Origin of the sequence: Kitasatospora atroaurantiaca (assembly GCF_007828955.1) — a bacterium.
Classification (GTDB): domain Bacteria; phylum Actinomycetota; class Actinomycetes; order Streptomycetales; family Streptomycetaceae; genus Kitasatospora; species Kitasatospora atroaurantiaca.
This window is the reverse complement of record NZ_VIVR01000001.1, coordinates 3,982,564-4,440,756: the sequence shown is the minus strand read 5'-3', so window position 1 is coordinate 4,440,756 and position 458,193 is coordinate 3,982,564. Positions and strand designations below refer to the sequence as shown.

Genomic DNA, 458,193 nt, shown 5'->3' with positions numbered 1-458,193 from the left:
TACGTCACGTCAATGGGTTGTCGGAAATTCGGAATGGTTGCGGCGCACTTAGCGGTCGGTGGAGGCGAGGGCGGGCGATCAGTGCGCCCCGTGCGCCCGTACGGCGTCCGAGTGGGACCGCCCTGGGCTCAGCGGGCGTACGCGCCCTCGGCCGGCGCCTGTTCGACCGGGTGGACCACCGCGGGCTCCGCCCCGATCTCGCACCAGACCCGCTTGCCCGAGCCGTCCGGGTACCAACCCCAACGGTCGCAGAGCAGCTCGACCAGCTCCAGACCCCGGCCGTTGGTCGAGTCGCCGCCCGCGTGCCGGGGCGCGGGTGCCGTCCGGCTGGCGTCCGCCACCTCGACGCGCACCAGGCTCAGGACCGCTGACGCCTCGTCGGATCCGGCGGCGGCCACCGGCATCGACAGCCTCAGTACGGCCGGACAGCCGGTGTGCACCACCGCGTTGGTGACCAGCTCCGAGACCACCAGCACCAGCGTCTCCGCGATCGGCGCGTCCGGGTCGAGCCCGTGGCCCTGCAGTCGGGAGCGCACCCACCGGCGCGCACGGCCGACCTCGGCCGGGTCCGCCTGGACCGCCAGCTGCACCTGAAGTACCTGCACCGCTCCACCACCCGCACTCGCAGTTCGGCCACACTCCCTGCCGCCCGACCCGGGCTGCAGGGCCTTGATCACGCCGGTCCGGCCGGCCGGCCGCGCTCAGACCCTCCGGCAGGATCTTTTCCGAGGCCTGGTCGGACTGCCCATGGCTTCGTCACGAATACGCCTCAGGATGATCCGACGGATCGGTCACAGCAAGCGCTTCAGGCATATTCCAGCGATCGAGGGACACCGCAGTGCATACTGTCCCGCTCACCCTGACGAGCATCGCACCGGCGATCGTCCGGCCGCCCGCCCGGCCGGGCCGAACGCCCTGCTGCACGAGCGTAACGAACGTACCGCCACCCGCCCCGGATGCGGCGGCCGCCACGAGCGAACCACCCTTCCTACATGTGTCCATCACCGCTCGAACAGCAGGAGTTCACCCGTCCCACGATCTGACGATCAGACACTTTTCATACTCCTCTTCGCGCGATTCCCGCCCGGGCCCGAAACCGGGCGGGCTACCGTGGGGTAGGACGTGGGAGTAGGACGTCGGGCAGGACACCGAAGACGGCTCGTGACCGAGGGAGGGGCCATGGCAGCAGCCGAGGCCGCCCCGAGCTGGGACGAGCAGATCCACCGGCGGCTGGCCCGTGGCGAGGAGACCGCCCTCGGCGAGCTGTACGACCGGCTCGCGCCGCTGGTGCACGGGATGGCCGGGCTGATCCTGGACGACCAGCCGGCGGCCGAACAGCTCACCCGCGAGGTCTTCGGCCATCTCTGGGAACACCCCGAGGCCTTCGACCCGGCCCAGGACTCGCTGCGCTCCTGGCTCGGCTGCCTCACCCGCCGCCGGGCGCTGGACCGGCTCCGGCTGCAGCGCACCGACGACCACGAGCTGCGGGCGCGCGCCACGGCCGCCCGGGTCCAGTACGTGGTCGAGTCATTGCCGCTCCCGCTGCGCGAGACCATCGCGGTGACGTACTTCGACGGCCACACCTACCGTGAGACGGCCCGTCAGCTGGGCATCAGCGAGCAGGCCGCCAAGCAGCGCATGCGGCTCGGCCTGCAGCTGCTGGCCACCGAGCTGGCGGAGGACGACGGGCCGGAGGCCGTCCGGACGGACGACGGCAGAGCGACCGACGGCAGAGCAGCCGACGGCAGAGCAGCCGACGGCAGAGCGGCCGGTGGCGGCCCGGAACCCGGCGGGCCGGCCACGTGAACATCGACGAGCAGCGGCACGAGGCCCTGCGGTCCCTGCTGGGGGCCTGGGCCCTGGACGCCTGCCCGCGCCGCGAGGCGGCCGAGCTCACCAAGCACCTGGTCGGCTGCCCGGAATGCGCCGAGGAGGCCGCCCGGCTGCGCGACGCGGCGGGCCGGCTCTCCGCGGACGAGCCGCTCGACCCGTCCGGGGCGCTGCGCCAGCAGGTGCTCGACTGGTGCCTGTCCCGGCGGGCCCCCGAACTGCCCGTCCCGCCGTGGGCCGCCCCGTACGCGACCGAGACCGCCAAGCTGGACGCCCTGCTGCGTGACCTCGGCCCCGCCGAGTGGCAGGAGGTCGCCGAGCTCCCGTGGCACGGCGGGGTGCAGCGGTGGCGGCCGGCGGAGGTGCTCTGCCACCTCGCGGCGGTGGACGGGTACGCGGCGCTCGCCCTCGGGCTGCCCGATCCGGTGCCGGGGGCCTCGCCCGAGCCCGTCCCCGCACGGGTACCGCCGCAGCAGGCGGCCACGCGGGTACCGGCGCAGGGCAGACCGGCGGGGGTCCTGGAGCGCACCGACCGGTTGATCGCCGAGCAGGCCGGGGCAGGTCCGGCGGCGGTCCGGGCACTCTGGCGGCGGCAGAACCACGCGCTGGTCCGCACCGCCGTGCTCAGCCCCCACGGCACCGCACCGGTGGACTTCGGCTTCGCCGTCCTCCCGCTGCGCGATGCCTTCGTCGACCGCGCCTTCGAGTGCTGGATCCACGGCGACGACATCGCCCGCGCGGTCGACTACCCGTACGAGGCACCCGCCACGCGCCACCTCCGACTCATGGTCGACCTCGCCGCCCGGATGCTGCCGGCCGCGCTGGCGGCCCTGCGAGAGAAGCAGTCGGCACGGGCCGCCGACGGTACCGCGCAGCGGCGGCTGCTCCGGCTGGTGATCGACGGGCCGGCCGCCGGCGAGTGGCTGATCCCGCTCGACGGCCCGGCCGAAGGGCCCGAAGCACCGGCCGAGCCGGTGGCCTCGATGGTGCTGGACGGCCTGGAGTTCTGCTACCTCGCCGCCGCCCACCGCGACCCCGACCGCCTGCCGGTCGGCGAGTACGGCGACCGCTCCGCCATCCGCGAGGTGCTGCGGGCGGCGCCGCTGCTGTCACGTCCGTAACGGCCGTACCGTCCGCAGCGTCCGTAGTGGGCTGCGGCGGCTCAGGTGAAGACGACGGTGCGGGTGCCGTTGAGCAGTACCCGGCGCTCGCTGTGCCACTTCACCGCGCGGGCCAGCGCCTGGCACTCCACGTCCCGGCCGAGGGCGACCAGTTGGTCCGGCGTCACGTCGTGGGTGACCCGGGCCACCTCCTGTTCGATGATCGGGCCCTCGTCCAGGTCGGCGGTGACGTAGTGGGCGGTCGCACCGATCAGCTTCACGCCCCGGGCGTGCGCCTGGTGGTACGGCTTCGCGCCCTTGAAGCTCGGCAGGAAGGAGTGGTGGATGTTGATGACCCGGCCGGAGAGCGCCTTGCAGAGGTCGTCCGAGAGCACCTGCATGTAGCGGGCCAGCACCACCAGGTCGACCTTCTCCTCGGCCACCAGGTCGAGCAGCCGCTGCTCGGCCTCGGCCTTGGTGTCCTTGGTCACCGGGATGTGGTGGAACGGGATGCCGTACGACTCGGTCAGCTCGCGGAAGTCGGTGTGGTTGGAGACCACGCCCGCGATCTCCACCGGCAGCGCACCGATTCGGGTACGGAACAGCAGGTCGTTCAGGCAGTGCCCGAACTTGCTCACCATCAGCACCACCCGCATCCGCTCGGCGCTCGGGTGGATCTGCCAGTCCATCCGGAAGGTGGCGCCGATCGCCGCGAAGCTGGCCCGCAGCTTCTCGGTGTTGACCGGCTGCTCGGCCGAGAAGTGCACCCGCATGAAGAACAGCCCGCTGTCGCTGTCACCGAACTGCTGGCTGTCGATGATGTTGCAGCCGGTCATGAAGAGGTAGCTGGAGACCGCGTGCACGATCCCCTGCTTGTCCGGGCAGGACAGCGTGAGGACGTACTGGGCGCTGGCCGACTGCTGTTCCACTGTGAGGTCGTCCCGTTCTGAGGTCACTGGTGTCGCGGGGTCGTCCAGGGTGTCACATTCCGGACGCCTCGCGCCGCGCCGACCGTACTGCGGGACGGGCTGCCGGACGGCTCGGCGCTGCTCAGGCCCCGCTGTTCGTCAGGATGCGGAGAACCTCCAGCGAGCGCGGGGCGACGTCCGGGTCCTCGCCGTCGTTGACGGCCAGCCGGACGTGCGCCTCGCGGGCCGCCCGGACGGCCTCGGGCCAGCCGTGGTGGCCGAGGTAGGTCGAGGCGGGGGCGTCCGCGCCGACCTCGTGCAGGATGCGCAGCACCCGCAGCACGGCGACGTCCACCAGGGACGCCTCGGCGGAGTCGCGGAGGATCGTGCCGATGTACTTCTCGGCCGACCAGCGGTCCAGCCAGGTGTCCTCGACCAGGCGGTAGACCGCGTCCGTCACGTCCCCGAAGCCCTCGCGGCCGGAGATCCAGGTCTCCTGCTGGAAGGCGGGGTCGGACAGCATGTGGAGTGCCGAGCGCAGTCGGGCTCGCCAGCGCCACCAGGGCAGGTCATTGAGCGGCATGCCGCCCATGGTGCTTGAGCGGTGCCCGATACGAGAAGAGTTTCGAGCAGACCGATACGAAGAATCTGTACTGGCGGACATGAGGTCCGATCGTACGTTGCCTCGCCCACGCACCTTCTACACGCGTCACCAACCGGTGTTCCTCCCCAGTTTGCCGGGCGTTCGCTTTGCGTCCCTCTGCGCGCACCCGGCCAGGTCAAGGCTGGGTAACGCCGACGTGGCAGCAACCCAGGGGAGGGGCACAGCATCATGAGGCGGATCGGATCATCCGACAACCAGCAGCCGACCGGTACGTGGCGGAAGGACGGCCGATGCCGCCCCCACCGTACGATCGGCGCGCTGGCCGCCGCCGCCGCGCTGCTGCCCGCTCTGCTCGCCACCTCCGCCTGCGGCGGCCCGGCCGACGCCGCCACCGGTGACCACGAGGTGACGGTGATGACCTGGGCCCCGTCCGGCACCGGCTCGGCCGACCGGCCGGGCATGACCGCACTCGCGGAGGCGGTCGGCCGGGAGCTCAACGCCAAGGGCGGGCTGAACGGGCGCAAGGTCCAGGTGCTCACCTGCAACGAGCACAACACCGCCGACGGTGTCTCCGCCTGTGCGCGGCAGGCCGTCGACGCGCACGCGGTCGCGGTGCTCGGCTCGTACAGCCAGTACGGCAGCAGCTTCATCCCGACCCTGGAGTCGGCCGGTATCCCGTACATCGGCGGGTACGGCCTCTCCACTCCGGAGTTCAGCAGCCCGATGTCGTACCCGGTGGCCGGTGGCACGCCCGCACTGATCGCCGGCAGCGGCCGGCAGCTGGTCGAGGCCGGGTGCAAGGTCGTCACGCTGATCCGCCCCGACACCCGGGCCGGGGACACCCTGCTGGGCTACCTCGCCGGCGCGCTCAAGCCCGCCAACGTCAAGCTGGTCGACATCAAGGCGCCCGAGCAATCCAACGACTACACCGCCATCGCGCAGAAGGCCATCGGCGACGACAAGGCCGGCAACTGCGTGACCAGCGCACTCGGCTCCGAGCCGACCTCCAACCTGCTCGACCCCTACCGCCGACTCGGCCCCCGGCACACCGTGCTGGCCTCGGTCATCGGCAGCTTCCAGCAGTCGGTGGTGGACTCCACCGGCGGCGACTCCGGCCCGCTCGGCGGCGCGTACGCGACCGGCTGGTACCCGCCGGAGGGCTCGCACGTCTGGGACGCACTGCGGGGCACCGTCCGCTCGTACGGGAACGGCGACACCGCGATCGACGTCTCGGACCCGGGCGTGCAGACCACCTGGGTCGCGTACGAGGTCATCCGGCAGGCGGCCGCGCGGATCGGCAGCGGCAAGCCGCTCACCTCGAAGGCGCTGCGCAACGTGCTGGACAGCGGCGAGCCGATCGACACCGCGGGCGCCACGCCGCCGCTCAGCTGGGGCATGACCAGCATGCTGCCCAGTGCGGACTCGCCCCGGCTGGTGAACACCTCGGTGACCTTCCAGCAGGTCCAGGGCGGGCGGCTGGTCGAGCAGCACCAGGGCTTCGTCGACGTGCGCTGGGTGCTGGCGGGCGGCAGGCCGCCGGCCTGACCCGCGGCACGACGAGGAAGGGCCGGCGGTCTTCCGCCGGCCCTTCCTCGTCAGAGCGTTGTCACAGCGTCGTCAGAGCTCGGTGGAGCCCTTGCTCGGCAGGCCGGTCTGGGCGGCGATGGCGTTCCAGAGCGTCGAGGCCTGGTTCTTCGCCGTCGTGGCCGCCCCGCTGGCCTCGTCGCCCGCCTTGAGGTGCGGGTTGTCCTTCTTGGTCGGGTCGCAGCCGGCGACCGAGTCGCCCGCCCAGCCCGCGTACTCGCGGTCGGCGGTGGCCGAGGCCTGCCACGCCTTCTGCAACTGCTCGACCAGCTGCGGGCCGCTCGGCAGCTTGTCCACCTTGAGCCCGGCCAGACCGGCCACCAGCTGGTCGCGCTTGGCGGCCGCGTCGGTGAGCGCCTGCTGGGACTCCGGCAGCTTCTCGCACTTGCGGACCGAGCCCACCGCGCCGATCACCGCCTGACGGCTGGAGTTGGCCGTGCCGAGCAGGTCGGAGAGCGCCTTCGCCTGGGCCTGCAGCTCGGGGCTCACCGCCGTGCCGGTGCCCGCCGTGGCGGGCGCGCTGGTGCCGGCCTTGCCCGCGGTCGGCGCCTTGCCGCCTCCGGAGTCGCCGCCGCTCGCCAGCACGGCGATCAGGATGCCGGCCGCCGCGACGCCGGCGATCACCCCGCCGATGATCAGCTTGTTGTTCGGGCGGCCGCCGCCCTCACCGCCGCTCGGGTACCCCTGGTCCACCGGCGCGTAGGCCGGGGGCGCGGGCGGGAAGCCCTGCGCGGGCGCACCGTACGGCTGCTGCGGAGCACCGAACTGCTGCTGGCCACCGAAGCTCTGACCGCCGAAGGTCTGGCCACCGAAGGTCTGCTGGGCGCCGTAACCCGGCTGCTGCGGGGGCTGGGGCGGCTGGCCCGGGAAGGACTGGCCGCCGTAGGAGGGCTGACTTCCCATCGGCTGCTGCTGGGGCACGCCCCCGCCGGCCGCCGGGTCACTCGTCGGGTAGGGCGGCAGGTACTGCGTCTCGGGCGCCGCCTCTGCCTGCGGGGCCTGCGGCTGCGCCTGGTGCTGCTGCGGGGCCTGCTGGGCCGGCGCGCCCAGGTACTCCGGCCCACCCTGGAACTGCTCGGGCGGCGTCGTCTGCTGCTGCGCAGGCGGTTGTGCCCCCGGCTCCGGACGGAACAGATCGTCCAGGTTGAAGTCGTTGGAGTTGGAGTACGAGCGGCGCTGGCTCAACGCGATTCCTCACCTGTGCTCGGCACCGGACGTGCGAGGGCAACCGACAGCCACCGGACGGCCCCAGGCCGTCCGAGCTGTCTCTCCCGTGTCCGCACCCGGGCCTTCCTCGGTTCTTCCGCGCGCTCGTTGACGGCGGACCACTACTGCTCGGCAACCTCGGTAACGCAGTGACGCCGATATATCGCGCCCACGCTACCGGTTCACCGGTACAGGTGACTACGCGGGCCGGAGATCTCTCACGCAGCCTCCACCTCCGCCCGTGCCTGGAACTCCCGCACCACCCGGTGGTCCCGGTACGGCTCCAGCCTGCGGCGGAATTCGTCCAGGTACTCCACGCCCCGGTTGGACCGCAGCCCGCTGAGCAGCCGCACCGCCTGCGCACCGGTCTCACAGGCCCGCTCGACGTCACGCTGCTGCAGCTGGGCCGTCGCCAGCAGTACCAAGTCCACCGCGCGCCGCCGCACCCTCGTCGGCGGGTGCAGCTCGAGTGCCGTACGGGCGTACCGCTCGGCCTGCACCGCCTGCTCCAGATCCCGGTGGCAGTGCGCCAACTCGTCGGCCAGATAGGCCTCGTCGAAGTGGACGATCCAGTCCGGGTCGTCCTCCGGCTTGCGCTGCTCCATCGCCGCCAGCGCCTTGGCCGCGACCGCCTCGCAGGAGCGGGCGTCGCCCAGCAGCGCGTGGCCGCGGGCCTCCGCCGCGTAGAACATCGCCATCGCGGTCGGGGTGGCCACCGCGCGGGCGCCCTCCTGGGCGGCCCTGGCCAGCTGGGCGATCTCCCGCGGGTTGCCCAGCGTCGCCGCCAGGTGGCTCATCGAGGCGGCCAGCACATAACCGCCGTACCCGCGGTCGTCCGCCGCCTGGGCCAGGCGCAGCGCCTGGATGTAGTACCGCTGCGCCAGGCCGGGCTGTCCGGTGTCCACCGCCATGTACCCGGCCAGCTCCGTGAGCCGGGCGACGGCCCCGAAGAGCTGACGACCCGTCTCCTCCCGGTACGCACCGCTGAGCAGCCCGGAGACCACGCTGTTGAGGTAGTGCACCACGACCGGGCGGACGTGCCCGCTGCCGAAGCGGTGGTCCAGCTCGACCAGCATCTGGGTGGTGGCACGGATCGCCGCCACGTCGGCGAGACCGACCTTGGGCCCGCCGGTGCGGGCCACCACCGGGTCGGGCGGGGTGATCAGCCAGTCCCGGCTGGGCTCGACCAGGGCGGAGGCCGCGACGGTGGCACCGGCCAGGAACTCGCGGCGGCCGACGTCGCTGCGCCAGAGCTCGCAGACCTGGTCCAGGGCCCCGCTGAGGGTGGCGGCGAACTGCAGGCCCACGCCGGAGCTGAGGTTCTTGCCGTCGGCCATGCCGATCTCGTCGACCGTCACACCGCGGCCGAGTTTGCGGCCGAGCGCCTCGGCGATCACCGCCGGCGCCTGTCCGCGCGGCTGTTGGCCGCGCAGCCAGCGGGCGACGGAGGTCTTGTCGTAGCGCAGGTCGAGCCCGTGCTCGGCACCGCAGAGGTTCACCCGGCGGGCGAGGCCCGCGTTCGAGCAGCTCGCCTCCTGGATCAGCTGCTGCAAACGCTCGTTGGGCTGTCGTGCGACGAGTGGTCTCGCGGCCATGGGCTTCGCCTCCCCACGCCCCCGGCCCTGACCGGCGGGCGACGATTCTGCTGCTCTGGTGCCGACGTGCCGACCGGTTAAGGCTTCTGACCCAAGGTTAGCGATCAGCAACACCAGCGGGATACCCACGGTGACGACCCGACCCCCCACGCGCCCTGCCAAATGCCCCCGTGCGCCCCCGCCTGCGCCGGTAGCGCCCCCAACAGCAGTACCGAACGCACATGGGCGGCCCCAGAACCGTGTGCAGTCGGGTACCTACAGGGGCGCGGGGCTCTGTTTGATCAACTGCGTGCGCGACCAAGGCACGACGTAGGTGCACGGTTGATCGCGCAGTTCCCCGCGCCCCTGTTGTGGTTGCCCGTGTGCGTTCGGTTTCCCCGCGCGCTGGGGGCACCCGAGTGCGTACGGTTCCCCCGCCGGAGGCCGTAACTCTGTTCACCGACGGTAGTTGAGCAGCACGTGGAAGACACCCCAGGAGCCCCCGAGCAGGGCCTGCCCCCGCTTCTCATCGAAGCCGTCAGTTACGCAGAGGACCGTCACTGGGAAGTCGCCCCCGGCACATGGCTGATCGAGGGCGACGGCCCGACCCGCTGCTCCTGCGGCGATCCGGACTGCCGGATGCCGGGCGCTCACCCCACCAGCGAGGACTGGCGCCGTAGGGCGAGCGCCGGCCCCGGTGTGGTGCGGCGCTGGTGGACGGAGAATCCGGAGGCCTCGATCCTGCTGCCGACCGGCCGTTCCTTCGACGTGCTGGACGTCCCGGAGGTGGCGGGCTGCCTGGCGCTGGCCCGGATGGAGCGGATGGGGCTTCAGCTCGGCCCGGTGGTGGCCGTCCCCGCTGCCGCCGGTCAGGTCGGGCGGCGGCTGCTCTTCCTGGTGCTGCCCGGGGTGTTGACCAAGCTCCCGGAGATGCTGCGCAAGCTCGGCTGGGCGCCCGGCCGGCTCGACCTGGTGGCCCGCGGCGAGGGCGACTGGATCGTCGCGCCGCCGTCCCGGGTCGGCCCGTACAGCTTCGCCCAGTGGGCCCGGCCGCCGTCCGCGCTGAACCGCTGGCTGCCGGACGCCGCGGAGCTGATCAACCCGCTGGCGTACGCCTGCGGCCGCGAGGCACCCTCCGTCCGGACCCCGCAGTCCCAGCCCGCGGCGGTGCGTTGACGGCACCTCAGCAGGCTCCACCGACGGCCGCCCTACGCCTATCGGGTGAGGGTGTGCTCCGCGCGAGACCCCGCGCGCATCTGACGGGCCTTGTCTCCCACCGGAGACGGGGTCCGTCAGACGCATGTACGGATAAGAGATCGGTGTACCCGATCGTCAACGCGGAAAGCCCCTCGTACGAGTGACAACGCTCAAGGATTGCCGCGATCTGCCGAGGGGAGAAATTCCAGCGAGAGGGGCGGTACGGACGAGACGGGAGGAGCGGCGGCAGAGGGGGCGAAAGGACCGGGGGACGGCCGGGAGGGCGCTCGGACGGGGAAGCCGAGTGTGGCCGGCGGGACCGGGGGGGTGTGGGGGGACGCGGGGGGCCGTGGCACCGGCCGCGCTCGGGGTGGCCGGGTGGCACGGAGTGGGGGACCAGGGGGACCGGGGAGGGATCAGGGAGGGACCGGAGGGGAGCGGGGAGGAGTGGCAGGGCCCGGTGCATGGGGATGCACCGGGCCCTCAAGCTGTCCGGACAAGGTCAGGCCTGGGCGACGAAGACGTGCGCCGCGATGTCCTTCTCCAGCTCGGCCGCGTCGTCACCGGTGCCGACCAGGACACCGCCCACCCCGACCGCGACCCGAACCGTCGCACCCGGGCGGACACCGGCCCGGCGCAGCGTACGCATCAGGTGCTCGTCGGTCTGGATCGGCTCGCCGATCCGGCGGACCACCACGCTGGTGCCGCCGTCACCCGGCCGCAGTGCGTCCAGCGTGACCAGGGCGGAGTCGAAGCCCTCGCCCTCGGCCTTGGTGTCGCCCAGCTCGTCCAGGCCCGGGATCGGGTTGCCGTACGGGGACTGGGTCGGGTGGCCGAGCATGGCGAGCACCTTGCGCTCGACCGTCTCGCTCATCACGTGCTCCCACCGACAGGCCTCCTCGTGGACCTGCTCCCACTCCAGGCCGATGACGTCGACCAGCAGGCACTCGGCGATGCGGTGCTTGCGCATCACCCGGACGGCGAGCCGTCGGCCCTCCTCGGTGAGCTCGAGGTGCCGGTCGCCCGCGACCCGGAGCAGGCCGTCGCGCTCCATCCGGCCGACGGTCTGGCTGACCGTGGGACCGCTCTGTTCGAGGCGCTCCGCGATCCGGGCACGCATCGGGGTGATGCCTTCTTCCTCCAGCTCCAGGATGGTGCGAAGGTACATCTCAGTGGTGTCGATCAGCCCAGACATCGCAGCTGGCTCCGTTCCTCGGTGTCCTCACCGCCAATTCTGACCTACCGCACCGACAACCGGAGCCGCACGGGCCTGTCGCTCGGGGCTTTTTGTCCCTGTTGACAGACGCCCACCCCAGGCAGGACGGTGCTGACCGTAGCTTTCTCCATTGCGGTCTGGACCACCAGGCCTCCCAGCGCGGTACGGAGATCTGATGAGCGACCTGGTCGGGCGGTACTTCGACGCCGCAGTGGCCCACCTCCAGCGGATCCGGACGGAGGAGGCCGCGAACATCGAGCGGGCCGCCGAGCTGCTGGCCGAGGCCGTCGCCCGGGGGCGGCGGATCTTCACCTTCGGCGCCGGGCACTCCTCGCTGGCCGCCCAGGACGTGGTCTACCGGGCCGGCGGCCTGGTGGTGATCAATCTGCTGAACGTCCCGGGGATGACCGGCGTCAACGTGATGCCCGCCCCGCTCGGCAGCGCGCTGGAGCGGGTCTCCGGCCTGGCCACCGCCACCCTGGACCTCACCCCGGCGCAGGCCGGTGACCTGCTCTTCGTGATCTCGCTCTCCGGCCGCCAGGTCATGCCGGTCGAGCTGGCCCAGCACGCCAGGGCCCGGGGTCTGCACGTGGTCGGGGTGACCTCGCTCGCCTATCCGGGGGAGGTGACCTCCCAGCACCCCTCCGGCACGTACCTCAAGGACCACTGCGACGTGGTGCTGGACAGCAAGATCGCGGTCGGCGACGGCGAGCTCACGCATCCGGGTGCCGAGACCACCTTCGGCTCGGTCTCCACCATCGTCACCAGCGCAGTGATGCAGGCCGTGGTGGCCTCGGCCGTCGGCCGGCTGGCCGACCAAGGCGTCACTCCCCCGCTGTTCCGTTCGGGCAACGTCGACGGCGGCACCGACTGGAACGCCAAGGCGATGGCCGACAACGCGGAGCGGATCTTCTACACCTTCTGACGAGCTCCCGGTCACGTCCCCTGTCCCGAACGGGAGTTGGCACGCATACTGGCCGGACACCAGGCGTACCCGCCCACCGCTCGGGGCAGTACGTACCTGCTGGGGACACTGAGACGGTGGGGGCCGACATGGCGGCGGGGGCAGGTCGTTCGATGGGCTGGGTACGGGAGGACGAGCTGCTGCCCGAGCTGTTCTGGACAGCCGACTCCTCCTCCCTGCAGGGGCAGCGCCGCTCCATCGCGCTCTCCCGCTGGGAGCTGCTGCTGCTGGTGGCGGCCGCCGCGGCCGGGTCAGCCGACGGCAACGTCTGGGCCTGGGTGGCGGCCTTCGCCTACCTCTGTACGGTCGGCCTCGCGGCGGTGACCAGCCGGCAGAACCCGCAGGGCCTCTGGTACGAGGGCCGGGCGGCGGCCGAGTCGGTCAAGACACTGTCCTGGAAGTACGCCGTCCGGGCCGACGCCTACCAGCCGCCGCCGAAGACCCTGCCGGACGCCGAGCGGCTCTACGACGTCCAACTGGGGGGCATTCTCGGCCAGTTCGGCACCAGCCGGGCGATTCCGCAGCTCAACCGCGTGCAGGACGAACTGCGCTCCTGGCAGGGCCCGTTGGCCGGGCGGCCGGCGCACCACCCGCAGATCACCGAGACCATGCGGCAGTTGCGCGACCAACCCCTCGCGGTGCGCCGCGACGTGTACCTGCGGGAGCGGGTGCGCACCCAGCGCGAGTGGTACCGGAACAAGGCCCGGCACTGCGCCAACGCCAGCCGCTGGGCGAGCCTGCTCGGCATCGCGCTGCCCCTGCTCGGGCTGGCGCTGGCCGTCATGCGCGCACTGGACTACTTCAGCTACGACGCGCTCGGCACCGTCTCCGCCGTCGCGGCCTCGATCTCGGCCTGGGCGCAGCTGCGCCAGTACCGCCCGCAGGCCGCCGCGTACTCGCTGGCCGCCTCCGAACTGGCCGTCATCGACGTCCAGCTGGGGCAGCTGGAGGTGGAGTCCACGGACGCCGAGGAGACCTGGGCCCGGCTGGCACGGGACGCCGAGGACGCCATCTCCCGCGAGCACACCACCTGGCAGGCCCGCCGCGAGGTGCGCAGCCTGGACGTGCCCAGCTAGTCCCCCCATCCCCGAACAAGGAGGTACCGAGTGTCGCATCGACGCGTCGAGGTGGCCGGGGGCCGCACTCTGGCTGTCGACACGCTCGGGGATCCGCACGGCAGACCGGTCTTCCTGCTGCACGGCACCCCGGGCAGCCGGGTCGGCCCCAACCCGCGCAGCTCCGTGCTCTACCGGCTCGGCGTCAGGCTGATCGCCTTCGACCGTCCCGGGTACGGGGACTCCGCCCGGCTGCCCGGCCGCCGGGTCAGCTCGGCGGTCGCCGACGTCGAGGCGATCGCCGACGCGCTGGGGCTGGACGACTTCGCCGTCCTCGGCCGCTCCGGCGGCGGGCCGCACGCCCTGGCCTGTGCGGCCCTGCTGCACGGCCGGGTGAGCCGGGTCGCCGCGCTGGTCAGCCTGGCGCCACGGGACGCCGACGGCCTGGACTGGTACGGCGGAATGACGCCGTCCAACGTCCGTGAGTACAGCGAGGTCGAGCGCGGGCTGCACCACTTCGCCGACAGCTTCCAGTTCCGCTCCCGGCAGATCAAGGACGACCCGGTCAGCCTGATCAAGGACCTGGTGCCCGAACTCCCGCCCACCGACCGGACACTGGTCACCGACTCCGGCCTCCGCCGGATGCTGCTGAGCACCTACCGGGAGGCGTTCCGGTACGGCGCGGACGGCTGGATCGACGACGTGCTGGCCTTCACCACCAACTGGGGCTTCAAGGTCGAGGACATCGCCGTCCCCACCCGGCTCTGGCACGGCGCCGACGACCAGTTCTCCCCCGTCGACCACTCCCGCTGGCTGGCCGACCACATCCCGGGTGCCGAGCTCTACCTGGAGCCCGGAGCCGCCCACTTCGGCGCCTTCAAGGTGATGACCGAGGCTCTCAAGTGGGCTGCCGGGTCCGCTACCTGACCGGGGTGAGCGGTTCCTCCCCGGAGAGCACGGCGAGCACGTTGTCGACGGCCAGGCTGCCCATCGCCTGACGGGTGCGGACGGTGGCGCTGCCCAGGTGCGGGGCCAGGACGGCGCGCTCCTGGGCCAGCAGGGCGGCCGGCACCTGCGGCTCGCGCTCGAAGTTGTCGACGGCGGCGGCGAAGAGGTGGCCGGAGTCGAGGGCGGCGGCCAGCGCCTCCTCGTCCACCACTCCGGCCGTCATGCTCACCACCACGGCCCCGCGCGGGAGCCGGGCCAGCCGGTCGGCGTCGACCAGGTGCCTTGTGGCGGCGGAGAGCGGGCAGGCGACCACCAGGACCTGCGACTGGGCCAGCAGCTCGTCCAGCGGCAGCCAGCGGGCGCCGTCCTCCTCGGCGGCGGGCAGCCGGGAGCGGTTGTGGTAGCCGACGGGCATGTCGAAGGCGGCGGCGCGGCGGGCCACCGCCCGGCCGATCCGGCCCATGCCGAGGATGCCCAGCGGAGTGCCGGCCAGTTCCAGGCCGAGCAGGAAGTTGGGTGCCCAGGCCCAAGGCCGTCCCGAACGGAGCAACCGCTCGCCCTCGCCGAGCCTGCGGGTGGCGGCCAGCAGCAGCGCCCAGGCCATGTCGGCGGTGGCGGCGGTCAGTACGCCGGGAGTGTTGGAGACCAGCACCCCACGCTCGGCGCAGGCCGCCAGGTCCACGTTGTGGGTGCCGACTGCATGGTTGGCGACGATCCGCAGGCCCGGACCGGCCGCGTCCAGGAACTCGCCGTCCACCACGTCGTCCAGGGTGGTGACGGCGGCCGCCTTGCCCTGCACCGCCTTGAGCAGCTCGGGCCGGGGCATCGGCAGGTCGTCGTCGTGCAGGGTGACGGCGCAGGACGGCGCCAGCCGCTCCAGCACGCCCGGGGCGAGCCGACGGGTGACGAGGACGGGGGGCAGCGTGGTGTCGGTCATCAGGCCCGCAGGCTACAACACGGTACAGCTCCCCCGAGGGGCTCCTGGTGCGTCCGCAGTAGGTGGGCCATCGATCAGGTGGGCATCCCAGGGGTGCGGGGAACTGCGCGGGGTCGGAAGGCGCCGGCCTGTGCCCTACCGCTTCGCGCAGTTCCCCGCGCCCCTGTGGTTGGCCCGGTGCCTCATGTGTTGGCGGACGCGTCTACACGGGCTGCGGCTCCAGGTCCCGGTTGATGCGCTTCCAGCCCCGCGCCGACACCGTGTTGGGGTGCTCCTCCCCGAACAGCCGGAGCAGCTCGGACACCGCGTGGTCGCGCAGCTCGGTGGCCTGGGCGAGCCGGCCGGCCTTGCGGAGGGTGACCCCGAGGTTGGCCTCGCAGGCGATGGCGTCCGGGTGGCTGGGGCTGTAGCGGTTGCACAGACCGGCGTACGCGGCCCGCTCCATCTCCTCCGCCTTGGCCAGCTGGCCGTCCTCGCCGTACGCGTTGGCCAGGTTGATCATCGCGTTGAGGGTGAACGGGTGGTCCGGGCCGAGCACCCGCTGCAGCCCGGCGACGGTGTGCCGGCCGCGCCGGATCGCCTCCTCGACGTCCCCGCTGCCGCGCAGGTAGATGCCCAGGTTGTTCTCACAGGCCAGGGTGAAGGGGTGCTCGTCGCCGAAGAGCCGCCGGTGCCCGTCGTAGACGGTGGTGGCGAGGTCGCGGGCGGCCTCCTTGTCGCCGGAGGCGCTGTGGTCGGCGGCCAGGTTGAGCGCGCAGGCCAGCGTGTCCGCCGCCTCGGCGCCGTAGCGGTCGAGGTAGCGCTCGTACGTCTGAGTGGTGATCTGGCGTGCCTCGCGCAGCTGCCCGTCGCGGCGCAGCGAGACCGCGAGGGACTTGGCGTTGCGCAGGTTCTCCGGCAGGTCGGGCTGGAGGACGGCGTCGAGGTCGACGGTGACCTCGCGCAGCAGCTCGATGGAGCCCTTGTAGTCGCCGATCTCCCGCAGGTCGCGGGCCAGGTTGGACTTGCTGGAGAGGGTGTACGGGTGGCTCAGGCCGAGCACCGCCTTCCGGCGGTCCCAGGTCTCCTGGTCGAGGTCGCGCGCGGCCTCGCTGTCGCCGACCAGGCGGTGGTCGATGGCCAGGTTGTTGGCGATGGAAAGCGTGCGGGGGTTGTCGTCGCCGAACAACTCCCGGAACTGGCTGTAGGTTTCGAGGTCCAGGTCGAGGGCGTCCTGGAAGCGGCCGAGTGCTCGCAGGTCGGCGCCGAGCGAGCCGGCGGTCATCAGGGTGTACGGGTTGTGCTCGCCCAGCAGCTCCCGCTGGCCGGCCAGGGTGCTCTCGTCCAGCGCCAGGGCGTCGGCGTAGTTGCCCTGGGAGCGGAGCACGTTGGCGAGCTGGAAGTTGAGGCTGAGGATCTGGCGGCGAAGGTTGCGGCGCTCGGAGTCGTCCCGCTCCCCGACCAGCCGGTCGACCCAGGTGGCGTCGAGCTGCTCGGCGAGCCGCCGGGCGCGGTCCAGGTCGGTGCGCTTCCAGAGGTAGCGGACGCGGTCGATCAGCAGCTCGCGGGTCTCCCGCTCGTCGCAGTCCTGGGCCCTGGACGGGGCGAGGTGCGGCCAGATCTTCTCGAAGCGGGGCCAGTTGGCCGGGTTGTCGGTGTCGCCGAGCACCGGGCGCGCGCCGACCAGGATGCGGTGCACCTCGTGCATCGCGGCCTCCCGGTCGGCGTCGCTCATCTCGGAGCGGACCACGGCCTGCACCAGCCGGTGCACCTGGAAGCTGTTGCTGGCGGCGTCCACCTTGGCCAGCGCGTACCGGCCGACGGCCTGGATCACCTTGCCGAGCATGAAGGTGTCGCTGAGGTCCTCGTCGTACTGGACCAGGGCACGGATCATCTGGTCGCTGTAGAAGAGGTCCATCGAGATCGGCTCGGGCGCGAAGAAGGCGCAGAGCTGCAACAGCCGTACGGCCGCAGGGGACTGTTCGCGCAGCCGGGCGATCGAGACGTTCCAGGTGGCGCCGACGGGCGTCGGGTAGTCGGCCGGGCGGCCGACCGCGAGGGCCTTGGTGGCCTCGGCGTGCAGCTGGGCGACATAAGTGTCGACGGGGGTACGGGTGGTGTCCAGCCAGGCGGCCGCGACCTCGACGGCAAGCGGCAGGTCGCCGACCGCCTCGGCGACCCGGTCGGCGTCGTGCCGGGAGAGCCCGCGGGTGCGTCGGCACAGGTGCTCGACGCTCTCGCCGCGGGTGAAGACGTCCACCCCGAGCACCCCGGCCTGGCCGGACCAGGCCTGGTTGCGCGAGGTCACCAGGATGTGGCCGGACCCGCCGGGGAAGTACCGGCGGATCTCGCCGGGCTCGTCGGCGTTGTCGAAGATCAGCAGCCAGCGGGAGGTCGGGGTGCCCCGGCGCAGTGCCTCGCGCGCCGCCTCGGCGGCCTCGTTGACGCTGTCGCCGACCCGCAGCCCCAGCCTGGTGGCCAGCTCGGCCAGCGCCGAGGGGATCAGCTCGGTCTGTTCGGCGTCGATCCACCAGACCAGGTCGTAGTGCGACATGTACCGGTGCGCGTACTCCAGCGCCAGCTGGGTCTTGCCGACGCCGCCGAGGCCGTACAGGGTCTGCGGCGTGGGCAGCACCACCGTCGGCCCGCCGACCAGCTGGTCCCGCAGGTCGTCGAGCACCTTGGCCCGGCCGGTGAAGGACGGGTTGCGCTGCGGCACGGACCAGTACGAGGGCTTGGTGCCGGGGAAGCGCGGGATCTCCGCGGTCGCCTCGTCGAGCACCGCGTCGGCCCGGCCGAGTGCGCGCAGCAGGGTGACGGCGGCCTGGGTCTCGTCCCGGCCGACCAGGTCGACGGGGTTGCGGCTGTTGAAGGGCGCGGTGAGCCGGACGTCGCTGACCCGGACGGGCACCAGCTGGCGCCGCGTACCCGCCGGGTCGAACCCGGCCATCGAGTCCCAGAGCGCCCGGGCCTGCGGCGAGCGCAGGTACGCGGCGGAGAACACCGCGACGGTCCGGTACGCGGCGTCGATGCCCCGCTCGGTCTCCGAGCGCGAGTCGGCCCCGGCGCCCAGGTCCCGCGGCACCACCCGGAATCCGGCGCCTTCCAGGACGGCGGCGATCCAGTCGGCCCACATGCGGTCCTCGGGCACGTAGCTGAGGTAGAGGTCGGCGGGGACGGTCGGGCGGCGCCGGGTGTAGGCGTCCACCCAGTGCAGCCGGACGTCCTCGTCCACCGGCGGCAGGCCGGCGACCCGGCCCCGGGTGAGCACCGAGGTCAGCCGCTCGCAGGCGGCCAGCATCGAGGTCGGTGTGCCGACCTGGTCGCCGAAGGTGGCCAGGATCTCCTCGTAGGCGTAGAACGGCCGGTACGGGATCTCCACCGAGCCCCAGTACTGGGCGAGGTCCTCGTCCGCCAGCCCCTCGGGCAGGCCGCCGAACCGCAGCCGGGCCAGCGCCCGCCCGGCGTCGGCCTTCTCCTTCTCACCCTCGTCGATCCGCATCGGCACCGGCAGGATCCGGATGCCCCGGTCGCGGTAGCGGTCGTTGATGTGCTGGGCGATCTTCGAGGCGCCCTCGATGCTCTGGTCGCTCAGCGTGAAGCAGACCACCAGGTCGTCGGGCATCTGCACGGTGCAGATCTCGGCGATGTCGGAGAGCCCGGTACGGCTGTCGATCAGGACGTAGTCGTAGCGCCGGCTCATGTCGCGCTTGAGCGCGTCGAAGAACTGGCCGCCGTCGAAGCGCTCGTAGAAGAGGTCCCAGTCGAGCCGGCCCACGGTCTCGGAGTAGTCCCGGTTCGGCTGGCCCGCCGAGAGGAAGTCCAGGCTGCCGCCGGGCGGGAAGAACTGCCAGGAGAGCGAGAGGGCGTGCGGGTGGACGCGGGCGAAGTCCTCGTGCCAGCCGGGGGCGTGGTCGACCTCGCGGAGCGCCTCCTCCCGGTACTCGGTGATCAGGTCCATCATGCCGGTCGTGCCGGCGAGGGCGGCCTGGTCGAGGAAGGGGCGGAAGAACTTCGCCAGACCGGGCGCCTCAAGGTCCCAGTCCACGGTGAGCACCCGGAACCCGTTGGCGGCGAGGATCCAGGCCGTGTTGGCCAGCGCCATGGTCCGGCCGGTGCCGCCCTTGTACGAGTAGAAGGTGACGATCCGGCCGTTCCGGTCCTCGTTGGCGTGCGACTCCGACTCCGCGGTGGCGACGCCCTCGGCGCGCATCCGGAGGTTCCTGGTCGGGTTCTCGGTCATGCCTCTCCTCCCCCGAAAGCGGCCCCCGGGGGAGAGCCGCCTTCCTCATCACTACCCGGCTCGCCGCGGCCCGTCCCGGGCCGCCTCGATCTGGGCTCATTGACCGTTCTGGGCTCGTTGACCGTTCTGGGCTCACCGCCGAAGGCCTCCCGCAGGCTGGGCCTCGGCGCACCCGGCCTGCCCTGAGTGCTCTTGGCCCGGTCCTCGAACGCGTACTTGGCCCGCATGGCCGCCCTCGGCAGGGCGTCCTCGAACTCCTCGAGGGTGGCCAGCCCGGAGGAGTCGCCCTGGAAGCTCGGCTTCGCCTCCCGATGCTTGAACCGCAGTGTCTGGGTGCTGAGTTCACCCAGCTGCCGGTCCTGCGCGACGCAGTCCGGATCCTCCGAGTTCCACGGCTCCAGAACGCTCACCCAGGGCGGGTTGCTCCGGTCGAACTTCCTTACGATCTCCCGGCGTTGTTCATCCCGCAAGGCCCAGCGGTCCAGCAGCAGCACCCCGGGCGCGGCCGGCTCGGCGCTCGCCAGGAGCTCCGGCGCCTCCTGGTCGAACTCATGGACGCTCGGGTGGAACCCCAGCTGCTTCGCCAGCCGCACCGCGTGCTCGGCCAACGGCCGTCCGGCCCGCGGCTGGTACGGGTGCCAGTCCACCCGGTTGGGACCGTAGTAGTCCGGGTTCCGGCCGTCCGGCAGCTCCGACTGCTTGTACGAGAACACCGAGATCCTCAGCCGCTTCGTCGGCGCGGCGGCCTTGAAGGCGCTCGGCTGCGACTGGAAGTCCAGCGGGCGGCCGACCGGGATCACGGTGTCCTCCGCGACATCCACGATCCGCTTGGCCAGCCGGTACACGGCCAGCTCGTACGCGGAGCGGAAGTAGCTGAGCTTCATCAGCGCATACAGGCCCTCGGCCGCGTAGTCCGGGCCGAAACTGCTGTGGTTGAACTGGAGTTGGCTGGCGACCTCCGGCAGCTGGTACTGGCCCATGGCCACCCAGAGCACCGGAACGATTCCGCTGGTCCGCTCCGAGGTCTGCCGTTCCGGGTAGACCGGGCGCTGGGTGAAGGAGTGCCACTCCTGGCCGCAGGCCACGCTGTTGAAGTAGCGCGGCGAGTAGAGCGGGACGAACACCCGGCAGCTCGCCAGCTCCTGGGAGAGCCGCTGCGCCCACAACTGGCCCTGGTGCATCGACTGGTCCATGAAGCCGACCGGCGCGCCCTCCGGCAGGTCGGTGAGCTGCAGAACCGCCTCGCAGAGGTCCTCGTAGAGCTTGCTCACCCAGTGGTTCGGATCGCCCGCTCCCCGGGTGCCGGCGCGCGGTGTGTGCGCGTAGCTGAGAAAGAAGTACGGCCGCGCCGTGTCCTCGTCCCAACCCCCAGGGTCGCCGTACACACGCGCCTCCCCCGAGACCGTCCGGTGTGTTGATGGTGCTCCGCCTCAGACGTAGCTGGTACTGCGCTCAGTTCCCAGTTGCGTCGTTCCCCCACAGAGGGCCTTCAGTGTAGGAAGGTCAGGTTCTCAAATGGAATAGGGCGGCGGAGGCAGATCGCCCCATGCTCTCGTCAAGTTCTGCATTCCCGCAGGAATTTGTCGGCGACGTCCACTCCTTCAGGGATCCGCAGCAGAAAGCATTCAGCATCGCCGAACATGCCTTCGACCAGACTCGGCATCCCCGCCGCGAGCGCCGGGCCCATCGGGACGAAGTGCTCGTCCACGAGATGGACGGCGTCGAAGTGCATCCACCGGCGCAGGCCCAGGCCGTCGGTGACCACGCAGCCGTAGCGCTGGATCGGCGGCTCGGGCTGCCAGTACTCGGCGAGGTGGAAGGCCGTGCAGCACCAGACCGGCACACCGATCAGCAGGGCCCGGGCCTCGCTGTCGTACAGCTTCCGGACGGGCGAGCGGTCGCCGAGGTGGCAGTCCAGCCGGTGCTCCGCCATCAACTCCTCGGCCCGGCGGCCGAGTGCGGTGAAGGAGGTCTGCGGGTGGTTGCTGCGCACGGCGGCCTTCTCCGCCCGGACCACCTCGGAGAAGTGGCCGAGGATCGGCGAGGTCGGCGAGGTGACCGGGTCGAAGGGCGGCATCCGGTCCCGGTGTTCGCGCAGCTCGGCGGGCGACATGCCGATCGTGGGCGCCAGGGCCAGCCGGGAGGTGTCGGAGTTCTCGGGGGTCGCGGTGTAGACGACCAGGGTGCCCTCCTCGCCGAGGACGTGCATCAGCGCCTTGAGCACCGTGCCCGCCCCGCCGTCCACCCTGCCGATCGACCGGAGGGACGACTGGACGAGCAGCGTCTCCCCTCGGGTGATGCCGAGATCTCGCAGATCCTGCTCCAGCTTCCCGGCAGCGAACACGGGTGAAACTCCTCAGCGTCGTCGAGCCCGTCCTAGCGGGCTACGGTGCTCCGGGCCTGCCACTGGGCGAAGTTCTCGGCCGCCGCGCGGCGGGCGGCGTCCTCGGCCGCCGCCCCCACCGGTACCGCCAGCCAGGGTGCCACGCCGGACCGCATCCCCTCGGCGAAGCGCTGCCCGAGGGCGGTCAGCGAGCCCGAACCGGCCAGCGTCTCGACGGCCTCGGCGGTATGGGCCCGCCAGGTCGCCAGCTGCACCCGGGCATGGCCCGCCGCCTCGCTCTCCAGGCCGTCGTACGCCCGCACCCGGGTGCCCCAGAACTCGGTGACGGCGAGGTGCGCGTACGTGCCCTGCAGCAGCCCCTCCAGCGGGCGCGGGTCGGGGCGCCAGGGTGCGTAGTAGTGGCGGTCGTCCGCCGGGTCGTACAGGTCCTGGAAGTCCAGTACCGCGCCCAGTTTGACGTGCTGGAACTCGTGCGCGATCAGCAGCGCCAGGGCGGGCGCGGTGGCCGGCCTGGCGATGCCGACGGCACCGAAGGCCTGCCGGGCCGCTGCGCTGACGTCCCGCCCGGCCGGGCCCGGCCGCAGCGGCGTGATGGTGCCGAGGCCCGCCAGGATCCCGGCGGCGTAGCCGGGCAGGTCCCGGCCGATCAGCTCCCAGGCCTCCCGCAACCAGCCGCTCCAGGCGAGCAGTTCACTCTCCGGCAGGCGGTCCTCGATCGGCCACTGGTGGCTGTCGCGCTGAGGGTCGGTGTCCTCCAGTGCGACCGTCCAGCCGCCGGCCAGGGCGACCCGGCGGACGGGCTGCCACGGACCGCCCTCCGGCGAGTCCCAGCCGACCGTGACGCCTCGCACCGTGAACCCGTCGGCTGTACCGCGCAGTTCGGCCTCACCCCCGCCGCCGACCAGGACCCGGCCGAGCGTCGGCAGGTGCACCGCACCGTCCCTGACCGGTACGGCCAGCTCGAAGTCCAGGCCGGCCCGCAGCGCTGCGGCGGCCGCGATCTCCGCGAAGCCGCCGAGGTCGGCGCCCGGCTCGCTCCGCAGGCAGCGCACGGCCCAGGCGCGCACGTACGGGTGCCCGAGCACGGCGTCGAGGGCGTGCGGGGCCCGGGCGTCCAACTCGGTCAGCAGCGACCACGGCTCGGGGGCGCCGGGCGAGATCGCCGCCAGCAGGCGGCGGGTGAGGCCGAGTTGGGCGTCGGCCAGGGTCGCCACGGTCTCGGTGCTGCCGTGACCCCTGGCCAGCTCGTCCACCTGCTGCTCGGTGAGCAACGGTTCGACGGGCGCGGCCTGGGCCGGAACGCCAGGAAAAACAGCCACACGATCCCGGATGGTCGTGATCAACTTCATGAGGTCCCCGCAGAAGACGGAGGGATTGTCGAACCCGCGGCCGGTGCGGTAGCGGTGCGCATACAGACCACCTCCGCAGGAGCGGACGACCGGGCAGGCCCGGCACTCGGCGCTCAGCCCGGCCAGGCCGGACTGACGCTCCATCATGCCCGGATGACCCGCCACCTCGTCCAGGGTATGCGCGAAGACGTCGAAACCCGTCGCGGGCGCACCGTCGAAGGCGGTCTTCAGACTGTCGGCCTGCTCCAGGGTGCCGTCCGTCTCGATCACGACCAGATCGGCCGGGTCGAGCCCGAGCGACTCGGTCAGGCTCGACTGCCCGCGCAGGGTCCGGTGGACCGAGTCGAAGGTACGGACCGCGACCGGCCTGCCGTGGGCCGTCCAGCGGTCGTAGACGGCCTGCAGCCAGTCGGCGTAGGGCGCCTCTCCGAGGCCGGAGGGACGTTTCGGCGGCTCGTCCCAGGTGGCGTGCGGGAGCAGGAAGTCGATCCTGGGCGGGTCGAGCTCGACCAGTGCGTCGTAGACGGCGACCGGGTCGTTCTCCACGTCGATGGTGCAGAGCAGGCCTGCGTAGAGGTGCCGGTACTCGGGCCGCCTGAGCAGCTCGACGGCGGCCAGCACTTTCGCGTGGCTGCTACGACCATCGGCGTACCGGCGGTGCCGGTCGTTGGCCGCCCGGTCGCCGTCGAGCGACACGCCGACCTTGATGCCCAGCTCGGCGAAGAGATCGCAGAACTCCCGGCCGAGCAGTACCCCGTTGGTGTGGATCCGCAGGTCCAGGGCGCACCCGGACGGCAGCGCACGGCGGAGCTCCTCCGCGGCCCGCCGCAGCAACGCGGGGCCGGCCAGCAGGGGTTCTCCGCCGTGCAGCACGACATGGACGGCCGGCAGCCGGTGGGCGAGGGCATGCTCCGCGATCCGCTCGGCCGTCGCAGTCAGCACCCGCTCGGAGACGGCGCGCGGCTTTCCGCGCCAGCTGGTGTCGGCGTGCTCGTACACATAGCAGTGATCGCAGGCCAGATCACAGCGGCTGTGCACCTTCAGGACGAACTGCGAGAACGGCACCGAGGGACGGGACATGTGCGTCTACCGGCCGCGCGGTGTCTGTCAGATCGAGGAGTTGAAGGCCGCTACGGCCACCTGACCGGACTCGGCGCCGGGCAGCGCCCGATGCAGCTGAGTGGTGAGCTTGTCGGAACCCAGATCGGCGAGGGAGGCGAGCGAGGCCCGTGGGGCGGGCTCCTCGACGGACTCGCGGTCAGCAGGCCGGGTGGCGAGTGCGGCGACCATTGCAGTCTCGTTTCTGCGGTTGAAGCGCGGGGAAACGGGGTAACACAGAGGCCTTGGCTCGGCCCTGGTTCGCCCGATTACCGCTGAGTGTCCCGGATCGGGCTACCTCTCGCGCGCCGAATGGCCAGAAATCCATCACTTCGAGCGGGATTCAAATACTGCAATTGACGTAGTACCCGCGCATGGGCCGCTACGGACAGAGCCGCTCCACCCGCCAGCCGCCGCCCTCCGCGATGTACCGCAGCCGGTCGTGCAGCCGGTTCTCCCGGCCCTGCCAGAACTCCACCTCCTCCGGGACCACCCGGTACCCGCCCCAGAACGGCGGCACCGGGACGCCCTCGCCCTCCGGGTAGCGGCGGCTCAGCTCGGCGTACCGCTGCTCCAGCACCTCGCGCCCGGCCACCGGGCTGGACTGCTCGCTCGCCCACGCGCCCAGCTGCGAGCCGTGCGGCCTGGTCCGGAAGTACGCCGCCGTCTCGTCCCGGCCGACCTTCTCGACCCGGCCGGTGACCAGCACCTGGCGGGCGATCGCGATCCACGGGAAGAGCAGCGCCGCCTGCGGGTTGACGGACAGTTCGGCGCCCTTGCGGGAGCCGTAGTTGGTGAAGAAGACGAAGCCGCGCCGGTCGAAACCCTTGAGCAGCACGGTACGAGAACTGGGCCGGCCGGCCGCGTCGGCGGTGGAGAGCACCATCGCGTTGGGCTCGATCACCCCGGCCTCGTCCGCCTGATGGAACCACTCGGTGAACTGGGTGACCGGGTCGGCGGCGAGCTGCTCCTCGGCCAGGCCCTCGTGCTGGTAATGCTTGCGCATCACGGTCAGGTCCGGACCGGGCCGCTCCTCGGCGGGCGTGGTCAGGGGTGTCGGGTGGCGTTCCGCGGTAGGCACGCCAACATCATCCCGTACGACAAGCGTCGGGTACCGCTACGTCCGGGCAAACCACGGTGGGAGATAAGGTGTCTCGCCACCGCTTGGCCACCCGCCGTATGGGAGATTGTCCGGAATTATCCGGTTCTCTCCGGAAAGTCCGCCGCCGATGTCGGAAGCGGGAGCAGGTCGAGCGGTCCTTTGGGAAACATCACCGTGGTGGTGTATGGCGCAATGCACTCCGTGCCTGAGAGTCTGGCACCGAGTGCCAACCACCAACGGTCACCCGACGGCGCCGCCCCACCACGGCGGCCCGTCGTATCGGATCACTGAAGGAGCCGTCTGATGTCCGACTTCGTACCCGGGCTCGAGGGAATCATCGCTTTCGAGAGCGAGATCGCCGAACCTGACCGTGAAGGCGGCGCACTGCGCTACCGAGGCGTGGACATCGACGACCTGGTCGGCCATGTCTCCTTCGGGCACGTGTGGGGCCTGCTGGTCGACGGCAAGTTCAACCCCGGCCTGCCCGCCGCCGAGCCCTTCCCGATCCCGGTCCACTCCGGCGACATCCGCGTCGACGTGCAGTCCGCGCTCGCCATGCTCGCCCCGGTCTGGGGTCTCAAGCCGCTGCTCGACATCTCCGCCGAGCAGGCCCGCGACGACCTCGCCCGCGCCGCCGTGATGGCCCTCTCGTACGTGGCGCAGAGCGCGCGCGGCCAGGGTCTGCCGATGGTGCCGCAGAGCGAGATCGACAAGGCCGAGACGGTCGTCGAGCGCTTCATGATCCGCTGGCGCGGCGAGCCGGACCCGAAGCACGTCAAGGCGATCGACGCCTACTGGACGTCCGCCGCCGAGCACGGCATGAACGCCTCCACGTTCACCGCCAGAGTGATCGCCTCCACCGGCGCCGACGTGGCCGCCGCCCTCTCCGGCGCCGTCGGCGCGATGTCGGGCCCGCTGCACGGCGGCGCCCCGTCCCGCGTGCTCGGCATGATCGAGGAGATCGAGCGCACCGGTGACGCCAAGGCCTGGGTCAAGCAGGCCCTCGACAAGGGCGAGCGCCTGATGGGCTTCGGCCACCGCGTCTACCGCGCCGAGGACCCGCGCGCCCGCGTGCTGCGCCGCACCGCCAAGGAGCTCGGCGCGCCGCGCTTCGAGATCGCCGAGGCGCTGGAGAAGGCCGCGCTGGAGGAGCTGCACAACCGTCGCCCCGACCGCGTGCTGGCCACCAACGTCGAGTTCTGGGCCGCGATCATGCTGGACTTCGCCGAGGTCCCGGCGCACATGTTCACCTCGATGTTCACCTGTGCCCGCACGGCCGGCTGGTCGGCGCACATCCTGGAGCAGAAGCGCACCGGCCGCCTGGTCCGCCCCGCCGCGCGTTACATCGGCCCCGGCCCGCGCAGCCCGCGCGAGGTCGAGGGCTACGAGTCGATCGCGCACTGACGCAACGTCACTCATTCGGGTAACCACGTAGGGCGCGGGGAACTGCGCGCAGCGGAAGGCTCAGGCCGGTCCTCCTCCGCCTCGCGCGTTCCTCGCACCCCTGCTGAGCTCCACTTGAAAGCGGGCAGGATCACATCTCAGCGGGCGGACTTTCCCCCACACGCGCAATCCCGGGCAGTAGGCTGCGCGTGTGGCTCAGATCCAGATTCCCGCTGACATCAAGCCCGCCGACGGTCGTTTCGGCTGCGGCCCTTCCAAGGTGCGCCCCGAGGCCCTGAGTGCCCTCGCTGCCACCGGTACCTCCCTGCTGGGTACTTCGCACCGCCAGGCCCCGGTCAAGAACGTGGTCAAGCGTGTCCGCGAGGGCGTGAGCAGCCTGTTCTCCCTCCCCGAGGGTTACCAGGTTGTGCTCGGCAACGGCGGTTCCACCGCGTTCTGGGACATCGCCGCCTTCGGGCTGGTGCGCGAGAAGTCCCAGCACCTGAACTTCGGTGAGTTCTCCTCCAAGTTCGCCTCCTCCGTGAAGGCCGCCCCCTGGCTGGGCGAGCCGTCGGTGATCAAGACCGAGCCGGGTACCCACCCGCTCCCGGTCGCCGAGGCGGGCGTGGACGTCTACGCGCTCACCCACAACGAGACCTCGACCGGTGTCGCGATGCCGATCCGCCGCCCCGAGGGCGCGGACTCCGGCTCGCTGGTCCTGGTGGACGCCACCTCGGGCGCCGGCGGCCTGCCGGTCGACATCACCGAGACGGACGTCTACTACTTCGCGCCGCAGAAGTCCTTCGCCTCGGAGGGCGGGCTCTGGCTCGCGACCTTCTCCCCGGCCGCCCTGGAGCGCGCCGCCGAGATCGCCGCCTCCGGCCGGTACATCCCGCCGTTCTTCGACCTGCCGACGGCGATCGACAACTCGTCGAAGGACCAGACCTACAACACCCCGTCGATCTCGACGCTCTTCCTGCTCGCCGAGCAGCTGGAGTGGCTGAACGGCAACGGCGGGCTCGACTGGGCGGTCGCCCGTACGGCCGACTCCTCGTCGCGCCTGTACGGCTGGGCCGAGAAGTCCTCCTACGCGCAGCCGTTCGTCGCCAAGGCGGCCGAGCGCTCCCAGGTGGTCGGCACGATCGACTTCGACGACTCGATCGACGCCGCCGCGATCGCCAAGGCACTGCGTGCCAACGGCATCGTGGACACCGAGCCCTACCGCAAGCTGGGCCGCAACCAGCTGCGCATCGCGATGTTCCCGGCGATCGACCCGGCGGACGTCGAGGCACTCACCGCCTGCATCGACTACGTGGTCGAGCAGCTCTGACGGCAACGCGAGGAAGCCCACCTCCCCTCTTCGGGGCGGTGGGCTTCCGTCATCTCCTGACCAGTGAGCTGATGACCACCACGGCCAGCAGCAACAGCAGGGCGCCGGTCACGATACGCATGCGAGTCTTGGGGTCCACGGTCATCGAGGTTACCCGGTGGCCCGTCGCGCCTCGGTACTCCCCCGCTCCGGCCCGTACAGCTCGGTCAGCTCCTCCGCCAGCTCCTCCCGCCGGACGGCCCTCAGCTGCCCGTCGCCCCGGTACTGCTGGGCCCGGAACGCCGACGGGGCGAGGCCGACCCGCCGGGTGAAGATCCGCGTGAAGTACGCCGGGTCCTCGTACCCCACCCGCCTGGCCACCGCCGCGACCGGCAGCTCGCCGGCCGCCAGCAGCTCCTTGGCCTCGTTGAGCCGGACGCTCAGCAGGTACTCCTTCGGCCCGACCGCCCCGACCGCCCGCACCGCCCGCCGCAGCTCCGCCACGGTCAGCCCGGCCCGCCGGGCGTGCTGGGCGACCGACAGCGGCAGGCAGGCGTCCCGCCGCAGCACCTCCAGCACCGGCTCCCCGGCCAGGTCCAGATCGGCCCGGTGCCGGCGCAGCTCGACCAGCAGCTCGTGCACCCCGGCACCGGCCTCCACCCCGACCAGCGGGCCGCCGCGCCGGCAGGCGCCGGCGATCCTGGCGACCACCCGCTGGGCGGCCTCGGCGCCGGTCAGCGGGGTCAGGTCGGCCTCCGGCAGCAGCCCCAGCTCGGCGTACCCGGCGGTCGCCGAACCCGTGAAGTCGACGAAGGACTCGGCCCAGCCGCCCTCGTCCGGCGCGTAGTGGTGCGGCAGGCCGGGGCGCAGCCAGAGCACGGCAGGGGCGGTCACCGGCTGCCGTACGCCGCTCTGGTCCGTGTACCACCCCCTGCCGCCGGTCACCACCACCGCCACCCAGTGGTCCAGCGTGCGCGGGCCCACGGTGGGCAGCCGGCCTTGCTGCATGCCGACGCCGAGGCAGGCGAGCCCGGTGGCCAGCTGGGCCGGGCCGGGCGTGAGGTAGTGCCACCACCGCTCCACCAGGAGACCTCCCGTTCCACGCCCGACAATCCAACACGCCCCGGGGCTTTGTCCATGGTCCGGGCGGGGGCGTTCCCGCAGGCTAGGAGGCATGCTCACCTACGACTCCACCGGTTTCCAGCTCGACGGCCGAAGCCTGCGGATCCTCTCCGGCGCCATGCACTACTTCCGCACCCGCCCCGAGCAGTGGCCGCAGCGCCTGGCCGCGCTCCGCGCGATGGGGCTCAACACGGTCGAGACGTACATCCCGTGGAATCTCCACGAGCCCGGGCCCGGGCTCTTCGAGCGGCTGGACGAGCTGCCCGCGTTCCTGGACGAGGCCGCGCGCCAGGGCCTGTGGGCAATCGTCCGCCCCGGCCCGTACGCCTGCGGCGAGTGGGACAACGGGGGCCTGCCCAGCTGGCTGACCGCGCAGGTCGGCCGCCGGGCCAGGACCAGCGACCCGGCGTACCTCGCCGCCGTCGACAGCTGGTTCGACGTGGTCCTGCCCGGCGTCGTGGAGCGGCAGCTGGACCGAGGCGGGAACGTGCTGATGGTCCAGGTGGAGAACGAGTACGGCTCCCACGGCAGTGACGCGGCCTACCTGCGCCACCTGGCCGACGGGCTGCTCCGCCGGGGCGTCACCGTGCCGCTCTTCACCTCCGACGGCCCGGAGGACCACATGCTGACCGGGGGTACCGTCCCCGGGCTGCTGGCCACCGTCAACTTCGGGACCGAGCCGGAGGCGGCCTTCGAGACGCTGCGCCGGCACCGGCCCGAGGACCCGCCGTTCTGCATGGAGTTCTGGAACGGCTGGTTCGACCACTGGGGCAAGCCGCACCACACCCGGGACGCGGAGGACGCCGCCGACACGCTGCGCCGCATCCTCGCGGCGGGCGGCTCGGTCAACCTCTACATGGCGCACGGCGGCACCAACTTCGGCACCACCGCAGGGGCCAACCACGCCGACCCGCCGTTCAACTCGACCGAGTGGACCGACTCGCCGTTCCAGCCGGTCACCACCTCGTACGACTACGACGCCCCGCTGGACGAACGCGGCGCGCCCACCGCCAAGTTCGAGCTGTTCCGGGCCGTGCTGGCCGAGTTCGCGGCCGAGCACCCGGAGGAGGCCCGCTACCTCGACGACCGCACGCCCGAATTCCCCGCGCTTCCAGCCGTGTTGGCGAGCCGGACGGTCGAACTCACCGACTCCGCTCCGATCCCCTTCGGCGCGCCGGCGGCCTTCCCCGTCCCGCCGACCTTCGAGGAGCTCGGCCTGGCGCACGGCCTGGTCCGCTACACCTTCGCGGTGCCCGCGCCACGCCCCGGACTTCCGCTCGCCGTCGAGGGCCTGCGGGACCGGGCGACGCTCTGGGTGGACGGCAAGCGCACGGCCGAGCTGGCACGCGGGGTCGGGCACGAGCCGGTCGAGGTGCCCGGCGGCGCACTGGTGGAGCTGCTGGTGGAGTCGCTCGGGCGGGTCAACTACGGCCCGCAGGTGGGCGAGACCAAGGGCATCACGGTCGGCGTCCGGCACGAGCGGCAGTACCTGCACGGCTGCCGCGTCGAGGCACTCGACCTCGACCGGCTGCCCCCGCTCGACTTCTCGGCCGGCGGCCCCGGCTTCACCCGCGGCGTCCTCACCCTGGCGGAGACCGGCGACGCCTACCTCGCCGTCCCGGGCGGCCACCACGGCTACCTCTGGGTGAACGGCTTCCTGCTCGGCCGCTACGACGCGCGCGGCCCGCAGGTCACCCTGTACTGCCCGCAACCGCTGCTCGTACCGGGCGAGAACGAACTCGTCCTGCTCGAACTCGGCGACGCCGCACCGCACTCCGTCGAGCTGCGCGCGGCACCCGAGCTGGGATGACCACAGTCTGATGCCGTCGGGGTGCCCGGCCGTCGCCCTGGTTACCTCGGGCCACCGGAGCCGACGAAGGACAGCAGCTGCTCGTAGAAGGGGGCGACGAGCGGGGCCTGGGCAGCCACCGGCTGCCAGCCCTCGAGCAGCGTGCTGCCCGTCACCCAGCGCAGACAGAGCCGTGTCGCCTGCTCCTCCGCCTCGCCGAGGCTCTCCGCCATCAGGTAGAGGCCGAGCGTCGGGTGGGGGAGCGCATCGGTGTGCACGGAGAGGTGTTCGATCCGGTCCTCCGGCACCGACATCCCCAGCAGATGCGAGCGTAGGCCCGGCGGAAGGGAGGAGCCGGGCGTCGTCGGCCGTAGTCGCACATGAATCAGATACATGGCGCCGACTCTCCCAAATCGGTCATCGGCCGCCTAGAGCGCGAAGGTGGACGCTTCAGGCCCAGGCCTGAAGCGTCCACCGCAGGGTCCCACCCGGTGACGGGTGGCCGCCCGCTACGGCACCGCCACCCCGGCGAAGTCCAGCTCGGCCGCCGAGGCGAAGGCCGCGCCGTTTCGCGAGGCGGTCGCGAGCAGCTTCACGTACCGGCCGCGCGCCGTCACCGGCACCGTCTGCTGGGCGATCCCGCTGGTGGCGAAGTCGCCGGCCGCGACCGCCGGGCCCCAGTTGACGCCATCCGAACTCACGTAGACCTGGTACGACTTGATGATTCCGTTGGTCCCGCCGTCCTGCCGGGGCAGGTAGCCGACGGCGCTGAGGTCGTAGCTCGCACCGAGGTCGACGGTGATCCAGTGCGGGTACGGCGGCGGGGTGCTCACCTGCGACCAGGCGGTGTGCCACTGGGTGGTGGTGTCCCCGTCGATCGCGTTGGCCGCCTGGCCACCGGTCGCGTCGTCCGAACTGTCCACGCCCGTCACGGTCATACCGGTCTTCGGCAGCCAGCTCACGCAGGCCGAGCCGCTCGCCACGCCGAGATCCGTCACGGTGAAGTTGTCGAGCACGAAGTCCGCTCCGGCCGGGGCGCCGCCGACCTTGCGCAGGCCGACCCAGGTGTCACCGCAGCCCGCCGTCAGCTGCTCGCTGAAGTGCGCGGTCTGCCGCTGCTGCCCGATCGCGGTCGAGTGCGTCTCGGCCGCGCCGCCGTTCGCCTTGTCGTAGCCGGTGACCCAGGCGTACGAGGCCGCGTTGGAGCTCTGGTAATCGTACTCCACCCGGTAGTTGTGGCCCGGTTGGAAGTTCACCGTCCACGGAGCCGTCCGGTAGACCAGTCCGTCGTTCTCCTCGTGCGACTTCAGCGACTGCCCGGCACCGCCGAGCACGTCGTCGGTCGGCTTCCCGTTCCAGCCCGCCTGGGTGTACGGCGCGTGCAGCTGGGCGATGTGCGTCCGCGGGTCAGTCGAGCCGCCCGCGTCGCCCTTGATGAACGGGCCCCAGCCCTGGTCGACGGCCTCGAAGTCCTCGTACGCGACCGTGCCGGCCTTGGTGGTGACGTCGTCGCGCACCACCCGGAGGTCGTCCACCCGGACGGTGGCCGAGCCCGCCGCGGCGCGGATGGCGAGAGTGGCCGCGGTCTGGCCGGAGGGCACCGTGAACAGCACCTTGGCGCGCTGGAAGTTGGTCCCGTGCCTCTCGTCCGCGGCGACGTAGTTGGTCAGCGCCGAGCGGTCCACCGCGACGGACTGCCCGCCGGCGGTCAGCGTGGTGTGCCGGGTCTGGCCCGGAGCCACCTCGATCCACGCGGAGGCGCTGTAGCTCCTGCCCGCTTGCAGCCCGGTGAGGGTCTGCTGCAGCACCGCCTCGCCACCCCCGCCGAGCACCGCCGTGTGCCCGCCGAGACCGTCGGTCTGGACGCTCACCGGGCCGCTGGTCTGCCAGGAGGCGGCGAGGTCCCCGTTGAAGCCCGGGTCCCGGACGGGCGTGCCCTGGCCCCACTGGGCGGTCGGCGGGGTGAGCGAGCTGCCGCTCGGGTAGAGGACGTATGCCTTCCCGGCCGTGGCCGTCAGGGTGACCTTCCCCGCGCTCACCGGTACCGTCGCGACCTTGGTCCGGCCGCTGTCGCCGAGCGCGTAGACGTCGAAACCGGTCGCCGAGGCGAAGGCGGGCGGCACCGTCCAGGTGCTGCTGCCGCCGGCCGGGTTCCAGTGGTAGAGCCGGTTCTGCTGCCCGCTGCTCTGGTCCCACCAGGGCAGCAGGTACGCGTTGCCGTCGATCACCTTGGCGGTGCCGTCGTACACCTCGCGCTTGTTGCCGTTCGCCGTGGTGCCGCGGACGCCGCCGGTGAAGGTGATGTCCTTGGCACCCCAGTTGGTGATCCGGTAGTGCTGCAGGTACTTGGCGGGCAGGTTGTGCTGCCAGATGTTGGCGGTGAAGGCGTTCCAGTCCTGGTGGCCGGTCCAGCCCTCGGCCTCGACGATGCGGGCGTTGTCGAGGATCGGGTCGCTGTTCCAGACGTCCTTCTGGTCGTTGCGGATGAACCGGATGATCTTCGAGTTGAGGCCCTTGTTGCTCGCCCCGCCGTAGTTCAGGTCATTGGCCCAGTGCGACCAGAGCGAGCCGCGCTCGAACCTGTCCGCCCACTCGGTGCCCAGCTGCCAGCCCTGCTTCCTGAGCTCGGCCAGCGTGCGGTCGGCGATCCAGCCGTGCGTGTAGTAGACGTCCATGTAGAGGAACTCGAGGTTGCCGTCCGTCTCGTTGCGCAGCTGCTGGAAGCGGGCGGCCAGACCCCCGCCGGTGAGGTCCTTGCGCTGGTCGATGTAGTACGACTGATCCAGCCAGTTCCAGCCCTTCGCGCTCGGATCGACCAGCGTGGAGCTGAAGTTGTTGGCCACCGGGTACGCCTCGGTCGCGTTCACGTGCACGCCGAACGACGCGCCCCACTGCTTCCCGTCCTTCAGCAGCTCGTTGAGGTCGGCCAGGCCGCCGGCGCGGGCGTTGTAGTTGCCGCCGTAGTCCGGGTGCGCCGAGTCGTGCCCCTCGCTCTGGTACCCCTTCAGGATCGCCAACTGGCCCAGGCCGTCGGTGGCGAGCGAGACCCGCTTGACGTCGTCGAGCGTCCGCAGGAACGGATGCGTGGCCTGGCTGGCGAAGTTGAACGGGATGTGGGCGACCACCCGGTCCTTGGTCTCCGACGCGCCGTCCGGCACCACGCCGATGGACCGGAACGCCACCGCGCCGTCCTGCCAGTCGACCACCCCGTCCCCGTTGGCGTCCGGGGTGATCACCACCTTCGCCCAGGGCAGCTCCTCGGTGAACGGGCTGCCCGCGCCCCGATACGTCCACTGCCCGCTCCACACCCCGACCCGGACGGAGCCGTCCGCCTGCTTGCGCGCCTGGTGCCAGAACCGTGCCGCGTCCCGGTCGGTGGCGCCCGAGGGCTTGTCGTACGTCGAGTTGGACTCGATGGCGGCCGCCAGCATCCCGGTGTTGAGCAGCGCGTACGAGGCGCCGACCGGGTTGGCGTCAGCCGCCGTACTTCCGGTGACCGAGGCGAACCGGTCCGCCGTGGTGGTCGAGTCCGGCGAGAGCGTGGTGAAGGCGGTGGCCGCCCCGGCGTCCGTACTGGCCACCGAGATCAGGTCCTGCCCGGGGATGTCGATCGTCCCGACCCGGAAGGCCGTGGTGTCCCGCACGGCGTCCACCCGGAAGGTCACCACCCGCCCCTGCACACTCAGACTCGCGTCCAGCTGCACGCCGCTGAGCGCGGCGAAGCTCAGCGTGTACGAGACGCTGGTGGCCGTCTGCCCGGTCACCGCGACCGTCACGGGGTACGCCGTCCCGTTGAGTGTCACGCTCGTGACCGACGTCGAACGCCCGCCGATGACGGCTCCGCTCGCCAGATCGGTGTAACTCACCACCCGGGGAAAGTCGGTGGCCACCGCCACTCCCAACTGCCCGGAGTTCAACGTCACTTGCCCGGCCACGGCCGCCGCCTGCGCCTGCACCACCCCGGCGGGCGCCCCGCCCGCCGCCAACGCGGCCGCCACAGCCAGCGCCCGCCACCTGCCCCTGCTCCGTCGCATGGCCTCATCTCCTCGTCCGGCGGCGGGAATCCGCATGTCCCGCTCAGCTCCGCCGAACGATCCCGCCTCGGAACGGAGGCCCGCTATGGACTACCGGGCCCGGCACTTGCACTTCCGTGCACAGGGGCGTCCGCCGGCACCTGAGGCAACGGGCCAACCCCAGGGGCGCGTGGGGGCACCTCCCGGCCGAAGGCTGGGGGAGAACTGCGCGAGATCGGAAGGCGACAACCTGTGCCCTCCCGCTTCGCGCAGTTCCCCGCGCCCCTGTGGTTGGCCACCTGCGTCACTCTGCCTCCCAGCGGGCCAGCGGCCAGGAGCGGACCACGGAGTAGTGGGACGGACCGAAGCCGAGGTTGCTCTGCATCAGCCGCAGCTCGGTGGCCTCCCACTCGCTGCCCCGGAAGTCCTCCAGGCCCTCCGCCAGGGTCTGCATCTCCCAGGCCGCCATCCGCTGGACCGCCCGGCGGCGGCCGTGCGTGGAGCCGGACCGGGCCAGCGTGAGATGCGGGTGGAAGCCGTGCTGGTCGGTCTCGACGCCGACCTCCTCCACCCCGGCGCGCACGGCCTCGGCAAGCCGGCGGAGCGCCCAGGTCTCGCCGTCCACCCCGGCCCACAGGACCCTGTCCCCGAAGCGGCCGCCGCCGGCGATCCGCAGCCGGTGCACACCGTTCTCCGAGGCCGCCCGCCCGAGAACCTCCTCGATCAGTGGCACGTCCACGACGGGCACCTCCCCCAGAAAGGCCAGTGTCAGGTGCCACCCGTCGACCCCGGTCCAGCGCAGCCGCTCCGCCCCCGGGCCCTCGCGAAGCGGGGCGACGGCGTCGATGAGTTCCTGCAACGCCGCGGCCGGCGGGTCCACTGCCACGAAGAGCCTCATGGGCCCCATCTTCCTCCGGGGTCCGTCGGGCGATAGAACGTTCGCATGAAGATTCGCACCGGTGGCCCAACGGACGCGGCCGACATCCTCCGCCTGCTCGACGACGCGGTCGCCTGGCTGGCCGCCCTCGGCCGGACCGGCCAGTGGGGCGACCAGCCCTGGACCAGCCGCCCCGCCGCGGTCGACCGCATCCACACGTACGCCCGCGACTTCCTGGTCCGGATCGCCGAGGACGACGACGGCACCACCGTGGGCGCCTGTGTGCTGGCCGAGAAGGGCCCCGCGTCCGCGACGCCGGCCGGCGAGCCCGAGCTGTACATCCGCTACCTGGTCACCGACCGCAGCCGTACGGGCTCCGGCATCGGCGCCGCGCTGATCGCGGACGCCGTGGAGGAGACCCGGCGGCGCGGCGTCGGCCTGCTCCGGGTGGACTGCTACGCGGGCGACGACCAACGGCTGGTGGGCCAGTACCGCAGGCTCGGCTTCACGGCGACGGACACCTTCGAGGTCGAGCAGCCGAACGGCACCTGGCCCGGCCAGATCCTGGAGATCAGGGTCTGAGCCGGGCCGGCCGGGCAGCGTGCGTCAGCAGGCGGTAGCCAGCTCCCGTGCGGGCATCGCCCGGGGCACGAAGGCGACCACCCGGCCGCCGTGCCCCGGATGCAGGTCCACCCGTACCCGGAGGTCCGCCGCCCGGGCCAGCACCAGCCCGACCACCCCGGCCGCCAGTGCGGACACCACGCCGCAGGCGAGCAGGCCCAGGCGCGGCCCGTACACGTCCGTCACCCAGCCCACGACGGGCGCGCCGATCGGCGTGCCGCCGGTGAAGACCAGCACCAGCAGGCCCATCACCCGCCCTCGCATCTCGGGGTCGGTGGCCAGCTGGAGCGCCGAGTTGACGGAGGTGTTGAAGGTGAGCCCGAAGACCCCGATCAGGGTCAGCAGCGCCGCGAAGGACCAGTACCCGGGCGCGAAGGCGGCCAGCACCTCCAGGGCACCGAAGGCGAGCGCCGCGCCGACCAGCCGCCGCAGCCGCGGCGCCCCGCGCCGGGCGGCCAGCAGCGCACCCGTCAGCGACCCGACCGCCATGGCGGTGTTCAGCAGCCCGTACTCCCCGGCGCCGACCCTGAAGGTGTCGTAGGCGAAACCCGACAGCAGGGTCGGGAAGTTGAAGCCGAAGGTGCCGATGAAGCCGGCCAGCACCATCGGCCAGAGCAGCTCCGGACGCTCCCTCACATACCGCAGACCCTCGCGGAGCTGGCCCTTCTCCCGGGCGATCGGAGCGATCGGCCGCAGCTCGCTGGTCCGCATCGCCAGCAGCCCTCCGATCACGGCGGCGAAGGAGAGCGCGTTGACCGCGAAGGCCCACCCGCTGCCCACGGCGGCGATCAGCATCCCGGCCACGGCCGGGCCGACCAGCCGCGCGGTCTGGAAGTTGGCGGCGTTCAGACTGACGGCATTGCTGAGGTCCTTGGGCCCGACCATCTCGCTGACGAACACCTGCCTGGTCGGGTTGTCGACCACCGTCACCAGGCCGAGCAGCAGGGCGAAGACGTAGACGAGGCCCGCCGTCACCGCACCCGTGATGGTCAGCACCGCGAGTCCGGCGGCGAGCAGACCCATCGCCCCCTGGGTCACGATCAGCAGTCGGCGCTTGGGCATCCGGTCGGCGAGCACTCCGCCCCAGAGACCGAGCAGCAGCATCGGGAGGAACTGCATGGCGGTGGTGATACCCACCGCGAGCGGGCTGCCGGTGAGGCTGAGGACCAGCCAGTCCTGGGCGATGCGCTGCATCCAGGTCCCCGTGTTGGAGACCACCTGGCCGGCGAAGAAGTAGCGGTAGTTACGGACGCGGAGGGAGGAGAACATCCCCCCGGGCCGGGTGAATCTCGCCCCTGTGGGGCCCGACGCGGCGGTGGTGGCCGCCGCGGTGCGTTCGCAGGGGTCGTCGTCGCCGGTGCCCGGCAGGCCCACGGGGGCGGGTGCATGGCTCTCGGCGGAGGCGGCGGTGGTCGCTGCCGGATCGCTGGTGGAGTCGTCGGTGTGGATGGCGGCGCTGGCTGCGGCCGGCGGTGTCACTGTGGTCTCCCCTCGAGGCGCGACCGCTCCTACTGCTGCGGTCGCGCGGCTGGTGTCACTGATCGGTCCTGCGGTGATGCGGTACTCCTTCTTTCGGAACCGGAGATGCGGTCAGAGGTGGGCGAGCTTGTAGAGGACCGGCGCGGCCTCCCGCAACACGGCCCACTCCTCCTCGCTCAGCCCGGAGGCCAGCTCGGCCAGCCAGGCGTTCCGGCGTCGACGGCTCTCGGCGAGGATCGTCTCGGCCTGCTCGGTGCTGCTGACGACCACCTGCCGGCGGTCGTCGGGGTGCGGCTCACGCCGTACCAGCCCCTTCTCCTCCAGCATCGCGATGATCCTGGTCATCGACGGCGGCTGGACGTGCTCCCGCCTGGCCAGCTCACCGGGCGTGGCCTTGCCGCAGCGGGCAAGGGTGCCGAGCACCCCCATCTCGGTGGGGCTCAGCGACTCCTCGACGCGCTGGTGTCTCAGGCGGCGGGCAAGGCGCATCGCGGACGACCGCAGCTGGCTGACGGCTGCGAGGTCCTCCTCGGACATCTCGGGCATGTCCTTAGACTACGTCATTACTCTCTCTAAGGAAAATCAATTGATCACCGCGTCGTTACCGGCGTCGGAACGGGGAGCACGGCTGAACGTACCGTCAGGAGTTCGTGCCGACCTCATGATCAAGCCGTGAAGGACCGCTACTGACCTGGTAGTTCACCGAATCTCCCGGCATTGCCCTTGTGGCGGACGGCCGTTACTGTGCCCGTTGTCAGGAACACAGCACGCCGGACACAGTGCACCCCACCCCAGCCAGGGAGTCCTCTTGGGTCACATCAACCATGCTGTCTACGGCTGGGTGACACCGGCAATCTCATACACCGCAGCCTGCCTCGGCGCCCTGCTGGCGCTACGAAGCACCCGCTGGGCCCTGCTCACCGAAGGCCGTACCCGGCGCAACTGGCTCGCCTTCGCGTCCGTGTCACTGGGCGTCGGCATCTGGAGCATGCACTTCATCGCGATGCTCGGCTTCGCCGTCTCCGGCGCCGAAATCCGCTTCAACGTACCGCTGACGGTGCTCAGCCTGATCATCGCCATCGTGGTGGTCGGCGTCGGCATCTTCACCGTCGGGTACAGCGCACACCCGCGCGGCTCCCTGCTGGCGGGCGGCGTGGCCACCGGCCTCGGCGTGGCGGCGATGCACTACCTGGGCATGGCGGCGATGCGGCTGCCCGGCACGATCTCGTACGACCACGTCACCGTGGGCGCGTCCGTCGCCATCGCGATCTTCGCGGCGACGGCGGCACTGTGGGCGGCTCTGAACATCCAGGGCACCGCAGCCGTGCTGGCGGCGGCCCCGGTGATGGGCGTCGCGGTCTGCGCGATGCACTACACCGGCATGGCGGCCGTCTCCGTCCACCTCAACGGCTCCAACGACAGCCCCTCCGGCGTGGTGGCGCTGCAGTTCGTCTTCCCGCTCGCGGTCGGGCTCGGCACGTACGTCTTCTCCAGCGCGCTGGCCTTCGCCGTCGCGCCGAGCAAGGAGGGGCCCCAGCAGTCCGTCTTCCTGGGCCCCGCGGCCCCGCTGAAGCCCCGCTACCCGGCGGCCGCACGGCGGTAGTACCCGACGGCAGAGAGGAGGCCCCCGCCGGTGGCGGGGGCCTCCTCTCCGTCCTTCTCAGCCCTGCAGGTGCTCCGGCGTCCGGGTCGGGCAGACCTTGTGCACGAAGTTCTGCCGCAGCGCGTGGTACGGCTCGTCCGGCGCGAGGAAGTTCCGCCGCATGTGCGTCAGCTCCTCGGCACGGTACGCGGCAAGCGGCTTGGCCGCCTCGTCCTCGGCCCGCTGCCGCTTCTTGGCCAGCAGCCGCGCCGACAGCTCCGGCGAGTCCGCCAGGGCCGCCGCCTCACGGGCCGTCCAGGCCCGGAACTCGGCCGCGTTCCCGGCCTCCGTACGGTCCACCAACCCGAGTTCACGGGCCTCGCGGGCTCCGACCGGCAGGGCGGCCGTGGTCAGCCGCTCGGCCTGCTCCGGGCCGACCCGGCGCGGCAGGGTGTAGGTCCAGTACTCCGAGCCGTAGAGGCCCATCAGGCGGTAGTGCGGGTTCAGCACGGCCGACTCCCGGCACCACACCTCGTCCGCCGCGATCGCCAGCATCACGCCGCCGGCCGCCGCGTTGCCCGCCAGCGCGGAGACGACGAGCTTGTCGGTGGTGGTCAGGATCGCCTCGACCAGGTCGTCCATCGCGTTGATGTTGGCCCAGGACTCCTCGGCCTGGTCCGGCGCCGCCTCGATCACATTGAGGTGGATGCCGTTGGAGAAGAAGTCCCGGCCGGGGCCGAGCACCAGCACCGAGGTCGGCCGGGCGACGGCCTCCCGGTACGCGGCCAGCAGCCGTCGGCACTGCCAGGTGCTCATCGCACCGCTGGGGAAGGCGAATTCGAGGTAGCCGACCGACCCGGCCTCGCGGTAGCTGATCTCCGACCAGGTCTCGCGCCAGGCCGCCACCGCGGGCTGCACCGGCACCTCGGGCACGCCTCCGAGCAGCGGGCCGAGCACCTGGGCGGCCGGCAGCTTGAAGGTGGCCGGGCCGCCGGGGGTGCGACGCGGGCGCAACTGCGGGATCCAGACCGCTCCGTCGACCGTCCCCCGGCAGATCGCGCCGTCCCGGGTGGCGATCACTGTGCCCGGCGCGCCGCGCAGTTCGTCCTCGGGGTGCCCACCGTGCAGGAAGTACTCCTGCCCGTACAGCTCGTCCAGCACGCCGGGCTGGGAGTCCGCCGAGCGCAGCTTGCGCAGCACCGTCGCGGTATCGTCCGCGGACCAGTCGATCCGTCTGAACTCCTGGGTGTGATACGGCCGCAGCCGCCCCTGGACGTCCCAGCGGGTGTAGTCGAGCGGCTCCGGCGCGAACCAGCCGCTCTCGAAGCGCTCGACCGCCAGCAGGGCCGCCTCGACGGCCGCGTCGGCCGCCTCGTTCCGGTACAACTCGCTCTTCCCGCAAGGCTGCACGGTGAAAGGGACGGAGGCCCAGATCGGCCCCGCGTCCATCTCCGCGACGGCCTGCAGCACCGTGACGCCCCACTCCGGCGCTGCCTCGTGAATGGCCCAGTCCAGCGAGGAGGGCCCGCGGTCGCCCTTCGGGCCGGGATGGACGATCAGGACGGTGTGCTGGGTCCAGATGTCCTCGGGTATCGCCCGGGTGAGCATCGGAGCGAGGATCAGATCCGGCCGGAACCGGGCCACACCGGCCCGTACCGTGTCGTCACCCAGCGCCAACTCGACGCCGACCGTGTGCCCACGGTCCCTCAGCTCGGTGTGGACCCGCTGGGTCAGGCTGTTGAACGCGCTGGCGATCAGCAGGATGCGCAAGGTGCCCTCCGACAGTGGTGTCAGCAGTGCTGTGGATCCCCCCGAGAGTCCGACCCTTGGCCGCAGCGGTCTCCAACGACGGTACGCACAACACGACTTGACGTCACGGTCGGCGACGGAACGCGGTAGCCGCCCGACACCGGGCCGCCGGACGGATTGCCGCCCGGCGCGCCCATCCAACCATGGTCATGCACGCGTAAGAAGCGCAGGTCGAGCACCGCAGCCGACTCTCACCAGCCCTACACAGGATCCCGACCAAACACCTACGCCGTGCAGCCCGGGACACGACAACGGCCGAGCCCCTCCCCGGCAACCAGGGAGGGGCTCGGCCGCAGGACCGCCGATCAGGAGTGCCGGCTACGACGGAACCGGAGCATCGCACCGCCGGTCCCGACGAGGGCGGCAGCGCCCAGCATCAACGCGATCTCGTCGGCGCCGGTGTGGGCCAGCTCGCCCTTGTGCGCATGCGGAGCCGCATGGTTGTTGCCGTGGCCCTTGCCGCCGTGCTGGGGCGGCTTCGAGCCCTTCCCCTGCTGCTGCTTGCTCGATGCCTTGGCCACGGACGTCGCGTGGACGTTGTTCACGTTCTGCACGTCCTGCTTGTTCTCCTGAACCACCGTGACGACGACGTTCTGGAGCTGGCCCTGGGCCTGGTTCTGGTTCTGATCCTGGTCCTGGGCCTGGTCCTGGGCCTGGGCCTGACCTTGAGCCTGGCCCTGACCCTGGTTCTGCCCCTGGTTCTGGCCCTGCCCGTGACCGGGACCCGGCTTCTGGCCGTGCTCCCCGTGCTGGGGCGGCTTCTGGCCGTGCTCTCCGTGGCTCGGGGGCTTCTCCTCGTGGCTCGGGGGCTTCTGGCCGTGCTCCCCGTGGCTCGGGGGCTTCTGACCATGCTCTCCGTGGCTCGGAGGCTTCTCCTCGTGGCTCGGGGGCTTCTGGCCGTGCTCACCGTGGCTCGGCGGCTTCTGGCCGTGCTCACCGTGGCTCGGCGGCTTCTGGCCGTGCTCACCATGGCTCGGCGGCTTCTGACCGTGCTCCCCGTGACTCGGCGGCTTCTGACCGTGCTCCCCGTGACTCGGCGGCTTCTGGCCGTGCTCACCATGGCTCGGCGGCTTCTGGCCATGCTCGCCGTGCTCCCCGTGACCCGGAGGCGGGCAGTCCTCGGCGATACCTCCCTTCAGCTGCGCGCTCTCGCCGGCCTCCGGCTCCTCGGCGACGTCGGAATCCTCGGCCTCGGTCGAGTCGGCCTCCTCGGAGTCCGCCGACGCCTCGTCGCCCTCCTCCGCGTCGGACCGCACACCCGCACGGGTGGGGTCGGTGGACAGGGTGGTGTCGGCGGGCTGGGCGCCCTCCATGGCCAGCTGGAGGAGGCTGTCGAGCCACGGCCCGCCCTCGACCTCCACCGCGTCGGAAGCCGCGGATCGGTCGGGGAAGGTTGCGGCCTGTGCGGTACTGGCGGCGCCCCAGACAAGGGCGAATGAGGTCAGTCCTGAGAGGACCAGACTGGCGACGCGGGTTTGCATGACACTCCCAGATGATCGGTAAAACGGATCTTCTGTTTACGGTCGGCCCCGCTCGACGCAGCATGTGCATCGCCAGGGAGTCACCGATTCGAGCGACATGATTACCCTTCGTGGCCGAATCCCCCGTCACCTGCGCCGACAGACGACCCGAGCCCTCCCCGGACGATCCGGAGAGGGCTCGGTTCGCGCGTGCGCGCCAGGCTCAGCTCAGCCCGAGGGCCGGCATCAGGTAGTAGAAGGCGAACACCGCGGCGACGGCGTACATCGCCACCGGCACCGAGCGCCCGCGTCCGGCAGCCGGCCGCAGCACGCAGAACGTGACGAAGCCGAAGCCGATGCCGTTGGTGATCGAAGTCAATACCTACTCAGGCACGAGGTGCGACCACGGCTGCCATGGCACCGCACCGCTTCGGGGGCCGCACCGAGTTGGGCATCGATCCTGCACAGTTGGTCTGGATCCTCTACGCCCGCGAGTCAGAGGACTCCGAAGGCACAGAAGAGCAGGTCACCAACCAGATGGAAGACCTGCGCGAGCACGCTCAGCCGGTCGGCGGCCGCATCGGGCGAGAGGCTCGCCCGCACTCCGCTCGTACGGCGTAGACCAACGCGCGGGGCGGGCAGCCGAGATGGTCGACTGGGGCCAGACATCCCCCAAGTGATCGAGGACAGCGTGGCAATCATCGCGATCTTTGACCTGCCCGGCATGACCCAGGCCCAGTACGAGCAGGGCACCGACAAGCTGACCGGCGGCCGCGGCCTGGTCAAGAAGCCTGCGGACTGGCCCGTGCCCGGTCTGATCTCCCACACCGCGGCGCCCACCCCCAACGGATGGTTCGTCGCCGACGTCTGGGAGTCCGAGGAGGCTTTCCGACAGTTCGGCGACATCATCATGCCGATCCTGCGAGAGGTCGGCGCTCCGGACATGCAGCCGAAGATCTATCCCGTGTTCAACCTGGTGACCTCGTAGGCATCCGGCAGGCAACCCACGACGCGACCGACCGTGATCGACGCCCGGAAAGCGGGCCCCGAACAGTTCGAGCCCTCACCCAGTACGGGGAGGGCTCGATCCGTCTGCGGGTAAAGGATCCCGCCATCGGCTCAGCTGCTACAGGTCAGAGCAGACCCAGGGCAGGCATGAGGTAGTAGAAGGCGAAGACGCCCGCCACCGCGTACATGGCGACCGGGACGCTACGGCCCCGACCGGCAGCCAGCCGCAGCACGCAGAACGTGATGAACCCCATACCCAGGCCGTTGGTGATCGAGTACGTGAACGGCATAAGGATCATGGTCAGGAAGGCCGGGACGGCGATGGTGTAGTCGGCCCAGTCGATCTCCTTGACGGAGTTCGCCAGGATCAGGAAGCCGACGGTGACCAGGGCCGGGGTGGCCGCCTGGGCGGGGACCATGGTGGCCAGCGGGGTGAGGAAGAGCGCCAGCAGGAAGAGGCCGCCGGTGACGATGCTCGCGAAGCCCGTACGCGCTCCCTCGCCGACGCCGGCCGTGGACTCCACGTAGCAGGTATTGGCGGAGCAGGAGGTGGCCCCGCCCGCGGCGGTGGCGATGCCGTCGACCATCAGGATCTTGTTGATGCCGGGCAGGTCGCCCTTCTCGTCCAACAGGTGCGCCTCGTCGGCCACGCCGAGGATGGTGCCCATCGCGTCGAAGAAGCAGGACATCAGCACGGTGAAGACGAACAGCACGCCCGTGAGGATGCCGACCTGGTGGAAGCCGCCGAACAGGCTGACCTGGCCGACCAGGCCGAAGTCGGGGGCGGCCACCGGGTTGCCGGGCCAGGCCGGGACGGTCAGGCCCCAGGAGAGCGCCGGGATGTTCGCCACCTGGTCGATCACCAGGGCGACACCGGTCATCGCGACGATGCTGATCAGGATCGCGCCGGGCACCTTGCGGATCACCAGCACCAGCGTGAGCAGCAGGCCGAGGATGAAGACCAGCACCGGCCAGCCGCCGAGGTGGCCGCCGACGCCGAGCTGCAGCGGGACGGTGGTGTGGGCGGCGTCCGGGATCCGGCTGACGAAGCCGGAGTCGACCAGGCCCACCAGCGCGATGAAGAGGCCGATGCCGATCGCGATGGCCTTGCGCAGGCCCAGCGGTACGGCGTTCATGACCCGCTCGCGCAGTCCGGTGGCGACCAGGATCATGATCGCGATACCGGCCAGCACCACCATGCCCATGGCGTCCGGCCAGGTCATCCTGGGGGCGAGCTGCAGGGCCACGATGGTGTTGACGCCGAGGCCGGCGGCCAGGCCGATCGGTACGTTCCCGATCACGCCCATCAGCAGGGTGGTGAGGCCGGCGGTGAGGGCGGTCGCGGTGACCAGCTGGGCGCTGTTCAGGTGCGCGCCGTTCATGTCCACGGCGCTGGCCAGGATGATCGGGTTCAGCACCAGGATGTACGCCATGGTGAAGAAGGTGGCGACGCCGCCCCGGATCTCCCGGGGCAGCGTGGAGCCGCGCTCGGAGATCTTGAAGAAGCGGTCCAGGACGCCGGCCGGGGGCTGCGGGGCGGTCTGGGTGGGCTCGGGCGACGCGAGGGTCGGCTGGGCCAGCGGAGGCATACGGGCGTCCTCGTCGGGTGGGGGCGGAGGAGGAGGGGATACCCGGAGCGACGGTGGCCGGGTTCGCCGGGAGCGCCCGGGCGGTCAAGGCAACACGCCGGAGCAAACCGGAACCGCAAGTATGAGTTCCCCGATCGTGCACGCGCCATCTTCGCGCGTAGACAGCACCGGTTACGGTCGGAAGCGATCACCTGGCAGACCCCCCACCTCTCCTGGGAGGACCACCCTCCCCCGTACGCTAGGCCCTATGGCCAAGACCCCGCTGCGCCCCTCTCCCCCGCCGCTCGAGGCGAACGACGTCGCGATCGTCGGCGGCGGCACGGTGCTGTGGTTCCTCGGGTTCCTGGTCCTGCTGCCCTTCGACAGCACCCTCTCCGCCAACGGCCACCCCTACTGGCCGTGGATCTGCCTGGCCGGGGCCGGCCTCGGGCTGATCGGCCTCTGGTACTGCCGCGCCCGCCGGGCCGCCATCCAGCGCAGCCGGGCCGCGGCCGAGGAGTCCCCGCAGAACCCCGAGTCCCCCGCCACTCGGTTGGACTGAATCACCGCACAGTAGGGCGCATCGGACAAATCGCCCGCCTAGAGTCGGTCCCATGACGCATCCCGCGGAAGACACGGCCGACCGCGACGCCGCCGCCTCCGGGAGCAGCACCCCCGGTGCCCACGCCTGCGGTCTCGGGCCCGAGCGCCGTAGCGGGCTGACGGCGGCCGAGGTGGCCGAGCGGGTGGCGCGCGGCGAGGTGAACGACGTTCCGGTCCGCTCCAGCCGGTCCGTCCGCGAGATCGTCCGGGCCAATGTCTTCACCCGGTTCAACGCGATCATCGGCGTCATGTTCGGGATCATCCTGGTGGTCGGGCCGATCCAGGACGGGCTGTTCGGCCTGGTCATCGTGGCCAACACCGCGATCGGCATCGTCCAGGAGATGCGCGCCAAGAAGACCCTGGACAGCCTGGCCCTGATCGGCGAGGCGAAGCCGCAGGTCCGCCGGGACGGCACCGCCCAGCAGGTCGCGGTGGCCGCGATCGTCCTCGACGACACCGTGCTGCTCGGCATCGGCGACAAGGTGATCGTGGACGGCCGGGTGACCGAGGCCGACAGCCTGGAGATCGACGAGTCCCTGCTCACCGGCGAGCCGGACCCGGTGCTCAAGCAGCCGGGCGACGAGGTGATGTCCGGCAGCTTCGTGGTCGCCGGGGCCGGCGCCTTCACCGCGATCAAGGTCGGCCGCGAGGCGTACGCGGCGCAGCTGGCCGAGGAGGCGAGCCGGTTCACGCTGGTGAGGTCGGAGCTGCGCAGCGGTATCGACAGCATCCTGAAGTTCATCACCTACCTGCTGATCCCGACCGCGATCGGCCTGATCATCAGCCAGCTGGCCGTCGAGGGGCACGACTGGCGCGAGGCGGTGCGCCGGATGGTGGCCGGCATCGTGCCGATGGTGCCGGAGGGGCTGGTGCTGCTGACCTCGGTGGCTTTCGCGATCGGCGTGGTGCGGCTGGGGCGCCGGCAGTGCCTGGTGCAGGAGCTGCCCGCGATCGAGGGCCTGGCCCGGGTGGACACCGTCTGCCTGGACAAGACCGGCACCCTCACCGAGGGCGGCATGGACGTGGTCGAGTTGCGGCCCCTGGAAGCAGCGAACGGGAGCGCGGGGCCGACGGCGGCGACGGAGCAGGCCGCGACCGACGGGCAGCTCAGGCCGGGAATGCCACTGGCCCAGCACGTCTTCTCCGATCCCGCCGTGCTGCAGCAGGCGCTCGGCGCGATGGGCGGGGCTGACTCCCGGCCGAACCCGAGCATGCAGGCCGTGATCAACGCCTACGGCAGCCCCGACGAGAGCCGGTGGCGGGTGCTGGAGGCGATGCCGTTCTCCTCGGCCCGCAAGTGGAGCGGCGTGCAGCTGCTGGAGCCGCAGGGCACCGAGGCGAGCTGGCTGCTCGGCGCCCCGGACGTGCTGCTCGCGGTCGGGCACCCCGCCCTCGCCGAGGTGGACGAACTGGGCGCCAAGGGCCTCCGGGTGCTGCTGCTCGGCCGTACGACCGTACCGCTGGACGCCCCCGACCCGGCGGCCGGGCTGCAGCCGCTCGCCCTGCTGGTGCTGCAGCAGCGGCTGCGCGAGGACGCCTCCGACACCCTGCGCTACTTCGAGAGCCAGCGCGTGCAGGCGAAGGTGATCTCCGGCGACAGCGCCGTCTCGGTCGGTGCGGTCGCCGCCCATCTGGGCCTGCCCGGCGCGGAGCACCCGGTGGACGCCCGTACGCTGCCGGCCGAGCCCGGGGAGCTGGCCGAGGCCGCCGACCGCACCACCGTCTTCGGGCGGGTGACGCCGCAGCAGAAGCGCGATCTGGTGGGCGCGCTGCAGTCACGCGGACACACGGTCGCCATGACGGGTGACGGCGTCAACGACGTGCTCGCCCTGAAGGACGCCGACATCGGGGTGGCGATGGGCTCGGGCAGCGAGGCGACCCGGGCGGTGGCGCAGATCGTGCTGCTGAACGACAGCTTCGCGACGCTGCCCTCGGTGGTGGCCGAGGGCCGCCGCGTGATCGGCAACATCGAGCGGGTGGCCAACCTCTTCCTGGTGAAGACGGTCTACTCGGTGCTGCTGGCGCTGCTGGTGGTCTTCACCCATGTGCCGTACCCGTTCCTGCCCCGGCACTCGACCGTGCTGAGCTCACTGACCATCGGCATCCCCGCCTTCTTCCTGGCTCTCGCGCCCAACACCGAGCGGGCCCGGACCGGCTTCGTCCGCCGGGTGCTGCGACTGGCCGTCCCCGGCGGGGTGATCGCCGGTACGGCCACCTTCGCGGCGTACATGCTGGCGAGGTCCAATCCCACGACGGATCTCAAGGCCGATACCAGCGTGGCCACGCTGACGCTCTTCCTGGTGGCGATCTGGGTCCTGGCGATCGTGGCCCGGCCGTACACCTGGTGGCGGCTGGCGCTCATCGGCACGATGTGCGGGGCCTTCGCGCTGGTGCTGATGGTGCCGTGGCTGTCGGACTTCTTCCAGCTCTCGCTGGCCGGGGTGCGTGATCCCTGGGTGGGTGTGGGTATCGCAGGGGTGGCAGGTCTGCTGCTGGAGGTGACCTGGCGGGTGATCGTCCGCCGGACGGACGAGTAGGGGGCTCGGAGATGGCACGTCGGGGTGGGGATCTGGAGGCGTTCACCGCCTTCTGTGCCGGGGTGACCAGCGCCTTCCTCGGGTGGCTGGTGGTGCACGGGCTGGCCGCCCTGGGCGCGCTGCCGCAGCGGCTGCACGGACCGCTCCTGCTGCTGGTCGCCGCCGCCGGGGCCGGGTGTGCGGTCGCGGTGTACCGCACGCTCCGGGCCCCGGAGGCGGCTCAGCTGGTCCAGGACCTCGAGTCGCTGAGGGAGCTCAAGGACCGTCAGGACTCGAAGTCGCGGGCGGCCAGCAGCTCGTAGGCGCGGTCCGGCTCGGTGAGCGCGGCCAGGATCTCGAAGCGGCGGTGCCACTGGCCGACCGACCAGGCGAGGCCGGCGGCCAGGCCCTCCGGGGTGGCCGCGTGCAGCAGACCGGGCACCGGCGGCACCTCGAACTCGTCGTCCTCGTCGGCCTCTTCGGCGCTCTCCGGGTCGTACGGGACCTCCGGGGCCGGGGCGCCGGTGTCCCAGCGCCAGCCGACGGCGGCCTCCTCGCCGTCCGGGCCGACCACCAGGAGCTCCTCGTGCTCCTCGTACGCCGCCGGACAGCCGGGCAGCAACTCCCGGACCACGGCCGGGGTCCGGTGCAGGGTGCCCTCCGAGAGCACCCGGCCGCCGGCCACCTCGCTGGCCAGCGAGACGTGCAGTCGCTCGGCGAGCTCGGCGGCGAGCTCCGGGGCGACGGGCAGCAGCGGGTGCGAGTGGAGGAGCTCCACCAGGTCGGGGGCGTCGGCGACGACGGCCTCCGAGGCGTCCACGATCACCGTGTGCGAGGGGCGGCGGCCGGTCTCGCGGTCCAGCGGCGGCAGCGCCCTGACCACGTCGAGCGACTCGATCCGCTCCGCCGGGACGGCGGCCAGCGCCGTGTGGACACCGTGCAGTTGACGGTGCGTCACGATCGAGGCCGGGTCGGCCAGGCGGTCCAGCAGCTCGTCCGGGCCGTGCGTCTCGGCGAGCAGTGCGGCGAGCGTGGTGCGCACGCCGAGGGCGTGCAGGAAGGTCTCGTCCAGCGAGGTGCGGGCCTCGTCGTAGAGGCCGCGCAGCAGCGGGTCGGCGCCGGCCGCGCGCAGCCCGGCGGGCTCGCGGCCGTCCAGCACGGGGTGGTCGCGCAGCCACCAGGCGGTGTACGGCGGCAGGTCGACGTAACTGCCGTCGGGCAGCAGGGTGCGGACCGGGTTGACCACGGCCTCCCGGTACGGCGGGCGGGCCAGCAGGGCCAGGGCCTCCGGCCAGGCCCGGTCGTCGACCAGGTCGAGATCGCGGACGGCCAGTAGCTCGGCGGCGACCGGGGGCACGCCCAGGTCGCCCTCGTCGGCGTTCAGGGCCTCCAGGGCATCCTCGCACCACTCGGCCAGGCCGTCCGGGGCCTCGTCCAGCAGGCCGGTCGGGCGGCCGCCGGCCGCCCGGTCGGCGGGGACGGTCGGGTCGAGCCGCTCCAGGTCGTCCGGGTCCAGCACCACGTCCTCGGCGCGGACCAGCACAAAGCTGTTCAACACCCCTGCCGCCGCCAGCACTTCGGGGCCCCAGCGCTCCAGCAGGTCCTCGTCCACGTACCCGGCGTCGTCCTCGCGGGCCAGTGCGGCCAGCGGGCTGTCGGGGAGGATCAGCTCACCGGCCCGGGACAGCTCGCCCTCGTCGTCCGGAAGCGCCAGCCGGGCCAGCCACGGGTGGTCGCCGGGTGCGGCCTCGGCGGCCTTGACCAGGGCGAGCACGGCATCCGCGAGGTCGACGGCGGCGTCGAAGTCGTCCTCGCCCACCTCCAGCGAGCGGGCGACGGCCGCCCGGACCTCCGGGGTGTCCAACACCCCTGCCGGGGTCGCGGTGTTGGCGCCGAGCTTGGCCAGCAGCGGGTGCGCGGCATCGGGGTGGGCGAGCCGCAGGTCGAGCAGGCTGAGCGCCTCGGCCAGGGCCTCGGGGTAGCCCTCGTACCCGGCCCAGTCGGCGGCGTCGGAGGGAAGCAGGACGCGGCGCGGGCCGGTGACGGTACGGCCGTCGGCGAGCGGCACGGGCAGCGCGCCGAGCGCCTCCGGGTCGGCCCCGGCCAGCGCCGCGTACAGGTTGCGCCACCAGGACGGTTCCCGCTCCAGGCCGCCGAGTTGGTCCACCACCTCGGCGAGCGGCACCCGCCGGACGGCGAGTACGCGGAGCTCCGTACGGCGCTCCAGGCCGGCCGGGAGCAGGCCGGGGAAGATCGGCGCGAGCGCCTCGACCACCGAGCGGTCGGCGCCCTCGAGAAGCGTGGCGTCGCGCGGGCGCAGGGCGGGGGTGCCCTCCTCGACCGGCGCCGGGTGCGGCAGGAACGGCGTGGCCGGGAGGCGCTTGAGGATCGCCCCCCGCAGCGCGTTGTCCAGCGCACCCTGGCCGAGCGGGCCGGGGACCAGGCCGAGCGAGCCCAGGTCACCGCCCCGGGCACGCAGCAGGTCCGCGTAGGCGTCGGCAGCGCGCTCGGTGAGGAAGTCGGTGAGCGCACCGGGGGCGACGTGCCGACGGGTGGAGTCCAAGGGGTACCCGGCGATCAACAGGGCCGGTACGCCCAGGGGTTCGTCGCTCGGGGTCGGCGCGTGCACGACGGGGTTGGTGCGCAGCGGCTGCGGGGTACCCGTCCCGTCGACGGGGACGGCCCAGGTCACCGTCCAGTACGGGCGGGCGCGCTCCTCGGTGGGGCGGTCGGTGAGCAGCTCGGGCGCGGTGGTCCCGGCGAGCGTGACGGTCTGCCAGACGGTCCGCGCGGAGCCGTCGGTGAGGGTGACGGTGGTGATGCCGTCGGGCTGCTGGTCGGCGGCGGAGCGGGTCAGGACCCGGGTGCCGTCGGGGGTCTCGACGGTGATCTCGGCGAGGCCGGGGAGGGTGAGCAGCAGGGCGTCGTCGATCTCCGCGAGCAGCCTGCGGGTGAGGTCCTCGGCGGCGGCGTCCCGCAGCGGGAGGACCACCACGGTGTCGTACCCGGCGGGCGCGGCGCCCTCGGCGGGGAACGGCAGGCGCAGCAGCGGCACATGGCCCTCGCGCCGGCGCAGCTCCTCGACCAGCTGGGGCCGGGCCTCGGTGAGCGCGTACGCCTCACCGAGCGACCAGCGGACACCGCCGTGGCTGCTGAGCACGGCCGGTTCGTCGGTGACGGCGAGGACGGCGGCGAAGCCGACGCCGAAGCGGCCGACGGTGGGGGACTCGTCGGTGCGCTTGGAGGAGGCGCGGAGGGTGGAGAGCGACTCCACGGCGGCCTCGTCCAGCGGGGCACCGGTGTTGGCGGCGGCCAGGACGCCGTCGCGCAGGGTGAGCCGGAGGCGGCCGGGGGCGGTGCCGGCCCGGGCGGCGGCGTCGGCGGCGTTCTGGGCCAGCTCGACGATCAGCCGGTCGCGGTACCCGCCGAGGGCGAGCTCCTCCTCCGCGTTGGCGTCCTCCCGGAAGCGCGCCGGGGCCGCCGTCCAGGCGTCCAGCACCCGGTGGCGCAGCGCGGCCGTGTCGAAGACGTCGGCGGCCTGCTCGTCCGTACCGCTGCCGATGATCCGAGGCTCCACTGGACTGCCACCCTCCGCCGTCTGCCACCCTGCCGTGCGTACGGGGGCATTCTCCCCCGCGGCGGCTCTCCGACCGACCACGGGGCTCGGAGACACCCGCATTCAGCGTCGCGGAGATACCCGTGCGGGCGGGTGCATCAGGAGCGCGGGGAACTGCGCCGCCAACCATGCACCTCGGTCAGTGGCCGGTCGCGCAGTTCCCCGCGCCCCTGTTTGGCCGGCCGCCCGAGCAGGGGCCATCAAGAAACCCGTACGAGCGGGTGCCCCAGGAGCGCGGGGAACTGCGCCGCCAACCATGCACCTCCGTAGAGGGCTGGTCGCGCACGCAGTTGATCGAGCAGAGGCCCGCGCCCCTGAATGGTTGCCCCTGCGAGTGGGGGCGTGGGGTCAGGCGTGGCCGAGTTCCTCGGCGGGGGCGTCGGGCTCGACGGAGCCGCTGGAGCGGTCGGGGTGGAGCTGCAGGGGCTCGACCACCAGCTCGTCCAGGATCAGCTCGGACGGCGTGGGCGGAGCGGGCAGGACCGCGGCCTCGGAGTGCCCGCCGCAGCCGTACGCGAGTGAGACGACCTGGCCGTCGGCAGGACCGAACTCGTTGCCGCAGACCCCGAAGGCCTGCCCGAGCGAGCCGCCGATCGGGATCAGGAAGCCACAGCTGTTGCAGTGCGCGGGGGCGGCCTGCGCCATCGGCGTCTGCGCACCGTACGCGGTCTCCCAGCGATCAGCCGCCAGGTGCAGCCCGAGGCGGGAGAGCACCCGCGGCCGGCCCATGCCGAGCTCCTCGGCGACCGCACCGATCTGCGCACGGGCGGGCGCGGGCTGAACGTGCGGGTCGGTGACGACCAGGTCCTCCTCGGCCTCCAGCACCACCGCGGAGTTCGGCGCCGGCTCGTCCTCGCCGGACCAGCCCGGCTCCAGGCGCAGGTCGTCGGCGTCGGTGGGCAGCAGGTCGCCGGGGCCCATGTCGCCCGGACGCAGGCGCTCGCTCCACGGCACCCACTGCGGGGCGAGGACGGCGTCGGGGCCGGGCAGCAGCACCGTCTCGTCCAGCGTGACGTTCTTGGCGCGCGGCGCGCGCGCCACGGTGACGGCCCAGTGCCAGCCGCGGTACGCCGCGTCGAGGCACTCGAACGTGTGGGTCACGACCCGCTCGCCGTCCGCCTGGGCGCCGAGGTGCGCCCCGACGGTCTCGGGGCCGACGGCGTCGACTGCTGCCTGACGGGCGAGTTCGACAGCCTCGGCACAGAGCCGGTCAGGGGTACGGCTTCGCATCGCAGCACTCACGGCGTCGATTCTCTCCCAGTTCTGTTGCCTGCGGTCCATTGCCTGCGGTCTGTCGCCCGCTCCGTTGCGGCGGCTCCCGGAGAAACCACCCGAAGAGCTTCGACAGACCTTGACACGGGTTCCGGTCCCGCTGGGTACCGTCTATCCCTATTCTGCGCGACTCGGAGCCGGTCCGTGGACCGGCCGCGCCGCCCGCAGGGTCTGCATGCGCGTAGTGCAGGCTACCCGCCGGTCGGCTCCCCGGGACAGCCCGGTGCCCGGCCGTTCCCGATTGTCGGCGGGTCTCCCTCTCCTTCCCTCGTGAACCGGGGCTTTCTCGGGCAGGATGGCTAATGTGGCGGACGAGACCTCGTCGCGGCGCGCACTGCACGATCCGCAGGCCGACGGCTCCCCGGATCCCTCCCCGGAGCCGAGCGCCGTGCCGCGACAGCAGCCCCCGGTCCCCCCTGCGGACGAAGCGGAGCCGCAGCCGGAGGACGGCTCCGCGCCGACCGCTGTCGACCAGGAACCCGACGGGGAGTCCGAGCAGGACACCTCCCCCAGGTCCAGGAACCTCCTGGTGCGCGGCGCCTCCGCGGCCGGCCTGCGGACCGGCCGGATGGTGCACGGCACGGGCCGCCAGATCCGCCGGGCGACGGCCGCCGAAGGCGCGGGCGAGTCGGGCCTGGCCAAGCTGATCGAACTGCACGCGCTGAACTCCTTCGGCGACATGCTGATCACCGTCGCACTGGCCTCCACCATCTTCTTCTCGGTGCCGACCGGCGAGGCCCGTGGCCGGGTCGCCGCCTACCTGCTGATCACGATGGCCCCGTTCGCCCTGCTGGCCCCGGTGATCGGCCCACTGCTGGACCGCCTGCCACACGGCCGCCGCGCCGCCATGGCGATGTCCATGCTGGCCCGGGCGGTGCTGGCCTGGACGATGGCGGGCACGGTGGCCACCGGCGGAATCGCGCTCTACCCGGAGGCCCTCGGGGTGCTGGTCGCCTCGAAGGCGTACGGCGTGGTGCGCAGCGTCGTGGTGCCCCGGCTGCTGCCACCGCAGCTGTCCCTGGTGAAGGCGAACTCCCGGGTCACCCTTGCCGGTCTGATGGCCACCATGGTCGCGGCGGGCGTCGGCGGGGTTCTGCACCTGATCGGGCCCGGCTGGCCGTTGCGCGGGGCGTTCCTGGTCTTCGTGATCGGCACCGTGATGGCCTTCCACCTGCCGCACAAGGTGGACTCCGCCAAGGGCGAGCTGCGGGCCGACCTGCACGCCGACGAGCACCACCCCCACCATCCCCACCACCTTCCCCATCTGTACAAGGAACCGCAGCCGCCGCCCGGCAAGGCGAGCCTGCGTACGGTCGGCCCGTCGGTGATCCTCGCCCTGCGGGCGGTGTCGGCGCTGCGCTGGCTGGTCGGCTTCATGGTGATGTTCCTGGCCTTCCTGTTGCGGGACGACCCGGTCGGCGGCGTGCCGGCGACGGTGAGCCTCGGCATCATCGCCGCCGCGGCGGGCATCGGGAACGCCCTGGGCTCGGTGTTCGGCTCCTGGCTGCGGACCCGTGGCTCGGAGGCGACGGTCACCGCGATGCTGCTGCTGGCCACGGTCGCGGCGAGCGCGGCAGCTCTCTGGTACAGCCTGCTGACGGTGGCCCTGCTGGCGCTGGCGGCCGGGGTCGCGGCCTCGCTGGGCAAGCTGGCGCTGGACGCGCTGATCCAGCGGGACGTCCCGGAGGCGGTGCGGACGTCTGCCTTCGCCCGGTCCGAGACGGTGCTGCAGCTCTCCTGGGTGGTCGGCGGCGCGCTGGGCATCCTGCTGCCGCTGGACGGGGCGCTGGGCCTCTCGGTGGCGGCCGGGGTGGTGGGGCTGGTGCTGCTCTGGACGGTGCGCTCGCTCTTCAAGGTCGGGCTGCGCGGGCCGGCCGCCCGCCCTCGGGTGGCCTAGGACGCTCCCAACCGCGACACGACCTGACCCTGCACGGCCCACCCCGGCGCAGCGTGATCGGCAAAGCCCGGTAGCCTCTTGCCCATGAGCCTCAGCACCCGTGTCATCGCCGCCCTCGGCGCCGTCGTCGTGATCGGCGCCGGCACGGTCGGCCTCTCCGTCGCGCACGCCAACGACAAGGGCGAGCCCGAGAAGCACCTGGCCACCCTGACGGTCGGCCGCTCCTCCATCCACTCCGCGCCGTTCTGCTACAACGACGGCAAGGCGCTGAGCGAGGAGGCGCAGGCCAAGTGCCAGTCGGACGCCAAGAAGGCGGAGGCCGACGGCTCCCTGCCGACCTCCGACGTCGTGGCCAGCGACCAGATCGGCGTCGGCGTGGAGCCGGGCGTGGCGGACAAGGGCTGGTTCGCCTTCACCAACGGCGGCACCCAGGGCCAGGCGACGCTGGCCAGCGCCCGCAAGGGCTCCACCTACTCGGGTTCGGTCGCGGCGACCAGCGTGCTGAACGCCGGCGAGAAGACCACCGTCACCGTGGTCGAGGCCGACCAGAAGACCCAGGACATCATCGGTGTCTGGTACTTCCAGCTGAAGAACAAGGACGCCGTCACGGTCGCCGCCACCAAGTGAGCCGTTACCTCTCCGACGACGAGCAGCCCCCCGGGCTGCTCGTCGTCGTTGCCGTTCAGGCCGAGGCCGAGGCCGTACTGCGAGGGCTGAAGGACGACTCCTGGCCGGTCCCGGTCCCCGGGGGCGAGCTGCGGCGCAGCGAGCACGCGCCCGGGGTGCCCGTGGACGTCCTGGTCGGCGGGGTCGGCCCGGCCGCCGCGGCTGCCGCGACGGCGAGCGTGCTGGCCGCGTACCGGTACTCGCTGGTGGTCTCGGCCGGAATCGCCGGCGGGTTCGCCCCCCACGCGCCGATCGGCTCGCTCGTGGTGGCCCAGGAGATCGTGGCAGCGGACCTGGGCGCCGAGACCCCTGAGGGCTTCCAGGACGTCGCCGAGCTCGGCTTCGGCACCGTGCGCCACACACCTCCGCTCGGCGCCGTCACGCTGGCCTCAGACGCCCTGGACGCCGTCTCCGGCTCCGTCCTCACCGTCTCCACCGTCACCGGCAGCGCCGAGCGCGCCGCCGAGCTGACGTCCCGCCACCCGCAGGCGGTGGCGGAGGCGATGGAGGGCTTCGGAGTGGCCGAGGCCGCGGCCCGGTACGGCATTCCGGCCTTCGAGGTCCGGGCGGTCTCCAACGCCGTCGGCCCGCGCGACCGGGCGGCCTGGCGGATCGGCGAGGCCCTCGCGGCACTGGAGCGGGCCTTCGGCGCGTTGCCCTACCAGGAACTGCTCCAGGAGGTCACCCGTGGCTGAGCGCCTCAGCATCGCGTACTCGCCCTGCCCCAACGACACCTTCGTGTTCCACGCCTGGGCGCACGGACTGGTGCCGGGCGCCGACGCGCCCGAGGTGACGTTCGCGGACATCGACATCACCAACGGGCTGGCCGAGCGCGGCGAGCTGGACGTCCTGAAGATCAGCTACGGGCAGCTGCCCTGGGTCCTGGACGAGTACGCGCTGCTGCCCTGCGGCGGCGCGCTGGGCCGCGGCTGCGGGCCGCTGGTCCTCACCCGCGAACCCGACACGGACCTCACCGGCCGTACGGTCGCGGTGCCGAGCGAGCGCTCGACCGCGTACCTGCTGTTCCGGCTCTGGGCCGCCAAGGCGGTGCCCGGCGGCTTCGGGAAGATCGTCGTGCTGCCGTTCCACGAGATCATGCCGGCCGTCCGGGACGGCCGGGTGGACGCCGGGCTGGTGATCCACGAGGCCCGCTTCACCTACCAGCAGTACGGCCTGCACCGGCTCGCCGACATGGGCGAGGCCTGGGAGCAGGACACCGGGCTGCCGATCCCGCTCGGCGCGATCATCGCCCGGCGCTCGCTGGGCCAGGAGCGGCTGCGCGAGATCGCCGAGGCGATCCGGGCCTCCGTACGGATGGCCTGGGAGGACCCGGCGGCCTCGCGCCCGTACGTGCTGGAGCACGCGCAGGAGATGGACCCGGGCGTCGCCGACCAGCACATCGGCCTGTACGTGAACGAGTTCACCGCCGACCTGGGCGAGGCCGGCTACGCGGCCGTGCGCGGGCTGCTGACCCGGGCCGCCGCCGAGGGGCTGGTGCCGGCGATCGGCCCGGGTGCGCTCAGCTTCTAGGGCTCCGCCTGGGCAACCGAGCAATTAGGGGCATCCAGGGGCGCGGGGAACTGCGCGAAGCGGGAGAGTGCAGGCCGTTGCTTCCGATCTCGCGCAGTTCCCCGCGCCCCTGGAGTTACCCGACGTGCCTAGACGTCGAACTGGTCGGCGACCGCCCGCAGCAGGACGGCCAGCTTCTGGCCGGTCGGCTTGGCCGGGTAGCGACCGCGCTGCAGGCCGGGCAGGACGGCGTCCAGGGTGGTGATCAGGTCCTGCACGATGGGCGCCATGTCGTCCGGGCTCTTGCGCTGGGCGGCGGCCACGGACGGCAGTGCGTCCAGCAGGGTGACGGCCATCGCCTGGTCGCCCCGGTGCCCGGCGACAACGCCGAACTCGACCCGCTGGCCCGGCCGGAGCGAGGTGACCCCGGTCGGCAGCGCCTTGGTGTGGACGAAGACATCGCCGCCGTCGTCGCGCGACAGGAAGCCGAAGCCCTTCGTCTCGTTGAACCACTTGACCTGGCCGGTGGGCATCTCGAAAAGTCCTCAGTGTGGGTGCGGGGGATCCCGGCGCGGGGCCGAGGATCACCGGGTGGATGACGAGCCGACCGCTCTACAGGCAGGTCGGTCTCGATCAGCAATGATCCGTCAGCGGTTCACTCGCGCGCAGCAGGATATTGGTGTGCGGCTCTGTCGGGGGCCGCCGCCCGGGGCCTGGCGCGGCCAGGGCGCGGCATCGCGCTCTCCACTGGCTGACACCCCCGGTCGGGAAGGCGGGGCATCCGGATCAGCCCCGTGCGAAGGCTGCATACCCCGGCCACCCGGAGGTCGAAACTCCCCGTCCCCGAAGAACTCCGCGCAGTGACGGCGGGCTCAGAGGGCCAGGTCAGGCGGGCGCGTTGAGGTGCTCGCCCAGCCAGCCCAGGGAGGCGGGCAGCATCCGGGACCAGGTGTTGAAGTTGTGGCCGCCGGTCTCCAGGGTGATCGACGAGACCTTGGTCGCCCCGCCCTTCGCACCGTCGATGAACTTCCGGGTCGCCGAGTAGTAGTCCCCGTCACCCTCCTTGCTGCCGCCGACCAGCAGCGAGACCTGCGGCTTCGGCAGGTTCGCCAGGCGCCAGTCCAGGTCGGCCGCGTCCCGGCGCTGCTGGCTGCCGCCGAACAGGTCACCGGTGGTCGGGTCCTCGGCGGCCCGGTAGTAGCCGGAGAGCGAGACGGCCGCCGAGAAGACGTCCGGGTGCTTCATGGCCAGCTTGAGCGCGCAGTAGCCGCCGGTGGAGTTGCCGATGACGCCCCAGCTGCCGGCTCCGTCGGCGATCCGGTACGAGCCGCGGATGGCCTGCGGCACGTCCTTGGCGAAGTACGTCTCCGACTGCGGGCCGCCGGGGATGTCCTCGCACTCGGTGTCCCGCGGCATGGCCGGGGACGGGCGCATCATCACCAGGACGGTCGGCTTCGACTTCCCCTCCTTGATCAGCTGCAGCTCGCTGGAGGGGTAGTTCAGCTTGGTGATCAGGTTCTTGGCGTCACCGGGGAAGCCGGTGATCGCGATCACGGCCGGGAACTTCTTGTTCTGGTAGTCCGGCTGGAAGTACTGCGGCGGCAGGTAGACGTACCCCTCGGTGGCGAGGCCGGTGCTCGCGCCGGGGATGCGGATCCGCTCCAGCTTGCCGACCACGGCCGGCTCGCGGCCGACGGTGTTGGTGCCGCGCACGTTCTCGTTGGAGATCTGCTGGACGCCGGGGTGCTTCCCGCCGCCGAGCATCTGGTTCTGGATGGTCACCGGGCCGTCGTTGTTGGTGCCCAGCAGGTCCGCCCAGCTGCTGTAGAAGGCGAAGTAGTTGTTGGCCAGCAGGCCCAGGGTGACCATCACGGCGAGCTGGGTGCCCAGGATGGTGCCCAGCCGCCCGCAGACGGCCACCCAGGAGCGGTTGGCCAGCCGGGGCCAGAGCCAGACCGTACCGACGATCAGCAGCACCGATACCAGCGCGGACAGCGCCAGTACCTTATGACTCGTCAGACCCATTGCGTCGTACGTCCCTGCTCCACCGGACCTGTGTTCCCCAACAAACTCCAGAGTGCCTGAGAGTTTGATGAGAGATCTGAGCGTCTGGGGGGAGTCCACCCCCGCCGATCGGCGGGGGCCGTCCACTCTGCGACACTGGATCGTCGAACTCAGGAGGAGCGCGCGTGACAAGCCAGAACGCCGACCGCGGCGAGCTCTTCGTCCGGGCCGGGGCGATCGTCTTCGGCGTCGGATCGATCGCCACCCTTGTGACGTTCGTCCCACTCTTCTTCGACCTGCCCCGGCTGCCGACCGCGGCCTACTGGCTCTGCATGCTGATGCCGCTGGGCTTCCTGCTCTCGCTCACCGGCCTGCTGCTCTCGGCCCGCGCCCAGCGCCGGCGCACTCAGCCGGCCAAGTAGCCCGCGAGCCAGTCCGGGAACTCCGTCAGGTCGGCCATCACCACGTCCGCGCCCGCCTCGCGCAGCTCCGCCGCGCCGTACGGTCCGGTGGCCACGCCGATGGCCACGGCCTCGGCGGTCCTGGCGCCCGTGATGTCGCCCAGGTGGTCGCCCACGTACACCGCGGCGCCGTGCTCGCGCAGGGCGGCGCCCTTGCTCTCGGCCCAGGTGTCACCCACCAGCACGTCCGCCGCGAGGCCGACGTGGTCCAGCTGCAGGCGCGCGTTCGGCGCGTACTTGCCGGTGATCACGGCCGCCCGGCCGCCGCTCGCCCGCACCGCGTCCAACGACTCCCGGGCTCCCGGCAGCAGCAGCGTGCCGGGGAGCGCGTACTCGCGGTACATCGCCCGGTAGCGGGTGGCCATCTCCTCCACGTGCTCGGCCGGGAACCACTCGGCCAGCTCACGGGCCAGCGGCGGGCCCAGCCGGGTGATCACCAGCTCACTGTCGATCCAGGTGCCGGTGGCGGCGGAGAGCGCATCGAAGGTGGCCCTGATGCCGGGCCGGGTGTCGAGCAGGGTCATGTCGAGGTCGAAGCCGACGGTGAGAGACATGGGGCCCAGCCTACGAGCCGGCTGAACCCACCCGTCGAGACAATTCGGACATAATCGACTCCACGCGCCGATCAGAGGAGTCCCGATGCCACGTCAGCTCCCGCGCCGGACCGTCCTGTCCGGGCTCGGGGCGGCACTCCTCACCGGATGCACCAGCTCGGTCCTCGGCTCGCGGGCGCCCTCCCTCTCGCCGTCGCCCGCCGACACCTCGCCGCCGAGTCCGGTGCCGCTGCCCAGCGTGACGGTCACCACGGCCACCGGCCCGGTCGTGGTGCCCGGCGCCCCGGTCCGCGTGGTGACCCTGGACACCGCCGAGCTGGACTCCGCGATCACCCTGGGGATCACCCCGGTCGGGGCCGCACGAGCCGCCGCCAACAGCGACTTCCCCGACTACTGGCCCGCCTCCTGGCTCGCGGGCACCGCGTACGTCGGCGACATCGGCAGCCCGGACATCGCGAAGATCAGCGCGCTCCGGCCCGAACTGATCCTCAGCAACCAGACCCGCGACGCCGTCCGCTACGACACCCTCCGCGGCCTCGCCCCCACCGTGCTGACCCAGACCACCGGCTACCCCTGGAAGGCCAACTTCCAGCTGCACGCCCAGGCCCTCAGCCGCCAGGAGCAGGCGGTCGCGGTGGTCACCGCGTACGGCAGGCACGTCGCGCAGACGATCCAGGCGATCGGCCCAGGCCGACGGATCAGCATCGTGCGCTTCGTCGAGGGATCGCCGACGGTGCGGCTGTACGGGAGGCAGAGCTTCATCGGCACCCTGCTGACGGATCTTCAGCTCGGACGCCCCGACGCCCAGAACGTCGACCAGTTCGCCGTGGAGGTGGCCCCCGACCAGATCGCCAAGGCCGATGGCGACTTCCTCTTCTACGCGACCTACGGGGACCCGGCGAAGGCCGGGACCACCGGCATCCTGGCGAGCAGCGGCTGGCAGGCCCTCGCGGCGGTACAGGCCCACCGCGCCTTCCCGGTGGACGACCAGCTCTGGTTCCAGGGCATCGGCTACACCGGCGCCAACCTCGTCATCGCCGAACTCCAGCGCTTCCTCGGTGGTTGACCTCGGCCGCAGAGCCCGACGAGCATGACGCCATGTCGGACCGCAAGGCGAACCTCGCCCGCACCTTCTCCCTGGCCGCCCCCGAGTACGACGCCGTCAACGGCCCGTTCTTCAACCCGATCGGCGCCCGCCTGGTCGCCCTGGCCTCACTGAAACCGGGCGAGCGGGTGCTGGACGTCGGCTGCGGACGCGGCGCGGTGCTGTTCGCGGCGGCCACCGCCGTCGGGCCGGGCGGCTCCGCCGTCGGCGTGGACCTCGCCCCCGGCATGGTGACCGCGACCGCCGCCGACGCCACCGCCCTGCCCCAGGTCACCGTCCAGCTCGGCGACGCCGAGGCACTCGACCTTCCCGCCCTGTCCTTCGACGCGGTGCTCTCCTCACTGGCCGTCGTCTTCACGCCGGACCCGGCCGCCGCCCTGGCCTCGATCCACCGGGTCCTGAAGCCCGGAGGCCGCTTCGGCTTCACCGCCTTCGGCGCCGAGGACCCGCGCTGGAAGCAGCCGACCGCCGCACTCAGCGGCTACCTTCCGCAGAGCAGCTGCGCCAAGTTGCACCCACGCGGACAGGGCCCGGGAGTCACCCCTCCACTCCTCGCCGCGGCCGGCTTCACCGGCATCACCACGGTCGAGCACACCGCCGTCTCCCACTACCCCGACGCCGAGGCCTGGTGGCGCTCCCAGTGGGCCGGCGGCTGGCGAGCAGCGCTGGAGACGATCCCGCCCGACCGGCTCCCCGAAGCCCGCGAGGCCGCCATCGCGGCCCTGCAGCCCCTGGCCGAACCCGACGGCACCTACGTACGCCGCACGGCGATCCGGTACACCACAGCCACCGCCCGCTGAGCGGCTCCGCCCGTAGCTGACGCAGCGGGGTGCCACAGGGGCGTGGGGAACTGCGCGAGGCGGAAGGTGCGGCGCCGTCACTTCCGATCTCGCGCAGTTCCCCGCTGCCCGATCCTGATGGGTGCACCCCCTGGCGGCGCGTCTAAGTGACCTCGGGACGCCGTCGCAGGGTTACGGCCAGCAGGAAGAGCGCCGACAGGAGCGCCGCGAGCCGCAGGACACCCGGGGCGGCCGCCCAGGTCTCGTGGCTCAGCTGTGCGCCCGGGGCCAGCGGCGAACCCCAGCGGCCGTGGGCGCGGCCCCAGAACCAGACGGTCGAGCCGGTCATGGTGACCAACGGGATCCCGAGGACGGCGAACTTCCGGGTCAGATCACCCAGCCGCGGCGCGAGGTACGCAAGGCCCCAACCGGCCAGCATCGCGATCAGCTGCCCGGTCAGCGCACCCGCCACCAGCGCCAGCGCGGCCACCAGCACCAGCACCGAGGGCCGCCGCCCCGCCAGGAACGCCACCCGAGGCTGCACCCCCGCAACGGTCTCCGCCTCCGCCTGCGCCGTCTCCTCCTCCACCCGCTGCTCGGGAATCGGAGCGGCCTCGGGGAAGTCGAACACGACGCTGTCCCAGCCCGGAAAGTCCTTGGCGGAGATCCCCGGCACCCCGGCATCGGGCTCCTTCTGCACAGGCGGCGCGACGGGCACCTCGGGCGCGTACACGCTCTCCGCCTCCCCCTCCTCCCGGCCCGATCTCCCGAGGACCCGCCACGGCCCGTCCACCCGCCACCACTCGCCGCCCGCCATCGCCCTGCCACCCCGCATCATGTCGCCGACCCCGCTGCTCGCAGAACGTACCCACTCCCTGATACCCACGCGAGCGGTACGCGCCCCCGCGCCCCACCCGCACCTTGAACGCCCACCAGGCACAACGGAGGGGGTGGCGGACGGGGTGGTCGTTCCGGGGCGTGGTGCGTGATTTTCGTACTGCCAACGGCGAGAAACCACGCCCCCGGCCCCGGCAGTACGAAAATCATGCAGCCCCCGGAACGACCACCCCGGCAGCCGCGCCCGGCCCCGGACCACCCGCCCCCGCAGCGCCCGCGCAAGCGCCCCGCACCCCGACACTGGGCTCCGGTAACCCCGGCCGACTAACCTGGGTCGGATGACCACTCAGCAGAGCGAGCCGCGCCCCACCAGGGCCGCCGCCGCACCCCGTACGCTCGCCGAGGAGCTCCGCGCCCGCAGCGACGAGGCGCTGGCCGAGCTGCTGCGAGCACGCCCCGACCTGCTCAACCCCGTCCCGAGCGACCTCACCCAGCTCGCGAGCCGCCTCTCCAGCCGGGCCTCCGCCCTCCGTGCCCTCGAACGCTTGGACCGCTTCACGCTCCAGGTCGCCGAAGCCCTCGCCGCCGCCCCCGACGGCAGCCCGGACACCACGATCCGCAACCTCCTCGCAGGGCCCGCCCGGGTCAAGCCGCACCCGCTCGCCGACCCCGTCGACCGCGCCGCCGTCACGGCCGCCCTGCCCGCCGCCCTGGCCACCCTCCGCAGCCGGGCGCTGCTCTGGGGCCCGGACTCGGCACTGCGCCTGGTGATCGCCGTCCGCGAGGCCCTCGCCCCCACCGCGGCCAACCCGGGCCGCACCGGCCTCGGCCCGACCCTCGCGGAGGCCACCACCGGCATGTCCCCGGCCCGCCTGCAGCAGCTCCTCGCCGGCTCGGGCCTGGCCCCGACCCCCGACCCGGTCACCGCCGTCGCAGCCCTCACCGCCCTCCTCGGCGACCGCAAGCGCTGCGCCGCACTCCTCTCCCAGGCCCCCGAGCCGGCCCTCGGCCTCCTGAACAAGCTGGTCTGGGGCCCGCCCACCGGCACCGTCCCGGACGCGGCCCGCCCGGTCACCGCCGAGGACGCCCACAGCCCGGTCGAGTGGCTGCTGGCGCGCGGCCTGCTGCTCCCCTCCAGCACCGGCTCGGTGGTCCTCCCCCGCGAGCTGGCTCTGCACCTGCGCGGCGGCCGCAGCCACCTCACGACGGAGCCCACCAGGCCCGAGCCCGTCCCCACCGCCCGGCGTGATCCACAGGCTGTGGACAACGCGGCGGCCGGCCAGGCCTACACCGCCGTCCGCACCATCGAGGAACTGCTCGACACCTGGGGCCTCCAGCCGCCCCCCACCCTCCGCGCGGGCGGCCTCGGCGTCCGCGACCTCAAGCGGGCCGCGCTCACCCTGGAGTGCCCGGAGCCCACCGCCGCCTTCTGGCTGGAACTCGCCTACACCTCCGGCCTGCTGGCCCCGGACGGCGAGGCGGACGAGCGCTGGGCACCGACCCCCGCCTACGACACCTGGCTGCAGCAGCCCGTCGCCGAGCGCTGGGCCCTGCTCGCCCGCAGCTGGCTCACCGCCACCCGGGTGGCCGGCCTGACCGGGACGCCCGACGGCAAGGGCAAGACCCGCGCCGCACTCGGCCCCGAACTCGACCGCACCCTCGCGCCGTCCGTACGACGCGCGGTCCTGACCCTGTTGGCCACCCTCCCGCCCGGCGGCACGGCCACCGCCGAGACCCTGCTCCCCGCCCTGCGCTGGCAACGCCCGCTGCGCGGCGGCCCGATGGGCCAGGACGGCCGCGACCTGCGCGACCACCTCACCGAATGGGCCCTCTCCGAAGCCGAGTTGCTCGGCATCACCGGCCGCGGCGCGCTCGCCTCCCCGGCCCGCACACTCCTCGACCGCGGCGACCCGGCCCCCGTCCTCGCCCCGCTGCTCCCCCAGCCGCTCGACCACGTCATCCTGCAGCCCGACCTCACCGCGATCGCGCCCGGCCCGCTCCTCACCCCCCTCTCCCAGGCCCTGGCCCTCTGCGCGGACATCGAGTCCAAGGGCGGCGCGACCGTCTACCGCTTCACCACCGACTCCGTACGCCGCGCCCTCGACGCCGGACGCACCGCCGCCGACCTGCACGCCTTCCTCGGACAGCACTCCCGGACGCCCGTCCCGCAGCCGCTCAGCTACCTGATCGACGACGTGGCCCGCCGGCACGGCGTGCTCCGGGTCGGCGCGGCCTCCTCGTACCTGCGCTGCGACGACACCGCCCTGCTGGCGGAGGTGCTGGCGGACCGGCGGGCCGTCGAACTGCGCCTGCGCCTGCTCGCACCGACCGTACTGGCCGCCCAGGCCCCGCCCGAGACACTCCTCTCAGTGCTCCGCACCATGGGGTACGCGCCGGCTGCCGAGTCCGCCGAGGGCGACGTGCTGATCACCCGCCCGGACAGCCACCGCACCCCGCCGCGGACCGCCCCGGCACCCGTACCCGACGGCCCGTCGCAGCCGGACGACGTCCTGCTGGGCGCCGCCGTCAAGGCGGTCAGGGCGGGGGACCGGGCGGCCACCGCCGTCCGCCGGGAGACCGTCGCGGGCCCGGCCGCGACCCCGCACCAGAGCGGCCCGGCCCGTACCGACCTGCGGCAGCTCCCGCGCACGGCCGCCGCCGACACCCTGGCCGCCCTGCAGACGGCGGTCCTGCTCGGCGAGCGGATGTGGATCGGCTACATCAACGCCGAGGGCCTGGCCTCCCAGCGCGTGGTGGACCCGGTCAAGGTGGAGGGCGGCTTCGTCACCGCGTACGACCACCTCTCGGACGAGGTCCGCACCTTCGCCCTGCACCGGATCACCGGCGTCGCCGAGGTCGACGAGAAACCGTGAGCCCCGGCCCCTGACCCCGGACGTCAGTGCTGCTGCTGCGCCTGCTCCTGCGCGTGCTGCTGCTTGGCCTTCTCGATGATCGAGTTCGGGTCGGGCGGCGAGACCGGCACGCCGGTCACGAGGTCGGTGAGCGCGAAGGCGACGGCACCGAAGGGGCCGCCGGTCTGGCCGAGGCCGGCCAGGGCGTGGGCGGGGGTCGCGGTGACGGCGAAGGCCGCGCCGGAGAGGGCGACGGCGGCGAGGATGCGGTTCGACTTCTTCATGGCCTGCCCAACGAGCCCGGACCGGCCAGGACACCGCCGCCTTGACGGGTTCCACCCCCGGGCGTAGTCCGGAAGAGGGGATTTCGAGAGGAGACGTCATGCTCGGCGAACTGATCAGCCGATTCCAGGCCCAGGAAACCGGAACCCGGGTCCTTCCCGGCGGTGACGGCCTGCACCCGGTGCTGGAGGTCTCGTTCCAGGGCACCGGGGACCTGCTCGGTACAGAGACCACGGACATCGGCACCTACGAGACGGTCCTGCAGCCCGACGGAACGCTCTTCGGCGAGGGCCAGGGTGTCTCGATGACGGCCGACGGCGCCACCATCAGCTGGCACGGCACCGGCATCGGCCACTTCACCGGCCCGGGCGCCGTGAGCTGGCGCGGCTCGGTCTACTTCGACACCGCGTCCGAGAAGTTCGCCCGGCTCAACAGCCTCGTGGGCGTCTACGAGTTCGAGTCGGACGCGACCGGCAAGAGCACCGCGAAGACCTACGAGTGGAAGTAACCGGCCGGTCCACAGTGGTCCGCCACCACTCGGCCTGATGGAAACCTCGCGGAGTGCGCGACACTGGAGGGTCTGCGCCGAACCGATGGAGGCTTCCCCGCGTGAACGACGGACCGCTGATCGTCCAGAGCGACAAGACCCTGCTGCTGGAGATCGACCACCCCAAGGCAGCCGACTGCCGCCGCGTGATCGCGCCCTTCGCCGAGCTCGAGCGCGCGCCCGAGCACGTCCACACCTACCGCGTGACCCCGCTCGGCCTCTGGAACGCCCGCGCCGCCGGGCACGACGCCGAGCAGGTCGTGGACGCCCTGGTGACGTACTCGCGCTACCCCGTGCCGCACGCGCTGCTGGTGGACATCGCCGACACCATGGCCCGGTACGGGCGGCTGAAGCTCAGCAAGCACCCGGTGCACGGCCTGGTGCTGACCACCACCGACCGGCCGGTCCTCGAAGAGGTCCTGCGGTCCAAGAAGATCGCCCCGCTGGTCGGTACCAGGGTCGACCCGGACACCGTGATCGTGCACCCGTCCGAGCGCGGCCAGATCAAGCAGGTGCTGCTCAAACTCGGCTGGCCCGCCGAGGACCACGCCGGGTACGTGGACGGCGAGGCGCACCCGATCGACCTGGACGAGGACGGCTGGCAACTGCGCCCGTACCAGCAGCAGGCCGTCGAGGGCTTCTGGCACGGCGGCAGCGGCGTCGTGGTGCTGCCCTGCGGCGCGGGGAAGACCCTGGTCGGCGCGGCCGCCATGGCCGAGGCCAAGTCGACCACGCTGATCCTGGTCACCAACACCGTCTCGGCCCGCCAGTGGAAGCACGAGCTGGTCAAGCGCACCTCGCTCACCGAGGACGAGATCGGCGAGTACAGCGGGACGAAGAAGGAGATCCGCCCGGTCACCATCGCCACCTACCAGGTGATGACGACCAAGCGGAAGGGCGTCTACGCCCACCTGGAGCTGTTCGACGCCCGCAACTGGGGCCTGGTCGTCTACGACGAGGTGCACCTGCTGCCCGCGCCGGTCTTCAAGTTCACCGCCGACCTGCAGGCCCGCCGCCGGCTCGGGCTGACGGCGACACTGGTCCGCGAGGACGGGCGCGAGGGCGACGTCTTCTCGCTGATCGGGCCCAAGCGCTTCGACGCGCCGTGGAAGGAGATCGAGGCGCAGGGCTACATCGCGCCCGCCGACTGCTGCGAGGTGCGCGTCACCCTCACCGACTCGGAGCGGCTCTCGTACGCGACCGCCGAGCCGGAGGAGCGCTACCGCTTCTGTGCGACCACCGCGACCAAGCGCCGGGTGGTGGAGGCCCTGGTCAAGAAGCACGAGAAGGACCAGACCCTGATCATCGGCCAGTACATCGACCAGCTGGACGAGTTGGGCGAGGTGCTGAACGCCCCCGTGATCAAGGGCGAGACCAGCAACGCCCAGCGGGAGAAGCTGTTCGAGGCGTTCCGGACCAAGGAGATCAGCGTGCTGGTGGTCTCCAAGGTCGCCAACTTCTCGATCGACCTGCCGGAGGCGACCGTCGCCATCCAGGTCTCCGGGACCTTCGGCTCCCGGCAGGAGGAGGCACAGCGCCTCGGCCGGGTCCTGCGGCCCAAGGCCGACGGGCACTCGGCGCACTTCTACTCGGTGGTCGCCCGCGACACGGTCGACCAGGACTTCGCCGCCCACCGGCAGCGCTTCCTGGCCGAGCAGGGGTACGCGTACCGGATCATCGACGCGGACGACGTGCTGTAGTCACTCGGGGTGGTCAGAGCTTGACGCCGTCGCGCCCGAGGAGGAGCACGCGTGCGGCGGTGTCGAGCATGATCCCGACGTTGCGGACGGCGTGCGAGATCGGGGTGCGGCGGCGGGGGCCCGCGGTTGCGGTGCTGCCGCTCACGACGGGGGGCCTGGATGCCTTCCGGACGGTGGGGTGGATCTGTGCGGTGCTCATGCTTCAACAGTAGGTTTTCGGCCATCCGCGCACATCACCCGAAAGGCCGTAATGGCCGGGACCTCGCTCGTACTTCAGGCGTACGGCACCCCTGAGGCCGGCCCGGGGGAGAACAAGGGGAAAACAATTCGCTCTCGGCGCGCGGTGGGTTTAGGATCGCCGGTCTGCCCCCTCCCGAACCGTGGTGCCGTCGCCGGCAGCCGGGGGAGGTCCCGACCGCTTGGTACCGGCCGGGGTCCTTCACTGTGAGCTACGACGAGACCGCTGCCGCGTACCCGCGGGCAGCCGGGAAGGTTCGCTGTGCACGCCCCCACCACCGACCCCCTCCGTGACCCCCTGCAGCGCGAGCGCGACCATCTGGCCGCCTCCCGGGCTGCGCTGCGTGCGATGCGCGAGGACGTCGAGTCGCTCGACCTGCGCGACGTCACCGGCACCTGGGTCTCCGCCGCGGTCCTGCAGAATCAGATCGATGCCCGGATCGCGGCCCTGGCGGACCTCGCGCACACGCCGCTCTTCTTCGGCCGGCTCGACTACCTGCACGCGATCAGCGAAGCGCTGGCCGAGGGAGGTACGGGCGAGCAGTTCTACATCGGCCGCCGCCACGTCCACGACGCCGACGGCGATCCGATGGTGATCGACTGGCGCGCACCGGTCTCCCAGCCCTTCTACCGGGCCAGCCGCACCGAGCCGATGGACGTCGAGCGGCGCCGCCGATTCGGCTACACCGGCGGCGAGTTGACGGCGTACGAGGATGAGCACCTGACCGACCCGGCCGAGGCCGAGACCACCTCGGCCCTGCTCGCGGCGGAGATCGAGAAGCCCCGCGTCGGCCCGATGCGGGACATCGTGGCCACCATCCAGCCGGAGCAGGACGAGATCGTCCGCGCCGACATCGGCGGCACGGTCTGCGTCCAGGGCGCCCCCGGCACCGGGAAGACCGCCGTCGGCCTGCACCGCGTCGCGTACCTGCTGTACGCGCACCGCGAGCGGCTCGCCCGTACCGGCACCCTGGTCATCGGGCCGAACAGTTCCTTCCTGCACTACATCGAGCAAGTCCTCCCCGCCCTGGGCGAGTTGGACGTCGCCCAGGCGACCGTGCAGCAGCTGGTGGCGCACGTCGAGGTACGGGCCGAGGACCCTGCGGAGTCGGCCCGGCTGAAGGGCGACGCCCGGATGGCCGAGGTGCTGCGGCGCGCCGTGCGGGCCGGCATCGCGCTGCCGACCGAGCCCTGCGTGGTGGTGCGCGGCTCCCGTCGCTGGCGGGTACCGGTGTACGAACTCGTCGAGATCATCGAGGAGTTGAAGAGCCGGGAGATCCGCTACGGCGCGGCCCGGGAGGCCCTGCCGCAGCGGATCGCGCACGCCGTGCTGCTGAAGATGGAGCAGGGCGGCGAGGCTCCGGACGACCGGGTGCAGGACGCGGTGGCCCGCAACCCGCAGATCAAGGCCGTGGTCAAGGAGTGCTGGCCGCCGGTCGACCCGGCCAAGCTGGTGCACCGGCTGCTGACCGACGCGGAGTTCCTCGCCGCGTGCGCGGAGGGCATCTTCGCCCCCGAGGAGCAGGCCGCCATCCGCTGGGCGAAGCCGGGACGGTCGCTCCGAACCGCGCCCTGGACCGCCGCCGACGCCGTCCTGGTCGACGAGGCGACCGACCTGGTGCAGCGGACCGCCTCGCTCGGACACGTCGTCGTGGACGAGGCGCAGGACCTCTCCCCCATGCAGTACCGGGCGGTGGGGCGCCGGTGCAGCACCGGCTCGGCGACCATCCTCGGCGACCTCGCCCAGGGCACCACCCCGTGGGCGACGGCCAGTTGGGCCGATGCACTGCACCACCTCGGCAAGCCCGTCGCGCACATCGAGGAGCTCACCAAGGGCTTCCGCGTCCCCGAGGAGGTCATCGAGTACGCCTCCCGGCTGCTTCCCGCGATCGCCCCGGGCCTCGCCCCGGCGACCTCGATCCGCGACACCCCCGGCTCGCTGGCCGTCAGCCACATCCCCGACGGGCTCGTCGACTCCCTGGTGGAGGCCTGCCGCAAGTCCCTCGCCCACGAGGGCTCCACCGGCCTGATCGCCGCCGACGACCGCATCCCGCTGCTGGCCGAGGCCCTCGCCGAGGCGGGCCTGCCCTTCCTCGACCCGGGCACCGAGACCAGCGCCGAGGTCAGGCTCACCCTAGTCCCCGCCTCCCTCGCCAAGGGCCTGGAGTACGACTACGTGGTCCTCGACGAGCCCGCCGCCGTGGTCGCGGGCGAACCGGACGAGCGCACCGGCCTCCGCCGCCTGTACGTCGCCCTGACCCGCGCGGTGTCCGGCCTCACCGTCCTGCACGCCGAGCCCCTGCCGGAGCAGCTCCGGGCAAGGTAGGCACCGGAGCCGGTTGCACTCTCCAGGGGCGCGTGGGGGCACCTCCCGGCCGAAGGCTGGGGGAGAACTGCGCGAGACCGGAAGGCAACGACCTCTGCCCTACCGCTTCGCGCAGTTCTCGCGCCCCTGTTGTGGTTATCGTCCATCGATGAGGCCGCGCCAGGCGGCGACCTTGGCGGCGTCCACCGGGGACGTCCAGCCGTCCACCCGGACCGGCCCACCGACGTGGAAGCCGTCGAAGCCGGCCGCCCGCAGGCCCGGGACGTGCTCGGCCCGCAGACCGCCGCCGATCAGGATCTGCTGGCGGTACCCGGGGTCACCGGCCTTGGCCAGCTCTCCGGCCAGGACCTCGAGACCCGCGCCGACGCCGGCGGGCGAGCCCGCGGTGAGGATGGTGTCCAGCCCGGGCAGCTCGCCGACGGCCGCACGGACGGCCGCACGGTCCGCGCTGTGGTCGATGGCCCGGTGGAACGTCCAGCGGCAGCCCGCGACGGCCTCCGCGACGGCGGTGGTCGCGGCGAGGTCCACCGCCCCGTCGGCGTCCAGGAAGCCGAGGACGAACTCCTCGGCTCCCTCCGCCCGCAGCGCGGCGGCGCGGGCGCGGAGCTCGTCCAGACCGCCCGGCGTGAAGCCGTCCCGGATGCGGAGCATGACGCGCAGCGGGAGGTCCACGGCGGCGCGGATCCCGGCGAAGTCCTCCACCGAGGGGGTCAGCCCGTCGGCGGCCATGTCCGTGACCAGTTCGAGGCGGTCGGCACCACCGGACTCGGCGGCCTGGGCATCCTGCGCGGTCAGCGCGATGACTTCGAGAATTGGTCTAGACATGTGCGCTACCCTGCCATATCCGGGCCCCTGTGGGCGAGCCCCGGACGGCCACCCGTCACGAACTCGTGACGCCCGCCGGGCCAGAATGGGCGCATGCCCGATACCGACGCCCTGCTCGACCGCTGGACCGCCCTGCTGACGCGCTGCGGCGCAACCGCCGACCCGGAGCCGTACGGGCGCGACCTGTTGAAGCGCTGGGCCGAGCCACAGCGCAGGTACCACACGACCGAGCACCTCGAGGCCGTGCTGGACCACGTCGACGCCCTCGCCGAGCACGCCGACGACCCGGACGCCGTCCGGCTGGCCGCCTGGTTCCACGACGTCGTCTACCGGCCGGACCGCTCGGAGAACGAGGAGCGCAGCGCTCAACTGGCCGTTCGCGCCCTGCGCGAGGCGGGGCTGGCGGAGCCGCTGGTCGAGGAGGTGGCCCGGCTGGTCCGGCTCACCGTGAGCCACCACCCCGAGGCCGGGGACCGCAACGGCGAGGTGCTCAGCGACGCCGACCTGGCCGTTCTCGGGGGCACCCCGCAGCAGTACGAGGCCTACGCGGCCGCCGTGCGCGAGGAGTACGGCTTCGTGCCCGAGGACGTCTTCCGCGCCGGCCGCGCGGCGATCCTGCGCCAGCTCCTGGACCTGCCCGCGCTCTACCGCACCGAGGCCGCCCGCACCCGCTTCGACGCGGCCGCACGGGCCAACCTGGCGGCCGAACTCACGAAGCTGGGCTGACCTTCCGCCGCCGGAGCCCGGCTGCCGTCAGCCGGGCCACCAGCTCCTTGCTGCCGACCGGCTGGGCACCCAGTCGCAGCGCGTCCTCGTACCACTGCGCGGGGATGTCGTAGTGGTCGCGCTCGAAGCCGCGCTCCGGCGCGCCCAGGCGCGCCGCGAAGGCGTGCAGCTCCTCGTACGAGACGTCGCTCACCAGGTGCGACCAGAGCTTCCCGTGGCCGGGCCAGACGGGCGGGTCGATGAGTATCACGACAGCTGCCCGACGGGCGCGACCACGACGCCCTCCTTGCCGCACACCCAGTGCGGCTCGGGCCCCAGCTCGGGCTCGACACTCAGCGCGTGCGGGTCGCCGTCCGCCGCGCACGTCTCGCACAGCGGCCAGCGGCCGTACGCCTCCAGCAGCGCGTCCTGGACGTCCTGCGCCACCAGCCCGAGCACGAAGTCCGTACCGTCGGGCCACTGCTCCAGCCACCACCGCCGGTGCGTCACGGCATCCTCGACCAGCGAGACCATGGCGGCGTCCGCCACGTCCCGTGCGGTCAGGTCGGCAAGGATCAGCGCCCGCGCACTGTGCAGCGCGGCTTCGATGTCAGGAGTGGACGGCATCCACCTATTGTCCCGCAGCACCCACGGTCCGTAGAAAGCCCACCAGATCCTCGATGCCGAGGCCACGCAGGGGTGAAAACGCCTCGAGGGCGGCCTCCCGCGTGGGGAGACCGCCCTCGTGGACGATCAGAACTCGCCGATCCCAGAAGGGGATCAGAAGTCCATGTCACCGCCCGGCATGCCGCCGCCGGCGGGGGCGCCCGCCTTCTCCGGCTTGTCGGCGATGACGGCCTCGGTGGTGAGGAAGAGCGCCGCGATGGAGGCGGCGTTCTGCAGCGCGGAGCGGGTGACCTTGGCCGGGTCGATGATGCCCGCGGCGATGAGGTCGACGTACTCGTTGGTCGCGGCGTTCAGGCCGTGGCCGGCGGGGAGGTTGCGAACCTTCTCCACCACGACGCCGCCCTCGAGGCCGGCGTTGGTCGCGATCTGCTTGATCGGGGCCTCGAGCGCCACACGGACGATGTTGGCGCCGGTGGCCTCGTCGCCGTCCAGCTCGAGCTTGTCGAAGGCCACGGAGGCCTGCAGCAGGGCGACGCCGCCACCGGCGACGATGCCCTCCTCGACGGCCGCCTTCGCGTTGCGAACGGCGTCCTCGATGCGGTGCTTGCGCTCCTTGAGCTCGACCTCGGTCGCCGCGCCGGCCTTGATGACGGCCACGCCGCCGGCCAGCTTGGCGAGGCGCTCCTGGAGCTTCTCGCGGTCGTAGTCCGAGTCGCTGTTCTCGATCTCGGCGCGGATCTGGTTCACGCGGCCCGCGACCTGCTCGCTGTCGCCGCCACCGTCGACGATGGTGGTCTCGTCCTTGGTGATGACGACCTTGCGGGCGGTGCCCAGCAGCTCCAGCCCGGCGTTCTCGAGCTTGAGGCCGACCTCCTCGGAGATGACGGTGCCACCGGTGAGGATGGCGATGTCGCCGAGCATGGCCTTGCGACGGTCACCGAAGCCCGGGGCCTTGACGGCGACGGACTTGAAGGTGCCACGGATCTTGTTGACGACCAGGGTCGACAGGGCCTCGCCCTCGACGTCCTCGGCGATGATGACGAGCGGCTTGCCGCTCTGCATGACCTTCTCGAGGAGCGGGAGCAGGTCCTTGACGGAACCGATCTTGGAGTTGGCAATCAGGATGTACGGGTCCTCGAAGGACGCCTCCATCCGCTCCAGGTCGGTGGCGAAGTAGGCGGAGATGTAGCCCTTGTCGAAGCGCATGCCCTCGGTGAGCTCGAGCTCCAGACCGAAGGTGTTGCTCTCCTCGACGGTGATGACGCCTTCCTTGCCGACCTTGTCCATCGCCTCGGCGATGAGCTCGCCGATCTGGGTGTCGGCGGCGGAGATGGAGGCGGTGGAGGCGATCTGCTCCTTGGTCTCCACGTCCTTGGCCTGAGCGAGCAGCTGGTCGGAGACGGCCGCGACGGCCTTCTCGATGCCGCGCTTCAGGGCCATCGGGTTGGCGCCGGCGGCGACGTTGCGCAGGCCCTCGCGGACGAGAGCCTGGGCGAGCACGGTGGCGGTGGTGGTGCCGTCACCCGCGACGTCGTCGGTCTTCTTGGCGACCTCCTTGACGAGCTCCGCGCCGATCTTCTCGTAGGGGTCCTCGAGCTCGATCTCCTTGGCGATGGAGACACCGTCGTTGGTGATCGTGGGGGCGCCCCACTTCTTCTCAAGGACGACGTTGCGGCCCTTGGGGCCAAGCGTCACCTTGACGGCGTCGGCAAGCTGGTTCATCCCGCGCTCAAGGCCGCGGCGAGCTTCCTCGTCAAACGCGATGATCTTTGCCATGTGAAGTGGTCCTCCGGGACGCGGTCGACTGCACCGGACCGAAGGGTGCCCGCGACGGACGGCCCTGGTGTGCGGGGGTCCTGTCCCCTACCGCTCCCGGGGGCCTCACCGACCCGGTCCGTTGTCACTCTCAAGCTGTGAGTGCTAACGCCAATGATTAGCACTCTCGGGTATCGAGTGCAAGCCCAATCGACCGACACGCACGGACGCCGACGGGCCCGCACGACAGGTGTCGTGCGGGCCCGCTGCTGAAGCAGTTGAGCACCAGCTCGTGACCGAGCCGAGGCTCCGCAGGTCGGAAGGTCAGACCGCCGCGCGGACCATGTCCGCCTGCGGGCCCTTCTGTCCCTGGGAGATCTCGAACTCGACCCGCTGGCCCTCCTCGAGGGTGCGGTAGCCGTCCATCTGGATCGCGCTGTAGTGGACGAACACGTCCGCACCACCGTCGACCGCGATGAAGCCGTAGCCCTTCTCCGCGTTGAACCACTTGACGGTGCCCTGAGCCATTCCGAACTCCCCTTGTGCTGTGCTGGCCCTTCACGGACCCGCAGGATGCGGGCCCAGGTCTGGTAGGCCGGCCCGGGGACCCCCCCTGGGCACAGCCGTGCACGCCGCAGTCCTCCGCCGAGTCCACCGGAAGGTGGCCGGTCAGCGGGTGAATGCGTCGACCGCGGCTGAATGTATCCGGACAGACGCCCTCTGCAACAGGCCCAACTTTCGAGAATTCCCCCGCGCAGTTATCGGATATCACGGGATGAAAGCGGCACATGGCGGCAATTCGCGCTGGGCATAGCGGACGAATGCCACATATCACCGACAGATTTATGACGCCTGCCTGACATCTTTTGCTTCGTACTGTTCAACGGCCGTCTCAGCGGCCGGACGAGCCTTGCGTATGCGATCGGCTGACGGTGCGTGGGGCACCAGCCGGGAGACGACTCAGGCGGAGAAGCGCGGTCGGCGGGGGGAGAAGCGCTGACACCTGCGCACTCTACTCCCTCTCAAGTGCGGAAATATCCGCGCGGCACACCGAGAGCCGCCGCCAGGCCGGAATTGGCATTCCGGGCCTGACGACGGCTCAGGGGTATGGTAGGGCGTTCCCGGCTCAGCAGCCGCCGGCCACGGCCGGGATGATGGAGATGCCCGCGCCGTCCTTGATCTCGGTCTCCAGGCCCTCGGCGAAACGCACGTCGTCGTCATTCACGTACACGTTGACGAATCGGCGGAGCTTGCCGGCGTCGTCCAGAATGCGGGCCGCGATGCCCGGGTGGTTGGCGTCGAGGTCCTGGATGACGGCGGACAGGGTGGCACCCTCCGCCGCCACCTCAGCGGCACCGCCGGTGTAGGTGCGCAGGATGGTCGGGATGCGGACGTTGGCGCTCATGCGGGCTCCTTGCAGGGTGAGGGGGGAGGTCAGGCGGACGCGAGGCCGGCGGCGCGGAAGGAGTCCAGCGTCGGGCGGATGGTGGCGGTCAGGCCCGCATCGGCCACCGCGTCAAGGGTCTTCAGGCCGTCGCCGGTGTTGATCGCGACGGTCTCCTTCGCCGGGTCCAGCTGGCCGGTCTCGACCAGCTTCTTGAGCACGCCGACGGTCACGCCGCCCGCGGTCTCGGCGAAGATGCCCTCGGTACGGGCCAGCAGCTTGATCGCGGCCACCACCTCGGCGTCGGTGACGTCCTCGACGGCGCCGCCGGTGCGGCGGGCGATGTCGAGCACGTACGGGCCGTCCGCCGGGTTGCCGATCGCCAGCGACTTGGCGATGGTGTCCGGCTTGACCGGGCGGATCACGTCGTGGCCGGCCTTGAAGGCGGCGGAGACCGGGGAGCAGCCCTCCGCCTGGGCCCCGAAGATCTTGTACGGCCGGTCCTCGACCAGGCCGAGCTTGATCAGCTCCTGCAGACCCTTGTCGATCTTGGTGAGCTGCGAGCCCGAGGCGATCGGGATGACGATCTGCTCCGGCAGCCGCCAGCCGAGCTGCTCGCAGATCTCGTACGCCAGCGTCTTCGAGCCCTCGCCGTAGTACGGGCGCAGGTTGACGTTGACGAAGCCCCAGCCCTCGCCGGCCGGGTCGCCGATCAGCTCCGAGCAGAAGCGGTTCACGTCGTCGTAGTTGCCCTCGATGCCGACCAGCTCGCCGCCGTAGATCCCGGCCATGACGACCTTGCCCTGCTCCAGGTCGTGCGGGATGAACACGCAGGACTTGAACCCGGCCCGGGCGGCCGCGGCACCGACGGCGCCGGCCAGGTTGCCGGTGGAGGAGCAGGAGAGGGTCGTGAAGTTGAAGGCGCGCGCCGCCTCGATGGCGCAGGCGACCACCCGGTCCTTGAAGGAGTGGGTCGGGTTGCCCGAGTCGTCCTTGATGTGCAGCTGCGCGGTGAAGCCCAGCTCACGGCCCAGGTTGTCGGCCTTGACCAGCGGGGTCCACCCCGGGTTCAGGTTCGGCTTCGAGGCGACGTCGGCCGGGACGGGCAGCAGCGGAGCGTAGCGCCAGATGCTGGCGGGGCCGGACTCGATCTGCTTCCGGAGCTCCTCGGCCTCGGCCGAGCCGAAGTCGTACGCGATCTCCAGCGGGCCGAAGCACTCCAGGCACGCGAAGCTGGGACCGAGCGGGAAGCGGGTGCCGCACTCACGACAGGACAGCGCGGCAGCGGGGCCGAGGTCGACGGTCGGGGCGGAAACTGGAACAGGGGTAGCGGTAGCCATGATGGCGGAGGCCTCTCTCCTCATCTTCCCCGTGACGCGGTCGCGCCACAGGACGGAATTGGCACCTGTCCCGCCGGGGCCTGTGACAGCCGAGCGAGAAGGTTGCCGGGACTTCAACGGGCCGTTCCCTCAGTCCCTCTGGATGAGCTCTATGAAGTTGTGGTCACTCTCTGGGACAGACCCCGATGTGCAAAGGTCCGACCGCAGTACGAAGACTGTAACCGAAGGCGTCAGCCGTGAAGCCGACCGTCCGCCACGCGAGATAGATCTTTCTAGGAGTGTTGTCTTGCCCGACCAGCTGACCCCGGCCCCGCTCCCGGAGGTGGCGTCCTGGCTGCGCCGCCGCTCCTGGACCGCGGCCGACCGTCCGGCGCGCACCCTGCTGGCCGCCAAGAAGGCGGCGGGCCCGGCCGGCACGGTCAGCGTGGTCCTGCCCGCACTGGACGAGGAGCCGACGGTCGGCGAGATCGTCCGGGTGATCCGCCGCGAGCTGATGGAGCGGCTGCCGCTGGTGGACGAGCTGGTGGTGGTCGACTCAGGCTCGGTCGACCGGACGGCGCAGATGGCCGCCGACGCCGGCGCCCGGGTGGTGCACCGGGACGACATACTCCCCCGGCTGCCCGCCGCGCCGGGCAAGGGCGAGGTGCTCTGGCGCTCGCTGCTGGTCACCTCCGGCGAGATCGTCTGCTTCATCGACGCCGACCTGCGGGAGTTCGACCCGGCCTTCGTCTCGGGGATCGTCGGCCCGCTGCTCACCGACCCGGAGATCCAGCTGGTCAAGGCGATGTACGACCGCCCGCTGGAGACCGACGGAGCGGTGGTCCCGGCGGGCGGCGGCCGGGTCACCGAGCTGGTCGCGCGCCCGCTGCTCAACCTGCACTGGCCGCAGCTGGCCGGCTTCGTCCAGCCGCTGGGCGGCGAGTACGCGGCCCGCCGCTCGCTGCTCGAGCAACTGCACTTCCCGACCGGCTACGGAGTCGAGCTCGGGCTGCTGGTGGACGCCCTGGACGCGGTCGGCCTGGACGCGCTGGCCCAGGTGGACGTCGGCGTCCGGCATCACCGGCACCAGGACGGCCAGGCCCTCGGCAGGATGGCCGCGACCATCTACCGGACGGCCCTGGAGCGCCTCGACCGCACCCACCGCCTGAAGGCCTCCGCGGACCTGGTCCACCCCCTGCTCACCCAGTTCACCCGCGACCCCGAAACCCGCGACTTCACCGCCCACACCCACCCGGTCGGCGCCCTGGAACGCCCACCGATGCGGACCGTCCCGGAGTACCGGCGCAAGCGGTGAGCCCCGTCCTCAGAGGTGGCAGACCGACGCAGGCGGTGAACCACCAGGGGCGCGGGGAACTGCGCGAAATCGGAAGACTGCGGCGCCGTACCTTCCGCCTCGCGCAGTTCCCCGCGCCCCTGCCGTTATCCCTCAGCGCGAGCGTCTCCGCGCGGCGAGTGGTTTGCCGCCCGGGGCACCCGGCAAGGTTGGAAGCATGGCCGATCTCGCGACCGAACGTTCGAATCCGACCGGCAGCGCCCCGATCCTGGTGGCCTCCAACCGCGGCCCGGTGTCCTTCACCATCGAGGACGACGGCTCACTGACCCTGCGCAGAGGCGGTGGAGGCCTGGTCTCCGGGCTCTCGGCGATCGACGACCCGTCCGCAGTCTGGGTCTGCGCTGCCCTCGGCGACGCCGACCGCACGGCCGCCCGGCAGTCCCCCGACGGGCGGCTCGACCTCGGCGGCTTCGACGTCGGCGGACAGGCCGTCCGCATGCTGGACATCGACCCCGCCACCTTCACCCGCGCCTACAACGGCGTGGCCAACTCCACCCTCTGGTTCGTCCACCACCTGCTGTACGACACCCCCGTCTCGCCGCTCTTCGACGACCGCTTCCGCCGCGAGTGGGAGTCCTACGGCGCGTACAACGCGGCCTTCGCCGAGGCGCTCGCCGCCGAGGCCGCACCCGGCGCCTCGGTACTGATCCAGGACTACCATCTCTCCCTGGCCCCCGCGCAGCTCCGGTCCCTGCGCCCCGACCTGCGGATCGGGCACTTCTCGCACACCCCCTGGGCACCGCCCGAGTACTACCGCCTGCTCCCCGACGACGTCGCCGCCGCCGTGCTCACCGGCATCCTCGGCGCCGACCGCGCCGCCTTCCTGACCCGTCGCTGGGCGCTCGCCTTCGCGGACTGCTGCGAGGCCGTCCTCGGCGCCACCGTCGACCGCACCGAACTCACCGTCACGTACGAGGGCCGGACCACCCGCCTCGGCGTGCACGGCCTCGGCGCGGACGCCGACTTCCTGCGCGAGCGCGCCCACCAGCCGGACGTGGACGCCCGGCTGGCCTCCCTACGGGAAGCCGTGGGCGATCGACGGACCATCGTCCGGGTCGACCGCACCGAGCTGAGCAAGAACATCGTCCGCGGGCTCCTCGCCTACCGGCACCTGCTGCGCTCGCGGCCCGAGTGGCTGGACCAGGTGGTCCACATCGCCTTCGCCTACCCGTCCCGCCACGACCTGCCCGAGTACCGCGAGTACACGGCGGCCGTGCAGCGGATCGCCCAGGAGATCAACGACGAGTTCGGGACGGCGAGTTGGCAGCCGCTGATCCTGCACGTCAACGACGACTTCCCGCGCTCGCTGGCCGCCTACCGGCTCGCCGACGTCGCCCTGGTCAACCCGATCAGGGACGGGATGAACCTGGTCGCCAAGGAGGTCCCGGTGGTCTCCGACGGCGGGTGCGCCCTGGTGCTCTCCCGCGAGGCGGGCGCGTACGCCGAACTCGCCGACGACGCCATCACGGTGAACCCGTACGACGTCATCGCCACCGCCGAGGCCCTGCACGAGGCACTCACCATGCACCCCGGCGAACGTGCCGACCGCACCAAGCGCCTGGCGGCCGCGGCGACCGCGCTGCCGCCGCAGCAGTGGTTCCTCGACCAGCTCAACGCGCTGAGCTGAGCCGGGCGGCGAGGCCCTCCAGCAACGCGACCACCCCGGCCGGGCCCGGCACCACCAGGTCCGCCCGGTCGGCGAGTTCGCGGACGGGGGCCTCGCCGTCGGCCGTGGCGCTGCAGACCAGCAGGCCGGGCAGGCCGTCCGCGCGGCGCTTCTCCACGGCCGCGTACGCCGCGAGGTCGCCGAGGTCGTCCCCGGCGTAGAGGACCGGACCGGCCGGACGCTCGGCCAGGAAGCCGGCCAGGGCCGCACCCTTGTCGACCCCGGGCGGGCGCAACTCCAGGACGTAGCGGCCCGGTTCGACCATCAGGCCGTGGGCGGCGGCGAGCCGGGCGAGCGGCTCGCGGAGCGCGTCCAGGGCGCCCTCCGGATCGGCGGTACGACGGGTGTGGACGGCGAGGGCACGCCCCTTGTCCTCGACCCAGGTGCCGGGGTGCGCGCCGGCCCGCTCCAGGGCGGCGGGCAGCTCGGCCCGGAGAGCCGCGACGCCGGGCGGCGGCTCGGGCGAGGACAGCTCACCCGTACGGGCCTCCCAGCGCTCGGCGCCGTACTGGCCGAGGACGGTCAGGTGCTCCAGGCCCGGTACGCCCCGGAAGCCGCCGTACTCCACGGCGACCCCCGCCGAGCGGCCCGTCACCACCACCACCGCGCCGACCTGCGGCGCGAGGGCGGACAGCGCGGCGGCCACCCCGGGGTGCGCGCGGGCCTGGTCGGGGTCGGGCACGATCGGGGCGAGCGTCCCGTCGAAGTCGAGGGCGATCACCGCCTCGGCGGGCGCGGCCAGCAGGGCCGCCAGGCCCGCACGGCCGGCCGGGGTGCTCGGTGCTGAAAGCTCAGGCATTCCCATGCCCCCGACCCTACCCAGGGCGGGCCTCCCGCTACCGCTGCGCGCGCTTGGCCTCCCGCACCCGGCGGAGCCGGTTGACCAGCACGGGGTCGTGGGCCAGCGCCTCCTGCCGGTCGAGGAGACCGTTCAGCAGCTGGTAGTAGCGGGTGCTGGAGATGTCGAGCCGCTCCCGGATGGCCTGCTCCTTCGCACCCGCCGTACGCCACTGCTGCGCCTCCAGCGCCAGCACCGCCAGCTCACGTTCGCTCAGCTCAGGCACCCTGTCCACCTCCGCTCGCCCTACGAGGTGTCATTCTGCCCTGCGGGTACGACACACTCTGGCGACTCCGCGTCCGGCCGTCGGCGGCTAGCGTCGGACCATGACCAACAGCTTCGCTCTGCACATCCCCGACGTCGAGCTCACACCGGAGCCGCTGGCACCGGACCAGGTCGTCTCGGGCAGCCCCGAGGTCTCCGGCAAGGTCCTCTGGGAGTCGGAGGACGGCCGGCAGCTGCGCGGCATCTGGCAGATCACCCCGGGGGTGGTGACGGACACCGAGGCGGACGAGCTGTTCGTGGTGATCAGCGGCCGGGCCACCATCGAGGTGGCCGACGGCCCGACCCTGGAGGTGGGCCCGGGCGACCTCGCGGTCCTGCGCGAGGGCGACCGGACGACCTGGACGGTGCACGAGACCCTGCGCAAGGCGTACGCGATCAACTTCTGAAGGCTGCCTGCTACCGCCGGGCCTTCGAGGCCGCTTCGGCCGCCGCGTGCTGCAGGGTGGCCAGGACGTCGTCGCCGCCGTCCCTGACCGCGCCTCCGACGTCCTTCTTGACCATGCCGCTGACCTTGTCCCAGGACGGGTCGCCGAGCGGGTAGAAGCTGGCGCTGGGGAGCGCGGCGAGGAACTGCTTGAGGTCCTCGTGCTTGCCGCCGCTGGTCATCTCGTCGCGGGTGTCCTGGGTGACCGGCAGCAGGTTGTAGAGCTCGTCGAACTTCAGCGTGTTCTCCTTCGTGTAGACGAAGGAGAGGAACTTCTTGATCTCGGCGCGGTGGCCGTTGGCCTTGAAGGCCATCATCCAGTCGGCGACGCCCAGCGTGCCCGCCCTGGCCTGCGCGTCCCTGCGCGGGATGGCCGCCGTCCCGTAGTCGATCTTCGCGTTGAGGGCCTTCTGGATCAGCGAGGGGTGGCCGTTGAGCATCGCGACCTTGCCGGCGGCGAAGTCGCCGAAGGCGGTCTTGCGGTCCACCGTGCCGGGGTCGGGGTACGTCAGCCGGGCGTCCACCAGGTTGGTCCGCAGCCAGCTGAAGGTGGCCCGGTTCTGCTCACTGTCGATGGTGTAGTTCCCCGCGTTGTCGGCGAGGCCGCCACCACCGCTCATGGTCCACATCATCGACTCGGCCTGGGCCTCCTCCGGCCCGAGCGGCAGCCCGTACGGGATGACGCCGGGGACCTTCTGTCTGATCAGCGCGGCGTCCTTCCTCAGCTCCTCCCAGGTGGCCGGCGGCTGGCCGATGCCGGCCTTCGCGAAGACCGCCTTGTTGTAGAAGAAGGCCCGGGACGAGGCCACGAACGGGATGCCGTACTGGCTGCCGAGCACCTGGCCCGCCTTGGAGAAGGCGTCGATCATGTTGACCTGGGTGTCGATCGACAGCACGTCGCTCGCCGGGTAGAGCCGCCCGGCCGCGACCTGGTCCGCGTAGCCGCCGGTCTGCACGACGTCGGGCGAGGAGCCGTTCTTGATCATGGCAGCGACCCGCTGGTCGATGTCGTTCCAGCTGACCACCTGCACGGAGACCTTGATCTTCGGGTTGGCGGCCTCGAACCTCCGCGCCAGCTCGTCCCAGTAGTGGCTGGAACTGGTGGCCTCACTGTCGCCGTAGTCGGCCGCGACCAGCTTGAGGGTGACCGTGCCGTCGGCCGTCAGTCCGGTGCCGCCGCACCCGCCGAGGAGCAGTGTGCCGACGACGGCGATCGGCCAACAGGACTTCCGGGCAAGGAGGTTCAACGCGGTTACCGCCTTCGGGGAGGGGTGGGCGGCGGCCACCCTCTCAGCGCCCGGCGGCAGTGGTCCAGACCTCTGGACGGGTAGTTACCGAAGTGCGGGCCCTCGTTGCACCGGGTGCAACCGGAATCCGGCAATACCGGACAGACCGCCCCGCCCCCTCCGGGCCGTTCAGACCGCGATCACCTGCACGCCCGCCTCCGTGAAGGCGGCGGCCAGTTCCTCGCTCACACCCTCGTCGGTGACCAGGGTGGCGACCCGGTCCAGCCCGCATATCCGGGCGAAGGCCCGATGCCCCAACTTGGAGGAGTCGGCGGCCACCACGACCCTGCGGGCCCGTTCGGCGAGCAGCCGGTTCACGCTCGCCTCGCCCTCGTGATGCGCCGTCGCGCCGTGTTCGGCGTCCAGCGCATCCACGCCCAACACCGTGACGTCCAGGGTGAGTTCGTTCAGCACCAGACCCGCCAGCGGCCCGATCAGCTCGTACGACTGCGGTCGGGCGACCCCGCCGGTGAGGACGATCTTCACCTGGGGGCGGACCGTCAGCTCGTTGGCGATATTGAGGGCGTTGGTGACGATGGTCAGCAGCCGGCCGGGCCCGTTCTCGGGCCGCTCGGCCAGGTCCGGCCGGACGGCCAGCGCGCGGGCCACCTCGGTGGTGGTGGTGCCGCCGTTGAGGCCGACCACCTCGCCCGGCGCGATCAGCCCGGCGACGGCGGCGCCGATCCGCTGCTTGGCGTCGGCGTTGCGGGCGGTCTTGTAGCGCAGCGGCAGGTCGTACGAGACGTTGTGCGCCACCGCACCGCCGCGGGTACGGGTGACCATCTGCTGGCGGGCGAGCTGATCCAGGTCGCGCCGGATGGTGGCGGCGGAGACGTCCAGCGCCTCGGCGGCCTCCTCGACCTCCAACTTGCCTTGCTCGGCGAGCAGTTCCAGCAGTGCGTTCCACCGCTCATACCTGGACACGCTGTGCCGCCCCTCCTGAGCCGTTGCTCCCGTTCGGCCGCGCGGACGCGCGAAGCGTGCACAGCTTTGCACATTCCTGCTCACCGGAGCGTTGTCGGAGCCCCGCCACGCGCGTTCCATTGCGCAATCATGCTCGAAAGAGCTATAAATCAAGCAGCTTCACGCAACACCAGCTTCACGCAGCAATGGACCCGGAGCACCCCGAGGAGCTCGCACCCATGGCCCTGACTTCCCTCACCGGCGAGGAACTCGCCACCCAGCCCGCGAACTGGCGTCACGCCGCCACCCTCGCCGCCGAGGCGGCGCCCGCCCTGCCGCAGCGCGGCGAGCGGGTCGCGGTGGTCGGCTGCGGCACCTCGTGGTTCATGGCGCAGGCGTACGCCGCACTGCGGGAGACCGGCGGGCACGGCGAGACGGACGCCCTGGCCGCGTCCGAGTTCCCGTACGGGCGCCGCTACGACCGGGTGATGGCGATCAGCCGCTCGGGTACGACGACCGAGGTCCTCGACCTGCTCGACCGGGTGAAGGTGCCGAGCACCGCGATCACCGCCACCCCGGGCACCCCCGTCGTGACGGCCGCCGAACAGCTGCTGATGCTGGACTTCGCCGACGAGCGCTCGGTGGTGCAGACCCGCTTCGCCACCACCGCGCTCGCCCTGCTCCGCGCCCACCTGCAGATCGAGGGCGCGCTGCCGCCCGGCACCAAGAGCGTCGCCGAGGCCGCCGCCGACGCGGAGCTCGCCGTCGCGCAGCCCGTACCGGAGGAGCTGCTGGCAGCGGAGCAGGTCACCTTCCTCGGCCGGGGCTGGACGTACGGGCTGGCCCAGGAGGCCGGGCTGAAGATGCGCGAGGCGGCCGGCGCGTGGACGGAGGCGTACCCGGCGATGGAGTACCGGCACGGGCCGATCAGCATCACCGCACCGGGCCGCGCGGTCTGGGCCTTCGGCGAGCTGCCGGACGGCCTGGCGGGCGACATCGCGCGAGCCGGCGGTCTGCTGGTGGCCGGTTCGGGCAGCGGCGGGCTCGACCCGCTCGCCGACCTGATCCGGGCGCAGAAGCTCGCCGTCGCGCTCGCCGAGGCCCGCGGCCTCGACCCTGACCAGCCGCGCAGCCTGACCAGGTCGATCATCCTCGCCTGACCTCCGGTTGCCGCCGAGCAAAGGGGAAAGAAGGTTGCCGAGGGCTTCACAAACCCGGGTATCACACCTCCAAAGGCGACAAACCTCACTCAGCTGGACCAGACCAATCGCGCAACTGGACTAGACCTCTCCGACATGGTCAAGGGAAACTGTCCCCCGTGAAGTACGTCATCGCACTCGATGTAGGCGGCACCGGCATGAAGGCCGCGTTGCTCGCCCAGGACGGCTCCGTGCTGTTCGAAGCACGCCGCCCGACCGGGCGGGAGCACGGCACGGACGCCGTGGTCGCCGCCATCCTCGACTTCGCCGCCGACCTGGCGGACGAGGGCCGCAGCCGATTCGGCTGCGCACCCCTCGCCGCAGGCGTCGCCGTGCCGGGGACGATCGACGAGGGGAACGGGATCGCGGTGTTCTCCGCCAACCTCGGCTGGCGGGACCTCCCGATGCGCAAGCTGCTCGGCGAACGCCTGGGCGGACTGCCGGTCGCACTCGGCCACGACGTCCGCTCCGGCGGCCTGGCCGAGGGCCGGATCGGTGCCGGCCGGGGCGTCGACCGCTTCCTGTTCATCGCGCTGGGCACCGGCATCGCCGGGGCCATCGGCATCGGCGGACGGATCGAGGCGGGCGCCCACGGCTACGGCGGCGAGATCGGCCACGTGGTGGTCCGCCCCGGCGGCCCGGCCTGCGGCTGCGGCGCCCGCGGCTGCCTGGAGACCCTGGCGTCGGCCTCGGCCGTCTCCCGGGCCTGGGCGGCGGCGAGCGGCGACCCGGAGGCGGACGCGGCGGCCTGCGCCCTCGCGGTCGACGCCGGGGACGAGCGCGCGCTGACGGTCTGGCGGAACGCCGTGGATGCTCTCGCCGACGGGATCGTGCTGGCCCAGAGCCTGCTCGACCCGTCGACGGTGATCGTCGGCGGCGGCCTGGCCGAAGCGGGTGACACGCTCTTCACGCCACTGCGCGCGGCGGTGACCGAGCGGCTGACCTTCCAGATGCCCCCGAAGGTCGTTCCGGCCATGCTCAAAGACACCGCCGCTTCCCTGGGCGCGGGCCTGCTCGCCTGGGATCTGCTCTCCAAGGAGGTGACCGCGTGACAACCGCGCGGAATCGATCAGCGGCTCCGCCGCGGGGTACGGCACTCGTCGGCGCCCGACTGGTCCTGCCGGGCGGCGTCGTCGAGAACGGCCGGCTGACCGTCGAGGGGACGACCATCGCGGGGCTCGGCGGCGACCGGCAGCCCGGGGACGTCGACCTCACCGGCTTCACGGTCGTCCCCGGCTTCGTCGACCTGCACGTGCACGGCGGCGGCGGCGCCTCGTACGCGTCCGGGGTGGCGGAGGAGGCTCTCAGGGCCGCCCGTACGCACCTGGAGCACGGCACCACCACGACCATGGCGAGCACCGTCACGGGCGAGATCGACGAGGTCTGCCGGCAGGCCGCGGTGCTCTCCGAGCTGGTCGAGGACGGGGTGCTGGCGGGCATTCACTTCGAGGGTCCGTTCATCTCGCACAACCGCTGCGGCGCCCACCGCCCCGACCTGCTGCGCGACCCGGACCCGACGCTGGTCCGCAAGCTCGTGGACGCCGCCCGCGGCCACGCGCGGATGGTCACCCTGGCACCGGAGCTGCCGGGCGGCCTCGAGTCCGTCCGGATGCTCGCCGACCTCGGCGTCATCGCGGCCGTCGGGCACACCGACTCCGACTACGTGAAGACGCTGGAGGCCATCGAGGCCGGCGCGACCGTCGCGACCCACCTCTTCAACGCGATGCCGGGCATCCAGCACCGCGCCCCGGGCCCGATCGTCGCCCTGCTGGAGGACGAGCGGGTCACCGTCGAGCTGATCAACGACGGCGTCCACCTGCACCCCTCGGTGCTGGACCTGGCGTACGGCACGGCGGGCGCCGAGCGCGTCGCACTGATCACCGACGCGATGGGCGCGGCCGGGATGGGCGACGGGCTCTACCCGCTCGGCCCGCTGCAGGTCAGGGTCGAGAACGGCGTGGCCCGCCTGGTCGAGGGCGGCTCGATCGCCGGCTCCACGCTCACCCTCGACGTCTCCTTCCAACGGTCCGTCACCGTCAACGGCCTGACGCTCAACCAGGCCGTGCAGTCCCTGTCCACCGTCCCGGCCCGGCTGCTCGGCCTCTCGGACTCCATCGGCTCCCTGGAGGCAGGCAAGAACGCCGACCTCGTCGTCCTCGACTCCGACACGTACGACCTCGTCGCGGTGATGCGCCGCGGCGAGTGGATCGTCGGCGCGGACCGCTTCACCAAGGCCCACGCGGCCTGATCCTCCCGCCGGGAGGGGTGAGTAGCGGAACTGCGTCCCGCTACTCACCTCTATCTGGGGGACACCCATGCCCATCGCCCGTACCGCCGACCTGCTCGCCGCCGCCTACGCGACCCGGCGCGGCCTGCCCGCCTTCAACGTGATCACCCTGGAGCACGCCGAGGCGATCACCACCGGTGCCGAACTCGTCGGCGTCCCGGTCGTGCTGCAGATCAGTCAGAACGCCGTCGCGTTCCACGGCGGCCGGCTGCTCCCGCTGGCCCGCGCCTGCACCGAGGTCGCCGCCGCCGCACGGGTGCCGGTCTCGCTCCACCTCGACCACGTCGAGGACATCGACCTGCTGCGCGCCGCGCCCGCCGCCGGCTTCTCCTCCGCGATGTACGACGCCTCCGCGCTCCCGCACGCGATGAACGTCAAGGCCACCGCCGAGGCCACGGCCTGGGCGCACCGGCACGGCCTGTACCTGGAGGCCGAGCTGGGCCGGGTCGGCGGCAAGGACGGCGAACCGCCGCTCTCCCCCCACGCGCCCGGCGCCAGGACCGACCCGGACGAGGCGGCCGCCTACGTGGCCGACACCGGTGTGGACGCGCTGGCCGTGGCGGTCGGCAGCTCGCACGCGATGACCTCGCGGACCGCCGCGCTGGACCACGGGCTGATCCGGCGCCTCGCCGAGGCCGTGCCCGTCCCGCTGGTGCTGCACGGCAGTTCGGGCGTGCCCGACGAGGAGCTCTCGGCCGGCATCGAGGCCGGCCTGGTGAAGGTCAACATCGGCACGGCGCTCAACGCCGCCTTCACGCCGGTGGTCCGGCAGCGCCTGGCCGAGGACGCGCGCGTCACCGACCCGCGCACGTACCTCGCCCCGGCCCGCGCCGCGATGGCCGAGGCGGTCGCCCACCTGGCCCGGGTGGTCACTTCTCCGGGTACTTCTCCACGCTCATCGAGGTGAGCGCGACCTGGTCCAGCAGCACACTGCCGCTGCTCCCGGCCGGGAGGGACACCGTGATGGTGTTGCTCCCGGCCTGCAGCTCCGGCCATATGTTCGTGCTGTACCAGGCCTGGGCGGGGTCGGTGTTGCCCTTGGAGTAGTTCTTGAGGGTGACGCCGCCGTCACGGTCCTTGCCGTTGATGGCGACCGCGGCCTTCAGGTCCTCGCCGCTGTTGTTGAAGTGCAGCCAGAACTTGTACGCACCCCCGGTCGGCGCCTGCACCGTCCAGGTCACGGTGGAGCCCGCCTGCAGGGTCAGGTAGCCGCCGTCCGCCGAGATCGCGCCCTTGACCCCGCTGCCGGGCGCGGCGTTCTGCGCCTGGAGCTTGGAGGCGTCGGCGACCGGGTCGGCGGAGGCCGTCGGGCTCGCCGAGGCGGAGGCGGAGGCCGAGCCGCTGGGGGTGGCGGGAGCGCTGCTGTGTGCGCTCGCCGAGGTGTCCGGCTTGCCCGCGTCGCCGCCGGAGAGGGCGATGCCCGCGCCGACCGCGATCGCCGCGACCACCGCGACCGCACCGATCACCGCGGCCTTGCCACGCCCGCCGCTCGGCCGCTCCTCGCCCGGCTGCGGGCGCGAGCGCTCGGCGTACCGGGTCTGCTGCGTGGGCACCTCGGCCGCCGGCGGCTGCTGCTGGGGGTAGGGGCGGTACGGCTGCGCCGGGGCGGCCGGCTGCTGCCCGTACTGGGCCCGGCCGACCTCCATCGGGCGCGCGTAGGACGTGTTGCGGGGCTGGCTGGGCGCAGCCTCGCCGTCTGCGGGGCGGTAGAGGTATGCGAACGGGTCGTCGTCCGCCGAGTCCTCGGGCGCTCCGTTAGTGCCGGCGGTCGTCACGGTGGTCAACTCCCCATCGCAGCGCGCCGCACGGCAGGCACGCCGTACGGGCAAGTGGTGGACGCTCGTACCGGGGAACCCTACCTTCCGGACGTGGCGGCTGGAAAAGGCGGCTCACGGCCGTCCGCCGGTCGGCGCTGATCAGCGCTCAGCCTGCTCGGCGGTGCGAACGTTCTCCCCGCGCGCCCCTCACCGCCCCTCCACGGGCCCGCTTCTCGTCGTACATGCGTTCGTCGGCGGCGTGCAGCACCTCCTCGATGCTCATGCCGCAGCCCGCCCAGCCGATGCCCAGGCTGACGCCGACCCGGGTGGTCCGGTTGTCGATCCGCATCGGCGGGATGATCGCGTTGCGCAGCCGCCCGGCCAGGTCCTTGGCCTCCTCGCGGCCGATGCCGTCGGCCAGCACCACGAACTCGTCCCCGCCCAGCCGCGCGACGGTGTCACCCTCACGGACCACCTGCTGGAGCCGCCGGGCCACCTCGATCAGTACGGCGTCGCCCGCCTTGTGCCCGAATCTGTCGTTGATCGACTTGAAGCCGTCCAGGTCGCAGAAGAGCACCGCGAGCCCCTTCTCCGCGCCGGCGCCCCCGCGCGCGGACGCGCCCCAGAGCTCGCCGCCCGCCGGGGGGTCGGACGGGACCACCGCATGGACGTGGTCGGCCGGGATGTCGCCGCACTCGAGGACCCGCCCGGCGGCGAAGGCCTCGCGGTCCAGCTCCAGGGCGAACGAGTCGCGACCCTCAGGAGGCCCGTAGCCGTGCGCATGACCAGCGGGGACCACCACCCCGTCGAAGGTGCCGTGCGCGCTGTAGGAGGCCCCCTGCGTGGCGTACGCGGGCTCTCCGTAGGCGGGCTCCTCGTAGCCGGGGCCGCCGTAGTCGCGATCGGCGTACTCTCGCTCGCCGTAGCCGGGCTCGCCGTACTCGGGGTCGCCGTAGCCGGGCTCCCCGTACTCGCGGGGTTCGCCGTACTCACGGGGTTCGCCGTACTCGCGGGGTTCGCCGTACGAGGGCTCCGGGTGAGAGGCGCCGTGGGCGGCCGCCCCGCCGGGGCCCTGGGGCTGGCCGCAGAGCCGCCGGCCCAGCCGGGCCCTCAGCTCGGCGCTGTTCGGCAGGCCGGTCAGCGCGTCGTGGCTGGCCCGGTGGGCGAGCTGGAGCTCGTGCCGCTTGCGGTCCTCGATGTCCTCGACGTGGGTGAGCAGGAAGCTCGGGCCCTCGGCCGCGTCGGCGACCACGGAGTTGCGCAGGCAGACCCACTGGTAGCCCCCGTCGCGCCGGGAGAGCCGCAGCTCGGCGCGGCCGCCCTCGGCGCTGGTCCGCTGCAGCAGTTCCAGGTCGTCGGGGTGCACCAGGTCGGCGAACCTCTGCTGGCGCAGCGTCGCCCGGGGGCGGCCGAGCAGGCGGCAGAGCGCGTCGTTGACCCGGGTGAGCTGGCCCATGCCGGCGCCGTGCAGTTCGGTGATGGCCATGCCGCTGGGCGCGTACTCGAAGGCCTGCCGGAAGCTCTCCTCACTGGCCCGGAGCGCCTGCTGCTCCTTCTCAAGCCGGGCCAGCGCCCGCTGCATCTCCGCGCGTAGGCGGGCGTTGCCGATGGCGATGGACGCCTGCAGGGAGAACATCTCCAGCGCCTCGCGGGTCCACGCTCCGGGGCGCTTGCCACTGCGCGGGCGGTCGACCGACAGCACGCCGAGCAGATCGCCGCCGGCGCTGTACATCGGCGCCAGCAGCACGTCGGCCGGGTGCCAGTCGTTGACGTACACCGGCAGCGGGCCGTCGCCGGTCCAGCTCGGGATGTCGGTGCCGATCGCCCAGCCCCGGTCGTACGGCAGGAAGCGCAGGGTGCCCCAGTGGTCGCTGACGCTCAGCATCCGCTCCCAGGACTCCCGGGAACCGACCTGGCCGAGCAGTACGGAAGGGCCGCCGAAGGCGCTCTCCTCGACCTCCCAGACCGCCGCCACCACCAGATCGCCGTCCGGGCGGACCAGGCTGACGGCGGCAGCGTCGAAGCCGAGCCCGTGCACCGCGCCCTCGACGACGGCCTGCAGGGTGCCGGCCAGGCTGCGGGCAGCGTTGAGGTCCGCCACGACCCGGTGCAAGGTGCGGAGGGTCGCCAGGCGGACGTAGGGCTCCGACTCGGCTTCCATGCGGGGGCTCCCCGGCTGCTTCGGATAGTTCTTGAATGGTTATCGTCCGATTGCCAGAAGAACTGAATCACAGGGAGCACAGCGATAGGCACGCTCGGTCAACAATAGGTCACCACTTGTGACCCAAATCACACAATGGTTATGTGTGCATACGCAGTTCAGCTGCCCGATAACGCGACTTATCCCGACAATCACGACCATTGGGCCTTCGGCCGCGGAGCGCGCGAGCTGAAGCCCGTTGACCGCCGGCAGGCCCTGGCCGGTCACTCCTGAGAGTGAGTCAGCTCACCTCGGGCCCGGTCCTGAGGGCCTGGCCGGTCCTACGACCAGGGCCCGATGCCGTTTCCCCGACGAGCCGACTACCGTGCGGTACGTGTACACGTCCCCGCAGCACGCCGCCGCCCCTGTTGCCACGCCCGACGAGTTCCGGGCTGCGCTCTCCCAGCTCGCCTCCGGCGTCACCCTGGTGACCGCGCACGATCCCGAGGGCGGCGCCGACGGCGAGGACGCGGGGATGACCGCCACCTCGTTCCTGTCCGTCTCGCTGGAGCCGCCGCTGGTGCTGGTGTCGGTGCGCGAGGACTCCCGGATGGACGAGCTGCTCTCCCGGGTCGACACCTGGGCGGTCTCCCTGCTCGGCGAGGAGCACCGCGCACTCGCCTCACGGTTCGCGATGAAGGGGCGCCTCAGCGACCGGCTGCTCTTCGCGGACGCCCCGCACCATCGGGGCGAGTTCGCCGGCGCACCGCTGATCGACGGGGCACTGGCCACCGTGGAGTGCCGTACCGAGCAGCGGATCACGGCGGGCGACCACACGCTGCTGATCGGACGGGTCCTGGCGGCCCGCGTCCCGGGGCCGGCCGGCAAGCCGCTGCTGTACTTCCGGGGCGGCTACCGCCAGCTCGGCTGACCGGCTCGCACCTGACGGAACGTCACTCCAGGCACTCCGGCACGGCCCGGTTCCAGCAGGCCCGCTTCACCCCAGCAGGGCTCAGTGCTCCGCGGGCCGGCTGCGGCCCTGCTTCAGCTCGGAGCGGTGCCGCTTGTTGAAGAGCCGACGCTCGACCATGCCCTTGCTCGGCTTGGTCGCCCGCCGGGCCTTCGGCGGCGGAGCGGTGGCCTCGCCCAGCAGGGACGCCAGCCTGGCCGCCGCGACCTCGCGGTTGCGCCACTGCGAACGGTGCTCGGAGGCCCGGACGACCAGCACCCTGCCGTCCACCAGCCGGCTCGCCAGCCGCTCCAGGGCGCGCTCCTTCCACACCTGCGGAAGGGCCGCCGAGGCCGCCAGGTCGTAGCGCAGCTCGACCTGGGTGTCGGAGGTGTTGACGTGCTGGCCACCGGGGCCGGAGGAACGGGAGAAGCGCCAGACGAGCTCGGCGTCGGGGACGACCACCGACCCCCGTACGCGAATGGGCTCAGGCATGCGCCCATCATCTCGCGCCCGGGAGGCCGGGTCATCCGGTTATCCACACCTGTGTGCGAGGCCTGTGCGCGAGGCCCGTGAACGACGCCCGTGAACGACGCCCGTGAACGACGCCCGTGTACGGTCCCGTCCGCGTGCCGGACAATGGCGTACGTGATCGAGCTCGGCTACTCCCTCTCCAACCGCTTCCCCGACCCCCCGCAGACCGACTACCGCGACGCCTCGGTGCGCTCCCTGCGGCACGACCTGTTCTGCGGCGACGTCTTCCTGGAGGCGGACGGCCTGGACCTGTCCACACGCTGGGGATGGGTGCCGGTGCTCGACTTCGCGTGGGCACTCTGCGACACCGTCGAGGCGCTCGACAGCGACCCGCGCGGCAGCCGCTCCGCCGCCGTGCAGACCTTCGACCTCGACTTCACCCAGAACACCGAGCTGCTGCGGTTCGCGCGCCGCTTCGGTCTGGTGGAGATCAGCGCCACCTGGCTCCCGGACGACCCGCCGGCCGTGGTCCGCCATGCCGAGCTGCGACGCGAGGCCCGGGACTTCCTGCAGGACGTCCTGGCGGACCTCACCGACATGCACGACGGTCTGGGCGAGAATCCGAACATCTGGACTCTGCAGGGACGCTTTCCCCGGGTCTGACCACTCGTCGGGCCCGTTCATGAGAAGAATTGCGGACGCGGCTGGAACCAAGCTCCGCCCCACCCGCGTTCTTCCCGACAAAAGCGACGAAGGGACACCACACATGCCAGTCAGCCTCTCCAAGGGTGGCAACGTCTCGCTGACCAAGGAGGCCCCGGGCCTGACCGCGGTCACCGTGGGCCTCGGCTGGGACGTCCGCACCACCACCGGTGCCGAGTTCGACCTGGACGCCAGCGCGATCGCGCTGAACGGGGACGGCAAGGTGCTCTCCAACGGCCACTTCGTGTTCTTCAACAACACCAGCACCCCGGACCAGACCATCGTGCACACCGGCGACAACCGCACCGGTGAGGGCGAGGGCGACGACGAGCAGATCAAGGTCAACCTCGCCGGGCTGCCCGCCGACGTCAGCCGGATCACCTTCCCGGTCTCGATCTACGACGCGACCTCCCGTGGCCAGAGCTTCGGCCAGGTCCGCAACGCGTACATTCGCGTGCTCAACCAGGCCGGCGGCGCCGAGATCGCCCGCTACGACCTCTCCGAGGACGCCGCCACCGAGACCGCCATGATCTTCGGCGAGCTCTACCGCAACGGCGCCGAGTGGAAGTTCCGCGCCATCGGCCAGGGCTACGCCTCCGGCCTCGCCGGCATCGCGCAGGACTTCGGCGTCAGCCTCTGACGCATCGCCACCTGCACACGACGACGCCCGGGCCTCTGCGGAGAGGCCCGGGCGTCGTCGTATCGGCTCTGCGGTTGTGTCAGCCAGGGCCTAACGGCGGTTGGCGCGGAGCTCGGGGAGCTCCAGGTACTCGGTCTCGTCGTGCGGGGTCAGGTCGACCACCTCGGGGCGGGTGTGGGTCGGCCGGGCCTCCGCCGCCACCGCAGCCTGCACCTCCGGCGCGGGCGCGGCCGGGTCGGCGTACCGCGCACTCTCGGCCAGAGCCTCGTCGCCCACCACGTCCGCCAGGTCGGCGCGCTCGCCGAGCTCCGTCACGCTGCCGACGGCGGGAGCCGGGGCCGCCGCGCGGACGGCCGCACCGGCCGCACCACTGCGGCCGAAGAAGCTGAAGTTCGATCCACGGCCGGCACCGGCCTGCGGGCGCGGGCGCTGCCGCTCGGCCGGGACGATCGCGGTCGCCGGAGCGCCGGCCAGGGGCTCGGCCGTCGCCGCCAGCACTGGCCTCGTGGGCGCGGCGCCGACCGCGTGGCGGGTGGCGACGGACTCCTGCAGCGAGGCCGGCTTCGGCGCGGCGAGCACCGGCTGCGGAGCCGTGGTCACCTGCAGTGCCGTCACCTGTGGGACCGTCACCTGCGGTGCCGCCACCGGCTGCTCGACCCTTGGCCGGACCGCGAGCTCCGTCCTCGCCGGGCTCTCGCGCCGCGCCTCGGCCCGCTCGGCCTCCTGCTCCAGCTGCCGCAGCACGGACGCCGCGCGCACGTACGCGGCCGGGGACGCCGGGAACTTCGGCCGGGCGGCGGCGAGCGCCCGCTGGGTGGCCTCGGCCTCCTTCAGCGCCTGTTCGGCGACCATCACCGCGCGTTCCCGCAGCAGCCGGGCGATCTCCGTCTCGGCCTTCGCCAGCCGCGACTTCTCCGCCGTCAGCCGGCGCCCGAAGCGGGTGGCGCGCTCCTCGGCCACCTCGGCCGCGTACTCCACCTCGGCGAGCTGCTCCTCGAAGCGCTCCTCGGCCCGCAGCCGCCGCGTGGCCGCGAGTTCGGCCGCCACCCGGGCCGCCCGGTCGCGCTGGCGCAGCAGCAGGCCCAGGCCGACGGCCGCGAGCACCGCCGCGACACCGAGGGATCGGACGAGGGCCGGATCGGGACTGACCGTCAGCGCGGCAACGGCGGCCACGACGAGCACACCGGTGGCGATCGGGGGCACAGACCGGCCGAGAAGGGAGGAATGACGGTGGCGTCCGCGTGACATGCCAAAGAAACTAGCGTGCGAATTGGGGCGCTGTCAGCCTCAGCACCCATTCCACTCTTGACAGTCCATCGGAAATACGACGGGTGTTCACCTGCTCACGGGCCGTTACGATAGGTCCCGCATTCGCCACCGCGCAGAGGGAATCCACCGTGCCCGCCTCCCCGTCCACCGGATTCCGGGTCCATCCCGCCGAACTCGCCGATGCGGGCCTGGCCGCCCGCCGAACCGCCGAACGGCTCCAGGCCGGCGCCAACGCCGTACCGGCCGCCGGGGATGCCGCGGTCGCCGCGCTGCCGGGCTGGCGGACGGCCGTCGCGCTGGACGAGTGCACGGAGGCCTGGCACCGCGCCCTGGTCCGGCTCGCGGCCGAACTCGAGGGCATCGGCGCCGACCTGCAGCGCACGGCCTCGGACTACGAGGCCACCGAGGCCGAGATCCGTCGCAGCCTGCGGCCCGGGAGCTGAGAGTGGACGCGACGTCGCCGGGCCTCGCCCCGACCGCGCTCGACCGGCCCCCGCTCGACCGGAACGAGCTGGACGAGAACGCCCTGCAGGCCTCCCGCCCGGAGGACGTAGCCGCGGCCGCCGAGGCGTACGGCGCGCTGGTGGCCACCCTGGAGGAGCTCCACGAGGAGTGGCGGCAGTCCGTCGCGGGCCGGGTGCGGGCCTCGGGCTGGCAGGGCAGGGCCGGTGAGCTGGCCACCCGCACGATCGACACCACCACCGGACGCCTGCAGTCCGCCCAGCGGGAGCTGGCACTGGTCCGCGACACCCTGCGGGAGGCCGCCGAGACCTTCCGGCTGGCCCGGTCCAGGTGTCTCCGGCAGGGCCCGTACGCACTCGCGTCCGCGCCCGGGTCCGCCCTGGAGGAGGCCCACCGGGCGGACCGCGCCACCGCCGAGCGGCTCGCCCGCCTCGCCGCCCGGGCACGTGACGGGCGGGCCCTCGACGCCGCCCCGGCCGACACCGAGCTGCAGCGGGCGTCCATCCCGGCCGACACCCTGGGCGGCCTGCTCGGACGGCCCGTCGTCCCGCCGCAGGGCACCTCGCCGACCCGGGTGGCCGCCTGGTGGCGCGGCCTCGACCCCGACCAGCGCCGGGAACTGACGCAGGCCCACCCCCAGCTGATCGGCAACCTGGACGGCCTTCCCGCCCGCGACCGCGACCGCGCCAACCGGCTGCTGCTCACCCGGCTGCTCGACCGCTACGAGCAGCAGGCCTCCCCCGACCGGCGGCTGCTCCAGGGGCTGCGGGCGATCCAGCGCCGGCTCGCGGCCGAGCACGGTGACGTCCTCCTGCTCGGCCTGGGCGACCAGGGCCAGGGCCGGGGCATTCTCTGCTTCGGCGACCCGGACAGCGCGGACGACGTCGCGGTGTTCGTCCCCGGCTTCGGCACCGAGCTGGCCGCCGTCGGCGGCGGCGACGCCGACCGGGCGCAGCGGGTGGGCTCCGGCGCCTCGGCGTACGGGCAGGGGCGCACCACGGCCTCGATGGTGTGGCTGGGCTACGACCCGCCGCCGAACGAGGGGCTGGACCCGCGCAGTCTCGCGGTGGCCGGGGACCGCCGGGCCCGGGAAGGCGCCGTCGAGTACGGCCGCTTCCTGGCGGGCCTGCGCGCCGCCAGGCCGGGGCCGCCGGCACATGTCACGGCGGTGGGGCACAGCTACGGTTCGCTGCTGGTCGGCCTGGCGGCCCAGCAGCCGGGCGGGCCCGTGGCCGACGAGGTGGTGCTGGTCGGCAGCCCCGGGACGGGCGCGAAGCGGGCCGACCAGCTCGGGGTCGGGGCCGACCACGTGTACGTCGGCGCGGCCGAGTGCGACCCGGTGAGCCGGCTGCCCGGGGGCTCGGCGGTGGCCGGCCGGCTGGAGGCCGGCGGTGTGCTGGGGGCGGTCGTGAGCCAGGCGCTGAAGCCGCCGGACGAGCTGTGGTTCGGCCGGGATCCGGCGGACGCGTCCTTCGGGGCCAGGCGGTTCAAGGTGGCACCGGGCGAGGCCCGGGATGCGTTCGCGAGCCACTCCGCGTACTTCGACGACTCGTCGGAGTCGCTGGCCAACATCGCCCGGGTGGTCGCGGGCCGGGGCGAGGAGATCACCGTCGCGACCGGGCGGTGAGCCGCTCGGCGACACCGGCGGGCCGTCAGCGGGGCGTGGGTGCGGTGCCTGTCGGACGGGTCGGGTCGTCGTGGTCCTCGGGGAGCCGGCAGATGTGCTGCAGCCAGAGCGCGGCGGCGATCACGGCCGCCCCCGCCAGTACGGCGAATCCGGCCGTGATGGCCTGCGACTGCCGGGCGGGGACGTCGAGCAGGGTGAGCAGGTAGACGCCCGTACCGCCGTAGATGCCCGTCACCACGGCCGAGACCAGGGCACTCGCCTGAGCCAGCACCACGGCCCGGGCCGCGCTGAGCGGGTCGACCCCCTTGGCGTCCGGCCGCCGCTCCCGCATGGCCTTGAGCCGGGACCGCAGCGAGATCGCCGTGGCCAGCAGGACCACCGCGACCGCCGCGAGCGCGATGGGGGCGGCCGCGGGCACCCCGGGCAGCTGGCCCAGGGAGTCCCACAGCTTGGCACCGGCCCAGGAGAGCACCCCCGCAACGGCGGTGATACCCAGGAGCAGGCGGAGGCGGAGCGGCTTCACTCGGACGAGGTCCTTCCCGGCGGACGGTGGATCTGACGGACGGTCGCCGACTGGCAGCGCCAGGCCACCGTACCGGGGCCGGACCCTGCCGATCACCTACTCGTACGGCCGAGGACGTGCGGGAAGTTCCCGACCCGCGGCACGGACCGCCGCACCGGCCGACTACTCGGGAAGGCGCAGCTGGATGTCCTCGCGCCGCCACACGGTCTGCCCGGCCTCGGACAGGCCCTTCAGCAGGTCGGCGACGCGGCCCACACCGGGCACCTCGCCGTCCGGGTCGGCGTCCAGCCAGGGGGCGAGGACGAAGGCCCGCTCGTGGGCACGGGGGTGCGGGAGCAGCAGCTCGGGCTCGGAGCTGGTGACGCCCTCGTACGCGAGGATGTCGACGTCCAGGGTGCGCGGGCCCCAGTGGACGGTGCGGACCCGGCCGAAGGCGTCCTCGATCGCGTTGCCCCGCTCCAGCAGGGAGTGCGGCGGGAGCGTGGTGCGCAGGACGACCACGGCGTTGTAGTAGTTCGGCTGCTCGGCCGGGCCGCCGAGGGCCTCGGTCTCGAAGACGGCGGAGACGGCGATGATCCGCACGCCGGGGGTGTCCTCCAGGGCGTCCACGGCGCCCTGCAGGGTCTCCAGGCGGTTGCCCAGGTTGCTGCCGAGCGCGATCACGGCGCGGCGGGGGTTCTGCAGGGTGGAGTCGGCACTGTCGACTCGGCTCTCCAGGTCGAACGTGGTCGGCGAGGCGGTCGGGTCGCTGGTGCTCATCGGTATCCCTCTACGGCTGGGGCTGTGGGACGGGGACGGGGACGGGGCATGCACGTCATGCGCGGCCCCGGTGGATCGTGATGGTGACGTCGTCGAACGGGACGGTGATCGGGGCGTCCGGCTTGTGCACGGTGACCTCGACCTCCTCCACCGCGTCGTGCTTGAGGCACTGGTCGGCGATCCGCTGGGCGAGGGTCTCGATCAGGTCGACGGGCTCGCCGGCGATGATCGCGGTGACCTCCTCCGCGACGATCCCGTAGTGCGCCGTGCGGGTCAGGTCGTCTCCGGACGCGGCCGGGCGGGTGTCCAGGTAGAGCACGAGGTCGACGACGAAGGTCTGGCCCTCGATGCGCTCGCGCTCGAAGACACCGTGATGGCCACGGGCACGCAGGCCCCGCAGGGTGACGCGGTCCAGCAACTCACTTCTCCCACCTGGACAGGCCCTGCACGGGGGCAGGGCGACGACGGGCCTCGTCGCCCGCCGTCGTCGAATCTACCCGCGGGGACCGACAGACCCCGACCGTCCTACCCGGCACAGGCGCGCGCCACGCACGCCGGATCGGCGATTGACGTGAACGTTCGGTGTACGTCCACGAAACATCCCGGCAGACCGGCGCCGACCCGCCCGACTCAGTCCTCGTCCTCGTCATCCCCGCTGGTCAGGACGGGTGAACCGTGGTGCGACCAGAGCCGCCAGCCGTCGGCGGTACGCCGGAAGAGGTTGGTCGAGACGACCTTTCCGCCGACCAGCGGTCCGAGCTCGCCCTCCTCCTCGGCCTCCCCTCCGGAGAGGATGTTCTCGGTACAGGTGACAAGAGCCACATCACCCTGGACCTCGACCTCGACATCGGTCAGGAAGAACTGGATGTACTCCGTGTTCATCATGATCAACATGTACGAGCGGGTGACCTGGGCCCGTCCGCGCAGCACCGGCCAGCCCGGGTGGACGCAGACCACGCCGCCCTTGTCGTCGGCGTCGGCCGCCCCCAGCCAGATGGCCTCGACGGCCTCCAGGTCCCCGTTCTCCAGCGCCTCGTAGAGGGCCTGGTTCGCCGCCAGGACGGCCTCCCGGTCCAGCTCCAGTGCCGCTGCCCGGTCGGGGCCGGCCGCACGGTCACTCCGGCCCATCTTGCCGTCACCCGCCATGGTTCCTCCTGAGCCGTGCCAAGCCGCTACCCCCTCCTCGCCGCCTGCTGCCAGGCCGCGACCACACGTACGGCGTCGGCCGTGCCGGCCACGTCGTGCACCCGGACCGCCCAAGCGCCGGCCTGGGCCGAGAGCACGGAGACGGCCGCGGTGGCGTCGTCGCGCTGCCTGGCCGGGCGCAGCTCCCCGGTTTCCGGGTTGGCGAGCAGCGTACCCAGGAACCGCTTGCGCGAAGCGGCGACGAGGACGGGGCGGCCGAGCGCGGTGAGGGCGTCCAGACGGCCGAGCAGGGCCCAGTTGTGCTCGCTGGTCTTGGCGAAGCCGAGGCCCGGGTCGAGGATCAGCTGCTCCTCCTTCACCCCGGCCGCGAGCAGGGCGGCCATCCGGCCGGCGAGCTCGGCGGTGACGTCGGCGACCACGTCGTCGTAGACGGCGAGGCTGTCCATGTCGGCGGACTGGCCGCGCCAGTGCATCACCACGAAGGGCGCGCCGGTGGCGGCGACGACCTCGGCCATCGCCGGGTCGGCGAGTCCGCCGGAGACGTCGTTGACCAGGCGGGCACCGGCGGCGACGGCCTGCTGGGCGACGCTCGCCCGCATGGTGTCGATGCTGACCACCACGCCGGCGGCGGCCAGCTCGCGGACCACCGGGATCACCCGCCGAAGCTCCTCTGCCTCGGTGACCCGCTGGGCGCCGGGGCGGGTGGACTCGCCGCCGACGTCCACCAGGTCCGCGCCCTGGGCGACCAGGTGCAGGCCGTGCGCGACGGCTGCGGCCGGGTCGAGCCAGAGACCGCCGTCGGAGAACGAGTCGGGGGTCACGTTGACCACGCCCATGACGGCGCAGCGATCGAGGTGCGGGAGGCCGGGAGGGTTGCTCATGTGGCCATTATCGAGCTGCGCGGCGGCCGAAATCGGATGGGGGAGAACGGCGGACGGCTGACAGATTTCAAAATCTGTCAGCCGTCATCCGTCAATCACCGCCGCACATCAGGCAGCTTCCGTCACCGGTCCGACCGTCACCTGCTCCGGCATCAGCCCCTGCCGCTGCCGCTTACGCCCGAACTTCGGCATGCCCAGCGTGATGAACGCCTCCGCCTGCATCGCGGCGAACCCGATCCGCGGCAGGTCCCGGGTCTGCGGGTACACCAGGAAGCGCGGCTCCCACTCGGGCTGGAACTTCGCGTTGAACTTGTACAGCGACTCGATCTGGAACCAGCGCGAGGAGAACACCAGCAGCCCGCGCCAGGCGCGCAGCACCGGCCCCGCCCCGATCCGCTCACCGCGCGCAAGCGCCGAGCGGAACATCGCGAAGTTCAGCGACACCCGCCGGATGCCCATGGCCGGTACCGCCTGCAGCGCCGCCACGATCAGCAGCTCGTTCAGGCCCGGATCGGCCGCCCGGTCACGCCGCATCAGCTCCAGCGAGATGCCGTCCGCACCCCAGGGCACGAAGTGCAGCACGGCCTTGAGGTCGTCGCCGGTCCCGAAGGCGGCCTCGCCCTCCTCCGGCGCCTTGTGCGCGGTGACCACCACGCACTCGTCGTCGCCCACGTCGCCGAACCGGCCCAGCGCCATCGAGAAGCCGCGCTCGGTGTCCGTGCCGCGCCAGCGCGCCGCGGCGTCGGCGATCCGGCGCTTCTCCTCCAGCGTCAGCTCACTCACCCGGCGGACCTTGCAGGAGTACCCGTTGCGCTCGATCCGCTTCACCATCTGCCGGACGTTGCGCATCGCGCGCCCCGCCAGCGAGAAGGTGGTGGCGTCCACGATCGCCTCGTCGCCGAGCTCCAGCGCGTCCAGTCCCGCCTCGCGGGTCCAGACCTCGCCGCCGACCTCGCTGCAGCCCATCACGGCCGGCACCCAGGCGTGCTCGCGGGCCTCCGCCATGAAGACCTTGATCGCGCCGGGCCAGGCCTCGACGTCCCCGACCGGGTCACCGGAGGCCAGCATCACACCGGACACCACCCGGTACGAGATCGCGGCCTTGCCGGTCGGCGAGAACAGCACGCTCTTGTCGCGGCGCAGCGCGAAGTACCCGAGCGAGTCACGGGCCCCGTGCCGCTCCAGCAGCCCGCGCACGCGGACCTCGTCCTCGGGCGTCAGCTCGGGCTCCGGCTTCTCCGGCCGCAGCAGGAGGTACGCCGAGGTGAAGGCGGTCAGCAGGCCGAGCGCGCCGAGCGAGTAGGCGACCAGGTCCGTGATCCGGTCGCTCCGGTAGTCGATCGGCCCGTCGAAGCCGAACAGGCCGTACATGGTCTCCTGGAGCCGCTCCAGCAGGCCCGGGTTCCCGATCTCGGAGCTCGGGTGAACACTCACGATGAGCATGCCGAGCAGCACGCTGAACAGGCCCATGACGGCCAGGTTGGCCACCGCCCGCCAGCGGGTGCGCGGGTCGGCCTTGGCGTAGAACTCACGGCGGTGCACCAGGATCACCGCGAACAGGGTCAGCGAGACCACCGCCGGGCCGATCTGGTGCCAGCGCAGGATGTGCAGCGCCGCACCGACCGGCAGCAGGACGCAGACGGCCCGCCAGGCACGCCGCTTGCGCCGGCGCAGGGCGTGCGCGAGCAGCACCAGCAGCGTGCCGACCATCAGGGTGCCTACCGCCGCCAGGGTGGTGGTGCCGCCCGGCAGCTGACCGGCCCAGCTGTGCATCTTGGTGTGCCGCAGCTTGGGGAAGACGGCGCTGGCGATGTCCAGCAGACCGATCACCAGACAGGCGTAGCCCACCGCTCCGGGCAGCCAGGCCCGTGGGACGGAGGCCGCTTGGGTACGGAGCGTCTGCAGACCCCGGCGGCGAGGCTGCTCGGGCGAGGGCGAGTTCGACGGCTCAACGGACACTGGAACGCTCATGGAAGCTCAGCGTAGAGGCTGTTGCGGCGTGTCCTGTCACTCCGAGGGAGGAGTTGTGATGGACCTTCATGGCTATTCCTTAGTCTGGCAATCCGCTCGTCAAGAAAGCGTCTCCGGAAGGTGAACTCCGGGCACGCACTTCCGAGGGCGGAACCTGGGGGACAGGTGGCCGCCGCACGCGCAGAACGTCCAGCGGGACGGCTGAACGGCTGACACGGCGGCGGGTGGCAGGTGGGTGGCGCAACGTGGGTGGCCCCTCGCCGAAGCGCGGCGCCAGGGGACACTCGCGGACGCGTTACACACGGTGGACGCCGCATTCTAGAGCTTCGGTTGCGCCCTGCGCAGCGTGCGTGCCCGGGTCTGATCCCAAGCCGTGACAGCCGCCCGGCCGGCCTAGCCCCACTGGCCGCACCAGGCACTCCAACGCACGATGAACCCTGGCCCCACAGCTGCCCGAGGGAGGGCTACGGCATGGAACTGACCAGCGGTGCGTTGGTGAACTCACTGATCGCACTGGCTGTCGTCGCCCTGGTCGCCACGCTCTGGCTCTGGCCCCGGCTGGCCCGGCAGCGGCCCCTGCCGATGCTCGGCCGGGTCGCCCTCCTGACGGTCGTTCAAGTCTCGGTGCTCGCCGTGCTGCTCCTGTCCGTGAACAACACCTACGGCTTCTTCACGTCCTGGAACGACCTGCTCAACCCGGGCGGTGCACCACTCACGCTGGCGAGCGCGGAGCACCCCAAGGGCGCCGCGCCCAAGTCGGGGACACTGGTCCAGCCGAGCACCGAGGGCGGCCTGGAGACGGTGAAGGACCTGCCCCAGGGCAAGCCGGAGGAGGTCGGGCGGGTCGACTCGATCCGGGTCACCGGCCCGGAGTCCGGCCTCTCCGACCAGGTGTTCATCTACCTGCCGCCGGAGTACTTCGTCCCCCGGTACGCCCGGGAGCGCTTCCCGGTACTGGTCACCCTGGCCGGCTATCCGGGCCCCTCGCTGCACCTGGTCGAGGGACTGAAGGTGCCGCAGACCGCGTGGGACCTGCAGCGGACCGGCCGGATGGCGCCGACCGTGATCGTGATGGCCCGGCCGAGCGTCGCGCCGCCGCGCGACACCGAGTGCGTGGACGTCGCGGGCGGGCCGCGTACCGAGACGTGGTTTGCCAAGGATTTGCCCAACGCGCTGCGGTCCGGCTACCGGGTCAGCCGGTCGGCGAGCTCCTGGGGTGTGCTCGGATACTCCACCGGCGGCAGCTGCGCGCTGCGGCTGGCCATGCGCAACCCCGGTTCGTACGCCAGCGGAGCCGGCATGCACGCCGACTACCAGGTGCCCAACGACCACTGGACGGACGGCGACCTCTTCGGCGGCGACGAGCACGCCGCGCAGCAGAGCGATCTCGACTGGCGGCTGCGGAACCTGCCCGCGCCCAAGGTGTCGCTGCTCGTGGTGAGCACACGAACCGAGGAGAATTACCAGGCCACCCAACAGTTTCTGGCCATCGCGAAGGAGGTCGGCGACGCCCACCCGGAGTTCCGGGCGGACTCACTCTTCCTGGATGACGGCGGCCACAGCTTCGAGACCTGGCGGCGGGAGCTGCCCGCCGCGCTGGAGTGGATGAGCGATCACCTCAAACCACCGCAGGACCGCGAACCCCGCCCCTAGCCACCCGGGGGATTCCCCTCGCCCGGCCGGGTGGTTCCCGGCCACCGCAGCGCGCGGACCGGCCGGGAGAGGGAACGTCTCCGGACCGATCTGCCGACCGACCAATGAACAGACCGACCGCGAAACCGACCGTCTGTGGAACTCGCTCAGGAGGCCACATGCTCACCACCCGTTCGCTGTTCGACGAGATCTACCGGAACGACGAGGCGTACCAGCTGTTCTGCAGCATCGCGGCCGGCGGCGAGGACCAGGGCGGCTGGGAGAACGAGCGCATCACCGCCCTGACCCAGGACCCGGTGCTCGCACCCAAGGTGGCCCGGCACGGCGCCGACGAGCGCAAGCACGGCCGGATCTTCACCCAGCTGCTCCACAAGCGCGGCCTGGAGAAGGTGGACGTCCCCCCGGACGCCGACTACTGCATGCTGCTGGAGCAGCAGGGCATCGGCCTGGCCCACGACCGGCTGAAGTCCGACGTACCGCTCGCCGACCGGGAGATCATCACCTACCTGGCGCACAGCCGGGTCACCGAGCAGCGCGCCTCGGAGCAGATGCGCCAGCTGGTGAAGGCGTACAGCGACAACCCGGAGATCGGCAGGGCGATGCGGATGATCTCCGCGGACGAGGACAACCACCTCGCGTACTGCCACGAGGAGCTGCTGCGGCTGGTCGCCCAGGGACACGGCCCGTACATCAGGCACACCCTGGAGCACACCGCGAAGGGCGAGATCCGCACCCACCGGGACGTCGGCCTCGCGGTGATGGCCTCGATGGGGCGGATCCTGGGGTGGCCGCGCCGGCAGCGCCTGCTGCTCGCGGCGGGCCTGTACGCGCTCTACGTGTACGACGCGGCCTTCGGCTGGCGGCGGATGGTGAAGCTGCGGATGCCCGAGCGCCGCAACGCCCTGGGCACGCCCGCGCCGCCGCACGCCGAGCACGACATCTGAGCGGCGGCCACGGCAGCGGGCCAACCACAGGGGCGCGTGGGGGCACCTCCCGGCCGAAGGCTGGGGGAGAACTGCGCGAGATCGGAAGGCAACGGCCTGCAGCCTCCCGCTTCGCGCAGTTCCTCGCGCCCCTGGGATGCCCGATCCTGAGCGGTCTAGCGCCCGATGATGAGGCTCATCGCCTCCGCGCGGGTGGCGGGGTCGCGCAGCTGGCCGCGGACGGCCGAGGTGATCGTCTTGGCGCCGGGCTTGCGGATGCCGCGCATCGACATGCACATGTGCTCGCACTCGATCACCACGATGGCGCCGCGCGGCTCCAGGATCCGCATCAGCGAGTCGGCGACCTGGCTGGTCAGCCGCTCCTGGACCTGCGGGCGGCGGGCGTAGACGTCGACCAGGCGAGCCAGCTTGGAGAGCCCGGTGATCTTGCCCTGCACGGACGGGATGTACCCGACGTGGGCGACACCCTGGAACGGCACCAGGTGGTGCTCGCAGGTGGAGAACACCTCGATGTCCTTGACCAGCACCATCTCGTCGTGGCCGAGGTCGAAGGTGGTGGTCAGCACGTCCTCCGGCTCCTGCCAGAGGCCGGCGAATATCTCCTTGTACGCGCGGGCGACGCGGGCCGGCGTCTCCAGCAGACCCTCGCGATCCGGGTCCTCGCCGACGGCGATCAACAGCTCGCGGACAGCGTTCTCGGCACGCTTCTGGTCGAACGTCCCGATGGTGGCGTCCTGCTCGAGAGTCACCGGGTCGATCATGCGTGCCTCGCTTGGGGTTTCGGGGTCAACAGGCTGAACAGCACGAATGCCGCGCCTCCAGGGTACAAACCCTGGAGACGCGGCATGCATTCCGTACGGTGCCTGCCGGTCAGCTCTCGGCCGGGCTGCTGTCACCCGTCACCGGGGGCAGCTTCAGGATGTCCACCGGGGCGGTCTCCGCGGAGGCGGCGACACCGTTGGTGAGCGCCAGCTCCTTGGGCGACTGCACCGGCGGGCGGGTGGACGGCGTACGACGGGACGAGCCCGTCCAGGCCGGCCGGGCCGGACGCTTCACGACGGGGCGGAAGATCTCGGCGATCTGCTCCTTGTTGAGCGTCTCCTTCTCGAGGAGCTCGAGGACCAGGTTGTCGAGCACGTCGCGGTTCTCGACCAGGATCTCCCAGGCCTCGTTGTGCGCGTTCTCGATGAGCTTCTTGACCTCTTCGTCCACCAGCCCGGCGACCTCTTCCGAGTAGTCGCGCTGGTGACCCATCTCACGGCCCAGGAACGGCTCGGAGGCGTCCGAACCGAACTTGATCGCGCCGAGCCGCTCGGTCATGCCGTACTGCGTGACCATCGCACGGGCCGTCGCGGTGGCCTTCTCGATGTCGTTCGAGGCACCGGTGGTCGGGTCGTGGAAGACCAGCTCCTCCGCCGCGCGCCCGCCCAGCATGTACGCCAGCTGGTCGAGCATCTCGTTACGGGTGGTCGAGTACTTGTCCTCGTCCGGCAGCACCATGGTGTAGCCGAGCGCCCGGCCGCGGGACAGGATGGTGATCTTGTGCACCGGGTCCGCGTTCGGGGAAGCCGCCGCGACCAGGGCGTGACCGCCCTCGTGGTACGCGGTGATCTTCTTCTCCTTCTCGGACATGATCCGGGTGCGCTTCTGCGGGCCGGCCACGACGCGGTCGATCGCCTCGTCGAGGATGTTGTTGTCCACCAGCTTCTTGTTGGAGCGGGCGGTCAGCAGCGCGGCCTCGTTCAGGACGTTGGCCAGGTCAGCACCGGTGAAGCCGGGGGTGCGCTTGGCGACGGCCGAGAGGTCGACGTCCGGGGCGACCGGCTTGCCCTTCTGGTGGACCTTGAGGATCTCCAGACGGCCCTGCAGGTCCGGGCGCTCGACGGCGATCTGCCGGTCGAAACGGCCGGGACGCAGCAGCGCAGGGTCCAGGATGTCCGGGCGGTTGGTCGCGGCGATCAGGATCACGCCGCCCTTGACGTCGAAGCCGTCCATCTCGACCAGCAGCTGGTTGAGGGTCTGCTCGCGCTCGTCGTGGCCACCGCCGAGGCCCGCACCACGGTGCCGGCCGACGGCGTCGATCTCGTCGACGAAGACGATCGCCGGGGCGTTCGCCTTGGCCTGCTCGAAGAGGTCACGGACACGCGAGGCGCCGACACCGACAAACATCTCGACGAAGTCGGAACCCGAGATCGAGTAGAACGGCACGCCCGCCTCGCCCGCGACTGCGCGAGCCAGCAGGGTCTTGCCGGTCCCGGGCGGGCCGTAGAGCAGCACACCCTTCGGGATCTTGGCGCCGACGGCCTGGAACTTGGCCGGCTCCTGCAGGAACTCCTTGATCTCGTGGAGCTCCTCGACCGCCTCGTCCGCACCCGCGACATCCGAGAACGTGGTCTTGGGGGTGTCCTTGGTGAGCAGCTTGGCCTTGGACTTGCCGAACTGCATGACCCGGGAGCCGCCGCCCTGCATCTGGTTCATCAGGAACAGGAAGACCAGGACGATGATGACGATCGGCAGCATCGAGAGCAGCAGGCTGACGAACGTGGACTGCTTCTCGGGGCTCACGGTGTAGCCGTCGGGGAGCGTGCCCTTGTTGTACTGGTCCTGCAGGGTGTTGGCGATGTTGGTGGCCTGCTGGTCGCCGGTGTAGGAAGCCTGGAACTTGGTACCGGACGGCACCTTTCCTGAGCTGTTGGCCGGGAGCTTCTGGCCGTCCTTCAGCTGGATCTTGATGAGGCTCGAATCACCGGTGGTGATCTGCGCCGACTGGACCTCGTTCTGGGAGATCGCCTTGACGACCTGTCCACTGTCCACCGTCTTGTAGCCGTTCGAGTCCGAAACGACCTGCATCAGCACAACGACGGCGAGGACGGCCAGCACGATCCACATGATCGGCGCACGGAAGTATCGCTTGACGTCCATCCATGCGGGGCGTTGCCGCCCCGTCCCTCCTGCCACTCAACGGCGCTGCACGGCATGAGGCCGTCGGCGCATCCGGTATGTGCTCATGAGAAGAGCGGTTAATGGGACCGTACCGCAGTCGCTCCCCCTGACGGCGGGAGCGCGACGGCACGACGTGTTTCCTACCCCCGCACAACGGGCGGGAACAGCGCACTGTTCCCGCCTGTCGCCCGGACGGTCCTCAGCCCCCGTAGACGTGCGGGGCAAGAGTGCCGATGAACGGCAGATTGCGGAGCTTCTCCGCGTAGTCCAGGCCGTAGCCGACCACGAACTCGTTGGGGATGTCGAAGCCGACGTACTTGACGTCGATCTCGACCTTGGCCGCGTCCGGCTTGCGCAGCAGGGTGCAGACCTCCAGGGAGGCCGGGCCGCGCGAGCCCAGGTTGCCGAGCAGCCAGGAGAGGGTGAGGCCCGAGTCGATGATGTCCTCGACGATCAGGACGTCCTTGCCCGCGATGTCGGTGTCCAGGTCCTTGAGGATCCGGACCACGCCGGAGGACTTGGTGCCCATCCCGTACGAGGAGACCGCCATCCAGTCCATCGTCACCTGGGAGTGCAGGGCACGGGCGAGGTCGGCCATGACCATCACGGCGCCCTTGAGCACGCCGACGATCAGCAGATCCCGTCCGGCGTAGTCCTGGTCGATCCGCTCGGCCAGCTCCAGGAGCTTGGCGTCGATCTCGTCCTTGCTGATGAGCACCTTCGCCAGATCGGCGCCCATGTCCTTGTCGTCCACCGGGGATACGTCCTCAAACGTTCGGGGTCCTGTGTCGGCGGCGGCCCCGCGACGCGCTTTTACCCGCTAGTCGCTCTGTCGCCGAAAGACCAGCGTGCCACACCTTCGGGTGGCTTCGACTCCCCCGGGTAGGTGCAGCGGCCCCTGACCGCGCCAGCCGGTGACCAGCAGGTCCACCGTCTCCAGGTGCCGGGCGAAGAGATCGCCGGCCGGGCTGCCCGCCCGCAGCGCCGCCCTGCGCAGCACCCGGCGGCGTACGGCGGGGGGCAGTTCGGAGAGCTTGGCGACGTCCAGGGCGCCTTCGGCCGTACGGAGGTCGCGTTCGGCGAGGGCGGCCCACTGGTCGAGGGCGTCGGCGTCGTCGCGGAAGAGCCGGGCGGTGCGGGCGAGGGCCTCGACCACGCCGGCACCCAGGTGCTTCTCCAGGACCGGGAGGACCTCGTGGCGGACCCTGGAGCGGGTGTACGCCGGGTCGCTGTTGTGCGGGTCGTCCCAGACCGGGATGGACTGCGCGGTGCAGGCCTGCCGGGTGGCGGCCCGGTCGAGCTCCAGCAGCGGGCGGCGGTAGCGGCCCTTCTGGGCGGGCATACCGGCCAGTGAGCGGGCGCCGGAGCCGCGGGCCAGGCCGAGCAGGACGGTCTCCGCCTGGTCGTCGCGGGTGTGGCCGAGCAGGACGGCCAGGGCCCGGTGGCGCTCGGCGGCCTCGTCCAGGGCGGCGTAGCGGGCGTCCCGGGCGGCGTTCTCCGGGCCGCCCTGGTGTCCGACCCGGACGGAGATGGCCTCGACCGGGTCCAGGCCGAGCTGGCGCAGCCGGTCGGCCACCTGCTGGGCGCGGGCGGCGGAGCCCTCCTGCAGGCCGTGGTCGATCGTTACGGCACCGACCCGCAGGCCGAGCTTGGGCGCCTCGAAAGCGGTCGCGATGGCCAGCGCCATGGAGTCCGCGCCGCCGCTGACGGCGACCAGGACGAGCGGCGAGCCGGGCGCGGCGGGCGTCCGGGGCAGGCCCGAGGGGTGGCGGCGGGCGTTGCCGATGAGCGTGGTGGCCTCGGCCAGGGCGGTACCGGTCTGCCAGGCGGCCTGCCCGGTGCTCTGCCCGGCGGCGGCCTGGGTGACGGCGACGGCCTGGGTGAGGGCGGCCGGGCGGGTGCGGGGCGCGCGGGTGGGGGCGCTGAGGGTGGTGCCGGCCTCGGCCACGAGGTCGGTGAGCGTGCGGCGTACGGCGAGACGTATCGCCGCGACAGCGGGGTGTGGGCCCACGGGGAAGCACTCCTTGACGGAGGGACGGTGCGGGACGGTGAGGGCCGGCCGGGTGTGACGCCCTGTCAGCTTTCTGTCACCAGGTGCTCACAGATGGTCGCAGAATCCGGGCTTCGGCTATGCCACCCGCGCCACCGGTACGACCACGGTCCCACGTACGGGTGAATGAAGAAACGTTCATGCACCCCCATCTGCACGCCTGACCCACTCCTGCGGACGGGAACACGCGCTCAGCCGGCGGCGCCGGAACCCGCCCCGAGCCGCTCTGGAGGCGAGCGGGCGACGATGCAGCCCCGAGCCGCCTCGGAGGCGAGCGGGCGACGATGCAGCCCCGAGCCGCCTCGGAGGCGAGCGGGCGACGATGCAGCCCGGTCAGCTCACCACGCGGGCGACCCAGGCGGCGGGGTCGTGGATCTCCTCCTTGGTGGGGAGGGTGTTCGGCGACGTCCAGACCCGGTTGAAGCCGGCCATGCCGACCCGGTCCACCACGCCCCGGACGAAGACCGCGCCGTCCTGGTACTGCCGCAGCTTGGCGTCCATCCCGAGCAGCCGGCGCAGCAGCAGGTCGAGCCGCCCCGCGCCCCGGTCGCGGCGCTGCTGGAACTTCTCCCTGATCTCCGCGACGCTCGGCACCACCGCCGGGCCGACGCCGTCCATCACCACGTCCGCGTGCCCCTCGAGCAGCGACATCACCGCCGTGAGCCGGCCCAGGATCTCGCGCTGCACGGGCGACTGGACGGCCTCCAGCAGCGTCGTCGGTCCGGAACCGTCACCCCGGCCGCCGAGGCCGGGGATGCCGCCGCCGATCGCCTCCCGGGCGCGCTCCAGCAGGGCGCCGGGATCGACGTCGGTCTGCGCGAGGAAGGACTGCACCTCGGCCTGGATGTGGTCGCGCAGCCACGGCACGGCCGTGAACTGGGTGCGGTGGGTCTCCTCGTGCAGGCAGACCCAGAGCCGGAAGTCGTGCGGCTGGACGTCCAGCTCCCGCTCGACCTGGACGATGTTGGGCGCGACCAGCAGCAGCCGGCCGGGGCCGGGCGGCTCGGGGCCCCGGCGGGGCTTGTCGAAGAGGCCGGCCGGGCTGTCGGGGGCCTCGGGCAGCGAGCCGAGCGGCGGCTCGGCGGGGGCGAAGGTCTCGTACTGGCCGAGCACCTTGGTGGAGAGGAAGGCCAGCACGGCGCCCACCTCCACGCCGGTGGCCTTCTCGCCGAGCGAGGCGAACACGGCCGCTCCCGGGCCGTCCGACCGGCGTGCCTGCAGCTTGTCGACCAGCGGCTGGACGATGGTGCGGAACCCGGCCACATTGGCCCGCACCCAGCCGGGGCGGTCCACGATCAGGACGGGGGTGGCGGCGGCCGAGGCGAGGCTGGTCGAGCGCAGACCGGTGAACTCGCGGACGTGCTCCTCGGCCTCCAGGGCGTGCCGGCGCAGCTCGGAGACCACCTCACGGGCCTGTCCCCGCGTCACCTCCGGGCCGGGCCTGGCCAACCGGGTCGCCGTCGCGACCGCGAGATTCCAGTCGACCATGTCAGCACCGCCGCTCGCGCTCGTCATGACCTCACCGTACGTGCTCGGGCGCGCCGGGGGGAGACGCCCGGGCAGACGCCTCCCATCGGCCTCGACTCAACTCGCCTCCGGGCGCTCCTGACCCGACGCCGACACTCTCCCCCAGCCTGGCGGCTGGGAGGTGCCCCCACGCTCCGGCGCTCCCTCCTACGTCGGTCTCCCTCCTTGCCCGGCATCGGGCAGGAGGGGCCCACGTCACTCGTCGCTTTCGGCGTCGGCGCGCCCTCCGGCTCGTGGCATTGCCCTACCGGCAGCCGCAGCCCGCGATGTGGGCCACGATCCGGTCGACGGCGGCACGGGCCGCGTCGGGCCCGGCGGTGGTCTTGGTCATCAGCGCGAAGACCAGCACCCGCCCGTCCGCGTCCACCACGGTGCCCGCCAGGGTGTTGATGCCCGCGAGCGTGCCGGTCTTGGCCCGGACGATCCCGGCGGCGTTCTGGGCCCCCGAGTTGGCGCCGAAGCGGTTGACCAGGGTGCCGGTGAACCCGGCGATCGGCAGACCGGTCAGCAGCGGGCGCAGCTCCGGGTGCTGGGGTGACGCGGCGAGGGCGAGCACCTTCGCCAGGACGATCGGCGAGATCAGGTTGCCCTTGTGCAGTCCGCTGCCGTCGTGCAGGACCACCCCGGCCATCGGGACGCCCAGCTTCTCCAGGGTCTGCTTCATCGCCTCCACGGCGCCGTCGAAGCTCGCCGGCTGGTGGGCGGCGATGGCCACCTGGCGGGCCACCGCCTCGGCCAGGGTGTTGTCCGAAGTGGTGAGCAACCGTTCGACCAGCCGGGGCACGGTCGGCGAGTCGACCTTGCCGAGCACCTGCGCGCCGGAGGCCGCGGTGCCCGAGGTGGCCTTGCCCAGGACGGTGATCCCCTGGGCCCTGAGCAGCCCCGCGAAGGCCTCGGCGGCCGAGCCCGCCGGATCGAAGACCCGGGCCGGCGCCTCGTCCGGGGACTTCGGGTCGATCCGGCCCTCGTCCACCATCAGCGGGGTCACCGCGGCGATGTTCATCGCGTCGTGCTCCTTGTGCAGGAGCGGGCCCGTGTAGAGCGAGGTGTCGAAGCTCACCTTCACCGAGGTCGTGCCGGCCGCCTTGAGTGCCGCCGCGGTCTGCCTGGCCAGGTCGGCCAGCGAGGCCGGGGCGGTCTCGGCGTCGACCGGCATGCCCCCGACCAGGACCTGGTCCACCGGCAGGCCGGTCACGGTCGGGTCGCCTCCGCCGACCAGGGTGATCTCGCCCGGGGCGGAGCCCTTGACCACCTTGGTGGTGATCCTGGTGTCGGCCGGGATCAGGGCGAGCGCCGCCAGCGAGGTCAGCAGCTTGGTGGTGGAGGCCGGTGTGGCGGGTGTGTTCTCGCCGGAGCCGTACAGGAGTTCGCCGGTGGTGCCGTCCGCGACGGCGAAGTTCAGGGTGCCGAGGGACTTGTCCTGCAGGGTCGCGCCGAGCTCGCGCTGCAGGCCGTTCGTGGTCGGCAGCCCGTCCGTGCCGCCCGAGCTGGCCGCGAGGACCGGGCCACCGGCCGCCAGCGCCTTGCGGCCGCCCGTCGGCGGGTTCTTGGGCGTCGGCGTCTGGGACTTCCCGTTGCCGTTGCCGTTGCCGTTGCCGTTGCTCTTGCCGTTGCTCTTGTTGCCGTTGGCCTTGTCGTTACCCGCCGACTGGCTGTGGCCAGGGCCCGGCGAAGGCTGGGCCAGTGCCTGATCGACGCCCACAGTCAGCACGCCTGCCGTGAGCGCCACTCCGAGCGCTCCGGCGACCGCGGCTCTGCGTCCGCGTCCCACCCCTGTACTTCCCTGCACCGACCGGCCCCTTTCCTGAGCACACCCTGCTCCTGAGCACACCCTGCCGTAGGAGACACTTGGATTCTGTCAGTCCCTACCTTGGAGGAACCGTTGGAGTTCGACGTCCTGATCGAGATCCCGAAGGGCTCGCGGAACAAGTACGAGGTCGACCATGAGACCGGTCGCCTTCGTCTCGACCGGATGCTCTTCACTTCGACCCGCTACCCGGCCGACTACGGCTACGTCGAGGGCACGCTCGGCGAGGACGGCGACCCGCTGGACGCGCTGGTCATCCTGGACGAGCCGACCTTCCCCGGCTGCCTGATCAAGTGCCGCGCCATCGGCATGTTCCACATGACCGACGAGGCCGGCGGCGACGACAAGCTGCTCTGCGTCCCGGCGACGGACCCGCGCTGGGAGCACCTGCGCGACATCCACCACGTGTCGGAGTTCGACCGCCTGGAGATCCAGCACTTCTTCGAGGTCTACAAGGACCTGGAGCCCGGCAAGTCGGTCGAGGGTGCCAACTGGGTCGGCCGTGTCGAGGCCGAGGCCGAGATCGTCGCCTCGATCAAGCGGCTGGAGGAGTCCGGCCACTGAGCCGGACGCCGACTCCCCCGTGCGGGGTCTCGGGCCTTCGAGTTGCCTTCGAGGTTGCCAAGAGGCCGGGGCGAGCAGTTCTGCTCGCCCCGGCCTCTTGCTGCCCGGTCAGTCCTCGTCCTCCAGCCGGAAGCCGACCTTCAGCCCGACCTGAAAGTGCTCGATCTGCCCGTCCTCCAGGTGGCCGCGAATCTGGACCACCTCGAACCAGTCCAGGTTGCGCAGGGTCTGGGCGGCCCGGTTGACACCGTTGCGGATCGCGGCGTCGACTCCCTCGCGCGAGGAGCCGACGATCTCGGTGACGCGGTAGATGTGGTCGGTCATGACTGTCTCCCTGAGTGGCGGCACGGCCCCCCGGTCCACCGTGCCCCACCCGGTCACGACCCGCACCCGGGACGGGCCGTCGGAAGGCCGCCCCCAGGAACGCCGCCCGTACGGCTCAGAACGCAGCCCGTACGGCGCCCACCACCGCGCCGCCGCCGTGCAGCGGCTCGACGCCGATCCGGGTGAGCACCTCGTCGTCGATGCCCAGCCGCCGCAGGGCCGCCGCCAGCACCGGGCCACGGGCCCGCTCGGCGCCGTCCTCGATCTTGAAGGCGAGCGCGCGCCCGTCCGGCAGCGCGACCACCTGGACGGCCTCGGCGCCCATCTTGGAGAGCGAGCCCGGCACCGCCCGCATCAGCCAGGTGTCGGCGCGGCGGGTGCCGGCGACGTACTCGGGGTGGGCCCGCATCGCGTCGGCGACCCGGCGCTGCGGGGTGCCGGGCTCGGCGAGCAGCAGCGAGCGGTAGGCGCGGGCCAGACCGGTCAGCGTGACGGCCAGCAACGGGGCGCCGCAGCCGTCCGTGCCGACCTCGGTCACACGCTCGCCGGTGCCCTCCTCCAGGGCCTCCCTGGCCAGCTGCTGGATCGGGTGCGCCGGGTCCAGGTAGCTCGCGGTGTCCCAGCCGTTGGCGGCGCAGGCGGCCAGCCAGCCGGCGTGCTTGCCGGAGCAGTCCATCATGATGGGGCTGCGCCGCCCGCCGTTGCTCAGCAGCGCCTCGGCCTCGACCTGGTCGAGCGGCAGGTCGGCCGGGGTCTGCAGGGCCTCCTCGGTCAGGCCGGCGCCGTCCAGGATCTTCCGTACGGCGTCGCGGTGGAACGGTTCTGCGGAGTGACTGGAAGCCGCCAGCGCGAGCAGCTCGCCCTCGATCGCCAGCCCGGCCCGCAGGGTGGCCACGGCCTGGAAGGGCTTGGCGCAGGACCGCGGGAAGACCGGCGCGTCCGGCAGACCGAGCGCGAGGTCCACCGAGCCGTCGGCCGCCAGCAGCACCAGCGAGCCGCGATGACGGCCCTCGGTGAAGCCGGAGCGTATGACCTCGGCGAGAACGGGCAGGGCAGCGGACTGCGACATCGGGACTACTCCAGGGTGAGGGTGGGCCGGGTGGCCGCCCTCCCCGCAGCTAGCCGCCCGCGAGCAGGTCGTCGACCCGCGCTTCCCCTTCACGGTACCTGCGCGTGATCTCGGCACTGCAGTCGTCCGCCGTCCGCTGCAGGATCTGCCGCCGGCCCGAGACCTCGCGCTCGTGGACGGCGAGCCGCTCGACGGCGGCCAACAGGGCGGCGGTGGGGTGCGCGGCGAGGTCGGCGAGCCGGACGTCGCCCATCAGCGCGTCCGCCTCGCGCTGGTATTGCTCGCCGCGCGGCGGGCCCACCGTCAGGTGCCTGGCCGGGCGGCGGACCAGGGACGGCGTGTCGGCGAGGATGGCGGGCAGCCGGTCGAGCAGCGCACCGGACCCCTCGGAACCCTCCAGCGGAGCGAGCTGCACCCGGCGCCGGTCCAGCTCCGCCCGCAGGATGTCCATCCGGCCGTGCAGCAGCCGGCGGAGGTACGAGAGATCGGCCTCCTGCTCCTGCGCGTCCCGGCGGAGCAGCCTCAGCTGCTCCAGGCCGAGTTCGGCGAATCCGTACGAGTGATCGTGGGCCGTGCTGCTCGCGTCCATCAACCAACCACCTGCCGCTGTCCTGGTCACGCTGTCCGATCCCGCCCGCCGGCGCCCGCGCACCGTTCCTGGTCCCGTCGTGCTGCACGCCGTTGCGCCCCCGCGAGGTTCCCCCGGAGCGCCGGTACCACCCGCCTGAGCGACCTCGGTCAGCACAGTCGTTCGATCGTCTCGAACGCGTCGGGCCCGCGCCTTCGTACCGCCCACAGCGTGCCACCCCGGCCCGGCCCGCGCACCGCCCGTGCACCCGAACGGCCGCGTGGCGAAGCGGGGTGGCTGATACGACGTGGGCAATCCGCAGGCAGTACCCGGTCGCCGGGGGCGCACGCGCAGACACCCCGGCGCGCGCCGACCCCCTGCGCGCCTCCGGCACAATGGCGGCATGCGAGCAGTGGTGCAGCGGGTGGCCGAGGCCGCCGTGACGGTGGACGGCGAGGTCGTCGGATCGATCGAGGGTCCGGGCCTGTGCGTCCTGGTCGGCGTGACCCATGAGGACACCCCCGCCAAGGCCGCCCAACTGGCCAGGAAAGTCTGGACCCTGCGGCTCTTCGACGGTGGTGACGACATCGAGCGGTCGTGCTCCGACATCGGGGCGCCGCTGCTGGTGATCAGTCAGTTCACCCTGTACGGCGACGCCCGCAAGGGCCGTCGGCCCACCTGGAACGCCGCCGCGCCCGGCCCCGTCGCCGAGCCGCTGGTGGACGCGGTGGTGGCCGAACTGCGGGCGCTGGGCGCGAAGGTGGAGACCGGCCGGTTCGGCGCGGACATGAAGGTGTCGCTGGTGAACGACGGGCCGTTCACCGTGCTCGTCGAAATCTGACCGCTACTGGGGGACGACCACTTCCTGCGAGGCCGGCACCGTGCCGGCCAGCAGCAGGGCATCCACCGCGACGTTGCGCTTGACGATCGCCAGCGCGATCGGGCCCAGCTCGAAGTGGCGCGCCGAGGAGGTCACGAAGCCCAGCGCCCGGCCGGCCGGGTCCGAGGCGAGGTGGATCTCGGTGCCGTGCGGGGGCAGCGACTCCTCGGTGCCGTCCAGGTGCAGGAAGACCAGCCGGCGCGGCGGCTTCCCCAGGTTGTGCACCCGGGCGACGGTCTCCTGGCCCCGGTAGCAGCCCTTCTGGAGGTGCACGGCGGTGGACAGCCAGTCGACCTCGTGCGGAATGGTGCGGTGGTCCGTCTCGAAGCCCAGCCGCGGCCGGTGCGCCTCGATCCGCAGCGCCTCGTACGCCCAGATCCCGGCGGCCGGGCCGTACTGCGCCGCGAGCTTCTCGAGCTCGCCGCGCGGCAGGAACAGGTCGCGCCCGTACGGGAGTTCACGCAGGGCGGCGGCGCCCTCGGCGGAGGCGGTGGACCCGGCGGGGAGGTGGACCACCGCGTAGTCCGCGGTCGCGTCGGCGATCTCCACCCGGTAGAAGAACTTCATGCTCTCCAGGTACGCGATCAGCGACTGCTGGGTGCCCGGCTCGACGTGCGCCCAGGTGGTGGTGCCGTCGTCGACCAGGTAGAGCGCGTGCTCGACGTGCCCGTGCGGGGAGAGGATCAGCGCCTCGGTGGCCTGCTGCGGCGGCAGGGCGCTGACGTGCTGGGTGAGCAGCAGGTGCAGCCAGGTCAGCCGGTCCGTGCCGGTCACCGTGACCACGCCCCGGTGCGACAGGTCGACGAAGCCGCGCCCGGCGGCCAGCTCGCGCTGCTCGCGGAAGATGTTGCCGTAGTGGGCGGCCACGCCCTCGTCGGCTCCCTCGGCGGGGACGGCACCGGGCAGACCAAGCAGCGGGCTCTTCATACCGGTCAGCTTACGACTGCGACTGTGCGAGCTTCGCGGTGCAGTCGGCGCAGCGGCCGAAGATGGCGAAATGCTTGAGGTCGGTGTCGAATCCGTGCTCGGCGCGCAGGCTGTCGATCAGCGGGGTGGCGATCGCCGTGTCGGTCTCGGTGACCCGCTCGCAGTCCCGGCAGACCAGGTGCAGATGGGTGTGCCGGCCCGCCAGGTGGTACGTCGGGGCGCCGTGGCCGAGGTGGGCGTGCGAGACCAGCCCGAGCTCCTCCAGCAGCTCCAGCGTGCGGTACACGGTGGAGATGTTGACGCCGCTGGCGGTCCGCCGGACCTGGGCCAGGATCTCGTCCGGGGTCGCGTGGTCGAGTACGTCGACGGCCTCCAGCACCAGCTGCCGCTGCGGCGTCAGGCGGTAGCCGCGCTCGCGCAGGTCGGCCTTCCAGTCGGTGGGGGTGTCGGTGTTCGCCACGGTGGTGTCCCTGCCCGGATAGAGGTCGTGAGACAAGTGTAGGGACCGGTCTTACGGCCGGTCCCTACATTGCAAGCTGTGATCAGCGGAAGAACGCGATGCCGTCGTCCGGCAGGTCCGCGATGTCCTGGATCAGCTTCGCCTGGTTGAGCACCTTCTTGAGCTGTGCCGACATGTACGGCCGCAGCGGCACCTCGGGTGCGGCCTTCTCGCCGACCCAGAGCAGCTCCTCGTTGACCATGCCGTACAGCCGCTTGCCGCCGGTGTACGGCGCCGAGCCGTCGATCCGGGCGACGGCGTCGGTGGCCACGTCGATCTGCGGCTTGCCGTCGTGCAGCTTGCCGTACCAGACCTCGACCGTGCCGTCGTCGCGGACGGAGGAGATCTCGATCTCCCGCTCGCCGCTGGTGCCCTGCTGGTTGGTGGTGATCCGCCAGAAGCCGAACTCGTTCTCCAGCGGACGGACCTTCTCGCCCTCGTTGTTCAGCACCCAGGTGCGGGAGCGGAACTCCAGGAACGGACGGCCGTCGTGCCGGAAGATCACCTCCTGGCCGAAGTTGCACTTCTCGGTGCCGGGGAAGTCGTAAACGCCCGCGCCCTCCCAGGTACCCAGGAGGAAGGCCAGCGGGACGACGTCCTTGTGGAGGTCAGAGGGGATCTCGATCATGTTCCTGGTCGCTGTCGTCGGTGTGGGTCTGTTTCAACCGTACGGCAGGTCAGGTCAGCGCTGGCCCTGGTAGAGCTTCATCACCGAGAAGACGGCGAACCAGGTGATCAGCACGGCCATGAGAGCCAGCAGGCTGTCGAAGAAGATTTCGAGACCGGACACGGGGGTGCTCCCATTGACGGCGATAGCGGGCGTAAGACGCCGCTGAGTCTATCCGTCGGCCCTGGGCCGGTCTTGGTGAGCCCCGCCACGTAGCGGCATAAGGTGTCGAGCATGTCGAAGAAGCTGGTCATCAAGGTCACTGCCGGAGCGGACGCGCCCGAGCGCTGCTCGCAGGCGTTCACCGTGGCGGCGGTCGCGGTCGCCAGCGGGGTCGAGGTGTCGCTCTGGCTGACCGGCGAGTCGTCGTGGTTCGCGCTGCCCGGCCGGGCGGCCGAGTTCGAGCTGCCGCACGCCGCGCCGCTGCCGGACCTGCTGGAGTCGATCCTGGCGGCCGGTCGGGTCACCCTGTGCACCCAGTGCGCGGCCCGGCGCGGGATCGAGCAGCAGGACACCGTCGAGGGGGTCAGGATCGCCGGCGCGCAGGTCTTCGTCAGCGAGATCATGGCCGACGGGGTGCAGGCGCTCGTCTACTGACGCGGCTGTCGGTCGGGCCGGTCCCGGTCGTGGCCGGGGTCGTCCCACTCCGGGTCGTCCCAGCGCGGGTCGTTCCACCAGTCGTCGTCCGGGTCCCGCTTGTTGGCGAAGATCGCCGCGGCCGGGGGGATGACCATGGCGAAGAGGCACAGCCCGATCGCGGCGGGCACCGACCAGAAGCGCACGACGCCCCACGCCAGGACGAACGTCCCGAGACAGACGCCCATCATGACGAAGTACCGGACGTGCCGCTGATGTGCCTGCACACGTCCAGGGTATGGCTGTGGCCCTCCGCCGGGGCAGAGGGCCACAGTCATGGAACGTGTCAGACCGCGATCGCGACCTCGGTGAAGGCGCCCTGGGAGGCGACCACCACCCGGTCGACGGTCGCGCCGGGCACCAGCGCGCGCAGCGTCCACTTGCCCGGGCGGGCGAAGAAGCGGAACTGCCCGGTGGCCGAGGTGGGCACCTCGGCGGTGAACTCGCCGCCCTCGTCCAGCAGACGCACGTAGCCGTTGACCGGCTCTCCGTCGCGGGTCACCGAACCCTGGATGATCGTCTCGTTCGCCACGTCAACTCCTGCCAGGTCCGGGCCGCCGGCCTTCGCACCGCACATGTCTTGTCTTCCCTTCTTACGGTTCGAGCCGGTGGCTCAGTTGCCGAGCTCGATCGGCACGCCCACGAGGCTGCCGTACTCGGTCCAGGAGCCGTCGTAGTTCTTGACGTTGGTCTGGCCGAGCAGCTGGTGCAGCACGAACCAGGTGAGCGCGGAGCGCTCGCCGATACGGCAGTAGGCGATGGTGTCCTTCTCCAGGTCCACGCCCTCCTCCTGGTAGAGCGCGCGCAGCTCGTCGTCGCTCTTGAAGGTGCCGTCGTCGTTGGCGTTCTTGGCCCACGGGATGTTGCGGGCGGTCGGGACGTGGCCCGGACGCTGCGACTGCTCCTGCGGGAGGTGGGCCGGGGCGAGCAGCTTGCCGGAGAACTCGTCGGGCGAGCGCACGTCGACCAGGTTCAGGTTGCCGATCGCGGCCAGCACGTCGTCGCGGAAGGCGCGGATCGAGCTGTCGGCGGCCTGCGCCTTGTACTCGGTGGCGGCGCGCTCGGGCACGGCGGCGACGAGCTCGCGGGAGTCCAGCTCCCACTTCTTGCGGCCGCCGTCCAGCAGGCGGACGTCGCCGTGGCCGTACAGCTTGAAGTACCAGTAGGCGTACGAGGCGAACCAGTTGTTGTTGCCGCCGTAGAGCACGACGGTGTCATCGTTGGCGATGCCCTTGGCGCTGAGCAGCGCCTCGAAGCCGGCCTGGTCGATGAAGTCGCGGCGGACCGGGTCCTGGAGGTCCTTCTTCCAGTCGATCCGGACGGCGTTGCGGATGTGGTTCTTCTCGTACGCGGAGGTGTCCTCGTCGACCTCGACGATGACAACCTTCGGGTCGTCCAGGCGGGCCTGGACCCAGTCGGCGTCGACCAGGACGTCGCTGCGGCTCATGTGGTGTTCTCCATCCGGGGGCGGTTGGCGGAAGGGGCTGCTGAGGGGCGCCCGACACCGGCCCGTCCGAACTTCTGTCCGGATACCGAGACAGGGCGGTGTACGGGTCGTGCGGGACTGTTGGTCAGGGGCGCCGGGGTGGCCTTCGGCGTCAGAGTGCCAGGTCAGGCCATCGGCAGAGGTGGGGCGGGCCGGAACTGCCGGTCAGAACCGCCCTGTCAGCGCATTCGACACAGGCAGGCAGCCACGCGGCACAGGTCTACCGCCCGCCGCTTCGTGAGATCCGCCTGTCGCTTCATGCCGATGATGCTAGGGACAACCGCCGCCCGCTGTCACCAGCGTATCGAATAATGAGACCAATTGATTCGAATACTGAGATTTGACCTTCTGCTGCCCTACGGCTGCCCGGCCAAGGGTCGTCATGAGCCCTTCCGGGGGCGGAACGAGACCGCTCCACGAGCCTGCGCTGGACAGCGCGTCTCGCGGAGCGGAACGGGAGGGGCTGGGGGAGGCGGCCGGGTCAGCCGATCAGCTTGAGGTCGCTGCCCTGGAAGCTGAGCTGGAGGCCGTCCGGCTGCGGGGTCGCGCTCGCCAGGCTCAGACCGGCCGGCAGGTTGGTCAGGGTGAAGCTGCGCGGGCCCAGCAGCTCGTTCGCCCGCCCGTTCAACAGCGAGCCGAGGCCGCCGAGTTGAAAGCCGTCGGCAGTGATCGTGTTGCCCTTGCTGTGCACGTTGCCCTGGCCTATCGCCACGCCCGCGACCGAGGCCTTCACCTTGCCCGGCCCGCCGTACGAGAGGTCGATCCGCTCCGCGCCCTGGACCAGCTTGGCCGCGTCCGCGTACGAGATCAGACCGCTGCCGCTGCCGCTCTTCACCGTCGCACTGCGGTAGTTGTCGCTGATCTCGACCCCGGACAGCCGGGCGTTGAAGGAGCGCAGCGCCACCTGCTGCCTGCCGTCGCTCACCGTCACGCCCTCGCCCGACAGGCGGACGGCGTCGAACCGGCCCGCCAGCGCCTGGGTGAGGAACGGGAAGCCCTCGATCGAGACCTCGGGGCGGGCACTGAGGCGGCCGCTGCTCACCAACTGGTCGGCGGCCTCGTCCTGGGCGACGCCGACGGCTATCCGGTCGGCGCCGAAGAGCAGCCCGGCGAGCACCGCCAGACCGATCGCCAGCTTCAGCCACCCGCGCATCCTGTGCCCCCTGTGTGATCCCTGTCGTACGGACGTACGACGTTCCGGGCCGTCCAGCGGTTCCGGATCCCGGTACCGCCCGGCTCAGCCCGTGAACAGCCGGGAGCCGATCCACACCAGCGGAGCGGCCACAGCGAGCGGCAGAGCGACTCCGGCCGTCAGGTGGACGAAGCGCGAGGGGAAGTCGTACCCGGCCACCCGGCGCCCGACCAGTGCGCCGACCGCGGCCGGCACCGCCACCGCCAGGGGCGCGCCCGCGAGCACGCCCGCACCGGCGCCCAGCAGCAGGGCGGCCACCGCCGCCACCGGGCCCGGCAGCGGCAGCACCGCCACCGCCACGGTCGCCGCGACCGCCAGCACCGCGGCCGGTACGTGCGCGGCGAGCAGCAGGGCCGCGCAGAACCCCGACGCCACGGTGGCCGAGCCCAGCACGGTCAGCGCGTAGAAGCGCTCGGACGGATCGGAGGGCCGGAAGGTCTGCAGCACCAGCCCCAGGACGAGCGCACCGCCGAGCGCACCGATCAGGCCGGCCGGCCCGCCGACCACGAGGACCCCCAGGTCGGCCGCGAAGCCCGCGAGCGCGGCCAGCGCGATGCCCTGCCGGGCCGGCCACATCCCGTTCAGCCGGAACCAGCCGGCGGCCGTCAGCACCTGCAGGGCGGCCACCATGAGCACCAGACCGGCCCGGCCGGCGAAGGCCGATCCGGCCACCAGGGCGCACAGGACCGCGGTGAGCAGCGCGGGCTGCAGCCCCGGTTCGACGACCGGCGAGCCGGCCCGGCGGGCGGCGGGCGCCGTGGTCAGAGCGGTCATCTCACCCGCCCGCGAAGGGCGGCAGCACCTCGACCGTGCCGCCCTCGGTCAGCGGCACCACCGCGTGGTCCCGGGCGCCCACCTGGGCGCCGTCGACCAGGTAGGAGCAATGGTCGAGCACCTGCAGCAGGCGCGGGCGGTCCGCGTGGCGGGCGCGCGCCGCGGCGAGTGCTTCGGCCAGCGTCGTGGCCTCGTACGGCTCCTCGGCGATCCCGGCCGCGGCCTTGGCGGCGGCCCAGTAGCGGATGGTGCCCTTCACTCTGACGGTGGAATTCTGCTCCGTACCGGCACTGGTGGCTGCGGCCATGGCAACCCCTCCTCGTCGTCCTCGCCCGGTGCGGCGGCCCCGCTCTGTCTGCCGGGTCACCCACTCGAAAGGTGTACACGTACCGTGCGGCCGGTGCGGCTCCCATGATGGACCGACCGGCCACCTCGGCGGCAACCCTCCAGGTCGGGGGCACACCCTCGGGGCACACGTTCCGGGCACTGGGAGAACGCCCGGACGTGGCAGGAGTCACGCGTCCGGTGCCCGATCCGGCCGAACCGAAGCGGCGCAGCCCTCCCGGAGCGGGGAGTGGTCGGCTATTCTCGTGGCGTAAGGGATCCGGGCAGAGTCGCCCCCGGGTCCTTTTGTGCTTTCAGGACGCCAGTACGGACGTCCTTGCGGCCGGCGCCCCACCCGCGCCGGCCGTGAGGACCGCCCCGCCGAAGCGGCACAACGAGGTGCTTGCGGGTCAGCAGGGCGGCAGTACCGGCGCCGGGTCGCCACCCGGCGCGGGAGCAGACCGGAAGGTTCGCGGATGAGCAGGGTCATAACGGAGCGTCAGGGGTTGCGGGACTCCTGTCGCGCGCCCCGTACGGCCGTGCGCGCCGGCGAGTCTCCCGGATCTCACCCTGTGGACGCGCCTCCCCCACCCATCTCAGTACGTGCGCCTGCCGGCTGTGGCGGCAGCCGTACCGCTGAGACCGCGACGACCCGGAAAGGGGACTACCGGGTATGAGTTCTCTCCTCCTCCTCACCAACGCACTGCAGCCCTCGGCAGAGGTGCTGCCCGCTCTCGGCCTGCTGCTGCACACCGTCAGGGTGGCGCCCGCAGAGGGCTCGGCCCTGGTCGAGACGCCCAGCGCCGACGTGATCCTGGTCGACGGCCGGCGTGACCTGCCGCAGATCCGCAGCCTCTGCCAGCTGCTGCGCTCGACCGGGATCGGCTCCCCGCTGATCCTGGTGGTCACCGAGGGCGGCCTCGCGGCCGTCACCGCCGAGTGGGGCGTCGACGACGTGCTGCTCGACACCGCAGGACCGGCCGAGGTCGAGGCACGGCTGCGCCTGGCGATGGGCCGCCTGCAGGTGGTGGCCGACGACAGCCCGATGGAGATCCGCAACGGCGACCTCTCGGTCGACGAGGCCACCTACTCCGCCAAGCTCAAGGGCCGGGTGCTCGACCTCACCTTCAAGGAGTTCGAGCTGCTGAAGTACCTCGCCCAGCACCCCGGCCGGGTCTTCACCCGGGCGCAGCTGCTGCAGGAGGTCTGGGGCTACGACTACTTCGGCGGCACCCGGACGGTCGACGTGCACGTGCGGCGTCTGCGCGCCAAGCTCGGCGTCGAGCACGAGCAGCTGATCGGCACCGTCCGCAACGTCGGCTACCGCTTCGTCGTCCCGGAGAAGCCGGACAAGGGCGAGCGCCCCGGCCTGGAGCAGCGCTCGACGGCGGCGCAGGAGGTCTGAGCGGGCCGGGCGGCCGTACACACGTACGGCCGCCCGGCTTGTCCGGTTACGCCCCGACCTGTCCAGGGGCAACCGTCCAGTAGTCGGTATCCCCTCTGCCCTGCGGGGGCGACCCGCGTAGACTCCCTCCGTGGCCAAGGTGACGCGAGACGATGTAGCCCGACTGGCTGGGACCTCCACCGCGGTCGTCAGTTACGTCATCAACAACGGGCCGCGCCCGGTCGCGCCCGCGACCAAGGAAAAGGTGCTCGCGGCGATCGAGCAGCTCGGCTACCGGCCGAACAGCGTCGCCCAGGCGATGGCCTCCCGCCGTACCAATCTGATCGGCATGGTGCTGCCGGACGCCCGGCAGCCCTTCTTCGCCGAGATGGCGCACGCGGTCGAACGGGCCGCATCCGACCGCGGCAAACTCGTCCTGATCGGCAACTCCGACTACGTGGACGACCGCGAGGTGCACTACGTCCGCGCCTTCCTCGGGATGCGGGTGGCCGGGCTGATCCTGGTCAGCCAGGGCCCGTCCCAGCGCGCGGCGGAGGAGTTCGCCGCCATGGAGGGCGCGAAGGTCGTCCTGCTGCACCGCCGTCCCGAGGCGATCGACGACGTCGCGGTGGTCACCGACGACGTGGGCGGCGCCGAGCTCGCCGTCCGCCACCTGCTGGAGGTGCACGGGCACCCGTACGTGGTCTGCTTCGGCGGCCCGGTGGAGTCCCCGGCGCCCGGCGACCCGGTCATCGACCACGTGGAGGGCTGGCAGCGCGCGATGGACGCGCACGGCCTCGAGACCGAGCCGCGGCTGATCGACGCACCTTTCAACCGGTACGGCGCCTACCAGGTCGCACTGGACCTGCTGCGCTCTCCCGGGCGGCCGCCGGCCATCTTCTGCTCGACCGACGACCAGGCGATCGGCGTACTGCGGGCCGCCCGCGAGGTGGGGCTGCGGGTGCCGGAGGACCTCGCGGTGGCGGGCTTCGACGACGTGCCCGAGGCCGCGCTGGCCGACCCGCCGCTGACCACCGTGGCCTCGGACCGCGATGCCATGGCCAGGGCGGCCGTGGACCTGGTGCTGGACGACTCGCTGATGGTGCCCGGCTCGGACACCGAGCGGGTGCGGAAGTTCCCGTCCCGGCTGGTGGTACGGCGTTCCTGCGGCTGCGGGAAGCCCGGCGCGGAGTAGTCCGCGGGCTGCACCGGCAGTCCTGGCTGACCAGGCTTTATGAGAAGTCAACGGGCTTCTCGGGCCCTTCTGAGTCGCCTCTCATCAGATCTTCATGATGCGGGCGGACGTTGGACCCATGAGCGATCAGCACCGCAGCAGCGAGGACCGGAATCCGTACGGCTACGCGGGCTGGGCCCCGCCGCAGCCTCAGCCGCCGGCGCAGGCCCCCACGGCACATGTCGTGGAGGGCACGGTGATCGAGCACGGCACGTACCCCCAGGAGCCCGAGCCGCCCGCTCCACCCGCACCGCCCGAGGCCGCCGGCCCGGGCCATGCCCGGCGCAGCTTCCTGAAGGGCCGGCTGGCCCTGGTCGCGGCCGTGGCCACCGTCGCCGCGCTCCTCGGCGGGGTCACCGGCGGCGTGATCGCCGAGTCCCGTGACAGCGGGACCAGCAGCGCGAGCACCATCGTCAGCCCGGTCTCCAGCAAGTCCGACGGCACCGCCGACGTCGCCGCGATCGCGGCCGCCGTCTCGCCCAGCGTCGTCCAGATCACCGTCAAGACCGGCAGCGGCACCGCGACCGGCACCGGTGTGATCATCACCTCCAACGGCCAGATCCTCACCAACTACCACGTGATCTCCGGCGCGGTGAGCGACGGCGGCCGGATCACCGTCACCTTCAAGGACGGCAGGACGGCGAGCGCCACGGTCACCGGCAGCGACAAGTCGCTGGACGCCGCCGTCATCACCGCCTCCGGCGTCAGCGGCCTCACCGCCGCCACCCTGGGCGACTCCAGCACCGTGGCGGTCGGCGACTCGGTGGTGGCCATCGGCAACCCCGAGGGGCTCACCGGCACCGTCACCTCGGGCATCATCAGCGCCAAGGACCGCGAGGTCAGCGTCCAGGTCGACGAAGGCTCCACCAGCAGTAACGGCGGCTTCGGCTTCCCGAACCTGCCGGGCCTGCGGGGCAACACGTCCGCCTCCTCGGGCGACACCGCCACCTACAAGGCGCTGCAGACCGATGCGGCCCTGAACCCCGGCAACTCCGGCGGCCCGCTGATCAACTCCAGCGGCCAGGTGATCGGCATCAACTCGGCGATGTACTCCTCCAGTGGCTCCAGCTCCACCGCCGACTCCAGCAGCGCCGGCAGCATCGGGCTCGGCTTCGCGATCCCGATCAACGACGTCAAGCAGGTGCTGGCCAAGATGCAGGCCGGCCAGAACCTGTAGATCCGTCCGTTCCGTCCCACAGGACGGACAATGGCACCACCCCTCACGACGCCTCCACGGACTCAGAAAGGGCCCTAGCCCATGACTCCCCCCGCCGACGACCGCACCCCTGCCGACGGAGCGGGTACCCCCGCCCGCCTCCTCGTGGTCGACGACGAGCCCGCACTGCGGGACGCCCTCGAGAGCAGCCTCGCCTTCGAGGGGTACGAGGTCACCACCGCCACCGACGGCTACGAGGCCCTGGACGCCGTGGAGCGCGAGCACCCGGACCTCGTCCTGCTCGACATCATGATGCCCCGGATGGACGGCCTCACCGCCGTCCGCCGGATGCGCTCGCGCGGCGACACCGCGCCGGTCCTGATGCTCACCGCCCGCGACGCGGTCGGCGACAGGGTCACCGGCCTGGACGTGGGCGCCGACGACTACCTCGCCAAGCCCTTCGAACTGGACGAACTGCTCGCCCGCGTACGGGCGCTGCTGCGGCGCAACGCCATCGCGGCGGAGGCGGCCGCCCGGGCGGCGGTCTCCGAGGAGGACGACAGCGAGGTGCTCGCCTTCGCCGACCTGCGGATGAACACGGCCACCCGGGAGGTGACGCGGGAGGGCAAGCCGATCGAGCTGACCCGGACGGAGTTCATGCTGCTGGAGATGTTCCTGTCGCACCCGAGGCAGGTGCTGACGCGTGAGCAGATCCTCAAGGCCGTGTGGGGCTTCGACTTCGAGCCGTCCTCCAACTCGCTGGACGTGTACGTGATGTACCTGCGCCGGAAGACCGAGCAGGGTGGCATGCCACGGCTGATCCAGACCGTCCGTGGTGTCGGCTACGCGCTGCGGCCCGCGACCGGCGCGGCGGCGTGAAGCCGCTTCGCCGGCTCACGGGGTGGTTCCGCGGGCGCTCCCTGCGGAGCCGGCTGGCGATGCTGACGGCTGCCGCCGTGGCGGTGGCCATCGCGCTGTCGGCACTGGCGTGCTGGTTCATCGTCGAGGACCGGCTGTACCAGCAGGTGAGGGCGAGCCTCTCGGAGGTGCCACCGCTGCCGATGCAGCAGCAGAACGTCTACTGCGCGACGACCGCAGCGCAGGCACTCGCCCTGAGCCAGGCGGCCACCGACCGCCTGGACGGGGGACATCCCTTCCGCCCCAACAAGTGGGACATCCAGCTGAACACCTCCGACGGACGGGTCTGCTACCCGCTGGGTGCAACGAAGATCATCCAGAGCAGTCCGTCGGACCTCAAGGCCTCCACCGCCGGAAACCACGTCTCCTACCGGGACGGCAGCTACCTGGACGGCACCCCCGCGATGGTGCGCCAGTCGAGCGTGCGGATCGACGGATCGCCCGCCGTGATGCTCGTCGCCACGCCGGTGGCCACCGTCCAGGACTCCTTGCGCAGCCTCGGCCTGATCCTCCTCGGAGTCGCCGGTCTGGGCGTGATCGGTGCGGGTGTCACCGGGCGGCTGGTGGCGCGGTCGGCGTTGAAGCCCGTCGACGACCTCACGGATGTGGTCGAGCACATCGCCCGTACCGAGGAGGTCGGAACGACCATCCCCGTGCACGGGAACGACGAGATCGCGCGACTCTCCTCTTCCTTCAACTCGATGAGCACCGCACTCGCCAATTCCCGCGACCGCCAGACCCGGCTGATCGCCGACGCCGGGCACGAGCTCCGCACGCCGCTCACCTCACTCCGCACCAACGTCGACCTGATGATCCGCAGTGACGAGACCGGCCGCCCGCTCCCCCCGGCGACCCGGACCAAGCTGCTTGGCAACATGAAGGCGCAGATGCAGGAACTCACCGTCCTGATCGGTGACCTGCTCCAGCTGTCCCGCCCGGACTCCCCCAAGCCCGGCCAGAACCTGGCCGTCGTCGCGCTGCACGAGATCGCCGACCGCGCCGTCGAACGCGCCAGACTCCGCGGCCCGGGCCTGGTCTTCGACCTGTCGATCGACCCCTGGTACGTCCATGCCGACGGCGCCGCGCTCGAACGTGCCGTGATCAACCTGCTCGACAACGCCGTGAAGTACAGCCCGCCCGGCGGGACCATCCAGGTCGCGCTGCACAACGGCCGGTTGACCGTCCGCGACCACGGCCCCGGCATCCCGGCCGACGAGCTGCCGTACGTCTTCGACCGCTTCTGGCGCTCGCCGTCCTCCCGCCAACTCCCGGGATCGGGCCTGGGGTTGTCGATCGTCGCGCAGACCGTCCGGGACTCCGGCGGCGAGGTGTCGCTCGGCGCCGCCCTGGACGGTGGCCCGGGCGCCCTGGCCACCGTCCAAATGCCCGGCCTGCCGAACCCACCGCAATAGCGAAGGGCGGGGCGCCCCAAGGCGCCCCGCCCTCTCGGTCAAGGACCGGGTCAGTCCATGTCCTCGCCGACGCCGATGACCTTGATGCGGTCCTGCGCCGGGACGACCAGCGGGGAGCCCGCCTTGCTGTTGGCACCCAGGTAGGCGGCGAAGAGGTCCAGGTCGGACACGCCCACCAGCTTGTCGGTGCCTGCCGCGAAGGCCGGGAAGCCGTCGCCGCCGCCGGCCAGGAACTCGTTGGCCGCGACGCGGTAGGAGGCGGCCGGGTCGATCGCCACGCCGTTCAGCTTGATCGAGTCGACCACGATCCGGGCGGCACCGGTCTTGTTGAGGTCCAGCGTGTAGGTGAAGCCGGCCGAGGACTGCAGGATCTTCGGCGCCGCCTCGTTGCCACCGCTCACCTGCTGCTGCAGCAGCTGGATGAGCTGAGCGCCCGTCAGCGTCTTGACCTGCATCATGTTGGTGAACGGCTGGACGGTGAACGCCTCGCCGTAGGTCACCACGCCGTCGCCCTCGGCGCCCGAGGCCTTGTAGACCAGGTCGGAGCGGATGCCGCCGGGGTTCATGAAGGCGATCTGCGCACCACCCTTCTCCGCCGCCGACAGGCCGGCCAGCTGGGCGTCGGCGATCACGTCACCGAGGGGCTTCTCGAAGGCGGTGGAGCCACGGCCGTTGATGTCCGCGCCGATGTAGCCGAGCGGGCGGTTGGCGATCGGGGCGGCGAGCTTGCTGTAGTACGCGATCAGCTCGCTCATGTCCGGCGCCTTGTCGACCGTACGGCGCACCACGTGGTTGGCGGCCGTGACCGAGGGGCGGACGATCGCGCCGGTGCGCTTGTCGAGCTTGAGGTTGATCTCGGTGTAGAGCCGGCCGAAGGAGGCCGCGCTGGTCACCGACCGCAGGTTGCCCTCCGGGTCGGGGATCGAGCAGGCGTAGGCGTTGTGGGTGTGGCCGGTGACGATGGCGCCGACCGCCGGGTCCAGCTTCTTCGCGATGTCCACGATCGGGCCGGAGATGCCCTCGCCGGCCGGGCCGCAGTCGTAGTTGTACGTGCTGCTGGCCGGGTAACCGCCCTCGTGGATCAGCGCGACGATCGACTTGACGCCCTTGCGCTTCAGCTCAGCGGCGTACTTGTTGATCGTGGTGACCTCGTTGGCGAACTTCAGGCCCTTGACGCCCTCGGCCGTGACGATGTTGGGCGTGCCCTCCAGCGTCGCGCCGATGAAGCCGACCTTGACGCCGTTCACGTTCTTGACCCAGTACGGGTCCAGGATCGGCCGGCCGGTCTTCTCGCTGGTCACGTTGGCGGCCAGGTACTCGAACTCGGCGCCCTTGAACTTCCGGCCCTCGACGTAGCAGCCGTCGACCGGGTGGCAGCCACCGTTCTGCAGACGCAGCAGCTCCTTGGCTCCCTCGTCGAACTCGTGGTTGCCGACGCTGGTGACGTCCAGGTGGAGCTTGTTCATCGCCTCGATGGTCGGCTCGTCGTGGAACAGACCCGAGAGCAGCGGGCTGGCACCGACGATGTCACCGGCCGCGACGGTGACCGTGTTGCGGTGGCCCTCGCGGGCCTGACGCAGTGCGGTCGCCAGGTACTCGACGCCACCCGCGGGGGTGGAGACGACCTGACCCGTCGTCGGGTCGACCTCCTTGATGGTGCCGGAGGACCCCGCCGGGGGCTCCAGGTTCCCGTGGAGGTCGTTGATCGCGAGCAGCTGCAGGTCTTCGATCTTCGGCTTGTGGTGGCCGTGCGCCTCGGCGACGCCCGGCACCAGGACCGTGCCGAGCAGGCCGGCGGTCGCGACTATCGCCAGCGCCGTTCTGCGGACGTAACCGGTCTGACCGGCAATGGACATGAGGGTTCCCCTGCACCGTCTGGGCTCCGCTGGCGGAGCCTGGCGTTCGTATGACCAGTGCAGCCTAGAGTCAACGCGCGTAGCTGTCAGGACCTCAGACGTAACGAGAGGGTTTCCAGAAGCTGTCCGTAGGAAGTGACAGGCGCTCTATATCCGCGGCTCGGCGGCCAGTTGCTGCTCGGCGCGGTGGCGTTCGGCGACGGCGTCCTCGGTCATGGCGCGGTCGGTGTAGACCAGGGGGCGCTCGGCCTCGGTGATGATGTGTTTGACCACCTGGACGTTGCCGTTGACGTCCCAGACGGCGATACCGGGGGAGAGGGTCGGGATGATCTCGACGGCCCAGCGGGGCAGGCCGAGTACCCGGCCGGTGGCGCGGGCCTCTTCGGCCTTCTGCATGTAGATGGTGCGGGTGGAGGCCATCTTGAGGATGGCGGAGGCCTCCTTGGCCGCCGCGCCGTCCACCACGTCGGAGAGGTGGTGGACCACCGCGACGAAGGAAAGGCCCAGCCGGCGGCCGAACTTGAGCAGCCGCTGGAAGAGCTGGGCCACGAACGGGCTGTTGATGATGTGCCAGGCCTCCTCGACCAGGAAGATGCGCTTCTTCCGGTCGGGGCGGATCCAGGTGTGCTCCAGCCAGACGCCGACGATCGCCATCAGGATCGGCATGGCGATCGAGTTGCGGTCGATATGCGAGAGGTCGAAGACGATCAGTGGGGCGTCCAGGTCGATGCCGTCCGTGGTCGGCCCGTCGAACATGCCGCGCAGGTCGCCGTCGACCAGCCGGTCGAGCACCAGCGCCACGTCCAGGCCCCAGGACTGGACGTCGTCCACGGCCACGCCGAGGGACTCCAGGGAGGAGAGCTCGGGGCTGCGCAGGGTGTTGATGATGTCGTCGAGCACGGGCTGACGATCCGTCACCGACGTGACCACATGGGCGTGCGCGGCCTTCAGGGCGAAGCCGGCCCGCTCCTCCAGGCCGCGCCCCATCGCGACCTCGATGATGGTGCGCAGCAGCGAGAGCTGGCCGGTGGCGGTGATCGCCGGGTCGAGCGGGTTGAGCCGGACTCCGCCGTCCCTGGCGGCCGTCGGGTCGAGGCGGATGGACTTTATCCCCAGCGCGTTGGCGATCAGGTTCCACTCGCCGACGCCGTCCTCGCCCTGCGCGTCCAGAACCACGACCTGCCGGTCGCGGAACCGCAACTGCCGCAGCACGTACGTCTTCTCCAGCGCCGACTTGCCGTTGCCGGACTCGCCGAGCACCAGCCAGTGCGGCGCGGGCAGCTGCTGGCCGTACAGCTGGAAGGGGTCGTAGACGTACCCCTTACCGCTGTAGACCTCGCGGCCGATGATCACGCCCGAGTCGCCCAACCCCGGTGCGGCGGTGGGGAGGTAGACGGCCTGGGCCTGGCCCGTGGAGGTCCGGACGGGCAGCCGGGTGGTCTCCACCTTGCCGAACATCAGGCTGGTGAACGCGTCGGTGAGATTGCCGATCGCCATGTCAGGACCTCCAGAACGGGCGGATCAGCGGCGGATGCCGGTGGCGAACGGGAGGGTGTTGACGAAGGCCCGGTGGTGCTCGCGGTCGCACCACTCCAGCTTGAGGTAGCTCTTGCCCGCCGAGGCGCGGATGGTCCGCTTGTCACGGGCCAGCGCCTCGGGGTTGCGGGAGGACACCGTGATGTACCCGACCAGGTTGACGCCGGCCGCGCCCGAGGCGAGGTCGTCGCCGCGCTGGTCGACCCGGCCGGTGTGGGCCAGGTCGCGCGGGTCGACCGTACGGTTCATCTTGGCGGCCCGGCTGGCCTCGGCCTCGTCGTTGGTCTTCTCGGTGAGCATCCGCTCGATCGCGACGTCCGTGGGCTCCAGGTCCATGGTGACGGCGACCGTCCGGATCACGTCCGGGGTGTGGACCAGCAGCGGGGCGAGGAAGTTGACGCCGACCGGGGTCAGCGGCCACTCCTTGACCCAGGCGGTGGCATGGCACCACGGCTCGCGGGTCGCCGACTCACGGGTCTTGGCCTGCAGGAACTGCGGGTGGGTGGCATCGAGTTCGGCCGGCCAGGCGTTGCGCCTCGACATCGCCTGGATGTGGTCGATCGGGTGGTCCGGGTCGTACATCGAGTGCAGCAGCGAGGAGAGCCGCGCCTGGCCGAGCGGCTGCCTGACCCGGATGTCGGCCTCGGCCAGCCGGGCGCAGATGTCGGTGAGTTCGCGGGCCATCACGGCCGCCAGGCCGTCGTCGTCCCTGGCCCGTCCGCCTCCGGCCGTGCGGCCCATCGCGTGGGCCTCGGCTGCGAGTTCGCGGTTGTAGTGCATACAGGCGACCAGGTAGGCGCGGTGCTGCTCGGAGGAGGTGGAGACCATCGACTGCAGCTGGTCGTAGGAGTCCTGGAGCCAGCGCGGCGCGTCGTGGTCGCCGCGCCGCTCGACGTCCTTGGCGTGCGCGTCGGGGTCGGCCGGCAGCGTACGGGCCAGGATCTGCAGCCGGGTCACGAAGCCGTCGCCGTTGGCGACGTGCTTGAGCAGGGTGCCGAAGCGGTCGACCAGCGCCTCCTGGTCCTCGGAGTCGCGCAGGCCCACGCCGGGGCCCTCGATCTCGATCGCGGCGGTGACGGTACGGCGTTCCAGGTGCATCAGCACCCCGACCTCGTCCGGGCCGAACGGCGCGGAGAGCCAGCGCAGCCGGCCGACGCCGGGCGGCGGGCCGATCTCGACCTCGCGCCCGTCCAGCCGGGTGCCCGCGTCGACCACCTCGGACTTCCAGACCGCCCGCCCGCTGCGCACGGTGCGCCGGTAGGTGCGGTTGATCTCGACCCACTTGTAGAAGGTGCGGCGGCGGTACGGCACGTACACGGCCATGATGGCGAGCAGCGGCAGCCCGACCAGGCCGGCGATCCGCAGCGGCAGGACGGGCATCAGCAGGCCCCACATCATGCCGAGGAACGCGCCGAAGATGATCAGCACGATCTCGCCGGATTCCCGGTTGCGGCCGATCGGCGCGTTGGGCCGGGACTTTCCGATCAGATAGGTGCGGCGCTGGTGCACGTACGGCTGGGCGTACTGGGCGCCGTACTGGCCGAGCGGTTCGCTGCTCACTTACCCGTCACCCTCCCTTCGCTGGATTGCTCTCGCGGGTCACTGGCGGCGCCTGGGGCGGCGGCGCGGGGGTGCGTCCGGCGTGCGCGGCGATGCCGGGGGAGACCGAGCCGCCGCCGGGGCCGGAGGCGTTGGCGGTCTGCGGGCCGCCGCGTGAGCCGTGGGCGCTGATGCCCTGCTTCACCAGGTTGGCCGGGCCGTTGATCATCGCCGAGCCCGCCGAGACCGCGCTGGCCCTGGCCGAACGCATCGCCAGCATCTCGTCGCCGAAGCCCGGGACGAAGCGGTAGACGGCGGCGCTGGCGAAGATCGACAGGAAGAGGATGGCGAGCCCGGAGAGCACCCGGGCGAAGTCGTCGTCGGCACCGGCACCGGTGGCCACCGCCCCGGCCAGGCCGAGGATGATCACGATGATCGGCTTGGCCAGGTCGACGGCGACCATCAGGCCGGCCCAGCGGCGGACGTGCTTCCAGAGCTGCTTGTCGACCAGCCCGGCGTACACGGCGGTGCCGAGCAGCGCGCCGACGTAGAGCATCGCGGCGCGGATCAGCAGCTCGATCCAGAGCACGGCGGCGGCCAGGACGGCGACCAGCGAGACGATGATCAGGATCAGCGGGCCGCCGCCCATGGTGCCCTTCTCCAGGGTGTCCGCGAAGCCGCCGAGGTAGGTGCCCGTGTCGGACTTGGTGCCGACCGCGATGGCCTTGGTGAGGCCGTCGGTGGCGCTCACCACGGTGTAGAGGATCAGCGGGGTGAAGGCGGAGGCGACGACGGTGAGCCAGAGGAAGCCGACCGCCTCGGAGATCGCGGTGGTCAGCGGAGCGCCGCGGACCGCCCGCTTGGTGACGGCCAGCAGCCAGAGCAGCAGGGTCACGATGGTCGAGCCGGCGAAGACCACGGCGTACTGCTGGAGGAACGCGGCGTTGGTGAAGTCCACCTGCGTGGTGCCGTCGATCGCGCCGGAGAGCTTGCGGACCACCCAGGCGGCGGCCTGGGCGCAGCCCTTGGCGAGCGAGCCGAGCGGGTCGGTGACCCCGCCGACGGCGCCGGTGCCCGGGATGACGGTGGCGCCCGGCGGCGGGCAGACCTGGTCGCTGCCGGGGACCGGGATGTTGATCTTGGTGCAGCTGGGGCTCGGGGTCGGGTCGGCGAAGACCTGCTGGGCCGTCACCAGCGCGGTCAGCTGGAGGGCGGCGAGCGCCCCGCTGAGCGCCCCCGCCCGTCGCACGAACGAACTGCCGTCAGCGGGCATAGCGGAAGCCTCCGAAGTCCTGGACGGCGCCGGTGATCTCTTCGGCGGTCGCGGCCTGCTGGTCGCCGGGTACGGGGGCCGGGCCCGACTGGCGGCTGAAGTCGGTGAGCTTCCAGTCGCTGCCCGTCCAGCGCATGGTGAGGGTGAGGGTGTACCAGTTCTCGGCGACCGGCTGGGTCGAGCGCTCGCCGGCCAGGCCCACCAGCCCGGTGCACCAGACGTCCACCTTGGTGGCGGTGTCGGCGGAGTTGGTGGTCTTCGTCCCGACCGGGACGGTACGGCTGACGAAGGTGAGGCCCTTGGGGGCCTTGCCCTGGGCGTCCAGGCCGAAGCGGGCGGTGGTGTCGGCGCTGAACGCCTCGTCCAGCCGGGCCTGCAGGGCGGGTGTCACGGTGGGGTCGGCGATGGTGGCGACGACGGTGTGCCGGGTGTCGGTGCGGAACATCTCGGCGGAGCCGAGTGCGACGGCGTAGTTGGCGGCGGCCGACTGGGCACCCTGGTCGGTGTGCGGGTAGCCGTTGGCGATGCCGTTGCTGGTGGTGCTGACGGGCTCCTGGCCGCTGGCGGCGGTGGAGGCCGCCGAGGGCTTGGCCCGGTCGGCCGAGGGGGTGTCGGGGCCGGCCTTGCCCCGGTTGGCGATGGAGATCGCCAGGACCAGCAGGGCCACCACCAGCAGGACCGTCAGCAGGGTCCGAAGCGGCCTGGGCTGACGGCCGCTCGCCTGGTAGACGGACTGTTCGCCGACCGGTAGCCGCGTACGGGTGTGCGGCTGGTCGTCGGACACCGGCACGGCGGCCCTCCTGGTACGGGGGAGCCCGGGCGGGCCCCGAGGTCGACTGCGCAACCGGCGGGATTGCGCGGATCGGGATGTGCGACAGCCCCAGCGGTCACGGCCTGGCCGGTCTCGCTGGGATGACTATCTGATCGTCAGATGGCCATGCCGTACACAATGGTGAACAGAGTGCCCAGCGAACCGATGATGAACACGCCGGTCAAGCCGGCGATGATCAGTCCCTTGCCCTGTTCGGCGCTGAAGGTGTCTCTCATGGCGGTGGCACCGATCCGCTGCTTGGCGGCACCCCAGACGGCGATGGCGAGACAGGCCAGGATGGCGACCGCCATCACCACCTCCACCATCACCCGGGCCGAGGAGCCGAGGGTCGCGAACGGCCCCCAGTCCGGCGCGATGCCGCCGATGATCGTGTTGATGTCGGCCTTCTTGGGTGGGTCCTCGGCCAGGTAGCCGATCAGCTTGCTGTCCACGCTGCTCAGATTCATTTCCATCTCACCGCCCGATCAGGCAAATTCAAGGCCCCGGAGCACGGTTTCGCGAAGGGCCGGGACCTATTCTTGGCCAGATCTGATGTCGACTTGGCTGCTTCTCGCGGATTGGTCGTGAGGCATGGGACACGTACGCCAGGATGTCCACCGTACGAAGGATACCGCTCACTCTGTGTATCTGCGATGATTGCGCTGAGCAACGCCTTCCAACACACTGACAACTGACGCTCCGTCGGGATGGTGCTGATGGTACTCCGGAAGGCAGGCACTGCCGCCGCCGCTGCGGGAGTTGTGGCGGTCGGCTTCGCCGGGCTGGTCGGCCTCGGCACGTTCGCCGCGAGCGGCACCACCCAGTCCTCCGCGAACAACCTGGCGCTCTCCAGCGGCACCGTCCCCGCCGCGTACCAGCCGCTGATCCAGAAATGGGGCACCCTCTGCCCCGAGATCTCCCCCCCGATGCTCGCCGCCCAGCTCTACCAGGAGAGCGGTTTCGACCCGTCAGCCCGCAGCCCCGCCAAGGCCTACGGGATGGCGCAGTTCCTGGAAGGCACCTGGGCCACGTACGGCGTGGACGCCAACGGCGACGGCCGGCGCGACATCTGGGACCCTGCGGACGCCATCGCCTCCGCCGCCACCTACGACTGCGCACTCGCCAAGGACGTCGCCAAGGTCCCCGGCGACCGCCAGGCCAATCTGCTGGCCGCCTACAACGCCGGCCCCTATGCGGTGATAAAGGCGAACGGAATCCCCCCGTACAAGGAGACCCAGGGGTACGTCCGCAGCATCACCTCACTGGCCCGCAGTTTCACCGCGCCCGTCACCGGCGGCACCGTCGCCCTCTCCCAGCAGTCCGCCGGAGCGATCTACTACGCGCAGAAGGTGCTCGGCACGCCGTACCTGTGGGGCGGCGAGGGCCTGCCCTCGCAGGGCGGGCGGTTCGACTGCTCGGGGCTCACCCAGGCCGCGTACGAGAGCGTGGGCATCAAGCTGCCGCGCGTCGCCAACGACCAGTGGTACGCCGGGCCGCACCCAGCCCGCGACCAGCTCCGGCCGGGGGACCTGGTCTTCTTCGCCAACGACCTGACCGACCCGCGCAGCATCCACCACGTCGGCATCTACGTCGGCGGGGGCTACATGATCAACGCACCGCACACCGGTGCGGTGATCCGCTACGACAAGATCGACCAGAAGGACTACATCGGCGCCACCCGCGTCACCCCGGACGGTGCCGCGGCCCTGCCGGTCCGCGGTGCGGACGGGAGCATCACCGCCGCGGGTCAAGGCACAGCAAAAGGCTGACCCTCGTTCCCACGCTGGTGTGCGAGCGGAGTGGACGGTGAGTCAAGTTTCCATAACAGCGCGTTTCCGTGGAACCCTGTGTCTCGCTCATGGCGTTGTGCCCGATGACCGACGTTGATCATCGGAACCATCGAGACCAGGGAGGTGCGGCGTGTCGACGCTGCTTGCCGACACGTCCGGGCCGGACCTCGGCCTGCTCCGCGCTGTCAACGGCCTGGCCAAGTCCTCCCCCGGCTGGCTGGACGGCCTGGTCTCCTGGATCGGCGAGTACGGGATCCTGCTCGGGCTGGCCGCCCTCTGCGCGGTCGGCTGGCTGCAGGCCCGCCGGCGCCCCGACGCCCCCGTGGCCATCGCCGGCCTGCTCTGGGCGCCGATCGCGGTGGCCGTCTGCGAGCTCGCCAACCTCCCGATCTCGGCCATCGTCGACCGGCCGCGCCCCTTCGTCGACCACCCCGACCTCGACGTCCTGGTGGACGGCAAGGCGGGCACGCTCTCCTTCGTCAGCGACCACTCGGCGATGTCCATGGGGATCGCCGTCGCCCTGCTGCTGGTCAACCGCAGGCTCGGGCTGATCGCCGGCGGGCTGGCGCTGCTGCAGGGCTTCTGCCGGATGTTCATGGGCGTCCACTACCCCACCGACGTGATCGGCGGCTACGCGCTCGCCACCGCCGTGGTGCTGCTGCTCGCGCCGCTCGCGATGGCGGTGCTGGTGCCGCTCTGCCACGCGCTGGCCAGGACGGCGCTGGCGCCGCTGCTGGTCGCGCCGACCAGCGGTCGCAGCCGGCGGCGCGGCGCCGAGCAGGGCCGGCGCCGCCGGGGATCGGTCAGGACCGAGGAACCCGCGCACGAGTCCGACCTCGCGGCCTGACTTTGCAACTGGGCACCCCAGGGGCGCGGGGAACTGCGCGACCAGCCCACTACGTCGGTGGGCGGTTGTTCGCGCAGTTCCCCGCGCCCCTGTTGTTTGCCCCCTTTGGAAAGGTCTAGCCGGCGATCTCCCGCTCGGAGAGGTGTTCCGCCGCGTCGCGTCTGGCGCGGTCGCGCGAGCGCCGGCCCGGGGCGAACCAGCCGCAGGTGCAGGAAGCGAAGCAGAAGGAACCGCGCTCGTCGATCGTCACGCGGTGCATGGGTGCGGTGGAGGCGGGTGCTGCGCCGGGGTGGGCCGGCAGCTCGCTGTACACGTGGCTCACCGTAACCCGGTTCGCACCCGGCGCGCGACGGCGTCCGCGCGCCGGGTGCCGCGTAACCCTCACTCCGTCAACTCGTTGCACGGAGAAGAGCTCTGCCCACCCGGGGTGGCGGCTTGCCGGGCAAGAGGGCCCGAGGGGGTTGTCTCGAGAGTGAAGAAGCTGAAGAAGAGTCGTCGGCTGCCACAGCCCGCCCGCACCGCCGCAGCCGCGGCCGTGCTCGCCGCCGCCCTCACCGCCTGCGGAGGCGGTGGGACTCATCCACAGGGCGCGTCCGCGGACCAGCTCTCCGCCGATCCGCTGACGGCCGTACGCAGCGCGGCCGACATCACCGGCCGTACCGGCTCGGCGCACGCGAAGACGGAGCTGGTCACCGAGTCCGCCGAGAAGAAGGCGGTCTTCAACGGCGCCGGCGGATACGACTACGTGAAGCGGATCGGCAAGCTGGAGGTCAACGTGCCACCCGGCGCGGCGACCACCGGCAAGATCGTCGAGGTGGTGCTGCCGGGCACCGTCTACCTGCAGAACAGCGCCGCGAAGATCCCCGAGGGCAAGTGGGTACGGCTGGACGTCCGCCAGCTGCCCGACGGGAACCTGGTGAGCAGCGGCGCCACCGATCCCGCCAGTGCGGCAGGTGCACTGCGCGGCGCGCAGAAGGCCGAGCTGGTCGGCACCGAGACCGTGGACGGCGTGGAGCTCAAGCACTACAAGGGCACCCTCGACCTCGCCAAGGCCGCCGATGCGACCGGTGGCCGGGGCGCGGACGGGCTGCGGATGGCCGCCCAGACCTTCACCGCGAAGGAGGTCCCGTACGAGGCCTGGCTGGACGGTCAGGGGCGGCTGCACAAGGTGGTGGAGACCTTCTCCTTCGCCGGGGTGGCCGGCTCCAAGGAGGCGAAGGACCAGGTCAAGGTGGTCTCCACGGTCTCGCTCGGCGACTTCGGCAAGCCGGTCGAGGCGGCCGAGCCGACTCAGGCCGAGGTCTACTCGATGAAGGCCTCGGCACCCGCCAAGTAGGCCCGGTCAAGGCCGAGCAGGACTGGTCGGGGTGGGCCCCGGAGTGGGCCCGCCCCTGCCGGCCACCGGCCTGAGTAGTTCCCGCGGCGGCAGAGATGACCCGTCCGTGCCATGGGGCCAGGCCCACCGCCTCCCTACGCTGGACCTGTGGGCTGCTGCCCTGATGCCGGACGGTCGGAGGGGGTGGTGCAGGTGGTCGCGTCCTCGGAGGCCCGGAAGGGCGGCCACGACCAGGCGGCGCTCGACGAGATCGAGCTGGCGGGCGAGCTGATGATCGCCGCGACCGCCAGTCCGGGGGAACGGCTGGCCCCCGAGCGGATCGACGAGGTGCTCCTCGACCGCGAGGACGAGCCGCCGGACGACTGATACGTCCTCAGCCTCAGGCCGTGCTCAGGTCCGCAGCAGGCGCGAGATGGCGGCGGTGGCCTCGGCCACCTTGGCGTCCAGTTCGGCCCCGCCCTCCTCGGCGGCTGCCGCGACGCAGTGCCGCAGATGCTCCTCCAGCAGCGACAGCGCGAAGGACTGCAGCGCCTTGGTGCTCGCCGAGACCTGGGTCAGGATGTCGATGCAGTAGACGTCCTCGTCGACCATCCGCTGCAGGCCGCGGACCTGCCCCTCGATCCGGCGGAGCCGCTTGAGGTGCTCGGCCTTCTGGGAGCTGTACCCGTGCGGGCCCGGGTGCGCGGCGGGCTCGTGGGCCTGGCCCTGCGTCTCGGTGCCCGTCTGAATCGTGGTCATCCGGCCCGCCTCAGTCTCTCGGTGCTCAGTCTCGGTACGCGCCCGTGCGTGAGCCTCCAGTGTCCAACACATGGGGAGCACGGCGTGTTCCCCCGTACGGGCGGCAGCCGCGGATCTCCACATGCAGGGCGGGAGCAAACGGACCGAGGTTCCGTCAGACTGAGGGCTCACGTCCACACATCGGTGTGCAGACCCCGTTTGCACAGTTCGGACGGCTTGCGCCTAGCATCGTTCAGTCCCTACCCCGCACATCGGAGATTTCCGTGCGTTTTAGCCTGACCCCGAAGGAGACGAGCTTCTACGACATGTTCGCCGCAGCCGCGGAGAACCTCGTCGTCGGATCGAAGCTCCTGCTGGAACTGCTGGGTTCAGACGTGTCCGGCCGCGCGGAAATCGTCGAGCGCATGCGCGCCGCCGAGCACGCGGGCGACGACACCACTCACGCGGTGTTCCACCAGCTCAACTCCTCCTTCATCACGCCCTTCGACCGTGAGGACATCTACAGCCTCGCCTCGTCGCTGGACGACATCATGGACTTCATGGAGGAGGCCGTCGACCTGGTCGTCCTCTACGACATCCAGACCCTCCCCAAGGGCGTGGAGCAGCAGATCGAGGTGCTGGCCCGGGCTGCCGAGCTGACCGCGGAGGCGATGCCGCACCTGCGCACGATGAAGAACCTCACGGAGTACTGGATCGAGGTCAACCGGCTGGAGAACCAGGCGGACCAGATCCACCGCAAGCTGCTCGCCCACCTCTTCAGCGGCCAGTACGAGGCCATCGAGGTGCTCAAGCTCAAGCAGGTCGTGGACGTTCTCGAAGAGGCTGCCGACGCGTTCGAGCACGTGGCCAACACGGTGGAGACCATCGCCGTCAAGGAGTCCTGACCAGCGTGGATACGGCAGCACTCATCGCCGTCCTCGGGGTGGCGTTCTTCTTCACGTACACCAACGGCTTCCACGACTCGGCGAACGCCATCGCCACCTCGGTCTCCACCCGGGCGCTGACCCCCAGAGCTGCTCTGGCGATGGCCGCCGTGATGAACCTGGCCGGCGCCTTCCTGGGCACCGGGGTCGCCAAGACCGTCTCCGAGGGGCTGATCGAGACTCCGAGCGGCGACCAGGGTCTGGCCATCCTGTTCGCCGCATTGACCGGCGCGATCGCCTGGAACCTCACCACCTGGTACTTCGGCCTGCCGTCCTCCTCCTCGCACGCGCTGTTCGGCGGCCTGGTGGGCGCGGCGCTGGCGGGCGGCACCGAGGTGATCTGGTCCGGTGTGGTGGACAAAATCATCATCCCGATGATCGTCTCTCCGATCGTCGGCCTGTGCTTCGGCTTCCTGGTGATGCTGGCGATCCTGTGGATCTTCCGGCGGACCAACCCGCACCGCGCCAAGCGCAACTTCCGCGTGGCGCAGACCGGCTCGGCCGCCGCCATGGCCCTCGCACACGGTCTGCAGGACGCCCAGAAGACCATGGGCATCGTGGTGATGGCACTCACCATCTCGGGGCACCAGAGCGGCAGCGAGATCCCGATCTGGGTCAAGATCTCGTGTGCGACGGCGCTCTCCCTCGGCACCTACGCGGGTGGCTGGCGGATCATGCGGACGCTCGGCCGCAAGATCATCGAGCTGGACCCGCCGCAGGGCTTCGCGGCCGAGACCACCGCCTCGACGATCATGTACATCACGTCGTTCGTCTTCAAGGCACCGATCTCCACGACCCACGTGATCACCTCGGCGATCATGGGTGTGGGCGCCACCAAGCGGATCCGCGCGGTGCGCTGGGGGGTCGCGAAGAACATCGTGCTCGGCTGGTTCATCACGATGCCGGCGGCCGCCATCGTCGCAGCGGTGATGTACTGGATCATCCATCTGATCTTCAACTAGCACACCGGGCACGACATGACGGAAGGGCCCGCCCCCATACCTCGGGGGCGGGCCCTTCCTCATACTCCGTGGCGGCACCGCCATGCAGCACCACGGAGCAGCTTTATCCCTCGCGAGCCAAAGGGCGCGCCGGTGTCGAAAGTGACGATCGACAAGCGACGAAGGAGCGCCGGAGCGAGGAGCGTCGACGCCGGGTTCAGAGCGCCCGGCGGCGAGCGAGGAGTAACTGCTTAGCCGAAGCGGCCGGAGATGTAGTCCTCGGTCGCCTGCACCGACGGGTTGGAGAAGATCCGCTGGGTGTCGTCCAGCTCGATCAGCTTGCCCGGCTGGCCGACGCCGGCCAGGTTGAAGAAGGCGGTACGGTCGCTGACGCGGGCCGCCTGCTGCATGTTGTGGGTGACGATCACGATGGTGTACTGCGACTTCAGCTCGCCGATCAGGTCCTCGATGGCGAGGGTCGAGATCGGGTCGAGGGCCGAGCAGGGCTCGTCCATCAGCAGCACCTGCGGCTCGACCGCGATGGCGCGGGCGATGCAGAGACGCTGCTGCTGGCCGCCGGAGAGGCCGGCACCGGGCTTGCTCAGCCGGTCCTTGACCTCGTTCCAGAGGTTGGCGCCCTTGAGGGACTTCTCCACCACCGCGTCCAGGACGGACTTCTTCTTCACGCCCGCGAGCTTCAGCCCGGCCGCGACGTTGTCGTAGATCGACATGGTGGGGAAGGGGTTCGGCCGCTGGAAGACCATCCCGACGGTACGGCGGACGGCGACCGGGTCGACCGCGGAGCCGTACAGGTTCTCGTCGTCCAGCAGCACCTTGCCCTCGACGCGCGCACCGGGGATGACCTCGTGCATGCGGTTGAGGGTGCGGAGGAAGGTGGACTTGCCGCAGCCCGAGGGGCCGATGAAGGCCGTCACGGAGCGGGGCTCGACGGTCATCGAGATGTCCTCGATGGCCTTGGTGGTGCCGTAGTACGCGGACAGTCCGCTGACGTCGATGCGCTTGGCCATGATCTTTCGTCTCTTCTCGTTCTCGTACGTCAGTCGGTGTCGTCAGTGCCCGGCCTTGGGCGAGCGCCAGCGTGCGATGCCCCGCGCGATGAGGTTGAGACTCATCACGAAGACGATCAGCACCAGCGCGGCACCCCAGGCGCGGGCGTACCCGAAGTCGTTGTTGACCAAGGCGTACTGCTGCCAGATGTAGAGCGGCAGGGACTGCTGCGGGCCGTTGAACGGGTCGCTGTTGATGAAGTCAGCGCCGAACACCAGCATCATCACCGGCGCGGTCTCGCCCGTGATTCGGGCGACGGCCAGCATCACACCGGTGGTGATACCGCCGATCGCGGTCGGGATGACGATCCGCAGGATGGTCTTCCACTTGGGCACGCCGAGGGCGTACGAGGCCTCCCGCAGCTCGTTCGGGACGAGCTTGAGCATCTCCTCGGTGGAGCGGACGACGACCGGCATCATCAGGATCGCCAGCGCGAGGCTGCCGGAGAAGCCGGAGTAGTCGAAGCCCAGGACGATGTTCCAGAGCGAGAGGATGAACAGGCCGGCGACGATCGACGGGATACCCGTCATCACGTCGACGAAGAAGGTGACGACCTTGGCCAGTCGGCCCCGGCCGTACTCGACCAGGTAGACGGCGGTCATCAGGCCGATCGGGGCGGCCATCGCGGTGGCCAGGGCGACCTGCTCCAGGGTGCCGATCAGCGCGTGGTAGATGCCGCCGCCCGGGCCGGAGGAGATCACGTTCTTCATGGAATGGCTGAGGAAGTAGCCGTCCACGACGCCGATGCCCTGCTGGACCGTGTAGATGGTCAGCGAGGCGAGCGGGACGACCGCCAGGATGAAGGCGACCCAGACCACCGAGGTGGCGAACCGGTCCTTGGCCTGGCGGCGGCCCTCGACCCGGGCCGAGAGGCCGTAGCTGAGGGCGAGGAACAGGCCGGCGGCGATCAGCCCCCACTGGAGGTGGCTGGCCAGGCCCGCGCCGGCGCCGATGGCGCAGCCGAGCGCGATGGCGAGGACGGCCACCCCGGCCGGGGCCCACCTGGGCAGCCGGGCGGTGGTCAGGCTGCGGCGCAGCTGCGGGAGCGACGCGGAAGCGGTAGTGGTCACGGCACTCATGCGTTGGCCCCCGAGTACTCCTTGCGGCGCGCGATGATCAGTCGGGCGGCGCCGTTCACCAGCAAGGTGATCACGAACAGGACGAGGCCGGAGGCCATCAGTGCGTCGCGGCCGAACGGGCCCGCCTCGCCGAACTTCAGGGCGATGTTCTGCGCGAAGGTGCCGCCGCCCGGGTCCAGGATGTGCAGCGAGAGGACGCTGTTGGCGGAGAGCACGGTGGCCACGGCGATGGTCTCGCCGAGTGCGCGGCCGAGGCCGAGCATCGAGGCCGAGATGATGCCGGGGCGGCCGAAGGGCAGGACGGCGGTGCGGATCATCTCCCAGCGGGTGGCGCCGAGGGCGAGTGCCGCCTCCTCGTGCATCCGCGGGACCTGCCGGAAGACCTCACGGCTGACGGCGGTGATGATCGGCAGCACCATGATCGCCAGCAGGATGCCGACGGTGAACAGGTTGCGCGGCGTCACGCCGGTCTGGGTCTGGTCGAAGACGAAGGTCCAGCCGAGGTACTGGTCCATCCACGCGGTGAGGCCGTTCATGTGCGGCACCAGGAAGAGCGCGCCCCAGAGGCCGTACACGATGCTCGGGACCGCGGCCAGCAGGTCCACCAGGTAGGCGAACGGCTGGGCGATCCGGCGCGGCGCGTAGTGCGAGATGAAGAGCGCGATGCCGATGGCCACCGGGACGGCGATCAGCATGGCGATCACCGCGCTGACGATGGTGCCGAAGGCCAGCACCGCGATGCCGAAGACCGGCTTGGGGGCGTCCGGGGACCACTCGAAGGTGGTGAGGAAGCTGCCCTCGTTCTTGCTCAGGGCAAGGCCCGAACGGTACGCGAGGAATCCTGCGATGGCGGCCATGATGACCAGCAGCAGGATGCCCGAGCCCCGGGAGAGGTTGAAGAAGATGCTGTCGCCGAGCCGGCTGTCGGCCCGGCTCCGGCGGGCCCTGCCTCGGTCGGTGGCAGGGGGTGATGAAGTCATGATCGTCTACTCCGGTCTGGCGGCGCTGCCCTGCAGGAGGGCGGCACCATGGCGGCGGTGCCCCGGACTTGTACTTGCGGATCTGGCCCGGCAGAGCGGCCCCGCCCCCCTCATCGAGGGCCGCCCTGCCGGTGGTTCAGAGGATCAGGCCAGGGTCGGGATGACGGCCTGCACCTTGGTGGTCAGCTCCTTCGGCAGCGGGACGTAGCCCTTGGCACCGATGGCCTGCTGGCCGGCGTCGCTGATGGTGTAGGTCAGGAAGGACTTCAGGGTGTCGACGGTGTCGGCCTTGTTGCCCTTGTCGCAGACGATCTCGTACGTGACCAGGACGAGCGGGTAGGCGCCCTCCTCCTTGGTCGCGTAGTCCAGGCTCAGCGCCAGGTCGCTGCCGGTACCGGCGATCTTCGCCTTGGCGAAGGTGGTGGCGGCGTTGGCGGCGGTGGCCTCGACCGGCTTGCTGGCGCCGGTCGCGATGGAGGCGCTCTTCAGGTTGTTGGTCTGGGCGTAGGAGAGCTCGGCGTAGCTGATCGAGTTCTTGACCTGCTTGACCTGGGCCGAGACACCGGCGCTGCCGTTGGCCGACTGGCCGCCCTTGCCCGCCCAGGTCTTGCTGGCGGGGTAGGTCCAGGCGCCGGCGGAGGCCTTGGCCAGGTAGCCGGTCAGGTTGGCGGTGGTACCGGAGTCGTCCGAGCGGTGGATCGCCTGGATGTCGGCGGCCGGCAGGGTCACGCCCGGGTTCAGGGCGGCGATGGCCGGGTCGTTCCACTTGGTGATCTGCGAGTCGAAGATCTTCGCGACGGTGGGGCCGTCCAGGACGAGCTTGTCCACGCCGTCCACGTTGAAGACGATCGAGATCAGGCCGCCGACCATCGGCAGGTTGATGCCCTGGCCGGTCTTGCAGACCGCCTTGGAGGCGTCGACCTCGGCCGGCTTCAGCGCCGAGTCGGAGCCGGCGAAGCTGACCTTGCCCTGGTTGAACTGCTGGACACCCGCGCCCGAGCCGCCACCGCCGTAGGTGATGGTGCTGCCGGAGCAGGCGGCGCCGTAGGCGGCCTTCCAGACGTCGATCGCGTTGGTCTGCGCGGTCGAACCGGCGGCGAGCAGCTGGCCACCCTTGCCACAGGCGATCTGCGCGGCCGAGGAGGAGGCACCGGCGCTGCCGGTGGCCGTCGAGCTGCTGGTGTTGTCATCGGAGCCGCAGGCCGCGAGCGACAGCGAGCTGACGAGCGCCATGGCACCGATGGCGAGGGCCTTGGAGCGGCCGTTCCGCTGGAGCTTCACTAGGGGTGTCCCTTTCTGTGGCACTACCTGCGCTCTGCCGGGCCGACGCGATGATTCGGTACGCGGCTCGGTGGCGCGGGTTTTGCTGTGGTCCGGGGCCCGTTCGGCCCTCCGGTGACACCGAAGTTAAGCCGGGCAGGTGACGCGTCAGCCCGTCGCAAATGAACGGAGAGTGAACCTCGAACGGATGGCAGGAAACAGCGTCCGGTAGTAACGGTTGCGTCACGGGCAGGGCGCGGCGAGATCACCCGACAGCCGTCCCCGGGTCCGGGTTCAGGCGCTGCGGCCCGTACGGCGATCGCTCAGGAGCTCCAGCAGGGCGTCCACCAGGAGCCGGTCGCGTTCGTGCGTCAGCCTGGCCCTGGCCTTCTTCGGTGACAGCCACTCCAGCCGGTCGACCTCACGGTTCGGCGTGAAGGACCCGCCTGTCGGCACCGCCGCCCAGTACCGGACCTCCTTGGGCCGCCCCTGCGCCAGATAGTGCTGCGCGGGCAGCTCGTCCCCCAGCACGCAGCTCAGCCCGGTCTCCTCCCGCACCTCGCGCAGCGCGGCCGTCCGCCAGCCCTCCCCCCGGTCCAGCTTCCCCTTGGGCAGGCTCCAGTCGTCGTACTTCGGCCGGTGGATCAGCGCGATCCGGGGCTTCTTCCGCCCCTTCCCGTTCTTCTTCTCCGGGCCCGGCACCCACAGCACCGCTCCCGCCGCCAGGATCGTCTGGCCGTGCCCGACGGCCTTCCGCAGCTTCGGGTACGGCCGCTTCGACGGCTCCTTCGCGGGTGCCTTGGACGGCTCCTTCGCGGGTGTCGCGGACCAGGGGCGCAGCGTCCGCGCGCCCTTGGTGCCGTTCGTACGGTTCGCGCTCTGCGGTGCGCTCAGGCGGTCGCCCATTCATGCCATCCGTGATGCGGGAGGTTCGGCCACTGGTGGCCGAAGGCGTACCTGGCCGCCTCCACCTCCAGTCGCTGATCAGCATGCACCACACCGAGCACGTACGCGGTCGCCGGGGTGATCCGGGGCGTCCGTGCCGCCGTGGCGACGGTGACGGCGGCGTCGGCCGCCTCCTGATGGCGGTCGAGGGTGCGGTCCAGCGCGTCGAGTTCCCCGATCTCCTCGGCCGGGGAGCCGCAGACCTCCAGGGCGTAGCGGGCCCGCTTGACCAGGATGCGCACCCGGTGCCAGGGGGCGTCGTCCGCCGCCAGCGCCGCATCGGCCTCGACCTCCGCAGCGGGGCCGGCCGCCGCCCGTACCGGCTCCGCCCCGCGCGCCGGGGGGACCGCCGCGAGGCGGTGCAGCCCCTTTCCGCCGTACGGCGTCGCGGCACGGCCCAGCGGGAGCAGCTGAGCACCCGCCGCAAGGGCGGCCAGAGCAGCCGCGGCCTGCGGCAGCAGGGCCGACGACCCACCCGCCAGCAGCGGGACGTCACTGGCCAGCAGCGTCATCCGGTCCGCCAGGGCGTGCAGCCTGGCCGACCGCAGCTCCTGCAGCAGCGCGGTGTGCGCCCGGGTGCGCGCCAGCGTGAGCTGGCGCTCGAGCAGCGCCCGGGCCTTCGGCGCGCCCGAGTGCCCTGCGAGCATGCCGGGGCCGTCCGGGTCGGTCTCGCTCAGCGAGTCCAGCGCGGCCAGCAGCCTGGCCGACCGCCGCAGGTACGCGGGCTCCTGCGCCAGCAGGTTGAGCAGCCAGCGCAGCTCGGTCCTGGTCTCCTCGGCCCAGCCGGGCTCGAAGGCCGCCCCGAAGGTGTGCAGAGCCCCGCCGATCCGCCGGACCGACCGCAGCAGGTCCTCCGTGCCCGCCGCCGCGACGGCCCCGGCCGTACCCGCCGGGAGCGCGCCCGGTCTCGAGCCCGCCTCACCGACCGCCTGGGGCAGGGCGCGCAGAAAGGCGCCCGCCTGGGCGGTCAGAAAGCCGGAGAGAACCTCCCCTGCGGTAGCAGCGGAGGTCGCGGCGTTGGCGGCGTCCTTCGGCCCGGTCCGGGCCGTCATCGGCGCATCGGTCATGGCTGGGTTCCCCGTCCCCCCGAGGGCCCTACCCCGGGGCTGGTGGCCGACTGCTGGTGGCCCTGATGCGGTGCGTGCGCGTGCTCGCTCGTACGTGTCCGTACGTGTCTACGTGCGTGCTGGTACGAGGGACCCGTGCTCAGCGCGCCGCCGAGGAGCTGCGGCGGCGCTGACGCGAGTCGACGAACAGGTTCTGCACATGGCGCAGCCGCCTCCCCTCGGCGTCCTGCGAGTGTCTGGTCCAGGCCCCGTCGGCGCCCAGGTGCCAGGACTCGGTCTCGTCCGACAGCCCGAGGTCGATCAGCCCGGACAGCTCCGCCCGGTGCGCCGGGTCGGTCACCCGGACCAGCGCCTCGATCCTGCGGTCCAGATTGCGGTGCATCATGTCGGCGCTGCCGAACCACACCTCGGGCTCGCCACCGTTGCCGAAGACGAAGATCCGCGAGTGCTCCAGGAAGCGCCCGAGAATGCTGCGCACCCGGATGTTCTCGCTCAGCCCGGCCACGCCGGGGCGGATCGCGCAGATGCCGCGCACCCACACGTCCACCGGCACGCCGGCCTGGGAGGCCCGGTAGAGCACGTCGATCAGGGCCTCGTCCACGATCGAGTTGACCTTGATCTTCACGTACGCGGGCCGCCCGGCCCGGTGGTGCGCGATCTCCCCGTGAATCCTGGCGATCAGCCCGTCCCGCAGCCCGCGGGGCGCGGTCAGCAGGCGCCGGTATGACTCCCGGCGCGAGTACCCGGAGAGCCGGTTGAACAGGTCGGAGAGGTCGGCCCCGACCTGCGGGTCCGCCGTCAGCAGACCCAGGTCCTCGTAGAGCCTGGCCGTCTTCGGGTGGTAGTTCCCCGTCCCCACGTGGGAGTAGCGCCGCAGGGTGTCGCCCTCCTGGCGGACCACCAGCGAGAGCTTGCAGTGCGTCTTCAGCCCGACCAGCCCGTACACGACGTGGCAGCCGGCCTCCTCCAGCTTGCGGGCCCACTTGATGTTGGCCTGCTCGTCGAAGCGCGCCTTGATCTCGACCAGGACCAGCACCTGCTTGCCCGACTCGGCCGCGTCGATCAGCGCGTCCACGATCGGCGAGTCACCCGAGGTCCGGTACAGCGTCTGCTTGATGGCCAGGACGTCCGGATCGGCCGCCGCCTGCTCCAGGAAGGCCTGGACGGAGGTGGAGAAGCTGTCGTACGGGTGGTGGAGCAGGACGTCCCGCTCGCGCATCGCCGCGAAGATGTCCGGCTGCGAGGCCGACTCGACGTCGGTGAGCCCGCGCGCCGTGCCCGCCACGAACTTCGGGTACTTCAGCTCCGGCCGGTCGAGGTCCGCGATCCCGAAGAGCCCGGTCAGGTCGAGCGGGCCGGGCAGCGGGAAGACCTCCGCCTCGGTGATGTTCAGCTCGCGCACCAGGAGATCGAGGATGTACGGGTCGATCGACTCCTCGACCTCGAGACGGACCGGCGGGCCGAACCGGCGCCGCATCAGCTCCTTCTCCAGCGCCTTGAGGATGTTCTCGGTGTCGTCCTCCTCCACCTCCAGGTCCTCGTTGCGAGTGACCCGGAAGGCGTGGTGGGCGAGCACCTCCATCCCTGGGAAGAGCTCCTCGAGGTGTGCCCCCATCACGTCCTCCAGCGGCACGTACCGCTGCGGCGACGCCTCCAGGAAGCGGGAGAGGGACTGCGGCACCTTCACGCGGGCGAAGTGCTTGTGACCGGAGACCGGGTTGCGGACCACGACGGCCAGATTGAGGCTCAGCCCCGATATGTACGGGAACGGGTGCGCCGGGTCGACCGCCAGCGGGGTCAGCACCGGGAAGATCTTCTGCCGGAAGAGCGTGTGCAGCCGCGACTGCTCCTTGTCCGCCAGTTCGCTCCAGCGGACCAGCTCGATGCCCTCCGCCGCGAGGTCCGGCAGCACCTCCTGCTGGAAGGTGGCCGCATGGCGGGCCATCAGCTCACGGGACCTGGTCCAGATCTGGTCCAGCACCTCGCGCGGTTGCAGGCCGGACGCCGACCGCTGCGCCACGCCGGTGGCGATCCGGCGCTTCAGACCGGCGACCCGGACCATGAAGAACTCGTCCAGGTTGCTCGCGAAGATCGCCAGGAACTTGGTGCGCTCCAGCAACGGGATCTGCGGGTCCTCCGCCAGCTCCAGCACCCGCTCGTTGAACGCCAGCCAGCTGCGCTCACGATCCAGGAACCGGCCCTGGGGCAGCTCCTCGATCTCCGGGCCGGCGGCGGCCAGGGCGAGCGCCTCACGGTCGTCCAGCGACAACCCGAGCGCCGAGGTCATCGCCGTCGACGTGGCCGACCGTCGGGCCGGGCTCGGCTGGGGGACAGGGACGGGGCGGGGGATGCTCATGGGTTCCAGCTCCTCCAGCAGGACGATGTCCGTGATGTTCGTGCCGTCCTCGGTGACGGACATGCCGTGGTGACGTCCATGCCGTCAACGTCCTGCGGTGCCGTATCCCCACGCCCGGAAGCAGCCGGGAGCCGGTCGGCCCGCAGGTGCCGGCCGGCCGCGCGGGGGCGAGGCACTACTGACGTCATCCTGTGATCTTCGCGGCGGCAACTTAATCCACGGTAAACACCGCGTGGCCAGGAGGAAAGCTGAGGCGGTCACCCCTGTGGCCGTCGCTCCTCCGCCTCCACCCCGGCTCTCCCGTTCAGGTCTGCGCCGGGCCCTGGACGCGGTACATGAGGTCCACCTCGTGGATGGTGAAACCCAATCGTTCATATACCCGCACAGCGGCGGAATTGTCAGCGTCGACGTAGAGAAGCACGGTCTGCAGCTTGCGGTCCTCCGCGAGGTGGCGCAGGCCGACCGCCGTCAGCGCCCGGCCCAGGCCACTGCCCTGCTCGGCGGGGTCGACGCCGACGACGTACACCTCGCCGAGCCCCTCCGGGTGCACCTTCGTCCAGTGGAAGCCCACCAGGCGGTCACCGCGGGTCGCCAGGAAGAAGCCGGCCGGGTCGAACCACGGCTCGGCGATACGGTCCGCCAGGTCCTGCTCCGTCCAGGACCCCTGCTCGGGGTGATGGGCGAAGGCGAGGGCATTGAGGCGGAGCCACTCCGCGTCGTCCTCGCCCGGGCGGAAGGTACGGACGGTGACGCCCTCGGGCAGCGGCGGCTGCTCGGGCGCATCGGCGGTCCGGCGCATCTGGCGGAGCTCGCGCACCAGCTCGGCACCGTAGGCGTCGGCCAGGTGGCGGGCTGCCGGGTGACCACCGTGGGCCCAGAACTCCACCGGGCCGTCGGCCTCGGCGATCAGGGCGTCGATCAGCTGCCGGCCGAGGCCCCTGCCCCGGTGGTCGGGCGCCACGGTCAGCTCGGCCGTCCCGGCCTTGCCCCGCTGACCGGCCTCACCGGCTGCGGGGAGCTCCAGCTGGGCGTATCCGACTGCCTGGTCCGCCGCACGCTGCAGGAGGTGCACCACCCCCTGCCTGGGCTCGCGAGCCTTCAGCCGGAGACGCCCCTGCTCGGAGACCGCCTGTCGGCCGTCCGAGACGGCCGCTGCACTGATGATCTCCTCGGCGGCACGGGATTCGTCGTCCGAGAGAAGCGCGGAGACGATGACCTGGCTGTGGTCGGTAGCAGTCATGAATACGACCTTACGTCGCGTCAGCTCGCCAAACGCAAAGAACCCCCCTTCCCGAAGGAAGAGGGGTTCTCTGGAATGATTGTTCGGCGGCGTCCTACTCTCCCACAGGGTCCCCCCTGCAGTACCATCGGCGCTACGAGGCTTAGCTTCCGGGTTCGGAATGTAACCGGGCGTTTCCCTCACGCTATGACCACCGAAACACTATGAAACCGTTGACCGCACCACACCTGGCCAGGCATGGGGTCGTTGTTTCAGAACAACACAGTGGACGCGAGCAACTGAGGACAAGCCCTCGGCCTATTAGTACCGGTCAGCTCCACCCCTTACAGGGCTTCCACATCCGGCCTATCAACCCAGTCGTCTACTGGGAGCCTTACCCTCTCAAGGAGGTGGGAGTGCTCATCTCGAAGCAGGCTTCCCGCTTAGATGCTTTCAGCGGTTATCCCTCCCGAACGTAGCCAACCAGCCATGCCCTTGGCAGGACAACTGGCACACCAGAGGTTCGTCCGTCCCGGTCCTCTCGTACTAGGGACAGCCCTTCTCAACACTCCTACGCGCACAGCGGATAGGGACCGAACTGTCTCACGACGTTCTAAACCCAGCTCGCGTACCGCTTTAATGGGCGAACAGCCCAACCCTTGGGACCTACTCCAGCCCCAGGATGCGACGAGCCGACATCGAGGTGCCAAACCATCCCGTCGATATGGACTCTTGGGGAAGATCAGCCTGTTATCCCCGGGGTACCTTTTATCCGTTGAGCGACGGCGCTTCCACAAGCCACCGCCGGATCACTAGTCCCTGCTTTCGCACCTGCTCGACCCGTCGGTCTCACAGTCAAGCTCCCTTGTGCACTTACACTCAACACCTGATTGCCAACCAGGCTGAGGGAACCTTTGGGCGCCTCCGTTACTCTTTAGGAGGCAACCGCCCCAGTTAAACTACCCACCAGACACTGTCCCTGATCCGGATCACGGACCCAGGTTAGACATCCAGCACGACCAGAGTGGTATTTCAACGACGACTCCACCCAAACTGGCGTTTGGGTTTCAAAGTCTCCCACCTATCCTACACAAGCCGAACCGAACACCAATATCAAGCTATAGTAAAGGTCCCGGGGTCTTTCCGTCCTGCTGCGCGAAACGAGCATCTTTACTCGTAATGCAATTTCACCGGGCCTATGGTTGAGACAGTCGAGAAGTCGTTACGCCATTCGTGCAGGTCGGAACTTACCCGACAAGGAATTTCGCTACCTTAGGATGGTTATAGTTACCACCGCCGTTTACTGGCGCTTAAGTTCTCAGCTTCGCCCGACCGAAATCGGACTAACCGGTCCCCTTAACGTTCCAGCACCGGGCAGGCGTCAGTCCGTATACATCGCCTTACGGCTTCGCACGGACCTGTGTTTTTAGTAAACAGTCGCTTCTCGCTGGTCTCTGCGGCCGGCCCCAGCTCAGGAAGCAAGTTCCCTCACCAGATCCGGCCCCCCTTCTCCCGAAGTTACGGGGGCATTTTGCCGAGTTCCTTAACCATAGTTCACCCGAACGCCTCGGTATTCTCTACCTGACCACCTGAGTCGGTTTGGGGTACGGGCCGCCATGAAACTCGCTAGAGGCTTTTCTCGACAGCATAGGATCATCCACTTCACCACAATCGGCTCGGCATCAGGTCTCAGACTATGTGCAAGGCGGATTTGCCTACCTTGCGTCCTACACCCTTACCCCGGGACAACCACCGCCCGGGCTGGACTACCTTCCTGCGTCACCCCATCGCTCACCTACTACCCCGTTGGGTCACCGGCTCCACCACTCCCCTTTGTCCGAAGACTCCGGGACGGCTTCGCGGGCTTAGCATCAAGAGGTTCAGCGTTGGCGCTTCAAAGCGGGTACGGGAATATCAACCCGTTGTCCATCGACTACGCCTGTCGGCCTCGCCTTAGGTCCCGACTTACCCTGGGCAGATCAGCTTGACCCAGGAACCCTTGGTCAATCGGCGCAAGAGTTTCCCACTCTTGTATCGCTACTCATGCCTGCATTCTCACTCGTGTACCGTCCACAACTGGTTTCCACCGCTGCTTCACCCGGCACACGACGCTCCCCTACCCATCACAGCAGGCGTTGGCCCTATTGCTGCAATGACACGACTTCGGTGGTGTGCTTGAGCCCCGCTACATTGTCGGCGCGGAATCACTTGACCAGTGAGCTATTACGCACTCTTTCAAGGGTGGCTGCTTCTAAGCCAACCTCCTGGTTGTCTCTGCGACTCCACATCCTTTCCCACTTAGCACACGCTTAGGGACCTTAGTCGGTGTTCTGGGCTGTTTCCCTCTCGACCATGGAGCTTATCCCCCACAGTCTCACTGCCACGCTCTCACTTACCGGCATTCGGAGTTTGGCTAAGGTCAGTAACCCGGTGAGGCCCATCGCCTATCCAGTGCTCTACCTCCGGCAAGAAACACGTGACGCTGCACCTAAATGCATTTCGGGGAGAACCAGCTATCACGGAGTTTGATTGGCCTTTCACCCCTAACCACAGGTCATCCCCCAGGTTTTCAACCCTGGTGGGTTCGGTCCTCCACACGGTCTTACCCGCGCTTCAACCTGCCCATGGCTAGATCACTCCGCTTCGGGTCTTGGGCATGCAACTCAGACGCCCTATTCGGACTCGCTTTCGCTACGGCTACCCCACACGGGTTAACCTCGCTACACACCGCAAACTCGCAGGCTCATTCTTCAAAAGGCACGCAGTCACGACCCGCCGTCCGAAAACGACGAGCGACGCTCCCACGGCTTGTAGGCACACGGTTTCAGGTACTATTTCACTCCGCTCCCGCGGTACTTTTCACCATTCCCTCACGGTACTATCCGCTATCGGTCACCAGGGAATATTTAGGCTTAGCGGGTGGTCCCGCCAGATTCACACGGGATTTCTCGGGCCCCGTGCTACTTGGGAAATGAGCAAGCAAGCCGCTGATGTTTCGTCTACGGGGGTCTTACCCTCTACGCCGGACCTTTCGCATGTCCTTCGACTACACCAACGGTTTCTGACTCGCCGACCGGCCGGCAGACCGATCAAGCTCACTCCCACGACCCCGAAACGGCAACCCCTGCCGGGTCTCACACCATCTCGGTTTAGCCTCATCCGGTTTCGCTCGCCACTACTCCCGGAATCACGGTTGTTTTCTCTTCCTGCGGGTACTGAGATGTTTCACTTCCCCGCGTTCCCTCCACATACCCTATGTGTTCAGGTATGGGTGACAGCCCATGACGACTGCCGGGTTTCCCCATTCGGAAACCCCCGGATCAAAGCCTGGTTGACGGCTCCCCGGGGACTATCGTGGCCTCCCACGTCCTTCATCGGTTCCTGGTGCCAAGGCATCCACCGTGCGCCCTTAAAAACTTGGCCACAGATGCTCGCGTCCACTGTGCAGTTCTCAAACAACGACCAGTCACCCACCCCCAAGACCCCAAGGGACCTCTTCAGTGGGACCGGCATCTCTGAAGCAACAGCCTTACGGCCGTTCCCTCAGGACCCAACAACGTGCCCGACCCAGTCAAGTGACGATCCGTTTTCCACGCCGAAGCAGTACTAACGAGCCATCCCCAAACTGTGCCGAATAGTCAACGTTCCACCCATGAGCAACCGTGCGAGACATTCGCTCGCAGTCGGCTATTGCTCCTTAGAAAGGAGGTGATCCAGCCGCACCTTCCGGTACGGCTACCTTGTTACGACTTCGTCCCAATCGCTGGTCCCACCTTCGACGGCTCCTCCCCTTACGGGTTAGGCCACCGGCTTCGGGTGTTACCGACTTTCGTGACGTGACGGGCGGTGTGTACAAGGCCCGGGAACGTATTCACCGCAGCATGCTGATCTGCGATTACTAGCAACTCCAACTTCATGGGGTCGAGTTGCAGACCCCAATCCGAACTGAGGCCGGCTTTTTGGGATTCGCTCCGCCTCGCGGCATCGCAGCCCTTTGTACCGACCATTGTAGCACGTGTGCAGCCCAAGACATAAGGGGCATGATGATTTGACGTCGTCCCCACCTTCCTCCGAGTTGACCCCGGCAGTCTCCTGTGAGTCCCCATCACCCCGAAAGGCATGCTGGCAACACAGAACAAGGGTTGCGCTCGTTGCGGGACTTAACCCAACATCTCACGACACGAGCTGACGACAACCATGCACCACCTGTATACCGACCACAAGGGGGCGACTATCTCTAGCCGTTTCCGGTATATGTCAAGCCTTGGTAAGGTTCTTCGCGTTGCGTCGAATTAAGCCACATGCTCCGCTGCTTGTGCGGGCCCCCGTCAATTCCTTTGAGTTTTAGCCTTGCGGCCGTACTCCCCAGGCGGGGAACTTAATGCGTTAGCTGCGGCACCGACGACGTGGAATGTCGCCAACACCTAGTTCCCAACGTTTACGGCGTGGACTACCAGGGTATCTAATCCTGTTCGCTCCCCACGCTTTCGCTCCTCAGCGTCAGTAATGGCCCAGAGATCCGCCTTCGCCACCGGTGTTCCTCCTGATATCTGCGCATTTCACCGCTACACCAGGAATTCCGATCTCCCCTACCACACTCCAGCCTGCCCGTATCGAATGCAGACCCGGGGTTAAGCCCCGGGCTTTCACATCCGACGCGACAGGCCGCCTACGAGCTCTTTACGCCCAATAATTCCGGACAACGCTCGCACCCTACGTATTACCGCGGCTGCTGGCACGTAGTTAGCCGGTGCTTCTTCTGCAGGTACCGTCACTTGCGCTTCTTCCCTGCTGAAAGAGGTTTACAACCCGAAGGCCGTCATCCCTCACGCGGCGTCGCTGCATCAGGCTTTCGCCCATTGTGCAATATTCCCCACTGCTGCCTCCCGTAGGAGTCTGGGCCGTGTCTCAGTCCCAGTGTGGCCGGTCGCCCTCTCAGGCCGGCTACCCGTCGTCGCCTTGGTGGGCCGTTACCCCACCAACAAGCTGATAGGCCGCGGGATCATCCTGCACCGCCGGAGCTTTCCACCCACCCCCATGCAGAGGCAGGTCATATCCGGTATTAGACCTCGTTTCCAAGGCTTGTCCCAGAGTGCAGGGCAGATTTCCCACGTGTTACTCACCCGTTCGCCACTAATCCACTCCGAAGAGCTTCATCGTTCGACTTGCATGTGTTAAGCACGCCGCCAGCGTTCGTCCTGAGCCAGGATCAAACTCTCCGTGAATGTTTACCCGTAATCGGGTGAGACACTCGCGTTGAGCGGCACGGCAACCACCGGAATAGGGTGATCCCGCGCACTGCGTCCTCGCTGTGTTTTTACTTCAAAAGGAATCTCCAACCCGGACCGAACGGTCCAGGCCGGGGATGTCAACATATCTGGCGTTGACTTTTGGCACGCTGTTGAGTTCTCAAGGAACGGACACTTCCTTCAAAACACTCTCGTGTCTCTCCGGGCGCTTCGTTCTTTCGTGTTTCAAGCTTATCAGATCCGAACTCGCGCTCTTCCCTGACTTGCTGTTTCCTTCGGCCTTTCGGCGCTTCCGACTCTATCAGATCTACTCTGACCGTCTTTCGCGCTTCCCGGCTTCAGGAGGCTTTGCCAGAACCGACCTGACGGCCCGTCCGACGCTTCAAACCTTAGCCGATCCCCGCTTCGGAAAGCGAATCCGGCTGCAATCCCCAAAACGTGCGCACAACAATTCGCACTGGAACGCGACAAGGCGCGACCCAGCACGGAAAAGAAGTGGTGTTTCAGAGGAGTGGCTCCCCCGGGACCGTCCGTGCAGATTGCGCGTCCGGTTCTCCCTGTCAGGCAGCTCGAAGAACACTAGACCTCGGCGGACCCCGAGTCAAGAGGCGCCTCGGCGGCCTGCTCGGCCGACAGCTGGAAGGCCAGCACCGCCACGTCGTCGTCGTGCTCCGAGGTGACCCCCATGGCCCGCAACAGGCGGGCGCAGACGACATCGGGCCCGCCGACCGCTCCGCCCAGGGCGCGGGCGAGGAGGTCGAGTCCCTGGTCGATGTCCTCGTCGCGGCGTTCGACCAGGCCGTCCGTATAGAGGACTCCGGTGGTGCCGGGGAGCAGGCGCAGGGTGTGGGAGAGGTGGGTGCCGCCGCCGGTGCCCAGGGGTGGGCCGTTCTGCTCCTCGCCGCGCAGGACGGTGCCGTCGGGGCAGCGGAGCAGCAGGGGGAGGTGGCCGGCCGAGGCATAGAGGAGGGTGCCGGGTTCCGGGTCCCAGACCGCATAGGTGCAGGTGGCGATCTGGTTGGCGTCGATCTCCATGGCCAGGCCGTCGAGGAGGCGCATGACCTCGTGGGGCGGCAGGTCGAGGCGGGCGTACGCGCGGACCGCGGTGCGCAGCTGGCCCATGACGGCTGCCGCACGGAGGCCCCGGCCCATGACGTCGCCGATGACGAGTGCCGTTCTGCCGCCGCCGAGTCCGATGACGTCGTACCAGTCGCCGCCGACCGCGGCCTCGGCGCCACCGGGCTGGTAGGTCGCGGCGACGCGCAGGTCGGCGGGCTGCTCGAGCTTCTGCGGGAGGAGGCTGCGCTGCAGCGTGACGGCGGCCTCTCGCTGGCGGCGCTCGGCCTCGCGCAGGCGGGTGGCGGCCTGGACCTGGTCGGTGACCTCGGAGGCGAAGATCAGGACACCGACCGGCGGTCCCGGTTCCTCTTCGGAGCCGAGCGGAACACAGGCGACGTTGTAGTACCGGCTGCCGCCGAGGCCGAGGATGCAGCGGGCCTTCACGCTGCGCGGACGTCCGCTGCGGATGACCTGGTCCATCAGGGGCAGCACGCCGAGTGCGGTGAGCTCGGGCAGGGCCTCGCCGGCCGGCAGCCCGTTGGTGCGCTCGCCGAAGAGTTCGCGGTACGCGCTGTTGGCGTATCCGAGCTGGTGCAGTGGGCCGTAGGTGACCGCGACCGGTGCGGGGAGGCGGCCGAGCACGTTCCGCAGGTCGTACAGCTCGTGGATGTCACGCAGGTCGAGCAGGCCCGGCGTGGCGCTGGGGTCGCGCGGGCCCGGGACGGTGACCGGCTCGCCGGACGCGGCGGGGGTGGCGGCACGCCACGGGGCTCCGGTGAGCCGGGCGCTCCAGCGCATGAGGTTCAAACGACGGCCGCTTCCTCGGGTCGGGTGACATCGGACGACTACAGACGGAATGACAGCGGATTGCCGAACGGAATGCCAGGCATGACGGCAGACGGCACGGCAGACCGAACGACAGACGGTCTGACGAATCGTCAATCACACTTTGTGTGCGACGCGGCACTCGCCGTGATGATCCGTTGGGCAGATCCTGTCAGGCCGGGGCGCGGTTTCGGAAGTCGTATGACCATCGCGGCGCGTAACGGTCGTGCCTTCACTGCTTCGGGAATCCCGCCTCGAATTCCGAACGCGGGTGCTCGACCGAGCCCAGGGACACCACCTCGCGGCTGAACAGCCCGCCCAGCAGCCACCCGGTGAGCACCCGCACCCGGCGGTCCAGGCTCGGCAGTCTCCGCAGGTGGCGGGCCCGGTGGAGCCACCAGGCACGGCGGCCGGTGAGCTGACCGCGCCGGGTGTGGGCGACGCCCCGGCCGAGCCCGAGCGAGGTCGAACAGCTCTGGCGTTCGGGGCGGTAAGGGGTCTGCGGGCGCGAGGCCAGGGCCGCGGCCAGGTTGTCCGCCAGCAGCCGGGCCTGGGCCAGGGCGTGCTGGGCGTTCGGGGCGCAGAGGCCGGCCTCGGGATCGGGGACGGCGGCGCCGTCGCCCGCCGCCCAGACACCGGGCAGCGGAGCGCCGTCCGGCCCGGCCACCTGCAGGGTGGGCAGACAGCGGACCCGCCCTGCGGCGTCCAGCGGGAGGTCGGTGTCGCGGAGCAGGGGTGCCGGGCGGACGCCGGCCGTCCAGACCAGGGTGCGCGCGGCGAAGCGGCTGCCGTCGGAGAGGACCATCACCTGGTCCAGGGCGGACTCCAGGGTGGTGGAGAGCCGGACGTCCACGCTGCGGTCGCGCAGCTCGGCGAGGGTGTGAGCGGCCAGCTCGGGGGACTCCTCGGGGAGGATCCGGTCGGTGGCCTCGACCAGCACCCAGCGCAGGTCCGCCGCGCTGAGGTTGTGGTAGCCCTTCGCCGCGTAGCGGGCCATGTCCTCGAGCTCGGCGAGGGCGCCGACGCCCGCGTAGCCGGCGCCGACGAAAACGAAGGTGAGCGCCGCCTGCCGGAGCGCCGGGTCCCGGGTGGAGGAGGCCAGGTCGAGCTGTTCCAGCACATGGTTGCGCAGGCTGACGGCCTCGCCGACGGTGGCGAATCCCAGGCCGTGCTCGGCGAGCCCGGGGACGGGCGCGGTACGGGAGACCGAGCCCGGGGCGACCACCAGCAGGTCGTACGCGAGTTCGGTGGGCACGCCGTGCTCGCCGCGCGGGGCCGCGTCCACCCAGGCCCGGCGCCCGGCGTGCTCGATCCGGGTGACCCGGGCGGTGAGCACGCGGCACTCGGGCAGCACCCGGCGCAGCGGGACGACGACGTGCCGTGGGTCGATGGAGCCGGCCGCGACCTCGGCGAGCAGCGGGTGGTACGTCAGGTAGGGCTGCGGCTCGACCACGGTGATCTCGGCCTGGCCGCTGCGCAGTTGAGGACGGAGCACCTGCTGGAGACGGAGTGCGGCGGACATCCCGGCGCAGCCGCCGCCGACGATCAGGATCCTGATGGGGACACCCCCTGCCGATGTGACCTGGTTCACCCGTCCATGACGCCCTGCCGGAGGCCTTCTTGTCCACAGGCCGTACCGGATCCGGTGGGACGGATGTGCCTGATGGGCGCCGGATTTTCCGCAGTGGGCGGATTTCGGTCCACTTCTGCCGCGAACTTCCTTGAACTATGGTCGGATTGTGCGTCGGCTCGAAACGGCCGGCGCCGGGCCCGCTGCGGCACCTGACTGCGCCGGGGCGAACCGGGGAAGGGTGGTCCACGAGGACACGTCCGGACCTGGGCGGCGGTACTGCGCGCCGGGGGGTGCGAAGTGGCAGGCAGGGACGCCCGGAATCGGGCCCCTGCGGGGGAGGTTGTGGGATGACGGATCAGGAACGAGTACTGGGGCTGCCGGTGCCGCCATCGGCGGGCCACGGTGCGACGGCCCAGGGTGTGGTGCCGGAGCAGCGCGGCCCGGTGGCCCGCGAGCTGTACGGGAACACCCGGAGCGCATACGAACCGGGCCGCGCAGAGGGCAGGTACGGCCCTGGCGAGGGCCCTTACGACCTCAGCAGCCCGGAGGAGCCGTCCCGCGGCTCGGGCGCGACCCGCCTGCGGGTGGACGCCCGGCGGAACCTGGAGAGCGTGCTGCGCGCCGCCCGCCAGGTCTTCGGCGAACTCGGGTACGACGCACCGATGGAGGAGGTGGCCCGCCGGGCCGGGGTCGGTGTCGGCACGGTGTACCGGCGCTTCCCGAGCAAGGAGGTGCTGGTCCAGCGGATCGCCGCCGAGGAGGTGGCCTGGCTGACCACGCAGGCCCGCGAGTCGCTGTACGGGAGCGAGGGCCCCTGGGAGGCGCTGGCCGGCTACCTGGCGCGGGCGGTGGGTTCGGGGGCCGGGCGGCTGCTGCCGCCCTCGGCGTTCCGGTACGCGGAGGAGCTCGGGACCACCGCCGAGCTGCACGTTCCCGAGCAGCGCCTGCCCGAGCAGCACGTCCCCGCGCAGCACGTCCCGGCCCAGCGTGGCCCCGGCCTGGACCGGCAGCCGGCCGGTGACGCCGATCCTCGGCTGCTGCTGCACCTGTTGGCGGCCCTGGTCGCCCGGGCCGGCGCCGCGGGCGAGCTCCGGCCGGGGGTGACGGTGTCGGACGTGGTGCTGGTGCTGACGGCCGCGGTCCCGGTGCACGTGGGCCGGCCGCAGACCGGTGGTGACGGTGAGTCGGCGCCGGGTCAACCGCACGACGCACCGGCCGACCGGCTGTTGCAGATTCTGCTCAACGGCCTGCGGGCGCGCTGATCACGGTAATTCCGACCCGAACATATCGGCGAGCGGCTGCCCGGAAGAGTGGGTCGTGACCGATCCGGCTACCGGTGGCCGCTGTGCTATGCCATTCTTTGGCCGTGGTTGGAGCCATTGTCCCGTTGCGCGCCGTTCGCCCGGCCGCTGTTCTCCCGTCCGAGGGCGCGCTCAGGCGTGCGCGGGCGGCGGCCGGGTGGTGCTCCGTGGGCCGTGCCGAGCGCTGGGGGCCGCGTTGAGCGCCGAGGAGCAGAACGACCACAGCTACGGCCTCGACGCCTCCGGCCATGTCCCGGACCAGGCCGGCGCGCCGATCCGGGAGTCGCTCGTCGGCCGGGTGCCCGGGCAGGCGTCGGCCGGGCAGGGGGGAGTGACCCCGGAGGCGTTCGTGGGCGGAGAGGTACCGTCGGCCACCGAGGTCCAGGCCCGTGCCGTGGTGCCGGCCCCCGCCGACCCCGTGGACGGGGAACGTCCGCCGTCCGACGCCGAGTTGACCGCCCAGGTGCGGGCCGGGGACGACCGCGCGTACGAGGAGATCTACCGGCGGCACGCCGACTCGGTACGCCGCTACGCGCGGACGTGCTGCCGGGACAGCTTCACCGCCGAGGACCTGGCCGGCGAGGTCTTCGCCCGGACGCTGCAGGCGCTGAAGGCGGGCAAGGGGCCGGAGTTCGCGGTCCGCGCCTACCTGCTCACGGCCGTCCGCAACGTCGCCGCCGCCTGGGCCCGCACCGAGCGGCGCGAGCAACTGGTGGACGATTTCAGCACCTTCGCGCAGGCCTCGGCCGCCACCACCGACCTCGATCTGGCCGACCCGGGTGCCGACACCTGGGCGATGGCGATGGCCGACCGGCGGATGGTGATGAAGGCCTTCGTCGAACTCCCCGAGGACGACCGGATGGTGCTCTGGCACACCGAGGTCGAGCGGGAGTCGCCGAAAACAGTCGCCGTGATGCTCGGCAAGACCGCCAACGCCACGGCGGTGCAGGCGCACCGGGCGCGCGACCGGCTGGCCGCCGCCTTCCTGCAGGCCCATGTGTCGGGCAGCCAGGCCCGGGCCTGCGCGGCGTACGCCAACCGGCTGGGCGCGTACGCGCGCGGGTCGCTGCGCAAGCGCGCCTCGGCCGACGTGGGCAGACACGTCCAGGACTGCGACCGCTGCACGGCGGCGTACCTGGAGCTGTTGGAGATCAACACCGGTCTGCGCGTGATCCTGCCCGGCGGCGTACTGGTCTGGGTCGGAGCCGGGTACTTCACCGCGGCGGCGGCGGCCGCCCTCGGTGTGGGCGCGGTCGGGGCTACCGCGGTGGTCGGCGGCACGGCGGCGGGCGGCGGCGCGAGCGGCGGGGGCAGCGCCGGTGCCGTGGCCGCCGAGGGCCTGGGTGCGGCGGCCAAGGCGAGCATCGCGGCCGGTGTCGCGATGGCCGCCGCTGCCGTCGCCGCATACGCCTTGACCGGCACACCGGCCCCGAAGCCCGCGGTGGCGGCACCACCGATGTCCTCGCCCGCACTGCCGCCGCCGGCGGTGGCGAAGCCCGTACCGTCGCCGTCCGAGACGCCCTCGCCCACGCCCAGCGAGGTGGCTCCGGCGACCAGGTCGGCACCGTCACCGCGTTCGACCCCGCCCGCTCCGGCACCACCCGTGGTGGCGACGACGCCGGCGCCGGAGCCTTCGGTGGTCCAGCCCCCCTCGCCGTCCGTCCCGGTCCCGCCCGACCCGCCGGAGCCTCCGGTGCCGAGCGTCCCGCCGACGCCCGACCCGCCGGAGGTCACCGACTTCTGGCTGGACGACCTGCCGTTCGGCCAGGGCTCCGGCCGGGCGCCCGCGGCCGGCCCCAGCATCCGCCGGGGCGGCTGGGTGTGGCAGCGCGAGGGCGTGTCGATGAACGGCCGGTACTACCGGCACGCGATGAGCGTCTACGCGCCCTCGTCGGTGACCATCGACCTCAACCGGACCTGCTCGACCTTCCAGGCGGTGGCCGGCCTGGACGACCTCACGTTCCGGGTCGGGAACGTGGTCTTCAGCGTGCAGGGCGGTGACGGCCGGACACTGTGGCGTTCGGGCGCGATCGGCCAGGGCGACGCCCCGGTGCCCGTCCGGGTACCGCTGGCGGGCCAGCACTCGGTCCGACTGGTGGTGACCCCGGCGACGGGCAGCTGGGGGCTGATCAACCTCGCGGACTGGGCGGACGCCCGGCTCAGCTGCACCTGAGCGGCCGCCCGCCCGTACGGCGGTGTCAGACCGCGCAGCTGTCGTCCGTGCAGGCGGCGGCCGCTTCCGTGTCGCCCGCGGTCTCGGCGGTGACCTGCTCCAGGACGCGCAGGAAGGTGTCCGCCTCCTGGCCGCCCTGGACGGCCCACCTGCCCTCGAAGACGAAGGTCGGTACCGCGCTGATCCCGAGCGTCCGGGCCTCGGCGAGCTGGGCCCGGACCTCTTCGGCGCCCTCCTCGCCCGCGAGGTAGCCGGCCACCCGGTCACGGTCCAGCCCGGCGCCGACGGCGATCTCGGCGAGCTGCTCACGGTCGCCGACGTCCGCGCCGTCGCTGAAGTGCGCCTTCAGCAGCGCCTCCTTCAGCTCTCCCTGGACGGCCGCGCCGTACTCGGTCTCGGCGAGGTGCAGCAGGCGGTGGCCGAGGAAGGTGTTGGCGTGGAGCGCGGCGTCGAAGTCGTAGTCGATGCCCTCCGCCCTGCCGAGCTCGGTGACCCGGGCGTCCATCGCGACCGACTGCGGGCCGTAGCGCTCGGCGAGCCAGGCGCGGTGCGGGGTCGCCGCCTCCGGCGCGTCGGGGACCAGCTGGTACGGCCGGTAGACCACCTCGACGTCCTCCTTGCCCGGGAAGCGGTCCAGCGCCTGCTCGAAGCGGCGCTTGCCGATGTAGCACCACGGGCAGGCGATGTCGGAGTAGATCTCGACCTTCATGACGGGCTGGCTCCTGTCGGGGGTTGGGATGGGGGCTGGGGCCAAAAGGGTGAACCGTCAACCACCTGAGTGCATTCCCGAAGGTCAGCGGGCCGGGGGTGCCGGGACGACCAGCACCGGGCAGGCCGCGTGGTGCACGGCCGCCGTGCTCACCGAGCCGAGCAGCAGCCGGGTGAAGCCGCCGTTGCCGCGCGTGCCGATCACCAGGGTGTGCTGCCCCTGCGCGCAGCGCAGCAGGACCTCGATCACGTTGCCCAGCACCACGTGCAGGGCGAGCTCCCCCGCGAAGGGCTGCGAGCGGGCGGCCTGGACGGTGGCCACGGCCCGGCGCAGGCCGTCCGCCATGCTGGCCGCCAGCCGCTCGATGCTCTCCTGCACCAGCTCGGCCATCCCGGGCGGGTAGCCCGTCGGAGAGGGGTTCACCACCGCGAGGACGTACAGCGGCAGGCCGAACAGCTGGGCCTCGCTCATCGCCCGGTCGAGGGCCCAGAGCGAACCGTCCGAGCCGTCGCAGGCCGCCAGGACTCCGGGCGGGGTTGCGGCGGGCGGTTCCCCGAGCACCGGGAGGGGATCGGACACGGCGGCCTCCTCTGGGGCGGACGACTCCATCATGATCGACCGTCAGCCGCGGCGCCCGCCCACAGCGCAGGCTTTACAGGGGCGCGGGGAACTGCGCGAGCAACCGTGCACCTCCGTAGAGGGCTGATCGCGCAGTTTCCCGCGCCCCTGAACATGCCCATACGCGTAAGGCCGGCCGTAGGCCCGTTCATGCCATGCGGGCGAGTGCCCTGCGCTCGGGCAGGGGCAGCCCCGTCCAGCACGAGCCGTGGCGCCGGGCCCGTACCCTTCGCAGCCACAGCTCGGTGGAGATCAGCTCCGCCAGCCCGGCGAGCGTGCCGGGCGGCAGCTCGGCGCCCGGGTCGGTGGCGCCGGCCAGCGCCGTACGCACGGCGGCCAGGTCGATCAGCCCGGCCTCGGCCAGCAGGGGCTCGCGGAACAGCTCGGCCAGCCCGTCGGCGGCCAGCCGCAGGCCCGTACGGGCGGCGCCGGCCCGGTCGGGGCGCGCGCCCCGGCCCCAGTCGGCGGGCAGGTCGGTGCGGCCCGCGCCGGTGAGCACGGCGCGCAGCAGCGCGTGCCGCGCGCCGGGCTGCAGCCGTATCTCGTCGGGCAGCAGCCGGGCCGCGCGGACCACCTGGTTGTCCAGGAAGGGCGCGTGCAGCCGCTGGCCGTGCTGCTCGGCGGACTGCACCAGGGTGCGGTACTCGGCGGCGTGCCGGTGCAGGGCCAGCCTGGCCCTGCGGACGCCGGGCTGCTCGGTCGGGACCGGCCCCCGGGCGGCCAGCCGCAGCCGCAGGGCGACGGCGGAGAGCGCGTCGTCGGAGAGCCAGCGGGCCGCCGGGCCGGGGACGCACCAGGCCAGGTCCGCCGCCGAGCTCTCCCCGATCGTCCGTCCACGGCCGGCGAGCTGGCGGATGGTCAGCCGTACGGCGGCGTCGTCCAGGGCCTCGGCGTACCGGGCCCTGGCCAGCCGGTGGGCGGCGCGCAGCACGGTGACGGGCGTCCGCAGCACGCCGTTGAAGGCGCCCGCCACGGCCCGGTCGGCCCCGGCCAGTGCGGCCACCGGGGAGAGGATTTCGCGCGCCCGGCCCGCCCTGATCAGGTCGGCGAGCCTGGCCGGGTGGCCGTCCAGCACCTGGCGGGCGCCGTAGCCGGTGAGGTGGTCGGCGCCGCCCGCGCTGAACCGGGTGCCGGTCCGGGCCGTCGCCACCAGGGCGGGGCCGGGCTCGTCGGTGAGCGGGCCGGCCGGCAGCTCGGGAAGCGGGTCGGCCAGTTCGGCGTACGGAAGGGTGGGCGGCAGCACGATGTGCCTCAGGCGCGGTGCGTCGACGGCGAGCGCGGTGCCGTCGGCCTCGCCGACCGTCACGGCGGTCAGCACCTCGGGCCCGGTCTGTTCCTCGGCCATCGTCCGCGCCCAGGAGCCCTTCACCGCACCGGTCCTGGGTGCGGTCACAGGTACGGCGGCGGTCTCCGGCGCGGCGGCCGGGGGCCCGATCGGCACGGCGGCCGCGAGCAGCGCGACGGTCGCCGAGGCCGTGCCGTACGAGAGGTCGACGCCGAGACGGGGGCGGTCGGCGGAGCCGGCCGAGGTGCGGACCCGGCAGCGCACCGACTCCAGGAGGGCGCGGGTGAGTTCACGGACCGCCGGGGCCTCCTCGCGCCGGCCCGGGGTGCCCTCGTGCTCGTACGGGGAGATGTGGGGGCGTCCGCCGCGGATACCCAGCGCATGGCCGGGCGGCACGCGTTGGACACCGAGGTACGGCGTGCCCGTGCCGAGCGCCTCGGGTGACTCGGGGCAGGCCAGCCGGGCGGCGAGGTGGCCGGTGTCGAGCGGGGCGCCGATCAGGTCGGCGAGCGGGAGCGCGGCCGTGGCGTACGCGGTGCCGTCGCACCAGGGGGTGTGGAAGACGGGCATCGCGCCGGCCAGGTCGGTGAGCAGCACGGTGCTCCGGGTGCCGGTGCGCAGCACGACGGTGTAGCTGCCGGGCCAGGTGGTGAGGTGCCGGACGGCGCCGCCCCGGGCGGCGGCGAGGCCGGCCGCGAGTTCCGCGTCGGAGGCGCCGCAGCGGCCGAGGACGGCCAGGCGGGTGGTGGCGGGGGTGTCGTGCTCGGTGGGGTCGGGCGCGGCGAGGCCGGTGCTCACGACGGCGTCGGCGCCGGGCCGCAGGGTGACCAGGCGGATCTCGTCGGCGCGCCAGTCCCCCACCGCCCAGAGCGGGTTGGGTCCGGCCCACAGGGTGGTGGCGGCCAGCGGCCGGACGGCGCTCGGCGCCTCGTACCCCGGCGCGTCGGCCCTGGGCGCGCCCCCGCTCCAGCCCGTGAGCCACCGCATCGCGCCTCCACCTGACGAGGAACCAGCGCGCCGTACCGCCGCTCGGCGTCGACGCACCGTCAGGAGACATGGTGCCACTGGATGTGCCTGACGTGACCCGAGTTGCCGCGCTTGCGGTGATTCTCGTGGCGTGGCGTGACGTCCCGCACGGGTCGGGGCGGACCGGGCCTCCCCCTCCGTGGCCCGGGCCGCCCCGCAGGGTCCGCCGCGCCGCCCTGTCATGGACATCCGCAGATGGCCGAAAGGCGTCGCACTGCCCGGGAGGGCATCCGCATGCCCTCCCGGACCCACCGCCGCCCGCGGGGATGGAGGCAGCGGTGTCCCCCGGCCCGCCGGGTCCTCGACGACGGGCCGACCCACAGCCCCCAGCGAATCGCCCACCTGCCGCTCGGGCCAGGGAGCACACCCGGGCGCACATCGGCACAGGACCGGAGCACGACCGTCCGGCACGCGGCGGCGGACGGTCGCGCGCCCGTGCGCCGTACGGGTCGGCGGCGGACGGACCGGGCACGCGATCCCGCCATCCGGAATGCCGCCTCTTAACCCTCGGAACGCAGACGACTACTCTAGGTACAGCAGCCGTTGGGGCTCCGCGCACCGCACCCTCTGCTCATGCCGTCATCCGCGCAGGAGGCCGAGAAGCCGCACGAGCCGCAGGACTCCGCACGGAGCCGGACGGAAGCCGTGGATCACGGCCACCGTCGGATGCCGCACGACGCCGTATCGGCGCCGCAGGACGCACAGAACCGAACGACGCCGCCAGGGGGTGCCGCCGCCACCATGACCGTCAGCTCACGAGGGCCGAACGAACGGCTCGGCACGCTCCTCACCCTCGCCCAGATCAGCAACGCCGGGCTCGCCCGCCGGGTCAACGACCTGGGCGCCCAACGCGGGCTGACGCTTCGTTACGACAAGACCTCGGTCGCCCGGTGGGTCAGCAAGGGCATGATCCCGCAGGGCCCGGTGCCGCACCTGATCGCGACGGCGATCGGCAGCAAGCTGGGCCGGCCGGTGCCGCTGGACGAGATCGGGCTCGGCGACACCGACCCGACGCCCGAACTCGGCCTGGCCTTCCCGCGCGAGGTGCCGGAGGCGGTCCGCTCGGCGACCGACCTGTGGCGGGTCGACCTGGAGCTGCGGCGCGGCCCGGGCGGCGGACGGTGGAGCGACAGCCTGGCCGGGACCTTCTCGGTGTCCGCGTACGCGACGCCGGTCTCGCGCTGGCTGATCACGCCGGCCGACGGCTCGGTGGCCCGGGAGGCCGTCGCCCCCGACCTCAGCGGCTACCGGGTGGGCCACTCGGACGCCGCCAAGCTGCGCGAGGCGGCCCAGGAGGCCCGGCGCTGGGACTCCAAGTACGGCGGCGGCGACTGGCGGTCCTCGATGGTGCCGGAGTGCCTGCGGGTCGAGGCGGCGCCGCTGCTGCTGGCCTCGTACAGCGATGCGGTGGGCCGTGCCCTGTTCGGGGCGACGGCCGAACTGACCAGGCTGGCCGGGTGGATGGCCTTCGACACCGGCCAGCACGAGGCGGCCCAGCGGTACTACATCCAGGCACTGCGACTCGCCCGGGCGGCGGCCGACGTACCGCTCGGCGGCTATGTGCTGGCCTCCATGAGCCTGCAGGCCAGCTACCGGGGCTTCGCGGAGGAGGCGGTGGACCTGGCCCAGGCGGCCCTGGAGCGCAACCGCGGGCTGGCGACGGCGCGGACGATGAGCTTCTTCCATCTGGTGGAAGCACGGGCCCAGGCGAGGAGCGGCAATGCCCCGGCGTGTGCGACGGCGCTCGCCGCCGCGGAGGGCGCACTTGAGCGGGCACGCGCCGGGGACCCTGATCCCGCCTGGATCGACTTCTATGCGTACGACCGGCTCGCGGCCGACGCCGCCGAGTGCTTCCGCGACCTGGGCGTGCCCTCGAAGGTCCGTCAGTTCACCCGCGAGGCGCTGGCCCGGCCGACCGAGGGCTTCGTCCGATCACACGGTCTACGCCTGGTGGTCTCCGCGATGGCCGAGGCGGAGGCGGGCGACCTGGACGCCGCGGTGGCGGCCGGCGAGCGCGCGGTCGAGGTGGCCGGACGGATCTCCTCGCAGCGCAGCCGGGAGTACGTGGTGGAGATGCTGCGTCGGCTGGAGCCGTTCCAGGACGAGCGCCGGGTACGGGAACTGACGGAGCGGGCGCGGCTGGTGCTGGTCGCGCCGGCGTAATTCGGATGCGGGTGCGAGAGCGGACTGGCTATGGTCGGTCACGTCCAGATGCGCAGGCAGAGGTTACTTCCACTCTTAATGGGCAGGTCGCGGGTTCGAGTCCCGCCGCCGACATTCGCGTCGGTGTAGCTCAGTCGGTAGAGCAGCTTTGTCACCTCAGCCGCTTCTGTTCTCTGGACACCCAATTCTTGAATAGATGTACCAATAGATGTACCGCACCTCCCGGTGCGAAGGGTCCGGCTACTTCCTCCAAAGAATCCATGCCGGAATCCGACTCTTGATCTCGGGAGGCACAGCGCCGGGGCGCCCGGTGCGCAGGCGGGGGTTACTTCTGGACCAGGCGGTCCCAGGTTCGAGTCCTGGACGGTCCGTGCGCGAGCACGGCCGGTAGCTCAGCTGGTAGAGTGCCTGACTGTTTACCTCCACCGAGGCCGGCTCACCGAAGCCGGCACCGATCTCGGGCGCCCCTTTCTCCAGCCGTGCCTCCCCTCCTTCTCCATCCCGTAGGGGGGCTTCAGCATGTCGCGCTTCAACATCCGCAAGGCCAAGGCCGGTCCGCTCTCGCCCGTGACGACCACCGGGCAGCGGACCGTCAACCACGCCGGCGGCACCGGACACCTCCGCGACGCGAAGTCCGAACTCTTCCTGCTCGCGGTCGCCAACCTCGTGGGCCAGGACACCTTCTACGAGAAGGGCGGCGACCGCGACGACCGCTTCACCGTGCTGGTCCGCGACCTCGCCGTCAGCGACCCGGAGTGGACGCTCGGCCTGCTCCGCTGGCTGCGCACCGAGGCCTTCATGCGGACCGCCGCCCTGGTCGGCGCCGCCGAGTTCACCCGGGCCCGGCTGGACGCCAAGGCCGCCGGGTTCTCCCGGCAGGCCGTCGACGCCGTGCTCCAGCGCCCGGACGAGCCGGGCGAGTTGCTCGCGTACTGGACCTCCCGGTACGGCCGCAACCTGCCCCAGCCGCTCAAGCGCGGCCTCGCGGACGCTGCCCGGCGCCTCTACAACGGCCGCGCGCTGCTGAAGTACGACACCGCTTCCAAGGGGTACCGCTTCGGCGACGTCCTTGAGCTGACACACCCGGCTCCGCACCCCGAGAAGCCGTGGCAGGGAGCGCTGTTCAAGTACGCGCTGGACCGTCGGCACCACCCGGACGAGGCCACTCCGCCCGCCGCCGACCGGCTGCTGACGGCCAACCGCGAGCTGCTCGCCCTGCCCGTGGAGCAGCGCCGTGCCGTGGTCACCGGCGAGGGCGGCGCGGAGCGGCTGGCCGCGGCCGGGCTGACCTGGGAGGCGCTGGCCGGCTGGCTGCAGGGCCCGCTGGACGCCGCCGTCTGGGAGGCGGTCATCCCGTCCATGGGGCCGATGGCACTGGTACGCAACCTGCGCAACTTCGACCAGGCGGGGGTCTCGGACGAGGTCGCCGCCGAGGTGGCGCGTCGGATCAGCGACCCCGCCGAGGTGGCGCGGTCCAAGCAGTTCCCGTTCCGCTACCTGGCCGCCCACCGCCACGCCCCGTCGCTGCGTTGGGGGCACGCGCTGGAGCGCGCCCTCGGGCACTCGCTGGCCAACGTGCCCTCGCTGCCCGGCCGTACGCTGATCCTGGTCGACCGCTCAGGATCGATGTTCGACCGGCCGAGCGCGCAGACCCAGCTCAACCGGGCCGACTCGGCGGCGATCTTCGGCACCGCGCTGAAGGTCCGGGCGGCCGACGCCGACCTGGTCGAGTTCGGCAACGACAGCCACCTGATCAAGGTCGGGAAGGGCGAGTCCGTCCTCAAGGTGCTGGAGCGCTTCCACGACCTGGGTGGCACCGAGACCGCCAAGGCCGTCCGTACGCACTACCGCCGCCACGACCGGGTGGTCATCGTCACCGACGAGCAGGCCTACCAGGCCTGGGGTGGCGACCCGCTCGCCGAGGTCCCGGCGCACATCCCGGTCTACACCTGGAACCTCGCGGGCTACCGCACCGGCCACGCCCTGTCCGGATCGGCCCACCGCCACACCTTCGGCGGCCTGTCCGACGCGGCCTTCCGGCTGATCCCGCTCCTCGAGGCGGGCCGCAACGCCGCCTGGCCCTGGGAGCGGTAGGCCCTCGACCGGCTCCTCCCGCCGTGACACGATCGGCGACACGATCGCTGCGACGGCGGGAGGAGCTGCGGTGGGTTACGACTTCGACGTACTGGTGGTGGGCGGCGGGATCGTGGGGCTGTCCACGGCCTACGCGCTGACCCTGGCGCGTCCGGGGCTCCGGGTGGCGCTGGTGGAGAAGGAGGAGTCCTTCGCCCAGCACCAGACGGGCCGCAACAGCGGGGTCATCCACAGCGGTGTGTACTACCGCCCGGGCTCGCTGAAGGCCAGGTACGCGACCTCCGGTGCGGCCGAGATGGTGGAGTTCTGCCGCGAGCACGGCATCCCGTACGAGGTGACCGGCAAGCTGATCGTGGCCACGGGCCGCGAGGAGCTGCCGCGCCTGCACGCGCTGGCCCGGCGCGGGCGGGAGAACGGCATCCCCGTCACCGAGCTGGACGCTGGCGGGATCGGCGAGTACGAGCCCGAGGTGACCGGCCTGGCCGGGCTGCACATCGGGACCACCGGCATCTGCGACTTCGCGGCCGTCGCCCTGAAGTACGCCGAACTCGCCGCGCAGGCGGGTGCGGTGCTGCGGACCGGCACCGAGCTGCGCGGCATCGCCCGGCGGGCGGACGGGGTGACCGTGCAGACCGCCGCCGGCGAGCTGCGCTGCGGCGTACTGGTGAACTGCGCCGGGCTGCACAGCGACCGGATCGCCCGGCTGGCCGGGGACGACCCGGGTGTGCGGATCGTCCCCTTCCGCGGCGAGTACTACGAACTCACCAAGGAGCGGCGGGACTTGGTACGCGGCCTGGTCTACCCGGTGCCGGACCCGGCGTTCCCCTTCCTCGGCGTGCACCTCACCCGAGGCGTGCACGGCGACGTCCACGTCGGCCCGAACGCCGTCCCCGCGCTGGCCCGTGAGGGCTACGACTGGCGCACCGTACGGCCGCGCGACCTCGCCGAGACGGTGCGCTTCCCCGGCACCTGGCACATCGCCCGGCGCCACTGGCGCTACGAGGTCGGCGAGTTGCACCGCTCGCTGTCCAAGCGGGCGTTCACGGTGGCGGTCCAGCGGCTGCTGCCGGCCGTCACGGCGGCCGACCTGGTGCCGGCCGCGGCGGGCGTGCGTGCCCAGGCGGTGGCCAGGGACGGCGCGCTGCTGGACGACTTCGCCTTCGCGGGCTTCGACCCCGACGACCCGTCCTCCGCCCGCCGGGTGGTGCACGTGCTGAACGCACCGTCCCCCGCCGCCACCGCCTCACTGCCGATCGGCCGCGAGGTCGCCCGCCGGGCGCTGGCGGCACTCGCGGCGAGCGGATAGGTCGGGCAGCCGGGAGGGGGATGCGTCACGCCCCGATCCGGCCCCGGACGTGCCCCCGTAGACTGGGGCGATTGTGACTGCCACCGCCCCCAGCCCCCAGCCCTCCCCGTCCGCCCGGCTCTCCGCCGCACCGGCCGGGTACCCCGCGCCGATGTACCCGCACCGGGCCACCGAGGCCCAGCACACCGAGCGCCGGATCCGCAGCTTCCAGCCGCGCCGAGGCCGGATGACCAACGCCCAGGCCGGTGCGCTCGACCGGGGCTGGGAGCAGTACGGCATAGCGATCGACGGCAGCCCGCTCGATCTGAAGACCCTCTTCGGCGGCCTCCCGGTCACCCTGGAGATCGGCTTCGGCATGGGCGAGACCACCGCCGCGATGGCGGCCGCCGACCCCGGCATGGGCATCCTGGCCGCCGATGTGCACACCCCCGGCCACGGGAACCTGCTCCAGCTGCTGGAGCGGAACGGCTCGGAGAACGTCCGGACGGCCGCCGGCGACGCGGTGATCCTGCTGCGCGACATGCTCACCGACGCCTCGCTGGCGGGCCTGCGGGTGTACTTCGCCGACCCGTGGCCAAAGCCGAAGCACCACAAGCGGCGGCTGGTCCAGCCGTCCTTCCTGGAGCTGGCGCTGCCCCGGCTCGCGCCCGGCGCCCTGGTGCACTGCGCGACCGACTGGGAGCCGTACGCCGAGCAGATGCTCGAGGTGCTCTCCGCCTCGCCCGAGCTGGAGAACCTGCACCCCGAGGGCGACGGCACCGGCTGGCTGGAGCCCGCCGACCACCCGGCCGGCAGCCTGCCCGGCTACGCGCCCCGGCCCGAGTGGCGCCCGGTCACCAAGTTCGAGCGGGCCGGGATGGCCAAGGGCCACGTGGTGCACGACCTGCTGTTCCGCCGCCGCTGAGGCCCCTGCCCGGGGGCCCGACGGCCCGGATCAGGGCCTGACGGACCGTCACCTGAAGTGATCATTTAGGTACGGATTGTGCCGAGGGCTCCCCCCGGAGCGTGTGGTTCCCCTACGCTGCCCGGGTGAGCAGTCCGTCCAGCGGCAGCCCATACCCCCACGCGCCGGTCCGCACCACGGTCGCCGCCGCTGCCGCCACAGACCCGCCCACGCGCGCCACCGGCACCCGGTCGATCCCGGGGCCCCGAGTGCGCCGGGCGAGCTGGCTGCTGCCCTGGCACCCGTACGTCGGGGTGGACAACCTGCTGCGCCGCGCGGCCGCGCTGCGCTACCCGGCGCTCTCCTCCGCCCTGGCCGCCTTGGCGCTGGCCGGCTGCGGGGTGCTGATCCTGCGGCTGGTGCACCGGCAGACCGGCACCACCGGCCTGCTGGTCGGTCTCGGCCTGGCGCTGTTGCCGCTGCCGTTCGTCCTGGGCGCGCTCGCCTGGCTCAACCAGACGGCCAGGGTCCCGCTGCGGCACACGCTGTTCTGCCTGGCCTGGGGGGCCTGCGCGGCGACCACCGTGGCGATCATGGCCAACGGCTGGGCCAGCGACTTCCTGATCGCCCACCAGGGCAGCGCACGCGGCGAGACGCTCGGGGCCGAGTTCGCGACCCCCCTGATCGAGGAGGCGGCCAAGGGTGCCGCCCTGCTGATGCTCCTGCTGCCGGTCCGCCGCCGGCTCCGATGTCGCGCCGAACGCACCTGCGCCGTCCTGGTCCGGCGCTCCCCGGCCCCGCTGCGCCGCTCCGCGCACCGGCTGCGGCTGACCGCCCGGCTCCGGCCGCGCCTGCGCCCGCTCCCGTACTTCCGCCCGCACCCGCGCGTCCGCACCCGCTCCCGGGCCCGCTCCAGCCCGCGCACCCTGGCCGCCGGGATCGTCCTGGGCGGGGTCACCGCCTGCGGCTTCGCGTTCACCGAGAACGCCCTCTACCTGGGCCGCGCCTTCACCGACGACCAGCAGTCCCGGCTGGACAGCATCGGGCTCGGCCAGCCCCCGAGCCTGCGCGACTTCGACAGCACCGTGCACACCTTCGTCCTGCGCGGCCTGCTCTCCCCGTTCGCGCACCCGCTGTTCACCGCACTCACCGGCCTGGGCATCGCGATCACCCTCACCACCGGCCGCCGCTGGCTGGCCCGGCTGGCCGCCCCCGCCGGGCTGCTGCTCTCGATGGCCCTGCACGGCACCTGGAACGCCGCCGCCGGGCTCGGCACCCACGGGTTCCTGCTGGTTTACGGGGCGCTGATGGTGCCGTGCTTCGCGACGCTGGTCTGCTTCGCCGTCTGGGCCAGGGCCCGGACGGCCCGGCACCCCGTGCGGCACCCGGTCCGCAGCTGACCCGGGATACGGATTTCCTTTCTGCGCAGCTCTCCCGTACTGTTGGGTTCACCGACGCGGGGTGGAGCAGCTCGGTAGCTCGCTGGGCTCATAACCCAGAGGTCGCAGGTTCAAATCCTGTCCCCGCTACTCAGTAGCACAGCAGGCCCGGCAGATTCTCTGCCGGGCCTGCTGCTTTTCCTGAAGTTCCCGCTCTCCCACGTTCTCTCCTGAACATCATCCGAAGCGCTCTCCCGGCCCGCCCGCAGCCCCTAGGCTCCGGGCGTCCTGCCGTCAGAACCCGAGAGACGTGACGATGCTCTACATCTCCCTGCTGCTCCTCGCCCTCGGCATCACGCTGGTCGTCCTCAGACGGCGCGAGGTCGTCGAATTCCGCCTCGCCACCCTCACCGGCATCCTGACCGGCGCCGTCGGGCTCCTCCTCGGGCTCAGCACCTTCACGTACGTGGTCGAGCCGTACGAGGTGGGCGTGCCGACCACCCTCGGCAAGGTGGGCACGACCTGGCAGTCCGGTCTGCACCTGAAGTCCCCGCTGACCGATGTGACCACCTTCTCGACCCGCCCGGCCGACCTCAACCTCACCGGCAACGACACCGTGGAGGTCCGGTCCTCCGAGGGCGGTGTGCTCTACGCCGACCTCACCGTGAAGTGGTCGATAGACCCCGAGCACACCCTGGCGCTCTACAAGCTGGCCGGCAGCGCGGAGGCCGTCCAGCAACGGCTGGTCTACCCGGACAGCCGGGAGATCGTCCGCAACGTCTTCGCCCGCCACACCGGCGTCGAGGGTTACAGCACGCAGCGGGAGGCGATAACCGCCGAGATCGACAAGCTGATCACCGCGCGGCTGGCCCCGCGCGGCATCCTGGTGAACGGCGTCAACCTGCGCAACGTCAAGCCGAGCGACGGCCTGCAGAAGGCGATCGACCAGAAGATCCAGCAGGACCAGGCCACCGCGCAGGCCGAGGCGGCGGTGCGCACCGCGAAGGCCGAGGCCGAGAAGCGGAAGATCGATTCCGAGAGCACGGCGGCGGCGAACACGGCGATCGCCAATTCGCTGACCGACAAGATCCTGATGAGCCAGTGCATCGAGGCCTTCAAGGCCGCCGCGGAGAAGAACCCGGTCTACGCGAGCCCCTGCGGCTCGGCCGGCACACCGGTGATCGTGGACGGCACGAAGAAGTAGCCCGCCCGATTTCCGAGAAAAAAGGCGTTGCCTCTTCGAAGGGTGCGTGCCTATCGTGGCGGCACACTGAAAGGAGGTGATCCTGAGTTGAGTACTTTCAGGATGTGTGAGGTGGCTGCTCGCTAGAGCCGCCCCTGCCTGAGCAGGTGAGGCCGTCCGGTCTCCCGCGGCACAGGCGAATCCACAGCAGTCACCCGGCCCGTGGGCTTACCGGAACATCCCCGGTGCCTCGGCCGCCGAGCCAGTCGACGGGCTCGGTGTGCCGAGGAGCAGCCCACGGGCCGTCTGCGTTCCCGCGCTCCCTGTCCGGCCTGCCGCCGTTCCGCTACAGTCGGCGACGACCGTACGGACCGGAACGACCGGTGTGCCTGTACGGGCCGCTCGGGGGAGGCAGTCGGTGGAACTCGAACGTCACGGCGAGCTCACTCCGCCGGTGAAGATCGGACTCGGCTCGGTACTCGGCGCCGGACTGCTCGGACTGACGCTGTACTCGGCGGCGAGCGAGGACTGGCCGGCCGTCCTCGGCGGCGGGCTGATGGTGGCCGCGACCTTCACGGTGGCCGGCGGCGGACTGGGCTTCCTCTTCGGCATACCGCGACTGCTCACCAGCGGTGCGGCCGCGCATCCCGCCGACCAGAGCGCCACCTCCACGGCGAGCTACGCCCCGAACACCAATCTGGAGCAGGTCTCCGACTGGCTGACGAAGATCCTGCTCGGCGCCGGCCTCACCCAGATCGGCACCCTTCCGCACCGGCTGCGCCAACTCGGCGACGCGCTGGCCCCGGTGGTCGGCGGCGACGAGGGCGCGGCCGGCTTCGCCGCGTCGCTCGCGGTGTACTTCACCGTGCTCGGCTTTCTGGCCGGCTGGCTGCTCACCCGTTTACTGCTGGCGCGCGCCCTGTCCGCCGCCGACCGGCAGACGCTGGCCGACTCGGTGAGCCAGACCGCCATCGCGGCGGGCTCCCTGGAGTTCAGCCCGGCTGAGGTCCGGAAGCTCTTCGACACCGGGGTGGAGGGCCTGCGCGTCCAGGCGCTCGCCCTGCTCCAGGGCCGCCCGGACGCGGAGAACGTCGACCTGATCGTCAAGGCGATCGACCGCCACCTCTCGCCGTTCGAACTGCTGCAGGCCCTGCTGGCCGCACGCGAGGCCGTCGCCCTCCCCGACCTGCCGGAGGCGCAGAAGGCCAGGCTGCGCGAGGCGGTGGCGTACAAGATGCGCAACCCCCGTACCGTGCCGCCCTATTCGCGTCGGCGCGTGGTCGCCGAGGAGGTGCTGCGGCGGGTCCCGCAGAGCACCGTCCCGGCGCAGGCCGCCAAAGCCGACTGACCGTCAGCTCTTCAGTGCTGCCGGCCGTTCCGGCGGCGGTGGTCGGCGGCGCGCAGCACCAGGACGCGGCGGGTCCGGCCGTCGCCCGGTCTGGCCATCCGCCGTACCTCGCTGGAGACTTGACGCCTCCCCAGGGCGGCCCGGAGCTCGTCGAGGTGCCGGCAGCGGCGGCCGGTGCCGTCGTGCAGGGGGTAGATCCGGACCTCGCCCTCGGGGGCGGTGACCCGGGCGAGTTCCAGTAAGCCGGCGAGCTGGCCGGCCGGCGGGAAGAGCGCCGGGTACGCGAAGAGCAGGTACGAGCTGAGGGTGAGCGCGAACGAGCCGTCGGCGAAGGGGAGTCGGGGCAGCGCGGCGGCGACGTAGCGCTCGGGGTGGGCGGAGCTGTCGGCGGCGAAGAGCCGGCGGGCCCGGTCCCAGCTGCGCAGGTACTTGTCGTACGGGAGATGACGGGGCGACAGGTACAGGTGCGGGGTCGCCGTCATCGCGGCGGCCATGGCGTCCCGCCCGGCCCGGGCGAGGGCGGTGAGGGCGGGCAGCGGCGCCGCGTACGCCGGGTCCGTGGCGATCACCCGGACGCCCAGCTCGCCGGCCTCGGCGGCGAGGCCGGCGGCGCCGCCCGGGCAGTCCAGAACGGGGCCCGGCACCGCGCTCAGTTCACTGCGGGTGAGGCCGAAGAGCTGGCAGTACTCGTCGAGCGGGCGGGAGGTGATCAGCATGGCAGGCGTGCTCACGGGGACTCCTGGGGCGGCGGCGTGCCTCCCCATCGGACCATGCTGGTCGCCCACTCGCCTCCGGGCGCTCGTACCCCCTGCCGACACTCTCCCCCAGCCTGGCGGCTGGGAGGTGCCCCCAGGCTCCGGCACTCTCCCCCAGCCCTCGGCCGGGGGGACCCCCATCGCTCGCTTGTCGCTCCTCCTTTTCGGCAGCGGCGCGCCCTTCGGCTCGGGACGGTGGCCCGCCGGGCCCGAATCCGCTGCTCGGGCCGCCGAATCCAATTGATTCGCTTTACCGGGCGGGAACGCATAGTGTGAGGGCAACGACGCGGGGTGGAGCAGCTCGGTAGCTCGCTGGGCTCATAACCCAGAGGTCGCAGGTTCAAATCCTGTCCCCGCTACTCAGTAACACGACAGGCCCGGCAGATTCTCTGCCGGGCCTGTCGTCGTACCGGCGCCTTCCCATCAGCGGGCGCCCTCTCCGTCAGCGGGCTCCGAGCAGGCCTCGGACCGCCAGCCGATGGACGTTGGCGAGCGCCCGGTTCAGCAGAGGCGTCAGGAAGACCAGGGCCAGACCGATCGCCGACACCGTTGCGATCTGCAGCGGCGAGGTGACGTAGTACTCGTAGTGCTTGCCGTCCTTGGTGAAGTCGAAGACCCGGTAGCCGGGCCAGGACGTGTAGCGGGCGAAGACCCAGTGGTAGAGCGGGTACAGCGCGACCACCCAGCCGGTGATCACGAAGGTCAGCGAGACCGAGAAGCTCAGCACCGTCCACGGGAACATCAGCACCTGGTAGAGCGCCGCCCGCCAGCCCGCGGCATCCGCCAGTCGGGCGGTGACACCACCCCAGAAGCCCTCTCGGGTGGGCCGGACGGGCGCGGGGGCGGTCACGTCGGTGGCGAGCAGGGTGCGGGCACGGTTGCGCTCCAGGGCGCCGAAGCCCCGGGCCCCCGAGAGCAGCAGGGCGAGCACGGGGAGGCCGAGCATCGTGACGACCAGGCCGAGGCCCGCCGAGAAGAGGATCACGACGAAGCTGAACCCCGCGACGGCGATGGGCAGGCCGCTGAGCAGGAAGCCCAGCTCACGGTAGGTGGCGGCCGCGAACGGGGCCCGCCGGAACGACGGACCGCGCTCCTCGCCGCTCTGGTGGCCGTGCGGCAGCCGGTACTCGGCGTGGCTCATGGTGCTGGTGGTCATCGCAGGCCCCTCGGTGTCATCCGTGCTCACCACTCCAAGGTGCCGGAGCCGCGCCGCCGCCGGTATGGAGCCCGCTGGCCGGTTCGGGGTGGGGTTCTCCCCACCCCCGTCATCCGGCGGGCCTCCGCCACTCGTCCTCCAGCAGCGAGTACTGCAGCGAGTCGTACCAGGTGTCCCGCAGGAAGAGGTCGTGCCGGATCCGGCCCTCCAGCTGGAAGCCGGCCTTGGTGAGCACCCGGGAGGAGGCGGCGTTCTCCGGGTCGACCCGGGCGGCCAGCCGGTGCAGGCCGAGGGCGCCGAAGCCGAAGTCGCAGAGCAGCCCGGTGATCTCGCTCGCGTAGCCCTGGCCCCAGGTGTCCCGGCGCAGCGCGTACCCGAGGAAGGCGGCGCGATCGCCCTCGATGCCGAGGACGGCGTTGCCGACCGGCACGGCGTACTCGGGCTCGCCGTCGGCGAGGAGGGTGACGGCGAGGCGGTAGACCGTGCGCGGGTCCTTCTCGGCCTCCTCCAGGTACAGCTCGATCTGGTCGGCGCAGTTCTCACGGTCCCGGGGCTCGAACGGCAGGTACCTGGCGGTCTCGGCGTCGCCGAAGATGGCATGCAGGGCGTCCACGTCACTCGGGGTGAGGTGGAACTCGCGGATCGCGAGGCGCGGGCCGGTGAGCCGTACGTGGTTCATGCCGCCCGACCCTACGCCGGTCGCAGCGGATACCGTTTGAGGGTGAACGACGAAGACCTGCAGCTCGCCCCGCGTACCCGTGCCACCGACCTGCTGGCCTGGGCCGCCGACGAGGGCCTGGAGCCGGTGCCCGAGGATGCGCTGCGGGCGGTGCTGACGCTGCTGGAACTCGGGGACGGGCGGATGCACGACGGCTACCCCGAGCTCAGCTCGCCGGTGGTGGAGCAGCTGCTGTACGAGCGCCTGTACATGTACGTGCAGCCCGAGGCCGATCCGGAGGCGTACGGGCGGGCGGTGCGGCTGCTGATCGACCATCAGCGGGCGACGAAGCGGCTGAACGCCAAGCGGCAGGAACGGCTGCACGCCGAGGCGGAGTGGCAGGGGGAGCTGCTCTGCGGGCTGCTGCGCCAGCCGCACCTGGTCACCTGGCCGCGCCTGTACGCGCTGCTGCTGCGGGCGGACGGGGTGGACACGGCCGACCCGGCGGCCGTCCGGGCCTGGCTGGACGCCTTCCGCGAGCTGAGCGAGGAGGAGCGGGTCGCGGCCTTCGACTCCCTGGAGGCACTCGACCGGGTGGAGGACGACGGCGGCTGGGGCCGTACCCGGCTGCTGTCCATCGGGATGGCCACGGACGGCGCGCGGATGCTCCTCGAGAACCGGCTGATGCAGCGCAGCTACCGCAACCTGGCCGGCCTCAACGCACTCGGCCTGCCGATGCCGTCCGAGCTGTCGGGCGACTTCGACGGCTTCGAGGCAGCGGTGGCGGCCGAGGCGCTGCGGCTGTGCGGCGAGTGGACGGTGCCCGGGCTGCCGGCGCTGCTGGTGGAGGAGTACCCGGACCTGGCTCCGGAGCCGGGCACCGAGGAGATCGAGGCGTACCTGTCGGAGCAGGAGGCGTAACGGCCCTCCGGGGGCGACCTTTTGCCAAAGTGTGATCCCATCTGGCCGAATTCGATCACTCCTGGCTGATAGAAAGTGAGATCTGCCGGGCCCTGTGTCCGGCCGGGGGGACTCCAGTGACAGCCGTGGTGCTCTGTGCTGCGCCGACTGCCGCCGCCGAGCCGTGCCCCGGCTCGCCCCCGGCAGCTCATCTCTCGTCACTGGAGCACACGATGGACCGGGCCTACGCCCTCGTACCCGCCTCCCACCGGCTTGGCCGTCTTGCGCTCGCCGGGGTCGCGGCGCTGACCCTGGCTGCCGCTGCCACGCCTGCCACCGCGGCCACCCCCGTGCCCGCCCCGCACGCCGACGCCCCCGTGCCGCCGCCCGCGCAGAGCGGCAAGTTCGTCCAGACCCCGCTCACCCGCATCCTGGACACCCGCAGCGCGATCGGCGTCCCCGGCGACACCCAGGTGCCCAGCGGCACGAGCATCAAGGTCGCCACCAAGCTCCCGGCCGACGCCAAGGCCGTGGTCATGAACGTCACCGTGACCAAGCCGACCAGCAGCGGCTACCTGACGGTCTATCCGGACGGCGCCCAGCGGCCGACCACCTCGAACCTCAACTTCACCGCCGGCCAGACCATCCCCAACTCGGTCACCGTCCCGGTCACCAACGGCTACGTCGACTTCTACAACTTCGGCGGCAGCGCCGACGTCATCGCCGACCTGGCCGGCTACTACACCGACGACGCCGCGACGACGGGATCCTCGTACGTGCCGGTGGCGCCGGGCCGCGTACTCGACACCCGGAAGCCGATCGGCACGCCGACGGTGGCGCCGGTCGGCGGCGGCAAGACGCTGAACCTCAAGCTGGCGGGCACCCAGGGCATCCCCGCGCAGGGCGCGACTGCGGTCGTCCTGAACGTCACCGCCACCGGGGCGACGGCCGGCAGCTACCTCACCGTCTTCCCGCACGGCACCGAGCGGCCGACGACCTCGAACCTCAACTTCGGCCCCAACCAGACCATCCCCAACCTGGTCACCGTCCCGCTCGGCGAGGACGGCAGCGTCGACATCTACAACCTCAGCGGCAACGTCGACGTCGTCGCCGACATCTTCGGCTACTACCAGAGCGCCCCGACCGGCGCGGGCTTCACCCCGACCGGCCCCAAGCGCATGATCGACACCCGCGCGGACGGCAACCACCCCATCGGTCCCGGCGCCACCCTCAACCTGTCGACCGCCCTCGGCGGCCTCGGCACCACCAAGGTCTCCGCCGTCGTCCTCAACGTCACCGCCACCCGCGCCACCGCCGGCGGCTACCTGACGGTCTTCCCCGGCAACGGCACCGGCCGTCCCACCACCTCGAACCTCAACTTCACCGCCGGCCAGACCATCCCCAACCTGGTCGTCGTCCCGGTCGACGACTCCGGGCTGATCAACATCTACAACTTCGCCGGCTCGACGGACGTCATCGTCGACCTCTTCGGCTACTTCACCGACCCGGCGGGCGGCCCGACGGACCTGAAGTTCGGCACCGGCACCAGCCAGTACGGCCAGTGCGGCGCACCCGCTCCCGGGCCCTGGCAGCCCGTCTCGGAGGGCGACTCCGCCACCGTGGGCGCCATGCCGGGACCGTTCCAGGGCTCGGCTCAGCAGCCGTCCGACATCCAGGTCCGGTTCGTGGTGACCGACCCGGCCGGAAACATCAGCAACTACTCGGCGACCTCGGGCTTCGGCGCGAACAAGAGCGTCTGGCTCGCCAAGCCGGTGAGCGGTGCGTACAGCTGGTACGCCTACGCGACCGACGGCAAGACGTCCTCCGCCCCCAGCAAGCCGTGCTTCTTCCAGGTGGACGGCGACTCCCGCATCACCGGAGTGACCGTCACCTCCAACGGCGTCGAGGGGCAGATCTTCCAGGGCATGCCCCTGACCTTCACCTTCACCGCGACCTCCACCGGCTCGACCGACGGCAAGAACATCAGCGGCTTCTGCTACGCCATGAACCAGGCTCCTTCGGTCGGTTGCTCCCAGATCCCCGCAGTGAACGGCAAGGCGACGGTGAACCTGACCACCGGTCAGTGGGGCAGCCAGGCCCTCTACGTCCAGGCCTTCACCGCCTCCGGCTGGACGGGCGCGCCGACCATCTTCACCTACTACGTCCGCTGGCAGTAGCAGCCTCTCACCGGAGTTTCGCATGCGTCCCAGACAACTCGCCGCGGTCACCGCGCTCGTGCTCGCCACCGGCGGGCTCGCCGCGGTGACCGGCCCGGAGGCCGGCGCCTTCGACGCCATCGTGTACGTCAACAACACCTCGCCCGACTGCACGGACGACCCCGTCCACGTCCACAGCGAAGCCGTCCCGTTCTGCACCCTGCAGTCGGCCTCCGAGTCGGCTTTCCCTGGTCAGACCGTGCAGACCTCGGGCGGCAGTTACAACGAGGACCTGGTCATCACCGCCTCGGGCATGAAGGACCACCCGGTCACCTACAAGGGGCTGCGCACCAAGTCCGTGACCGTCAAGGGAGCCCACGATGTGGTGTTCACCCAGGGTGCGTTCAACAGCCGCTACACGACCGGCCTGACGATCACCGACTCCAGCCGGGTGACGGTGGAGCAGAGCGGCTTCCAGGGCAACCGGATCCCTCAGGCCGGGACGAAGGCGCCGGTCACGCTGGCGATCAACGGCCTGAGCAGCGAGATCACCGTCCGTCGGAGTGAGTTCCAGTTCTCCGCAGGCTCGGCCGTGAGCATCGGCGCGGGTGTCACGGGCACCGTCTTCACCACCAACTACGTGCACGGCATGGCCGGTCCGGTGATCGACGTGCAGGACGCCCCTGGCACGGTGATCACCGGCAACACGATCATCTGGCCGTGCGGCTCCGCCATCGTGCTGAACGGAGGCTCCACAGGTTCCTCCGTCCAGAACAACATCAGCGCACGGGACCAGTCCCAGTGGACAAGCGGTATGCCCTGCCTCGGCACGAGCAGTGATCCCGACATCGCAGTGGCGGACTCGTCCGCTCAGCAGACGACGATCGACTACAACCTGCTCAAGCCGACTGCCGACAGCGAGCCGTACTCCTGGGGCGGTGTCGCATACTCGCTGAAGGACTTTCAGGCGAAGAGCGGCCAGGGCACGCACGAGCTCTACGCCGACCCGCAACTCTCCGCACCCGACCCGTGGTTCCCGCACCTGGCCGAGGGCTCGCCGGCCATCGACTCGGCCAACCCGGTCGCGCCCGGTGAGCTGCCGACCGACCTGCAGCTCGCCAGCCGGACCCGGGACGTGCTGGTGAAGCCTCTCAACGGATCCACGCACGACCGTGGGGCGTTCGAGCTCACCAACACCCTCCAGCTCGGGGACGCCGTCGAGGTCGACCACCCGCGTGGGCCGTTTCCGCTGCCGGTGCACGCCATCGTCCCGGTGACCAGCGCCGGTACCGTCCCGGTGCAGTACACCTTCGACTTCGGCGACGGCAGTGCGCCGGTCACGACCGACAAGCCGTACGCGGACCACACGTACGACCATGTCGCATCCGGCCCGTTCTACAGCATCGCCGCCAAGGTCACCTCTCCGTTCGGCCCGGTGACGACGGTCCATTCGCCCGGCATGGTCACGGTCGTCCCGCCGACTCCGCTGCAGGCGGCACTGACCGTCGGCCCGGACACCTACTCCCATGCCGCGATGGGTGTGAACGCCGACAGCTCGGCCTCGGCGCACGACTGGCCCATCGTCAAGCGGGTGTACGACTTCGGCGACGCGACGCAGCCCACGGATTCGACCTACGACAGCAGCGTGCACCTGTACTCGAAGACGGGCACCTACACCGTCACGGTGACGGAGACCGACAGCATCGGCCGGACGTCCTCCGCCACTCAGCAGACCACCGTAGGCGCCGTCTATGCCCCGCTCACGCCCACCCGCGTGCTCGACACCCGGTACGGTACCGGCGCGCCCAAGCAGCGCGTCGGCGCGAGCGGCGAGCTGAGGCTCAAGCTGCGCGGGGTGGCCGGGCTGCCCAACACCGCAGTCGGCATGACCACCGCCGTCCTCAACGTGACCGTGGTCAATCCGTCCTCGGGTGGCTTCGTGACCGCGTACCCGGACAGCATGCCGCGGCCGACGAGCTCCAACCTCAACTTCGAGGCGGGGCAGACGGTGTCCAACCTGGTCGTGGTGCCGGTGGGCTCCGACGGCTCGGTGAAGCTGTACAACTTCTCGGCCGGCACCGATCTGGTCGCCGACCTCCAGGGCTACTACTTCGACGGCCCGAGCGGCGGCCCGGAGAAGCCGAGCAGCCTCAACCGCACCACCCCGACCCGGGTTCTGGACACCCGGTACGGCACCGGCTCGCCGCAGCAGACGCAGGTCGGCAACGGCGCGACCGTCGATCTGCAGGTCACCGGTACCGCCGGGGTCCCCGCCGGTGCCACCGCTGTGATGCTCAACGTGACGGCCGCCGCGCCCGCTTCGGCCGGCTATGTGACGGTCTACCCGACCGGCAGCGCCCGGCCGACCGCCTCGAACCTCAACTTCGGGGCCGGGCGGGACACCGCCAACCTGGTGATCGTCCCGATCGGCAAGGACGGCAAGGTCTCGCTGTACAACTTCTCGGCAGGCGTGGGTCTGGTGGCCGACCTGGTGGGCTACTTCACGCCGCTGGATGCCCAGAACCACCCGTTCGTCTTCACCCTGCCCAGCCGGGTGCTCGACACGCGGACCGGTAACGGAGCGCCCGTGGCCCGGCTCGGCGCCGGCAAGTCCCTGCGGGTGAAGGTGGCGGGCCGCGAGCTGGGCGGCTCGGCCGGGACCGTCCCGGACCACGTCACCGCTGTGCTGGTGAACCTGACCGCCGTGAGCGGTACGGCGAACAGCTACGTGACGGCCTACGCGGGCGGCACCACCCGGCCCGGCACCTCCACGGTGAACTTCCCGGCCTGGAAGGTCGTGCCGAACCTGGCGCTGGTGCCGGTTGGCGCCGACGGCACCATCGAGCTGTACAACTTCGCGGGCGATGTCGACCTGGTCGCCGACCTCGCGGGGTACTACTTCAACTGAGTGAGCGGAGAGGGCGCCCGCCGATGAGCCGGTGGGCGCCCTCTCGGCGTATGCGGTGGGGCCTGAGGACACGAGGGCCCTCCGGGGGCGACCTTTTGCCAAAGTGTGATCGGCCCCGGTGGGGATCCGGTCTTCAGCGCCTGGTACAAGTGTTCTGCCGGGCCCTGTGTCTGGCTGGGGGGACTCCAGTGGCAACCGTGGCGCACTGTGCTGCGCGGGCTGCCGACGCAGAGCCGTACCTCGGCGGCCCGGCACCGTCTCTCGTCCCTGGAGTAGTCGATGGACCGGGCTTCCGCCCACGTAACCTCCCCGCACCGTCTGGGCCGCTTCGCGCTGGCCGGGCTGACCGCGCTGGCGCTGGCCGCCGCTGCGACGCCGGCCTCGGCCGCCCCCGCCGCCACCTTGAACACCGCGCCGAACGTCGCACCGCACGCCGACGCCCCCGTGCCGCCGCCGGCGCAGCCCGGCAAGTTCGTGCAGACCGAGCTCACCCGCATCCTGGACACCCGGCACGCGATCGGTGTCCCCGGGACGACCCCGGTGCCGGGCGGTGCCGCCATCAAGGTGGCCACCCAGCTGCCCGCGGATGCCAAGGCCGTGGTCATGAACGTCACCGTGACCGGGACGACCGCCGCCGGCTACCTGACGGTCTACCCGGACGGCATCGCGCGGCCGACCACCTCGAACCTCAACTTCGTGGCCGGTCAGACCGTCCCCAACCTGGTCACCGTGCCGGTCACCAACGGGTACGTCGACTTCTACAACTTCGGCGGCAGCGCGGACGTCATCGCCGACCTGGCCGGCTACTACTCCGACAGCTCCGCCACGCCGGGCTCCTCGTACGTGCCGGTGGCCCCGAGCCGGGTGCTCGACACCCGAGGTCCGGTCGGTACCGGGACCAAGGCGCCGATCGGCGCAGGCTCGACGCTCAACCTGAAGGTCGCGGGCACCTCCGCCGTCCCGGCCAAGGGCGCCACCGCCGTGGTGCTCAACGTGACCGCGACGAAGGCGACCGCCGCGAGCTACCTGACGGTCTATCCGCACGGCACGACGCAGCCCGCCACCTCGAACCTCAACTTCGTGGCCGACCAGACCGTCCCCAACCTGGTCACCGTCCCGCTCGGCGAGGACGGCAGTGTCGACATCTACAACCTCAGCGGGAGCGTCGACGCCGTCGCCGACGTCTTCGGCTACTACCAGTCGGCCCCGACCGGCGCCGGGTTCACCCCGGTCTCGCCCAAGCGCGTGCTGGACACCCGGTCCGGCCTGGGCTGGCAGACGACTCAGCCGATCGGCCCGGACAGCCACATCTGGCTCACCGTCCCCGGCCGGAACGGCGTGCCGTTGACCGGGACGACGGCGGTCGTGCTCAACGTGACCGCCACCGACGCCACGGCCGACAGCTACCTGACGGTCTCCCCGAGCAACGCACCGCGCCCCACCACGTCGAACCTCAACTTCCGGGCCCGTACGACCACCTCGAACCTGGTGATCGTGCCGGTCGGGAACAACGGGAGCATCGACATCTACAACCGGTTCGGCACCGTGAACGTCGTGGCCGACGTGTTCGGCTACTTCAAGATGCCGCTGAACGGGCCCTCGGACCTGAACTACGGCGTCCGGTACGAGGGCGCTCCGAGCTGCGCCCCGGCCGTCCTGGGGCTGGCGCAGCCCAAGTACGTCACCGCGACGGACCGGGTGTTCGACCTCCACTCGCGGGTGGCGGCGGTCCCCGGTTCGACCGGGCCCATCTGGGGGCAGTTCGTCCTCACCGGCCCCGAGGGCACCGAGAACCACCGCAGTGACCAGGTGGCCGGCGATCCGGCCTTCCAGCAGACCCGGCTCACCAACCTGACGCCCGGGGCCGTCTACACCTGGTACACGTACAGCACCGACGGCACCCACGCCTCGGAGCCGAGCCTCCCGTGCACCTTCAAGGTCGGTACCTTCGGCGTTCCGGACGATCCCCGTGTCGCCACCGACGCCAAGGAGATCCACCAGGGCGACACGGTCAAGCTGACCATCACCGGTACGACCGCGAGCACCGCGCCGGGAGACCAGGTCGACTCGTTCGTCTACTGCGGGCCGAGTGGCTGCGGCACCGTGAAGGCCGTCAACGGCAGCGCGACGGTCTCGGTCGTCGCGACCGACAAGTACGATCTGGCGGTCAGGGCCACCGCGAAGACCGTCGTCGGGCAGCTCGGCCTGGCTTCGAACTACGGCTGGGGCATCACCCCGTCCTCCTGATCCCACGACAGAGCCCCGATGCGTCCACCGGCCGGTGGACGCATCGGGGCTCTCCGTATGTCAGGGGTTGACGCCGTGGGCCCGCAGCCACTCCAGCGGGTCGATCGGCGCGCCGCCGCCGGGGCGGACCTCCAGGTGGAGGTGGGGCTCGGTGACGTTGCCCGTGGCACCGACCTTTCCGAGGACGGCGCCCGGGGCGACCGTGCCGGAGGCGGCGGTGATCGAGGAGAGGTGGCAGTACCAGATCTCGGTGCCGTCGGGCAGGGTCTGGATCACCCGGTACCCGTACGACCCGGACCAGCCCGCCGAGGTGACGGTGCCGGCGCCGACGGCGGTGACCGGGGCGCCGGTGGGGGCGGTGAAGTCGAGACCGGGGTGCAGGTGCGCCCAGTACGAGGCCGACTGGCCGTAGTGCGCGGTCAGGGTGTACCCGGCGGTCGGCAGGGTGAAGGTACCGGGTCCGGCCTGCTCCGGCCCCACCTCGGCCCGGGCCTCGGCCTGCCGGACGGCGGCACGCTTGGCGGCGGCCTCCTCGGCGGCGGCGAGCCGGGCGGACTCCTCGGCGGTGCGCTGCCCGTCGGCCTGCTGCTGGATGCGGGCGGCGAGGGCGAGGCCGGGGTCGGCGGCAAGGGCGCTGCCCGACGCCTCGTCAGGAGCCGAGACGGCCGGCGCCGGGGTGGCGGCCGCAGCCTGGCCGGCGGCCGCGAAACCGGTGGCCCCGAGCGAGGCGGCCATCGCGGTGACGCCGATCAGCGGACCGGCGCTGCGCGGCTGGCGGGGAACCCGGTGCCGGGCGGCGTCGGCGGCCTGCGGCCAGGGGTGTTCGAGCAGCTGGGTGGCTGCCGCGGGGTTCGCGGGGGAGTGCGTCGACGCCACGGAGGCGCGCTCCTTTCCTTCCTTCGCGCCTACCGGGTTAGCTGACGGGTTCGGAGCAGGAAGGTCTCCTACGGCCGGGTTCTGGGGCCCGGCCGATTCACCCCAAGGAACGGTGGTTCCCCGGCTCCCGGGCCTGCCGCTTTCGGGCGGGCCCTGAGGATTAGGCGACGGCGCACGGTGCCGTTCGGGTACGGCGTTGCCGACCGCGCTGCGTTATCAGACGTTAATCCCAGGAGCCCGTGATTCCAAGCGCCTTGAGGGACGGAGTACACCGCCCCCGGGGCAGGATGGGCGATTTGTGACGATTGGCCAGCTCGGTCGTGACAGCGGGTGACCGGCAATTGAGTATCCGTACTCATGTGTTGTGAAGGGGAGTTGGGGACCCTTTCACGCATGAACGCACCGATGCAGTCACGCACGACGGCCGCGTACTTCGTCCAGGCCGTCATCTCCTTCGCCCTCGCGACCTCGGCCCTGGCTCTCGGGATCGCCTACCTCCCGGTCGGCGCCTGGATGCGCGCCTTCCTGGCGGTCGGCCTGCTGTACGAGATCACCTCGGCGTTCACGCTCGCCAAGGTGATCCGGGACCGCCAGGAGGCGGGCGAGATCACCACCCGGGTCGACCAGGCCCGGCTGGAGAAGCTGCTGGCCGAGCACGACCCGTTCAAGGTGGAGGGCATCTAGACCTCCGAGGGGTCTCAGCTTTCCGCGGCCTTGTGGGCCTTCTCGGCGTAGGTCTCGCCGCCCGCCGACCAGTTCTGCGCGGGGATCTCCTCGATCGCCACCCAGATGTTCTCCGGCTTCACCCCGGTGATCCGGGCGTAGGTCGCGGTGAGCTCGCGGGCGATCTCGGCCTTCTGCTCATCGCTTCGGCCGGCCAGCTGCTTGACGTTGATGAACGGCATGACGGCTCCTCGGGGTTCGACTCCGCCGCACCGTACAACATCCACCGCGCGCCCTCTTGACGGCTAAAGCTATTAGCCATAGCTTTATGGCTATCAGCAGACGCCCAAGGAGGCTCGCAATGACCAGCACCCAGTTCCTCGACATCCCCGGCGGCCGGCTCGCCTTCGACGACTCGGCGAAGGACACCGACGCCGCGACCGGCACCCCCGTCGTGCTGCTCCCCGGCATGTGGGACTCCCGCACCGCGTACCGGCACCTGCTCCCGCTGCTCACGGCGGCCGGCCGCCGGGTCATCACCATGGACCTGCGCGGCTTCGGCGAGTCCTCGATCGCCTGGGACGACTACTCCCCCGCCGCGATCGCCGAGGACGTGCTGGCCCTCCTCGACCACCTGGGCATCGAGCGCGCCGTCCTGGTCGGCAACTCCTACACCGGCGCCACCGTGGTCAGGGCGGCCGGCCAGGCCCCCGAGCGGGTGGCCGGCATCGCCCTGATCGACGCCTTCATCGAGAACCTGCCGCAGAACGCCTTCCAGCGCGGCCTGGCCAAGACGCTCGGCGCCGCCACCCTGCGCTTCCCCGCCATCTGGGGCAGGTACCAGAAGCTGGCCTATCCCACCGCCAAGCCCGCCGACTTCGAGGAGTACCGCACGGCGCTGGTAGCCGCGCTGCGAACCCCGGGCCGCAAGGTCGCCACCAAGGGCTACGCCGACGGCGACCCGTCCCCGGTCGGCTGGAGCGAGGCCGTGAGCTGCCCCGCCCTGGTGATCATGGGCAGCAAGGACCCGGACTTCCCGAAGCCGGCCGCGGTCGCCGAGCGCCAAGCCCAGGCCCTGAAGGCCCGTAAGGTGATGATCGACGGTGCCGGGCACTACCCGATGGCGGAGTTCCCGCAGGCCACCGCCGATGCCCTGCTCCCCTTCCTGCACGAGGTCGCCTGATGCCCAGGGTCGGACTCACCCCCGCCGCCGTCGTCGCCCATGCCCTGGAGCTGATCGACGAACAGGGCGCCGAAGCGCTCACCCTGGCCGCCGTTGCCACCCGGGCGGGCGTCGCCACCCCCTCCCTCTATAAGCACGTCACCGGCGGCCTGGCCGAACTCCGCCGTCTGATCGCGGTACGGGTGACCGAGGAACTCGCCGAGCAGCTCGCCACCGCCGTGGTCGGCCGGAGCGGGGACGACGCGGTGCAGGCGCTGCTGCGGGCCTACCTCGGGTACGCGAGCAGGTACCCGCAGCGCTACGCGGCCCTGCCGCAGGCCCCGCAGGAGGACGCCGACCTGACGCAGGCGGCCGCCCGGCTGGTCGGGGTGATCCTGGCGGTGCTGCGCGGGTACGGGCTGGAAGGCGAGGAGGCGATCCATGCGGCCCGGACGGTGCGCTCGACGGCGCACGGCTTCGCCTCGCTGACCACCGGCGGGGCGTTCCGGCTGGCGGCGGACCTGGCGGTCACCGAGGACCGGCTGGTCCGGGTGCTGACGGAGGGGCTGAAGGCCTGGCCCCAGGCCTCCGGCCCCACTGCTTGACGCGGTGGCGGCCCAGGGCGCAGGGTGTCACCCACGCACCGCGCTACCCAGGAGTAACACCCGATGGACACCGTCGTCGACCGCCTGCGCAGCAATCTCCAGGGCCAGCAGCTGCTGACCGTCCTGGGCGTCGAGATCGTCGAACTCGCCCGAGGCCGGGTGGTGCTGGACCTGCCGGTGCGGCCCGAGGTGACCCAGCAGAACGGCTACGTCCACGCCGGTGCGATCAGCACGCTGGCGGACGCGGCCGCCGGCGCGGCGGCGCTCTCCCTGATGCCGGAGGGCAAGGACGTGCTGAGCGTCGAGTTCAAGCTGAACCTGCTCAGCCCGGGGGTCGGCGAACGGCTCCGGGCGACGGGCACGGTGGTCCGGGCGGGGCGTACCGTCACGGTGGTCTCCGCCGAGGTGCGGTCGGTCACCGACGGGGTCCCCGGCAAGGACGTCGCACTGCTGCAGGGGACGATGATCGCCGTCGGCGGATGACGGGACCGGTGCGAGCGAATGACGGGACCGGTACCGATTCGGGTGGCTTTCGAGACCAATCCGTCGCCGATCCCGGGCAAGACTTGCCTCGGCCTGGGTACGGATACCCTCCGGGCGCTCCGGCGCCCCACGCCCCGTCAGCCGCAGGGCGCCACCCGAACGAGAGATGTGGGCAGATGACGCAGACCGCGCAGAGCACCCGGTCCGCCGCCGGCATCCCGGGCCAGCGCACCCCCGCCGAGGCCCCGGTGCCGACCGTCGCGCCGCCCGCCACCGGCCTCGCCGCCACCGTCCGCCGCGCCTTCGCGGTGGTCCGCGGTCTGCGCTCGCTGCGCCCCGTGCCGGCCCGTGCCCAGGAGCCGTACGGCGAGAGCGACGGCCAGTAGGGCGACGGCCGGTGGCGCAGCTCCGGGTGGAGGCGACAGCCGTGCCCGTTCCGGCGTTCGACGTTAGATTGGCCTGACCTAACGGACGGTCAGCGGCCTGGCCCGAGTCTCGGCGGAGGTCGACGTGCCCGCAGTCACCACGGTGGCCCGACGGCTGGGCGGGCGACTGCGGCGCGGACGGGCCGGGCGCTGGGTGAGCAGGCTGCTGGACGGCGATCCGGCCGCCGAGCGGACGGCACTGGGCCTGCTGATCACCCTGACCGTGCTGCTGGACTGCCTCTCGATCGCGTTCCCGACCGCCTGCCCGCCCTCCGCCCTGGCCCTCCCGCTGATCCTGGCCGGCTTCGTCCTGCACACCGGGCTGCAGCTCATCCTGCTGGCCCCGGTCACCCTCGGGCTGGTCGCCGACGCGCTGTACCGAAGGCCGTACGGGCTGACCCCGGGCTCGGCCACCGTGGTGGCCGCGGCGGCCGCCATCGTGCTGCTGACCTCGCGCTACCGGAGCCGGCTCGGGCTGCGCGGCACCCGGGGCGACAGCATGCTGCTGGAGCTCTCGGAGCGCACCCGGGCGCTGGGGCGGCTCCCGGACGGGCTGCTGGACTGGCGCCTCCACCGGGCCGTCGCCCCCGCCGGCGGGACCTTCTTCTCCGGTGACTTCCTGCTCGCCTCGCACCGGCCCGACCGGGACCTGCTGGAGGTCGTGCTGGTCGACGTCTCGGGCAAGGGCAGCCGGGCGGCGGCCCGCTCGATGCACCTGTCCGGGGCCTTCGCGATGCTGCTCGGCTCGGTCCAGCCGGAGTCCTTCCTCCCCAAGGCCAACGAGTACCTCGCGAGGCTCGGCTGGGACGAGGAGTTCGCCACCGCCGTCCATCTGGCACTGCACCCGTCCAGCGGAAGGTTCCGGATCTTCAACGCCGGGCATCCGCCGGCCGCCCACTACCGGCGCGCGGAGGGCGGCGACTGGCAGCTCCGCGAGGAGAGCGGCGCGGCTCTCGGCGTGCTGTCCGGGGCGGCGTACCCGGCGGCTACCGGGCAGCTGGCGCTCGGCGACTCGCTGCTGCTCTACAGCGACGGACTGGTGGAGGTGCCCGGCGAGGACATCGACAAGGGGATCGGCCGGCTGCTCGCCGCGGCCACCCCGCTGCTCCGGTACGGCGGGGCGGCCGACCCGGCGGCGGAGCTGCTCGGGACGGTCGGCCGGAACATCTCGGACGACCGGACGCTGGTGGTGGTCCGGCGCCTCGGTGCGGGGGCCTGACCGCGGGTGCGCCCCGCACCGCAGCTCGTCCACAGGCTGAAACTACCCACCAGTAGGCCGAATTGGGGCGGGCCCGGGGTGGACACAGGTTCTACCTGGAAGTTCTAAGGAAACGTTAAGGTCTGCTACGCGAATTTTGACGGGATCAGGTCACAGAACGTCAGAACCGTTCACACTTACGTAGGATCATCACCCTAGAATTCCGGCGTGACGATGACTCAGTGGTGCGGAACGGCAGTCGGCGTACTCGCCGTCCTCGCATTGGTGGCCGCCGCCCGGTACCGCGCGGTCACCCGCACCCTGCGGTCGAGGCTCGACACACAGCAGCAGGAGCTCGAGGAGCTGAACGGCCGCCTGCAGGCCGAGACCACCCGCCGGAGCACCGAGAGCGCCGCCATCCAGCGCGAGCAGGACCTCAACGCCTCCACCCAGCGCGCCTTCCTGAGCGTCGCCCGCCGCATCCTGGTGATGGCCCACGACCAGCAGGCCGGGCTGGACGAGATGGAGCGCACCCACGACGACCCGGCCCTGCTGGAGGGCCTGCTCAAGGCCGACCACGCCGCCGCCCAACAGGCCCGGCTGGCCCAGACGCTGGCCGTGCTCTGCGGGGCCAGGGCCGGACGCCACTGGCCCGAACCGGTCGCCCTGGAGGACGTGGTGCGGGGTGCCCAGTCGCGCATCCTGCCGTTCCAGCGGGTGGTGGTGCGCAGCCGGATCGAGACCGCCGTGGTCGGTGCGGCCGCCGAGGCGCTGATTCACGCCATCGCCGAGCTCCTCGACAACGCCACCCGCTACTCGCCCCCCAACACGCAGGTCTTCGTCACCGTGATGCCGGTCCACAACGGCGCCGTCATCGAGATCGACGACGGCGGCGTCGGCATGCCCGAGTACGCGGTGGAGAAGGCCGCCGAGGCGCTGGCCGGCGGCTCCACCCTGGAGGTCTCCCGGCTGGGCGAGGTGCCGCAGTTGGGCCTCGCGGCGGTCGGACGGCTGGCCGAGCAGTACGGCTTCCGGGTCACCCTCAGCTCGGCACCCTCGCCGTACGGCGGCGTGCGGGTCGTCATCCTGCTGCCGACCGCGCTGCTCACCGAACCGCTGCCGAACTCCGGTGCCGCGACGCCGGTCGAGCGTCTGGCCCCGGCCGCGGTCCAGCCCGCCAGGACGGCTCCCGCCGTGGAGCAGGCGCCTGCACCCAGGCCGCAGCCGCCGTCGGCCGGGCTGCCGCGGCGTACCAACCGGCGGGGCGCGGCCACCGACGCCCGGCCCGCCGGCGCCGTCGGCACCCCCGGCACCCCTGCCACGGCCGGCACCCCCGTGCCGCCGCGTTCCGCCCGGGAGGCGCAGGCCTTCATGTCGCTGTTCCAGGCCGGCACCGCCAGCGGCCGCTCGGCCGCGAAGCACCACCCGCAGGACCCCGCTTCTCCCCACCTTCCCCAGCGCTCCGGAGACTTCCATGACCCCGAATCCTGACCTCGGCTGGCTGCTCGCCGACATCGTCACCGTCCCCGAGGTCCAGCACGCCGTCGTGGTGTCCAACGACGGCCTGGAGATCGGCCGCAGCGAGCGGATCGCCCGCGAGGACGCCGAGCGCCTGGCGGCCGCCTGCTCCGGGCTGCAGTCGCTGGCCCGGGGAGTGGCACAGGGCTTCGGCGGGCGGCACAGCAGCACCCGTCAGATCATCATCGAGTACGGCGGCGGCTACCTGTTCATCGTGGCCGCGGGCGCCGGGGCGCACCTGGCCGTGGTGACCGGCGAGGCCGTGGACGCCGGGCTGGTGGCGTACCAGATGCAGGTGCTGGTCGAGCGGATCGGGGCCCACCTGACCAGTCCTCCCCGGGTGGAGCAGGTCGCCGGGGAGCTCCGTTGAGCAGCGGCCCGGTACGGCCGTACGTGATCACCGGCGGCCGCAGCCGGCCGAGCCGGAACGTGCTGGCGCTGGAGAGCCTGGTCAGCGCCACCGGGACGGCCGAGCTGGTCGACCACGAGCTCAACCGCGAGCACCAGCGGATTCTGACGCTGTGCCGGGACCTGCTCTCGGTCGCGGAGATCTCCGCCCACCTGAGCCTGCCGCTCGGCGTGGTCAAGGTGCTGATCGGCGACCTCTGGGACCTCGGCGCCGTCCACGTCGTCCCACCCGTCCCGCGGGCCGAGCGCCTGCCCGCCACCCTCCTGGAGGAGGTACTCCTTGGCCTCCGCCAACTCCGCTGAGCCCGACTACCTGCCGTCGACCGTGCAGGGCGCGGTGAAGATCCTGGTGACCGGCCCGTTCGGGGTGGGCAAGACCACCCTGGTCGGCTCGCTCAGCGAGATCGCCCCGCTGCGCACCGAGGAGACCATGACCGCGGCCGGCGCGGGCGTGGACGACCTCACCGGCCGGGTCGGCAAGACCACCACCACGGTGGCGCTCGACTTCGGCCGGATCACCCTCAACCCCAGGCTGGCCCTCTACCTCTTCGGCACGCCGGGTCAGCAGCGGTTCTGGCCGCTCTGGGAGGACCTCTCGCGCGGCGCACTCGGCGCGCTCGTCCTGGTGGACACCCGCCGGATCGAGGAGAGCTTCGACGTGCTGGGGCAGTTGGAGGAGCAGCAGATCCCCTTCGCGGTCGCCGTCAACGTCTTCCCCGACACCCCGAGCCACCCGGACGAGGAACTGCGGGCCGCGCTCGACCTGCTGCCCGAGGTGCCGATCCTGACCTGCGACGCCCGGGACCGCCGGGCCGCGTACGACGTCCTGATCGACTTCGTCGACCACCTGCACTCGACCTCGGTCCTGGAGCTCCAACGATGACAACTCCCAAGCCCGAGGCGGCAACCGTTCCGCCGCCCGGCTGCCCGATGCACCAGGGCGCCGGTGTCACCGCCGGCGTCACCCCGCTGTACGGCGCCTCGGTGTCGGAGGACCCGCACGGGCTGTACGCCAGGATGCGCGAGCATCACGGCGCCGTCGCCCCGATCGAGCTGGAGCCCGGGGTCGAGGCCTGGCTGGTGCTCGGCTACGCCGAGCTGCTCGAACTCACCCGCAACGAACAGCTCTTCTCCAAGGACTCCCGCCGCTGGCGGGTCCCGCAGGAGGGCCGGCTGAAGTCCGACTCGCGCCTGCTGCCGATGACCTCGTGGCGGCCGACGCTGCTCAACCTGGACGGCGCCGAGCACCAGCGCCTGCGCGGCGCGGTCGCCGACACCCTCGCCCGGATCGACCACCGGCAGCTGCGGCAGACCACCGAGACCGCCGCCGACCTCCTGATCGACAGCTGGGGCCCGGACGGCACGGCCGACCTGGTCGCCCAGTACGCGCGCCGGCTGCCGCTGCTGGTCTTCACCCAGCTGCTCGGGCTGCCCGCCGAGGCGGGGCCGCACCTGATCGAGCTGATCAGCCACTTCGTGGACAGCAGCGAGAAGTCCGTGCGGGCCAACGCCGAGTTCCAGGCGATCCTGCTCGACCTGGTCCGGCAGCGCCGCGCCGCGCCCGGCGCCGACCTGACCTCCTGGCTGCTGGCGCACCCCGCCGGGCTGACCGACGAGGAGGCGGTGCACCACCTGGTGGTGATCCTGGTCGCGGGCAACGAGACCACCATCAACTGGACGGGCAACACGCTGCGGCTGCTGCTCACCGACCGCCGCTTCCGGGCCACCCTGACCGGCGGCCGGCTGACCGTCGCCGACGCGCTGGAGGAGGTCCTCTGGCGCGACCCGCCGACCCAGAACTTCCCCGGCCGCTGGGCCACCGGCGACACCGTGCTCGGCGGCCAGTACATCAACGCGGGCGACATGCTGGTCCTCGGCCTGGCCGCCGCCAACGCCGACCCGGCGGTGCAGGGAGCTGACGGCGTCGGCGGCAACCGGGCGCACCTGGCCTGGGGCGCCGGGCGGCACGTCTGCCCGGCCCAGCACCCGGCCCGGCTGATCGTCGAGACGGCCGTGGAGACCCTGCTGCACCGGCTGCCGGACCTCCAACTCGCCGTCCCCGGCCATGAGCTGGCCTGGCGCCCGTCCCCGTGGTCACGGGCGCTGGTCGCCCTGCCGGTGCTCTACAGCGCCTTCACCCCGCCGCGCACCCCCGCACCCGAAAGGCCGTCATGGACACCTCCGGCAGTCTCACCTCCGAGCGGCTCGTCCCCCTCCGGCTCGACCCCTTCGGACGCGACCAGCACACCGAGAACGCCCGCCTCCGGGAAGCCGGCCCGGCGGTCCTGGTGGAACTCCCTGGCGGGGTGGTGGTCTGGGCGATAACCCACCACGACACCCTCCAGCAGCTGCTGAACGACCCCCGGGTGGGCAAGAACGCCCGACTCTGGAACACCTTCAACGAGGGCCGCCTGCCCGAGGGTTGGCCGCTGCTGAACTTCGTCACGGTACCCGGCATGACCACCGCCGACGGCGAGGACCACCGGCGGCTGCGCGGACTGGTCACCCAGGCCTTCACCCCGCGCCGGATCACCGAGCTGCAGCCCCGGGTCGAGGCCCTCACCGCCACGCTGCTCGACCGGGTGGCCGGACTGGAGGGCGAGTTCGACCTCCGGGAGCACTTCGCCTATCCGCTGCCGATGCAGGTGATCGGTGAGCTGCTGGGGCTGGCGCTGTCGCAGCAGGACGAGCTGCACGCGCTCTCCAACACCCTGGTGAGCAGCTCCGCGACGCCCAAGGCGGCGGTCGCCGCCCAGCGCGGCCTCTTCGCGCTGCTGGGCTCGGTGGTCGAGGCCAAGCGGGCGGAGCCGGGCGACGACCTGACCACCGACCTGATCGCGGCCCGCGCGGAGGGCGACCGGCTGAGCGAGCAGGAGCTGGTCGGCACCCTGCTGCTGATGCTGGTGGCCGGGCACGAGACCACGCTCAACCTGATCACCAACGCCGTCCGGGCCCTGCTGGCCCACCCCGAGCAGCTGCAGCAGGTGCTGGACGGCACCTACCCCTGGTCGGCGGTGGTCGAGGAGACGCTCAGGTACGACTCCCCGGTCGGCCAGTTCCCGCTGCGGTACGCGAGCGAGGACATCGAGGTCGGCGGCGTACTGATCCGGCGGGGCGAGGCACTGCTGGCCTCGTACGGCGCCGCCGGGCGGGACGCCGGGCACTACCCGGACGCGGACCGCTTCGACCTCTCCCGGCAGCCCGCCCGGCACCTCTCGCTCGGCCACGGCCCGCACTTCTGCCTGGGCGCCGGGCTGGCCCGGCTGGAGGCCGAGACCGCGCTGCGCGGGCTGTTCGGCCGCTTCCCGAAGCTCGCGCTCGCTGAAGGCCACACCCCGGAGCCGATCGGCTCCTTCGTCAGCAACAGCGTCCGCACCTTGCGCATACGCCTGCACTGAACCGTACGCACCTGGGCACCCCAGGGGCTCGGGGAACTGCGCTGCCAACCATGCACCTCCGTAGAGGGCTGGTCGCGCAGTGCCCCGAGCCCCTGCTGTGGCTGCTCAGTCGTCGAGGGACATGCCCCAGAGGCCTCGGCCGTGGGTGGCCGCGTAGAGGCGGCCGTCGGGGCCGAGCTTGAGCTGGTCGACGGCGACGGCGGGGAGTTCGCCGAGACGCTGCCAGCCGGTGCGGCCGGCCGGCCGGTAGAGCACGCCGAGGTCGGTGGCCAGGGCCAGGCCGCCGCCCGGGGTCACCACCAGGGAGTCGGCCGGGACGTCCGGCAGGTTCGCCGAGACGTCCGTCCAGTGCGCGCCCGAGTCTCGGGTCTCGAAGACATGGCCGATGCCCGCGCCCGGGCCTTCCGTCCAGTGCCGGGAGAAGCCGTTGACCGCCAGGAAGACGTGCGCGGAGTCGGCCGGGTCGATGGTCAGCCCGTTGAGGTAGCGGTTGGGCACGACGCCGTCGGCGGGCAGGGTGAGCTGCTGCCAGCCGGTGCCGTCGGCGTTGCCGACCGCGATGCCGCGGGTGAAGCCCTGGTTGTTGCAGGGGCCGCACCAGGCCGCGTACACCTTGCCGCCGGAGGCCGCGACGGCCGTCGAGACGTGGCCCGCGCCGAGATCGTAGGCGCTGCTCCAGGCGTCGCCGGAGCGGATGGCGTAGCCCTGGGACTGCACCCAGACGTGCCGGCCCCCGGCGATCCAGACCTTGCCGTTCTTGATGTCGGACGCGAGCGGCGCGATGAAGCGGGCGCCCGCGCCGCCGAGCGCGTTGTCCGGCGGGGCGACGCTGAAGGAGGTGGCCTTGGCCGGGTCGGCAAGCCAGCTGCCGTCGTTGACCGCACAGTTCTGGGTGACGTTCACGGCCAGGTAGACGTACTCCTGGGCGATGTTGCAGCCGTTGGCCGGGTCGGTGAGGGTGTCGCCGCCGTCACCGCCGAAGTTGGAGCCCATCACCCGGTCGCGGCTGCGCAGGACGGACTGCCCGTTGTCCTGCAGGCCTCCGTTGACGGCCACGCCGTGGCCGGACGGGTCCTTGCCGATCCCCACGGAGTAGTACTGCAGGGTGTCGATGGTGCCGTCGTTGAGGGACGTCCAGTCGGTGGCGTGCCCGCTCGCGTCGGTCTGCCCGACCAGCGGGCGGCGGTAGACGCCGCCGTCGTTGCCGGCGACCAGGTACGACCTGCCGCGGTAGCTGCCGACCGCGAGGCCGTGCTGATCGGGGTGGGTGGTCTGCGGGCAGTCGCCGCTCTGCTTGGCCGGATCGATGCTCCAGCAACTGAAGTTGAAGTTCCAGTACGGGCCGACGGCCTTCCACCCGGCGCCGCCGTCGGAGGTCTCGAAGATCTCCTCCAGCCCGGCGTAGACGTGGTCCGGGTTGGTGGGGTCGACCTGGAGCGACTGGTCGTACCAGGCCTGGAGGCCCGGCAGGTCGCCCTCCTGCTGGAGGCCCGAGCCGGCGGCGGCGAGCTTCCGGTAGTCGGCTATCCGCGTCCAGGGCCCCAGCGGGGAGCCCGACTTGGAGACGTAGATGCCGGCCAGCGCGCTGTTCGGGTCGGTGGCCTGCTGCTGCGGCGACTGGTCGATCGCGTAGTAGCGCGAGCCGTCCGCCGATCGGGCGAAGGTCACGCTGCCGACGTCCCCGGCACCGGTGGGCAGGTCACCGAGCGAGGCGATCCGCTGCCAACTGCCCTCCACCTCGGTGTAGAAGCCGTTGTAGCTGTCGCCGCTGCGCCAGCCCACCGCGACGACCACCTTGGACGGATCGCGCGGGTCGACGGCGATGTCGCTGGTGATGTTCTTGTACGGGGCGCTGGGGTCGGCGGCCTTCGCACCACCGTGCAGGTAGTCGGGGTTGGGCGCGAACTCCAGCGTCCACGGGCCCGAGAGGTCGGCCAGGGAGTGACTCCACACGCCCTTGCTGGTGGCCGCCCACGCCTTGTCGCCGCCGAAGCGGATGGCGTGGATGCTGGTGCTGTCCAGCTCGGCGCCACCGACCCGGCTGCGCTCGCCGAACTGGCCGTCGGCCGGGTTCGCCAGGACGAAGACCCCGGCACCCAGGTAGCCGTCGGCGTTGGTGGTCGACTCGCCGGTGCCCAGCCAGAGCCGTCCGTGCCCGTCGAGCGCGAGCGCACCGGTGGCCTGGGTGGGCAGTCGATCGCTGATCGGCTGCCAGTGGCCGCCGCCGGTGGAGGAACGCCAGACGCCGCCGCCCGCGCTGCCCGCGTACACATGGCCCTGGTCGTCCGCGGCGACGGCCGCCATCCGGCCGGTGACCTTCCCCATCCCCGCACTGGAGTTGGAGGAGACGTCCCGGTAGCGGGGGTCGTCCGAGTCGTACGGCAGGCCGGTGAGGTGCTTCCACTCCCCGCCCGCCTGCGGCAGGGCCTTCAGCTGCGCCCAGGCCGCCGCGAAGGCGCCGGGTGCGACGATTCCGGGCGAGGTCCGGGCCTCGGCGCGCTGGTCGGCGCCTTCCTGGATCTCGTCGGCCTCCCCCTCGCCCTCGCCTCCCGCCGCCACCGCCGCGCGGAAGCCACCGCCCAGGTGGGCCTTCGCCTTCGCCGCCAACTTCCCTGCTCCGAAGGGCGATGCCGCTCCTGAGCCCGCGGCGGCACCGGCGGGTGCGCCGATCAGGCCCATGGTTGCCGCGATGGCACAGATCGTGAGCCATCGTCTGGTCCGGGTTGGTGCAGACAACAGTTCCTCCCCAGTCGTCATTGACCAATTGCCCCGCTGCCACGGGTTGTTGGCAGCAGGGCCGGGGAGACTCGACCACATATCCGGGCCCGCCGGTACGGCAGCGCCAGAACTTGACCGAAAGTTTGTCGGGGACCTGTCCGGAGGGGTCAGCTCTCGAAGAGACCGTTCAGCTCGAAGTAGTCCAGCCCGCCGGCCAGCGCCTCGTACGTACCGGTCGCGTAGACCTCCTCGGCCGCCCGCTTCACCGCCGCGTACGCGACCTTGGCCGGCCCGGGGCCGAGGCTGACCCGGGCCACGCCGAGCTCGGCCAGCTGGGGGACGGTCGGGGCGCCCGGCCAGGCCAGCACGTTGAGCGGCACGGGCAGCGCCTCGACGAGTGCCGCGACGGTCGGGGCGTCGACCACGCCGGGCACGAAGATGCCGCTCGCCCCGGCCTCGACGAAGGCCCGGGCGCGGGACACCGCCTCGTCGAGGCGTCCGGCGGGCTCGCCGATGCCCAGCAGGAAGACGTCCGTACGGGCGTTGAGGAAGAGCGGCACGCCCGCCCTGTCGGCCGCCGCCCTGGCTGCGGCGATCCGTTCGGCCGCCTCGTCGACAGGCCGCAGCGCGTGCGGACCGCCGTGCAGCCCGTCCTCCAGGTTGACGCCGACGGCACCGGTGGCGAGCAGTTCGGTGATGGTCTCGCCCACCCCGGCCGGGGTGTCCGCGAAGCCGCTCTCCAGGTCCGCCGTGACGGGCAGGTCGACCGAGCGCGCGATCAGGGCGGTCCGGGCCAGTGCCCGATCCCGGTCGAGCCCGCCGCCGTCCTGGGCGCCGAGGCTCCAGGAGACGCTGGCGCTGGCGGTGGCGATCGCCGGGGCACCGGCGGCCGCCACCAGCCGGGCGCTCGCGGCGTCCCAGACGTTGGCCAGCACCAGCGGGGTGCCGGGGGAGTGCAGCTCGTGGAAGAGGCGGGCCTTGTCCTGCTGAGTCGTCATGGTGAGAGCCTGTCAGTCCGGGGCGGGCGGGATCTGGCGGATTTCGGACGGGGACGGTGCGTCAGTTCTGCTTGGGGGCCGGGCTCAGCCGGGAGGTGATGGCGATCCGGTTCCAGGAGTTGATGGAGATGATCACGGCGATCAGCTGGGCCAGCTCCTGGGGGTCGAACTGCTTGGCCGCCTCGTCGTAGACCTCGTCCGGCACATGCCCCTTGGTGATCAGGGTGATCGCCTCGGTGAGGGCCAGCGCCGCCCGCTCACGGGCGGTGAAGTACGGCGTCTCGCGCCAGGCCGGCAGGGCGTAGATCCGGTGCTCCTGCTCCCCGCCCTTGCGGGCGTCGGTGGTGTGCATGTCCAGGCAGTGGGCGCAGCCGTTGATCGCCGAGGCGTGGATCCGGACCAGTTCGCCGATGACCGGGTCGACGGCGGGCCGGGCGGCCCCGTCCAGCCTGATCATGGCGCGGTACCACTCGGGCGCCTGCTCGGGGAGGGAGATGCGCTGCTCGGGGGCGGGGACCAGATCGTTCGCGTTCGTCGTCATGTGCTCAACCGTAGATGCACAATGGCCCGGCCGTATGGTTCATTTGGGAGATGGAATCCTGGGCCACTTTCGGTGGCGACCTGCACCTGGACCTGTCCGCCGGGCGGGCTCGCGGTCTCGGGCTGCGGGCCGCCCTGGAGGACGCGCTGCGCTCGGCGGCCCGCGACGGACGGCTGCCACCGGGCACCCGGCTGCCCTCCTCACGCGCCCTCTCGGGGGACTTGGGCATCGCCAGGAACACCGTCGCGGAGGCGTACGCGCAGCTCACGGCGGAGGGCTGGCTGACGGCCCGCCAGGGCTCCGGCACGGTGGTGGCCGAGCGCGGCACGCCGTCCGCCGTCCCGGCGACGGCCGGCCTGCTGCGGACGCCCGCCGTCCGCTTCGACCTGATGCCGGGCCGGCCGGATGTCTCGCTCTTCCCGCGGTCCGCCTGGCTGGCCGCCTCCCGCCGGGCACTGACCGTGGCGCCGCACGAGGCCTTCGGGTACTCGGACCCGCGCGGCCGGATCGAACTGCGCCGCGCTCTGGCCGAGTACCTCGCCCGGGTGCGCGGGGTGCGGACCGACCCAGGGCGGATCCTGATCTGCGCGGGCTACACCCAGGGCCTCGGCCTGCTCTGCGGCGCTCTGCGCGAGCAGGGCGTGCGGACCGTCGCGGTGGAGGAGTACGGGCTGCCGCCACAGCATCGGGTGATCACGGCCGTCGGCCTGGAGACGGTGGCGCTGCCGCTGGACCAGGACGGAGCACGGACCGAGCTGCTGAGCGGCTCGGGGGTGGGTGCGGTCGTGCTGACCTCGGCCCACCAGTTCCCGACCGGCGTACCGCTGCGGGCTGCGCGCCGGGCGGCCGCGGCGGCCTGGGCCAGGGAGACCGGCGGGGTGATCGTCGAGGACGACTACGACGGGGAGTTCCGCTACGACCGCCAACCGGTCGGCGCCATGCAGGCGCTCGACCCGGAACGCGTGGTGTACGCCGGCACCGCGAGCAAGAGCCTGGCACCGGGGCTACGGCTGGGCTGGCTCGCCCTGCCCGCCGCCCTGGTCGAGCCGGTGGTACGGCAGAAGGAGCTGGCCGACGGGCAGTCGGGCGCGTTCGAGCAGCTGACGCTGGCCGAGCTGATCACCTCGGGCGGCTTCGACCGGCACGTCCGGCGCTGCCGGCTGCACTACCGACGGCGCCGCGACCAGCTGGTCGCGGCCCTGGCCGAGCGTGCCCCGCTGGTCCGGGTGACCGGGATCGCGGCCGGACTGCACGCGGTGCTGCAACTACCGCCCGGCTCGCTCAGCGAGGAGGAGCTGCTCCGCCAGGCGGGGTGGCTGGGGCTGGCCGTGAACACCATGTCCGACTGCCGCGCGGCCTCCGCCGGGCCCGCGCCGGACGCGCCTCCCGCGCTGGTGATCGGGTACGGCACACCGCCGGACCGCGCCTTCGCGGGAGCCCTCGACGCGCTGTGCACACTGGTCAGCCTCTGACAACGGGAATGCCCCGGTCCACCAGGCGCGTCTAGAGCGGAAATGACGGAGCGCCAGGAAGGGCGAGCACCATGAGCATTGCGGTCATCGGTACGGGCAAGGTCGGCGGAAGCCTGGCCGGGGCATTCGCTCGGGCGGGCCTGGACGTGGTCATCGGCTCGCGCAATCCCGACGCGGCGGGCGACGGCGCCCCAGTGGCTGCTGAGCCCGACGCTAGCCTCGCCCGCCGAGGGCGAAGAGCAGCACCACGAAGCCCGCGAAGGCGTGGGTGACCGCGATGTAGATGACCGCCCGGATCCACACGCGGTGCTCCGTGGGCTTTCCGGCGTCAGTGGTGACCTTGGCCATCGAGGGCCTCCTCTCGGTGGGGTGCGCCCAGGCAGAGTTCGCCGCCGGGGCTCTGCAGCAGGGTGTGCAGGAAGAGCAGTTCGACGCCGTCGCCGGAGTCGGCCGCGATGCAGTGCGGGGTGAGCGAGTCGAAGTGGGCGGAGTCGCCTTCGTCCAGCAGGTGGACCTGCTCGCCGAGGGTGAGCCGCAGGCGTCCCCGGGTGACGTACAGCCACTCCTCGCCGGGGTGCACGCGGACCACCGTGTCCTGCAGGCCCGGCGGCACCTGGACGTGCAGCGCCTGCATGGCCCGCCCGGGTGCGCCGGCCCGCCGGTAGCCCCAGCCGCCGGCCCGTCCCGGTTCGATCGCGCCGCCCCGGACGACCGGATCGGGCCGGGACGGCACCTCGCCGAGCAGCCCGGAGACCGTGGTGCCGTACGCCCTGGCCAGCCCCAGCAGCACCGGCAGCGAGGGCTGCCGTCGGCCGGTCTCCAGGCGGGACAGATACGCTGGTGAGAGGCCCACCCGGCCGGCGGCCGTCTCCAGCGTGAGCCGGCTCTCCAGCCGCTGCTCGCGCAGGCGGGCGCCGAGGCCCGTGACCTCCTGGTCGTCAGTCATGGCACCAGTGCACACCCGCCGTGCCCGTCAGGCAAGAAATGTGCCTCAGAGGCAAATTACCTCGGCCTCAGGGCCGCGGGATGTTGCGCAGATTGCTCCGCGCCAGGTCGATCATCCTGCCCACCCCGCCCGACAGGACGGTCTTCCCCGCCGCCAGTGCGAAGCCCTTGAGCTGGGCCGCCGTGATGCGCGGGGGGATGGAGAGCGCATTGGGGTCGGTGACCACGTCCACCAGCACCGGCCCGGGCCGCTCCAGCGCCTCCGCCAGTACCTCGCGCACCTTCGCCGGGTCGGTCACCCGCTTCGCCTGGATGCCCATCGCGCGGGCGATCGCCGCGTAGTCCACGTCCCCGTTGTCGATCTCCGCCTCCGGGTAGCCGCTGACCAGCATCTCCAGCTTGATCATGCCGAGTGCGCCGTTGTTGAAGACCACCGTCTTCACCGGCAGCCGGTACTTGGCGACCGTCAGCAGCTCGCCCAGCAGCATGCCGATCCCGCCGTCCCCGGACATCGAGATCACCTGCCGCCCGGGGAAGCCGAGTTGGGCGCCGATCGCGTGCGGCAGCGCGTTGGCCATCGAGCCGTGCAGGAAGGAGCCGATCACGCGGCGCCTGCCGTTCGGGGTGAGGTAGCGGGCCGCCCAGACGTTGCACATGCCGGTGTCCACCGTGAACACCGCATCGTCGGCCGCGAGTTCGTCCAGCACCGAGGCCAGGTACTCGGGGTGGATCGGCAGGTGCTTCTCGATGTTCCTGGTGTACGCGCCGACCACGTCCTCCAGCGCCCGGCAGTGCTTGTTCAACAGCTCGTCCAGGAAGCTGCGGTCCTGCTTCTGCTCCAGCAGCGGGAGCACCGCCCGCAGGGTGGCCGACACGTCGCCGTGCACGGCGAGTTCGAGCGGTGTGCGGCGGCCGAGCCGGGTCGCGTCGTGGTCGACCTGGATCGTACGGGCCTGCGGCAGGAAGGAGTCGTACGGGAAATCGGTGCCGAGCAGCACCACCAACTCGGCCTGGTGCAGTGCCTCGTGGCAGGCACCGTAGCCGAGCAGGCCGCTCATGCCGACGTCGTACGGGTTGTCGTACTGGATCCACTCCTTGCCGCGCAGCGAGTGCCCGACCGGAGCCAGCACCCGCCCCGCCAGCTCCATCACCTCGGCATGGGCGCCGCGCACCCCGGCGCCGCAGAACAGGGCCACGCTGGAGGCCGCGTTGAGTGCCGCGCCCATCGCCTGCACCTGTGACCAGGGCGGTGCGGCATGGGCCTGTTCGGTCAGGAAGTGGCTCGTCCCGGTCGGTCCTGCGGCCGGGAGGGCGGCGACGTCGCCGGGGAAGACCAGCACCGAGACGCCGCCCGCGCCGAGCGCGTGCTGCACCGCGACCCTCAACAGGCGCGGGAGCTGGGCGGGGGTGTTGACCATCTCGCAGAAGCTGCTGCAGTCGGTGAAGACCCGCTCGGGGTGGGTCTCCTGGAAGAAGCCGGTACCGATCTGCCCGGACGGGATGTGTGAAGCCAGGGCCAGCACCGGCACCCCGCTGCGCTGGGCGTCGTAGAGCCCCTGGATCAGGTGGGTGTTGCCCGGACCGCAGGAGCCGGCGCAGACCGCGAGGCTCCCGGTCAGTTCGGCGTCGGCGGCGGCCGCGAAGGCGCCGGCCTCCTCGTTGCGGACGTGCACCCAGGAGATGCCGTCGGTGCGGCGGATGGCGTCCACCACCGGGTTCAGGCTGTCGCCCACGACCCCGTAGACCCGCTCCACCCCGGCCTGCCGGAGGACCTCCACCATCTGCTCGGCCACACTGCCCACGGGCCACCTCGTCTCACCGGCTGGTCACAGATCGTCACCAGCCTGCGTGGACCTCCGGGGCAGGGCACCCGGTATGCGGCGAAAGGGTGAGGGCCCGCCCCCAGACGGACGGGCCCTCAGCATCGGATCAGCCGGCGAAGGCGGCGGTTCCGTTCGGGGTGCCGAGACCGGTCGGGCCGTCGTAGCCGGTACCGGCCGTGCAGAGGTAGGACGGCGAGCAGGTGCCGTTCGAGCCCGTGGTCACGTCGTTCAGCGAGCCGGTGTGGGCGTACGGGAAGGACGCCGGGGTGCTGCCGGCAGAAGGGGTGCCGGCCAGCGCGTACACGCCCGCGATGATCGGCGCGGAGGCGCTGGTGCCGCCGTAGACCGCCCAGCCGCTGCCGCCGTAGGTCTGGTAGACCGCGACGCCGGTGGCCGGGTCGGCCACCGCCGAGACGTCGGCGACGGTGCGCTTGGCGCAGCCGGTGTCCTTCTGCCAGGTGGGCTTGGCGTCGTACGCGGAGCAGCCGGAGCCGGCGCCCTCGGTGCTGTTGGTGTACCAGACCGACTCGCTCCAGCCGCGGCTGCTGGAGTCGCGCTTGAGGGCGGTGCCGCCGACCGCGGTGACGTACTTGGACGCCGCCGGGTACTCCACGCCGTACGCCCCGTCACCGGAGCTGACCGTGATGGCGACGCCCGGGTGGTTGAAGTACGAGGTGTCGTAGCTGGTGTCCGAGGAGGACTCGCCGCCGCCGTAGCTGTTGGAGACGAACTTGGCGCCGAGGCTGACGGCGGTGTTCACCGAGGTGCCGAGGTTGGTCATGGACGCGCTGCTCGCCTCGACCAGGATGATCTTCGCGTTCGGGGCGATCGCCGAGACCATGTCCAGGTCGAGCGATATCTCGCCCGCCCAGCCGCTGTTGGCGCGCGGCAGCTTGGTCCCGCCGGTCTGGTTGACCTTCTTGAAGCAGCCGTTGGCGGTGGTGCAGGCCGGCAGGCCGTACTGGGCGCGGTAGACCGCCATGTCCGACTCGGCGCTGGGGTCGTCGTACGCGTCGACGATCGCGATGGTCTGCCCCGCACCGCCGTTGGCGGCCAGGTTGTACGCGCTGAGCAGGTCGCTCGGGCCGAAGCCGGACGGCGTGGCGTTGGGGGTGACGCCGAGCGCGTTGACCTTCTGGGCGGTGCTGGTGACCTTGAGGGCCTTGCACGACATCGTGTCGCCCTTGGCCAGGGTGTCGCAGGCCTTCACCCAGGACGTGCCGCCCTTGGAGTAGACGGTGGGGGTGGCGCTGGCGCCTGCGGGGGCGGCGGCGGCGAAGCTGGAGAGGGCGAGGGCGGCGGTGCCCGCGAGCGCCAGAACGGTCCGGCGGGTGGACGCGGGCATGGTGGGGGTACGCAACGAACTGCCTCCTGTGGCCGGTGAACCGAGGGGCTGTGCTTGTGGGGAGGACAGCCGCACAGGCGCTGGTGAGCGTCGGCAGCCGGGCAGGCCGAGGCAGCGGGCGATCAGGCCGCCGCAATCGACTGGGATCCGGCGCTGACGCTAGGGCAGGCGTGAGCAGGTCAACAATGGGCAGGTCGAAGATTCGACTATCCCTTTACCTGCACATCAGGAGAATCGATCATCATTCATCCGGCCGGTACGCTGCGGAAACACGGCTAGCCCAACAGGCGCTCACCATCGGCCTGTTCACGCGCGTAGACCTGGGCCAGCAGCGGGATCTCGTACAGCGCGACATGCGCCGACACCTCGCCGATCGGGCAGCTCAGCACGCACACCTCGATCAGGCTCTCCACCACCCGCAGGGCCACCTGCTCGCCGCAGCCCAGCGCGGCCATCGCCTCCGCCAGGGTGAACAGCGGCCCCGGCAGCCGGCCCAGGCAGCGCAGCACCGCCCGTACCACCTCGGGGAGCTCACGCCACCAGCCCGCCAGGCGGGAGCGCACCGCGAGGTCACCTGCCGCCAGCTCGTCCAGCAGCGAAGGGCTCCGCTCCAGCCGGTCGGCGTACTCGGCCGGTGTCAGCCGGCGCAGCACCGCGAGCTTGGTCCCGCTCACCCGGACGGCCAGTGGCAGCAGGCCGATCGCCGTGACGATCCGCTCGGCGGAGGAGCGGTCCGCCGGCACCCGGCCGTCGCCGGCGATCCGGGCGAGCAGCTCGACCGCCTCGTCCAGCGCGTACGGCCCGAGCTCCAGGCGGTGCAGGGGCCCGAGCCCGGCCAGTCTGCTCCGGCTGGTGACCAGCACCGAGCCCGCGCCCGCGCCGGGCAGCAGGTGGCGGATGCTGGCCTCGTCCGGTGCGTCGTCGAGCACGACCAGCACCCGGCGGCCGGTCAGCCAGGAGCGCCAGACCGCGGCGGCCTCCTCCTCGTCCTCCGGCACGGCGCCCAGCAGGCCGGTGACCCGGCAGAGCTCGGCCAGTACGGAACTCGGGTGCCGGGGCGAGCCGTCCTCCCGGCGCAGCCGTACGGTCAGCCGGCCGTCCGGGTACTGCTGGCGCAGCCGGTGGGCGACATGGACGGCCAGGGTGGTCTTGCCGACGCCGACCGGGCCGCTCAGCACGACCAGCCGGCCCTCCCCGGAGAGCGCCTCCTGCAGCTCCCGTACCTGCTCCGCGCGGCCGGTGAAGTCGGGCAGATCGGTGGGCAGGACGGTGCAGGGGCGCTCCTGGCGGGCCGGCTGGGCGGGCGGCCCGGCCTCGTCACGGCCGTCACGCCCGTCGCGGCCGTCCAGCATCGAGCGGTACAGGGCCTCCAGCGCCGGGCTGACCCGCAGGCCGAGCTGGCGGGCCAGCAGCTGCCGCAGGTCGTCGTAGGCGGCCAGGGCCTCGGACTGCCGCCCGGAGCGGTAGAGCGCGGTCATCTGGGCGGCGCACAGCCGCTCGCGCATCGGGTGCTCGCGGAGCACCTCGGCCAGCGACTCGGCGACGGCCGGCGCATGGCCCAGCTCCAACTCCACCTCGGCCCAGTCCTCGTGGACGGCCAGCCGACGGGTCGCGTACCGGTCCGCCTCCTGCCGGATCACCTCGCTGTGCGCCAGATCCGCCAGCAGCGGGCCGCTCCACAGGTCCAGCGCCTCGCGGAGCAGCCGGGCCGCGTGCGCGCCGGCGCCGAGGCGGACGGCCTGCCGGCCCGCCCGGGCCAGCTCCTCGAAGCGCAGCAGGTCGAGCTCGGCCGGGCCCACCCGCAGGACGTAGCCCGCCGACTGGTGCACCAGGCGTTCCTGGCCGCCGGCCCGGCCCAGCAGCTTGCGCAGTGCGGAGACGTAGGCCTGCAGGTTCTTGCGGGCCGACCTGGGCGGTTCGTCGCCCCAGACCGCCTCGGTCAGCAGGTCGGTGGAGACGGTGGTGTTGGGGCGGCAGAGCAGCGCGGCAAGCACCAGCCGCTGCTTGACCGGGCCGAGCGGCAGAGGCCCGCCGTCGATCTCCACCGCCAGCTCGCCGAGGATCCGGAACCGGACGGCGGTGCCGGGGCGGGCGCCCGGCAGCGGCGGTACCCGCAGGGTCTGTACATCGTCCAGCATCTCGGCTGCCCCTTCGGATCAGGGAACCGGACCGGCCGCGAGGCCGCTCCGCGCGGGGCTTCTCGCCGGCACGTCCGGATCGGCTACGGCCAGGGCTGGTACGGGAGCCGGGCCGGCTCCGCCAGCACCTCGCGGGCCCGGCGCAGATGGATGCGGCGTCGCCCGTCCCGCAGCAGCGTCACGGCCAGCGCCAGGGCCAGCCCGCTGACCAGGCCGCACAGGAGGCCGCCGAGCACGGCCGGCCCCGGGTCCTTCGATCGGTGCATGATGGCCGTCAGTGGCCCCAGGCGGTGTCCAGCGCGGGCAGCACGGGCTTCCCGAGGCGGAACGCACCGGCCTCGACGCCCGCTTCGGCACGGGCCTTGGCGTGGGCCTCGGGAGCTGCACCACCGGAGGCGGCGTGAGCGGCCGCGAGGGGCAGTGCGCCGAAGGCGAAGGTGCCGGCGATCACCACGGTCAGAGCACGGGCTCGCTTCATTTGCTCCCCTTGGGTCGGATCCGGTGGAATCGACCGGGTTTGCCCCGGGATTCCCCTGACACCTGAAGACTGCCGCTCAAGCGGCACGCGAGCCAAGGGCAGGCCCGGTGCAGCATGCTGCATGCAGCAACACACCCGGAGTCGCAAACCGGACAAGCGATCGGATTTCCCGACGATCCGTCAGTTCGGCATCCCCAGCCGGTCGAAGAGAAACGCCAACAGCTCGGCGAAGAGCCCCGCCGTGGCCTCGACACCGCGCACCCCGTGCCCCACGCCCGACTCCCGCCGCAGCAGGACGGGGCCCTCGCCGGCGGAGGCGTCCTGAAGCGCCGCGCACATCTTGCGGGCGTGCAGCGGATCGACCCGGGTGTCCCCGTCCGCCACGCCGAACAGCACCGCCGGGTACCGGACGCCGGGGCGCACCGCGTGGTACGGCGAGTACCCGAGCAGCGTCGCCAACTCGCCCGGCTCCTCGGCACTTCCGTACTCGTCCCGCCAGCTCGGCCCCATCCCGGAGAGCTCGTAGCGCACCATGTCGAGCAGCGGAGCGACGCAGGCCACGGCCGCGTACTTCTCCGGGTGCTGGGTGAGGGCGGCGGCCACCGTCAGCCCGCCGTTGGAGCTGCCGACCAGCCCGAGCCGCTCCCGGTCCGCCCAGCCCTCGGCCACCAGGTGGTCGGCCGCCGCGTCGAGATCGTCGAAGGTGTTCTGCTTGCGCTCGCGCCGACCGGCCCGGTGCCACTCCTCGCCCTCCTCCCCGCCGCCGCGCAGGCAGGCGAAGGCGTACACGCCGCCGGCCTCGGCCCAGGCCAGCGCCTGCGCCGCGTACCCCGGGACGATCGAGGCGCCGAAGCCGCCGTAGCCGCTGAGCACGGTGGGGCGCGGCCGGTCCGGCCGGCCGGTCGGGGAGATCACGAACATCCGCACCGGGGTGCCGTCGTGGGAGCGGTAGACCAGCTGACAGGTCTTCACCCCGGACGCCGGCGTCCTGGCCGGGGACGCCCAGGGCTCGGTGCGGCCGGTCCGGCCGTCGAAGTGCAGCACCCGGGACGGCGTGACGTGGTCGCTGTACCCGAACCAGGCCTCGTGGCCGGGCTCGGACCGGACGCGCAGCCGCCCGACCGTGCCGCTGCCGGGCAACCGGACCTCGCCGAGCCGCTCACCGGTGGCCAGGTCGTGGACGGTGATCTCGCTGAGCGCGTGCCTGGTCCGGGTGACCAGGGCGAGCGGGCGGGGCAGCTCGGGGCCGTCCAGGACGGCGAAGTCCTCCAGCACCGCCTCCGGGTCCTCCGGGACGAGTACGCGTCGCCTCGCGCCGTCGACCAGCTCGACCCGGCCGCGCGGTGCCTCGCGCTGGGTGCGCAGGTAGAGCGCACCGCCGCGCGGGTACGCGGCGGTCCGGGCGTCCACGCCCTCCTGGACAGGGCGCAGCAGCGGGCGTTCCGGGCTGCCCCCGGTGTGGTCGGCGAGGTCGGCGACCCAGATGTCGGTGCGCGGCGAGGCTCCGGCCGTGGCGGTGACCGTGAGCAGCCGGCCGTCCGTGGCCACGGCGTAGAACTGGCTGGCGGCGCGGCCCTCGCCGAAGATCTGCACGTCTTCGGCCGGGTCGGTGCCGATCCGGTGCAGCCAGACCCGGCGGTGGTAACGCTCCTCGCCGGGGTTCAGCTCGGGCGGCAGGCGCCGGACGTAGGAGAAGGCCTCCCCGCCCGCCAGCCAGGCCACCGAGGAGCGCCGCAGCCGGTCGATCGGGCCGTCCAGGACGGTGCCGGTGGCCACGTCCAGGACGTGCAGCACCGAGTCCTCCGTCCCGCCGACCGAGGTCTGGACCGCCACCCGTTCACCCTCGAGGGACACGGACCACTCGTCGAGTACCGTCCGGCCCGTCGGGTCGATGACCTGCGGGTCGAGCAGCGTACGGGCCCGGCCGTCCTCGACCACCACCAGCACCGGCTGGTCCTGGCCGGGCTCCTGGCGGGTGTGGAAGCTCCGGGCGCCGTGCACCAGCGGAGCCGAGACGGAGCCGGTGTCGAGCAACTCCCCGACCCGCTCGCGGAGTCGGCCGAGATCGGGCCAGCCCGCCCGCACCTGTCGGTAGAGCTCGTCCTGAGCGGCCGACCAGGCTTCGGTACGCGGGTCGGCGGGGTCCTCCAGGGCGCGGTACGGGTCGGCGACCCGGTGGCCGTGCAGGTCCTCGACCAGCTCGGCGCGCGGGGCGGGCGGGTACTCGACGGGTCCGGTCATGGCTCCTCGTACGTCCGATGTCGCGCAGTTCGCCGCAATTGGGCATCCCGGGGGCGCGTGGGGGCACCTCCCGGCCGAAGGCTGGGGGAGAACTGCGCGAAGCGGGAGGCTGCAGGCCGCTGCCTTCCGATCTCGCGCAGTTCCTCGCGCCCCTGGTCGTGCAACTGGCTCAGCTGCCTCGCCTACTGGCGGAGCCACTAGGCGGCGGCCGGCTCCGACGACCGTTCCTGCTCCTGCCGCTCGGGTGCCAGGCCGGTGTCCCGGAGCATCGGCAGCGCGGCGACCAGCGTGGCGGCGGCGATCAGGCCGGCCAGCACCAGCCAGGTCGGCGAAATCCCGAGACCCTCCAGCGCGGCGCCGGTCACCACCGGGCCGAGCGCGGCCAGTCCGGCGATCAGCAGGTTGGCGGCCGTGCTCACCCGGCCGAGCAGCTCGCGCGGGGACTGGCTGAGCAGGGCCTGGCCGACAACGATCCCGGCCGGAGGGGTGAGCAGGATGAGCAGCACCAGCAGCGGCCCGAGCACCCAGGGCTGCTGGGTGACCGCGAACGCCGCCAGGCCCCCGGACCAGACCGCGCCGATGGTCAGGAACAGCTGCCCGGGCTTGAGCAGCTTCATCACCTGGGGTGCGGCCAGCGAGCCGAGTACCGCACCGACACCGGCGCAGGCCATCACCAGACCGATCGAGGTGCCCCCGGTGCCGCTGCCGCGCAGGGTGACCACCATGGCGACCTCGGCCGAGGAGCCCACCAGGTTGAGCAGTGCGCCGAAGGCCAGCGCGCGCAGCAGCGCCGGTTGCCTGGCGAGCCACCGCAGGCCTGCCGTCGGGCTGTTGTCGGCCTTCTCACCCTCGGCGGGCTGCGGGGGCTTGGTGACCATCCGCAGCAGCAGGACGGCCGAGACGGCGTACGAGGCGGCGTCCGCGGTGAACGGCAGGATCCGGTCGACGGTGAACAGCCAGCCGCCGAGGAAGGGACCGATCAGCGAGGCCGCGGCCAGCGCGGCCTGGTCCTTGGCGAGCGCGTCCGACAGCTGCTCCTCGGGCACCACGTCCCGGACGGCGATGGTGCTCGCCGGGCTGAAGACGGCCGTGGCGATCCCCTCGATCACCGCAACGACCAGTAGGTGCGGGTACCCCAGGTGTCCGAGGCCGGCCGCCAGCGGGATGCTGCCGACCGTGACCAGGCGGACCAGGTCGGCGCCGAGCATCAGCCTGCGCCGGTCCATCCGGTCCGCCAACTGCCCTGCGGGCAGCCGGAACAGCATCCTGGTGACCAGGGAGCAGGAGGCCACCAGACCGGCCTGCGCGGCGCCGCCGCCGAGCGACAGCACCAGGAGCGGGAAGGCGATCAGCGACATCTGGGAGCCCAGCGTCGACAGCGCCGAGCCGACCCAGAACCTTCGGAAGTCCCGGTTGGTGCGCAGCACTCCGGACTCAGCCATGGTCCACCTCCGAGAGAGGCCGGGCGTCAGAGGCGTCCGGCCGCGTTCAACCGGTCGAGCAGGGATGCGTCGACCTGGTCCTGAAAGGCGGCCAGCGCCGCCGCGTGCTCCCCGTGCTGGTACTGGTCGTCGCAGGCGATCCAGCGCCCCTCGGTCTCCTCGGCGGAGAGGTAGCCGTCGGCGAGTGTGCCGACCTCCCAGCCGGGCCGGCCGGCCGTCTCCCAGCAGCTCGACAGCACCCCGTCGGCGTTGACCACGGCGCCGTACCGGCCGTCCTTGAACGAGCAGGCCTGGCACCCGGTGTTGGGCTTGGGCCGGGACACGGCGAAGCCCAGCTCCAGCGCGCGGCCGTGCCAGCGGGTGAAGTCCCCGGCGAGCGAGCTGCCGTACGCCAGGTCGTTGCCGTAGCCGACGCCCACATCGCCGATCAGGGCGAACTGCAGGCTGCAGCGGGCCGGGTCGAGCGTGGCGGCGAGGCGTTCCACCAGGTCGTCCATGCCGTGCCGGTTGAGGTGCGAGACGTTTATCCGCAGGTGCCAGCGGAGCGAGGTGGCCGCCATCGCCTTGGCGACGTTGCTCACGATCACGTCGAAGGTGCCGCCGCCGGAGCGCCTGATCCGGATCGCGTCGTGCTCCTCCCGGTCGCCGTCGAAGGTGATCTGGACGGAGCCGAGGCCGGCCGCGTTGAGCTCCTTGGCGACCAGCGGGGTGAGCAGTGTGCCGTTGGACACCATGCTCGCGTTCAGCTCGCCCAGGTCGGCGGCGCGGCGCAGGAGTTCCCGGGCTCCGCGCGGGTTGAGCAGCGGCTCGCCGCCGAACAGCATCAGCGAGAGCCGGTCCAGGCCGGCCGCCGTCATCCGCTCCCGGGTGAAGTCGAGGACCTCGCCGATCATCTCCGAGGTGAGGCGGGCGTGCTTGATCCGCGGCGGCCGGTTGCCGCCCTTCGGGTCCTGCCCGGTGTTCTGGAAGCAGTAGCCGCAGCCCAGGTTGCAGTCGGTGCTGGTCAGCACGGTCAGCGAGTACGAGCGGAACGGCTTGGCGTCGTACAGGCCGCTCTCGCGCAGGTAGCGCTCGGCGCCGGGCAGCAGCGTGCCGTCCGGGCCGACCTGGGCCGCCCGCAGCCGGGCGAAGCCGCCGTCGCCGAGGAACCACCAACCGCCGCCCTCCGCCTTGATCAGGCGGCTCCGGTGGGCTTCGGGTGCGGACTGCGTTGCGGGCACTGATGCCTCCAGAGGGGTGCGGCGGCGGGCAGGGAGGGGACGGGGCCCGCCGCCGGGCGGCAGGCCCCGTGAGCTGTCCTGATCAGTTGCTGGTGCCGGTGTTGATGATGCACCAGGGGGTGTCCTCGTCAGCGGTGTGCGCGACGACCTCGGGGGTCTCCTCATCCGCCTTGGTGGTACCGGTGTTGATGACGCACCACGGGGTGTCCTCGTCGCTGTGGGCCACGACCTCGGGCTCGTCGGCCTTGGTGGTACCGGTGTTGATCACGCACCACGGGGTGTCCTCGTCGCTGTGCGCCACAACGTCGGCCTCGTCGCGGGTGGGCTCGGTGTTCTCAGCCATGGTGATCTCCAATCACAGGTCACATACCGGGGTCGGGCCGGCGGTCGTCCCGCCGACGCCGAGAAAGCTAGGAAGGGCCGCCACGGGAACGGTTCGGTTCCGGTACAGGGACGGTGTACGCCCAGCTCAGCGCCGCTCGGCAGGCCGGTTCCCGGCCGCCCCACGGCCCGTACGGCACCCGCGATCACCCCGCTGAGCTGCGGATGTACCGAATCCGGGGCGGCTCTGAACCCGTACCGAACCCTTCGCCGCGATGGTGCTGGGCAGAAGGGGAGGTGATCCGATGGACCTGGCCGAGCTGGTCGGGCTGCGCCCGGTGCCGTGCGCCGGGCTGCTGGTCACCCTCACCCCGCGCTGCCCACTGAGCTGCGCGCACTGCTCGACCTCCTCCACGATGCGCGGTACCGATCCCGACGGGGAGCAACTGCTGCGCTTCGTAGGCTCCTTCACTCCCGAGGACCGGCCCGAGCTGGTGCTGCTCACCGGCGGCGAGCCGCTGCTGCGCCCCGCGCTCGCGGCCGAGCTGGCCACCGCCGCCCGCGCCTCCGGGGCCCGGACGGCGCTGCTGAGCGGCATGTTCTTCGCCCGCCAGGAGCGGATCCCGGCCCGGATCCGGGCGACGATCAGGACCCTCGACCACTTCTCGGCGAGCATCGACGCCTTCCACGAGCGCGAGATCCCCAGGGCCGAGGTGTTCCGGGCGCTGCGCGCCGTCCTGGACGACGGCGTCCCGGTGAGCCTGCACATCACGGGCACCGGGCCGGAGGACCCGTACCTCGCCGAGCTGACCGCGGACGTCCGGCGGACCTTCGGCGGGCAGGTACCGATGCTGGTCAACGAGCTCCGCGCGGTCGGCCGGGCCGCCGCCTGGGCCGCCGGGGCGAACACGCCGGGGCCCGACGGCAGGCCGCTGCCCTGCGCGATGGCCGCCTGGCCGGTGGTGGCCCAGGACGGCGCCGTACTGGCCTGCTGCAACCAGGACACCGTCGACCGCCGGCCTGTGCCCCCGCACCTGCTGCTCGGCCACGTCTCCCGGGACGGCTGGGGCGCGATCCGTCGGCGGTCGCTCGCCTCGCCTGCCCTGCGCATGCTCCGCGCGGTCGGCCCGGCCCATCTGTACGCCCGCTACGGCGAGTTGTCCGACTGCTCCGGATACTGCAGCGGCTGCCGGGCCCTCGCCGAGCGCCCCGGCGTGCTGGCCGCCGCCGAACGCGACGGCTCCGGCCCGGTCGGGGAGCTGTTGGACCTCCAGTCGGCCCGCACCCAGCGCGCCGCCGGCCCGGCCGCCCTGGTCCGCCGCTTCGGCAGCCCGCGCTACGCCGAGCTGGTCACCCTCGGCGCCGAGGCGCCCGGAGGTGCCCCACAGTGATCACCCGAAGCAGCGCGCTGCACCTCAAACTCGCCCTGGCCGCACCGCCGTTGAACGCGGCGATGGCCGAACTCTGGCGCCCCGACGGGCTCACCGAGCGGTACGGCCGCTACCTGCGCACCATGCACGAGGTGATCAGGGCCTCCGTCCCGCTGATGGAGCTCGCCGTCCGGCGCTGTACGGCACTCGGGCCGGCCGACCCGGTGGCCGGGCCGCTCGCCGACTACCTGGCGCGGCACATCGAGGAGGAACGCGGCCACGACGACTGGCTGCTGGCCGACCTGGCCGCCGCCGGGCTCGATCCGCACGGCCCGCTCCGGCAGCAGCCACCACCGGTGGTCGCCCGGCTGGTCGGCCCCCAGTACTACTGGGTCGAGCACTTCCACCCCGTCTCCCTGCTCGGCTACATCACCGTGCTGGAGAACAACGCCCCCGCACCGTGGCTGGCCGAACGGCTGGCCGCCGACACCGGGCTGCCCGGCGCGGCCTTCCAGACCGTCAGCCACCACGCGGTGCTGGACACCGGCCACAGCGCGGAACTCGGCCGGATCCTCGACGAACTCCCGCTGGACCAGGCGCAGGAGACCGCCGTGGCGGTCAGCGCCCTGCACACCGTGGACGCGGCCACCGAACTGTTCACCCGGCTGGCGCGCCAGGACTCCCGAACCGAGAGGACGCCCGACCCATGACCGCTCCCGACCCCCGGACGATCGCCGTACTGGCCGCCGCCGGTTTCCCCGTGGACGTGCTGACCGACGAGCAGCTGCAGGTCTTCGGCTCGCTCAGCGAGGAGGAGCTGGCGCTGCTGCTCGACATCAAGGCCCGGCTGGACGAGGTCGAGCCCGAGGTCCAGGCGCACGGGACCGTGGCCGGCGGCGCGCTCTTCTGACTCTGTGAACCAACCGTGACTCTGTGAACCGACCGACCCCGAGCGACAGGAGGCCAGGCCGTGAACTGCCCCTCGTGCGCGGGCGAGCTGCCCGACAGCGCGCGGTTCTGCCTGCACTGCGGCACACCGTGCGCCCCTTCGCCGCGCCCGTCCGCTCCGGCGCCCCGCGCGGACGAGCGCAAGGTGGTCAGCGTGGTCTTCTGCGACCTGGTCGGTTCCACCGCCCTCTCCGGGCGGCTGGATCCGGAGGCCCTGCGCTCGGTGACGCTGCGCTACTTCGAGCTGATGACCTCACGCATCGAGGCCCACGGCGGCACCGTCGAGAAGTTCATCGGCGACGCGGTGATGGCGGTCTTCGGCATCCCGGTGATGCACGAGGACGACGCCCGCCGGGCGCTGGCCGCCACCCTGGACATGCTGGCAGCGCTGGCCGAGCTCAACTCGGAGCTGACGGCCGCCCTCGGCATCCGGCTCGACGTCCGGATCGGCGTCAACACCGGTGAGGCGGTCGCCAATGCGGACGCCTCCGCCCGGCAGGCCCTGGTCTCGGGCGAGGTGGTGAACGTGGCCGCCCGGCTGGAGCAGAACGCCGGGGCCGGGCAGATCCTGATCGGCCCGGACACCCTCCGCGCGGTGGGCGCGGCCGCCGTGGTCGAGGACGCCGGGCTGCTCTCGCTCAAGGGCAAGTCCGAGCCCGTCCGCGCTCACCGGCTGCTCGGCCTGCAGGGCGACGACCCCGAACTGCTGCGCCGCTTCGACACCCCATTCGTCGGCCGGGAGCCCGAACTCGCCGAGCTCGACACCGCGTTGGCCGAGCCCGACACGAGGCTGGTCACGGTCTACGGCGAGGCGGGCCTCGGCAAGACCCGGCTGATCCGGGAGTGGCTCGGCCGCTCCACCGTGCGCTGGGGCGCAGGGCGCTGCCGCCCGTACGGCGACAGCGGCAGCCTCACCCCGCTCGCGGACGCGCTGGGCCGGCTGCTGGACGGCTCGCCGGGCGATCCCGTCCCGGCGGTGCTGCGGCACGGTCTGCTGCGGGACGGCACGCCCAACCCCTCCGTCGAGGACACCTGTGCCGCGCTGGTCCCGCTGCTCGCCGAGCTCGCCCGGCACCGCCCGGTGGTCCTGGTGCTGGACGACTTCCACTGGGCCGGGCCCGTGCTGCGCGAGGTGCTGGAGCGGATCACCGACAGGCTCACGGACGGGCGGGTGCTGATCGTCTGCGCGGCCCGGCTGGAGCTGCTGGAGCACTGCCCCGAGTGGGGTGCGGACGGGCGGTCCGTCCTGCTGCCGGGGCTGTCCGGCGCCGAGAGTGCCCGGCTGGCCGCCGGTCTCGCCGAGGTCTCCGGGCACGGGACCGGCCCCGGCGAGGCCGTCCCCGCCCAGGCGCTGGAGCGTGCCGAGGGCAACCCGCTGCACCTGGAGCAACTGCTTGCCATGGTCGCCGAGGACCGGCACCCGGACGAACTGCCGCCGACCGTCCATGCCCTGCTCGGCGCCCGGATCGACGCCCTGGAGTCCGCCGAGCGGACGGCGCTCTCACTGGCCGCCGTGGTCGGCCGCGACTTCGGCCGGGACGAGCTGACGGGCCTGGCCCTGAGCGGTCCCGAGGGCCGTCCCGGCGGCGAACTGCAGCCGGCCGCGGCCGGCCTGGACGCCGTCCGCCCCGCCCTGCACCGGCTGACCCGCCGCCGGCTGGTCGAGCCGGCCGGCCGGGAGACGCGCTACCGCTTCAGCAGCGGCCTGGTGCAGGAGGTCTCGTACCAGAGCATGGCCAAGCGGGTGCGCGCCGACCGGCACGAGCGGGCCGCCGGCCTGCTCGCCGAGCGGGGAGCGGCGGAAGGCACGGTCGGGGGTCACCTGGCGAAGGCCCACCGCTACCGCAGTGAGCTCGGCCTGATCGACCCGCACACCGACGTCCTGCGGCTGCGCGCCGCCGCTCTGCTGGCCGCCGCCGGCGCGCAGGCACTGGCCCGCGCGGACCTCGGCTGGGCCGGGGAACTGCTGGAGCGGGCGGTCGAGCTGGCCAGGCCCGGCGAGCCGGCCTGGCTGACCGCGGCCTGGCCGCTGGCCGAGGTGCGGCTGGCCACCGGGCGTACGGAGGAGGGCCGGCGGCTGCTCCAGGAGGTCGCCACGACCGACGACCCGGTGGTCGCGGCCCACGCCCGGCTGGGTCTGGCGGTGCTGGACCCGGGCCAGGACCTCGGGCACGCCGCCCGGACGGCCCGCGAGGCGCTGCCGGTCTTCGAGGCCGCCCGCGACCACCTCGGGACGGCCCGCGCCTGCCTGCGGCTCGCCCAGCAGCAGCAGTTGCTGGGCCGTCACGGCACTGCCGAGGCCCTGCTCGACCGGGCGCTGGAGCACGCCGTACGGGCCGACGCCGAGCCGGAGCGGGCGGCGGCGCTCGGGGCGATGGGCGTCTCGCTGTGGCTGGGGCCCGCCCCCGTGCCCGCGGCCGTGGCGAGGTGCCGCGCGCTGCTGGCCGAGCACGGCTCCGACCGGCGGGCCGTCCGGGTCACCCTCAACTGCCCGCTGGCGGTGCTGCTGGCGCTGCAGGAGGACTGGTCCGGCGCCCGGGAGTGCCTGGCGGAGGCCGACCGGCTCGGCCGCGAGCTGGGCTTCGCGGAGGCCGGGGTCTTCCTGCCGATCTTCCGGGCGGCGGTGGAGGCGCTGGCGGACAACCCCACCCGGGCCGCGCAGCTGCTCCGGCAGGCCGACCGGGCCTGCCGCGAGCTGGGCGCCACCGGCCTGCTCGGCGCGATCGCCCGCGACCTGGCCCGAGTGCTGGCCGCCGGTGGCGACCGTGCGAGCGCACTCCCCCTGCTCGCAGAGATGCTCTCCGGGGAGGCCGACGCGCTTCCGCTGGCCGACGCCGCCGACCTGCACGGCACGCTGGCGCTGCTGCGCGCACCGGAGCATGACGATGCCTCGGCCCTGGCGGCGCAGGCGATGGCCGAGGCGGAGCGCACGGACTCGCCGGTGGTGCAGGCGACGGCGGCGCTGGACCAGGCCCGTACCGAGCTGGCCCTCGGCCGCCCCGACCGGGCTGCGGCCGCCGCCGCCCTGGCGCTGCGGCGGTTCGCCGCGAAGGGCCACCTGGTCGGCATCCGCCGGGCCGCCGAGCTGGCCGCCGAAGCCCACGCCGCCGCCGGTGCGACAGCCCCGGCCACGACCGCAGCCACGACCGCAGAGGAGCGACCTTCCCGATGACCACTCCCACCGCGCCCGCGCTCACCTGGAGCCTGCGCGGCCGCAGCCCGGACGAGATCCCGGTCGCGGCCGACGGCCGCCGGATCACCCCGGAGTGGGCCTGGGGAGGCTCCACCGGGCGGGGCGTCCGGGTCTGCGTCGTGGACAGCGGCGTCGAGCGGGACCACCCCCTGGTGGGCCGGGTCGACGGCTCGTACGTGGTGCTCAAGGACGAGGACGGCATCCGGGTCGAGCCGACCGGGACCGGTGACACCTGCGGCCACGGCACCGCCTGCGCCGGGATCATCCGCCGGACCGCCCCCGACTGCGAGCTGTACAGCGTCCGGGTCCTCGGCGAGCGCTTCTCGGGGACCGGGGACGTGCTGCTCGCCGGGCTGCGCTGGGCGGTCGAGCAGCGCTTCGACGTGATCAACCTGAGCCTGTCCACCACCCGGGCGCGGTTCACCGACGCCCTGCACACGCTCTCCGACGAGGCGTACTTCGGCCGCACCGCGATCGTGGCCTCCGCTCACAACACCCCGGTGGAGAGCTTCCCCTGGCGGTTCTCCTCGGTCATCTCGGTGGGCAGCCACCAGGAGGACGACCCGGACCTATTCCTCTACAACCCGCAGCCGCCGGTGGAGTTCTTCGCGCCCGGCCAGAACGTCACCGTGCCCTGGCTCGGCGGCGCCACCATCCGCACCACGGGCAACAGCTTCGCGACCCCGTACATCGCCGGGCTGTGCGCCCGGGTGCTGGCCAAGCACCCGAACCTGACCACCTTCCAGCTCAAGTCCGCGCTCTACCTGGCCGCTTCCAACGTCACTGTCAGCAGCAGAGGTGCCGAATGACCGAGACCAGCAGCAACCCGACCGAGGTCGACCCAGTGGCGAGGGAGCTGCTGCAGTCGGTGGTCGACACCGCCCGCGCCATCTTCGGCGCCGAGGCCAGCTCGATCTTCCTGCTCGACGAGGAGGCGGACGAGCTGGTGTTCCAGGCCGTCTCCGGCCAGGGCGAGGACTTCCTGGTCGGTATGCGCTTCCCCGCCGGGCGCGGCATCGCCGGCTGGGTGGCGAGCACCGGAGAGCCGATGGTGGTGGACGACCTCTCCCGGAACGGCAGCTTCGCCCGGGATCTGGCCGAGTCCACCAAGTACGTCCCCGACTCGCTGATGGCCGCGCCGCTGATGCACGCCTCCGGAGTGCTCGGCGTCCTGGAGGTGCTCGACCCGGCTCCTCAGGCCCGCTCCAGCCTCGGCGAACTCGACCTCCTGGCCCTCTTCGCCCGCCAGGCCGCCACCGCGCTGCGCGCCGTCCTGGACCGCCGCGCCGCACTTGACCGCGCCGCCGCCGCAGGGAGCGCCGAGGCCTCGGCCGCCGCGCGGGCCTTGGCGGAGCTGGACGAGGCGGGCCGGGCGGCCGGGCTCCGGGTCGTCGACGCCGTACGCGAGCTGCTGCTCGCCCGCTGAGCCGGAGGCCCCCGTTGACCACGAGCTCTCCGCTCGGCGCAGACTTCCTCGCCAGGCCGGACGCCGTCCTGTCGGAGCTCCGGGAGCGCTGCCCGGTGGCCCGCGTCACCTCACCCGCGGGCCGGCCGGTCTGGCTGGTCACCCGCGAGGCGGACGTCCGGGCCGCCTTCCTGGACCCCCGGCTCTCCCTTGCGGGCGCGCCGCCGCAGCCGGGCCGCCCGCACCGGGCGATGGACATGACGCTGGTCAACTACGACCCGCCGGACCACACCCGGATCCGCCGCCTGGCGGCTCCGGCCTTCGCGCCGAGCCGGATCGCGGCGTACCGAGGCCGCGCCGAGGCACTCGCTGCCGCCCGCCTGGACGCCCTGGGCAGGCCGGAAGCCCTGGACCTGATGGCCGAGTTCGCCGAACCGTTCGCCTTCGGGATGCTCTGCGAGGTCTTCGGCATCCCGGACGCGACCGCCCCCGGGCTGCACCGCTCGGTGACCGGCCTGATCGGGCACCGCGACACCGAGCGGGCCATCGGCGAGCTCGACGCGATCATCCGTGTGCAGATCGCCGACCGTCTCACGGCCCCCCGCGAGGACGTCTTCTCGGTCGTCGTCCGGGCCTGGCAGGCGAGCGGGGACGTCAGCGAGGCCGAACTGGTCGACCTGCTGGCCATGCTGGTGCTGGCCGGCTTCGACAGCACGGTACAGATGATCGGCCTGTCCGTGCTCGCGCTGCTCACCCACCCCGGGCTGCCGGCCCGCCTGCGCGCCGAACCCGGCCTGATGCCGTGCGCCGTCGAGGAGTTGCTGCGCTGGGACACCCCCGGCCCGTTCAGCACCCGCCGGGTGGCTCTGGCCGACGTAACGATCGGCGAGGCGGTGATCCCGGCCGGCAGCGGCGTCCTGCTCTCGGTCGCGGCGGCCAACCGCGACCCGCGCCGCCACCCCGACCCGGACCGGCTCAGCCTGGACCGCCCGGCCGCCTCCCGCCACCTGACCTTCGGTCTCGGCCCGCACTACTGCCTCGGCGCAGCCCTGGCCAAACTGGAGCTGACGGCGGCGCTGACCGCCCTGCTCCGGCACTGGCCATCGGCCGAACTCGGCTGCACGGTCGAAGAGTTGCGCTGGAGCGGAGGCCACCAGCACCGCCGCCTGGATGCCCTCCCGGTGCGGCCCTGCGGCCGCCCTCAGAGCCGTTCCGACAGCGCGAAGCGCGCCCGGGCCAGGTAACCGGCCTGGAAGCGGCTGCTCGCACCCAGCGTCTCCATGCTCTCCGCGATGTGCTTGCGGCAGGTCCGCAGCGACATCCCCAGCCGGCGCGCGATCATCTCGTCCTTCATCCCCTCGGCGAGGAGCCGGATGATGGCCTGTTTGATCTCGTCCAGGGAGGAGTCGCCCTGGGCCTGGGTCGCGGGGGTGTAGGAGTCGGCCAGCGTCCAGGAGTGGTCGAAGACGGCGCAGAGATACGCCACGGCGGACGGGTCCCGGACCACCACCGCGCCGTCGTAGGCGTCGTGGTGCGGGATGATCACGGTCTCCCGGTCGAAGGCGATCATGCGCCCGAACAGGGCCGTCAGCGTCCGCACTTCGGCTCCGGCGGCGGTGATCCGCTGGACGTACTCCTGGGTCGGCGGGTGGCGCCGCGAGGTGTGCTGGTACAGCGTGCGCATCCGCACCCCGCGCCGGATCATCGCCACGTCCCGGGCGAAGGCCTGCTCCAGCAGGTGCGGCGCCCTCGGGCCACCGGGCTGGCAGGTCAGCACCTCCGCCCGACATCGTGCGGTCAGGGTACTGATCAGGTCGATGACGGTGTCCAACTCCAGGATCTCGTCGAGTGGTTCGACCGCCCGCCGGGAGCCGCTCTGCGCGTACAGCGGCGCCAGTCTGGCCAGCTCCGCCCGTACCCGCTCGGCGTCCGCCAGCCGTCGGCGTAACTCCGCCTCGGCCGGGGCCAGCAGGCTCGCGGCGGCCAACTCCGGTGCGACCGCGGCCAGTCCCGGTTCACCGTCCGGCCCGCCGGGCAGCGGCCGCAGCAGGTGCAGCTCCTGCAGCACGGCCGCCGATCGCTCCAGTTCCTCTGCGGTCAGGCCGAGTTCGCCGGCGGCCCCGGGCGCCAGCCGCCCGTGCGCGGCGGCCCACTGGAAGACCCGGACGTCGTTGTCGGCCAGTGCGGGGAAGAGCGTCTCGGGCTCGGCCATCTGTCACTCCCCAAACTCTGACCGGTGCTGATCATGTGAAGAGAGATAGTAGGACTTTAATGTCGCCTTTGGGTGAACTTCACATCCGGATGGGGCCGATCCGGCCAGCGCCCGGCCCCTTCACGGCTCACTCCGCGGGCAGGTGCTCCACCCCGCTGCCGACCTGGACCCCGGGCTGCGGGTGGCGCCGGGCCGGCTCACGGCCGGGAGGCTGGACGCACCGCTCCGGCGTCTCCGGCATCTTGACCGGCAGCTTGAGCGGGTGGCCCGGCTCGACCTTCAGCTGCTCCCCTTCGTGCATCAGCACCAGCGGTCCGCCCCGGTTCAGCGTGTAGGTGGTCGTGGCGTGGGTGATCTCCACGTGCAGCAGACTCTCCCGCACCAGCATCGAGAAGGAGAGCCGCTCCAGCCCGGACGGCAGCCGGGGGCGGAAGGAGAGGTGCCCGGTGTGGTCCCGCAGCCCGCCGAAGCCCGCCACCAGCGCGATGCAGGCACCGGCCAGCGAGGCCATGTGCAGGCCGTCCCGGGTGTTTCCGCCCAGGTCGTGCAGGTCCATCATGGCGGCTTCGGCGGTGTAGTCGTACGCCAGGTCCAGCTGGCCCACCTCGGCCGCGATCACCGCCTGGGTGCAGGCGGACAGCGAGGAGTCCCGGACGGTGAGCCGCTCGTAGTAGGCGAAGTTCCGCGCCTTCTGCTCGTCCGTGAAGGCGTCCCCGCGCACCTGCATCGCCAGCACCAGGTCGGCCTGCTTGACCACCTGCTTCCGGTACAGGTCGAAGTACGGGTAGTGCAGCAGCAGCGGGTAGTTCTCCGGCGGCGTGTTGTCGAAGTCCCAGGCCTGGTGGTCGGTGAAGCCGTCGGCCTGCGGGTGCACGCCGAGCTTCTCGTCGTACGGGATGTACATCGCGGCCGCGGCGTCCCGCCAGGCCGCGGTCTCCTCGGTGTCCACGCCCAGCGCGGCCGCCTCCAGGCGGTGCCGGCCGGCGGCCTCGGCGGCGGCCCGCAGGTTGGTCTGCGCCATCAGATTGGTGAAGACGTTGTTGTCCGCGACGGCGCTGTACTCGTCGGGCCCGGTGACGCCCTCGATCCGGAACCGGCCGGCCGCATCGTGGTGGCCGAGCGAGCGCCACATCCGGGCCGTCTCCACCAACAGCTCCAGCCCGTACTCCTTCTCGAACTCCACGTCCGCGGTGGCCCGGACGTACCGGGCGGCGGCCACCGCGATGTCGGCACCGATGTGGAAGGCCGCGGCACCGGCCGGCCAGTACCCCGAGCACTCCTCGCCCCGGATCGTCCGCCAGGGGAACACCGCACCCGACAGCCCGAGTTGGACGGCCCGGTCCCGGGCCAGCGGGAGGGTGGTGTGCCGCCAGCGCAGCGCCTGCTTGACCGCGCCCGGCAGGCAGTAGGTGAGCACCGGCAGGACGAAGGCCTCGGTGTCCCAGAAGCTGTGCCCGTCGTACCCGGGACCGGTCAACCCCTTGGCCGGGATGGCCCGTTCCTCACTCCGCGCGCCCGCCTGCAGCACGTGGAACATCGCGAAGCGCACGGCCTGCTGCAGCTCGACGTCGCCGTCGATCTGGATGTCGCTGGTGGCCCAGAACTCCTTGAGGTAGGCCCGCTGTTCGTCCACCAGGCCGTCCCAGCCGGTGTACCGGGCGGCCGTCAGCGCGGCCTCCACCTGGTCGCGGACGGCGGGCAGCGAGCGGGTCGCCGACCAGCCGTACGCCATGAACTTGACCAGCCGCAGCTGCTCGCCGGGCCGCAGCACCGTGGTGACGCTGATCCGGCCCTGGTCGTCGCTGCTCTCGGCGACAGCGTCGAACCCGACCGGCCCCTCGACCAGGTGCTCCATCCCGGCCGCCACCCGCAGCCCGCTGAACCTGGTCCGGTGCACCAGCACCGCCTTGGTCCCGCTCACCGCATGGGCCTCGGAGAGCAGCGGGGCCTCCAGCACGGAGGCCGCCCGGGGGTCGGTCTCGCCCCCCGGCAGCTGCTCGTTGGCGACCAGCTCGGACTGGAGGACGATCCGGACCGGCCCGTCCACCGCCGTCACCCGGTAGTCGATCGCCGCGACCGCCCGCTGGGTGAGAGACACCAGCCGCATAGAGGACACCTTGACCGTACGGCCGGCCGGCGAGGTCCACTCGGCCTCCCGCCGCAGCAGCCCGTCGCGGAAGTCCAAGCTCCGCTGGTGATTGCGGAGTTCGCCGTACCTAAGATCGAAGGGCTCGTCGTCGACCAGCAGGCGGATGATCTTGCCGTTGGTGACGTTGATGACGCTCTGCCCGGACTCCGGGTACCCGTAACCGCCCTCGGCGTACGGCAGCGGGCGCAGCTCGAAGACACCGTTGAGGTAGGTACCGGGCAGGCCGTGCGGCTCGCCCTCGTCCAGATTGGCGCGCAGGCCGATATGGCCGTTGGAGAGGGCGAAGACGGACTCGGCACGGGCCTGGGCGGCCAGGTCGAGGCCGTGCTCACCGACACCCCAGGGGTCGATGGTGAAGGCGTTGGCGCTCATGCGCTCTCCCGGTCGATCAGGTCTGCCAGGTCGGGGACGACGAGGTCCGCGCCGTGCTCACGCAGCGCCTCGGCCTGCCCCGTACGGTCGACGCCGACCACGAAGCCGAAGCCGCCCTGCCGGCCGGCGGCGACCCCGGCGAGTGCGTCCTCGAAGACGGCCGCGTGCTCGGGCGGGGTCTTCAGGGCCCGGGCGGCGGCCAGAAAGGTGTCCGGGGCCGGCTTGCCGACCAGGTTGTCGCGCTTCGCCACCACGCCGTCCACCACCACGTCGAACAGCCCCTCGATGCCGGCCGCCCGCAGCACGTCCCTGGCATTGGCGCTGGAGGAGACCACGGCGCGCGGCAGGCCCAGCACCCTCAGCCGGTGCACGTACTCCACCGAGCCGGCGTACGGCTGGACGCCCTGCTCCTTGATCATGCGCAGGACGGTGGCGTTCTTGGCGCTGCTCAGCCCCTGGACGCTGCGGGTGCCCGGCGGGTCGGCCGGGCTGCCCTCGGGCAGGTCGATGCCCCGGGAGGCCAGGAAGGCCCTGGTGCCGTCCAGCCGGGGGCGGCCGTCCACGTAGGTGTCGTAGTCGGCCACCGGGTCGAACGGGACGAAGTCCTCGTCGGTGCGTTCGGCCTCGGCTCTCAGGAAGGTGTCGAACATGTCCTTCCAGGCGGCCGCGTGCACCTTGGCGGTCTGCGTCAGCACACCGTCGAGATCGAACAGGAACGCATGGATGTGGTCCGGGAGCCCCAGCATGAGTGCCAGTCTCGCTCGAACGCAGCGCGGAGCCGCCCATTTGCGGCGCGCCTGGCGCGTCGCAGCGGGGCGGCTCCTGCGCGGTCGGGAGAGTCACGTCTGCTCGGGTTCCGGATGCACGGTGCTCTACATGGGTTCGCCCCTGATGAGGGCGAACACCGCTCCCTGGGGGTCCTGTACCACGGCGATCCGGCCGGGCAGGCTGTCGAACGGGGGCTTCAGCACGCTGCCACCGGCCTTGACCAGCACGTCCACCACGCTGTCGACGTCGTCGGCGGCGAAGTACGTCAGCCAGTTCGACGGCGTCCCGGGCGGGACGTCCTCGAGGGTCGTCAGCCCGCCGACCACGCGGCCACCCACCTGGAGCGTGTAGTAGCCCGGCGCGGCCTCCATCGGCTCCACATCGATGCCCATGGCGGCCCGGTAGAAGGCGGAGGCCGCGTCGACGTCGGTGGTACGGAGCTCGTTCCAGTTCAGCGCGCCCGGCTCGTTGACGACCTGGGCACCGCTGAACTCCACCGGCTGCCAGACCCCGAACACCGCACCGGTCGGATCGGCCGCCACCAGCATCCGGCCGGTGGTGCCGACGTCCATGACCGGCATCATCACGGTGCCGCCGGCCGCGGTGACGGCCCGCAGGGTGGCGTCCGCATCGTCGGAGGCCAGGTAGGTGGTCCAGGCGACCGGCGGCAGCGGCATGCCCTCCGGCGCCATGGTCTGGGCGATCCCCGCGACCGCCCTGCCGTTCAGGTGACAGACCGAGTAGCCGCCGAACTCGGGCGGGCCGACCTCACCCTGCCAGCCGAACAGGTCACGGTAGAGGTCCAGCGCGGCCTGCTGGTCCGTGGTCATCAGATCGACCCAGCAGGGGGTGCCGGGTTGGAACGGAGCGGTGACTTCAGGCATCTTTCTCTCCCTGGTGACTCCCCGGTGGCCGCCCGTCATGGTGGCCCCCGTCGCCCACCATGACCGCGCGGCGGCACACCCGCCACCGGAGGGGCTCCGGGTCACTGCTTGACGAAGTACGGCTGCGCCTTCCCGCTCTGCACGTAGTCCTTGAGCCGTACCAGCAGCTCGGCCCACGTCCCGGCGACCATCGGCACGCCCTCCTCCGTGCCCGGCTGCCAGCCGCCGTGCCGGAACAGCAGCACCGTCCGGTGCGGGTCCTCCGGGCTCTCGGCGAGATCCCAGGTCACCGTGGTCCCTGCCCAGTGCGGCGGGAACGGCCCGACGTTCGTCCAGACCACGCGGTCCTCGTCCGCCCGGTCCCGCCGCAGCTGGAAGGGCTCGGGCACACCGGGGAAGTCGAACAGCAGAACCTCGCCGCTTCGGTCGACCGCGGTGGTCCACCAGCTGACCAGGCCGTCGTGGGTGTCCAGCGCGGCCAGCACCTTCGCTCGGGGTGCGGCGACATCGATCTGCATGGCGATCTCGGCCATCGGCCTCATTCCTCTCTTCGAGCCTCCGCCGCCCGCGTCAGGCCCGGCCGGCTGGCTCGAAGCCGGCGAGCATCTGTTCGAGCGCCTGCTGGTCGGGCCCGACGAACGGGTCCGCGCCGGGTGCCTCGGTGAGCATGTCGATCAGTCGCGGAGTCAGACCGACGGCAGGCGGGAGGTGGGTACTGAGGATGACCTCGGCGTCCATCGCCCGGAGCGGCTGGACATTGGCGAGGTACTTGTCGACGTCGACGGTGTGGACCCAGGGGCTGTCCACGGTGGCCCACACCAGCTGGGCCGCGCGCAGATCGTCGGGGGCGACCGCCCCGACGTCCCCGCCGGCAGCGAGCTCCGCGGTCGGCATGGGCGCGCCGAAGCAGTCGGAGCTGAAGCACACCTTCGATCGCTCGTCGTAGAAGCCGACGGTCGCGGGGTTGTCGAACAGCGGCGGCCGGAAGGCCCTCAGACTCCGGTCACCGACGTCCAGGCTCTGGCCGGGATTGAGCAGGAAGACCCGGTCGATCGGCACTGGCCGCTCGGTGGACATGATGCCGACCGCCAGGAAGGTGGTGACGAGCCGGGCACGGGGAGCAGCGCTCAGCAGGTCGAAAAGTCCGCCGGTGTGGTCACGGTCGGGGTGGGTAAGCCAGATCCACCGCACATCGGCGGGATCGAGGACCGAGCCGAGGGCCTCGAGGAAGTTCCGGTCGGGAAGCCCGAGCCCCGTGTCGACGACCACGGGCTCGGCGCTTCGCAGAACGAAGGCGTTGGCCGGGATGAAGCCGATCCCCGGTACCTCGAGACAGTCACTGAGGACGGTGATGTCACGTCCGATGTCGTGGATCTCCATGGTTCGTCTCCACCACGTTCCGACCGTTGTATCCCAGCCTAGGTGTCACGGTCCCGGCTCGCTCAGCACGGGACAGGACAGGGACCCCACGTCAGCAACGGTTGCCGCAGGGTCCCGGTACGTCACTCTCTGCGGCGCCACCGCCTGGATCTCCGCGAACTCGCCGTCAGCTCCGAGGTCGTCCCGATCACCCGCCCGGCCGGTTCGGAAGGCGGTCCGGCAGCGTGCCGTCCACCCGCGTTGTACGGAATTGATTGACCGACACCGCAAAGAGATGCCGGACAACGCCGGCCAGGGTTGGATCGGTACCGACGGCCGGCAGCCACGGGGGTGCCGCCGACTGTCATCCGTTGTCTTCAGCTCCACAGGGAGCGGGACAGCTGGATCCTGGGCCACTGCAGATCCGAGCAGTGTGTTCTGCCGGCGACGCTGCTGCTTCGCCGGAGCAGGTGGTTGCCGGCCGGTTGCTGGTGGCATGGTGTGGAACGCGCACCCGCCACGCAGCGCCGGCACCACCCTGCGCAACCAGGGCCTTCTTCCGGATCACAGCCCATGCTGTCGCCGCGTGCTCTTCGGCCACAGCTCAGGCAACCGGTCATCGGCGGTGGGGGACTGTCTCTCCTGCAGCCGGAAGAGGCAGGCCCGCAGGTCAGTTGCCGACCCACCGCTGATGGCGGACTCGAAGTCACGGACTGCGGCGGTGAAGAGATCAAGCAGCGGTACCTCAGGCGGCCTGAGAATGCGCCAGCACCGCGACCGGAGGAGGTGGTCGAGGTGCTGCGCTGTTGTTCAGAGCGAGTTCCCCGCTCTGTTCCAGGTGGGCCGCCAGGGGCTCGAACCCTGAACCTACGGATTAAAAGTCCGCAGCTCTGCCAATTGAGCTAGCGGCCCGCCGGCGTGCGCTCCACCGTGGGGGTACGGCGCCTGCCAGGGCGATCCTACCCGGTGATCCCCGGCGGTTGGCCAGCGGATTGCCGGGCCACGCCGGGGCTGCTCGGCCGACTGCTACGCGGCCGCCGCGAAGTGCGCCGCGCGGACCCGACGCAGCCACGCCTCGGCCGGAGCCTCGTCCGGGGCCGACGGCAGCACACCCGGGCGGTCGAAGCGCGACTCGGCGTCCGCGAGGACGGTCGCCGCGAGTTCGGGCCGGTCTGCGTACCGCTCGCCGAGCTCACGTACCTGCTCCGGGTCGGCGAGCCGGACGACGATCTCACCGGTTTCGTGCAGCGTGACGCCCTGCCGGACCAGTCGCACCAGGTGCCGCGCGTGCTTGGCCGCCCTCGTCCGGCTCTGCCGGTCAGCGCTGTCGCGGGTGGACAGCTTCCTGAACTGCTGGGTGGCGTACCCGAGGTAGGAGTTGCGCACGGCCCGCGCGCTGAGGAACGAGCGCCGGAGGCCGATCAGCTCCTCGCCGAGCGGGGTCCGGACCTCGTACAGCTCGCCGGGCAGCCAGACCAGCTCGGAGGCGGTCGGGTTGCAGCTCAGCGCGAGCCGGCACCACTTCGCGGCCTCGTGCAGGGTGCGGTCGGGCGCGGTGGTGACGTGCGATTCGGCGGGGCGGTGGAGGCCGTGGAGCTCCTCGGTGGGTGCCGCGAAGAGGCCGAGCCGATCGAGGTCCGAACCGGCGTGGGCCAGGCCGTACGCGGTGGAGCCGACGATGCCGGAGAGCAGGACGTGCATGGGTGCGTCGCCTCCTCGGCGGCCGGGTGCGAAGTGACCCGAAGTCTCTCCCGTGGGGCCCGGCGTGCGCGACCGAATTGTCGGTACGTCGCTCCGCGCGCCTGACGGCCCGCCCGCCGATACTGGGCGCATGGCGAACAGTGGGATCCCGGCGGCGAAACTCCGCGCCTGGTGGGCGCACCGGCAGTGGCTCGACGGTGCCCACCACGGCGCGACACCCGCCGAGGTGCTGGCCGCCACCGGTTGGGCCCGCTCCGTCGGCGGTGCGGCGCCTTATCTTGGCCTGTTCGCCCGGGCGGGGCTCGACCGCTCGGCGGTGGACGAGGCCGTGGCGGCGCTGGACGTGCACGAGCTCCCGTCCGCCCGGGGCTGCACCTATGTACTCCCGGCCTCCGACTTCGCGCTGGGCCTGGCGGTCGGCGCGGCCGCACCCGAGGGGGACATCGCCGCCGCCGAGAAGCACCTGGGCGTGACCCGGGACGAGATCGAGAAGCTCTGCCTGACGATCTCCCAAGTTCTCTCCTCCACCGCGCCTTTGGATCCGACCGCGATCCGCGAGGCGGCCGGTGGGGCGGTGCGGAGCCTCGGTGAGGCGGGCAGGAAGCGCGGCCAGTCCACCACCCTCCCACTGGCGCTCGGCCTGCTGCAGGCCCGCGGCCTGATCCGCCGGGTGCCGGTCAACGGACGTCTGGACCAGCAGCGTTACGGATACGTCAGCTGGGACCAGCCGGTGAAGGGCTCCGCCGCCGAGCTCGCCGAACGCTACTTCTCCTGGGCCGCACCGGCCTCACTCAAGCACTTCCGGTGGTTCTCCGGCTTCACAGCTGCCACCGCCAAGGCAGCGATCGCCCCGCTCGAATTGACCACACTGCCCGGTACCGACCTGTTCATCCCTCCCCAACTCGCGGACGAGTTCGCAGACTTCACCGCCCCCACCGCCCCCACGTACACCCTCCTGGCCGGCATCGACGGCCTGCACCTGCTCCATCGCGACCTTTCCCGCCTGATCGACCCGGCCGACGCCGACCGTCCGGTGCCCACCGCCAAGGCCGCTCGCAGCTTCGGCACCGAGGCCGACCCGCAGACGCACGTCGTGACCGACCGGGGCCGGATCGTCGGCTTCTGGGAGTACGACACCGACCAGCAGGAGATCGTGCACCAGCTGTTCGTACCGGCCGATGCCGCACTTCGCGAGGCCATCGCGCGCACCGAGGCCTTCGTACGGGACCAGCTGGGCGACGCCCGCGGCTTCAGCCTCGACTCCCCGAAGAGCCGCGCGCCGAAGATCGCGGCCCTCCGCGCGGCGTCCGCTCAGAGCTCGGACGGCAGGTAGCCGTACCCCTCCGTGCCCACCTTCGCCTCTGCCAGGCCCGCCAGCAGCACCGGCGGCGTCGCCGGGTACACCGTCGGGTAGTGGTACTGGTCCTTGTCCGGGTCGTTCGCCCAGGCGAGCCGCTCCTCGGCCGGTACGGTTGCGAACCGGCCGTCCGCCCCGTGATTGTTGCCGCGCGCGTCGAGCCGCACCCACTGCCCGGTCTCGGGCCAGTAGACGGCGTTGAGCCCGTGCAGCACCTCCAGCTTCTGGTAGCAGAGGCCGGCCGGGATCCCCTGCGCGCGCAGCAGCGCGGCGAGCAGGTGGGACTTGCCGTGGCAGATCGCGTTGCGGTGCGCGAGCACGTCCGAGGCCCGGTACGCGCAGCTCCACTCTCCGGCGTCGAAGGAGTGGGAGATCTCGTCCCGGACGTACTCGAAGGTGGCGCGCGCCGTCTCCTCCGCGGTGTCACGCCGGAGTTCGGCGGCGAGCGCCCGGATCGCGGGGTGCCCGTGGTCGATCACGTCATCGGCGGCCAGATAGTCGGCCGGATCGGCGGAGGCGGGCGCCAGCGGCCCGTGCGGCGAAGTGTCCATACCGGCCATGATCAGTAGTCGCACGCCCGCCCCGCACCGAATTCCAGCATGTGGGCTACGGTCTTATGGCATGAGCGATGATGTGGTCCTGATCACCGGTGGCGGCCGTGGCATCGGCGCCGCCACCGCCCGGCTCGCGGCGGCCCGTGGCTACCGGGTGTGCGTCAACTTCCGTACGGACGAGGCCTCTGCGGCCGGCGTGGTGGACGAGATCCGGGCTGCCGGCGGCACCGCGATCGCCGTCCGCGCGGATGTCAGCCGCAGCACCGAGGTCGACCGGCTGTTCCAGGCCGTGGACCAGCAGCTCGGCACACTCACCGCCCTGGTCAACAACGCGGGCACGCTCGAAAAGCAGTGCCGTCTGGACGAGTTGGACGAGGAGCGGCTCACCCGGATCTGGGCCGCCAACATCACCGGCCCCTTCCTCTGCGCAGCCGCCGCAGTACGCCGGATGTCCACCCGCTACGGCGGCTCGGGCGGTGCGATCGTCAACGTCTCCTCCGCCGCCTCGCGGATCGGCTCGCCCAACGAGTACGTCGACTACGCCGCCTCCAAGGGCGCGCTGGACAGCATGACCCGCGGTCTGGCGCTGGAGGTGGCGGCCGAGGGCATCCGCGTCAACGCCGTACGCCCCGGCCTGATCCACACGGACATCCACGCGCAGGGCGGCGAGCCCGGACGGGTCGACCGGGTCGGCCCGCAGCTCCCGATGGGGCGCGGAGGCCGGCCCGAGGAGATCGCCGAGGGGATCCTCTGGCTGCTCTCCCCTGCCGCCTCGTACGCCACCGGCGCGTTCATCGACCTCGCCGGCGGGCGCTGACGGCCGTCCCTCCCCGACCCCTGGTACCCACCCCTCGGCTCTTGGCCGAATCGGCCGTGGCACCGCAGCGCCTCACGCTACGGTGACGAGCATGACCGACCGCGAGTTCGACGCAGCGTCCACCCGCCTCGACGTGCCCGACGTGCAGAACTTCCGCGACGCCGGCGTCGCGGGCCTGCGCGCCGGCCTGCTCTACCGCTCGGGCTCCCTCAACCAGCTGACCGAGGAGGGGGCCCAGCGTCTCAAGGCCCTGGGCGTACGGACCATCGTCGACCTCCGCAGCCGCACCGAGCTGGAGGTCTGGCCGGACCAACGGCACGGCCTGGACCTCGACCAGCTCCACCTGCCGCTCCTCCCGGACCACTCCGAGACCGAGCAGCCCTGGCCCACGGACCAGCTGAGCCTGTACCTCTTCATGGCCGAGGTCGGCGGCCCGGCCATCGCGGGCACCGTCCGCCGCCTGGTCGCCGACGGCGGCACCCCGCTGCTGGTCCACTGCGCCGTCGGCAAGGACCGCACCGGCCTCACCATCGCCGTCATCCAGTCCCTGGCGGGCGTCCCGGAGGCCGACATCATCGTCGACTTCCTCCGCTCCAACCCCAACCTCGGCCTCGACGCCGGCCCCGTCCCCTACATCGACGAGCACGGCGAGGAGCACCTCTCCCGCCCCGTCCTCGCCGACCACCTCCGGGCCTCCCTGGACCGCATCCGCGAACTCCACGGCTCCCTGGCGGACTTCCTGCGGGCGCACGGGGTGACGGACGAGGAACTGGCCAGCCTTCGGGAGCTGCTGGCGCCGTGACGATCCTTACGCGGCCGTCCTCACCGTGAGGCGCGCCGAACTCCTCGATGCCCTGGCCGGCTTGCGCCAGGCCACCGTGCGCGGCCGGCGGGCACCGCACAAACCGCTGCTCCTGCTCTGGCTGCTCGGCCGATACGCCGATCGGGGCACCACCACCGTCAGCTACGCCGAGGCCGAGGAACCGGTCAGCCGTCTCATCAACGACTTCGGCCCACCGGTCGCCCGTCCACAGGCGGGTGCCCAGCGTGCCGCCATGCCTTTCGTACACCTGGAGCGTTCCCTCTGGGAGCTCCAGGCCGGAGACGGCACACCACTCGGGCCGAGCACCCGTGCCGACGGCCGGACCCTGCACGCCCTCAGCGCCGTCGGCCGGCTCCGGCCGGAGGTCGAGGCGCTGCTCGGTGACCCGTCCGTGTTCTCGGCCGCCGTGTTCCTGCTGCTGGACCGGCACTTCACCAGCACACTCGAGACGGCGATCTGCGAGCAGATCGGCCTGGATCTGCCGGCCGTCGGGGATTCCGCCCTGGAAGTCCGGGCAGCCAACGCGCAATACCGACTGACCAGGCGTCGCGTCCGGGCGTCCGGATTCTCCGAGGCCGTGCTGCGCGCCTACCGCAACGCCTGTGCCATCTGCGGCTTCGACGGCGCGCTGGGCCTCAGCCCGGTCGGCGTCGAGGCCGCCCACGTCCGCTGGCACAGCCAAGGCGGACCCGACCGCATCGACAACGCCGTCGCGCTCTGCTCGCTCCACCACGCCCTCTTCGACTACGGCGCCCTCGGCATCACCGCAGACCGGACCGTCCGGGTCTCGCCGCGCTACACAGCCGGCACGACCGCGGGCCGGGCCGTCTTCGCTCTGCACGACGCCCGGGTGGCCCTCCCGCGTGCGACGCACCATGCGGTCTCGTATGACTTCCTGCACTGGCACGACCAGGAAGTCTTCAAACACTGACCTGCCACCACATCGCTGCGGCGGCCCCGCCCTGTCAGACGCCGCTGCTAAGAAGATGAAGATTCCAACCAATGACCTGGACGACAGGAGAGCTCAGTGGTGGATCCCAACGGCCGTGCCCTACAGGCGGTCCCCGGGCTGTACGAGCGAGTCGTCACCGACGCACTCGCCCACCAGCTTGAGCAGCTCGGCACCTCAGGCTGGCGAGTGGTGGATCGCGAGGTCGGCCCGGAGTCGGCACCCTTCGTTCTCGCGCGCCATGTCGGCGCGACAGTCCAGCAGACGCTGCTGTCCTTGGACCCTTCGGAGCGTGTCGCAGTCGCCAACCGCGTCCTCGCCGTGCTTGCAGAGCACGACAAGTCTGCTGAGCCCGCGGACCAGTTGGTCGCCGGGCCGCGGGAGCTCATTGCACTCGCCGAGCAAGAGGCGCCGGGCGTCTACAAGGTCCGGCCGCTCACGCCGCTCTCCGAGAGCGCGCTGCTGACGAATGCGCCCGAGGAGCAGAGCCTCGGCCACGAGCTGCGCGCCGAGCTGGCCACCGCCGATCGGGTCGACCTCCTGTGTGCTTTCGTCAAGTGGCATGGCCTGCGGGTGATCGAGGAGCAGCTTCGCGATCTCAAGCAGCGCGGCGTTCCCCTCCGTGTCATCACCACCACCTACATCGGCGCGACCGAGCGGCAGGCTCTCGACCGGCTGGTTCGCGAGTTCGGCGCCGAGGTGAAGGTCAACTACGAGCTGCGTACGACGCGTCTGCACGCCAAGGCCTGGCTGTTCCGCCGAGCGACCGGCTACGACACCGCGTACGTCGGCAGTTCGAACCTCTCCAAGGCTGCGCTGCTGGACGGCCTGGAGTGGAACGTACGGCTCTCCGGCATCGCCACGCCGGCCGTCCTGCGCAAGTTCGAAGCGACCTTCGACTCGTACTGGAACAACCCCTCCTTCAAGAGTTACGACCCCGACCGCGACGCGGACGAGCTGGACCGGGCTCTGCGGGATGCCGGCGGCAGTTGGAGCACCGACGGCCGGAAGATCTCGCTCTCCGGCCTGGAGGTACGCCCGCACCCGCATCAGCGGGACATGCTGGAGCGCCTGAACGTCGAGCGCGAAGTGCACGATCGCCACCGGAATCTGCTCGTCGCGGCCACCGGTACGGGGAAGACCATCACTGCAGCCCTTGATTACAAGGCGCTGAGGCACCGGCTCGGCGGCGACCCCACACTGCTCTTCGTCGCCCACCGTGAAGAGATCCTCCGCCAGTCGCAGCGCGCCTACCGCGAGGTCCTCGCCGACGGGACGTTCGGAGAACTCCTGGTTCGCGGCGACCGCCCCGAGCGCTGGCGGCAGGTCTTCGCCAGCGTCCAGTCACTCCATGCAAGGGGGCTCGACTCCTTCGCGCCTGACCGGTTCGACGTCATCGTCATCGACGAGTTCCACCACGCTGAGGCGGCGACCTACCGGAAGATCATCGATCACTTCAAGCCGATCGAGCTGCTCGGACTGACGGCCACACCCGAGCGCGCTGACGGCAAGCGTGTGCAGGACGAGTTCTTCGACGGCCGGATCGCCGCCGAGATGCGGCTATGGCAGGCCCTCCAGGACGATCTGCTCTGCCCGTTCCACTACTTCGGCGTGCACGACAACACCGACCTCAGTACCGTCGGCTGGAGGCAAGGTGCCTACGACGCGAACGAGTTGACCAATGTGCTGACGGCGGGAGACGCCCAGGCGCGGCAAGTCGTCAAGGCCGTCCGCGACAAGATCTCCAACCCGCTCGCCATGCGGGCCTTGGGCTTCTGCGTCTCGGTACGGCACGCGCAGCACATGGCAGACGCCTTCGCCCGCGCCGGGCTGTCGGCCCGCGCGCTGTCCGGTGCCACGCCGGCGAAGGAGCGCAAGGAGGCACTCGACGGCCTGCGGAGCGGCGAGATCCAGGTGCTCTTCACGGTCGACCTCTTCAACGAGGGCCTGGATATCCCGGACGTCGACACGCTGCTCCTCCTTCGCCCGACCTCGAGCGCCACGATCTTCCTTCAGCAGCTCGGTCGAGGGCTTCGCCGATCCCCCAACAAGGCCGTGCTCACCGTGTTGGACTTCATCGGGTACCAGCGCAAGGAGTTCCGGTTCGAGGAGCAGTTCCGAGCGCTGACCGGTCAGACTCGCAGCGGTCTGGAGAAGTCCCTTGAGCAGGATTTCCCGCTTCTTCCCTCCGGCTGTCAGATCGTCCTCGACCGCGTCTCCAAGGACATCGTTCTCGGCAACATCAAGGAACAGCTCAGGACCAACATCAACAAGCTGGCCCAGGAGGTTCGTTCCTACGGTGAGCCCAGCCTCGCGACCTTCCTCGCCGAGAGTCGCCGGGACATCAATGAGCTCTATCGCAGCAACAACTCCTGGACGGGTATTCTCCGGCGCGCCGGGCTCACCTCAGCCCCCGAGGCGGATGGCGAGCCCGCCTTGCTCAAGCGGGTCGCCGCCCTGCTGCACGTTGACGATCCGGAACGGGTACGCGCCTACTCCGACCTGCTCGCCGACGGCACTCCCGAACCCTCGACGTTCGACGAGCGCATGCGGACGTACGCCGAAATGCTGTTCTTCTCGCTCTGGCCGGACGGCGGAACCTTCAAGTCCATCGGTCAAGGCTTGGAGACGCTGCGGGCGCATCCAGCCGTGCGCAGCGAACTCCGGCAGGTCTTCGCCTACGGGCTTGAGCAGGCGACTCACTCGCCCAAGCCCCTCAGCCCCGAGCTCGCCGATGGCCACGGCCACGATCTCGGTCCGTTGGCGGGCCGGCCGCTGGCCATCCATGCGCATTACAACGCCCCGGAACTCCTGGCGGCTCTCCGGTGGGCGTCCTTGGGACGCAATCTCCCGTCACGATTCCGTGAGGGGGTTGCCTGGTGCCCGGAGACGCAGACCGATGCCCTGCTGGTGACGATCCGCAAGGACGAGAAGGACTTCTCCGAGAACGTCCGGTATCACGACTACGCCCTGAGCGAGGATCTCTTCCACTGGGAGTCGCAGAACCGCACCACCTCGGTCTCGCCGACCGGCCAGCGGTATCAGCGCCACCAGGAGCGGGGAAGCAATGTGCTGCTCTTCGTCCGGCAGGTCAAGGAGAACGAGATTCGCCGACCCGCCCCCTACATCCTGCTCGGACCGGCTCGCTATGTCTCACACGTCGGCGACCGGCCGATGGCCGTGACATGGGAACTGGCCGTGCCCCTGCCATCCGACGTACAGCACTTCACCGCCGTGACGTCCGGCTGACTCTCGCCACGCCTGGTGCGCGAGTTAGGGTCGGTGGCGAGTAGCGACGGCCCTGAGGAGTGCACGATGGCGAAGATCCCCACCACCGCGGTCGCGGCGGCCGGCCTGCTGGGCGGCTACGGCGCGGCGCGCTGGAGCGGCCGGCGGGAGCTCGGTGGCGTCGTGCTGGCGGCTGCGGGTGCCACCGCGGCCGTCCAGTGGCAGCGCCAGGCGGGGACGGGCACGGCTGCGGCGCTGACCGGGCTGTACGTGGCGGCGTTCGGCGGATCGCACCCGCTCGCGAAGAAGATCGGCGCCTGGCCGTCCGTGTTCGCCGTCACGGGTGTGGTCGCTGCCGCCTCCGCCATCGCCACCCGGCGCTGACCTCAGCCGCCGAACCGAGCCTCGGGCGCCCGCTCAGCCGCCGAACCGAGCCTCGAACGCCGCGCGGTTCGCCGACACCGGCGATCGGTCCCACACCGCGAAGACCACCCGCTCGAAGTCCGCGCCGTACTCCTGCAGTGCCCGCTCGAACGCCTCCGCCACCTCCGCAGGGTCGTTGCGGAAGACGCCGCACCCCCACGCCCCGAGCACCAACTCCCGTACGCCGTGCCGCGCGGCCACCGCCAGCACCCGTCCGGCCCGCTCGACCAGCACCTCGCGGACGTCCACCGCCCCGCCCGAACGGAGCGCCAGCTGGCCCGCGTTGGGCGCCGGCGAGGTGAGGAACGAGACCGGGTACGGCTGCGCCAGGAGAGCACCACGGTCGTCGCGGATCACCGGAACGTGCGGCGAGAAGATCACCCGGTGGCTGTACCGCAGGTCGCTGGAGGCCCGGTGCGCCTCGTAGTAGTCCGGTGCGGCGAGCAGGCAGTGGTAGAGCAGCGCGCTGCGGCAGAGGTCCTCCTCCTGCGCCCGGGCTCCACGCAGATACCCGCCCCCCGGGTTCCGCGCGGACGCGAAGTTGAGCACCCCCACGTGTTCGCCGCCGCCCTCGTACAGCCGCCGGGCGGCCTGCATGCTCCCCTCGGCCGTGACCTCCGGGACCCCCTTCAACGGGCCGCGCTCGCCGCCCGTCACCTCGTCGCCGGGCGCGTACGAGACCGTCCCGGCCCGCGCCGCCGCCAGCAGCTCGCCGATCTCGACCAGTTGCCCCGCCTCGGCCCGGTAGCTCCCCCGCTCGGCGATCTCCTCGTTCACGACCGCCACTTGATGCAATCTGCTGCTCATACGGCGACCGTACGCGAGCCCTCATCGGCTCACCACGGGTTTCCCGGCTCCCCGCACATGCAGAACGGGCCCGCCCCACCGAAGTGGAGCGGGCCCGTCAGGTGCTACTGAGCGTCAGTTCTTCCAGCGGGGCTTGCGGTCGCCACCGTTGAAGCTGCCGCCGCGGTTGTCACGGTCGCCGCCACCGAAGGAACGGCCACCGCGGTCATCGCGGTTGAAGCCACCGCTCTGCGGACGGCCCCCGGAGCGGTGGTCGTCACGGCGGGCGAACGGACGGCTGCTGCCGGCGCTGCGGTCGCGGTCGCCGAAGGCCGGACGGTCACCGAAGGAACGGGCCGGGCGGTCGCCGAACGAGCGGCTGCCACGGTCGTCGCGGTCACGGTTGAAGCTGCCGCCGCCGCGGTTGTCACGGTCGCCGCCACCGAAGGGACGGCCACCGCGGTCATCACGGTTGAAGCCACCCGACGGCCGGTCGTCACGGCGGAAGCCGCCACCACGGTTGTCACGGTCGCCACCGCCGAAGGAACGGCCACCGCGGTCATCACGGTTGAAGCCACCCGACGGCCGGTCGTCACGGCGGAAGCCGCCGCCGCGGTTGTCACGGTCGCCACCGCCGAAGGAACGGCCGCCACGGTCATCACGGTTGAAGCCACCCGACGGCCGGTCGTCACGGCGGAAGCCGCCACCACGGTTGTCACGGTCGCCACCACCGAAGGAACGGCCGCCACGGTCATCACGGTCACGCCCGAAGGACGGCCGGTCACGGTCACGGTCGCGGTTGAAGCCGCCACCACGCGAGTCACGGTCGCGGTCGCCGTACGAGGGACGCTCGGTGCGCGCCTCGCGGTAGGACGGAGCGCGCTCCGCGTCGACCGCAGCCGGTGCAGCAGCCTCGGCCGCGTCGTCAGCCGAAGCCGTGGTCGAGGCGGGAGCCGACGCGTCGTCAGCGGAAGCCTCGGCCGGCTCCTCGTCCTCGATGCCCAGCTCGGCCCGCTCGCGGGCGGCACGCGCCGCCAGGCGGTCGGCCTCCTCGCGGAGCTCGTTGGCGCGACGCTGCGCGCGCTCCAGCTGGCGGGTCATCTCGGCGACCTCGCGCTCGGCGGCGCCGGCGATGCCGGACGCGCTCTCGGCCTGGACCTCGATCAGCGAGCGGGCGCCGGTGATCTTGGCGACCTCGGGGTCGAAGGCGTGGTCGAGGATGTGGCGCGAGGCGTCCACGCCCGCGTCCTCCATCAGGCGGAAGACGCCGCGGCGCTGGTGCGGCAGCACCAGGGTGACGACGGCACCGGAGCGGCCGGCGCGAGCCGTACGACCGGAGCGGTGCAGGTAGTCCTTGTGGTCACCGGCCGGGTCGACGTTCAGGACCAGGTCGATGCCGTCCACGTGGATGCCACGCGCGGCGACGTCGGTCGCGACGACGACGTTGACGTAGCCGTCCTTGAAGTCGCCGAGCACCCGGGTACGGGCGCCCTGGGTCATACCGCCGTGCAGCGCGTCGGCCTTCACGCCGGCCTCGATGAGCTGCTCGGCCACTCGGTCGGCGCCCATCTGGGTGCGGACGAAGATGATCGTGCGGCCCTTGCGGGCGGCGATCGCGTTGGTGATCGGCGCCTTGTCCTTGGGCTTCACCACGAGGATGTGGTGGGTCATGGTGGTGACCGCACCCGCCGACGGGTCGACCTCGTGGGTGACCGGGTTCTTCAGGTAGCGCTTGACCAGGCTGTCGATCTCGTTCTCCAGGGTGGCGGAGAACAGCAGGCGCTGGCCGCCGACCGGCACCTGGTCGAGGATCTCGGTGACCTCGGGCAGGAAGCCCATGTCGGCCATCTGGTCGGCCTCGTCGAGCACCACGGTCTGGACCTCGGCGAGCTTGGCGCTGCCACGGTTGATCAGGTCACGCAGACGGCCGGGGGTGGCAACGAGGATGTCGACACCGCGCTCCAGCGCGTAGATCTGGTTGGACATCGAGGTGCCACCGCAGACGACCTTGAGCTTGAGGCCGAGCACCGAGCCGAAGGGCTCCAGGGCGTCGGCGACCTGCATGGCCAGCTCGCGGGTCGGGACCAGGATCAGACCGCGGGGGTGCTTGGGCTTGGTGCGCTCGCCGCCCGCCAGGCGGGTCAGCAGCGGGAGGCCGAAGCTCAGGGTCTTGCCGGAGCCGGTACGGCCGCGGCCCAGCACGTCCTTGCCGGCCAGGGCGTCCGGGATGGTCGCGGCCTGGATCGGGAACGGGGTGGTGACGCCGCGCTTGGCGAGGGCACGCACGACGTCGTCGTGCAGGCCCAGGTCACCGAACGTGACGGTGGGCTCGGCGGCCTCGACCTCGGCGGCCTCGACCTCGGGGGAGTCGACCTCAGTCGTCTCGACCTCGACGGTCTCGACGGCATCGGTCAGCTGGACATCGGCGTCCGAACCGCTCGCGGGCATGGCAAAGCGGTCGTCGTCAACGAGAGACATTCAAAACCTTCCGGAAGTGGCACGCGCCTAAGTCCGGGGTTCTGTTACAACCGCCTCTATGCGGTCAGCCACGGATCGCCGGAACGCGCCAAGGGCGCCAAGGGGATGAGGGCGCCAATCAAATGGATCAAACGAACGATCTCCCACCATAGAGCAACCTCAGGATCAAAGGCAAATGCGCTGGCCAGGCCACTAATGTCCGGTCGAGCCTTCGGTAGGGGCTGCTGATCCGGAGCTGCTGGGCGAGGGGTCCGGGGCCGGCGAGGCCGACGGGGGCGGTGTGGTGGGCGTCGCACTGGGGGAGGTTTCGGCGGAGGCCGAGGGGCTGGCGGCCGGCCCGCCGGAGGTGCCGCCCTGCGACCCGGACGGGTGTGCGGCCGGGCTGCCGCTCGGCGAACCGGCGGACCCGCCGGGGCCCGCGCCGGTCAGACCGCCGGTCGCGGGCGGGGTCGTGCCGGGGCTCGCGGCTCCGGGGGCGGCCGAGGCGGCGCCGACCGAGGCCTGACCCGTCGCGCCCCCCGTGTGCTCCCCGCGCTGCCCGCCCCCGGGGCGCGCGGATCCCTGTCCGCTGCCGCCGGTCTTGCCGATCACACCGCTCTGGCCGACCGGTTGGGCGCCGCCCTGCTGGTCCGAGGAGGCAGCCCCGACCGACATGCACCCCGCCATCCCCATCCCGGCCAGGGCCATCACGACCCCGCCGGCCACCCGCACGCTCATCCGTGCCGAAGGACCCGTACGCACTGCCATCACCCGCGCAACCTCTCCTGCCCGCCCCGCACCGGCCGACCACCGCGGCCACCGGCACGCCACGCTGACCGCGCTCACCGCACGCGCGGCCTTCGCGGCGTACGGCTGCTTTCGGTGCCCAACGCGCACCGGGCTCCCCGGACACGGGCGGTACGCCAATCAGCCCTCGCCGGGCCGGACGCCGGGCCGCCCCCTCACCCCCACAGGGCCTGCGCCAGCGCCGTCCCCGCCCAGACGGCGCCGAGGCCGGCCAGCACGCTCCCCAGCACGTTCGCGGCGGCCAGGAAGCGGGCACCGCCCTCGGCCAGCCGCAGCGTCTCGTACGAGAAGGTCGAGTACGTGGTCAGCGCCCCGCAGAGACCGGTGCCGAGCAGCAGCTGGACCTGCGAGGAGGCCGCCCCGGCCGTCACCGCTCCGGTCACCAGACCGAGCACCAGACAGCCGGCCGCATTCACCGTGAAGGTGCCCCACGGGAAGACCGTGTCGTGCCGGGCCTGCACCGCACGGTCCGTCAGATACCGCAGCGGGGCGCCGACTGCGGCCCCGGCCATGACAAGCAGCCAGTTCACCGGGTCACCGGTCCCGGTCCGCGCGGGGACCGCCGTCGGCCGGGGGCCGGGGGCCGGGGGCCGGGGGCCGGGGGAGGACGACCTCGCACTCGTCGAGGATCGCCAGCCCCTCGCCGCCCTTGCCGCCCTCGCCGTCCGCTCCCAGCAGCTCGTCCAGCTGCGGCAGGAAGGCCCGGACACGCTCGGCGGTGTCCACGATCACCACGGCCACCGGCAGGTCCTCGCTGAGCGAGAGCAGCCGCGCGGTGTGGACCAGCGAGGAGCCGCCGAAGCCCTCGATCCCCCGGAAGACGCTGGCCCCGGCCAGGCCCGCGGCGTGGGCGCGGTGCACGATCTCGCTGTAGAGCGGCCGGTGGTGCCAGGTGTCGTTCTCCCCGACGAAGACCGTCAGCCGCAGCGCGCTGCCCGTCGGCCTGGTCATGCCGTCCTCCGATCGCCGTGCCCGGTGCGCCGGACGTGCCGGGCTCGTAGGGCCAGCAGTACGCGCCGGGTCAGCGCCGCCGCCGCCCAGACCGCCGTCAGCGCGGCCAGCAGGGTCGCGGCCAGGTACCCCAGGCCGCGCGCGGCGTAGCCGTGGTCGACCAGCCGCCGCACGTCCACCGCGTACGTGGAGAAGGTGGTGAACCCGCCCAGTACGCCCGTGCCGAAGAACGGCCGCAGCAGCGGGTGCGGCGCAACGGCCTCGGTGATCACCACCAGGAAGACGCCGATCACCGCGCAGCCCACCACGTTCACCACCAGCGTGGTCCACGGGAAGGCGGTCGGCCCGGTGGGCCAGAGCAGCCCCGCTCCGTACCGGGCCGAGGCCCCGAGCACACCGCCGAGCGCGACCACGGCCACCGCCGGGCCCTGACCGCGTCCGATGCTCGCCCGCCCCGGCGCTGCCGCCCGCCCGGCCTGCTCTGTCCGTTCCGATCGCACACTCCAGTGAATCACCAGCGTCGATCACCTGGCACAGCGTCACCCCGCACCCGACAATGAGTCGGTGGACATGACCCGGGACGAGTTCGAGACGCTGGTCGCCGATGCCCTCGACCAGATCCCCCCGCAGCTCGCGGCCATGATGGACAACGTCGCGATCTTCGTCGAGGACGAGCCGGACCCGTCCGACCCGGAGCTGCTGGGCCTGTACGAGGGCACACCGCTCACCGAGCGCGGCGAGTGGTACGCCGGCGTGCTGCCCGACCGGATCATCATCTACATGGGGCCGACCCTGCGGCTGTGCGACAGCCAGGAGCAGATCGTCGAGGAGGTCCGGACCACGGTGATCCACGAGGTGGCCCACCACTTCGGCTTCGACGACCACGAGCTGCACGAGCTCGGCTGGTCCTGAGACCCGCCCGGGCGGCGGGGCCGTCCTGCCGGGCCGGGAACGGGCCGGGCATGGGGCCCGCATACGGCCCGCCTCGCATGGATGAAACCGTTTTGGCGTTCCCGTCCGGCATCCCATATGCTTCTCACGTCCCCGACCGCTGAAAGCCAGCCGGGCGGGCCGCAAGCCCTCATCGTCTAGTGGCCCAGGACGTCGCCCTTTCAAGGCGGTAGCACGGGTTCGAATCCCGTTGGGGGCACGGCAGTACCGTAGTAAAGTCAGCGTCGCAAGACACTGAGGCGGATGAGATCCGCATGAGGTCCTGTGGAGCAGTTGGTTAGCTCGCCACCCTGTCAAGGTGGAGGTCGCGGGTTCAAGTCCCGTCAGGATCGCTCGTCTCGCAAGAGACGGTGCAGTACGGCCAGGTAGCTCAGTTGGTACGAGCGTCCGCCTGAAAAGCGGAAGGTCGCCGGTTCGACCCCGGCCCTGGCCACAGCTGCTGAACAGCAAAAAGCCCCCGGCGAGATCACTCGCCGGGGGCTTTTGCGTGCCCGGTATGCCAACCGGTACACCAACGGCTCAGGCCGCCGGCCCCGCCGTCATCGGGCCGGTACCGCCGGAGCGATATCGCCGGATCTGGAGAAGACTGGTGACCGTGCAGCAGGACCATGACCAGCAGCCGTCCTCCGGCCATCGCAGCGTTCCGCACACCGCCGATCTGACGATCGAGGCGTGGGCTCCGACCCGTGAGGAGTGCGTCGCCGAGGCGGTACGCGGCATGGTCGGCAGCTTCGCCGAATTCGCGCCGAGTCCCGAGGAGCCCGTCACCACCACCCGGGAGTGCGCTCTGACGGCCGAGACCGGGGAGCAGCTGCTCGTCGCGGTGCTGGAGGAGGTCGTCTACCGCATGGAGGCGATGGGTGAACTCCCGATCGAGGTCGTGGTGACACCCACCGTCGGCGGCGCGCTCGTGCGATTCACGATGGTCGAGAGCACGACCGCCGAGCAGGTCGGTGCGGTGCCCAAGGCGGTGTCGCTGCACGGACTCCGGCTGGTTCCCGGACCGCACGGATGGGTCTGCGGAGTGACGCTTGACGTATGACACCCGCCGATGGAGGCCCAGACGCGCGAAGCGCTGACGCCGGAAGGAGGTCCGCACCATGGACGTCCGGCTGATCGAGGAGAGCCCGTGGCGGTTCCGCATCGAGCGGACCGGAGACATGCGGGTACCCGGAACCGTGTTCGCCCCACGCGAGCTGCTGCCGCTCGACGCCGGGGACAAGTCGTTGGAGCAGGTGGCCAATGTGGCCACCCTGCCCGGAATCGTCCGCGCCTCGTTCGCCATGCCGGACATCCACTGGGGGTACGGGTTCCCGATCGGCGGTGTCGCGGCCACCGATGTCGATGCCGGCGGGGTGGTCTCCCCGGGAGGCGTCGGTTTCGACATCTCCTGCGGCGTGCGACTGCTCGGCGCCACGGTGGACCGCCGCTCCCTGATGCCCCACCTGCCGGAGCTGATGGACCGGCTGGACCACCTGATCCCACGGGGCCTGGGCCGGGGTGCGCTCTGGCGCCCCGGAGGCCGACGGGAGTTGCACGAGGTGCTGCGGCACGGCGCGCGCTATGCCGTGGAACGCGGCCATGGCGTCCCCCGTGATCTGCAGCGGTGCGAGGACTACGGGGCGGTGGACGACGCCGACCCCACGCAGGTCAGTGAACGCGCCCTCGAGCGCGGCGGGGCACAGGTGGGCAGCGTCGGGTCGGCCAACCACTTCCTGGAGATCCAGGTGGTGGAGAAGGTGTACGACGAGTCCTGCGCGCAGGCATTCGGCCTCCACGCCGGCCAGGTGTGCGTGATGATCCACTGCGGCTCGCGCGGCCTGGGCCACCAGATCTGCAGCGACCACGTCCGGGCCATGGGCGAGGTGATGCACCGGTACGGGATCTCGCTCCCCGACAAGCAGCTCGCATGTGTGCCGGTCCACTCACACGAGGGCCGGGCATACCTCGGGGCGATGGCCGCGGCGGCCAACTACGCCAGGGCCAACCGGCAGCTGCTGGGAGACGAGGCCCGCCGGGTCTTCGGCGAGCTGGCAGGCGCCGGTCTGGATCTGGTCTACGACGTCTCCCACAACGTCGCCAAGCTGGAGACCCGGGAGGTGGACGGAGCACGCAAGGTCCTGTGCGTGCACCGCAAGGGAGCCACCCGGGCGCTGCCCCCGGGCCATCCCGATCTCCCACCCGACCTCGTCGCGGTCGGCCAGCCGGTATTCGTCCCGGGCACCATGGGCACCGCCTCCTATGTCCTCACCGGGGTCACCGGCAACGAGGCCTTCGACTCCAGCTGCCACGGCGCCGGCCGGGTGTGGAGCCGCCACCGGGCCCTTCGCGAGGTCACCACCGGGGGCCTGCGGACAGAACTCGCGCTCGCGGGGGTCGCAGTACGGCCGACCTCCTGGCGCAGTGTGAAGGAGGAAGCCCCCGAGGCGTACAAGGACGTGGACGCCGTCGTCACGGCCACCGCGCACAACAACCTGGGGCGGCTCGTCGTGCGGCTCGTCCCCATCGGAGTCCTCAAGGGCTGACCTGTGCTCGCCGGTGTGTCGGCGTGGCCGTGCCACTCGCTTACTGGGCGCCGAGCGCCTTATGCCGCTCGGCGGGGGCGCAGACGGGGTCGGCGCCGGTAGAGGCGGTGAAGGTGCTGCAGGGCGACGAACGCGTTCATCCGGTTCGCCAGCGTCAGGTGGTACTTGAGTCGCAGTTGGGCGCGCAGCCGGCCGATCTGCTCGGGGCCGATGGCGCGGAGCAGTCGGCTGACGTGCTGCTGGTAGGCCTCGCGGAACGCCTGGTCGCCGTCCGGCACCGACCAGAAGAACATCGGGATCTCCTCGACGAGGCTGTTCTCGTCGTACGAGCGCAGGTACTCGCGGAATTCCGGCTCGGGGCGGGCGAGCAGCCACTCGCGGACCAGTTCCATCGAGCGGACGCGGTCGATCAGGCCCCTGGGGTCGGTCTTCCGCTGCGTGATCGACACCTCGCCGTCCTCGCGCACGCGCCAGTGGTAGATCGGCTCGGAGAGGACGTCCACGCTGGCGGCAAGGTAGTGGTGCGGCACGCTGACCGGGGCGTCCTCGTAGAGGATGCCCTCGGGGTAGAGGATGCCGGCCCGGTCGAAGAAGCTGCGGCGGTAGACCTTGTTCCAGGCGGTGCGGTCGGTGACCAGCGACGGGATCTCGGTCACATGGGTCTTGAGCTTGGTCTCCTTGAACGGCTTGCTGTGGGCGTGGGACTGGTAGTACCCGGTCGCGCGGAAGCGCAGCGCGTTGCCGGCGGCGAAGTCCGAGCCGGTCTCGTCCAGGGTTCCGATCATCAGCTCGTACGCGTTCGGCGGCAGGGTGTCGTCGCTGTCCACGAAGGCCAGGTACTCGGTGTCCTCGTCGAAGTGCCGTCGGCCGGTGTTGCGGGCGGCGCCGAGGCCCTTGTTCTCCTGCTGGACCAGCCGGAACCGGGAGTCCTTGGCGGCGTACTCCTTGGCGATGACCGCGCTGGTGTCGGTCGAGCCGTCGTCGACCATGACGCACTCGAAGTCACCGAAGGTCTGGGCGGCGATCGAGTCGAGGCACTCCTCGAGATAGCGCTCGACGTTGTAGATCGGGACGACGACGGAGAGGCGGGGGGCCATCGGCTGCGCAGCCTTTCGCTCAGGGGCGTACGACCGGCCTGGGATGGTCGCCGGGAGTGACCGGGCACAAGTGTGCAGGCCGGATCCGGCCGTCGGGGAAACACCGGGTGTCGCTGAAGTTCCGGCTCGGAACTGCTCGGGTGCCCGGTCCGTACGCCGTGCGGTCAGGGCGCGGTCACTCCGCTGCCGTCACCACGGGCAGGTCGGACGGGAGCCCCCACTCGCTCCACGACCCGTCGTACACCGCGAGGTCCCGGTACCCGGCCAGCTCGGCCCCCAGCGCCAGGACGCACGCCGTGACCCCCGAGCCGCAGCTGAACACCAGCCGCTCCCGCTCTCCGGCCACGCCGGAGATCAGGGCCCGCAGCTCGTCCGCAGAACGCATGCGGCCGCCCACCTGCAGATCGGTGAACGGCAGGTTCACCGCCCCCGGCATGTGCCCGCCCCGGAGCCCCGGCCGGGGCTCCGCCACCTGCCCCGCGAACCGCTCACGCGAGCGGGCGTCGAGCACCGCCGAGGCCCCGTCCGACAGCGCCGTCGCCACGACGGCGCTGTCCACGATCAGCCCGTCGCGCGGCCTCGACACGAAGTCGCCGACCGGCAGGACCGCCGCCCCGGCAGGCTCCCGGGGCAGCCCGGCGGCAACCCAGGCCGGCATCCCTCCGTCCAGCACCCCCACCCGGTCGAAACCCATCGCCCGCAACATCCACCACGCGCGAGCACTGGAGTAGATCCCCGCACCGTCGTAGACCACGACGACACTCCCCTCACCCACCCCGAGCGCACGCATCTCCTCGGCGAACCGCTCCGCGCCGGGCATCGTGTGCGGCACCGCACTCGACTGATCCGACATCACTCCGTCGATGTCGAACGGCCGCGCCCCCGGGATCCGCACCTCCGCACCCCGATACGCACCCACCCCGGCATCGAGCACCACCAGATCAGGATGACCCAGCCACTCCGCCAGCCACTCGACCGTCACCAGGGAGCCCGGAAAGGGCAGTGAACTCATCGCGCATCGTCTCCGTCTGAACGATCACATCTCGAGGCCCCTCCGCGACCTGCGCTCCGACGGGCGTTCGACGAACGGTAAGGCAGTCAACTTCACCGCCGGACAGACGATCTCCAACCGTCGGCCACGACCTGGTTGCAGCAACTGCCGTGCCGTCCGGACCTCCGGACGGCACGGCAGTTCCATGGCGGGGCTCCGCACCGGATCAATGACCCGCCGGACGAGCCCCGCCGTGCCGAGGTGCTACTCCACGCCGTTCCTGCGGTACGGGTGGTACGGGCCGGAGCCCGGGTAGTAGGGGTACGGGATGACGTGCGAGACGCAGCCCTGGGAGCCGCTGTCCTCGATCGCGATGTACCGGGTGTGTGCGGCATCGGCCCAGCCGCCGAAGATGACCGTGTGCTCGCCGGAGATCATCGCGTCGCCCGGCTTGAGGTCGCTCTTGCCGATCTGGTGCGAGACGCTGGGCTCCATCAGGCCCCAGGTGTTCAGGCCCGGGCCCTTGAGCCCCCACGCGGCCGAGACCAGGCCCGAGCAGTCGACGCGGTAGCCGTTGGTGACGGAGGACTGGCTGTAGCCGAGCTTGTGTTCGGCCCGGTCCAGCGCGCGGTCGAGGATGCCCTTGCGCTCGGCCGAGAGGCCGTCCATGTTGGGCCGGGCCTCGACGCCCTTGCCCTCGCCGTTCCTCGGGTGCCGCTTCCCGCTGGTGGACCAGCCGTCCCAGCCGCGGCTGTCGGTGTGGGTCTTCCAGTCGCCGGTGCTGTGGTCCTTGAGGTCGCCGCCGCCGTCGTGCTCGCCCGGGGACTTGGGCTGCTCGTGGTGCCCGCCGCCCTTCGAGCCGCCCTTGGCGCCGCCGTCGATCCGGGTGCTGCCGTTGCCGCCGGGCGACTTGGGCTTCTCGTGCTTCTTGTCGTGCTTCTTCAGCTCTTGCTCGATCTTGTGCTCGATCGCCTCGTACTCGCTCATCACCGCCTTGATCTTCTGGGCGTCCTGAGCGATCTCCTTGGTGAGCTTCTCCTTGGTCGCGGCCAGATGGCTCGCCCGCGCGGCAATGTCCTTGGCGTCCTTGAGGACCTCGAAGGCGATCCCGAAACCGGGAATGCCGGCCAGCTGGCTCGACGCCAGGTCGACCGCGACCGCCTTCGCGATGGTCTCCTCGATCTGGCCGAGCTTCTTGCTCATCTCGTTCATGCGTTCGCTGACGGAGTGCCAGTCCTTCTGGATCTTGGCGAGCTCCTGCATCTGGACGCCGAACTTGTCGCTGCCCATACGGCTCGATACCCCCTTGCTGTCCGAGTGCGAATGAATTCCTTGTGGCGGCGTCCGGATCAGTAGACGTTGGCGAGCCGCTCGACCGACTTGCCGAGTCCTCCGAGCTCGTCGGCCACACCGGAGAGCTCGCGCACGCGCCCGTGGGCGTGGTTGATGAAGGCGTCGGCGGCCGGCCCGTGCCAGGTCAGGTGGCCGAGCGCGGAGTTGATCTCCTTGCTCAGTTCGTCCATCTGCTTGCCCAGCGCCTCGAGCTCGGCGGCAATCTTGTGGAGTTCTTCCTCACCGCCGCCGAACATCTCGGCGAGGGCCCAGTGGGCGATCTCGGCCGGGGCCATGATGATGTCCTTGCCGACCTTCGCGACCGCGCCCGCCGCACCCTTGACGTCGTCCCATGCCTCGCCAAAGAAGTTCATGTCCGCTCCCCCGTGACTCCGAAAATGACAGACTGATAATCCGTCAAAAGGCTAGCCGACCTGCTACCCACTGGGGAGTCCTACCCCCGTCCCAGGACTGCTACAGCCGACTACGGCTCGGTGCGCGCCAGGGCCAGCACGGCCGTCGCCGGTACCGCGAGCCTGCCGTCCTCCGCCAACTCTCCTGCCGCCAGCCGGTCGTAGTGCTGCTTGATCACGGCCGCCGCTCCGGCGGTCTGGCCGGCGACCACCAGCCCGACGTTGGCCACGCCACCGGCCGGGCCGGCCCACCAGTCCTCCGGGTGCGCCCGGTGCGTCCAGCTCAGCTCCCGCCCCACCGCACCCGACCAGCCGGCCCGGGCCAGCAAGCCCGCGAAGCCGTCCGGGCTGCGGTCGAAGGCAACGGGTACGGCCGGGAAGACGGGACGCTCGACACCCGCCGCGTCGATGGCCCGGTTGAAGAGCTCCATCGCGCCGTTGGAGGCGCTCGACCAGATCGACGCGGCGATCCGCCCGCCGGGCCTGGTCACCCGGCGCAGCTCGGCGAGCGCGGCGACCGGATCCTCGACGTGGTTGACCACGAAGTTGGCCACCACCGCGTCGAAGGACGCATCGGCGAACGGCAGCTCGGGCAGCACCGCGAGCCGTACATCGGCCTTCGGCGCACGGGCCGCCGCTCGTGCGCGTCGAACTCGCCCGTCATCCTGATCCCCTCCGTCGGTCTGCGGTAGGAGCAGCCTAGGCCGGGGCCGGTGCCGAGAGAGTCGCCCGGATGGCCGGGACGAGGGTGGTGGCGATCTCGTCCGGGGTGAGGGCGGTGACGGCGGGCAGGCGCAGCAGGTACCGGGTCAGGGCGAGGCCGAGGAGCTGGGCGGCGACCAGGCCGGCGCAGCGGGCGGCGGTGCCGTGGCCGAGGGCGGCGGCCAGAGCCGGGGCGACCTGGGCGGCGAAGATCTCGTGCATGCGCTGGGCGGCCCGCTCGTTGGTGACGGCGGAGCGGAGCAGGACGAGCAGGGCGTCGTCGGCCGGGGCGCTCTCCCAGCGGTCGAGGAAGTGGCGCACCAGGGCGCCCGGCAGGTCCTCGGAACGGACGGCCGTCAGATCCGGCATCCGCAGGTCGATGGCGAGGGCGGCGTCGAAGAGCTGCTCCTTGCTCCCGAAGTAGCGCATGACCATCGACGGGTCGATGCCCGCGTCCCCGGCGACGGCCCGGATGGTGGTGCGCTCGTACCCCTGGGTGGCGAAGCGGTCGCGGGCGGCCCTGAGGATGGCCGCGCGGGTGAGGTCGGATCGCTTGGCGGAGGCGCTCTCAGTCATGCCAACAACTGTAGGCCAACACCTGTTGACTTTCCACTCCAGCCCGGCGCACCATGTCAACAGGCGTTGGCCAACAACCGTTGGCACGGCAGAAGGAGGCTCCCCCATGAGCAGCACCGCGTTTCCCACCGACACCAGGGTCGCCATCATCGGCGCGGGCCCCACCGGCCTCACCCTCGCGATCACCCTGGCCGAGGCCGGCATCGACTTCGTCCTGCTGGACCGCCTCGCCGAGGGGGCCAACACCTCCCGCGCCGCAGTGGTGCACGCCCGCACGCTGGAGGTGCTCGCCGAGCTCGGGGCGGCGCAGGACCTGATCGGGCGCGGGCTGAAGCTCACCCGGTTCAGCGTCCGCGACGGCAACCGGCGCCTGCTCACCCTCCCGTTCGACGGCCTGCCGACCGCGTACCCCTACACCCTGCTGGTCCCCCAGTACGAGACCGAGGCCGTGCTGCTCGCCCGCCTGCGGGCGCTCGGCGGCGACGTGACCCGCCCGTACGAGGTCGCCGGCGTCGAGCAGGACGAGGACGGGGTCGTCCTCACCATGCACACCGGCGACCAGCTGCGCGCGGCGTACGCGGTCGGGGCCGACGGCATGCACAGCGTCGTCCGCGAGGCCGCCGGGATCGGCTTCACCGGCAGCTCGTACGGCCAGTCCTTCGTGCTCGCCGACGTCACCATGGACTGGGCACCGGGCCCGCAGGAGGTCTCCCTCACCTTCGCCGCCGCCGGGCTCACCGTCGTCGCGCCGCTGCCCGGCGGCCGCTACCGGATCGTCGCCACCGTGGACGAGGCCCCGGCCGAGCCCGACCTCGCCTTCGTCCAGCGCCTGCTGGACGAGCGGGCCCCCGGCCAGGCCCGGGTCGGCGGGCTGGTCTGGTCCTCCCGCTTCCGGGTCCACCACCGCGTCGCCGACCGCTACCGGGCCGGCCGGCTGCTGCTCGCCGGGGACGCCGCCCATGTGCACAGCCCGGCGGGCGGCCAGGGGATGAACACCGGCATCCAGGACGCGTACGCGCTCGGCCAGGCGCTGATCAGCGGCCGGCTGGACGGGTACGAGGCCCGCCGCAGGCCGGTCGCCCGGCGGGTGGTCGCCTTCACCGACCGGATGACCCGGATCGCCACCGCGAGCAGCGGCCCCGCCCGGGCACTGCGCAACGCCGTGCTCCCCGTCCTCGGCCGCGTCCCGGCCTTCCGCCGCAAGCTGGCCACCGAGCTCGCCGAGCTGGACTACCGCTGAGCGGCTCGCCACCAGGTGGGCACCCGATCAGGATGGGGCATCCCAGGGGCGCGGTGAACTGCGCGAAGCGGGAGGGCACAGGCCGGTGCCTTCCGTTTCGCGCAGTTCCCCGCGCCCCTGCTGTGGCTGATCGGCTGCCTGAGCTACTGGCTCGAGCCGCCGAGCCGCGGTCTGTGACACTGGAGGAGCTCGAAAACCGAGGTGCGCCAGCCCGTGCCTCCTTGCGAACCTAGAGGGATGTCCGCAGTGAGTTCTCCCGTAGCCCAGTCCGCCGATGCGCCCGCCATCGGGGGCTTGGCCGCCCGCCTGCCCGAGCTCACGCTGCGCGACCAGCAGCGGATCGGCCGACGGCTGGACGGTGCGCGACGGGTACGGGCGCCCGAGGCCCGGCAGAAGATCGCCGAGGAGCTGGCCGCGGAGATCGAGAAGGCCGAGCTGCGGGTCGAACAGCGCCGCAAAGCCGTCCCGGAGATCCGGTACCCGGAAGAGCTGCCGGTCAGCCAGAAGAAGGACGACATCCTCGCCGCGATCCGGGACCACCAGGTGGTCATCGTCGCCGGTGAGACGGGCTCCGGGAAGACCACCCAGATCCCGAAGATCTGCCTGGAGCTGGGGCGCGGGGTCAAGGGCCTGATCGGCCACACCCAGCCGCGCCGGATCGCCGCCCGCACGGTGGCCGACCGGGTGGCCGAGGAGCTGCGGACCCCGCTCGGCGAGGCGGTCGGCTGGAAGGTCCGCTTCACCGACCAGGTCGGCCAGGACACCCTGGTGAAGCTGATGACGGACGGCATCCTGCTGGCCGAGATCCAGACCGACCGCGAGCTGCGCCAGTACGACACCCTGATCATCGACGAGGCGCACGAGCGCAGCCTCAACATCGACTTCATCCTCGGCTACGTCAAGCAGCTGCTTCCGCGTCGTCCCGACCTCAAGGTCGTGATCACCTCCGCGACGATCGACCCGGAGCGCTTCGCCGAGCACTTCGGCGACGCCCCGATCATCGAGGTCTCCGGCCGTACCTATCCGGTCGAGGTCCGCTACCGCCCGATCATCGACGAGGGCGACGAGGAGGACACCGACCTCGACCGGGACCGCGACCAGGTCCAGGCGATCTGCGACGCCGCCCAGGAGCTGCAGGCCGAGGGCCCCGGCGACATCCTGGTCTTCCTCTCAGGCGAGCGCGAGATCCGCGACACCGCCGATGCCCTCAACAAGCTCAACCTGAAGTTCACCGAGGTCCTCCCGCTGTACGCCCGGCTGAGCTCCGCCGAGCAGCACCGGGTCTTCCAGCGTTCCAACAGCCGCCGGATCGTGCTGGCCACCAACGTCGCGGAGACTTCGCTCACCGTCCCCGGCATCAAGTACGTGATCGACCCGGGCACGGCGCGCATCTCCCGCTACAGCCACCGCACCAAGGTGCAGCGTCTGCCGATCGAGGCGATCAGCCAGGCCAGCGCCAACCAGCGCAAGGGCCGCTGCGGCCGTACGTCCGACGGCATCTGCATCCGGCTCTACTCGGAGGAGGACTTCCTCTCCCGTCCCGAGTTCACCGACGCGGAGATCCTGCGCACCAACCTGGCCTCGGTCATCCTCCAGATGACGGCGGCCGGCCTCGGCGACATCGCCGCCTTCCCCTTCCTCGACCCGCCGGACTCCCGCAACATCAAGGACGGCGTCAGCCTGCTCCACGAGCTGGGCGCCCTCGACCCGGCCGAGAAGGACCACCGCAAGCGCCTGACCCCGCTCGGCCGCAAGCTGGCCCAGCTCCCGGTCGACCCCCGGATGGCCCGGATGGTCCTGGAGGCGGACAAGAACGGCTGCGTCCGGGACGTGATGGTGATCGCCGCCGCGCTCTCCATCCAGGACCCGCGCGAGCGCCCCGCCGAGAAGCGCCAGGCCGCCGACGAGCGGCACCGCCGCTTCAACTCCGAGACCTCCGACTTCCTCGCCTACCTGGCCATGTGGCGGTACGTCAGGGAGCAGCAGAAGGAGCTCTCCTCCTCCGCCTTCCGCCGGATGTGCAAGACCGAGTTCCTGAACTACCTGCGGATACGCGAGTGGCAGGACATCTACACCCAGCTGCGCACCGTCGCCAAGCAGCTCGGCGTGACCATCGAGGAACCCCATCCCGACGCGGAGCCCGACGCCGACCGGATCCACCAGTCGCTGCTGGCCGGCCTGCTCTCGCACATCGGCCTGTACGACGTGGAGAAGCGCGAGTACGGCGGCGCGCGCGGCGCCCGCTTCGCGGTCTTCCCGGGCAGCGGGCTGTTCAAGAAGCCCCCGCGCTGGGTGATGTCGGCCGAGCTGGTGGAGACCTCCCGGCTCTGGGCCCGGATCAACGCCAAGATCGAGCCCGAGTGGGTCGAGCCGCTGGCCGGCCACCTGATCAAGAAGACGTACAGCGAGCCGCACTGGGAGAAGAAGGCCGGCGCGGTGCTGGCGTACGAGAAGGTGACCCTCTACGGGATGCCGGTCGTCGCCCAGCGCAAGATCAACTACGGCCGGATCGACCCCGAGCTGTGCCGCGAGCTGTTCATCCGCAACGCCCTGGTCGAGGGCGACTGGGAGACCCACCACAAGTTCTTCGCGGAGAACCGCAAGCTGCTCAGCGAGGTCGAGGAGCTGGAGAACCGGGCCCGCCGCCGCGACATCCTGGTGGACGACCAGACGCTCTTCGACTTCTACGACGGCCGCCTGCCGGAGGAGATCGTCTCCACCCGGCACTTCGACTCCTGGTGGAAGAAGGCCCGGCACGAGCAGCCGGATCTGCTGAGCTTCGAGAAGTCGATGCTGATCAACGAGTCGGCGGACGGCGTCACCGAGGCGGACTACCCGGACTACTGGCAGCAGGGCAAGCTGCGCTTCAAGCTCACCTACCAGTTCGAGCCCGGCAGCGACGCGGACGGCGTGACCGTCCACATCCCGCTCCCCGTGCTCAACCAGGTCACCTCGGAGGGCTTCGACTGGCAGATCCCCGGCCTGCGGGCCGAGCTGGTCACCGCGTACATCCGGGCGCTGCCCAAGGCGATCCGCCGCAACTTCGTCCCGGCACCGGACTTCGCCAAGGCGGCGCTGCGTCAGGTGAAGGACCGTCAGGAGCATCTGCTCCCGACGCTGGAGCACATCCTCAAGCGGATGACGGCCGTCACCATCCCGCCGGAGGCCTGGGACGACGAGCGCGTCCCCGACCACCTGAAGGTGACCTTCCGGGTGGTGGACGGCAAGCGCAAGCTGGCCGAGTCCAAGGACCTGGAGGACCTCCGGCTCAAGCTGAAGCCCAAGCTCAAGGAGACCCTCTCCTCCGCCGCCTCCGGGCAGGGCATCGAGCGGACCGGCCTGACCTCCTGGCCGGCCGATCTGCCCGTCCTGCAGCGCACCTTCGAGCAGCGCTCGCGCGGGCACTCCCTACGGGCCTACCCGGCGCTGGTGGACGAGACGGACTCGGTGGCCATCCGGCTCTTCGACACCCCCGAGGCCCAGGAGCAGGCCATGTGGGCGGGCACCCGCCGCCTGCTGATGCTGGCCGTCAACTCGCCCGCCAAGTCCATCCAGGACCGCCTGGGCAACCAGGCCAAGCTCGCCCTCTCGCACAACCCGCACGGCTCCGTCCCGGCGTTGTTCGAGGACATCGTCGCCGCCGCCACCGACCGGCTGATGACCCTGGCCGGCGGCCCGGCCTGGGACGAGGCCGCCTTCACCAAGCTGTACGACAAGGTGCGGGCCGACCTGTACGAGCTGTCCGCGGACACCACGCTGAAGACGGCCACGGCGCTGATCGCCTTCCAGAAGGCGTCCAGCCGGCTCAGGACGGTCAGCAGCCCGGTGCTGCTGACCGCCGTGAACGACATCCGCCTCCACCTGGCGTCCCTGGTCCACCCGGGCTTCGTGACCGACACCGGCTGGCAGCGGCTGCCCGACCTGAAGCGCTATCTGCTCGCGGTGGACCGCCGCCTGGAGGCACTGCCCAACCACCCCCAGCGCGACCTCCAGCAGCTGCAGAAGATCCAGCAGGTGCAGGACGCGTACGGCGAGCTGCTGGCCAAGGTGCCGGCCGGGCGGGAGCCCTCGGCGGCGGTACGTCAGATCCGCTGGATGATCGAGGAGCTCCGGGTGAGCTTCTTCGCCCAGGGGCTGGGCACCCCGACGCCCGTCTCGGAGAAGCGCATCCTGAAGGCGATGGAGGCCGCGGCGGCCACGCTGTGACCCGCCCGGCCCACGGTGGTGCGAGCCAGTTCGACCTGGGGCCGGGCATGCAGTACGATCTGTCTTGTTCGCAACGCGGACAGGAAGATCAGAAGTAAAACTCTGGTCCCGTGGAGCAGTTGGTTAGCTCGCCACCCTGTCAAGGTGGAGGTCGCGGGTTCAAGTCCCGTCGGGATCGCAGTAGGTGAGAGGCCCGGAGCCGTCAGGTTCCGGGCCTCTTTCGTCTGCCTTCGCATCACTGAGTGGGCGTCAGCTTCTACCCCACCCTAGGTCTAGACCACAAGATAACGATCCTGTGATGGTCGTCACTTATCTTTTCTTGAGACCGGACACTCCGGACGCCCCATCAGAGGGCCATAATTTAATATATAAAATTGTACATGCATTTCTCACTAATTCCCCCCACCCACACCAGCCCCAATAGGAATCATTGATTCCGGGCACGCCGAAGGGGCCGCACTCCCGACCCGGCGGAGTCAGGGATACGGCCCCTTCTGGAAAAGCTTCAGCGAGGCCCTCAGGCCTCGGTACGCTGCGCCGGAATGCCGGCCAGCAGAGCGCGCACCTCCGCCTCGCGGTACCGGCGGTGGCCGCCGAGAGTGCGGATGGACGTGAGCTTGCCCGCCTTGGCCCAGCGAGTGACCGTCTTCGGGTCCACGCGGAACATGGTGGCGACCTCTGCCGGCGTCAGCAGGGGCTCAGCGTCAGGGGTACGAGCGGTCATGAGCGGCCTCCTCGGGAGAACCGAACCAGGGCGGTTCTATCCTTCAAATTCTGCACCTTGGCCCGCGATGCCCGAAATGGCATAGGCGGACCGAGTCGGTTATAGGACGAACGGCTTGTCCTGGTGTCTACAACTACACCATTCGTCCAGCCCCATCGGCCAAACCGCCAAAATTGACCCCTGACGGGTTCAAGCGCGACGGATGGCCATGGACCGCCCCATAGCGGACAGTCATCAAACGGTGACAATCGGTTATGGGGGGACCAGACCCTTTGTTTCCCCGCAAAGTACGCACCACCGTCAGATCCACCCAAAAGTGGACACACCTGAGTGAACTTGGGCTGGTTGTCCCATTTTTGCACATAGGGGTAAGTTCGCGTCAACGGTGAGTAGTGTCACGTTCGAGGGGTATTGACCCGAACCGGGACCTTGGTCCCCGGCTCTGGCCCGAAGTACCCGATCATCCTTACGCATCCCACTGACACCGGCCCCCACCTGCACTGATCGCCCGTCAGCTGGCGTTCCGCAGGGCGAACACCTTCCGCCAGCGCGCGGTCACCGCCTCGTACGCCGGGGCCGCACCCACCCCGTCCCCGGAGCGGAGCGCTCCGATCCCGGCCTCGATCTCCTCGACCGAGTCCTCCGCTGCCAGCCGCTCGGGGCCGAGCAGGTGCACCAGACCCCCGTAGTCGAGCTCCACCAGCGACCTCGGGTGGAACTCCTCCAGCCAGCGGCCCACCTCTTCCACGCCCTGCACCAGCGTCCCGGTCGGCGCGCTCCCGCGCAGCACCCGGAAGCCGCGCGCCACCCGCCGCCGGGCCTGCGCCATCGGCGTCAGGTAGAAGAGCGCGGCCGGCACCCGGCTGCCCTCGGGACCGGCCGGGACGAAGCAGCGGTCCTCCGCCCCGAAGGGCAGGAACCAGCGCACCGGCACCTCCCACCGGCTGGTCAGGATCCACGGCCGGGCATCGGGGTGCACCGCCTGCCAGCGCTCCTGGTCGGCCAGCGCCGCCGCCCGTACGGCCGGCGGCAGCACCGTGTCCAGCAGCGCCACCGGCAGCGACACACGCAGCTCGTCCAGCGCCTGCCAGCTGCGCAGCCGGGTCGCCCACGGGCAGACGTACGTCACGCCGTCGACCACCCGGACGAAGGCCCGCTCGCTCTCCCGCTCGGGCAGCGTCCGCGGCGTCCGGCCGAGCAGCTCCGCCAGCGCCTCCCGCTGCTCCTCCAGCGCCGCCGGAGCGACGGTCTGCTCCGGGGCGCTGGCGTCCGGGCCGTGCGCGGCGGCGTACGCCTGCCAGCGGGCCCGCTCGGGCTCGGGGTAGGCGGCCAGTGGCTCGTAGACCCGCAGGTGGGCGGCATAGGGCGGGAGCACCGAAGTGCGCACGGCGGTCACGCTCTGCATCGTCGCACGACGCACCGGCCCACCGGGAGAGGGCGGCAAGCCTCCGGCGGTCAGGGGCCGTCGGGCCAACCCCCGGGGGGTGCTGGGAACTGCGCGAGGCGGGAGGCTGCGGGCGGTTTCCCGCCGATCTCGCGCAGTTCCCCGCGCCCCCGGGATGCCCGAGCCTGATCGGTGGCCCACCTGCCGACGGAGCCCCGAAGCCGACGTTCGATCGTTGCCCGGAGGGGCAGATCGGGGGCCTGCCCCGGGGCTAGGCTTCCATCAGGCGCCCACACCACAGCAGTGGGCCAGAGTTACTGGAGTCACCACAGTGACCGACGTACAGACCGCGTCCGCGACGCACCCCGCACCCGGCGTGCTGAGCAGGATCTTCCGCACCGAGCAGGACGGCGTCCCCGGCGACGGGCACGAGCAGGTGGTGCTCTGCCACGACCGGAGCTCCGGCCTGAAGGCGATCATCGCCATCCACTCCACCGCGCTGGGCCCCGCCCTCGGCGGTACCCGCTTCTTCCAGTACGCCACCGAGGAGGAGGCCCTGGAGGACGCGCTGCGCCTGTCGCGCGGCATGAGCTACAAGAACGCCCTCGCCGGGCTCGACCTCGGCGGCGGCAAGGCCGTCATCATCGGCGACCCGAACAAGGACAAGAACGAGGCGATGCTCCGCGCCTACGGCCGCTTCGTCGAGTCGCTGCGCGGCCGCTACATCACCGCCTGCGACGTGGGCACCTACGTCCAGGACATGGACGTCATCGCACGCGAGACCGAGTTCGTGACCGGCCGCTCGCCCGAGAACGGCGGCGCCGGCGACTCCTCGATCCTGACCGCCTTCGGCGTGTTCCAGGGCATGCGCGCCTCCGCCCAGGCCCGCTGGGGCCAGCCCACGCTGCGCGGCAAGCGGGTCGGCGTCGCGGGCGTCGGCAAGGTCGGCCACTACCTGGTGAGCCACCTGGTCGCCGACGGCGCCACGGTCGTCATCACGGACGTCTCCGAGGCGGCCGTGAACCGCGTGCGGGCCGCCCACCCCGAGGTCGAGGTGGTGGCCGACACCGCCGCGCTGCTGCAGGCCTCGCTGGACGTCTACGCCCCCTGCGCCCTGGGCGGCGCGCTGGACGACCACACGGTGGGTGCGCTCGGCGCGGCCGGCACCTCGGTGGTCTGCGGCGCGGCCAACAACCAGCTGGCCCACCCGGGCGTCGAGAAGGACCTGGCCGACCGCGGCATCCTGTACGCGCCCGACTACCTGGTGAACTCCGGCGGCGTGATCCAGGTCGCGGACGAGATCGAGGGCTTCAACTTCGAGCGCGCCAAGAACAAGGCCACCAAGATCTTCGACACCACCCTGGAGATCTTCACCCGGGCCACCGCCGACGGCGTTCCCCCGGCCGTCGCGGCCGACCGCCTCGCCGAGAAGCGGATGCGGGAGATCAGCGCTCTGCGCACGATCCTGCTCCCGGGCGCCCGCCGGGGCTGAGCCTGCCCAAGCCGAAGGGCGCGCCCGGAGGCGAGTGATGCGAGGGGGGCGAGCGCCCTGCGGCGCTCGCCCCCCTCGCATCACAATGTGGAACCGGATTCTCACTTGGTAGCCCGATCGGGCGATCCTGAGCCCCCCGCCGGGGGATAATCGGTGCCGGAACGACGGACCAGGGCAGGCTACGGACAGCCTGCGAAAGCCCGAAAATCCTCTCGTGACCTGGAAAGACCTGGTTTCGGGGGGCGACAGTGCGCGCCACGTCACACCGGCGACGTACCGTTCGGCGGCGGAAACAGGTACCGTTAATGCTCCAAGGGACGGTTCTCCCACTACGGGCAGGCCGCTCCTGAACATGAACACGTGTCAGACTCGGGGCCGTGAGCCCCATCGTTGAGGGGGTCGACCCATGGGGCGCGGCCGGGCCAAGGCCAAGCAGACGAAGGTCGCCCGCGAGCTGAAGTACAACAGCGGCGGCTTCGACGCTAACCGTCTGTCCAGCGAGCTGGGCGTATCGCCCTCTACCGCTTCGATCAAGCCTGAGCCGATCGAAGAAGAGGACGACGATCCTTACGCGGCGTATGCCGACTACTACGCCGACGAGGACGACGACGCGGAGGCGGACGCGGGCACCAGCCAGTCCCGCCGTCGCGCGTAAGAGCCTGACCTGACCGGCTTGGCGCTCCACGGAGCGCCAAGCCGGTTTTCGGCGTTCCCGCGTAACCACCTGCGAAATTTCGTAGGTGGTCAATGAAGAAGGGGCCCACGAGGGGCCCCTTCATCCGTGCCGGGAGCGTCAGAGCTCGAAGCCCTCGTACGCGTTGTAGAGCGCCGCGCCGCCGTCGTGCTCGTCCGTGCGGTCCACGATGTCACCGAGCAGCCAGGCCTCGACGCCGCGGTCCTCCAGGACCGACAGCACCACGTCGACCGACTCCGGCGGCACCACGGCCACCATGCCGACGCCCATGTTCAGGGTCTTCTCGATCTCCAGGGTGGCCATCTTGCCGACCTGGGCGACGGTCTGGAAGACCGGCAGCGGCGTCCAGGTGCCGCGGTCCAGGCGGGCGTGCAGCCCGGCCGGGATGACCCGGGCCAGGTTGGCCGCCAGGCCGCCGCCCGTGACGTGCGAGAAGGCGTGGATCTCGGTGGCGCGGGTGAGCGCCAGGCAGTCCAGCGAGTAGATCCTGGTGGGCTCGAGCAGCTCCTCGCCCAGCGTCCGGCCGAACTCCTCGACCTGGCGGTCCAGCGACCAGCCGGCCTGGTTCAGCAGCACGTGGCGGACCAGCGAGTAGCCGTTGGAGTGCAGACCCGAGGCGGCCATGGCGATGACGACGTCACCGGCCCGGACCCGCTCGGCGCCCAGCAGCGCGTCGGCCTCGACCACGCCGGTACCGGCGCCCGCGACGTCGTACTCGTCCGCGCCCAGCAGACCCGGGTGCTCGGCGGTCTCGCCACCGACCAGGGCGCAGCCGGCCAGCGTGCAGCCCTCGGCGATGCCCTTGACGATCGCGGCGACCCGCTCGGGGACGACCTTGCCGACGCAGATGTAGTCGGTCATGAAGAGCGGTTCTGCGCCGCAGACCACCAGGTCGTCGACGACCATGCCGACCAGGTCGTGGCCGATGGTGTCGTGCTTGTCCATGGCCTGGGCGATGGCGACCTTCGTCCCGACCCCGTCGGTGGCGGAGGCCAGCAGCGGACGCTCGTAACGCTTGAAGGCGGAGGCGTCGAAGAGCCCGGCGAAGCCGCCCAGGCCGCCGACCACCTCGGGCCGGTTCGTCTTGCGCACCCACTGCTTCATGAGCTCGACGGCGCGGTCGCCGGCCTCGATGTCGACACCTGCGGCGGCGTAGGTGGCGCCGCTGCTCTCGTTGCTGGTCACTTGCTGCGGCCCTCTCGGGTCAGTGGGGGTGGGAAAACTTGTGCACTCACAGGAACCACAGCAGGGGCGCGGGGAACTGCGCGACCAGGGCACGACGTGCGTGCACGGTTGATCGCGCAGTTGCCCGCGCCCCTGCTGTGGTTGCCCATGTGCCTACGGGCGCCTGAGCGCGTCGGCCGCGCCGTGTCCGCCGAGCAGGGACTGGACGCCGTCCAGGTCGGAGGTCGGCTTGCCGCGTACGGCCGGCTTCTGCTGGCCGCCCGCGATCTCGGCCTCCAGGAGCAGCTTCCCGAGCAGTGCCGGGTCCGGCAGCTCCATCGGGTAGACGCCGTCGAAGCAGGCCCGGCAGAGGTTGTCCTTGGGCTGCGCGGTGGCCTCGATCATGCCTTCGAGCGAGATGTACGCCAGCGAGTCCGCGCCGAGCGTGCGGCCGATCTCCTCGACGGTCATGCCGTTGGCGATCAGCTCCGCGCGGGTGGCGAAGTCGATGCCGAAGAAGCACGGCCACTTGACCGGCGGCGAGGAGATACGGATGTGCACCTCGGCGGCGCCCGCCTCGCGGAGCATCCTGACCAGTGCCCGCTGGGTGTTGCCGCGGACGATCGAGTCGTCCACGACCACCAGGCGCTTGCCCGCGATGACTTCCTTGAGCGGGTTGAGCTTGAGCCGGATGCCGAGCTGGCGGATGGTCTGGCTGGGCTGGATGAAGGTGCGCCCGACGTAGGCGTTCTTCACCAGGCCGGAGCCGTACGGGATGCCGCTGGCCTCGGCGTAGCCGATCGCGGCGGGGGTGCCGGACTCCGGGGTCGCTATCACCAGGTCGGCCTCGACGGGGGCCTCCTTCGCCAGGCGGCGGCCCATCTCCACGCGGGAGAGGTGCACGTTGCGGCCGGCGATGGAGGTGTCGGGGCGGGCCAGGTAGACGTACTCGAAGACGCAGCCCTTGGGCTTGGACTCGGCGAAGCGGGAACTCCGCATGCCGTTCTCGTCGATGGCGATCAGCTCGCCCGGCTCCACCTCGCGGATGAAGCTGGCGCCGCAGATGTCGAGCGCAGCCGTCTCGGAGGCGACCACCCAGCCGCGCTCCAGCCGGCCGAGCACCAGCGGGCGGATGCCCTGCGGGTCGCGGGCGGCGTAGAGGGTGTGCTCGTCCATGAAGACCAGCGAGAACGCGCCCTTGACCTTGGGCAGGATCTCCTTGGCCGTCTCCTCGATGGAGAGGTCCGGGTAGCCCGCGAGCAGGGCGGTCACCAGGTCGGTGTCGTTGGTGGCAGCCGTGCGGCCGGAGCGCGAGACGTGCTCCTCGCCGGGCAGCTTGGCGACCATCTCCGCCAGTTCGGCGGTGTTCACCAGGTTTCCGTTGTGGCCGAGGGCCAGGGAACCGTGAACGGTCGCCCGGAAGGTCGGCTGGGCGTTCTCCCAGACCGACGAACCGGTGGTCGAGTAGCGGGCATGTCCGACGGCGATATGCCCGTGCAAGGACCCCAGGGAGGCCTCGTCGAAGACCTGGGAGACAAGCCCCATGTCCTTGAAGACGAGAATCTGGGAGCCGTTGCTCACTGCGATGCCCGCGGATTCCTGTCCGCGGTGCTGCAGGGCATAGAGGCCGAAGTACGTGAGCTTTGCGACCTCCTCGCCGGGAGCCCAGACACCGAAGACGCCGCAAGCGTCCTGGGGGCCTTTCTCGCCGGGAAGAAGATCGTGGTTAAGTCTTCCGTCTCCACGTGGCACGTCTTCGAGTCTAGGGCAGTTCCGTACGGCTTCCCGAACAGGGGAGCCCGGGGCAATTGGCCGATCCGATAGCAACGCGCGTAGACAAAACCCCTTACCGAGGGCGCATTTCCGGCGCAACAATTCGTTGAAGCGGCGTACGGCCTTGTCTTACGCGCCCTGGCGGATATCCGAGGCCTGACGGGCCGTCGAAACACCCCCCGCCGACGTGATGCTGCTCACCCGGCGGGCAGCATCAGCTCCCAGGCGCCCGCGTGCACCGTCCAGGTCCTGGCCCGGACCGGGCCGACCGGGCAGCCGTCCGCTTCGTACCCGAAGCCCCGGCCGGCCACGGTGAGACTGCCGGCCCGCACCCGGAGCGGCGCGCCGTCCGTGCGGAGCACCAGCTCCATGACGCCCTGGCCGGAGTGCACGGTGATCTGGAGCAGCCGGACCGGGTGGTGGACGTCCACCAGCAGTTGGCCGTCCGCCTCGATCCGGAGCTGCTGGGGTTCCTCGGAGACGTACGCCCTCCCCTGGTCGGCCGCAGCCAGTTTCGCCCATAGCGAACGCCAACCACCCGTACGGCCGACTCGGTGGCCCCGGATCCGCACCCCGCCGAGAACCACCCCGCCACCGTCGTCGACCAGCAGGTCGAGCTTGCGCGAGGTGCCGTGGATGACCGCCCGCGCGGCGGCGACGGGCTCGCCCGGCACCCCGAGGGCGCGGGCCGTGGCCACGGTCGCCGGCCGGCCCACCGGGACCACGCCCACCGGGTCCGCGCCCAGCTCACGGTGCCGGTGCAGGGCCTGCAGCACCCTTTGGAGGGCGAGATCGGAACCGATCACGACCGGGCGGCGGCGGCCGCGGTGCGCAAGCACCCGGTCCAGTTCGGACGGGCTCTCGGGCAGCGCCACCTTGACGTCAGCGCCCCCGCAGAGGACGTCCTTGGCGATCCGGACCGACTCACCGTCGGCCTGCCGGGCCGCCGGGTCGAGAAGAACGAGGAGCGGGTCGGGCCCACCTGGATCAACGGCACGGGATTCGGGCGTGGACAGGGACGACACGACCGGTCCTTCCTCAGGTAATCTCTCGGTGCAAGAGCCCCTTGCGCTATTGCGCCAGGGGCTTCGTCTATCTCGGGGCAGACTGCGGCCTACGCAGGATGCCCCAACCGGAAGGGGTGTACGCCTGTGCCGGCACTCGTGCTCGTTGGCGCTCAGTGGGGGGACGAGGGCAAGGGGAAGGCGACCGACCTCCTCGGTGGCTCCGTCGACTACGTCGTCCGCTACCAGGGCGGCAACAACGCCGGTCACACGGTGGTCATCGGCGACCAGAAGTATGCCCTGCATCTGCTGCCTTCCGGCATCCTCAGCCCGAATGTGACACCGGTCATCGGCAACGGTGTCGTGATCGACCCGGGCGTCCTGCTCTCCGAGCTGAACGGCCTGAACGAGCGCGGCATCGACACCTCGAAGCTGCTGATCTCGGGCAACGCCCACCTGATCACGCCGTACCACCGGACCCTGGACAAGGTCACCGAGCGCTTCCTCGGAAAGCGCCGGATCGGCACCACCGGCCGCGGTATCGGCCCGACCTACGCGGACAAGATCAACCGTGTCGGCATCCGGGTGCAGGACCTCTTCGACGAATCGATCCTGCAGCAGAAGGTCGAAGCGGCCCTCCACGACAAGAACCAGCTGCTGGTCAAGCTCTACAACCGCCGGGCCATCCCCAGCGACCTGGTCGTCCAGGAGTACCTCGGCTACGCGGAGAAGATCCGCCCCTTCCTCGCCGACACCACTCTCGTCCTCGACGAGGCGCTGAAGGCCAACAAGGTCGTGCTGCTCGAGGGCGGCCAGGGCACCCTGCTGGACGTCGACCACGGCACGTACCCCTTCGTGACCTCGTCCAACCCGACGGCCGGCGGCGCCTGCACCGGTGCGGGCATCGGCCCGACCAAGATCGACCGGGTCATCGGCATCCTGAAGGCGTACACCACCCGCGTCGGCTCGGGCCCGTTCCCGACCGAGCTGCTGGACGCCGACGGCGACGCGCTGCGCCGGATCGGCGGCGAGCGCGGTGTCACCACCGGCCGTGACCGCCGCTGCGGCTGGTTCGACGCGGTGATCGCGCGCTACGCGACCCGGGTCAACGGCCTGACCGACTTCTTCCTCACCAAGCTGGACGTGCTGACCGGCTGGGAGCAGATCCCGGTCTGCGTCGCGTACGAGATCGACGGCCGCCGGGTCGACGAGCTCCCGTACAACCAGTCCGACTTCCACCACGCCAAGCCGATCTACGAGACGCTGCCGGGCTGGAACGAGGACATCAGCAAGGCCCAGACCTTCGCCGACCTGCCGAAGAACGCGCAGGCCTACGTGAAGGCGCTGGAGGAGATGTCGGGCGCCCCGATCTCCGCGATCGGCGTCGGCCCGGGCCGGACCGAGACGATCCAGATCAACCCGTTCATCTGAGTTCCGCCGAAGTGGAAGGCCTCGCACCCTCGGTGCGGGGCCTTCCACGTTCGTGGCGTGCCGCCGTGTCGCGGCACAGCGCCGGCCGGACTGCGGACGGGGTCAGGCCCGGATGGCGAGGAGGACCAGCTCGCGGACTTCCTGCCAGCGCTCCAGCAGATCGGCGCGCTGGTGCAGGGTCGCGGAGACGTGCTGCATGCCGAAGAAGGCCGACACGATGGTGCGCGCGGCGGCCGCCGGGTCCACCCCGGCGCGCAGCTCGCCCTGGTCCGCCGCCTCGGTCAGCAGTGCGGTGAGCAGGTCGATCCAGCCGACGTACGGCGTCGGCAGCGGCAGGCCGATCAGATTGCTCTCGATCTGCAGCCGGGCGCCGGCCTGGACCACGGCGTCATGGGCGAAGGCCTCGGCCGCGCCGTCCACCATGGTGAGCACGGTGTCGAACGGCCCCAGCTTCCGGGCCCGGGCAGCCTCCAGCAGCGCGGGCCAGCGGGTGTAGTGCTCCTCGACGACGGCGAGGGCCAGCACGTCCTTGCTGGGGAAGTGGAAGTAGACCGCCCCCTTGGTCATCCCGGCGGCGGTGGCCACGTCCTGGACGGATGTGCCGTGGAAGCCCCTCGTCGCGAAGAGCTCGGCGGCGCTGTGCAGGACGAGTTCCCGGGTGCGGTGCGCGCGGTCCTGTCGGAGGTCCGGGCTTCGACGTGCGCTGGGGGGCTTGCTGGCCCAACCAGCGAGCTTCGGCTGTTCTTCCACGCTGATGCGCCTCTCGGGTGGTGCTGTGCGGTGCTGTTGGGGGCACTGCGAGGGTCTCGCACGTTGGCCGTTGCAATATACATCCCGGTAGGTATATTTTTGCTGAGCGCTGACGGTGATCCACAAAGTCACCGGGATGCGACGGAGAGTCGTCGGCCGGGGAACCGTCTCAGAAGCCGGATGACCGACGACTCCGTAGGGACGGCCGCTGATTCCGCAGGCCGATCACCGCTTCCGCGCCACGGGCGATCCGCCCGCGCGGCACATCGCCGGCCACTCCGCGCCCCAGGCTCGGGTGCGCACACCGGCGCGCGTTCAGCATTCTGCTCGGAATATTCTGCCCGGCGCCCGATCCATGTGCGGCAAGAGCCGCCGCCACCGGGGCCGGTCTCGACACTCGATGGATTCCCGGGGGAGGGACTCGTCATGTCCATAGCCATGCCTGCTGCCACGCCTCTTGCCACGTCCACCACCGCTCCTGCGGCCCTGGCCACGCCCGTCGCAGCGCCGCCGCGGCCATCTGACCATTCGTCACAGCACCGCGCACTCCGGTTCGACACCAGAGTGCCCCGCGCCGGCGTCCACAAATCGGCTGCGGGCGAAGTCCTGCTGACCGACGCCCTGAGACTGGGCGCCGACCGCTTCGCGATCGCGGCCATTTGGCCCCGCAACCACCTGCTGAGCCACCGGCCCGAGGCCCGGACGAGCGATCCGCTGCTGCTGGTCGAGACGGCACGTCAGGCGGCCATCTACCTTTCCCACAGCTTTTTTGATGTTCCGCCAGGCTTTCCGTTCGTCATGCAGGACCTCGACTTCGCGATCGACACACCGGAGTTGCCCGGCGGCGGGCGAGCGCCACTGCCCGTCATGCTGGACGCCACGTGCGTCCGCACCATCACCGGGCAGCGCTGCCGGTTCGCATTGGAGGCGGTGCTGATCGTCGACGGCCGCCGGTGCGGCCGGATCGGGGTCCGCTGGGAGGTCCTGACACCCACGCGGTACGACGCGCTCCGGCGCCGGGCGGCCGCGTCGGCCGGGGCGGGCGGAGGCGTACCTGCGACAGGCATGCCCGGCGAGCCGCTCGCACCGTCGCGCTTCGGCCATCGGAAGGAGCGGGACGTCCTGCTTGCCGCGGACCCCGCCCTCCCGGTGGGCAGTTGGCGGCTTCGGCTGGACCAGAGCCACCCCGTGATCTTCGACCATGCCTCGGACCACATCCCCGGGACGGCGCTGTTGGAAGCCTTCCGTCAGGCGGGCGTGCTGAGCGCTCCGGGGTGGACCCTCGCCGGGGCCCGGGTGGCCTTCCACTCCTTCGGCGAACTGACCCCGGCAGTGACCGTCACGGCCCGGTCCGATGGACGCTTCGTCGAGGTCGGCGCGGTGCAGGGCGGCCGAACGCTGGCCTCGGCCGTTCTCCTCGGGGGCAACCGGTGCTGACGGACACTCGGCCGCTGGTGGAGCTGGCAGCGCGGTCCGCCGAGCAGGTGAACAGACAGCACCGGCTCACGCCCGAACTCGCCACCGCACTGACCGCGGCCGGATTCGCCCGCCATTTCGTCCCCGCGAGGTGGGGCGGCACGGCAGGGACCTTCGGAGCACTGGCCGAGACGACGGCCGAGGTGGGCGAGGCCTGCGCCTCCACCGCGTGGTGCGCCGCGCTGTACGCGGCTCACGGCCGCCTCGCCGCATACCTGCCCGAGCAGGCGCAGTACGAACTGTGGGGCGCCACACCGAACGTACGCATCGCAGCCGCCGTACTACCGGCCGCCGGCCAGGCGGACGCAGCCCCCGGCGGCTGGCGGATCGGCGGGCGCTGGTCCTGCGCGAGCGGGGTCGACCATGCGGACTGGGTCCTGCTGGCCGCCCGGACCCAAGGCAAGGCAGGCACGGCAGGCACGGCGGAGCAACGGATCTTCGCCGTGCCGAGAGCCGAAGTCGCCGTCCTCGACACCTGGCGCAACCTGGGCCTGCAGGGAACCGGCAGCAACAGCGTGGTACTCGACGGCACCTTCGTCCCCGCGCACCGCTCGTTCACCCTGGCGGACCTCGCCACGGTCGAGCCGGGCGCGGCCCGCTGCCACGCGGTGCCGTACCAGCTGGTGGCAGCACTGCAGTTCGCGGCGCCGATGCTGGGCGCGGCCCGTGGCGCGCTCCGGGCCTGGACGGCGGCGACGGCCGTGAAGCGACGGGTCGACGGCCGGCCGGCCCGGGAGGCCGGCTCGGTACAGGTGGTGCTCGGCCGCGCGTCGGCCGAGATCCACGCGGCCGGGCTGCTGCTCTCGCACTCCGCCCGGCGAGCGGACGAGGCACAGGCCACCCCGCTGGTCGTGGCCGAGAACCAGCGCGACCTCGCGGCTGCCGCCGACCTCTGCGCCGACGCGGTGACCCGGCTGGTCCGCGCGGGCGGAGCCCGGGGGCAGGGCGAGCAGGACCCCGTACAGCGCCGGTGGCGGGACGTCACCGCCGCAGCCGGGCATCCCGCACTGGACTTCGAAGCCGCAGCGGCCGCCCATGCCCGGGAGGGCTTCGCGCTCGCAGACGGGTGGGCGGCGTGACGACGCGCGGCACCAAGGCGAGCGCGGAGGCCGGGGCGGGGCAGGTCGGCGCGGGTGGTCTGCGGCCCGGCGGGACGGCGGCGTTCTTCGACGTCGACGAGACGCTCCTCACCACCAAGAGCATGGCGGCCTTCTGGGACCACTGGGCGCCCACCCGGCGAGGGGAGTTGGAAGCGCTACTGGCCGGGGGGCTGCCCCGCACCGAACGCAACCGCGCGTACTACCGGCTGTTCGCCGGAGTCCGGCCGCAGCAGCTGCAGCGGGCGGGTGCCGAGTGGTACGACGCGTACCGGCGCGGGCCACGGGCGTTCGTACCGGCCACCGTCGACGCGCTCCGGCGCCACCAGCGGGCGGGCCACGGGATCGTGCTGGTCTCGGGCTCCTGCCATGCGCTGCTCGACCCGCTCGGCGAGGAGCTGGGGGCCGACCTGGTCCTCTGCACCGAGCAGGAGATCGCTGCCGACGGGCTGTTCACGGGAGAGGTGGCGGAACCGATGATCGGGCAGGCGAAGGCCGAGGCGGTGCTCCGCACGATCGCGGCACGCGAGCTGGTCGCGGCGGACTGCCACGCGTACGGGGACGACGTCAGCGATCTGCCCATGCTCCGTGTCGTCGGGCAGGCGGTGGCGGTGGGCGGCCGACGGGAACTGGCCGAGGAGGCACACCGGCTGGGCTGGCGGATGCTGCCGGCGGCCTGATGATTCCGACGGGTCCGGGATGGCCGCCGACACCTTCCGCAGGACCGTTCCTCACTGGCGCGGTAGCCGTGTTGACGAAACATGACAGAACATACCTTCCCGGGGGTATCTTACTGACGGGGCGTCGGATGCCTCGGAGAGGGAGCTGGGTGATCAGTCATGCAGGACAGGGCGAGGCGGACTCGAGAGCACGTACTCCAGGCAGCCATGGAGGAGTTCTCGGCCCACGGCTACGTCAACACGACGATGAACGCGGTGGCGGCCCGGATCGGGATGACCAAAGGAGCCCTGTACGGGCACTTCGCCTCGAAGGAGGAGCTGACGGCCGCGATCATCCGCCAGGGGGACACCACCTGGCAGCGCATCCAGGCCGAGTGCAGCCCCTCGGGCACGCCCCCGCTGCCGGCCCTTCAGGCCGTCGTGACCGCGCTGGCCAGGGCGCTGCGCGAGGACATCCGGATCAAGGCGGCGTACCGCCTGATGGCGGACGGCGCACCTGGCGGGGGTTCCGCGCAGGGGTTCTTCCCCGACGTCCAGCGGCACGTGGCCGGGCTGGTCCGACGGGCGCAGGACGCGGGCACGATCTCCTCGGACAACCCGCCCGGCGAGACGGCCCGACTGCTGCTCGCCGTCGTGCTCGGCACCCATTCGGCGGCCCTGCTGCCGCCGGGCATCGGCTTCGCCCTCGGCATCGAGAGCGCCTGGGGGATGCTGTCGGACGCACTCACGGCATCGAAGTCGACCTGAGCGCGATCCGGTGACGGACAGAGAACTGTCCGCAGAAAAAACCTTCCCAACGGTATATTTACTCCCGACTGAGCAGAACGACGGACCTGGCAGTGACCGACAGAGCAGCGAGACGGAGGCGGCGATGAGACACGGCGAGCGGACAGGGGTGTACCGGTGATCGACCTCAGCTGCCTCGGCATCGACGCCCAGAGCTCGCAGGTGTACCGCTACCTCCTGGAGAACTCGGGGCGGGCCCACCCGGCCGCCGCGCCCGGGCTGCCCGCCGAGACGCTCGCCGCCGCGCTCGCCGCGCTGGCCGAGAGCGGGCTGGTGCGCCGCGCGGACGGGACCGACGGGACCGAAACGGCCGGCCGGGGAACCGGGGGCTGGACGGTGATCGATCCCGCCACCGCCGTGGAGCGGCTGATCGACCGGCGGTTCACCGAACTCAACGACGATCTGCGCCGGGTGACGGCCGTCCGGGCGGCCATCCCCGAGCTCTGCGCCACCTTCCGCAGCGGCCGGGCGCAGCCCGAGCCGATGGACATCGAGCGACTCGAAGGGCTCGCGGAGATCCGGGCCCGACTCGACGACCTGGCCTTCTTCGCCCGCCAGGAAGTGCTGGCTCTGCAGCCGTCCTTCTCCCCCGCCCTCATCGCGTGCTGCCGCCCGCTCGACCTGCGCTGCCTGCGCCGGGGCCTCTCGCTTCGCACGGTGGTCACCCGGGACGCCGTGGAGAACCCCGTCACCCTCTCCTATCTGAAGGAGATCATCGGCCTCGGAGCCCAGGTACGTGTCACCGACCGTGCCGTGGAGCGGTTGCTCTCCTATGACGGGAAGGTGACCGTGGTGCCCGTCGACCCGCAGGACACCGCACGCGGTGCGCTGGTGATCCGCCAGGCGGGCCTGGTCACCAGCATGGTCCGGCTCTTCGAGGAGATCTGGTCCTCCGCGCAGGACATCGCCGTCTCCACCGACGCGACCCCGCTCTCGCCGGCCGAGCGGCAGGTGCTGAGGATTCTCTGCGAGGTGGACAAGGACGAGGTGGGGGCCCGTCAGATGGGGGTCTCGCTCCGGACCTTCCGGCGGTACGTCGCCGATCTGATGCAGCGTCTCAATGCCGCGAACCGATTCCATGCGGCCATGCTCGCCAAGGAGGCGGGCTGGATCTGAGGCTCCACCGGTAGGCAGCCCGGCAACCACGACAGGGGCGCGAGGAACTGCGCGAAGCGGTAGGGCACAGGTCGGTGCCTGCCGATCTCGCGCAGTTCCTCGCGCCCCTGGGAGTACCCCGCAGCCCGGTTACCTGCCGGTGCTACTCCCAGCCGTTGCCGGGCATCGCCGCCATGTCTGCCTCCCTCCGCCCTCGGGCACTGACCAATCTGCCAGCCCGAGCGGACCGTACCGGCCGGTCGCGGCACCACCATGCTGCAGCGGGGCTGCAACATGCTGTCAGAGACCCGTGGAGCACAGCCGCCAGGCCCGGAGCGCCGGATCGGCCAGCGCCCGTTCGACCGCCTCGCGCAGCGCCGCCTCGTCCGGCGCGAGGCCGTACAGCTCCACCCGCCCGCCGCCGGCGGCCCGGAAGTCGGTGCGCCAGCAGGGCGGCAGCTGCGCGAGCAGCCGGGCCACACCGATCGGCTCCACCGCACCGGCGCGGGCGTCGTCGGTGCGGACGGTGACGGAGTGCGGGGCAGTGGGAGGCATCAACGCCCGGCCTTTCCGTGAGAGTTCGTTGGTACACCACCCTGCCCGCGCGCCGGGCCCGGCGGTCGGGATCCGGACGGCACCAAGCTGCCGACGGGTTGCAGCTTGCTGACATCGGAACGGGCCAGCTGATCGGCGACCACCGGGATCAGGTCGTCGACGCCGCCCCGGTAGAAGTGCCCTCCGCCCAGCACGAGTTCCCGGAAGCCCCGGTCGGTCAGCTCGGACCAGCCACCGACCAGCGAAGCGTCCACCAGCGGGTCCTCGGCGCCGCGCACCGCGACGACCGGACAGCCGACCGGCGCCGGCCCCGCCGGTCGGTACCGTGCCGCCGCCGTGATGTCGGCCTGGAGCACCCGTCCGAACAGCCGCCTGGCCACCGGGTTCTCCCGGATGACGGCGGGCAGCCCGCCCAAGGCGTCGACCCTCCCCCACAACTCCTCGTCCGGACCGGCCAGGTCGGCCGCTGTGGAGTGCAGCCACGGCGGAACCGAGGCGCTGACCACGAGGAACTGTGGCCCTCGTCCGTCTGCAGCCGCCCGGGCGGCCCAGGCAGCGCCCAACAGGGCGCCCATGCTGTGTCCGACCACGGCCCAGGGGACTCCCCGCTCGGGGGTGTGCTCCAGGAACAGCTCGTCCACGAGGGCCGGCAGCGAAGTGGCGAGCGGCTCTGCGAGTCGGCCGCCCCGGCCGGGGAGTTCGACCGCCACCATGTCGACCGGCAGCCCGGTGCGGGTGCGCAGCGCCTCGGGCCAGGCCCGGAAGACACCGGCGGACGCTCCGGCCGGGGGGAGCAGGAACAGCTTCACGCAGGGACTCCGACACCGGTCGCCGGGGCGATGGTCGCGAGCTCCGCCGCCACCACCCGGCCCAGTGCGCCGAGCAGCGCGGTGTCCTTGACCTCGTTGCCGAGCTGCGCGGTACGGCAGAGCATCTTGAACATGCGCCAGGCCTTGATCGCGTCGTTCAGCGACTCGATGAGCCGCTCGCCGCGGTCGGGCAGGACCGCCCACGGCTCCGTCGTCCGCGCGTGCGCCTCGACCAGGGCCAGGTAGGCCCGCTCGATCATCAGCGCCGTGGTGTAGGAGTTGGCGAGCTGGGCGTACCGCCGGGTGCCGGGCTCGTCCAGATCACGGGTGAACGCCTCCCGGTAGGCGTCGATCTGCGTCGCCAGCCGCGCCCGGTCCGCCAGGAAGTCGGCCACGGTCCGCTGCTCGCGCTCGAGCACGGCTCCGTCCGCGAGCCGCCGCTCGGCCTCCGCGCCGACGTGCAGCCGGTAGAGCGTGTCGTGCTTCTCGTACACGTGGAAGAGGTTCGAGCGCACGGACTCGACGAACAGCCGGCGGTCGAAGGTCAGCGCCAGGGTGCGCACGCCGACGTTGTCGATGCCGGTGTAGGTGTCCTGGTCGAAGTCGATGACCGTCACCTTGTGCCCGTTGGTGCGGTGCTCCTGCAGGTAGTACTCCTGGAAGTGCTCGTGGTAGTAGCTGTCCACCCGGGCGATGCAGTGGCCGTGCTCGCGCACCGAGGCCCTGATGGTGGCCTCGATGTCCCCGTCCACCGGCAGGTTGTGCTTCTCCACGCCGAACTCCCGGAGGAGGACGACGTCCCGTGCGGCCTCGCTGTCCAGCAGGTTCCGGCAGGTCAGCCCGCCCCAGTCGGCCTGGATCCGGGGCGCACCGGCGACCAGCAGGAAGGCGGCGAAGAGCCGGCTGGGCAGCAGCTGCGCCAGGCTCACCACATGGCAGTCGTAGTAGACGCTCTCCACGGCCTCCCACCGCAGACCGGTGGTCGCGGACTCGTGGCTGATCTGGCCGGCGTTCATGCGGGGCTCCCGTACTGGAGGACGAGCGTGGCGGGGGAACGAAAGCTGAACCCCTCGATGGGGTCGGGGTCGGGCTGCGCGAATCGCAGCCCCGGGCAGCGCTCCAGCAGGATCCGGAGTGCCGTGGTCACCTCGGCGAGCGCCATTCGGCGGCCCATGCACTGATGGCGGCCGGCGCCGAACGACAGGTGCCGCGCCGCGCCGGGGCGCAGCGGGTCGAAGACGTCGGGATCGGCGAAGACCCCGGGATCGCGGTTGGCGGAGCCGAGCAGGACGGTGAGCAGCGAGCCCCGGGGGACTTCGGTGCCCAGCAGTTCCCCGCCGGCCCAGATCCGCACGGTGCTGTGGATCGGCGGCTCGAACCTCAGGGTCTCCTCGACGATTCCGTCGAGGAGGTCGGGGTCCGCATAGGCCTGGTGGAGCAACTCGGGTCGGCTGCACAGGATATGGAGGACATTGGCGAGCAGCCGGTTGCTGGTGTCGATCGCGGCCGGGATCAGCAGCCCGATCTGGCGCACGATCTCGTCGTCGTCGACCTCCGCGCCCTCCGCGGCGGCGGCGAGGAGCTGCCCGATCACACTCCCGTCGGGTGCCGGGCGCAGCTCCTCGACCCGCCGGTGCAGCAGGCCGCGCATGCCCGCCCAGGCCGAGACGGCGGCTCTGCGGCTCTGCGCGGTCGCGGAGTCGAAGTAGGCGATCACCGCATCCGTGCAGGACTGGAACTCCGCGACGTCCTCGGTACGCACTCCGATGATCTGCGACATCACCCTGATCGGGACTTCGTTGGCGAAGTCGGCGACGAAGTCCGCACGCCCCCGGCCGGCCAGCCCGTCGATCACCTGGTGCACTGCCCCGGGGACGAGTTCCTCCAGGTAGCCGGGCACCGCCGGCGCCGCGAAGCTGCGTCCGGTGAGCGAGCGCAGTCTGGCGTGCTCGCTGCCCTCCACGTCCATCACGGTCCGGCCGAACAGCACCCGAGAGGCCCGGAACGGGCTCTCGACCGAGGCGTTCTTGTCCCGCAGGACGGCCCCGACCGCCTGATGGGTGGTCACGTAGTAGGTGCGGTCCGGCTCCGACCAGAGCAGCGGCCCCTCGGCGCGCAGCCGGGCATACGCCGGGTACGGGTCCAGGCGGAAGTCGCCCGAGTCGAGCCCGGGCATCGCCGTCATGACGCTCATCGGCCGGACTCCTCGACGACCGCGACGAACCGGAGCCGCCAGTAGTCGGCGTACCACCGGCCGTCGCGCAGCAGCTCGGGCGCGGCCAGTTCCCCGGCGCGCCGCAGCACCTCCGGGCGGTCGGCCTCGGGGACGTGCTCGATGAGCGCCCCGCCGAACATCCGGAGCCAGTCCACGACGCCCTCGGGGCAGTCGTCGAGGTCGGTCAGGCGGGGGAAGTGCTCCACGAGGCTGACCCGGAAGCCGTTGGCCTCCAGCAGGGCGCCGTACTCGGCGGGCTCGGGGAAGTACCACGGCACCCGCATGCCCTCGGCCAGTCCGCGTTCGGCCAGCGCGCGCCGGAGCGCGCCGATGACGGCGGCCACATTGTTGGCACCGCCCATTTCGGCGACGAAGCGGCCGCCCGGCTTCAGCGCCGCCCGCACCGACCGGACGACCTCGGCCGGCCGGGTCATCCAGTGCAGGGCCGCGTTGGAGAAGACCGCGTCGACCGGCTCGTCGACCTTGAAGTCGTGACCGTCGGCCAGGACGGCCGACTGCTGGAGCCTCCTGCTGGCCGCGACGACCATCTCGGGGTCGCTGTCCACCAGGACGACCTCGGCGCCACGGGCCCGGATCTCCTCCGCCAGCTCTCCGGTGCCGCAGCCCAGATCCAGGACGGTCTCCCCGGGTTGCGGGTCCAGCAGCTCGATCACGCCGCCCGCCAGGCGGGACACGTAGCCGAACTGGGCGTCGTAGCGGCCCGCGTCCCACTTCGACTGCTTGAGTTTCTGACTCATGGTCATCCTCTTCCGATCTGCATCAGCATGAGTTCGTCGGTGCCGCCGGCGAGCGCGAGGCCGAGGCCGTCACGCAGCGCCCGCTCGGCCCGGTGGCCGGTCCGGTATCCGTCGGCGCCGGCGAGTTGCAGCGCCTCGTCGGCCACCCGGCGCAGCAGCACCGAGGCGCGGTACTTGCACATCGCCGCGTACGCGGCGGAGCACGTTCCCTCGACCAGCAGCCGTACGCCCTGGAGGGCGGCGGAGCGCACCTCCGCGATCTCGGCGGACAGCTCGGCCAGGACGAAGCGCACGTGCTGGTTGGTCAGCAGCGGGGAGCCGAAGGTCTGGCGCTCCCGGGCTCCGGACACCGCGTCGTCCAGGACACCTGCGGCGAGCTCGGTCATCCGCAGCGAGAGCATCACCCGCTCGTGGATCCAGTGCCGCATCAGCATGAGCAGCCCGTGCCCGGCGGGCGCCAGCACCTCCAGCACCGGTGCCTGGTCCAGGACGATCGCTCCGGTGAGCCCGGTGTGGCCCGAGCCGGCGAGCGCCTCGATCTTGACGCCGCCGCCCCCCGCGGCGACCAGGAGCAGCGCGGGGCCGTTGCGTGCGCCGGTCGCGTGCTCGGGGTCGTCGGCGAGCACCAGGAGGAGGTCGGCGAAGGGCGCGTTGCTGATGAACCACTTCTCGCCGGTGACTGTGAGCTGCCCGCCCTCCCGCCGCACCACGGTGGACAGGGTGGACAGGTCGCTGCCGCCGTCGGGTTCGGTGGCCGCGAGCGAGATCGTGCTGGTGCCGTCCAGCAGACCGGCGAGGTGGGCCGGGTGGTGGGCGAGCAGGCGGGTGCCCACCTCCAGGTGGGTCAGCACGGCCGCTCCCGGTGCCCCGTTGCCGACCCGGGCGAAGGCCGAGTGCAGCTGGATGGCCCGGCCGAGCGCGAGGCAGAGCGCGCTGCGGCCCTTCTTCTCCGCCGCGGCCGGGTTCGGCCAGGCGTCGCGGAGCAGCCCGGCCGACCCGAGGGCCGCGATCAGTTCCCGTACCGGCGGGGTCGCCGGGTCCTCCCAGCGGTCGGCGGCGAGCAGTCCGGGGTGCGCCGCGATGAAGGCGGCGACGCGATCGGCGTAGTCCTGGTCGGGTGAGGAGGCCGGCTCCCGTCGCAGGGCCGGTGTCTCAGTCATCCCAGCCCGCCAGGCGCGCCAGTGTGGTCATCATCATTTCGTCCGATCCGGTGGAGATGGAGAAGAGCCGGGCGTCACGGAAGGCCCGGTTGGCCGGGTTGCTCGCGAGCTGACCGACGGAGCCGTGCAGGTGGAGGCACTCGCGGGCCACCGTCCGGGCCAGCCGGCTGGAGCGGAGCTTCACCGCGGCCGACGCGGACCGGTGCTCACCGCCGTTCTGCCAGCGGTCGATCGCCGTGTAGGCGAGCTGTCGGGCGCTCTCCACCTCCGCGCGCAGCCGGGACAGCCGGAACGCGACGTCCTGCCGGGTGCCGATCGGTGCCCCGAAGCTGGTGCGTTCGGCCAGCCGCTCCTGTGTCCGGTCGAGCAGCCGGGAGCTGATCGCCAGCGCACGGCAGGCCGAGATGATCCGCTCCTGCTCGAACTGCCGGAGCTGGACCACCAGACCGAGCCCGTGTCCGCCCAGGCGGTGCGCCTCGGGGACGAAGACCCGGTCGAACTCGACCGTCCCGGCGACTCCGGCGGCGCGCAGGCCGAGGGTCGGGGCGCCGGGAAGTGCCCGGACGCCCTCGACGTCGCCGGGCACCATCAGCAGGACGTGGCCGAACGGTCCCCTGGCCTCGGGCAGGCGGGCGAGCACCGCGAACGCGTCCGCGTAGAGTCCGCCGACCACCCAGCGCTTGGTCCCGCTGAGCAGATAGCCGCCGTCGACCGGGGTCGCGGTGGCCGCCACCGCGGCGACGTCCGAGCCGGCGCCCGCCTCCGAGACGGCATGGGCGAGTACGCTACGGCCGGTCAGCGCGGGGCGCAGGAACCGTTCGACGGCGTCCTCCCGCCCGCTGTCGGCGATCATCGGTGCCACCATGTCGTTGTGCACGGTGATCGCCATGCCGACGCTGTCGGAGGACAGGCCGCCGAGGCTCTCGGCGAAGACCGCGTGGTCCCAGGCACTGCCGCCCCGGCCGCCGACTGCCTCCGGGAAACGCATCCCCAGCCAGCCGCGGTCGGCCAGACCGGTCAGTACCTCGCGCAGCGGGAAGCGGCCTGCCGCCTCCCAGTCGGCGATCCGCGGTTCGACCTCGGTTGCCAGGTGGTCGGCCAGTTCGCGGCGCAGTTCCTCCTGCGCCGGGGTGAACCAGCCGGTCCGGGTACCTTGCAGAGTCATCGGGCACCCACCAGCTCGCGCAGCCGCACGGTGTCCGGCTTGCCGGAGGACAGCGCGGGGAATTCGGGGACGAAGACGAAGTCGCGGGGCACCATGTAGCGGGGCAGCATGCCCGCGACGTGCGCGACGAGGTCGGCGTCGGTGGCGCCGCCCTCGGTGCGGAGCCGGACCGCGCAGACCAGCGCCAGCCCGTCGCGCTCGTCAGGGGACGCGGCGGCGAAGGCCTGGGCGACCGCCGGGTGCGACTCGACCGCGCCCCGCACCTCGTTGAGGTTGATCCGGTAGCCGCGGACCTTGACCTCGTCGTCGGCCCGGCCGGCGAAGGCGATGACCCCGTCGGGACGCAGGTGCCCGAGATCCCCGGTCCGGTAGTACCGAGTGCCCTCGACCTCCTGGAAGGCGGCCCGCTCCTCCTCCGGCCGGTTCAGGTAGCCCGTCATCACCTGCGCGCCGGAGACGAGGATCTCGCCCGGCCCGTCCGCGGTCACCGTCCCGTCCGGTGCACGGAAGGCGATCCGCACTCCGGGCAGCGGCCGCCCGATCGGATAGGGCTCGGTGCGGCCGGGCTCCCGGCGGGCGATCGGCTCCGCAACCACCAGGCAGGTGGCCTCGGTCGGTCCGTACCCGTTGACGACCTCGACGTTCTCCGCTGCCGCCAGCCACGCCTGCACGGTGGCCGGGTTGAGGACCTCCGCGCCGGTCATGATCCGTCGCAGGCTGCCCAACTCCCTGCCGGTCAGGCCGTTCCCATGCTGTGCGAGCAGGGTCAGCGTCGAACCGACCGCCGCCATGTGGGTGACCCGCTCACGCTCGATCAGGTCCAGCAGCACGCCGGGCAGCGGCACGGCGGGGCCCAGATGCACCGTCGCGCCGTGGACGAGCGGGAGGAGCAGGTCGACGACGGAGACATCGAAGTGCAGTGCCGAGGTGTTCAGGCAGACCGCCTCGGGGCCGAGGTCGAGCAGCCCGCTCACCGCGCCGAAGAAGGCATCGAGCGCCCGGTGCGGGATGCAGACACCCTTGGGCCGGCCGGTGCTGCCCGAGGTGTAGAGCACATAGGCGAGGTCGTCCGGACCGACCGTGACGTCCCGCCAGCCGTCGAGCGAGGTCTGGTCCTCGACGGCCAGGACCGGCACCGGGGCGCGTACCGAGCCGAGCTCCGCCGCCAGTTGGTCCGCCTTCGGCCGGGCCGTCAGCACCGCGGCCGCCCCGGCGTCCTCGACCAGCGAGCGCCTGCGAGCGGGCGGCGCCGCCGGGTCCAGGGGGACGTACGCCGCCCCGGACAGCAGCACCCCGAGGATGGCAGTCACCGAGGCGATCGACTTCTCCCCGTGCACCGCGACCCGGTCGCCGGACCCGATCCCCCGCCGCTGGAGCCCGGCGGCGACGCCGCGGGCCTCGTCGAAGAGCTGTCCGTAGCCGACGCGGCGCCCCGGTACCGCCAGGGCGCACCGGTCGGGGGCGCTGTGCGCGTGGTCGGCAAGGGCCTTGAGGAGCGTGCCGGTCATCGGGCACTCCGCCGCGTGACGAGATCGATCAGCGCGGTCAGGCTCTCCAGCGCGTCGAGATCGTCCGCCTCGGCACCGAACTCCACTCCGAAGTCGCTGCTCAGACGGACGGTCAGTTCCACCGCGTCCAGCGAGTCCATGTTCAGGGCGCGCATGAAGTTGTCGTCGTCGGCCAGCTCCGGGCCGACCTCGCGCTTCTTGATGACACCGAGAGTCCGGATCAGGTTCTCTCGGACCGTGTCGGCCAGGACGGTGCTCATGTGTTCGCCTTCGCTCTCATGTGATGGGTGGTCTGTCGGTTCGTTCTCGATCGGGTTGCCGTGCGCGGCCGTCGCGCACCCGGCTGGGAAAGCACCGTCCACGCGACGGCGGCGGTGATCAGCGCGGTGCCGATCAGCGCACCGGGTGCCAGGCGCTCGCCCAGGAGGAGCCACCCCAGCAGGACGGCGACCGCCGGGTTGACGTACGCATAGGTGCTCGCCAGCCGCTGGTCCACCCGGGTCACCAGCCAGGTGTAGGCCCAGAAGCCGACCAGCGATCCCAGGAACACGAGGTGCGCCCCGGCGAGCCAGAAGGTCGGGGTGAACGACTCCGGCCGCAGGCGTGCCCACTCCCCGGTGACCGCGGACACGGCCAGCAGTGCCAGGCCGCCGGCGATCATCTGCACCGCGGCGCTCAGCGCAGGGCCCGGAGGGGGCCCGGCGGCACGGTCGGGCCGGCCCGCCAGGTGCCCGGCCACGGCCCAGACGGCGGCCGCCGCCAGCACCTGGAGGGAGGGGAGGAGCGGCCCGCGCTGGACCCCCAGCAGCAGGGCCACGCCGGCCAGGCCGCCGACGGCCACGGCCAGGTCGGTGACGGCCGGGCGTTGACCGGTCAGCGACCGCACCACCAGCATCCACAGCGGTACCGTCGCGAAGCACACGCCCGCGGCCGCCGACGCCAGGTGCTGTTCGGCGACACTGACCAGGCCGTTGGCGGCCAGGAAGTGCAGCACGCCGAGCAGTGCCAGCCTGCCTGTCCGGCCGCGCAACCGCTGCCTGACACCGGTGCGGTGACGCGAGCTCCACGCCACCGCCGCCAGCAGGATCGCGCCGGCGGCGGTGAATCTGACGCCGGCCGCGAAGAGCGCGGGGGCGGCCTGCACCATCACCCGGATGCCGAGGAAGGTGGAGCCCCACAGCACCCACACCGCCAGCAGCGCAGCGGTGACCTGGAGCCTCCGGCTCGCCGATGTCACCGGGCCTGGGCCAGGCTGTGGTCCAGGTAGCGGGCCGAGGAGTTCAGCCGCCACAGCGCACCCCTGGTCATCCCGCGCCTGGCCGCCGGGTCCGCGGCCGCAGGCTTGACCACGTTGGCGAACCAGCCGCTGGCGTGGTGTGCGTCGACCCCGATGTGGAGCTCGTGGTAGACGATCGCCGGATCCGGCAGCTCCAGGCGACGCCAGGCGTGCAGCACCTGCGAGAAGCGGTCCGGGACGAGCCACTCCGTCATCGCGAGAAAGCCGACCGCCTCGGGGAACAGGTACCGGTACCGGCAGCACAGGACGGCCAGGTTCCCGCTGAGCAGGGCTTCGGCCGAGAGACCGCCCGCCAGCTCGGCCTCGGTGATCCCGAACGAGTCGATGATGCGGCTGAACAGGAGCGTGTGCACCTGGGCGGGATCGCCGTTGCCCATCTCGTCCCAGAAGTTGGCCGCGATCTCCATCTTCTCGGCACCGCTGGTACCCAGCTGCATGAGCGCCAGGAGGTCGTCGAAGCGGGAGTCCACCGCCGACTCCTGCACCACGTAGGTGCGCAGGTCGGCCGGGGTCGCCTCGTTCCGGACGAACTCGTGGTAGTACGGGTGCTTGAAGGCCCGGTGCGCCCTGGTGAGGTCCTTGAGCCAGGGGACGTAATCCTCCATGTCCTCCGGGCCGCCGGACAGCGCCGACTCGTCCAGCCAGGCGTCCTCCGCCGCCATCGTGTCCAGCTCCAGGCGGCGGGTGACGGCGTGCAGCACGACCGACCCCTCCGCGGTGTCGCCGGTGGGCAGCTGCAGGTGCAGGGCGTAGATCCGGGAGAGCAGGTACTGCTGGGCGAAGAACGCGTCGCCGTCGCCGGCCGCGCGCAGGACGGCGAGCGACCCGACGGCGTCCAGCAGGTCGGCCTGTATCGAGGGCGAACCGAATGTGCGGTCCAGGTCCTCGGCACTGCGGACGAGCCACGGTGTGAACCAGCCGACGAATTCGCGCGGCGAATGGTCGCTGAACCGGGGTATCCCGGCGGTCAGCTCTTCGGTGACGACGGTGGCGGTGGCGGTTGCGGACATGATTCTCCTGCGTAGGTAATGAGAGGGAAGTCAGGCCGAGGACTTCTTGGCCGCCCTGCGGAGGAACAGGGCAATGAGCGCGACGCCCGCCACGGTGATGGCGACATCCACCGCCACACCTAGGCGGATACCGCCGAGAAGGGCGAGCGCCGGTGCGGTCGAGGAGCCGTACGAACCGGCTCCGGCCGCCACGATCGAGCTGAGAAGGGGGATACCGAGGGTGAAGCCGATCTGCTGGGTCAGCGTGGTCAGGCCGGTCGCCAGACCCTGCTCCTCGTCGGGGAGACCCGAGGTTGCCGTCACGTTGAAGGCCACGATGGCGGTGACGTTGCCGTAGAAACCGATGCCCAGGACGAGCAGCACCACGACGAACCAGTACTTGTCGCCGCTCAGGAACAGCAGGCCCACATTGGCCGCGGCCTGCACGACGAGTCCGCCGACCAGGGTGGCCTGGCTGCCGAAACGACCGATGATCTTCGATGCGCCCAGACCCGCGATCACCGCGGCCACTCCGGGCACCGCGAAGGCCAGCCCGGTCGCCAGTGCCGAGTAGTGCAGAACGTCCTGCAGGTAGAGGGTCATCAGGAAGACGACGGCGGTCTCCATGCCGAAGGCCAGGAACCGCCGAGGTTGCCCCACTTCACGGACGGTCGGTTGAGAATCCGGACCGGCGCCAGCGGGGCCTGCGCCTTCCGCTCGATCAGATAGAACGCGGTGAGCAGGACGGCCGCGCCGGCCAGCGACGCGAGGGCGATCGGGTCGGCCCAGCCGTTCGTGCCCGCGACGGTGAAACCGTAGGCGAGGGCGAGCAGCCCGGCCGTCACCGTGACCGCGCCCGGCACATCCAGCCGGACCTTGTCCGGAGTACGGCTCTCACCGATCACGGCCGGAGCGACCAGCAGCACCACGATCGCGATCGGGAGGTTGAGCAGGAAGGCCCAGCGCCAGGTCAGCACGTCCGTCAGCACGCCGCCGAAGAGGGCGCCGGCGGTGAAGCCACCGGACAGCAGGGCGCCGCCCAGCCCCAGCGCCCGATCACGCAGCGGGCCTTCCGGGAACGAGGTGGTGAGCAGGGACAGCGCGGCCGGGGTGGCCAGCGCCGTGGCCAGGCCCTGGAGGACCCGGGCGACGATGATCACCTCCTGGCTGTGCGCCAGGCCTCCGAGCAGCGAGGCCACCGCCAGCAGGGCCATACCCGCCAGGAAGACCTTGCGCCGCCCGAGCAGGTCGCCGAAACGGCCGAAGAGCAGGGTGAAACCGGCCGCGGGCAGCGCGAACGCGGTCGCGACCCACTGCAGGTTCTCCTTCGCGAAGCCGAGGTCCGTCCCCAGCGCCGGCAGCGCCACGTTGAGGATCGAGAAGTCGACCGTGAGCATGAACTGCGTGCCGAGCAGCAGCGCCAGGATCAGCTTGTGCCGGCGGGTCATCCGGTCGACCGGCGGGTCGACGGCCACGGGGGATTCAGCCAGGAGTGTCATTCGGGCGCTCGCTTTCTTGGTAGGGAATCAATCGGAATTCACCCGGGCGCCGAAGCTTTGACATGGACCGTCAACTCGGGTCATCAGAGCGACAGTTGTCGATTCGGGTCATCAATCCAGCGGCCCATTTCCGATACCGAGAACAATGCCCGCACCGTCGGGCGCTTTCCGGGGGTTGCGGGTGCAGCAAGATGCAGAGCGCGCTGCAGCAACATGTGAGGGGAGACTATGTACTAGTACATAAATTGGTTGCATCTAGTTCAATGCTGGGATAAGTTCCCGGCATGACCGCGAAGCTGCCTGCCCCGATAACCCTGACCGGCCGTCATGTCCGCCTGGAGCCGCTCGGCCACGCCCATGTGCCCGACCTCTTCGAGGCAGCCGGGCGGGACGAGGAGGTGTGGCGCTGGGTGCCGGTGCCCACCCCGAGGACCGAGCAGGAGCTCGCCGAGGTCGTCGACAGCCGGCTGCAGGACCCCGCCTGCGTCCCGTTCGCCGTCATCCGGCGGGACACCGGCCGCGCGGTCGGAGTGACCTGCTACTTCGACTTCAGCGCGACGGACGAGCTGCTGGAGATCGGCGGCACCTGGTACGGGCGCGCGGTCTGGCGCAGCGCCGTCAACACCGAGTCCAAGCTGCTGCTGCTCACCCACGCCTTCGAGGAGCTCGGCATGGGGCGGGTGATGTGGAAGACGGACCACCTGAACGAGCGCTCTCAGAACGCCATCCGCCGCCTCGGCGCCACGTACGAGGGGACGCTGCGGCGCCACCGGCGGCGGCCGGACGGCAGCTGGCGGGACAGCGTCGTCTTCTCGATGCTGCGCGACGAGTGGCCGGCCGCGAGGACGCGGCTGACGGAGCGGCTGGCCGCGGGCTGACGTGGCGGTCAGGCGGCCTGGCTCTGGTGGCCTGTGCTCAGGCGGCCTGCGCCTGGTGGCCCGTGCTCAGGCGGCCTGGCTCTGGTGGCCTGTGCTCAGGCGATGGCGGCGGCGACGATGGCCGCGACCGACACGTTGCAGGCGGCCGTGACCCAGACGGCCGGGTGCGGCTCGGGGTCGACCAGGACGGCACCGAGCTTGCCCGGCGTCAGCACGTCCAGCACCCAGAACGCCGCCGCCATCAGCAGCAGCCCGAGCACCCCGAAGCAGGCCGTGGCGGCCAGGCCCTTGGCGAAGTCGTCGTAGGTGTACATGATCGCCGTGAAGACGATCCCGCCGATACCGAGGAGGGCCGAGCTCAGCACCACGGCGGCGTTGCGGTTCCGCTCCACCCAGATCTGGTGACCGAGACGGCCGGGCGTCAGCGCGTCGACCAGGCCGACCCCGGCCAGCAGCAGTACCAGGCCGACCGCGCCGAAGGCGGCGGCCGTACCAAGGCCGTTGACGATGTCGTGCACGGTGGCCCCCGGGGTGTGCGTCGGACAGCGGGTCAAGGACCGGCAAAAGATATCCCATCGGATCGTCGTCCGAGTCACCCGCCAGCATCAACCGCCATGACGCAGTCCCCCGCTGAACCCGCCGAGCTGCGCCGCTCGGGCTTTGTGGCCCTCGGTATGGTCGGCACCCTCGCCCTGGCCCTGACCAGCTGCTCGTCCCAGCAGCTCCATCCGCTGCCGGACTTCGACGGCAACCGCACGGCGCTCGGCACCTGGGTGGTCGACGGTGAGGCGGCAGGACTGGGCATCCGGGAGACCGACGACAGCCCGATCACCCTCCCCCAGCCTTCGGCCGGGGGGACCCCCATGGGCGCCCGCTTCCTGCCGCACATCATCGCCTGACGGCCGGTCAGTGCTCCTCGTCGACCAGGTGGTCGACGCAGACCGCGACGGCGAGCAGCAGACCGGCGTCCGCGCCGTCCGAGATCTTCACGCCGTACGTGTCGCGGAGGCGGAACCACTTGCGGGAGATCTCGGCGATCCTGTCGCCGTCCGCCTCGATCTTGTACTCCTTGTCGATCAGGTCACCGTGGATCTCCAGCTCACCGCCGTCGGCGAGCTCGACGTGGTACTTGTCGCGGAACGGCGTGAACAGCTTCTTCCGTACGGTGGCGACCACGTCCCCCGAAGCGTTCTCGATCTTCATGGCGTCGCGGACGGTGAGCATCTTCTCCTTGATCACTGCGACCACCCGGCCCTCGGCGTCCTTCAGCTCGAAGGTGTCGCGCAGCCGCAGCACCTTGCCGTCCACCAGGTACGCCTTGTCGCCGTCCTCGTTCTCGATCCAGTAGTCGTCGCCGATCGCGAAGAGCCGTTCCTTCACCACGTACTTCATGCTGCGCTCGCCTTCGTCGTGTGCCGGTCGGTCGGTCTCGGACCATCCTGCTGGACGGAGGTCGGCTCCGGGTATCTGCGGCACGCCCCGGTTCTGCGACGGTTTCGACCCCGGCGGCGGTCCCGAGCTCAGGTCGCCCGGTGGCCGACCCGCCCTCACTCCCCGGTGGTGCCGTCGATGCGCTCGCGGAGGAGGTCGGCATGGCCGTTGTGCCGCGCGTACTCCTCGATCATGTGGGTGAGGACATAGCGGAGCGAGAACCCCTCGTCGCCGAAGTGGCCGACCACGTCGAGGGACTCGGCGGCGTCCACGATGTCCCGGGATCGCGCGCAGGCCTCACGCCAGACGTCGAAGGCCTCGCCCGGGTCGGCCTCGTCGACGTCGAACTCGGCGAGCTCGCCGTCCGGCCTGCGCCCCCAGTAGTTCCGGATGCCCTCCCCGTTCATCACGTTCCGGAACCAGGACCGCTCGACATCCGCCAGGTGGCGGACCAACCCGAGCAGGGACATGGCGGACGGCGGAACGGCCTTCTCCCTGAGCTGTTCAGTGGTCAGCCCGGCACACTTCATGGCCAGGGTCTGGCGCTGGTACTCGAGGAAGCCGCTCAGCGACACGCGCTCGTCGGCCACCCGCGAAGGCTCGGTTCTCTGCTGCTCGCTCATCGGGTGATCATGCCAAGCACAGCCCGAGTCCGGAACCGGATTTATGCGCTGCGGACAGGCGGCAAGCAGCAGAGCAGACCGCGCCCCAGGGGCTGAACCCCGCATCCGGAATGCGGACAGGGCCGGTGCGGTTTGATAGGGGCATGGCTTCTCGTGCACGCGTTCGCGCCCCTGAACTGGTCGGCAAGGGCGGATGGCTCAACACCGGTGGCAAGGATCTGACCCTTGCCGATCTTCGAGGCAAAGTGGTCGTCCTGGACTTCTGGACGTTCTGCTGCATCAACTGCCTCCACGTCCTCGACGAACTCCGGGAGTTGGAGGAGAAGCACCGCGACACCGTGGTGATCGTCGGCGTCCACTCGCCCAAGTTCGTGCACGAGGCCGACCACCGGGCCGTGGTCGACGCCGTGGCCCGCTACGAGGTGCACCACCCGGTGCTGGACGACCCGGAGCTGGTGACCTGGAAGCAGTACGCCGTCCGCGCCTGGCCGACGCTGGTGGTGATCGACCCCGAGGGGTACGTGGTCGCGCAGCACGCCGGTGAGGGCCATGCGCACGCGATCGCCAAGCTGGTCGAGGAGCTGGAGGCCGAGCACGGCGCCAAGGGCACGCTGCGCCGCGGCGACGGCCCCTATGTCGCGCCCGAGCCGGAGGCGGGCGACCTGCGCTTCCCCGGCAAGGCGGTCCGCCTGCCCGACGGCCACTACCTGGTCGCGGACTCCGGGCACCACTCGCTGGTCGAGCTGGCCGAGGACGGCGAGACGCTGCTCCGCCGGATCGGGGACGGCGAGCGCGGTTTCACCGACGGCCTCAACCCCCGCTTCAGCGAGCCGCAGGGCCTGACCCTGGTCCCGGCCGGGCAGGACCTCGGCTACGACGTGGTGGTGGCCGACACCGTCAACCACGCCCTGCGCGGCGTACGGCTGTCGGACGGCTCGGTCAGCACTCTGGCGGGCACCGGGCGGCAGTGGTGGCAGGGTTCCGCCACCCAGGGCCCCGCCCGCGAGGTCGACCTCTCCTCTCCCTGGGACGTCGCCTTCTTCGACGGCCGGGTCTGGATCGCGATGGCCGGGGTGCACCAGCTGTGGGCGTACGAGCCGGACGCCGAGACGATCTCCGTCGCGGCCGGGACGACCAACGAGGGCCTGGTCGACGGGCCGGTGGCCGAGGCCTGGTTCGCCCAGCCGTCCGGGCTGGCGGTCTCGGCGGACGGCGAGCGGCTCTGGGTCGCCGACTCGGAGACCTCGGCCGTCCGGTGGGTTTCACGTGAAACAAAGACCGTGCACACCGCCGTCGGCACCGGCCTCTTCGACTTCGGCCACCGCGACGGCGCGGCCGACCAGGCGCTGCTGCAGCACCCGCTCGGCGTGACCGTCCTCCCCGACGGCTCGGTGGCCATCGCCGACACCTACAACCACGCCCTGCGCCGCTTCGACCCAGCCACCGGCGAGGTCACCACCCTGGCCACCGACCTGCGCGAGCCCTCCGGCGCCGTCCTGGTCGGCGAGGACATCGTGGTGATCGAGTCCGCCCGGCACCGGCTGACGCGGCTGCGGCTCCCCGAGGAAGCCGTCCAAGTCGAGTCGGTGGCGCACCGCACCCAGCGTGCGGCGACCGAGGTCGTTCCCGGCACGCTCCGGCTGGACGTGGTGTTCTCGGCCCCCGCCGGGCAGAAGCTGGACGAGCGCTACGGCCCGTCGACCCGGCTGCTCGTCAGCTCGACCCCGCCCGAGCTGCTGGTCTCCGGCGGCGGCGCGGACACGGCGCTCTCCCGCGAGCTGGTCCTCTCCGACCAGCTGACGGAGGGCGTGCTGCACGTCTCGGCGATGGCGGCGTCCTGCGACGACGACCCGGAGATCGAGTACCCGGCCTGCCACGTCCACCAGCAGGACTGGGGCGTGCCGGTGAAGCTGACCGCCGAGGGGGCCACCCGCCTCCCGCTCGTCCTCGCGGGCATGGAGTAACCACAGCCAGGGGCGCGGGGAACTGCGCGCAGCGGAAGGGCACACGCCGTCCTCTTCCGACTTCGCGCAGTTCCTCGCGCCCCTGATCCCCCAGGTCAGCCCTCCAGGAAGGCCTTGATCGCGCTCGCCAGCAGGTACGGGTCGTCCGCTCCGCACAGCTCGCGCGCCGAGTGCATGGAGAGCGCGGCGATGCCGCAGTCCACCGTGGTGATGCCGAGCCGGGCGGCGGTGATCGGGCCGATCGTCGTGCCGCAGGGCATGGCGTTGTTGGAGACGAAGGTCTGCCACGGCACGCCGGCCTTCTCGCACGCAGCCGCGAAGACCGCGCGGCCGACGGCGTCGGTCGCGTAGCGGTTGTTGACGTTGACCTTGAGGATCGGGCCGCCGTTGGGCATCGGGTGGTGGCCCGGCTCGTGGCGCTCGCTGTAGTTGGGGTGGACGGCGTGGCCCATGTCGGAGGAGAGACAGACGGTGCCCGCCAGCGCCCGCGCCCTGTCCTCCGGCGTCCCGCCGCGCGCGTACACGCTGCGGTCCAGCACGTTGCCGAGCAGCGGGCCCTGTGCGCCGGTGTCGGACTCGCTGCCGGTCTCCTCGTGGTCGAAGGCGGCCAGCACCGGGATGTACGGCAGCTCGGCGCCCGCGACGGCGGCCAGGGCGGCGGTGGCCGCGTGCACCGAGAGCAGGTTGTCCAGACGCGGCCCGGCCAGCAGCTCGCGGTCCTTGCCCAGGTAGGAGGGCGGCTGGACGTCATGGGTCATCAGATCCCAGCCGACGATGTCCGCCGCCGCGACCCCGGCCTTCTCGGCGACGTACTCGATGAGTGAGCCCTCGGTCACCTCGCCGATCCCCCAGATCGGCGTCAGGTGGCGCTGCTTGTCCAGCTTCAGGCCCTCGTTGACCTGGCGGTCCAGGTGGATCGCCAGCTGCGGGACGCGCAGCAGCGGCTCGTCGATCTGCACCAGCACGGCGCGGCCGTCGCGCAGCGCGAGCCGGCCGGAGATGCCGAGGTCCCGGTCGAGCCAGGTGTTGAGCGGCACCCCGCCGTAGATCTCCACGGCGACCTGGCGCCAGCCGGCCGTGCCGGTGTCCGGGATCGGCTTGACCCGCAGGTTCGGCGAGTCGGTGTGGGTGCCGACCACCCGGAACGGCGTCTCGGGGCCCACGCCCTCGGGGACGTACCAGGCGATCAGCGCGCCGCCCCGGATGACGTACCGGCCGCCGGCCGCCGCGTCCCACGCGTCGGTCTCGGCGACCCGCCGGAAGCCCGCCTTCTCCAGCCGCTCGGCGGCGCTCGCCACGGCGTGGAACGGCGACGGCGAGGCGCTGAGGTAGGCGATCAGGTCGTCGGTGTGCGTTCGGTCGAAGGAGGCCGGGCGGGCGGCGGTCGACATGCTGCTCCTGGGTTGAGGGAGGACCGAAACCGGTTGGGGGGTTGGCTTCGCCCCACGAGCATATGCCCGTACACGGACATGACGCCGTGAACTCAAAAACGGTGACACAACGGTGAAAGGACGTTGCCGAACGCACAAAGGGGGCCTACGCGCTGTGCATAGGCCCCCTCTGTGCTGAGGGTGTGTCAGGCGGTCAGGCTGGGAGGCTTAGAACGCCTCCTCCGCGAGCTCCATGATCTCGTTGTCGACGCCCTCGGCGATCAGACGCTGCGGGGTGACGGTCGGCAGGATGTTGCGGGCGAAGAAGCGGGCCGCGGCGACCTTGCCCTGGTAGAAGGGGACGTCCTTCTCCGAGGCGCCCGCCTCCAGCTTCGCCAGCGCGACGGCGGCCTGACGGAGCAGCAGCCAGCCGACCACGACGTCGCCGGAGACCATCAGCAGGCGGGTGGTGTTGAGGCCCACCTTGTACATGTTCTTGACGTCCTGCTCGACCGAGGAGAGGTCCGCCAGCAGCTTGCCGACGATCGCCTCCAGGTCACCGGCCGCCTTGGCGAGCAGCTCGCGCTCGGCCGCCAGGGCGTCGCCGCCCTCGCCGGCGCCGAGGAACTTCTGGATCTGCTCGGAGACCGCGGTGAGGGCCTGGCCGCCGTCACGGACGATCTTGCGGAAGAAGAAGTCCAGGCCCTGGATCGCGGTGGTGCCCTCGTAGAGGGTGTCGATCTTGGCGTCCCGGATGTACTGCTCGATCGGGTACTCCTGCAGGTAGCCGGAGCCACCGAAGGTCTGCAGGGACTGGGCGAGCTGCTCGTAGGACTTCTCGGAGCCGTAGCCCTTGACGATCGGCAGCAGCAGGTCGTTCAGGCTCTCGGCGGCCTTGTCCTCCTCGCCGCGCAGGCGGGCGGCGAGCAGGTCGTCCTGGACGGAGGCGGTGTAGAGGACGAGGGCGCGCATGCCCTCGGCGTACGCCTTCTGCGTCATCAGCGAACGGCGGACGTCCGGGTGGTTGGTGATGGTGACGCGCGGGGCGGTCTTGTCCAGGAACTGCGAGATGTCCGCGCCCTGCACGCGCTCCTTGGCGTACTCGAGAGCGTTGAGGTAGCCGGTGGAGAGGGTGGCGATGGCCTTCGTGCCGACCATCATCCGGGCGAACTCGATGATCTTGAACATCTGGCGGATGCCGTCGACGGTCTCGCCGAGCAGCCAGCCCTTGGCCGGGTGCTTGGCGCCGAAGGTCATCTCGCAGGTGTTGGAGGCCTTGAGGCCCATCTTGTGCTCGACGTTGGTGGCGTAGACGCCGTTGCGCTCGCCGAGCTCGCCGGTCTCCCAGTCGAAGTCGAACTTCGGCACGATGTAGAGGCCGAGACCCTTGGTGCCCGGCTTACCGCCCTCGGGGCGGGCCAGCACCATGTGGATGATGTTCTCGGACATGTCGTGCTCACCCGAGGTGATGAAGCGCTTCACACCCTCGATGTGCCAGGAGCCGTCCTCCTGCTTGATCGCCTTGGTGCGGCCGGCGCCGACGTCGGAGCCCGCGTCGGGCTCGGTCAGCACCATGGTGGAGCCCCACTGCTTGTCGACCATGAGCTGGGCGACCTTGTGCTGCCCCTCGGTGCCCTCGTCGTGGACGACGCCGGCGAAGGCCGGGCCGGAGGAGTACATCCAGATGGCCGGGTTCGAGCCGAGGATCTGCTCCGCGTACGCCCAGATCAGGGAGGACGGGGTGACCTGGCCGCCGATCTCCTCCGGGATGCCCAGGCGCCACCACTCGGCGTCCATGTAGGTCTGGTAGCTCTTCTTGAACGCGGCCGGGATCGGCGCGGTGTTGGTCTCCGGGTCGAAGACCGGCGGGGTGCGGTCGGTCTCGATGAACGACGCCGCGAGGTCGTTCTCGGCGAGACGCGAGATCTCGCTGAGGATGTTCTTCGCGGTCTCGACATCCATGTCGGCGAACGGACCGGTGCCGTACACCTGGTCGCGGCCGAACACCTCGAAGAGGTTGAACTCCACGTCCCGCAGGTTGGACTTGTAGTGACCCATGGCCGTTATCTCCGGTTCGTCGCTTCCGGGGGTCCGCCGCTTCGAGCGCCCCACTTACCCACCAGTAGGCACCATGATGCTACCCGTTGGTAACTTGTTCAAGCCCTTCGAGGCGAAAGGGCTATGAACGTGGTCACGTCCCACAACCCGACCCGGTCCGGAATTGTCCGGAGGGCCCGCCCCGCAGCAGCCGTGCTCCCGATAGCCTGTGCACGTGTACGGCTACGAGCAGACCGCCTACCAGAGTGACCCCTACCAGCAGCAGGCGCAGCAGCAGGCAGGGATGAACGGCATGCCAGGACCCGGCCCGTACGGCGAGCCGCAGCCGCAGGCCGCACCCCAGCAGTCCCTGTACCCCGAACCCTCGCCGCCATCCCTCGCGGATGCCGTCCGGGCCTTCACCACGGGCTCGATGCCGGTCGAGGACTTCCAGGCCATCTTCATCACCTCCAAGGTGCACTGCCCGCGCGGCGACCGCCCCGGCTTCCTGGCGTTGCACAACACGCCCACGCCGGTGATCCCGATGTTCAGCTCGCTGAAGGAGCTGCGCCGGTACGCCGGCAAGGACTCCAAGCACTTCAGCGTGACCGGCGCCGAGATCCTGGACCTGCTGCCGACCGGGTACGGCTTCGCGCTGGACATGGAGGGCGAGCACCGGATGGTCTTCGACGCCAAGGCGGTCGAGCAGATGGTCGACTTCACCATGCGCCGGATGTACGGCTGACCCTGCCCCTGCTTCCCGTGCCGGGCACGGCCCCACCCATATGGTTCAACTTTCAACTTGCTATTGGTTGAGGATTGAACTAACCTGATCGATGTAGGCCACAGACCCCTGAAGGAGGCCGACATGCCCGCCGTGACCGTCGACAACCCGCTGACCCTCCCGCGCGTCGCCACCCCCGACCCCGCCGTCACGACGTCCCGGCCGGTCCTCACCGTGGTCACCGCCCCCGAGGGCTTCGAGGGCGAGGGCTTCCCCGTCCGCCGCGCCTTCGCCAAGATCAACACCAAGTACCTCGACCCGTTCATCATGATGGACCAGATGGGTGAGGTGGACTACGGAGCCGGCGAGCCCAAGGGCACCCCGTGGCACCCGCACCGCGGCTTCGAGACGGTCACCTACCTGATCGACGGCGAGTTCATCCACAAGGACTCGCACGGCGGCGGCGGGCACCTCGGCGGCGGCGACACCCAGTGGATGACGGCCGGCTCGGGCATCCTGCACATCGAGACCCCGCCGGAGTCCCTGGTGATGACCGGCGGCCTCTTCCACGGCATCCAGCTCTGGGTCAACCTGCCGGCGGCCGACAAGATGGTCGCGCCGCGCTACCAGGACATCCACGGCGGGCACGTGAAGCTGCTCTCCACCCCGGACGGCGGCGGCATCCTCCGCCTGATCGCCGGTGAGATGGGCGGCCACCAGGGCCCGGGCATGACCCACACCCCGATCACCCTGCTGCACGCCACCGTCACCCCGGGCGCCAAGATCACCATCCCGTGGCGCCAGGACTTCAACGCGCTGGCGTACGTGCTCAACGGCGACGGCACGGTGGGCAGCGAGGGCCGCCCGATCCGGACCGGGCAGGCGGCGGTGTTCGGCGAGGGCGACACGCTCACCATCGCGGCGGACGCCAAGCAGGACTCGCGGCACCCCAACCTGGACGTGATCATCCTGGGCGGGCAGCCGATCCGCGAGCCGGTCGCCTGGTACGGGCCGTTCGTGATGAACAGCCACCGTGAACTGGAGCAGGCCATGCGGGACTTCCAGTCCGGGGCCTTCGGGCACCCGATCGACTGAGGCCTGACGGCCTGACGCAACGGGTCAACCCATAGGGGCGCGGGGAACTGCGCGACATCGGAAGGTAAAGACCGTTGCCTTCCGCCTCGCGCAGCTCCCCGCGCCCCTTCTCGGGTTGGCCCGTTGCCTCAGTTCGCCGGGTCGGTGATCGAGTCGGTGCCGTTCTCGATGTGGCCGGCCAGGCGCCGCAGGAAGCCGTCGGAGGTGTTGGCGGTGACCGTCAGGTCGTACCAGCCCCGGTTGGTGGCGAAGGAGGCGCTCGCGCTTCCCCCGGCGGGCAGGCCGTACGTCCAGGGCCCGCCGGTCCCGTACGCGTTGTCGGTGACGGTGACCGTCGCCGCCGCACCGCCGGTGTTGCGGAAGGTCAGGTTGAGTTTGCCGTTGGCGGTGTCGTAGCTCGACGCCACCTCCAGCAGGGCCGCCCCGCCGGCGCAGGAGGTCGAGCGGTTGCCCTTGAAGCGGCGGTGGAAGCCGTTCGGGCCGTAGAGCGAGAGGTCGTACGCGCCGGTGGGCGTGCCCGCCGACCAGTAGTCGGAGACGGTGGCGCCCGCTCCGACGGTGTAGAGCCACGGCCCGTCGGTCCGGTACGCGTTCGGGTAGACGTAGTAAGTCACGCCCGCCGTACCGGTGTTGGTCATGTCGATCCAGAACTTGCCGCCCGAGCAGTCGGTCCGCCCGTTGGCGTTGGGCTGCCAGGGCAGTGCGCGGGCGGGCTTGGTGCCGCTCTCCTGGACCGGCACCGACTGGACGGCCGGGACGGTGGGCGCCGGGAGGGTGGAGCACTGGGTGTCGGCGTCGCCGACGTACCTGCTGGTGTCGGGCAGGGCCGGCCAGGCGGTGTTCTGGCTGCCGAAGCCGAACGCCGAGGTCAGGTCGCCGGCCACGGTACGGCGCCAGGCGCTGATGTTGGGCTCCTGCACCCCGAAGCGCTTCTCCAGGAAGCGGATGACCGATGTGTGGTCGAACACCTGGGAGTTGACGTACCCACCGCGCGACCACGGGGAGACGACGATCAGCGGGACGCGCGGACCGAAGCCGATCGCCTTGCCGTTGGAGATCTCGCCGGAGGTGCTCACCGAGCTGAGGCCCTGGCTGGTCGAGGCGGGCGGGATCGGCGGCGGGACGTGGTCGAAGAAGCCGCCGTTCTCGTCGTAGTTGAGGATGAAGGCGGTCTGCGACCAGACCGACTGGTTGGCCGCCAGCACGGCGAGCAGCCGGGCGCTGAGATCCTCACCGGCCGCCGGCTTGTAGTTGGCGTGCTCGGAGAGCGCGGCCGGGGCGATGATCCAGGAGACCTGCGGCAGCGTGCCGTTGTCGATGTCGTTCCTGAAGGCGGTCACCAGGTCGGGGACGGTGGCCATGCCCTTGTCGTAGAGCGCCGAACCCGGCTTGGCCTTCTTGAAGTTGGCGAACCAGGCGAGCGCGTTGTCGTCGAAGTTGTCGCTCTGCTGGTAGATCTTCCAGCTGATCCCCGCCGCCTCCAGCCGCTCGGCGTAGGTGGTCCAGGTGAACCCGGCGGTCGGCTCGGTGTTGTCCAGGACGGCCGACTGGCCGACCGAGAGGCCGTTGGAGCCGGTGAACAGGTGCAGCCGGTTGGGGTTGGTCTGGGTCAGCGTGGAACAGAAGTAGTGGTCGCAGATGGTGAAGTTCTCGGCCAGTGCGTAGTAGAAGGGCAGGTCGGCGCGGTTGAAGTAGCCCATGCCGAGGCCCGGGGTGCGGGCGGTGTTCCACGCGTTGTACTTGCCGTTGTTCCAGATCGCGGTGTCCACCGGATAGCTCATCGCGGGCGCGTTGGCGCAGATGGCGCTGGTGGTGGCGGTGTCCATGTGGAACGGCAGGATGTAGCCGTCCGCGTTCGAGTACGGCTGGTAGAGCGCCGGCTTTCCGGTCGGGAGCTTGATGGCGTTGCGGTCGGCGAAGCCCCGGACGCCCTTCATCGTGCCGTAGTAGTGGTCGAAGGCGCGGTTCTCCTGCATGAAGATCACCACGTGCTGGACGTCGTTGATCGTGCCGGAGACGGCGGGCGCGGCAAGGGCCTGCTGCAGCGACTCGGGGAGTACGGAGAGCGCGGTACCTGCGGCCGCGGCGGCACCGGCCAAGCTGATGAACTTGCGTCGCGAAAGGGGATCCACCTGAACTCCTTGGGGCGGCGAAGTTGTGCGGACAAGTTCCTGCGACTTGTCTGGCCAAGTTTTTCCGCCGTGGGCATGGCGAAGCCACCCCCGTGCAGTGAACTGCTCCGGTCCGCGCGATGAAGTACGCGTTGCCCGTTCGGAGCGGTGCCCGTCGGGGTCAGATCAGCGCGTACAGGGCCGAGGCGTCGTCGTGCGGCTTGCCGCGCGGCCAGCGCTCGCACCGGACGTCGGACCGCTCCACCGCCCGCACCTGGGCGATCAGCTCGGCCGGGCCGGACTCGGCGAGCAGGCGCAGCGCGTCCGACCAACTGCCCAGCTCGAAGCGGTCGGTGTAGCGCGAGGCACCGTCGGTCACCGCGGCGACCGCGTGCAGCTCGGAGAGCAGCACGAAGCCGGTCTCCGCGTGGCCGGCCGCCTTGGGGGAGGCGGCGGCGATCCACGGCCCGTGACCGGTGTTGCGGGCCGCCCGGACGGCCAGCGCGTAGCGCATGTGCAGCGCCTCGCGCTCGGCCGAGCCCGGCACGGTCGCCCAGACCTGGCGGCGGAGCTCCTCGCCGCCGGGGAAGCGCTGGTTGTCCCCGATCACCCTGGGCGGACCGTCCTTCAGGTGGAGGACGAGCAGCGAGTCGCCCAGCACCAGGTACTCCAGCGAGCTGCCGTGCAGCCGGGCGGCGGCCACCATGGCCGCGGGGGTGTTGGGGTGCGCCAGGTCGCAGCGGCCGCCGTGCAGTGCGGCGGTCTCGGCGATGGCGTCGGACAGGCACTCGGCGATGGACCGGTCCGAGCGGTCGGTGAGCCGGGCGAGCAGGTGCACCCCGAGCCGGCGGACGTACCAGGCGGTGCCGTGCCGGCAGCCGGACTCCAGTCCGACCGGCGAGCTCGAACCGTCGAGCAGCACCAGCGCCTCCGGCGATGCGGCCGCGAAGTCCTCGCTCTCCCGGCCCGGTCTCTGCGGTTCCCCCGCGAGCTGTACGTGCATTCCGCCAGTGTGGCGGGCCCTCGGAGCGGGCGACAGGCTTCGGTCGGTGATCCCTCTGGCGGGTGAGAGCGGTGGCGGGAGGACAATTATGGACATACCGTCAGATTTGTCCACCACCCGCCGCCGGTCTGGAGCCCCGTCATGGTCTGGCAGTTCTTCGTCGTCGTGATCGCCTCGATCGTATTCCCCACCGCCGCACTGCTGTTCATGATCGGCGGGCCGACCTACCGCGACCGGCGCGACTGAAGGAGCGCGCCGGACCGGCCGGGACATGGCAAGGTGTGCCTTGCACACCAGTCTCGTCCAGGAGGTCACCATGAGCAGCGACGCACCCGAATCCGTCGAGCCGCAGGCGCCGGAGGCCGCAGCGGATGCCCAGGCCGCGCCGGACGACGTCAAGGCCAAGTTCCTGGCCGCCCTCCAGCGCAAGCACGGCGCCCGTACGGACGCCTCGGGCGGCGGCCCCGGCGGCGAGTCGAAGATCCACGGCACCCACTCGGCGGCGGGCGGCAAGCGCAACTTCCGCCGCAAGAGCGGCGGCTGAGCCACCCGGCAACGGGGCGGTCTCCCCTTGGGAGGCCGCCCCGCTCTCATGCGGGCGCCCGGCGGGAACTGTCGGACAGGGCCTACAGCCGCCCGAGGGCCTCGGCGGGGCGCTCCCGCAGTGCCAGCCGCCCCGGGAGGGCGGTCGCGGCCAGGGCCAGGGCGCCGGCCAGGGCGAGTACCGCGCCGTAGGCCGTCCACCCCCAGCTCGGGGCCGCCGTGCCGGTCATACCGAGGCTGAAGGCGGTCAGCACCACGAGCGCTATGCCCGAGCCCAGCACCACTCCGGTGGCCACCACGCCGAGTGCCTCGAGGCGGAGCATCCGCAGGACCTGCCGACGGGTGGTGCCGGTCAGCCGCAGCAGTGCGAACTCGCGAGCCCGGCCGGCGGTCGACATCGCGAGCGTGTTGACCACCGAGATCGCGGTGAAGGCCAGGACCAGGCCCATGGCCAGGTGGTTCACCTCCACGTTGGACTGCTGCACCTCGGCCGCGAGCCGCCCGGCCCCGGCCCGGTCGAGGACCACCACACCGGGGAACCGTGCGACCGCCGCGTCGAGCCGGTCCTTGGTGACACCCGTCCCCGCCGCCACCGCGACGGCCGGGGAGAGCGGGTCGTCCACGTGCCCGGACACCAGCGCGTGCGACATCGTCAGGTCGCCGAATCCCAGCCCCCTGGAGTACACCGCCCTGACGGAGAGCGCGGCCGGCGTGCCGTCGCCGAGGGTGAGCCGGAGGGTGTCTCCCGGATGCGACCCGAGTGCCTTCGCCGCCCGCTCGCTCAGCGCGATGTCCCCGTCGCCGAAGCCCGCGAGCGAACCGGAGGTCACCCCCGGGTCCCAACTCTCCGTCAGGTCACGGGTGGTGACGCCCTGGGCGGTGTACTTCTCCAGGCCGATCCGGACGGTGGTGCGGACGGTCTCGGTCACCGCGGTCACCCCGGGCAGCGCCCGGACCGCCGCCGCTGCCTCGGCCGGGACTCCCGGAGCCGTCGCGACCAGCGTCCAGCGGGCGCGGCTGCCGTCCGCGGCCTGACGGGTGGCGGCCGAGCCGAGGGTGCTCCCGGCGAACAGCACCGTGCAGACCATCGCAATGAGCAGGGTCAGCGGCACCGCGGCGGCGGCCAGCCGACGGGGGTCGGTCCGCAGGTTGGCGGCGGCCAGATGGCCGCTGACCCGGGAGCCGCGCAGCACCGTACCGATCACGGCGGCCGCGATCCGGCCGAGCAGCGGGCCGAGCAGCGAGACCACCACCGCCAGCACGATCACGGTCAGGAAGGTCACGGGGGTCGCCCCCGCCTCGGTGTCCAGGCCGGTCAGGACGGCGGCCAGGGTGACCCCGCCCGCCAGCACCAGCAGGCCCGCGAGCATACGCGCCCCGCCGACACCGCGGTCTGTCACGGCGGCCTCGGCCAGCGCCTCCACCGGACGGATCCTGGCTGCCCGCCGGGCCGACAGCCGGGCGGCGGACCATCCGCCGAGAACCGCCGCGAGGACCGCCGCCGCCATCGGGAAGAAGCCGACGGAGACCTGCAGCGTGGCCGGGACGGCCCCGAGCTCGACGAACCGGCCGTGCAGCCAGTACGCCACCGGCAGGCCCGCCACCGAACCGAGGAGCCCGCCCGCCAAACCGATCAGCAGCGCCTCCCGTCCGATCATCCGGCGCAGCTGGCGAGGCGTGACGGCCACCGCGCGGAGCAGGGCGATCTCCCGGGCCCGCTGCTGGATGCCCAGAGCGAAGGTGCCCGTGACCACCAGGACGGCCACCAGCAACGCGGTGCCCCCGATCGCGCCGCCCATGCTGACCAGCCTGATCCGCGCGTTGGCCGCGTCCAGGAACTCCACCGGGCCCCGGTCCGCGCCGAGATGAACGGTGGCGCCGGTGCCGGCCAGCGCCGGGGCGAGGTCCTTGGCGAGCTTCTTGGGGTCGACGCCCGGCCGGGGCAGGACACCGATCACGCTCACCTGCCCGGGGTGGGCGGCGAGCCGGACGGTCTCCGCCTCACTGAAGAACAGAGCGCCCTGCTCGGCCAGTCGGGCGTTCGCCAGGCCGCTGATCCGGTACTCGGCCGGCGCCTGGGTGGAGCGTACGGTCACCCGGTCCCCGACGCGCAGGCCTCGGCGGGCCGCCAGGCCCCGGTCGAGCACCACCTCGTCGGCGGCCTGCGGGGCCCGGCCCTCGGCGAGCGTGGCCGGGGTCAGTGCCGCCGAGGCCCAGGAGTGCCCGTACGTGGGCCGGTCGTCGGTCTTCAACAGCTGAGCGGGAAACGTCAGTTCGGGGATGACCGCGCCGACGCCCGGGACTGCGGCAAGCCGGTCGGTCGACGATGCCGGCAGCCAGACCCGCTCGGCGAGCGGCTTGGCCTTGTGCTTGACCTTGGTCTTGCCCTTCTTCTCCTTGACGGTGTCCTGGTGGACGTTCTGGTCGCCCGCCACCACGATCGGGGCGGCTGCGAAGCGTTCGGTGCGGATCTCACCGCGCAGGCCGGTCTCCAGCAGCGCGCCGCAGGCGGTGATCAGCACGGCGGCGCAGAACAGCGCGAGGAACGCGCCGGCGAAGGAGCCCTTCCGGGCGCGCAGGGTCCGCAGGGCGAAGGAGAGCGGCATCAGGACCACGCCCCGAGGTGCGTCATCCGCTCGGCCACCAGCTCGGCGGTGGGCGCGTCGGTGCGGCCGGCCAGCCTGCCGTCGGCCAGGTAGAGCACGGTGTCGGCGTAGGAGGCGGCGAGCGGGTCGTGGGTGACCATCACCACGGTCTGGCCGGTCTCGTCCACGCAGCTGCGCAGCAGGCCGAGGATCTGCCGGGCGGTGACGGTGTCCAGTGCGCCGGTCGGCTCGTCGCCGAACAGGACGTCGGGGCCGGCGATCAGGGCGCGGGCGATCGCCACCCGTTGCTGCTGGCCGCCGGAGAGCTGCGCCGGACGGTGGCGTTCGCGCCCCTCCAGCCCCACCCGGCCGAGCATGGCCTCCAGTTGGCCGCGGCCCGGGCGGCGTCCGGCCAACCTGAGGGGCAGCTCGATGTTCTGACGGACCGTCAGTGCACCGACCAGGTTGAACGCCTGGAAGACGAACCCGATCCGGGCCCGGCGCAGTTCGGTCAGCCTCGTCTCGTTCATCCCGGTCAGGTCGGTGCCGCCGAGCTCGACGCGGCCGGAGGTGGGCGAGTCCAGGCCGGCGGCACAGTGCAGGAAGGTCGACTTGCCGGAGCCCGAGGGCCCCATCACGGCGGTGAAGGAGCCGCGCGGGATGGTCAGCGACACATCGTCAAGGGCCCGGACGGGGTTGGTTCCCCGGCCGTACGTCCGGGTGACGGAGGTCAGCCGGACGGCGGGGGCTGAGTCGGCGTGGGCGCGTTCGCCGGTGGTGCTGGGGTGCTCGTACGCTGCGGCCCTGAGCTGGTTCGACATGCCTCAAGGCTCGCCCTCCGGGGGGTGCCGGCACAGTGCGGCGGGCCAGCCGATCCGGCCTCGGGTTATCCCCACCGGGTCACGGTGGTCAGCCAGGGCCCAGCACCCGCTCGACGGCTGCCGCCCAGCTCAGCAGCTGCTCGTCCGCGCTCTCCGCACCGACGAGCTGCAGGCCGAGCGGCAGGCCCTCGGGGGTGTTTCCGGCGGGCACGGTCACGGCCGGCAGGCCCGCGTGGCTCCAGGGCAGCGACATGATCGCGTCGCCGGTGCTGTCCAGCCCGAGCGGCGCCGGGCCGGTGGCCGCCGGGGTGATCCACAGGTCGACGCCCTCGCCCGTCATCACCTCGGCCAGCCGCCGCCGGAAGCCGCTCCTGGCGTGGAGCGCCGCCGCGTAGGCCGTCCCGGAGATCTCGTGCCCGCGCCGGATGGCGGCCGCCGTCTCGGGCCGGTAGAGACCCCCGAAGCGGGGGAACAGCTCGGCGTGGACGCGGGCCAGCTCGTAGCGGTTGACCGCCTGGAGGGTCCGGACCACGTCGTCGAGATCGTCCAGCAGCTCGACCCGGCGAATGGTCATGCCGCGATCGCGCAGGCCGTCCAGCTGCCGGGCGAAGGCGGAACGGGCGGCCGGCTCGGCCTGGTCCAGGTACGGCCCCACCGGCACACCGAGCACCGGGGAGCGGGTCTCGGCGGCCGGGCTCCAGCCGTCGCACAGGACGGCGGCCGCGAGCGCCGCGCCCGCCACGTCGGCGGTGAACACCCCCACGGTGTCCAGGCTCGGTGCGTTGGCGATCACGCCGTCCGCCGGGATCCGCCCGTACGTCGGCCGGAAGCCCACCACCCCGCAGTACGCCGCCGGGCGGATCACCGAGCCGATCGTCTGGGTGCCGACGGCCAGCGGGACCAGCCCGGCCGCGACGGCCGCCGCCGAGCCGCTGCTGGAACCCCCCGGGGTGTGCGCGAGATCGTGCGGGTTCCTGGTCGGTCCCGGCGCGTTGACCGCGAACTCCGCCGTGACGGTCTTGCCCGCCACCAGCGCACCCGCCTCCCGCAGCCGTCCCACCAGCGAGGCCTGCGGCCCGGCGAGCACCCCGGGCGGCAGCGTGGACCCGGCATGGGTGGGGAGCCCGTCCACCTGGATCACGTCCTTGATCCCCACCGGGACGCCGTAGAGCACCGGCCGGCCGGCCGGGTCCTGCCACCGGTCCGTGACGGCGCGGGCCTCGGCGGCGAGCCGCTCGTACCGTCCCGGCTCGGGCGTGAAGGCCCGGACCAGCGGGTCGACCCGGTCGATCCGGGTGCACAGCCGCTCGACGTGCAGCTGCAGCTCCGGCCGGCCGGCGCGCAGCGCGGCTGCCTCACCGACCAGCGGGATCAGCGGCTCCGTGGGCTCCATGGACTCCACGCTACGGCCGGAGGGTCGTCACTGAGACTGCTCGCGGTACTCGTGCTCGGTGGGCAGGTACGGGGCCTCGCGCAGGAAGAGCGCCCCGCAGGTGTGGCAGGAGAGGTTGGGCTGCTCGGCCCAGTGCGTCGGATCGCGGGTCTCCGCGTCGGCGTCCAGCTCGCGGCCGCACATCGCCGTGGTGTCCTCCCCGGCCACGATGTGCCAGGTCTTCACGCCGTCGGCCGGACCGCCGGGGCCGTACTGGGCTCGCATCTGATGCATCATGATCACCATGGTGCGAAGGCCCCGGCCGGCGGGCAATTTCTACTACGCCTTCGGAGGCACCGCATCAGCAGTCGGCGTCAGGCTGCCGTGGAGCCGCAGCCGGGCGATGCCGCCGTCCGGGAAGACGTCGAGCCGGACGGTGGTCGCCGGACGGGGCTCGCCGACCAGCAGACGATGGACCGCATCCGGCTGCAGGCGGGTGCGCGGCGTCAGCTCGAACCAGTCGCCCTCGCCGTCCCGGCCGTACAGTGTGGCCCAACCGGCCGCGTTCCCGACGTAGTTGGCGGTGTCGATCTCGACCGCACGGATCTCGCCCCGGCCCGCCAGCCGCAGCCGTACCCAGTCGTGGCCCTGGTCGCGGCGCCGCCGGTTCTCCCAGCCGTCGCCCATGACCTGCGACTTTCCGGGCATGATGAGGTTCGCGGGCGGGGAGTAGAAGCGGTCGGAAGCATCCTCGATCGAGCCGCCGTTCTCCAGCGCCGCCAGGTCGAAGGTGCCGAGCGCAGCGAGCCAGGCGAGGTCCGGGCGGGCCTCGCCGTACACGCGCAGGCGGGCGATGCCGCCGTCCGGGTACTGCTTCAGCCGCAGGTGGGTGACGCGGGAGCGGTCGGCCGTCGCAAAGCCGTTGGCAGCGTGGCCGCGCACCGGTGAACGCGGCACGAGCGGCCGCCAGTCGGCCTCGGCGAGCTCCGCAGGGCCCGGGGTGCCGGGCAGTTCGACGGCCTCGATGCCGATCTCCGGCGGGTAGTTGCCGCGGAAGTGCGCGGTGTCGACGATCACGCCGTGCACAACTCCGGGGACTCCCAGGCGGATCAGCGCCCAGTCGTGGTCGTCGGCGGTCGGGTACGGGCTCCCGTCCTCGCCGCCGCGCCGCCGACGGGTCTCCCAACCGTCCATCACCTGGCCCTTGTTGCCGAAGGTGTGCGGGCGGAACTCGGCCGGGCCCGGCAGCAGCAGGTTCTCCCGCTCGGCGAACAGCTCGTCGTTGGCGGCGATCACCGCGCCGCCGAGGCGGCGGTCGGCGAGGTCGGTCAGTTCGGTGAAGGCGAAGTCGGCGTGCTGGTAGTCGGCGTACGGGTCTGCGGTGGACACAGCGGCACCTCTCGGAGGAATCGGGGCTGGTGGATCCACCTTGGCCTCGACGCATCTGTTAGGTCCATCGCAAAGTTCTGAGCAAATCGTTCAGCCAGCCTTCACGGATGCCTTGAGCTCGGCCAGCACGCGTTGCAGCGGGGGTGCGCCCTCCGTCCCGGTGCGGACCGCCGCCACCACCTGACGGGTCGGCAGGTCGGCCGGCAGCGCCCTGACCACCGCTCCGGCCCGGCGGTCCGCCGAGGCCAGCCGCGGCACGAGCGCGACCCCGAGGCCGCCGGCCACCATGGCCAGGATGGCCGCCCAGTCGGCGGCGGTGTGGGCCCGCTCGGGCACGAAACCGGCGTCCGCGCAGGCGGCCAGGGTGATGTCCCGCCAGGGGCCGGTGCTGCCGTAGATCCACGGCTCGTGCGCAAGGTCCGCCAGTCGCAGACCGGAGGCCTCTGCGAGCGGGTGCCCGGCGGGCAGGGCCACGTCCAAGGGGTCGCTGAGCAGCGCGGACTGGACGAACCTCGGGTCGCGTACCGAGGGCAGCTGCACGGCCAGCGAGACCGCCAGGTCCACCTCGCCGCCGGCCAGCAGGCGATACGCGTCGGCGGCCTCGGCCTCCAGCACCCGGACGGTCAGCTGCGGCGCGGACTCCCGGAGCCGGCCGATCGCCGGTACGACCAGTCCGCCTATCGCGGTGGCGAAAGCGCCGATCCGCACCTCGCCCGCCACCCCGTGCAGGTAGCCGGCCAGCTCGGCCTCGGCCTGCTCCAACTGCCCGAACACCCGCTCGGCATGGCCCAGCACCAGCCGGGCGGCGGCGGTCAGCCGCACCCGGCGGCCGTACGGCTCCAGCATCGGCGCACCCAACTGCCGGGCCAGCGTGGCGAGCTGCTGGGACACCGCGGACGGCGTCATCCGCAGGCGCTCGGCGGCGGCGGTCACCGTGCCGCACTCGTCCAGCGCCTGCAGCACCCGCAACTTCCTCAGATCCCAGTCGGTCACCCGGCCAGGCTAGGGCTCACGCAGTGCCCCGGGGGCGCGAGGCGACGCAGTCGGTGCACCACCAGGGGCGCGTGGGGGCACCTCCCGGCCGAAGGCTGGGGGAGAACTGCGCGAAACCGGAAGGCACAGTGCGGCAGACGGCTACGGCCGACAGTGCAACGGGCTCTTCCGTGAACAGCGCGGCCTCGGGACCTTCCGTCCCGCGCAGTTCCCCGCGCCCCCACCGGCCGGCCCGCCACGCAGCGGAACCGGTGCACCCGCGCCTCTGGAGGCGGGAGTCAGGAGGCCGCGCGGAGGAGGGAGTCGTCCTGCCACTTGAGGACCTTGTCGAAGCTCACGATGGCACCGCGTAGCGGGTGGTTGCGGAGCTGGACGTGGTCGGTGAGGGCGTGGATCAGGAAGAGGCCGCGGCCGCTCTCGCCGTCGAGGTCCGGCATGGTGTCGAGGTCCGGCGGGCGGGTGGCCGTGAGGGTGGGGCGGCCGGCCGGGAGGACGTGGGTGTCGTACGGGGCCGGCCGGTCCGCGTTGCGGGGGCGGTGCGCACTCAGCAGGGAGGGCAGGGTGGCGCGGCCCCGGCGGGGACGACATCGGCCGGCAGGACGGGCCGGCGGGGCGGCGGACTGGCGGCGCAGCCGGGGCAGCGGCGGCGGGGCGACGGCCGCTGCGATCGGCGGCAGGCCGGGGCCCGAGTCGACCACCTCGATGCGCAGCCGGTCGCCCGCGATCGAGGCGGTGACCTGGAAGCCCTCGTCGGGCCGGCCGCTGACGGCGTGCTCGACCGCGTTGGCACACGCCTCGGTGAGCGCGATGCCGAGGTCGAAGGAGATCTGCGGGTCGACCCCTGCGGTGTCCATCGCGCCGAGCAGGATGCGGCGGGCCAGCGGCACGCTGGCCGGGTCGCGCTTGAGGTGCAGAGTCCACCAGATGTCCACGGGAGGTCCCTCCTGGCTGCGGCTCCACATACAACTAGGTATCTCCGGCCCATCCGGCGGTGAACCGTGCGGAAGGTCGGGTACCGCCCGTTCGGCGGATGGACTGGCGCAGCAGGGTGTGCCGAGCGGCGCACACGAGCGCGTGCGCGCCGGGGCCGAATGGGTCAATCTGATGTATTTCCGCACCCTCCCCGAGGCCGGAATGTAGGCGGTGAGATGATGACCCGGCCATGAACGACCACGACGCCGCCCCGCGCACAGGCGCCGCCGACCCGCGCTCCTGGGTAGCTGGAGCTCCGGTGTCGGCCGCTGCCTGGGATCTGCGGTTGGCGCGTGCGGTGCCGTTCGCTCTGGTCTGCACCCTGATCGCCGCCGCCGGGCACTGCCTGGCGGGTGGCGGCAATGTCGCCGTACCCGCGCTGGCCGTCGGCTTCGCCGCGGTCTGCGCCCTCGCGGTGCTCCTCGGCGGGCGGGAACGCTCGCTGTTCACCATCGCCGGAGCGCTCGGGGCGGGGCAGCTCGGCCTGCACACCCTCTTCCACACCTTCGGAGCGCAGGCCTCCTCGATGGCCGGCATGCACCACGGCGGTGCGCTGACGCTCCCCGAGGTGGCCGGGCGGCTGCTGTGCGACGACCGCGTCGGCGGCGGGCTCGCCGTCGTACCGCCGGCCACCACGCCCGAACAGGTGGTCAGCGCAGCCGGGCTCGACCCGCAGGCGTACGCCGCCGCTCCGCAGGCCGGTCTGCTCGGGCTGACGCCCGCGATGCTGCTCGGCCACCTCGCCGCCGCCCTGCTGGCCGGCTGGTGGCTGCGGCGCGGCGAGGCCGCGCTCTGGCGGCTGGTGCGGTTGACCGCCACCGCCGCGCAGGAGTACGCCGCCCCGCTGCGTACGGCCTTCGCGCTGCTCGCCGCCCTGCTGCTCGGGACGGCCACCGCCGGCGGGGCCACTCGCGGGACCGCGGTCCGGGCCGAGGACTGGCGGCTGCCCATGGCGGCGGCACTCCGGCACAGCGTGATCCGGCGGGGCCCGCCGGTGGCGGCGTTCGCGCCCTGACCGAAGCTCCTCCGGGGGCCTGGGCGCGCAGAAGCGCAGCCGTACCCGTCGACGCGGTACGGCCGTCACCCACAGCCCGTGCGTACGCGCGCCGCCGTTGCGGCCTGCGCGCGTGCCCGTCTCCCGTTGGAGAACACCCCTATGCGTACCTCTCCTGCCCGTCGTCTCGCCGGTGCCGCCGCCCTTGCCGCCTCGACCGTGATCGCGCTGGCCGCCCCCGCGTTCGCGCACGTCACCGTGCAGCCGGGCAACGCCCAGCAGGGCGGCTACAGCGCCGTCGCCTTCCGGGTGCCGAACGAGAGTGACACCGCCTCCACCATCAAGCTGGAGGTCAGCCTGCCGATGGACCACCCGCTGGCCTCGGTGCGCACCCAGCCGATGCCGGGCTGGACCGCCACGCTGGAGAAGTCCAAGCTCGACAAGCCGCTGAAGTCGCACGGCCAGGACATCAACGAGGCGGTCTCCAAGATCACCTGGACCGCCGACGCCGGGACGAAGATCGCCCCCGGGCAGTTCCAGGAGTTCCGGGTCTCGCTCGGCGCGCTGCCGACCGACACCGAGAAGCTCACCTTCAAGGCGCTGCAGACCTACGACAACGGTGACGTGGTCCGCTGGATCGACGAGGCCAAGGACGGCCAGCCCGAGCCCGCCAAGCCCGCCCCCGTGCTGACCCTCACCAAGGCGGACGCCGCCGCCACCTCCGGTGACCACCACATGAGCGCCTCGCAGGACGACAAGTCCGGCGACCAGGCCTCCGCCAAGTCGGACGACTCCACCGCACGTACCCTCGGCGTGGTCGGCATCGTCGTCGGCGTGATCGGTGCCGCGCTGGGTGTCGCCGGCCTGCGCCGCAAGAGCACCTCCTGAGACCGGGCCGGCGGGGGCCGCGTCTCCCCCACGCGGCCCCCGCCGGCAGCCAGCGCCCCACGATCGGACCCCTCTCCATGCCACTCGCCATGCCCCACAAGAAGCTCCGCCTGCTGGGCGCCGCCGCGCTCGCGCTGACCGCCGCCCTCTCGCTCTCCGCGTGCGGATCGGGCGGCGGCAGCACCGACGGCACCGTCAAGGTCGCCAAGGAGGGCAGCAACTCGCCGTACCGGGCGACGCTGCTGACCAAGCACTTCGAGAAGCCCGACCTGGTGCTGAGCGACACGTCCGGACAGCCGTACGACCTGCGCAAGCAGACCGCGGGCCGGCCCACGCTGCTCTTCTTCGGCTACACCAGCTGCCCGGACGTCTGCCCGACCACCATGGGCGACATCGGCGTCGCGATGTCCAAGCTCTCCCCGGAGGACCAGAAGAAGATCGACGTGGTCTTCGTCTCCACCGACCCCGTGCGCGACACCCCGAAGGTGCTGCGCACCTGGCTGGACTCGATGGGCAAGAGCTTCGTCGGGCTCACCGGCGACCTGGAGAAGGTCAAGGCAGCCGCCAAGCCGCTCGGCATCATGGTCGAGGACCCGATCGTGAACAAGGACGGCAGCGTCACCTCGACGCACGGCGCGCAGGTGCTGGCCTTCCTCCCCTCCGACGACAAGGCGCACCTGCTCTACCTGAGCAACAGCTCGGTGGACGTCTACGCGCACGACCTGGCGCTGCTGGCCAAGGGTGTGGCGGCGTGAGCAGCCAGTTCCGGCGCGGCGCGCTGATCGGCGCGGGCCTGGCCGCCGTGCTGGCGGCCGGGACGATACTGGTCGCCTGCGGCGGCCGGGACTCGAGCGGGGAGTCCGACCGGGCCGCGGCCAGGCTCAGCGTCATCGACTCCTACATCCCGGCGCCGGCCACCCCGGGCGGCTCGGCCGCCGGGTATCTGACGGTTCGTAACGACGGCGCCGGCACCGACCAGCTGGTCAAGGTCAGCAGCCCGGCGGCGAAGTCGGTGACCATGCACCGCTCGACCGAGAGCTCCATGGAGGAGGTGACCAGCCTCCAGGTGCCCGCGCACGGCGCGTTGCAGCTCTCCCGGGGTGGAACCCACCTCATGATCGGGGACTGGGCCAAGGCCCCCGCCGTCGGCGACCAGCTCGAACTGGACCTCACCTTCGCCAAGGGCGAGACCATTGCCGTCCAGGTGCCCGTCAAGCCCCTCACCTACCGACCCGGGAGCTAGCCGCACATGTTGAAGAGGCTTGGTGCCCTGCTGGCGGTCGTCGGCACGGCCGTCGCGCTGCTGCTGGGCGGGGCCGGGACGGCCGCCGCGCACGCCACGCTGGTCTCCACCGACCCGGCGCAGAACGCGGTGGTCCCCACCGCGCCCTCCGCCGTGACGCTGACCTTCAGCGAGGGCGTCTCGCTCTCCTCGGACTCCGTCCGCGTGCTCGGCCCGGCCGGCAAGGCCGTCGACAACGGCGACCCCGGCCACGCCGACGGCAAGGCCAACACCGCCCGGGTCTCGCTCAGCAGCGGCCTGGCCAACGGCACCTACACCGTGGCCTGGCGCGCCGTCTCGGAGGACTCGCACCCGATCGGCGGCGCCTTCACCTTCTCCATCGGCGCACCCTCCGCCACCGTGGTCTCCACCTCCTCCCTCCGGAGCGCCGAACCGGACGCCCTGGTCGCCGCCGCGTACGGCACCGGACGGGTGATCGCGTACGCCGCCTTCGCGCTGCTGGTCGGCACCGCCGCGTTCGTGCTGATCTGCTGGCCGCGGGGGGCGGCGGTGCGGCAGGTGCAGCGGCTGCTGATGACGGGCTGGGTCGCCCTGCTGGTCTCCACCGTGGCCGTGCTGCTGCTGCGCGGGCCGTACGAGCGCGGCAGCGGCATCGGTGTGGCGCTGGACCTCTCGCTGGTGCGCAGCACGCTGGACGAGCGGATCGGCACGGCGCTCTCGGCGCGGCTGCTGCTGCTCGCGGCGGCCGGGGTGTTCCTCTCCCTGCTGGTCGGACAGCTCGGGCATCCCCGGGCGGCGGCCGTCGAGGCCGACTCCGACGAGGCCTCGGGAAAGCTGTCCGAGGAGGACGAGCTGCGCCGGCTGGAGCGCCGCGCCGCCGAACGTCCGCTGCGCGACGCCCGGATCGGCCTCGGCGTGGCAGGGCTGGTCCTCGCCGTCGCGCTCTCGGCCACCTGGGTGGCCGCCGACCATGCCTCTGTCGGCATCCAGGTCTGGCTCGCCCTGCCCGCCGGGATGCTGCACCTGCTGGCGATGGCGTTCTGGCTGGGCGGGCTCGCCACGCTGCTGGTCGGGCTGCGGCACGGCCTGGAGGCCCGCGCCGTCGAGCTCTTCTCGAAGCTGGCTCTCGGCGCCGTCTCGGTGCTCGCCGTCACCGGCCTCTACCAGGCGTGGCGCGGCGTCGGCTCGTGGGGCGCGCTCGTCGACACCGCGTACGGGCGGCTGCTGTTGATCAAGATCGGCTTCGTGGTGGCGATGGTCGGCGTGGCGTGGATGTCCCGCTCCTGGGTCGCCCGGCTGCGGACCGCCCCCGACACCTCCGCGGTGGCAGCCTCCGGACCCGCCGTGACCGCCGCCGCCGACTCCGAGGATCCGGTACGGAAGGCGCAGCTGGCCCGCCAGCAGGCGGCCCGGGACACCGCGACCGTCCGCCGGAGCCAGGACGGCACACCGGCGCGGGCCGGGCTGCGCCGCTCGGTGCTGGTCGAGACCGCCATCGCGGCGGCGGTGCTGGTGGTCACCACCATGCTGACCAACTCGCCGCCCGGCCGGGTCGCCCAGGCCGTCGCCGCCTCTCCGCAGACCCCCGTGCCGGGTGGCGCGATTCCCGGGACGACCGTGCCGGGGAAGACCGTCGAGCTCAAGATCCCGTACGACACCGGTGGGAAGACCCCGAACGCCAAGGGCACGGCCACCGTGGGCATCAACCCGGCCGGGGTCGGTGGCAACACCGTCCGGCTCACCCTCACCGACGCGGCCGGGAAGCCGGTCGAGGTGCCCGAGCTGACGCTGGCGTTCACGCTGCCGGACCGCGACCTCGGGCCGCTGCCCGTGAAGCTGGACGCGGACGGCACCGGGCAGTGGTCCGGGAGCGCGCAGCTGCCGCTGGCGGGCAACTGGGTGGTGTCGGTGACCGTACGGTCCTCGGACATCGACCAGGCGACCGCGGTTCAGCCGCTGAAGATCGGATGAGCCGGCATGGGTGAGGGCTTCTCCCGGCGGACGCTGCTCGGCAGCGGGGCCGCCGGGCTGGCGGTCGGCGTGGCCGGCGGTGTACTGGGCAGCGAGGCCGTCGCGGCCGGCCCGGAACCGCTCGGCAGGGTGACCGTCCCGTTCCACGGGGCGCAGCAGGCCGGGATCCTGCAGGGCCAGCAGGCACGGGTGCAGCTGGCAGCGTTCGACCTGGCGGCCGGCACCGGGCGGGACGGGCTGCGGCAGCTGATGAAGCGCTGGTCAGGGACCGCCGCCCGGCTGGCGCGCGGTGAGTCCGCGGGCGAGCACGAGAACCAGATCGCGCTCGACGCCGGGCCCTGCGCGCTGACCGTCACCTTCGGGTTCGGCGCCTCGCTGTTCGCCGAGGCCGGGATCACCGGGCAGCTCCCGCCCGCCCTGGCAGCGCCGCTGCCGGACTTCCCCGGGGACGCGCTGGACCGCGCCCGCAGCGACGGCGACCTGTGGGTGCAGATCGGGGCGGACGACGCGCTGGTGGCCTTCCACGCACTGCGGGTGCTCCAGCAGCAGGCGGCCGGCCTGGCCGCCCTGCGCTGGCAGATGGCCGGCTTCAGCCGCACGCCGGGCGCCACCGACCGCCCCATGACGGGCCGGAACCTGATGGGCCAGGTCGACGGCACCAACAACCCCAGGCCGGGCCAGGACGGCTTCGCCGCCAAGGTCTTCGCGGACGGGCCCGGCTGGCTGGCCGGCGGCTCGTACGTGGTGTTCCGACGGATCCGGATGCTGCTGGACAACTGGGAGAACCTGCCGACGGACCGTCAGGAGCGGGTGATCGGCCGCCGCAAGTCGGACGGTGCACCGCTGTCCGGCGGCGGCGAGACCACCCCGGCCGACCTGGCCGGGCAGAACGCCGACGGCACCCTGGCGATCCCGGCCGACGCACACATCCGGGTCGCGGCACCGGCCTCCAACGGCGGTGCGACGATGCTGCGCCGGGGCTTCTCCTACCAGGACGGGCTGCTGCCGGACGGCTCGCTCGACGCCGGGCTGCTGTTCATCGCCTTCCAGGCAGACCCGGCCCGCGGGTTCGTCCCGGTCCAGCGCAAGCTGGCGCGCGCCGACAGCCTGTCGCGGTTCCTGCGGCACGAGGCGAGCGGGCTGTACGCCGTCCCGCCGGGCGCGCCGGAGGGCGGGTACGTGGGGCAGGCACTGCTGGAGGGATGACCACGGCCTCTCCCGGTGAGTGCGGGTGCCCACGAAGCGGAATGCTTCGATGCCCGTCGCCCGGACTGGCTAAGGTTGCAAGTCGAGCACCCCTGCGCATCACCCCTTTCGTACGGAGGCGGCATGTCGGCCACCCGCTACACCTATCTCGGGCCCGCGGGCACCTTCACGGAGGCCGCGCTGCGCACCCTGCCCGAGGCGGCGACCCGGGAGCTGGTGCCGCTCGCCTCGGTGCCGGCGGCGCTGGACGCGGTCCGGGCGGGCGAGGCCTCCGGCGCGTTCGTCCCGGTGGAGAACTCGGTGGAGGGCGCGGTCACCGCGACCAGCGACGAGCTGGCCGCCGGCAAGCCGCTGATGATCTACCGCGAGGTGCTGCTGCCGATCGCCTTCGCGCTGCTGGTGCGGCCGGGCACCACACTGGACGACATCAAGACCGTCACCAGCCACCCCGTCGCCCAGCCGCAGGTCCGCCGGTGGATCGCCGCCAACCTGCCGGACGCGCGCTGGGAGTCGGCCGCCTCCAACGCCGACGGCGCCCGGCTGGTGCAGGAGGGCCGCTTCGACGGGGCCTTCGCGGGCGAGTTCGCCGCGCCGCTGTACGGGCTCGAGCCGCTGGTCAGTGACATCCACGACGCGGAGAACGCGACCACCCGTTTCGTTCTGGTCGGCCGGCCCGGGCGGGTCTCCTCGCCGACCGGTGCGGACAAGACCTCGATGGTGGTCTGGCTGCGCGACGACCACCCGGGCGCGCTGCTGGAGCTGCTGCAGGAGTTCGCGGTGCGCGGGGTCAACCTGATGCGGATCGAGTCCCGGCCGACCGGCGAGGGCATCGGGAACTACTGCTTCCTGATCGACTGCGAGGGGCACCTGAGCGAGCGCAGGGTGAGCGATGCCCTGATGGGGCTCAAGCGGATCTGCCCCCAGGTGCGTTTCCTCGGTTCGTACCCGAGGGCCGATGAGGGGAAGCCGACCCCGCGGCGGCCGGGCACCTCGGACGAGGATTTCAGCGCCGCGGCGGACTGGCTCTCGCGCTGCCTGGACGGCCGCGGCGAACTCTGATCGATTTCGGTCACGATCGACCACGAGTGCGACAATTCTCGACGCGCCGGGAGCTTCACCCGTACGGTCGAGTAACCGCTCCGCCGTGGTACGCCCGGGCACGGGGCAGGTCGGCGGGCGTCATCCACAGGCCTGACGGCCGTCCACAGGCGGCCGGTCCGTAAGTTATCCACAGTTATCCACAGGCCTGGGGATGAGTCGACAAACCGGCATATCCACTGGAGAGCCCGGTCAGATCATCAGCTAGCTGCGCAGAGCCGACTAATCGGACCAGAGTCACCCTTGATCCATCAAATCACCCGCCCGAGTGCATGAATTCCCTCACCTGAGAGGGTGTATTGAGGTTTGAAACCTCAATTCCTCTGCAGATCGGGAGTCGGTCCTTCACAAGGCAGCAATCCACAGGCGCGGCTCCCGGCCTGTGGACAAAGCCCTCGGCGCCAGTTGCCCACAGTAGTTATCCACAGGCTGAGCCAAGTTATCCCCAGGCTCCGTCCACCACCCCCGGGACCCTGACCTGCGGCTGAGCGGCAGGGGCGGGACACGATCGCAGATACTCGGACAGAAAGCGACATATCCGGCGCCGTACTGTCGGCGACAAACCGGTTCCGGTACGGGGCCCCGGCCCCGGTAGGCTGGGCCCCGTGATTGACCTTCGCCTGCTTCGTGAGGACCCAGACCGAGTGCGCGCCTCGCAGCGCGTCCGTGGTGAGGACGTCGACCTCGTCGACGCCCTCCTCTCCGCCGACGAACGGCGCCGGTCCTCGGGCAGTCGCTTCGACGAGCTGCGCAACGAGCAGAAGCTGCTCGGCAAGCAGATCCCCAAGGCCCAGGGCGACGAGAAGGCCGCGCTGCTCCAGCGTGCCTCCACGCTGGCCGCCGAGGTCAAGGCCGCCGACGCCGAGCAGGCCGAGGCGAAGGAGGAGGCCGACCGCCTGGTCCGCCAGCTCGCCAACCTGATCGACCCGGCCGCGCCGGTCGGCGGCGAGGAGGACTTCCTCACGCTGGAGGAGATCGGCACCCCGCGCGACTTCGCGGCCGAGGGCTTCGAGCCCAAGGACCACGTCGAGCTGGGCCGGATCCTCGGCGCGATCGACACCGAGCGCGGCGCCAAGGTGGCCGGCTCGCGTTCCTACTACCTGACCGGTGTCGGCGCGCTGCTGGAGCTCGCCCTGGTCAACATGGCGATCGCGCAGGCCACCGCGGCCGGCTTCATCCCGATGATCACCCCGGCCCTGGTCCGCCCGGCGGCCATGGACGGCACCGGCTTCCTCGGGCAGGCGGCGGAGAACGTCTACTTCCTGGAGGAAGAGGACCGCTACCTGGTCGGCACCAGCGAGGTCCCGCTCGCCGCGTACCACATGGACGAGATCATCGACGTCGAGAAGCTGCCGCTGCGGTACGCCGGCTACTCGTCCTGCTTCCGCCGTGAGGCCGGGACGTACGGCAAGGACACCCGCGGCATCATCCGGGTGCACCAGTTCGAGAAGGTCGAGATGTTCGTCTACACCACGCCGGAGGAGGCGGAGGCCGAGCACCGCCGCCTGCTCCAGTGGGAGAAGGACTTCCTCAACGCCCTGGAGCTGCCGTACCGGGTGATCGACGTCGCCTCGGGCGACCTCGGCGCCTCGGCCGCGCGCAAGTTCGACATCGAGGCGTGGATCCCGACCCAGGGCAAGTACCGCGAGGTCACCTCCACCTCGAACACCACCGAGTACCAGTCCCGCCGGCTGTCGATCCGGATGCGCGAGGAGGGCAACAAGGTCCGCCCGCTCGCGACGCTGAACGGCACCCTGGTCGCCGTCCCGCGCACCATCGTGGCGATCCTGGAGAACCACCAGCAGGCCGACGGCTCGGTCGTCGTCCCGGAGGCGCTCCGGCCGTTCCTCGGCGGTCGCGCCGTCCTGGAGCCCGTCAAGTAGGACCGGTCGGTCCAAGCCGAGCAACACCCTGGAGACGCACGGCAGATGAGCATCACAAGCCACCGACCCGACGTCTCCTCCGGTGGCGGCCTGCCCTTCCGGCTGGTCGCCACCGACCTCGACGGCACGCTGCTGAACTCGGCGGAGACCGTCTCGGACCGCACCCGTGCCGCCCTGGCCGCCACCGTGGCCGCCGGGGCGCTGCACATCATCGTCACCGGCCGCTCGGCCACCTGGGCCCGCCCGGTCTTCGACGAGATCGGCTACACCGGCCTGGCGGTCTGCGGGCAGGGAGCCCAGGTGTACGACGCGGGCGTGCACCGGCTGCTCACCTCCGTCACCCTGGACCGCCGGCTCGCCGCGCTGGCCCTCGGCAAGATCGAGGCCGAGACCGGCCCGCTGGCGGTCGCCGCCAACCAGGACGGCCTGGACGGCTCCGTGCTGGCCGGCCCCGGGTACGAACTGCAGATCGGCTCCGACCTGCCGATCGTCCAGGTGGACAGCTCCGAACTCCTCACCACCCCGCTCAGCAAGCTCTACATCCAGCACCCCCGGCTGACCGACGACGACCTGGCGCACGTCGCCCGGCAGGTGGCGGGCGATCTGGTCGGCGTCACGATGGCCGGCCCGGGCATCGTCGAACTGCTCCCGCTCGGCCTGAGCAAGGCCACCGGCCTCGCCGTCGCCGCCCACCGCCTGGGCGTCAAGGCCGCCGGGACCATCGCCTTCGGCGACATGCCGAACGACGTCCCGATGTTCGCCTGGGCCGCCCACGGCGTGGCCATGGCCAACGCCCACGAGCAACTGCTCGCCGTCGCGGCCGAGGTCACCGCGGGCAACGACGAGGACGGCGTGGCCGTCGTGCTCGAGCGGCTCTTCCCGGCGGCCTGAGGCGACTCAGGGGCTCCGCCGGTAGGTGCACCCATCAGAATTGGGCATCCCAGGGGTGCGGGGAACTGCGCGAAGCGGGAGGCTGCGGGCCGTTGCCTGCCGGTTTCGCGCAGTTCCCCGCGCCCCTGTTGTGGCTGATCAGTTGCCTACCGTCAGCCGTACGAGACGTTGGCGCACGGGTCGTCGTCGGCCGAGCGGGCTCCGCTGCTGATGCTGCTGGGGAGCGGCCCGGGGGCGGCGGAGGCGCCGCCCGAGGCTGCGCCGTTCGCGGCGGCGAAGTCCTTGCCGAGCACCAGGCTGACGCCGGCCCGCGAGCTCGCCTCCAGGGTGGCTCCGGGGAAGAGCGACGCGACGGTCTGCGCCGCCGCCTTCTCGCCCGGGCCGTACTGGACGACCGTGGTGGCATGGTTCTGCGCGGAGGCGTTGGCCACCGTGGTCACGGTGAACTTCGACGCCTTGAGCGCGGTCACGGCCTTGGCGGTGAGGCCCGCGGTCGTGGTGCCGTTGTAGACGCCGACCCGGATGCCCGAGCCCTTCACCGTGGCCGGCGCGACCGAACTCGGCGCCTCGGACGGCGTCGGGGCGGCGTCGGACGGCGCGGCGCTCGCGCCGGCCCCGCTGGCGTCCTGGCCGTCCAGCGTCCGGTCGGCCTTCAGTGCGGCCCAGAGCTGGTCGGCCTCGGGCAGCAGGGCGACCCGGGGGCCGTCGTAGCGCCACGGCGTGGTGATGAACTTGATGTCGTGCAGGTCGATGTCCTTCAGCGACAGGGCGAAGGACATCAGCTTGGCCGCCGAGCCCAGGCCCTCGTCGACGATCAGCGACTTGGTCGCGGCGTCCGCCAGCGGGAGCAGGGTGGTCGGGTTCATGCCCTTGCCCTTGACGTCCTTGATCAGCGCGGACAGGAAGGCCTGCTGGCGCTTCATCCGGCCGATGTCCGAGCCGTCGCCGACACCGTGCCGCAGCCGCACGTAGTCGAGCGCAGCCTGGCCGGACACCTTCTGCTCGCCCTTGGGGAAGACCTGCTTGCCCTTGCGGCCGAGGTTGGGGTTGAGGTCGCCCTCGTAGATGGCGTTCGGCAGACAGACGTCCACGCCGCCTATCGCGCTGGTCATCGAGGCGAAGCCCTGGAAGTTGACCACGATGGTGTGGTCGACGCGCAGGTTGGTGAGCTTCTCGACGGTGTTCTGGGTACAGGCCGGGTTGCCCGCGTCGGTGTCGCCGACCGAGAAGGCGGAGTTGAACATGACGCTCGCCTCGGCCTTGGTCCACTTGCCGTTGGGCAGCTTGCAGGCCGGGCGCGGGACCAGCGCGTCGCGGGGGAAGGAGACGCCCACCGCGTGCTTGTGGTCGGCATAGATGTGCAACAGGATCGTGGTGTCGGAGCGCGCACCGGCGTCCTCGCCGCCGCCCAGGTCGGCGTTGTTGCCGCCGCGCGAGTCGGAGCCGATCAGCAGCACGTTGACCGGGGTGTGGCCGTTGGCGTCGGGCGAGGAGGCCGCGGGGCGGTCCTTGCTGAGGCCGTCGTCGCCGAAGGTGCTGATGTTGCCGTTGAGCTTCCAGTAGACGGCGCCGCCGGCTGCGGCGATCAGGGCCAGGGTGGAGGCCGTCACCCAGGCGACGACCTTCTTCTTGCTGCGCTTCTTCTTGCCCCGCCCGGCCGCCCTGGCCGCCGCCCGGCCACCCTCGACCGGCGCACCGCGACCTGCGGCGCGCCCCTGGGCCCGTCTGGCCTCGGCGCGGCCGCCGGGCCTCGGCGTGTCCTCCTCCGGGCGTCGGCGTGGCGGCACCCTCGGCTCGTACGAGTCCTGGTAGGAATTCCCGTGCGAGGCGTCGTCACGGTAAGGGGCGTCGTCGCGCCACCATCCGGCGTCGTGGTCGGACGACCCCGCCCTCTGGCCTGACATACGTACACCCTCCACCAGCCGGCAGGAACAACAGCCTTCAGCGCTCGCTCCAGGCCGGCTGTCTCAGGCACAGACGCGTAGAGCTTCTGCGGAGCATATAAAGGCAACATTTCAGAGTCACGACCTGGGCTCCTACTTGCACGATCGCCCAAGAACCGACACGACTCAGTCGTCGAAGACGTCCTCGAAGGCGTCCTCGAAGACCTCCTCCACTACCTCGTCCATGAACTCCTCGACGACCATGCCGCCGACGAAGCCCACCGCGGCACCGGCCACGCCCGCTGCGACGGCCCCGCCGAAGCCGCCGCGCCCGCCTCCGTGCGAGACGCCGTGCCCGCTCGCGTGCTTGGAGGACCGGTGGGCGATCGCCTCCTGGAGCCAGCCGTCGACCACGGCGGTGAGGTCCTGCTCGGCCGCCGCGTGGTCCAGGACGTGCGTGTTGACCGTGTCGCCTCCGTGGCGGTCCAGCTCCAGGACCACCTCGACCCGGCTCGCGGAGGCCAGGAAGGTCAGCTCCACGGAGCCCAGCTGGTGCGCGTACTGCGGTGCCGCGGCGAACTCGATCTCCTGGTAGAACGGCAGGCTCTGCCCGGTGCCCCGGATGTGCCCGGCCTCCAGGTCGGCGCTGCGGAACCGGAAGCCGAGCGCTGCGAAGGCCTCCAGGACCCGCCGCTGCACCGGGAGCGGCTCGACCCCGAGCGGATCGGCATCCCCCTTGTCGCGGGCACCGCTGATCTCCACCTCGGTCCGCACCCCGAGCGCCATCCCCGACAGGTTCCGGCCCGCGACGGCGGTCACCGGCGTCTCGTACGGCGCCGGGACGGAGAACGGGATCGAGCGCTGCTCGCCGGGGGCCAGCCGCAGCGGCGCCGTCACGGCGTAGCGGGCGAAGGCCGACAGCCCGTCGCTCTCGCCCTCCTCGTGCTCGATCTCGACCCGGGCCACCAGCGTCAGGGTGATACCCGAGATGTCCGCCTCCTGGCTGCCGCCGGTCAGATTGACCTGGCCCTGGATCAGACCGCCCGGCTGGACGACGGGCGTGGACAGGACGGTGTCGACGGCGGGGCCGCCGACACCGAGGGCACCCAGCAGCTTCTTGAACACCATGCGGCGGTACTCCAGTGGCAGAGAAAGGAGAGGAAGACGGCGAACGGAGAAACGCGAGCTACGGCAGAGCGGTTCCCGGCACCGGTGACGGTTCTTACGCGGGCACAGCCGGAGGGGCAGTTGTAGGATGACCGGGCAAGCAGTTGTAGGATGACCGACATCGATCGCGAACCGATCGCCATGGATCCGGAGGGAGCACCCGTGAGCAGCACGCACGAAGGCCTGCAGGCTGCCGGTCGGCGCTCCCTGGTGGATGTGACGATCGAGCAGCTGCGCGAGCAGCTCGGGGCCGGCGCCTGGCCGGTCGGCGGGCGGATTCCCACCGAGCACGAGCTGGCCGAGCGGCTGCAGGTCGGCCGGAACACCGTGCGTGAGGCGATCCGGGTGCTGGTGCACGCGGGGATGCTGGTGTCACGGCAGGGCGAGGGGACGTTCGTCCGGAGCACCAGCGACCCGGCCTCGGTGCTGCGCGGCGTGCAGCGCTCCGGCGTACGGGACGTGCTGGAGGTCCGGGCGGCCCTGGAGGCCGAGGCGGCCCGGCTGGCCGCCGTGCGGCACACGCCCGAGGACATCGCCCGGATGCGGGCCGCACTGGCCCGTGAGGCCGAGATCATCGCGGCGCACCCCGAGCGGACCGGCCGGGAGGCCACCGTCGAGCACGACCTGGAGTTCCACACCGCCGTGGTCGAGGCCGCGCACAACCCGGCCCTCACCGAGGTCTACCGCTACTTCGGCGCGTCGGTGCGCGAGTCGATGCGGACGGCCTTCGGCGACCACGAGATGCCCGAGGTGGTCGTGGCCACCCATGAGGCGCTGGTGGACGCGATCGAGAGCGGCGACCCGGAGCGGGCCGAGGCCGCGTGTCGCCGGCTGCTCGCGGAGCCGACGGCCGCCGTGGAGCAGCTGCTCGCCACCATCGCGGCGCGGAAGTAACGCGGCACGGACATCGTCCGGCTCGCCGCCCCCGCCCGCCCCTTCGTCGAAGTCCTGCCCGGAGAGAACCACGCCATGACGGTCACCCGTGCCCAGCAGCCGGTCGTCACCCCAGTCGTCCGTATCCGCTCCAAGCTCGCCCACCCCGCACTGCTGCTGACCGGCATCCTGCTGGTCGCGCTGAACATGCGGGCCTGCCTGGCCGCCATCTCGCCGATGGTCGGCGAGATCCAGCGGACCTTCGGGCTCTCGTCCACCGCCAGCGGCCTGATCACCACCGTCCCGGTGCTGTTCCAGGGCCTCGGCGCTCCGCTCACTCCGCGGCTCACCCGGCGCTTCGGCGCCGAGCGGGTGGTGCTCGGCGCGGTGCTGGTCCTGGGTGCGGGTGTGCTGCTGCGGGTGCTGCCCTCGGTCGGCACGCTGTACGCGGGGTGCGTGGTGATCGGCGTCGCGATCGCCGTACTGAACGTCTCGATGCCCGGCCTGGTGAAGCGCGAGTTCCCGGACCGCGCCGCGACCATGACCGGTGTCTACTCGACCACCATGCTGGTCGGCGCGACGCTGGCGGCGGGTGTGTCGGTGCCGCTGGAGAAGGCACTCGGCGGTGGCTGGGAGGCCTCGCTCGGCGCCTGGTCGCTGCTGGCCCTGGTGGCAGCCGTGGCCTGGCTCCCCCAGGTGCTGACCGCCCGTCAGGAGAAGGGCGCCCGTCAGGAGAAGGGCGCCCGTCAGGAGAATTCCGCGGTGGCCGCCGCTCCGGTGGGCAGGCCCGTCGAGGGGATCTGGCGCTCGGCGCTGGCCTGGCAGATCAGCCTGTTCATGGGCATCTCCTCGCTGCTCGTCTACACCCTGGTGGCCTGGATGCCGACGATCCTGGCCGACCACGGCATGGACCGCAGCGAGGCGGGCCTGGTCTTCGCGTTCAGCAACCTGGTCCAGGTGGCCGGCGCCTTCCTGGTGCCGCTCGCGGCGGGCCGGATGACCCGTCAGCGCGGACTGGCGGTCTCGATGGCCGTGCTGAACGCCGCCGGGATCACCGGCCTGCTGCTCGCCCCCGTCTCCGGCGCCTGGGTCTCGGCCGCCGTGCTCGGCATCGCCCAGGGCGGCTCGCTGGGCCTCGCGCTGGCGTTCATCGTGCTGCGCACCGGCAGCGCGGCGGGCGCGGCCCAGCTCGGCGGGATGACCCAGGCCATCGGCTACCTGGTGGCCGCGGCCGGCCCGGTCGGCGCGGGCGCGTTGCACGAGCTGACGGGTGCCTGGAACCTGCCGCTGGCACTGCTGCTCGCACTCGCCGGGGTGGCCGCCGTGGCGGGCTGGGGCGCGGGACGCGACCGTACGCTCTGACTGCCTGCCCTGTCCGGCTACTCCTCGGACGCCAGGGTGAGCCCCGCCAGCTTCACGGAGGCGAAGGCGGTGGCGGCGATGGTGACCAGGATCAGCAGCGGGACGGCCGCACGGAGCGCGACCGAGGCGGAGATGGCGCCGTCCGCCGCGACCGACTCGGCCACCGAGAGGCCCCACTGCTGCACGCTGAGGGTCTTGGCACCCTTCACGAAGTTGCCGATCAGGCTCTCCCAGACCAGCGCGTACGCCAGCCCGGCCACCACCGCGTGCCGGGTGACCACGCCGAGCAGCAGGAACAGTGCGCTGTACGCGGCCCCCGCGACCAGCGTGCCCAGGGTGTAGGCGACCGCGAGGTTGTCCTGCGTCCCGTAGATGATCAGGCCGGCCAGCAGGGTCGGGACGGCGGCGAAGGCCCAGGTGGTGACGACGGCCACCGCCAGCTTGGTGGTGATGATCTTCCAGCGCGGCAGCGGCTTGGCCAGCAGGTAGACGATCGAGCCGTCGTCGATCTCGGTGGCGATCACGCCCGTCCCGACCACCAGGCCGAGGATCGGCACCAGGGTGCCGAGCGAGAGCTGGCCGAGGATGCTGACGGCCAGGTCGTGCTTGTCGGCGGCGGAGCTCCGCGCGATGACGGAGATCAGCAGCAGCAGCGCGGGGACGACCAGCAGCAGGATGCCGCGGCGGCGCCCCAGCAGGCCGCGTACGGTCAGCCTGGCGACGGTCACCGACACTAGAGGTCGCAGCACGGTTGGAGCCCTTTCAGGAGGCGACTAGGTAGGAGAAGACGCTCTCCAGCGACTCGTCGGCCGGGGAGACGGTGTAGAGGCGGATGCCGGCCTCCTTGGCGACCTTCGGCAGCAGGGTGGTGAAGCCCTGGAAGTTGATCGCCTGGATGCGCAGGGCCTTCTCCTGCCAGTCCAGCTCGATGCCTGCCGTCGAGCCGTCGGCGATCAGCGCGGCGGCCAGCCGCCGGTCGTCGCTGGAGCGGACCAGGTAGCGGTGCGGACGGTCGGTCATCAGCCGGCGGATCTTGCGGAAGTCGCCGGAGGCGGCGTGCCGGCCGGCCACGATGACCTCGATGTGCCGGGCCAGCTGCTCGACCTCCTCCAGGATGTGCGAGGAGAAGAGCACCGTGCGCCCGTCGGCCCCGAAGCGCCGCAGCAGCTCCATCAGATGCAGGCGCTGGCGCGGGTCCATCCCGTTGAACGGCTCGTCCAGCAGCAGCACGGACGGCTCGTGCACGAGCGCCGAGGCCATCTTGACCCGCTGCTTCATGCCCTTGGAGTACGTGCCGGTCTTCCGCTCCTGCGCGTACTCCATCTCGACCAGCGCGAGGGCCCGCTTGGCGGCGGCGCCCGGGTCGGCGAGGCCGTGCAGCTCGGCGTTGGCCAGCACGAACTCCCGGCCCGTCAGGTAGTCGTACATCGACTCCCGCTCGGGGACGAGCCCGATCTGCCGGTACACCTCCTGGTTGCGCCAGATCGGCGCGCCGTCCAGGGTGACCGAGCCGGCGGACGGGGCGAGGAAGCCGCTCATCATGTGGATGAGGGTGGACTTTCCCGCGCCGTTCGGCCCGAGCAGGCCGGTGATGCCGGGGCCGATCGTCATCGAGATGTCGTTGACGGCGACCACGTTGCCGAACCAGCGGGAGACCTTGTCGATGGTGATGACAGCCATGACGACCTCTCAGATCTTCCGGTAGCGGCGGTCGATGAACCAGTACGAGGCCGCGGTGATGACGACGATCTCGGCCGCGAAGACCACGGCGGCGAGAGCGCTCGGCGCGTGGATCACGTTCGGGTCGGTGACCAGTCCGCAGACCTTGTTGACGAAGCCGTCGACCAGCATCGAGGGGGAGATGACCGCGGCCCAGTTGGCCGACTCGGACAGCTCCTGGTGCATACCGCCGTTGAGGCCGTAGATGATCCCGGCCAGGATGTTGCTGATCACCAGCACACCCATGATCGCGGCGACCCCGAAGCCCCGGCGCGGGGTGCTCGCGGCGATCAGCAGGCCGATCGCGGAGTACAGCACCGCGTAGAGCAGGGCGGCGAACAGCCCGTAGAGGAAGTGCCCGGTGTTGTGCCCCAGGCCCTGCCCGGCAAGGATCGAGCCGACGTAGAGCACCAGCAGCGGCACCACCATGATGATCAGCATCGCGCTGACCATCGCGGCGAACTTGGCCCGGACGTAGTCGCCCCGGGTGATGGGGCGGGAGAAGTACAGCGGCACGGTGTTGTGGCGCAGGTCGCGGGAGAGCAGCACCGGCGCCTGGGCGGCCAGGAAGATCTGCATCAGCAGGCCGACGGTGTTGAGGAACTGCGGGTAGTCCACGGCCAGCGTGTCGGCCTGGTTGATGATGGCGATGACCACAACCATCACGGCCACCAGCACCGGCAGCGTCAGCATCAGCATCGGCAGCACCTTGGACTTGCCGGAGCGGCCGAGGCCGTACGCGGCCCGCAGGCTCTGCACGAAGAGCGAGCGGGTGGCGTACGAGCGGCCGAGGCGCGGGCCGTCGTAGCCCCGGTAGCCGATGTTGTGGATGACCCCGCTGTCGGCGGCCGTCCTGGTCTCGGCCGTCCTGGTCTCAGGAGGCAAGGACATCTGCGGTACCCCCCGTCCGGTCGGTGTCGTTGATGGCATCGGTGTCGTCGGTGAAGATCTCGGCGACGCGGTGCCGGCGCTGCTCCAGCCGCACCAGGCCCAGCCCCAGGTCGGCGACGGTGTCGCGGACCGTGTCGTACGTGTCCTCGTCCCGTATCTCGACGAGGAGAACGCGGGAACCGTCCGGCTGGACGGTCAGCCCGGCGGCGGTGAGCCGCTCGCGGACGGCCGCGTCGGCGTCGAGCGAGAGATCCTCGGGGTGGTCGGTGACCTCGACGGCGAGCAGCTGGGTGACCTCGGTGAACGAGGCGGTCGAGGAGGAGCGCAGCAGACGGCCGCCGTCGATGACGACCAGGTGGTCGCAGGTGCGCTCCAGCTCACCCAGGAGGTGGGTGGTGACCAGCACGGAGATGCCGAAGTCGGTGTACACCCGGCGGATCAGCGCGAGCATGTCGTCCCGGCCGACCGGGTCGAGGCCGTTGGTCGGCTCGTCCAGCAGCACCAACTGCGGGTCGTGGACGAGCGCCTGGGCGAGCTTGACCCGCTGCTTCATGCCGGTGGAGTACCCGCCCATCGGGCGGTAGCGCTCCTCGTACAGGCCGACGTGGCGCAGGGTGTCGGCGGTCCGCTCACGGGCGGCGGCGGCCGGAAGACCGGCCATCCGGGCCATGTGCACCACGAACTCGGTGGCGGAGACGTCCGGTGGGAGGCAGTCGTGCTCGGGCATGTAGCCGACGCGCTCGCGGATGGCCGGGCCCTCGGTGGCGATGTCCAGGCCGAGGACCCGGCCGGTGCCGGAGGTGGCGGGTGCGAGCCCGAGCAGGATCTTGATGAGAGTGGACTTGCCCGCCCCGTTCGCCCCCACCAGGCCGACCACCCCCGGCTGCACCTCTACGGTGAGCTGGTCGAGGGCGGTGACCCGGGGGAACCTCTTGGTGAGGCCGTCCGTCTTGATGACAGTGGACACGTTCATCAACCTAGTGCCCACCGGCCCTGGCGGGTATGAGCTGGGATGAGGAAGCCCGCCTGCGTCTTTGGGATGACGCGGACGGGCCGATCCCCTAGGGGACAGGGGATCGGCCCGCGTGCCGCACGGCGTCAGTGCAGCATGTTGTTCTGAAGGATCGTCACCTGGCGGAACGCCTGCACGGGCACGCCCTGCGGGTTGGTCATGACGACCGCCGCAGCGATGTCACTGGCCTGCACGTACGCCACCCTGCCGACCGGCTCGTTCTTGCTGCCTGCGGTCGTCTTGGTGAAGGCGGTGCTCGATGTGCTGTCGACCGACGGAGCGATGCTGAGGTAGGCGTACTCCAGGCCGGGGACATCCTTGAGATCGCCCTGGTTCATCTTCAGGTAGAACGCGCCGGCCTCGACCGCGGAGCCGAAACGCAGCAGCCAGATCTCGGTGCGGGTACCGTCCGGGGTCGTCCAGACCCGCTTGGTGGCCGCGCGGCATGCGTTCTCGGCCAGCAGCGCGTTGAACTTCGCCGGATCCTTGTCACGGGCGGCGTAGCCGGTGCAGGGCACCCAGTCGGCCGCGTCAGCGGCGGCGGCCGTCGCGGTCGGGGCCGCGGTCGCGCTCGCGCTCGCCGAGCTGGACGGTGCCGGGGAGGCTGCCGCGCTCGCGGCGGAGACCGTCGCCCCCTTGGGCGGGGTCAGCAGAAGCTGCCGCAGATCCGCGTAGTGCCGTCCGTCGGTGCCGCTCGCATGCGGGGCGGGCTTGCCCGAGGGCAACGGAGGGAGCGTCAGCTGCGGGAAGGCGTAGCGTCCGTCGTTCGGTGTCTCCAGGCCGGGGATCTTCGTCCGCTCGGGGGCGGTCACGGCCACGGCTGCGGCGGTGCCCGAGAGCAGCAGGATCAGCGCGGCGGCACCCCAGCGCAGCAGGGCCGCGCGACGGGGCTTCCGGGCCTCCTCGGAGCTGAGCACCTCGGCGGACACGGCCCAGGCGTCGCCGACCGGCGGTGCGGCGGCCGTGGTCGGCAGCGCCCACGGATCTGCGGGTGCCGTCGGCTCGATCGACCCGATCGGCTCGGTCGGTTCGGTCGGTTCGGTGGTCTCGGTGGTGTCGGTCATGCGGACGCTCCTGGGCGGGCCAGCCGGTCGAGCTGCTGGTTGAAGATGGTCACGGCCTTGTCCTTGGGCAGCGGAGCGATGCCCTCCACCTGCATCTCCACCCGGATGTCGCCCTCGGCCGCCGAGCAGATCAGGCTGTCGACCTTCTGGCCCGGCTGGGCGTGCGGCAGGTAGCAGTGCGCCTCGTCGTGGCCCGGGATCTGCGGGCCCAGCCGGAACAGTCCGGAGTCCGAACCCAGCGCGCCCACCCAGGCGTTGTCGGCCTTGACCGCGTCCTGGTGGTACTGCAGCAGCCAGATCGTCACCACGAAGCCACGGTCGTCGGTGACGACACTGCGGACCCCGCCGCCCTTCAGCCGCCACTCCTGCCAGTCCTTGCGCAGCGCGTCCTGCAGCTTCGGCGGCAGACCACGGATCGAGTCCTCGATCCAGGCCTTGCGCTGCTCCTCCGTCAGCTCGGTGTCGTTGCCGTACGCGCCGGCGTCGGGCCCGAGCTTGTAGCCGGTCGGCACCGGGATCAGCAGATCGCGCATCGATCCGAAGTGGGTGCCGTTGGACTTCGCACCGAACGCCGGGCTCGCGGAGGCGGTGGCGGTGGGTGCGGGAGCGGCGGCCGGGGCCGGGTCGTCGTACTCGGTCTTGATGATGCCGACGCCGATGACCACGCCGAGGAGGGCCGCCGCGACCACTGCGGCACCTGCGCGCACGGCAAGCCCGGGCGTCCTGCGGGGCTCGCCGACCGGCGCTGGCACGGCCTCGGTCGCGGGCGCGGGGATCGTCTCGGCGGTCGCCTGGGCCGGGACCACTACCTCGGGCGCGGGCACGGCCACGGTCGCGGGCACGGCCTTCGTCGTGTCCACGGCGTCGGTCGGGTTCACTGCGGTCTCACTCATACCAGCCGCTCCCACTGACGCTTGGCGATGTCCTTGAGTTCATCGGCATTGACCTGGCTCGGGGAGTAGACGCTGATCCGCATCACGACATCGCCTCGCCGTGCCATGGCAAGGCCGTAGTAGTACTTCTCGGTGGTCTCGTCGTACGTCCACTGCTGGGACGGTGTGCTGTAGAAACCGCTGGCCGTACCGTCCAGGGGCTTCGGGTCCCCGGTGGAGTTCACGGACGCGGACACCGCCGACGAGGCGTGGTCGGAGTCGTACTGGATGAGCTCGACCCGGTAGTGGGTCTCGCCCTTGCTCCACGAGACGATCGCGTCGCGGCGGAAGCCCGCGGAGAGGAAGTTCTTGAACATCTTGTCGGAGCCGCCGTACGACAGCGCCTTCTCGCCGATGCTGAGCCAGCCGGAGCCGTCGCCGCGGCCGTAGTTGTCCCAGTCGGTGGCATCGCCGGGCTTGCTGATCAGCAGCTTGCGCAGGTCACCGTCGATGTTGAGCGGCTTGGGCGCGGCGTCGGCCACGACCTTCGGGTCCAGCACCGTGGCGGGGTACTTCGGCGGGTCCACCTTGAGCGAGGGAAGCGCCGTCGGGGGTCGCCCGGCCTGGATGGCGTAGCCGGTGGCAGCTCCGACCAGCGGGCCCAGCAGCAGCGCACCGACCAGCAGCAGCGCGGTGCGGGGGCGGCGGCGGGCGGCCGGCTCGTTCGACAGTTCGTCGGACTCCTCCGACGGCTCGGCCGCGGCGGTCTCGGCGGTCTCTACAGGCTCTGTGGGCTGTGTGGGCTCTGCGGGCTCGGGTTGCTGAGGCTCGGGAGCCGGTGGCTCCGCGGTCTCGGTGGTCAAGGTGTGCTCCAGTGCAGGTGCAGGTGCAGGTGCAGGTGCGGACTCGGACTCTGCGGGGGACGGGACCGGCTCGGTGGCCGGCTGAGGCTCAGCCACCGGAGCCCAGCCGATCGCGCTGACGCTTCATCGCGTCGATCAGTGCGGCCTTGTCCGGCGTGCCCTTCACGTACACCGTGACCTGGTACTCGATGTCGCCGACGAAGGAGACGCCGATCATCTTCCCGGTCCAGGCCTCCTGCTCGGGCTTCAGCATGATGCCCTTGGCGCCGTCGTCACCGTCGATGTCGAAGGTGTCGCCCTTCTTGAACGACATGCCGGAGGCGAACTCCTTCGCCATCTGACGGGACTTGAAGCGCAGCAGCCGGACCAGCACCTCCTGCCGGCCGTCCGCCGTGCGGTAGCGCCGCTCGGCCGCGTCGTCCCGGTAGCCGTACGAGTCGAGGATGCTCTCCATCTCGTCGGCGTTGCTGAAGTCGGCCGCCACCTCCTTCATGCTCAGCGAGACACCGTCCGCGGAGCCGTAGGACTCGGCGCCGGCCGGCATCGGGAGCAGGAAGTAGCGGATGTCGCCGCCGTGCGTGCTGCCGTCGACGGTGCCGTGCACGGTGCTGCTCGGCGTCGGGACCGGCGTGGGCTTCGGTGCGGCACTGGGGCTCGCGGAGGCACTGGGCGAGGCGGACGGGCTCGCGCTCGCGGACGGTGCGGGCGCGGCCGCGACGGTACGCGGCTTCGCGTCCGGCTTGCCGACCGCGACGGTCACGGCGGCGCTGGTCGCGGTCACCGCGAGCAGCCCGGCGGCGGCCAGCGCGACGGCCAGGGCACGCGGCAGCTTGCGCGGGGCGGCAGGCGTCTCCGCTGTCACCGCCACGGTCTCGGGTGCCACAGTCTCAGCTGCCGCTGCGTCAGGCGTCACGTCGTCGCCGACGACGACGGCGTCGGACACGGCGGTGTCAGCGGCGACATCAGCGACGGCAGCAGCAGCAGCGTCGGGCGCCTTCGCCGGAACCGGCTCAGCCGCCGGCGGCGCCGCCGCCTCGGGAACGTCGGACGGCGCGTTTTCGGGCGCGGACAAGGGACTCCCCCCAGAACGAATGGATTGTGCCGCGCGCAGCCCCCGTACCGGGCCGCCCCCATTCGCCCCCGCCAAAGCCGACCGTCACGCGTGTCAGCTGGCATTATGAGAGTCCTCAGGTCCCACTAACAACACACTTATCTGCGACAGTCCGCACAATGATCGACCAATCGGACACGTCGTGATCGAACCGCAACTGGACGGGCCCACGCCGGGGCCGCCCAGTCGGGACCGGCCGGGACCAGCGCTTACGCGCCGATCGCCGCCAGCACCTCCGCCGCCGCTCGCGCACCCTCCGAGGCGCCGCCCTCCATGTATCCCTGGAAGTCGTACGAGGTGTGCTCGCCCGCGAAGTGCAGGTTGCCCTGCGCGGTGCCCTCGTAGCCCGCGTAGCTGGTGAGGTAGCCGACCGGCCAGCAGGAGTACGCCCCGTACGAGTACGGGTTGAGGTGCCAGGCGGACAGCGTGGCGCGGCCGTTCCAGGCGGCGCCGGTGCCGGGCCAGAGCCGGTCGATCTGGCTCAGGTACGTGGCGACCAGGTTGCGGGTGTAGCTGGTCGACGCGTCCGTGAAGGCGCTGGGCGGGGTGAGGCCGCGCGCCGGGCTGCCTCCGCCGTACTGGACCAGGATGCCGTTGCCGCCCGGTTGTCCCTTGGTCACGTCCCAGGCCTGCTGGAACGGCAGGTCGGAGAAGCACTCACCGCTGGACACCCCCGGCCAGGGGCCGGTGCCGGTCCAGGGGCGGCTGGTGAACTGCATGTTGAGCTTGGTGCAGTAGCCCATGGTCATGTGGCTCAGCACCCCGCGCATCATCGGGTCGAGGCCGGCCCGCGAGAAGTCGATCCGCTGCTGCAGGATCGGCAGCGGCACGGCGAGGATGGTGTGGTCGGCCGTGACGGTGCGGATGCCGCCGCCGTCCAGGTCGAAGGTGAGCGTCTGCGTACCGTCGGCGTTGCGGGTCACCGCCTTCAGGGTGTGCCCCTGCTGGACGGTGCCCGCCGGGAGGGCGGCCGCGACGGCGTGCGGGAGCTGGTCGTTGCCGCCGGTGATGTGGTACCTCTCGTCGCTCCCGCCCCAGATGTTGAAGCTGCCCGGGTTGGCCTGCCAGCTGAGCATCAGCAGCAGCGCGTACGAGGACTGGGCCGTCGTGTCGGCGCCGTACTCGACCGCGTAGGCGACGTCCAGCAGGGCGCCGAGCTTGCTCGAAACACCGCCGGGCACCCGGGAGTTGATCCAGCCCCGGACGGACAGGTTGTCGAGGGCGACGGCGGCGTCGTTGTGGCTGTTCCAGGTCGGGCCCGAGCCGCCCGCCTGGATGTCGTTCTTGATCAGCTGCCAGATCGCCTTGAAGTCGGCGTCGGCTGTGGCGCGCGGGTAGTAGCCGCCCTGGAAGTGCAGGATCTGCTCGGCGTCGGAGCCGGTGGAATGCCGCACCGAGGTGGTGCCGAGCCCGAAGCGCTGACAGAGCTGGAGGATCGTGTGGTGGCCGGTGTCCACCAACTCGCCGCCGTACTCGGAGACTTGCCCCTGTTCCCAGAGCCCGGGGGTGGACGGGCTGCCGCCGGAGTACATCCGGCCGCCGATCCGGGAGGGGTTCGCCTCGTAGACCGTGGCGGCAACTCCCTTGTCCGCCAGAGTGAGTGCTGCGTTGAGGCCGGAGATTCCGGCGCCGATGACGGCGATTCTCGGCATCGGGCCGGTGTACCTCTGTTCCACGGCCGTGGCGGCCCGGGCCTTCGGGACGGCGCCGAGTCCGGCCACGCCCAGTCCGAGCGCGGCCGCGCGGGCGAGCAGCGCACGGCGGGACGGTCCGTCCGGCTCGGCGCGGGCCTCGTCGCGGAGTCCTCGGTACTCGTCGGCGGGCAGCCGCAGCCGGTCGGCGGCGGCCTGGTCGGCGAAGAACTTCTTGATCTGCCAGGCGTGTTGCGAGCGGGCCATGTGGGGGGATCCCTTCGCGAGTGGGGGTCGGGTCGCTCGGTCAGACGGTGACGGGAGCTGCTTCGTCGGTACGCTCCTGGGCGTCCTCGACGATCAGGCGCCCCATCACCTCGTACTTCTGCGGGTGTCTGGCACGCATGTACAGGGCCAGGGCGATCCCGCCGGCGAAAACCGCGCCGACGATCCACGGGATCAGCTTGAAGAAGAAGATCTCCGAGGCTGCTCCGGCCGCCGTGTCCAGGTTGACCACCAGCAGCACGATCGCCGCCAGCATCCCGAGCCCGCCGAGCAGCGGCGCCGTGAACGTCCGGAACCAGTGCCGGGATTCGGGGTGGTGGCGGCGGAAGTACACGATCACCGAGAAGGAGCAGAGGGTCTGCACCACCAGCAGCGCCAGCGTGCCGAGGATGGCGGTGAGCGTGTAGAGGCTGACGTACGGGTCCTGCCCGGCCGCCCAGAAGCCGCCGACGATGGCCAGCGCAACGGCGGTCTGGGTGAACGAGGCGATGTGCGGGGAGCCGTGCCGGGGGTGGGTGCGGCCGAGCGCCGGGTGCAGGAAGCCCTCGCGGCCGATCGCGTAGAGGTAGCGGGAGGCGCACTGGTGGAAGGCCATGCCGCAGGCGAACGCGCTGGTGCACATCAGCCACTGGAAGGCGGTGACGGCCCAGTGGCCGAGGTAGGTCTGGGCCGGGGCGAGGAAGAGATCGAGCGGGCTGCTGCCGGTGGCGATGCCGAGCGAGTCGGCCGGGCCGTTGCCCGACAGCACCATCCAGCTGACGAAGGTGTACAGGACCCCGAGGGCGAGCACCGCGAGCAGCGTCGCACGCGGGATGATCCGCTTGGGGTTGCGGGACTCCTCGCCGTACATCGCCGTGGACTCGAAGCCGATCCACGACCAGAAGCAGAAGAACAGGCCGACACCGGCGTTGACGCCCGCGAACGCACCGGTGGGATTGAGCGTGCCGACGTGCAGCCCGCCCGGACCGCCGCCGTGGACCAGCACCGAGCCCGCGAGCAGCACCAGCATCACCACCTCGCCGGCCAGGAAGACGCCCAGCACCTTCGACGCGACCTCCAGGTCGAAGTAGGAGAGCACGGCGGTCACCGCAAGCATCGCCAGCGCGTAGACCTGCCACGACCAGTGGATGCCGAACTGGGCGGCGAAGGTCTGCTCCGCGAAGTACGCGAAGATGCCGACGATGGAGGCTTCGAACACCACGTACGCCAGCACGGCCAGCAGGCCGGAGGCCATGCCGACCACCCGGCCGAGGCCGTGCGAGACGAAGCCGTAGAACGCACCGGCGGTGGTGATGTGCCTGGCCATCGCGACGTACCCGATGGTGAAGACGGTCAGCACCACGGTGACGAAGAGGAAGCCGGCCGGGGCATGGACGCCGTTGCCGCCGCCGACGATCACCGGCAGGTTTCCGGTCATCGCGGTGATCGGCGCGGCCGTCGCCAGAGCCATGAAGATCACCCCGGCCAGTCCGACCGAATTCGCCTTCAGGCGTTGCACGTTGGGTGGATCCTGGGTGGCGGTGGTGTCCTCGACAGCTGACATGGGCTACTCCCTCGGAGGCGCGCGCACGGACTTCGGCAGCTCCGCCATCGCGGAGTCGGGCCCAGTGTGTGGGGGGTGAGCCGTCGACGGGCATGAGCATCGTGTAGCCGTGACTGTTAAAGGATTGACGTCATGTCACGCTGCGTCGGCCGGTGCGAATGGCTATACGCGCCAGCGGTCTTTGACGCCGATTGGTCTAGGCCTCACTGTGAACGCGCCCGGGGGCCCACCCACTGTCCGGAGGCGTAGATGCGTGTTCTGCTCGACAGGCTCAGATCGTTCAGCTGTACGGCCGCCCTGCTGGCCGCCGCCCTCATCCCGTCCGTACCGCCCGCCGCCGCCGCGGCGCCGGCCCCGCTCCAGGTGTACGGCGCCTGGCAGTGCAGCGACGACGCCTGCACCTGGGGAACCGTCCGCGACATGGCCGACTTCGACCACAACAACCACTGGCTGATCGACCGGGGCAAGGCCGCCCCTCCGTCAACCTGGTGGTGCTCAGCTTCGTCCAGCCGCTCAAGCTGCTGAACGCCACCACCGACAGCCGGACCACGAACGGCGTGCCGATCGGCATGAACTCCGCCGTGGTCGACTACTTCACCAGCCACGGCGTCCGGGTGATGCTCTCGATCGGCGGCATCACGTGCACCGACGCCTGGAACACCGCGCTCGCCCAGAACGCGACCCTGCTCGGGCAGCGGGCCGGTGCCCTCGCCTCACAGCTGGGCGTCGGCATCAAGATCAACTACGAGCAGAGCGCCGGTCCCAACCTCACCGGCCTGCAGGCGTTCATCGACGCCTACCGTGCCGCCCACCCGTACGACGTCTCGGGCACCGACCCGACGGCCCGGCTCACCATCGACGTCGCGGCCGGCGACCGCTGGCTGATCGCCCTCGACCAGTACGCCACCGCCCACTGGCTCACCACCGGCGCGCCCGTGGGCCGTGTGTTGAACGGCGCTCAGGATGTCGCTGTCACCGCCGGGATCGACTACTGGGTCACGTTCGCCCCCGCGGCGAAGGCCGACGGCGCCGTGGACTTCTCCCGCTGGGGGGCGTGGGAGGAATCGGTTGCCTGCCTGGAAGCGCGGGGCTTGACCGACCGCGAGGACTTCGCGCTCGACCTCATCGGCGCCGGCAGGCCGATTCCGGCGCAAGGCCTGATGTTCCTTGGGTGGTTCACCGAGAAGGCCATGACGGAGGTCGACGACATCCTCGTGAGAGTCCGCGTGACCGACCGGGTCGGCGACACACACGAGCGCGTGATCGCCCTGATGAAGGGCGCGATTCGCTCCCCACAGCACCCGGACCCCCCGCCCTTCTGATGCTCGCGCTGCGCATGCCCACCCGGGAGACGGCTGTGGTGCCGGCCCCCGGAGGGTCCGGCACCACAGTGCGTCGGAGTAGCGCGCGGGTCAGCCCGCGGTGACCGTGAGGACCAGCGGGCCGCCCGGGACGGCGGGCTTGCCGGGCATGCCGTAGTAGCTGACGAGACCTGCGGCGTTGCTGAGGGAGAACCCGACGGTGTAGCTGCCGACGGCGAGGCCGTAGGGAACGTAGAGGGAGACGTTGACCTTGCCGTCGGGAGTCTGGGAGGTCCCACCGCTGCTCTGGCCCACGACGACACCGGAGCTGTTGTAGAGGTAGGAGCTGTCGCCGTTGACCGGCGCCACCCCCGGCTCCACCTGGACGGTGGCGAGGAACGAACGGTTGCCGATCTGGCTCTGCGCGATGGTGGTGACGTTGAGCTCTGCCGACTTCACGACCGGCGCGGTGGTGACGGGAATGCTGGCCACCGACAGGGCGGGGTCGGGCGCGTTGAAGTCCGTACCGTAGAGGGCCAGATCACCGGCCCCGTCCCGCACGACGACGCCGGTGACCTTGCACTTGGACGCGCCGTTGGAGGCCCGGTAGAGGGTCGCGGACACCGAGTAGCTGCCGTCCGCCTCCTGGACGGGTGTGGCCGAGGTCTGGCGGCAGTATCCGCCCATGGTGCTGAAGAGCACCTCGACCGAGCTGACGCCGCCCCGGGCACCGGACACCCGCATCCCGACCTTGAACGGGGCGTCCTGCCCCCAGTTGTTGAGCTGGGTGGAGGACACGCTGAACCGGTCGGCGCTGACGACACCGTTCGAGGTCAGGGTGATCGGCTTCTCGTTCAGACCGGTGAAGGTCTTGGTCAGCCCGGCGTTGTTGGTCAGCGCGACCTTCGAGACGCTCCACGTCCCGGCCGGGGCATCACCGGGAAAGTTCACGTAGGTGTCGCAGGTCGCGTAGTTGATGTCGTGCTGGCACGGCCACCACTGCTGGGCCTGGAAGTTCTGCTCCTCGAAGGAGGCACGCAGCGTCCGACCGCCCGGCCCGGTGACTTCGATCGAGCCTCGCCAGATACCGGACTGCGCGTCATGCATGTTGAGCCGGTAGTTCAGTGAGGCGGCGACGCCGTTGTACAAGTACGGCTTGTCGCTGACCGGGGTGAAAACGTCCATGCTGTCGTAGCTGGGCGTCGCGTTCGCGACCTGCTCGGTGGCGGTCAGCACGTTGCCGTCCGAGGTGAGCGCGGAGCCGGCCAGCAGGAGCTGCTCCTGGGAGCCGATGTCGACGGCGGACACCTGGGAGACCACCCACTTGGCGCTCGCCGCGCCCGCGTACTGCGGCACGACGAACTGGTACGAGTAGCTGGAGCTCGCCGCGTCGCCACCGAGATAGGCGGCTCCGTTGTAGAGGCTCTGGCCTTGCAGGAACTCGACCACGCGGCTCTGGCCGACGTAGCTGTCCGGGGAGTCGCCCTGCTGGCGGATCACGATCGAGCCGGCGATCTGCCGCGCGGCCGGGTCCGAGTCGGTGACCGTCCACTTGACGTCGACGGTGGCACCGCCGGCCGAGGCGTCCACGGTCTTGGCGTCGAAGCTCAACGCCGACAGGCCCAGGTGCTCGCCCGAGATGTAGTAGCCGAAGACGTCGGCGACGACGTCGGTGTCGCCGAGGAAGTTGAAGAAGTCGACCTTGCCGTCGGCACCGACCGGCACGGTGACCAGGTTCGGGACGGTCTGCCCTGCCGTGAAGTTCAGGTTCGAGGCAGTCGGACGGGACTGACCGTGCGGAAACACCGTCAGGAACCCACCGGCCGTCGGCCTCGTCGCCGTGACGTTCAGCGTCACCGCGCGAGCCCCCGCCGGAATCCCCGAGACACCACCGACGGTGAGGCTGATGGTCCTGCCCTGACCGACAGGCGCCTTGACCCCACCCGTCCCAACGCCCTCACGGGTGTCCAGCAGCCGGGTCGGTGCGTCCAGCTTCCGGAAGACGCCACCGGTCTGCGGGGCATCCGCCAGGTAGTACCCGGCGAGGTCGGCGATGACGTCGGTGTCGCCGAGGAAGTTGAAGAAGTCGACCTTGCCGTCGGTGCCGACCGGCACGGTGACCAGGTTCGGGACGGTCTGCCCTGCCGTGAAGTTCAGGTTCGAGGCAGTCGGACGGGACTGGCCGTGCGGAAACACCGTCAGGAACCCACCGGCCGTCGGCTTCGTCGCCGTGACGTTCAGCGTCACCGCGCGAGCCCCCGCCGGAATCCCCGAGACACCACCGACGGTGAGGCTGATGGTCCTGCCCTGACCGACAGGCGCCTTGACCCCACCCGTCCCAACGCCCTCACGGGTGTCCAGCAGCCGGGTCGGGCCGTTGGCCACGTACGTGGTCGCGGCCTTGTCGACGGTGTAGTACCCGGCAAGGTCGGCGATGACGTCGGCGGTACCGAACGCGTTGAACAGCGCCACCTTGCCGTCGGTACCGACGGGCACGGTGACCAGGTTCGGGATGGTCTGCCCCGCCGTGAAGTTCAGGTTCGAGGTGGCGGGACGGCCTCCGCCCCACGGATACACCGAGAGGTAGCCGCCCGCGCTGGGCTTGGTCACCGTCACGTTGAGGACGACGGCCGTGGGCTTGACGGAGGGGTTGCCCGAGACCCCGGAGACGTCCAACACCAGCGGGACCTGCCCGATCGGCGCAACGACCCCGTCCGTCCCGATGCCGTAGCGGGTGTCCAGCAGCCGGGTCGGCCCGGACGGGACGAACCCACCGGCCAGGTTCGGCTGGCCGGGCAGCGCCGACCGCGGCTGTACGCCGGCCGTCGGGCCCGGCTTTGCTGCGGAAGCGGGCTTCGCCGCGGGAGCGGTCTTCACCGCCGGCTCCGTCTTCGCCACCGCAGCCGTGGCCCCGGAGGCCACCAGCGCCGTCACCAGGGTGGTGACCGTCACCCAGCGCCGCGCGCCCCCTCCAGGAGCCGTTCTTCCTGCAAACACGCTTCTCCCCCCTCATTCCCCAAGGCTGACTCCCCGTGGAGCGGTGCCGCCCCATTGATCAGCCGGGACATTGAAGCAGAACCAGGTTGCCGGGCCGGTGGAATTTCTCCTGCACCGGCCACCGGGCAGGCGAGGGTAGGCGCGGGCAGGACCCAACCGGCGCTCGGGCTGTCGCCCGGGGCGACGTCGGACTGGTCCTCACCGCTCGGCGCGGGTCGTCTGCCTCTCCCGTAGGACGGCTGCGATCCGCAGGCACCAGTCCCGGTGCTCCCGCTCGAAGGACAGGCCTCGAAGGCAGGTCAGGTACGGCCCGATCCGCTCGCCTCGGCGTAGGAACTCCTCCTCGTCCGCATCGCCGCGCAGCTGCCGCAGCAGCTTGCCGAGAAGCTCGACCTTCGCCTCGGCTGCGGACGCCCGCTCCTCGAGCTGTTCGATCACCGGCTCGGTGCCGATGCGGTCGGCGGCCTGGACCTTGACGAGCAGATCGTCGCGGATGAACGAGGGCTTCGACGCGGCTGCGGCGAACTTCTCCAGCTCGGCGCGGCCGGCGTCGGTGACATGGAACAGACGCTTGTTCGGCCGGGTCTCCTGGACCACCTGCCGGCCCGCCACCAGCCCTTCCTTCTCCAGCTTGGCCAGCTCGGCGTACAGCTGCTGGGGCAGGGCGTGCCAGAAGTTCGCGACGCCGACGTCGAATGCCTTCGCCAGCTGGTAGCCGCTGTACTCGCCGTCCAGGAGCGCCGCCAGCACGGCATGTCGCAAGGCCATCGAAGCAGCCCCTTCCCTTTCCTCGTCCGCCACTGCATCATACTCAAGAAAATGACTAGTCATATCCTTGAGTATCAGGAGGGGTCATGGAGACTGCCGAACGCTTCCGCGCCGCCGTGGAGAAGAGCGATCTCGCCGCACTGGACGACCTGTTCACCGAGGACATCCGCCTCTACAGCCCGGTGAAGTTCACCCCCTTCGAGGGCAAGCCCATGGTGCTGGGACTCTTCGGCGTCCTGCTGCGCACCTTCGAGGACTTCCGCTACATCGGTCACTTCGAGGGCGCGGCCGAGACCAGTACCGACGGCGAAGAAGCTCCGTCGGTGATCCTGCTCTTCCGGGCCGCCGTGCAGGGCAAGCAGATCCATGGGATCGACCTGCTCCAGTTCGACGAGGTGGGCCGGATCAAGGAGTTCACCGTGATGGTTCGCCCCCAGTCCGCCGTACACGCCCTGGGTCAGGCGGTACTCGCCGGCCTGGTCGCCGACGGCCTCGCCCCCGAGCCCGGCGACCGCTAGAGGGCCCCACGCCGGGAACAGCCGGCCCCGCACCCCGGCGCGCACCGGCAACGGAAGAAGGCCGGTGCCCTCCGGGGGCACCGGCCTTCCTGCCGAGGTCAGACGGCGAGTTCGGGCTCCCCCGCCGGGACGGCGGCGGGCTCGGGCTTGGTGTCGCGCATGACCAGGGTGGCCAGCAGCGCGGCGGCGAGAACACCGATCGCGCTGATGGTGAAGGTGGTCGACATCGAGGTGGTGAAGGCCTCGCGGGCGGCGCGGATCAGGCCGGTGTCGCCGTGGGCGAGGGCCAGCGCGCCGGCGATCGAGTGCTTCGCCTGCTCGGGTGCGTCGGCGGGCATCTCGGCGGCGAAGCCGCTGGTCAGGAGCGAGCCGAGGATCGCGATGCCGAGTGCGGTGCCGGCCTGCTGGATGGTGTCGTTCAGAGCGGACCCGACGCCCGCCTTCTCCGCCGGGATGGTGCCCATCAGCGCGCCGACCGCGGCCGGCATCGCGAGGCCCGCTCCGAGACCGAGCAGGCCGAGCGCGACCGCCGGCACCGCGAAGCCGGTGGAGGAGGAGACGGTGGCCAGCAGCGCGAAGGAGCAGGCCATGACCAGCATCCCGGCCAGCACCAGGAAGCGGTTGCCGATCCTCGCGGCGAGCCCGGCGCCGGCGGTGTTGCCGACCAGCGCGGCGACGGCCAGCGGCACGAACGCGAGGCCCGCCTTGACCGGCGAGTAGCCGAGCACGAACTGCAGGTACTGGGTGAGCACCAGCAGCAGGCCGCCGGTGCCGATCTGCACGAGGGCCAGCGACACCGAGCCACCGCTGAAGTTGCGGTGCTTGAACAGGACCAGCGGCACCATCGGCTCGGGGGTGACGTTCTCCCAGACCACGAACCCGCCGAGGGCGATGACTGCGACGGCCAGGGTGATCGCCGAGTGGCCGCCGAAGGCGCCGTGCTGCGGGAGCTCGATGATCCACCAGACCAGGGCGGTCATGCCGGCCGCGGACAGCACCGCGCCGAGCGGGTCGGGCTTCTGCCACGGGCCCTTCGACTCCGGCATCAGGACGAGGGCCGCCAGGACGGCCAGCGCTACGACCGGGACGTTGATGAAGAAGATCGAGTGCCAGGAGAAGTGGTCGATCAGCACACCGCCGAGCACCGGGCTGCCGACCAGGCCGAGCATCGACACCGAGCCCCACGCGGCCATCGCCTTGCCGCGCTCCTCCTCGTCGAAGACGGTGATGAGGATCGACAGTGTCGAGGGCATGATCAGGGCCCCGCCGACGCCCATCGCGACCCGTGCGGCGATCACCTCCCCGGGGTTGGTGCAGAAGGTCGCGGCCAACGACGCCGCCCCGAAGAGCAGCAGGCCGATGATCATGATCTTCCGGCGGCCGAACCGGTCACCCAGACTGCCGGAGGTGAGCAGGAGCCCCGCGAAGACCAGGATGTAGGAGTCGAGGATCCACTGGGCGTCCTGGGCGCTCGCGCCGATGTCCTCCGTCATCGACGGCACCGCGACGGTCAGCGCCATGCTGTCGATCACCAGGACCAGCGAGCTGAGGCACAGCACGATGAGGATCCACCAGCGGCGTGGATTGCGGGTTTCCATGGGGCTTTTCCTTCCGGCCTGCGCACAACGTTCCTTCGATGCGAACACTGTACGCATGAGAGAACAGCGTACGCAAGCCTCATTCCTGTACGCTGAATGCGAACGGTGTACCCACGAAGGAGCGCCATGGCCGCCAAGACCAACCCGATCCCGTCCGTGTGGGCCCGGCAGCAGCGCGAGCCCGACCAGCCCGCACTCAGCCGGGCCGCGATCGTCCGCGAGGCGGTCGTCATGCTGGACGGCGAGGGCGTCGAGGCGCTCAGCATGCGCAAGCTCGGCGCCCGCCTGAACGCCGGCGCGACCTCCCTCTACCGGCACGTCGCGACCAAGGACGAGCTGATGGAGCTCGCGGTGGACGAGGTCTTCGCCGAGATCGCCGTCCCGCCCGCCGACAGCCCCGACTGGCGCGCCGCCGCCACCGAGGCCGCCCGGTCCTTCCGGACGACGGCCCTGCACCACCCATGGCTGGCCTCGGTCCTCGGCCAGGCGGGCCTCGCCTACCTCGGCCCCAACCTGATGTCCTACTCCGAGCGACTGGCCGCCCTGTTCACCGCCGCCGGCTTCCCCGAGCCGAGCCGCGCGATCGACACCGTCCTGTCCTACGTCATCGGCATGAGCACCACCGAGGCGGCCTGGCTCACCACCGTCGCCCGCTCCGGCGAGACCGAGGCCGCCTTCATCGCCCGCCTCATGCCCGCCGCCCAACAGGCCGCCGCGGGCCACGACCACCTCGCCGACCCCTACGCCGTAGCCGCGGACCTCGATCCCGTCGAGATCCGAGACAGCAAGTTCGCCTACGGCCTGGAGGTCGTCCTCGACGGCCTGGCGCTGCGGCTCCCGCGCTAGCCGGTGCGGCGGAGGGCCGGAACCGCGACCGCACCTCCCGAGCCGGCGAGCGCAGCCCGCAGTGCACCCGAACCGTGGGAGATCACGATCGTGCCCTGATCGTCTGATCGTCGTCTGACGATCCGCGGACGATGAGCGCCGGGGCAGGCCACTCCGCCCACCCCGGCGCTCGCGCGTTCGGCGATCCGATCAGGGCTTCGCGAGCGTGCCCCGGTCCTGCGAGATCCAGGCGGCCAGCCCTTGGGAGTCCAGCACGACGGTCTCAAGGCGGTTTTTCACGCAGCGCTCGCCGGGCCCTCAGGCTCGACCGAGCCGAAGATCCTGGCCTGTGCGGCAGCCAGCTCCTCGTCGGTGAACGCGCCGTGCTCGTCCTCGTAGCGGCGCAACTCCTCACCCAACAGCTGGTGCCGGATCTGGCGGGCGACCGCCTCGGCGACGTAGCCGGAGACGTTGTCCGTGAGCTTCTTCAGCTCGGCCACCTGCTCCGTCGGCAAGGTGACCGTGATGCGTGTAGTACCCGACATGAGGCAAACATATGGCGATATGCGCCTCCCTGCCGGCCGTCGGCGGCCGGGCACCGGGCGGTCACTCGCCCGCGGCCCGAGGTCAGGACAGGACCGCTCGTGAGGCCCGGACGCCTGTCACAGTTGCCCGTGGTCCTTCAGCACCCTTCGAGCTTGGGCGAAGAGCATGCCCACGTTCACCGACTTGCGGCACACGACCACGGCGACGACCTCGTCGGCGCTGTCGACCCGCAGGAAGAGGTGGGCGAGGTTGTCGCTGTTCACGAGGATCTCCTGGAAGTAATGCCGGTCGGACACCACTCCTCGGCGTTCCTTGAAGATGCCCTCGATCATCACCACATTCCGGCCCTGGAACAGGTCGAGGGTGGCCGCCGCCAGCATGTCGAGCACCTCCGGCGGGTGCGAATCGACGGTCTCCACCGCGAGCAGCATTCCGGTCGACATGTCGATGACCCCGGACGCAACGCACTCCGGAACCTCCGCACGGAGGCTCTTGACCATGCTCAACACCCGGTCGGACATACTCCGGGGTCCCTGCGTTCCCGACGTGCTCATCGTGCTCCTCCTGCTGGATTCGTGTGAGGGCAGGACCCGGATCCGGTCCGTGCCCGGGACTGCCCTGCTGTTCTTTGCGACCCGGTCCCGAATTCATCGGGCTCAGCTGTGCGGAGCGGCCGCGTTCTCTGCGGTGAGCAGGAAACCGATCCGCTCGGTGCTGGCCTGCGACTCGGCATGGAGTCGATTCACATCCATGCCGGAGTCGCCGAGCACCGCCATCAACGCCATGTCACCGACCGCTCGCGCCACCAGATAGCCGTCACTGAACCGCGCCACCGTGTGCTGGAGTTGTCCCTTGCCCGTGTTCTCCCCCGTTCGGCGGGCGATGCTGAGCGCGGCGGCGGTGAGAGCGGCCAGGCATTCACCGTCGACGGCGGCGTCCGTCTCTGCCGTGATCAGCAAGCCGTCGGCCGAGGCCACGACCACGTCCGTGATGCCTACGACCCGGTCCCGGAGCTCCCGCATCTCGGCGACCAGCTCGTCACTTCTGAGAACCACAACTCTCCTGTTCCTTTGCCGCCGGGGCCGGTCCCGACCGACGTGCTCGATCTGACTGTTCTGGAGTCACATGTGACAGCTGATCGCCCGGCCCGACGGCGGGAGTCCGTCACCGGCGATCGACCGCCGGCCGCAGGGGAAGAGCGTCGTTGATCCCGCTGGTACCGCGCCGGCGCAGTGGCAGCTCGCTGGCGGCCCGGTGCGTAACCTCGACCAGCCCTTCGCCCAGCAGCCGCGAGAGTTCCACCGTGACGGCGTAGAGGCTCCGCCCTAGCAGGAAGGCAATGTCGCGCGAACTGCGGCGGCCGTTGACGCGCAGAAGGATCTCCCGTCGCTCGCCGGTCTTCGAACCGTTCAGCTGAGCGGCACCGGCGGGCGTCAGAGTCACCCTGTCCCGATAGGGAGAGATCGCGAACGGGAGGGCGCCGAAAGCCCTGATCCGACGCACGGTCTCCTGGAGGAGCCAATCCGGCTCGATGCCCTGCGGTGCCGCCAGGTGACAGGCGGCAGGGCCTTCGAGCGTGCACCGGTCGATCCGGCCCATGCCCATGGCGAAAGCCCCGTCCACCGCCGCCATTCGGCACATCAACTGCAGCTCCGCAGCGCCGACCAGCATCCGGGCGATCAGCTCGGCTCCGGTCCGGTTGTCGACCGCCCCCGCCTGCTGCGCAGCGGCCCAGTCGGCCTCACCGAGTCGTCCCGAGCGCAGGAGCAGGGCTTCCGTGCCGGGGGAACCCGGCGATTCGACCGCGATCACGTCACCGTTCGAGAGGTGGAAGGACCCTCCGGGATTCCCCGTCACCAGCAGGGTCCCGGAGAGCTGTTCACCGGGAGCACGGATCAGCACCCGGGCCAGTTCCAAGGTCGCCTTGTCCGGCTTGACGGCTGCCAGCAGTGGGAGAGGCGCAAGCGCCGCGGTGGAGCCGGTCTCTGTCACGCCGGGACTCCCGAGTACGGAACGGCAGGACCGAGGGAGGCCGGATGCGCTCCCGCCGCAGCGGAAAGCATGGACATCCGACGCTCCGGCACGGTGATCTCGAGCACGCCTTCCCCTCCCAGCGGGCTGACTCCGGACCTGGCGCTTCCACGCGGCGCCGGTGGAACATCAACCTCGGCATCGCACAGTAGTCACCTGGGCCGAATCTGTGACCGATAGTGCCTGAAGTGTTCGAGTTCGGCTGTTGAGGGGTGACGGGGAAGCGATCCGCGACGCGTTGCCTTCGATTTCGATCTCTTGCGCGCGAGTATTCGGTCACCTCCGGTCCCCACGCCGCGGCCATGCGGGTTTCGCGCCGAGCCGTGATCCGGGGCTGCCCCGACGCCGACCGCTGCCGCGAGGGGTGACCGAGCGGATCAGGCTGGGGATGCCGGTCGAGTCCGTCAGGCTTCGTTCATCCATCACGGCCTGAGCTGCGACAAGACGGGCTGGGAAGCCGGAACGACTCGGAGTGCGTCAGATCTGTTCGACCGCGATGCGCGGGTGGCACAGCCGGCGCAAATCACCGGTATCGCTGGTCACGACGGTCACGTCCCCGTGTTCCAGGTGGGCCGTAGCGGCGAGCATCGCGTCGATGGCGTACTTGTGGCCATGAAGCCCCTCCGCTGCGAGCAGCTTGCTCGCAGCGCGTGCGGTCTCCTCCGTGATGGGGCGCACCTTGGCCAGGGATACGGCATGGTCGAACGTTGCCTGTGGCACTTTGGGGTCGCGTGCCTCCACCAGCGTTGCTGCGCTCGTCACAACCAGGAGGTCAAGCGTGCGGGCGACGTCCAGCCACACGGTCATGTCTCGGTGCCGCCGGGAGAGCTTGGAGAGCGCCTCGCTGTCGAGAACGAGGGTGCCGCTCACGCGGCGTCCGCCCCAGCGGCGTCTCCGCGCTGGGCGGCGTGGTGGGCGCGGATGCGGTCAGCTCTGGCTGCCACCTCCGCCGGATCGACAGGCCCATGTTCGGCCTCGGAGGCGGCGATGTACTCATCGATGGCCTCACGCTGGAGCTGTCGCTGCACGGCCTCCTCGATGTACGAGGAGACACCCTGCTTTCCAGCACGTGCGCGAATCGCTTCCAGCGTCTCCGCACGCAGGGAGACGCTGGTGACGCGGGTCTTGCCAGGGCGGGGCGTGTCCATAGCAGAAGTGTAATACATCATGTGTGAGCTGCGGGCGAGCCTTCAGGCTCCCATCAGTACCGGGCGCTCCGAGTCAGTGAGAGCTCGGCTGCCCTGACGAGTCGTCTCCGTCGTTGATTGTGCGGACGCTGTCACGGACCTGGAACTGCCGTTCCCTCGAAGGGTGCCCTGGGCTACGGTCGATCCGCATGCCGTTTCGGGGGAGGTAGAGCATGGCGATCGAGCTGCCCGGTGAGGTGGTGTCGTTCCTGTCGTTCATCGGCATCAACTGGCCGACGGTGAACGAGGACAAGGTGCGTGAGTTCGCCTCTCACGTGCGGGAGTTCGCGGAGAACGTGGAGTCCGCGCACCAGGATTCGACGGCGACGATCCAGCGGCTCGGCGAGGCCTATGAGGGTGCCTCGTACGAGGCGCTGCTCGCCAAGTGGGCCGCCCTGTCGGACAGTCACCTGAACGAGCTGGTGCAGGCCTGCCATGTGGTGGCCACCGCGCTCGACGTGGCAGCCGACGTGATCGTGGCGATGAAGGTCGAGACCATCGCCGAACTCGTCGCCCTGGCAGCCGCGTTCATCGCCGACCAGGCGGCGGCGGTGGCGACGCTCGGTGCTGCGGAGGCAGCGGTGATCCTGATCGAGGAGACCGCGAAGCGGCTGATCAACTACCTCGAGCAGCAGCTGGAGCAGTACATCATCGGCCAGGTGATCGAGGCGGCGATCGAGCCGCTGATCGAGACCGTCGCCGGGGCCGTCAGCGGGCTGGTGTTCGAGGCCGCCGAGTCCGCGCTCGGGGTGTCGGGCGGCAGCGCGGGCGGCACCGGTTTCCGGATCGACCCGGACGCGCTGGAGGCGCACGCGCGGACCATGCACGACCACGCCGAGACCGTCGCCGGCCACGCCCAGGCCTTCCAGTCCAAGATCGCGGGGGTGAGCTTCGAATGAGCAACCAGATCGTCAAAGCCCTGGAACACGGCGCCCAGAAGCTCGGCAAGACCCTCGCCGACGACGCCGGCAAGGCACTCAAGAACTTCTACCGCAAGGCCGGCGACAACCTGAAGAAGGTCGCCCACAACACCCGTGAGGCCGACGCCAAACACGCAAAGGACCTCGAAAAGATCCTCCACGGCGGCGGCAAGGGCCTGCCCCACCCCCGCAGCGGAGGCGGCCCCGGCCGGCACGGCAACTCCCACCCCAAGGGCCGGGGCCGCGACCACGTCAAGAACCCCCGTGAGTCCGGCCGCCCGCTGGACACCCGCTGCGGCGGCGGCGAGCCCGTCGACATGGCCACCGGCCGGATGTACATCGACCAGGTCGACGTCTCCCTCCCCGGTTCCCTCCCGTTGGAGTTCACCCGCAACTTCGAGTCCGGCTACACCGCAGGCCGCTGGATGGGCGAGCGCTGGGTCTGCACCTTCGACGAACGCCTCGAGATCGATACCGAGGGCGTCGTCCACCTGCGCGCCGACCGCATCACCCAGGCCTACCCGCACCCCGAACCCGGCGACCCCGTGTACGCCAGCGCCGGTGGCCGCTTCGAGCTCGACGTCCACCCCGACACCGGCGACTACACCATCACCGATGGATCGACCGGCCGGATACGGGAGTTCACCCTGCAGCCGGACGGCGAGACCGCCCTCCTCTCCCGTGTCCGCGACCGCCACGGCCGCCACTACGACCTCGCCTACGACGAGAACGGGATCCCGCTCTCGATCACCCACTCCGGCGGCTACAGACTCCTCGTCACCGTCGACAACGACCGCATCACCGCCCTGCGCCTCGCGGGCGCCGGCGACGACGGGCACGACGCCCTCCTGACGCGCTACGGCTACACCGACGGCCACCTGACGTCGGTGTACAACTCCTCCGGCAAGCCGATGCGCTTCGCCAACGACACCACCGGCCGCATCCTGTCCTGGACCGACCGCAACAACAGCCAATACCTCTACACCTACGACCAGTTCGACCGCGTCGTCGACGAAGGCGGCGCCGACGGCACCCTCCGCTTCCACTTCACCTACGGCGACCCCGACCCCTCCACGGGCCTGAAGGTCCACACCGAGACCAACGCCCTCGGCCACACCACCCGCTACCACGTCAACGAGCACGCCCAGATCACCGCCCAGATCGACCCGCTCGGGAACACCACCCACTTCGAACGCGACGAGTACGACCGTCTCCTCACCCAGACCGACCCCCTCGGCCGCACCACCCGCTTCGAGTACGACGGCGGCGGCGACCTCACCACCATCACCCGGCCCGACGGCCAACAGACCACCGCCACATACACCGACCGCCTCAGCCTCCCCACCACCATCACCACACCGGGTGGGGCCGCCTGGCACCAGACCTACGACCAGAACGGTCGCCGTCTCACCCTCACCGACCCTCTCGGCGCGGTCACCGCCTATGCCTACAACGAGCTCGGGCACCCGACTTCGATCACCGATGCCTTCGGGAGCACCACCCGTATCCGCTGCAACCGGGCCGGCCTCCCGATCGAGGTGACCAGCCCCACCGGCGCCACCGGTCGATACGAGTACGACGCCTTCGGCCGCACCACCAGCATCACCGACCCCATCGGTGCCGTCACCCGGATGACCTGGACCACCGAGGGCCGGCTGGCCTCGCGTACGACGGCCGACGGAACCACCGAGAGCTGGACGTACGACGGGGAGGGCAACTTCCTCTCCCACACCGACCAGCTCGGCCGGACCACCACCTTCGAGTACACCCACTTCGAGACCCTCGCCGCCCGTACGACCCCTGACGGCGCCCGCTACACCTTCACCCACGACGCCAACATGCAGCTCGTTGCCGTCACCGACCCGCTCGGCAGGCAGTGGGCCTATGTCCACGACGAGGCCGGGCGCGTCATCGGTGAGACCGACTTCAGCGGGCGCTCCGTGGGCTACCGATTCGACGACGGAGGTCGACTGGCGAGCGTGCATGCTCCGAACGGCGAACAGACCCACTACGCCTACGACCTGCTCGACCGGCTCGTCAGCAAGGCAGCCGACGGGCGCGTCACCACCTACAGCTACGACCTGGCCGGTCGTCTGGTCGGTGCTGTCAATCCGGATGCCGAGATCGTCCGGACCGTCGACGCGCTGGGCAATCTGTTGGCCGAGAGCGTCAACGGACGCACCGTCAGCTATCGGCGTGACGTCCTGGGCCGACGGATCGGCCGCACCACCCCCACCGGCCACACCAGTACCTGGACCTACGACTCGGCCGGACGCCCGGCAGCGCTCACCACCTCCGGCGGGACACTCGACTTCGCGTACGACGAGGGCGGCCGTGAGAACGTCCGCACGATCAACGGAACGATGACGCTCACCAGCGTCTGGGACAACCGTCACCAGCTCACCGGTCAGATCCTCCGGAGTCCGTCCGCCATCCTGCAGCAGCGCGGCTACCGCTACCGGGCGGACGGAAACCTCATCGGCATCACGACGGAGGCCGGCGACGGGCGCGAGTTCGACCTGGACGGAGTCGGCAGGGTCACCGCCGTGCGAGCCGCCTCATGGAGCGAGAGCTACGCCTACGACCCCACGGGCAACCTGGTCGATGCGCAGTGGCCCGCCACCGAATCGGCCGGTGCCGCACGAGGCACGCGCACGTACGAGGACGCCCGGCTCGTCACCGCCGGCCGCGTCCGTTACGAGCACGACGCCTCCGGCCGCACCGTACTCCGGCAGAAGAGCCGGCTGTCCAAGAAGCCCGACACCTGGCGCTACACCTGGAACGCCGAGGATCGCCTCACCGGCGTCGTCACCCCGGACGGCACCTGCTGGCGCTACCGCTACGACCCGCTCGGGCGCCGGATCTCCAAGGAACGGCTTGCGGCCGACGGCACCACGGTCGCGGAACGCACGGACTTCACCTGGGACGGTTCCAGCCTCGCCGAGCAGACCACGCACGCTCCCTACCTGCCCGGCCCGTACACGCTCAGCTGGGATCACAAGGGGCGGCGACCGCTAACCCAGACTGAGACGATCACCACCACCGACTCGTCGCAGGAACGGATCGACCGCCGCTTCTTCGCCATCGTCACCGACCTCATCGGCACACCCACCGAGCTGGTCGACCCGGCCACGGAGAGCGTGTCGTGGCAGGCCACCACGACCCTCTGGGGCCAGACCACGTGGGCCGGCGCCAGCGCCGCGTACACGCCGCTCCGCTACCCGGGTCAGTACTTCGACCCTGAGACCCGGCTCCACTACAACCTGCACCGGTACTACGACCCCGAGACCGCCCGGTACACCAGCCCCGATCCGCTCGGCCTCGCCCCCGCCCCCAACCCGGACACCTATGTCCACAACCCCCACACCTGGAGCGATCCTCTCGGCCTCTCGCCCCACCCGGAGGAGGAGAAGCCGAAGCCCAAGCCGAAGGCTTGGGACCCGATGAAGATCGACGAAAAGTACGACAAGCATGTCCTCGGACAGGGCAAGCGCCCCGGCGAGAAGGCGGACATGCCGGAGTACGAGCACGAGGTCGACGGGGTGGACGGCTTCGACCGGTACGAGCGGGATGCCGTTAGTCTCATGAACGATCCACTGACCTCCGAGGTCCGGGAGGTCACCCGCGCCCATGACGGCGCGATTCTCAGGCTGCACACACCGACCGGGCGACTCGGGATCATGCAGGACGACAAGATCACGAACTTCTTCCGGCCGGACAATCCGTCCAAGTACATGGACAACGAGAGTGGGAGATAGGGTGCGCGGGTTCGAGGCGGAGTTCTCGCAGGCCTTCGCCGACAGAGGGTGGGTCGGCGAGATCACCCCTCGGCTGGCCACTGATCGATGGCAGCGCTTCGCGGCGGATTGCACGGCCGGATATCCCTGGGATCTCGAGGACTACCTCAACGACCTCACCATGCGAACGGTGCTCTCCGAGGTCCTGGAGGAGTTGGCGGGACCGGAGGCGGAGGAGCTGCGCGATTCGATCGATCGGATCGACCCGGACGTACGGCGCGTACTGGCCCAGGAGTCCTTCCCGTTGCACCCGAGGGAGCAATGGTGGCTGCGGAACAGCCCGTCGTACGCCGCGAAGACCTTCTCCGAGGAGTTCGAGTCCGCATACGGCGTGAGGATCCGTCCGCAGTCCCGGTTCGACGACGACGTCACCGAACTCTCCAGGATGCTCGCCGACGGCCTCACCCCGGCAGAGGCCTGTCTCCGGTTCCGGGACTCGGGGCGCTACGCGGCTGCGACGGAGGGACTCTTCCTGCGCGCAGCCCGGGGCGCCCTCGGTCTCGACCGGAAGGAATCACGAATTCTGTGGTCCTGGCTCACCGGAAAGACCACCGACGCAGAGCTCCGGAGTTCACTGGCGCGCACCGGGCGATGAGCACAGCACGGCAGTTCTGTGATCCTCCCCATCCACCGGTGGGGCGAGGGTCAGAAGATCTGGCGGCGGGCCGAAGAACTCGGGTTCCATGCCGCGTACACCTATGACCACCTGTCGTGGCGGTCGTTCCGGGACGAGCCGTGGTTCGGGGCGATCCCCACGCTGACGGCCGCCGCGACGGCGACCGAGCGGATCCGGCTGGGGACGCTCGTCACCTCGGTCAAGCCTCGTTCACCCATCACGGTCCGACCCGCGCGAACGGCCCGTCGCGTCGAACCCCGACCCCGTCAGCCCCGATGCCGGGCGTCAGCCTCCCGCCGGACACGTCGCCCAGCGTGATCCGCCGAGCCAGGGTGGTGTCGCCGCGCTGTCAGTAGCAGGTGTGGAAGGCGTTGGAGACGGTGTGCCGGAGGCCGATGCGAGAGAGGTGCCCAGCTTCCAGGCCGGAAGCAAGGCACCTCTCCGCGTCATCCCCTGTCCGCGTCAGTCACTGACCGGAATTCGGACTGAGTTGACGTCAGTCGTTCTGGTAGTAGCCGAAGATGTCGACGATCAGGTCGATGTCGCCGTCGCTCTGGTTGAAGAAGTCGATGACGCCCCGGCCCGGCGTGACCTGCACCAGGTTCGGCACGGTGGTGCCGCGCCGCCAGTTCAGCGACGAGGTGTTCGGCGCGTACACCGGATACGGGTACCCGCTCTTGTAGTCGGCGACGGTGTTCGGGTCGGAGGCCGCGGACAAGTAGCCATCGGCGCCTGTGTTGGTGACAGTGGCGTTGAAGACGAACGCCGGGATGTCGGTGCGCGTGGTCATCGGCAGGTAGGCGTAGTAACGGCCCTTCAGCGGGCCGCCGCCCCAGGTCGCCGGGTCGCGGGTGTCGAGCAGCCGCTTCGGGTCGACCGGCATGAACGCGCCCGTCTCGTAGGCGCTGTAGTAGCCGACCACGTCGATGACCACGTCGGCTCCGGCCCAGGCGCCGTTGAACAGCCGGATCTTGCCGTCCGCGCCCACCGGGACGACGACCGAGTTGGCGATGGTCTGCCCGACGGTGAAGTTCAAGTTGGACGCGGTGGGCATGGTCTGCCCGCTCGGGTAGACGGTCAGGTAGCCGTCCCCGCGCGGGTTGGTGACGGTGACGTTCAGCGCGACCGCGGAGATGCTGCCGCCCGGCAGGCCGGGGGCGGCGCCGGCGATCTGTGCCGGGATGGAGCCGCGCCCGGGAACCTGGCCACGCGGGGCACCGGTGCCGTTCCGGGTGTCGACCAGCCGGCTCGGGCCGACGGGGGCGAAGCCGGCCGCGGCCGTCGGGGTGAAGTAGCCGGTGATGTCGGCGACCAGGTCGGTGGTGTCCCGGCTGCCGTTGTACAGGTCGACGTAGCCGTTGTCGCCGATCGGCACCATCACCAGGTTCGGCACGGTCTGCTTGGCCCGGTAGTTGACGTTCGAGGTGGTCGGCCGCGGGCCACCGTCCGGGTAAGCCGTGATGTAGCCGTCGGCGGCCGGGCCGGTCACGGTCAGGTTCAGCACCGCGGCGGTCGCGTTCGCCGGGATGCCGCCCGCACCGCCGACCTTGAGCTTGACCGTCCCGTACGCCGGGACCCTGCCGACGGCCGCGAGACCCGTGCCGTCCCGGCTGTCCAGCAGCCGCTTCGGGCCGTACGCGGTGTACTGCGAGCCGAGGGTGGAGACCTTCACCGTGTTGCGGATGGTGTTGCCGGTCTTCTCGTAGTCGGTGACGGTGATCGTGTAGTCGCCGAGCTTCTTGTAGATGTGGCCCGCCGTCGTCTTCACCGGCTTGTCGCCGTAGAAGTTGAGGACGTCGACGGTGCCGTCGCCCCACTGGAGGTAGATGTCCTGGGCGACCGGCAGGGTGGTCACGTCCAGGGCCAGTGAGACGCCGAACGCGCTGGTGTTCTTCGCGGTCAGCGCCATCGCGAAGCCGGGGTTGTTGCTCTGGAACTTGACCGCGCCCCGGTCGGCCATCGGGCCGTGTCCGAAGTAGTCGGTGGTCAGGGCGCCGGGCGCGGACTGGTTGGCGGTGCCGATCGCGGCGGAGCCGGTCTGCAGGGCATAGGCGACGCCCCAGTCCGAACCGCTGTTGACCTGCTGCGGCGCGACCGTCTCGACGGTGTCGTGCGCGCCCTGGGTCTGCGCGGCCTGGAAGGCGGCAACGGTCGGGTACGCGGTGCCGGCCCAGCGGTAGGGCCCGGCGCCGGTGGCGGACTCGGCGTAGAAGTCGTTGTAGTCGGTGGTGGTCCCGAGGGCGGACTCGGCCGAGACCGTCACAGCGGGCTGGCCGGAGTCGCAGCCGGCCACGGCGGCCGTCTCGACCAGCAGGTTGTTCTGGATCGACACGGCGGTCGAGGTGCCGTCCACGGCGATGCCGGGGAGGCAGCCGCGCTGAACGGTGTTGCCGGTGACGTTCAGGCCCTGCACTCCGGTGGCGGCGATGCCGCCGGTCGCCTGGTACGTCGTCTGGGAGTTGTCCGTGGTGGCGCCCTTGACCAGGTTGCCGGCCAGGGTGATGTCCTTCGCCCCGGCGGCCACCGAGATCGTCGCGCTGCCGGCGACCGGGTAGAACATCGAGGCGTGCGACCTGGTCACGGTGATCGCGTTGGACGTGCCGTCGATGGTCAGGGCGTTGCCGCCGGACCCGTCGAGGCGGTCGGAGTCGAGGGTGATCCGGCTGGAGCCCTTGACGAGCAGGCCCGGTGCGTTGCCCCCGCCGAAGGTGAGGTGACTGATCGTCACATCGCTGACCCCGTCCAGGGTCAGGGCGGGCTTTCCGGCCGCGTTGTTGAACGAAATGATCTGCGGGGTGTTGGTCCCGCCGGTGAGGGTCAGGCCGGAGGTGTGGACGACCACGGCCTCCATGTCGCTGGGCGGGCTGACCCCCTCGTCCTTCCCGTCGACCCGGACGGTGTCGCCGGGGACGGCCGCGTCCACGCCGCGCTGCAGGCTGCAGAACGGCGCCGCCTGGGTGCCCGTCCCGGTGTCCGTGGTGCAGGTGGAGCGGGTGAGGACGTAGACGGTCCGGCCGGTGGACGGCACGGCGGCGGACCGGGCGGCAACCGCGGCCTGGCCCTGCACCCGGTACGAGTTGCTCGCCGGGCTGGTGAACGTCTTGGCGCCGGGCAGTTCCCACCCGCTCTGGGCGGGAGCCGGCACGGCGTTCGGTACGGCGTTCGGTACGGCGTTCGGGGCCGGGTCGGCGGCGTGCGCCTGGCCCGGCAGGAAGGCGAACCCGGCGGCGAGAGCCACAGCGGTCGCAACGAGACGGCGGTGGTACACCGGTCCCCCAGATCTTAAAAGTCTGACAATCGCCCCTATGGCGGCATCAGGCTACAAGAAGCCGTGCGAGCACCGACAACCGGTTTCCCCCGTGCCTCGACCTCGTGCCCAACGGTTCGGAACCCGCCGCTCGACGGCTGGTACCCGGTCGACTTCTCCGGGCACCGTAGGGTCTCAGGTATGCGTCTGAGTACCGTGATCCTCCCCATCCACCGGTGGGGCGAGGGTCAGAAGATCTGGCGGCGGGCCGAAGAACTCGGGTTCCATGCCGCGTACACCTATGACCACCTGTCGTGGCGGTCGTTCCGGGACGAGCCGTGGTTCGGGGCGATCCCCACGCTGACGGCCGCCGCGACGGCGACCGAGCGGATCCGGCTGGGGACGCTCGTCACCTCGCCCAACTTCAGGCACCCGGTCACGCTGGCCAAGGAGCTGGTCTCGGTCGACGAGATCTCGGGCGGGCGGCTGACGGTCGGGATCGGGGCCGGCGGGGTCGGGTTCGACGCGACGGCGATGGGGCAGGAGGCGTGGTCGCCGAAGGAGCGGGCGGACCGCTTCGGCGAGTTCCTGCCGCTGCTGGACAAGCTGCTGACCCAGGACGCCACCACCGAGGAGGGCCGCTACTACTCGGCCGTCGAGGCGCGGAACATCCCCGGGTGCGTGCAGAGGCCGCGGGTGCCCTTCTACGTCGCCGCCACCGGCCCGCGCGGGCTGAGGCTGGCCGCCGAGTACGGGCAGGGCTGGGTCACGTACGGCGATCCGCGCGGCCCGGCCGACGTGCCGGTGGAGCAGGCTCCCGCCGTGATCGAGGCGCAGCTGGCCAAGCTCAGGACCGCGTGCGAGGCGCAGGGCCGGGACGTGGCCGAGCTGGAGAAGGTGCTCCTGCAGGGCTCGACCGCAGAGAAGCCGCTGGCCTCGCTGGACGCCTTCGTCGACTGGGCGGGGACGTACCGGGAGCTCGGCATCACGGAGCTCGTCATCCACTGGCCCGTTCCGGACTCGATCTTCGAGAACGACTTCGCGGTCTTCGAGCGCATCGCCACCGAGGGCCTGGCCCAGCTGGGTTGACCGGTGCTGCTGAACGCACGGACGGGGCCCGCCGAGGATGTTCGGCGGGCCCCGCGCACAGGGTGTCGGCGATTGTCGATAGCCTGTCCGATCGTCAGTCAGCAATGATCGGTCACGTATCAGTAGGGGGAACCACCGCGATGTCATCTCGCAGTCTGCTCACCGCCGTTGTCATCTCGGCGGCCATGTTCGGTCTCGCCGCCTGCGAGCCTGACGGCTCGTCGGACGCCGCGCCCACGAACACGACTGCCGCGGCCCGGCCGTCCGTCACCGACTCCGGCAAGGCCGAGGCCACGGACCCGGCGCCGGACGGGTCCTCGGCCGAGCCGACGGCGAGCGACGGCGCGGACCCGTCCTGCGACGCTCCGAAGCTGCCCGCCGGGCACAAGATCATCTCTCCGGTCAAGCAGCCGAGCGGTGACACCCTGTCCGCCAAGGACACCAAGCCCAGGTGCGGCGTGAACGACGTCGAGTACGAGGCCACCGGCGCCGCAAAGGCGTACCACTTCGCGTCCACCGTCAAGGCGCAGCTGTCCCCCGCCTCGGGCAGCGCGAAGACGGTCTCGCTCACCGAGCTCTCGCAGCACATCGGCGACTGCCTGAACCACGCGCAGAAGGCCAACCTCGTCTGCTCCTCGTACGGCAACTACGACGTCACCGTGGACGCCTCCGGCAAGATCACCGCGATCAAGGAGATCTACCACTCCTGACGCGGAGCCTCCAACGAGGAGCGGCCCGGGAGCACGGCTTCCGGGCCGCTCCTCGTGCGTGTCCCCGCCCTGGAAATACGGGTAGGGGGTATGGTCGGGGGCGACAGCCGGACGGACAGGGGCAGGCGTACATGAGGATGGGCGGTGGGGCAGCGGCCCGGCTGGTCGTGCTGTGCGCCGTGCTGGCCGGACTGTTCCTGATGCACGGCAGCCCGTCGGCGGCTGCCGGGTGCCACGAGGCGATGGCCGGAATGGTGCGGGCTGCCGGAACGGCTGAGCACCCGATGGCCGAGCACTCCGTGGCCGAGGAGCAGGCACCCGCGGAGCACGCCGCAGCGGCGGCCCACCACCCCGCCCAGGGCTCGGTGACCTGCGTGTCCACCCAGGCCCGTGGCGGCGTGCCGCTCGCCGGGCCGGGCGTACTGGCCGCTCTCGAGCCGCCGCTCCCGACCCCGGCAGCCGTCAGGTCTCCGGCCGGTACGGCCGACGGCTCCCGCGCGCCGCCCGCCGGGCGTGCGCTGCTGCTCCAGGTGTGCGTGTCGCGGACGTGACAGGGCCCGCCCCGGGCTCCCCCACAGGAGTCCGGGTGCCGCGGCCCCGCTCACCCACGCGCCGCCACCACGGCGGCCGCACCCACCTGGAGAGATCTCCGTGCACTCGTCAACCCGCCGTACCCTGACCGCCGTTGCCGCCGCTGCCGCACTCACGCTGACGCTGGCCGCCTGCGGCTCCTCGACCGACCACAGCAGCATGCCCGGCATGTCCCACGGATCGGCCGCTTCCTCACCGAGCACCGGCACGTCGGCCGGCGCCGGCGGCCACGACATGGCCGCCATGAAGGCCGCGACCGACGGCCTCGCCGCCGAGCTGGGCGGCTACCGCCTGGACGCGGCAGCGACCACCCTCCCGGCGGGCGCGGCGGCCGAGTACCGGTTCAGTGTCACCGGGCCGGACGGCAGGCCGGTGACCGCCTTCGCCGTCGACCAGACCAAGCAGATGCACTTCTACGCCGTCCGCTCGGACCTGACCGGCTTCCAGCACCTGCACCCGACGATGGCCGCCGACGGCACCTGGACGGCCCCGCTCGACGCGCTGCAGCCGGGCAGCTGGCGGCTGTACGCGTCCTTCACGCCGGACAGCGGGCCCGGCCGGGGCACCGGACTGGTCCTGAGCCGTACCGTCACCGTCCCCGGCGCCGCCACGGACGCTCCCCTCCCGGCCGCCGCCGGCAGCACCACGGCCGACGGCTACACCGTCACGGTCGAGGGCAGCCCGGTGGCGGGGAAGGCGGGCGAGCTGAAGGTCGGCATCGCCAAGGACGGCAAGCCGGTCACCGACCTGCAGCCGTACCTGGAGACGTACGCCCACCTGACCGCCTTCCACGCGGGCGACCTGTCCTTCGCGCACCTGCACCCCGAGACCGCGGCCACCGGCGACGGGGGCGGCCCGACCCTGCCGTTCCACGCCGAACTGCCCAAGTCCGGTGACTGGCGGCTCTTCCTGCAGTTCCGCACCGGCGGCACCCTGCACACCGCCGCCCTGACCCTGCGCGTCTCCTGACCCACCGTCCGGGAGGGGAGGCGCAGGCCACCCCTCCCGGGCGTCCCCCGTCGCGCGGTCGGTAGCGTGCCTGATCGGTACCGACCGAAGGGCAACAGGGGGACGGGATGCACGATCCGAACACGACCGGCTGCGGGGACGAACGGCTGGAGGCCGAGGGCGAGGTGGCCGTCGCCCGGCTGGCCGCCGACAGCGGGGACCTCCGGCACGCCGCGACCCACCTGGCCTTCGCGATGGCGACCGATCCCCAACTGCCCGAGGTCCACGAGGCGCTGGCCGAACTCGCCGTTCGCGCGGGTGGGACCGAAGCCGCCCTGGAGCTCTTCCCGTTGGAGCGCCCGTTCATCGGCGAGGTCGTCTGCCGGGCGCACCTGCAGGCCGCCGCCGGGCAGTGGGAGGAGGCCGTAGGGCTGATCGCGGCCGCGATCAGGGCGGAACCCGACCGCCCGTGGGCGCACGCGGCCTGGCTCACCCGGGGCGACCTGCCCGAGCTGGTCTCCCCGCGGGCCGCCGCCGAGGCCGTCGCCCGCGCGGCCGGCGGCCTGCCCGAGCCGCTGCCGCAAGCGCTGCGCGAGGCGCTGCTGCCCTTCGACGCCTTCATCCGGGCCATGGTCACCCGGCACCCGGAACAGCCGCTGCTGCTGGCCATGGCCTCCGGGCTCGCCCGGCGGCTCGGCGACACCGGCCGGGCCGTCCGGCTGGCCCGGGAGGCGTACGGGATCACGCCCGGGCACATCGCCGCCGTGATGCTCGGCAACGCCCTGCGTGCCGCCGGGCGCAGCGACGAGGCCCTGGCCGTGTGGCAGGACGAGCTGGAACGCGACCCGTCCGACGCCTATCTGCACGTCGACGTCGCCGAGTTGTACGCGGCCACCGGCCGCCCCGCCGAGGGGCTGCCCTGGCTGGAGCGGGTCCTGGCCACCGAGCCGGACCATCCGAAGGCCGCGCCCGCGCTGCTGGGGCTCCGCCACCAGATCGACGGCGGAACGGCCCAGCTGCTCGCCCTGGCGGACCACCTGCGCGAGCACCCCGAGCACGAGTACGCCGCCCAGCTGCTGGCCAGGTTCAGCGACGGCCGGCCCTGGCTCGACCAGGTCCACGCCGCGCAGGAGGCGTCGGTGCACGCGCTGCACCAGATGCTGGCGAGCCCGAAGTCCGGCCGGGACCACGAGATCCACTTCGCCGCCTCGACGCTGGAACCGCCGAGCTCGCTGCTCGCCCTCCGCCACGGCTTCCCCAACTCCGAGATCGTCTACCACAGCCCCGCCGAGCCGGACCCGCGCGTGCCGCTGCGCGAGGTCGGCACCCGGATCTGGCGTTACGAGGGCTTCCACCCCCACCCGGCCGTGTCGGCGCCCTCGCTGGCGGCTGCGGAGCTCATCCGGGAGACGGCCGAGGTGGTCTGGCCGTGCATCCCGGCCGCGTACGACCGTGCCGTCCGGCTGGCGGGTCTGGGCCTCGACGACCTGGTGGGAGTACTGGCCCACCCGCCGCTGCCGCGCGAGGACGAACAGGGGCGATGGCTGCTGGAGCGGCGACCCGAGCTGTGGGTCCGGAGCGTCCAGGCCTTCGCCTGCCTCGGCATCCTGCACCACCGCACCGACCAGCCGTGGGCCGGCTCCGCGCGGCGCGAGGTGCTGGTCGACCTGCTGTTCGGCTCCGAGGACTGGGTCTCCGAGGCGGCCGGGTTCGCGCTGGTCACGGCGGCCTGGGTCGATCCGGCGGTCCGCGAGGACGTCGGGCACCTGGTGGGCGAGCGGCTGCTGGCGGGCGCGCAGGCGTACCGGTCCCGCGAGGTCACCATCCTGAGCTCGCTCTGCTCGCTGATGCTGGCCTGCCCGTGGACGGACGAGGCGGCTCTCGGACTGGCCTCGGAGCTGCTCGCGGCGATCGACCGGGACCACGCCGAGCCCGACGAGGAGGGCGAGCGGATCAGCACGGAGATGGTCGGGCGGGCGCGGGCCGCCGGCGAGGCTTCGCGGGCGGGGAAGCGCTCCTCGCTGCTGGGGCGGATCTTCGGCCTGCGGGGTCGGCGGGGTGAGAGAGGCCGGGAGGGCTGAGGGCAGAGGAGAGGGCAGAGGGCGGGGGGCGGGGGGCGGGGGCTGAGGGCTGCAGGCAGGGGCCCGGCGGGCGGGCGGAGGTGAAAGGGACGGCCGGGGCGGAGGCAGAGAAGGTGCGGTGAGCGAAGATGGACCGGTGACCACCACCACCCGACGCCGCCCCCGCCTGATCGCCACCGACCTCGACGGCACCCTGCTGTGCACCGGCGGCACCGTCTCCGAGCGGACGGCCGCCGCGCTGGCCGCCGCCGAGGCGGCCGGAATCCAGGTGGTGTTCGTGACCGGCCGCCCACCCCGCTGGATGCAGCAGGTCAGCCCGCACATCGGCGGTCACGGGGTGGCGATCTGCTCCAACGGCGGCGCCATCGTCGACGTACGGCGAGGCGAGCTCCTGGAGACCTTCCCGCTGGCCGTCGCGGACACGCTCACCGTGATCACCACGCTGCGCGCCGAGCTGCCGGGCACCGCCTTCGCCTTCGAGCACCCGCGCGGGTGGGCCCGTGAGCCCGGGTACGAGCTGCGGATGTGGGGCGACGACGAGGAGCACGCGGTCGCACCGGCCGAGGAGCTGCTGGCCGACGGTCGGGTGGACGGTCTGTTCAAGCTGCTCGCCAAGCACCCCGACCTCGACCCGGACGAGTTCCTCGCCCGCGCCCGGCGGGTGGCCGGCCATCTCGCCGAGATCACCCGGTCCGCGCCCGTACCGCTGCTGGAGATCAGCTCGCTGGGCGTCACCAAGGCCAGCACGCTGGCCAGTTGGTGTCGGGAGCAGGGCATCGACCGCTCGGAGGTCCTGGCCTTCGGCGACATGCCGAACGACCTGGAGATGCTCGCCTGGGCCGGCTCCTCGTACGCCGTCGCGAACGCCCACCCCGAGGTGCTGGCGGCCGTCGCGCAGCACACCGTCAGCAATGAGCAGGACGGGGTGGCGGCTGTGGTGGAGGAGTTGCTGCTAAGCACCCCGCAGGGCTCGAACAGCTAGGAGTGGGGCTGGGGTTGGCGTTAGGGCTAGAGGCGGGCGGACCAGCGGACTCGGGTGCCCTTGCCGTGGGGGCCCGGCTCGTGCCAGGCGTCGCCGCCGAGGGTCTCGGCACGGCGGGTGAGGTTGCGCAGGCCGCTGCGGCGGCCGCCGTCCGGGATGCCCACGCCGTCGTCGGTGACCGTGAGCAGGACGCCGGGCCGGCCGGCCCGGTCGAGCGACTCCGGGTCGCCGGAGACCGGGTGGCCGTCGGCGTCGAGGTGAACGGTGGCGTCGACCTCCACGCCGACCCGGGAGGCCCGGGCGTGGCGGGCCGTGTTGGAGAGCATCTCGCGTAGTGCCGCCAGGAGTTGGCGGCCCGTCTTCTCGCCAACCAGGCTCTCGACCGGGCCCATGAAGGTGACGGACGGCTTGAAGCCGAGTGCGGCCGCGGCCTGGCTGCCCTCGCGCAGCACGCGGGTGCGGAGGTTGTCCGGCTCGTCGCCGTGGTCGTCGTGCTGGAGGGCGTAGATGGTGGTGCGGACCTCCTGGATGGTGGCGTCCAGTTCGTCGACGGCCTTGCCGATCCCGGCCTGCACCTCGGGGACGACCGAGCGGCGGGCTGCGCTCTCCAGCATCATCCCGGTGGCGAAGAGCCGCTGGATGACGAGGTCGTGGAGGTCGCGGGCGATCCGGTCACGGTCCTGGAAGACGGCCAGGCGCTGTTGGTCGCGCTGCCCTTCGGCGAGGCGCAGGGCGAGGGCGGACTGCGAGGCGAAGGTCTCGGCGAGCAGCTTCTCGGCGTCCGTGAACGGCGGCGCGCCCCGGCGCCGCCAGACGCAGAGCCCGCCGAGCACCCGCCCGGTGGCGATCATCGGGACGGCCATCGAGGCCCCGAAGCTGCGGGCCAGTCGGAGCCCCACGGTGGGGTCGGTGGACATGTCCTCGATGTAGACGCTCTCGCCCGCGATCAGCCGGGACGCGAAGCTGGTGACGGGCAGCAGCTCGCCGGTCACGAACTCGGCGGCCTCGCCGGAGGCGTGGGCGACCCGCATCTGCCCGTCGCCGGTCGGCAGCAGGATCATGCCGAGGGCGGCGTCCGCGAGCTCCTGGACCTGCTCGGCGGCGACGGTGAGGGCGGACTGCGCCTCGTCCGTGGAGAGCAGGGCGGTCGTGACGGCGGCCGCGCCCGCGATCCAGCGCTCGCGGCGGCGGCCCTCCTCGTACAGCCGGGAGTTCTCGATGGCGACGCCGGCGGCGGCCGCGAGGGCGTGCACCACCTGGGCGTCCTCCGGGGTGAAGGCGTTGCCGTTCAGTTTCTCGGTCAGATAGAGGTTGCCGAAGACCTCGTCGCGTACCCGGATCGGCTCGCCGAGGAAGGACTTCATCGGCGGATGGTGCGGGGGGAAGCCGGAGGAGCGGGGGTCACCCGCGAGGTCGGCCAGGCGGAGCGGCTCCGGTCGGTCGATCAGCACGCCGAGGATGCCGCGTCCGGTGGGCAGTTCACCGATCGCGGCGGCGGTGGCGTCGTCCACGCCGACGTGGATGAAGTCGGAGAGGCCGTGCCCTTGCGGGGAGATCACGCCGAGGGCCGCGTACTTGGCGTCGACCAGTTCGGCGGCGGCGGTGGCGATGCGCTGGAGGGTGGCGTGCAGGTCGAGCCCGGCGCCGACGGACACGACGGCTTCGAGGAGCCGCTGCATCCGGTCGGTGACGGCGGCGGCGGACTGCAGGCGCTCGGAGACCTCGGTGACCAGGGTGTCGAGGCCGAGTGAGGCGATCTCGGGGACTCGGTGGGGGGCCTGGTCCGGTGAGCTCCCGGCGCGCTCGGCGCGCTCGGCGGGGGAGCTCTCGGCGGGTGGGGTCTCCATGAGGCGAGCGTAGTTTGCCCCGGTTTGGGAGGGTAGTCAGGCGGTGGGGAGCAGCGTGTCGGTCTGTTGCTCGCGGTGCCACATGGTCGCGAGGTGGCTGTCGGGGCGGTTGATCAGCTCGGACCAGGTGCCGCGTTCGGCGACCCTGCCGTGGTCGAGGACGAGCACCTCGTCGACGGATTCGTCGGAGAGGCCGGCCAGGCGGTGGGTGATGAGGAGGGTGGTGCGGCCTGCGGTGGCGGCGAGCAGGTCGGCGGTGAGGGCGTCGGCCGTGGGCAGGTCGAGGTGCTCGGCGGGCTCGTCCAGGATCAGGACGGGGAAGTCGGCGAGGAGTGCGCGGGCGAGCGCGAGGCGCTGGCGCTGGCCGCCGGAGAGGCGGGCGCCGTGCTCGCCGACCATGGTGTCCAGGCCGTCGGGGAGGGTGTCGACCCAGGTCAGGAGGCGGGCGCGGTCGAGGGCTGCGCGGAGTTGGGCGGGCGTCGCGTCCGGGCGGGCGAGGCGGAGGTTCTCGCGCAGGGAGCTGTCGAAGACGTGGGCGTCCTGGGCGCAGAGGCCGACTGTGCGGCGGACCTCGTCGGAGGCGAGTGTGCGGGTGTCCACAGGCTGTGGACTGTCGGCGGAGAGGCTGACGGTGCCCGAGGTCTGGTCCAGGAATCGGAGGAGCACCTGGGCGAGGGTCGTCTTGCCGGAGCCGGAGGGGCCGACCACGGCGATCCGGCGTCCTGCGGTGAGGTCGAGGTCGAGGTCGTGGAGGGCGTGGGTGTCGGTGGGCTGGCCGGGCCAGCGGGCGGTGAGGCCTCGGACGGCGATGGGGAGGGGGTCGGAGGGGGGTGGGGTGGGGACCGTCGGTTCTGAGATCGGGGCCGGTGTTTCGAGGAGGTCGGTGAGGCGGATTCGGGCGGCTCGGCTGCGTTCGCGGAACTGGACGGCGGTGGGCATGGTGGTGACCGCTTCGAAGGCCGCGAGGGGGGTCAGGACGATGACCGCCAGGCAGACGCCCGGCAGTGCGTTGGTGCTGACGCCGTGTACGCCGACGGCGGCGGTCGCGGTGACCGTGAGGCCGGTGACGAGGGCGATGAGCCCCGCGGAGAGGGCGGCGGTGGCGGCGGAGCGGGCCGCGAGGATGGTGAGACGGCCGTCGGCGGCGCGGGCGGTGGCGAGGCGACCGGGGAGGGCGCCTGCGACGGTCAGTTCGGCGGTGCCGGTGAGGGTGTCGACGACCGATGCCGCCAGTTCGCCTCGGGCGGGGGCCTGTTGGCGTTCCGCTCGGCCGGAGAGGCGGGTGGCCAGGGTCGGGACCGCGGCGCCGGCGAGGGCGAGGCCGAGGGCGAGCACCGCTCCGGCGAGGGGGAGGAAGGCGGCGATCGCGACGGCCGAGCCGAGGGAGACCAGCAGCGCGATGGTGGCGGGGAGCCTCCAGCGGAGGTAGTGGTCCTGGACGGCGTCGACGTCGGAGACCAGGCGGGAGAGCAGGTCACCGCGGCGGAAGGCGGGCAGGGCGGCCGGGGCGAGCTGCTCCAGGCGGCGGTAGACGGAGGTTCGCACGCTGCCGAGGGCTCGGAGGACGGCGTTGTGGGAGCTGAGGCGTTCGGCGTAGCGGAAGACGCTGCGGCCGATGCCGAAGGCTCGGACGGAGGTGACGGCCATCATCAGGTAGAGCACGGGGGGCATCTCGGAGGCGTACGAGATGAGCCAGCCGGAGGTGGCCATGAGGGCTGTGGCGCAGGCGAGGGCGAGGGTGCCGAGGATGGTGGCGGGGGTGAGGCGGGGGGTCTGGGGTGGGGTGGGGCTCTCGGGTGAGGTGGGGCTCTCGGGTGGGGTGGGGCGGGGGCGGCTACCGGGGTGGTCGTTCCGGGGGGCTGCATGATTTTCGTACTGCCGGGAGGTGGGGGTGGGTTCTCGCCGTTGGGCAGTACGAAAATCACGCACCACGCCCCCCTCCACGACCACCCCGTCCGCCGCCCCCTTGCGCAGCGCGACCCTCTCGCTGGGGTTGGGGTGGGTGGGGGTGGGGGTGTGGGTGGGGGTGGGGGGAGTGGGGAGGTGGTGGCGGTGGGCGGCGAGGGTGAGGAGGGCGGGGCGGTGGGCGATGAGGAGGATGGTTCGGCCCTTGAGGGCGCGGATGGCCTCGACGATGGCCTGCTCGCTTGCGCCGTCGAGGTTGGCGGTGGGCTCGTCGAGGAGGACGAGGGGGCGGTCGGTGAGGAGGGCGCGGGCGAGGGCGAGGCGCTGGCGTTGGCCTGCGGAGAGGCCGGTGCCGCCTTCGCCGAGGACGGTGTCGAGGTCGGCGAAGTCGGTGGCGTGGGCGGAGGCCAGGGCGGTGCGGACTTCGGCGTCGGTGGCGTCCGGGCGGCTGAGGCGGACGTTGTCGGCGACGGTCCCCGCGAAGAGGTGCGGGTGCTGGGGGACCCAGGCGATCTGGCGGCGCCAGGTGGTGGGGTCGAGGTCGGCGAGGTCGTAGGTGCGGTCGGCATGGATGCGGATGGTGCCGGCGTCCGGGGTGGTGAAGCCGAGGAGGGTGGAGAGGAGGGTGGTCTTGCCCGCGCCGCTGGGGCCGGTGAGGGCGGTGGTGGTGTTGGGGCGGAGGGTGAGGGAGACGTCGTGGAGGGCCGGGGTGGGGCGGTTGGGGTGGGTGACGGTGAGGCCGGTGATGGTGATGGTGGCGGTGGCGAGGGGCGGGGCCGGGGTGCTGCCGGGGGTGGGGAGGGGGGTTTCGAGGACCTCGAAGATCTGGTCGGCGGCGGTGAGGCCTTCGACGCTGGAGTGGTAGAGCGCGCCGACCTGGCGGATCGGGAAGTAGACCTCGGGGGCCAGGATCAGGATGAGGAGGCCGGTTTCGAGGGTGAGGGTGCCGTCCACCAGGCGGAAGCCGATGGAGACGGCGACCAGGGCGACGGAGAGGGTGGCGAGGAGCTCCAGGGCGAAGGAGGAGATGAAGGCGATGCGGAGGGTGCGGAGGGTGGCGCGGCGATAGTCGTCGGTGATGCGGGAGATGGTCTGCGCCTGGGCTTTGGCGCGGTTGAAGATCTTGAGGGTGGGGAGGCCGGCCACGACGTCGAGGAAGTGGTGGCTGAGGCGGGCCAGGGTGTTCCACTGGCGGTCCATCTGGCTCTGGGTGGCCAGGCCGATGAGGACCATGAAGAGGGGGATGAGCGGGAGGGTGCCGGCGATGATCGCGGCTGAGGTCCAGTCGGCGCCGACGATGCGGATGAGGACGACGGTGGGGACGACCACGGAGAGTGCCAGCTGGGGAAGGTAGCGGGCGAAGTAGTCGTCGAGGGCGTCGATGCCCCGGGTGGCGAGGGTGGTGAGTTCGCCGGTGCGGCGGCTGGAGAGGTAGGCCGGGCCGAGGGCGGTGGCGTGGTCGAGCAGGCGGCGGCGCAGGGTCGACTTCACCCGGGCGACGGAGCGGTGGGCGGTCAGTTCGGTCAGCCAGGCGACCAGGGCCCGCCCGAGGGCGGTCGCGGCGAGGGCGAGCAGCGGGCCGGTGAGGTTGTAGGTGTGCTGCTGGAAGGCCCGGACGATGATCTCGGCGATCAGTCCTGCCTGCGCGACCACCAGGGCCGCGCCGACCCCGCCGAGGATCACTGATCCGGCGAGGAAGGCGCGGGTGGCGCGGGCGTGGGCCAGGAGGCGCGGGTCGATCGGCTTCATCAGTGGGTGGGGGTCGGGATGTGCTGGACGCCGATGCGCTTGCGGAACACCCAGTACGTCCAGCCCTGGTAGAGCAGCACGATCGGGGTGAAGACCGCCGCCACGATGGTCATCAGCTTGAGGGTGTAGGGGGAGGAGGCCGCGTTGCTGACGGTGAGCGACCAGGCGTCGTTCAGGGTGGACGGCATCACGTTCGGGAAGAGGGCGAGGAAGAGCATCGCCACGGCGGCGACGATGGTCAGGCCGGAGAGGATGAACGCCCATCCCTCGCGGGTCAGTTGGTTGGCGATGAGGGCGCCGAGGAGGGCGAGTACGGCGGTGATCATCGCGGCCAGGCTCCAGGCGGTGCCCTGGTGGGCCTGGGTCCAGGTGAGGAAGACCAGGGCCAGGACGGCGGTGACCAGACCGATTTGGAGGGCGGCCGTGCGGGCGCGGGTGCGGATGTCGCCGACGGTCTTGAGGGCGGCGAAGACCGCGCCGTGGAAGGTGAAGAGGGTGAGGGTGACCAGACCGCCGAGGAGGGCGTAGGGGGTCAGAAGGTCCCGGAGGCTGCCGACGTAGTTCTTGTGGGAGTCGATCGCGACCCCGTGGACGATGTTGGCGAACGCCACGCCCCAGAGGAAGGCGGGGATGAGGGACGTCCAGAAGATGGCGTGTTCCCAGTTGCGCTGCCAGCGTTCCTCGGTGCGCTTGGCGCGGTACTCGAAGGCGACGCCACGGATGATGAGGCAGACCAGGATGAGGAGGAGGGGGATGTAGAAGCCGCTGAAGAGGGTGGCGTACCAGTCGGGGAAGGCCGCGAAGGTCGCCCCGCCGGCGGTGAGCAGCCAGACCTCGTTGCCGTCCCAGACCGGGCCGATGGTGTTGATCAGGACGCGGCGTTCAGCGGTGTCCCGGGCGAGGAGCTTGGTGAGGACGCCGATGCCGAAGTCGAAGCCCTCGAGGAAGAAGTAGCCGATCCAGAGGACGGCGATCAGGATGAACCAGACGTCGTGGAGTTGCATCGAGGGTCCTCAGTAGGCGAAGGCGAGAGGCTTGTCGGCGTCGTCGGAGGAACTGCCGCGGAGGGTCGGATCCTGGGCCGGGGGCTGCTCGGAGGTGACCGGGCCCGCCTTGGCGTACTTGACGAGGAGCTTGACCTCGATGACGGCGAGCACGGCGTAGAGCAGGGTGAAGGTGCTGAGGGCGATGACCTGGGTGGTGACGCCGACGTTGGGGGAGACGGCGTTCGCGGTGGTCATCAGCCCGAAGACGGCCCAGGGCTGACGGCCCATCTCGGTGAAGATCCAGCCGAAGCTGTTGGCGATCAGCGGGAAGCCCATGGTGAGGATGCCGATCCGCCAGCTCCACTTGGTGAGGAAGGGCCCGAGCTCGTGGTGCTTGGTGAGCATGAGCTTGGGGACTTCGGAGGAGGTGGTGCGGTGTTCCGGGGCGAGGAACAGCTTCCGGCGGGTGGTCCAGAGGCCGACCAGGCCGGCCAGGAAGGACGTCATCCCGAAGCCGATCATGAGGCGGAAGCCCCAGTACGTGACGAAGATGTTCGGGATGTAGTCGGTGGGCTGCCCGCCGTACTTGGCCGCTTCGGCGGCCGCGGTGTCGTTGATGCCGGGGACGGGCGAGCTGAAGTTGCTGTTGGCCAGGAAGGACAGTATCCCCGGGACCTCCAGCTCGACGGAGTTGTGGCCGTCGTTGACGTTACCGACCGCGAAGATCGAGAAGGGGGCGGGCGTCTGGGTGTCCCAGAGTGCCTCGGCGGCGGCCATCTTCATCGGCTGCTGCTTGAACATGACCTTGGCCAGGCTGTCGCCGCTGAGTGCCGTTCCGAGGCCGGCGATGACGGCGATGACGAGGGCGATGCGGAGGGAGGTGCGCATCGCGGCGGTCTTCTTGGGGTCCGCGGTGGAGGTGCGCTTGGCCTTCCAGAGGTGGTACGAGGAGATGCCGACCATGAAGGCGGCGCCGGTGAGGAAGGCGGCGGTGAGGGTGTGGAAGACCACCACGAGGGTGGTGTCCTGGAAGAGCACCCGGGCGATGTCGGTGAGCTGGGCCTTGCCGGTGGCCGGGTCGATCGCGTAGCCGACGGGGTGCTGCATCCAGGAGTTGGCCGCCAGGATGAAGTAGGCGGACAGGACGGTGCCGATGGCCACCATCCAGATGCAGGCGCAGTGGATCTTCTTGGGGAGCCTGTCCCAGCCGAAGATCCAGAGGCCGATGAAGGTGGACTCGAAGAAGAAGGCGATCAGCGCCTCCATCGCGAGCGGTGCGCCGAAGACGTCGCCGACGAAGCGGGAGTAGTCGGACCAGTTCATGCCGAACTGGAACTCCTGCACGATGCCGGTAACCACGCCCATCGCGATGTTGATCAGGAAGAGCTTGCCCCAGAACTTGGTGGCGTGGAAGTACTTCTCCTTGCCCGTGCGCACCCAGGCCGTCTCGAGGCCGGCCACGATGGCGGCGAGGCTGATCGTCAGCGGGACGAAGAGGAAGTGGTAGACGGTGGTGATCCCGAACTGCCACCGCGCGATGGTCTCGTGAGCAACTGCTAGATCCACTGCGTCCTCTCTCTGCTCATTCCGTGACAAACCCAGCAAGCGGGAGCTTTGGCATGAGACCGGTGTCAAACGGCCCAAGCTTGTCCGCTTGTGAAAGTGAACACGTTCACAAGGTGTATTGAACACCATGCGGTTGCGCGCCCGAACACGGGGGTGGGTTTTGAACGACCAAGTGGTCAATCGGATGATCCGATGAAGCGGGGGCCCGTTACAAGGGCCGCCCGTCATGGGCTCTTCGACGATCAGGCGCTTGACAAAAGGGGCGGCGGGCCGCACGAAGAGGGGCGGAGTTCAGCCCTGGTGGGGGATCTCCACCCGGAAGGTCGCGCCGCGGCCGGGGGCCGTGTCGAGGGTGAGGGTGCCGCCGTGGGAGTGGGTGAGGGCGGTGGCGATGGCCAGGCCGAGGCCGGCCCCTCCGCCGTCGCGGCGGCTGCGGGAGGCGTCCACCCGGTAGAAGCGCTCGAAGACCTGGACGGCCTGATCCTCCGTCAGGCCTGGGCCTGAGTCGGCGACTTCCAGAAGACAGCGGCCGTCGGCCGTGCCGACGCCGATCCGTACGGCGGTGCCCGGCGGGGTGTGCTTGACGGCGTTGCCGACCAGGTTGGTGACCACCTGGCGGAGTCGGGCCTCGTCGCCGAGGACGGGGGCGGGTTGGGGGGAGCCGGTGCCGCTCGGACCGGTGAGGGAGACCGGGCGGCCGGGGTCGAGTGCGGTGAGGTCGTGCAGGGCGTCGGCGGCGAGGGTACGCAGGTCCATCGGGGCCAGGTCGAGGGGGCGTTCCTCGTCGATGCGGGCGAGGGTGAGCAGGTCCTCGACCAGGCCGCCCATCCGGACGGCCTCGCTCTCGATCCGGTCCATCGCGCGGTCGACGTCGGGCAGCGCGCCCATCCGGTACAGCTCGGCGAAGCCGCGGATGCCTGCGAGGGGGGTGCGGAGCTCGTGCGAGGCGTCCGCGACGAAGCGGCGCATCCGGGCCTCGGACTCGGCGCGGGCCGCGAAGGCCGCCTCGATCTGGGTGAGCATGACGTTGAGGGCTGCGGACAGGCGCCCGACTTCGGTGCGCGGGGCGAGGCTCGGCATCCGGTGGGAGAGGCGGCCGGCCGCGATGAGTTCGGCGTCCTGCTCGATCCGCGCGAGCGGGCGCAGTCCGGCGCGTACCGCGAAGGCGCCGAGGGCGGTGATCAGGACGAGGACGGCGGCGCCGATGGCGAGGAAGGAGGTGCGGAGTCTGGAGACGGTCGCGTCGACGTCCTCCAGGGAGACGGCGACGAGGACGTAGCTGGGGGCGGAGAAGGCGTTGGCGTTGGCGTGGGCGAGCGGGAGGACGATGACCCGCCAGCTGCCCTGGCCGTGCTCGTCCGGGACGTCGAAGCCGGTGCCCAGCTTGGCGGCGAGGACGGCCGGCGTCAGGTGGTCCAGTTCGGGCGCCGGGTCGGAGTCGGCGATCGGCTGGCGGAGCACCTGCTGGACGGTGCCGTCGGCGGCGCGGTACTGCACGACGTACTGGCTGGGCAGGAACTGGCCGACGCGCTTGAGAGCGGGGGTCTGGTTCTGCTGGCGGCCGTTGGGTGTCCGGTGCGAGAGGGGCTCGGCGAAGCGCTGGAGCTGCTGGTCGGCCCGCTGCACCAGCTGCATGCGGACGGTGCCGAGCACGACGAAGTCGCTCACCACCAGCCCGGTGGTCACCAGGAGGAGCGCGAGGATCAGCAGCCGGGCGCGGAGGGAGAGGCGGGACATCACTGGGGTGGGCGGCGCAGCGCGTACCCGATGCCGCGGACGGTGTGGATCAGCTTGGGGCCGTGGGCCGGGCCGGAGTCCAGCTTGCGGCGGAGGTAGGAGATGTACGACTCGACGATGGAGAGGTCGCCGCCGAAGTCGTACGCCCAGACGTGATCGAGGATCTGCGCCTTGGAGACCACCCGGCCGACGTTGGCCATCAGGTAGTGGAGGAGCTTGAACTCGGTCGGCGAGAGGGCGATCGGGCGGTCGCCGCGGGTCACCTCGTGGGCGATGGGATCGAGGGTGAGGTCGGCGACCATCAGCCTGCCGTCCTCGGCCGGGCCGCCCGCCCTGCGGAGGATGGCGCGGATCCGGGCGATCAGCTCCTCGAGGCTGAAGGGCTTGGTGACGTAGTCGTCCGCACCGGCCGCCAGACCCTGGACCTTGTCGGTCGTCCCGTCCCTGGCGGTGAGGAAGAGCACCGGCACATGCTCGCCCGACTGCGGCCACTGGGCCTGCTCGCGCAGCCGCTCGACCACGGTGAACCCGTCCAGGTCGGGCAGCATCACGTCGAGTACGACGAGGTCGGGACGCTCGGCGGCCACCGCGGCGAGGGCTTCCTCGCCGGTCGCGGCGGAGGCGACCCGGAAGCCGGAGAACCGCAGCGAGGCGGAGAGCAGCTCCCGGATGTTCGGCTCGTCGTCGACGACCAGCAGGAAGGCCTCGCCGCCCACGGCACCCGGCACTGCAGCGGTCCCTGCGGTCGACACTGTTCCTTGCACGACTGATCCGCCTCCCGGTCGGACGATGACATCCTTGTTGGACGATAGCCCGGGGAGGCTACGTGTGGTTGATGAGGACCTGATTAAACCGTTGCGGGTTCGGCGGTGGGCGCTGCTGCGGCGGCCGCGGCGGCCGCACCGCGGGCGCGGGATCGCTTGGCGTAGGTGATGGTCCAGGCGATCAGGGCGGCGGTGACGCCATAGCTGAGCACGGAGTTCAGGGTGACCATCTCGCCGGTGGTCAGGGTGTAGGAGAGCCCGATCCGCAGCGCCGCCTCGGCGAGGTACGCCAGGCCCCAGCCCAGGGTCAGGTTGCGCTGGACGCGGCGGAAGCCGGGGAGGTCCCAGAGGCCGTTCCAGCGCTCGACCGCCTCGGCGGAGCCGTCGGTGGCGAACTTCCGGCCGAAGTAGAACATCAGCGGGCGGGGGGCGGCCAGGGTCACCAGGCAGAGCAGACCGAAGAGCCCGGTGACGGCGGAGTCCTTCACCAGGAGGAGCCGGGCGGAGTGCGGCCCGATCAGGGTGACGGCGATGGTCAGGCCGAGGAACACCAGGCTGATCACGGCGAACTCGTCGATCCGGCGGCGCCAGGCGAGGTGGATCACGATGTCCACCAGCGGCCAGACGGCCGAGAGCAGCAGGGCGGTGAACTCGCCGTAGCCGTGGTCGGTGAGCTGGTTGTACGTGACGATCGGCGCGACGATGTTGCAGCCGATGGTGAGTGCCCAGCTGATGGCGGACATGCCGCCGCTACGGGCCGGAGCTTGATCCGACACGGTCTCCCCCGATGATCTCTGTCGTTGTCGGACCGGACAGTAGCTGATCATCCGTCATCTGCGCTACAGGGAAGGCCGGCCCGGCCGAGGGGGGATCGGCCGGGCCGGGGTTCGTCCAAGGTTTCGGGGTTTAACCGTTGGACGAGCTTCGGGCTCCCGGGAAGCCGCCGGTGGCGGCGCCCTCGGTGAGCTGGGTGGCGGCGTAGCCTCCGGAGGAGTCCGGGGTGCCGACCACCGTGACGGTCTGGCCAGGCTGGAGGTCGGAGACCTTGCCCTCCTTGTTCAGCTGGACCTTGGTGGTGTCGGCGGTGGTCACCTTGACGGTGTTGCCGTTGGCGTCGGTGAGGTAGACGGTGCTGCCGTCGACGGCCTTGACCGTGCCCCGGGTGAAGCCCGCGCCGCCCTGGCCGTTCTGCCCGGTGCCGGCCCCGTTGCGGCGGGTGCCGCCCTGGCCGCCGTACCCCCCGCCGTACCCGCCGAAGCCGCCCTGGCCCTGGGCGCGCGGGGTGCTGGTGGTGGCCTTGCCGTTGCCCTGTTCGTACCAGACGCCGCCGGCGAAGGAGAGGGTGGCGATCACGCCGCCGGCCAGCACCAGGGTGAGCCAGGGGAGCTTGCGGCGCGGGGGCGCGGCGAGTTCGGTGGTGACGTCGCGGGCGTCCGGCGGGGTGGCCAGCAGCTCCACCTGCGGGTCGTTGTCACTGGACATGGTGCTCCTACTCGTGCCGGAGGGCGTCGATGGGGCGCAGCGAGGCGGCCCGGTTGGCGGGGTAGCTGCCGAAGAACAGGCCGATGGCGACCGCGATGGCGAAGGCGCCGAGGACGGACTCCGGGATCACCACGGGCTTGATGCCGACGATGCTGAAGTGCGAGCCGATGATCCCGGCCGCGGCCCCGAGCCCTGCTCCGATGACGGAGAGGAGGGTCGACTCGGTGAGGAACTGGCCCAGGATGACGCCCTTGGGCGCACCGAGCGCCTTGCGGATGCCGATCTCCCTGGTCCGCTCGGTGACGGTGACCAGCATGATGTTGGTGATCCCGATCCCGCCGACCAGGAGCGAAATCGCGGCGACCGCTCCGAGCAGCACGGTGAAGGTCTTGGTGGTGCTCTCACGGGCCGTCAGGAGGGAGGTCTGGTTGCTGATCCGGAAGTCGACCTTGCTGGAGTCGGTGATGGCGTGGGTGCCCATCAGGATCCGGGTGATGTCGCTCTGGGCGGCCGTGGTCGACTCGGCCGAGGTGGCCTGCACCAGGATCTGGTTGACCGAGCCGAAGCCGGTGAAGGCGTTCTGCACGGTGGGCAGGGGTGCGATCACCACGTCGTCCGGGTCGTTGAAGCCGGTGCTGCCCTTGGTCTGCAGCACGCCGACGACGGTGAACGGCGTGCCGCCGATGACGATCCGCTTTCCGACCGGGTCCTCGGTGTCGAAGAGCTGCTTGGCGGTGGTGGAGCCGATCACGGCGACCTTGCGGGAGTTGAGCACGTCGTCGTTGCTGAAGTAGTCGCCCCGGGCGACCTTCTGGTTGGCGGTCTCGAAGTACGCGGGGTAGGTACCGATGACCGAGCCGGGCGAGTACGAGATGTTCCCGTACAGCGCGGTGCCGGTGGTGGTGACGACCGGGGCGACGGTCTTGATCGCGGGTGCGTCGGTGGCCGTGGCCAGGGCCTTGGCGTCCTCCACCGTGAGCTTCCTGGCGGCGGTGGCGGAGCCTCGGAGGTTGCTGGAGGAGACGGTGAGCGAGTTGGTGCCGAGGGACGTGATGGAGTTCTTGACCGCGACGGAGGAGCCGTTGCCGACGGCCAGGAGGAGGATCACCGAGGCGACACCGATCAGTACGCCGAGCATGGTGAGTGCCGAGCGGACCTTGTTGGCGACCAGGCCGCCGAAGGCGAAGCGGAGCATCTGCCAGAAGATCACGGGCGGGCTCCCGCGAGGTCGAGCGCCGGCGGCGGACCGTCGACCTTGGCCTGGCGTACGTCCGAGATGATCGCGCCGTCCACCAGGCGGATCACCCGCTTGGCGTGGCGGGCGACTTCGTCCTCGTGCGTGATCAGGACGACGGTCCGGCCGGTCGCGTTGAGCCCGTCGATGATGGCCAGCACCTCCTCGGTGGAGCGGCTGTCGAGGTTGCCGGTGGGCTCGTCGGCGAGCAGCATCGCGGGCGCGGTGACCAGCGCGCGGGCCACTGCGACGCGCTGCTGCTGGCCGCCGGAGAGCTCGTTCGGCTTGTGCCCGGCCCGGTCGGCGAGGCCGACCAGCGAGAGTGCGGCGAGTGCGCGGCGCCGGCGCTCGGCAGCGCGTACGCCCGCGTAGGCGAGCGGGAGTTCCACCTGGGCGAGCGCGGTGGTGCGCGGGACCAGGTTGAAGGACTGGAAGATGAAGCCGATCTTCCGGTTGCGGACGAGGGAGAGCTGCTGCTCGTCGAGGTGGCCCACGTCGATGCCGTCCAGGAGGTACCGGCCGGAGGTGGGGACGTCCAGGCAGCCGAGGATGTTCATCAGGGTCGACTTGCCGGAGCCCGAACTGCCCATCACCGCAACAAAGTCGCCCTGCTCGATGTCCAGGCTCACGCCCTGCGGCCGGTCGCCGCCGGGCCCGCGCAGGGCGTGCACGGTGGCGTCGCCGTGCCCGTACGACTTGGTGACGTGGCGGATCTGGATGACGGGCGGCTGCTGACTCTCCATCAGCGGTTGCCCCCGCCGCCGTTGCCGGTCCGGCCGGTGCCGCCACCGTTGCCGCCGCCCAGGCCACCGCCGGTGAGCCCGCCCGAGACGCCCGGGAAGTTGCCGCTCGGGAACCCGTTGCCGGTACCGGCGGTGGTCGTGGTGAGCTGGACCTTGTCGCCCTCCTTGAGGCCGGACACCACCTGCACGGTGGAGTCGCCCTCCACGCCCACGGTCACGCTGACCCGCTCGGTGCTGCCGTCGTCGTGGACCAGGGTGGCGGTCCGGCTGCTGCCGGTCCCCGCGAGGGCGGCGGTCGGTACGGAGAGCGCGTTGTCGGCCTCCCCCGTGATGACGGAGATGGTGGCGCTCAGCCCGGTGCGCAGCTTGCCGGTGTCCCCGGTGATCTGCAGCGTCGCGCCGTACTGGACGGCGCCGGACGTGCCGCCGCTCGACGTCGGCAACGAACTCACCGACAGCACGGTCGCGTTGAGCTTGGTGTCGGACTGTGCGTTGAGCGTGACCGTGGCCGCCTCGCCCTTCTTCAGCTTGAGGGAGTCGAGCTCCGAGAAGGACGCGCTGACCTGCATCCCGGTGGGGTTGGTCAGCACGACGAAGCCGCTGAGCGTGCTGCTGCTCGTCGAGGTGGAGCTGCTGCCGCTGCCGGTGCTCTTGCTCCCGGTGGAGGTGGAGGACGAGGAGGTGCCACCGGACACCGTGTCGCCGACCTTGCCGGAGACGGACGCGACCGTGCCGTCCACGGAGGCGGTGAGCGTCGTGCCGACGAGTGCGGCCTCGGCGTTGGTCAGGTTGGTCCGCGCGGTGTCGACCTGCTGCTGGGCCTGGGCCACCTGGGCGTCGTCCACCTTGGTGGTGGTCGTGGTCTGCGGGGTGGGCGTGGCACCGGACCGGCCGGTGCCGCTGCCGCTACCCGTGCCGGTGGAGCTGGTCGTGACGGTCTCGCCCGCCTCGGCCTTGGCCAGGTTCGCCTTGGCGGTGGCGAGCGCCGATTCGGCGGCGTCCACCTGCTGCTGGGCCGCGGTGGTGTCGACGGTGGCGAGCACCTGGCCCTTCTTCACCGTGTCGCCGACCGCGACCTTGACGGCGGTCAGCTTGCCGCCGGTGACGAAGTCCTGGCCGGCGTCGGAGGGTGAGGAGAGTGTGCCGGAACCGGACACCGTGGCCAGGACGGTTCCCTTGGTCACCGAGGCGGTACGGGTCTGCGTCTTGCCGGCGGCCGAACTGGTGCCGCTGTCAAGGGTGGTGTACGCGAGGGCGGCCCCGGACAGCAGGGCCACGGCAAGCGCGGAGTTGACGAGGACGGCACCACGCCGTCGCGGGAGCACCTTCATGGCGGACAGCCTGACGCGGCGCTCTTGCCAAGTCCTGTGTCCCGGCTGGGAGCGGGCTGACCCCAGCAATCCGGACAATACGGACGATACCGGGGCCCGCCGGGGCTGCACGCTACCTACGGCAGGGAAACCGTTGATCCAACTCCCAGGAACTTCCCAGCGCTTCCCGGCCGGACTCTGAACCTCCGGCACCGGGAAAGCCGGGGCGGCGCCCCAGCGCGGTCGGCGGGGGCGCCGACGGCGTCAGCGGCTGAGATGAACCTCGAGCGTGGCCCCGGCCTCGGTGACGTTGGAGCCGTGGAGGTGACCACGGGCCTTGCTGAAGGCCCCGGTGCCGCCGGTGATCGCGATGTCGAACTCGCCCGGCGCATCGGCCAGGATGTTGGTGACCAGCCCCTGGGTGGTGATCTGACCCTCCTCCAGCGAGAGGGTGACGAGGCACTGCGCCACACCACCGTTGTCGGTGCGGAGGATGGTGCAGACACCGCCGTCGGTGCCGACCTTCTTACCGTCCCGGAACACGTCCTCCGTGAAGATGTCCTCGTCGCCAGGGCTGGGGAGGCCGTCCTTGTCCGCGTCGAGGTGCGTGTCCTGGGTCGTCCTCGTGGTGAGCTCGAAGACCTTCTCCCCGCCGCCATGGCCGTGGCCGCCGTGGGCCGGCGCGGCGACAGCGACCGGCGCGCCGGCGAGGACGGCGGCCAGCGCAGTGGCCGCGGCGAGGCTTACTACCTTGAAGGGGCGCATCATGCGTCTCCTGAGGGTTGTTGAACTATTGAATGACGATCCGTCACCCAATGTCCGTTCTACCCTCCGCGCCTTCGGAGCCCGCCCGGCACACCGACGGGCCCGGCCCGATCCGACCGATCGGACCAGGCCGGGCCCGTTGACGACCACGGCTGACGACTACAGCTCCTTGCGGAAGGCCTCCGCCGTCGCCAGGAAGATGTCGTTGGCGGCCACCTCGCCGATGGTCACCCGGACGCCCTCACCCGGGAACGGGCGGACGATGACGCCCGCCCGGGCGCAGGCCTCGGCGAAGTCCATGGTCCGGTCGCCCAGGCGGAGCCAGACGAAGTTGGCCTGCGAGTCGGCCAGGGCCCAGCCCTGCTCGGCCAGCGCGGCGGCGACCCGGGTGCGCTCCTCGACCAGCGCCTCGACCCGGACCAGCAGCGCGTCCTCGGCCCGCAGCGAGGCGACCGCCGCGTCCTGGGCGAGCTGGCTGACCCCGAAGGGGATGGCCGTCTTGCGCAGCGCGGTGGCCACCGGCTCGTGCGCGATGGCGAAGCCCACCCGCAGGCCCGCCAGGCCGTACGCCTTGGAGAAGGTGCGCAGCACGCAGACGTTCGGCCGGTCGCGGTAGATCCCGATGCCGTCCGGTACGGCGGCGTCGCGGATGAACTCGCGGTACGCCTCGTCCAGCACCACCAGGATGTCGCTGGGCACGGCGTCCAGGAAGCGCTCCAGCTCGCCGCGGTGGATCGCCACGCCGGTGGGGTTGTTCGGGTTGCAGACGAAGATCAGCCTGGTCCGGTCGGTGATCGCCGCGAGCATCGTCTCGAGGTCGTGGGCCTCGCCGGCGGTCAGCGGGACCGGCACGGGGGTGGCTCCGGCGACCTGGGTGATGATCGGGTACGCCTCGAAGGAGCGCCAGGCGAAGATCACCTCGTCGCCTGGGCCGGCGGTGGAGAGGACCAGCGACTGCGCCACGCTGACCGAGCCGGTGCCGGTCGCCACGTGCTCGGCCGGAACCCCGAAGCGGGCGGCCAGCTCGGCGGTGAGCTCGGTCGTGGCCATGTCGGGGTAGCGGTTGAAGGACCCGGCCGCGGCGAGGGCCGCCTCGAGGACGCCGGGCAGCGGCTCGTACGGGTTCTCGTTGGACGAAAGCTTGTACGAGTCGGCGCTGGCCGGCTTGCCGGGCTTGTAGGTCGGGATGCCGTCCAGGGTCGGCCTCAGCCGGGGGCCCTGTGCTTCCGTACCGCTCACGGTGCACTCCTTCTGCTCATGCGTGTGGTGCTCTGCCCGTCCGGGGTCGCCGTGCGTGCGGAGCCCTCGGTACGCACCCGTACCACCCCGGTCGGGTGCCCTGAACGATACCGATCGCCCTCACCCGTAGGGGTGAGATGCTCGTCCGGGTTACGGGTGCAGATCAGCCATTCTGCCGGGTTCCTATGGCACATGTCAGAGGTAAGAGAGCCGGATCAGCGCAGGTATCGAAGGGGGACCCGGCGCCTGGTTCATGGAGAAACGCTTCTTCCGAGCCTCCGCACGCCCCTGTCACAGACACCCCTCGTGCGCCATACGATCGGTCCGCCATGACAGCAGCAGCCAATCAGAGCGGTCGGCGACCCACCACCTCGCGGCGACTGGAGCGGGCCGGCATCCGGGATGTGGCAGCAGCCGCCGGAGTGTCGATCACCACGGTCTCGGACGCCCTGAACGGTAAGGGGCGCCTGCCCGACGAGACCAGAAGCCGAGTACGCGAGGTCGCGGAGCGACTCGGCTACCGCCCGTCCGCCGCCGCCCGGACCCTGCGCACCGGCCGGTCAGGCTTGATCGGACTGACCGTCACCACCTACGGCGAGGAGCCGTTCACCTTCACCGAGTTCGCCTACTTCGCCGAGATGGCGCGCGCGGCCACCAGCGCGGCGCTCAGCCGCGGCTACGCGCTGGTGGTCCTGCCCGCCTCCTCCCGGCACGACGTCTGGGGCAACATCGCCCTCGACGGCACCGTCGTCATCGACCCGCCCGACCAGGACCCGCTGGTCAGCGAGCTCTACCGGTCCGGAGTGCCGGTGGTCAGTGACGGCAAGCCCGGGAACTGCCCGGTCACCGCCTGGGTGGACAACGACCACGAGGCCGCCGTCCTCGGCATCCTCGACCACCTCTCCGAGGCCGGCGCCCGCCGGATCGGCCTGCTCACCGGGACCAGCACCGACACCTACACCCGGCTCTCCACCGAGGCCTACCTCGGCTGGTGCCGGCGGGTCGGCCAGGAGCCCGTCTACGAGACCTACCCCGCCCACGACCCGGCCGCCGGCGCCGTCGCCGCCGACCGGCTGCTCGCCCGCCCCGACCGCCCCGACGCCGTGTACGGCCTCTTCGACCCCAACGGCACCGACCTGCTCGCCGCCGCCCGCCGCTACGGGCTGCGCGTGCCCGACGACCTGCTGCTGGTGTGCTGCAGCGAGAGCGACGTGTACGCCGGCACCGAACCGCCGATCACCACCCTCTCGCTCAAGCCGCGCCGGATCGGCACCACCGTGGTCAACCTGCTCATCGACGCCATCGAGGGAGTCGACTCGGGGACGGGGGTGGACGTCGCCCGGCTCTTCCCGCCGCGGTTCCGCACCGCCGGCACCGGCCCGCCGCCGGGCACCCTGATGCCCACCGAGCTGATCGTGCGGGCCTCCTCACAGCGCCGCAGCCCCCGGACCACCGTCAGCCCGCCCCGCCCACCGGGCGAGGTTTAGGGGGTGTCGTACGGATCAGGGCGGGCCCGCTGATCCGCCCTGATCCGTACGACACCCCCAGACCGATGTTGGAGGAGATCGCAGGACTCTCCGGACGATTGGATACCGACCAGGTGAGGACGCCGGGAGAGTGGTCTTCCTATGATGGGCGAATGACACCCGAGGACCGCTTCCCCGGGCCTGAACTGCCCGACTCAGGCCCCCGCCACCCCCAGGACCTCGACGTGCTCCCGTACGGCTCCTACTACGAGCCCCCCGAGCCGGCCTCCGGCTACGGATACGACACCACCTACAGCGGCTACGGCGGCGCCCGCTTCCTGGAGCAGCACTGGCCGACGGCCAGTCACACCGCGCCGGCCTTCCAGGAACCCCAGGCCGGCCAGGCACCGGCCGCGCACCAGCAGGACGACCCGCCCACCATCGAGCTCGGCCCTCCGATCACCGAGGCGCCCCCCGAGGACGTCTTCTACCCGTACCCGCAGCCCGAGCCCGGCGAGGCGCCCGGCCCGCTGTACGTGGTCGGCGACGTGCACGGCTACCTCGACGAGCTGCTCGCCGCCCTCCACCAGCAGGGCCTGATCGACGCCGACGGGCACTGGGCCGCCGGGCGCTCGCGGATCTGGTTCCTCGGCGACTTCACCGACCGCGGCCCCGACGGCATCGGCGTGATCGACCTGGTGATGCAGCTGGCCGCCGAGGCCGCCGCCGCCGGCGGGTACTGCCGCGCCCTGATGGGCAATCACGAACTGCTCTTCCTCGGCGCCGCCAAGTACGGCGACGAGCCCGTCCAGTCCACCGCCGGCACCGCCTCCTTCCTGGCCGCCTGGCGGCTCAACGGCGGCCAGCAGCACGACCTGGACCGCCTGGAGGCACACCACGTCAGCTGGCTCTCCCGGCTGCCGGCGATGGCCCTGGAGGACGACCACCTGCTGCTGCACTCCGACACCACCGCCTACCTCGAGTACGGCGAGACCATCGCCGAGGTCAACGACGCGGTCCACGACCTGCTCGCGGAGGACGGCGCCGACGAGTGGTGGGACTGCTTCCGCCGCTTCACCAAGCGCTTCGCCTTCCGCGGCGACTCCGGGCCGATGGCCGTCCACGAGCTGCTCACGGCCTACGGCGGCCGGCGGGTGGTGCACGGACACAGCCCGATTCCGTACCTCACCGGCACGGCGCACGCCGAGGACGGCGCGCCCCCGCACATCCCCGGCCCGTACATCTATGCGGACGAGCTGGCGATCGCGATGGACGGCGGGGTCACCATGGAGGGGCGGCTGCTGATCGCCCGGCTGCCGCTCAACTGACGGACCGTCCACCGGAGCCGGACCTCCCACTGAACAACTGTCCGGCTCTGCAGTTCTGCTGACGGTACTGAAAATCCGGAAACCGACTGTCAGCCTCTTGGTGCTCACCCCTACCATCGAGGCAACCACACCGGGCCCGGCCCACCCGCCTGACGGCCCCACGTGGACCAGTCCACCTCCGTGACTGAGCTGAACGGGGTACCCATGACCAACACCCCGCACCTGCTCGCCGAGGACCGCCCGGAATTCGAGCGCATCCTCGACGAAGCACTGCGCGACGGTTCGATCGTCGAGTCACTGCGCGCGCCCGGCCCCCATCTCAACTCCGAACAGCTGCGCACCAAGACCCTGCTCGCGGCGGACACCGTCGCGGCGGCTGCGGCTTCCGAGTACGAGCACTACACCGGGCTGCGCGCCAACCTCCGGCAGTCTGACGACTCGTCAGTGTCGGCCGGCGGGCTCTCGACCCGCCTCCACTCCGAGGACGGCGCCGGCTTCTTCCCGGTGCTCACCGTGCTCACCCCGATCCTGGCCTGGGCCGCCGCGGCCGTCCTGCTGCTGATCGGGTACTCGCTGCGCGCCACCGACCCCGAACTCGCCCTGGGAAAGGCGGTGGTGACCGCCGGTTGGATATCCATCGCGGTGGGGATCGCCGCCCTGTCGGTCGGCATCATCGGGCTGCTGCTCACCGCACTGCGGGACGGCTCCGCCATGCCGTACGGCCAGGACCGGCAGCTGAGCGACGACGTCGCCGAGGCCCGCCTGGCCTGGCACACCGCCCTGCGCGACCGCGCGATCCTCCCGTACCTGCACGGCAATCTGGACTCCGAGCCCGCCCTCTCGCCCCAACCGGCCACCCGGCCGACCCCGCCCGATCTGCTCAGCCCCGGCTACAGCACCGCGAGTTACAGCAGCCCCGGCTTCACCAGCCCGGGCGTCGAGGGCCTGACCGACCAGGAAGGGCGCCAACCGCGCGCCGCCGAGTTCAGCAGTCCCGGCTACAGCCCACCGGGCTTCACCAATCCGGACGAGGGCTGACCCGCAGAATCCTGCGGGGGTCTGACTCACAGTCAGCCCACTATGCTGCCGCCATGGACATCGTGATCCCGCTCTTCGACCGCTTCGAGCCCCTGGACGCGATCGGCCCGTACGAGATCCTCGCCCATGTGCCCGGTGCCACGGTGCGGTTCGTCACGCCCGAGCCGGGCCAGGTCAGCGACGTGCTCGGCGCGATGACCGTGGCCGTCGGGACGCGGTACGACGAGGTGGAGTCCTGCGACGTCCTGCTGGTGCCGGGCGGGGCGGGGACCAGGCCGCTGCTCAAGGACGAGGACTTCCTCGCCTGGGTGCGGCGGATCCATGACGGGAGCACCTTCACCACCTCCGTCTGCACCGGGTCCCTCGTGCTCGGCGCGGCCGGACTGCTGCGGGGCCTGACGGCGACCACGCACTGGGGAGCCACGGCCGAGCTCGAGTCGTTCGGCGCCCGCTACAGCGCGGAACGCGTGATCAGGCACGACCGGATCGTCACCTCGGCCGGGGTCTCGTCCGGCATCGACATGGCCGTCCGGCTCGCCGCCTGGCTCACCGACGACCTCACCGCCCAGGCGATCCAGCTCTACACCGAGTACGACCCGCAGCCGCCCTTCGACTCCGGCTCCGTCGCCAAGGCGCCCGCCGCCGTGCTGGACCGCGCCCGCACCCTGGGCTGAGGGCCCGCCGAGATGACCGTGATCGCGGTGACCGGGCACCTGTATCTCACCGAACAGACCGTCCCCCTGGTCCGCCGAGCGCTGGGCGCACTGCTCGACGGCGTACCCGCGGGCCGGCTCACCGGCGTCTCCTGCATCGCCGAGGGCACCGACGCACTGTTCGCCGAGGCGGTCCTCGCCCGCGGCGGGCGGCTGGTCGTCGTGCTGCCCTCCGCCGACTACCGGGACACCCGGGTCACGCCCGAGTACGCCGAGGAGTTCGACCGCCTCGTGCGGGCCGCCGACGAGGTCGTGGTCATGCCCTGTCCCGAGGCCGACCAGGATGCTTACGCGGCCGCCAACGCCGAACTGCTGCGCCGCGCGGACCGGCTCGTCGCCGTCTGGGACGGCCTCCCGGGCAACGGGCGGGGAGGCACGGCGGACATGGTCGCCACGGCCCGCGCCGCCGGGCTTCCGGTGGAGGTGGTCTGGCCCGACGGCGCCGCGCGGCGGGGCTGACCACGCCCGGCCGTGCCCGGCTGTCAGTGGGGCAGCGGCGGGAGGGGCGGCAGCGGTTGCGGCGAGGGCGGCATCGGCGGCGGCCACGGCGGCGGCCAGCTGGGGGCGGAGTCCTCGTCACTCTGCTCGTGGAGCTCGGTGAGGAGCCGGATCGCCGACGTACTGTTCCCGGGCCGGGTGGCCGAACTCATGGCGGCCTTCGCGACGGCGGTGCGGGTACGCGGTGGCACCACCATCAGCAGGAAGTGGTCCTGGTGACCGCCGCCCACGCTCATGGTGTGGCTGCTGGACGAGAAGCAGTTGATCCGTACGACACGTCCGTCGACCGTGACACGGCTCGGAATGTCGTCCCACGCCGACCGCTCGACCGCGACGTGCAGGACGGGCCCCACCACGTCGCGCAGCGCGACGACGAGGGCGGGCAGCTCGCGGTCCAGCCGACGGGAGCGCGGCCACCACGCGCCGTCGAACATACCGGTGTGCGAGAGCGTCGGCTCAAGGCTGAGCCGTGGCTGCCTGCGGTCCACCGCGGCAAGAAGGCCAGGGGTACGGAAAGGAGGGAGTGAGGAGCTGCGGTCGGTGATCATGACGCGCCCGTCTCCGGTTCTCGACGAACCGATTTACTACCGAAGGGCGACGCCGACTCGGCTGCCGACATACCGGATGTCCTCAGTACCTCCAACCCTACGCCGGAGCCGGTGAGTACGGGGCGTATCCGGGCGAGTCAGTCTGCGTCGCTCTGTGGCGCCCACTCGTAGTCCCGGGTCGCCGGTACGTGGGTGCAGAGGAGCAGATAGCCCTCCGGGCTGAACCTCACCGTGAACTGCTGCCTCGCCTCGCACCGGCTGAACGCCGTCGGGCCTTGCGGGTCCGGTAGGCCGGTGTCGGCATCGCTCGGCACGACGCGGGTCGGCGTGCTCCGGGGCGCCGGCGTGTCACCACGGGGATCCTGACGGTCCGGCGCTCCGCCGGCCCCGAGCGCCACGGCTGCCGCCGCGAGAGCCGCGAGTGCCGCGGTGGTTACCAGGACGGTCCGCCGGGGTCCGGCTGCCGTACGGGGTGTCTCCGGCTCAGGGGCCGGGCCGGCCGGCAGCTGGTCGAGGACGGCGAAGGCCTCGCCCTCCCACTCCACCGGCCACTGCTCCGGGCCGAGCGCGGCCCGAGCGCGGGCGATCTCGTCGCGGGCAGCCGCCGCCGAGGGCCGCAGTTCGGGGCGGTCGGCGGTCATCGCCGCCACCAGGGCCGGCAGAGCACCCAGACCTGTGAGCACCAGCCCGGCCGCGTAGACGTCCTGGGCGGGCGAACTGCCCTCCCCGGCGCGGACCTCGGGTGCGAGGTAGTCGGGCGTCCCCACCACGAGCGCGTGCGAGGTGAGCTGGAGGTGGGGCAGGACCCTGGCCACCCCGAAGTCGGCCAGGAAGACGTGCGGACGCCCGGTCCCGGTCGCCGCCAGCAGCAGGTTCGACGGCTTCACATCCCGGTGCACCAGACCGGCGGCATGCACGGCGGCGAGCGCGTCCAGCAGCTGCTCGGCGATCAACAGACCGACCGGCGCCGGAAGTTGCCCGTAGTCGGCGAGCAGCCCGGCCAGCGTGCCGCCGCGTACCAGCGGGAGCACCAGCCAGGCCTCGTCCTCCCGTACGAACCAGTCCACCGGGACCAGCACGTGCGGATGCCCGATCCTGACCGACTGCTCGCAGACCAGCCGGAGCAGCGCCTCGACGTCGGCCGTACCGGACACCTTGACCGCCACGTCCGTGCCGCGGACCCGGTCGACGGCGCGCCACACCGTCCCCTGGGCACCACGGGCCACCGGCCGGACGAGCACGTACCGGTCGGCGAGTATCCCCCCTGCCTCCATGCGGACGAGCGTACCGCCGGGATCGGCGTGGGGTTCAGCGCAGCACGTTGAGTCGCTGCACCAGGGCGACGGCATCGTCCGTGCGGCCCGCGCCACAGGTACGGAGGATCTCGGCGATCCCGGGGTGGCGCGGCTCGATGGCCGCGGCCGCGTCCAGGATGTCGGCCGCGTCGGCCGAGGAGGTGAGCAGGTCGCGCAGCGAGCGGACGAACCAGCGCTCGGTGTCCGCCGAGGAGCCGCCGGGCGGGGGTGACGGCGTGAGCGGTGCGCCGAGCGAGTCCTGGCCCGGCGTGGTCCGGGCCCGGATCTCCGCGAGCCGGGCGGCCACCGCCTCCGGCGGTACGGCGCCGCTCCTGGCGTCCTGCGCGAGCTGAATCACCGTCGACAGCCTGGCGGCGGCGTCAGGATTGGCGATCCGGGCCCGCTGGGCGCGCATCACCAGGCTGAGCATGGCGGGCGAGATGCCGAGAACATCCGCGAGCGCCGACTGGGTGATCCCGAAGCTCACACAGAGATCGCGGCAGAGGTCTCCCATCGGTGCTCCGTACCACTGCCGCTGGAGCTCCAGGTTGCGCGCGATCGCGGTCTCGTCCATGGCCCAACGCTAGGGAGCAAGTTTTCACTTGTCAAAGAGAGTTTTCATATGTCAATCTCGTTGCGGCAGTAAACCACTCCTGAGAGGTCGTCACCATGCCCGTCACCATGCGCACTTCGGCCCTGCTCGCCGCCGTGATCCTCGCCGGCTTCGGGCTCACCGCCTGCCAGAAGAACGAGCCGGCCGCCGGCGCCCCGGCCCCCGCCACCACGGTCACCGCGAACCCGACGACCGCCCCGAAGAGCACCGTGACCAAGCCCGCCGACCTCCCGGCCGGTCTGCCCCTCCCCTCCGGCGACCTGACCTCCGTCACCGGCGGCGCCGGCGCCTACGTCCTCGCCTACCGCACCGCCGACCCCGCCGCCGACCTCGCCTCCTACGAGGCCGCCCTCAAGGGCGACGGCTACGACGTGGTGGCCGCGGCAGGCACCGTCACCGCACTCAAGGGCGCCGTCTCCCTGGTCATCACCACCACCCCCACCACCGTCACGGTCGCGGTCTCCGGCTCCTGACCGACCCGACGCCCTACAGCGACGCGAGGTTGTCGGCGAGGTCGTCGAGGCCGAAGGAGCCCTGGGACAGCGCCTTCATGTGCCAGGCCTTCAGGTCGAACGCGGCGCCCTGCCGACGCCGGGCGGCCTCGCGCCCTTGCCGCCAGGCTCGTTCGCCGAGCTTGTAGCCGATGGCCTGGCCGGGCCAGCCGAGGTAGCGGTCGATCTCGCTGCTGCGCATCTCGGCCGGGCTGCCGTTGTACGTGGCCATGAACTCGGCGGCCAGGGCCGGGGTCCACCGCTCCCCCGGGTGGAAGCCGGAGTCCGCCGGGACGGCGAGGCCGAGGTGCATGCCGGTATCGATGATCACCCGGATGGTGCGCAGCATCTGCTCGTCCAGAAAGCCCAGGCGGCGGGCGGGTTCGGCGAAGAAACCGAGGTCGTCCATGAGGCGCTCGGCGTACAGGGCCCAGCCCTCGACGTTGGCACTGACCTTGCCCAGCGTCACCTGGTAGCGGCTGAGCCGGTCGGCGACCGCGACCCACTGGGCGAGCTGCAGGTGGTGGCCGGGCACGCCCTCGTGGTACCAGGTACTGACGAGCTGCCAGGTCGGGAAGGTGTCCCGCCCGAGGGTGGGCAGGTAGGTCCGTCCGGGGCGGCTGAAGTCCAGGCTGGGGCCCGAGTAGTAGGCCGCCGCAGAGCTCCCGGCGGGCGCGATCAGGGACTCCACCTTGCGGACCGGGCCCGAGATGTCGAAGTGCGGGCCGTCGAGGGCTTCGATCGCCTCGTCCATGATCTGCTGCAGCCAGTCGCGGATCCCCTCCGCGCCCTTGACCGCGTGGCCGTGCTCCTCCAGGTGGCGCATGGCTTCGACGGGCGTGGCGCCGGGCAGCACGCGGTGGGCCTCGACCCGCATCTCGCCATCCAGCCGGTGGAACTCGCTCCATGCCCAGGCGTAGGCCTCGTCCAGGTCGAGGTCGGCACCGGTGCAGAGGCGGGCGGCACGCAGGTAGCGCTCACGGCCGACGGCGTCCGGGACGTCCGCTGCGGCGGGGGCGTAGGTGTCGCGCAGCCAGTCGCGGAACTCGGCGACGGCGGCCGTGGCGCGGAGAGCTGCCCCGTCCAGTTCGGGACGGAGCCGCTCGGGGCCGTCCGCCACGAAGTCGGCGAACCAGCCGGCGCCGGCGTCCTGCCCGGCTGCCTCGCCGGTCCAGGCGGTCAGCTGGCCGACGACCGCGGCGGCCTGGCGGGGAGCGGAGAGCAGACCGCGGGAGATCCCCTCACGGAGGGTGGCTCGGTAACCGTCCAGCGCCCCGGGAAGGTTGCGCAGCCGCCCGGCCACTGCCGCCCAGTCCTCCTCGGTGGCGGTCGGCATGACGGTGAAGATCTCCCGCACCCGGTGGACGTGCGTGCCCACATTGCGCAGCTGCCGGAAGTTGTCACCCGCGCCCTGCACGGCGAGCTCGGCGGTGAGCCGCTCCCGCAGCAACCGCGCGCATGCCTCCTCGGTCGGCCCCTCGACCACAGACCCGTCGAGCTCGACCAGTGCTCCCCGGGCGAGCTCCGCCAGCCCCTCGAACCCCTCCGGCGAGAGATCCGGCTGCCGGTCGTCCCCCGGGTTGAGCCCCAGCCACGCCGAGACCATCGGGTCGTACGCGGCCACCTGCTCGACGTACCCGTCGGCGATCCGGCGCGGCGTGCTCGATTCGTCTGCCATGCCACCATCCTGACCCACCATCGACGGACGTGTCAGGCTTCCACCCACTTCGGGATGCTGCTCCTGGCCGGGCTCACCGGCGCCCACCGGAAGCGGCGCTCCTGCCGGCGATGTCAGGGTCCGCACAGAGCGCCGCCCCCGGATTCTGCATCCGGGGGGCGGCGCTGCGGTGCTCTGCGGTCAGTCGGCCAGCGGGAGGTAGACCCGGTTGCCGGAGGCGGCGAACTCCTCGGACTTGGCGGCCATACCGGCCACCGCATCCGCGTCGAACTCGGTCGCCACGGCCGTGGAGCCGTCGCCGTGCTCGTCGCGGATCTTCTGGGAGATCTTCATCGAACAGAACTTCGGCCCGCACATCGAGCAGAAGTGGGCCGTCTTGGCGGGCTCGGCCGGCAGCGTCTCGTCGTGGAACTCGCGGGCGGTCTCCGGGTCGAGGGCCAGGTTGAACTGGTCCTCCCAGCGGAACTCGAAGCGGGCGTCGGAGAGGGCGTCGTCCCAGGCCTGGGCACCGGGGTGGCCCTTGGCGAGGTCGGCCGCGTGGGCGGCGATCTTGTAGGTGATGACGCCGGTCTTCACGTCGTCCCGGTTGGGGAGGCCCAGGTGCTCCTTGGGGGTGACGTAGCAGAGCATCGCGGTGCCCCACCAGGCGATCATCGCCGCGCCGATGCCCGAGGTGATGTGGTCGTAGCCGGGGGCGACGTCCGTGGTCAGCGGGCCGAGGGTGTAGAACGGCGCCTCGTCACAGATCTCCTTCTGGAGATCCATGTTCTCCTTGATCTTGTTCATCGGGACGTGTCCCGGGCCCTCGATCATCACCTGGACGTTGCGCTCACGCGCGATCCGCCCGAGCTCGCCCAGCGTCTGCAGCTCGGCGAACTGCGCCTCGTCGTTGGCGTCCGCGATCGAGCCCGGACGCAGGCCGTCACCCAGCGAGAAGGTGACGTCGTACGCCGCGAGGATGTCGCAGAGCTCCTCGAAGTTGGTGTAGAGGAAGTTCTCCTTGTGGTGCGCCAGGCACCAGGCCGCCATGATCGAGCCGCCGCGCGAGACGATGCCGGTCTTGCGACGGGCCGTCATCGGGACGTACCGCAGCAGCACGCCCGCGTGGACGGTCATGTAGTCGACGCCCTGCTCGCACTGCTCGATGATGGTGTCGCGGTAGACCTCCCAGCTCAGCTCCTCGGCCTTGCCGTCGACCTTCTCGAGGGCCTGGTAGAGCGGCACGGTGCCGATCGGCACGGGGGAGTTGCGCAGGATCCACTCGCGGGTGGTGTGGATGTTGCGGCCGGTGGAGAGGTCCATGACCGTGTCGGCGCCCCAGCGGGTCGCCCAGGTCATCTTCTCGACCTCCTCCTCGATGGACGAAGTCACCGCCGAGTTACCGATGTTGGCGTTGATCTTCACCAGGAAGTTGGTGCCGATGATGGCCGGCTCGACCTCGGGGTGGTTTACGTTCAGCGGGATGACGGCCCGCCCGATCGCGACCTCGTCCCGGACGAACTCCGCCGAGAGCCCCTCGCGCAGCGCGATGAACTCCATCTCCGGCGTGATGATCCCGCGCTTCGCGTACGCGAGCTGGGTCACCGCAGCGCCGTCACGCCCCCGCAGCGGGCGGCGCGGGCGGCCGGGGAACACCGCGTCCAGGTTGCGGAGGTTCCCGCCGCGCGGCGAGGTGTGCTTGATCCCGTCGTCCTCGGGGCGCGCCTCGCGGCCGTCGTACTCCTCGACGTCCCCGCGCTGGCGGATCCACGGGTCGCGCAGGGCGGGCAGGCCGCGCCGCACGTCGGGCTCGTACGCCGGGTCGGTGTACGGACCCGAGGTGTCGTACAGCGGGACGGTCTTCCCGTTGGTGAGGACGACCTCGCGGAACGGCACGCGGAGGTCCGGACGCGAACCGTCGCGGTAGGCCTTGCGCCAGGCGGGGGTCGGGTAGCCGGTGCCCGCGCTGCTGACCGAGCTCTGGGCAGACTTCTGCTGTGCATCAAAGGTGGTCATCAGACCCTCTACTCCCTACGCCGGCATTACCCGGTCCAGGTTCCTGCGGTCGGCGCAGCGGTTGGTACGTGCGGCCACGTACCGTTCAGCGCCCTCTCAGCCCGGTGCTCCGAGCTCCCGTGTCCTGCGAGCGCAGGACGTCCAACACCGTAGCGGGCGAATCCGGGCAGGTCCAGACGGCTTCCGGTCAATGGACAGAGCCGGCCGGCCGGCACGGTGACACACTGGCGGGATGGTGGGGACGACGGGACGCGTGACCGGGAGGGTGGGCCCCGGGCTGGTGGGCGAGGTGCTGCTGCACGTCCGCGAGCGGCAGGGGACGGAGGCCTTCCTCGCATACCCGTCCGTGCCCGGCGAGACCCTGCCGGTCGGCACGCCGGTGGTCGTGGTGGAGTACCAGCCGCCGCGCACGGTGTACGTCGCGCACGCGCTGGGCTGACTTCCCGTTTCCTTGACGCAGTCTTGACGATCCTGATGCGAAGTCAGGACGAAATGGCCTTCCCAACTGATCCGGTACAGGCGCAGAATCTCGTGCTGCCACCGCGTTCCGCGCCATCCTGCACAACAGAGCGCAGCCACGGAACGCCGGTGTGCCCTGAAGGGGGAACAGCCGATGCTGATCGGCATCGCGGGGGCCGTTGTGGCCACCATCGTCATTCTGATCGTGCTCTTCAAGCTCATGTGGCGGGTCGCCGAACCCAATGAGGCACTGATCATCTCCGGTTCCAAGCACCGCGCCGAGGGGGTCGCGGAGGGGCTCGGCTTCCGGATCGTCACCGGCCGGGGGACGCTCGTCACGCCCGGCGTCCAGGTGGTGCGCAAGCTGTCGCTGGACCTCAACGAGGCGGACCTGGACGTCGAGTGCGTGACGTCCCAGGGCATCCCGGTGCACGTCAAGGGCGTTGTGATCTTCAAGGTCGGCGACGACCCGGTGTCCATCGCCAACGCCGCCCGCCGTTTCCTGGACCAGCAGCAGATGATGGGCCACCGGGTGCACAACGTGTTCGCGGGCCATCTGCGCTCGATCGTCGGCGGGTTGACCGTCGAGGACATGATCCGCGACCGCGAGCGGCTGACCGGGGAGACCCGGGCGGCCTCCGGCTCGGAGATGGAGAAGCTGGGTCTGATCATCGACTCGCTGCAGATCCAGGAGATCCTCGACCCGACCGGCTACATCCAGAACCTGGCCGCCCCGCACGCGGCCGCCGTCATGCGGGATGCCCGCATCGCGCAGGCCGAGGCGGACCGGCGGGCCACCGAGGCGGAGCAGGAGGCCTTCGCCCGCAAGGCCGAGGCGACGCGTAACTCCGGCATCCAGCAGGCCGGTTACCAGGCCGAGCTGGAGACCGCCACCGCCCGTGCGATGCAGGCGGGCCCGCTGGCGCAGGCCGCCGCGCGCCAGGAGGTCGTGGTCCAGGAGACCAAGGTCGCCGAGCTGGAGGCGCACCGCAAGGAGCAGCAGCTGCAGGCGGACGTCCGCAAGCCGGCCGACGCCCGCGCGTACGAGACCCGCACCAAGGCCGAGGCCGACCGTGACGCCCGGATCTCAGCGGCGCAGGCGCAGGCCAAGGAGACCGAGCTCAAGGCCGGCGCCGAGGCGAACCGGGTGAAGATCGCGGCACTCGCCGAGGCGGAGGCGACCAAGGCACGCGGTCTGGCCGCCGCCGAGGCGACCAGGGCGACCGGTCAGGCGGAGGCCGCGGCGGCCGAGGCCAAGGGTCTGGCGGCGGCCGAGGCGGCGCGTGCGCAGGGTCTGGCCGAGGCCGAGGCGATCAAGGCCCGCGCGGCCGCGCTCGCCGAGAACCAGGAGGCCGTGGTCGCGCAGCAGCTCGCGGAGAACTGGCCTGAGATCGTCCGCGCCGGGGCCGAGGCCTTCGGGAACGTCGAGCACATGGTGCTGCTGAACGGCGCCGAGGGCATGGGCGAGATGTTCGCCAAGGCGCTGACCATGGGCGGTACCGGCCTGGGGCTGGCCCGCCAGCTGCTGGGTGCCATGAACCCCGCTCCGGCCGGCGAAGCCGAGGCGGCACCGGCGAGGCCGGTCAGCCAGGCGATTCCGGTGCAGGACAAGGCCTGAGCAAGCACTACCGCGCCCGCTCACCGTAAAGGTGGACGGGCGCGTTCGCGTCTCGGGCCGAGGCATTACGCGGCGGCCGGGGCGCCGGTCTCGGCGATGACCTGCTCGGCCAGGCGCTCGGCGAAGATGTTGCCGATCAGGATGCCCATCACGATCGCGCCGACCAGGAAGACGGTGCCCAGCCAGACCATGGTCTCCAGCGGCACGGTGTAGGCGCCGATCACCCTGGCGGCGCACTCGGTGACCAGGACGGAGCCCCAGGCCAGCGAGAAGTTCCGCTCCTGGCGGCGGAACGCCGCCGAGGTCGCGGCCAGCCCGTCCCAGGCGGCCGAGCGGGCCGCCTGGCCCTTGACGATGAAGGGCCGCAGACCGGCGGTCATCATCGGCCGCCCCGCGAAGGCCGAGACCAGGATCGAGACACCGATCACGCTGCTCACCGCCCCGTCCTTGGCGAGCATCAGCCGCGGGTCGCCGGCCAGCATGGAGAGCCCGATGCCCGCCACGTTGACGACCAGCATCAGGACCGCCAGCGCGTTCAGCGAGCGCTCCCGGAGGAGTTGGTGGACGGTGCGCACCGCCGGGACGACGCTGCTCAGGGTGAGCGAGGCGACCAGGCTCAGACCGAACACCGAGTGCGCCGCGTAGTAGGTGATCAGCGGCACCGCGATGTCGACGGCCAGCGGCCGCAGGTTCGCGAGCTTCTGCTCCGTGCCGCTCTCGTCCGCCGCGTTCCGGGTGATGACTGCCATGATCCGCTCCTCCGTGTCCGGTCTCCCGCTGTGACTCCAGAATCCCGTCCGGCCCGGGTCCGGCAGCAGTGTCTGCTGTCCGGGAAGCGGTATGACGGATGTCATGGTTGGGCTGATCGTCCGTCACTCCTGAGTACGCGTACTCAGGACCGGTGGCACCGGCGGGCGGAAGCATGGAGGCCATGGACCTCCAGATACCGAGAGTCGGCATCACCGGCGTCGGCGCATGCCTGCCCGAACAGGTGCTGACCTCTCAGCAGCTCCAGGACCAGGTGGCGGGCGGCAGCGGCCTCCGGCTCCCGGACCGGATGTTCGAGAAGGCCACCGGGATCGTCACCCGGCGCTTCGCGGCGGACGACGAGTACGCCTCGACCCTTGCCCTCGGCGCCGGCCGGCAGGCGCTGGCCGACGCCGGGTACCACCCGCTGGACATCGACCTGTTGCTCTACGCCTCCGCCACCCGGGACGTCTGCGAGCCCGCCACCGCCCACCTCGTCCAGGCCGAACTCGGCTCCCGTGCCCATGCCTTGGACGTCTCCAACGCCTGCAACAGCTTCGTCAACGGCATCGACCTGGCCCGCGCGATGATCCTGGCCGGCCGCGCCCGCCGGGTCCTGGTGGTGACCGGCGAGACGCCCAGCCGGGCGATGCGGCGCGACCCGAGCGGTCTGGCCGACTTCCGGGACGGCTTCGCGGGTTACACCTTCGGGGACGCGGGCGCGGCCGTCGTGGTGGAGCCGGTCGAGCGTGGCGGGATCGTCGACATCGAGACCGAGACGGCCTCCGAGCACTGGGCGGTCGGCGGCATCCCCGGTGGCGGCTCGCGGCACCCGCGCGGCGACGAGTACAGCTACTTCCGGGGCGGCGGCAAGGAGTTGCGCGGCGTCTTCGAGAAGATCGGCGGCGACATCCTGACCCGCGTGGCCGCCCGGACCGGGCTCGGCTGGGACGCGTACGCCCGGGTCCTGGTGCACCAGGTGACGGTGCCGTACCTGGAGCGCTTCGTGGAGCTGACCGGTGTGCCGGCCGAGAAGCTGGTGCTGACCGTGCCGGAGCTCGGCAATGTCGCCAGCGCCACGCTGGGTGTCCAACTGGCCAGGATCAAGCACGAGTTGTCGCCGGGCGACCGGGTTCTGCTGGTCGGCCTGGGCGGTGGGGTCAGTCTGATGACCATGGTCTGGGAGGTCTCGTGAGCACGCTCTGGGTGGTCATCCCCGCCTACCAGGAGGAGGCCAGGATCTCGGGCGCGCTGGGCGCGCTCGCGGCGCAACACGACCTGGACTTCAGGCTGTTGGTGGTCGACAACGCCTCCTCCGACCGCACGGTCGAGCTGGTACGGGACTTCGCCGCCCGGGCTCCCTTCCCGGTCGAGGTGCTGGTCGAGCCGGAGAAGGGCGTCGGCTGCGCCGTGGACACCGGCTTCCGGCACGCGATCGCCGCCGGCGCCGAGCTGCTCGCCCGTACCGACGCCGACTGCCTCCCGCAGCCCGGTTGGACGGCGGCGGCCCGCGCCGCGATGCTCCGCTCACGCGGGCTGGTCTGCGGCCGCATCGACGCCCGGCACGACGAGCACGGCCCGGTCGGCCGCGCGGTGTTCCGGACGCTGGTCGCGCTCGGCGCCGCCTTCGGGCGGATCCGGCCCGCCCACCACCGCAGGCACGGCTACCTGGTCCCGTACCGGATGCACGCCGGCAACAACATGGCGATCACCGCCGACCTCTACCTGGCGGTCGGCGGCATGCCCCGACGGCCCTCACCGACCGACCGGACCTTCATCAACCGCGTCCGCCGCCACACCACCGCCATCGTCCACTGCCGGGACATGGTGGTGCAGAACTCCACCCGCCGGATCCGGGCGTACGGAGTGCTCGGCACGGCCCGCTGGTACCTGGACCGCGGCAGCGGCGGGCGCGGCGTCGACCCACGCTGACCCTTCCCGCTCACTGACCCCGCGCTGACCTGGGAGTCCTCCCCATGCTGGACCAACTCGCGCACACCCTGCGCCAGGGCGCCGACCGCCCCGCCCTGCTCGGCTGCACCCGCAGCGGCGCCGAGCGGGTCCTGGTGCGCTGCGGCGAACTCGCCGACCTCGCCGACGGGTACGCCGCCGCACTGCACCAGCGGTACGGGCTCCGCACCGGGGACACGCTGGGCGTGGCCGTCCGGCCGGGCCCGCGTGCGCTCGCGGTGCTGCTGGCGGCGCACCGGCTCGGCGTCCGGGCCGCCGTGCTCGACCCGGCCGCCGGGCCCGAGGTACTGCTCGCCCGGCTGGCCCTCGCCCGGCCCGCGCTGGTCCTCGCCGACGCCACCGCGCAGGCGGTGGCCGGGTGGGCCCGGCCGCTCGCCCGGCGGGCCCGGCTCTCGCTGCCCGCACTGGCCGAGCTGGGCCCGGTGGCGACGGTCGGCCCGCGCTGGCCGGGCTGTGCCCCCGCGCTGAAGCCCGCCTCGGGGGCTGCCCCGGCCCGGTACGACGGGGACGGGGACGCGGTGATCGTCTTCACCTCGGGCACGACCTCCCGGCCCCGCGCGGTGGTCCACACCCGCAGCGGTCTGGCCGCCGGGATGCGCACCGTCGCCGGACTGGTCCGGCCGGGCGCCGGGGACGCGGTGCTGGGCGGGACCTTCTTCGTCCTGGTGCCGTCGCTGGCGGCGGGTGCGACGGTCGCCCTGCCGTCCCGGTCCCCGAGGACGCTCGACCGCCAGATCCGGCGGCTGCAGCCCCGTGAGACCTATCTGACCCCACCTCAGCTACGCGGCGTCAGCCGCTTCACCGGACGGGTCTGGACCGGCTCGGCGCCCGCGAGCGCCGAACTCCTCGGCCGGGTCAAGCGGGCCGGGGCCACAGAGGCCTGGGGCGTCTACGCGCTGACCGAGCTGTTCCCTGCCGCCGCCGTCGAGGAGGCCGACAAGGCCGCCTTCACCGGCGACGGCGACCTGCTGGGCCGCCCGCTCCCGGGCGTCGAGACCAGGCTCTCGGCCGACGGCGAGCTGCTGCTCACCGGCCCCGCCGCCCGCGACCGCTACCTCGGTGAGCAGCCGGACCCCTGGATCCGTACCGGCGACCGGGCCCGGCTGACCACGGACGGCCGGATCGTGCTGGCCGGCCGCTGCAAGGACATGGTGCTGCGCCGGGCGGAGAACATCTACCCGGGCCTCTACGAGCCGGCTCTGCACCTGCCGGACGTCGAACTCGCCGTCCTGGTCGGCGTTCCGGCGGGTGACGGCGACGAGCGGCTGGTCGCCCTCGTCCAGCCGCTGCCCGGCGCCGACCGACGGCGGCTCCGTACGGCCCTGGAGATCCCGCTGGCCCGGATGGGCAGCGCCCGCCCGGACGCGGTGCTCTTCGCCGACATCCCACTGGCCGGTCGCTCGCGCAAGCCGGACCGGGCGGCGGCATCCCGCCTCTGTGCACGGGAGTTGGCCCGGTGAACCTCGCCCGCAGCCGCGACCGCCAGGTCTACCTGCGCAGCCACCCCGTCCTGTTCGCCCTGCTGGCAGCCACCCGCCGCCGTCCGGTGGTCCGGCTCGGCCGGACGGTGCTGGTGCACGGGCCGGACGCGTACCGCGAGGTGCTCACCCGCGTTCCGCTGGACCGGACGGCGGCCGGGACCACGGGCGGCGCCGCGGCCGAACTCACCGACGGCGGGCTGCTGTTCGACCAGGAGGGCGCCGAGCACCGGGCCGCCCGCCGGGACCTCGCCACCGCGCTCGGCTCGGAGGGCGTGGCGCGGCTGCGGCCGGTCTGGCAGTCGGTGCTCCGGGAGCGGCTCTTTCCTGGGAAGGTGGTCGATCTCGTCCCGGTGGTGCGGGAACTGGCCGGAGCCACCGCCGCCGCACTGACCGGCAGCAGCGCCGAGCCGCTCGCGCTGGCCCTCGCGGCGTTCGACGCCGCCTCGGCCGCCGCCCGCGACCACCTGCCGGGCCTGCTGCCCCACCGCCGCGATCCCCGGGCCGCCGACCGGCTCAACGCCATGCTTCCGGACAGCCTGGACGCCATGCTGACCGTCGCGGCCGTGAACACCACGGTGGCCGCCCTTCCGCGCGCCGCCGCCTGGTGCGCCCGGGCCGGGCTCTGGCCCGAGGTCTCTGCCGAACTCGCCGCCGAGCTCCTGCGGTTGACCGCTCCCTCGCCGATCCTGCCGCGCGTCGCCGCCGCCGACGCCACGGTCGCGGGCTGCCCGATCCGGGGCGGCGACCGGCTGGTCCTGGTCGCCCGGCACGCCGCTGAGGGCCACCGTGCAGTGCCCGCCGACCCGGCATTCGCGCAACAGGCGGTCTTCGGCGCCGGGCCGCACGCCTGCCCGGGGGCCCAGCTCGCCCGCGTCCAACTCACCGACTTCCTGGCCGCGTTGGCGCCGTACCGCCCGGTGGTGGTACGCGCCGAGGTCGACCGCCGGTCCGCTCTGCCGGGCTACGCCTCCCTGCTCGTCCGAAAGGGCTGAACCCATGCGCATCGCCGTGACCGGCGCCAGTGGCTTCTGCGGCTCGCACGTGGCACGCGCCGCCGCCGCTCTCGGTGCCGAGGTGATCTGCCTCGGCCGCCGCCCGGGCCCGGTGGGCCGCCATGTCGTCTGGGACGCCGCGACCTCCGTGCCCGAGCTCGCAGGCGCCGACCTGGTCGTCCACTGCGCGGCGGCGGTCGGCGACCCCGCACCCGGTTCGCCCGCCGAGGCGGAGCAGTACGCCGTCAATGTGGCCGGCAGCGCCCGCCTGCTGGAGGCCGCCGCCGGCCGCCCGGTCGTCTCGGTGAGCAGCGCCAGCGTGTACGACCCGCGCCTCAGCCGCGCCCTGGTCCGCGAGGACCACCCGACCGCCCACGGCCACCTCAACGCCTACGGCCGCACCAAGGCCGCCGGTGAACGCCTCGCGCTGGCTGCCGGCGCCGTCGTGCTGCGCCCGCGCGCGGTGTACGGGCCGGGCGACCCGCACCTCGTCCCCCGACTGCTCGCGCGGGTCCGCCGAGGCGTGCTGCTGCTCCCCGGCCCCGACGTCCCGCTGAGCCTGACCGCCGTCCAGAACCTCGCCGATGCCTGCCTGGCCGCCCCCGGCTGGCCCGCCGGTGCGTACAACATCGCCGACCCGGCCCCGTACCGCCGCGAAGCGGCCGTCCGCCAGGTCCTGGACGCCCACGGAGTCCGCGCCCGCCTGGTCCATCTCCCGCGCCGCCCCGCCGAGTTCGCCGCCCGCCTCAGCCGCTCACCCGAGCTCACCCCGTACGCGGTCGACCAACTCGCCCGCCCGGTCGTCCTGGACACCGCCAAGGCCCAGCGCCAGGGCTGGGCACCACGCTGGGACCTCACCTCGGTGCTCGCCGGGCAAGCAGAAAGCGCCCGCACACCGCTGTAGCGGTGCACGGGCGCTCCCTGCCGCCCCCCGGCGTCAACTCCTGGCGGCCTTCTTCACCAGGATCACCACACCGGCCGCGAGGCCGACCACCACGAGGGCCTTGATCAGCAGGCCGATCAGCGAGCTCACCACGCCGACCACGAACCACACCAGGTTCCACGCGAGCACCAGCACGATGATCGGGACGACGATGTTGCGCACCCACGAGGGCAGCGACTTCCAGAGCTCAGCCATGTCCGTTCCTTCTCTCCCCTCGGGCCGGCGCCGGCTGCTCCGTCGCGTCCCGTTGCTTTCGATACTTCGATCGTACGGGCCTCGTACCTCGTAACCGAGGGCCGAGACCCCGGAGAGAACCCGGAGATCACCCCTAGACCCGCCCCAGGGGATCCCCCACCCGGGATGAGAACCGCGTGGCTATTCTCTGATCACCGCCCGCCCGACCACGTCCAACCTCAACTTCACCGCCGGCCGGACCGTCCCCAACCACGTCATCACGCCGCTGGGGAGCAACGGGAAGGCCGACATCTACAACTTCGCCGGCAACACCCACGTGTTCGCCGACCTCTTCGGCTACTTCACCAACGGCTGACGAGACACCGGTGCCCCCGTCCCCTGCCCCGGGGACGGGGGCACCGGCATGTGCGGCCTCAGACCGGCCAGGCCTCGCCGCGCCAGGCGGCGTCCCAGAACATCCACTCGTAGCGCGTGGTGGTGGTGAAGTGCTCGACCATCCGGCGTCGTTCCGCCGGGGAGATCTCCTCCCCGAGGCGGTCGGTCAGGGCGAGCACCCGGCGGACGACGGACTGGAACGCCTCGTCGCCGTACGTGGAGATCCACTTCGCGTAGAGCGGCTCGGGGGAGGACTTGGCGAGCAACTGCTCGCCGACCCGGGCGTAGATCCAGTAGCACGGCAGCACCGCCGCGACGGCCTCCGCGAAGGAGCCGCCGTAGACCGTGGCCAGCAGGTAGCTGGTGTAGGCGCGGGTGGTGGGCAGCACCGGCTCGGCCGCGGCCTCCTCGGCGGTCTCGCCGAACGCGGTCAGGAACTCGGCGTGCATGCCCTGCTCCGCCGCCAGCGCACCGATCGCGTCGTCGGCGAAGGCTCGAACGTCCTGCTCGCCGGGTGCCTTGGCGGCGCAGAGGGCGAGCGCTCGGGCGTAGTCGCGCAGGTAGTGGGAGTCCTGGATGACGAAGTGCCGGAAGGCCTCGCGCGGCAGGGTGCCGTCGGTGAGTCCGCCGATGAAGGGGTGGTCGAGGATCTCCGCATAGATCGGCTCGATGGCCGACCAGAGCTCGTCGGTGAGTGACACGGTGCCTCCAAAATGGTCCTCACGACCCTACCGACCGCAGCGGACCTGTCCCCGACCTGTTCAGTCCTCGGGCGGGGAGAAGACGACCAGCACCCGCAGTTCCTCGGTGATGTGGTGAAAGCGGTGCGGCACACCTGCGGGCACGTAGACCACGCTGCCCCGGCCGACGGTGGTGGTCTCGTCGCCGACGGTCAACTCGGCGCGACCGCTGATGATCTGGTAGATCTCGTCCTGGGCGTGCGGCGACTGGGTGTCCGTGTCGCCGGGCGACAGCGCGTACAGGCCGGCCGACATGTTCCGTTCCTTCAGGAAACGAAGGTACGCGCCCTGGTTGGCGGCCCGCTCCGCATCCAGCTGGTCCAGCCGGAAGACCTTCATGTACGCCGTCCCTCCTCATCCGGATGGGCACATTGAACAACATCCGGACGGGAACCTTCCCCCGGCCCCGCTGGCCTGCCACGATCCCGGTATGAAGAGTTTCGTGATCAAAACGCTCATCAACGCGGCAGCCATCTGGGTGGCCGCCTGGATCGTCAACGGCATCACCCTCACGGGGGGAGACTGGCAGCACAAGACGATCACGGTGCTCGCGGTGGCCCTGATCTTCGGAGTGGTGAACTGGCTGATCAAGCCGGTGGTGAAGCTGTTCTCCCTGCCCCTGTTCATTCTCACGCTCGGCTTGATCACTTTTGTGATCAACGCCCTGATGCTGTGGCTGACCTCGTGGGCCTCCGACAAGCTCAGCCTGGACTTCCACGTCGAGGGCTTCTGGTCGGCGCTGCTCGGCGCGCTGATCATCAGCGTGGTGTCCTGGGGCCTCAACCTGGCCTTCGGGGACGACGACTGATCCACCTGTGCGGGTGACCGATCCCTCGCGCGCACTCGATGGGCCCCCGCCCACAGCGGTGGGCCCATCCGCGCGTCCGGGCCCGGGCCCGGCGCGGAAGGCCGACCAATGTCAACCGGCGTCAACCCGCGTCAACAGACGTCAACCGGCGTTCTCGCAGCCCCGGCTGAGGATGTCGGCCAGCTGGGCGTCCAGCTCGCCCTCGGTGATCTCCTGGCCCATCGGCACCAGCCGGTCCGTCCGCGCGAGGAAGGCGATCAGCGGCGGCGACGAGGCGCGCATCACCGCGTCCCCGTCGGGGGAGTGCAGCACGATGCAGACGTCGGAGAGCTCCTCCCCGACGGGGTGGATGTGCACATCACCCTCGCCGGTCGGCCGGCTGATCCCGTCGAGCAGCAGCTCGCGCGCGAAGACCCAGGCCACCGGCTCGTCGCCGGGCAGGTGGAAGGTGAAGCGGACCGCAAACGGGTCGGCGGGGTCGTACTCGAGGTCGACCACGATGCGGAAGGAGAGCTCGTTCGACACCACGAGGTTCATGACCACGTGGCCCTGGACTGTGCTGTGCATGCGCCAGTACCTCTCGTCCTGCCCGGCCCGTGCGTGCTGAAGGTCCACCATCGGCCGGACGTGCAGTTCGCTGTAGTGGAACGGCGCCCTGGGAGGGCGTCCCTCCCGCCGTGCGGTGGCCGGCGGGAGTGCAGCTGAGTCTCTAGTTCTGTCCCCGATTCCCCGTTCAAAACCATCGTCCGAGAACGGGGGACGAAGGGGACAAGGTGCGCTTTTCACATAGTGAACGGATGCCTCTACGCGCCTATGGCCATGCCCAGCCCCCAGCCCGAGTCATTGCAAACAGGAGGGCACTCGGAGTACTTTGCTCCGCTGTGCCCGACTGGCGCTCATTGCAGCACAGGGCAGACACGCCTGCAATCATTCCGACGCGCACTATCTGCGAAAAACATTCGAATCGAAGGAGGATGTGTCCACGAGCTTGGAAGCCTCACGGACATACTGGCAGTCAACCTGACTATCGAAGATCTAGCGTCGCCATACCCATGCCTGCCGGACGACACCCCCGGGCACGCCGATTCAGCCGTTCGGCGGAACGAGATGCTCCTCTTCGTGCGTCCGTACGAGTTTCGGGGTAGGCGTGGCGCGGGAGAATCCCGCACAACGCTCGCGCCCCGGAGGTGGCCATGGCCGGCCCCGTTCGCCCCGTCGTCAAGCGCACCGCCAGGGCGATCCTGCTGGAGCTGGACCAGAACGACCCGCACGCCCCCGCCACCATCGTGCTGATCAAGCGCACCCGGCCCGGCTCGCACCCGTACTGGATCACCCCGGGCGGAGGGGTGGAGCGCGAGGACCGCACCGTGGTGGAGGCCCTGCACCGCGAGGTGGACGAGGAGCTCGGCGGCAAGGTCCAGGACGTGGTGCCCGTCTTCGTCGACACCGTGGCCCACTCGCACCACGAGGACGGCACCCTCGCCCACCCGCACGGGGTCAAGGTGCAGCACTTCTTCGTCTGCCGGCTCGCCTCGATGGACCTCGCGCGACGGCACGGGCCGGAGGTGGACGAGCCGAACGGCGAGTACGAGGTCGTCCGGCTGCCCTTCACCCGCGAGGGCGTGACCTCCGTCAACGTCGTGCCGCCGAGTCTGCGCGCCTATCTGGCCGCCAACATCGAGGGCGTCCGTGCCATGCTGGCGCCCGACCTCGCCTGAGCACTGAGCGTCGGGCACCGGCATCGGCACGTCCTCACCCTGCCGCCAGGTCACCGACCAGGTCGTGGTGGATCCGGGAGTGCGCCACCCCGGCGCCGAGCAGCGCCCGCGTCGCCCGCCGCACCATGGCCGCCGGGCCGCTCAGATAGGCCTCGCGGCCGTCCCACGGCCCGCAGGCCGCGGCCACCTCGGGCAGGTCACCCGTGAGCGTCTCCCCGCGCACGGCCCGTTCCTCCGAGACCACCGGGCGGACCGAGAGCCACGGGTGCCTGCGGGTGAGCCCTCGCAGCGCCTCCCACTCGTACAACTCCTCACGGCGGCGGGCACCGTAGAACACGTCCACCGACCGGCCGGCCGACCCGCACTCGGCCACCTCCTCCACCAGCGCGCTGATCGGTGCGATCCCGGTGCCGCCGCCCAGGCAGACCAGGTCGGCACCACTTCCGTGGTCCAGCACCATGCCGCCGGCGGCCGGTCCGAGCCGGAGCACGTCGCCGGGGGCGGCCCGGTGGACGAGCGCGTTGCTCACCCACCCCGCCTGCACGGCCTTGACGTGGAAGGTCAGCAGCCCGTCGGGGCGGGGCGCGGTGGCGAAGGAGAAGTGCCGCCAGACCCGCGGCCACCAGGGCGTCTCCACGGTGGCGTACTGCCCGGCGCGGTACGGGTACAGCTGGTCGGGTCGGACGGTCACCACGGCGATGTCCGAGGTGCGCCGCCGGTGCGAGACGACCTCCGCCTGCCACCAGGGCGGCGAGGACTTGGCGGCGGCCTCGGCCGCATTGATCATGATCTTCGCGACCAGTCCGTACACCCGGCGCCAGGCCAGCTCGGTCGCGGCGTCCCAGCGGCTGCCGCAGTACCGTTCCAACGCGGCGACCAGGCACTCCCCCACCGGGCCGTAATGACCGGTCAGCGTCCCGTACTTGCGGTGCCCCTGGCCGAGCCGGGTGAGGTACTCCGTCAGCCCGGCCGGGTCGTCGGCGCTGCGGGCCGCCATCAGCAGGGAGCGGAAGAGTCGGTCGCGCTGGACGTCCATCGCCGCCGGGAAGAGCGCCCGCACCTCGGGGTGGTGGACGAAGATCAGTGCGTAGAAGTGGGCGGTGGCCCGGTCGGCCACGGGCTCCACGACGGCCAGACTGGCCCGGATCAGTTCGATGTCACGCGCGGTGGGGGGCTGCTCGGCGGCCGCCCGGAGATCGGTGGCCGGCGGGAGCGCCTGCGTCTGCGGGGTGTTCTGCCCGAGGGTGTCCAGGGCCCAGGCCCGGCTCCAATGGTCGCCCGGCCCGGCCCAGTTCAGGCCGGGAGCATGGGTGAACATCGGCTCGATCGGAGGCGCGGGCAGGGCGGCCGGCGGGACGGCCGCCGGGATGGCCGGCGGACTGGTCGGCCGGGCGGGGATCGCCGGCTCCGAGGCCGCAGGACCCGGGACGGGGTCGAGCTCCGGTACGCGCGTCGGCACGCGCTCATACGCAGGAGTCGGCGCGGGGGACTCCGTCTGCGGCATCCCCGGCACGGCGGCCACCGCGACCGACCCATGCCCCGCCCGGACCCTCAACGAGGTTGACTTCACCGCGACTTGACGAGTGCCCAAGAGAATCGTTTCGCTTCCGGTCGTCCCTGCAACCACACCTGGCTTGTCTCTGCTGACGCCTTCGGTAGCGTGGCACGCCCAAACAGCTCATCCGACAAATCGCGCGAAGCCCGGACACCTGGGCCACCCGCGCGCTACGCTCGCCCGACCTATGGTCGCCTTGCGCAGTGGGCACACCACGCAAAGCGACCATCAGGCCGAGGCCCTACAGCTGCCGCAGCAGCATCCCGGGCTGCTCGACACAGTCCGCGACGAAGCGCAGGAACCCGCCCGCGGTGCCCCCGTCGCAGACCCGGTGGTCGAAGGTGAACGACAGCTGGGTCACCTGCCGTACCGCCAACTGGCCCTCGTACACCCACGGTTTGGCGATGATTCGGCCGACGCCGAGCATCGCGGCCTCGGGGTGATTGAGGATCGGGGTCGAGCCGTCGACGCCGAACACCCCGTAGTTGTTGAGCGTGAAGGTCCCACCGGTCAGCTCGGCCGGGGTGAGCGATCCGGCGCGGGCCGACTCGGTCAACCTGGCCAGCTCTGCACCGAGTTGCTCCGTCCCGAGCAGGTGCGCGTCGCGGACCACGGGGACGACCAGGCCGCGCTCGCTCTGCGCCGCGAAACCCAGGTGTACTGCGGAGTGCCGCCTGATGCCCGAACCATCGCTCTCCACACTGGAGTTCAGCTCGGGGAAGCGGGCCAGCGCGGCCGTGCAGATCCGCGCCAGCAGCGCCAGGACGCTCACCTTCGGCCCGGCCGAACGGTTCAACTGTGCGCGCAGCGCCATGAGTTCGGTCGCATCGGCGTCCACCCAGCAGGTCGCGGCAGGGATCTCCTGGTGGCTGCGGGTGAGCTTCTCGGCGACCGCCCGCCGCAGGCCGCGCATCGGCACCACCTCGGCGGCGGCGACAGGCGGAGCCACCGAAGCGGCAGGTGCGGCCACCGGACCGGCAGCCGCCACGGCCCGGTCCACATCCGCCCGCATGATCAGCCCGTCCGGCCCGCTGCCGGTGAGCCTCGCAAGGTCGATCCCGTGCTCACGCGCCACCCGCCGCACCAGCGGCGAGATCACCGGCACCACGGCCGGCGTGACCACCGCAGTACTTGCGGCAGCGCCCACCCGGCCCCGGCGCGCGCCCTTGGGCGTGTCCGCGACCCCGTACCCGACCAGCGGGCGTTCGACCGGGGCATCGGCGTCGGCGGCCGGTCCCCCGCTCGGCGAGACGGCGACCGTCACCAGCGGCGCCCCGACCGGGACCTCCTCGCCGGGCTCGCCGTACCTCGCGGTGACCACGCCGCCGTACGGGCACGGCACCTCGACGACCGCCTTCGCGGTCTCCACCTCGACCACCGGCTGGTCGACGGCGATCACCTCGCCGACCTCGACCATCCAGCGCACCACCTCGGCCCCGGTGAGTCCCTCACCGAGGTCGGGCAGGGTGAACTCTCGCACCACTGGCATCATCGTCAGTCCTCCCACTGCAGCCGGGCGACCGCGTCCAGGATCCGGTCCACCCCGGGCAGGTGGTGGTGCTCGAGCATCGGCGGCGGGTACGGGATGTCGAAGCCGGTGACCCGCAGGACGGGCGCGGCCAGGTGGTGGAAGCAGCGCTCGGTGATCCGGGCGGCGATCTCCGCGCCCGTCCCGCCGAAGCCGCCGGACTCGTGGACGACGACCGCCCGCCCGAGCGAGCGGACCACCTCGCAGACCGTCTCGTCGTCGAAGGGCACCAGCGAGCGCAGGTCCAGCACCGCGAGGTCCCAGCCCTCGGCCTTCGCCGCCTCCGCCGCCTCCAGGCAGACGGGCAGCGAGGGCCCGTAGGTGACGAGCACGGCCGAGCGGCCCGTCCGGCGCAGCACGGCCTTGCCGATCGGGTCCACACTCAGCGAGGGGTCCCACTCCGCCTTGCCCCAGTAGAGCCGCTTGGGCTCCAGGAAGACGACCGGGTCGTCCGAGGCTATGGACGCCCGCAGCAGCCCGTACGCGTCGGCAACGGTGGCGGGGGTGACGACGTGCAGGCCCGGCGTGTTGGCGTAGTACGCCTCGGAGGAGTCGCTGTGGTGCTCGACGCCGCCGATGCCGCCGCCGTAGGGGATGCGGATGGTGATCGGCAGCGGCATCCGGCCGGCCGTGCGGTTGCGCATCTTCGCGACGTGCGAGACGAGTTGCTCCATGGCCGGGTAGGCGAAGGCGTCGAACTGCATCTCGACCACGGGCCGAAGCCCGTACATCGCCATGCCGATCGCCGTGCCCAGGATGCCGGCCTCGGCGAGCGGGGTGTCCAGGCAGCGGTCCGGGCCGAACTCGGCGGTCAGGCCGTCGGTGATCCGGAAGACGCCGCCGAGCGCACCGACGTCCTCGCCGAGCACGTGCACCGTCGGGTCGGCCTGCATGGCGTCCCGCAGTGCGGAGTTGAGGGCCTGCGCCATGGTGCTGGTACGCAGGGACGTTGCTGTGCTCATCGGTTGTGCACCTCGGCCTCGGCGGCCAACTCGGCGGCGAGCTGCGCGGCTTGCTCGCGCAGCTGCGGGGTGGGCTCGGCGTAGACGTGGGCGAAGAGGGACATCGGGTCGAGCTCCGGATCGGCGTGGAACTCGGCGCGCATCCGGGCGGCGAGCGCCTCGGCCTCGTCGGCGGCCTCCTGGATCAGCTGGTCGTCCAGTACGCCGGCGGCCCGCAGGTGCCGCTCCATCAGCAGGATCGGGTCGTGCTCGCGCCAGGCGGCGACCTCAGCGTCCTCGCGGTAGCGGGTGGCGTCGTCGGCGTTGGTGTGGGCCTCGATCCGGTAGGTGAGGGCCTCGATCAGGGTCGGTCCGCCGCCGGTGCGGGCGTTCTCGACCGCTTCGGTGAGCACGGCGTGCACGGCGGGCGCGTCGTTGCCGTCGACCAGCCGGCCGGGGATGCCGTAGCCGACGGCCTTGTGGGCCAGGCTGGGCGCGGCGGACTGCTGGGTGAGCGGGACGGAGATCGCGTACCCGTTGTTCTGCACCAGGAACACCACCGGGGCGTGCAGCACGGCGGCGAAGTTGAGCGCCTCGTGGAAGTCGCCCTCGCTGGTGCCGCCGTCGCCGAGCATGGCCAGTGCGACCACCGGCTCACCACGCAGCCGGGCCGCGTGGGCCAGGCCGACGGCGTGCGGGGCCTGGGTGGCCAGCGGGGTGCAGAGCGGCGCGGTACGGGCGGCGCGCGGGTCGTACCCGGTGTGGGCGTTGCCGCGCAGCAGGGTCAGCGCCTCCAGCGGGTCGACGCCGCGGGAGACCACCGCGAGGGTGTCGCGGTAGCTGGGGAAGAGCCAATCGTCCACGCCGAGGGCCGTCGCGGCGGCGACCTGGCAGGCCTCCTGGCCGGTCGAGGCCGGATAGACGGCGAGCCGGCCCTGCTTGGTCAGGGTGGTGGCCTGCTGGTTGTAGCGGCGGCCGACCACCAGGCGGCGGTAGAGCTCGCGGAGCAGCTTCGGGTCGGCCTTGTCCAGCGCCGGGGTGCCGAGCACCCGGACGGGGGAGGCGTCCGGCAGCAGCGGGGCGGGGTCGGAGCGGGGGCCGGTCGCGCCGGGCAGCCATCCGGGGACGGCGGCCAGGTGTCTGTGATCGAGAACGGTCATCTCGGGCACCTCCAGAGGTGGGGGAGGGTGCAGCAGGGGCAGGGGTGATGCCGTGGTGCGCGAGGGGTGCCGGTGCTCGTCGCGAGGCCGATCCTCCCTACCGATTGTTCGGTTGTCTGTTCATTCTGGCCACAGCTCCGGCAAGGTGGTGGACAATCGGCCCGATCAGCGGTCGACTGGAGGCAGCATGTCCATTTCGGAGGGGTGGGGGGCCGTGTCGGCTGAACAGATGTCCAGGCTCGACCGCGTCGACCGGTCGATCCTGAGACTGCTCCAGCAGGACGGCCGGGCGTCGATACGCTCGGTCGCCGAGCGGGTGCATGTCTCCCGGGCCAATGCATATGCCCGGATATCCAGGATGGTCGACGACGGCGTGATCCGCGGCTTCACTGCACGCGTGGACCACGAGAAGGCGGGGCAGGGCGCGTCCGCGTACATCACCCTGAAGATCGTCCAGAACTCCTGGCGGACGGTGCGGGAGCAGCTGCTCGGGCTGCCCGGGGTGGCGCACATCGCGCTGGTGGGCGGCGAGTTCGACGTCCTGCTGCTGGTCCACACCGCGGACAACCACGCGCTGCGGGAGCTGGTGCTGGGGCGGATCCAGAGCATCCCGGAGGTACTGGGCACCCAGACCCTCCTGGTCTTCGAGGAGACCGACCAGGTCCCCCCTGTCTGACTGACCGCGACCGCCGGGCAAGCCCCAAGGGGCGCGGGGAACTGCGCGGGGCGGGAGGGCTCCGGCGTTCAGTCGCGGCAGGTCGTGCAGGTTGCTCCTCGAGTGCGGCTGGAGCTCTGGGTCTTCCGGCTTCGCGCAGGTCCCCGCGCCCCTTGAGGTTGCCCCTTGCCCCTCGGGTTGCCCTCGACCCCCGGGGTTGCCCCGCTCAGTGCGCCGCGCGCAGCCCGTCGAAGGCGAGGTGGACGACCGCCTCGGCGACGCCGTCGGCGGCCCTGACACCCGGCCGGTACCACTCCACGATGGAGTTGATCATGCCGAAGAGCAGCCGGGTGGCGAGCCGGGGCTCGACGTCCGAGCGCAGCTCGCCCGCGGCGACGGCCGCCCGGAGCAGCTCGGCCACCCGGTGGTCGAACTCCCGCCGGCGCTCCAGCGCCCACAGCTCGGTCGCGGTGTTGCCGCGCACCCGGAGCAGCAGCGTGACGTACGGCAGCTCGGCGAGCAGCACCTCGGCCGTCCGTCTGACCACGTGCTCCAGCCGGTCCACGGGGCGTCCGGTGCCGGCGGCGGGCTCGTCCAGGATGCCGAAGAGCGCGTCCAGCGCCCGGCCGACGGCGAGGTGGAGCAGCTCCTCCTTGCCGCGCACGTGGTGGTAGATCGAGGACTTGGAGATGCCGGCCGCCCGCGACAGGTCCTCCATGGAGGTGCCGTCGTACCCGCGCTCGTTGAAGACCTCGACCGTCACGGCGAGCAGTGACTCGACGGTGTACGCGGTGCGGGTGGTGTTCTCGGCCATACGAACGAGTATCCCCGGCGCCCTGGTGGAACGTCAGCCCGGGGCCACCGCCCTGCCACCACCCTGCCGCCGCCCGGACTCCGCACGGACCGTGCGCACACACTCACGCCACGGGAGCGGCATTGCCCGATGACGTAGGCTCGCGGGACAGTGTGAGGGCCAATGACGACAGGCGAAGCGACCGCGGGCGGGGACCATCCAATGAGCGCGATATCCCACACATCGGTGGATGAACGTTCGCAGGACGAGCAGCCCGAGAAGCCCGATCCCGAAGCCCCCGGCCGCACCCGGTGGACGAATGCCACGGCACGGCGGTTCGCCCCCGCCCTCGCGGCGTACGGCGTGGTGAAGCTGGTCGGCTTCCTCGTCTTCATGCGCCTGCTGGACGCCTCCGGGGACTTCCGCGCCAAGAACCCGCGGTTCGGCGGGGGTGCCCACTCCTGGGACGTCCTGCAGAGCTGGGACGGCTGGTGGTACGAGCAGGTCGCCGCCAACGGCTACCACCCGCAGCTCGTTCCGCTCACCGGCCAGTGGCTGACCCACGACCAGAACTCCGCCGCCTTCTTCCCGCTCTACCCCGGCCTGATGCGGCTGGTGTCCGACTGCACCGGCCTCGGCCTGTACGGCGCGGGCATGCTGATCTCGGTGCTCGCCTCGTTCGCCGCCGCCGCGGGCATCTTCGCGATCACCGCGAAGCTCACCGACCGGCGGACCGGGGTCATCGCCGCCGCGCTCTGGGGCGTCTTCCCGGGCTCGGGTGCCGAGTGGGCGGTCTACTCCGACTCGCTCTTCGTCGCGCTGGCCGCCTGGGCCTGCTACGCCGTGCTCACGCACCGCTGGCTCGCCGCGGGGGTGATCACCTTCGTCGCCGGGCTCAACCGGCCCACCGCCACCGCCCTGATCGCCGCCCTGGGCGTCGCCGCCATGGTCGCCCTGTACCGCGGCCGGGACGGCGTCACCGGCCCGCTCGCCGCCATGGTCATCGCCCCGCTCGGCCTAGCCGGGTACATCGTCTGGGTGGGCTGGCGGATGGGCGACCTGACCGGCTACTTCACCCTCCAGCGCGGTGCCTGGCTGCACTACTTCGACTACGGGAACCACACGCTGAACGTGCTGCGCGGGGTCCTCTACGGGCACACCGACTACCTGTTCTCGTTCCCGACCGAGGACCTGATCGGCGCGCTGCTGGTCTTCGCGGTGCCGGTGCTGACCGTGCTGCTGATCCGGCTGCGACCGCCGGTGTTCCTGGTCGTCTACACCCTGGTCACGGTCGTCCTGGTGCTGGGCAGCCAGCAGATCTTCGGCAACACCTCCCGCTATCTGCTGCCCGCCTTCCCGCTCCTCCTGCCGGTCGCGGTGGCGCTCCGCCGCCTGAGCCTGCCGTCGCTGGCGACCGTGCTGGGCTCGACCGCGATCGCGTCCGGCTGGTTCGCGGGTTACGTCCTCTTCGAGCTCGGCGTGCCGTAGGCCGCTGCGAATCCGTGGGCAGAAGCATCGGGATGGGGGCTTGTCCCGACCGATCGTTCGGTTACGCTGAGAGGTGTCCCGTCCGCCCCTTAGAGGAGCGCACCATGACCGCAGCGGCCGCTCACCCCTTCGTCGCCGAACTGATCGACCGTCACCAGGAGACGCTCTCCGGCGCCCTCGCCGCCTCCGCGTCACGCGACTACTGGTCGCCCTATCCCGAGTTCCCCAAGGCGTACGGCGAGACCGGGACGGAGGACGGCCGGGCCGCCTTCGAGGCCGTGCTCGGCAGCGTCTTCGCGATCGACGGCCAGCCGACCGATGGTGAGCTGGTCGGCGGCGAGTCCTCGCCGTACGGCATCGAGCTGGGCGTCAGCTACCCGCACGCCGAGGCCGAGGCGCTGATCGACGCGCTGCAGACGGCGCGGCCCGCCTGGGCGGCGGCCGGTCCGGCCGCGCGCGCGGCGGTCTGTCTGGAGATCCTGGCCCGGATCAACGCCCGCTCGCACGAGTTCGCGCACGCGGTGATGCACACCACCGGCCAGGCGTACGGGATGGCCTTCCAGGCCGGTGGCCCGCACGCCCAGGACCGCGGACTGGAGGCGGTCGCGTACGCCTACGCCGAGCAGACCCGCCTGCCGCAGAGCGCGAGCTGGACGAAGCCGCAGGGCAAGCGCGACCCGCTCAGCATGGTCAAGGAGTTCACCGTGGTGCCGCGCGGCCTCGCGCTGCTGATCGGCTGCAACACCTTCCCGACCTGGAACGGCTACCCCGGCCTGTTCGCCTCGCTGGCCACCGGCAACCCGGTGCTGGTCAAGCCGCACCCGCGCGCCACCCTGCCGCTCGCGCTCACCGTACGGGTCGCCCGTGAGGTGCTGACCGAGGCCGGCTTCGACCCCAACCTGGTCTGCCTGGCGGCGGAGCACGAGGGCTCGACCATCGCCCAGGTGCTGGCGGTGCGGCCCGAGGTGAAGATCATCGACTACACCGGCTCGACGTCCTTCGGCGACTGGCTGGAGAGCAACGCCAAGCAGGCCCAGGTCTACACCGAGAAGGCCGGCGTCAACACGGTGGTGATCGACTCCACCGACAACTACCGCGGCATGCTGGCCAACCTGGCCTTCTCGCTCTCGCTCTACAGCGGCCAGATGTGCACCACCCCGCAGAACCTGCTGATCCCGCGCACCGGCATCACCACCGAGGAGGGCGGCAAGTCCTACGACGAGGTGGTGACCGACCTCGCCGCCGCCATCGAGGGCCTGCTCGCCGACGACGCGCGGGCCGCCGCGATCCTGGGCGCCGTGGTCAACCCGGGCGTGCTGCAGCGCACCGTGCAGGCGGCGGGCGGCGAGTACGGCGAACTCGCCCTGACGCCGCGGGTGGTGACCTCCCCCGAGTTCCCGGCGGCCACGGTCCGGACGCCCGCGCTGATCAAGGTGGACGCCGACAAGCCGGACGACCGGGCGACCTTCCTGAGCGAGTGCTTCGGCCCGGTGTCCTTCGCGGTGGCCGTCGAGTCGGCGGAGGCGGCGGTCGAGCTGATGCGGCGCACCGTGCGCGAGCAGGGCGCCATGACGGCCGCCGGGTACACCGTGTCGCCCGAGGTCGAGGCGGCGCTGGTGGAGGCCTCCCTGGACGCCGGGGTCTCGCTCTCGCTCAACCTGACCGGCGGGGTGTACGCCAACCAGACGGCGGCCTTCTCCGACCTGCACGGCACCGGCGCCAACCCGGCCGCCAACTCGGCCTACTGCGACGGGGCGTTCGTCGCCAACCGGTTCCGCGTGGTCGAGGTCCGGCGGCACAGCTGAAAGACCGGTGGCCCGCTCCCCGGGGGAAGGGAACGGGCCACCGGAGTCTCAGCCGCAGCGGTAGAGCTGCTCGGACGAGCTCTGCTGCGTGGTTGTGGTTGTGGTTGAGGCGGTGCTGCCGTACTCGCTCGCACTGACGAGGGTGCAGCTGGAGGTCACGTACGACTCCAGGCCGGAGCTGCTCCGGCCGCCACCGCCGCCGCCCATGCCGCCACCACCCATACCGCCGCCCAGCAGGATGTAGTGCAACTTCCCCTGCTGCACCAGCAGTTTGAACCTGTCGAGCGTCATCGCCGGGTCCGAGCCGCTGAAGCCGCCGGTCGCGATGGCCGGCTTGCCCGTCTGCAGGATGATCTGCGCGGCGGAGGTGGCCCGCGAGGTCGCGACCAGCCAGGTGGCGCCGTCCTGGTGCTGTTCCAGGTACGAGATCATCTTGGAGTCGGCACCGCCCATACCGCCGCCGCCCATACCGCCGCGGCCGGCCATGCCGCTGCCACCGGCCATGCCTCCGGTCGGTGCACCGCTCTCACCCGTGGGCGTGCCCTCAGACCTGGTCCCGCCCGGGAAGCCTCCCTCGCCGTCACCGGGAGCCCGCATGCCTTCGGGAGCGGCTCCGCCACCCGGGAAACCACCCCGGCCGCCGCCACCGCCCATACCGCCGGGGCCGCCGCCCATACCGCCCATGCCGCCGCTCGACGGTCCGGCCGTCGGGTTGACGCCCTGCACTCCGCCGTCGCTCATCGGCGCCGCCGCGTACGCCGCGGGCCCGGCCAGCAGCGCGATCAGCGCCGCGCCCGCACCCGCCCCGTACAGCCGGCCCCGCAGCCGCGAGGCCCCGGCCGCCTTCTGGGCCCTGGCCGCGAACAGCGCCGCCACCGCGCCCACCGCGCCGACCAGCACCAGCAGCCACAGCCCGCCGTGGAAGGAGCTGTTGCGCCGCAGCAGCACCACCGCCCACACCGCCGAGGCACCTATGGCCAGCGGCAGTACGGCCGGCGCCCACTTCGGCCGCCGGGCCCGGAAGGCCCGCAGCAGCATCGCGCCGCCCGCACCCGCCGTCCCGGCGATGCCGGGCCCGAGCGCGGTCGTGTAGTACGGGTGGAACCCGCCGCTGCCGAAGCTGAAGACCACCAGGTGGATCACCATCCACCCGCCCCAGACCAGCAGCCCCGCACGCGGGGTGTCCGTCAGCGGCCGCCGGCCGCGCAGCACCAGCCCGGCCGCCAGGACCACCAGGGCGAACGGGATCAGCCAGGAGATCTGCGTCCCCAGGATCGAGTTGGCCATCCGCAGCAGCCCCGGCTCACCGCCGAAGTTGGCGCCGCCCATGCCGGTCGGCGAGTCGGCGCCGAGCACCCGGCCGAGGCCGTTGTAGCCGATCACCAGGTCCCAGACGGTGTTGTCCGAGCTGCTCCCGATGTACGGCCGGTCGGCCGTCGGCACCAGCGCGACGATGCCCATCCACCACCCGCTGGACACCACCAGCGCCGCACCCGCGACCAGCAGGTTGCGTACCCGCCGCCCCACGGACGGCCGAGCGCAGAGCGCGTACGCCAGCACCAGCGCCGGCAGCGCGACGTACCCCTGCAGCATCTTGGTGTTGAACGCGAAGCCGGTGGCTACCGCCGACCACACCAGCGGCATCAGCCGGCCGCTGCGGATGGCCTCCAGGCAGAACCACGCGCTGATCACCATGAACAGCACCAGCACCGGGTCCGGGTTGTTGTCCCGGTTGATCGCCGCACTGATCGGCGTGAGTGCCAGCACCAGGGCCGCGGCCAGCGCGGCCCGGTGGCCGAAGCTGCGGCGTACGGCACTGTAGAGCACGCCGACCGAGGCGACGCCGCTCAGCGCGATCGGCAGCAGCATCGGCAGCGTGCCGAAGCCGAAGACCCGGCAGGACACGACCATCAGCCAGAGCGCCACCGGCGGCTTGTCCACGGTGATGAAGTTACCGGCGTCCAGCGAGCCGTAGAACATCGCCGACCAGCTCTTCGTCCCGCTCAGCACGGCCGCCGAGTAGTACGAGTTGGCCTCGCCGCTGCTGCTGAGGTTCCAGCAGTACAGCACGGTGGCCAGCGCGAGGACGGCCCACATCGAAGGCCGCGCCCAGCGCGGTTCGTTGGGGTGGCCGAGGACCACCCGCAGGTACCAGGGTCGGTTCACCGGGCGGACCGCCGCTTCGACCGCTTCGGGTTGAAGACCCAGACCCGCAGCAGCAGGAAGCGCACCAGCGTGGCCAGCGCATTGGCCGCCACCAGCACGATCAGCTCACCGGAGTGCGCGGCGGACGGTCGCAGCAGGTGCAGCAGCCCGATCGCGCCGCTGCTCAGCGCCAGCCCGATGACGAAGGCGATCCCGCCCTCCACCTGGTGCTTCAGCGCGTCCTGACTGCCGGTCACCCCGAAGGTGAAGCGCCGGTTGGCGGCGGTGTTGGCGACGGCCGTGATGCCCAGCGCCAGTGCGTTGGCGAGCAGCGCCGGCATCAGCTGACGCATCCCCAGGTAGAGCAGCACGTACGCCAGGGTGCTGAGCGTGCCGACCACCGCGAAGCTCGCCAACTGCCAGCCCAGGCCTGGCGGGAGCTGTGCCTGCTGCACCCGCGAGGGCAGATCCGGCCGGGAGCCGGAGAGCGAGCGGCGGGCGACCCGCGCCATGCCCTTGAGGTCGTCGATCACCGTACGGACGATGTCCACCCGGCTGTCCGGGTCGTCCACCCAGTCCACCGGCACCTCGTGGATCCGCAGCCCGGAGCGCTCGGCCAGCAGCAGCAATTCGGTGTCGAAGAACCAGGCGTTGTCCTCGACCTCGCCGAGCAGCTGCTTGACCACGTCGGTCCGGGCGGCCTTGAAACCGCACTGGGCGTCGGAGAACTTGGCGGCCATGGTGGCGCGCAGCAGCACGTTGTAGGTGCGCGAGATGAACTCGCGCTTCGGTCCGCGCACCACCGCCGAGCCGCGGTGCAGCCGGCTGCCGATCGCCAGGTCGCTGTGGCCGGAGAGCAGCGGCGCGACCAGCGGGAGGAAGGCCTCGAGACCGGTGGAGAGGTCGACGTCCATGTACGCGACCACGTCGGCGTCGCTGTCGCCCCAGACCTGGCGCAGCGCCCGGCCGCGGCCCTTGAGGTCCAGGTGCACGGCCTCGACCTGCGGGATCTCGGCGGCCAGCGCGGCGGCCACGGCCCAGGTGCCGTCGATGCTCGCGTTGTCCGCGATGGTGATGCGGTACGGGTAGGGGAAGGTCTCGGAGAGGTACGCGTGCAGTCGGCGCACGCATCGCTCGACCGTGTGTTCCTCGTTGTAGACGGGGACGACCACCTCGACCAGCTTGGTCCGGACTTTCCCGTCTTCGGCAGGGAGGGGGCCGACCATCGTCGTGCCCCGCGTTGCGGGCTGTGTCATGCCAGCGAGATTCACAGTCCTCGATGGGGCCGCGATGATGGAAGCCTGAGAGCGGGCTGAGAACCGGCCCGCTCGCGAATGCTGTTCCGACCACCGGGAGATGGCAGATGTCCGACAAGCAGCTGACCTCCGATGTCGTGATCGTCGGCGCAGGGCCCACCGGGCTCCTGCTGGCCGGCGATCTGGCGACCGCGGGGCTGCGCGTGACGGTGCTCGAGAAGCGCGGCGCCGAGTCCAATCTGACCCGGGCGTTCGCGGTGCACGCTCGTACGCTGGAGCAGCTGGACGCCCGCGGCCTGGCCGACGACCTGATCGCCACCGGTACGGCACTCGGCTCGCTGCGGCTCTTCGGGCAGCTCCAGGTGGAGCTCGGCCGGCTGCCGACCCGGTTCCCCTTCGTGCTGATCACCCCGCAGTCCAACACCGAACGACTGCTCCAGGAGCGCGCGTTGAAGGCCGGGGCGACGATCCTGCGGGGCTCCGAGGTGGTCGCGCTGCGGCAGGACGGCCAGGGCGTCAGCCTGGACGTCCGGGCGGACGGCGCCACCACGACCCACCGGGCGACGTACGCGGTCGGTGCGGACGGCGTACGCAGTGCGGTGCGCGACCTGCTGGGCATCCCGTTCCCGGGGGAGTCGGTGATCAGTTCGGTGCTGCTCGCCGACGTACGGCTGGAGCGCGAGCCGGACGAGGTGCTGACGGTCGCCGCGAACGACGCGGGCTTCGCCTTCATGGTGCCGTTCGGCGACGGCTGGTACCGGGTGATCGCCTGGGACCGCGCGCGTCAGCTCCCGGACAGCGCGCCGGCGAGCCTGGCCGAGATCGTCGACGTCACCCGCACCGTGTTCGGCGAGGACTACGGTCTGCACGACCCGCGGTGGATGTCGCGCTTCCACAGCGACGAGCGGCAGGTGCCGAACTACCGCTCCGGCCGGGTCTTCCTGGCCGGGGACGCGGCGCACTGCCACTCCCCGGCGGGCGGCCAGGGCATGAACACCGGCCTGCAGGACGCCGCCAACCTGGGGTGGAAGCTCGCCGCCGCCGTCCAGGGCTGGGCTCCTGACGCCCTGTTGGACACCTACCAGACGGAGCGTCACCCGGTCGGCAAGGCGGTGCTGCGCAGCTCCGGCGCACTCGTTCGGCTGGCGCTGGCGGGCTCCGCCCCGGCCCGGGCGCTGCGCAGCGCGCTGACCTCGGTGGCCGGCCACCTGGGCCCGGTCACCGAGCACGGCACCCGTATGGTCTCCGGGATCGGCATCGCGTACCCGGCGCCGAAGGACTCGCACCACCTGGTCGGCCGCCGCATTCCCGACCTCCGCCTCGCGGTGGACGTGCCCGGCGGCCCGTCCCGGCTCCACGAGGCGCTGCGCGGCGGGAAGGCCGTGCTGATCAGCAACGACGAGCTGTCGGTGGCCGAGCCGTGGGCGGACCGGCTGGTGACGGCCGCGCCGGCCGACCCGCACGGCAAGCTCCGGGACACCGTGCTGCTGGTCCGCCCGGACGGCTACGCGGCCTGGGCCGCCGTGGACCCGAGCCGCGGCGAGCTGCGCTCGGCGCTGACCCAATGGCTCGGAACCCAGTGACTCGCCCTTCGGCTCAGGGCGCTAGCGAGTCGTGACCTTGTCGTAGTGCCGGGCCGCCTTGGCCCGGTTCCCGCAGACGGCCATCGAGCACCAGCGGCGGCGGCCGTTCTGCGATGTGTCGAAGAAGTGCAGGATGCAGGTCGGGTGGGCGCACGCCTTGATGCGGTGCGCCCCCTGCCGCAGCAGGCCGAGGTAGTCGTCGGCGGCGAGCCAGGCGGCCAGCCACTCGGGGCTGTCCACCTCCACCGTCTCGACCGGACCGGCCTCGGTGAGCTCCCGCCGCAGTCGGCCGTGCCGCAGCACCTCGTTGAGCGCGGCGAGTTCGGCCGGGCGCTGCTCCTCGGCGGCGCGGACCAGCTCACCGATGGCGGAACGCGTGGTGCGTACGGCCTCCAGGCCCGCCGCGTCCGCCGGGCAGCGCTCGGTGAGGCCTGCGGAGGCCAGCCAGATCTCGTATCCTGCGACGTCGGTGAGCAGGTCGTTGACGGGCGTGCCGCGCCAGCGGGTGTTGAGCAGATCGAGCGAGAGCGGTTCGCCGATCAGCGGGCGCGGGTCACGGGGGTCTGGCATGCGATCGAGTCTAACTCCGTTCCACCGGGACCATATTCACTGTATGGAGATTCCCGCATTCTGTTGATGAATCGAAATTCCACACTTGACTGTTTTTTAGCAACCAATTGCTTGGGCATGGCCCTATTCCTGAAAGTTTTCTGGGAAGTTCTGACAAGCGTTTTCGAACCCGGAACGCCCCACACTTTCCGGAGGAGCCCGTGCGACCCCGCTCGCTCGCCCTTGCCTCGGCACTTGCCGTTCTGCCACTGACCGTGGTGTCCCTGGGTGTCACCACCGCACAAGCCGCACCGATCCCCAACGCCTCCGCTTCCCGGGTGGCCCTGCCCAACACCGTGACCCCTGCGGTGGCCCGCTCGCAGAAGGTGGGTGACGTCGCCGCCGCCCAGGACATATCGGTGTCCGTCAGCCTCAAGCTGCGCAACACCGCCGATCTCGACCGCTTCCTCACCGCGGTGAGCAAGCCCGGCTCCCCCGAGTTCGGCCAGTACCTGACCCCGGAGCAGTTCAACGCCCGCTACGGCCCGACCCAGGCCTCGGTGGACCAGGTCCGCTCGTACCTGACCGCCCAGGGCCTGAGCGTCTCGTCCGTCAGCGCCAACCGCCAGGTGGTGAACGCGCACGGCTCCGCCGAGCAGATCGCCAAGGCCTTCGGCACGCACGAGAGCTCGTACGTCGACCCGCAGCAGAACCGCACCTTCTTCTCCAACGACGCCGCCGCCTCGGTGCCGGCCTCGCTGGCCGATGTGGTCCAGGGCGTCTCCGGCCTGAACAACCACACCGTGCGCACCAGCCGGATCGCCAAGCCGAACGCGTCGACCCCCCACGCGACGCCGAGCGGCTTCGGCCCGGCCCAGTACAACGGCGCCTACAACCTCAACAAGGTCGGCACCGACGGCACCGGCGTCACGGTCGCGCTCTGGGAGTTCGACGGCTACAAGTCGGCGAACCTGCAGACCTACGACACCCAGTTCGGCCTCTCGGGCCCGGCCGTCACCACCGTCTCGGTGGACGGCGCCAACTACGACAGCAAGCCGGGCGGCGGCCAGGGCGAGGTCGAGCTGGACAGCGAGATCGTCCGCGGCGTCGCGCCCAAGGCCACCCAGCTGGTCTACGAGGCCCCCAACAGCGACCAGGGCGAGATCGACATGGCCGCCAAGATCGTGGCGGATAACCGGGTCTCGGTCATCTCCATCTCCTGGGGCTCCTGCGAGCCGGACACCACGCCCTCCTCGATGACGGCCGTGGACAACTCCTTCAAGCAGGCCGCCGCCCAGGGCATCAGCATCTTCTCGGCGTCCGGCGACGACGGCTCCCGCGACTGCACCCGCTCGACCAGCGGCTCGTCCGTCAAGGCGGTCGACTTCCCGGCGTCCAGCCCGCACCAGACCGGTGTCGGCGGCACCAACCTCAAGGTCACCACCGGCAACGCCTACTCGTCCGAGAGCGCGTGGAGTACCGCAGGGGGCGGCGTCTCCACCCAGTTCTCCAAGCCGAGCTGGCAGACCGGTACCGGTGTCACCGGCACCATGCGCACCGTCCCGGACGTGTCCTCCAACGCGGACCCGGCCAGCGGCTTCGCGATCTACACCCAGGGCAGCAGCTCGGCCGGCTGGCAGGTCTACGGCGGCACCTCCGCCGCGGCCCCGCTGTGGTCCGGCTACGCCGCCCTCTTCAACCAGAAGGCGAAGGCGGCCGGCAAGGCCGTCCTCGGCGAGGCCAACCCGAAGCTGTACGCGCTGGCCAACGGCACCAGCTACGGCACCACGTTCCACGACGTGACCTCGGGCGCCAACCAGGACTTCTCCACCAAGACCGGCTACGACCAGGTCACCGGCTGGGGCACCCCGGTCGCCGACGCCCTGACCACCGCCCTGCTCGGTGACACCACGCCGCCGCCGTCGGGCGGCTGCACCGCCACCCAGCTGCTGGGCAACGCCGGCTTCGAGACCGGCACCGCCGCTCCGTGGACGGCGTCCTCCGGCGTGATCGACAACGGCACCGGCCAGGCCGCCCACTCGGGCTCCTGGAAGGCCTGGCTGGACGGCTACGGCAGCGCGCACACCGACACCCTGTCCCAGACGGTGAGCATCCCGGCCGGCTGCAAGGCGACCTTCAGCTTCTGGGTGCACATCGACACCGCCGAGACCGGCAGCACCGCGTACGACAAGCTCACCGTCCAGGCGGGCTCGACCACGCTGGCCACGTACTCCAACGTGAACGCCGCCACCGGCTACGTGCAGAAGTCCTTCGACCTGTCGGCCTTCGCCGGCCAGACGGTGACCATCAAGTTCACCGGCGTCGAGGACTCCTCGCTGAAGACCAGCTTCGTGATCGACGACACGGCGCTCAGCATTTCCTGACACACATTCAGTACCGGTGCCGGTACGGGGCGTGCCCCCCGTACCGGCACCTCTGTTTCCACAATGTTTCAATATGCGCCGACCTGCGGAATCTTTGTCGTGACCACTGTCATATGTCCAGCTTGATGACGTAGCCTCTCGACCGTGCGTAGGGTTCCCACTGCTCGGTGACCAGATCCCGGCGCACATGCGCTGGGCTGCTCCCACCGAACTCGCCTGGTGGGGAAGGTATCCGCATGGGCTCACAGCAACCGCAGCACGCCGGTCGGCTCAGGCTCGTCGGCCAGCGCCGTGAAGGCCTGGACGTCGGCTCCGCGCGCGTCCCGGCCCGCGACGACACCGCCCCCGTGGCCGTGCCCGTCCCCGTACCCGCCTCGGCGGGGAGCTTCGCCGAGGCCCTGCACGCCGCGATCGAGGCCAGCGGCCTCAGCCTGGACCGGATCAGAGCCGCCCTGGCGCAACAGGGCGTCAGAGTGAGCATCACCACGCTGAGTTACTGGCGCCGGGGGCGCAGCCAGCCGGAGCGCGCCACCTCCCTGCGCGCCGTCCACCTGCTGGAAGAGCTGCTCGGGCTCCCGCACGCCGCCCTCTCCTCCCTGCTCGGCCCGCCCCGCCCGCGTGGACGCTGGGTGACCCCGGCCGTCTCCGACAGCCTCCGGGTGCAGGACGTCTGGCCCGGCGAGCGCGAGATGTACGACGTCTTCGCCGAGCTGGACGCGCCGCCGAGCGGCGAGCTGGAGCGGCTCAGCATCCACGACGCGTACTTCGTGGACGCCCAGCAGCGCGGCTACATGCTGCGGATGCGCCAGGTCGTCCGGGCCACCGTGAGCGGGGTGGCCCGCTGCCTGGTGGTGCACAAGGCGGACGACGAGGCGACCGGCTGCCCGGAGATCACCTCCGTCCGGCAGGCCCGGCTGGGCAGGGTCCGCCGCCGCCCCGAGATCGGGCTGCTGGTGGCCGAGCTGCTGCTGGACCGGCCGCTGGGGCTGGGTGACAGCACGGTCTTCGAGTACGAGGTGGAGATCCCGCCCGGCGATCCGACCACCAACTACGCGCGGTTCTTCGCGGTGCCGGTGCGCGAGTACGTGCTCCAGGTGCACTTCGACCCGTCCGCCGTGCCGGCGCACTGCGAGCGCTTCGACCGGGAGCCCGGCGAGGAGACCGACAAGCGCCGCCAGCAGCTGTGGATCGGCGCCTCGGCCAGTGCCCATGTGCTCGCGCCGGACCAGGCCCCGGGCCAGGTCGGTATCCGCTGGGAGTGGGAGTAGCTCCGTTCTAACCAGTAAGACATCCCGTAATGGTTGACGCCTCGTTCCTCTAACCCCTACTGTCTTCAGTACCGGTTAGTCGATACCTCACGGGAGCGTCCAGGCATGTCCAGCACCGTCACGGCTCCACTCCAGACCCTGCAGACCGGCCACATCGGTCTCAACGTCACCGATCTCGACCGCTCCACCGCCTTCTACCAGCAGGTCCTCGGCCTCGAGCCGGCCGGCGAGGGCACCGACCCCGAGCGCCGGTACGCCTTCCTGGCCCGCGAGGGCAAGCTGGTGCTGACCCTCTGGCAGCAGAGCACCGGCAGCTTCGCCACCGCGGGGCCCGGGCTCCACCACCTCTCCTTCCAGGTCGAGTCGCTCGCCGAGGTGCAGGCCGCCGAGCGGACCCTGCGCGAGCTGGGCGCCGAGTTCGCCTACGAGGGCGTCGTCCCGCACGGCGAGGGCTCGGCCTCGGGCGGCATCTTCTTCACCGACCCGGACGGCATCCGGCTGGAGATCTACACCCCGAAGGGCGTCGACGAGACCGCCGTCGCGCCCACCGCCGCCGCGCCGACCTGCGGTTTCTTCTAGGCCATGACCACCTACCACCGCGGCGAACGCGCCGTGCAACTGCGCGCGGGCGTACTCGACCGGGCGGACCACGCCGGGCGGTCCATCGGCAGCACCATCCCCGCCGTGGCCGCCCGGTTCCTGGCGGAGCGCCGGACGCTCGTGGTCGGCGCCGCCGACCCGGGCGGCCGGCTCTGGGCCACCCTGCTGAGCGGCGAGCCGGGATTCGTCCGGGCCGCCGACGAGCGCACCCTCGAGGTGGCCGCCCGCCCGGCACCCGGCGACCCGCTCGCGGCCGTACTGAGCGGCCCCGCCGAAGTGGGCACCATCGCGCTCGACCCGGCCGGCCGGCGCCGGATGCGGCTCAACGGCCGCGCCGTGCCGGACGGCCGGGGCGGTCTGGTGATCACCGCCGAGCAGGTGTACGCCAACTGCCCCAAGTACATCCAGCGGCGAAGCCCGCTCGATGCCCCGTCCCCCTCTCCCGAGGTGCGCTCGGAGGGCTCCCGGCTCTCGACCGCCCAGCAGCTGGCCGTCTCGACCGCCGACACCTTCTTCGTCGCTACGGCCGGCCCGGACGGCCGGGTCGACGCCTCGCACCGGGGCGGGAACCCGGGCTTCCTCGCCGTGCTCGGCCCCGACCGGCTGCGCTGGCCCGAGTACGCGGGCAACAGCATGTTCATGACCCTGGGCAATCTGGAACTCAACCCGGCGGCCGGCCTGCTGCTGCCCGACTGGGAGACCGGCTCGGCCCTGCTGCTCTCCGGCCGCGCCCGGGTCGACTGGAGCCTCCCGGAGGGCGGACGCGCGGTGGACTTCACCGTCGAGCGGGTCGTGGAGCTCGCCCATGCGACTCCGCTGACCTGGACCGAGCCCGAGTTCTCCCCCGCCAACCCGCCCGTCCCCGGAGCCGCCCGATGACCCCGCCGCCGAGGCCACCGAGCCTCACCACCGTCCGTTCCACCGCCTTCGCCGTCGCCGCCCTGCTGCTCCTGGTCGCGGTCGGCACGGTGCTGGACGAGCCGCTGCTCATCCCGCCGCTGGCCGCCAGCGCCGCCCTGGTGCACGGCGCACCGGGGCTGCCGCTGGCACAGCCGCGCAGTGTGATCGGCGGTCAGCTGCTCTCGGCGCTCACCGGCTTCGCCGTCCTGACGGCCGTCGGCAGCTCCCCCTGGGCGGCCGCCCTGGCCGGCGGACTGGCGCTGGGCGCGATGACGGCGGCCCGTACGCCGCACTCCCCGGCCGCGGCCACCGCCGTGATCGTGGTGCTGCAGTCACCCGCGGCCGCCCGCTTCCTGCCGCTGCTCGCGCTGGCCACCGCCCTGCTGGTGGCGGTCGGAATCCTGGCCGGCCGGGCCGGGCGTACGGCGGTGCGGTACCCGCAATACTGGTGAGTCGTCGTCAACAACCAGGGGGTAAGCACATGGACCAGGTCATCCTGCAGCCGGTCGGGCAGGTCGTCGGGGGACGGACCGAGCCCGAGGACGACGAGTGGGGTGAGGTCGCCGCCGTCATCCGGCTGGACGAGTCGCAGTTCACCACGGACGCGATCTCCGGACTGGAGGGCTACTCCCACCTGGAGGTGGTCTTCCACTTCCACCGGGTCGCCGTGGAGAAGATCGAGACCGGCAACCGGCACCCGCGCAACAACGAGCAGCTGCCGCTGACCGGCATCTTCGCCCAGCGCGGAAAGAACCGGCCCAACCGGATCGGAGTATCCCGCTGCCGTCTGGTGAAGACCGACGGACTGGACGTCCACGTGCTCGGGCTGGACGCGATCGACGGCACTCCGGTGCTCGACATCAAGCCCTACCTGGTGGAGTTCGGTCCGCGCGGAGAGGTCCGACAGCCGGGCTGGGCCACCGATCTGATGCAGCGCTACTACTAAGTCATATTTTGTTACGAACTTTCTGATATTTCGCCAGGCCACGGTGGAACAGATCCCCTCTGCTGAAGGACCCGAGGAGAGGCAGGGATGGACCGTGCTGATGGAGTTCACCGAGATAGAGCCGGACGACGACTGCATCTGCGGCGGTTGCACGGCCCGCCGCAGAGCCCGGCTGCACGCGGCGCGGCAGGAGGACGGCGGCCACCCGGCGGCACGGGGCGCCCGGCGCGCCGCCGTCCTGGTCGCGGCCGTCGGCACGGTGCTCGGCGGGGCGGCGGGCGCGACCGCCGCCCCGACACCGAAGCCCGGGGGCACCAACGCCGCGAGCGACACCCCACAGGGGGAGGTCAGCAGCCTGTACGGAGACGGCTCGGCCGCCCCGGTCCAGCGCTCGGCCGCCGCCACCACCCGCGCCGAGATCATGGCCCGCGCCCAGAGCTGGGTGGACCAGCACGTGCCGTACAGCATGAGCAGCCACTGGTCGGACGGCTACCGCCAGGACTGCTCGGGCTTCGTCTCGATGGCCTGGGGGCTGGGCAGCAGCCAGACCACCTGGACCCTGCCCGCCTTCGCCGACCGAATAGTCCGAAGCGAGCTCGAGCCCGGCGACATCCTGGTCTTCAACAACCCGGACAACCCGGAGGGCGGCTCCCACGCCGTGCTCTTCGGCGGCTGGACGGACTCCTCGCAGACCCGCTATGTCGCGTTCGAGCAGACCAGGCCCGCCACCATGAAGCGGATCACCCCGTACGCGTACTGGAACCACTCGGACTCGTACGTGGCGTACCGCTACCGGGGGCTGTCGAGCGCCGACGCGTTCTTCCCCGGTGCCGACAAGTTCGGGCCGGGGGCGCGCAACGAGTTCGTCAGGCAGCTCGGCGAGCTGCTGGTCCGGCGTGGCGGCGGCCGGTTCTACTCCGAAGGGCCAGACCCGAGTTGGGGCGACGCGGACCGACGGGCGACGGAGGCGTTCCAGCTCGCACAGGGCTGGCGCGGCAGCGAAGCCGACGGCCTCCCGGGGAAGGACACCTGGGACTTCCTGGTCAACGGCAAGGGCAAGGACATCCCGGCGCCCACCGCCAAGCCCGCGCCGCCGGCCGGCCCACCGGCGTTCCCCGGCGCCGACAGCTTCGGCTCCGGGCGGTCCAACGACGCCATCAGGCAGCTCGGCGAACAGCTGGTCAGGAAGGGCTACGGCCGCCACTACTCCGAGGGCCCCAACCCGACCTGGAGCGAGAGCGACCGCCGCAACGTCGAGGACTTCCAGCTCGCCCAGGGCTGGCGCGGCAGCGAGGCCGACGGCTACCCGGGCCCCCACACCTGGAGGCTCCTCTTCGGCTGAGGCCGAGCTTTCCCCGAAGCGCAACCATGCAGTGCCTCAGGGGCGCGGGGAACTGCGCGAGAAACCCTGCACCTCCGTAGAGGGCTGGTCGCGCAGTTCTCCCCCAGCCTTCGGCCGGGAGGTGCCCCCACGCGCCCCTGGGATGCCCAATTCCTATCGGTGCACCATCTGATCAGCCGTGCGCGCGGATCCACGCGTGCATGGCGATGGCGGCCGCCGCCCCCGCGTTGATCGAGCGGGTGGAGCCGAACTGGGCGATCGAGCAGACGGCGGTGGAGTGCCCCCAGGCCTCCTCCGTGAGCCCGGGACCCTCCTGCCCGAAGAGCAGGACGCACCGCTCGGGCAGCTCGAAGGTCTCGATCGGGACCGCGCCCGGCAGGTTGTCTATCCCGATGATCGGCAGGCCGCGCTCGGCCGCGAACGCGGCCAGGGTGGCCACGCTCTCGTGGTGCCGCACGTGCTGGTACCGGTCGGTGACCATCGCGCCGCGCCGGTTCCAGCGGCGGCGGCCGACGATGTGCACCTCCCCGGCCAGGAAGGCGTTGGCGGTGCGCACCACGGAGCCGATGTTGAAGTCGTGCTGCCAGTTCTCCACCGCGACGTGGAAGCCGTGCCGCCGGGTGTCCAGGTCGGCGACGATCGCCTCGCGGGTCCAGTAGCGGTACCGGTCGGTGACGTTGCGGCGGTCGCCCTGCGCGAGCAGCTCGGGGTCGTACTGAGGCCCGGCCGGCCAGGGCTCGGGGTGCGGGCCGACGCCGACCTCCCGGTCGTCCGGCACGAAGGCGTCGTCGTACTGCTCGCCCTCATGGGCCCGACCGATGTCACGTCCGCTGCTGCTCACGCTCCCGAGGGTACGGGGCGGCGCGGGCGGACCGCCTTCTCGAGGTCGCCGATCGCCGCCATCAGCAGCCGGGCACCGGCCCGGGCCACCTCGACGCGGTCGTCCCGCGGCAGCCCGGCGAGCCGGACCTCCCAGCGCTGGTGCGCCTCCCGCAGCCCGGAGAAGTCCACCGGCTGCCCGATCAGCAGGGCCGCCGCGGCGATGGCGGTGGCGTACCGCAGCTCCTCGGCGAACTCCACCGCGCCCGGCACCGGAGGGGAGTCCTCGGCCGGCAGATGAGCCTCCATCAGGACGGCGCTGCGTCCGAGCAGGCCGATCGCGGCACGGGCCCGGTCGATGTGTTTGCGGGACAGCTCGGGCAGCTGCGCCGAGTGCCGGACGGGCTCCTGGTCGGCCCGCTCCATCGCCTGCAGCAGCTCGGAGCGGGCCTCCCGGGAGTCGAGCAGCGCGGTGCGGACCTCGCGGGCCCCCTGCCCGGAAGGGTCCCCGAAGACCGTCAGCACGGCGGCCGCGTAACGCCCGGCGGCGGCCAGCCACTCGGCGAGCCGCTCGGCCAGCCGGGCGGTCTGCCAGGTGGGGAAGAGCGCATACGCGAGCAGCGCGACGGTCCCGCCCAGCAGGGTCAGCCCGACGCGCTCCACGGCGGTCTGCACCGGATCGCCCGACTGCAGGCCGAGCAGGAAGACCACGTACGAGGAGACGCAGGCCGTCATCACCGCGTACCCGGTGCGCAGCGTCAGGTAGGCGCCGCCGATGAAGACCACGGCCAGGGCGGCGGAGAGCCACTGGCCGGGGTCGAACAGCTGGACCACGGCGGTGCTGACCGCGACGCCGACCACCGTCCCGGCGAGGCGGGCGACACCGCGGCTGTAGGTCTGGGCGAAGTCCGGCCGCATCACCATCGCGGCGGTCAGCGGTGCCCAGTAGCCGTGGTGCAGCCCGGCCAGCCGGGCGACGAGATAGGAGACGGTGACGACGCCGGACAGCCGTACGGCGTGCTGGAAGACCGCCGAGTGGGGCTGGAGCTGTTGCCGGACTGCCTGCCAGGCGACCGGGACCACGCGGAACAGCGGGGGCCGGGCCAGGCCCTGGCCGACGACCGGACTGCTGACGGTGTCCTGGTCGCTCTTCTCGAGGGTGTCGGTGGCCCGGCGGAGCAGGGTGGTGAGCCGCCGGGCCGAGCGTCGGGCCGCGCCGGTGAGCGCCGGGCCGTCCTCCCTCGGCACCAGCGTGAGGGCCGGGGTGGACCTCGGCGCCCTGAGCGGATCGCCGGTCCGGACGGCACGGGCCACGGCGTCCATCGCCTCGGCGGCGGCGCCGAGAATCTCCCGGGCCCGGTCGCGTTCGGGGCCCTCGGCGGCGGCGCCGACCTTGGGATCGGCGAGGGCGGCCAGGGTCGGGCGGATCCGCTCGGCGATGCCGCGCAGGCCGCGCAGCTCGGGCGGGCGGCGCCTGGCCTGCCAGGGCGTCAGGGCGGCCGCGTGCCGGGCGACGATGAACGGCGCCGGGTCGACGTGCGCGGTCGGATCCTGGCGCAGCCGGCGGGCGTAGTGGGCGAGTTCGGCATAGGTGTCGGCGAGTGCGTCGCGCTGCGCCCGCCAGCTCTCGATCGGCCAGAGGGTGACGACCAGGGCCTGGACGGCGCCGCCGAGCGCGCAGATCAGACCGTGGCCGAGCGCGGTCGGCACGCTGACCGGCAGTTGGACGACGACCAGCATCACCGCGACCGTGGTGGCCGCCACCACCCCGCCGGTCGGCCCGATCGACCAGAGCATCCCGGCGCCGAAGGCCCAGACGGCGAGCAGGACGGGGAAGGCCCCCGGCACCCCGACGGCCAGGTAGCCGAGGAAGGTGCTGACGCCCAGTCCGATCCCGGCCGCGAGGGCCAGTGAGACGCGGGGGCGGAAGCTGCGCTGGAAGGTGGCGGTGCCGGCGATGAAGGCGCCCATCGCGGCCGAGGTGGCGAGCGAGGGTCCGGCGAGCGCGAGCGTGGGGAAGACCACCAGCGCCGCGGCGACCGCGCCGCGCAGGGCCCGCTTCGGGCTGCTGAGGGTCCGGTCGAGGGTCAGTCCGGTCCGTGCGGTGTCGCGCAGAGCCGCAGACCAGGACATACGTCGCAGTCTAGGGCGCCTGGCGGCCGATGAGGGCCGGCCACAGGGGCGTGCGGACCTGCGCGAGATCGGAAGGCAACGACCTGTGCCCTACCGCTTCGCGCAGTTCCCCGCGCCCCTGTCGTCGGCCCGCCGCCCCACGAGATCACTGACCCTGCGTCCCAGCCACAGCAGCGCGCCCGTCGGCAGGAACACCGCGTCCGCCGCGATCATCGCGAGCGAGAAGAACGGCAGCCCGAGCAGGACGGCGATGCTCAGGTGCTCGGCCACCAGCAGCGCCAGCAGCACGTTCTTCAGCCGGCGGTTGACCAGGGTGAAGGGGAACGCGACCTGCAGTATCACCGTGCCGTACGAGAGCAGGAAGACCAGCAGCAAGCTGGAGCCGATCAGCCCGGAGAGCCAGGGCCAGGGCGTGAAGTAGTCCAGGTGCAGCGGGTAGTGCAGCGCCGTGCCGTCCTGCCAGCGCGAGCCCTGCACCTTGTACCAGCCGGCCGTGGAGTAGATCAGCACCACCTGGGCGGCGATCACCAGCATCGCGCAGTTGTGCAGCATGTTCGCCAGCGCGTCCAGCACGGCCCGCAGCTCACCGTCCGGGCGCCACCGGTTGACGGCGTACCAGGCCGCGGCGGTCAGCCAGACCAGCCAGAGCAGGCCGGGCGGGCCGGCCGCCAGGGCGACCCCGAGCAGGACCCAAAGCCAGACGGTCCCCTCCCGGCCGCGGCGGGCGTCCAGCGACCAGACCCGGGCGCAGCGGGTGAGGACGAGGTAGATCGCCATCAGGTGGACGACATTGTCGCCGCCGTCGCCGACGAAGACGTTGCGGTTCTGCAGCGACAGCACCGTGACCATGAAGAGCGCACCGCTGGCCCTGGTCCGCCAGCCGAGCATCAGCAGCACCGCCGACACGATGGCCAGGTGGTACACCAGCTCGAACCAGAGCCGCCCGTGGTGCCAGGAGAGCACCGTGAAGGCGTGGTTCTCCGCGAGCAGCCGGGCCGCCAGCTGGTCGGACCACGGCGAGCGGTCGCCGTAGAGCACCCGCCGGTTGGGCCACTCGCGCAGCAGGAAGGCGGCCCAGGCCAGGCCGAAGCCGATCCGCACCACCGCTGCCTGGTAGGGGCCGAAGGCCCGTCCGGTGAAGGCGTCGAAGGCCCGCTGGAGACGGTTCGGCGTCCACTCGGCCTGCTCGGGTGCGGGGCCCGCCGGCTGGCGAGGGATGGCCGGGAGCAGCCGGCGACCGGTCTCCTGAGGCGTGCTCACCCGAGCCCCTCGTGGTCCGAGTCGTCCACCGGCCACCAGGGCAGCTCCCGGTACTGCACCTCGGTCGAGACCTGCTCCTGGCTCCAGCGCGGCGGAGCGACCTCGGCCGTCCCCGCCCGGAGCTGGATCTGCAGGATCCGCTCGCCGTCGGCCGTCCGCCCGAAGCGCTGCAGCGCGACCCGCTTGAGGTACTCCTCGGCGAGCTTGCCGCGCATGCCGGACGTGACGGTGCCGTCCTGGGCGGAGTGCGTGGAGTCGTAGAAGTCCCAGGCGCGGCGCAGCAGGTTCTGGTCCACGTGGCTGGGTGCCGGGTTCCCCCGGATCGCGGCGATGTCCTGCGCGGTCAGCCCGAGCCAGTCACGGGTGTGCACCTGGCCGTCGGGGGAGATGGTCTGCACCCGGGCGTCCACGGTGATGTTCTGCTGCAGCGGGTTGGGCGCGAACAGCTTCCAGTTCTGCTCGAACTCCGGGTAGACCACCTGGTCGACTTCCGACCGGTACCGCTGGGAGACCGCGTTGGACGGCGCGACGTGCAGGAAGAGCGCCGCCAGGAAGAGCCCGGTGCCGCCCAGCAGCAGCGCCCCGGCCGAGCCGAGCACGGTCAGCGCGGGAGTGGACCAGGTACGCACGGCGGTCTCCTCCCTCGGCGTGGCGGTGTGCCCGGTCATCCTGCCGTACCGGGCACACCCGCGAGGGGGAATCAGAGAACGAAGGCGTCCCGGCCGTCGCTGCTCACCATCGGCCGGCCGGCCGCCTCCCAGGCGAACATGCCGCCGTCCACGTTGACCGCCTCGCGGCCCTGCGCCACCAGGTACTGGACGACCTGCGCCGAGCGGCCGCCGACCCGGCAGAGCACGTACAGCTTCTCGTCCGGGAGCTCACCCATCCGGGCGATCACCTCGCCGATCGGGATGTGCAGCGCGCCGTCCACGTGCCCGGCGTCCCACTCGTCCTGCTCGCGGACGTCGAGCAGCGGGGCGTCGGCCGGGATCGAGGCGGCGTCGGTGGTGGGCAGCTGGGCGAACATCGTCTGGGTCTCCTGGGATTCGGGGCGGTCCCCACCATTGTCGTCGGTCAGCAGCCGTTCCAGCTCGCGCTGCCGCTCGGCGGCCTTGCCGAGCAGCTGCTCGGCCAGCTCCTCCAGCAGCCGGTCCGGCTCCTGCGGGGCGAGCCGCAGGAGCTCACCCATCGCGGTGTTCTCCAGCCGGACCTGTTCGGTGGCCAGCTGCCCGATCTTGCCGGTCAGCCACTCCAGGCGCTGGCGCAGCCAGGCGTGCCGGTCCGGGGCGTCCGGCGCGGGGGCGGCCTCGGGCGCGGTGGACCACTCCTCGGCCAGCTCCTCCAGGCTCTTGGTGTCGCCGTGCGCGTACGCCTCGTTGACCCGGGCGATGAACACCGAGCGGCGCTGCTGCTCGGCCGGGTCGGTGCTCAGGTCGGGGTGCGCGCGGCGGGCCAGGTCGCGGTAGATCCGCTGTGCCTCCTTGCCGGGGCGGACCCGGCGCGGGGGCTCGGGCTCCGAGGACTCCGACGGCATGCTGTCGAAGAGCGCGTCCAGGTCGGGCATGTCGTCCACCCGGCGGCGCGCCTCGGCGGCGGTGCGGATGTCCTCCGGGTGCCCGGTGCGGGCCGCGAGGGCCTCCGCGACGAGGGCGTCCAGCTCGTCCAGCCGGGCGTAGAGCGGGCCGAGCAGCTGGTGGTGGATCAGCGCGAAGTTGTCGATCTCGACCCGCAGGGTCTCGACATCGACCTCCAGCGTCAGCCAGGCGAGCTCGGCCGCGGCCACCTGCTCCTCCAGCCACAGCCGCTCGGGGTCGGTCCACGGGGTGGGGCTCTCTGCGCTCACCTGCTCGCCTTCATCCGGTACGGCTGTACGGCCTGCCACCCTACCCGGGTGCCGAGGGGTGAAACTGCTCGTCCGAACGGATGAACCAGGGGTACCGTCGAGCGCACGCAGAGTGACACGCAACTGATACTTACGAATCTCATCGATTCGCTATCAGTCCCGGCCCTCACCGTGCTTCGCTGGAAGACGCACAGCAGACCGCACCGCACACATGCCTGAGTACCGCACAGGTGCGGGGCGACGGACAGATAGGACACCCAGGAGCGGCCGGACACAAGGGAGCCACGGCGGCCAGGCGGGAGCAGACCGAATCCATGGTGGACCAGCCCAACTCCACAGCGAACAACTCGCCGGACGACCACCCCTCAGGAGTGGTCGCCCTGTTGCGCCTCGCCGCCGTCCTGATCGACCCGGACGGCCGGATCGCCCAGTGGAACCGGGCGGCCGAGGAGCTCTTCGGCCACCGCGCCGAGGTGGCCTGCGGCCGTACGGCCTCCGGGCTTCTCCCCGCCATCGAACCGCGCCCGGAGACGGCCGGCCCACGCCCGGCCGGCGGCGGCCGCCGCTGCGACGCCCTCGACACCCTGGACGACCTCACCCAGCTCGACCGGACCCCGTGGGCCGGCTCGATGGCCGTCACCGACCGCGAGGACCGGCTGCGCGACATGCTGTGGTGGGCCTACCCGCTCACCGAGCCCGTCGGGCGCAGCCTGCTCGTGCTGGCCGCCGACGCCCGGCCGCTGCGCTCCGCGGGCCCCCGGATCGCGCTGGGCGAGCGGCTGCTCCCGTACGCGGCGGCGCCCGCCTCGCAGGGCGGCTTCCACCGGGTGGCCGCCGCCTTCACCCCGGCCGGCCCGGCCGGGGCCGCCGCCCTCGCCCCGCTGCTGCCCAAAGGCTCGGACGAGCGCCAGCAGCGCCTGCTCGGGCAGCTCGCCGAGGCGGGGCTGCCCGCACTGTGGGTGGACGCAGCCACCAGGCTGCCGGTGCTGCCGTACGAGCAGACAGGGTCCGGGGTGGCCCGGATCGCGGCCGGTCTCGGCCGCCGCTACCCGACCGCGCAGCAGCGGGCGGTGCAGCCCAGAGCCGTCCGGCGGCCGCCCGAGGCGAGCCGGCCGGGGTCCGGGCCGAGCGCGATCGGGCTCCAGGTCCTGCCCGCCGCCGACGGCGTGGACGGCCCGAAGGCACCCGGCGCCGTCCCGGGCCCGCGCGAGGCCGCCTCCTCCCGGGGCGGCAACCCGCCCGCAACTCCGACCGGAAGCACCCGCCCGACCCCGGGAGGCCCCACCATCGAGTCCGCTGCCAACGGTCACGTCCCCGTCCGCGCCGCCGAGGTCCCCGCCCAGCCCGCCTCGCCCTCCCCCGCCGTCGAGGTGCTGACCAGCAGTCAGGCCGGCGAGCAGCTGGCCCTGCTGAGCGACGTCGGCAGCAGCGTCGGCACCACCCTCGACCTGGACACCACCGCGCGCGAGCTGTGCCAGGTGCTCGTCCCCCGGGTCGCCGACTTCGCCTGCGTGGACCTGCTGGACGGGCTGATCTCCGACTCCGAGCTGCCGGTGGGCCGCCCGCACGACGCGACCATGCTCCGCCGGGTGGCCCGTTCGTTCAACGCCTCCTCGGGCAGCTGGGACCACGTCCTGGAGGAGGGATCGCTGCTGGCGATGCCCCGCTCCACCCCGCCCGGGCTGGCGCTGCAGGAGAACCAGCCGGTGCTCGTGCCCGTGATCAGCCCGGACGTCGCGGTGGACTACGCGGCCTCACTGGGCGGCCCGAACCTCGTCCCGGTGGTGGTCGGCCGCTCGATGCTGGTGCTGCCGCTGTCGGCCCGGGGCACCGTCCTCGGCATCCTCAAGCTGCTGCGGCTTCCCGACCGGGCACCCTTCGACAAGAGCGACGCCGCCACCCTGCGCGAGCTGGCCGCCCGCGCGGCGCTGTCGCTGGACAACGCCAGGCTGCACCGGGCCGAGTCCAAGGTCGCCACGACCCTGCAGCGCTCCATGATCCCGACCCGCCCGCCGAAGATCCCCGGCGTGCAGATCGCCCACCGGTACATGCCGGGCGACCGCCGCGCCGAGGTCGGCGGCGACTGGTTCGACGCCATCCAGCTCCCCGGCAGCCGGGTCGCCCTGGTGGTCGGCGACGTGATGGGCCACGGCCTGCACTCGGCCGCCGCGATGGGCCGCTTCCGTACCGCGATGCAGACCCTCGCCGCCCTGGACCTGCCCCCTGGCCAGCTGCTGCGCCACCTGGACAACCTGGCCCACAAGCTCGGCGACGACCACCTGGCGACCTGCCTCTACGCGGTCTACGACCCGATCAACCGCACCTGCGAGCTGGCCAGCGCCGGCCATGTGCCGCCGGTGCTGGTGCATCCGGACGGCACGGGCGAACTGCTGGAGATCCCGGCCGGCGCGCCGATCGGGGTCGGCGGCGTCCCGTTCGTCGCCAAGAAGATCGACGTCTCCGACGGCTCCATGCTGGTGCTCTGCACCGACGGTCTGGTCGAGGTCCGGGGCGGGGACATAGGAGCAGGCCTGGCCGCGCTGTGCGGCAACCTGATCGACCCCAAGCAGACCCCGGAGGAGGCCTGCGACGTCGTGCTCGACCGGCTCCACTCGGACGACCGGCAGGACGACATCGCCCTGCTGGTGGCCCGCTTCGACGGCGTCGCGCCGACCGAGGTGGCCACCTGGGAGCTGGCGGTCGCCACCGCCGAGGTCCGGCGGGCCCGCGCGCTGGTGCGCGAGCAGCTCGCGGCCTGGCAGCTGACGGCGCTCACGGACACCGTCGAGCTGCTGGTCAGCGAGCTGGTGACGAACGCCGTCCGGGTCGCCAGGGACCACGTCCAGCTACAGCTGATCCGGGTGGACAAGCTGCTGGTCGAGGTCAGCGACGACAACCACAACCTGCCCTCGCTGGAGCCCTCCGAGGAGCTGGACGAGGACGGGCGCGGTCTCAATCTCGTGAGCAAGCTCGCCGAGCGCTGGGGCACCGCCCGCAAGGCCGTCGGCAAGGTGGTCTGGTTCGAGATGGGCCTGCCCCGGAGCTGACTTCGGGACCTGAGCCAGTTGCACTGTCAGGGGCGCGGGGAACTGCGCGAGATCGGAAGGTGACGGCCTGCTGCCTCCGGCTTCGCGCAGCTCCTCGCGCCCCTGTTGTGGTTGCTCGGTTGCGAAAGCTACCGGCGCTACGGCGTGACCGCGCCGGCCGTCCGGCGGCGGGCCTCGGTCGCGACCGAGGTCGCTGCGCCGACCCCGGCCAGCACCCGTGGCCAGAGGTCGCCGAAGACCTCCACCGAGACGGCGATCAGCACCGCGAACAGCAGCGCGACCACATGCTCCAGGCCCGCCAGGTTCGGCAGCACGACCGCCTCGACGACCATCACCACCGCCACCGTTCCCCCCGTCCACCACGCCCGGCAGCGGAAGGCGATGCAGACCGCCAGCGCCACCACGGCGGCCGACGGCCCGGTGTCCCGGACGTACCCGACCCAGCTCGGGAAGCCGAAGAGGTGGTCGGGACCGATCGCGACACCGATCCGGGCGAACAGCGTCCCGGCCAGGGTGCAGACGTACGCGACCACCAGCGTCAGCCGCTTGCCGAGCACGATCTCGGCGACCCCGAAAACCACGAAGACCTGGGCCAGCGCGCCCCAGACCGGCAGGTCGAGAGCCGGCACGTAGAGCGAGAGCGGCGTCCGCAGCAGCGAGACGTCGAGCGGGAGCGAGGCCCTGACCACCCCGATGTGGGTGACGAAGCGCTCTCCGCCGGGGAGGTGCTGGACGATGCTGAACAGCAGGATCAGGAGCGTCGCCGTCGTCGCCAGTGGAACGGCCGCGAAGCGCTTGCGCGCGACGTGCTCCCGGACGGTTGCGAACAATGCCCCCCACTCGGCGACAGCGGCCCTCCTGGCGTAGGCCAGCGTCCCCTCTCGCGCGCCCCCCGCGTGGGTCATCTGCTTCACGACTGACGCTCCCCGTTCGCTCCCTCTTGGAAACTACGCCCGTGCGCTCATGATTCCGCGAGGCACTACATCCACAGTAGGCATCGGCTAAACACAATGCCTCAGCTTCAATGCCGAATCGCGGATCATCCTGAAGGGGGAGAGAGAACCCCGGATACCCCCCGCTCGTCCGAAGACACTCCTCCGTACGAGTCGGGCGATTTGTCACCCAAATGGGTATTCGGGCAGGTCAACCGGGTTATTCCGAAACCCGGTCGGCTGCCCTCCGCCCCCCGGCGGAGGGACTACCCCTTCCCACTGCGTTCCGCCACCGGCAGCCTGGACGCGTCCGCCGAAGCGGTGGCCCGAACGTGTCGGCGACGGAACAGAGCGGGGAGACTCGGCGCGGTGATGAATCCCTCGGCACGCGCGCTCGCGATGCCGATCCGGGGAATCTCACTGCTCTTCTCGAACAGCAGATAACGCGGCTCCCAGATCGGGCGATACTTCGCATTGGCCCGATAGAGGGATTCGATCTGCCACCAGCGGGAGAAGAAACCGAGCACGGAACGCCACAGGCGAAGGACGGGGCCCGCCCCGAGCTTCGAACCGCGCTCGAAAACCGAGCGGAACATCGCGAAGTTCAGCGAGACCCGTTCCAGCTCGACCTCCTTCGCGCGCTGCAGCAGCTCGATCACCATGAATTCCATCAGGCCGTTCTCGGTGTCCCGGGCCCGGCGCATCAGGTCGAGCGAAAGGCCGGTGGCACCCCACGGCACGAAACTCAGCAGCGCCTTGAGCTCACCGTCCCCGTCGTGGCACTCGAGCATCACGCAGCGGCCGTCGTCCGGATCGCCCAGCCGGCCCAGCGCCATCGAGAAGCCGCGTTCCGTCGCGCCGTCCCGCCAGTGGTCCGCCTTGGTGACCAGCTCGCCCATCTCGCACTCGGGGATGTCCTCGTGCCGGCGGATCCGCACCGTGTACCCGGCCCGCTTCACCCGGTTGTACGCCTGGCGGACCACCCGCATGGCCCGGCCCTCCAGCGAGAACTCGTCCAGCTCGACGATCGCCTCGTCACCCAGCTCCAGGGCGTCCAGGCCGTGCCGGGCGTAGATCACCCCTGCCTCCTCCGAGGCGCCCATCACGGCCGGCACCCAGGCGTGCTCCCTGGCCTCCGCCAGCCAGCAGTCGATCGCACCCGGCCAGGCCTCCGGGTCCCCGATCGGGTCTCCCGAGGCCAGCGACACCCCGCCGAGCACCCGGTACGCCACCGCCGCCTTGCCGCTCGGCGAGAAGATGACGGCCTTGTCCCGGCGCAGCGCGAAGTACCCGAGTGAATCCCGCCGGCCCTGGCGGTCCAGCAGCTCCCGGAGCCTGGTCTCGTCCGCCGGCGTCAGCAGCTCCTGCCCGCGCGGACTGCGGAAGGCCACGTACAGCACCAGCAGGAAGAGCACCGCACCCATGGCGTTGATGACCGCGTTGACCCAGGTCGGGACGGCGATCACGTCGATGACGTGCTCGCTCGGCTGGACGGTGACCATACGGGCGATGGCGTAGAGGAAGCGGTCGCCGAAGTTCGCGCCCCCGATGGTGTTGGTCGCGCCGACCAGCGTCGCGCCGATCCCGCCGCCGACGGCCAGGCCGATGAGACCGGCGGCCACCGCCGTCTTCGGGTTGGAGGGGTCGCCCTTGGAGGTGAACTCCCGGCGGCCGACCAGCAGTGCCAGCAGGAACAGACCGGTCAGGATGACCGAGAACAAGTTGAAGCCGTGCCGGACGAAGTTGTCGCCCTTCAGGACCACGTAGCCCACGAACGTCAGCCCGCTCAGCCCCAGGTTGAAGATCCACGCTGCCCGCTTGCGCCGCCGCATCGCCACCGCCAGGACCAGCGAGAGCAACGCCGAGGTCAGACCGGCGGTCAGCAGATAGGGGGTGAAGTACTCGCCCTCGTTGTGGGTCTGCACCTGGTCGCGGAACGGCACCGCCAGTACCGCCACCAGGTTGAGCAGCGCGAGCAGCCGGAGGTACCAGACGGTCGCCGAAGCGGCCCGCGGCCGCCAGCGCGCGAGCGCACTCGCAGCGGCACCGGGGCGCTCGGCGGGAACGGCAGAGGGCTCCGGCTTCTCAGTGGAGGACACAGCTCAATTCCAAACGATCAGATGTGGGGGCGCATCCGCACGGCGCCCGGGGCGCCTGGCCGGGCCGCAGCAGCCGGGAATCCGATCTGCCCGTGCCGTAGGGGGCGCCGCTTTCCATGGTTGCTCACCGAAGATGAGAATTACGTGAACCAGGTAGCCGATTCCGACCCCCGCCGATCGGCGGGGGTGGCCTCCCTCGGGCCGCTGCCGCCCGGCTTCCCACCTGGGCCTAGGCTCGACCCCAGCCCACCCCGCATCCACGAGGAGAGACCATGACGCCGATCCGCGTACTGATCGTGGACGACGAGATCCTGGTCCGCTCCGGCCTCGGACTCATCGTCGGCTCGTCGCCCGATCTGGAGGTCGTCGGCGACTGCTCCGGCGGCCAGGCCGAGGAGAAGGTGGCCGAGCTGCGTCCCCACGTGGTGCTGCTGGACATCCGGATGCCCGACCTGGACGGCATCTCCGTGCTGCGCCGGCTTCGCGCCCTGCCGCACCCGCCGGCCGTGGCCATGCTCACCACCTTCGACACCGACGAGTACATCGGCACCGCGCTGCGGATCGGGGCGGCCGGCTTCCTGCTCAAGGACACCGCACCCGACCAGCTGGTGCACGCCGTCCGGGTGCTCGCGGCCGGCGGCAGCATGCTCTCCCCCACCGTCACCCGCACCGTGATCAGCGGCTACGTCGAGGGCGGCGGCCCCGACGCGGAGGCCGCCTCGCTCACCCGCGGCCTGACCGGCCGGGAACTGGACGTCCTCGCCCTGCTCGGCGAGGGCCTGTCGAACGCCGAGATCGCCGACCGGCTCTTCCTCGGCACCGGCACCGTGAAGGACCACATCAGCGCGATCCTCGGCAAGCTCGGCGCCGCCAACCGCGTCCAGGCCGCCGTGGTCGCCAACCGCGCCGGTCTGGTCCGCAGCACCGAGCAGCCCGACGCATGACCGAGGCCCGAAGCACGCCCGAGACCCGAGGCACGAGCGAGACCCGAGGCGTGACCGAGACCCCGGGCACGACCGAGGTCCGCCCGTCCAGAAGACTGCCGTCCTGGCTCACCGCGCCCTGGCTGATGCTGCTGCTGCCCGTCCTGCTGGCCGCCCTCGATGCCGCACTGGTCGCCAGGGACGCCGCCTGGTGGGAGCTGGCCCTCTCCGGCCTGGCCACCGTGGTGCTGCTGCTGCGCAAGCGCTACCCCGTCCTGGTCCTGCTGCTGACCCTGCCCGGCAGCTTCTTCAACTTCATCTGGATCGCGCCGATCACGGCCGTCTACTCGGTGGCCGCGCACTACGCCCGACTGCGCGTCACCGCGCTCTGTGCCACCGCCTTCGCGCTGGTCGAGTTCTTCCACTGGCCGCTCTCGGACCACCCGCTCGCCTTCGACCGGGACAACGCCCTCTACGCCATCCAGTGCGTGATGCTCGCCGCCGGGCCCGCCGCGCTCGGCCTGCTCGCCCGCACCAGACACGAGCTCGCCGTCCGGTTGGACGAGCTGACCAAGGGCCAGCAGCGCGAGAGCCGGCTGCTGGCCGAGCGCGTCCTCGCCACCGAACGGGCCAGGCTGGCCCGCGAGATGCACGACGTGGTCTCCCACCAGGTCAGCCTGATCAGCATCCAGGCCGGCGCACTCCAGGTCAGCACGGGCGAGCCGGCCGCCAAGGAGACCGCGAGGACCATCCGCGAGCTCTCCGTCCGCACCCTGGAGGAGCTTCGGCAGATGGTCGGCGTGCTCCGCGCGGCCGGCATGCGGCAGGACGCGCCGCTCGCCCCGCAGCCCCGCCTTGCGGACCTCTGCAAGCTGATCGAGGGCAGCGGGCTGACCGTCACCACCGCGCTGAACCCGGGCGACCGCCCCTGGCCGGAGGCGGTCGAGCGGGCCGCGTACCGCACCGTCCAGGAAGCCCTCACCAACATCACCAAGCACGCCCCCGGCGCCGCCGTGGAGGTGCGGCTCTGCACCCGCGGCACCCGCCTGCTGGTCGAGGTCCGCAACGGGCCGCCCCCACTACGGCCCGGCCCGGCCGACACCCTCCCCGGCGGCGGCCACGGCCTGGTCGGCCTGCGCGAACGCGCCCAGCTGCTCGGCGGCTCCCTGACCGCCGCGACCACGCCGGAGGGCGGCTTCGTGGTCCGCGCCGAGCTTCCGGCCGCGGGGGAGTGACCGGAACGCGGGACGGCGCCCTCCCCACCGGGGGAGGACGCCGTCGGCCGGTCGCGGTTCATCTGCTGTAGTAGCCGAAGAGGTCCACGACCACGTGCGCGGTGCCCGGGCTCGAGACTGCGAGGTCCACCGCACCGTTCCTGACCGGGACGGTCACCAGGTTGGCGATGGTCTGGCCGCCCGACCAGTTGAGGTTCGAGGACCCCGGACGGGTGGTGTAGCCGGGCCAGGCGTTCAGGTAGCCCGGTGCGGTCGTACCGGTCACCGTGACGTTGAGGACCACCGAGGTCGCACCGGCCAGCACCCCGCGGTCCAGCGCCAGGTGGACGACCTGCCCGTTGGCCAGCGCGGCGGGAGCGGGAGCCCCCAGACCGCTACGGGTGTCCATCAGCCGCTTCGGACCGGCGTTGTGGAACCTGCCGCCCGAGGCGCTCTTGGTGAAGTACCCGAAGACGTCCGCGACGATGTCGACCGGCGCCGGGCTGCCGTTGAAGAACCTCACCCGTCCGTCGGCGCTCACCGGCACGATCACCAGGTTGGGCACGGTCTGGTTGGCCACCCAGTTGAGGTTCGACGAAGCCGGCTGCGGCTTGTCCGACGGCCAGGCCGTCAGATAGCCGCCGCTGCGGCCACCGGTCACCGTGGTGTTGAGGACGACCGCGGTGATGCCGGAGGCGGGCAGGCCGGACACGCCGGCGATCCTGAGATCCAGGGTCTGCCTGCTGCCCACCTGGGCCTTGGCCGCCCCGGTGCCGTCGCGGGTGTCGAGGAGCCGGGCCGGGCCGGCCGGGGTCAGCGTCGAGCCCGTGGTGTCGGCCTTGTAGTAGCCGAAGACGTCCACCACCAGGTCGGTCGGCGCGGCACTGCCGTTGAAGAGGTTCACCTTGCCGTCGCCGCCGACGGGGACGGTGACCAGGTTGGGGACGTCGCTCCCGGCGACCCAGTTGAGGTTCGAGGAGGTCGGCTGCGCCTTCCCCGACGGCCAGGCCGTCAGGAAGCCGGCCCCCTCGGTACGGGTCACCGTGACGTTCAGCACCACCGCGGTCACGCCCGAGGCGGGCACACCGCCACGGCCTGCGACCGGCAGCGACTTGGTGGCACGGCCCGCGACCTTGGCACCGGTGCTGCCGACCCCGCCGGGCCGGGTGTCCAGGAGGCGGTCCGGCTGGACCGGGTTGTAGGTGCCGGCGGGCTGCTCCGGCAGGCCCTGGCAGAGCGCGTCGATGACGCCGCGGCCCTTGGGGGCGCCGAGCCCGGTGGCCAGGTCGTAGCCCGCGGCGGCCTGGTACTTGCCGCCGGTGTTGCCCGAGATGGTCAGGTTGTTGTCGCCGACGGTCACGTCGGTGAACACCGAGGTGTTGCCGGCCAGCCGGTGGAGCGCCGGGTTGAGGTAGCCGACCGGCCCGTTGGCGGCGCAGCCGAGGGAGGTGTTCGCGTCGGCGATCAGCGCCGCCCAGAGCGGGGCCGCGGCGCTGGTACCGCCGATGACCGCACCGTGCGTCACGTTCTCCTCGTCGACGTGCGTGAAGACCAGGTACCCGTGGTACGGGTCGGACAGCGCGGATACGTCGGGTACCTGACGGCAGGTCTGCCCGGCGGCGGCGCCGCAGGCGTTGCTGTAGCCGGGGGCGTGGGTGGCGTTCCACGGGAAGAGCGTGTCGCTGAGCTTCCAGCCGGTGGAGACGCCACCGCCACCCGCGCCGTAACCGTCGTTCCAGACCTCGACCGGGCCGGGGAACTTCCCGAGGCCGCTGTGCGAGGTGCCGCCGATCCCCGTCGCGTACGGCTGGGACGCCGGGTCGTCCACGCTCAGCAGCGCGTCGTGCCCTGCCACGTCGGACGGGTAGCAGCCGGTGGAACCGGAGTCGCCCGAGGCCACCACCACGGACTGGCCCTGGGCCGCGGCCTGCTGGAGGGTGAGGTTGAGCGCCTGCAGGCGGCTGTCCGTCCGCTCGGCCTCGCAGCGGCCCCAGCTGACCGAGAGCACCTGGGCCCGGTTGTCGTCGACGATCCGCTGGTAGGTGCCGAGCACCCCGGTGCCGCTGTTCTCCCCCTGGTAGACCAGGATCGAGGCGCCCGGAGCGAGACCGGCGACCGTCTCGACGTCGAGTGCGGTCTCGCCGCCCTCACCGTTGTCCACGTCCGGCGGGCCGTCGGTACCGCTGACCCGGATGTTGGCCACGGAGGTCCTGGTGCCGTTGCAGGACTGGTAGTTGGCCACGGCCCTGGAGTCGTAGTTCTCCAGCGAGAGGATGGCCACCGTACTGCCGGACGCGCCGTCGGCGAGCCCGTTCAGGTCGTACGCCGTGGCCAGGGCGCCCGAGCTGTAGTAGTCGGTGCCGTCGGTGTAGCCCGCATCCACCATCGTGGAGACCCAGCCCGGGCAGAGCTTCGGGCTCGCGCCGATGTTCTGCGGCCGGTCGCCGTTGCGCGCCATGGAGTTGAGCAGCGGGACGGTCTTCTTCCGCACGCTCCTCGGCTGCAGCCGGACGGTGGTGTCCAGACCCACCACGGCGGCGACCGCCTTGGCGAGGTCCCCGCGTACGGCGGGCGCCTCGGTGTTGCTGAAGCCGGTCGAGCCGTCCGGCAGCCGGTAGCCGACGAGGTGGGTGTCGAAGGCCTTCTCCGCCTCGGCGACGGTGGCGCTGACCGGGATCGTCAGGCCGTTGGCCCCGATCTCTCCCGGCCTCAGGCCCTTGTCCCTGAGCGCCTTCCGGACGCTCTCCGCGGTGGCCGGGTCGGCGCCGAAGCGGCTGCCGAACTGGCCGGTTCCGAGGTAGTGGCGGTACTGCGGCGAGCCCGGGTCCGAGACTGCGGCGATGAAGCTCTGCAACTCGCCCGGGTCACGCGGCTGCAGGGTGACGGTGAGGTCCAGCCTGGTGTCGCCGCTCGGAGCGGCGGTTCTGACCGCCCCGGCGGGTGCGGTCGGCGCCGGGCCGATGCGCTGCGGCGCCAGGGTCTCGGCCTGTGCGGTGACGGCGGTCGGCAGGCCTGCGCCCGCGACCACGGCGGCGGTGACAGCGACCAGAGCGGCCGCGCGTCCGAGTAACTGCATCCGTGTCCTCCTCGGGATGACTGAATGCGCAAGGAAGAAATTCCGGATGACTCAACCCCCGGCGGACGGACCCGAGTTGACCCCCCATCTCGGCCCGATTCGGACACTCGCCCACCACGTCGATCCGAATTTCCGATAAAAGTTCTACCAGTAACCCGACACCCCTGTAGGCGAGTTGGCGATAAACGAGGAGCGGCGCCCTCCCCCGAAGGGGAGAGCGCCGCTCCAGAAACTGATGAGCGATCAGTTGCTGTAGTAGCCGAACAGGTCGGCGACCACCTGGGTGGTCCCGTTGCCGAAGGCAGCGAGGCTCACCTTGCCGTCCACGACCGGGACGGTCACCAGGTTGGCGATGGTGGTGCCCGCGGTCCAGTTCAGGTTGGACGCGGTCGGACGGGTCTGGCCGTACGGCCACACCGTGAGGTAACCGGAACCGGTGGTGTCCGTGACGGTGACGTTGAGGACCACCGAGGTGGCCTCCTTCGGCACGCGCCAGTTGTTCTCGGTCATCTCCAGGTTGAGCACCTGGCCGTTGGCCAGCGGGGCCTTCAGGTCGGTACGGGTGTCCACCTGGCGCATCGGGCCCGCGGTGTGGAACTTGCCGCCGGTGACCGAGTCCGAGAAGTACCCGGCGATGTCCACGACGACGTTGGAGCCCCACGGGCTGCCGTTGTAGAGGTTGACCTTGCCGTCCGCCCCGACCGGCACGATCACGGCGTTCGGGATGGTCTGGCCGGCGCTCCAGTTGAGGTTGGAGGCGAGCGGACGCGTGGTGCCCGAGGGGTACGCGGTGAGGTAGCCGGGACCGACGGTGTCGGTGATGGTGACGTTCAGGACCGCGGCGCTCACGCCGGAGGCCGGAACGCCGGCCTGGCCGCCGACCTGCAGCGCGACCTCACCCTTGCCGGCCAGGTTGGCCTGCTTGGACGAGTCGCGGGTGTCCAGGAGGCGGGTCGGGTTGATCGGCTTGAGCTGCGAGCCGGCCTCGGTGGTGGAGTAGTAACCCTGGACGTCCGCCACGAAGTTCACGTTGCCCGGGCCGCCGTTGAACAGGCTGACCTTGCCGTCCGCGCCGAGCGGCACGGTGACCAGGTTCGGGATGGTCTGCTTCGCGGTCCAGTTGATGTTCGAGGACAGCGGGCGCGCGGCACCGTGCGGGTACGCGGTGAGGTAGCCCCACGCGGTGGTGTCCGTGACGGTGACGTTCAGGACCACGGCGCTCACGCCGGAGGCCGGAACGCCGGCCTGGCCGCTGACCTGCAGCGCGACCTCGCCCTTGGGGCCGACGATCGCGCCACTGCGGGTGTCCAGGATGCGGCTCGGCGCGAGCGGCTTGAAGGTCGCGGACGGGAGGCAGACCTTGTCGATGACCTGGGCGGCCTTCGGGGTGCCCAGGCCGGTCGCCATGTCGTAACCGGCCGCAGCGGCGTACAGACCGCCGTGGTAGCCGATGTCGTTGTTGCCCGAGGTGATGTCACGCAGCGGGCTCTGCCCGGCGCGCGCCGCCTGGTACAGCGGGTGGTTCAGCAGACCGACTCGGCCGGAGCACTTGCCCGACGAGTTGGCGTGCGCGGCGACGGCCGCCCACAGCGGGGCCGCGCCACTGGTGCCGCCCATGATCGTCCAGTAGTTGTCACCGGTCGCGATGACGTACCCGGTGGCCGGGTCGGCGACCGCGGCAACGTCCGGGCTCTGCCGGCAGGTCCGCCCGCTCGGCGCGGAGCAGAAGCTGTTGGTGAAGCCGGGGCCGGTGAAGCCCGCCTGGAAGTTGTAGCTGTCGCTCAGCTGCCAGCGGGTGATGCCGCCGCCGCTCGCGCCGCCGCCGTGGTTCCAGACCTTCTCGGACGGGTTGGCCACGCCGGTCAGCGTGGTGCCGCCGACGCCGGTGACGTACGGCTGGCCGGACGGGTCGTCCGCGCTCAGCCGGTTGGGGTTCTCGATGCCCAGGTTGTGGCAGGAGCTCGAACCGTAGTCGCCGGAGGCGGCGACGACGCTCTGGCCCTGCAGCGCGGCCTGGAGGAAGATGTCGTGCTCCGCCGACAGGTCACTGCCCGCGACGACCTGGTCGCAGACACCCCAGCTGGAGGAGATGACCTGGGCGACGTTGTCGTTGACGATCTTCTGGTAGGTCGCCTGCACCTGCTGGTCGGTCGCGGTGGTGTAGTCCGGGCCCTGGTAGACCAGAACGTCCGACTTCGGCGCCAGACCCACGATGGTGTCGATGTCGAGAGCCGACTCGACGCCCACGTCGTTGTTGTTCGGCGTGGCCTGCGTACCGGCGTCGACCTTGACCCGCTTCACGGACGCGCTGGTGCCGTAGCAGCTCTGGAAGGTGTTGACGGCCGCGTCCGAGTAGTCCTCGAGCGCGAAGATCGCGACCGTGGTGCCGGCACCGCCGTCGCTCAGGTTGTTCAGACCGTAGACCGAGGCGAGCGAGGAGGCACTGAAGTAGTCCGTGCCCTCGGTCACGCCCCAGCGCGTGTTGAGCTGGTCCTTGGTCGACTGGCAGAGCTGCGGGTAGGCCGCCTCGGCCCGGGAGCCGACGGCACCCTTGGCCTGCGGGGTCACCTGGACGCCCTTGCCCTTGATGTGGTTGCTGTGCGCCCGGGCCAGGCCGTTGAGGCCGACCACGCTGACGACAGAGCCGGCCACGTCGCCGCGGAGCGCCGGGGCGGTGGTGTTGAGGTAGCCGGTCGAGCCGTCGGCCAGCTTGTAACCCGCGAAGCTGGTGTCGAAGGCCTTCTTGGCAGCCGCCACGGTGGTGTGCACCGGGATGGTCAGACCGTCCGCGCCGAGCGCGCCCGGCGTCAGGCCCTGGTCCTTCAGCGCCTGGGTGACCTTGGCCACCGTCGCCGCGTCGGCGCCGAAGCGCTGGGCGAACTCGCCGGTCCGCAGGTACTGGCGGTACTGCGGCGAGGTGCTGTCCGAGACCGCGTCGGCCAGCTGCTTGGCGCCCTCGAGGTCGCGCGAGCGCAGGTGGATGCTGAGGTCCAGCGGGGTGTCACCCGCCGGGTCGGCAACCTTCACGGCGCTGCCGGGCACGTTCGGCACACCGCCGACGCGCTGCGGGGAGAGCGTCGCGGCCTGGGCCGTCATGACGGTCGGCAGGCCGGCGCCCGCTACGAGGGCCGCGGTGGCGACGACAAGGGTGGTCGCACGTCCGAGTGACCCTCTTATTCGTGGTGTCCGGGTGGGACCCAACGGGTCGAGCATCCGCGTTCTCCTTGGGATGACTGCATGCGGAAAGAGCAGGAATTCCGGACAGATAGCCGCAATCACGGCCATAAGACAAAGGCGTGACGCACCGCTGCCAGCGATGCGCCAGAAGCTCAACCCCCCACGGACAACCCCCTGTGGAGAGACCCGAGTTGCCGTCATCGCGACTAAATCGGACATATCTCCGGACTGTCGAACAGAATTCCTGAGAGACGTTTTATCAGCCCGCACCGACACGGATCGTTCGGGGGCGCCCACCGTTGCCAACCGGTGACCTGGGTGAACGGCAGGAGACTCGGGGTCAGACAAAAAAGCCCCGCAGATCCGAAGATCTGCGGGGCTTCGCTGTGCGCGAGGGGGGAGTTGAACCCCCACGCCCTTTCGGGCACTGGAACCTGAATCCAGCGCGTCTGCCTATTCCGCCACCCGCGCATGGGTGTTGTCGTAGATGCTAGCCGATGTTCCGACCCGCTCCCAAGTCGTTTCCGACTGCTTGCTGGTCTTCCGTCCGGCTCCCTCTCGGGCGCCCCTTCCGACATGGAAAACAGTAGCACGACCTCCCGGTCACCTACGAATCCCTTCCTCCGACCCCCTCGGACGGGCCGGAGCGATCGGGTGACCGAAGGGTGAGCATGCCCTTCACCGGGTAGCCCTGGCTTGCCACCATCGATCCGCAGGTACGGCCCTGTGCCCAGGCTCACCCCTTGGCACCACACGCTCCGGGAACCGTACGGATGGCCCGGGCGTGGATACGATCAGTACGGAAGTACCGCAATCAGGCCCCGGAAGCAGGGCCGGACCGAAGCCCTTGGAAGGGGGTGCCCCGTGGGAGTCCTGAAGAAGTTCGAACAGCGGCTCGAGGGTCTCGTGAACGGCACCTTCGCCAAGGTGTTCAAGTCCGAGGTCCAGCCCGTGGAGATCGCCGGAGCGCTGCAGCGCGAGTGCGACAACAACGCCACCATCTGGAACCGCGACCGCACCGTGGTGCCCAACGACTTCATCGTCGAGCTCAGCCCGCACGACTACGAGCGCCTCAGCCCGTACTCCGGCCAGCTGGGCACCGAGCTCGCCGGCATGGTGCGCGAGTACGCCGAGGCCCAGCGGTACAGCTTCATGGGCCCGCTCCAGGTCAATCTGGAGCAGGCCGACGACCTCGACACCGGCCTCTACCGGGTGCGCAGCCGCACGCTGGCCGCCGAGGAGCCCCAGCGCCCGGCCGCCCCGCCGCCGGCCCAGGCCGGCTACGGCCGGCCGCCCACCTCGCCCGCTCCCGGCGCGCCGTGGCAGCAGCAGGGCGCGGGCCCGTACGGTGCGCCGCCCCCGCCCCCGGCGCCGCCCGCGGTGCCCCCCACGCCCCCGGCCGCCGGCGGCAACGTCCGCCCGTTCCCCGGCGCGGGCCACTCCGGCGCGGCCACCAGGCGCTGGATCGAGGTCAACGGGACCCGCCACCAGATCACCGGCAACGCCTGCGTCCTGGGCCGCTCCACCGAGGCCGACGTGCGCATCGACGACCCCGGGGTCTCCCGCAAGCACGCCGAGATCCGGCCCGGTACGCCCGCCATGGTGCTCGACCTCGGCTCGACCAACGGCATCGTGGTGGACGGACAGCACACCCAGCGCGCTACGCTCCGCGACGGCTCCAGGATCGTCCTGGGGAGCACCACCATCGTCTACCGACAGGTCGAAGGGTAGAGCGGGCCACCTATGTCAGAACTGACCCTGACGGTCATGCGGCTGGGATTCCTCGCCGTGCTGTGGCTGTTCGTCATCGTCGCGGTGCAGGTGATCCGCAGCGACCTGTTCGGCACCAAGGTGAACCCGCGCTCCGCGCGGCGCACCGCCGCGGCCCCCGCCACCGGGCCCGGCCGGCCGGCCCAGCAGGCACCCCAGACCGCCGCGCAGCCCCGGCAGCGCCGCGGCGCCCCGACCCAGCTGGTGGTCGTGCAGGGCTCGCTGGCCGGCACCACCGTCGCCCTGCAGGGGCAGACCATCACGCTCGGCCGCGCGCACGACTCCACGATCGTGCTCGACGACGACTACGCATCCTCCCGGCATGCCAGGATCTACCCGGATCAGACTGGGCAGTGGACGGTCGAGGATCTAGGCTCCACCAACGGCACCTATCTGGACCGGCAGCGGCTCACCGCGCCGACACCGCTCCAGCCGGGAATGCCGATCCGTATCGGCAGGACCGTCATCGAACTGCGGAAGTAGTAGGCGCATGAGGGACAGCACCCCGTCCAAGACCAGCCGGGAGCGAGGCTGCGACGCTGCCGCTCCCGTGCGCGCCCGTTCCCAGAGGGGGGCCAGGTCCGCATGACTCTCGTGCTTCGCTTCGCCGCCGGTTCCCACAAGGGCCTGATCCGGGAGGGCAACGAGGACTCCGGCTACGCCGGGCCGCGGCTGCTGGCCGTGGCCGACGGCATGGGCGGCGCGGCGGCCGGCGAGGTCGCCTCCTCCGAGGTCCTCGGCTCGATCGTCCGGCTGGACGAGGACGTCCCGGGCGCCGACCTGCTCACCCTGCTGAACGACGCGGTGCAGGGCGCCAACGAGCGCCTGCGCCAGATGGTCGAGGAGGATCCGCAGCTCGAGGGCATGGGCTGCACCCTCACCGCGATGCTCTGGACCGGCCAGCGGATGGGCCTGGTCCACGTCGGCGACTCCCGCGCGTACCTGCTGCGCGACGGCTCCCTCAGCCAGATCACCCAGGACCACACCTGGGTGCAGCGCCTGGTCGACGAGGGCCGGATCACCCCGGAGGAGGCCGAGACCCACCCGCAGCGCTCCCTGCTGATGCGCGCGCTGGACGGCCGCGGCCAGGTCGAGCCCGACCTGTCGATCCGCGAGGTCCGGGCCGGCGACCGCTATCTGATCTGCTCGGACGGCCTGTCGGGCCCGGTCAGCCACCAGACCCTGGAGGAGACGCTCGGGAGCTTCTACTCCCCGGAGCAGACCGTCCAGGAGCTGATCCAGCTCGCCCTGCGCGGCGGCGGCCCGGACAACATCACCTGCATCGTCGCCGACGTGATCGACGTCGGCGCCACCGACACCCTGAGCGGCCGGCTGGCCGACATCCCGGTCGTCGTCGGCGCCGTCGCGGACACCCCCCCGCCGACCGCCACCGACCACAGCATCCTGAACACCCCGGCCGGCCGCGCCGCCGGCCTCGGCCGCGCCCCGCAGGGCCCCCAGGGAGCCTTCGGCCCGCCCAGCGGCTACGACGGCGCCACGGCGGGCTTCGGCCCGGCGGAGGGCTACGGGGAGCCGCAGGGAGCCTTCGGCGAGCCGTACGGCACCTTCGGCGGCGCCGAGCAGGCGTACGAGGACTACGACGGCGAGGACGCACCGCGCCGCAAGGGCCGCTGGCTCAAGATCTCGCTCGCCGTCACCGTCACGCTGGGGCTGCTCGGCGGCGCCGGGTACTTCGGCTGGCGCTGGACCCAGGGCCAGTACTACGTCGGCGCAGACGGCGACGTGGTCGCCGTCTACCGCGGCATCAACCAGAACCTGGCCGGCCTGAACCTGTCCTCGGTCTACCAGCAGTACGGCGACGTCGAGCTCAAGTACCTCCCGGCCTACCAGCGCACCCAGGTCACCAAGACCATCCAGGCCAAGAGCCTGGACGACGCCCGCGAGCAGGTGAAGAACCTCGGCGCCCAGGCGGCGGTCTGCAAGAAGGTCTCCGAGGGCGCCAAGGCCCCGCAGGCCCCGGCCGCGACCCCCACCCCGGGCGCGACCGGCAGCACCGTGACCAACGCCGGCTACCGCACCGCCGGCTCGCCCAGCCCGGCCACCACCATCCCGGGCCAGGCCACCGGCAGCCCGACCACCACCAGCCCCACCACGGGCACTCCTGCCACCGGCAACCCCGGCACCACACCGACCCTCACCGAGCAGGAGCAGTCCATGGCTGCCAACTGCCCGGCCCAGTAACACCGACCCGTAGCGGGTCCTCAGCCGTCGGGGAGCGGCCTACACGTGAGCACCTTTGACCTGAGCAGCAGCAGTCCGAACAACGGCGGTCCGAACAGCGGCGGTGCCGCGCGCCCCAGGCGCCGGGAGAACACCACGATCACCCCGCAGGGCGCGCCCAACCGCCGCAACACCGAGCTCGCCCTGCTGGCCTTCGCGGTGGTGCTGCCGATGTTCGCGTACGCCAACGTCGGGCTCGCGCTGGACAAGCAGCTCCCCACCGGGATGCTGAAGTTCGGCCTCGGCATGGGGGCGCTCGCCCTGGTCGCACACCTGGTGATGCGCCGGTTCGCGCCGTACGCCGACCCGCTGCTGCTGCCGCTGGCCACCCTGCTCAACGGGCTCGGCCTGGTCATGATCTGGCGGCTCGACAAGGCCGGGAAGCTGCTCGCCAACAACGCCGACGCCGCGCCGAACCAGCTGATGTGGTCCGGCCTGGGCGTGGCCCTCTTCGTCGGCGTCATCATCCTGCTCAAGGACCACCGGATCCTGCAGCGCTACACCTACATCTCGATGGCCGTCGCCCTGGTGCTGCTCGCCGCACCCGCATTCTTCCCGGCCCGGAAGCAGGACTTCGGCGCCAAGATCTGGATCCACCTCGGCAGCTTCTCGATCCAGCCCGGCGAGTTCGCGAAGATCATCCTGACCGTCTTCTTCGCCGGCTACCTGATGGTCAAGCGGGACGCCCTGGCCCTGGCCAGCCGCCGCTTCATGGGCCTCTACCTGCCGCGCGGCCGCGACCTCGGGCCGATCATCGTGGTCTGGCTGATCTCCATCCTGATCCTCGTCTTCGAGACCGACCTGGGCTCCTCCTTCCTCTTCTTCGGCCTCTTCGTGGTGATGCTCTACGTCGCCACCGAGCGCACCAGCTGGATCGTCTTCGGCCTGCTGATGTCGATCGGCGGCGCCGCCGTGGTCGCCTCCTCCGAGTCCCACGTCAAGACGCGCATCGACGCCTGGCTCGACCCGATGGCCGCCTTCGCACCCAAGCCGCCGCAGGGCTCCACCGAGCAGATCGGCCAGACCCTGATGGCCTTCGGCTCCGGCGGCGTCACCGGCTCCGGCCTCGGCCAGGGCCGCTCGTGGCTGATCCAGTTCGCCGCCAAGAGCGACTTCATCCTCGGCTCCTTCGGCGAGGAGCTCGGCCTCACCGGCATGATGGCGCTCTTCGTGCTGTACGGCCTGGTCGTGCAGCGCGGCCTGCGGACGGCCGTCGCCGCCCGCGACCCCTTCGGCAAGCTGCTCGCCGTCGGGCTCTCCTCCGCCTTCGCCCTGCAGGTCTTCGTGGTGGCGGGCGGCGTCACCGGCCTGATCCCGCTGACCGGTATGACCATGCCCTTCCTGGCCCAGGGCGGTTCCTCGGTGGTCGCCAACTGGGCGCTGATCGCCGTGCTGCTCAAGATCAGCGACAGCGCCCGCCGCCCCGCCGCCGACCCCGCTCCTGCTCCCGGTCCTGCGGCGGAACCGAACCGGGCTGCTCAGGCGTGAAGAATCGTACGGTTCAATCCGACCAACTGACAGGAAAGAGGAGGGGACCCGACCAGTGAACAAGCCCATCCGCCGGGTCTCGATCTTCTGCCTGGTGCTCATCCTGGCCCTGATGATCCGGACCAACTGGGTCCAGGGCGTCCAGGCCGACGCCTGGGCGAGCAACAGCCACAACGACCGCAACAAGTACGACCGCTACGCCTACCCGCGAGGCAACATCATCGTCGGCGGCCAGCCGGTCACGAAGTCCGACTTCGTCAACGGCTACCGCTACAAGTACAAGCGCGCCTGGGTCGACGGCCCGATGTACGCCCCGATCACCGGCTACTCCTCGCAGGCCTTCGGGACCAGCCAGCTGGAGTCGCTGGAGGACGGCATCCTCTCCGGCACCGACTCCCGGCTGTTCTTCCGCAACACCCTCGACATGCTCACGGGCAAGCAGAAGCAGGGCGGCGACGTGGTCACCACGATCAACGCCAAGGCCCAGAAGGCCGCCTTCGAGGGGCTGGGCGACAAGAAGGGCGCGGTCGTCGCCATCGACCCGCAGACCGGCGCCATCAGGGCCCTGGTCTCCACGCCCTCGTACGACCCGGGGCGTTTCGCCGGCACCGGTGCCGAGGACAGCAAGGCCTGGACGGACCTCAACGCCGACGCGAACAAGCCGATGCTCAACCGCGCGCTGCGCGAGACGTACCCGCCCGGCTCGACCTTCAAGCTGGTCACGGCGGCGGCGGCGTTCGAGAACGGCAGGTTCCAGAGCGTCGAGGACACCACCGACACCCCCGAGACCTACCTCCTGCCGGGCACCAACACCCCGCTGAAGAACGCCAGCGCCACCGAGCCCTGCGCCGGGGCCACCGTGAAGACCGGCATGGACTTCTCCTGCAACACCGTCTTCGGCAAGATCGGCGCCGATCTCGGCCGGGACAAGCTGCGCGCGCAGGCCGAGAAGTTCGGCTTCAACAACGCGCAGATCGACGTCCCGATCCGGGCCGTGCCCAGCTACTACCCCAAGGGCTCGTCCCCCGACGGCACCGCGATGGACGCCATCGGCCAGCACGACACCCGGGCCACCCCGCTGCAGATGGCGATGGTCGCCGCGGCGATCGCCAACAACGGCAGCCTGATGCAGCCGTACCTGGTCGAGGAGGAGCGCGCTGCCAACCTCACCACCATCTCCAAGCACTCCGAGCACCAGCTGAGCCAGGCCGTCAGCCCCGCCACCGCCCAGAAGCTGCAGCAGCTGATGGAGAGCGTGGTCAAGAACGGCACCGGCACGAAGGCCCAGATCGACGGCGTCACGGTCGGCGGCAAGACCGGCACCGCGCAGCACGGCCAGGACAACAGCGGCCTGCCGTTCGCCTGGTTCATGTCCTATGCCAAGGGCGCCGACGGCCAGCAGATCGCGGTCGCGGTGGTGGTCGAGGACGGCGCGGCGGAGAGCAGCGAGATCAGCGGCGGCGGAATCGCGGCCCCGATCGCCAAGCAGGTGATGGAGGCGGTGCTCGGCAAGTAGCCCCCGGTTACGGGCGCTCTCTTGTCACAATGGGACCTTCACGGTCGATACCGGTCTGGTCTCAGCTGGCGGCCTGTTCCGGCTGTCTCAGGTTGGACCGGTAGCGTATCCGCAAGCAGCGGGTGTGCCCGCCGCTCACCCATGGCCCCGGCCGTGGGGCCGACGTCACAGAACCAACCGTGGCTGCGGCAGCGTCCAACAGAGCGTGCGGGGACACCTACGTCACATCCTCACCAGCCGGTGAGGGAGAGGGTCGGAACTATGGAAGAGCCTCGTCGCCTCGGCGGCAGGTACGAGCTCGGCGGCGTCCTCGGGCGCGGCGGCATGGCCGAGGTGTACCTCGCCCATGACACCCGGCTCGGCCGTTCCGTCGCAGTGAAGACGCTCCGGGCCGACATGGCCCGGGATCCGTCGTTCCAGGCCCGCTTCCGCCGCGAGGCGCAGTCCGCGGCGTCCTTGAACCACCCCGCGATCGTCGCCGTGTACGACACCGGCGAGGACTACATCGACGGCATCTCCATCCCGTACATCGTGATGGAGTACGTCGAGGGCTCCACGCTGCGTGAGCTTCTTCACTCCGGGCGGCGGCTGCTGCCCGAGCGCGCGCTCGAGATGACCATCGGCATCCTGCAGGCGCTGGAGTACTCGCACCGGGCCGGCATCGTGCACCGCGACATCAAGCCCGCGAACGTGATGCTCACCCGGCAGGGCAACGTCAAGGTCATGGACTTCGGTATCGCCCGCGCGATGGGTGACGCCGGCATGACGATGACCCAGACCTCGGCCGTCATCGGCACCGCCCAGTACCTCTCCCCCGAGCAGGCCAAGGGCGAGACGGTCGACGCGCGGTCCGACATCTACTCCACCGGCTGCCTGCTCTACGAGCTGCTCGCCGTGCGCCCGCCGTTCGTCGGCGACTCGCCGGTCGCGGTCGCGTACCAGCACGTCCGCGAGGAGGCCCAGCCGCCGTCCGCGTACGACCCCGAGCTGCGCCCCGAGATCGACGCGATCGTCCTGAAGTCCCTCACCAAGGACCGCGACTACCGCTACCAGACGGCCGACGAGATGCGCGACGACATCGAGCGCTTCCTCGACGGCCTCCCGGTCGCCGCAGCCCAGCAGGCCGCCGCCTTCGGCATGGGCGCCGCCGGCTACGGCTACGACCAGCAGGGCTACGCCGCCCAGCACGACCCGTACGGCCAGACCAACCTGCTCCCGCAGCAGGGCGCGGCCGGCCCGACCACCATGCTGCCGCCCGTCGGCTCCCAGCAGCCCGGCTACGGCTACCAGGAGGACGGCTACGGCGGTTCGGGCGGCTCCGGCGGCGGGTACGACGACGGCTACGACCGGGGCGGACGGCGGCAGGAACCGAAGAAGAACAACACCTCCTGGATCATCCTCGCCGTCGCGGCGGTGCTGGTCCTGGTCGGCGCGTACTTCGTGGTGGACGCCATGACCCAGCCGGGCGGCGCCGGCGGCTCCACGGTCAGCGCCCCGAACCTGG

At 71.6% G+C, this 458,193-nt stretch carries 397 protein-coding genes, 9 tRNA genes, 3 rRNA genes, 4 pseudogenes and 2 riboswitches (1 of these 415 only partly in view); of the genes and pseudogenes, 183 read left to right on the top strand and 230 right to left on the bottom strand.

From position 1 onward, the window contains the following. Nucleotides 1–128: 128 nt before the first annotated feature. Nucleotides 129–605 carry an ATP-binding protein gene (locus FB465_RS20415; RefSeq protein ID WP_145792603.1) on the bottom strand — a complete coding sequence of 159 codons (477 nt, stop codon included), beginning with the start codon at nt 603–605 and terminating at the stop codon, nt 129–131. A gap of 574 nt (nt 606–1,179) precedes the next feature. On the opposite strand from FB465_RS20415, the gene FB465_RS20410 reads away from it, so the two are divergent. Continuing rightward, on the top strand, nt 1,180–1,806 hold the full coding sequence (locus FB465_RS20410; protein ID WP_145792601.1) for an RNA polymerase sigma factor: 627 nt from the start codon (nt 1,180–1,182) through the stop codon (nt 1,804–1,806). Then, nucleotides 1,803–2,951, top strand: a complete 1,149-nt coding sequence (locus FB465_RS20405; RefSeq protein ID WP_145792600.1) for a zf-HC2 domain-containing protein — start codon at nt 1,803–1,805, stop codon at nt 2,949–2,951. The genes FB465_RS20410 and FB465_RS20405 overlap by 4 nt, the downstream gene beginning before the upstream one ends. A gap of 41 nt (nt 2,952–2,992) precedes the next feature. Here FB465_RS20405 and purU read toward each other — a convergent pair whose 3' ends face one another. Both purU and FB465_RS20395 read right to left on the bottom strand, forming a co-directional pair. After that, nucleotides 2,993–3,859 (bottom strand): formyltetrahydrofolate deformylase, encoded by an 867-nt coding sequence (purU, locus tag FB465_RS20400; protein ID WP_145792598.1) that lies wholly within the window; start codon nt 3,857–3,859, stop codon nt 2,993–2,995. Between the two features lie 121 nt (nt 3,860–3,980). Next, nucleotides 3,981–4,430: an SCO4402 family protein gene (locus FB465_RS20395; protein ID WP_425461194.1), complete on the bottom strand. Its 450-nt coding sequence runs from the start codon at nt 4,428–4,430 to the stop codon at nt 3,981–3,983. 240 nt (nt 4,431–4,670) lie between these two features. On the opposite strand from FB465_RS20395, the gene FB465_RS20390 reads away from it, so the two are divergent. Beyond that, nucleotides 4,671–5,987 carry an ABC transporter substrate-binding protein gene (locus FB465_RS20390; RefSeq protein WP_145792594.1) on the top strand — a complete coding sequence of 439 codons (1,317 nt, stop codon included), beginning with the start codon at nt 4,671–4,673 and terminating at the stop codon, nt 5,985–5,987. A gap of 72 nt (nt 5,988–6,059) precedes the next feature. Here FB465_RS20390 and FB465_RS20385 read toward each other — a convergent pair whose 3' ends face one another. Then, nucleotides 6,060–7,211, bottom strand: a complete 1,152-nt coding sequence (locus tag FB465_RS20385; protein WP_145792593.1) for a hypothetical protein — start codon at nt 7,209–7,211, stop codon at nt 6,060–6,062. 239 nt (nt 7,212–7,450) lie between these two features. Next, nucleotides 7,451–8,827, bottom strand: a complete 1,377-nt coding sequence (locus FB465_RS20380) for an NsdA family TPR-like regulatory protein (RefSeq protein ID WP_145792591.1) — start codon at nt 8,825–8,827, stop codon at nt 7,451–7,453. A 459-nt stretch (nt 8,828–9,286) separates the two neighbouring features. Between FB465_RS20380 and FB465_RS20375 the strand changes: the two genes are divergently transcribed. Next, the gene (locus FB465_RS20375) at nt 9,287–9,982 is read left to right on the top strand and encodes a bifunctional DNA primase/polymerase (protein ID WP_145792589.1); all 696 of its coding nucleotides are present in this window, start codon (nt 9,287–9,289) and stop codon (nt 9,980–9,982) included. Nucleotides 9,983–10,505: 523 nt separating this feature from the next. On the opposite strand, the gene FB465_RS20370 is transcribed toward FB465_RS20375, so the two are convergent. Continuing rightward, nucleotides 10,506–11,198 (bottom strand): iron-dependent transcriptional repressor DtxR, encoded by a 693-nt coding sequence (locus FB465_RS20370; protein WP_145792588.1) that lies wholly within the window; start codon nt 11,196–11,198, stop codon nt 10,506–10,508. Nucleotides 11,199–11,394: 196 nt separating this feature from the next. Here FB465_RS20370 and FB465_RS20365 point away from each other — a divergent pair, with 196 nt between their 5' ends. The 3 genes from FB465_RS20365 to FB465_RS20355 all read left to right on the top strand — a co-directional run bounded on the left by FB465_RS20365 (nt 11,395) and on the right by FB465_RS20355 (nt 14,165). Next, the gene (locus tag FB465_RS20365; protein WP_145792586.1) at nt 11,395–12,144 is read left to right on the top strand and encodes a sugar isomerase domain-containing protein; all 750 of its coding nucleotides are present in this window, start codon (nt 11,395–11,397) and stop codon (nt 12,142–12,144) included. Nucleotides 12,145–12,260: 116 nt separating this feature from the next. After that, nucleotides 12,261–13,259, top strand: a complete 999-nt coding sequence (locus FB465_RS20360; RefSeq protein WP_145792584.1) for a DUF4231 domain-containing protein — start codon at nt 12,261–12,263, stop codon at nt 13,257–13,259. Between the two features lie 30 nt (nt 13,260–13,289). After that, nucleotides 13,290–14,165, top strand: coding sequence for an alpha/beta fold hydrolase (locus tag FB465_RS20355; protein WP_246192749.1), 876 nt, complete (start codon nt 13,290–13,292; stop codon nt 14,163–14,165). On the opposite strand, the gene FB465_RS20350 is transcribed toward FB465_RS20355, so the two are convergent. The 7 genes from FB465_RS20350 to pdxH form a co-directional block, all read right to left on the bottom strand. After that, entirely contained in the window at nt 14,158–15,123 is a 966-nt protein-coding gene (locus FB465_RS20350; protein WP_145792582.1) for a 2-hydroxyacid dehydrogenase, read from the bottom strand. The genes FB465_RS20355 and FB465_RS20350 overlap by 8 nt on opposite strands. Before the next feature lie 202 nt (nt 15,124–15,325). Further along, on the bottom strand, nt 15,326–19,315 hold the full coding sequence (gene fxsT, locus FB465_RS20345) for an FxSxx-COOH system tetratricopeptide repeat protein (protein WP_246193256.1): 3,990 nt from the start codon (nt 19,313–19,315) through the stop codon (nt 15,326–15,328). Between the two features lie 26 nt (nt 19,316–19,341). Continuing rightward, the gene (locus tag FB465_RS20340; RefSeq protein ID WP_145792579.1) at nt 19,342–20,730 is read right to left on the bottom strand and encodes a TIR-like protein FxsC; all 1,389 of its coding nucleotides are present in this window, start codon (nt 20,728–20,730) and stop codon (nt 19,342–19,344) included. A 170-nt stretch (nt 20,731–20,900) separates the two neighbouring features. Next, a complete protein-coding gene (locus FB465_RS20335; RefSeq protein ID WP_145792577.1) occupies nt 20,901–21,689 on the bottom strand; it encodes an AAC(3) family N-acetyltransferase in 789 nt (262 codons plus the stop codon). Between the two features lie 32 nt (nt 21,690–21,721). Continuing rightward, nucleotides 21,722–24,118, bottom strand: coding sequence for an FxsB family cyclophane-forming radical SAM/SPASM peptide maturase (locus FB465_RS20330; RefSeq protein WP_145792576.1), 2,397 nt, complete (start codon nt 24,116–24,118; stop codon nt 21,722–21,724). Nucleotides 24,119–24,145: 27 nt separating this feature from the next. Further along, on the bottom strand, nt 24,146–24,328 hold the full coding sequence (fxsA, locus tag FB465_RS20325) for an FxSxx-COOH cyclophane-containing RiPP peptide (RefSeq protein WP_145792574.1): 183 nt from the start codon (nt 24,326–24,328) through the stop codon (nt 24,146–24,148). A 190-nt stretch (nt 24,329–24,518) separates the two neighbouring features. After that, nucleotides 24,519–25,217 (bottom strand): pyridoxamine 5'-phosphate oxidase, encoded by a 699-nt coding sequence (gene pdxH / locus FB465_RS20320; protein ID WP_425461193.1) that lies wholly within the window; start codon nt 25,215–25,217, stop codon nt 24,519–24,521. A gap of 324 nt (nt 25,218–25,541) precedes the next feature. Between pdxH and FB465_RS20315 the strand changes: the two genes are divergently transcribed. Continuing rightward, nucleotides 25,542–26,642, top strand: coding sequence for a citrate synthase 2 (locus tag FB465_RS20315; RefSeq protein ID WP_145792572.1), 1,101 nt, complete (start codon nt 25,542–25,544; stop codon nt 26,640–26,642). Between the two features lie 190 nt (nt 26,643–26,832). Continuing rightward, nucleotides 26,833–27,951, top strand: a complete 1,119-nt coding sequence (gene serC, locus FB465_RS20310; protein ID WP_145792570.1) for a phosphoserine transaminase — start codon at nt 26,833–26,835, stop codon at nt 27,949–27,951. A gap of 150 nt (nt 27,952–28,101) precedes the next feature. On the opposite strand, the gene FB465_RS20305 is transcribed toward serC, so the two are convergent. Next, nucleotides 28,102–29,016 (bottom strand): AraC family transcriptional regulator, encoded by a 915-nt coding sequence (locus tag FB465_RS20305; protein WP_425461255.1) that lies wholly within the window; start codon nt 29,014–29,016, stop codon nt 28,102–28,104. 88 nt (nt 29,017–29,104) lie between these two features. Between FB465_RS20305 and FB465_RS20300 the strand changes: the two genes are divergently transcribed. Further along, nucleotides 29,105–30,862 carry a glycoside hydrolase family 35 protein gene (locus tag FB465_RS20300; RefSeq protein WP_145792568.1) on the top strand — a complete coding sequence of 586 codons (1,758 nt, stop codon included), beginning with the start codon at nt 29,105–29,107 and terminating at the stop codon, nt 30,860–30,862. A gap of 41 nt (nt 30,863–30,903) precedes the next feature. Here FB465_RS20300 and FB465_RS20295 read toward each other — a convergent pair whose 3' ends face one another. The 3 genes from FB465_RS20295 to thpR all read right to left on the bottom strand — a co-directional run bounded on the left by FB465_RS20295 (nt 30,904) and on the right by thpR (nt 35,752). Then, nucleotides 30,904–31,236 carry a hypothetical protein gene (locus FB465_RS20295; protein ID WP_145792567.1) on the bottom strand — a complete coding sequence of 111 codons (333 nt, stop codon included), beginning with the start codon at nt 31,234–31,236 and terminating at the stop codon, nt 30,904–30,906. Nucleotides 31,237–31,350: 114 nt separating this feature from the next. Next, nucleotides 31,351–34,875, bottom strand: a complete 3,525-nt coding sequence (locus FB465_RS20290; RefSeq protein WP_145792565.1) for an endo-alpha-N-acetylgalactosaminidase family protein — start codon at nt 34,873–34,875, stop codon at nt 31,351–31,353. Between the two features lie 283 nt (nt 34,876–35,158). Continuing rightward, nucleotides 35,159–35,752, bottom strand: a complete 594-nt coding sequence (thpR, locus tag FB465_RS20285) for an RNA 2',3'-cyclic phosphodiesterase (protein WP_145792564.1) — start codon at nt 35,750–35,752, stop codon at nt 35,159–35,161. A gap of 45 nt (nt 35,753–35,797) precedes the next feature. Between thpR and FB465_RS20280 the strand changes: the two genes are divergently transcribed. Then, entirely contained in the window at nt 35,798–36,313 is a 516-nt protein-coding gene (locus tag FB465_RS20280) for a GNAT family N-acetyltransferase (protein ID WP_145792562.1), read from the top strand. A 24-nt stretch (nt 36,314–36,337) separates the two neighbouring features. Here FB465_RS20280 and FB465_RS20275 read toward each other — a convergent pair whose 3' ends face one another. Beyond that, nucleotides 36,338–37,831: an MFS transporter gene (locus FB465_RS20275; protein WP_246192747.1), complete on the bottom strand. Its 1,494-nt coding sequence runs from the start codon at nt 37,829–37,831 to the stop codon at nt 36,338–36,340. A gap of 111 nt (nt 37,832–37,942) precedes the next feature. Then, a complete protein-coding gene (locus tag FB465_RS20270; protein WP_145792561.1) occupies nt 37,943–38,377 on the bottom strand; it encodes a MarR family winged helix-turn-helix transcriptional regulator in 435 nt (144 codons plus the stop codon). A 262-nt stretch (nt 38,378–38,639) separates the two neighbouring features. Here FB465_RS20270 and FB465_RS20265 point away from each other — a divergent pair, with 262 nt between their 5' ends. Beyond that, on the top strand, nt 38,640–39,434 hold the full coding sequence (locus tag FB465_RS20265) for an MHYT domain-containing protein (RefSeq protein ID WP_145792559.1): 795 nt from the start codon (nt 38,640–38,642) through the stop codon (nt 39,432–39,434). Nucleotides 39,435–39,491: 57 nt separating this feature from the next. On the opposite strand, the gene FB465_RS20260 is transcribed toward FB465_RS20265, so the two are convergent. From FB465_RS20260 to FB465_RS20250, 3 genes and pseudogenes are all read right to left on the bottom strand, one after another. Then, nucleotides 39,492–41,183 carry a hydrogenase maturation protein gene (locus tag FB465_RS20260; RefSeq protein WP_145792558.1) on the bottom strand — a complete coding sequence of 564 codons (1,692 nt, stop codon included), beginning with the start codon at nt 41,181–41,183 and terminating at the stop codon, nt 39,492–39,494. A gap of 344 nt (nt 41,184–41,527) precedes the next feature. Continuing rightward, nucleotides 41,528–42,703 (bottom strand): hypothetical protein, encoded by a 1,176-nt coding sequence (locus FB465_RS20255; protein WP_145792556.1) that lies wholly within the window; start codon nt 42,701–42,703, stop codon nt 41,528–41,530. A gap of 202 nt (nt 42,704–42,905) precedes the next feature. Next, nucleotides 42,906–43,055, bottom strand: a pseudogene (locus tag FB465_RS20250) (NCS2 family permease); the annotation flags it as partial. Nucleotides 43,056–43,096: 41 nt separating this feature from the next. Here FB465_RS20250 and FB465_RS20245 point away from each other — a divergent pair. Both FB465_RS20245 and FB465_RS20240 read left to right on the top strand, forming a co-directional pair. Next, the gene (locus FB465_RS20245) at nt 43,097–43,303 is read left to right on the top strand and encodes a hypothetical protein (RefSeq protein ID WP_145792554.1); all 207 of its coding nucleotides are present in this window, start codon (nt 43,097–43,099) and stop codon (nt 43,301–43,303) included. Between the two features lie 70 nt (nt 43,304–43,373). Continuing rightward, on the top strand, nt 43,374–43,670 hold the full coding sequence (locus FB465_RS20240) for a hypothetical protein (RefSeq protein WP_145792553.1): 297 nt from the start codon (nt 43,374–43,376) through the stop codon (nt 43,668–43,670). 145 nt (nt 43,671–43,815) lie between these two features. Here the strand turns inward: FB465_RS20240 and FB465_RS20235 are convergent, their stop codons facing one another. Then, nucleotides 43,816–45,279, bottom strand: coding sequence for an NCS2 family permease (locus tag FB465_RS20235; RefSeq protein ID WP_145792551.1), 1,464 nt, complete (start codon nt 45,277–45,279; stop codon nt 43,816–43,818). A 247-nt stretch (nt 45,280–45,526) separates the two neighbouring features. On the opposite strand from FB465_RS20235, the gene FB465_RS20230 reads away from it, so the two are divergent. The 3 genes from FB465_RS20230 to FB465_RS20220 are packed head-to-tail and all read left to right on the top strand — an operon-like array spanning nt 45,527 to nt 48,700. Further along, nucleotides 45,527–45,820 carry a DUF2530 domain-containing protein gene (locus tag FB465_RS20230; protein WP_145792549.1) on the top strand — a complete coding sequence of 98 codons (294 nt, stop codon included), beginning with the start codon at nt 45,527–45,529 and terminating at the stop codon, nt 45,818–45,820. A 52-nt stretch (nt 45,821–45,872) separates the two neighbouring features. Further along, nucleotides 45,873–48,398, top strand: coding sequence for an HAD-IC family P-type ATPase (locus FB465_RS20225; protein ID WP_145792547.1), 2,526 nt, complete (start codon nt 45,873–45,875; stop codon nt 48,396–48,398). An 11-nt stretch (nt 48,399–48,409) separates the two neighbouring features. Continuing rightward, a complete protein-coding gene (locus FB465_RS20220) occupies nt 48,410–48,700 on the top strand; it encodes a hypothetical protein (protein ID WP_145792545.1) in 291 nt (96 codons plus the stop codon). Here the strand turns inward: FB465_RS20220 and FB465_RS20215 are convergent. Next, nucleotides 48,664–51,954: a sacsin N-terminal ATP-binding-like domain-containing protein gene (locus FB465_RS20215; protein ID WP_246192746.1), complete on the bottom strand. Its 3,291-nt coding sequence runs from the start codon at nt 51,952–51,954 to the stop codon at nt 48,664–48,666. The genes FB465_RS20220 and FB465_RS20215 overlap by 37 nt on opposite strands. 387 nt (nt 51,955–52,341) lie before the next feature. Then, complete coding sequence (locus FB465_RS20210) at nt 52,342–53,223, bottom strand: DUF3027 domain-containing protein (protein WP_145797467.1); 882 nt, start codon at nt 53,221–53,223, stop codon at nt 52,342–52,344. 610 nt (nt 53,224–53,833) lie between these two features. Between FB465_RS20210 and FB465_RS20205 the strand changes: the two genes are divergently transcribed. The 4 genes from FB465_RS20205 (at nt 53,834) to FB465_RS20190 (ending at nt 57,358) form a co-directional block, all read left to right on the top strand. Beyond that, entirely contained in the window at nt 53,834–55,162 is a 1,329-nt protein-coding gene (locus tag FB465_RS20205) for an MFS transporter (RefSeq protein WP_145797466.1), read from the top strand. 84 nt (nt 55,163–55,246) lie between these two features. Next, a complete protein-coding gene (locus tag FB465_RS20200; protein ID WP_145792544.1) occupies nt 55,247–55,789 on the top strand; it encodes a hypothetical protein in 543 nt (180 codons plus the stop codon). Then, on the top strand, nt 55,786–56,523 hold the full coding sequence (locus tag FB465_RS20195; protein ID WP_246192745.1) for a futalosine hydrolase: 738 nt from the start codon (nt 55,786–55,788) through the stop codon (nt 56,521–56,523). Before FB465_RS20200 ends, FB465_RS20195 begins: the two co-directional genes overlap by 4 nt. Then, a complete protein-coding gene (locus tag FB465_RS20190) occupies nt 56,516–57,358 on the top strand; it encodes a 1,4-dihydroxy-6-naphtoate synthase (RefSeq protein WP_246192744.1) in 843 nt (280 codons plus the stop codon). The genes FB465_RS20195 and FB465_RS20190 overlap by 8 nt, the downstream gene beginning before the upstream one ends. A 128-nt stretch (nt 57,359–57,486) precedes the next feature. On the opposite strand, the gene FB465_RS37545 is transcribed toward FB465_RS20190, so the two are convergent. Beyond that, nucleotides 57,487–57,870, bottom strand: coding sequence for a cold-shock protein (locus tag FB465_RS37545; RefSeq protein ID WP_145792542.1), 384 nt, complete (start codon nt 57,868–57,870; stop codon nt 57,487–57,489). A gap of 352 nt (nt 57,871–58,222) precedes the next feature. Then, nucleotides 58,223–59,362: an alpha/beta hydrolase gene (locus tag FB465_RS20180; protein WP_145792540.1), complete on the bottom strand. Its 1,140-nt coding sequence runs from the start codon at nt 59,360–59,362 to the stop codon at nt 58,223–58,225. 164 nt (nt 59,363–59,526) lie between these two features. On the opposite strand from FB465_RS20180, the gene FB465_RS20175 reads away from it, so the two are divergent. Continuing rightward, on the top strand, nt 59,527–59,763 hold the full coding sequence (locus tag FB465_RS20175) for a hypothetical protein (RefSeq protein ID WP_145792538.1): 237 nt from the start codon (nt 59,527–59,529) through the stop codon (nt 59,761–59,763). Here FB465_RS20175 and FB465_RS20170 read toward each other — a convergent pair. Further along, nucleotides 59,748–60,356 (bottom strand): HAD family hydrolase, encoded by a 609-nt coding sequence (locus FB465_RS20170; protein ID WP_145792537.1) that lies wholly within the window; start codon nt 60,354–60,356, stop codon nt 59,748–59,750. The genes FB465_RS20175 and FB465_RS20170 overlap by 16 nt on opposite strands. An 85-nt stretch (nt 60,357–60,441) precedes the next feature. On the opposite strand from FB465_RS20170, the gene FB465_RS20165 reads away from it, so the two are divergent. Together FB465_RS20165 and FB465_RS20160 are read left to right on the top strand one after the other, a co-directional pair. Further along, entirely contained in the window at nt 60,442–61,422 is a 981-nt protein-coding gene (locus FB465_RS20165) for an ABC transporter substrate-binding protein (RefSeq protein ID WP_145792536.1), read from the top strand. Between the two features lie 32 nt (nt 61,423–61,454). Then, nucleotides 61,455–62,261 (top strand): class I SAM-dependent methyltransferase, encoded by an 807-nt coding sequence (locus tag FB465_RS20160; RefSeq protein WP_145792535.1) that lies wholly within the window; start codon nt 61,455–61,457, stop codon nt 62,259–62,261. Nucleotides 62,262–62,403: 142 nt separating this feature from the next. On the opposite strand, the gene FB465_RS20155 is transcribed toward FB465_RS20160, so the two are convergent. Then, nucleotides 62,404–63,057 carry a hypothetical protein gene (locus tag FB465_RS20155; RefSeq protein WP_145792534.1) on the bottom strand — a complete coding sequence of 218 codons (654 nt, stop codon included), beginning with the start codon at nt 63,055–63,057 and terminating at the stop codon, nt 62,404–62,406. 358 nt (nt 63,058–63,415) lie between these two features. Here FB465_RS20155 and FB465_RS20150 point away from each other — a divergent pair, with 358 nt between their 5' ends. Continuing rightward, nucleotides 63,416–65,950 carry a helicase C-terminal domain-containing protein gene (locus tag FB465_RS20150; protein ID WP_145792533.1) on the top strand — a complete coding sequence of 845 codons (2,535 nt, stop codon included), beginning with the start codon at nt 63,416–63,418 and terminating at the stop codon, nt 65,948–65,950. A gap of 23 nt (nt 65,951–65,973) precedes the next feature. Here the strand turns inward: FB465_RS20150 and FB465_RS20145 are convergent, their stop codons facing one another. After that, on the bottom strand, nt 65,974–66,213 hold the full coding sequence (locus tag FB465_RS20145) for a hypothetical protein (RefSeq protein ID WP_145792532.1): 240 nt from the start codon (nt 66,211–66,213) through the stop codon (nt 65,974–65,976). A 98-nt stretch (nt 66,214–66,311) separates the two neighbouring features. Between FB465_RS20145 and FB465_RS20140 the strand changes: the two genes are divergently transcribed. Together FB465_RS20140 and FB465_RS20135 are read left to right on the top strand one after the other, a co-directional pair. After that, the gene (locus tag FB465_RS20140; RefSeq protein ID WP_145792531.1) at nt 66,312–66,719 is read left to right on the top strand and encodes a DUF2961 domain-containing protein; all 408 of its coding nucleotides are present in this window, start codon (nt 66,312–66,314) and stop codon (nt 66,717–66,719) included. Nucleotides 66,720–66,820: 101 nt separating this feature from the next. Further along, the gene (locus tag FB465_RS20135; RefSeq protein ID WP_145792530.1) at nt 66,821–68,458 is read left to right on the top strand and encodes a DNA repair helicase XPB; all 1,638 of its coding nucleotides are present in this window, start codon (nt 66,821–66,823) and stop codon (nt 68,456–68,458) included. A gap of 13 nt (nt 68,459–68,471) precedes the next feature. Here the strand turns inward: FB465_RS20135 and FB465_RS20130 are convergent, their stop codons facing one another. After that, on the bottom strand, nt 68,472–68,657 hold the full coding sequence (locus FB465_RS20130; RefSeq protein ID WP_145792528.1) for a hypothetical protein: 186 nt from the start codon (nt 68,655–68,657) through the stop codon (nt 68,472–68,474). Between the two features lie 300 nt (nt 68,658–68,957). Between FB465_RS20130 and FB465_RS20125 the strand changes: the two genes are divergently transcribed. After that, entirely contained in the window at nt 68,958–71,021 is a 2,064-nt protein-coding gene (locus FB465_RS20125; protein WP_246192743.1) for a HelD family protein, read from the top strand. A gap of 135 nt (nt 71,022–71,156) precedes the next feature. On the opposite strand, the gene FB465_RS20120 is transcribed toward FB465_RS20125, so the two are convergent. Then, nucleotides 71,157–71,846, bottom strand: coding sequence for a copper homeostasis protein CutC (locus FB465_RS20120; protein ID WP_145792526.1), 690 nt, complete (start codon nt 71,844–71,846; stop codon nt 71,157–71,159). Nucleotides 71,847–71,939: 93 nt separating this feature from the next. Between FB465_RS20120 and FB465_RS20115 the strand changes: the two genes are divergently transcribed. Next, nucleotides 71,940–72,572: an HD domain-containing protein gene (locus FB465_RS20115; protein WP_145792524.1), complete on the top strand. Its 633-nt coding sequence runs from the start codon at nt 71,940–71,942 to the stop codon at nt 72,570–72,572. On the opposite strand, the gene FB465_RS20110 is transcribed toward FB465_RS20115, so the two are convergent. The 6 genes from FB465_RS20110 to thrC all read right to left on the bottom strand — a co-directional run bounded on the left by FB465_RS20110 (nt 72,556) and on the right by thrC (nt 77,657). Next, nucleotides 72,556–72,822, bottom strand: coding sequence for a DUF4031 domain-containing protein (locus tag FB465_RS20110; protein ID WP_246192742.1), 267 nt, complete (start codon nt 72,820–72,822; stop codon nt 72,556–72,558). The genes FB465_RS20115 and FB465_RS20110 overlap by 17 nt on opposite strands. Next, a complete protein-coding gene (locus tag FB465_RS20105; RefSeq protein ID WP_145792521.1) occupies nt 72,819–73,178 on the bottom strand; it encodes a hypothetical protein in 360 nt (119 codons plus the stop codon). The genes FB465_RS20110 and FB465_RS20105 overlap by 4 nt, the downstream gene beginning before the upstream one ends. A 153-nt stretch (nt 73,179–73,331) precedes the next feature. Continuing rightward, on the bottom strand, nt 73,332–74,954 hold the full coding sequence (gene groL / locus FB465_RS20100; protein WP_145792519.1) for a chaperonin GroEL: 1,623 nt from the start codon (nt 74,952–74,954) through the stop codon (nt 73,332–73,334). Between the two features lie 303 nt (nt 74,955–75,257). Then, nucleotides 75,258–75,461: a cold-shock protein gene (locus tag FB465_RS20095; protein ID WP_030289665.1), complete on the bottom strand. Its 204-nt coding sequence runs from the start codon at nt 75,459–75,461 to the stop codon at nt 75,258–75,260. Nucleotides 75,462–76,059: 598 nt separating this feature from the next. Continuing rightward, nucleotides 76,060–76,338 (bottom strand): ubiquitin-like small modifier protein 1, encoded by a 279-nt coding sequence (locus tag FB465_RS20090; protein WP_145792517.1) that lies wholly within the window; start codon nt 76,336–76,338, stop codon nt 76,060–76,062. A 29-nt stretch (nt 76,339–76,367) separates the two neighbouring features. Next, nucleotides 76,368–77,657, bottom strand: coding sequence for a threonine synthase (gene thrC, locus FB465_RS20085; protein ID WP_145792515.1), 1,290 nt, complete (start codon nt 77,655–77,657; stop codon nt 76,368–76,370). 17 nt (nt 77,658–77,674) lie between these two features. Continuing rightward, nucleotides 77,675–77,806, bottom strand: a riboswitch (SAM riboswitch). Between the two features lie 137 nt (nt 77,807–77,943). On the opposite strand from thrC, the gene FB465_RS20080 reads away from it, so the two are divergent. Both FB465_RS20080 and FB465_RS20075 read left to right on the top strand, forming a co-directional pair. Beyond that, a complete protein-coding gene (locus FB465_RS20080; RefSeq protein ID WP_246192741.1) occupies nt 77,944–78,951 on the top strand; it encodes a glucosyl-3-phosphoglycerate synthase in 1,008 nt (335 codons plus the stop codon). 196 nt (nt 78,952–79,147) lie between these two features. Next, nucleotides 79,148–80,617 (top strand): alpha,alpha-trehalose-phosphate synthase (UDP-forming), encoded by a 1,470-nt coding sequence (locus tag FB465_RS20075; RefSeq protein ID WP_145792513.1) that lies wholly within the window; start codon nt 79,148–79,150, stop codon nt 80,615–80,617. Here FB465_RS20075 and otsB read toward each other — a convergent pair. Together otsB and FB465_RS20065 are read right to left on the bottom strand one after the other, a co-directional pair. Further along, nucleotides 80,601–81,461, bottom strand: coding sequence for a trehalose-phosphatase (otsB, locus tag FB465_RS20070; protein WP_145792512.1), 861 nt, complete (start codon nt 81,459–81,461; stop codon nt 80,601–80,603). The genes FB465_RS20075 and otsB overlap by 17 nt on opposite strands. A 31-nt stretch (nt 81,462–81,492) precedes the next feature. Then, nucleotides 81,493–81,720 carry a DUF3263 domain-containing protein gene (locus tag FB465_RS20065; protein ID WP_145792511.1) on the bottom strand — a complete coding sequence of 76 codons (228 nt, stop codon included), beginning with the start codon at nt 81,718–81,720 and terminating at the stop codon, nt 81,493–81,495. A 100-nt stretch (nt 81,721–81,820) separates the two neighbouring features. Between FB465_RS20065 and FB465_RS20060 the strand changes: the two genes are divergently transcribed. After that, nucleotides 81,821–82,165 (top strand): cupin domain-containing protein, encoded by a 345-nt coding sequence (locus FB465_RS20060; RefSeq protein WP_145792510.1) that lies wholly within the window; start codon nt 81,821–81,823, stop codon nt 82,163–82,165. A 10-nt stretch (nt 82,166–82,175) separates the two neighbouring features. On the opposite strand, the gene FB465_RS20055 is transcribed toward FB465_RS20060, so the two are convergent. Then, a complete protein-coding gene (locus FB465_RS20055) occupies nt 82,176–83,450 on the bottom strand; it encodes an extracellular solute-binding protein (RefSeq protein WP_246192740.1) in 1,275 nt (424 codons plus the stop codon). Between the two features lie 168 nt (nt 83,451–83,618). After that, nucleotides 83,619–84,413: a DeoR/GlpR family DNA-binding transcription regulator gene (locus tag FB465_RS20050; protein WP_145792509.1), complete on the bottom strand. Its 795-nt coding sequence runs from the start codon at nt 84,411–84,413 to the stop codon at nt 83,619–83,621. A gap of 218 nt (nt 84,414–84,631) precedes the next feature. Between FB465_RS20050 and FB465_RS20045 the strand changes: the two genes are divergently transcribed. The 4 genes from FB465_RS20045 (at nt 84,632) to FB465_RS20030 (ending at nt 88,785) form a co-directional block, all read left to right on the top strand. Then, complete coding sequence (locus FB465_RS20045) at nt 84,632–85,552, top strand: SIS domain-containing protein (protein ID WP_145792508.1); 921 nt, start codon at nt 84,632–84,634, stop codon at nt 85,550–85,552. A gap of 158 nt (nt 85,553–85,710) precedes the next feature. Next, nucleotides 85,711–86,643, top strand: coding sequence for an ROK family protein (locus FB465_RS20040; RefSeq protein WP_145792507.1), 933 nt, complete (start codon nt 85,711–85,713; stop codon nt 86,641–86,643). Beyond that, on the top strand, nt 86,640–87,839 hold the full coding sequence (gene nagA, locus FB465_RS20035; RefSeq protein ID WP_145792506.1) for an N-acetylglucosamine-6-phosphate deacetylase: 1,200 nt from the start codon (nt 86,640–86,642) through the stop codon (nt 87,837–87,839). The genes FB465_RS20040 and nagA overlap by 4 nt, the downstream gene beginning before the upstream one ends. A gap of 67 nt (nt 87,840–87,906) precedes the next feature. After that, nucleotides 87,907–88,785 (top strand): class II fructose-bisphosphate aldolase, encoded by an 879-nt coding sequence (locus tag FB465_RS20030; protein WP_145792505.1) that lies wholly within the window; start codon nt 87,907–87,909, stop codon nt 88,783–88,785. Here the strand turns inward: FB465_RS20030 and FB465_RS20025 are convergent. Together FB465_RS20025 and FB465_RS20020 are read right to left on the bottom strand one after the other, a co-directional pair. Further along, the gene (locus tag FB465_RS20025) at nt 88,748–89,662 is read right to left on the bottom strand and encodes a carbohydrate-binding protein (protein ID WP_145792504.1); all 915 of its coding nucleotides are present in this window, start codon (nt 89,660–89,662) and stop codon (nt 88,748–88,750) included. The genes FB465_RS20030 and FB465_RS20025 overlap by 38 nt on opposite strands. Before the next feature lie 139 nt (nt 89,663–89,801). Beyond that, nucleotides 89,802–91,796 carry a diguanylate cyclase domain-containing protein gene (locus FB465_RS20020; protein ID WP_145792503.1) on the bottom strand — a complete coding sequence of 665 codons (1,995 nt, stop codon included), beginning with the start codon at nt 91,794–91,796 and terminating at the stop codon, nt 89,802–89,804. A 373-nt stretch (nt 91,797–92,169) separates the two neighbouring features. On the opposite strand from FB465_RS20020, the gene FB465_RS20015 reads away from it, so the two are divergent. Continuing rightward, nucleotides 92,170–92,706 (top strand): flavin reductase family protein, encoded by a 537-nt coding sequence (locus FB465_RS20015; protein WP_246192739.1) that lies wholly within the window; start codon nt 92,170–92,172, stop codon nt 92,704–92,706. 81 nt (nt 92,707–92,787) lie between these two features. Here the strand turns inward: FB465_RS20015 and arfB are convergent, their stop codons facing one another. After that, nucleotides 92,788–93,219, bottom strand: coding sequence for an alternative ribosome rescue aminoacyl-tRNA hydrolase ArfB (gene arfB, locus FB465_RS20010; RefSeq protein WP_145792500.1), 432 nt, complete (start codon nt 93,217–93,219; stop codon nt 92,788–92,790). 144 nt (nt 93,220–93,363) lie between these two features. Here arfB and FB465_RS20005 point away from each other — a divergent pair, with 144 nt between their 5' ends. Next, on the top strand, nt 93,364–93,861 hold the full coding sequence (locus FB465_RS20005; RefSeq protein WP_425461192.1) for a hypothetical protein: 498 nt from the start codon (nt 93,364–93,366) through the stop codon (nt 93,859–93,861). Between the two features lie 103 nt (nt 93,862–93,964). Further along, nucleotides 93,965–94,540 (top strand): TerD family protein, encoded by a 576-nt coding sequence (locus FB465_RS20000; RefSeq protein ID WP_145792495.1) that lies wholly within the window; start codon nt 93,965–93,967, stop codon nt 94,538–94,540. A 90-nt stretch (nt 94,541–94,630) separates the two neighbouring features. Here the strand turns inward: FB465_RS20000 and FB465_RS19995 are convergent, their stop codons facing one another. Continuing rightward, complete coding sequence (locus tag FB465_RS19995; RefSeq protein ID WP_145792494.1) at nt 94,631–95,788, bottom strand: hypothetical protein; 1,158 nt, start codon at nt 95,786–95,788, stop codon at nt 94,631–94,633. Nucleotides 95,789–95,937: 149 nt separating this feature from the next. Here FB465_RS19995 and FB465_RS19990 point away from each other — a divergent pair, with 149 nt between their 5' ends. After that, nucleotides 95,938–96,252: a WXG100 family type VII secretion target gene (locus tag FB465_RS19990; protein WP_170290646.1), complete on the top strand. Its 315-nt coding sequence runs from the start codon at nt 95,938–95,940 to the stop codon at nt 96,250–96,252. A 2-nt stretch (nt 96,253–96,254) separates the two neighbouring features. Next, the gene (locus tag FB465_RS19985) at nt 96,255–97,898 is read left to right on the top strand and encodes an alpha/beta hydrolase (protein ID WP_170290645.1); all 1,644 of its coding nucleotides are present in this window, start codon (nt 96,255–96,257) and stop codon (nt 97,896–97,898) included. 25 nt (nt 97,899–97,923) lie between these two features. On the opposite strand, the gene FB465_RS19980 is transcribed toward FB465_RS19985, so the two are convergent. The 6 genes from FB465_RS19980 to FB465_RS19955 form a co-directional block, all read right to left on the bottom strand. Continuing rightward, nucleotides 97,924–98,421 (bottom strand): DUF3180 domain-containing protein, encoded by a 498-nt coding sequence (locus tag FB465_RS19980; RefSeq protein WP_145792489.1) that lies wholly within the window; start codon nt 98,419–98,421, stop codon nt 97,924–97,926. A gap of 162 nt (nt 98,422–98,583) precedes the next feature. Next, on the bottom strand, nt 98,584–99,180 hold the full coding sequence (folK, locus tag FB465_RS19975) for a 2-amino-4-hydroxy-6-hydroxymethyldihydropteridine diphosphokinase (RefSeq protein ID WP_145792487.1): 597 nt from the start codon (nt 99,178–99,180) through the stop codon (nt 98,584–98,586). A gap of 55 nt (nt 99,181–99,235) precedes the next feature. Continuing rightward, nucleotides 99,236–99,595, bottom strand: a complete 360-nt coding sequence (folB, locus tag FB465_RS19970) for a dihydroneopterin aldolase (RefSeq protein WP_145797461.1) — start codon at nt 99,593–99,595, stop codon at nt 99,236–99,238. A 215-nt stretch (nt 99,596–99,810) separates the two neighbouring features. After that, nucleotides 99,811–100,308, bottom strand: a complete 498-nt coding sequence (locus tag FB465_RS19965; RefSeq protein WP_145797460.1) for a nuclear transport factor 2 family protein — start codon at nt 100,306–100,308, stop codon at nt 99,811–99,813. A 44-nt stretch (nt 100,309–100,352) separates the two neighbouring features. Next, complete coding sequence (folP, locus tag FB465_RS19960; RefSeq protein WP_145792485.1) at nt 100,353–101,207, bottom strand: dihydropteroate synthase; 855 nt, start codon at nt 101,205–101,207, stop codon at nt 100,353–100,355. Nucleotides 101,208–101,315: 108 nt separating this feature from the next. Then, nucleotides 101,316–103,178 carry a phosphatidylglycerol lysyltransferase domain-containing protein gene (locus FB465_RS19955; protein ID WP_145792483.1) on the bottom strand — a complete coding sequence of 621 codons (1,863 nt, stop codon included), beginning with the start codon at nt 103,176–103,178 and terminating at the stop codon, nt 101,316–101,318. A 471-nt stretch (nt 103,179–103,649) separates the two neighbouring features. On the opposite strand from FB465_RS19955, the gene FB465_RS19950 reads away from it, so the two are divergent. Further along, nucleotides 103,650–104,831: an alpha/beta hydrolase gene (locus FB465_RS19950; protein WP_145792481.1), complete on the top strand. Its 1,182-nt coding sequence runs from the start codon at nt 103,650–103,652 to the stop codon at nt 104,829–104,831. 158 nt (nt 104,832–104,989) lie between these two features. Beyond that, the gene (locus tag FB465_RS19945) at nt 104,990–105,775 is read left to right on the top strand and encodes a ferritin-like domain-containing protein (RefSeq protein WP_145792479.1); all 786 of its coding nucleotides are present in this window, start codon (nt 104,990–104,992) and stop codon (nt 105,773–105,775) included. 155 nt (nt 105,776–105,930) lie between these two features. On the opposite strand, the gene folE is transcribed toward FB465_RS19945, so the two are convergent. From folE to dacB, 6 genes are all read right to left on the bottom strand, one after another. Further along, complete coding sequence (gene folE / locus FB465_RS19940; protein WP_145792477.1) at nt 105,931–106,536, bottom strand: GTP cyclohydrolase I FolE; 606 nt, start codon at nt 106,534–106,536, stop codon at nt 105,931–105,933. Between the two features lie 109 nt (nt 106,537–106,645). Further along, complete coding sequence (gene ftsH, locus FB465_RS19935; RefSeq protein ID WP_145792475.1) at nt 106,646–108,697, bottom strand: ATP-dependent zinc metalloprotease FtsH; 2,052 nt, start codon at nt 108,695–108,697, stop codon at nt 106,646–106,648. A 220-nt stretch (nt 108,698–108,917) separates the two neighbouring features. After that, the gene (hpt, locus tag FB465_RS19930) at nt 108,918–109,472 is read right to left on the bottom strand and encodes a hypoxanthine phosphoribosyltransferase (RefSeq protein WP_145792473.1); all 555 of its coding nucleotides are present in this window, start codon (nt 109,470–109,472) and stop codon (nt 108,918–108,920) included. 66 nt (nt 109,473–109,538) lie between these two features. After that, nucleotides 109,539–110,729 (bottom strand): tRNA lysidine(34) synthetase TilS, encoded by a 1,191-nt coding sequence (gene tilS, locus FB465_RS19925; RefSeq protein WP_145792471.1) that lies wholly within the window; start codon nt 110,727–110,729, stop codon nt 109,539–109,541. Between the two features lie 372 nt (nt 110,730–111,101). Beyond that, nucleotides 111,102–112,283: a zinc-dependent metalloprotease gene (locus FB465_RS19920; RefSeq protein ID WP_145792469.1), complete on the bottom strand. Its 1,182-nt coding sequence runs from the start codon at nt 112,281–112,283 to the stop codon at nt 111,102–111,104. A 256-nt stretch (nt 112,284–112,539) separates the two neighbouring features. After that, complete coding sequence (dacB, locus tag FB465_RS19915; RefSeq protein WP_145792467.1) at nt 112,540–114,024, bottom strand: D-alanyl-D-alanine carboxypeptidase/D-alanyl-D-alanine endopeptidase; 1,485 nt, start codon at nt 114,022–114,024, stop codon at nt 112,540–112,542. 153 nt (nt 114,025–114,177) lie between these two features. On the opposite strand from dacB, the gene FB465_RS19910 reads away from it, so the two are divergent. Beyond that, entirely contained in the window at nt 114,178–114,666 is a 489-nt protein-coding gene (locus FB465_RS19910) for an inorganic diphosphatase (protein WP_145792465.1), read from the top strand. Nucleotides 114,667–114,774: 108 nt separating this feature from the next. On the opposite strand, the gene FB465_RS19905 is transcribed toward FB465_RS19910, so the two are convergent. From FB465_RS19905 to FB465_RS19895, 3 genes are all read right to left on the bottom strand, one after another. Continuing rightward, entirely contained in the window at nt 114,775–114,990 is a 216-nt protein-coding gene (locus tag FB465_RS19905) for a dodecin (protein ID WP_145792463.1), read from the bottom strand. Nucleotides 114,991–115,105: 115 nt separating this feature from the next. Next, nucleotides 115,106–116,059: an asparaginase gene (locus tag FB465_RS19900; RefSeq protein WP_145792461.1), complete on the bottom strand. Its 954-nt coding sequence runs from the start codon at nt 116,057–116,059 to the stop codon at nt 115,106–115,108. 49 nt (nt 116,060–116,108) lie between these two features. Further along, nucleotides 116,109–116,648, bottom strand: a complete 540-nt coding sequence (locus tag FB465_RS19895) for an RsiG family protein (protein WP_211785823.1) — start codon at nt 116,646–116,648, stop codon at nt 116,109–116,111. A gap of 382 nt (nt 116,649–117,030) precedes the next feature. Between FB465_RS19895 and dtd the strand changes: the two genes are divergently transcribed. Next, nucleotides 117,031–117,468 carry a D-aminoacyl-tRNA deacylase gene (gene dtd / locus FB465_RS19890; RefSeq protein WP_145792459.1) on the top strand — a complete coding sequence of 146 codons (438 nt, stop codon included), beginning with the start codon at nt 117,031–117,033 and terminating at the stop codon, nt 117,466–117,468. 3 nt (nt 117,469–117,471) lie between these two features. Here the strand turns inward: dtd and ygfZ are convergent, their stop codons facing one another. From ygfZ to FB465_RS19875, 3 genes are all read right to left on the bottom strand, one after another. After that, the gene (ygfZ, locus tag FB465_RS19885) at nt 117,472–118,434 is read right to left on the bottom strand and encodes a CAF17-like 4Fe-4S cluster assembly/insertion protein YgfZ (RefSeq protein ID WP_145792457.1); all 963 of its coding nucleotides are present in this window, start codon (nt 118,432–118,434) and stop codon (nt 117,472–117,474) included. A 10-nt stretch (nt 118,435–118,444) separates the two neighbouring features. Next, nucleotides 118,445–118,894 carry a Fur family transcriptional regulator gene (locus FB465_RS19880; protein ID WP_145792455.1) on the bottom strand — a complete coding sequence of 150 codons (450 nt, stop codon included), beginning with the start codon at nt 118,892–118,894 and terminating at the stop codon, nt 118,445–118,447. 82 nt (nt 118,895–118,976) lie between these two features. Beyond that, nucleotides 118,977–119,561, bottom strand: coding sequence for a heme-binding beta-barrel domain-containing protein (locus tag FB465_RS19875; RefSeq protein ID WP_145792453.1), 585 nt, complete (start codon nt 119,559–119,561; stop codon nt 118,977–118,979). 273 nt (nt 119,562–119,834) lie between these two features. Here FB465_RS19875 and FB465_RS19870 point away from each other — a divergent pair, with 273 nt between their 5' ends. Then, entirely contained in the window at nt 119,835–120,197 is a 363-nt protein-coding gene (locus FB465_RS19870; RefSeq protein ID WP_145792451.1) for a DsrE family protein, read from the top strand. Here FB465_RS19870 and FB465_RS19865 read toward each other — a convergent pair. The 7 genes from FB465_RS19865 to FB465_RS19840 form a co-directional block, all read right to left on the bottom strand. Then, complete coding sequence (locus tag FB465_RS19865; RefSeq protein WP_145792449.1) at nt 120,191–120,463, bottom strand: DUF3099 domain-containing protein; 273 nt, start codon at nt 120,461–120,463, stop codon at nt 120,191–120,193. The two genes, FB465_RS19870 and FB465_RS19865, sit on opposite strands and share 7 nt — an antisense overlap. Before the next feature lie 59 nt (nt 120,464–120,522). Next, the gene (locus tag FB465_RS19860; RefSeq protein WP_073926623.1) at nt 120,523–120,813 is read right to left on the bottom strand and encodes a DUF1416 domain-containing protein; all 291 of its coding nucleotides are present in this window, start codon (nt 120,811–120,813) and stop codon (nt 120,523–120,525) included. Nucleotides 120,814–120,849: 36 nt separating this feature from the next. Then, entirely contained in the window at nt 120,850–121,683 is an 834-nt protein-coding gene (locus FB465_RS19855; protein WP_145792447.1) for a sulfurtransferase, read from the bottom strand. 218 nt (nt 121,684–121,901) lie between these two features. Then, a complete protein-coding gene (locus FB465_RS37965) occupies nt 121,902–121,982 on the bottom strand; it encodes an Ms5788A family Cys-rich leader peptide (protein WP_369405619.1) in 81 nt (26 codons plus the stop codon). Between the two features lie 221 nt (nt 121,983–122,203). Next, nucleotides 122,204–122,875 carry an LmeA family phospholipid-binding protein gene (locus tag FB465_RS19850; protein ID WP_145792445.1) on the bottom strand — a complete coding sequence of 224 codons (672 nt, stop codon included), beginning with the start codon at nt 122,873–122,875 and terminating at the stop codon, nt 122,204–122,206. An 84-nt stretch (nt 122,876–122,959) separates the two neighbouring features. Beyond that, nucleotides 122,960–123,688 carry a hypothetical protein gene (locus FB465_RS19845; RefSeq protein ID WP_145792443.1) on the bottom strand — a complete coding sequence of 243 codons (729 nt, stop codon included), beginning with the start codon at nt 123,686–123,688 and terminating at the stop codon, nt 122,960–122,962. A 1-nt stretch (nt 123,689) separates the two neighbouring features. Beyond that, entirely contained in the window at nt 123,690–123,995 is a 306-nt protein-coding gene (locus FB465_RS19840; RefSeq protein ID WP_211785822.1) for a MoaD/ThiS family protein, read from the bottom strand. A 690-nt stretch (nt 123,996–124,685) separates the two neighbouring features. Between FB465_RS19840 and FB465_RS19835 the strand changes: the two genes are divergently transcribed. From FB465_RS19835 to FB465_RS19815, 5 genes are all read left to right on the top strand, one after another. After that, nucleotides 124,686–125,417, top strand: a complete 732-nt coding sequence (locus FB465_RS19835) for a response regulator transcription factor (protein ID WP_145792441.1) — start codon at nt 124,686–124,688, stop codon at nt 125,415–125,417. Between the two features lie 130 nt (nt 125,418–125,547). Next, on the top strand, nt 125,548–126,591 hold the full coding sequence (locus FB465_RS19830; protein ID WP_145792440.1) for a LacI family DNA-binding transcriptional regulator: 1,044 nt from the start codon (nt 125,548–125,550) through the stop codon (nt 126,589–126,591). Nucleotides 126,592–126,709: 118 nt separating this feature from the next. Further along, nucleotides 126,710–127,807: a S1C family serine protease gene (locus tag FB465_RS19825; protein WP_145792438.1), complete on the top strand. Its 1,098-nt coding sequence runs from the start codon at nt 126,710–126,712 to the stop codon at nt 127,805–127,807. Between the two features lie 81 nt (nt 127,808–127,888). Continuing rightward, the gene (locus FB465_RS19820) at nt 127,889–128,665 is read left to right on the top strand and encodes a response regulator transcription factor (protein ID WP_145792436.1); all 777 of its coding nucleotides are present in this window, start codon (nt 127,889–127,891) and stop codon (nt 128,663–128,665) included. A 59-nt stretch (nt 128,666–128,724) separates the two neighbouring features. Beyond that, nucleotides 128,725–130,116 (top strand): sensor histidine kinase, encoded by a 1,392-nt coding sequence (locus FB465_RS19815; RefSeq protein ID WP_145792434.1) that lies wholly within the window; start codon nt 128,725–128,727, stop codon nt 130,114–130,116. Between the two features lie 50 nt (nt 130,117–130,166). Here FB465_RS19815 and FB465_RS19810 read toward each other — a convergent pair whose 3' ends face one another. From FB465_RS19810 to FB465_RS19785, 6 genes are all read right to left on the bottom strand, one after another. After that, the gene (locus tag FB465_RS19810) at nt 130,167–131,972 is read right to left on the bottom strand and encodes a bifunctional metallophosphatase/5'-nucleotidase (protein WP_145792432.1); all 1,806 of its coding nucleotides are present in this window, start codon (nt 131,970–131,972) and stop codon (nt 130,167–130,169) included. Between the two features lie 147 nt (nt 131,973–132,119). Next, the gene (locus tag FB465_RS19805) at nt 132,120–133,469 is read right to left on the bottom strand and encodes an ATP-binding protein (protein ID WP_145792431.1); all 1,350 of its coding nucleotides are present in this window, start codon (nt 133,467–133,469) and stop codon (nt 132,120–132,122) included. A 24-nt stretch (nt 133,470–133,493) separates the two neighbouring features. Continuing rightward, entirely contained in the window at nt 133,494–135,068 is a 1,575-nt protein-coding gene (locus FB465_RS19800) for an SCO6880 family protein (RefSeq protein WP_246192738.1), read from the bottom strand. 7 nt (nt 135,069–135,075) lie between these two features. Continuing rightward, on the bottom strand, nt 135,076–136,320 hold the full coding sequence (locus FB465_RS19795) for a hypothetical protein (protein ID WP_246192737.1): 1,245 nt from the start codon (nt 136,318–136,320) through the stop codon (nt 135,076–135,078). Further along, nucleotides 136,310–137,110: a hypothetical protein gene (locus FB465_RS19790; RefSeq protein WP_246192736.1), complete on the bottom strand. Its 801-nt coding sequence runs from the start codon at nt 137,108–137,110 to the stop codon at nt 136,310–136,312. Before FB465_RS19790 ends, FB465_RS19795 begins: the two co-directional genes overlap by 11 nt. 137 nt (nt 137,111–137,247) lie before the next feature. After that, nucleotides 137,248–137,598 (bottom strand): hypothetical protein, encoded by a 351-nt coding sequence (locus FB465_RS19785; protein WP_145792429.1) that lies wholly within the window; start codon nt 137,596–137,598, stop codon nt 137,248–137,250. 249 nt (nt 137,599–137,847) lie between these two features. Between FB465_RS19785 and FB465_RS19780 the strand changes: the two genes are divergently transcribed. Together FB465_RS19780 and FB465_RS19775 are read left to right on the top strand one after the other, a co-directional pair. Further along, entirely contained in the window at nt 137,848–138,900 is a 1,053-nt protein-coding gene (locus tag FB465_RS19780; RefSeq protein ID WP_145792427.1) for a C40 family peptidase, read from the top strand. 151 nt (nt 138,901–139,051) lie between these two features. Beyond that, entirely contained in the window at nt 139,052–139,768 is a 717-nt protein-coding gene (locus FB465_RS19775) for a phosphatase PAP2 family protein (RefSeq protein WP_145792425.1), read from the top strand. Nucleotides 139,769–139,883: 115 nt separating this feature from the next. Here the strand turns inward: FB465_RS19775 and FB465_RS19770 are convergent, their stop codons facing one another. Continuing rightward, nucleotides 139,884–140,081: a hypothetical protein gene (locus FB465_RS19770; protein ID WP_211786043.1), complete on the bottom strand. Its 198-nt coding sequence runs from the start codon at nt 140,079–140,081 to the stop codon at nt 139,884–139,886. Nucleotides 140,082–140,240: 159 nt separating this feature from the next. On the opposite strand from FB465_RS19770, the gene FB465_RS19765 reads away from it, so the two are divergent. Then, nucleotides 140,241–141,104, top strand: coding sequence for an SCO4651 family lipoprotein (locus FB465_RS19765; protein ID WP_145792421.1), 864 nt, complete (start codon nt 140,241–140,243; stop codon nt 141,102–141,104). A gap of 192 nt (nt 141,105–141,296) precedes the next feature. Next, complete coding sequence (locus FB465_RS35915; protein WP_170290644.1) at nt 141,297–141,470, top strand: hypothetical protein; 174 nt, start codon at nt 141,297–141,299, stop codon at nt 141,468–141,470. Between the two features lie 24 nt (nt 141,471–141,494). Here FB465_RS35915 and FB465_RS19760 read toward each other — a convergent pair whose 3' ends face one another. Next, nucleotides 141,495–141,842: a metal-sensitive transcriptional regulator gene (locus FB465_RS19760; protein WP_145792419.1), complete on the bottom strand. Its 348-nt coding sequence runs from the start codon at nt 141,840–141,842 to the stop codon at nt 141,495–141,497. Between the two features lie 263 nt (nt 141,843–142,105). Between FB465_RS19760 and FB465_RS19755 the strand changes: the two genes are divergently transcribed. Both FB465_RS19755 and FB465_RS19750 read left to right on the top strand, forming a co-directional pair. Beyond that, nucleotides 142,106–142,726: a DUF47 domain-containing protein gene (locus tag FB465_RS19755; protein WP_145792418.1), complete on the top strand. Its 621-nt coding sequence runs from the start codon at nt 142,106–142,108 to the stop codon at nt 142,724–142,726. A gap of 5 nt (nt 142,727–142,731) precedes the next feature. After that, the gene (locus FB465_RS19750; protein ID WP_145792416.1) at nt 142,732–143,727 is read left to right on the top strand and encodes an inorganic phosphate transporter; all 996 of its coding nucleotides are present in this window, start codon (nt 142,732–142,734) and stop codon (nt 143,725–143,727) included. Nucleotides 143,728–143,957: 230 nt separating this feature from the next. Here the strand turns inward: FB465_RS19750 and pstB are convergent, their stop codons facing one another. The 13 genes and pseudogenes from pstB to FB465_RS19680 form a co-directional block, all read right to left on the bottom strand. After that, entirely contained in the window at nt 143,958–144,734 is a 777-nt protein-coding gene (pstB, locus tag FB465_RS19745) for a phosphate ABC transporter ATP-binding protein PstB (RefSeq protein WP_145792414.1), read from the bottom strand. Between the two features lie 42 nt (nt 144,735–144,776). Continuing rightward, nucleotides 144,777–145,853: a phosphate ABC transporter permease PstA gene (pstA, locus tag FB465_RS19740; protein ID WP_145792412.1), complete on the bottom strand. Its 1,077-nt coding sequence runs from the start codon at nt 145,851–145,853 to the stop codon at nt 144,777–144,779. Continuing rightward, entirely contained in the window at nt 145,850–146,833 is a 984-nt protein-coding gene (gene pstC / locus FB465_RS19735; RefSeq protein WP_145792410.1) for a phosphate ABC transporter permease subunit PstC, read from the bottom strand. The genes pstA and pstC overlap by 4 nt, the downstream gene beginning before the upstream one ends. Before the next feature lie 144 nt (nt 146,834–146,977). Next, nucleotides 146,978–148,114, bottom strand: a complete 1,137-nt coding sequence (pstS, locus tag FB465_RS19730; RefSeq protein ID WP_145792408.1) for a phosphate ABC transporter substrate-binding protein PstS — start codon at nt 148,112–148,114, stop codon at nt 146,978–146,980. 273 nt (nt 148,115–148,387) lie between these two features. Beyond that, entirely contained in the window at nt 148,388–148,852 is a 465-nt protein-coding gene (locus FB465_RS19725; protein ID WP_425461254.1) for an NUDIX hydrolase, read from the bottom strand. A gap of 131 nt (nt 148,853–148,983) precedes the next feature. Continuing rightward, nucleotides 148,984–150,105: a CHAD domain-containing protein gene (locus FB465_RS19720; RefSeq protein ID WP_246192735.1), complete on the bottom strand. Its 1,122-nt coding sequence runs from the start codon at nt 150,103–150,105 to the stop codon at nt 148,984–148,986. 139 nt (nt 150,106–150,244) lie between these two features. Further along, the gene (locus tag FB465_RS19715) at nt 150,245–152,461 is read right to left on the bottom strand and encodes an RNA degradosome polyphosphate kinase (RefSeq protein WP_425461253.1); all 2,217 of its coding nucleotides are present in this window, start codon (nt 152,459–152,461) and stop codon (nt 150,245–150,247) included. Nucleotides 152,462–152,765: 304 nt separating this feature from the next. Beyond that, nucleotides 152,766–153,701 (bottom strand): mycothiol synthase, encoded by a 936-nt coding sequence (mshD, locus tag FB465_RS19710; protein ID WP_145792406.1) that lies wholly within the window; start codon nt 153,699–153,701, stop codon nt 152,766–152,768. An 81-nt stretch (nt 153,702–153,782) separates the two neighbouring features. Then, a 5S ribosomal RNA gene (rrf, locus tag FB465_RS19705) occupies nt 153,783–153,899 on the bottom strand. An 82-nt stretch (nt 153,900–153,981) separates the two neighbouring features. Continuing rightward, nucleotides 153,982–157,103: ribosomal RNA gene (locus tag FB465_RS19700) — 23S ribosomal RNA — on the bottom strand. Between the two features lie 278 nt (nt 157,104–157,381). Then, nucleotides 157,382–158,905, bottom strand: a 16S ribosomal RNA gene (locus tag FB465_RS19695). The 16S, 23S and 5S rRNA genes sit together here, the layout of an rRNA operon. Nucleotides 158,906–159,517: 612 nt before the next feature. Further along, nucleotides 159,518–160,795, bottom strand: a pseudogene (locus FB465_RS19685) (PP2C family protein-serine/threonine phosphatase); the annotation flags it as partial. A 250-nt stretch (nt 160,796–161,045) separates the two neighbouring features. Beyond that, nucleotides 161,046–162,404, bottom strand: coding sequence for an NAD(P)/FAD-dependent oxidoreductase (locus FB465_RS19680; RefSeq protein WP_281292351.1), 1,359 nt, complete (start codon nt 162,402–162,404; stop codon nt 161,046–161,048). A 329-nt stretch (nt 162,405–162,733) separates the two neighbouring features. On the opposite strand from FB465_RS19680, the gene FB465_RS19675 reads away from it, so the two are divergent. Beyond that, the gene (locus FB465_RS19675) at nt 162,734–163,648 is read left to right on the top strand and encodes a TetR/AcrR family transcriptional regulator (protein WP_145792401.1); all 915 of its coding nucleotides are present in this window, start codon (nt 162,734–162,736) and stop codon (nt 163,646–163,648) included. Between the two features lie 235 nt (nt 163,649–163,883). Then, a complete protein-coding gene (locus FB465_RS19670; protein WP_145792399.1) occupies nt 163,884–165,860 on the top strand; it encodes a sigma-70 family RNA polymerase sigma factor in 1,977 nt (658 codons plus the stop codon). 25 nt (nt 165,861–165,885) lie between these two features. Here FB465_RS19670 and FB465_RS19665 read toward each other — a convergent pair whose 3' ends face one another. The 3 genes from FB465_RS19665 to FB465_RS19655 form a co-directional block, all read right to left on the bottom strand. Beyond that, a complete protein-coding gene (locus tag FB465_RS19665; RefSeq protein ID WP_145792397.1) occupies nt 165,886–166,569 on the bottom strand; it encodes a DsbA family oxidoreductase in 684 nt (227 codons plus the stop codon). An 84-nt stretch (nt 166,570–166,653) separates the two neighbouring features. Beyond that, nucleotides 166,654–167,148 carry a universal stress protein gene (locus FB465_RS19660; protein WP_170290643.1) on the bottom strand — a complete coding sequence of 165 codons (495 nt, stop codon included), beginning with the start codon at nt 167,146–167,148 and terminating at the stop codon, nt 166,654–166,656. Between the two features lie 187 nt (nt 167,149–167,335). After that, nucleotides 167,336–169,459 carry an asparagine synthase-related protein gene (locus FB465_RS19655; protein WP_145792392.1) on the bottom strand — a complete coding sequence of 708 codons (2,124 nt, stop codon included), beginning with the start codon at nt 169,457–169,459 and terminating at the stop codon, nt 167,336–167,338. Between the two features lie 780 nt (nt 169,460–170,239). On the opposite strand from FB465_RS19655, the gene FB465_RS19650 reads away from it, so the two are divergent. From FB465_RS19650 to FB465_RS19615, 9 genes are all read left to right on the top strand, one after another. Continuing rightward, the gene (locus FB465_RS19650; protein WP_145797451.1) at nt 170,240–171,661 is read left to right on the top strand and encodes an NsdA family TPR-like regulatory protein; all 1,422 of its coding nucleotides are present in this window, start codon (nt 170,240–170,242) and stop codon (nt 171,659–171,661) included. Beyond that, a tRNA-Lys gene (locus FB465_RS35910) sits at nt 171,652–171,775 on the top strand. The genes FB465_RS19650 and FB465_RS35910 overlap by 10 nt, the downstream gene beginning before the upstream one ends. Before the next feature lie 405 nt (nt 171,776–172,180). Beyond that, nucleotides 172,181–173,755 carry a TROVE domain-containing protein gene (locus FB465_RS19645; RefSeq protein WP_145792390.1) on the top strand — a complete coding sequence of 525 codons (1,575 nt, stop codon included), beginning with the start codon at nt 172,181–172,183 and terminating at the stop codon, nt 173,753–173,755. A gap of 70 nt (nt 173,756–173,825) precedes the next feature. After that, nucleotides 173,826–175,061: an L-2-hydroxyglutarate oxidase gene (gene lhgO / locus FB465_RS19640; protein WP_145792388.1), complete on the top strand. Its 1,236-nt coding sequence runs from the start codon at nt 173,826–173,828 to the stop codon at nt 175,059–175,061. A 73-nt stretch (nt 175,062–175,134) separates the two neighbouring features. Beyond that, nucleotides 175,135–175,965 (top strand): tRNA (guanosine(46)-N7)-methyltransferase TrmB, encoded by an 831-nt coding sequence (gene trmB, locus FB465_RS19635; protein WP_211785821.1) that lies wholly within the window; start codon nt 175,135–175,137, stop codon nt 175,963–175,965. A 125-nt stretch (nt 175,966–176,090) separates the two neighbouring features. Then, complete coding sequence (locus FB465_RS19630) at nt 176,091–177,344, top strand: PrsW family intramembrane metalloprotease (RefSeq protein WP_145792386.1); 1,254 nt, start codon at nt 176,091–176,093, stop codon at nt 177,342–177,344. 55 nt (nt 177,345–177,399) lie between these two features. Continuing rightward, nucleotides 177,400–177,473 (top strand) — tRNA-Met (locus FB465_RS19625). A gap of 166 nt (nt 177,474–177,639) precedes the next feature. Next, nucleotides 177,640–178,527, top strand: coding sequence for a prohibitin family protein (locus FB465_RS19620; protein WP_145797449.1), 888 nt, complete (start codon nt 177,640–177,642; stop codon nt 178,525–178,527). Between the two features lie 397 nt (nt 178,528–178,924). Continuing rightward, entirely contained in the window at nt 178,925–179,854 is a 930-nt protein-coding gene (locus FB465_RS19615; RefSeq protein WP_145792384.1) for a hypothetical protein, read from the top strand. Nucleotides 179,855–179,865: 11 nt separating this feature from the next. On the opposite strand, the gene FB465_RS19610 is transcribed toward FB465_RS19615, so the two are convergent. After that, nucleotides 179,866–180,585 (bottom strand): class I SAM-dependent methyltransferase, encoded by a 720-nt coding sequence (locus tag FB465_RS19610; RefSeq protein ID WP_145792382.1) that lies wholly within the window; start codon nt 180,583–180,585, stop codon nt 179,866–179,868. A gap of 309 nt (nt 180,586–180,894) precedes the next feature. Here FB465_RS19610 and FB465_RS19605 point away from each other — a divergent pair. Further along, nucleotides 180,895–180,968 (top strand) — tRNA-Met (locus FB465_RS19605). An 83-nt stretch (nt 180,969–181,051) separates the two neighbouring features. On the opposite strand, the gene FB465_RS19600 is transcribed toward FB465_RS19605, so the two are convergent. Further along, nucleotides 181,052–181,765 (bottom strand): sensor domain-containing protein, encoded by a 714-nt coding sequence (locus FB465_RS19600; protein WP_145792381.1) that lies wholly within the window; start codon nt 181,763–181,765, stop codon nt 181,052–181,054. Between the two features lie 109 nt (nt 181,766–181,874). Beyond that, complete coding sequence (locus tag FB465_RS35905) at nt 181,875–182,444, bottom strand: GNAT family N-acetyltransferase (RefSeq protein ID WP_170290642.1); 570 nt, start codon at nt 182,442–182,444, stop codon at nt 181,875–181,877. 42 nt (nt 182,445–182,486) lie between these two features. Here FB465_RS35905 and FB465_RS19590 point away from each other — a divergent pair, with 42 nt between their 5' ends. The 4 genes from FB465_RS19590 to FB465_RS19575 all read left to right on the top strand — a co-directional run bounded on the left by FB465_RS19590 (nt 182,487) and on the right by FB465_RS19575 (nt 190,634). Beyond that, on the top strand, nt 182,487–183,344 hold the full coding sequence (locus tag FB465_RS19590) for a hypothetical protein (RefSeq protein ID WP_170290641.1): 858 nt from the start codon (nt 182,487–182,489) through the stop codon (nt 183,342–183,344). Between the two features lie 212 nt (nt 183,345–183,556). Further along, nucleotides 183,557–185,500: a hypothetical protein gene (locus tag FB465_RS19585; protein WP_145792376.1), complete on the top strand. Its 1,944-nt coding sequence runs from the start codon at nt 183,557–183,559 to the stop codon at nt 185,498–185,500. Between the two features lie 22 nt (nt 185,501–185,522). After that, nucleotides 185,523–188,387 carry a right-handed parallel beta-helix repeat-containing protein gene (locus tag FB465_RS19580; RefSeq protein WP_145792374.1) on the top strand — a complete coding sequence of 955 codons (2,865 nt, stop codon included), beginning with the start codon at nt 185,523–185,525 and terminating at the stop codon, nt 188,385–188,387. Between the two features lie 279 nt (nt 188,388–188,666). Then, nucleotides 188,667–190,634, top strand: coding sequence for a hypothetical protein (locus FB465_RS19575; protein ID WP_145792372.1), 1,968 nt, complete (start codon nt 188,667–188,669; stop codon nt 190,632–190,634). 60 nt (nt 190,635–190,694) lie between these two features. Here FB465_RS19575 and FB465_RS19570 read toward each other — a convergent pair whose 3' ends face one another. Continuing rightward, entirely contained in the window at nt 190,695–191,510 is an 816-nt protein-coding gene (locus tag FB465_RS19570; RefSeq protein WP_145792370.1) for a M23 family metallopeptidase, read from the bottom strand. Between the two features lie 12 nt (nt 191,511–191,522). Next, a riboswitch (cyclic di-AMP (ydaO/yuaA leader) is annotated at nt 191,523–191,687 on the bottom strand. Between the two features lie 216 nt (nt 191,688–191,903). Here FB465_RS19570 and FB465_RS19565 point away from each other — a divergent pair. Further along, entirely contained in the window at nt 191,904–192,194 is a 291-nt protein-coding gene (locus FB465_RS19565; RefSeq protein WP_145792369.1) for a YiaA/YiaB family inner membrane protein, read from the top strand. 14 nt (nt 192,195–192,208) lie between these two features. Here FB465_RS19565 and FB465_RS19560 read toward each other — a convergent pair whose 3' ends face one another. Beyond that, nucleotides 192,209–192,415, bottom strand: coding sequence for a tautomerase family protein (locus tag FB465_RS19560; protein ID WP_145792367.1), 207 nt, complete (start codon nt 192,413–192,415; stop codon nt 192,209–192,211). Between the two features lie 119 nt (nt 192,416–192,534). Here FB465_RS19560 and FB465_RS19555 point away from each other — a divergent pair, with 119 nt between their 5' ends. The 11 genes from FB465_RS19555 to FB465_RS19505 all read left to right on the top strand — a co-directional run bounded on the left by FB465_RS19555 (nt 192,535) and on the right by FB465_RS19505 (nt 201,370). Further along, a complete protein-coding gene (locus tag FB465_RS19555) occupies nt 192,535–193,356 on the top strand; it encodes an alpha/beta fold hydrolase (protein ID WP_170290640.1) in 822 nt (273 codons plus the stop codon). Further along, a complete protein-coding gene (locus tag FB465_RS19550; protein ID WP_145792363.1) occupies nt 193,356–193,940 on the top strand; it encodes a TetR/AcrR family transcriptional regulator in 585 nt (194 codons plus the stop codon). Before FB465_RS19555 ends, FB465_RS19550 begins: the two co-directional genes overlap by 1 nt. 63 nt (nt 193,941–194,003) lie before the next feature. Then, on the top strand, nt 194,004–194,423 hold the full coding sequence (locus tag FB465_RS19545; RefSeq protein ID WP_145792361.1) for a PaaI family thioesterase: 420 nt from the start codon (nt 194,004–194,006) through the stop codon (nt 194,421–194,423). Between the two features lie 176 nt (nt 194,424–194,599). Further along, nucleotides 194,600–194,809: a hypothetical protein gene (locus FB465_RS19540; protein ID WP_145792360.1), complete on the top strand. Its 210-nt coding sequence runs from the start codon at nt 194,600–194,602 to the stop codon at nt 194,807–194,809. A gap of 124 nt (nt 194,810–194,933) precedes the next feature. Next, nucleotides 194,934–196,067 carry a PP2C family protein-serine/threonine phosphatase gene (locus tag FB465_RS19535; RefSeq protein WP_145792358.1) on the top strand — a complete coding sequence of 378 codons (1,134 nt, stop codon included), beginning with the start codon at nt 194,934–194,936 and terminating at the stop codon, nt 196,065–196,067. A gap of 213 nt (nt 196,068–196,280) precedes the next feature. Continuing rightward, nucleotides 196,281–197,537 carry an ATP-binding protein gene (locus tag FB465_RS19530; protein WP_246193254.1) on the top strand — a complete coding sequence of 419 codons (1,257 nt, stop codon included), beginning with the start codon at nt 196,281–196,283 and terminating at the stop codon, nt 197,535–197,537. Continuing rightward, entirely contained in the window at nt 197,521–197,934 is a 414-nt protein-coding gene (locus tag FB465_RS19525; RefSeq protein ID WP_145792355.1) for a roadblock/LC7 domain-containing protein, read from the top strand. The genes FB465_RS19530 and FB465_RS19525 overlap by 17 nt, the downstream gene beginning before the upstream one ends. Continuing rightward, the gene (locus tag FB465_RS19520) at nt 197,931–198,275 is read left to right on the top strand and encodes a DUF742 domain-containing protein (protein WP_145792353.1); all 345 of its coding nucleotides are present in this window, start codon (nt 197,931–197,933) and stop codon (nt 198,273–198,275) included. The genes FB465_RS19525 and FB465_RS19520 overlap by 4 nt, the downstream gene beginning before the upstream one ends. Further along, on the top strand, nt 198,253–198,855 hold the full coding sequence (locus FB465_RS19515; protein ID WP_145792351.1) for a GTP-binding protein: 603 nt from the start codon (nt 198,253–198,255) through the stop codon (nt 198,853–198,855). Before FB465_RS19520 ends, FB465_RS19515 begins: the two co-directional genes overlap by 23 nt. Next, the gene (locus tag FB465_RS37040) at nt 198,852–200,297 is read left to right on the top strand and encodes a cytochrome P450 (RefSeq protein WP_246192733.1); all 1,446 of its coding nucleotides are present in this window, start codon (nt 198,852–198,854) and stop codon (nt 200,295–200,297) included. The genes FB465_RS19515 and FB465_RS37040 overlap by 4 nt, the downstream gene beginning before the upstream one ends. Next, nucleotides 200,261–201,370 carry a cytochrome P450 family protein gene (locus FB465_RS19505; protein ID WP_246192732.1) on the top strand — a complete coding sequence of 370 codons (1,110 nt, stop codon included), beginning with the start codon at nt 200,261–200,263 and terminating at the stop codon, nt 201,368–201,370. Before FB465_RS37040 ends, FB465_RS19505 begins: the two co-directional genes overlap by 37 nt. Nucleotides 201,371–201,475: 105 nt before the next feature. Here the strand turns inward: FB465_RS19505 and FB465_RS19500 are convergent, their stop codons facing one another. From FB465_RS19500 to FB465_RS19490, 3 genes are all read right to left on the bottom strand, one after another. Then, entirely contained in the window at nt 201,476–204,106 is a 2,631-nt protein-coding gene (locus tag FB465_RS19500) for a beta propeller repeat protein (protein ID WP_145792348.1), read from the bottom strand. A gap of 149 nt (nt 204,107–204,255) precedes the next feature. Beyond that, nucleotides 204,256–205,086, bottom strand: coding sequence for an isocitrate lyase/PEP mutase family protein (locus FB465_RS19495; protein WP_145792346.1), 831 nt, complete (start codon nt 205,084–205,086; stop codon nt 204,256–204,258). Nucleotides 205,087–205,147: 61 nt separating this feature from the next. Then, entirely contained in the window at nt 205,148–205,627 is a 480-nt protein-coding gene (locus FB465_RS19490; RefSeq protein ID WP_145792344.1) for a carboxymuconolactone decarboxylase family protein, read from the bottom strand. 50 nt (nt 205,628–205,677) lie between these two features. On the opposite strand from FB465_RS19490, the gene pdxR reads away from it, so the two are divergent. Then, entirely contained in the window at nt 205,678–207,099 is a 1,422-nt protein-coding gene (gene pdxR, locus FB465_RS19485) for a MocR-like pyridoxine biosynthesis transcription factor PdxR (RefSeq protein ID WP_145792343.1), read from the top strand. A gap of 71 nt (nt 207,100–207,170) precedes the next feature. Further along, entirely contained in the window at nt 207,171–207,371 is a 201-nt protein-coding gene (locus tag FB465_RS19480; RefSeq protein WP_145792341.1) for an NAD(P)-binding domain-containing protein, read from the top strand. Here FB465_RS19480 and FB465_RS35900 read toward each other — a convergent pair. From FB465_RS35900 to FB465_RS19430, 11 genes are all read right to left on the bottom strand, one after another. Next, nucleotides 207,313–207,447, bottom strand: coding sequence for a DUF6126 family protein (locus FB465_RS35900; protein ID WP_170290437.1), 135 nt, complete (start codon nt 207,445–207,447; stop codon nt 207,313–207,315). The two genes, FB465_RS19480 and FB465_RS35900, sit on opposite strands and share 59 nt — an antisense overlap. Further along, a complete protein-coding gene (locus FB465_RS19475) occupies nt 207,428–208,045 on the bottom strand; it encodes a helix-turn-helix domain-containing protein (RefSeq protein WP_145792339.1) in 618 nt (205 codons plus the stop codon). The genes FB465_RS35900 and FB465_RS19475 overlap by 20 nt, the downstream gene beginning before the upstream one ends. Before the next feature lie 67 nt (nt 208,046–208,112). After that, complete coding sequence (locus FB465_RS19470) at nt 208,113–209,825, bottom strand: pyruvate dehydrogenase (protein WP_145797448.1); 1,713 nt, start codon at nt 209,823–209,825, stop codon at nt 208,113–208,115. 148 nt (nt 209,826–209,973) lie between these two features. Beyond that, entirely contained in the window at nt 209,974–211,212 is a 1,239-nt protein-coding gene (locus tag FB465_RS19465) for a S53 family peptidase (protein WP_145797447.1), read from the bottom strand. 275 nt (nt 211,213–211,487) lie between these two features. Continuing rightward, the gene (locus tag FB465_RS19460; protein WP_145792338.1) at nt 211,488–213,350 is read right to left on the bottom strand and encodes an AfsR/SARP family transcriptional regulator; all 1,863 of its coding nucleotides are present in this window, start codon (nt 213,348–213,350) and stop codon (nt 211,488–211,490) included. An 83-nt stretch (nt 213,351–213,433) separates the two neighbouring features. Further along, complete coding sequence (locus FB465_RS19455; RefSeq protein WP_145792336.1) at nt 213,434–213,616, bottom strand: hypothetical protein; 183 nt, start codon at nt 213,614–213,616, stop codon at nt 213,434–213,436. An 8-nt stretch (nt 213,617–213,624) separates the two neighbouring features. Further along, nucleotides 213,625–213,828: a hypothetical protein gene (locus tag FB465_RS19450; RefSeq protein ID WP_145792335.1), complete on the bottom strand. Its 204-nt coding sequence runs from the start codon at nt 213,826–213,828 to the stop codon at nt 213,625–213,627. A 180-nt stretch (nt 213,829–214,008) separates the two neighbouring features. After that, entirely contained in the window at nt 214,009–216,069 is a 2,061-nt protein-coding gene (locus FB465_RS19445; protein ID WP_145792333.1) for a prolyl oligopeptidase family serine peptidase, read from the bottom strand. Between the two features lie 197 nt (nt 216,070–216,266). Continuing rightward, a complete protein-coding gene (locus FB465_RS19440) occupies nt 216,267–217,511 on the bottom strand; it encodes an MFS transporter (RefSeq protein ID WP_145792331.1) in 1,245 nt (414 codons plus the stop codon). A 26-nt stretch (nt 217,512–217,537) separates the two neighbouring features. Further along, a complete protein-coding gene (locus tag FB465_RS19435; RefSeq protein WP_246192731.1) occupies nt 217,538–218,731 on the bottom strand; it encodes a radical SAM protein in 1,194 nt (397 codons plus the stop codon). Between the two features lie 82 nt (nt 218,732–218,813). Then, a complete protein-coding gene (locus FB465_RS19430; RefSeq protein WP_145792327.1) occupies nt 218,814–219,074 on the bottom strand; it encodes a hypothetical protein in 261 nt (86 codons plus the stop codon). 283 nt (nt 219,075–219,357) lie between these two features. On the opposite strand from FB465_RS19430, the gene FB465_RS19425 reads away from it, so the two are divergent. From FB465_RS19425 to FB465_RS19395, 7 genes are read left to right on the top strand one after another with little or no spacing between them, the layout of a single operon-like run. Next, nucleotides 219,358–220,443: a radical SAM family protein gene (locus FB465_RS19425; RefSeq protein WP_145792326.1), complete on the top strand. Its 1,086-nt coding sequence runs from the start codon at nt 219,358–219,360 to the stop codon at nt 220,441–220,443. After that, complete coding sequence (locus tag FB465_RS19420; protein WP_425461191.1) at nt 220,440–221,132, top strand: iron-containing redox enzyme family protein; 693 nt, start codon at nt 220,440–220,442, stop codon at nt 221,130–221,132. The genes FB465_RS19425 and FB465_RS19420 overlap by 4 nt, the downstream gene beginning before the upstream one ends. Continuing rightward, nucleotides 221,129–221,332, top strand: a complete 204-nt coding sequence (locus FB465_RS19415) for an aroma-sacti cluster domain-containing protein (RefSeq protein WP_145792324.1) — start codon at nt 221,129–221,131, stop codon at nt 221,330–221,332. The genes FB465_RS19420 and FB465_RS19415 overlap by 4 nt, the downstream gene beginning before the upstream one ends. A 60-nt stretch (nt 221,333–221,392) precedes the next feature. Continuing rightward, entirely contained in the window at nt 221,393–224,542 is a 3,150-nt protein-coding gene (locus FB465_RS19410) for an adenylate/guanylate cyclase domain-containing protein (protein ID WP_145792322.1), read from the top strand. After that, nucleotides 224,539–225,372: a S8 family peptidase gene (locus FB465_RS19405; protein ID WP_145792321.1), complete on the top strand. Its 834-nt coding sequence runs from the start codon at nt 224,539–224,541 to the stop codon at nt 225,370–225,372. The genes FB465_RS19410 and FB465_RS19405 overlap by 4 nt, the downstream gene beginning before the upstream one ends. After that, nucleotides 225,369–225,989 (top strand): GAF domain-containing protein, encoded by a 621-nt coding sequence (locus FB465_RS19400; protein ID WP_145792319.1) that lies wholly within the window; start codon nt 225,369–225,371, stop codon nt 225,987–225,989. The genes FB465_RS19405 and FB465_RS19400 overlap by 4 nt, the downstream gene beginning before the upstream one ends. A gap of 14 nt (nt 225,990–226,003) precedes the next feature. Next, complete coding sequence (locus FB465_RS19395; protein WP_145792317.1) at nt 226,004–227,212, top strand: cytochrome P450; 1,209 nt, start codon at nt 226,004–226,006, stop codon at nt 227,210–227,212. Here the strand turns inward: FB465_RS19395 and FB465_RS19390 are convergent. The 8 genes from FB465_RS19390 to FB465_RS19355 all read right to left on the bottom strand — a co-directional run bounded on the left by FB465_RS19390 (nt 227,170) and on the right by FB465_RS19355 (nt 235,413). Next, nucleotides 227,170–228,180, bottom strand: a complete 1,011-nt coding sequence (locus FB465_RS19390; protein ID WP_145792315.1) for a helix-turn-helix transcriptional regulator — start codon at nt 228,178–228,180, stop codon at nt 227,170–227,172. The two genes, FB465_RS19395 and FB465_RS19390, sit on opposite strands and share 43 nt — an antisense overlap. A gap of 127 nt (nt 228,181–228,307) precedes the next feature. After that, nucleotides 228,308–230,701, bottom strand: coding sequence for a glycoside hydrolase family 65 protein (locus FB465_RS19385; RefSeq protein WP_145792313.1), 2,394 nt, complete (start codon nt 230,699–230,701; stop codon nt 228,308–228,310). Further along, complete coding sequence (locus FB465_RS19380) at nt 230,698–231,447, bottom strand: HAD family hydrolase (protein WP_145792311.1); 750 nt, start codon at nt 231,445–231,447, stop codon at nt 230,698–230,700. Before FB465_RS19380 ends, FB465_RS19385 begins: the two co-directional genes overlap by 4 nt. Nucleotides 231,448–231,573: 126 nt before the next feature. Next, nucleotides 231,574–232,353, bottom strand: coding sequence for a VOC family protein (locus FB465_RS19375; protein WP_145792310.1), 780 nt, complete (start codon nt 232,351–232,353; stop codon nt 231,574–231,576). Nucleotides 232,354–232,454: 101 nt separating this feature from the next. After that, nucleotides 232,455–232,886, bottom strand: a complete 432-nt coding sequence (locus FB465_RS19370; RefSeq protein WP_145792308.1) for an SRPBCC family protein — start codon at nt 232,884–232,886, stop codon at nt 232,455–232,457. Between the two features lie 37 nt (nt 232,887–232,923). Beyond that, nucleotides 232,924–233,733 carry an MBL fold metallo-hydrolase gene (locus FB465_RS19365; RefSeq protein ID WP_145792306.1) on the bottom strand — a complete coding sequence of 270 codons (810 nt, stop codon included), beginning with the start codon at nt 233,731–233,733 and terminating at the stop codon, nt 232,924–232,926. 818 nt (nt 233,734–234,551) lie between these two features. Then, nucleotides 234,552–234,624: transfer RNA gene (locus FB465_RS19360), tRNA-Lys, on the bottom strand. 114 nt (nt 234,625–234,738) lie between these two features. Beyond that, complete coding sequence (locus FB465_RS19355; RefSeq protein ID WP_145792304.1) at nt 234,739–235,413, bottom strand: nucleotidyltransferase domain-containing protein; 675 nt, start codon at nt 235,411–235,413, stop codon at nt 234,739–234,741. A 130-nt stretch (nt 235,414–235,543) separates the two neighbouring features. On the opposite strand from FB465_RS19355, the gene FB465_RS19350 reads away from it, so the two are divergent. Then, nucleotides 235,544–236,746: a DNA glycosylase AlkZ-like family protein gene (locus FB465_RS19350; RefSeq protein WP_145792303.1), complete on the top strand. Its 1,203-nt coding sequence runs from the start codon at nt 235,544–235,546 to the stop codon at nt 236,744–236,746. Here FB465_RS19350 and FB465_RS19345 read toward each other — a convergent pair. Then, nucleotides 236,725–237,321 carry a transglutaminase-like domain-containing protein gene (locus FB465_RS19345; RefSeq protein ID WP_145792301.1) on the bottom strand — a complete coding sequence of 199 codons (597 nt, stop codon included), beginning with the start codon at nt 237,319–237,321 and terminating at the stop codon, nt 236,725–236,727. The genes FB465_RS19350 and FB465_RS19345 overlap by 22 nt on opposite strands. A gap of 70 nt (nt 237,322–237,391) precedes the next feature. Between FB465_RS19345 and FB465_RS19340 the strand changes: the two genes are divergently transcribed. From FB465_RS19340 to FB465_RS19320, 5 genes are all read left to right on the top strand, one after another. Then, the gene (locus FB465_RS19340; RefSeq protein WP_145792299.1) at nt 237,392–238,141 is read left to right on the top strand and encodes an SDR family oxidoreductase; all 750 of its coding nucleotides are present in this window, start codon (nt 237,392–237,394) and stop codon (nt 238,139–238,141) included. Between the two features lie 91 nt (nt 238,142–238,232). Further along, nucleotides 238,233–238,943 (top strand): tyrosine-protein phosphatase, encoded by a 711-nt coding sequence (locus FB465_RS19335; RefSeq protein WP_145792297.1) that lies wholly within the window; start codon nt 238,233–238,235, stop codon nt 238,941–238,943. A 25-nt stretch (nt 238,944–238,968) separates the two neighbouring features. Then, on the top strand, nt 238,969–239,895 hold the full coding sequence (locus FB465_RS19330; protein WP_145792296.1) for a phosphorothioated DNA-binding restriction endonuclease: 927 nt from the start codon (nt 238,969–238,971) through the stop codon (nt 239,893–239,895). A gap of 96 nt (nt 239,896–239,991) precedes the next feature. Beyond that, nucleotides 239,992–243,162 (top strand): DEAD/DEAH box helicase, encoded by a 3,171-nt coding sequence (locus FB465_RS19325; RefSeq protein ID WP_145792294.1) that lies wholly within the window; start codon nt 239,992–239,994, stop codon nt 243,160–243,162. A 66-nt stretch (nt 243,163–243,228) separates the two neighbouring features. Beyond that, nucleotides 243,229–243,525, top strand: coding sequence for a hypothetical protein (locus tag FB465_RS19320; protein WP_145792292.1), 297 nt, complete (start codon nt 243,229–243,231; stop codon nt 243,523–243,525). A gap of 33 nt (nt 243,526–243,558) precedes the next feature. Here FB465_RS19320 and FB465_RS19315 read toward each other — a convergent pair whose 3' ends face one another. From FB465_RS19315 to crcB (FB465_RS19290), 6 genes are all read right to left on the bottom strand, one after another. After that, on the bottom strand, nt 243,559–244,371 hold the full coding sequence (locus FB465_RS19315) for a TIGR02452 family protein (protein ID WP_145792291.1): 813 nt from the start codon (nt 244,369–244,371) through the stop codon (nt 243,559–243,561). Nucleotides 244,372–244,485: 114 nt separating this feature from the next. Beyond that, on the bottom strand, nt 244,486–246,828 hold the full coding sequence (locus FB465_RS19310; protein ID WP_145792289.1) for a DEAD/DEAH box helicase: 2,343 nt from the start codon (nt 246,826–246,828) through the stop codon (nt 244,486–244,488). A gap of 192 nt (nt 246,829–247,020) precedes the next feature. After that, entirely contained in the window at nt 247,021–247,575 is a 555-nt protein-coding gene (locus FB465_RS19305) for a hypothetical protein (protein ID WP_145792287.1), read from the bottom strand. 194 nt (nt 247,576–247,769) lie between these two features. Then, nucleotides 247,770–248,144, bottom strand: a complete 375-nt coding sequence (gene crcB / locus FB465_RS19300; RefSeq protein ID WP_145792285.1) for a fluoride efflux transporter CrcB — start codon at nt 248,142–248,144, stop codon at nt 247,770–247,772. 4 nt (nt 248,145–248,148) lie between these two features. After that, nucleotides 248,149–248,565, bottom strand: coding sequence for a DUF190 domain-containing protein (locus tag FB465_RS19295; RefSeq protein WP_145792284.1), 417 nt, complete (start codon nt 248,563–248,565; stop codon nt 248,149–248,151). After that, nucleotides 248,562–249,065 carry a fluoride efflux transporter CrcB gene (gene crcB, locus FB465_RS19290; RefSeq protein WP_145792282.1) on the bottom strand — a complete coding sequence of 168 codons (504 nt, stop codon included), beginning with the start codon at nt 249,063–249,065 and terminating at the stop codon, nt 248,562–248,564. Before crcB (FB465_RS19290) ends, FB465_RS19295 begins: the two co-directional genes overlap by 4 nt. A 70-nt stretch (nt 249,066–249,135) precedes the next feature. Between crcB (FB465_RS19290) and FB465_RS19285 the strand changes: the two genes are divergently transcribed. The 6 genes from FB465_RS19285 (at nt 249,136) to FB465_RS19260 (ending at nt 252,041) form a co-directional block, all read left to right on the top strand. Next, nucleotides 249,136–249,477 carry a metallopeptidase family protein gene (locus FB465_RS19285; protein ID WP_145797445.1) on the top strand — a complete coding sequence of 114 codons (342 nt, stop codon included), beginning with the start codon at nt 249,136–249,138 and terminating at the stop codon, nt 249,475–249,477. A gap of 165 nt (nt 249,478–249,642) precedes the next feature. Further along, a tRNA-Glu gene (locus FB465_RS19280) sits at nt 249,643–249,715 on the top strand. Between the two features lie 59 nt (nt 249,716–249,774). Then, nucleotides 249,775–249,848: transfer RNA gene (locus FB465_RS19275), tRNA-Asp, on the top strand. 27 nt (nt 249,849–249,875) lie between these two features. Beyond that, nucleotides 249,876–249,949, top strand: a tRNA-Phe gene (locus FB465_RS19270). Between the two features lie 156 nt (nt 249,950–250,105). After that, on the top strand, nt 250,106–250,558 hold the full coding sequence (locus tag FB465_RS19265) for an archease (RefSeq protein ID WP_246192730.1): 453 nt from the start codon (nt 250,106–250,108) through the stop codon (nt 250,556–250,558). 58 nt (nt 250,559–250,616) lie between these two features. Beyond that, nucleotides 250,617–252,041 (top strand): RtcB family protein, encoded by a 1,425-nt coding sequence (locus FB465_RS19260; RefSeq protein WP_145792278.1) that lies wholly within the window; start codon nt 250,617–250,619, stop codon nt 252,039–252,041. A 59-nt stretch (nt 252,042–252,100) separates the two neighbouring features. Here the strand turns inward: FB465_RS19260 and FB465_RS19255 are convergent, their stop codons facing one another. The 6 genes from FB465_RS19255 to FB465_RS19230 form a co-directional block, all read right to left on the bottom strand. Then, a complete protein-coding gene (locus FB465_RS19255; RefSeq protein ID WP_145792276.1) occupies nt 252,101–253,138 on the bottom strand; it encodes a glycosyltransferase family 2 protein in 1,038 nt (345 codons plus the stop codon). Nucleotides 253,139–253,313: 175 nt separating this feature from the next. Further along, nucleotides 253,314–254,150, bottom strand: coding sequence for a sulfurtransferase (locus tag FB465_RS19250; RefSeq protein WP_145792274.1), 837 nt, complete (start codon nt 254,148–254,150; stop codon nt 253,314–253,316). A 243-nt stretch (nt 254,151–254,393) separates the two neighbouring features. After that, complete coding sequence (locus FB465_RS19245; protein WP_145792272.1) at nt 254,394–255,419, bottom strand: hypothetical protein; 1,026 nt, start codon at nt 255,417–255,419, stop codon at nt 254,394–254,396. A 59-nt stretch (nt 255,420–255,478) separates the two neighbouring features. After that, on the bottom strand, nt 255,479–255,835 hold the full coding sequence (locus FB465_RS19240) for a WXG100 family type VII secretion target (RefSeq protein WP_145792270.1): 357 nt from the start codon (nt 255,833–255,835) through the stop codon (nt 255,479–255,481). A gap of 110 nt (nt 255,836–255,945) precedes the next feature. Next, entirely contained in the window at nt 255,946–256,572 is a 627-nt protein-coding gene (locus tag FB465_RS37035) for a class I SAM-dependent methyltransferase (RefSeq protein WP_145792269.1), read from the bottom strand. A 1-nt stretch (nt 256,573) separates the two neighbouring features. Further along, complete coding sequence (locus FB465_RS19230) at nt 256,574–257,152, bottom strand: TetR/AcrR family transcriptional regulator (RefSeq protein WP_145792267.1); 579 nt, start codon at nt 257,150–257,152, stop codon at nt 256,574–256,576. A gap of 106 nt (nt 257,153–257,258) precedes the next feature. Between FB465_RS19230 and FB465_RS19225 the strand changes: the two genes are divergently transcribed. From FB465_RS19225 to FB465_RS19215, 3 genes are all read left to right on the top strand, one after another. Further along, complete coding sequence (locus FB465_RS19225; protein WP_145792266.1) at nt 257,259–258,392, top strand: FAD-dependent oxidoreductase; 1,134 nt, start codon at nt 257,259–257,261, stop codon at nt 258,390–258,392. 237 nt (nt 258,393–258,629) lie between these two features. Further along, the gene (gene hrpA / locus FB465_RS19220; protein ID WP_145792264.1) at nt 258,630–262,598 is read left to right on the top strand and encodes an ATP-dependent RNA helicase HrpA; all 3,969 of its coding nucleotides are present in this window, start codon (nt 258,630–258,632) and stop codon (nt 262,596–262,598) included. Nucleotides 262,599–262,702: 104 nt separating this feature from the next. Next, nucleotides 262,703–262,776, top strand: a tRNA-Asp gene (locus FB465_RS19215). A gap of 339 nt (nt 262,777–263,115) precedes the next feature. Here the strand turns inward: FB465_RS19215 and bldC are convergent. Both bldC and FB465_RS19205 read right to left on the bottom strand, forming a co-directional pair. Beyond that, nucleotides 263,116–263,322: a developmental transcriptional regulator BldC gene (bldC, locus tag FB465_RS19210; RefSeq protein WP_014137253.1), complete on the bottom strand. Its 207-nt coding sequence runs from the start codon at nt 263,320–263,322 to the stop codon at nt 263,116–263,118. Nucleotides 263,323–263,833: 511 nt separating this feature from the next. After that, nucleotides 263,834–264,718, bottom strand: a complete 885-nt coding sequence (locus FB465_RS19205) for a DUF8083 family protein (protein ID WP_484140825.1) — start codon at nt 264,716–264,718, stop codon at nt 263,834–263,836. Between the two features lie 319 nt (nt 264,719–265,037). On the opposite strand from FB465_RS19205, the gene FB465_RS19200 reads away from it, so the two are divergent. Then, nucleotides 265,038–266,198 (top strand): Glu/Leu/Phe/Val dehydrogenase dimerization domain-containing protein, encoded by a 1,161-nt coding sequence (locus tag FB465_RS19200; RefSeq protein WP_145792260.1) that lies wholly within the window; start codon nt 265,038–265,040, stop codon nt 266,196–266,198. Nucleotides 266,199–266,604: 406 nt separating this feature from the next. Further along, nucleotides 266,605–266,853, top strand: coding sequence for a DUF3073 domain-containing protein (locus tag FB465_RS19195; RefSeq protein ID WP_145792258.1), 249 nt, complete (start codon nt 266,605–266,607; stop codon nt 266,851–266,853). 138 nt (nt 266,854–266,991) lie between these two features. Here the strand turns inward: FB465_RS19195 and purM are convergent, their stop codons facing one another. From purM to FB465_RS19180, 3 genes are all read right to left on the bottom strand, one after another. Next, entirely contained in the window at nt 266,992–268,077 is a 1,086-nt protein-coding gene (purM, locus tag FB465_RS19190) for a phosphoribosylformylglycinamidine cyclo-ligase (RefSeq protein WP_145792256.1), read from the bottom strand. Nucleotides 268,078–268,230: 153 nt separating this feature from the next. Further along, on the bottom strand, nt 268,231–269,808 hold the full coding sequence (gene purF / locus FB465_RS19185; RefSeq protein ID WP_145792254.1) for an amidophosphoribosyltransferase: 1,578 nt from the start codon (nt 269,806–269,808) through the stop codon (nt 268,231–268,233). 218 nt (nt 269,809–270,026) lie between these two features. Further along, complete coding sequence (locus tag FB465_RS19180) at nt 270,027–270,854, bottom strand: acylglycerol kinase family protein (protein ID WP_246192728.1); 828 nt, start codon at nt 270,852–270,854, stop codon at nt 270,027–270,029. Nucleotides 270,855–270,980: 126 nt separating this feature from the next. On the opposite strand from FB465_RS19180, the gene FB465_RS19175 reads away from it, so the two are divergent. Next, on the top strand, nt 270,981–272,264 hold the full coding sequence (locus tag FB465_RS19175; protein WP_145792253.1) for an adenylosuccinate synthase: 1,284 nt from the start codon (nt 270,981–270,983) through the stop codon (nt 272,262–272,264). A gap of 102 nt (nt 272,265–272,366) precedes the next feature. On the opposite strand, the gene FB465_RS19170 is transcribed toward FB465_RS19175, so the two are convergent. Beyond that, nucleotides 272,367–273,014, bottom strand: coding sequence for a ScbR family autoregulator-binding transcription factor (locus FB465_RS19170; protein WP_246192727.1), 648 nt, complete (start codon nt 273,012–273,014; stop codon nt 272,367–272,369). Between the two features lie 426 nt (nt 273,015–273,440). Here FB465_RS19170 and FB465_RS19165 point away from each other — a divergent pair, with 426 nt between their 5' ends. The 5 genes from FB465_RS19165 (at nt 273,441) to FB465_RS19145 (ending at nt 278,169) form a co-directional block, all read left to right on the top strand. Further along, nucleotides 273,441–274,451 carry a ScbA/BarX family gamma-butyrolactone biosynthesis protein gene (locus FB465_RS19165; protein ID WP_170290639.1) on the top strand — a complete coding sequence of 337 codons (1,011 nt, stop codon included), beginning with the start codon at nt 273,441–273,443 and terminating at the stop codon, nt 274,449–274,451. Then, complete coding sequence (locus FB465_RS19160; RefSeq protein ID WP_145792250.1) at nt 274,445–275,569, top strand: acyl-CoA dehydrogenase family protein; 1,125 nt, start codon at nt 274,445–274,447, stop codon at nt 275,567–275,569. Before FB465_RS19165 ends, FB465_RS19160 begins: the two co-directional genes overlap by 7 nt. Then, nucleotides 275,566–276,267 (top strand): HAD family hydrolase, encoded by a 702-nt coding sequence (locus FB465_RS19155; protein WP_246192726.1) that lies wholly within the window; start codon nt 275,566–275,568, stop codon nt 276,265–276,267. Before FB465_RS19160 ends, FB465_RS19155 begins: the two co-directional genes overlap by 4 nt. A gap of 207 nt (nt 276,268–276,474) precedes the next feature. Beyond that, complete coding sequence (locus tag FB465_RS19150; RefSeq protein WP_170290638.1) at nt 276,475–277,014, top strand: TetR/AcrR family transcriptional regulator; 540 nt, start codon at nt 276,475–276,477, stop codon at nt 277,012–277,014. A gap of 156 nt (nt 277,015–277,170) precedes the next feature. Beyond that, the gene (locus FB465_RS19145) at nt 277,171–278,169 is read left to right on the top strand and encodes a helix-turn-helix domain-containing protein (RefSeq protein WP_145792246.1); all 999 of its coding nucleotides are present in this window, start codon (nt 277,171–277,173) and stop codon (nt 278,167–278,169) included. Between the two features lie 279 nt (nt 278,170–278,448). On the opposite strand, the gene FB465_RS19140 is transcribed toward FB465_RS19145, so the two are convergent. The 12 genes and pseudogenes from FB465_RS19140 to FB465_RS19090 form a co-directional block, all read right to left on the bottom strand. Then, nucleotides 278,449–278,703 carry a hypothetical protein gene (locus FB465_RS19140; RefSeq protein WP_145792245.1) on the bottom strand — a complete coding sequence of 85 codons (255 nt, stop codon included), beginning with the start codon at nt 278,701–278,703 and terminating at the stop codon, nt 278,449–278,451. Further along, the gene (locus FB465_RS19135) at nt 278,703–279,512 is read right to left on the bottom strand and encodes a thioesterase II family protein (protein WP_170290637.1); all 810 of its coding nucleotides are present in this window, start codon (nt 279,510–279,512) and stop codon (nt 278,703–278,705) included. Before FB465_RS19135 ends, FB465_RS19140 begins: the two co-directional genes overlap by 1 nt. Further along, nucleotides 279,509–280,528, bottom strand: coding sequence for a hypothetical protein (locus FB465_RS35895; RefSeq protein ID WP_170290636.1), 1,020 nt, complete (start codon nt 280,526–280,528; stop codon nt 279,509–279,511). The genes FB465_RS19135 and FB465_RS35895 overlap by 4 nt, the downstream gene beginning before the upstream one ends. After that, complete coding sequence (locus FB465_RS19130) at nt 280,525–281,706, bottom strand: cytochrome P450 (RefSeq protein ID WP_145792241.1); 1,182 nt, start codon at nt 281,704–281,706, stop codon at nt 280,525–280,527. Before FB465_RS19130 ends, FB465_RS35895 begins: the two co-directional genes overlap by 4 nt. Then, the gene (locus tag FB465_RS19125; RefSeq protein ID WP_145792240.1) at nt 281,703–282,485 is read right to left on the bottom strand and encodes a class I SAM-dependent methyltransferase; all 783 of its coding nucleotides are present in this window, start codon (nt 282,483–282,485) and stop codon (nt 281,703–281,705) included. Before FB465_RS19125 ends, FB465_RS19130 begins: the two co-directional genes overlap by 4 nt. Nucleotides 282,486–282,487: 2 nt before the next feature. Next, nucleotides 282,488–283,645, bottom strand: a complete 1,158-nt coding sequence (locus FB465_RS19120) for an acyl-CoA dehydrogenase family protein (RefSeq protein ID WP_145792238.1) — start codon at nt 283,643–283,645, stop codon at nt 282,488–282,490. Then, nucleotides 283,638–284,810, bottom strand: a complete 1,173-nt coding sequence (locus FB465_RS19115; protein WP_145792236.1) for an acyl-CoA dehydrogenase family protein — start codon at nt 284,808–284,810, stop codon at nt 283,638–283,640. Before FB465_RS19115 ends, FB465_RS19120 begins: the two co-directional genes overlap by 8 nt. Then, the gene (locus FB465_RS19110; protein ID WP_145792235.1) at nt 284,807–286,318 is read right to left on the bottom strand and encodes an amino acid adenylation domain-containing protein; all 1,512 of its coding nucleotides are present in this window, start codon (nt 286,316–286,318) and stop codon (nt 284,807–284,809) included. The genes FB465_RS19115 and FB465_RS19110 overlap by 4 nt, the downstream gene beginning before the upstream one ends. After that, nucleotides 286,315–286,578, bottom strand: coding sequence for an acyl carrier protein (locus tag FB465_RS19105; RefSeq protein ID WP_145792233.1), 264 nt, complete (start codon nt 286,576–286,578; stop codon nt 286,315–286,317). The genes FB465_RS19110 and FB465_RS19105 overlap by 4 nt, the downstream gene beginning before the upstream one ends. Then, complete coding sequence (locus FB465_RS19100) at nt 286,575–287,555, bottom strand: EamA family transporter (protein WP_170290635.1); 981 nt, start codon at nt 287,553–287,555, stop codon at nt 286,575–286,577. Before FB465_RS19100 ends, FB465_RS19105 begins: the two co-directional genes overlap by 4 nt. After that, the gene (locus tag FB465_RS19095; protein WP_145792230.1) at nt 287,552–288,625 is read right to left on the bottom strand and encodes an iron-containing redox enzyme family protein; all 1,074 of its coding nucleotides are present in this window, start codon (nt 288,623–288,625) and stop codon (nt 287,552–287,554) included. The genes FB465_RS19100 and FB465_RS19095 overlap by 4 nt, the downstream gene beginning before the upstream one ends. Nucleotides 288,626–288,655: 30 nt before the next feature. Further along, nucleotides 288,656–290,103 (bottom strand): annotated as a pseudogene (locus FB465_RS19090) (MFS transporter). 284 nt (nt 290,104–290,387) lie between these two features. Between FB465_RS19090 and FB465_RS19085 the strand changes: the two are divergent. Next, nucleotides 290,388–290,981, top strand: coding sequence for a GNAT family N-acetyltransferase (locus FB465_RS19085; protein ID WP_145792229.1), 594 nt, complete (start codon nt 290,388–290,390; stop codon nt 290,979–290,981). A 95-nt stretch (nt 290,982–291,076) separates the two neighbouring features. Here FB465_RS19085 and FB465_RS19080 read toward each other — a convergent pair whose 3' ends face one another. Then, nucleotides 291,077–291,499 (bottom strand): DUF350 domain-containing protein, encoded by a 423-nt coding sequence (locus tag FB465_RS19080; protein WP_145797441.1) that lies wholly within the window; start codon nt 291,497–291,499, stop codon nt 291,077–291,079. A gap of 96 nt (nt 291,500–291,595) precedes the next feature. Here FB465_RS19080 and FB465_RS37960 point away from each other — a divergent pair, with 96 nt between their 5' ends. Next, nucleotides 291,596–291,880, top strand: coding sequence for a glutathionylspermidine synthase family protein (locus tag FB465_RS37960; protein ID WP_425461190.1), 285 nt, complete (start codon nt 291,596–291,598; stop codon nt 291,878–291,880). Between the two features lie 7 nt (nt 291,881–291,887). Here the strand turns inward: FB465_RS37960 and FB465_RS19070 are convergent, their stop codons facing one another. Then, the gene (locus tag FB465_RS19070; RefSeq protein WP_145792227.1) at nt 291,888–292,373 is read right to left on the bottom strand and encodes an LURP-one-related/scramblase family protein; all 486 of its coding nucleotides are present in this window, start codon (nt 292,371–292,373) and stop codon (nt 291,888–291,890) included. Nucleotides 292,374–292,528: 155 nt separating this feature from the next. Then, nucleotides 292,529–293,035 carry a DinB family protein gene (locus FB465_RS19065; RefSeq protein WP_145792225.1) on the bottom strand — a complete coding sequence of 169 codons (507 nt, stop codon included), beginning with the start codon at nt 293,033–293,035 and terminating at the stop codon, nt 292,529–292,531. 143 nt (nt 293,036–293,178) lie between these two features. On the opposite strand from FB465_RS19065, the gene FB465_RS19060 reads away from it, so the two are divergent. Then, a complete protein-coding gene (locus tag FB465_RS19060; protein WP_145792224.1) occupies nt 293,179–294,999 on the top strand; it encodes an NHL domain-containing thioredoxin family protein in 1,821 nt (606 codons plus the stop codon). A 95-nt stretch (nt 295,000–295,094) separates the two neighbouring features. On the opposite strand, the gene FB465_RS19055 is transcribed toward FB465_RS19060, so the two are convergent. Continuing rightward, nucleotides 295,095–296,390 carry a M18 family aminopeptidase gene (locus tag FB465_RS19055; protein ID WP_145792222.1) on the bottom strand — a complete coding sequence of 432 codons (1,296 nt, stop codon included), beginning with the start codon at nt 296,388–296,390 and terminating at the stop codon, nt 295,095–295,097. 207 nt (nt 296,391–296,597) lie between these two features. Continuing rightward, the gene (locus FB465_RS19050) at nt 296,598–298,427 is read right to left on the bottom strand and encodes an acyl-CoA dehydrogenase (RefSeq protein ID WP_145792220.1); all 1,830 of its coding nucleotides are present in this window, start codon (nt 298,425–298,427) and stop codon (nt 296,598–296,600) included. A gap of 214 nt (nt 298,428–298,641) precedes the next feature. On the opposite strand from FB465_RS19050, the gene FB465_RS19045 reads away from it, so the two are divergent. Both FB465_RS19045 and FB465_RS19040 read left to right on the top strand, forming a co-directional pair. After that, nucleotides 298,642–299,151 (top strand): SseB family protein, encoded by a 510-nt coding sequence (locus tag FB465_RS19045; protein WP_145792219.1) that lies wholly within the window; start codon nt 298,642–298,644, stop codon nt 299,149–299,151. Nucleotides 299,152–299,274: 123 nt separating this feature from the next. Next, on the top strand, nt 299,275–300,225 hold the full coding sequence (locus FB465_RS19040) for a pirin family protein (protein WP_145792217.1): 951 nt from the start codon (nt 299,275–299,277) through the stop codon (nt 300,223–300,225). Nucleotides 300,226–300,353: 128 nt separating this feature from the next. Here FB465_RS19040 and FB465_RS19035 read toward each other — a convergent pair whose 3' ends face one another. Both FB465_RS19035 and FB465_RS19030 read right to left on the bottom strand, forming a co-directional pair. After that, nucleotides 300,354–302,357, bottom strand: coding sequence for a phosphocholine-specific phospholipase C (locus FB465_RS19035; protein ID WP_145792215.1), 2,004 nt, complete (start codon nt 302,355–302,357; stop codon nt 300,354–300,356). A 160-nt stretch (nt 302,358–302,517) separates the two neighbouring features. Further along, nucleotides 302,518–303,339 (bottom strand): protein phosphatase 2C domain-containing protein, encoded by an 822-nt coding sequence (locus tag FB465_RS19030; RefSeq protein ID WP_145792214.1) that lies wholly within the window; start codon nt 303,337–303,339, stop codon nt 302,518–302,520. A 316-nt stretch (nt 303,340–303,655) separates the two neighbouring features. Between FB465_RS19030 and FB465_RS19025 the strand changes: the two genes are divergently transcribed. Beyond that, on the top strand, nt 303,656–303,883 hold the full coding sequence (locus FB465_RS19025; protein WP_145792212.1) for a DUF5302 domain-containing protein: 228 nt from the start codon (nt 303,656–303,658) through the stop codon (nt 303,881–303,883). Between the two features lie 82 nt (nt 303,884–303,965). On the opposite strand, the gene FB465_RS19020 is transcribed toward FB465_RS19025, so the two are convergent. The 7 genes from FB465_RS19020 to FB465_RS18990 form a co-directional block, all read right to left on the bottom strand. Then, the gene (locus tag FB465_RS19020) at nt 303,966–306,488 is read right to left on the bottom strand and encodes an FtsX-like permease family protein (RefSeq protein WP_145797440.1); all 2,523 of its coding nucleotides are present in this window, start codon (nt 306,486–306,488) and stop codon (nt 303,966–303,968) included. Next, a complete protein-coding gene (locus FB465_RS19015; protein WP_145792210.1) occupies nt 306,488–307,288 on the bottom strand; it encodes an ABC transporter ATP-binding protein in 801 nt (266 codons plus the stop codon). The genes FB465_RS19020 and FB465_RS19015 overlap by 1 nt, the downstream gene beginning before the upstream one ends. A gap of 88 nt (nt 307,289–307,376) precedes the next feature. Next, nucleotides 307,377–308,681, bottom strand: coding sequence for an amidase (locus FB465_RS19010; protein WP_145792209.1), 1,305 nt, complete (start codon nt 308,679–308,681; stop codon nt 307,377–307,379). Nucleotides 308,682–308,708: 27 nt separating this feature from the next. Then, entirely contained in the window at nt 308,709–308,954 is a 246-nt protein-coding gene (locus FB465_RS19005) for a hypothetical protein (protein ID WP_246192725.1), read from the bottom strand. Nucleotides 308,955–308,999: 45 nt separating this feature from the next. Beyond that, nucleotides 309,000–310,049, bottom strand: a complete 1,050-nt coding sequence (gene alc / locus FB465_RS19000) for an allantoicase (protein WP_246192724.1) — start codon at nt 310,047–310,049, stop codon at nt 309,000–309,002. Nucleotides 310,050–310,139: 90 nt separating this feature from the next. Continuing rightward, on the bottom strand, nt 310,140–311,042 hold the full coding sequence (locus FB465_RS18995; RefSeq protein WP_145792203.1) for a LysR family transcriptional regulator: 903 nt from the start codon (nt 311,040–311,042) through the stop codon (nt 310,140–310,142). Nucleotides 311,043–311,320: 278 nt separating this feature from the next. Further along, the gene (locus FB465_RS18990) at nt 311,321–311,974 is read right to left on the bottom strand and encodes an ATP-binding protein (RefSeq protein ID WP_211785820.1); all 654 of its coding nucleotides are present in this window, start codon (nt 311,972–311,974) and stop codon (nt 311,321–311,323) included. A gap of 230 nt (nt 311,975–312,204) precedes the next feature. On the opposite strand from FB465_RS18990, the gene FB465_RS18985 reads away from it, so the two are divergent. From FB465_RS18985 to FB465_RS18945, 9 genes are all read left to right on the top strand, one after another. Continuing rightward, complete coding sequence (locus tag FB465_RS18985; protein ID WP_246192723.1) at nt 312,205–313,029, top strand: hypothetical protein; 825 nt, start codon at nt 312,205–312,207, stop codon at nt 313,027–313,029. 141 nt (nt 313,030–313,170) lie between these two features. Beyond that, nucleotides 313,171–313,896 (top strand): YcnI family copper-binding membrane protein, encoded by a 726-nt coding sequence (locus FB465_RS18980; protein WP_145792200.1) that lies wholly within the window; start codon nt 313,171–313,173, stop codon nt 313,894–313,896. A 77-nt stretch (nt 313,897–313,973) separates the two neighbouring features. Then, on the top strand, nt 313,974–314,651 hold the full coding sequence (locus FB465_RS18975; protein WP_246192722.1) for an SCO family protein: 678 nt from the start codon (nt 313,974–313,976) through the stop codon (nt 314,649–314,651). After that, nucleotides 314,648–315,139 carry a copper chaperone PCu(A)C gene (locus FB465_RS18970; RefSeq protein WP_145792198.1) on the top strand — a complete coding sequence of 164 codons (492 nt, stop codon included), beginning with the start codon at nt 314,648–314,650 and terminating at the stop codon, nt 315,137–315,139. Before FB465_RS18975 ends, FB465_RS18970 begins: the two co-directional genes overlap by 4 nt. A gap of 6 nt (nt 315,140–315,145) precedes the next feature. After that, complete coding sequence (locus FB465_RS18965) at nt 315,146–317,110, top strand: copper resistance CopC/CopD family protein (RefSeq protein WP_145792196.1); 1,965 nt, start codon at nt 315,146–315,148, stop codon at nt 317,108–317,110. Between the two features lie 6 nt (nt 317,111–317,116). Then, complete coding sequence (efeB, locus tag FB465_RS18960) at nt 317,117–318,316, top strand: iron uptake transporter deferrochelatase/peroxidase subunit (RefSeq protein ID WP_145792194.1); 1,200 nt, start codon at nt 317,117–317,119, stop codon at nt 318,314–318,316. A gap of 123 nt (nt 318,317–318,439) precedes the next feature. Beyond that, on the top strand, nt 318,440–319,375 hold the full coding sequence (gene pheA, locus FB465_RS18955) for a prephenate dehydratase (RefSeq protein ID WP_145792193.1): 936 nt from the start codon (nt 318,440–318,442) through the stop codon (nt 319,373–319,375). Nucleotides 319,376–320,019: 644 nt separating this feature from the next. After that, nucleotides 320,020–321,297 (top strand): serine--tRNA ligase, encoded by a 1,278-nt coding sequence (gene serS / locus FB465_RS18950; RefSeq protein WP_145792191.1) that lies wholly within the window; start codon nt 320,020–320,022, stop codon nt 321,295–321,297. Between the two features lie 45 nt (nt 321,298–321,342). Beyond that, a complete protein-coding gene (locus FB465_RS18945; protein WP_145792190.1) occupies nt 321,343–322,188 on the top strand; it encodes an HAD family hydrolase in 846 nt (281 codons plus the stop codon). Nucleotides 322,189–322,340: 152 nt separating this feature from the next. On the opposite strand, the gene FB465_RS18940 is transcribed toward FB465_RS18945, so the two are convergent. Both FB465_RS18940 and FB465_RS18935 read right to left on the bottom strand, forming a co-directional pair. Beyond that, nucleotides 322,341–324,092, bottom strand: a complete 1,752-nt coding sequence (locus tag FB465_RS18940; protein WP_145792187.1) for an LCP family protein — start codon at nt 324,090–324,092, stop codon at nt 322,341–322,343. Between the two features lie 165 nt (nt 324,093–324,257). Next, complete coding sequence (locus tag FB465_RS18935) at nt 324,258–325,199, bottom strand: sporulation protein (RefSeq protein WP_145792186.1); 942 nt, start codon at nt 325,197–325,199, stop codon at nt 324,258–324,260. 201 nt (nt 325,200–325,400) lie between these two features. On the opposite strand from FB465_RS18935, the gene FB465_RS18930 reads away from it, so the two are divergent. Both FB465_RS18930 and FB465_RS18925 read left to right on the top strand, forming a co-directional pair. Then, nucleotides 325,401–326,132 (top strand): FadR/GntR family transcriptional regulator, encoded by a 732-nt coding sequence (locus FB465_RS18930; RefSeq protein ID WP_246192721.1) that lies wholly within the window; start codon nt 325,401–325,403, stop codon nt 326,130–326,132. Nucleotides 326,133–326,207: 75 nt separating this feature from the next. Then, entirely contained in the window at nt 326,208–327,473 is a 1,266-nt protein-coding gene (locus tag FB465_RS18925) for a CynX/NimT family MFS transporter (protein WP_145792184.1), read from the top strand. Between the two features lie 17 nt (nt 327,474–327,490). On the opposite strand, the gene FB465_RS18920 is transcribed toward FB465_RS18925, so the two are convergent. The 10 genes from FB465_RS18920 to FB465_RS18875 form a co-directional block, all read right to left on the bottom strand. Further along, nucleotides 327,491–328,219 carry an ABC transporter permease gene (locus FB465_RS18920; RefSeq protein ID WP_425461252.1) on the bottom strand — a complete coding sequence of 243 codons (729 nt, stop codon included), beginning with the start codon at nt 328,217–328,219 and terminating at the stop codon, nt 327,491–327,493. A 16-nt stretch (nt 328,220–328,235) separates the two neighbouring features. Beyond that, entirely contained in the window at nt 328,236–329,153 is a 918-nt protein-coding gene (locus tag FB465_RS18915; RefSeq protein WP_145792182.1) for an ABC transporter ATP-binding protein, read from the bottom strand. Nucleotides 329,154–329,162: 9 nt separating this feature from the next. Continuing rightward, nucleotides 329,163–330,083 carry an ABC transporter permease gene (locus FB465_RS18910; RefSeq protein ID WP_145792180.1) on the bottom strand — a complete coding sequence of 307 codons (921 nt, stop codon included), beginning with the start codon at nt 330,081–330,083 and terminating at the stop codon, nt 329,163–329,165. Continuing rightward, nucleotides 330,067–331,056 (bottom strand): ABC transporter ATP-binding protein, encoded by a 990-nt coding sequence (locus FB465_RS18905; RefSeq protein WP_145792179.1) that lies wholly within the window; start codon nt 331,054–331,056, stop codon nt 330,067–330,069. Before FB465_RS18905 ends, FB465_RS18910 begins: the two co-directional genes overlap by 17 nt. A gap of 125 nt (nt 331,057–331,181) precedes the next feature. Beyond that, nucleotides 331,182–332,159, bottom strand: a complete 978-nt coding sequence (locus FB465_RS18900; RefSeq protein WP_170290634.1) for a hypothetical protein — start codon at nt 332,157–332,159, stop codon at nt 331,182–331,184. Then, complete coding sequence (locus FB465_RS18895; RefSeq protein ID WP_145792175.1) at nt 332,156–333,052, bottom strand: hypothetical protein; 897 nt, start codon at nt 333,050–333,052, stop codon at nt 332,156–332,158. Before FB465_RS18895 ends, FB465_RS18900 begins: the two co-directional genes overlap by 4 nt. After that, nucleotides 333,049–333,894: a hypothetical protein gene (locus FB465_RS18890; RefSeq protein ID WP_145792173.1), complete on the bottom strand. Its 846-nt coding sequence runs from the start codon at nt 333,892–333,894 to the stop codon at nt 333,049–333,051. Before FB465_RS18890 ends, FB465_RS18895 begins: the two co-directional genes overlap by 4 nt. Nucleotides 333,895–333,982: 88 nt before the next feature. Then, complete coding sequence (locus FB465_RS18885) at nt 333,983–334,966, bottom strand: hypothetical protein (protein WP_145792171.1); 984 nt, start codon at nt 334,964–334,966, stop codon at nt 333,983–333,985. Nucleotides 334,967–335,214: 248 nt separating this feature from the next. After that, entirely contained in the window at nt 335,215–336,903 is a 1,689-nt protein-coding gene (locus FB465_RS18880; protein ID WP_145792169.1) for a flavin monoamine oxidase family protein, read from the bottom strand. Nucleotides 336,904–336,943: 40 nt separating this feature from the next. Then, nucleotides 336,944–338,464: an APC family permease gene (locus tag FB465_RS18875; RefSeq protein ID WP_145792168.1), complete on the bottom strand. Its 1,521-nt coding sequence runs from the start codon at nt 338,462–338,464 to the stop codon at nt 336,944–336,946. Between the two features lie 249 nt (nt 338,465–338,713). On the opposite strand from FB465_RS18875, the gene FB465_RS36335 reads away from it, so the two are divergent. After that, nucleotides 338,714–338,989, top strand: coding sequence for a hypothetical protein (locus FB465_RS36335; protein ID WP_211785819.1), 276 nt, complete (start codon nt 338,714–338,716; stop codon nt 338,987–338,989). Then, a complete protein-coding gene (locus FB465_RS36330; RefSeq protein WP_211785818.1) occupies nt 338,953–339,786 on the top strand; it encodes a hypothetical protein in 834 nt (277 codons plus the stop codon). The genes FB465_RS36335 and FB465_RS36330 overlap by 37 nt, the downstream gene beginning before the upstream one ends. 90 nt (nt 339,787–339,876) lie before the next feature. Here the strand turns inward: FB465_RS36330 and FB465_RS18865 are convergent, their stop codons facing one another. Beyond that, nucleotides 339,877–342,717 (bottom strand): hypothetical protein, encoded by a 2,841-nt coding sequence (locus FB465_RS18865; protein ID WP_145792167.1) that lies wholly within the window; start codon nt 342,715–342,717, stop codon nt 339,877–339,879. 243 nt (nt 342,718–342,960) lie between these two features. Continuing rightward, nucleotides 342,961–343,530 carry a PadR family transcriptional regulator gene (locus FB465_RS18860; RefSeq protein ID WP_145792166.1) on the bottom strand — a complete coding sequence of 190 codons (570 nt, stop codon included), beginning with the start codon at nt 343,528–343,530 and terminating at the stop codon, nt 342,961–342,963. A gap of 86 nt (nt 343,531–343,616) precedes the next feature. Between FB465_RS18860 and FB465_RS18855 the strand changes: the two genes are divergently transcribed. Then, complete coding sequence (locus tag FB465_RS18855; protein WP_145792164.1) at nt 343,617–344,048, top strand: nuclear transport factor 2 family protein; 432 nt, start codon at nt 343,617–343,619, stop codon at nt 344,046–344,048. A 98-nt stretch (nt 344,049–344,146) separates the two neighbouring features. Here the strand turns inward: FB465_RS18855 and FB465_RS18850 are convergent, their stop codons facing one another. Next, the gene (locus FB465_RS18850; RefSeq protein WP_145792162.1) at nt 344,147–345,646 is read right to left on the bottom strand and encodes an MFS transporter; all 1,500 of its coding nucleotides are present in this window, start codon (nt 345,644–345,646) and stop codon (nt 344,147–344,149) included. A gap of 126 nt (nt 345,647–345,772) precedes the next feature. Between FB465_RS18850 and FB465_RS18845 the strand changes: the two genes are divergently transcribed. Further along, entirely contained in the window at nt 345,773–346,492 is a 720-nt protein-coding gene (locus tag FB465_RS18845; RefSeq protein WP_145792161.1) for a TetR/AcrR family transcriptional regulator, read from the top strand. Between the two features lie 275 nt (nt 346,493–346,767). On the opposite strand, the gene FB465_RS18840 is transcribed toward FB465_RS18845, so the two are convergent. From FB465_RS18840 to FB465_RS18815, 6 genes are all read right to left on the bottom strand, one after another. Next, nucleotides 346,768–347,016 (bottom strand): type II toxin-antitoxin system CcdA family antitoxin, encoded by a 249-nt coding sequence (locus tag FB465_RS18840; RefSeq protein WP_145792159.1) that lies wholly within the window; start codon nt 347,014–347,016, stop codon nt 346,768–346,770. Nucleotides 347,017–347,133: 117 nt separating this feature from the next. Further along, entirely contained in the window at nt 347,134–347,571 is a 438-nt protein-coding gene (locus FB465_RS18835; RefSeq protein ID WP_211785817.1) for a hypothetical protein, read from the bottom strand. 102 nt (nt 347,572–347,673) lie between these two features. Further along, the gene (locus FB465_RS18830; RefSeq protein ID WP_342791815.1) at nt 347,674–348,072 is read right to left on the bottom strand and encodes a roadblock/LC7 domain-containing protein; all 399 of its coding nucleotides are present in this window, start codon (nt 348,070–348,072) and stop codon (nt 347,674–347,676) included. A gap of 109 nt (nt 348,073–348,181) precedes the next feature. Beyond that, nucleotides 348,182–349,009: a MarR family transcriptional regulator gene (locus FB465_RS18825; protein ID WP_145792155.1), complete on the bottom strand. Its 828-nt coding sequence runs from the start codon at nt 349,007–349,009 to the stop codon at nt 348,182–348,184. A 516-nt stretch (nt 349,010–349,525) separates the two neighbouring features. Further along, nucleotides 349,526–349,918, bottom strand: a complete 393-nt coding sequence (locus FB465_RS18820) for a type II toxin-antitoxin system VapC family toxin (RefSeq protein ID WP_145792153.1) — start codon at nt 349,916–349,918, stop codon at nt 349,526–349,528. Then, nucleotides 349,915–350,196, bottom strand: coding sequence for a hypothetical protein (locus FB465_RS18815; RefSeq protein WP_246192719.1), 282 nt, complete (start codon nt 350,194–350,196; stop codon nt 349,915–349,917). The genes FB465_RS18820 and FB465_RS18815 overlap by 4 nt, the downstream gene beginning before the upstream one ends. 212 nt (nt 350,197–350,408) lie before the next feature. On the opposite strand from FB465_RS18815, the gene FB465_RS18810 reads away from it, so the two are divergent. From FB465_RS18810 to FB465_RS18795, 4 genes and pseudogenes are all read left to right on the top strand, one after another. Then, on the top strand, nt 350,409–351,134 hold the full coding sequence (locus FB465_RS18810; RefSeq protein ID WP_145792151.1) for a WXG100-like domain-containing protein: 726 nt from the start codon (nt 350,409–350,411) through the stop codon (nt 351,132–351,134). Beyond that, the gene (locus tag FB465_RS18805) at nt 351,131–354,913 is read left to right on the top strand and encodes a DUF6531 domain-containing protein (protein ID WP_145792149.1); all 3,783 of its coding nucleotides are present in this window, start codon (nt 351,131–351,133) and stop codon (nt 354,911–354,913) included. The genes FB465_RS18810 and FB465_RS18805 overlap by 4 nt, the downstream gene beginning before the upstream one ends. Nucleotide 354,914: 1 nt before the next feature. Then, on the top strand, nt 354,915–355,547 hold the full coding sequence (locus FB465_RS18800) for a hypothetical protein (protein ID WP_145792147.1): 633 nt from the start codon (nt 354,915–354,917) through the stop codon (nt 355,545–355,547). An 18-nt stretch (nt 355,548–355,565) separates the two neighbouring features. After that, nucleotides 355,566–355,793: pseudogene (locus FB465_RS18795) on the top strand (LLM class flavin-dependent oxidoreductase); the annotation flags it as partial. A 271-nt stretch (nt 355,794–356,064) separates the two neighbouring features. On the opposite strand, the gene FB465_RS18790 reads toward FB465_RS18795, so the two are convergent. Then, nucleotides 356,065–358,806, bottom strand: coding sequence for a right-handed parallel beta-helix repeat-containing protein (locus FB465_RS18790; RefSeq protein WP_145792146.1), 2,742 nt, complete (start codon nt 358,804–358,806; stop codon nt 356,065–356,067). Nucleotides 358,807–359,016: 210 nt separating this feature from the next. Here FB465_RS18790 and FB465_RS18785 point away from each other — a divergent pair, with 210 nt between their 5' ends. From FB465_RS18785 to FB465_RS18760, 6 genes are all read left to right on the top strand, one after another. Continuing rightward, nucleotides 359,017–359,904 carry an LLM class flavin-dependent oxidoreductase gene (locus FB465_RS18785; protein WP_145792144.1) on the top strand — a complete coding sequence of 296 codons (888 nt, stop codon included), beginning with the start codon at nt 359,017–359,019 and terminating at the stop codon, nt 359,902–359,904. Nucleotides 359,905–360,044: 140 nt separating this feature from the next. Then, a complete protein-coding gene (locus FB465_RS18780) occupies nt 360,045–360,614 on the top strand; it encodes a hypothetical protein (RefSeq protein WP_145792142.1) in 570 nt (189 codons plus the stop codon). Nucleotides 360,615–360,745: 131 nt separating this feature from the next. Beyond that, entirely contained in the window at nt 360,746–361,165 is a 420-nt protein-coding gene (locus FB465_RS18775) for a DUF6153 family protein (protein WP_145792140.1), read from the top strand. Between the two features lie 100 nt (nt 361,166–361,265). Continuing rightward, nucleotides 361,266–362,174 (top strand): hypothetical protein, encoded by a 909-nt coding sequence (locus FB465_RS18770; protein ID WP_246192718.1) that lies wholly within the window; start codon nt 361,266–361,268, stop codon nt 362,172–362,174. 107 nt (nt 362,175–362,281) lie between these two features. Further along, nucleotides 362,282–364,234, top strand: a complete 1,953-nt coding sequence (locus FB465_RS18765) for a tetratricopeptide repeat protein (protein ID WP_145792138.1) — start codon at nt 362,282–362,284, stop codon at nt 364,232–364,234. A 136-nt stretch (nt 364,235–364,370) separates the two neighbouring features. After that, the gene (locus tag FB465_RS18760) at nt 364,371–365,216 is read left to right on the top strand and encodes an HAD family hydrolase (RefSeq protein ID WP_145792136.1); all 846 of its coding nucleotides are present in this window, start codon (nt 364,371–364,373) and stop codon (nt 365,214–365,216) included. 26 nt (nt 365,217–365,242) lie between these two features. Here the strand turns inward: FB465_RS18760 and FB465_RS37540 are convergent, their stop codons facing one another. The 13 genes from FB465_RS37540 to hisC form a co-directional block, all read right to left on the bottom strand. Beyond that, on the bottom strand, nt 365,243–367,063 hold the full coding sequence (locus FB465_RS37540; RefSeq protein ID WP_145792134.1) for a GAF domain-containing sensor histidine kinase: 1,821 nt from the start codon (nt 367,061–367,063) through the stop codon (nt 365,243–365,245). A gap of 36 nt (nt 367,064–367,099) precedes the next feature. Further along, on the bottom strand, nt 367,100–370,717 hold the full coding sequence (gene cydD / locus FB465_RS18750) for a thiol reductant ABC exporter subunit CydD (RefSeq protein ID WP_145792132.1): 3,618 nt from the start codon (nt 370,715–370,717) through the stop codon (nt 367,100–367,102). Next, nucleotides 370,717–371,721 carry a cytochrome d ubiquinol oxidase subunit II gene (gene cydB / locus FB465_RS18745; RefSeq protein WP_145792130.1) on the bottom strand — a complete coding sequence of 335 codons (1,005 nt, stop codon included), beginning with the start codon at nt 371,719–371,721 and terminating at the stop codon, nt 370,717–370,719. The genes cydD and cydB overlap by 1 nt, the downstream gene beginning before the upstream one ends. 9 nt (nt 371,722–371,730) lie before the next feature. After that, complete coding sequence (locus tag FB465_RS18740; protein ID WP_145792128.1) at nt 371,731–373,269, bottom strand: cytochrome ubiquinol oxidase subunit I; 1,539 nt, start codon at nt 373,267–373,269, stop codon at nt 371,731–371,733. 291 nt (nt 373,270–373,560) lie between these two features. Further along, the gene (locus tag FB465_RS18735; RefSeq protein WP_145792126.1) at nt 373,561–375,006 is read right to left on the bottom strand and encodes a sensor histidine kinase; all 1,446 of its coding nucleotides are present in this window, start codon (nt 375,004–375,006) and stop codon (nt 373,561–373,563) included. Continuing rightward, nucleotides 375,006–375,734 carry a response regulator transcription factor gene (locus tag FB465_RS18730; protein WP_145792125.1) on the bottom strand — a complete coding sequence of 243 codons (729 nt, stop codon included), beginning with the start codon at nt 375,732–375,734 and terminating at the stop codon, nt 375,006–375,008. The genes FB465_RS18735 and FB465_RS18730 overlap by 1 nt, the downstream gene beginning before the upstream one ends. 119 nt (nt 375,735–375,853) lie before the next feature. Continuing rightward, nucleotides 375,854–376,546, bottom strand: a complete 693-nt coding sequence (locus FB465_RS18725; RefSeq protein WP_145792123.1) for a VC0807 family protein — start codon at nt 376,544–376,546, stop codon at nt 375,854–375,856. Nucleotides 376,547–376,676: 130 nt separating this feature from the next. Continuing rightward, nucleotides 376,677–377,252 carry a DUF5666 domain-containing protein gene (locus tag FB465_RS18720; RefSeq protein WP_145792121.1) on the bottom strand — a complete coding sequence of 192 codons (576 nt, stop codon included), beginning with the start codon at nt 377,250–377,252 and terminating at the stop codon, nt 376,677–376,679. Nucleotides 377,253–377,259: 7 nt separating this feature from the next. Next, nucleotides 377,260–378,462, bottom strand: coding sequence for an ABC transporter permease (locus FB465_RS18715; protein ID WP_145792119.1), 1,203 nt, complete (start codon nt 378,460–378,462; stop codon nt 377,260–377,262). Then, nucleotides 378,459–379,229 (bottom strand): ABC transporter ATP-binding protein, encoded by a 771-nt coding sequence (locus tag FB465_RS18710; RefSeq protein ID WP_145792118.1) that lies wholly within the window; start codon nt 379,227–379,229, stop codon nt 378,459–378,461. Before FB465_RS18710 ends, FB465_RS18715 begins: the two co-directional genes overlap by 4 nt. Continuing rightward, on the bottom strand, nt 379,229–380,560 hold the full coding sequence (locus tag FB465_RS18705; protein ID WP_145792116.1) for an efflux RND transporter periplasmic adaptor subunit: 1,332 nt from the start codon (nt 380,558–380,560) through the stop codon (nt 379,229–379,231). The genes FB465_RS18710 and FB465_RS18705 overlap by 1 nt, the downstream gene beginning before the upstream one ends. A gap of 243 nt (nt 380,561–380,803) precedes the next feature. Then, complete coding sequence (locus FB465_RS18700; RefSeq protein ID WP_145792114.1) at nt 380,804–381,304, bottom strand: allene oxide cyclase barrel-like domain-containing protein; 501 nt, start codon at nt 381,302–381,304, stop codon at nt 380,804–380,806. Between the two features lie 159 nt (nt 381,305–381,463). Continuing rightward, nucleotides 381,464–382,543, bottom strand: coding sequence for a histidinol-phosphate transaminase (gene hisC / locus FB465_RS18695; protein ID WP_145792112.1), 1,080 nt, complete (start codon nt 382,541–382,543; stop codon nt 381,464–381,466). 329 nt (nt 382,544–382,872) lie between these two features. Here hisC and FB465_RS18690 point away from each other — a divergent pair, with 329 nt between their 5' ends. The 5 genes from FB465_RS18690 (at nt 382,873) to FB465_RS18670 (ending at nt 387,547) form a co-directional block, all read left to right on the top strand. Further along, nucleotides 382,873–384,030, top strand: a complete 1,158-nt coding sequence (locus tag FB465_RS18690; protein WP_145792111.1) for a LacI family DNA-binding transcriptional regulator — start codon at nt 382,873–382,875, stop codon at nt 384,028–384,030. A 152-nt stretch (nt 384,031–384,182) separates the two neighbouring features. Further along, the gene (locus FB465_RS18685) at nt 384,183–385,337 is read left to right on the top strand and encodes a metallophosphoesterase (protein WP_145792109.1); all 1,155 of its coding nucleotides are present in this window, start codon (nt 384,183–384,185) and stop codon (nt 385,335–385,337) included. A gap of 204 nt (nt 385,338–385,541) precedes the next feature. Further along, a complete protein-coding gene (locus FB465_RS18680) occupies nt 385,542–386,375 on the top strand; it encodes a hypothetical protein (RefSeq protein ID WP_145792107.1) in 834 nt (277 codons plus the stop codon). A gap of 53 nt (nt 386,376–386,428) precedes the next feature. Continuing rightward, nucleotides 386,429–387,049 carry a DJ-1/PfpI family protein gene (locus tag FB465_RS18675; RefSeq protein WP_145792105.1) on the top strand — a complete coding sequence of 207 codons (621 nt, stop codon included), beginning with the start codon at nt 386,429–386,431 and terminating at the stop codon, nt 387,047–387,049. 12 nt (nt 387,050–387,061) lie between these two features. Continuing rightward, nucleotides 387,062–387,547 (top strand): hypothetical protein, encoded by a 486-nt coding sequence (locus FB465_RS18670; RefSeq protein WP_145792103.1) that lies wholly within the window; start codon nt 387,062–387,064, stop codon nt 387,545–387,547. A 23-nt stretch (nt 387,548–387,570) separates the two neighbouring features. Here FB465_RS18670 and FB465_RS18665 read toward each other — a convergent pair whose 3' ends face one another. From FB465_RS18665 to FB465_RS18655, 3 genes are all read right to left on the bottom strand, one after another. Beyond that, nucleotides 387,571–388,074 carry a DUF5994 family protein gene (locus FB465_RS18665; RefSeq protein WP_145792101.1) on the bottom strand — a complete coding sequence of 168 codons (504 nt, stop codon included), beginning with the start codon at nt 388,072–388,074 and terminating at the stop codon, nt 387,571–387,573. A 197-nt stretch (nt 388,075–388,271) separates the two neighbouring features. After that, on the bottom strand, nt 388,272–389,408 hold the full coding sequence (locus FB465_RS18660) for a serine/threonine-protein kinase (RefSeq protein ID WP_170290632.1): 1,137 nt from the start codon (nt 389,406–389,408) through the stop codon (nt 388,272–388,274). Between the two features lie 34 nt (nt 389,409–389,442). Continuing rightward, nucleotides 389,443–390,003, bottom strand: a complete 561-nt coding sequence (locus tag FB465_RS18655) for a helix-turn-helix domain-containing protein (RefSeq protein ID WP_145792098.1) — start codon at nt 390,001–390,003, stop codon at nt 389,443–389,445. A 95-nt stretch (nt 390,004–390,098) separates the two neighbouring features. Here FB465_RS18655 and FB465_RS18650 point away from each other — a divergent pair, with 95 nt between their 5' ends. After that, entirely contained in the window at nt 390,099–390,515 is a 417-nt protein-coding gene (locus FB465_RS18650; RefSeq protein ID WP_145792096.1) for a hypothetical protein, read from the top strand. A gap of 13 nt (nt 390,516–390,528) precedes the next feature. On the opposite strand, the gene FB465_RS18645 is transcribed toward FB465_RS18650, so the two are convergent. Both FB465_RS18645 and thiC read right to left on the bottom strand, forming a co-directional pair. Next, entirely contained in the window at nt 390,529–392,211 is a 1,683-nt protein-coding gene (locus FB465_RS18645) for a DUF885 domain-containing protein (RefSeq protein ID WP_145792094.1), read from the bottom strand. A 180-nt stretch (nt 392,212–392,391) separates the two neighbouring features. Continuing rightward, complete coding sequence (thiC, locus tag FB465_RS18640; RefSeq protein WP_145792092.1) at nt 392,392–394,206, bottom strand: phosphomethylpyrimidine synthase ThiC; 1,815 nt, start codon at nt 394,204–394,206, stop codon at nt 392,392–392,394. 232 nt (nt 394,207–394,438) lie between these two features. Here thiC and FB465_RS18635 point away from each other — a divergent pair, with 232 nt between their 5' ends. Next, on the top strand, nt 394,439–394,645 hold the full coding sequence (locus FB465_RS18635) for a hypothetical protein (RefSeq protein WP_145792090.1): 207 nt from the start codon (nt 394,439–394,441) through the stop codon (nt 394,643–394,645). 174 nt (nt 394,646–394,819) lie between these two features. Beyond that, nucleotides 394,820–396,283 carry an SPFH domain-containing protein gene (locus tag FB465_RS18630; RefSeq protein WP_145792088.1) on the top strand — a complete coding sequence of 488 codons (1,464 nt, stop codon included), beginning with the start codon at nt 394,820–394,822 and terminating at the stop codon, nt 396,281–396,283. Between the two features lie 65 nt (nt 396,284–396,348). On the opposite strand, the gene FB465_RS18625 is transcribed toward FB465_RS18630, so the two are convergent. Beyond that, nucleotides 396,349–397,032: a VC0807 family protein gene (locus tag FB465_RS18625; protein ID WP_145792086.1), complete on the bottom strand. Its 684-nt coding sequence runs from the start codon at nt 397,030–397,032 to the stop codon at nt 396,349–396,351. Nucleotides 397,033–397,214: 182 nt separating this feature from the next. Here FB465_RS18625 and FB465_RS37015 point away from each other — a divergent pair, with 182 nt between their 5' ends. Genes FB465_RS37015 through FB465_RS18605 form a run of 5 tightly spaced genes read left to right on the top strand, consistent with a single transcriptional unit; the run spans nt 397,215 to nt 402,378 of the window. Next, nucleotides 397,215–398,225 carry a 3-oxoacyl-ACP synthase III family protein gene (locus tag FB465_RS37015; protein ID WP_246192717.1) on the top strand — a complete coding sequence of 337 codons (1,011 nt, stop codon included), beginning with the start codon at nt 397,215–397,217 and terminating at the stop codon, nt 398,223–398,225. Next, nucleotides 398,222–398,962 (top strand): glycosyltransferase family A protein, encoded by a 741-nt coding sequence (locus FB465_RS37010; RefSeq protein ID WP_246192716.1) that lies wholly within the window; start codon nt 398,222–398,224, stop codon nt 398,960–398,962. The genes FB465_RS37015 and FB465_RS37010 overlap by 4 nt, the downstream gene beginning before the upstream one ends. Before the next feature lie 44 nt (nt 398,963–399,006). Next, the gene (locus tag FB465_RS18615) at nt 399,007–400,461 is read left to right on the top strand and encodes a class I adenylate-forming enzyme family protein (RefSeq protein WP_145792084.1); all 1,455 of its coding nucleotides are present in this window, start codon (nt 399,007–399,009) and stop codon (nt 400,459–400,461) included. Then, nucleotides 400,458–401,474, top strand: a complete 1,017-nt coding sequence (locus tag FB465_RS18610) for a cytochrome P450 family protein (protein ID WP_145792082.1) — start codon at nt 400,458–400,460, stop codon at nt 401,472–401,474. Before FB465_RS18615 ends, FB465_RS18610 begins: the two co-directional genes overlap by 4 nt. A gap of 4 nt (nt 401,475–401,478) precedes the next feature. Beyond that, the gene (locus FB465_RS18605; RefSeq protein ID WP_145792080.1) at nt 401,479–402,378 is read left to right on the top strand and encodes an NAD-dependent epimerase/dehydratase family protein; all 900 of its coding nucleotides are present in this window, start codon (nt 401,479–401,481) and stop codon (nt 402,376–402,378) included. 33 nt (nt 402,379–402,411) lie between these two features. On the opposite strand, the gene FB465_RS18600 is transcribed toward FB465_RS18605, so the two are convergent. The 3 genes from FB465_RS18600 to FB465_RS18590 form a co-directional block, all read right to left on the bottom strand. Continuing rightward, a complete protein-coding gene (locus tag FB465_RS18600) occupies nt 402,412–402,612 on the bottom strand; it encodes a DUF5326 family protein (protein ID WP_145792078.1) in 201 nt (66 codons plus the stop codon). A gap of 413 nt (nt 402,613–403,025) precedes the next feature. Beyond that, nucleotides 403,026–403,688 carry a thiaminase II gene (tenA, locus tag FB465_RS18595; RefSeq protein WP_145792076.1) on the bottom strand — a complete coding sequence of 221 codons (663 nt, stop codon included), beginning with the start codon at nt 403,686–403,688 and terminating at the stop codon, nt 403,026–403,028. A 60-nt stretch (nt 403,689–403,748) separates the two neighbouring features. Next, complete coding sequence (locus tag FB465_RS18590; protein ID WP_145792074.1) at nt 403,749–404,066, bottom strand: cupin domain-containing protein; 318 nt, start codon at nt 404,064–404,066, stop codon at nt 403,749–403,751. 91 nt (nt 404,067–404,157) lie between these two features. Between FB465_RS18590 and FB465_RS18585 the strand changes: the two genes are divergently transcribed. Next, complete coding sequence (locus tag FB465_RS18585) at nt 404,158–404,535, top strand: phage holin family protein (RefSeq protein WP_145792073.1); 378 nt, start codon at nt 404,158–404,160, stop codon at nt 404,533–404,535. 141 nt (nt 404,536–404,676) lie between these two features. Here FB465_RS18585 and FB465_RS18580 read toward each other — a convergent pair whose 3' ends face one another. Then, the gene (locus tag FB465_RS18580; protein ID WP_145792071.1) at nt 404,677–405,102 is read right to left on the bottom strand and encodes an SsgA family sporulation/cell division regulator; all 426 of its coding nucleotides are present in this window, start codon (nt 405,100–405,102) and stop codon (nt 404,677–404,679) included. A gap of 626 nt (nt 405,103–405,728) precedes the next feature. On the opposite strand from FB465_RS18580, the gene FB465_RS18575 reads away from it, so the two are divergent. Beyond that, nucleotides 405,729–406,253, top strand: coding sequence for an NUDIX domain-containing protein (locus tag FB465_RS18575; RefSeq protein ID WP_145792069.1), 525 nt, complete (start codon nt 405,729–405,731; stop codon nt 406,251–406,253). A 34-nt stretch (nt 406,254–406,287) separates the two neighbouring features. Here FB465_RS18575 and FB465_RS18570 read toward each other — a convergent pair whose 3' ends face one another. The 4 genes from FB465_RS18570 to pdhA form a co-directional block, all read right to left on the bottom strand. Continuing rightward, entirely contained in the window at nt 406,288–407,712 is a 1,425-nt protein-coding gene (locus FB465_RS18570; protein ID WP_246192715.1) for a globin domain-containing protein, read from the bottom strand. Between the two features lie 337 nt (nt 407,713–408,049). Next, complete coding sequence (locus FB465_RS18565) at nt 408,050–409,297, bottom strand: dihydrolipoamide acetyltransferase family protein (RefSeq protein ID WP_145792065.1); 1,248 nt, start codon at nt 409,295–409,297, stop codon at nt 408,050–408,052. 5 nt (nt 409,298–409,302) lie between these two features. Then, on the bottom strand, nt 409,303–410,298 hold the full coding sequence (locus tag FB465_RS18560) for an alpha-ketoacid dehydrogenase subunit beta (protein WP_145792063.1): 996 nt from the start codon (nt 410,296–410,298) through the stop codon (nt 409,303–409,305). Then, nucleotides 410,295–411,437, bottom strand: a complete 1,143-nt coding sequence (gene pdhA / locus FB465_RS18555) for a pyruvate dehydrogenase (acetyl-transferring) E1 component subunit alpha (protein ID WP_145792061.1) — start codon at nt 411,435–411,437, stop codon at nt 410,295–410,297. The genes FB465_RS18560 and pdhA overlap by 4 nt, the downstream gene beginning before the upstream one ends. A gap of 229 nt (nt 411,438–411,666) precedes the next feature. Between pdhA and FB465_RS18550 the strand changes: the two genes are divergently transcribed. Next, nucleotides 411,667–412,113: an Lrp/AsnC family transcriptional regulator gene (locus tag FB465_RS18550; protein WP_145792059.1), complete on the top strand. Its 447-nt coding sequence runs from the start codon at nt 411,667–411,669 to the stop codon at nt 412,111–412,113. 205 nt (nt 412,114–412,318) lie between these two features. Here FB465_RS18550 and FB465_RS18545 read toward each other — a convergent pair whose 3' ends face one another. After that, entirely contained in the window at nt 412,319–412,906 is a 588-nt protein-coding gene (locus FB465_RS18545; RefSeq protein WP_145792058.1) for a TetR/AcrR family transcriptional regulator, read from the bottom strand. A gap of 201 nt (nt 412,907–413,107) precedes the next feature. Between FB465_RS18545 and FB465_RS18540 the strand changes: the two genes are divergently transcribed. Further along, nucleotides 413,108–414,373 carry a hypothetical protein gene (locus FB465_RS18540; protein ID WP_425461189.1) on the top strand — a complete coding sequence of 422 codons (1,266 nt, stop codon included), beginning with the start codon at nt 413,108–413,110 and terminating at the stop codon, nt 414,371–414,373. A 104-nt stretch (nt 414,374–414,477) separates the two neighbouring features. Next, complete coding sequence (gene paaN / locus FB465_RS18535; RefSeq protein ID WP_145792056.1) at nt 414,478–416,178, top strand: phenylacetic acid degradation protein PaaN; 1,701 nt, start codon at nt 414,478–414,480, stop codon at nt 416,176–416,178. Between the two features lie 48 nt (nt 416,179–416,226). Here the strand turns inward: paaN and FB465_RS18530 are convergent, their stop codons facing one another. Beyond that, nucleotides 416,227–418,344: an ArnT family glycosyltransferase gene (locus FB465_RS18530; protein WP_246192714.1), complete on the bottom strand. Its 2,118-nt coding sequence runs from the start codon at nt 418,342–418,344 to the stop codon at nt 416,227–416,229. Then, on the bottom strand, nt 418,341–419,579 hold the full coding sequence (locus FB465_RS18525) for a bifunctional glycosyltransferase family 2/GtrA family protein (protein ID WP_145792054.1): 1,239 nt from the start codon (nt 419,577–419,579) through the stop codon (nt 418,341–418,343). The genes FB465_RS18530 and FB465_RS18525 overlap by 4 nt, the downstream gene beginning before the upstream one ends. Nucleotides 419,580–419,686: 107 nt before the next feature. Between FB465_RS18525 and FB465_RS18520 the strand changes: the two genes are divergently transcribed. Further along, nucleotides 419,687–421,162 carry an FAD-dependent monooxygenase gene (locus FB465_RS18520; protein ID WP_145792052.1) on the top strand — a complete coding sequence of 492 codons (1,476 nt, stop codon included), beginning with the start codon at nt 419,687–419,689 and terminating at the stop codon, nt 421,160–421,162. Between the two features lie 21 nt (nt 421,163–421,183). Here FB465_RS18520 and FB465_RS18515 read toward each other — a convergent pair whose 3' ends face one another. After that, nucleotides 421,184–421,732 (bottom strand): CGNR zinc finger domain-containing protein, encoded by a 549-nt coding sequence (locus tag FB465_RS18515; RefSeq protein WP_145792050.1) that lies wholly within the window; start codon nt 421,730–421,732, stop codon nt 421,184–421,186. Between the two features lie 200 nt (nt 421,733–421,932). On the opposite strand from FB465_RS18515, the gene FB465_RS18510 reads away from it, so the two are divergent. The 7 genes from FB465_RS18510 (at nt 421,933) to FB465_RS18480 (ending at nt 429,151) form a co-directional block, all read left to right on the top strand. Further along, entirely contained in the window at nt 421,933–424,095 is a 2,163-nt protein-coding gene (locus tag FB465_RS18510; protein ID WP_145792049.1) for a protease pro-enzyme activation domain-containing protein, read from the top strand. Nucleotides 424,096–424,331: 236 nt separating this feature from the next. Next, a complete protein-coding gene (locus FB465_RS18505; RefSeq protein WP_145792047.1) occupies nt 424,332–425,363 on the top strand; it encodes a hypothetical protein in 1,032 nt (343 codons plus the stop codon). 105 nt (nt 425,364–425,468) lie between these two features. Further along, complete coding sequence (locus FB465_RS18500) at nt 425,469–425,942, top strand: VOC family protein (RefSeq protein WP_145792045.1); 474 nt, start codon at nt 425,469–425,471, stop codon at nt 425,940–425,942. A gap of 3 nt (nt 425,943–425,945) precedes the next feature. After that, entirely contained in the window at nt 425,946–426,842 is an 897-nt protein-coding gene (locus FB465_RS18495) for a pyridoxamine 5'-phosphate oxidase family protein (RefSeq protein WP_145792043.1), read from the top strand. After that, nucleotides 426,839–427,315 (top strand): HPP family protein, encoded by a 477-nt coding sequence (locus FB465_RS18490; RefSeq protein WP_145792041.1) that lies wholly within the window; start codon nt 426,839–426,841, stop codon nt 427,313–427,315. Before FB465_RS18495 ends, FB465_RS18490 begins: the two co-directional genes overlap by 4 nt. Nucleotides 427,316–427,344: 29 nt before the next feature. Beyond that, nucleotides 427,345–427,809, top strand: coding sequence for an SAM-dependent methyltransferase (locus FB465_RS18485; RefSeq protein WP_145792039.1), 465 nt, complete (start codon nt 427,345–427,347; stop codon nt 427,807–427,809). Between the two features lie 100 nt (nt 427,810–427,909). Beyond that, entirely contained in the window at nt 427,910–429,151 is a 1,242-nt protein-coding gene (locus FB465_RS18480) for a peptidoglycan-binding protein (protein ID WP_145792037.1), read from the top strand. A 172-nt stretch (nt 429,152–429,323) separates the two neighbouring features. Here FB465_RS18480 and FB465_RS18475 read toward each other — a convergent pair whose 3' ends face one another. From FB465_RS18475 to FB465_RS36325, 5 genes are all read right to left on the bottom strand, one after another. Further along, nucleotides 429,324–429,992 carry a TrmH family RNA methyltransferase gene (locus FB465_RS18475; protein ID WP_425461188.1) on the bottom strand — a complete coding sequence of 223 codons (669 nt, stop codon included), beginning with the start codon at nt 429,990–429,992 and terminating at the stop codon, nt 429,324–429,326. Next, on the bottom strand, nt 429,989–432,103 hold the full coding sequence (locus tag FB465_RS18470) for an FUSC family protein (RefSeq protein WP_145792035.1): 2,115 nt from the start codon (nt 432,101–432,103) through the stop codon (nt 429,989–429,991). Before FB465_RS18470 ends, FB465_RS18475 begins: the two co-directional genes overlap by 4 nt. Before the next feature lie 90 nt (nt 432,104–432,193). Next, on the bottom strand, nt 432,194–433,363 hold the full coding sequence (locus FB465_RS18465) for an HTTM domain-containing protein (RefSeq protein WP_145792033.1): 1,170 nt from the start codon (nt 433,361–433,363) through the stop codon (nt 432,194–432,196). After that, nucleotides 433,360–433,992 (bottom strand): DUF5819 family protein, encoded by a 633-nt coding sequence (locus FB465_RS18460; protein WP_145792032.1) that lies wholly within the window; start codon nt 433,990–433,992, stop codon nt 433,360–433,362. The genes FB465_RS18465 and FB465_RS18460 overlap by 4 nt, the downstream gene beginning before the upstream one ends. A 71-nt stretch (nt 433,993–434,063) precedes the next feature. Continuing rightward, entirely contained in the window at nt 434,064–435,206 is a 1,143-nt protein-coding gene (locus FB465_RS36325; protein WP_211785815.1) for a rhodanese-like domain-containing protein, read from the bottom strand. A gap of 314 nt (nt 435,207–435,520) precedes the next feature. Here FB465_RS36325 and FB465_RS18450 point away from each other — a divergent pair, with 314 nt between their 5' ends. After that, nucleotides 435,521–438,253, top strand: coding sequence for an ATP-binding SpoIIE family protein phosphatase (locus FB465_RS18450; protein ID WP_145792028.1), 2,733 nt, complete (start codon nt 435,521–435,523; stop codon nt 438,251–438,253). 137 nt (nt 438,254–438,390) lie between these two features. On the opposite strand, the gene FB465_RS35885 is transcribed toward FB465_RS18450, so the two are convergent. Continuing rightward, a complete protein-coding gene (locus FB465_RS35885) occupies nt 438,391–439,158 on the bottom strand; it encodes a hypothetical protein (protein WP_211785985.1) in 768 nt (255 codons plus the stop codon). 293 nt (nt 439,159–439,451) lie between these two features. After that, the gene (locus FB465_RS18440; RefSeq protein WP_145792027.1) at nt 439,452–441,284 is read right to left on the bottom strand and encodes a phosphatidylglycerol lysyltransferase domain-containing protein; all 1,833 of its coding nucleotides are present in this window, start codon (nt 441,282–441,284) and stop codon (nt 439,452–439,454) included. Between the two features lie 272 nt (nt 441,285–441,556). On the opposite strand from FB465_RS18440, the gene FB465_RS18435 reads away from it, so the two are divergent. Both FB465_RS18435 and FB465_RS18430 read left to right on the top strand, forming a co-directional pair. Beyond that, on the top strand, nt 441,557–442,228 hold the full coding sequence (locus FB465_RS18435) for a response regulator (RefSeq protein WP_145792025.1): 672 nt from the start codon (nt 441,557–441,559) through the stop codon (nt 442,226–442,228). Between the two features lie 50 nt (nt 442,229–442,278). Then, the gene (locus FB465_RS18430) at nt 442,279–443,442 is read left to right on the top strand and encodes a sensor histidine kinase (protein WP_246192713.1); all 1,164 of its coding nucleotides are present in this window, start codon (nt 442,279–442,281) and stop codon (nt 443,440–443,442) included. Between the two features lie 58 nt (nt 443,443–443,500). Here FB465_RS18430 and FB465_RS18425 read toward each other — a convergent pair whose 3' ends face one another. From FB465_RS18425 to FB465_RS18415, 3 genes are all read right to left on the bottom strand, one after another. Then, nucleotides 443,501–446,497: a S53 family peptidase gene (locus FB465_RS18425; RefSeq protein ID WP_145792021.1), complete on the bottom strand. Its 2,997-nt coding sequence runs from the start codon at nt 446,495–446,497 to the stop codon at nt 443,501–443,503. A 243-nt stretch (nt 446,498–446,740) separates the two neighbouring features. Then, entirely contained in the window at nt 446,741–449,710 is a 2,970-nt protein-coding gene (locus FB465_RS18420; RefSeq protein WP_170290629.1) for a S53 family peptidase, read from the bottom strand. A gap of 351 nt (nt 449,711–450,061) precedes the next feature. Continuing rightward, nucleotides 450,062–450,145 (bottom strand) — tRNA-Leu (locus tag FB465_RS18415). Between the two features lie 393 nt (nt 450,146–450,538). Between FB465_RS18415 and FB465_RS18410 the strand changes: the two genes are divergently transcribed. From FB465_RS18410 to pknB, 6 genes are all read left to right on the top strand, one after another. Next, nucleotides 450,539–451,405, top strand: a complete 867-nt coding sequence (locus FB465_RS18410; protein WP_145792017.1) for an FHA domain-containing protein — start codon at nt 450,539–450,541, stop codon at nt 451,403–451,405. Between the two features lie 12 nt (nt 451,406–451,417). Beyond that, on the top strand, nt 451,418–451,927 hold the full coding sequence (locus FB465_RS18405) for an FHA domain-containing protein FhaB/FipA (RefSeq protein ID WP_145792016.1): 510 nt from the start codon (nt 451,418–451,420) through the stop codon (nt 451,925–451,927). Between the two features lie 102 nt (nt 451,928–452,029). Then, nucleotides 452,030–453,646, top strand: a complete 1,617-nt coding sequence (locus FB465_RS18400) for a PP2C family protein-serine/threonine phosphatase (RefSeq protein ID WP_145792014.1) — start codon at nt 452,030–452,032, stop codon at nt 453,644–453,646. 138 nt (nt 453,647–453,784) lie between these two features. Then, entirely contained in the window at nt 453,785–455,173 is a 1,389-nt protein-coding gene (locus tag FB465_RS18395; protein ID WP_246193244.1) for an FtsW/RodA/SpoVE family cell cycle protein, read from the top strand. A 55-nt stretch (nt 455,174–455,228) separates the two neighbouring features. Continuing rightward, the gene (locus FB465_RS18390) at nt 455,229–456,689 is read left to right on the top strand and encodes a peptidoglycan D,D-transpeptidase FtsI family protein (RefSeq protein WP_145792013.1); all 1,461 of its coding nucleotides are present in this window, start codon (nt 455,229–455,231) and stop codon (nt 456,687–456,689) included. Between the two features lie 261 nt (nt 456,690–456,950). Next, nucleotides 456,951–458,193 carry the 5' portion of a Stk1 family PASTA domain-containing Ser/Thr kinase gene (gene pknB / locus FB465_RS18385; protein WP_145792011.1) on the top strand. It continues 821 nt past the right edge of the window, so the window shows 1,243 of its 2,064 coding nt (coding positions 1–1,243); it begins with the start codon at nt 456,951–456,953; the stop codon falls past the right edge of the window.

Excerpts from the sequence above, each read along its gene's own strand:
- FB465_RS20410 (WP_145792601.1), top strand. The coding sequence starts at position 1,180 with ATGGCAGCAGCCGAGGCCGCCCCGAGCTGGGACGAGCAGATCCACCGG.
- FB465_RS20395 (WP_425461194.1), bottom strand. The coding sequence starts at position 4,430 with ATGGGCGGCATGCCGCTCAATGACCTGCCCTGGTGGCGCTGGCGAGCC.
- FB465_RS20390 (WP_145792594.1), top strand. The coding sequence starts at position 4,671 with ATGAGGCGGATCGGATCATCCGACAACCAGCAGCCGACCGGTACGTGG.
- FB465_RS20380 (WP_145792591.1), bottom strand. The coding sequence starts at position 8,827 with ATGGCCGCGAGACCACTCGTCGCACGACAGCCCAACGAGCGTTTGCAG.
- FB465_RS20370 (WP_145792588.1), bottom strand. The coding sequence starts at position 11,198 with ATGTCTGGGCTGATCGACACCACTGAGATGTACCTTCGCACCATCCTG.
- FB465_RS20365 (WP_145792586.1), top strand. The coding sequence starts at position 11,395 with ATGAGCGACCTGGTCGGGCGGTACTTCGACGCCGCAGTGGCCCACCTC.
- FB465_RS20350 (WP_145792582.1), bottom strand. The coding sequence starts at position 15,123 with ATGACCGACACCACGCTGCCCCCCGTCCTCGTCACCCGTCGGCTCGCC.
- fxsT (WP_246193256.1), bottom strand. The coding sequence starts at position 19,315 with ATGCGCGCCGAGGGCGTCGCCACCGCGGAGTCGGAGTCGCACGCCAAC.
- FB465_RS20330 (WP_145792576.1), bottom strand. The coding sequence starts at position 24,118 with ATGTCCCGTCCCTCGGTGCCGTTCTCGCAGTTCGTCCTGAAGGTGCAC.
- fxsA (WP_145792574.1), bottom strand. The coding sequence starts at position 24,328 with ATGGTCGCCGCACTCGCCACCCGGCCTGCTGACCGCGAGTCCGTCGAG.
- FB465_RS20315 (WP_145792572.1), top strand. The coding sequence starts at position 25,542 with ATGTCCGACTTCGTACCCGGGCTCGAGGGAATCATCGCTTTCGAGAGC.
- FB465_RS20300 (WP_145792568.1), top strand. The coding sequence starts at position 29,105 with ATGCTCACCTACGACTCCACCGGTTTCCAGCTCGACGGCCGAAGCCTG.
- FB465_RS20295 (WP_145792567.1), bottom strand. The coding sequence starts at position 31,236 with ATGTATCTGATTCATGTGCGACTACGGCCGACGACGCCCGGCTCCTCC.
- FB465_RS20290 (WP_145792565.1), bottom strand. The coding sequence starts at position 34,875 with ATGCGACGGAGCAGGGGCAGGTGGCGGGCGCTGGCTGTGGCGGCCGCG.
- thpR (WP_145792564.1), bottom strand. The coding sequence starts at position 35,752 with ATGAGGCTCTTCGTGGCAGTGGACCCGCCGGCCGCGGCGTTGCAGGAA.
- FB465_RS20280 (WP_145792562.1), top strand. The coding sequence starts at position 35,798 with ATGAAGATTCGCACCGGTGGCCCAACGGACGCGGCCGACATCCTCCGC.
- FB465_RS20270 (WP_145792561.1), bottom strand. The coding sequence starts at position 38,377 with ATGCCCGAGATGTCCGAGGAGGACCTCGCAGCCGTCAGCCAGCTGCGG.
- FB465_RS20255 (WP_145792556.1), bottom strand. The coding sequence starts at position 42,703 with ATGCAAACCCGCGTCGCCAGTCTGGTCCTCTCAGGACTGACCTCATTC.
- FB465_RS20245 (WP_145792554.1), top strand. The coding sequence starts at position 43,097 with ATGGCACCGCACCGCTTCGGGGGCCGCACCGAGTTGGGCATCGATCCT.
- FB465_RS20235 (WP_145792551.1), bottom strand. The coding sequence starts at position 45,279 with ATGCCTCCGCTGGCCCAGCCGACCCTCGCGTCGCCCGAGCCCACCCAG.
- FB465_RS20230 (WP_145792549.1), top strand. The coding sequence starts at position 45,527 with ATGGCCAAGACCCCGCTGCGCCCCTCTCCCCCGCCGCTCGAGGCGAAC.
- FB465_RS20225 (WP_145792547.1), top strand. The coding sequence starts at position 45,873 with ATGACGCATCCCGCGGAAGACACGGCCGACCGCGACGCCGCCGCCTCC.
- FB465_RS20220 (WP_145792545.1), top strand. The coding sequence starts at position 48,410 with ATGGCACGTCGGGGTGGGGATCTGGAGGCGTTCACCGCCTTCTGTGCC.
- FB465_RS20210 (WP_145797467.1), bottom strand. The coding sequence starts at position 53,223 with ATGCGAAGCCGTACCCCTGACCGGCTCTGTGCCGAGGCTGTCGAACTC.
- FB465_RS20205 (WP_145797466.1), top strand. The coding sequence starts at position 53,834 with ATGGTGCACGGCACGGGCCGCCAGATCCGCCGGGCGACGGCCGCCGAA.
- FB465_RS20200 (WP_145792544.1), top strand. The coding sequence starts at position 55,247 with ATGAGCCTCAGCACCCGTGTCATCGCCGCCCTCGGCGCCGTCGTCGTG.
- FB465_RS37545 (WP_145792542.1), bottom strand. The coding sequence starts at position 57,870 with ATGCCCACCGGCCAGGTCAAGTGGTTCAACGAGACGAAGGGCTTCGGC.
- FB465_RS20180 (WP_145792540.1), bottom strand. The coding sequence starts at position 59,362 with ATGGGTCTGACGAGTCATAAGGTACTGGCGCTGTCCGCGCTGGTATCG.
- FB465_RS20170 (WP_145792537.1), bottom strand. The coding sequence starts at position 60,356 with ATGTCTCTCACCGTCGGCTTCGACCTCGACATGACCCTGCTCGACACC.
- FB465_RS20165 (WP_145792536.1), top strand. The coding sequence starts at position 60,442 with ATGCCACGTCAGCTCCCGCGCCGGACCGTCCTGTCCGGGCTCGGGGCG.
- FB465_RS20160 (WP_145792535.1), top strand. The coding sequence starts at position 61,455 with ATGTCGGACCGCAAGGCGAACCTCGCCCGCACCTTCTCCCTGGCCGCC.
- FB465_RS20155 (WP_145792534.1), bottom strand. The coding sequence starts at position 63,057 with ATGGCGGGCGGCGAGTGGTGGCGGGTGGACGGGCCGTGGCGGGTCCTC.
- FB465_RS20150 (WP_145792533.1), top strand. The coding sequence starts at position 63,416 with ATGACCACTCAGCAGAGCGAGCCGCGCCCCACCAGGGCCGCCGCCGCA.
- FB465_RS20145 (WP_145792532.1), bottom strand. The coding sequence starts at position 66,213 with ATGAAGAAGTCGAACCGCATCCTCGCCGCCGTCGCCCTCTCCGGCGCG.
- FB465_RS20140 (WP_145792531.1), top strand. The coding sequence starts at position 66,312 with ATGCTCGGCGAACTGATCAGCCGATTCCAGGCCCAGGAAACCGGAACC.
- FB465_RS20130 (WP_145792528.1), bottom strand. The coding sequence starts at position 68,657 with ATGAGCACCGCACAGATCCACCCCACCGTCCGGAAGGCATCCAGGCCC.
- FB465_RS20120 (WP_145792526.1), bottom strand. The coding sequence starts at position 71,846 with ATGTCTAGACCAATTCTCGAAGTCATCGCGCTGACCGCGCAGGATGCC.
- FB465_RS20115 (WP_145792524.1), top strand. The coding sequence starts at position 71,940 with ATGCCCGATACCGACGCCCTGCTCGACCGCTGGACCGCCCTGCTGACG.
- FB465_RS20105 (WP_145792521.1), bottom strand. The coding sequence starts at position 73,178 with ATGCCGTCCACTCCTGACATCGAAGCCGCGCTGCACAGTGCGCGGGCG.
- groL (WP_145792519.1), bottom strand. The coding sequence starts at position 74,954 with ATGGCAAAGATCATCGCGTTTGACGAGGAAGCTCGCCGCGGCCTTGAG.
- FB465_RS20095 (WP_030289665.1), bottom strand. The coding sequence starts at position 75,461 with ATGGCTCAGGGCACCGTCAAGTGGTTCAACGCGGAGAAGGGCTACGGC.
- FB465_RS20090 (WP_145792517.1), bottom strand. The coding sequence starts at position 76,338 with ATGAGCGCCAACGTCCGCATCCCGACCATCCTGCGCACCTACACCGGC.
- thrC (WP_145792515.1), bottom strand. The coding sequence starts at position 77,657 with ATGGCTACCGCTACCCCTGTTCCAGTTTCCGCCCCGACCGTCGACCTC.
- FB465_RS20075 (WP_145792513.1), top strand. The coding sequence starts at position 79,148 with ATGGCCGATCTCGCGACCGAACGTTCGAATCCGACCGGCAGCGCCCCG.
- otsB (WP_145792512.1), bottom strand. The coding sequence starts at position 81,461 with ATGGGAATGCCTGAGCTTTCAGCACCGAGCACCCCGGCCGGCCGTGCG.
- FB465_RS20060 (WP_145792510.1), top strand. The coding sequence starts at position 81,821 with ATGACCAACAGCTTCGCTCTGCACATCCCCGACGTCGAGCTCACACCG.
- FB465_RS20045 (WP_145792508.1), top strand. The coding sequence starts at position 84,632 with ATGGCCCTGACTTCCCTCACCGGCGAGGAACTCGCCACCCAGCCCGCG.
- FB465_RS20030 (WP_145792505.1), top strand. The coding sequence starts at position 87,907 with ATGCCCATCGCCCGTACCGCCGACCTGCTCGCCGCCGCCTACGCGACC.
- FB465_RS20020 (WP_145792503.1), bottom strand. The coding sequence starts at position 91,796 with ATGGAAGCCGAGTCGGAGCCCTACGTCCGCCTGGCGACCCTCCGCACC.
- arfB (WP_145792500.1), bottom strand. The coding sequence starts at position 93,219 with ATGCCTGAGCCCATTCGCGTACGGGGGTCGGTGGTCGTCCCCGACGCC.
- FB465_RS20005 (WP_425461192.1), top strand. The coding sequence starts at position 93,364 with ATGGCGTACGTGATCGAGCTCGGCTACTCCCTCTCCAACCGCTTCCCC.
- FB465_RS20000 (WP_145792495.1), top strand. The coding sequence starts at position 93,965 with ATGCCAGTCAGCCTCTCCAAGGGTGGCAACGTCTCGCTGACCAAGGAG.
- FB465_RS19995 (WP_145792494.1), bottom strand. The coding sequence starts at position 95,788 with ATGTCACGCGGACGCCACCGTCATTCCTCCCTTCTCGGCCGGTCTGTG.
- folK (WP_145792487.1), bottom strand. The coding sequence starts at position 99,180 with ATGAGCACCAGCGACCCGACCGCCTCGCCGACCACGTTCGACCTGGAG.
- FB465_RS19965 (WP_145797460.1), bottom strand. The coding sequence starts at position 100,308 with ATGGGCCGGAGTGACCGTGCGGCCGGCCCCGACCGGGCAGCGGCACTG.
- folP (WP_145792485.1), bottom strand. The coding sequence starts at position 101,207 with ATGAGCAACCCTCCCGGCCTCCCGCACCTCGATCGCTGCGCCGTCATG.
- FB465_RS19955 (WP_145792483.1), bottom strand. The coding sequence starts at position 103,178 with ATGAGCGTTCCAGTGTCCGTTGAGCCGTCGAACTCGCCCTCGCCCGAG.
- FB465_RS19950 (WP_145792481.1), top strand. The coding sequence starts at position 103,650 with ATGGAACTGACCAGCGGTGCGTTGGTGAACTCACTGATCGCACTGGCT.
- FB465_RS19945 (WP_145792479.1), top strand. The coding sequence starts at position 104,990 with ATGCTCACCACCCGTTCGCTGTTCGACGAGATCTACCGGAACGACGAG.
- folE (WP_145792477.1), bottom strand. The coding sequence starts at position 106,536 with ATGATCGACCCGGTGACTCTCGAGCAGGACGCCACCATCGGGACGTTC.
- ftsH (WP_145792475.1), bottom strand. The coding sequence starts at position 108,697 with ATGGACGTCAAGCGATACTTCCGTGCGCCGATCATGTGGATCGTGCTG.
- FB465_RS19920 (WP_145792469.1), bottom strand. The coding sequence starts at position 112,283 with ATGACGAGCGCGAGCGGCGGTGCTGACATGGTCGACTGGAATCTCGCG.
- FB465_RS19905 (WP_145792463.1), bottom strand. The coding sequence starts at position 114,990 with ATGACCGACCACATCTACCGCGTCACCGAGATCGTCGGCTCCTCGCGC.
- FB465_RS19900 (WP_145792461.1), bottom strand. The coding sequence starts at position 116,059 with ATGTCGCAGTCCGCTGCCCTGCCCGTTCTCGCCGAGGTCATACGCTCC.
- FB465_RS19895 (WP_211785823.1), bottom strand. The coding sequence starts at position 116,648 with ATGGACGCGAGCAGCACGGCCCACGATCACTCGTACGGATTCGCCGAA.
- dtd (WP_145792459.1), top strand. The coding sequence starts at position 117,031 with ATGCGAGCAGTGGTGCAGCGGGTGGCCGAGGCCGCCGTGACGGTGGAC.
- ygfZ (WP_145792457.1), bottom strand. The coding sequence starts at position 118,434 with ATGAAGAGCCCGCTGCTTGGTCTGCCCGGTGCCGTCCCCGCCGAGGGA.
- FB465_RS19875 (WP_145792453.1), bottom strand. The coding sequence starts at position 119,561 with ATGATCGAGATCCCCTCTGACCTCCACAAGGACGTCGTCCCGCTGGCC.
- FB465_RS19870 (WP_145792451.1), top strand. The coding sequence starts at position 119,835 with ATGTCGAAGAAGCTGGTCATCAAGGTCACTGCCGGAGCGGACGCGCCC.
- FB465_RS19860 (WP_073926623.1), bottom strand. The coding sequence starts at position 120,813 with ATGTGCGGTGCGAAGGCCGGCGGCCCGGACCTGGCAGGAGTTGACGTG.
- FB465_RS19855 (WP_145792447.1), bottom strand. The coding sequence starts at position 121,683 with ATGAGCCGCAGCGACGTCCTGGTCGACGCCGACTGGGTCCAGGCCCGC.
- FB465_RS37965 (WP_369405619.1), bottom strand. The coding sequence starts at position 121,982 with ATGAAGCGACAGGCGGATCTCACGAAGCGGCGGGCGGTAGACCTGTGC.
- FB465_RS19850 (WP_145792445.1), bottom strand. The coding sequence starts at position 122,875 with ATGCGCGGGTGGCTGAAGCTGGCGATCGGTCTGGCGGTGCTCGCCGGG.
- FB465_RS19845 (WP_145792443.1), bottom strand. The coding sequence starts at position 123,688 with ATGACCGCTCTGACCACGGCGCCCGCCGCCCGCCGGGCCGGCTCGCCG.
- FB465_RS19840 (WP_211785822.1), bottom strand. The coding sequence starts at position 123,995 with ATGGCCGCAGCCACCAGTGCCGGTACGGAGCAGAATTCCACCGTCAGA.
- FB465_RS19835 (WP_145792441.1), top strand. The coding sequence starts at position 124,686 with ATGAGTTCTCTCCTCCTCCTCACCAACGCACTGCAGCCCTCGGCAGAG.
- FB465_RS19825 (WP_145792438.1), top strand. The coding sequence starts at position 126,710 with ATGAGCGATCAGCACCGCAGCAGCGAGGACCGGAATCCGTACGGCTAC.
- FB465_RS19820 (WP_145792436.1), top strand. The coding sequence starts at position 127,889 with ATGACTCCCCCCGCCGACGACCGCACCCCTGCCGACGGAGCGGGTACC.
- FB465_RS19815 (WP_145792434.1), top strand. The coding sequence starts at position 128,725 with ATGCTGACGGCTGCCGCCGTGGCGGTGGCCATCGCGCTGTCGGCACTG.
- FB465_RS19810 (WP_145792432.1), bottom strand. The coding sequence starts at position 131,972 with ATGTCCATTGCCGGTCAGACCGGTTACGTCCGCAGAACGGCGCTGGCG.
- FB465_RS19805 (WP_145792431.1), bottom strand. The coding sequence starts at position 133,469 with ATGGCGATCGGCAATCTCACCGACGCGTTCACCAGCCTGATGTTCGGC.
- FB465_RS19795 (WP_246192737.1), bottom strand. The coding sequence starts at position 136,320 with ATGCCCGCTGACGGCAGTTCGTTCGTGCGACGGGCGGGGGCGCTCAGC.
- FB465_RS19785 (WP_145792429.1), bottom strand. The coding sequence starts at position 137,598 with ATGAATCTGAGCAGCGTGGACAGCAAGCTGATCGGCTACCTGGCCGAG.
- FB465_RS19780 (WP_145792427.1), top strand. The coding sequence starts at position 137,848 with ATGGTACTCCGGAAGGCAGGCACTGCCGCCGCCGCTGCGGGAGTTGTG.
- FB465_RS19760 (WP_145792419.1), bottom strand. The coding sequence starts at position 141,842 with ATGACCACGATTCAGACGGGCACCGAGACGCAGGGCCAGGCCCACGAG.
- pstB (WP_145792414.1), bottom strand. The coding sequence starts at position 144,734 with ATGGCCAAGCGCATCGACGTCAGCGGACTGTCCGCGTACTACGGCACC.
- pstA (WP_145792412.1), bottom strand. The coding sequence starts at position 145,853 with ATGAGTGCCGTGACCACTACCGCTTCCGCGTCGCTCCCGCAGCTGCGC.
- pstC (WP_145792410.1), bottom strand. The coding sequence starts at position 146,833 with ATGACTTCATCACCCCCTGCCACCGACCGAGGCAGGGCCCGCCGGAGC.
- FB465_RS19720 (WP_246192735.1), bottom strand. The coding sequence starts at position 150,105 with ATGACCGATGCGCCGATGACGGCCCGGACCGGGCCGAAGGACGCCGCC.
- FB465_RS19715 (WP_425461253.1), bottom strand. The coding sequence starts at position 152,461 with ATGAGCATCCCCCGCCCCGTCCCTGTCCCCCAGCCGAGCCCGGCCCGA.
- mshD (WP_145792406.1), bottom strand. The coding sequence starts at position 153,701 with ATGACTGCTACCGACCACAGCCAGGTCATCGTCTCCGCGCTTCTCTCG.
- FB465_RS19675 (WP_145792401.1), top strand. The coding sequence starts at position 162,734 with ATGACGGATCAGGAACGAGTACTGGGGCTGCCGGTGCCGCCATCGGCG.
- FB465_RS19665 (WP_145792397.1), bottom strand. The coding sequence starts at position 166,569 with ATGAAGGTCGAGATCTACTCCGACATCGCCTGCCCGTGGTGCTACATC.
- FB465_RS19655 (WP_145792392.1), bottom strand. The coding sequence starts at position 169,459 with ATGCGGTGGCTCACGGGCTGGAGCGGGGGCGCGCCCAGGGCCGACGCG.
- FB465_RS19650 (WP_145797451.1), top strand. The coding sequence starts at position 170,240 with ATGACCGTCAGCTCACGAGGGCCGAACGAACGGCTCGGCACGCTCCTC.
- FB465_RS19645 (WP_145792390.1), top strand. The coding sequence starts at position 172,181 with ATGTCGCGCTTCAACATCCGCAAGGCCAAGGCCGGTCCGCTCTCGCCC.
- FB465_RS19620 (WP_145797449.1), top strand. The coding sequence starts at position 177,640 with ATGCTCTACATCTCCCTGCTGCTCCTCGCCCTCGGCATCACGCTGGTC.
- FB465_RS19600 (WP_145792381.1), bottom strand. The coding sequence starts at position 181,765 with ATGACCACCAGCACCATGAGCCACGCCGAGTACCGGCTGCCGCACGGC.
- FB465_RS35905 (WP_170290642.1), bottom strand. The coding sequence starts at position 182,444 with ATGAACCACGTACGGCTCACCGGCCCGCGCCTCGCGATCCGCGAGTTC.
- FB465_RS19585 (WP_145792376.1), top strand. The coding sequence starts at position 183,557 with ATGGACCGGGCCTACGCCCTCGTACCCGCCTCCCACCGGCTTGGCCGT.
- FB465_RS19580 (WP_145792374.1), top strand. The coding sequence starts at position 185,523 with ATGCGTCCCAGACAACTCGCCGCGGTCACCGCGCTCGTGCTCGCCACC.
- FB465_RS19575 (WP_145792372.1), top strand. The coding sequence starts at position 188,667 with ATGGACCGGGCTTCCGCCCACGTAACCTCCCCGCACCGTCTGGGCCGC.
- FB465_RS19565 (WP_145792369.1), top strand. The coding sequence starts at position 191,904 with ATGAACGCACCGATGCAGTCACGCACGACGGCCGCGTACTTCGTCCAG.
- FB465_RS19560 (WP_145792367.1), bottom strand. The coding sequence starts at position 192,415 with ATGCCGTTCATCAACGTCAAGCAGCTGGCCGGCCGAAGCGATGAGCAG.
- FB465_RS19555 (WP_170290640.1), top strand. The coding sequence starts at position 192,535 with ATGACCAGCACCCAGTTCCTCGACATCCCCGGCGGCCGGCTCGCCTTC.
- FB465_RS19550 (WP_145792363.1), top strand. The coding sequence starts at position 193,356 with ATGCCCAGGGTCGGACTCACCCCCGCCGCCGTCGTCGCCCATGCCCTG.
- FB465_RS19545 (WP_145792361.1), top strand. The coding sequence starts at position 194,004 with ATGGACACCGTCGTCGACCGCCTGCGCAGCAATCTCCAGGGCCAGCAG.
- FB465_RS19540 (WP_145792360.1), top strand. The coding sequence starts at position 194,600 with ATGACGCAGACCGCGCAGAGCACCCGGTCCGCCGCCGGCATCCCGGGC.
- FB465_RS19530 (WP_246193254.1), top strand. The coding sequence starts at position 196,281 with ATGACTCAGTGGTGCGGAACGGCAGTCGGCGTACTCGCCGTCCTCGCA.
- FB465_RS19525 (WP_145792355.1), top strand. The coding sequence starts at position 197,521 with ATGACCCCGAATCCTGACCTCGGCTGGCTGCTCGCCGACATCGTCACC.
- FB465_RS37040 (WP_246192733.1), top strand. The coding sequence starts at position 198,852 with ATGACAACTCCCAAGCCCGAGGCGGCAACCGTTCCGCCGCCCGGCTGC.
- FB465_RS19495 (WP_145792346.1), bottom strand. The coding sequence starts at position 205,086 with ATGACGACTCAGCAGGACAAGGCCCGCCTCTTCCACGAGCTGCACTCC.
- FB465_RS19490 (WP_145792344.1), bottom strand. The coding sequence starts at position 205,627 with ATGACGACGAACGCGAACGATCTGGTCCCCGCCCCCGAGCAGCGCATC.
- pdxR (WP_145792343.1), top strand. The coding sequence starts at position 205,678 with ATGGAATCCTGGGCCACTTTCGGTGGCGACCTGCACCTGGACCTGTCC.
- FB465_RS19480 (WP_145792341.1), top strand. The coding sequence starts at position 207,171 with ATGAGCATTGCGGTCATCGGTACGGGCAAGGTCGGCGGAAGCCTGGCC.
- FB465_RS35900 (WP_170290437.1), bottom strand. The coding sequence starts at position 207,447 with ATGGCCAAGGTCACCACTGACGCCGGAAAGCCCACGGAGCACCGCGTG.
- FB465_RS19475 (WP_145792339.1), bottom strand. The coding sequence starts at position 208,045 with ATGACTGACGACCAGGAGGTCACGGGCCTCGGCGCCCGCCTGCGCGAG.
- FB465_RS19470 (WP_145797448.1), bottom strand. The coding sequence starts at position 209,825 with ATGGTGGAGGTCCTCCGGCAGGCCGGGGTGGAGCGGGTCTACGGGGTC.
- FB465_RS19465 (WP_145797447.1), bottom strand. The coding sequence starts at position 211,212 with ATGCCCGCGTCCACCCGCCGGACCGTTCTGGCGCTCGCGGGCACCGCC.
- FB465_RS19460 (WP_145792338.1), bottom strand. The coding sequence starts at position 213,350 with ATGCTGGACGATGTACAGACCCTGCGGGTACCGCCGCTGCCGGGCGCC.
- FB465_RS19455 (WP_145792336.1), bottom strand. The coding sequence starts at position 213,616 with ATGCACCGATCGAAGGACCCGGGGCCGGCCGTGCTCGGCGGCCTCCTG.
- FB465_RS19450 (WP_145792335.1), bottom strand. The coding sequence starts at position 213,828 with ATGAAGCGAGCCCGTGCTCTGACCGTGGTGATCGCCGGCACCTTCGCC.
- FB465_RS19445 (WP_145792333.1), bottom strand. The coding sequence starts at position 216,069 with ATGACCGGACCCGTCGAGTACCCGCCCGCCCCGCGCGCCGAGCTGGTC.
- FB465_RS19440 (WP_145792331.1), bottom strand. The coding sequence starts at position 217,511 with ATGGCTGAGTCCGGAGTGCTGCGCACCAACCGGGACTTCCGAAGGTTC.
- FB465_RS19430 (WP_145792327.1), bottom strand. The coding sequence starts at position 219,074 with ATGGCTGAGAACACCGAGCCCACCCGCGACGAGGCCGACGTTGTGGCG.
- FB465_RS19425 (WP_145792326.1), top strand. The coding sequence starts at position 219,358 with ATGGACCTGGCCGAGCTGGTCGGGCTGCGCCCGGTGCCGTGCGCCGGG.
- FB465_RS19415 (WP_145792324.1), top strand. The coding sequence starts at position 221,129 with ATGACCGCTCCCGACCCCCGGACGATCGCCGTACTGGCCGCCGCCGGT.
- FB465_RS19405 (WP_145792321.1), top strand. The coding sequence starts at position 224,539 with ATGACCACTCCCACCGCGCCCGCGCTCACCTGGAGCCTGCGCGGCCGC.
- FB465_RS19400 (WP_145792319.1), top strand. The coding sequence starts at position 225,369 with ATGACCGAGACCAGCAGCAACCCGACCGAGGTCGACCCAGTGGCGAGG.
- FB465_RS19390 (WP_145792315.1), bottom strand. The coding sequence starts at position 228,180 with ATGGCCGAGCCCGAGACGCTCTTCCCCGCACTGGCCGACAACGACGTC.
- FB465_RS19385 (WP_145792313.1), bottom strand. The coding sequence starts at position 230,701 with ATGAGCGCCAACGCCTTCACCATCGACCCCTGGGGTGTCGGTGAGCAC.
- FB465_RS19380 (WP_145792311.1), bottom strand. The coding sequence starts at position 231,447 with ATGCTGGGGCTCCCGGACCACATCCATGCGTTCCTGTTCGATCTCGAC.
- FB465_RS19375 (WP_145792310.1), bottom strand. The coding sequence starts at position 232,353 with ATGCCTGAAGTCACCGCTCCGTTCCAACCCGGCACCCCCTGCTGGGTC.
- FB465_RS19370 (WP_145792308.1), bottom strand. The coding sequence starts at position 232,886 with ATGGCCGAGATCGCCATGCAGATCGATGTCGCCGCACCCCGAGCGAAG.
- FB465_RS19365 (WP_145792306.1), bottom strand. The coding sequence starts at position 233,733 with ATGGAGATCCACGACATCGGACGTGACATCACCGTCCTCAGTGACTGT.
- FB465_RS19355 (WP_145792304.1), bottom strand. The coding sequence starts at position 235,413 with ATGCACGTCCTGCTCTCCGGCATCGTCGGCTCCACCGCGTACGGCCTG.
- FB465_RS19350 (WP_145792303.1), top strand. The coding sequence starts at position 235,544 with ATGGCGAACAGTGGGATCCCGGCGGCGAAACTCCGCGCCTGGTGGGCG.
- FB465_RS19345 (WP_145792301.1), bottom strand. The coding sequence starts at position 237,321 with ATGGACACTTCGCCGCACGGGCCGCTGGCGCCCGCCTCCGCCGATCCG.
- FB465_RS19340 (WP_145792299.1), top strand. The coding sequence starts at position 237,392 with ATGAGCGATGATGTGGTCCTGATCACCGGTGGCGGCCGTGGCATCGGC.
- FB465_RS19335 (WP_145792297.1), top strand. The coding sequence starts at position 238,233 with ATGACCGACCGCGAGTTCGACGCAGCGTCCACCCGCCTCGACGTGCCC.
- FB465_RS19320 (WP_145792292.1), top strand. The coding sequence starts at position 243,229 with ATGGCGAAGATCCCCACCACCGCGGTCGCGGCGGCCGGCCTGCTGGGC.
- FB465_RS19315 (WP_145792291.1), bottom strand. The coding sequence starts at position 244,371 with ATGAGCAGCAGATTGCATCAAGTGGCGGTCGTGAACGAGGAGATCGCC.
- FB465_RS19310 (WP_145792289.1), bottom strand. The coding sequence starts at position 246,828 with ATGTCTCTCGTTGACGACGACCGCTTTGCCATGCCCGCGAGCGGTTCG.
- FB465_RS19305 (WP_145792287.1), bottom strand. The coding sequence starts at position 247,575 with ATGGCAGTGCGTACGGGTCCTTCGGCACGGATGAGCGTGCGGGTGGCC.
- FB465_RS19295 (WP_145792284.1), bottom strand. The coding sequence starts at position 248,565 with ATGACCAGGCCGACGGGCAGCGCGCTGCGGCTGACGGTCTTCGTCGGG.
- FB465_RS19285 (WP_145797445.1), top strand. The coding sequence starts at position 249,136 with ATGACCCGGGACGAGTTCGAGACGCTGGTCGCCGATGCCCTCGACCAG.
- FB465_RS19260 (WP_145792278.1), top strand. The coding sequence starts at position 250,617 with ATGGACGTCCGGCTGATCGAGGAGAGCCCGTGGCGGTTCCGCATCGAG.
- FB465_RS19255 (WP_145792276.1), bottom strand. The coding sequence starts at position 253,138 with ATGGCCCCCCGCCTCTCCGTCGTCGTCCCGATCTACAACGTCGAGCGC.
- FB465_RS19250 (WP_145792274.1), bottom strand. The coding sequence starts at position 254,150 with ATGAGTTCACTGCCCTTTCCGGGCTCCCTGGTGACGGTCGAGTGGCTG.
- FB465_RS19245 (WP_145792272.1), bottom strand. The coding sequence starts at position 255,419 with ATGGGCAGCGACAAGTTCGGCGTCCAGATGCAGGAGCTCGCCAAGATC.
- FB465_RS19240 (WP_145792270.1), bottom strand. The coding sequence starts at position 255,835 with ATGAACTTCTTTGGCGAGGCATGGGACGACGTCAAGGGTGCGGCGGGC.
- FB465_RS19230 (WP_145792267.1), bottom strand. The coding sequence starts at position 257,152 with ATGACTGAGAGCGCCTCCGCCAAGCGATCCGACCTCACCCGCGCGGCC.
- FB465_RS19225 (WP_145792266.1), top strand. The coding sequence starts at position 257,259 with ATGAGCAGCACCGCGTTTCCCACCGACACCAGGGTCGCCATCATCGGC.
- hrpA (WP_145792264.1), top strand. The coding sequence starts at position 258,630 with ATGTCCGCAGTGAGTTCTCCCGTAGCCCAGTCCGCCGATGCGCCCGCC.
- bldC (WP_014137253.1), bottom strand. The coding sequence starts at position 263,322 with ATGACCGCTCGTACCCCTGACGCTGAGCCCCTGCTGACGCCGGCAGAG.
- FB465_RS19195 (WP_145792258.1), top strand. The coding sequence starts at position 266,605 with ATGGGGCGCGGCCGGGCCAAGGCCAAGCAGACGAAGGTCGCCCGCGAG.
- FB465_RS19165 (WP_170290639.1), top strand. The coding sequence starts at position 273,441 with ATGTCCATAGCCATGCCTGCTGCCACGCCTCTTGCCACGTCCACCACC.
- FB465_RS19150 (WP_170290638.1), top strand. The coding sequence starts at position 276,475 with ATGGAGGAGTTCTCGGCCCACGGCTACGTCAACACGACGATGAACGCG.
- FB465_RS19140 (WP_145792245.1), bottom strand. The coding sequence starts at position 278,703 with ATGCCTCCCACTGCCCCGCACTCCGTCACCGTCCGCACCGACGACGCC.
- FB465_RS35895 (WP_170290636.1), bottom strand. The coding sequence starts at position 280,528 with ATGAACGCCGGCCAGATCAGCCACGAGTCCGCGACCACCGGTCTGCGG.
- FB465_RS19130 (WP_145792241.1), bottom strand. The coding sequence starts at position 281,706 with ATGAGCGTCATGACGGCGATGCCCGGGCTCGACTCGGGCGACTTCCGC.
- FB465_RS19125 (WP_145792240.1), bottom strand. The coding sequence starts at position 282,485 with ATGAGTCAGAAACTCAAGCAGTCGAAGTGGGACGCGGGCCGCTACGAC.
- FB465_RS19120 (WP_145792238.1), bottom strand. The coding sequence starts at position 283,645 with ATGACTGAGACACCGGCCCTGCGACGGGAGCCGGCCTCCTCACCCGAC.
- FB465_RS19115 (WP_145792236.1), bottom strand. The coding sequence starts at position 284,810 with ATGACTCTGCAAGGTACCCGGACCGGCTGGTTCACCCCGGCGCAGGAG.
- FB465_RS19110 (WP_145792235.1), bottom strand. The coding sequence starts at position 286,318 with ATGACCGGCACGCTCCTCAAGGCCCTTGCCGACCACGCGCACAGCGCC.
- FB465_RS19105 (WP_145792233.1), bottom strand. The coding sequence starts at position 286,578 with ATGAGCACCGTCCTGGCCGACACGGTCCGAGAGAACCTGATCCGGACT.
- FB465_RS19095 (WP_145792230.1), bottom strand. The coding sequence starts at position 288,625 with ATGTCCGCAACCGCCACCGCCACCGTCGTCACCGAAGAGCTGACCGCC.
- FB465_RS19085 (WP_145792229.1), top strand. The coding sequence starts at position 290,388 with ATGACCGCGAAGCTGCCTGCCCCGATAACCCTGACCGGCCGTCATGTC.
- FB465_RS37960 (WP_425461190.1), top strand. The coding sequence starts at position 291,596 with ATGACGCAGTCCCCCGCTGAACCCGCCGAGCTGCGCCGCTCGGGCTTT.
- FB465_RS19070 (WP_145792227.1), bottom strand. The coding sequence starts at position 292,373 with ATGAAGTACGTGGTGAAGGAACGGCTCTTCGCGATCGGCGACGACTAC.
- FB465_RS19065 (WP_145792225.1), bottom strand. The coding sequence starts at position 293,035 with ATGAGCGAGCAGCAGAGAACCGAGCCTTCGCGGGTGGCCGACGAGCGC.
- FB465_RS19060 (WP_145792224.1), top strand. The coding sequence starts at position 293,179 with ATGGCTTCTCGTGCACGCGTTCGCGCCCCTGAACTGGTCGGCAAGGGC.
- FB465_RS19055 (WP_145792222.1), bottom strand. The coding sequence starts at position 296,390 with ATGTCGACCGCCGCCCGCCCGGCCTCCTTCGACCGAACGCACACCGAC.
- FB465_RS19050 (WP_145792220.1), bottom strand. The coding sequence starts at position 298,427 with ATGGGTCACTACAAGTCCAACCTGCGGGACGTGGAGTTCAACCTCTTC.
- FB465_RS19040 (WP_145792217.1), top strand. The coding sequence starts at position 299,275 with ATGCCCGCCGTGACCGTCGACAACCCGCTGACCCTCCCGCGCGTCGCC.
- FB465_RS19030 (WP_145792214.1), bottom strand. The coding sequence starts at position 303,339 with ATGCACGTACAGCTCGCGGGGGAACCGCAGAGACCGGGCCGGGAGAGC.
- FB465_RS19025 (WP_145792212.1), top strand. The coding sequence starts at position 303,656 with ATGAGCAGCGACGCACCCGAATCCGTCGAGCCGCAGGCGCCGGAGGCC.
- FB465_RS19020 (WP_145797440.1), bottom strand. The coding sequence starts at position 306,488 with ATGCCGCTCTCCTTCGCCCTGCGGACCCTGCGCGCCCGGAAGGGCTCC.
- FB465_RS19015 (WP_145792210.1), bottom strand. The coding sequence starts at position 307,288 with ATGTCGAACCAGCTCAGGGCCGCAGCGTACGAGCACCCCAGCACCACC.
- FB465_RS19010 (WP_145792209.1), bottom strand. The coding sequence starts at position 308,681 with ATGGAGCCCACGGAGCCGCTGATCCCGCTGGTCGGTGAGGCAGCCGCG.
- FB465_RS19005 (WP_246192725.1), bottom strand. The coding sequence starts at position 308,954 with ATGCATCAGATGCGAGCCCAGTACGGCCCCGGCGGTCCGGCCGACGGC.
- FB465_RS18985 (WP_246192723.1), top strand. The coding sequence starts at position 312,205 with ATGAACGACCACGACGCCGCCCCGCGCACAGGCGCCGCCGACCCGCGC.
- FB465_RS18980 (WP_145792200.1), top strand. The coding sequence starts at position 313,171 with ATGCGTACCTCTCCTGCCCGTCGTCTCGCCGGTGCCGCCGCCCTTGCC.
- FB465_RS18975 (WP_246192722.1), top strand. The coding sequence starts at position 313,974 with ATGCCACTCGCCATGCCCCACAAGAAGCTCCGCCTGCTGGGCGCCGCC.
- FB465_RS18965 (WP_145792196.1), top strand. The coding sequence starts at position 315,146 with ATGTTGAAGAGGCTTGGTGCCCTGCTGGCGGTCGTCGGCACGGCCGTC.
- efeB (WP_145792194.1), top strand. The coding sequence starts at position 317,117 with ATGGGTGAGGGCTTCTCCCGGCGGACGCTGCTCGGCAGCGGGGCCGCC.
- pheA (WP_145792193.1), top strand. The coding sequence starts at position 318,440 with ATGTCGGCCACCCGCTACACCTATCTCGGGCCCGCGGGCACCTTCACG.
- FB465_RS18945 (WP_145792190.1), top strand. The coding sequence starts at position 321,343 with ATGAGCATCACAAGCCACCGACCCGACGTCTCCTCCGGTGGCGGCCTG.
- FB465_RS18940 (WP_145792187.1), bottom strand. The coding sequence starts at position 324,092 with ATGTCAGGCCAGAGGGCGGGGTCGTCCGACCACGACGCCGGATGGTGG.
- FB465_RS18935 (WP_145792186.1), bottom strand. The coding sequence starts at position 325,199 with ATGGTGTTCAAGAAGCTGCTGGGTGCCCTCGGTGTCGGCGGCCCCGCC.
- FB465_RS18925 (WP_145792184.1), top strand. The coding sequence starts at position 326,208 with ATGACGGTCACCCGTGCCCAGCAGCCGGTCGTCACCCCAGTCGTCCGT.
- FB465_RS18915 (WP_145792182.1), bottom strand. The coding sequence starts at position 329,153 with ATGGCTGTCATCACCATCGACAAGGTCTCCCGCTGGTTCGGCAACGTG.
- FB465_RS18910 (WP_145792180.1), bottom strand. The coding sequence starts at position 330,083 with ATGTCCTTGCCTCCTGAGACCAGGACGGCCGAGACCAGGACGGCCGCC.
- FB465_RS18905 (WP_145792179.1), bottom strand. The coding sequence starts at position 331,056 with ATGAACGTGTCCACTGTCATCAAGACGGACGGCCTCACCAAGAGGTTC.
- FB465_RS18900 (WP_170290634.1), bottom strand. The coding sequence starts at position 332,159 with ATGACCGACACCACCGAGACCACCGAACCGACCGAACCGACCGAGCCG.
- FB465_RS18895 (WP_145792175.1), bottom strand. The coding sequence starts at position 333,052 with ATGAGTGAGACCGCAGTGAACCCGACCGACGCCGTGGACACGACGAAG.
- FB465_RS18880 (WP_145792169.1), bottom strand. The coding sequence starts at position 336,903 with ATGGCCCGCTCGCAACACGCCTGGCAGATCAAGAAGTTCTTCGCCGAC.
- FB465_RS18875 (WP_145792168.1), bottom strand. The coding sequence starts at position 338,464 with ATGTCAGCTGTCGAGGACACCACCGCCACCCAGGATCCACCCAACGTG.
- FB465_RS36335 (WP_211785819.1), top strand. The coding sequence starts at position 338,714 with ATGCGTGTTCTGCTCGACAGGCTCAGATCGTTCAGCTGTACGGCCGCC.
- FB465_RS18860 (WP_145792166.1), bottom strand. The coding sequence starts at position 343,530 with ATGGCCTTGCGACATGCCGTGCTGGCGGCGCTCCTGGACGGCGAGTAC.
- FB465_RS18855 (WP_145792164.1), top strand. The coding sequence starts at position 343,617 with ATGGAGACTGCCGAACGCTTCCGCGCCGCCGTGGAGAAGAGCGATCTC.
- FB465_RS18850 (WP_145792162.1), bottom strand. The coding sequence starts at position 345,646 with ATGGAAACCCGCAATCCACGCCGCTGGTGGATCCTCATCGTGCTGTGC.
- FB465_RS18845 (WP_145792161.1), top strand. The coding sequence starts at position 345,773 with ATGGCCGCCAAGACCAACCCGATCCCGTCCGTGTGGGCCCGGCAGCAG.
- FB465_RS18840 (WP_145792159.1), bottom strand. The coding sequence starts at position 347,016 with ATGTCGGGTACTACACGCATCACGGTCACCTTGCCGACGGAGCAGGTG.
- FB465_RS18835 (WP_211785817.1), bottom strand. The coding sequence starts at position 347,571 with ATGAGCACGTCGGGAACGCAGGGACCCCGGAGTATGTCCGACCGGGTG.
- FB465_RS18815 (WP_246192719.1), bottom strand. The coding sequence starts at position 350,196 with ATGGACACGCCCCGCCCTGGCAAGACCCGCGTCACCAGCGTCTCCCTG.
- FB465_RS18810 (WP_145792151.1), top strand. The coding sequence starts at position 350,409 with ATGGCGATCGAGCTGCCCGGTGAGGTGGTGTCGTTCCTGTCGTTCATC.
- FB465_RS18805 (WP_145792149.1), top strand. The coding sequence starts at position 351,131 with ATGAGCAACCAGATCGTCAAAGCCCTGGAACACGGCGCCCAGAAGCTC.
- FB465_RS18785 (WP_145792144.1), top strand. The coding sequence starts at position 359,017 with ATGCGTCTGAGTACCGTGATCCTCCCCATCCACCGGTGGGGCGAGGGT.
- FB465_RS18780 (WP_145792142.1), top strand. The coding sequence starts at position 360,045 with ATGTCATCTCGCAGTCTGCTCACCGCCGTTGTCATCTCGGCGGCCATG.
- FB465_RS18775 (WP_145792140.1), top strand. The coding sequence starts at position 360,746 with ATGAGGATGGGCGGTGGGGCAGCGGCCCGGCTGGTCGTGCTGTGCGCC.
- FB465_RS18765 (WP_145792138.1), top strand. The coding sequence starts at position 362,282 with ATGCACGATCCGAACACGACCGGCTGCGGGGACGAACGGCTGGAGGCC.
- FB465_RS37540 (WP_145792134.1), bottom strand. The coding sequence starts at position 367,063 with ATGGAGACCCCACCCGCCGAGAGCTCCCCCGCCGAGCGCGCCGAGCGC.
- cydD (WP_145792132.1), bottom strand. The coding sequence starts at position 370,717 with ATGAAGCCGATCGACCCGCGCCTCCTGGCCCACGCCCGCGCCACCCGC.
- cydB (WP_145792130.1), bottom strand. The coding sequence starts at position 371,721 with ATGCAACTCCACGACGTCTGGTTCATCCTGATCGCCGTCCTCTGGATC.
- FB465_RS18735 (WP_145792126.1), bottom strand. The coding sequence starts at position 375,006 with ATGTCCCGCCTCTCCCTCCGCGCCCGGCTGCTGATCCTCGCGCTCCTC.
- FB465_RS18720 (WP_145792121.1), bottom strand. The coding sequence starts at position 377,252 with ATGTCCAGTGACAACGACCCGCAGGTGGAGCTGCTGGCCACCCCGCCG.
- FB465_RS18710 (WP_145792118.1), bottom strand. The coding sequence starts at position 379,229 with ATGGAGAGTCAGCAGCCGCCCGTCATCCAGATCCGCCACGTCACCAAG.
- FB465_RS18705 (WP_145792116.1), bottom strand. The coding sequence starts at position 380,560 with ATGAAGGTGCTCCCGCGACGGCGTGGTGCCGTCCTCGTCAACTCCGCG.
- FB465_RS18700 (WP_145792114.1), bottom strand. The coding sequence starts at position 381,304 with ATGCGCCCCTTCAAGGTAGTAAGCCTCGCCGCGGCCACTGCGCTGGCC.
- FB465_RS18690 (WP_145792111.1), top strand. The coding sequence starts at position 382,873 with ATGACAGCAGCAGCCAATCAGAGCGGTCGGCGACCCACCACCTCGCGG.
- FB465_RS18685 (WP_145792109.1), top strand. The coding sequence starts at position 384,183 with ATGACACCCGAGGACCGCTTCCCCGGGCCTGAACTGCCCGACTCAGGC.
- FB465_RS18680 (WP_145792107.1), top strand. The coding sequence starts at position 385,542 with ATGACCAACACCCCGCACCTGCTCGCCGAGGACCGCCCGGAATTCGAG.
- FB465_RS18675 (WP_145792105.1), top strand. The coding sequence starts at position 386,429 with ATGGACATCGTGATCCCGCTCTTCGACCGCTTCGAGCCCCTGGACGCG.
- FB465_RS18670 (WP_145792103.1), top strand. The coding sequence starts at position 387,062 with ATGACCGTGATCGCGGTGACCGGGCACCTGTATCTCACCGAACAGACC.
- FB465_RS18660 (WP_170290632.1), bottom strand. The coding sequence starts at position 389,408 with ATGGAGGCAGGGGGGATACTCGCCGACCGGTACGTGCTCGTCCGGCCG.
- FB465_RS18655 (WP_145792098.1), bottom strand. The coding sequence starts at position 390,003 with ATGGACGAGACCGCGATCGCGCGCAACCTGGAGCTCCAGCGGCAGTGG.
- FB465_RS18650 (WP_145792096.1), top strand. The coding sequence starts at position 390,099 with ATGCCCGTCACCATGCGCACTTCGGCCCTGCTCGCCGCCGTGATCCTC.
- FB465_RS18645 (WP_145792094.1), bottom strand. The coding sequence starts at position 392,211 with ATGGCAGACGAATCGAGCACGCCGCGCCGGATCGCCGACGGGTACGTC.
- thiC (WP_145792092.1), bottom strand. The coding sequence starts at position 394,206 with ATGACCACCTTTGATGCACAGCAGAAGTCTGCCCAGAGCTCGGTCAGC.
- FB465_RS18635 (WP_145792090.1), top strand. The coding sequence starts at position 394,439 with ATGGTGGGGACGACGGGACGCGTGACCGGGAGGGTGGGCCCCGGGCTG.
- FB465_RS18630 (WP_145792088.1), top strand. The coding sequence starts at position 394,820 with ATGCTGATCGGCATCGCGGGGGCCGTTGTGGCCACCATCGTCATTCTG.
- FB465_RS18625 (WP_145792086.1), bottom strand. The coding sequence starts at position 397,032 with ATGGCAGTCATCACCCGGAACGCGGCGGACGAGAGCGGCACGGAGCAG.
- FB465_RS37015 (WP_246192717.1), top strand. The coding sequence starts at position 397,215 with ATGGACCTCCAGATACCGAGAGTCGGCATCACCGGCGTCGGCGCATGC.
- FB465_RS18615 (WP_145792084.1), top strand. The coding sequence starts at position 399,007 with ATGCTGGACCAACTCGCGCACACCCTGCGCCAGGGCGCCGACCGCCCC.
- FB465_RS18605 (WP_145792080.1), top strand. The coding sequence starts at position 401,479 with ATGCGCATCGCCGTGACCGGCGCCAGTGGCTTCTGCGGCTCGCACGTG.
- FB465_RS18600 (WP_145792078.1), bottom strand. The coding sequence starts at position 402,612 with ATGGCTGAGCTCTGGAAGTCGCTGCCCTCGTGGGTGCGCAACATCGTC.
- FB465_RS18590 (WP_145792074.1), bottom strand. The coding sequence starts at position 404,066 with ATGAAGGTCTTCCGGCTGGACCAGCTGGATGCGGAGCGGGCCGCCAAC.
- FB465_RS18585 (WP_145792073.1), top strand. The coding sequence starts at position 404,158 with ATGAAGAGTTTCGTGATCAAAACGCTCATCAACGCGGCAGCCATCTGG.
- FB465_RS18580 (WP_145792071.1), bottom strand. The coding sequence starts at position 405,102 with ATGCACAGCACAGTCCAGGGCCACGTGGTCATGAACCTCGTGGTGTCG.
- FB465_RS18575 (WP_145792069.1), top strand. The coding sequence starts at position 405,729 with ATGGCCGGCCCCGTTCGCCCCGTCGTCAAGCGCACCGCCAGGGCGATC.
- FB465_RS18565 (WP_145792065.1), bottom strand. The coding sequence starts at position 409,297 with ATGCCAGTGGTGCGAGAGTTCACCCTGCCCGACCTCGGTGAGGGACTC.
- FB465_RS18560 (WP_145792063.1), bottom strand. The coding sequence starts at position 410,298 with ATGAGCACAGCAACGTCCCTGCGTACCAGCACCATGGCGCAGGCCCTC.
- pdhA (WP_145792061.1), bottom strand. The coding sequence starts at position 411,437 with ATGACCGTTCTCGATCACAGACACCTGGCCGCCGTCCCCGGATGGCTG.
- FB465_RS18550 (WP_145792059.1), top strand. The coding sequence starts at position 411,667 with ATGTCCAGGCTCGACCGCGTCGACCGGTCGATCCTGAGACTGCTCCAG.
- FB465_RS18545 (WP_145792058.1), bottom strand. The coding sequence starts at position 412,906 with ATGGCCGAGAACACCACCCGCACCGCGTACACCGTCGAGTCACTGCTC.
- FB465_RS18540 (WP_425461189.1), top strand. The coding sequence starts at position 413,108 with ATGAGCGCGATATCCCACACATCGGTGGATGAACGTTCGCAGGACGAG.
- paaN (WP_145792056.1), top strand. The coding sequence starts at position 414,478 with ATGACCGCAGCGGCCGCTCACCCCTTCGTCGCCGAACTGATCGACCGT.
- FB465_RS18525 (WP_145792054.1), bottom strand. The coding sequence starts at position 419,579 with ATGACACAGCCCGCAACGCGGGGCACGACGATGGTCGGCCCCCTCCCT.
- FB465_RS18520 (WP_145792052.1), top strand. The coding sequence starts at position 419,687 with ATGTCCGACAAGCAGCTGACCTCCGATGTCGTGATCGTCGGCGCAGGG.
- FB465_RS18515 (WP_145792050.1), bottom strand. The coding sequence starts at position 421,732 with ATGCCAGACCCCCGTGACCCGCGCCCGCTGATCGGCGAACCGCTCTCG.
- FB465_RS18505 (WP_145792047.1), top strand. The coding sequence starts at position 424,332 with ATGGGCTCACAGCAACCGCAGCACGCCGGTCGGCTCAGGCTCGTCGGC.
- FB465_RS18500 (WP_145792045.1), top strand. The coding sequence starts at position 425,469 with ATGTCCAGCACCGTCACGGCTCCACTCCAGACCCTGCAGACCGGCCAC.
- FB465_RS18495 (WP_145792043.1), top strand. The coding sequence starts at position 425,946 with ATGACCACCTACCACCGCGGCGAACGCGCCGTGCAACTGCGCGCGGGC.
- FB465_RS18490 (WP_145792041.1), top strand. The coding sequence starts at position 426,839 with ATGACCCCGCCGCCGAGGCCACCGAGCCTCACCACCGTCCGTTCCACC.
- FB465_RS18485 (WP_145792039.1), top strand. The coding sequence starts at position 427,345 with ATGGACCAGGTCATCCTGCAGCCGGTCGGGCAGGTCGTCGGGGGACGG.
- FB465_RS18480 (WP_145792037.1), top strand. The coding sequence starts at position 427,910 with ATGGAGTTCACCGAGATAGAGCCGGACGACGACTGCATCTGCGGCGGT.
- FB465_RS18470 (WP_145792035.1), bottom strand. The coding sequence starts at position 432,103 with ATGTCCTGGTCTGCGGCTCTGCGCGACACCGCACGGACCGGACTGACC.
- FB465_RS18450 (WP_145792028.1), top strand. The coding sequence starts at position 435,521 with ATGGTGGACCAGCCCAACTCCACAGCGAACAACTCGCCGGACGACCAC.
- FB465_RS35885 (WP_211785985.1), bottom strand. The coding sequence starts at position 439,158 with ATGACCCACGCGGGGGGCGCGCGAGAGGGGACGCTGGCCTACGCCAGG.
- FB465_RS18435 (WP_145792025.1), top strand. The coding sequence starts at position 441,557 with ATGACGCCGATCCGCGTACTGATCGTGGACGACGAGATCCTGGTCCGC.
- FB465_RS18425 (WP_145792021.1), bottom strand. The coding sequence starts at position 446,497 with ATGCAGTTACTCGGACGCGCGGCCGCTCTGGTCGCTGTCACCGCCGCC.
- FB465_RS18420 (WP_170290629.1), bottom strand. The coding sequence starts at position 449,710 with ATGCTCGACCCGTTGGGTCCCACCCGGACACCACGAATAAGAGGGTCA.
- FB465_RS18405 (WP_145792016.1), top strand. The coding sequence starts at position 451,418 with ATGTCAGAACTGACCCTGACGGTCATGCGGCTGGGATTCCTCGCCGTG.
- FB465_RS18400 (WP_145792014.1), top strand. The coding sequence starts at position 452,030 with ATGACTCTCGTGCTTCGCTTCGCCGCCGGTTCCCACAAGGGCCTGATC.